Source organism: Senegalia massiliensis, assembly GCF_900626135.1.
Lineage (GTDB): Bacteria > Bacillota > Clostridia > Tissierellales > SIT17 > Anaeromonas > Anaeromonas massiliensis.
Genome location: NZ_LR130785.1, coordinates 312,023 through 773,395, shown reverse-complemented (window position 1 = coordinate 773,395; position 461,373 = coordinate 312,023). Strand labels below are relative to the sequence as shown.

458 protein-coding genes, 5 pseudogenes, 2 CRISPR repeat arrays, 3 riboswitches and 2 other annotated features (1 of these 470 running past the window's edge) are annotated in these 461,373 nt (G+C 27.9%); of the genes and pseudogenes, 46 read left to right on the top strand and 417 right to left on the bottom strand.

Annotated features, from left to right (window positions below):
- The 12 genes and pseudogenes from E0D94_RS03780 to E0D94_RS03730 form a co-directional block, all read right to left on the bottom strand.
- Nucleotides 1-690 carry the 5' portion of a PTS system mannose/fructose/sorbose family transporter subunit IID gene (locus E0D94_RS03780; protein WP_130805970.1) on the bottom strand. 153 nt of this gene lie to the left of the window's left edge, so only the first 690 of its 843 coding nucleotides appear in the window; its start codon is at nt 688-690; its stop codon lies beyond the left edge, outside the window.
- Nucleotides 680-1,447, bottom strand: coding sequence for a PTS N-acetylgalactosamine transporter subunit IIC (agaW, locus tag E0D94_RS03775; protein ID WP_130805969.1), 768 nt, complete (start codon nt 1,445-1,447; stop codon nt 680-682). The genes E0D94_RS03780 and agaW overlap by 11 nt, the downstream gene beginning before the upstream one ends.
- 69 nt (nt 1,448-1,516) lie before the next feature.
- Nucleotides 1,517-1,993, bottom strand: coding sequence for a PTS N-acetylgalactosamine transporter subunit IIB (agaV, locus tag E0D94_RS03770; protein ID WP_130805968.1), 477 nt, complete (start codon nt 1,991-1,993; stop codon nt 1,517-1,519).
- A 28-nt stretch (nt 1,994-2,021) separates the two neighbouring features.
- Nucleotides 2,022-3,194, bottom strand: coding sequence for an SIS domain-containing protein (locus E0D94_RS03765; protein ID WP_130805967.1), 1,173 nt, complete (start codon nt 3,192-3,194; stop codon nt 2,022-2,024).
- Between the two features lie 17 nt (nt 3,195-3,211).
- Nucleotides 3,212-3,907 (bottom strand): annotated as a pseudogene (locus tag E0D94_RS03760) (GntR family transcriptional regulator).
- Between the two features lie 192 nt (nt 3,908-4,099).
- Nucleotides 4,100-5,341 carry a Gfo/Idh/MocA family protein gene (locus E0D94_RS03755; RefSeq protein ID WP_130805966.1) on the bottom strand — a complete coding sequence of 414 codons (1,242 nt, stop codon included), beginning with the start codon at nt 5,339-5,341 and terminating at the stop codon, nt 4,100-4,102.
- Nucleotides 5,342-5,442: 101 nt separating this feature from the next.
- Nucleotides 5,443-6,417: an N-acetylglucosamine kinase gene (locus tag E0D94_RS03750; RefSeq protein ID WP_130805965.1), complete on the bottom strand. Its 975-nt coding sequence runs from the start codon at nt 6,415-6,417 to the stop codon at nt 5,443-5,445.
- A 17-nt stretch (nt 6,418-6,434) separates the two neighbouring features.
- Nucleotides 6,435-6,599, bottom strand: coding sequence for a DUF6903 family protein (locus E0D94_RS14715; RefSeq protein WP_165442810.1), 165 nt, complete (start codon nt 6,597-6,599; stop codon nt 6,435-6,437).
- A gap of 11 nt (nt 6,600-6,610) precedes the next feature.
- Nucleotides 6,611-8,773, bottom strand: coding sequence for a 1,3-beta-galactosyl-N-acetylhexosamine phosphorylase (gene gnpA / locus E0D94_RS03745; protein ID WP_130805964.1), 2,163 nt, complete (start codon nt 8,771-8,773; stop codon nt 6,611-6,613).
- Nucleotides 8,774-8,778: 5 nt separating this feature from the next.
- Nucleotides 8,779-9,636, bottom strand: a complete 858-nt coding sequence (locus E0D94_RS03740; RefSeq protein WP_130805963.1) for a carbohydrate ABC transporter permease — start codon at nt 9,634-9,636, stop codon at nt 8,779-8,781.
- Between the two features lie 15 nt (nt 9,637-9,651).
- Complete coding sequence (locus E0D94_RS03735; protein ID WP_130805962.1) at nt 9,652-10,542, bottom strand: carbohydrate ABC transporter permease; 891 nt, start codon at nt 10,540-10,542, stop codon at nt 9,652-9,654.
- A gap of 69 nt (nt 10,543-10,611) precedes the next feature.
- Nucleotides 10,612-11,961 carry a carbohydrate ABC transporter substrate-binding protein gene (locus E0D94_RS03730; RefSeq protein WP_130805961.1) on the bottom strand — a complete coding sequence of 450 codons (1,350 nt, stop codon included), beginning with the start codon at nt 11,959-11,961 and terminating at the stop codon, nt 10,612-10,614.
- Between the two features lie 152 nt (nt 11,962-12,113).
- Between E0D94_RS03730 and E0D94_RS03725 the strand changes: the two genes are divergently transcribed.
- Nucleotides 12,114-12,938 carry an AraC family transcriptional regulator gene (locus E0D94_RS03725; RefSeq protein ID WP_130805960.1) on the top strand — a complete coding sequence of 275 codons (825 nt, stop codon included), beginning with the start codon at nt 12,114-12,116 and terminating at the stop codon, nt 12,936-12,938.
- 15 nt (nt 12,939-12,953) lie between these two features.
- Here the strand turns inward: E0D94_RS03725 and E0D94_RS03720 are convergent, their stop codons facing one another.
- The 32 genes from E0D94_RS03720 to E0D94_RS03565 form a co-directional block, all read right to left on the bottom strand.
- A complete protein-coding gene (locus E0D94_RS03720; protein WP_165442853.1) occupies nt 12,954-15,050 on the bottom strand; it encodes a methyl-accepting chemotaxis protein in 2,097 nt (698 codons plus the stop codon).
- Nucleotides 15,051-15,206: 156 nt separating this feature from the next.
- Nucleotides 15,207-16,314 (bottom strand): peptide chain release factor 2 gene (gene prfB / locus E0D94_RS03715; RefSeq protein WP_207289625.1). Its coding sequence is split into 2 segments (ribosomal slippage): nt 15,207-16,238 and nt 16,240-16,314, totalling 1,107 coding nucleotides; the frame shifts between segments, so codons are not numbered across the junction.
- A 9-nt stretch (nt 16,315-16,323) separates the two neighbouring features.
- Complete coding sequence (gene secA / locus E0D94_RS03710; RefSeq protein ID WP_130805958.1) at nt 16,324-19,062, bottom strand: preprotein translocase subunit SecA; 2,739 nt, start codon at nt 19,060-19,062, stop codon at nt 16,324-16,326.
- A 43-nt stretch (nt 19,063-19,105) separates the two neighbouring features.
- Complete coding sequence (locus tag E0D94_RS03705) at nt 19,106-19,687, bottom strand: DUF5317 domain-containing protein (RefSeq protein WP_130805957.1); 582 nt, start codon at nt 19,685-19,687, stop codon at nt 19,106-19,108.
- 140 nt (nt 19,688-19,827) lie between these two features.
- A complete protein-coding gene (gene hpf, locus E0D94_RS03700) occupies nt 19,828-20,358 on the bottom strand; it encodes a ribosome hibernation-promoting factor, HPF/YfiA family (RefSeq protein WP_130805956.1) in 531 nt (176 codons plus the stop codon).
- A 452-nt stretch (nt 20,359-20,810) separates the two neighbouring features.
- Entirely contained in the window at nt 20,811-21,281 is a 471-nt protein-coding gene (locus E0D94_RS03695) for a flagellar protein FlgN (RefSeq protein ID WP_130805955.1), read from the bottom strand.
- Between the two features lies 1 nt (nt 21,282).
- The gene (gene fliS / locus E0D94_RS03690) at nt 21,283-21,663 is read right to left on the bottom strand and encodes a flagellar export chaperone FliS (RefSeq protein WP_130805954.1); all 381 of its coding nucleotides are present in this window, start codon (nt 21,661-21,663) and stop codon (nt 21,283-21,285) included.
- A gap of 42 nt (nt 21,664-21,705) precedes the next feature.
- A complete protein-coding gene (locus E0D94_RS03685) occupies nt 21,706-22,077 on the bottom strand; it encodes a flagellar protein FlaG (protein WP_130805953.1) in 372 nt (123 codons plus the stop codon).
- 45 nt (nt 22,078-22,122) lie between these two features.
- Complete coding sequence (gene fliD / locus E0D94_RS03680) at nt 22,123-24,573, bottom strand: flagellar filament capping protein FliD (protein WP_165442852.1); 2,451 nt, start codon at nt 24,571-24,573, stop codon at nt 22,123-22,125.
- 79 nt (nt 24,574-24,652) lie between these two features.
- On the bottom strand, nt 24,653-26,503 hold the full coding sequence (locus E0D94_RS03675) for a motility associated factor glycosyltransferase family protein (protein ID WP_130805951.1): 1,851 nt from the start codon (nt 26,501-26,503) through the stop codon (nt 24,653-24,655).
- A gap of 10 nt (nt 26,504-26,513) precedes the next feature.
- On the bottom strand, nt 26,514-27,872 hold the full coding sequence (locus E0D94_RS03670; RefSeq protein ID WP_130805950.1) for a motility associated factor glycosyltransferase family protein: 1,359 nt from the start codon (nt 27,870-27,872) through the stop codon (nt 26,514-26,516).
- 11 nt (nt 27,873-27,883) lie between these two features.
- On the bottom strand, nt 27,884-28,252 hold the full coding sequence (locus E0D94_RS03665) for a DUF8042 domain-containing protein (protein WP_130805949.1): 369 nt from the start codon (nt 28,250-28,252) through the stop codon (nt 27,884-27,886).
- 77 nt (nt 28,253-28,329) lie between these two features.
- The gene (locus E0D94_RS03660) at nt 28,330-29,142 is read right to left on the bottom strand and encodes a flagellin N-terminal helical domain-containing protein (protein ID WP_130805948.1); all 813 of its coding nucleotides are present in this window, start codon (nt 29,140-29,142) and stop codon (nt 28,330-28,332) included.
- A gap of 178 nt (nt 29,143-29,320) precedes the next feature.
- The gene (gene csrA / locus E0D94_RS03655) at nt 29,321-29,539 is read right to left on the bottom strand and encodes a carbon storage regulator CsrA (RefSeq protein ID WP_130805947.1); all 219 of its coding nucleotides are present in this window, start codon (nt 29,537-29,539) and stop codon (nt 29,321-29,323) included.
- Nucleotides 29,540-29,983 (bottom strand): flagellar assembly protein FliW, encoded by a 444-nt coding sequence (gene fliW, locus E0D94_RS03650; RefSeq protein ID WP_130805946.1) that lies wholly within the window; start codon nt 29,981-29,983, stop codon nt 29,540-29,542. It abuts the gene before it with no gap.
- A 13-nt stretch (nt 29,984-29,996) separates the two neighbouring features.
- On the bottom strand, nt 29,997-30,923 hold the full coding sequence (gene flgL / locus E0D94_RS03645) for a flagellar hook-associated protein FlgL (protein WP_130805945.1): 927 nt from the start codon (nt 30,921-30,923) through the stop codon (nt 29,997-29,999).
- 3 nt (nt 30,924-30,926) lie between these two features.
- The gene (gene flgK / locus E0D94_RS03640; protein WP_130805944.1) at nt 30,927-32,381 is read right to left on the bottom strand and encodes a flagellar hook-associated protein FlgK; all 1,455 of its coding nucleotides are present in this window, start codon (nt 32,379-32,381) and stop codon (nt 30,927-30,929) included.
- A 17-nt stretch (nt 32,382-32,398) separates the two neighbouring features.
- Nucleotides 32,399-33,817 (bottom strand): flagellar hook-associated protein FlgK, encoded by a 1,419-nt coding sequence (flgK, locus tag E0D94_RS03635; protein WP_130805943.1) that lies wholly within the window; start codon nt 33,815-33,817, stop codon nt 32,399-32,401.
- A gap of 15 nt (nt 33,818-33,832) precedes the next feature.
- Entirely contained in the window at nt 33,833-34,315 is a 483-nt protein-coding gene (locus E0D94_RS03630) for a flagellar protein FlgN (RefSeq protein ID WP_165442851.1), read from the bottom strand.
- An 11-nt stretch (nt 34,316-34,326) separates the two neighbouring features.
- Nucleotides 34,327-34,608, bottom strand: coding sequence for a flagellar biosynthesis anti-sigma factor FlgM (flgM, locus tag E0D94_RS03625; protein ID WP_130805941.1), 282 nt, complete (start codon nt 34,606-34,608; stop codon nt 34,327-34,329).
- Nucleotides 34,609-34,676: 68 nt separating this feature from the next.
- Nucleotides 34,677-35,084 (bottom strand): MerR family transcriptional regulator, encoded by a 408-nt coding sequence (locus E0D94_RS03620; RefSeq protein ID WP_130805940.1) that lies wholly within the window; start codon nt 35,082-35,084, stop codon nt 34,677-34,679.
- A gap of 12 nt (nt 35,085-35,096) precedes the next feature.
- Complete coding sequence (locus tag E0D94_RS03615; protein ID WP_130805939.1) at nt 35,097-35,741, bottom strand: ComF family protein; 645 nt, start codon at nt 35,739-35,741, stop codon at nt 35,097-35,099.
- Between the two features lie 2 nt (nt 35,742-35,743).
- Nucleotides 35,744-37,972: an SF1B family DNA helicase RecD2 gene (gene recD2, locus E0D94_RS03610; RefSeq protein WP_130805938.1), complete on the bottom strand. Its 2,229-nt coding sequence runs from the start codon at nt 37,970-37,972 to the stop codon at nt 35,744-35,746.
- Nucleotides 37,973-38,022: 50 nt separating this feature from the next.
- A complete protein-coding gene (locus E0D94_RS03605; protein ID WP_130805937.1) occupies nt 38,023-38,595 on the bottom strand; it encodes a competence protein ComK in 573 nt (190 codons plus the stop codon).
- 240 nt (nt 38,596-38,835) lie between these two features.
- Nucleotides 38,836-38,994, bottom strand: a complete 159-nt coding sequence (locus E0D94_RS03600; RefSeq protein WP_130805936.1) for a YvrJ family protein — start codon at nt 38,992-38,994, stop codon at nt 38,836-38,838.
- 64 nt (nt 38,995-39,058) lie between these two features.
- Nucleotides 39,059-39,274, bottom strand: coding sequence for a DUF2922 domain-containing protein (locus E0D94_RS03595; protein WP_278044676.1), 216 nt, complete (start codon nt 39,272-39,274; stop codon nt 39,059-39,061).
- A 38-nt stretch (nt 39,275-39,312) separates the two neighbouring features.
- Complete coding sequence (locus E0D94_RS03590; RefSeq protein ID WP_130805934.1) at nt 39,313-39,537, bottom strand: DUF1659 domain-containing protein; 225 nt, start codon at nt 39,535-39,537, stop codon at nt 39,313-39,315.
- Between the two features lie 47 nt (nt 39,538-39,584).
- Nucleotides 39,585-40,154 carry a sigma-70 family RNA polymerase sigma factor gene (locus tag E0D94_RS03585; protein ID WP_165442850.1) on the bottom strand — a complete coding sequence of 190 codons (570 nt, stop codon included), beginning with the start codon at nt 40,152-40,154 and terminating at the stop codon, nt 39,585-39,587.
- Nucleotides 40,155-40,347: 193 nt separating this feature from the next.
- Complete coding sequence (locus E0D94_RS03580; RefSeq protein WP_130805932.1) at nt 40,348-40,623, bottom strand: hypothetical protein; 276 nt, start codon at nt 40,621-40,623, stop codon at nt 40,348-40,350.
- A 57-nt stretch (nt 40,624-40,680) separates the two neighbouring features.
- Nucleotides 40,681-41,871, bottom strand: coding sequence for a methionine adenosyltransferase (gene metK / locus E0D94_RS03575; protein WP_130805931.1), 1,191 nt, complete (start codon nt 41,869-41,871; stop codon nt 40,681-40,683).
- Between the two features lie 105 nt (nt 41,872-41,976).
- Nucleotides 41,977-42,076, bottom strand: a riboswitch (SAM riboswitch).
- 67 nt (nt 42,077-42,143) lie between these two features.
- On the bottom strand, nt 42,144-42,617 hold the full coding sequence (locus E0D94_RS03570) for a COG2426 family protein (RefSeq protein ID WP_130805930.1): 474 nt from the start codon (nt 42,615-42,617) through the stop codon (nt 42,144-42,146).
- A gap of 129 nt (nt 42,618-42,746) precedes the next feature.
- Complete coding sequence (locus tag E0D94_RS03565) at nt 42,747-42,911, bottom strand: aspartyl-phosphate phosphatase Spo0E family protein (RefSeq protein ID WP_130805929.1); 165 nt, start codon at nt 42,909-42,911, stop codon at nt 42,747-42,749.
- A 204-nt stretch (nt 42,912-43,115) separates the two neighbouring features.
- Between E0D94_RS03565 and E0D94_RS03560 the strand changes: the two genes are divergently transcribed.
- Nucleotides 43,116-43,781, top strand: a complete 666-nt coding sequence (locus tag E0D94_RS03560) for a hypothetical protein (protein WP_130805928.1) — start codon at nt 43,116-43,118, stop codon at nt 43,779-43,781.
- A 16-nt stretch (nt 43,782-43,797) separates the two neighbouring features.
- On the opposite strand, the gene E0D94_RS03555 is transcribed toward E0D94_RS03560, so the two are convergent.
- The gene (locus E0D94_RS03555; RefSeq protein WP_130805927.1) at nt 43,798-44,550 is read right to left on the bottom strand and encodes a hypothetical protein; all 753 of its coding nucleotides are present in this window, start codon (nt 44,548-44,550) and stop codon (nt 43,798-43,800) included.
- A 230-nt stretch (nt 44,551-44,780) separates the two neighbouring features.
- Between E0D94_RS03555 and E0D94_RS03550 the strand changes: the two genes are divergently transcribed.
- Complete coding sequence (locus E0D94_RS03550) at nt 44,781-45,812, top strand: hypothetical protein (protein WP_130805926.1); 1,032 nt, start codon at nt 44,781-44,783, stop codon at nt 45,810-45,812.
- A gap of 18 nt (nt 45,813-45,830) precedes the next feature.
- Here E0D94_RS03550 and E0D94_RS03545 read toward each other — a convergent pair whose 3' ends face one another.
- From E0D94_RS03545 to manA, 7 genes are all read right to left on the bottom strand, one after another.
- Nucleotides 45,831-46,814: a Gfo/Idh/MocA family protein gene (locus E0D94_RS03545; RefSeq protein WP_130805925.1), complete on the bottom strand. Its 984-nt coding sequence runs from the start codon at nt 46,812-46,814 to the stop codon at nt 45,831-45,833.
- A gap of 96 nt (nt 46,815-46,910) precedes the next feature.
- On the bottom strand, nt 46,911-49,541 hold the full coding sequence (locus tag E0D94_RS03540; protein WP_130805924.1) for a glycoside hydrolase family 38 N-terminal domain-containing protein: 2,631 nt from the start codon (nt 49,539-49,541) through the stop codon (nt 46,911-46,913).
- A 58-nt stretch (nt 49,542-49,599) separates the two neighbouring features.
- The gene (locus tag E0D94_RS03535; RefSeq protein ID WP_130805923.1) at nt 49,600-50,616 is read right to left on the bottom strand and encodes a PTS fructose transporter subunit IIC; all 1,017 of its coding nucleotides are present in this window, start codon (nt 50,614-50,616) and stop codon (nt 49,600-49,602) included.
- A gap of 15 nt (nt 50,617-50,631) precedes the next feature.
- A complete protein-coding gene (locus tag E0D94_RS03530) occupies nt 50,632-50,940 on the bottom strand; it encodes a PTS fructose transporter subunit IIB (RefSeq protein ID WP_130805922.1) in 309 nt (102 codons plus the stop codon).
- A gap of 22 nt (nt 50,941-50,962) precedes the next feature.
- On the bottom strand, nt 50,963-51,427 hold the full coding sequence (locus E0D94_RS03525) for a PTS sugar transporter subunit IIA (RefSeq protein ID WP_130805921.1): 465 nt from the start codon (nt 51,425-51,427) through the stop codon (nt 50,963-50,965).
- On the bottom strand, nt 51,418-53,415 hold the full coding sequence (locus E0D94_RS03520) for a BglG family transcription antiterminator (RefSeq protein ID WP_130805920.1): 1,998 nt from the start codon (nt 53,413-53,415) through the stop codon (nt 51,418-51,420). Before E0D94_RS03520 ends, E0D94_RS03525 begins: the two co-directional genes overlap by 10 nt.
- A 157-nt stretch (nt 53,416-53,572) precedes the next feature.
- Nucleotides 53,573-54,502, bottom strand: coding sequence for a mannose-6-phosphate isomerase, class I (gene manA / locus E0D94_RS03515; protein WP_130805919.1), 930 nt, complete (start codon nt 54,500-54,502; stop codon nt 53,573-53,575).
- A gap of 135 nt (nt 54,503-54,637) precedes the next feature.
- Here manA and E0D94_RS03510 point away from each other — a divergent pair, with 135 nt between their 5' ends.
- Nucleotides 54,638-55,561, top strand: a complete 924-nt coding sequence (locus E0D94_RS03510; protein ID WP_130805918.1) for a 2-hydroxyacid dehydrogenase — start codon at nt 54,638-54,640, stop codon at nt 55,559-55,561.
- Between the two features lie 63 nt (nt 55,562-55,624).
- On the opposite strand, the gene E0D94_RS03505 is transcribed toward E0D94_RS03510, so the two are convergent.
- From E0D94_RS03505 to E0D94_RS03460, 11 genes are all read right to left on the bottom strand, one after another.
- A complete protein-coding gene (locus E0D94_RS03505; protein ID WP_130805917.1) occupies nt 55,625-56,947 on the bottom strand; it encodes a 6-phospho-beta-glucosidase in 1,323 nt (440 codons plus the stop codon).
- Between the two features lie 17 nt (nt 56,948-56,964).
- Entirely contained in the window at nt 56,965-58,347 is a 1,383-nt protein-coding gene (locus tag E0D94_RS03500; RefSeq protein WP_130805916.1) for a glycoside hydrolase family 1 protein, read from the bottom strand.
- Nucleotides 58,348-58,352: 5 nt separating this feature from the next.
- Nucleotides 58,353-58,502, bottom strand: coding sequence for a hypothetical protein (locus E0D94_RS14710; protein WP_165442849.1), 150 nt, complete (start codon nt 58,500-58,502; stop codon nt 58,353-58,355).
- Between the two features lies 1 nt (nt 58,503).
- Nucleotides 58,504-58,821, bottom strand: coding sequence for a PTS sugar transporter subunit IIA (locus E0D94_RS03495; RefSeq protein WP_130805915.1), 318 nt, complete (start codon nt 58,819-58,821; stop codon nt 58,504-58,506).
- A gap of 82 nt (nt 58,822-58,903) precedes the next feature.
- A complete protein-coding gene (locus E0D94_RS03490; protein WP_130805914.1) occupies nt 58,904-60,310 on the bottom strand; it encodes a PTS sugar transporter subunit IIC in 1,407 nt (468 codons plus the stop codon).
- Between the two features lie 11 nt (nt 60,311-60,321).
- A complete protein-coding gene (locus tag E0D94_RS03485; protein ID WP_130805913.1) occupies nt 60,322-60,636 on the bottom strand; it encodes a PTS sugar transporter subunit IIB in 315 nt (104 codons plus the stop codon).
- Between the two features lie 97 nt (nt 60,637-60,733).
- Nucleotides 60,734-61,408: a GntR family transcriptional regulator gene (locus E0D94_RS03480; protein ID WP_165442848.1), complete on the bottom strand. Its 675-nt coding sequence runs from the start codon at nt 61,406-61,408 to the stop codon at nt 60,734-60,736.
- Nucleotides 61,409-61,431: 23 nt separating this feature from the next.
- On the bottom strand, nt 61,432-62,520 hold the full coding sequence (locus E0D94_RS03475) for a DUF871 domain-containing protein (protein ID WP_130805911.1): 1,089 nt from the start codon (nt 62,518-62,520) through the stop codon (nt 61,432-61,434).
- Nucleotides 62,517-62,972 (bottom strand): DUF3284 domain-containing protein, encoded by a 456-nt coding sequence (locus E0D94_RS03470; RefSeq protein ID WP_130805910.1) that lies wholly within the window; start codon nt 62,970-62,972, stop codon nt 62,517-62,519. Before E0D94_RS03470 ends, E0D94_RS03475 begins: the two co-directional genes overlap by 4 nt.
- A gap of 165 nt (nt 62,973-63,137) precedes the next feature.
- Nucleotides 63,138-65,114, bottom strand: coding sequence for a transketolase (gene tkt, locus E0D94_RS03465; protein ID WP_207289703.1), 1,977 nt, complete (start codon nt 65,112-65,114; stop codon nt 63,138-63,140).
- Nucleotides 65,115-65,278: 164 nt separating this feature from the next.
- The gene (locus tag E0D94_RS03460; protein WP_130805908.1) at nt 65,279-66,256 is read right to left on the bottom strand and encodes a tagatose 1,6-diphosphate aldolase; all 978 of its coding nucleotides are present in this window, start codon (nt 66,254-66,256) and stop codon (nt 65,279-65,281) included.
- Between the two features lie 191 nt (nt 66,257-66,447).
- Between E0D94_RS03460 and E0D94_RS03455 the strand changes: the two genes are divergently transcribed.
- Genes E0D94_RS03455 through trpA form a run of 5 tightly spaced genes read left to right on the top strand, consistent with a single transcriptional unit; the run spans nt 66,448 to nt 71,302 of the window.
- On the top strand, nt 66,448-68,577 hold the full coding sequence (locus E0D94_RS03455; RefSeq protein WP_130805907.1) for a BglG family transcription antiterminator: 2,130 nt from the start codon (nt 66,448-66,450) through the stop codon (nt 68,575-68,577).
- The gene (locus E0D94_RS03450) at nt 68,574-69,017 is read left to right on the top strand and encodes a PTS sugar transporter subunit IIA (protein WP_130805906.1); all 444 of its coding nucleotides are present in this window, start codon (nt 68,574-68,576) and stop codon (nt 69,015-69,017) included. The genes E0D94_RS03455 and E0D94_RS03450 overlap by 4 nt, the downstream gene beginning before the upstream one ends.
- 13 nt (nt 69,018-69,030) lie before the next feature.
- Entirely contained in the window at nt 69,031-69,312 is a 282-nt protein-coding gene (locus E0D94_RS03445; protein WP_130805905.1) for a PTS sugar transporter subunit IIB, read from the top strand.
- 21 nt (nt 69,313-69,333) lie between these two features.
- A complete protein-coding gene (locus E0D94_RS03440; protein WP_130805904.1) occupies nt 69,334-70,608 on the top strand; it encodes a PTS ascorbate transporter subunit IIC in 1,275 nt (424 codons plus the stop codon).
- Nucleotides 70,598-71,302, top strand: coding sequence for a tryptophan synthase subunit alpha (trpA, locus tag E0D94_RS03435; RefSeq protein WP_130805903.1), 705 nt, complete (start codon nt 70,598-70,600; stop codon nt 71,300-71,302). The genes E0D94_RS03440 and trpA overlap by 11 nt, the downstream gene beginning before the upstream one ends.
- A 97-nt stretch (nt 71,303-71,399) precedes the next feature.
- Here trpA and E0D94_RS03430 read toward each other — a convergent pair.
- From E0D94_RS03430 to E0D94_RS03400, 7 genes and pseudogenes are all read right to left on the bottom strand, one after another.
- Nucleotides 71,400-71,834 (bottom strand): annotated as a pseudogene (locus E0D94_RS03430) (carbohydrate kinase family protein); the annotation flags it as partial.
- A gap of 395 nt (nt 71,835-72,229) precedes the next feature.
- On the bottom strand, nt 72,230-74,938 hold the full coding sequence (locus E0D94_RS03425; protein WP_130805902.1) for a bifunctional diguanylate cyclase/phosphodiesterase: 2,709 nt from the start codon (nt 74,936-74,938) through the stop codon (nt 72,230-72,232).
- Nucleotides 74,939-75,062: 124 nt separating this feature from the next.
- A complete protein-coding gene (fabZ, locus tag E0D94_RS03420) occupies nt 75,063-75,491 on the bottom strand; it encodes a 3-hydroxyacyl-ACP dehydratase FabZ (protein ID WP_130805901.1) in 429 nt (142 codons plus the stop codon).
- A gap of 71 nt (nt 75,492-75,562) precedes the next feature.
- Nucleotides 75,563-76,195 (bottom strand): hypothetical protein, encoded by a 633-nt coding sequence (locus E0D94_RS03415; RefSeq protein WP_130805900.1) that lies wholly within the window; start codon nt 76,193-76,195, stop codon nt 75,563-75,565.
- A gap of 35 nt (nt 76,196-76,230) precedes the next feature.
- Nucleotides 76,231-77,019, bottom strand: coding sequence for a tyrosine-protein phosphatase (locus tag E0D94_RS03410; protein ID WP_130805899.1), 789 nt, complete (start codon nt 77,017-77,019; stop codon nt 76,231-76,233).
- The gene (locus tag E0D94_RS03405) at nt 77,016-77,702 is read right to left on the bottom strand and encodes a CpsD/CapB family tyrosine-protein kinase (RefSeq protein ID WP_130805898.1); all 687 of its coding nucleotides are present in this window, start codon (nt 77,700-77,702) and stop codon (nt 77,016-77,018) included. The genes E0D94_RS03410 and E0D94_RS03405 overlap by 4 nt, the downstream gene beginning before the upstream one ends.
- Nucleotides 77,703-77,711: 9 nt before the next feature.
- Nucleotides 77,712-78,392 (bottom strand): YveK family protein, encoded by a 681-nt coding sequence (locus tag E0D94_RS03400; RefSeq protein WP_207289624.1) that lies wholly within the window; start codon nt 78,390-78,392, stop codon nt 77,712-77,714.
- 151 nt (nt 78,393-78,543) lie between these two features.
- Between E0D94_RS03400 and E0D94_RS14705 the strand changes: the two genes are divergently transcribed.
- A complete protein-coding gene (locus E0D94_RS14705; RefSeq protein ID WP_165442847.1) occupies nt 78,544-78,720 on the top strand; it encodes a hypothetical protein in 177 nt (58 codons plus the stop codon).
- On the opposite strand, the gene E0D94_RS03395 is transcribed toward E0D94_RS14705, so the two are convergent.
- The 14 genes from E0D94_RS03395 to E0D94_RS03330 form a co-directional block, all read right to left on the bottom strand.
- The gene (locus tag E0D94_RS03395; protein WP_130805897.1) at nt 78,717-80,606 is read right to left on the bottom strand and encodes a nucleoside-diphosphate sugar epimerase/dehydratase; all 1,890 of its coding nucleotides are present in this window, start codon (nt 80,604-80,606) and stop codon (nt 78,717-78,719) included. The genes E0D94_RS14705 and E0D94_RS03395 overlap by 4 nt on opposite strands.
- Before the next feature lie 134 nt (nt 80,607-80,740).
- Complete coding sequence (locus E0D94_RS03390; RefSeq protein ID WP_130805896.1) at nt 80,741-81,616, bottom strand: LiaF transmembrane domain-containing protein; 876 nt, start codon at nt 81,614-81,616, stop codon at nt 80,741-80,743.
- A gap of 1 nt (nt 81,617) precedes the next feature.
- Nucleotides 81,618-82,025, bottom strand: a complete 408-nt coding sequence (locus E0D94_RS03385) for a PspC domain-containing protein (RefSeq protein ID WP_130805895.1) — start codon at nt 82,023-82,025, stop codon at nt 81,618-81,620.
- A 198-nt stretch (nt 82,026-82,223) separates the two neighbouring features.
- Nucleotides 82,224-82,778, bottom strand: a complete 555-nt coding sequence (locus tag E0D94_RS03380) for a helix-turn-helix domain-containing protein (protein WP_130805894.1) — start codon at nt 82,776-82,778, stop codon at nt 82,224-82,226.
- Between the two features lie 153 nt (nt 82,779-82,931).
- Complete coding sequence (locus E0D94_RS03375; protein WP_130805893.1) at nt 82,932-83,897, bottom strand: sulfite exporter TauE/SafE family protein; 966 nt, start codon at nt 83,895-83,897, stop codon at nt 82,932-82,934.
- Nucleotides 83,898-83,951: 54 nt separating this feature from the next.
- A complete protein-coding gene (locus E0D94_RS03370; protein WP_130805892.1) occupies nt 83,952-84,956 on the bottom strand; it encodes a proline racemase in 1,005 nt (334 codons plus the stop codon).
- Nucleotides 84,956-85,432: a glycine/sarcosine/betaine reductase component B subunit gene (locus E0D94_RS03365; RefSeq protein WP_130807335.1), complete on the bottom strand. Its 477-nt coding sequence runs from the start codon at nt 85,430-85,432 to the stop codon at nt 84,956-84,958. The genes E0D94_RS03370 and E0D94_RS03365 overlap by 1 nt, the downstream gene beginning before the upstream one ends.
- Nucleotides 85,433-85,450: 18 nt before the next feature.
- Complete coding sequence (prdD, locus tag E0D94_RS03360; protein ID WP_130805891.1) at nt 85,451-86,209, bottom strand: proline reductase cluster protein PrdD; 759 nt, start codon at nt 86,207-86,209, stop codon at nt 85,451-85,453.
- Nucleotides 86,210-86,287: 78 nt separating this feature from the next.
- The gene (gene prdB, locus E0D94_RS03355; protein ID WP_130805890.1) at nt 86,288-87,013 is read right to left on the bottom strand and encodes a D-proline reductase (dithiol) protein PrdB; all 726 of its coding nucleotides are present in this window, start codon (nt 87,011-87,013) and stop codon (nt 86,288-86,290) included.
- Between the two features lie 27 nt (nt 87,014-87,040).
- Nucleotides 87,041-87,328 carry a CBO2463/CBO2479 domain-containing protein gene (locus E0D94_RS03350; protein ID WP_130805889.1) on the bottom strand — a complete coding sequence of 96 codons (288 nt, stop codon included), beginning with the start codon at nt 87,326-87,328 and terminating at the stop codon, nt 87,041-87,043.
- Nucleotides 87,321-89,222 (bottom strand): D-proline reductase (dithiol) proprotein PrdA, encoded by a 1,902-nt coding sequence (prdA, locus tag E0D94_RS03345; RefSeq protein ID WP_130805888.1) that lies wholly within the window; start codon nt 89,220-89,222, stop codon nt 87,321-87,323. Before prdA ends, E0D94_RS03350 begins: the two co-directional genes overlap by 8 nt.
- A gap of 45 nt (nt 89,223-89,267) precedes the next feature.
- Complete coding sequence (gene prdC, locus E0D94_RS03340; protein WP_207289623.1) at nt 89,268-90,554, bottom strand: proline reductase-associated electron transfer protein PrdC; 1,287 nt, start codon at nt 90,552-90,554, stop codon at nt 89,268-89,270.
- A gap of 287 nt (nt 90,555-90,841) precedes the next feature.
- A complete protein-coding gene (prdR, locus tag E0D94_RS03335) occupies nt 90,842-92,596 on the bottom strand; it encodes a sigma-54 dependent transcriptional regulator PrdR (protein ID WP_130805886.1) in 1,755 nt (584 codons plus the stop codon).
- A gap of 99 nt (nt 92,597-92,695) precedes the next feature.
- The gene (locus E0D94_RS03330) at nt 92,696-94,090 is read right to left on the bottom strand and encodes a peptide MFS transporter (RefSeq protein ID WP_130805885.1); all 1,395 of its coding nucleotides are present in this window, start codon (nt 94,088-94,090) and stop codon (nt 92,696-92,698) included.
- Between the two features lie 291 nt (nt 94,091-94,381).
- Between E0D94_RS03330 and E0D94_RS03325 the strand changes: the two genes are divergently transcribed.
- Nucleotides 94,382-95,470, top strand: a complete 1,089-nt coding sequence (locus E0D94_RS03325) for a M24 family metallopeptidase (RefSeq protein ID WP_130805884.1) — start codon at nt 94,382-94,384, stop codon at nt 95,468-95,470.
- Nucleotides 95,471-95,483: 13 nt separating this feature from the next.
- The gene (gene pepI / locus E0D94_RS03320; protein ID WP_130805883.1) at nt 95,484-96,365 is read left to right on the top strand and encodes a proline iminopeptidase; all 882 of its coding nucleotides are present in this window, start codon (nt 95,484-95,486) and stop codon (nt 96,363-96,365) included.
- A 46-nt stretch (nt 96,366-96,411) separates the two neighbouring features.
- Here the strand turns inward: pepI and proC are convergent, their stop codons facing one another.
- The 5 genes from proC to E0D94_RS03295 form a co-directional block, all read right to left on the bottom strand.
- A complete protein-coding gene (proC, locus tag E0D94_RS03315; RefSeq protein ID WP_130805882.1) occupies nt 96,412-97,215 on the bottom strand; it encodes a pyrroline-5-carboxylate reductase in 804 nt (267 codons plus the stop codon).
- Between the two features lie 28 nt (nt 97,216-97,243).
- On the bottom strand, nt 97,244-99,604 hold the full coding sequence (hypD, locus tag E0D94_RS03310; protein ID WP_130805881.1) for a trans-4-hydroxy-L-proline dehydratase: 2,361 nt from the start codon (nt 99,602-99,604) through the stop codon (nt 97,244-97,246).
- Between the two features lie 4 nt (nt 99,605-99,608).
- On the bottom strand, nt 99,609-100,511 hold the full coding sequence (locus E0D94_RS03305) for a trans-4-hydroxy-L-proline dehydratase activase (RefSeq protein ID WP_130805880.1): 903 nt from the start codon (nt 100,509-100,511) through the stop codon (nt 99,609-99,611).
- Nucleotides 100,504-101,085 (bottom strand): helix-turn-helix domain-containing protein, encoded by a 582-nt coding sequence (locus E0D94_RS03300; protein WP_130805879.1) that lies wholly within the window; start codon nt 101,083-101,085, stop codon nt 100,504-100,506. Before E0D94_RS03300 ends, E0D94_RS03305 begins: the two co-directional genes overlap by 8 nt.
- A gap of 275 nt (nt 101,086-101,360) precedes the next feature.
- Nucleotides 101,361-103,148, bottom strand: coding sequence for an aminopeptidase P family protein (locus E0D94_RS03295; protein WP_130805878.1), 1,788 nt, complete (start codon nt 103,146-103,148; stop codon nt 101,361-101,363).
- A gap of 242 nt (nt 103,149-103,390) precedes the next feature.
- Nucleotides 103,391-103,501: riboswitch (TPP riboswitch) on the top strand.
- A 129-nt stretch (nt 103,502-103,630) separates the two neighbouring features.
- On the opposite strand from E0D94_RS03295, the gene thiM reads away from it, so the two are divergent.
- The 4 genes from thiM to thiD are packed head-to-tail and all read left to right on the top strand — an operon-like array spanning nt 103,631 to nt 106,496.
- Nucleotides 103,631-104,455 (top strand): hydroxyethylthiazole kinase, encoded by an 825-nt coding sequence (gene thiM / locus E0D94_RS03290; RefSeq protein ID WP_130805877.1) that lies wholly within the window; start codon nt 103,631-103,633, stop codon nt 104,453-104,455.
- Complete coding sequence (thiE, locus tag E0D94_RS03285; protein WP_130805876.1) at nt 104,442-105,089, top strand: thiamine phosphate synthase; 648 nt, start codon at nt 104,442-104,444, stop codon at nt 105,087-105,089. Before thiM ends, thiE begins: the two co-directional genes overlap by 14 nt.
- Entirely contained in the window at nt 105,079-105,726 is a 648-nt protein-coding gene (locus E0D94_RS03280; protein WP_130805875.1) for an HAD family hydrolase, read from the top strand. The genes thiE and E0D94_RS03280 overlap by 11 nt, the downstream gene beginning before the upstream one ends.
- Nucleotides 105,723-106,496, top strand: a complete 774-nt coding sequence (gene thiD / locus E0D94_RS03275) for a bifunctional hydroxymethylpyrimidine kinase/phosphomethylpyrimidine kinase (protein ID WP_130805874.1) — start codon at nt 105,723-105,725, stop codon at nt 106,494-106,496. Before E0D94_RS03280 ends, thiD begins: the two co-directional genes overlap by 4 nt.
- A gap of 72 nt (nt 106,497-106,568) precedes the next feature.
- Here thiD and E0D94_RS03270 read toward each other — a convergent pair whose 3' ends face one another.
- From E0D94_RS03270 to E0D94_RS03210, 13 genes are all read right to left on the bottom strand, one after another.
- Nucleotides 106,569-107,396 (bottom strand): phosphoenolpyruvate hydrolase family protein, encoded by an 828-nt coding sequence (locus tag E0D94_RS03270; RefSeq protein ID WP_423213394.1) that lies wholly within the window; start codon nt 107,394-107,396, stop codon nt 106,569-106,571.
- Nucleotides 107,397-107,424: 28 nt separating this feature from the next.
- Complete coding sequence (locus E0D94_RS03265) at nt 107,425-108,645, bottom strand: Tm-1-like ATP-binding domain-containing protein (protein ID WP_130805872.1); 1,221 nt, start codon at nt 108,643-108,645, stop codon at nt 107,425-107,427.
- An 88-nt stretch (nt 108,646-108,733) separates the two neighbouring features.
- Nucleotides 108,734-109,909: a phosphoenolpyruvate hydrolase family protein gene (locus E0D94_RS03260; RefSeq protein WP_130807334.1), complete on the bottom strand. Its 1,176-nt coding sequence runs from the start codon at nt 109,907-109,909 to the stop codon at nt 108,734-108,736.
- A 24-nt stretch (nt 109,910-109,933) separates the two neighbouring features.
- Nucleotides 109,934-110,626 carry an acylneuraminate cytidylyltransferase family protein gene (locus E0D94_RS03255; RefSeq protein WP_130805871.1) on the bottom strand — a complete coding sequence of 231 codons (693 nt, stop codon included), beginning with the start codon at nt 110,624-110,626 and terminating at the stop codon, nt 109,934-109,936.
- Entirely contained in the window at nt 110,627-111,796 is a 1,170-nt protein-coding gene (gene neuC / locus E0D94_RS03250; protein ID WP_130805870.1) for a UDP-N-acetylglucosamine 2-epimerase, read from the bottom strand.
- Nucleotides 111,793-112,794, bottom strand: a complete 1,002-nt coding sequence (gene neuB / locus E0D94_RS03245; RefSeq protein ID WP_130805869.1) for an N-acetylneuraminate synthase — start codon at nt 112,792-112,794, stop codon at nt 111,793-111,795. The genes neuC and neuB overlap by 4 nt, the downstream gene beginning before the upstream one ends.
- Before the next feature lie 11 nt (nt 112,795-112,805).
- Nucleotides 112,806-113,477 (bottom strand): PglD-related sugar-binding protein, encoded by a 672-nt coding sequence (locus tag E0D94_RS03240; protein WP_130805868.1) that lies wholly within the window; start codon nt 113,475-113,477, stop codon nt 112,806-112,808.
- Between the two features lie 6 nt (nt 113,478-113,483).
- On the bottom strand, nt 113,484-114,533 hold the full coding sequence (locus tag E0D94_RS03235; RefSeq protein WP_130805867.1) for a sugar phosphate nucleotidyltransferase: 1,050 nt from the start codon (nt 114,531-114,533) through the stop codon (nt 113,484-113,486).
- Between the two features lie 27 nt (nt 114,534-114,560).
- Complete coding sequence (locus E0D94_RS03230) at nt 114,561-115,733, bottom strand: LegC family aminotransferase (RefSeq protein WP_130805866.1); 1,173 nt, start codon at nt 115,731-115,733, stop codon at nt 114,561-114,563.
- 15 nt (nt 115,734-115,748) lie between these two features.
- A complete protein-coding gene (locus E0D94_RS03225; RefSeq protein WP_130805865.1) occupies nt 115,749-116,729 on the bottom strand; it encodes an NAD-dependent 4,6-dehydratase LegB in 981 nt (326 codons plus the stop codon).
- Nucleotides 116,730-116,971: 242 nt separating this feature from the next.
- Entirely contained in the window at nt 116,972-117,412 is a 441-nt protein-coding gene (locus E0D94_RS03220; protein ID WP_130805864.1) for an OsmC family protein, read from the bottom strand.
- An 86-nt stretch (nt 117,413-117,498) separates the two neighbouring features.
- Nucleotides 117,499-118,935 carry an APC family permease gene (locus tag E0D94_RS03215; RefSeq protein WP_130805863.1) on the bottom strand — a complete coding sequence of 479 codons (1,437 nt, stop codon included), beginning with the start codon at nt 118,933-118,935 and terminating at the stop codon, nt 117,499-117,501.
- Between the two features lie 61 nt (nt 118,936-118,996).
- Nucleotides 118,997-119,467 carry a nucleoside deaminase gene (locus E0D94_RS03210; RefSeq protein ID WP_130805862.1) on the bottom strand — a complete coding sequence of 157 codons (471 nt, stop codon included), beginning with the start codon at nt 119,465-119,467 and terminating at the stop codon, nt 118,997-118,999.
- An 81-nt stretch (nt 119,468-119,548) separates the two neighbouring features.
- On the opposite strand from E0D94_RS03210, the gene E0D94_RS15170 reads away from it, so the two are divergent.
- The gene (locus E0D94_RS15170; protein WP_207289622.1) at nt 119,549-119,740 is read left to right on the top strand and encodes a protein rep; all 192 of its coding nucleotides are present in this window, start codon (nt 119,549-119,551) and stop codon (nt 119,738-119,740) included.
- A 366-nt stretch (nt 119,741-120,106) separates the two neighbouring features.
- Here the strand turns inward: E0D94_RS15170 and E0D94_RS14695 are convergent, their stop codons facing one another.
- On the bottom strand, nt 120,107-120,283 hold the full coding sequence (locus E0D94_RS14695) for a hypothetical protein (RefSeq protein ID WP_165442846.1): 177 nt from the start codon (nt 120,281-120,283) through the stop codon (nt 120,107-120,109).
- Between the two features lie 446 nt (nt 120,284-120,729).
- Here E0D94_RS14695 and E0D94_RS14690 point away from each other — a divergent pair, with 446 nt between their 5' ends.
- Nucleotides 120,730-120,876, top strand: a complete 147-nt coding sequence (locus tag E0D94_RS14690; RefSeq protein ID WP_165442845.1) for a hypothetical protein — start codon at nt 120,730-120,732, stop codon at nt 120,874-120,876.
- A 151-nt stretch (nt 120,877-121,027) separates the two neighbouring features.
- Here E0D94_RS14690 and E0D94_RS03205 read toward each other — a convergent pair whose 3' ends face one another.
- The 38 genes from E0D94_RS03205 to E0D94_RS03025 all read right to left on the bottom strand — a co-directional run bounded on the left by E0D94_RS03205 (nt 121,028) and on the right by E0D94_RS03025 (nt 160,324).
- On the bottom strand, nt 121,028-121,906 hold the full coding sequence (locus tag E0D94_RS03205) for an ROK family protein (RefSeq protein WP_130805861.1): 879 nt from the start codon (nt 121,904-121,906) through the stop codon (nt 121,028-121,030).
- A gap of 22 nt (nt 121,907-121,928) precedes the next feature.
- Nucleotides 121,929-122,879 carry an ROK family protein gene (locus E0D94_RS03200; RefSeq protein ID WP_130805860.1) on the bottom strand — a complete coding sequence of 317 codons (951 nt, stop codon included), beginning with the start codon at nt 122,877-122,879 and terminating at the stop codon, nt 121,929-121,931.
- Between the two features lie 3 nt (nt 122,880-122,882).
- The gene (locus E0D94_RS03195; RefSeq protein WP_130805859.1) at nt 122,883-123,533 is read right to left on the bottom strand and encodes a D-sedoheptulose-7-phosphate isomerase; all 651 of its coding nucleotides are present in this window, start codon (nt 123,531-123,533) and stop codon (nt 122,883-122,885) included.
- A 68-nt stretch (nt 123,534-123,601) separates the two neighbouring features.
- The gene (locus E0D94_RS03190; RefSeq protein WP_130805858.1) at nt 123,602-124,534 is read right to left on the bottom strand and encodes an ABC transporter substrate-binding protein; all 933 of its coding nucleotides are present in this window, start codon (nt 124,532-124,534) and stop codon (nt 123,602-123,604) included.
- A 51-nt stretch (nt 124,535-124,585) separates the two neighbouring features.
- Nucleotides 124,586-125,602, bottom strand: coding sequence for an ABC transporter permease (locus tag E0D94_RS03185; protein WP_130805857.1), 1,017 nt, complete (start codon nt 125,600-125,602; stop codon nt 124,586-124,588).
- Nucleotides 125,602-127,137 (bottom strand): sugar ABC transporter ATP-binding protein, encoded by a 1,536-nt coding sequence (locus tag E0D94_RS03180; RefSeq protein WP_130805856.1) that lies wholly within the window; start codon nt 127,135-127,137, stop codon nt 125,602-125,604. The genes E0D94_RS03185 and E0D94_RS03180 overlap by 1 nt, the downstream gene beginning before the upstream one ends.
- Nucleotides 127,138-127,267: 130 nt before the next feature.
- Complete coding sequence (locus E0D94_RS03175; protein ID WP_130805855.1) at nt 127,268-128,677, bottom strand: ATP-binding cassette domain-containing protein; 1,410 nt, start codon at nt 128,675-128,677, stop codon at nt 127,268-127,270.
- Nucleotides 128,678-128,705: 28 nt separating this feature from the next.
- Entirely contained in the window at nt 128,706-129,719 is a 1,014-nt protein-coding gene (locus tag E0D94_RS03170; RefSeq protein WP_130805854.1) for a sensor histidine kinase, read from the bottom strand.
- 9 nt (nt 129,720-129,728) lie between these two features.
- The gene (locus E0D94_RS03165) at nt 129,729-131,309 is read right to left on the bottom strand and encodes a response regulator transcription factor (RefSeq protein ID WP_130805853.1); all 1,581 of its coding nucleotides are present in this window, start codon (nt 131,307-131,309) and stop codon (nt 129,729-129,731) included.
- A gap of 154 nt (nt 131,310-131,463) precedes the next feature.
- Nucleotides 131,464-131,589, bottom strand: a complete 126-nt coding sequence (locus E0D94_RS15070; protein WP_278044675.1) for a hypothetical protein — start codon at nt 131,587-131,589, stop codon at nt 131,464-131,466.
- Nucleotides 131,590-131,653: 64 nt separating this feature from the next.
- On the bottom strand, nt 131,654-131,851 hold the full coding sequence (locus E0D94_RS03160; RefSeq protein WP_130805852.1) for a cold-shock protein: 198 nt from the start codon (nt 131,849-131,851) through the stop codon (nt 131,654-131,656).
- Between the two features lie 337 nt (nt 131,852-132,188).
- Nucleotides 132,189-133,397: a phosphopentomutase gene (locus E0D94_RS03155; RefSeq protein ID WP_130805851.1), complete on the bottom strand. Its 1,209-nt coding sequence runs from the start codon at nt 133,395-133,397 to the stop codon at nt 132,189-132,191.
- A 17-nt stretch (nt 133,398-133,414) separates the two neighbouring features.
- Nucleotides 133,415-134,590 (bottom strand): YhfX family PLP-dependent enzyme, encoded by a 1,176-nt coding sequence (locus tag E0D94_RS03150; protein ID WP_130805850.1) that lies wholly within the window; start codon nt 134,588-134,590, stop codon nt 133,415-133,417.
- The gene (locus E0D94_RS03145; protein ID WP_130805849.1) at nt 134,591-135,697 is read right to left on the bottom strand and encodes an aminotransferase class I/II-fold pyridoxal phosphate-dependent enzyme; all 1,107 of its coding nucleotides are present in this window, start codon (nt 135,695-135,697) and stop codon (nt 134,591-134,593) included.
- Nucleotides 135,698-135,708: 11 nt separating this feature from the next.
- Nucleotides 135,709-136,617: a phosphotriesterase family protein gene (locus E0D94_RS03140; protein WP_130805848.1), complete on the bottom strand. Its 909-nt coding sequence runs from the start codon at nt 136,615-136,617 to the stop codon at nt 135,709-135,711.
- An 18-nt stretch (nt 136,618-136,635) separates the two neighbouring features.
- Entirely contained in the window at nt 136,636-137,751 is a 1,116-nt protein-coding gene (locus E0D94_RS03135) for an amidase family protein (protein WP_130805847.1), read from the bottom strand.
- Between the two features lie 66 nt (nt 137,752-137,817).
- On the bottom strand, nt 137,818-139,098 hold the full coding sequence (locus E0D94_RS03130; RefSeq protein WP_130805846.1) for a YhfT family protein: 1,281 nt from the start codon (nt 139,096-139,098) through the stop codon (nt 137,818-137,820).
- 16 nt (nt 139,099-139,114) lie between these two features.
- Complete coding sequence (locus E0D94_RS03125) at nt 139,115-139,477, bottom strand: DUF2620 domain-containing protein (protein ID WP_130805845.1); 363 nt, start codon at nt 139,475-139,477, stop codon at nt 139,115-139,117.
- A gap of 14 nt (nt 139,478-139,491) precedes the next feature.
- Nucleotides 139,492-139,851 carry a PRD domain-containing protein gene (locus tag E0D94_RS03120; RefSeq protein WP_130805844.1) on the bottom strand — a complete coding sequence of 120 codons (360 nt, stop codon included), beginning with the start codon at nt 139,849-139,851 and terminating at the stop codon, nt 139,492-139,494.
- Between the two features lie 49 nt (nt 139,852-139,900).
- Nucleotides 139,901-140,860: a GntR family transcriptional regulator YhfZ gene (gene yhfZ, locus E0D94_RS03115; protein WP_207289620.1), complete on the bottom strand. Its 960-nt coding sequence runs from the start codon at nt 140,858-140,860 to the stop codon at nt 139,901-139,903.
- Nucleotides 140,861-141,015: 155 nt separating this feature from the next.
- Nucleotides 141,016-141,756 (bottom strand): glutamine amidotransferase, encoded by a 741-nt coding sequence (locus tag E0D94_RS03110; protein WP_130805843.1) that lies wholly within the window; start codon nt 141,754-141,756, stop codon nt 141,016-141,018.
- Between the two features lie 22 nt (nt 141,757-141,778).
- Complete coding sequence (locus tag E0D94_RS03105; protein WP_130805842.1) at nt 141,779-143,050, bottom strand: M20 family metallopeptidase; 1,272 nt, start codon at nt 143,048-143,050, stop codon at nt 141,779-141,781.
- A gap of 10 nt (nt 143,051-143,060) precedes the next feature.
- Nucleotides 143,061-143,993, bottom strand: a complete 933-nt coding sequence (locus tag E0D94_RS03100; protein WP_130805841.1) for a nucleoside hydrolase — start codon at nt 143,991-143,993, stop codon at nt 143,061-143,063.
- 12 nt (nt 143,994-144,005) lie between these two features.
- A complete protein-coding gene (locus E0D94_RS03095) occupies nt 144,006-144,941 on the bottom strand; it encodes an ABC transporter permease (protein WP_130805840.1) in 936 nt (311 codons plus the stop codon).
- On the bottom strand, nt 144,931-145,980 hold the full coding sequence (locus E0D94_RS03090) for an ABC transporter permease (protein WP_130805839.1): 1,050 nt from the start codon (nt 145,978-145,980) through the stop codon (nt 144,931-144,933). The genes E0D94_RS03095 and E0D94_RS03090 overlap by 11 nt, the downstream gene beginning before the upstream one ends.
- On the bottom strand, nt 145,981-147,492 hold the full coding sequence (locus E0D94_RS03085) for an ABC transporter ATP-binding protein (protein WP_341274556.1): 1,512 nt from the start codon (nt 147,490-147,492) through the stop codon (nt 145,981-145,983). It lies immediately after the preceding gene.
- Between the two features lie 78 nt (nt 147,493-147,570).
- Entirely contained in the window at nt 147,571-148,629 is a 1,059-nt protein-coding gene (locus E0D94_RS03080) for a BMP family lipoprotein (RefSeq protein ID WP_130805837.1), read from the bottom strand.
- 15 nt (nt 148,630-148,644) lie between these two features.
- Nucleotides 148,645-149,565: a ribokinase gene (gene rbsK / locus E0D94_RS03075; RefSeq protein WP_130805836.1), complete on the bottom strand. Its 921-nt coding sequence runs from the start codon at nt 149,563-149,565 to the stop codon at nt 148,645-148,647.
- Nucleotides 149,566-149,621: 56 nt separating this feature from the next.
- A complete protein-coding gene (locus E0D94_RS03070) occupies nt 149,622-150,608 on the bottom strand; it encodes a LacI family DNA-binding transcriptional regulator (RefSeq protein ID WP_130805835.1) in 987 nt (328 codons plus the stop codon).
- Between the two features lie 108 nt (nt 150,609-150,716).
- Nucleotides 150,717-151,880 (bottom strand): M20 family metallopeptidase, encoded by a 1,164-nt coding sequence (locus tag E0D94_RS03065; protein ID WP_130805834.1) that lies wholly within the window; start codon nt 151,878-151,880, stop codon nt 150,717-150,719.
- A 122-nt stretch (nt 151,881-152,002) separates the two neighbouring features.
- Nucleotides 152,003-153,565, bottom strand: coding sequence for a PucR family transcriptional regulator (locus tag E0D94_RS03060; RefSeq protein ID WP_130805833.1), 1,563 nt, complete (start codon nt 153,563-153,565; stop codon nt 152,003-152,005).
- 266 nt (nt 153,566-153,831) lie between these two features.
- On the bottom strand, nt 153,832-154,650 hold the full coding sequence (locus E0D94_RS03055; protein ID WP_130805832.1) for an alpha/beta fold hydrolase: 819 nt from the start codon (nt 154,648-154,650) through the stop codon (nt 153,832-153,834).
- Nucleotides 154,651-154,753: 103 nt separating this feature from the next.
- Nucleotides 154,754-156,235 (bottom strand): tripartite tricarboxylate transporter permease, encoded by a 1,482-nt coding sequence (locus tag E0D94_RS03050; protein ID WP_242620473.1) that lies wholly within the window; start codon nt 156,233-156,235, stop codon nt 154,754-154,756.
- A gap of 14 nt (nt 156,236-156,249) precedes the next feature.
- Nucleotides 156,250-156,693, bottom strand: a complete 444-nt coding sequence (locus tag E0D94_RS03045) for a tripartite tricarboxylate transporter TctB family protein (RefSeq protein ID WP_130805831.1) — start codon at nt 156,691-156,693, stop codon at nt 156,250-156,252.
- A gap of 57 nt (nt 156,694-156,750) precedes the next feature.
- A complete protein-coding gene (locus E0D94_RS03040) occupies nt 156,751-157,743 on the bottom strand; it encodes a tripartite tricarboxylate transporter substrate binding protein (protein WP_207289619.1) in 993 nt (330 codons plus the stop codon).
- 24 nt (nt 157,744-157,767) lie between these two features.
- The gene (locus tag E0D94_RS03035; protein ID WP_130805830.1) at nt 157,768-158,766 is read right to left on the bottom strand and encodes a 2-dehydro-3-deoxygalactonokinase; all 999 of its coding nucleotides are present in this window, start codon (nt 158,764-158,766) and stop codon (nt 157,768-157,770) included.
- A gap of 32 nt (nt 158,767-158,798) precedes the next feature.
- Nucleotides 158,799-159,428 (bottom strand): bifunctional 4-hydroxy-2-oxoglutarate aldolase/2-dehydro-3-deoxy-phosphogluconate aldolase, encoded by a 630-nt coding sequence (locus E0D94_RS03030; protein ID WP_130805829.1) that lies wholly within the window; start codon nt 159,426-159,428, stop codon nt 158,799-158,801.
- A gap of 116 nt (nt 159,429-159,544) precedes the next feature.
- Nucleotides 159,545-160,324: an IclR family transcriptional regulator gene (locus E0D94_RS03025; RefSeq protein ID WP_130805828.1), complete on the bottom strand. Its 780-nt coding sequence runs from the start codon at nt 160,322-160,324 to the stop codon at nt 159,545-159,547.
- Between the two features lie 422 nt (nt 160,325-160,746).
- Here E0D94_RS03025 and E0D94_RS03020 point away from each other — a divergent pair, with 422 nt between their 5' ends.
- The gene (locus E0D94_RS03020) at nt 160,747-161,046 is read left to right on the top strand and encodes a DUF2628 domain-containing protein (protein ID WP_130805827.1); all 300 of its coding nucleotides are present in this window, start codon (nt 160,747-160,749) and stop codon (nt 161,044-161,046) included.
- 409 nt (nt 161,047-161,455) lie between these two features.
- Here E0D94_RS03020 and E0D94_RS03015 read toward each other — a convergent pair whose 3' ends face one another.
- The 55 genes from E0D94_RS03015 to E0D94_RS02750 form a co-directional block, all read right to left on the bottom strand.
- Entirely contained in the window at nt 161,456-162,817 is a 1,362-nt protein-coding gene (locus E0D94_RS03015) for a DUF4301 family protein (protein WP_130805826.1), read from the bottom strand.
- Nucleotides 162,818-163,010: 193 nt separating this feature from the next.
- Nucleotides 163,011-163,712: a DNA/RNA non-specific endonuclease gene (locus E0D94_RS03010; RefSeq protein ID WP_130805825.1), complete on the bottom strand. Its 702-nt coding sequence runs from the start codon at nt 163,710-163,712 to the stop codon at nt 163,011-163,013.
- 77 nt (nt 163,713-163,789) lie between these two features.
- Nucleotides 163,790-164,602, bottom strand: coding sequence for a MurR/RpiR family transcriptional regulator (locus E0D94_RS03005; RefSeq protein ID WP_130805824.1), 813 nt, complete (start codon nt 164,600-164,602; stop codon nt 163,790-163,792).
- 68 nt (nt 164,603-164,670) lie between these two features.
- A complete protein-coding gene (locus tag E0D94_RS03000; protein ID WP_130805823.1) occupies nt 164,671-166,179 on the bottom strand; it encodes a DUF4127 family protein in 1,509 nt (502 codons plus the stop codon).
- Nucleotides 166,176-166,478 (bottom strand): PTS sugar transporter subunit IIB, encoded by a 303-nt coding sequence (locus E0D94_RS02995; RefSeq protein WP_130805822.1) that lies wholly within the window; start codon nt 166,476-166,478, stop codon nt 166,176-166,178. Before E0D94_RS02995 ends, E0D94_RS03000 begins: the two co-directional genes overlap by 4 nt.
- The gene (locus E0D94_RS02990; protein ID WP_130805821.1) at nt 166,475-166,783 is read right to left on the bottom strand and encodes a PTS sugar transporter subunit IIA; all 309 of its coding nucleotides are present in this window, start codon (nt 166,781-166,783) and stop codon (nt 166,475-166,477) included. Before E0D94_RS02990 ends, E0D94_RS02995 begins: the two co-directional genes overlap by 4 nt.
- Nucleotides 166,776-167,552, bottom strand: coding sequence for an HAD-IIB family hydrolase (locus tag E0D94_RS02985; RefSeq protein WP_130805820.1), 777 nt, complete (start codon nt 167,550-167,552; stop codon nt 166,776-166,778). The genes E0D94_RS02990 and E0D94_RS02985 overlap by 8 nt, the downstream gene beginning before the upstream one ends.
- Complete coding sequence (locus E0D94_RS02980; protein WP_130805819.1) at nt 167,545-168,819, bottom strand: PTS sugar transporter subunit IIC; 1,275 nt, start codon at nt 168,817-168,819, stop codon at nt 167,545-167,547. The genes E0D94_RS02985 and E0D94_RS02980 overlap by 8 nt, the downstream gene beginning before the upstream one ends.
- A 5-nt stretch (nt 168,820-168,824) precedes the next feature.
- Nucleotides 168,825-169,505 carry an N-acetylmannosamine-6-phosphate 2-epimerase gene (locus E0D94_RS02975; protein ID WP_130805818.1) on the bottom strand — a complete coding sequence of 227 codons (681 nt, stop codon included), beginning with the start codon at nt 169,503-169,505 and terminating at the stop codon, nt 168,825-168,827.
- Between the two features lie 389 nt (nt 169,506-169,894).
- Entirely contained in the window at nt 169,895-170,023 is a 129-nt protein-coding gene (locus tag E0D94_RS15010; protein ID WP_242620472.1) for a transposase, read from the bottom strand.
- Nucleotides 170,024-170,524: 501 nt separating this feature from the next.
- A complete protein-coding gene (gene wecB, locus E0D94_RS02970) occupies nt 170,525-171,598 on the bottom strand; it encodes a non-hydrolyzing UDP-N-acetylglucosamine 2-epimerase (protein WP_130805817.1) in 1,074 nt (357 codons plus the stop codon).
- On the bottom strand, nt 171,595-172,821 hold the full coding sequence (locus tag E0D94_RS02965) for an O-antigen ligase family protein (protein ID WP_165442844.1): 1,227 nt from the start codon (nt 172,819-172,821) through the stop codon (nt 171,595-171,597). Before E0D94_RS02965 ends, wecB (E0D94_RS02970) begins: the two co-directional genes overlap by 4 nt.
- A 22-nt stretch (nt 172,822-172,843) precedes the next feature.
- Complete coding sequence (locus E0D94_RS02960; protein ID WP_130805815.1) at nt 172,844-173,950, bottom strand: hypothetical protein; 1,107 nt, start codon at nt 173,948-173,950, stop codon at nt 172,844-172,846.
- Nucleotides 173,951-175,354 carry an oligosaccharide flippase family protein gene (locus tag E0D94_RS02955; protein WP_130805814.1) on the bottom strand — a complete coding sequence of 468 codons (1,404 nt, stop codon included), beginning with the start codon at nt 175,352-175,354 and terminating at the stop codon, nt 173,951-173,953.
- Nucleotides 175,344-176,588 carry a glycosyltransferase gene (locus tag E0D94_RS02950; protein WP_130805813.1) on the bottom strand — a complete coding sequence of 415 codons (1,245 nt, stop codon included), beginning with the start codon at nt 176,586-176,588 and terminating at the stop codon, nt 175,344-175,346. The genes E0D94_RS02955 and E0D94_RS02950 overlap by 11 nt, the downstream gene beginning before the upstream one ends.
- A 1-nt stretch (nt 176,589) precedes the next feature.
- Nucleotides 176,590-177,744, bottom strand: coding sequence for a glycosyltransferase (locus E0D94_RS02945; RefSeq protein WP_130805812.1), 1,155 nt, complete (start codon nt 177,742-177,744; stop codon nt 176,590-176,592).
- A gap of 29 nt (nt 177,745-177,773) precedes the next feature.
- A complete protein-coding gene (locus E0D94_RS02940; RefSeq protein WP_207289615.1) occupies nt 177,774-178,862 on the bottom strand; it encodes a glycosyltransferase family 4 protein in 1,089 nt (362 codons plus the stop codon).
- A 46-nt stretch (nt 178,863-178,908) separates the two neighbouring features.
- A complete protein-coding gene (locus tag E0D94_RS02935) occupies nt 178,909-179,634 on the bottom strand; it encodes a GNAT family N-acetyltransferase (protein ID WP_165442842.1) in 726 nt (241 codons plus the stop codon).
- Nucleotides 179,627-180,253, bottom strand: a complete 627-nt coding sequence (locus E0D94_RS02930; protein WP_130805809.1) for a sugar transferase — start codon at nt 180,251-180,253, stop codon at nt 179,627-179,629. The genes E0D94_RS02935 and E0D94_RS02930 overlap by 8 nt, the downstream gene beginning before the upstream one ends.
- Nucleotides 180,254-180,265: 12 nt before the next feature.
- On the bottom strand, nt 180,266-181,480 hold the full coding sequence (locus E0D94_RS02925; RefSeq protein WP_130805808.1) for a DegT/DnrJ/EryC1/StrS family aminotransferase: 1,215 nt from the start codon (nt 181,478-181,480) through the stop codon (nt 180,266-180,268).
- Nucleotides 181,481-182,346: 866 nt separating this feature from the next.
- Nucleotides 182,347-182,826, bottom strand: coding sequence for a 4Fe-4S binding protein (locus E0D94_RS02920; protein ID WP_130805807.1), 480 nt, complete (start codon nt 182,824-182,826; stop codon nt 182,347-182,349).
- A 72-nt stretch (nt 182,827-182,898) separates the two neighbouring features.
- Nucleotides 182,899-183,645, bottom strand: coding sequence for a copper homeostasis protein CutC (locus E0D94_RS02915; RefSeq protein ID WP_130805806.1), 747 nt, complete (start codon nt 183,643-183,645; stop codon nt 182,899-182,901).
- 19 nt (nt 183,646-183,664) lie between these two features.
- Nucleotides 183,665-183,967 carry a PTS sugar transporter subunit IIA gene (locus E0D94_RS02910; protein ID WP_242620515.1) on the bottom strand — a complete coding sequence of 101 codons (303 nt, stop codon included), beginning with the start codon at nt 183,965-183,967 and terminating at the stop codon, nt 183,665-183,667.
- Between the two features lie 44 nt (nt 183,968-184,011).
- The gene (locus E0D94_RS02905; protein ID WP_130805804.1) at nt 184,012-184,971 is read right to left on the bottom strand and encodes a glycosylasparaginase; all 960 of its coding nucleotides are present in this window, start codon (nt 184,969-184,971) and stop codon (nt 184,012-184,014) included.
- A 23-nt stretch (nt 184,972-184,994) separates the two neighbouring features.
- Nucleotides 184,995-186,119 (bottom strand): Sapep family Mn(2+)-dependent dipeptidase, encoded by a 1,125-nt coding sequence (locus E0D94_RS02900; RefSeq protein ID WP_130805803.1) that lies wholly within the window; start codon nt 186,117-186,119, stop codon nt 184,995-184,997.
- A 60-nt stretch (nt 186,120-186,179) separates the two neighbouring features.
- The gene (locus E0D94_RS02895) at nt 186,180-186,701 is read right to left on the bottom strand and encodes a GrdB-related putative oxidoreductase (protein WP_130805802.1); all 522 of its coding nucleotides are present in this window, start codon (nt 186,699-186,701) and stop codon (nt 186,180-186,182) included.
- 11 nt (nt 186,702-186,712) lie between these two features.
- On the bottom strand, nt 186,713-188,059 hold the full coding sequence (locus tag E0D94_RS02890; RefSeq protein ID WP_130805801.1) for a PTS sugar transporter subunit IIC: 1,347 nt from the start codon (nt 188,057-188,059) through the stop codon (nt 186,713-186,715).
- Between the two features lie 11 nt (nt 188,060-188,070).
- Nucleotides 188,071-188,394 carry a PTS sugar transporter subunit IIB gene (locus E0D94_RS02885; RefSeq protein ID WP_130805800.1) on the bottom strand — a complete coding sequence of 108 codons (324 nt, stop codon included), beginning with the start codon at nt 188,392-188,394 and terminating at the stop codon, nt 188,071-188,073.
- A 1-nt stretch (nt 188,395) separates the two neighbouring features.
- Nucleotides 188,396-188,971: an RDD family protein gene (locus E0D94_RS02880; protein WP_130805799.1), complete on the bottom strand. Its 576-nt coding sequence runs from the start codon at nt 188,969-188,971 to the stop codon at nt 188,396-188,398.
- Between the two features lie 10 nt (nt 188,972-188,981).
- Nucleotides 188,982-189,440, bottom strand: coding sequence for a PTS sugar transporter subunit IIA (locus tag E0D94_RS02875; RefSeq protein WP_130805798.1), 459 nt, complete (start codon nt 189,438-189,440; stop codon nt 188,982-188,984).
- Nucleotides 189,427-191,232 (bottom strand): BglG family transcription antiterminator, encoded by a 1,806-nt coding sequence (locus E0D94_RS02870; protein ID WP_130805797.1) that lies wholly within the window; start codon nt 191,230-191,232, stop codon nt 189,427-189,429. Before E0D94_RS02870 ends, E0D94_RS02875 begins: the two co-directional genes overlap by 14 nt.
- A gap of 109 nt (nt 191,233-191,341) precedes the next feature.
- Entirely contained in the window at nt 191,342-192,508 is a 1,167-nt protein-coding gene (locus E0D94_RS02865; RefSeq protein ID WP_130805796.1) for a nucleotide sugar dehydrogenase, read from the bottom strand.
- 176 nt (nt 192,509-192,684) lie between these two features.
- The gene (locus E0D94_RS02860) at nt 192,685-193,974 is read right to left on the bottom strand and encodes an O-antigen polymerase (protein WP_165442841.1); all 1,290 of its coding nucleotides are present in this window, start codon (nt 193,972-193,974) and stop codon (nt 192,685-192,687) included.
- 113 nt (nt 193,975-194,087) lie between these two features.
- Entirely contained in the window at nt 194,088-195,254 is a 1,167-nt protein-coding gene (locus tag E0D94_RS02855; protein ID WP_130805794.1) for a nucleotide sugar dehydrogenase, read from the bottom strand.
- 17 nt (nt 195,255-195,271) lie between these two features.
- Nucleotides 195,272-196,381: a glycosyltransferase gene (locus E0D94_RS02850; protein ID WP_130805793.1), complete on the bottom strand. Its 1,110-nt coding sequence runs from the start codon at nt 196,379-196,381 to the stop codon at nt 195,272-195,274.
- Nucleotides 196,382-196,392: 11 nt separating this feature from the next.
- A complete protein-coding gene (locus E0D94_RS02845) occupies nt 196,393-197,679 on the bottom strand; it encodes an oligosaccharide flippase family protein (protein ID WP_130805792.1) in 1,287 nt (428 codons plus the stop codon).
- Between the two features lie 11 nt (nt 197,680-197,690).
- Nucleotides 197,691-198,809 (bottom strand): non-hydrolyzing UDP-N-acetylglucosamine 2-epimerase, encoded by a 1,119-nt coding sequence (gene wecB / locus E0D94_RS02840; RefSeq protein ID WP_130805791.1) that lies wholly within the window; start codon nt 198,807-198,809, stop codon nt 197,691-197,693.
- Between the two features lies 1 nt (nt 198,810).
- Nucleotides 198,811-199,932 carry a glycosyltransferase family protein gene (locus E0D94_RS02835; RefSeq protein WP_130805790.1) on the bottom strand — a complete coding sequence of 374 codons (1,122 nt, stop codon included), beginning with the start codon at nt 199,930-199,932 and terminating at the stop codon, nt 198,811-198,813.
- 17 nt (nt 199,933-199,949) lie between these two features.
- On the bottom strand, nt 199,950-201,047 hold the full coding sequence (locus tag E0D94_RS02830; RefSeq protein ID WP_130805789.1) for a Gfo/Idh/MocA family protein: 1,098 nt from the start codon (nt 201,045-201,047) through the stop codon (nt 199,950-199,952).
- Between the two features lie 11 nt (nt 201,048-201,058).
- A complete protein-coding gene (locus E0D94_RS02825) occupies nt 201,059-202,390 on the bottom strand; it encodes a nucleotide sugar dehydrogenase (protein WP_341274555.1) in 1,332 nt (443 codons plus the stop codon).
- Between the two features lie 3 nt (nt 202,391-202,393).
- Nucleotides 202,394-202,972, bottom strand: a complete 579-nt coding sequence (locus tag E0D94_RS02820) for an acyltransferase (protein WP_130805788.1) — start codon at nt 202,970-202,972, stop codon at nt 202,394-202,396.
- An 11-nt stretch (nt 202,973-202,983) separates the two neighbouring features.
- A complete protein-coding gene (locus tag E0D94_RS02815; protein ID WP_130805787.1) occupies nt 202,984-204,168 on the bottom strand; it encodes a DegT/DnrJ/EryC1/StrS family aminotransferase in 1,185 nt (394 codons plus the stop codon).
- A 191-nt stretch (nt 204,169-204,359) separates the two neighbouring features.
- Nucleotides 204,360-207,368 (bottom strand): N-acetylmuramoyl-L-alanine amidase, encoded by a 3,009-nt coding sequence (locus E0D94_RS02810; RefSeq protein ID WP_130805786.1) that lies wholly within the window; start codon nt 207,366-207,368, stop codon nt 204,360-204,362.
- Nucleotides 207,369-207,399: 31 nt separating this feature from the next.
- Nucleotides 207,400-210,591: a glucosaminidase domain-containing protein gene (locus E0D94_RS02805; protein ID WP_165442840.1), complete on the bottom strand. Its 3,192-nt coding sequence runs from the start codon at nt 210,589-210,591 to the stop codon at nt 207,400-207,402.
- Nucleotides 210,592-210,715: 124 nt separating this feature from the next.
- Nucleotides 210,716-212,134: a sugar transferase gene (locus tag E0D94_RS02800; protein WP_130805784.1), complete on the bottom strand. Its 1,419-nt coding sequence runs from the start codon at nt 212,132-212,134 to the stop codon at nt 210,716-210,718.
- Between the two features lie 22 nt (nt 212,135-212,156).
- A complete protein-coding gene (locus tag E0D94_RS02795) occupies nt 212,157-212,894 on the bottom strand; it encodes a glycosyltransferase family 2 protein (RefSeq protein ID WP_242620471.1) in 738 nt (245 codons plus the stop codon).
- 22 nt (nt 212,895-212,916) lie between these two features.
- Nucleotides 212,917-213,696, bottom strand: a complete 780-nt coding sequence (locus E0D94_RS02790) for a glycosyltransferase family A protein (protein ID WP_130805782.1) — start codon at nt 213,694-213,696, stop codon at nt 212,917-212,919.
- Nucleotides 213,650-214,876: a hypothetical protein gene (locus tag E0D94_RS02785; protein WP_130805781.1), complete on the bottom strand. Its 1,227-nt coding sequence runs from the start codon at nt 214,874-214,876 to the stop codon at nt 213,650-213,652. The genes E0D94_RS02790 and E0D94_RS02785 overlap by 47 nt, the downstream gene beginning before the upstream one ends.
- A gap of 12 nt (nt 214,877-214,888) precedes the next feature.
- Complete coding sequence (locus E0D94_RS02780; RefSeq protein ID WP_130805780.1) at nt 214,889-216,313, bottom strand: lipopolysaccharide biosynthesis protein; 1,425 nt, start codon at nt 216,311-216,313, stop codon at nt 214,889-214,891.
- A gap of 268 nt (nt 216,314-216,581) precedes the next feature.
- Complete coding sequence (locus E0D94_RS02775) at nt 216,582-219,563, bottom strand: SH3 domain-containing protein (RefSeq protein ID WP_130805779.1); 2,982 nt, start codon at nt 219,561-219,563, stop codon at nt 216,582-216,584.
- A gap of 102 nt (nt 219,564-219,665) precedes the next feature.
- Complete coding sequence (locus E0D94_RS02770) at nt 219,666-220,334, bottom strand: Crp/Fnr family transcriptional regulator (RefSeq protein WP_130805778.1); 669 nt, start codon at nt 220,332-220,334, stop codon at nt 219,666-219,668.
- A gap of 53 nt (nt 220,335-220,387) precedes the next feature.
- Nucleotides 220,388-220,816, bottom strand: coding sequence for a gamma-glutamylcyclotransferase family protein (locus E0D94_RS02765; protein ID WP_130805777.1), 429 nt, complete (start codon nt 220,814-220,816; stop codon nt 220,388-220,390).
- Nucleotides 220,810-221,451: a pyroglutamyl-peptidase I gene (pcp, locus tag E0D94_RS02760; protein ID WP_130805776.1), complete on the bottom strand. Its 642-nt coding sequence runs from the start codon at nt 221,449-221,451 to the stop codon at nt 220,810-220,812. Before pcp ends, E0D94_RS02765 begins: the two co-directional genes overlap by 7 nt.
- A 21-nt stretch (nt 221,452-221,472) precedes the next feature.
- Nucleotides 221,473-222,387, bottom strand: coding sequence for a DUF979 domain-containing protein (locus E0D94_RS02755; protein ID WP_130805775.1), 915 nt, complete (start codon nt 222,385-222,387; stop codon nt 221,473-221,475).
- On the bottom strand, nt 222,388-223,098 hold the full coding sequence (locus E0D94_RS02750) for a DUF969 domain-containing protein (RefSeq protein WP_207289700.1): 711 nt from the start codon (nt 223,096-223,098) through the stop codon (nt 222,388-222,390).
- Between the two features lie 211 nt (nt 223,099-223,309).
- On the opposite strand from E0D94_RS02750, the gene E0D94_RS02745 reads away from it, so the two are divergent.
- On the top strand, nt 223,310-225,298 hold the full coding sequence (locus E0D94_RS02745; protein WP_130805773.1) for a methyl-accepting chemotaxis protein: 1,989 nt from the start codon (nt 223,310-223,312) through the stop codon (nt 225,296-225,298).
- Between the two features lie 47 nt (nt 225,299-225,345).
- Here the strand turns inward: E0D94_RS02745 and E0D94_RS02740 are convergent, their stop codons facing one another.
- The 11 genes from E0D94_RS02740 to nhaC form a co-directional block, all read right to left on the bottom strand.
- Nucleotides 225,346-226,290, bottom strand: coding sequence for a TDT family transporter (locus E0D94_RS02740; RefSeq protein WP_242620470.1), 945 nt, complete (start codon nt 226,288-226,290; stop codon nt 225,346-225,348).
- A 2-nt stretch (nt 226,291-226,292) separates the two neighbouring features.
- Nucleotides 226,293-226,784, bottom strand: a complete 492-nt coding sequence (locus E0D94_RS02735) for a C-GCAxxG-C-C family (seleno)protein (protein WP_130805771.1) — start codon at nt 226,782-226,784, stop codon at nt 226,293-226,295.
- Between the two features lie 187 nt (nt 226,785-226,971).
- Nucleotides 226,972-228,885, bottom strand: coding sequence for an NAD(P)/FAD-dependent oxidoreductase (locus E0D94_RS02730; protein WP_130805770.1), 1,914 nt, complete (start codon nt 228,883-228,885; stop codon nt 226,972-226,974).
- A 25-nt stretch (nt 228,886-228,910) separates the two neighbouring features.
- A complete protein-coding gene (gene baiCD, locus E0D94_RS02725) occupies nt 228,911-230,848 on the bottom strand; it encodes a bile acid Fe-S flavoenzyme BaiCD (protein WP_130805769.1) in 1,938 nt (645 codons plus the stop codon).
- Between the two features lie 19 nt (nt 230,849-230,867).
- Nucleotides 230,868-232,802, bottom strand: a complete 1,935-nt coding sequence (locus E0D94_RS02720; protein WP_130805768.1) for an NAD(P)/FAD-dependent oxidoreductase — start codon at nt 232,800-232,802, stop codon at nt 230,868-230,870.
- A 147-nt stretch (nt 232,803-232,949) separates the two neighbouring features.
- Nucleotides 232,950-234,581, bottom strand: a complete 1,632-nt coding sequence (locus E0D94_RS02715; RefSeq protein ID WP_130805767.1) for a sigma-54 interaction domain-containing protein — start codon at nt 234,579-234,581, stop codon at nt 232,950-232,952.
- Nucleotides 234,582-234,593: 12 nt separating this feature from the next.
- Nucleotides 234,594-235,097: an ECF transporter S component gene (locus E0D94_RS02710; RefSeq protein ID WP_130805766.1), complete on the bottom strand. Its 504-nt coding sequence runs from the start codon at nt 235,095-235,097 to the stop codon at nt 234,594-234,596.
- Nucleotides 235,094-236,368 carry an AfsR/SARP family transcriptional regulator gene (locus E0D94_RS02705; RefSeq protein ID WP_130805765.1) on the bottom strand — a complete coding sequence of 425 codons (1,275 nt, stop codon included), beginning with the start codon at nt 236,366-236,368 and terminating at the stop codon, nt 235,094-235,096. Before E0D94_RS02705 ends, E0D94_RS02710 begins: the two co-directional genes overlap by 4 nt.
- Entirely contained in the window at nt 236,361-237,917 is a 1,557-nt protein-coding gene (locus tag E0D94_RS02700; protein ID WP_207289612.1) for an amidohydrolase, read from the bottom strand. Before E0D94_RS02700 ends, E0D94_RS02705 begins: the two co-directional genes overlap by 8 nt.
- Before the next feature lie 95 nt (nt 237,918-238,012).
- Nucleotides 238,013-239,224 carry a M20 family metallopeptidase gene (locus E0D94_RS02695; RefSeq protein WP_207289610.1) on the bottom strand — a complete coding sequence of 404 codons (1,212 nt, stop codon included), beginning with the start codon at nt 239,222-239,224 and terminating at the stop codon, nt 238,013-238,015.
- 16 nt (nt 239,225-239,240) lie between these two features.
- On the bottom strand, nt 239,241-240,692 hold the full coding sequence (gene nhaC / locus E0D94_RS02690) for a Na+/H+ antiporter NhaC (RefSeq protein ID WP_130805762.1): 1,452 nt from the start codon (nt 240,690-240,692) through the stop codon (nt 239,241-239,243).
- Nucleotides 240,693-240,917: 225 nt separating this feature from the next.
- Nucleotides 240,918-241,157: a binding site (T-box leader), on the top strand.
- Between the two features lie 79 nt (nt 241,158-241,236).
- Between nhaC and E0D94_RS02685 the strand changes: the two genes are divergently transcribed.
- The 4 genes from E0D94_RS02685 (at nt 241,237) to E0D94_RS02670 (ending at nt 245,340) form a co-directional block, all read left to right on the top strand.
- Nucleotides 241,237-242,223: an ABC transporter substrate-binding protein gene (locus E0D94_RS02685; protein WP_130805761.1), complete on the top strand. Its 987-nt coding sequence runs from the start codon at nt 241,237-241,239 to the stop codon at nt 242,221-242,223.
- Nucleotides 242,224-242,392: 169 nt separating this feature from the next.
- Nucleotides 242,393-242,633: a binding site (T-box leader), on the top strand.
- A 73-nt stretch (nt 242,634-242,706) separates the two neighbouring features.
- A complete protein-coding gene (locus E0D94_RS02680; RefSeq protein WP_130805760.1) occupies nt 242,707-243,690 on the top strand; it encodes an ABC transporter substrate-binding protein in 984 nt (327 codons plus the stop codon).
- Nucleotides 243,691-243,716: 26 nt separating this feature from the next.
- The gene (locus tag E0D94_RS02675) at nt 243,717-244,613 is read left to right on the top strand and encodes an ABC transporter permease (RefSeq protein ID WP_130805759.1); all 897 of its coding nucleotides are present in this window, start codon (nt 243,717-243,719) and stop codon (nt 244,611-244,613) included.
- Entirely contained in the window at nt 244,579-245,340 is a 762-nt protein-coding gene (locus tag E0D94_RS02670) for an ABC transporter ATP-binding protein (protein WP_130805758.1), read from the top strand. Before E0D94_RS02675 ends, E0D94_RS02670 begins: the two co-directional genes overlap by 35 nt.
- A 3-nt stretch (nt 245,341-245,343) precedes the next feature.
- Here E0D94_RS02670 and E0D94_RS02665 read toward each other — a convergent pair whose 3' ends face one another.
- The 36 genes from E0D94_RS02665 to E0D94_RS02490 all read right to left on the bottom strand — a co-directional run bounded on the left by E0D94_RS02665 (nt 245,344) and on the right by E0D94_RS02490 (nt 276,627).
- Nucleotides 245,344-246,276: an AEC family transporter gene (locus E0D94_RS02665; protein WP_130805757.1), complete on the bottom strand. Its 933-nt coding sequence runs from the start codon at nt 246,274-246,276 to the stop codon at nt 245,344-245,346.
- Nucleotides 246,277-246,296: 20 nt separating this feature from the next.
- Nucleotides 246,297-246,584 carry a rod-binding protein gene (locus E0D94_RS02660; RefSeq protein WP_130805756.1) on the bottom strand — a complete coding sequence of 96 codons (288 nt, stop codon included), beginning with the start codon at nt 246,582-246,584 and terminating at the stop codon, nt 246,297-246,299.
- A 10-nt stretch (nt 246,585-246,594) separates the two neighbouring features.
- Entirely contained in the window at nt 246,595-247,392 is a 798-nt protein-coding gene (flgG, locus tag E0D94_RS02655) for a flagellar basal-body rod protein FlgG (RefSeq protein WP_130805755.1), read from the bottom strand.
- A gap of 17 nt (nt 247,393-247,409) precedes the next feature.
- Nucleotides 247,410-248,480, bottom strand: coding sequence for a flagellar hook-basal body protein (locus E0D94_RS02650; protein WP_130805754.1), 1,071 nt, complete (start codon nt 248,478-248,480; stop codon nt 247,410-247,412).
- Nucleotides 248,481-248,546: 66 nt separating this feature from the next.
- Nucleotides 248,547-249,566, bottom strand: a complete 1,020-nt coding sequence (gene mreB, locus E0D94_RS02645; protein ID WP_130805753.1) for a rod shape-determining protein — start codon at nt 249,564-249,566, stop codon at nt 248,547-248,549.
- Nucleotides 249,567-249,735: 169 nt separating this feature from the next.
- Nucleotides 249,736-249,993, bottom strand: a complete 258-nt coding sequence (spoIIID, locus tag E0D94_RS02640; RefSeq protein WP_130805752.1) for a sporulation transcriptional regulator SpoIIID — start codon at nt 249,991-249,993, stop codon at nt 249,736-249,738.
- A 76-nt stretch (nt 249,994-250,069) separates the two neighbouring features.
- A complete protein-coding gene (locus tag E0D94_RS02635) occupies nt 250,070-250,921 on the bottom strand; it encodes a M23 family metallopeptidase (RefSeq protein WP_130805751.1) in 852 nt (283 codons plus the stop codon).
- A 120-nt stretch (nt 250,922-251,041) separates the two neighbouring features.
- Complete coding sequence (locus tag E0D94_RS02630; RefSeq protein WP_130805750.1) at nt 251,042-251,716, bottom strand: zinc metallopeptidase; 675 nt, start codon at nt 251,714-251,716, stop codon at nt 251,042-251,044.
- A gap of 14 nt (nt 251,717-251,730) precedes the next feature.
- The gene (locus tag E0D94_RS02625) at nt 251,731-252,054 is read right to left on the bottom strand and encodes a hypothetical protein (protein ID WP_130805749.1); all 324 of its coding nucleotides are present in this window, start codon (nt 252,052-252,054) and stop codon (nt 251,731-251,733) included.
- Nucleotides 252,055-252,065: 11 nt separating this feature from the next.
- Entirely contained in the window at nt 252,066-252,629 is a 564-nt protein-coding gene (locus tag E0D94_RS02620) for a TetR/AcrR family transcriptional regulator (protein ID WP_130805748.1), read from the bottom strand.
- A 113-nt stretch (nt 252,630-252,742) separates the two neighbouring features.
- The gene (spoIID, locus tag E0D94_RS02615) at nt 252,743-253,780 is read right to left on the bottom strand and encodes a stage II sporulation protein D (protein ID WP_207289608.1); all 1,038 of its coding nucleotides are present in this window, start codon (nt 253,778-253,780) and stop codon (nt 252,743-252,745) included.
- Between the two features lie 165 nt (nt 253,781-253,945).
- Nucleotides 253,946-255,424 carry a TrkH family potassium uptake protein gene (locus E0D94_RS02610; RefSeq protein WP_130805746.1) on the bottom strand — a complete coding sequence of 493 codons (1,479 nt, stop codon included), beginning with the start codon at nt 255,422-255,424 and terminating at the stop codon, nt 253,946-253,948.
- Between the two features lies 1 nt (nt 255,425).
- The gene (locus E0D94_RS02605) at nt 255,426-256,094 is read right to left on the bottom strand and encodes a potassium channel family protein (RefSeq protein ID WP_130805745.1); all 669 of its coding nucleotides are present in this window, start codon (nt 256,092-256,094) and stop codon (nt 255,426-255,428) included.
- Nucleotides 256,095-256,096: 2 nt separating this feature from the next.
- On the bottom strand, nt 256,097-256,531 hold the full coding sequence (locus E0D94_RS02600) for a potassium channel family protein (protein WP_130805744.1): 435 nt from the start codon (nt 256,529-256,531) through the stop codon (nt 256,097-256,099).
- The gene (locus E0D94_RS02595) at nt 256,518-257,204 is read right to left on the bottom strand and encodes a response regulator (protein ID WP_130805743.1); all 687 of its coding nucleotides are present in this window, start codon (nt 257,202-257,204) and stop codon (nt 256,518-256,520) included. The genes E0D94_RS02600 and E0D94_RS02595 overlap by 14 nt, the downstream gene beginning before the upstream one ends.
- A 2-nt stretch (nt 257,205-257,206) precedes the next feature.
- A complete protein-coding gene (locus E0D94_RS02590) occupies nt 257,207-257,575 on the bottom strand; it encodes a response regulator transcription factor (protein WP_130805742.1) in 369 nt (122 codons plus the stop codon).
- 20 nt (nt 257,576-257,595) lie between these two features.
- Nucleotides 257,596-259,449 carry an ATP-binding protein gene (locus E0D94_RS02585; RefSeq protein ID WP_130805741.1) on the bottom strand — a complete coding sequence of 618 codons (1,854 nt, stop codon included), beginning with the start codon at nt 259,447-259,449 and terminating at the stop codon, nt 257,596-257,598.
- 97 nt (nt 259,450-259,546) lie between these two features.
- Nucleotides 259,547-259,674, bottom strand: a riboswitch (cyclic di-AMP (ydaO/yuaA leader).
- 91 nt (nt 259,675-259,765) lie between these two features.
- A complete protein-coding gene (gene murA / locus E0D94_RS02580) occupies nt 259,766-261,046 on the bottom strand; it encodes a UDP-N-acetylglucosamine 1-carboxyvinyltransferase (RefSeq protein WP_130805740.1) in 1,281 nt (426 codons plus the stop codon).
- Between the two features lie 70 nt (nt 261,047-261,116).
- A complete protein-coding gene (locus E0D94_RS02575) occupies nt 261,117-261,917 on the bottom strand; it encodes a YwmB family TATA-box binding protein (protein WP_130805739.1) in 801 nt (266 codons plus the stop codon).
- A gap of 312 nt (nt 261,918-262,229) precedes the next feature.
- On the bottom strand, nt 262,230-262,631 hold the full coding sequence (locus E0D94_RS02570; protein ID WP_130805738.1) for a F0F1 ATP synthase subunit epsilon: 402 nt from the start codon (nt 262,629-262,631) through the stop codon (nt 262,230-262,232).
- 10 nt (nt 262,632-262,641) lie between these two features.
- On the bottom strand, nt 262,642-264,051 hold the full coding sequence (gene atpD, locus E0D94_RS02565) for a F0F1 ATP synthase subunit beta (RefSeq protein ID WP_130805737.1): 1,410 nt from the start codon (nt 264,049-264,051) through the stop codon (nt 262,642-262,644).
- A gap of 23 nt (nt 264,052-264,074) precedes the next feature.
- Nucleotides 264,075-264,935 carry an ATP synthase F1 subunit gamma gene (atpG, locus tag E0D94_RS02560; RefSeq protein ID WP_130805736.1) on the bottom strand — a complete coding sequence of 287 codons (861 nt, stop codon included), beginning with the start codon at nt 264,933-264,935 and terminating at the stop codon, nt 264,075-264,077.
- 25 nt (nt 264,936-264,960) lie between these two features.
- Nucleotides 264,961-266,475: a F0F1 ATP synthase subunit alpha gene (gene atpA, locus E0D94_RS02555; protein ID WP_130805735.1), complete on the bottom strand. Its 1,515-nt coding sequence runs from the start codon at nt 266,473-266,475 to the stop codon at nt 264,961-264,963.
- A complete protein-coding gene (locus tag E0D94_RS02550; protein ID WP_130805734.1) occupies nt 266,472-267,038 on the bottom strand; it encodes a F0F1 ATP synthase subunit delta in 567 nt (188 codons plus the stop codon). The genes atpA and E0D94_RS02550 overlap by 4 nt, the downstream gene beginning before the upstream one ends.
- Nucleotides 267,026-267,538 carry a F0F1 ATP synthase subunit B gene (locus tag E0D94_RS02545; RefSeq protein WP_130805733.1) on the bottom strand — a complete coding sequence of 171 codons (513 nt, stop codon included), beginning with the start codon at nt 267,536-267,538 and terminating at the stop codon, nt 267,026-267,028. The genes E0D94_RS02550 and E0D94_RS02545 overlap by 13 nt, the downstream gene beginning before the upstream one ends.
- Before the next feature lie 101 nt (nt 267,539-267,639).
- On the bottom strand, nt 267,640-267,909 hold the full coding sequence (gene atpE / locus E0D94_RS02540; RefSeq protein ID WP_130805732.1) for an ATP synthase F0 subunit C: 270 nt from the start codon (nt 267,907-267,909) through the stop codon (nt 267,640-267,642).
- 60 nt (nt 267,910-267,969) lie between these two features.
- Nucleotides 267,970-268,650: a F0F1 ATP synthase subunit A gene (gene atpB / locus E0D94_RS02535; RefSeq protein ID WP_242620469.1), complete on the bottom strand. Its 681-nt coding sequence runs from the start codon at nt 268,648-268,650 to the stop codon at nt 267,970-267,972.
- 33 nt (nt 268,651-268,683) lie between these two features.
- Entirely contained in the window at nt 268,684-269,067 is a 384-nt protein-coding gene (locus E0D94_RS02530) for an ATP synthase subunit I (RefSeq protein ID WP_165442839.1), read from the bottom strand.
- Nucleotides 269,068-269,071: 4 nt separating this feature from the next.
- Entirely contained in the window at nt 269,072-269,296 is a 225-nt protein-coding gene (locus E0D94_RS02525; protein WP_130805730.1) for an AtpZ/AtpI family protein, read from the bottom strand.
- A 145-nt stretch (nt 269,297-269,441) separates the two neighbouring features.
- The gene (locus E0D94_RS02520; protein WP_130805729.1) at nt 269,442-270,101 is read right to left on the bottom strand and encodes a 3-oxoacid CoA-transferase subunit B; all 660 of its coding nucleotides are present in this window, start codon (nt 270,099-270,101) and stop codon (nt 269,442-269,444) included.
- On the bottom strand, nt 270,101-270,757 hold the full coding sequence (gene atoD / locus E0D94_RS02515; RefSeq protein ID WP_130805728.1) for an acetate CoA-transferase subunit alpha: 657 nt from the start codon (nt 270,755-270,757) through the stop codon (nt 270,101-270,103). Before atoD ends, E0D94_RS02520 begins: the two co-directional genes overlap by 1 nt.
- Before the next feature lie 78 nt (nt 270,758-270,835).
- Nucleotides 270,836-272,182 (bottom strand): TIGR00366 family protein, encoded by a 1,347-nt coding sequence (locus tag E0D94_RS02510; RefSeq protein ID WP_130805727.1) that lies wholly within the window; start codon nt 272,180-272,182, stop codon nt 270,836-270,838.
- 203 nt (nt 272,183-272,385) lie between these two features.
- On the bottom strand, nt 272,386-273,126 hold the full coding sequence (locus E0D94_RS02505) for an SIS domain-containing protein (protein ID WP_130805726.1): 741 nt from the start codon (nt 273,124-273,126) through the stop codon (nt 272,386-272,388).
- 13 nt (nt 273,127-273,139) lie between these two features.
- Nucleotides 273,140-274,393, bottom strand: coding sequence for a PTS ascorbate transporter subunit IIC (locus E0D94_RS02500; protein WP_130805725.1), 1,254 nt, complete (start codon nt 274,391-274,393; stop codon nt 273,140-273,142).
- A gap of 14 nt (nt 274,394-274,407) precedes the next feature.
- A complete protein-coding gene (locus E0D94_RS02495) occupies nt 274,408-274,689 on the bottom strand; it encodes a PTS sugar transporter subunit IIB (protein ID WP_130805724.1) in 282 nt (93 codons plus the stop codon).
- A 3-nt stretch (nt 274,690-274,692) separates the two neighbouring features.
- Nucleotides 274,693-276,627 carry a BglG family transcription antiterminator gene (locus tag E0D94_RS02490; protein ID WP_165442838.1) on the bottom strand — a complete coding sequence of 645 codons (1,935 nt, stop codon included), beginning with the start codon at nt 276,625-276,627 and terminating at the stop codon, nt 274,693-274,695.
- Nucleotides 276,628-276,832: 205 nt separating this feature from the next.
- On the opposite strand from E0D94_RS02490, the gene E0D94_RS02485 reads away from it, so the two are divergent.
- Entirely contained in the window at nt 276,833-277,606 is a 774-nt protein-coding gene (locus E0D94_RS02485; RefSeq protein WP_130805722.1) for a tryptophan-rich sensory protein, read from the top strand.
- A 79-nt stretch (nt 277,607-277,685) separates the two neighbouring features.
- Nucleotides 277,686-278,858: a hypothetical protein gene (locus tag E0D94_RS02480; RefSeq protein WP_130805721.1), complete on the top strand. Its 1,173-nt coding sequence runs from the start codon at nt 277,686-277,688 to the stop codon at nt 278,856-278,858.
- Nucleotides 278,859-278,860: 2 nt separating this feature from the next.
- Here E0D94_RS02480 and E0D94_RS02475 read toward each other — a convergent pair whose 3' ends face one another.
- The 8 genes from E0D94_RS02475 to E0D94_RS02440 form a co-directional block, all read right to left on the bottom strand.
- Nucleotides 278,861-279,286, bottom strand: coding sequence for a deoxycytidylate deaminase (locus E0D94_RS02475; protein ID WP_130805720.1), 426 nt, complete (start codon nt 279,284-279,286; stop codon nt 278,861-278,863).
- A 22-nt stretch (nt 279,287-279,308) separates the two neighbouring features.
- Nucleotides 279,309-280,520: a GNAT family N-acetyltransferase gene (locus E0D94_RS02470; RefSeq protein WP_130805719.1), complete on the bottom strand. Its 1,212-nt coding sequence runs from the start codon at nt 280,518-280,520 to the stop codon at nt 279,309-279,311.
- A 226-nt stretch (nt 280,521-280,746) separates the two neighbouring features.
- Complete coding sequence (gene ppdK / locus E0D94_RS02465) at nt 280,747-283,371, bottom strand: pyruvate, phosphate dikinase (RefSeq protein ID WP_130805718.1); 2,625 nt, start codon at nt 283,369-283,371, stop codon at nt 280,747-280,749.
- Nucleotides 283,372-283,399: 28 nt separating this feature from the next.
- Nucleotides 283,400-284,221, bottom strand: coding sequence for a pyruvate, water dikinase regulatory protein (locus tag E0D94_RS02460; RefSeq protein ID WP_130805717.1), 822 nt, complete (start codon nt 284,219-284,221; stop codon nt 283,400-283,402).
- Nucleotides 284,222-284,378: 157 nt separating this feature from the next.
- Nucleotides 284,379-285,008, bottom strand: a complete 630-nt coding sequence (gene upp / locus E0D94_RS02455; RefSeq protein ID WP_130805716.1) for a uracil phosphoribosyltransferase — start codon at nt 285,006-285,008, stop codon at nt 284,379-284,381.
- A 35-nt stretch (nt 285,009-285,043) separates the two neighbouring features.
- Entirely contained in the window at nt 285,044-285,490 is a 447-nt protein-coding gene (gene rpiB, locus E0D94_RS02450) for a ribose 5-phosphate isomerase B (RefSeq protein WP_130805715.1), read from the bottom strand.
- A 12-nt stretch (nt 285,491-285,502) separates the two neighbouring features.
- Nucleotides 285,503-286,183, bottom strand: a complete 681-nt coding sequence (locus tag E0D94_RS02445; protein WP_130805714.1) for a low molecular weight protein arginine phosphatase — start codon at nt 286,181-286,183, stop codon at nt 285,503-285,505.
- A gap of 11 nt (nt 286,184-286,194) precedes the next feature.
- Nucleotides 286,195-287,232, bottom strand: a complete 1,038-nt coding sequence (locus E0D94_RS02440; RefSeq protein ID WP_130805713.1) for an L-threonylcarbamoyladenylate synthase — start codon at nt 287,230-287,232, stop codon at nt 286,195-286,197.
- Between the two features lie 125 nt (nt 287,233-287,357).
- On the opposite strand from E0D94_RS02440, the gene E0D94_RS02435 reads away from it, so the two are divergent.
- The gene (locus E0D94_RS02435) at nt 287,358-288,086 is read left to right on the top strand and encodes a ZIP family metal transporter (protein WP_130805712.1); all 729 of its coding nucleotides are present in this window, start codon (nt 287,358-287,360) and stop codon (nt 288,084-288,086) included.
- Nucleotides 288,087-288,111: 25 nt separating this feature from the next.
- On the opposite strand, the gene prfA is transcribed toward E0D94_RS02435, so the two are convergent.
- From prfA to E0D94_RS02340, 19 genes are all read right to left on the bottom strand, one after another.
- Complete coding sequence (prfA, locus tag E0D94_RS02430) at nt 288,112-289,182, bottom strand: peptide chain release factor 1 (protein WP_130805711.1); 1,071 nt, start codon at nt 289,180-289,182, stop codon at nt 288,112-288,114.
- 63 nt (nt 289,183-289,245) lie between these two features.
- Complete coding sequence (locus E0D94_RS02425; RefSeq protein ID WP_130805710.1) at nt 289,246-289,764, bottom strand: chromate transporter; 519 nt, start codon at nt 289,762-289,764, stop codon at nt 289,246-289,248.
- Complete coding sequence (locus E0D94_RS02420) at nt 289,764-290,309, bottom strand: chromate transporter (RefSeq protein ID WP_130805709.1); 546 nt, start codon at nt 290,307-290,309, stop codon at nt 289,764-289,766. Before E0D94_RS02420 ends, E0D94_RS02425 begins: the two co-directional genes overlap by 1 nt.
- Nucleotide 290,310: 1 nt before the next feature.
- Complete coding sequence (prmC, locus tag E0D94_RS02415; RefSeq protein WP_130805708.1) at nt 290,311-291,174, bottom strand: peptide chain release factor N(5)-glutamine methyltransferase; 864 nt, start codon at nt 291,172-291,174, stop codon at nt 290,311-290,313.
- Between the two features lie 91 nt (nt 291,175-291,265).
- Nucleotides 291,266-292,177, bottom strand: coding sequence for a metal ABC transporter solute-binding protein, Zn/Mn family (locus tag E0D94_RS02410; protein ID WP_130805707.1), 912 nt, complete (start codon nt 292,175-292,177; stop codon nt 291,266-291,268).
- Nucleotides 292,178-292,388: 211 nt separating this feature from the next.
- Nucleotides 292,389-292,967 (bottom strand): thymidine kinase, encoded by a 579-nt coding sequence (locus tag E0D94_RS02405; protein WP_130805706.1) that lies wholly within the window; start codon nt 292,965-292,967, stop codon nt 292,389-292,391.
- A 78-nt stretch (nt 292,968-293,045) separates the two neighbouring features.
- Nucleotides 293,046-293,243 carry a 50S ribosomal protein L31 gene (gene rpmE, locus E0D94_RS02400; RefSeq protein WP_130805705.1) on the bottom strand — a complete coding sequence of 66 codons (198 nt, stop codon included), beginning with the start codon at nt 293,241-293,243 and terminating at the stop codon, nt 293,046-293,048.
- Nucleotides 293,244-293,351: 108 nt separating this feature from the next.
- Nucleotides 293,352-294,944 carry a complex I subunit 5 family protein gene (locus E0D94_RS02395; protein ID WP_130805704.1) on the bottom strand — a complete coding sequence of 531 codons (1,593 nt, stop codon included), beginning with the start codon at nt 294,942-294,944 and terminating at the stop codon, nt 293,352-293,354.
- Nucleotides 294,945-294,955: 11 nt separating this feature from the next.
- Nucleotides 294,956-296,551, bottom strand: a complete 1,596-nt coding sequence (locus tag E0D94_RS02390; RefSeq protein ID WP_130805703.1) for a complex I subunit 5 family protein — start codon at nt 296,549-296,551, stop codon at nt 294,956-294,958.
- 2 nt (nt 296,552-296,553) lie between these two features.
- Nucleotides 296,554-296,889, bottom strand: a complete 336-nt coding sequence (locus E0D94_RS02385) for a sodium:proton antiporter (protein WP_130805702.1) — start codon at nt 296,887-296,889, stop codon at nt 296,554-296,556.
- The gene (locus E0D94_RS02380; RefSeq protein ID WP_130805701.1) at nt 296,890-297,294 is read right to left on the bottom strand and encodes an MnhB domain-containing protein; all 405 of its coding nucleotides are present in this window, start codon (nt 297,292-297,294) and stop codon (nt 296,890-296,892) included. It lies immediately after the preceding gene.
- Nucleotides 297,291-297,551, bottom strand: a complete 261-nt coding sequence (locus E0D94_RS02375; RefSeq protein WP_130805700.1) for a hypothetical protein — start codon at nt 297,549-297,551, stop codon at nt 297,291-297,293. Before E0D94_RS02375 ends, E0D94_RS02380 begins: the two co-directional genes overlap by 4 nt.
- Nucleotides 297,544-298,080, bottom strand: coding sequence for a Na(+)/H(+) antiporter subunit B (locus E0D94_RS02370; protein ID WP_130805699.1), 537 nt, complete (start codon nt 298,078-298,080; stop codon nt 297,544-297,546). The genes E0D94_RS02375 and E0D94_RS02370 overlap by 8 nt, the downstream gene beginning before the upstream one ends.
- Nucleotides 298,077-298,385 carry a monovalent cation/H(+) antiporter subunit G gene (gene mnhG / locus E0D94_RS02365; protein WP_165442837.1) on the bottom strand — a complete coding sequence of 103 codons (309 nt, stop codon included), beginning with the start codon at nt 298,383-298,385 and terminating at the stop codon, nt 298,077-298,079. The genes E0D94_RS02370 and mnhG overlap by 4 nt, the downstream gene beginning before the upstream one ends.
- Nucleotides 298,382-298,642 carry an MrpF/PhaF family protein gene (locus E0D94_RS02360; protein ID WP_130805698.1) on the bottom strand — a complete coding sequence of 87 codons (261 nt, stop codon included), beginning with the start codon at nt 298,640-298,642 and terminating at the stop codon, nt 298,382-298,384. Before E0D94_RS02360 ends, mnhG begins: the two co-directional genes overlap by 4 nt.
- A 3-nt stretch (nt 298,643-298,645) precedes the next feature.
- A complete protein-coding gene (locus tag E0D94_RS02355; RefSeq protein ID WP_130805697.1) occupies nt 298,646-299,131 on the bottom strand; it encodes a Na+/H+ antiporter subunit E in 486 nt (161 codons plus the stop codon).
- Nucleotides 299,131-299,496 (bottom strand): hypothetical protein, encoded by a 366-nt coding sequence (locus tag E0D94_RS02350; RefSeq protein WP_130805696.1) that lies wholly within the window; start codon nt 299,494-299,496, stop codon nt 299,131-299,133. Before E0D94_RS02350 ends, E0D94_RS02355 begins: the two co-directional genes overlap by 1 nt.
- A gap of 74 nt (nt 299,497-299,570) precedes the next feature.
- Complete coding sequence (gene rho, locus E0D94_RS02345) at nt 299,571-300,899, bottom strand: transcription termination factor Rho (RefSeq protein ID WP_130805695.1); 1,329 nt, start codon at nt 300,897-300,899, stop codon at nt 299,571-299,573.
- 207 nt (nt 300,900-301,106) lie between these two features.
- Complete coding sequence (locus tag E0D94_RS02340; RefSeq protein ID WP_207289604.1) at nt 301,107-301,850, bottom strand: NADPH-dependent oxidoreductase; 744 nt, start codon at nt 301,848-301,850, stop codon at nt 301,107-301,109.
- A gap of 70 nt (nt 301,851-301,920) precedes the next feature.
- Between E0D94_RS02340 and E0D94_RS02335 the strand changes: the two genes are divergently transcribed.
- Nucleotides 301,921-302,136: a hypothetical protein gene (locus E0D94_RS02335; RefSeq protein ID WP_130805694.1), complete on the top strand. Its 216-nt coding sequence runs from the start codon at nt 301,921-301,923 to the stop codon at nt 302,134-302,136.
- A 218-nt stretch (nt 302,137-302,354) separates the two neighbouring features.
- Here E0D94_RS02335 and E0D94_RS02330 read toward each other — a convergent pair whose 3' ends face one another.
- From E0D94_RS02330 to glpX, 5 genes are all read right to left on the bottom strand, one after another.
- Nucleotides 302,355-303,194 (bottom strand): sensor histidine kinase, encoded by an 840-nt coding sequence (locus tag E0D94_RS02330; protein ID WP_242620468.1) that lies wholly within the window; start codon nt 303,192-303,194, stop codon nt 302,355-302,357.
- Between the two features lie 83 nt (nt 303,195-303,277).
- Nucleotides 303,278-304,039, bottom strand: a complete 762-nt coding sequence (locus tag E0D94_RS02325; RefSeq protein ID WP_130805692.1) for an ABC transporter permease — start codon at nt 304,037-304,039, stop codon at nt 303,278-303,280.
- A gap of 2 nt (nt 304,040-304,041) precedes the next feature.
- A complete protein-coding gene (locus E0D94_RS02320; RefSeq protein ID WP_130805691.1) occupies nt 304,042-304,944 on the bottom strand; it encodes an ABC transporter ATP-binding protein in 903 nt (300 codons plus the stop codon).
- A 117-nt stretch (nt 304,945-305,061) separates the two neighbouring features.
- A complete protein-coding gene (locus tag E0D94_RS02315) occupies nt 305,062-305,739 on the bottom strand; it encodes a response regulator transcription factor (protein WP_130805690.1) in 678 nt (225 codons plus the stop codon).
- Between the two features lie 289 nt (nt 305,740-306,028).
- On the bottom strand, nt 306,029-307,036 hold the full coding sequence (glpX, locus tag E0D94_RS02310; RefSeq protein WP_130805689.1) for a class II fructose-bisphosphatase: 1,008 nt from the start codon (nt 307,034-307,036) through the stop codon (nt 306,029-306,031).
- Between the two features lie 142 nt (nt 307,037-307,178).
- On the opposite strand from glpX, the gene E0D94_RS02305 reads away from it, so the two are divergent.
- Complete coding sequence (locus tag E0D94_RS02305; protein ID WP_130805688.1) at nt 307,179-307,970, top strand: M15 family metallopeptidase; 792 nt, start codon at nt 307,179-307,181, stop codon at nt 307,968-307,970.
- Between the two features lie 10 nt (nt 307,971-307,980).
- Here E0D94_RS02305 and E0D94_RS02300 read toward each other — a convergent pair whose 3' ends face one another.
- The 5 genes from E0D94_RS02300 to E0D94_RS02280 are packed head-to-tail and all read right to left on the bottom strand — an operon-like array spanning nt 307,981 to nt 314,546.
- Nucleotides 307,981-309,270 carry a hemolysin family protein gene (locus E0D94_RS02300; protein ID WP_130805687.1) on the bottom strand — a complete coding sequence of 430 codons (1,290 nt, stop codon included), beginning with the start codon at nt 309,268-309,270 and terminating at the stop codon, nt 307,981-307,983.
- 56 nt (nt 309,271-309,326) lie between these two features.
- Nucleotides 309,327-310,568 carry a sensor histidine kinase gene (locus tag E0D94_RS02295; RefSeq protein WP_130805686.1) on the bottom strand — a complete coding sequence of 414 codons (1,242 nt, stop codon included), beginning with the start codon at nt 310,566-310,568 and terminating at the stop codon, nt 309,327-309,329.
- A gap of 4 nt (nt 310,569-310,572) precedes the next feature.
- Complete coding sequence (locus tag E0D94_RS02290) at nt 310,573-311,262, bottom strand: response regulator transcription factor (RefSeq protein ID WP_130805685.1); 690 nt, start codon at nt 311,260-311,262, stop codon at nt 310,573-310,575.
- A gap of 58 nt (nt 311,263-311,320) precedes the next feature.
- Nucleotides 311,321-313,849, bottom strand: coding sequence for an FtsX-like permease family protein (locus E0D94_RS02285; RefSeq protein ID WP_130805684.1), 2,529 nt, complete (start codon nt 313,847-313,849; stop codon nt 311,321-311,323).
- Nucleotides 313,850-313,859: 10 nt separating this feature from the next.
- Nucleotides 313,860-314,546, bottom strand: coding sequence for an ABC transporter ATP-binding protein (locus E0D94_RS02280; RefSeq protein WP_130805683.1), 687 nt, complete (start codon nt 314,544-314,546; stop codon nt 313,860-313,862).
- A gap of 202 nt (nt 314,547-314,748) precedes the next feature.
- Between E0D94_RS02280 and E0D94_RS02275 the strand changes: the two genes are divergently transcribed.
- The gene (locus tag E0D94_RS02275; protein ID WP_130805682.1) at nt 314,749-315,573 is read left to right on the top strand and encodes an undecaprenyl-diphosphate phosphatase; all 825 of its coding nucleotides are present in this window, start codon (nt 314,749-314,751) and stop codon (nt 315,571-315,573) included.
- A gap of 35 nt (nt 315,574-315,608) precedes the next feature.
- Here the strand turns inward: E0D94_RS02275 and E0D94_RS02270 are convergent, their stop codons facing one another.
- The 10 genes from E0D94_RS02270 to E0D94_RS15000 all read right to left on the bottom strand — a co-directional run bounded on the left by E0D94_RS02270 (nt 315,609) and on the right by E0D94_RS15000 (nt 325,100).
- On the bottom strand, nt 315,609-316,202 hold the full coding sequence (locus E0D94_RS02270) for a hypothetical protein (protein ID WP_130805681.1): 594 nt from the start codon (nt 316,200-316,202) through the stop codon (nt 315,609-315,611).
- Between the two features lie 81 nt (nt 316,203-316,283).
- Nucleotides 316,284-316,664 (bottom strand): lactoylglutathione lyase, encoded by a 381-nt coding sequence (gene gloA / locus E0D94_RS02265; RefSeq protein WP_130805680.1) that lies wholly within the window; start codon nt 316,662-316,664, stop codon nt 316,284-316,286.
- Nucleotides 316,665-316,680: 16 nt separating this feature from the next.
- On the bottom strand, nt 316,681-318,678 hold the full coding sequence (locus E0D94_RS02260) for a thioredoxin domain-containing protein (protein ID WP_130805679.1): 1,998 nt from the start codon (nt 318,676-318,678) through the stop codon (nt 316,681-316,683).
- Nucleotides 318,679-318,745: 67 nt separating this feature from the next.
- Nucleotides 318,746-319,300 carry a hypothetical protein gene (locus E0D94_RS02255; RefSeq protein WP_130805678.1) on the bottom strand — a complete coding sequence of 185 codons (555 nt, stop codon included), beginning with the start codon at nt 319,298-319,300 and terminating at the stop codon, nt 318,746-318,748.
- A 78-nt stretch (nt 319,301-319,378) separates the two neighbouring features.
- Nucleotides 319,379-319,894 (bottom strand): cob(I)yrinic acid a,c-diamide adenosyltransferase, encoded by a 516-nt coding sequence (cobO, locus tag E0D94_RS02250; protein ID WP_130805677.1) that lies wholly within the window; start codon nt 319,892-319,894, stop codon nt 319,379-319,381.
- A gap of 103 nt (nt 319,895-319,997) precedes the next feature.
- Nucleotides 319,998-321,317 carry a branched-chain amino acid transport system II carrier protein gene (brnQ, locus tag E0D94_RS02245; protein ID WP_130805676.1) on the bottom strand — a complete coding sequence of 440 codons (1,320 nt, stop codon included), beginning with the start codon at nt 321,315-321,317 and terminating at the stop codon, nt 319,998-320,000.
- A gap of 150 nt (nt 321,318-321,467) precedes the next feature.
- The gene (locus E0D94_RS02240; protein ID WP_242620467.1) at nt 321,468-322,424 is read right to left on the bottom strand and encodes an FMN-binding protein; all 957 of its coding nucleotides are present in this window, start codon (nt 322,422-322,424) and stop codon (nt 321,468-321,470) included.
- A 102-nt stretch (nt 322,425-322,526) separates the two neighbouring features.
- Nucleotides 322,527-323,567 carry a response regulator transcription factor gene (locus E0D94_RS02235; RefSeq protein ID WP_130805675.1) on the bottom strand — a complete coding sequence of 347 codons (1,041 nt, stop codon included), beginning with the start codon at nt 323,565-323,567 and terminating at the stop codon, nt 322,527-322,529.
- Nucleotides 323,568-323,571: 4 nt separating this feature from the next.
- Nucleotides 323,572-324,183 (bottom strand): sensor histidine kinase, encoded by a 612-nt coding sequence (locus E0D94_RS15005; RefSeq protein ID WP_341274567.1) that lies wholly within the window; start codon nt 324,181-324,183, stop codon nt 323,572-323,574.
- A gap of 116 nt (nt 324,184-324,299) precedes the next feature.
- The gene (locus E0D94_RS15000) at nt 324,300-325,100 is read right to left on the bottom strand and encodes a hypothetical protein (RefSeq protein WP_242620465.1); all 801 of its coding nucleotides are present in this window, start codon (nt 325,098-325,100) and stop codon (nt 324,300-324,302) included.
- Between the two features lie 160 nt (nt 325,101-325,260).
- Here E0D94_RS15000 and E0D94_RS02225 point away from each other — a divergent pair, with 160 nt between their 5' ends.
- Nucleotides 325,261-326,667 carry an aldehyde dehydrogenase family protein gene (locus E0D94_RS02225; protein ID WP_130805674.1) on the top strand — a complete coding sequence of 469 codons (1,407 nt, stop codon included), beginning with the start codon at nt 325,261-325,263 and terminating at the stop codon, nt 326,665-326,667.
- A gap of 36 nt (nt 326,668-326,703) precedes the next feature.
- On the opposite strand, the gene E0D94_RS02220 is transcribed toward E0D94_RS02225, so the two are convergent.
- Both E0D94_RS02220 and E0D94_RS02215 read right to left on the bottom strand, forming a co-directional pair.
- Nucleotides 326,704-327,267: a YeeE/YedE thiosulfate transporter family protein gene (locus tag E0D94_RS02220; RefSeq protein WP_130805673.1), complete on the bottom strand. Its 564-nt coding sequence runs from the start codon at nt 327,265-327,267 to the stop codon at nt 326,704-326,706.
- The gene (locus E0D94_RS02215) at nt 327,267-327,863 is read right to left on the bottom strand and encodes a YeeE/YedE thiosulfate transporter family protein (RefSeq protein ID WP_130805672.1); all 597 of its coding nucleotides are present in this window, start codon (nt 327,861-327,863) and stop codon (nt 327,267-327,269) included. Before E0D94_RS02215 ends, E0D94_RS02220 begins: the two co-directional genes overlap by 1 nt.
- A 108-nt stretch (nt 327,864-327,971) precedes the next feature.
- Here E0D94_RS02215 and E0D94_RS02210 point away from each other — a divergent pair, with 108 nt between their 5' ends.
- Nucleotides 327,972-328,643: a Crp/Fnr family transcriptional regulator gene (locus E0D94_RS02210; protein ID WP_130805671.1), complete on the top strand. Its 672-nt coding sequence runs from the start codon at nt 327,972-327,974 to the stop codon at nt 328,641-328,643.
- On the opposite strand, the gene E0D94_RS02205 is transcribed toward E0D94_RS02210, so the two are convergent.
- The 4 genes from E0D94_RS02205 to E0D94_RS02190 are packed head-to-tail and all read right to left on the bottom strand — an operon-like array spanning nt 328,635 to nt 330,262.
- Nucleotides 328,635-329,537 (bottom strand): anti-sigma factor, encoded by a 903-nt coding sequence (locus tag E0D94_RS02205; protein WP_242620514.1) that lies wholly within the window; start codon nt 329,535-329,537, stop codon nt 328,635-328,637. The genes E0D94_RS02210 and E0D94_RS02205 overlap by 9 nt on opposite strands.
- A gap of 53 nt (nt 329,538-329,590) precedes the next feature.
- A complete protein-coding gene (locus E0D94_RS02200) occupies nt 329,591-329,773 on the bottom strand; it encodes a hypothetical protein (RefSeq protein ID WP_130805669.1) in 183 nt (60 codons plus the stop codon).
- Nucleotides 329,763-329,978: an RNA polymerase sigma factor gene (locus tag E0D94_RS15165; RefSeq protein WP_423213399.1), complete on the bottom strand. Its 216-nt coding sequence runs from the start codon at nt 329,976-329,978 to the stop codon at nt 329,763-329,765. Before E0D94_RS15165 ends, E0D94_RS02200 begins: the two co-directional genes overlap by 11 nt.
- Nucleotides 329,960-330,262 (bottom strand): sigma factor, encoded by a 303-nt coding sequence (locus E0D94_RS02190; protein WP_278044693.1) that lies wholly within the window; start codon nt 330,260-330,262, stop codon nt 329,960-329,962. The genes E0D94_RS15165 and E0D94_RS02190 overlap by 19 nt, the downstream gene beginning before the upstream one ends.
- A gap of 237 nt (nt 330,263-330,499) precedes the next feature.
- On the opposite strand from E0D94_RS02190, the pseudogene E0D94_RS02185 reads away from it, so the two are divergent.
- The 3 genes and pseudogenes from E0D94_RS02185 to E0D94_RS02175 form a co-directional block, all read left to right on the top strand.
- A pseudogene (locus tag E0D94_RS02185) lies at nt 330,500-330,630 on the top strand (IS1/IS1595 family N-terminal zinc-binding domain-containing protein); the annotation flags it as partial.
- A 151-nt stretch (nt 330,631-330,781) separates the two neighbouring features.
- Nucleotides 330,782-331,246: a GyrI-like domain-containing protein gene (locus tag E0D94_RS02180; RefSeq protein WP_130805667.1), complete on the top strand. Its 465-nt coding sequence runs from the start codon at nt 330,782-330,784 to the stop codon at nt 331,244-331,246.
- Nucleotides 331,247-332,335: 1,089 nt separating this feature from the next.
- Nucleotides 332,336-332,602 (top strand): YesK family protein, encoded by a 267-nt coding sequence (locus tag E0D94_RS02175; protein WP_130805666.1) that lies wholly within the window; start codon nt 332,336-332,338, stop codon nt 332,600-332,602.
- Between the two features lie 118 nt (nt 332,603-332,720).
- Here E0D94_RS02175 and E0D94_RS02170 read toward each other — a convergent pair whose 3' ends face one another.
- The 35 genes from E0D94_RS02170 to E0D94_RS02000 all read right to left on the bottom strand — a co-directional run bounded on the left by E0D94_RS02170 (nt 332,721) and on the right by E0D94_RS02000 (nt 364,367).
- The gene (locus E0D94_RS02170; RefSeq protein WP_130805665.1) at nt 332,721-333,068 is read right to left on the bottom strand and encodes a four-helix bundle copper-binding protein; all 348 of its coding nucleotides are present in this window, start codon (nt 333,066-333,068) and stop codon (nt 332,721-332,723) included.
- Between the two features lie 48 nt (nt 333,069-333,116).
- On the bottom strand, nt 333,117-334,445 hold the full coding sequence (locus E0D94_RS02165) for an MATE family efflux transporter (RefSeq protein WP_130805664.1): 1,329 nt from the start codon (nt 334,443-334,445) through the stop codon (nt 333,117-333,119).
- 47 nt (nt 334,446-334,492) lie between these two features.
- On the bottom strand, nt 334,493-335,401 hold the full coding sequence (locus tag E0D94_RS02160) for an HD-GYP domain-containing protein (RefSeq protein WP_130805663.1): 909 nt from the start codon (nt 335,399-335,401) through the stop codon (nt 334,493-334,495).
- Nucleotides 335,402-335,496: 95 nt separating this feature from the next.
- On the bottom strand, nt 335,497-335,874 hold the full coding sequence (locus E0D94_RS02155; protein ID WP_130805662.1) for a hypothetical protein: 378 nt from the start codon (nt 335,872-335,874) through the stop codon (nt 335,497-335,499).
- A 108-nt stretch (nt 335,875-335,982) separates the two neighbouring features.
- Complete coding sequence (locus E0D94_RS02150) at nt 335,983-337,377, bottom strand: glycosyltransferase family 2 protein (protein ID WP_130805661.1); 1,395 nt, start codon at nt 337,375-337,377, stop codon at nt 335,983-335,985.
- 3 nt (nt 337,378-337,380) lie between these two features.
- On the bottom strand, nt 337,381-338,508 hold the full coding sequence (locus tag E0D94_RS02145; protein WP_130805660.1) for a HEAT repeat domain-containing protein: 1,128 nt from the start codon (nt 338,506-338,508) through the stop codon (nt 337,381-337,383).
- A gap of 5 nt (nt 338,509-338,513) precedes the next feature.
- On the bottom strand, nt 338,514-340,541 hold the full coding sequence (locus tag E0D94_RS02140) for a hypothetical protein (protein WP_130805659.1): 2,028 nt from the start codon (nt 340,539-340,541) through the stop codon (nt 338,514-338,516).
- A 94-nt stretch (nt 340,542-340,635) separates the two neighbouring features.
- Nucleotides 340,636-342,030, bottom strand: a complete 1,395-nt coding sequence (locus E0D94_RS02135) for a CotH kinase family protein (RefSeq protein ID WP_130805658.1) — start codon at nt 342,028-342,030, stop codon at nt 340,636-340,638.
- Between the two features lie 67 nt (nt 342,031-342,097).
- Nucleotides 342,098-342,763 (bottom strand): DUF4956 domain-containing protein, encoded by a 666-nt coding sequence (locus E0D94_RS02130; protein ID WP_242620464.1) that lies wholly within the window; start codon nt 342,761-342,763, stop codon nt 342,098-342,100.
- A gap of 15 nt (nt 342,764-342,778) precedes the next feature.
- Nucleotides 342,779-343,486 carry a polyphosphate polymerase domain-containing protein gene (locus tag E0D94_RS02125; RefSeq protein WP_130805657.1) on the bottom strand — a complete coding sequence of 236 codons (708 nt, stop codon included), beginning with the start codon at nt 343,484-343,486 and terminating at the stop codon, nt 342,779-342,781.
- Between the two features lie 5 nt (nt 343,487-343,491).
- Nucleotides 343,492-344,832, bottom strand: a complete 1,341-nt coding sequence (locus E0D94_RS02120; protein WP_242620463.1) for a CCA tRNA nucleotidyltransferase — start codon at nt 344,830-344,832, stop codon at nt 343,492-343,494.
- An 84-nt stretch (nt 344,833-344,916) separates the two neighbouring features.
- Nucleotides 344,917-345,708, bottom strand: coding sequence for a TIGR00266 family protein (locus E0D94_RS02115; protein WP_130805655.1), 792 nt, complete (start codon nt 345,706-345,708; stop codon nt 344,917-344,919).
- Between the two features lie 125 nt (nt 345,709-345,833).
- Entirely contained in the window at nt 345,834-346,271 is a 438-nt protein-coding gene (locus tag E0D94_RS02110) for a cupin domain-containing protein (protein ID WP_130805654.1), read from the bottom strand.
- Nucleotides 346,271-347,413, bottom strand: coding sequence for an ethanolamine utilization protein EutH (gene eutH / locus E0D94_RS02105; RefSeq protein WP_130805653.1), 1,143 nt, complete (start codon nt 347,411-347,413; stop codon nt 346,271-346,273). Before eutH ends, E0D94_RS02110 begins: the two co-directional genes overlap by 1 nt.
- A 49-nt stretch (nt 347,414-347,462) precedes the next feature.
- Nucleotides 347,463-347,744: a BMC domain-containing protein gene (locus E0D94_RS02100; protein WP_130805652.1), complete on the bottom strand. Its 282-nt coding sequence runs from the start codon at nt 347,742-347,744 to the stop codon at nt 347,463-347,465.
- Between the two features lie 23 nt (nt 347,745-347,767).
- Complete coding sequence (locus E0D94_RS02095) at nt 347,768-348,064, bottom strand: hypothetical protein (protein WP_130805651.1); 297 nt, start codon at nt 348,062-348,064, stop codon at nt 347,768-347,770.
- Nucleotides 348,065-348,081: 17 nt separating this feature from the next.
- Nucleotides 348,082-348,630, bottom strand: coding sequence for a BMC domain-containing protein (locus tag E0D94_RS02090; RefSeq protein WP_130805650.1), 549 nt, complete (start codon nt 348,628-348,630; stop codon nt 348,082-348,084).
- Nucleotides 348,627-349,973 (bottom strand): 4Fe-4S dicluster domain-containing protein, encoded by a 1,347-nt coding sequence (locus tag E0D94_RS02085; protein ID WP_130805649.1) that lies wholly within the window; start codon nt 349,971-349,973, stop codon nt 348,627-348,629. Before E0D94_RS02085 ends, E0D94_RS02090 begins: the two co-directional genes overlap by 4 nt.
- A 21-nt stretch (nt 349,974-349,994) precedes the next feature.
- Complete coding sequence (locus E0D94_RS02080) at nt 349,995-350,267, bottom strand: EutN/CcmL family microcompartment protein (protein WP_130805648.1); 273 nt, start codon at nt 350,265-350,267, stop codon at nt 349,995-349,997.
- Nucleotides 350,268-350,288: 21 nt separating this feature from the next.
- Nucleotides 350,289-350,954, bottom strand: coding sequence for a hypothetical protein (locus E0D94_RS02075; protein WP_130805647.1), 666 nt, complete (start codon nt 350,952-350,954; stop codon nt 350,289-350,291).
- Between the two features lie 14 nt (nt 350,955-350,968).
- Complete coding sequence (eutJ, locus tag E0D94_RS02070) at nt 350,969-351,793, bottom strand: ethanolamine utilization protein EutJ (protein ID WP_130805646.1); 825 nt, start codon at nt 351,791-351,793, stop codon at nt 350,969-350,971.
- Nucleotides 351,793-352,443, bottom strand: coding sequence for a phosphate propanoyltransferase (gene pduL / locus E0D94_RS02065; protein WP_242620462.1), 651 nt, complete (start codon nt 352,441-352,443; stop codon nt 351,793-351,795). The genes eutJ and pduL overlap by 1 nt, the downstream gene beginning before the upstream one ends.
- A 16-nt stretch (nt 352,444-352,459) precedes the next feature.
- Nucleotides 352,460-353,194: a cobalamin adenosyltransferase gene (locus E0D94_RS02060; protein WP_130805645.1), complete on the bottom strand. Its 735-nt coding sequence runs from the start codon at nt 353,192-353,194 to the stop codon at nt 352,460-352,462.
- Nucleotides 353,195-353,265: 71 nt separating this feature from the next.
- Nucleotides 353,266-353,550 carry a BMC domain-containing protein gene (locus tag E0D94_RS02055; protein ID WP_130805644.1) on the bottom strand — a complete coding sequence of 95 codons (285 nt, stop codon included), beginning with the start codon at nt 353,548-353,550 and terminating at the stop codon, nt 353,266-353,268.
- Nucleotides 353,551-353,576: 26 nt separating this feature from the next.
- Nucleotides 353,577-355,049: an acetaldehyde dehydrogenase (acetylating) gene (locus E0D94_RS02050; RefSeq protein ID WP_130805643.1), complete on the bottom strand. Its 1,473-nt coding sequence runs from the start codon at nt 355,047-355,049 to the stop codon at nt 353,577-353,579.
- Nucleotides 355,050-355,682 (bottom strand): BMC domain-containing protein, encoded by a 633-nt coding sequence (locus E0D94_RS15065; RefSeq protein ID WP_130805642.1) that lies wholly within the window; start codon nt 355,680-355,682, stop codon nt 355,050-355,052.
- A gap of 20 nt (nt 355,683-355,702) precedes the next feature.
- On the bottom strand, nt 355,703-356,356 hold the full coding sequence (gene eutL, locus E0D94_RS02040) for an ethanolamine utilization microcompartment protein EutL (protein ID WP_130805641.1): 654 nt from the start codon (nt 356,354-356,356) through the stop codon (nt 355,703-355,705).
- Between the two features lie 16 nt (nt 356,357-356,372).
- Nucleotides 356,373-357,257 (bottom strand): ethanolamine ammonia-lyase subunit EutC, encoded by an 885-nt coding sequence (gene eutC, locus E0D94_RS02035; RefSeq protein ID WP_130805640.1) that lies wholly within the window; start codon nt 357,255-357,257, stop codon nt 356,373-356,375.
- Between the two features lie 39 nt (nt 357,258-357,296).
- A complete protein-coding gene (locus tag E0D94_RS02030) occupies nt 357,297-358,661 on the bottom strand; it encodes an ethanolamine ammonia-lyase subunit EutB (RefSeq protein ID WP_130805639.1) in 1,365 nt (454 codons plus the stop codon).
- Between the two features lie 25 nt (nt 358,662-358,686).
- Nucleotides 358,687-360,129, bottom strand: a complete 1,443-nt coding sequence (gene eutA, locus E0D94_RS02025; RefSeq protein ID WP_130805638.1) for an ethanolamine ammonia-lyase reactivating factor EutA — start codon at nt 360,127-360,129, stop codon at nt 358,687-358,689.
- 103 nt (nt 360,130-360,232) lie between these two features.
- Entirely contained in the window at nt 360,233-361,666 is a 1,434-nt protein-coding gene (locus tag E0D94_RS02020; protein ID WP_242620461.1) for a sensor histidine kinase, read from the bottom strand.
- Entirely contained in the window at nt 361,659-362,231 is a 573-nt protein-coding gene (locus tag E0D94_RS02015) for an ANTAR domain-containing response regulator (RefSeq protein ID WP_130805637.1), read from the bottom strand. Before E0D94_RS02015 ends, E0D94_RS02020 begins: the two co-directional genes overlap by 8 nt.
- Before the next feature lie 33 nt (nt 362,232-362,264).
- A complete protein-coding gene (locus tag E0D94_RS02010; RefSeq protein WP_130805636.1) occupies nt 362,265-362,690 on the bottom strand; it encodes a EutP/PduV family microcompartment system protein in 426 nt (141 codons plus the stop codon).
- 10 nt (nt 362,691-362,700) lie between these two features.
- Nucleotides 362,701-363,051, bottom strand: coding sequence for an ethanolamine utilization microcompartment protein EutS (gene eutS, locus E0D94_RS02005; protein WP_130805635.1), 351 nt, complete (start codon nt 363,049-363,051; stop codon nt 362,701-362,703).
- 182 nt (nt 363,052-363,233) lie between these two features.
- Complete coding sequence (locus tag E0D94_RS02000) at nt 363,234-364,367, bottom strand: 1-propanol dehydrogenase PduQ (protein ID WP_165442835.1); 1,134 nt, start codon at nt 364,365-364,367, stop codon at nt 363,234-363,236.
- Nucleotides 364,368-364,544: 177 nt separating this feature from the next.
- Here E0D94_RS02000 and E0D94_RS01995 point away from each other — a divergent pair, with 177 nt between their 5' ends.
- On the top strand, nt 364,545-366,194 hold the full coding sequence (locus E0D94_RS01995) for a putative manganese-dependent inorganic diphosphatase (RefSeq protein WP_130805633.1): 1,650 nt from the start codon (nt 364,545-364,547) through the stop codon (nt 366,192-366,194).
- Nucleotides 366,195-366,307: 113 nt separating this feature from the next.
- Nucleotides 366,308-366,904, top strand: a complete 597-nt coding sequence (locus tag E0D94_RS01990) for a TetR/AcrR family transcriptional regulator (RefSeq protein ID WP_130805632.1) — start codon at nt 366,308-366,310, stop codon at nt 366,902-366,904.
- A gap of 62 nt (nt 366,905-366,966) precedes the next feature.
- On the opposite strand, the gene E0D94_RS01985 is transcribed toward E0D94_RS01990, so the two are convergent.
- Genes E0D94_RS01985 through E0D94_RS01960 form a run of 6 tightly spaced genes read right to left on the bottom strand, consistent with a single transcriptional unit; the run spans nt 366,967 to nt 372,610 of the window.
- A complete protein-coding gene (locus tag E0D94_RS01985) occupies nt 366,967-367,572 on the bottom strand; it encodes a flavodoxin family protein (protein ID WP_130805631.1) in 606 nt (201 codons plus the stop codon).
- A gap of 28 nt (nt 367,573-367,600) precedes the next feature.
- Nucleotides 367,601-368,605: a 3-oxoacyl-ACP synthase gene (locus E0D94_RS01980; RefSeq protein ID WP_130805630.1), complete on the bottom strand. Its 1,005-nt coding sequence runs from the start codon at nt 368,603-368,605 to the stop codon at nt 367,601-367,603.
- A 10-nt stretch (nt 368,606-368,615) separates the two neighbouring features.
- Entirely contained in the window at nt 368,616-370,184 is a 1,569-nt protein-coding gene (locus E0D94_RS01975; RefSeq protein WP_165442834.1) for a class I adenylate-forming enzyme family protein, read from the bottom strand.
- Nucleotides 370,185-370,215: 31 nt separating this feature from the next.
- The gene (locus E0D94_RS01970) at nt 370,216-370,632 is read right to left on the bottom strand and encodes a MaoC family dehydratase (RefSeq protein ID WP_130805628.1); all 417 of its coding nucleotides are present in this window, start codon (nt 370,630-370,632) and stop codon (nt 370,216-370,218) included.
- 17 nt (nt 370,633-370,649) lie between these two features.
- Nucleotides 370,650-372,149, bottom strand: a complete 1,500-nt coding sequence (locus E0D94_RS01965) for a sodium:solute symporter family protein (protein WP_130805627.1) — start codon at nt 372,147-372,149, stop codon at nt 370,650-370,652.
- Nucleotides 372,149-372,610, bottom strand: a complete 462-nt coding sequence (locus E0D94_RS01960; RefSeq protein ID WP_130805626.1) for a hypothetical protein — start codon at nt 372,608-372,610, stop codon at nt 372,149-372,151. The genes E0D94_RS01965 and E0D94_RS01960 overlap by 1 nt, the downstream gene beginning before the upstream one ends.
- Before the next feature lie 226 nt (nt 372,611-372,836).
- On the opposite strand from E0D94_RS01960, the gene E0D94_RS01955 reads away from it, so the two are divergent.
- Nucleotides 372,837-373,619, top strand: coding sequence for a nitroreductase family protein (locus tag E0D94_RS01955; RefSeq protein WP_130805625.1), 783 nt, complete (start codon nt 372,837-372,839; stop codon nt 373,617-373,619).
- Nucleotides 373,620-373,632: 13 nt separating this feature from the next.
- Here the strand turns inward: E0D94_RS01955 and E0D94_RS01950 are convergent.
- The 30 genes and pseudogenes from E0D94_RS01950 to E0D94_RS14685 all read right to left on the bottom strand — a co-directional run bounded on the left by E0D94_RS01950 (nt 373,633) and on the right by E0D94_RS14685 (nt 409,670).
- Nucleotides 373,633-373,850: pseudogene (locus E0D94_RS01950) on the bottom strand (YdbC family protein).
- Between the two features lie 4 nt (nt 373,851-373,854).
- The gene (locus E0D94_RS01945; RefSeq protein WP_130805624.1) at nt 373,855-375,009 is read right to left on the bottom strand and encodes a Card1-like endonuclease domain-containing protein; all 1,155 of its coding nucleotides are present in this window, start codon (nt 375,007-375,009) and stop codon (nt 373,855-373,857) included.
- Entirely contained in the window at nt 375,006-375,467 is a 462-nt protein-coding gene (locus E0D94_RS01940) for a VanZ family protein (RefSeq protein WP_130805623.1), read from the bottom strand. Before E0D94_RS01940 ends, E0D94_RS01945 begins: the two co-directional genes overlap by 4 nt.
- Before the next feature lie 82 nt (nt 375,468-375,549).
- Nucleotides 375,550-376,224 carry a rhomboid family intramembrane serine protease gene (locus E0D94_RS01935; protein WP_130805622.1) on the bottom strand — a complete coding sequence of 225 codons (675 nt, stop codon included), beginning with the start codon at nt 376,222-376,224 and terminating at the stop codon, nt 375,550-375,552.
- Nucleotides 376,225-376,311: 87 nt separating this feature from the next.
- Entirely contained in the window at nt 376,312-376,857 is a 546-nt protein-coding gene (locus E0D94_RS01930; RefSeq protein ID WP_130805621.1) for a PepSY domain-containing protein, read from the bottom strand.
- A 166-nt stretch (nt 376,858-377,023) separates the two neighbouring features.
- Nucleotides 377,024-380,232: direct repeats of the CRISPR family, unit length 30 nt; unit sequence ATTTAAATACAACTTTTGTTAAGATTCCAC.
- 176 nt (nt 380,233-380,408) lie between these two features.
- A complete protein-coding gene (gene cas2 / locus E0D94_RS01925; RefSeq protein WP_130805620.1) occupies nt 380,409-380,696 on the bottom strand; it encodes a CRISPR-associated endonuclease Cas2 in 288 nt (95 codons plus the stop codon).
- On the bottom strand, nt 380,697-381,674 hold the full coding sequence (gene cas1b, locus E0D94_RS01920; protein WP_207289602.1) for a type I-B CRISPR-associated endonuclease Cas1b: 978 nt from the start codon (nt 381,672-381,674) through the stop codon (nt 380,697-380,699).
- Between the two features lie 39 nt (nt 381,675-381,713).
- Nucleotides 381,714-382,208 (bottom strand): CRISPR-associated protein Cas4, encoded by a 495-nt coding sequence (gene cas4 / locus E0D94_RS01915; RefSeq protein WP_130805619.1) that lies wholly within the window; start codon nt 382,206-382,208, stop codon nt 381,714-381,716.
- Complete coding sequence (gene cas3, locus E0D94_RS01910) at nt 382,205-384,772, bottom strand: CRISPR-associated helicase Cas3' (RefSeq protein WP_130805618.1); 2,568 nt, start codon at nt 384,770-384,772, stop codon at nt 382,205-382,207. Before cas3 ends, cas4 begins: the two co-directional genes overlap by 4 nt.
- Before the next feature lie 51 nt (nt 384,773-384,823).
- On the bottom strand, nt 384,824-385,561 hold the full coding sequence (gene cas5b / locus E0D94_RS01905; protein ID WP_130805617.1) for a type I-B CRISPR-associated protein Cas5b: 738 nt from the start codon (nt 385,559-385,561) through the stop codon (nt 384,824-384,826).
- A 2-nt stretch (nt 385,562-385,563) separates the two neighbouring features.
- Nucleotides 385,564-386,499, bottom strand: coding sequence for a type I CRISPR-associated protein Cas7 (locus E0D94_RS01900; protein WP_130805616.1), 936 nt, complete (start codon nt 386,497-386,499; stop codon nt 385,564-385,566).
- Entirely contained in the window at nt 386,483-388,216 is a 1,734-nt protein-coding gene (locus E0D94_RS01895; RefSeq protein ID WP_130805615.1) for a hypothetical protein, read from the bottom strand. Before E0D94_RS01895 ends, E0D94_RS01900 begins: the two co-directional genes overlap by 17 nt.
- An 18-nt stretch (nt 388,217-388,234) precedes the next feature.
- Nucleotides 388,235-388,930: a CRISPR-associated endoribonuclease Cas6 gene (locus tag E0D94_RS01890; protein WP_130805614.1), complete on the bottom strand. Its 696-nt coding sequence runs from the start codon at nt 388,928-388,930 to the stop codon at nt 388,235-388,237.
- A gap of 320 nt (nt 388,931-389,250) precedes the next feature.
- A complete protein-coding gene (locus E0D94_RS01885; RefSeq protein ID WP_130805613.1) occupies nt 389,251-389,784 on the bottom strand; it encodes a hypothetical protein in 534 nt (177 codons plus the stop codon).
- 181 nt (nt 389,785-389,965) lie between these two features.
- Nucleotides 389,966-392,826: a CRISPR direct-repeat array (repeat unit 30 nt; unit sequence ATTTAAATACAACTTCTGTTAAGGTTCCAC).
- Between the two features lie 405 nt (nt 392,827-393,231).
- On the bottom strand, nt 393,232-394,308 hold the full coding sequence (locus E0D94_RS01880; RefSeq protein ID WP_207289600.1) for an RNA-guided endonuclease InsQ/TnpB family protein: 1,077 nt from the start codon (nt 394,306-394,308) through the stop codon (nt 393,232-393,234).
- A gap of 203 nt (nt 394,309-394,511) precedes the next feature.
- Nucleotides 394,512-395,162 (bottom strand): fructose-6-phosphate aldolase, encoded by a 651-nt coding sequence (gene fsa / locus E0D94_RS01875; RefSeq protein WP_130805612.1) that lies wholly within the window; start codon nt 395,160-395,162, stop codon nt 394,512-394,514.
- A 65-nt stretch (nt 395,163-395,227) separates the two neighbouring features.
- The gene (gene kce / locus E0D94_RS01870; protein WP_130805611.1) at nt 395,228-396,040 is read right to left on the bottom strand and encodes a 3-keto-5-aminohexanoate cleavage enzyme; all 813 of its coding nucleotides are present in this window, start codon (nt 396,038-396,040) and stop codon (nt 395,228-395,230) included.
- A 16-nt stretch (nt 396,041-396,056) separates the two neighbouring features.
- Nucleotides 396,057-396,440 (bottom strand): 3-aminobutyryl-CoA ammonia lyase, encoded by a 384-nt coding sequence (gene kal / locus E0D94_RS01865; protein WP_130805610.1) that lies wholly within the window; start codon nt 396,438-396,440, stop codon nt 396,057-396,059.
- Nucleotides 396,441-396,481: 41 nt separating this feature from the next.
- Nucleotides 396,482-397,933: a sensor histidine kinase gene (locus E0D94_RS01860; RefSeq protein ID WP_130805609.1), complete on the bottom strand. Its 1,452-nt coding sequence runs from the start codon at nt 397,931-397,933 to the stop codon at nt 396,482-396,484.
- Nucleotides 397,933-398,598 (bottom strand): response regulator transcription factor, encoded by a 666-nt coding sequence (locus E0D94_RS01855; protein WP_130805608.1) that lies wholly within the window; start codon nt 398,596-398,598, stop codon nt 397,933-397,935. Before E0D94_RS01855 ends, E0D94_RS01860 begins: the two co-directional genes overlap by 1 nt.
- Nucleotides 398,591-399,328: a glycerophosphodiester phosphodiesterase gene (locus tag E0D94_RS01850; RefSeq protein WP_242620460.1), complete on the bottom strand. Its 738-nt coding sequence runs from the start codon at nt 399,326-399,328 to the stop codon at nt 398,591-398,593. Before E0D94_RS01850 ends, E0D94_RS01855 begins: the two co-directional genes overlap by 8 nt.
- Before the next feature lie 78 nt (nt 399,329-399,406).
- Complete coding sequence (locus E0D94_RS01845) at nt 399,407-399,985, bottom strand: TetR/AcrR family transcriptional regulator (RefSeq protein WP_130805606.1); 579 nt, start codon at nt 399,983-399,985, stop codon at nt 399,407-399,409.
- Between the two features lie 37 nt (nt 399,986-400,022).
- On the bottom strand, nt 400,023-403,097 hold the full coding sequence (locus tag E0D94_RS01840; protein WP_130805605.1) for an efflux RND transporter permease subunit: 3,075 nt from the start codon (nt 403,095-403,097) through the stop codon (nt 400,023-400,025).
- Complete coding sequence (locus tag E0D94_RS01835; RefSeq protein ID WP_130805604.1) at nt 403,084-403,974, bottom strand: efflux RND transporter periplasmic adaptor subunit; 891 nt, start codon at nt 403,972-403,974, stop codon at nt 403,084-403,086. The genes E0D94_RS01840 and E0D94_RS01835 overlap by 14 nt, the downstream gene beginning before the upstream one ends.
- Before the next feature lie 114 nt (nt 403,975-404,088).
- Complete coding sequence (locus E0D94_RS01830; RefSeq protein WP_165442833.1) at nt 404,089-404,652, bottom strand: hypothetical protein; 564 nt, start codon at nt 404,650-404,652, stop codon at nt 404,089-404,091.
- 154 nt (nt 404,653-404,806) lie between these two features.
- Complete coding sequence (locus E0D94_RS01825; protein ID WP_130805602.1) at nt 404,807-406,387, bottom strand: tetratricopeptide repeat protein; 1,581 nt, start codon at nt 406,385-406,387, stop codon at nt 404,807-404,809.
- Nucleotides 406,388-406,459: 72 nt separating this feature from the next.
- Entirely contained in the window at nt 406,460-407,584 is a 1,125-nt protein-coding gene (locus E0D94_RS01820; protein WP_130805601.1) for an ABC transporter permease, read from the bottom strand.
- On the bottom strand, nt 407,571-408,623 hold the full coding sequence (locus E0D94_RS01815; protein WP_130805600.1) for an ABC transporter permease: 1,053 nt from the start codon (nt 408,621-408,623) through the stop codon (nt 407,571-407,573). The genes E0D94_RS01820 and E0D94_RS01815 overlap by 14 nt, the downstream gene beginning before the upstream one ends.
- Entirely contained in the window at nt 408,623-409,555 is a 933-nt protein-coding gene (locus E0D94_RS01810; protein WP_130805599.1) for an ABC transporter ATP-binding protein, read from the bottom strand. The genes E0D94_RS01815 and E0D94_RS01810 overlap by 1 nt, the downstream gene beginning before the upstream one ends.
- A complete protein-coding gene (locus tag E0D94_RS14685) occupies nt 409,527-409,670 on the bottom strand; it encodes a hypothetical protein (RefSeq protein WP_165442832.1) in 144 nt (47 codons plus the stop codon). The genes E0D94_RS01810 and E0D94_RS14685 overlap by 29 nt, the downstream gene beginning before the upstream one ends.
- Nucleotides 409,671-409,695: 25 nt before the next feature.
- Here E0D94_RS14685 and E0D94_RS01805 point away from each other — a divergent pair, with 25 nt between their 5' ends.
- Nucleotides 409,696-410,745, top strand: a complete 1,050-nt coding sequence (locus E0D94_RS01805) for a sensor histidine kinase (RefSeq protein ID WP_130805598.1) — start codon at nt 409,696-409,698, stop codon at nt 410,743-410,745.
- Nucleotides 410,742-411,344, top strand: coding sequence for a response regulator transcription factor (locus E0D94_RS01800; protein ID WP_130805597.1), 603 nt, complete (start codon nt 410,742-410,744; stop codon nt 411,342-411,344). Before E0D94_RS01805 ends, E0D94_RS01800 begins: the two co-directional genes overlap by 4 nt.
- Here E0D94_RS01800 and E0D94_RS01795 read toward each other — a convergent pair whose 3' ends face one another.
- Complete coding sequence (locus tag E0D94_RS01795; RefSeq protein WP_242620459.1) at nt 411,345-412,088, bottom strand: TIGR03915 family putative DNA repair protein; 744 nt, start codon at nt 412,086-412,088, stop codon at nt 411,345-411,347.
- The gene (locus tag E0D94_RS01790; protein WP_130805596.1) at nt 412,066-413,343 is read right to left on the bottom strand and encodes a putative DNA modification/repair radical SAM protein; all 1,278 of its coding nucleotides are present in this window, start codon (nt 413,341-413,343) and stop codon (nt 412,066-412,068) included. The genes E0D94_RS01795 and E0D94_RS01790 overlap by 23 nt, the downstream gene beginning before the upstream one ends.
- Nucleotides 413,344-414,253: 910 nt before the next feature.
- On the opposite strand from E0D94_RS01790, the gene E0D94_RS01785 reads away from it, so the two are divergent.
- Nucleotides 414,254-414,724 carry a hypothetical protein gene (locus tag E0D94_RS01785; RefSeq protein WP_130805595.1) on the top strand — a complete coding sequence of 157 codons (471 nt, stop codon included), beginning with the start codon at nt 414,254-414,256 and terminating at the stop codon, nt 414,722-414,724.
- 31 nt (nt 414,725-414,755) lie between these two features.
- Here the strand turns inward: E0D94_RS01785 and E0D94_RS01780 are convergent, their stop codons facing one another.
- Nucleotides 414,756-415,364: a hypothetical protein gene (locus E0D94_RS01780; protein WP_130805594.1), complete on the bottom strand. Its 609-nt coding sequence runs from the start codon at nt 415,362-415,364 to the stop codon at nt 414,756-414,758.
- Between the two features lie 159 nt (nt 415,365-415,523).
- Nucleotides 415,524-415,736, bottom strand: coding sequence for a hypothetical protein (locus tag E0D94_RS01775; RefSeq protein WP_130805593.1), 213 nt, complete (start codon nt 415,734-415,736; stop codon nt 415,524-415,526).
- 252 nt (nt 415,737-415,988) lie between these two features.
- On the opposite strand from E0D94_RS01775, the gene E0D94_RS01770 reads away from it, so the two are divergent.
- Nucleotides 415,989-416,243 (top strand): hypothetical protein, encoded by a 255-nt coding sequence (locus E0D94_RS01770; RefSeq protein ID WP_130805592.1) that lies wholly within the window; start codon nt 415,989-415,991, stop codon nt 416,241-416,243.
- Nucleotides 416,244-416,335: 92 nt separating this feature from the next.
- On the opposite strand, the gene E0D94_RS01765 is transcribed toward E0D94_RS01770, so the two are convergent.
- From E0D94_RS01765 to E0D94_RS01725, 9 genes are all read right to left on the bottom strand, one after another.
- Nucleotides 416,336-417,739, bottom strand: a complete 1,404-nt coding sequence (locus E0D94_RS01765; RefSeq protein ID WP_130805591.1) for a DUF4179 domain-containing protein — start codon at nt 417,737-417,739, stop codon at nt 416,336-416,338.
- Nucleotides 417,729-418,223 carry a sigma-70 family RNA polymerase sigma factor gene (locus E0D94_RS01760; RefSeq protein ID WP_130805590.1) on the bottom strand — a complete coding sequence of 165 codons (495 nt, stop codon included), beginning with the start codon at nt 418,221-418,223 and terminating at the stop codon, nt 417,729-417,731. Before E0D94_RS01760 ends, E0D94_RS01765 begins: the two co-directional genes overlap by 11 nt.
- Before the next feature lie 156 nt (nt 418,224-418,379).
- Nucleotides 418,380-419,063, bottom strand: a complete 684-nt coding sequence (locus tag E0D94_RS01755) for a hypothetical protein (protein ID WP_130805589.1) — start codon at nt 419,061-419,063, stop codon at nt 418,380-418,382.
- Nucleotides 419,053-419,391: a PadR family transcriptional regulator gene (locus E0D94_RS01750; protein WP_130805588.1), complete on the bottom strand. Its 339-nt coding sequence runs from the start codon at nt 419,389-419,391 to the stop codon at nt 419,053-419,055. The genes E0D94_RS01755 and E0D94_RS01750 overlap by 11 nt, the downstream gene beginning before the upstream one ends.
- 158 nt (nt 419,392-419,549) lie before the next feature.
- Entirely contained in the window at nt 419,550-420,386 is an 837-nt protein-coding gene (locus tag E0D94_RS01745; protein WP_130805587.1) for a hypothetical protein, read from the bottom strand.
- A 29-nt stretch (nt 420,387-420,415) separates the two neighbouring features.
- Nucleotides 420,416-420,997, bottom strand: coding sequence for a histidine phosphatase family protein (locus E0D94_RS01740; protein ID WP_130805586.1), 582 nt, complete (start codon nt 420,995-420,997; stop codon nt 420,416-420,418).
- Nucleotides 420,998-421,290: 293 nt separating this feature from the next.
- Nucleotides 421,291-421,626, bottom strand: coding sequence for a hypothetical protein (locus tag E0D94_RS01735; RefSeq protein ID WP_130805585.1), 336 nt, complete (start codon nt 421,624-421,626; stop codon nt 421,291-421,293).
- A gap of 93 nt (nt 421,627-421,719) precedes the next feature.
- Nucleotides 421,720-422,073 carry a hypothetical protein gene (locus E0D94_RS01730; protein ID WP_130805584.1) on the bottom strand — a complete coding sequence of 118 codons (354 nt, stop codon included), beginning with the start codon at nt 422,071-422,073 and terminating at the stop codon, nt 421,720-421,722.
- Entirely contained in the window at nt 422,054-422,527 is a 474-nt protein-coding gene (locus E0D94_RS01725; protein WP_130805583.1) for a DUF5673 domain-containing protein, read from the bottom strand. The genes E0D94_RS01730 and E0D94_RS01725 overlap by 20 nt, the downstream gene beginning before the upstream one ends.
- A gap of 162 nt (nt 422,528-422,689) precedes the next feature.
- Here E0D94_RS01725 and E0D94_RS01720 point away from each other — a divergent pair, with 162 nt between their 5' ends.
- Both E0D94_RS01720 and E0D94_RS01715 read left to right on the top strand, forming a co-directional pair.
- Nucleotides 422,690-423,013, top strand: coding sequence for a PadR family transcriptional regulator (locus tag E0D94_RS01720; protein WP_130805582.1), 324 nt, complete (start codon nt 422,690-422,692; stop codon nt 423,011-423,013).
- A gap of 2 nt (nt 423,014-423,015) precedes the next feature.
- Nucleotides 423,016-423,693 (top strand): DUF1129 family protein, encoded by a 678-nt coding sequence (locus E0D94_RS01715; protein ID WP_130805581.1) that lies wholly within the window; start codon nt 423,016-423,018, stop codon nt 423,691-423,693.
- Nucleotides 423,694-423,749: 56 nt separating this feature from the next.
- On the opposite strand, the gene E0D94_RS01710 is transcribed toward E0D94_RS01715, so the two are convergent.
- The 20 genes from E0D94_RS01710 to E0D94_RS01615 form a co-directional block, all read right to left on the bottom strand.
- Complete coding sequence (locus E0D94_RS01710; RefSeq protein ID WP_130805580.1) at nt 423,750-425,354, bottom strand: CTP synthase; 1,605 nt, start codon at nt 425,352-425,354, stop codon at nt 423,750-423,752.
- Between the two features lie 145 nt (nt 425,355-425,499).
- Nucleotides 425,500-426,255, bottom strand: a complete 756-nt coding sequence (gene kamE, locus E0D94_RS01705; protein WP_130805579.1) for a lysine 5,6-aminomutase subunit beta — start codon at nt 426,253-426,255, stop codon at nt 425,500-425,502.
- Nucleotides 426,255-427,811 carry a lysine 5,6-aminomutase subunit alpha gene (gene kamD, locus E0D94_RS01700; protein ID WP_130805578.1) on the bottom strand — a complete coding sequence of 519 codons (1,557 nt, stop codon included), beginning with the start codon at nt 427,809-427,811 and terminating at the stop codon, nt 426,255-426,257. The genes kamE and kamD overlap by 1 nt, the downstream gene beginning before the upstream one ends.
- On the bottom strand, nt 427,812-429,437 hold the full coding sequence (gene kamC / locus E0D94_RS01695; RefSeq protein WP_130805577.1) for a lysine 5,6-aminomutase reactivase ATPase KamC: 1,626 nt from the start codon (nt 429,435-429,437) through the stop codon (nt 427,812-427,814).
- Between the two features lie 15 nt (nt 429,438-429,452).
- On the bottom strand, nt 429,453-430,469 hold the full coding sequence (gene kamB / locus E0D94_RS01690; RefSeq protein WP_130805576.1) for a lysine 5,6-aminomutase reactivase subunit KamB: 1,017 nt from the start codon (nt 430,467-430,469) through the stop codon (nt 429,453-429,455).
- A 40-nt stretch (nt 430,470-430,509) separates the two neighbouring features.
- Complete coding sequence (kamA, locus tag E0D94_RS01685) at nt 430,510-431,772, bottom strand: lysine 2,3-aminomutase (RefSeq protein ID WP_130805575.1); 1,263 nt, start codon at nt 431,770-431,772, stop codon at nt 430,510-430,512.
- A 19-nt stretch (nt 431,773-431,791) separates the two neighbouring features.
- Complete coding sequence (gene kdd, locus E0D94_RS01680; protein ID WP_130805574.1) at nt 431,792-432,829, bottom strand: L-erythro-3,5-diaminohexanoate dehydrogenase; 1,038 nt, start codon at nt 432,827-432,829, stop codon at nt 431,792-431,794.
- Between the two features lie 295 nt (nt 432,830-433,124).
- Nucleotides 433,125-434,510: a sigma-54 interaction domain-containing protein gene (locus tag E0D94_RS01675; protein WP_130805573.1), complete on the bottom strand. Its 1,386-nt coding sequence runs from the start codon at nt 434,508-434,510 to the stop codon at nt 433,125-433,127.
- Nucleotides 434,511-434,569: 59 nt separating this feature from the next.
- Nucleotides 434,570-434,983, bottom strand: a complete 414-nt coding sequence (locus E0D94_RS01670) for a YwiB family protein (RefSeq protein WP_130805572.1) — start codon at nt 434,981-434,983, stop codon at nt 434,570-434,572.
- An 88-nt stretch (nt 434,984-435,071) separates the two neighbouring features.
- Nucleotides 435,072-436,436, bottom strand: coding sequence for a germination protein YpeB (gene ypeB, locus E0D94_RS01665; protein WP_130805571.1), 1,365 nt, complete (start codon nt 436,434-436,436; stop codon nt 435,072-435,074).
- Between the two features lie 11 nt (nt 436,437-436,447).
- Nucleotides 436,448-437,158, bottom strand: coding sequence for a spore cortex-lytic enzyme (sleB, locus tag E0D94_RS01660; RefSeq protein WP_130805570.1), 711 nt, complete (start codon nt 437,156-437,158; stop codon nt 436,448-436,450).
- A gap of 97 nt (nt 437,159-437,255) precedes the next feature.
- Nucleotides 437,256-437,927 carry a stage II sporulation protein R gene (gene spoIIR / locus E0D94_RS01655; protein WP_130805569.1) on the bottom strand — a complete coding sequence of 224 codons (672 nt, stop codon included), beginning with the start codon at nt 437,925-437,927 and terminating at the stop codon, nt 437,256-437,258.
- 98 nt (nt 437,928-438,025) lie between these two features.
- Nucleotides 438,026-439,162 carry a Ger(x)C family spore germination protein gene (locus E0D94_RS01650; protein WP_130805568.1) on the bottom strand — a complete coding sequence of 379 codons (1,137 nt, stop codon included), beginning with the start codon at nt 439,160-439,162 and terminating at the stop codon, nt 438,026-438,028.
- Nucleotides 439,159-440,259 (bottom strand): GerAB/ArcD/ProY family transporter, encoded by a 1,101-nt coding sequence (locus E0D94_RS01645; protein ID WP_165442830.1) that lies wholly within the window; start codon nt 440,257-440,259, stop codon nt 439,159-439,161. The genes E0D94_RS01650 and E0D94_RS01645 overlap by 4 nt, the downstream gene beginning before the upstream one ends.
- Nucleotides 440,246-441,838, bottom strand: a complete 1,593-nt coding sequence (locus E0D94_RS01640) for a spore germination protein (protein WP_207289598.1) — start codon at nt 441,836-441,838, stop codon at nt 440,246-440,248. The genes E0D94_RS01645 and E0D94_RS01640 overlap by 14 nt, the downstream gene beginning before the upstream one ends.
- A 15-nt stretch (nt 441,839-441,853) precedes the next feature.
- The gene (locus E0D94_RS01635) at nt 441,854-442,051 is read right to left on the bottom strand and encodes a CLC_0170 family protein (protein ID WP_130805566.1); all 198 of its coding nucleotides are present in this window, start codon (nt 442,049-442,051) and stop codon (nt 441,854-441,856) included.
- An 84-nt stretch (nt 442,052-442,135) separates the two neighbouring features.
- A complete protein-coding gene (locus tag E0D94_RS01630) occupies nt 442,136-442,822 on the bottom strand; it encodes a GntR family transcriptional regulator (RefSeq protein ID WP_130805565.1) in 687 nt (228 codons plus the stop codon).
- 23 nt (nt 442,823-442,845) lie between these two features.
- Nucleotides 442,846-443,694 (bottom strand): 4-(cytidine 5'-diphospho)-2-C-methyl-D-erythritol kinase, encoded by an 849-nt coding sequence (ispE, locus tag E0D94_RS01625; RefSeq protein ID WP_130805564.1) that lies wholly within the window; start codon nt 443,692-443,694, stop codon nt 442,846-442,848.
- Nucleotides 443,695-443,788: 94 nt separating this feature from the next.
- Nucleotides 443,789-445,351, bottom strand: coding sequence for a DUF3794 and LysM peptidoglycan-binding domain-containing protein (locus E0D94_RS01620; RefSeq protein WP_130805563.1), 1,563 nt, complete (start codon nt 445,349-445,351; stop codon nt 443,789-443,791).
- 144 nt (nt 445,352-445,495) lie between these two features.
- Entirely contained in the window at nt 445,496-445,762 is a 267-nt protein-coding gene (locus tag E0D94_RS01615; RefSeq protein ID WP_130807318.1) for a Veg family protein, read from the bottom strand.
- Nucleotides 445,763-446,015: 253 nt separating this feature from the next.
- On the opposite strand from E0D94_RS01615, the gene E0D94_RS01610 reads away from it, so the two are divergent.
- Nucleotides 446,016-447,818: a heme NO-binding domain-containing protein gene (locus E0D94_RS01610; protein WP_130805562.1), complete on the top strand. Its 1,803-nt coding sequence runs from the start codon at nt 446,016-446,018 to the stop codon at nt 447,816-447,818.
- Between the two features lie 48 nt (nt 447,819-447,866).
- Here the strand turns inward: E0D94_RS01610 and E0D94_RS01605 are convergent, their stop codons facing one another.
- From E0D94_RS01605 to E0D94_RS01540, 14 genes and pseudogenes are all read right to left on the bottom strand, one after another.
- On the bottom strand, nt 447,867-448,676 hold the full coding sequence (locus tag E0D94_RS01605; RefSeq protein WP_130805561.1) for an AAC(3) family N-acetyltransferase: 810 nt from the start codon (nt 448,674-448,676) through the stop codon (nt 447,867-447,869).
- A 50-nt stretch (nt 448,677-448,726) separates the two neighbouring features.
- On the bottom strand, nt 448,727-449,257 hold the full coding sequence (locus tag E0D94_RS01600) for a GNAT family N-acetyltransferase (RefSeq protein WP_130805560.1): 531 nt from the start codon (nt 449,255-449,257) through the stop codon (nt 448,727-448,729).
- A gap of 13 nt (nt 449,258-449,270) precedes the next feature.
- On the bottom strand, nt 449,271-449,972 hold the full coding sequence (locus tag E0D94_RS01595; protein ID WP_165442829.1) for a SurA N-terminal domain-containing protein: 702 nt from the start codon (nt 449,970-449,972) through the stop codon (nt 449,271-449,273).
- 212 nt (nt 449,973-450,184) lie between these two features.
- Nucleotides 450,185-450,574, bottom strand: coding sequence for a hypothetical protein (locus tag E0D94_RS01590; RefSeq protein WP_130805558.1), 390 nt, complete (start codon nt 450,572-450,574; stop codon nt 450,185-450,187).
- On the bottom strand, nt 450,561-450,944 hold the full coding sequence (locus E0D94_RS01585) for a hypothetical protein (RefSeq protein ID WP_130805557.1): 384 nt from the start codon (nt 450,942-450,944) through the stop codon (nt 450,561-450,563). The genes E0D94_RS01590 and E0D94_RS01585 overlap by 14 nt, the downstream gene beginning before the upstream one ends.
- Before the next feature lie 107 nt (nt 450,945-451,051).
- Complete coding sequence (locus E0D94_RS01580; protein WP_130805556.1) at nt 451,052-451,987, bottom strand: magnesium transporter CorA family protein; 936 nt, start codon at nt 451,985-451,987, stop codon at nt 451,052-451,054.
- A gap of 229 nt (nt 451,988-452,216) precedes the next feature.
- Complete coding sequence (locus E0D94_RS01575; RefSeq protein ID WP_130805555.1) at nt 452,217-452,480, bottom strand: metal-sensing transcriptional repressor; 264 nt, start codon at nt 452,478-452,480, stop codon at nt 452,217-452,219.
- A gap of 84 nt (nt 452,481-452,564) precedes the next feature.
- Nucleotides 452,565-452,777, bottom strand: coding sequence for a heavy-metal-associated domain-containing protein (locus E0D94_RS01570; protein ID WP_130805554.1), 213 nt, complete (start codon nt 452,775-452,777; stop codon nt 452,565-452,567).
- A 23-nt stretch (nt 452,778-452,800) separates the two neighbouring features.
- Nucleotides 452,801-455,176: pseudogene (locus tag E0D94_RS01565) on the bottom strand (heavy metal translocating P-type ATPase).
- Between the two features lie 159 nt (nt 455,177-455,335).
- The gene (locus E0D94_RS01560) at nt 455,336-456,388 is read right to left on the bottom strand and encodes an Mrp/NBP35 family ATP-binding protein (protein WP_130805553.1); all 1,053 of its coding nucleotides are present in this window, start codon (nt 456,386-456,388) and stop codon (nt 455,336-455,338) included.
- Nucleotides 456,389-456,454: 66 nt separating this feature from the next.
- A complete protein-coding gene (locus E0D94_RS01555; protein WP_130805552.1) occupies nt 456,455-457,036 on the bottom strand; it encodes a 5-formyltetrahydrofolate cyclo-ligase in 582 nt (193 codons plus the stop codon).
- Nucleotides 457,037-457,555: 519 nt separating this feature from the next.
- Nucleotides 457,556-458,125, bottom strand: coding sequence for a prolipoprotein diacylglyceryl transferase family protein (locus tag E0D94_RS01550; RefSeq protein ID WP_130805551.1), 570 nt, complete (start codon nt 458,123-458,125; stop codon nt 457,556-457,558).
- Nucleotides 458,126-458,758 carry a TlpA family protein disulfide reductase gene (locus tag E0D94_RS01545; RefSeq protein WP_130805550.1) on the bottom strand — a complete coding sequence of 211 codons (633 nt, stop codon included), beginning with the start codon at nt 458,756-458,758 and terminating at the stop codon, nt 458,126-458,128.
- Between the two features lie 26 nt (nt 458,759-458,784).
- Entirely contained in the window at nt 458,785-459,480 is a 696-nt protein-coding gene (locus tag E0D94_RS01540; RefSeq protein ID WP_130805549.1) for a cytochrome c biogenesis CcdA family protein, read from the bottom strand.
- Between the two features lie 163 nt (nt 459,481-459,643).
- Between E0D94_RS01540 and E0D94_RS01535 the strand changes: the two genes are divergently transcribed.
- A complete protein-coding gene (locus tag E0D94_RS01535) occupies nt 459,644-459,829 on the top strand; it encodes a DUF1858 domain-containing protein (RefSeq protein WP_130805548.1) in 186 nt (61 codons plus the stop codon).
- Between the two features lie 51 nt (nt 459,830-459,880).
- Here the strand turns inward: E0D94_RS01535 and E0D94_RS01530 are convergent, their stop codons facing one another.
- The 3 genes from E0D94_RS01530 to E0D94_RS01520 all read right to left on the bottom strand — a co-directional run.
- Nucleotides 459,881-460,105 (bottom strand): glutaredoxin family protein, encoded by a 225-nt coding sequence (locus tag E0D94_RS01530; protein ID WP_130805547.1) that lies wholly within the window; start codon nt 460,103-460,105, stop codon nt 459,881-459,883.
- A 151-nt stretch (nt 460,106-460,256) separates the two neighbouring features.
- Nucleotides 460,257-460,481, bottom strand: coding sequence for a glutaredoxin family protein (locus E0D94_RS01525; protein WP_130805546.1), 225 nt, complete (start codon nt 460,479-460,481; stop codon nt 460,257-460,259).
- Nucleotides 460,482-460,586: 105 nt separating this feature from the next.
- On the bottom strand, nt 460,587-461,373 hold a 787-nt coding region (locus E0D94_RS01520), incomplete at its 5' end, for a hypothetical protein (protein WP_207289596.1).

The following is a 461,373-nucleotide window of genomic DNA, read 5'->3' as shown; positions in this document are numbered from 1 at the left end:
TTGAAGATTAACTTCTGCTTCTCCTGCTTTTATTACTACATCTAATGATAAATTGATGTATGAAGCAATTAATGCCCCTACAACTGTAAGTCCAAGTATTGAAGCAGCTCTTGAAACTAATTTTGTACTTTCTTTTAAAATTCCTATTGAGTTAACTCCTGTTCTATAACCATAATGCATTAACCCAAATCTAAGACCAAAATGAACAATATTAAACATTATAAGGAATATTATAGGTCCTGCTACACTACCATCTATAGCAAGTGAAGCACCAATACCAGCACTAATTGGTAGTAAAGTTAACCAGAATAATGCATCTCCTATTCCTCCAAGAGGTCCCATTGTTGCAACCTTTATACCACGAATTGTTTCAGTATCATTTTTATTTCCTTCCATTGCTGCAACTATTCCCATTACAAATGTTACAAGGAATGGATGAGTATTGAAAAATTCCAAATGCATTTTCATTGATTTTGATAAATCTTCTTTTTTCTTATGAATTTTTTCAAGTGCTGGAGCCATTGAGTATAACCAGCCACCAGCTTGCATTCTTTCATAGTTAAATGATGCTTGTAAAAGTAATGATCTCCAAGCCATTTTATTTAAGTCTTTTTTATCTAATTCTACAGGTGTCTGATCTTCATATTCTGGATTAACAACTAATTCTTCTTTATTAACATTAGATTCCATCAGTATATACCTCCTCACTAGGTGGTGGTGTATTACCTTTATTTTTACCATTATAGAAATCATACATTGCTATTGCAGCTCCTATAAGTGCTACTGCAAGGATTGGTAATTCTAAATAAGCAACAAGTACGAAACCTATAATTAAAAATGCTACATATTGAGTCTTAAACATTATTTTAAGAAGTAATGCAAAACCTATTGCTGGCATCATTCCACCTGCAGTAGATAATCCATCTATAAATGTTTGTGGTAACATATTTACAACTGATTCTGCAGTGTCTGCTCCAAAGTAAATAGGTAAAAATACAACTATGAAGTATGATACGAATAATATTGCAAGTCCTAAATAATTAATTTTATCAATACCTTTTAAATTAGCTTTTTCTGCATATTCATCTGCTTTATGCATTACAGGTGAGAATGCTGTAAATAATAATGTTATTCCTGCTTGTGCTGCGACTGCAAATGGTACAGCTATACCAACTGCTACTGATGGCTCTTGATTTGCAAGTATTGCAAAAGATGCACCAATTATACCACCTACAACAACGTTTGGTGGTTGAGCCCCTGCAAGTGGCGCCATTCCCATCCAAACAAGTTCTAACATACCGCCTGTTATAAGTCCAGTTTGAACATCTCCAAGTATAAGACCTACTACAAGTCCTGATACTAATGGTCTGTGAATATGTGTAAGACCATTAAAAAGGTCAATACCAGCTATTCCAGCCCAAAGTGCTAAAAGTAAAGCATCTAACATATAATTACCTCCTTATTTTTTAATGTCTAAGAGCTATAGAGCTTGAAAGCTCAATAACTCTTAGAAAATTTATATCATTTCCATGATATTTTTGTTCCTTTTATCATCAGGAACTTTTCTCATATCAAATGTTACACCTAAATCATGTAATTCTTTAAAAGTCTTTTTATCATCTTCATCTACAGAAATAGTTGAAGTAAGTTGTTCCTTACCTTCTGCATAATGCATATTTCCAATATTTACTTCTTTTATAGGCACTCCACCTTTTACAAGAGTAAGCACATCTTGAGGTGTCTTAACTACTAAAAATATTTTTTGTCTATCTGCTGCTTTATGAATTACATCTATAGTTTTTTGAAGTGTGAAAAATCTTGTAGCTACAGTATCTGGTAATACCATGTCCATTAAGTTTTGTCTTACTTCATCTTTTGCAACTTCATCATTTGCAACAAGTACTAGGTTTGCGCCTAAATGACTGGTCCATGTAACACCTACCTGACCATGAACAAGTCTATTATCAATTCTTGTAAGTAAAATATTTGGCATCAAATCACTCCTCTTATATTTTAAAATTTTATTTATTATAAGGGTATATAGTTACCCCTTTTACTACTCTGTTAACACTTCCATCCGGACTGGGATTATCTGGATTTATTCCTATATTTATAGATTTTAATACTGAAATTATTTGTGGTATTATCACATAATCAATTGATAAATAAGCTTTATCTAAACTTGATTTGCTATCAGTTAAAGCTATATGATAATGGCTTAAATTTTCAATCTCAATTTCCTTTGTTTCTGATATAGCTAAAACTTTATATTTGCTATCAGGATTATATAATTCTTTTAAAAGATCCATTTCATATTTTAAAGTATACTCATTACTAGATAAAAACATTACAATAAGTGTTTCATCATCCATTATTGATTTAGGACCATGTCTAAATCCAAGAGGTGTATCATATTTAGTCACTATTTCTCCCTGAGTTAATTCTAATAATTTAAGTGAAGATTCTCTTGATAAACCATAGAATGAGCCAGATCCAAGATAAATTATCTTTTTAAATTCAGCATTTGAAATTGTTTCAATTAAATCTGTATTGTTTAGTAAATCTTCTCCAATAGAGAATAATTTATTGATATCCTTTTTGATATTTTCTATATTATCTAAATCAAAAATCATTAGTGAAGATAATACCATTGAAGTATAGCTACTTGTCATAGCAAAACCTTTATCATTTGATTCTTCTGGTAAAATAATAGATTTATCCATTTCTGGATTAATATTTTGAGCAAGCTTTCCATCTTTGTTACAAGTAATTACAACTTGATAAAGTTCGTCTACTAAATTACGTGCAAGTTCAATTGTTGCAACAGATTCAGGGCTATTCCCAGAACGAGCAAAGGATATTAAAAGTGTTGGAACACTCTTTTTAAGATATGTTTCAGGTTCAGATACTATATCTGTTGTGTGAATTGACTCAACATCCACATCTAATTTCTTTTTTATACTAGGAACAACAGTATCACCTATAAACCCAGATGTACCAGCTCCTGTAAAAATTATTCTTAGGTTTTTCTTAATTAGTATGGTATCTAAAAAGTCTTTTAATTCATCTTTTTTAGAGTCTATTATTTTTAGTGTATCTTTCCATACTGAAGGTTGATTATATATTTCAGAAGAAGTTATATATCCACCTTCATTTTTTAATTTTTCTACATCATTACCAAAGATTTTGTTCAATTCTTTCACTCCTAAATTTATTTTTCTAGTATTACTCTATATTCAAACTTATCTCCTCTAGCTATACTTACTGTATATTCTATAACTCTCTCATTTTCATAAGTATATCTTTCAATCATCATGCTAGGTACTTTTCTACTAACTTTAAGTATTTCTGATTCATCTTTCCTTGTGTTAACTGGTCTAAACTTTTCTTCTGCTTTTGAAAACTCAACATTATATTTACCTCTAAAAATATCATACATTGCATTTTCCTCTAATTACTCTCTGGTTAAGTTTGGAAATCTTACCATAGGTAAATATGATGTTTCAAGCATTATAGGTTCATCATCTGCAAGTCTTAACCTTGTAAATTCATATAAATTTTGATTTGTTTTAACACCTAGCTTTCTAGCTAATCTTTCATCACTCTTTATTTTTTTAAAATCTAACACTTTAGAAGTTGGTGTTTTACCTATCTTTTTCATTTCATCAGTAAAACTATAAAACTTAAATAAATCTTGTTTAAATGATTTAGGTGAAACAAATATCCCTCTTCCATGCTCTTTATAAATATATCCATCTTTTTCAAGTTCATTCATTGCCTGCCTTACAGTTGAGCGACTTATTTCAAATCTTTCGCATAACTCTCTTTCAGAAGGCAACTTATCATGCTCAGCAAAAGTTCCTTTCTTTATATCATGAACTATAATTTCATATAGTTGATAATACAAAGGTAATTTATTATTTTTGTCTATTTCTATCAATTCATCACCTTCTCACATCGTCATGTTGTACGTACCAGTTGTTGTTTTTATTCTACACCTTTTCTGATAACGTTGTCAAGAGTTTTATTAAAATATATGCAAAAATCCTTAAAAAAATTCTTCTACAATATAGAATAATATTAATTGGTAGTAAAAATCTTATTTATTCATAAATTCTTTTATATCTATTGTCTTTTTTAGAACTCTTGATTCTTCTGCTGCAAATGCCATTATATGACTTTCTACTGAAGTACTAGCATACGTAAGTCCTTTTCCTCTTTCAGATAATATTGAAGCTACAAAATCATTCATTATACCTGTATCTCCACCACCATGTCCACCAGATACAACTTGCGGATTATAAATTATTCTTTCATTAGAATCAAATAATTGTACCTCTATTTCATTTTTACTATCATCTGCTATAATTTCTCCAAGGGTTCCCATAACCCTTATAGTTCTATGTACCTTATTAGTAAATGCAGATAAATTAAATGTAACTGTAACATCATTATCAAATTCTAAAATAGTTGATTGATGATCACATACATTATTATCACAAAGATATACGCATCTACCATATGGACCAGATTTAACTGCTTCTTTTACAGCTTCTTCTGTTTGAATTTCAGATATTACAGTTGATGGCCAATTTCCTATATTTTTATAATATAATTTTTTTGCTGAATATGGACATATTGCTTCTACTTTACAATCTACACATCTTTCCTCTGCACCTTCTGGATGATTTTTTTCTTTAAAATAGCTTAAACTTCCAAATGAAGATATATTAGTACAATTACTACCTACAAGCCATAATAATATATCCATATCATGACAACTTTTTTGTAAAATTAGTGGACTTGATAAATCTGAATTTCTCCAATTCCCTCTAACAAAACTATGAGCAAAATGGAAGTATCCGATATTTTCATTATGTGATATAGTCATAAGCTTTCCAATTTCACCACTATCAATAATTTCTTTTATTTTACTGAAAAATGGTGTATATCTAAGTACATGAGCTATTAAAAATTCTCTTTTATTTTCCCTAGCAAGTTTCCCAAGTTCAATACACTCATCTGCTTTATTAGACATAGGTTTTTCTAATAATATGTGATATCCCTTTTTAAGAGCAATACTTGCTGGTTCAAAATGAGTGTCATCTGGTGTAGCAATTACAACTGCATCACAAAATTTTTCTTTTTCTAAAAGTTCTTCCCAAGATTCAAAAATGAACTCCTCATTTATTCCATGTCTTTCTGCAAACATATTTCTTTTGATTTTATTTGGTTCAGCTACAGCAACAAATTCTATATTTTCAGGATTTTTTATAGCATATTCCCCATATATATCCTTGCCTCTTTGTCCTGCACCAATTAATGCAACTTTAATTTTCATAAAATTAACTCCTTTCTAAATATTATTTATATAGATTATATCACAAAACACTCTCTAGCCTTATAAGCTTATAAGGCTAGAGAGTATTTCAAGTTAAATACTTATATATTGTTTTCTTTTAAATTCTTAACTATATCTTCCTTAACTTCACCAAAATACAATTTACTTGCATATAATGCTGCACCTTTTATTGGGGAAAATACTGGGCTTATTAATTTAATATCTCTATTTAAGCCTTCTAAATATTTTCTTAAAGGTTCTAATATATGCTTCCCTGCTTTAAACACTCCACCTGAATATGACACTATTATTTTTTCATTTTCACTAAAATCAAGTTTTTCTATTACTGCATTTATAGTAAGAAAATGTTCATATGCTGCCTCATCATATATTCTAACTGCATATTTATCTTCTTTTTCTGCTGCTATTGAAGTGATTTTTGCAAGTTTAGATAATTCATTTCTTTTAACATACTCTGCTGTACTCATTATATCTATTAAATCAAAGTCATCTTCTAATTTAAAATGTTCTCTTAATATATCATATAGTTGTGTACGTTCTAATCTTCCATCTGATTGTTTTGAGAAGGTTTCAAGTAATTTTTTAGCTAACCAATATGCAGAACCTTCATCTCCTATGAAGTGACCCCAACCACTTGAACGAGCCGATTTTCCATTTCTATCTATACCGAAACCTATAGCACCAGTTCCAGCTACTATATTTATTCCTGGTTTACAAGCAAGAGATCCTGCCCAACCTACCTCGGAATCATTGCCTATTTTAAAATCTGTTCCATTTAATATTTCTTTTATTATCCCTTCTAATATAGGCATATCAGCTACTATTTCACCATATCCTGGTATACCAAGATATGAATAATCTATATTATTTATATTTATATTTGCTAGAGTACATATTTCTTCTATACCGTTTTTTATCACATCTCTAAAAGTATCAAAAGATGTATTCTTATAATGACATGTTTCTTTTATCTGATGTGAAAGTACATTACCTTTTTCATCTATCAATATAAATTCTGTAGTACTTCCGCCACCATCTATACCTAAAAAATTCAATATATCACCTCATAATATTAAACATATTTTTTATTATATAAATATAGCTCTACTAGAAGAACAGCCAGACCAATCATCATCATTGATACTCCCGTAAGGTCTCTTATTGTTTGACCTTTTATTATTAAATATAGAGAAATTATAAAAAATAAAGTTGCAAGTATTCCTTTAATTTTATTCACAATTATCACCTCTATATATTCATCCAGCGTATTTCACCTGGTTTTAATTCTACCATATATGAGTTTCCATTACCATCATATATAACTGATTTTTGCATTTCATCAGTGTTATTTGTTATTGCATATTTATTTATATCAGGATATGCATTTACTTCTACTGCTGTATTTTCTGCAAAATATTTATATAATTCTTCCTCTTTATGAGATGCATAGAACATTGAACGCATAAGTAATCTTGAATTATCCTCATTATATGGAAATCCTGCAATATATACTGCACGTCCTTTACCATAATCATTTGAAGATAAATGAACTTCTCCATTACTATATTCTATTATGTCAGTTTTTTCTGTTAATGCATAAACATTATTCATACTTTCTCCAAAGTCGATCTCTCTTTTTATATCTTTAGTTATGAAGTGTTCTTCTATTTCTTTATCAAAATATTTATCTGTACTTAATGAAAAACTAAGTTCCTTATCTACACCTAAAGCATCTGCAAGCTGAAAATATCTACCTTGATGATGAATAGCAGATGGTTCACCTATACCTATGAATCCACCACCATTATATATCCATTTTCTTACGGTGCTAATTAATTTTTCATCTAACCATTCACTTCCACCACTAAATGCAGTTCCTGCGACTCCTGCATTTATTATTACATCAATATCTTCATTTATGCCATTGCTTTTTACATCATCAAATGATATAAATTCAACATCTACACTCATACCACTTAAAGATTCTAATATTCCAAGGTAAGAATAAATTTGTTTATACCATAATGCATGAGCCACCATAAATGTTTGCCATGATCTTATTTTACCCCAAGAATTAAGTATTGCAACTTTTAATCCACTATATGGCTTTACTCCGTTTATAGTATCATATATTTCTCTAAATTCATCTGCAACATTTTCAACATATTCTACAAATTTAGGGAATTTGTATGCAAGAGATAAATATCCACCATATCCTATTCTATCTACTGGTTTTCTCATTATAGCACGTCTTGCAGATAACCAATTATCTTTAGCTTCTATAACTGGATCATTTCCTTCTCTAAAAGTATCCGGGAAAAAGTATGGTAAAAATCTTCCTTCTGTATATTTTACATGTGGTATTTCAGATATCATTCTAAGTGTAGCTCCATCTCCAACAGAACCTACTACCCCATCTAACCCTATATTTTTGAAATAATTACCATAAGGTTCAGTACCAATCCAATTATCTCCTAAAAACATCAGTGCTTCTTTTCCAGAATCATGTACTTTGTCAACTAATTTTTTTGCAGTTTTTGATACAAATTGTTGCTGAAAATCCATGAAATCTAAAAATTCTTTCGATGGTATTCTAAATGGAGAATTATAGTACCCTTGATCAATTATATATTCAGGTCTTAATCTATATCCCTTTTCCTTTTCAAAGGCTTCTAAAGCTTCAGGAGAAACTGATGCACTATAGCCAAACCAATCTACAAATTTTTCTTTTCCATTATCATTAAATACAAGTGTAAAATGATAGAAGAAAGTTGTAAACCTAACTACATCAGTGTCATTATTTTCTTCTAGCCATTTATCCATATATTCTTCTATAAACTTAGCTGATTTTTCTTTTCTTACATCAAAAGGAATATCATGTTCTTTATCTCCCCAATCATTTGTTATATGATTGTACATTTGAGTAGGATCCCATATAGCATATACTAAAAATGAAACAGTATATTCATGAAATTCTTTTGTATTATTTACTTTTACTATATCTTTTTTACTGTCTACTTCCCAATCAGCTATATCTACTACTTCACCTGTTGTTCTATCTATAACTTCCCACCATTTTTTAGGGTCATGATCATAATCAGGTTTTACTTGTTCACTAAAATATCCATCCATAAATTTAATTTCAACTGTATTTGATTTAGCCATATTGAAATTACTCATTAGATATAAATGTTGACATTCATCCATATTTTGTTTTGCAAACTCGTTATGACCTCTACTTACAAAATATGTTGTATAAATTTTTGCATCTAATTTTTTAAGTTCATCTGAAAGCTTAGTACCATCACTATCTCTTATGGCATCGGCACCCCATCTATTTAATATTTCTTTAGTTTCTTTTAAAAATCCTGTTTCACTAGGTAATGTTAAATTTCCTTTTCTCTTAACCATTTATATCATCCTTTCACTCCGCCAACGGTCATACCTTGGGTTAATTTCTTCTGTACTAAAATATATAAAATCAAAGTTGGAAGCATTACAATTACAAGCCCTGCATAAAGTTGTCCATAATTAGCTGCAGCTTTTTGTGATTGCATAAGATTAATTAATCCAACTGGTAATGTCTTTGATGAATTTGGCATTAATGTTAAAGCTATAATGTATTCATTCCAAAATGCCAAAAAGTTAAATAATATTACAGTTATAATACTTGGTCTTGCCATTGGTATCATTACCTTTGCCATAGTGGCAAAATACCCTGCACCATCAATAAATGCTGCTTCTTCAAATGCTTTTGGTAATGTTTTAAAGAAATTAGACAATAAATACACTGTAAATGGAATAGCCGTAGATGCATATACTAAGGCTAAAACCACAATATTATCTAAGAAAAATCCTTCTCCCATAATGTTCATAAGAGATTTATCCCAATCAAGTAACATTAAAAATATTGGTACTACTATATAGTTCACATTTACAAATAATCCTGCCATAAGAAGTCTATTAATAAACTTCTTGCCTCTAAATTCAAATCTAGCAAGTACATATGCTGCTGGTAATGATACTGCAAGTAATATAACTAATCCAAGGGATGTTGCTATAACTGAATTTAGGAAATACTCTCCCATATTAGCTTGTTGTATAGCTTCTATAAAATTTTCAAAATGAAATCCTTCAGGTAATGACCAAGGATTCCCATAGAATTCTGAGTTTTCTTTCACTGATGCCATAAAAACCCATCCTACTGGTATAATTATGCTTGCAGCCAAACTTATAAGAGCAACATATATAAAAGCTTTATAAAGTTTACCCATATTTTTACCTCCAATTTAATACTGTAATGTGTCTCTTTTTGTTATCTTGTTTATTACACCTGATAATAGGAATGAGAATATAAATACTATTACACCAATACTCATACCATATCCATATGAAGCATTGTTATAGGATTGCTTATACATATATGATAAGAATACCTCAGATGCACCATCAGGGCCTCCACTTGTCATTATTTTTACAAACAGGAAGCTTAAGTTAATTGAACTTATTATGAAAAATATAAGTGAAGTTCTTATTGTATCCCATACTAAAGGAAGTGTAATTTCAAAAAATTGTCTTATTTTGCTTGCACCTTCAATATCTGCTGATTCATATAATTGATTAGGTATAGAACTCATACCTGCCATATAAATTACCATATAATAACCTATAGCTTGCCAAATCATAGCTCCAGCTATAGAGTAAATTACAATGTCCTGATTGCCTAAAAACTGTATACTTTTAAAACCTTCTCCATTTATTAAGGATAAAAAACTATTTATTAATCCTTGACTTGGATCATATATTGCTGAAAATATTGAAGATATTACTACAACCGATAATATATTAGGGATATAAAATATTACTCTAAAGAAATTTTGTCCCTTTAAATTTTCCTTTACAAGTATTGCAGCAAACATAATTGCAATGGCAAGTGTCACAATAGTCACTACCACTATTAAAAATACTGTATTTTGAAAAGATCTAATAAAATTCTCATCTTGTATAAGTATCTTAAAATTATTTAATCCTACAAATAATTTATTTGAAGAAAGTCCTCCCCATTTATACAAACTCATTAAAAATACTGAAAATGTTGGATATATCATAAAAACTGAAAATAATATAAGCGCTGGAGAGAGACAAAGAATTATAAATCTTTTTAGACTTTTATTGTTCATAATCTATCACCTCTTAAAATATATATGGTGGATAATGTTATCCACCATATACTATTTGTTTACTCTTAATTATTGATTTTGTTTAGCTTCACTTATTTTTTCTACTGCTTCCACTACTTCACTATGCCATTCATCAACTGTTTTATCACCTGTAACAACAGAGTTTATTGTTCCAAACAATATACCAGTTCCACTAGTTAAATCTACTCCTTCAACTGGAGGAGCTGATGCAAATCCACCCATAGCTGGTTTTGCGCCTTCATCATATATTGAATAGAATAATTTATTTGGATCATCATCACTCATCATATCTGAAGCACCTTTTATAGGTTGAACTGCTCCTGATTTATCATATATGATTTGTGCTGCTTCATCTGAATACATATATGCCATAAATTCTTTAGCTAAATCAGCATTTTTTGCATCATTTGGTATATACATTTGCTCAAAGAATGTATATGAATAACTATCCCCATCTTCTGTTACCTTAGGTAATGCAGAGAATCCCCATTCAAAACCATCTACTCTTGGAGCATCTTTCATTTCACCAGGTAACCATGTACCATTTGGAATAAATAATGCTTCATTATCTAATATTAATTGTTGATTCTTAGTAAAATTTTCTCCATTAGCTTGAGAAACTGTATTTTCATGAGTATATTTTGCAATATCTCCTACGATTTCAAAGGCTTTTTTAGCTTCGTCACTTTTCCAAGCTTCTACATCATAATTCATTGCCTTATTAAATAATTCTGAACCACCTGTTTCATTTAATAATGCATAGAAGAATGCATCAAAATACCCTGTTGTAGGATAAGTAAATAGTGCCATATCACCTTTAGCTTCTTCTCCTAATTTCATAAAATCATCCCAAGTTTCAGGCTTTTCATATTTTTCATCAAAGTTATTTGCATTATAGAATAATCCTGTTGGCGCATAAAACAATGGTGCTAAATAAGTTTTTCCATCTTCATATGGATTTGTAATTAATGTATCTGTAAATCCGTCAATTATTTTATCTTTAACCTTTACATCTTCACCTGGTACATCCATTTCTAATACATCATCTATATCTTGTATTGCTTTTTCTTTAATTAAAGTATCTGTTAATTTACCTTCTCCACCTACTGCTAAATAAATTATATCAGGCACATTACCTGCTTGTATTTGAGGTCTTAATACTTCTGCTATATTCTTTTCTAAAGTTAATTCAACCTTAACTCCTTCATGAGATTCTTCAAATTTCTCTGCAATTGCTTCCCAGTGCTCCGTCTTATATCCACCGTTTAAACCTGCTATCTTTAATACTTTTTCTCCATCACCGGAACCGTTTTCACCGGAGTCAGATGAATCGTTTGAACAAGCTACTGTTGTAAATACTAAACTTAAAACTAATAATACCGCTAGAAACCTTTTCATTGTAAGTCCTCCTTTTTTATACTCTATTTAAATACATTATACTTTTTTAAAAATACAATATCTATAATTATATTGATTGTTTTTTTATATATATTGCTTTTTTTCTATTAAATCAATATAATTAAATAGTATCTACTATTAGGAGGATTAATATGTCAAATATACTATATAAGTTTGAAAAACAGGAAGAAATGAGTATAACGCCAGAACTTTTATATGTATCAAAAGCTAAATATGATGAGGACTGGCATTCTACAATGCATATGCATCCATTTACTGAACTTTTTTATGTTACTCATGGAAAAGGAATATTCAAAATAGAAGATAAATTATTTGAAGTAAAAAAGGATGATTTGCTAATAGTGAACTCCAATGTAATTCATACTGAATCATCTAATGGTAAAAATCCATTAGAATATATAGTTCTTGGAGTAGAAGGACTTTTTATAGACGATAAACTTCCATTTACTATATATAATTTTAATGATAAAAAAGAAGAAATTTTATATTTTCTAGAAAAAATTATAACTGAAATCGAATCACAAGATAATTTTTATATAAATATATGTCAAAATTGCTTAGAAATATTAATATTTAATATAATGAGACTTTCATCTCATAATATGGTGTTAGATAAAAATAAAAATGTAACCAAAGAATGTTCTTATATTAAAAATTACATTGATACCCATTATGCTTCAAATTTGACTCTTGATTCATTAGCATCTATTGCATATATGAATAAATACTATATGACAAGAGTTTTTAAAGAAAATATAGGTGAAACTCCTATAAACTATTTGATAAATAAAAGAATATCTGTTTCAAAAATATTACTTGAAACAACAGAATATTCTTTATCTGAAATTTTTAGAATTGTTGGGTTTTCAAGTCAATCTTATTTTAATCAAATTTTCAAAAAAAGAGTAAATATGACTCCTAGACAATATAGAAATAAAAATAAATCCTTCGACTAGTCGAAGGATTTATTTTTATTTTACTTTAAATTGACTTACGATACTTACTAATTCATCAGCCATAAGATCTAAAGTATCTGCAAGACCTTCTACATGGTCTATAGCTGATTGTTGTTCTTCACTGCTTGCAAGTACAGTTTGAGTTCCAGCACCTGTCTGTTGACTTACTGCACTTACTTCTCTCATACTCATTTCTATTTCATTTATACCCACTGTTAACATATTAGCTATAGCTGCAAAATTAGCTATTGCATCATTCACTCGTTTTGTTTCCTCTTTTATATTGTCAAAGGATTCTGTAGCTTTATTTATTACATTGCTACCTTTATTTACTTCCTCTATGCTTTCATTCATGGATATAGTTACATCACTCATATCACTTTGTATATTATTTATAATTTTTACTATATCTTTTGAAGCATTCCCAGTTTGCTCAGCTAATTTTCTTATTTCATCAGCTACTACAGTAAACCCTCTACCTGCTTCTCCTGCTCTTGCTGCTTCTATTGCTGCATTTAATGCAAGTAAATTTGTTTGATTTGATATATTATCAATAAATGTGATTATTTTGCCTATTTCTTTAGTTTCTTCAGTAAGTGAAGATATTTTTTTAGATGAATTTTCTACTTTATCAATAATACTTTCTATTGCCTTTTGTGTATCATTTATATGTACTGTTCCTAGGGATGCCATATCTGTAGCATGACCTGCAGCATCTTTTATATCCTTTGCCTTTTCATCTACTTCTACTACTTTTTTGCTCATTTCATCAATTATCATATTTGTTGCATCTACAGATTGGATTTGATTTTCTGTACCTGTTGCCACTTGTTCAACTACAGCAGAAATTTCTTCTGAAGCTCTTACTGTATGATATGATTTTTCTTTTAAATCCTCAATTGATTTCTTTATATTATCTGAAGAGAAGTTTACTTTCTCTATAACACTAGTTAAAGATTCTATCATACTATTAAATGATTCTTGAAGTAAACCTATTTCATTTTTAGATGTCACTTTTATATTTTCTGTCATATCTCCATTTTTTATTTTTTCAGCACTTTTTCCTAAATCTATAATTGGTTTTGTAAATACTCTAGATATAATTGCTGTAAGTATTGCTATAATAATTCCTGCTAAAATTACTATTATACTAGTTCTTTTTAATGCTCCAGAAGCCATATTCTCTATTTCTTTTGTATCTTGCTCTACAACTACACCCCAATTAGTATAAGGCACAGTAGTATATGCTCCTATTACATCTTTTCCAGTTTCTGTTTCATATCTTTCAACATCCGTTTTACTTTTTACTGCCTTTTGTGCACCTATATTTCCTTCTTCTACAAAATTATATCTTTTTACTATTTTATTTTTAAAATCTTCATGACCTATTACAATTCCTGTTTTATCTACTATGTATGGGTTACCTGTATTACCTATTTTTTGAAATTTAACAATATTACTAAGTTCATCTACATTTAGTTTAGCTGCAATTACTCCTTTAACTTCTAATAATTTATTTTTTATAGGAATAGAAATCATTACACCAGGTTTTTTTGTATTATTATCTATAAATGAATTTGTAACATATTCTGAACCTTTCTTACTCATTACAAAATATAATTCATTTGCAAGAGTACTTGTAGTCTCTTTTGTGCCAGCTATAGCATTACCATCCATATCTATAACATAAATATCTTCTATTGATGATATCTCATCTCTTACACTTTTTAATAAACTATTGGCATCCCTTTCTTCCATATTACTAAAATCATTTGAATTTGAAAGTGTTTCAATAGCACTAAAAGAATTAAGAACCATATAATTTGCTTGATTAGCTATAGATTTTGCAATTGTCAAATTTGATCCTTTACTCATTTCTATCATATTTTTCTTTTCAAAATTATAATTCACTACTCCTATTATAATTATAGGTATTAGTGAAAGTAATAATACCATTGTTATAAGCTGATTTTTAATACTATTTTTAGTTTTAATACCCTTTTTCTTATTTTTTTTAATTTTTTTAAAATTTAAAGGGATTTGTTTCCACTTAAAACCTTTAAATTTAGTAAAGGGATTTTTAATCTTTTTATTCTTCAGTTTTTTTAACAACATCTCTCCTCCATCCTTAGAATTATTTTACTCAATTATTATATATTCGACATTTTATATGTAATTCCTTTTTTTTATTAAAATTCCCATAAAAAATTCCCAGAAATGTTTAAAATGACTAAATTCATCGTAAACAATCTGGAAATTATTAAACTATTATTTTCTAGTTTCCTGTTTTAAATATTCATTTATAAATTTATCTATATCTCCATCCATAACTTTATCAGTATTACCTTCTTCTGTATTTGTTCTGTGATCTTTAATTAAATTATATGGGTGGAATACATATGAACGTATTTGAGAACCCCAACCTATTTGATTATAATTACCAGCTAAATCTTCAATTTTTTCTTTTTGTTCTCTTTCTTTTAGCTCTATAAGCTTTGATTTTAACATATTCATAGCTGTTGCTTTATTACTATGTTGTGACCTTTCACTTTGACATTGAACCACTATTCCAGTTGGAATATGAGTTATCCTTATGGCTGAGTCTGTAGTATTAACATGCTGACCTCCTGCACCACTTGCTCTATAAGTATCTATTCTAAGGTCAGAAGTTTCTATTTCTATTTCATCATCATCACTCAATTCTGGCATTACATCAATTGATGCAAAGGAAGTATGTCTCCTTCCAGATGAATCAAAAGGTGAAATTCTAACTAAACGATGTACCCCTTTTTCACTTTTAAGATACCCATATGCATTTTCTCCAACAATTGACATATCTACTGATTTTATTCCACCTTCAGTATCTTTTTGCATATCTAATATTTTCACTTTATAATTCTTTCTTTCTGCCCATCTAGAATACATTCTAAAAAGCATTTCTGCCCAATCTTGAGCTTCAAGACCACCCGCACCAGAATGAATTGATACAATTGCACTATTTTTATCATATTCACCACTTAATAATGTGGATATTCTAAACTCATCTAATTCTCTATCAATATATTCTACTTTTTTTTCAATAATATCTAAAAAACTCTTATCATTTTCTTCTTCAGAAAGTTGTATAGATATTTCAAGGTCTTCTATTTCATCATTTAATTCATCATATTTATCTATTTTTTGTTTTATAGAATTTAATTCTGATATAATTTTTTGAGCTTCATCATTATCATCCCAAAAATCTGTTCTTTGCATTTCACCTTCTAAATCTTTTGCCTTATCTCTAAGTTTAGACAAGTCAAAGTGAAACACCTACCTCTTTTAATCTGTTTTCAAATTCTTTTACTGTACCATTATATTTTTCTAGTTCTAGCATAAAACTCTCCTATCTACCGCAACATTTTTTATATTTTTTCCCACTTCCACAAGGACAAGGATCATTTCTTCCTATTTTTTCTCCTTTTACAACTGTTTTTTGCACAGGTTTTTTGTTGCCATGACTTGAACCTGTTACTTTTGCTACTCTTTTTCTCTCTATTTTTTCTTCTGGCTCTAAATTATATAAATATTTAACTGTTTCTTCTTGGATGTTTTTAATCATTTCATTAAACATATCATATCCTTCTACTTGATATGCTCGAACTGGGTCCTCGTTACCCATTGCACGAAGCCCTATTCCTTGACGTAATTGATCCATTGCATCAATATGATCCATCCATTTACTATCCACTACACGAAGAAGTATTACTCTTTCAAGTTCCCTCAATTGCTCACTACCTACTTCTTCCTCTTTTTCTTCATATTTTTCTATAGCTTTTGTATATATCTTTTCTTTTAATTCTTCTTTTATAATGTCTTCTTTATTTTGAATATCTAATTTTTCATCTTCTAAGAAAATAGGTGATAAATAATTTTCCATTCCTTCATAATCCCATTCCTCAGAATATTTAGAAGCTGCAGAATACATCTCTACTACACCATCGACCATATCTTTTATCATAGAAAATATATAGTCTTTCATATTTTCGCCTTCTAAAACTCTTCTTCTTTCCTTATATATAACTTCTCTTTGCTTATTCATTACATCATCATATTGAAGTACATTTTTTCTTATACCAAAGTTTTTACCTTCAACTTTTGATTGTGCTGACTCTATTGAACGATTTAAAAGTTTATGCTCAAGGGGTTCATCTTCCGGCATTCCTAATGTATCAACTATACCTTTTATTTTTTCACTTCCGAAAAGTCTCATTAAATCATCTTCAAGAGATATGAAGAATTTAGAAGCTCCTGGATCTCCTTGTCTTCCTGCACGACCTCTTAACTGATTATCTATACGTCTTGATTCATGTCTTTCTGTACCCATTATATATAATCCACCAGCATCAAGTACTTTTTTAGCTTCATATTTTGTATTTGCTCTATGTTTTTCTAACAATTTATCGTATTTTTCTTTAATATCATTTACTTCTGGATCATCACTTTCAAGTGGACTATCTGCAAGAGCTATTAAATGTTCAGAATATCCTTTTTTTCTTAAATCTGCTTTTGCCATAAATTCTGGATTACCACCAAGAACTATATCAGTACCACGACCAGCCATATTAGTCGCAATAGTTACAGCGCCAAGTCTACCTGCCTGAGATATTATCTCTGCTTCTCTCTCATGTTGCTTTGCATTTAAAACTTCATGCTTTATACCTTGTTTTTTAAGCAATCTACTTAATATCTCAGAGTTTTCAATACTAATAGTACCTACAAGAATTGGCTGTCCTTTCTCATGATGTTCTTTTATTTCTTCTATTATTGCATTAAATTTTGCCTCTACTGATTTATATATTAAATCTGAATTATCTTCTCTTATTACAGGCTTATTTGTTGGAATTTCTACTACATTCATATTATATATATGTCTAAATTCATCTTCCTCTGTTTTAGCAGTACCAGTCATACCAGATAGTTTGTCATACATTCTAAATAAATTTTGGAATGTAATAGTTGCAAGAGTTTTAGATTCTTTTTTTACATCTAATCCTTCTTTTGCCTCAATTGCTTGATGAAGACCATTTGAATAGCGTCTTCCAAACATAAGTCTTCCAGTAAAATCATCAACTATTATAACTTCACCATCATTTACTACATAATCTTTATCTTTCTGCATTATATTTTGTGCCTTAAGTGCTTGATTTATATGATGAGTAAGTTCCATATTTTCTGGATCAGCTAAATTTTCAACACCAAAAAATTGTTCTGCTTTTTTTACTCCTTTTTCTGAAAGTGTAACAGATTTAGCTTTTTCATCTATAGTATAATCCATTTTTTCTTCTTTCATTTCTCTATTAAATGGATCTTTCTTATTTTCACTTTCTTCTATTATTCTTCCTTCTAATGTACGTGCAAATGTATCAGCAGCACGATATAATTCTGTAGGTTTATCTCCTTGACCAGAAATTATAAGAGGAGTTCTAGCTTCATCAATAAGTATACTATCAACCTCATCAATTATTGCATAATGTAAATCTCTTTGAACCATTTCATCTTTGTATATAACCATATTGTCTTTTAAATAATCAAATCCAAATTCATTATTTGTACCATATGTTATATCACAATTGTAAGCTTCACGTCTTTCTTTAGTCTTTTTGCCATGAACTATTATTCCAGTAGAAAGACCTAGATAATTATATAATTTACTCATCATTTCACCTTGATATGATGCTAAAAAGTCATTTACAGTTATAAGGTGAGCGCCTTTTCCTAAAAGTGCATTTAAATATAATGGCATTGATGCAACAAAGGTCTTACCTTCACCTGTTTTCATCTCTGCAATATTACCTTCATGTAATACTATACCACCTAAAAGTTGCACTCTATATGGTCTAATTCCAAGTACTCTATCTGAAGCCTCTCTAACTACAGCAAAAGCCTCAGGTAGTATATCATCTAATGTTTCACCTTTTTCAATTCTTTGTTTAAATTCATCAGTTTTATTTTGTAATTCATTGTCACTAAGATTTTTCATATCATCTTCAAGTGATTCTATTTTATCTAATATAGGTTTTATTCTTTTTATTTCTCTACCACTATATGTTCCAAATATTTTTTCAAAAATACCCTTTACCATCAATCTACCTCCAGTTATAGCCTATCCTTATATTATAACATACCTATTTGCCAAATCCAAAGTTCATTCTTCTATCTAATTTTTTATCATTCATTGAACTCTCTATAAATACAAATAACCCCATAGTTATAAGTATATCCCCTACACTAAATACACCTGCAAGGGGTAATATATTGTCTATAGTTATTACTTTACCAAGAATTTCATAATTTGTACCATTCGCAATAGCATCATATAATTTATATTGTCCATTTTCCATTAGTTTTATAGTGCTATTCATTCCAGCAATTTTAAGTGCATCAAGTGATACTGGAATTTTCATTCCATTCATTGCAAATACTATAAAATTAGATATAGATCCTACGAATACTATCCAAAGTGATGGTATATTTATATTTATTATTACACCTATAAAAATTAGTATAAATGATACTAAATATATTTCTTCTACATAGTTCCCTATAACTTTTAAATCTTTATCACTAAATATCAAAACTAAATATTGAACGACTAAAGCTATTATAATTGGAGATAATTTTTTAAAATTCAAATTTTTAATTCTTGTAAATTTTCCGCCTTTCATATATCCTACTATTACTGCAAGTAATAAAAACAACCAGATCATCTAATTCACCTTACCCTTCGTTATATTTATCCATATATTCATTATATATTAATTCAACAAATATGGCTAGATTCCTCCTTTTAAAATTGCTTTTTCACAATAAAAAAGTAGAGATTTAAATCTCTACTTTTTATATTTATTTAAAATTCTGGTTCTATAAGACCATAATTTCCATCTTTTCTTTTATATAAAACATTAGTTTCATTAGTGTCAGCATCTTTATATACGTAGAAATTATGTCCTAAAAGTTCCATTTGAAGTATTGCTTCTTCTTGAATCATAGGTTTCATTGCAAAACGCTTAGTTTTTACAACCTTTGGTTCATTTTCTGTATTTATATCTTCATAAGGTATATTTTCAAATCTAATAGTCTTTCCATTATGCTTTCTCTTTTCAAGTTTAGTTTTATGTTTTCTAATAAGCCTTTCAAGTGTATCTAACACCATATCAATAGATTTATACATATCATCAGTTTCTTCTTCAGCTCTTATAATAGTGCCAGCAAAAGGTACACTTACTTCTATAATTTGTCTTTCTTTTTCCACAGTCATAGTTACGTCAACTCTAGCATCTTTATAAAAATACTTGTCTAATCTTTCTAATTTGGATTCTACTGCTTCTCTAAGTCCATCTGTTACTTTCATATTTGTTCCTGCAATTATAGTTCTCATAAATCCAACTCCCTTCAATTTATGTAGCTAATTATTTATGTGATTATTTATATAATTACCCATTTAACCTTTCAAATAACATGTAAATTATTTGAAAAATCATAATATATTAAAATATGAGTTTTTTTTACAAATAAACATATAGTATTTACAAAAAGAAAGAAATTATACATTAAAATTTATATTTATTTATATATTTATCCACATCTATTGCTTGTGTATATGTGGATAAATATAGCCTATTTCTGTGGATAATGTGTATAACTCTGTGGATAGTGTATATTAGTACAAGTTATCGTGTGGAAAAATATGTGGAGAAGGTGTTAACTTAAGCTAAGGTTTATTAACAATAATATTATTTAATTTTCGTTCAATTTATATTAATAGTCTATATTAATATTCTTACTCTTATAGATAATTAATATGCAAAAAAAATAGAACAAATCACTGTTCTATTTTTTACTATCAATAAAATATCCACCACTAGATGGCATCTTATTATAATATTTATTTGTAGTAGTTTTACCTCTTTTTATTTCTCGTAAATTTTTCTTTATATCTTCAAACTCACTTTTAATCATCGTATTATTTTCATCATCTTGAGCTTTTATAGATTTCATAAGTTTTTCACACTTACTTGTTAACTCTTTTAATTTTACTAAATAACTTTTATCAATACTTAGCTGTGATAAGTCATCTATACCTTCTATTTCTTTAATATTATTATATATTTCTAAAAATTTTACATCTAATCCATTTATTTTTTCAATTAAATTTTCTTTATTATTTATAATTCGATTTAGTTTATCAATATCATTATTTTCTATTAACTTTTTTTGAACTATTGTAAGTTTAAAAAAATCTTCTAATAATATCTTTTTATCAGATAATAAAGAATTTAATTTTTCTATTTTGACTTCCATATTATTTGCCTTTCTTTGCTAATTTCATAGCCTGTGCCCAAGTATCCCTTAACTCTTTAGACATATCATATATTTCATTTAATATTTCTATATCTTTTTTAATATTAGCTTCCATAAGCCTTTTATTCATATATTCATATAAATTATATAATTCTTTTCCTACTTCATATTTCCTATCAACTGTAACCATAAACTCACTAACTATTGCTTGAGCTCTTAAATTACTGTTATGAGATTTTTCTATATTTTTTTCCTCTGCAAAAATAATTGATTCTTTAATAAACCTCATAAGCCCTTCATATAATTTTAAATTTAACTCCTCTGGTGATGCTGTCATTATTGAATTATTTTGATATTGTGCATAAGGATTTTTCATTGCCATAACTATTCCTCCTAAATGTGTGTGAAATTGAGGAAATTTTCTCTATACTTTTTCATCAATTATAATTCCTGCTATCTCCCACATTTTTCCTATCATATCTAATATTTTTTCTGATGGTATTTCTCTTATTATTTCGTCTGTTTCTGTATCCACTAATTTAACCATAATGGTATTTGTTTTCTCATGAATTGAATATTCGAGTTTCTTATCATACATTTTCAAACTTTCATTAGATGCATTTACAGCATGAATTAATTCTTCTTTACTTACTCTTTTTGCTCCTTTAATTCCATTTTCTGATGTTATTTTAACTGAATTTTTATCCTCTTCCTGTCTAATTTCTAAATTTATTTCTTTATTCATAGTTGTACTTATATTAGACATTTGAGAACCTACGATTCCTTCTATAGACATTATATTCCCCCCTAGATATCAATATTTAAATTTAATTATAAAACTCTACATTCCTCCACCCATTTGTTGATTTAACCAAGATGATTGAGCACTCATTTGAGAAAGTGCTTTTTCCATTCTTGAAAACATAATATAGTAATAATTTTCTTTAGCATCTAAATCCACAAGTAGTTCACTAATTCTATCTTTATAATCATCAATTTTATCATTCATAGTATTTTTAAATTCAGTTACATCGCCTTCTATTCCTGCTTTTTCTAATAGTATTCCTTTTCTACCATTATCATCTCTAGTTATTCTAATATTATCTTTAAGAATATCATTAAGACGTTCTGCTAAACCTTGACTCTTATATCTTATACTTCTATTAGAAGAATCTTCATAATCAATATTAGAGTCTTTTGCAAACAAACTTTTTACCTCTTCTGGTTTGTCATTTAATGATTGTCTTAATTTTGTTTCATCTATGACTAATTTACCTTTATCTAAGTAATTTGAACTAGTTTTAATTCCTATATCATAAAGACTAATGTCTACTCCCTCTACTTTATCATATAAAGCTCTTCTCATTTCATAAGTTACTTTTTGTAAAATTGAATCACTTCTTAATAAACCACTTTTTGATTTTTCTTCCCATAGTTCAATCTCTTTTTCACTCATTTCTTTCTTTTGAGCCTCTGTTAATGGTCTATAGTCTCTATATCTTTTTTCTCCTAACTCATCATTTATTTTTGTAATAACCTCGTTATATTTCTCTACAAATCCTTTAATTTTTTCTATAGTTTTATCAACATTAGAGTTAATTGATATATTAATTTCACCAGCTTCTTCTGCTTTTAAATTAAATTCTACTCCATCTATTGTAAATGTATTAGAACTTCTATTAGTTGTTACTCCATTATAAGTAAAACTAGCATCTTTAGCACTTTGATCCTTTACTAATCCTAAAACCCCCGTTAAAAAGTTTCCACTATTATCACTCAAAGATACTTCATTCATGAGTCCACTTTCCTTTGATTCCAATTGAAATTCATCTGTTACACTATTATATTTTAATGTAACTCCTACATCACTTTTATTTACAGTATTTATAACATCTTGAATAGTATCAGTATCACTAAAAGTAAAATTTTCATTATTTATAGTAAATGATACTTCATTTCCTACAAATGTAATAGCTTCATTAAATTTAGCATCTTTAAGTTGGCTATTAAGATTTATTGTATTAGTTTGACCATTAGTAAAACCTAAATCATCTACAATATTTTCTTTACTATTAGAAATTTTAATCTCTTGTCCACTTGTTCCTAAAAATACTAACTTTCCATTTAATACGCTGGCACTTATGGATCCATGAGTTAATTGTGAATTTATTTCTGTAACAAGACTAGATACATCATTAAAATCATCTGAAAGGTCTATATTATAATCAGTACCATCAATATTTATATTAAACTCTTTACCAATTTCAGATATATCAATATTAACTGTAGATTCTAATTTATTTATCTTTGCTCCATTAGATAATCCTAAATTTTTAATTACATCATCTGCTGAACCACTATTAAAAATAATCTCATCTGAAGTGTCATGAGATACAAACTTTAATTTATCTCCATCATTAGTTACTTTAATATTGCCTGCACCAATAGCTGTATCAATATTAGATTGAATTTGTGTACTAAGCTCGTTAATATCATTAGCATTAACACTAATATCCACTTCAGTTTCAGTTCCATTTATATCTATTTTAATTTTACCTGTAAAATTTAATGGCTCATTAAAATCAATAGTTGTTCCTGTAATTGAATTAGATTGATTATTCTTGAAGCCTAAATCTGAAACATATGTATTAGGTGTACTTTTTATCTGTAAATTATGACCTACAGAATCTATTTTAATATTACCTCCATCGTTTGATAATACAATATTGCCTGTTCCAAATGAAGAATCTAACTTAGATTGTAAATCAGATATTAATGTTTCAGTAGTTTCTGTAGAATAATCTTTATCTAATGTTATTGTCTTTTCTACACCATCTAATTTAATATTAAAGCTTTTACCTTGTTTTAAATTAGCTTTATTTAATCCTGTTCCAATCATATTAGATATACTTTTAGAATCATCTGTACTCCAAATTCCTTTTTCAGCTAAAGTAATATTCCCAATAGTATAATTCCCAGGAGATGCAGAACCAGTAGGATTTATACTTATAGCATTAGTATCTACTCCATTTAATGTAACACTAGAATCAAAAGTTCCAAATGCAGAAGTTGAAGTAAAGTTATTTTCTGGCTTTAAAAGATTAAAGTATTCATCTTGAAATCCTCTAAGCACATTTGCTATATCTCTATAAGCATCCCTTTTCCATTCAATATATGTTTTTTCCTGTCCTACCTTATCTACTGTTATACGTTCAGCTTTCATAAGTTTATCAATCATAGCTTCTGTATCCAAACCCGATGCCATTCCCGTTATTCTTAATAAATCACTCAAAAAATCACCGCCTGTAATATAATTTGCTTATCTATATAAAGTATCGGCTAAAAATATAATTTCTTTAATCGTCTAAATATTAATTATCTGTATTTTCTATTTCTGTTATAGTTTCTTTCAAAATGGGAAGAGTAAATTCTACTGAATTTGATAAAGCTGTATAAAATTCAAGAGATCTCTTCATTATAGAAATATCATCTTTACTAGTATTTGCTTCAGTATTTTCAAGGAAAACTTTATATACTATTGGCTTTATCAAATGATTAATCATATTAAATTCTTCTTGCTTTTGTTTTATATATTTATCAATATTATCTAACCTATTTAATTTTGGACCAATATTATCAGAGTTTTTATTTTCGCTATATATATTTATTATTTTATTACATATTTTAATTGCATCCATAGATTTCTTATGAATTATTTCTAGATTATTATACATATTTTGTAGTTTTTTTATTAATAATTTCAATTCATCTAAATTAAATTTAATATCAGTATCTAAGGCTTCATGGATTTTTCTTGTAACTTCTATATCTTTATAACAATATTTATTTATTGCATCTCGAAATGTCATTATTTCAGTTCCTTCTATTTTGGCTCCACCTTCTGTTGCATCTATATATAATCTATTACTTGTATCATTTAATATTTCATTTTCAAACCATCTTAAAAAAGTATATAAGTCATGTCCTGTTAATACCTTGTCTCCATATATATTCTCTACTTCAAAATATTTAGTTTTTATAGAATCCGATTTTCTAGCATATTTAGTTCCTTCAGCATGAGTTTTATTGTTTGTATATGCTAAATCTTGTCCAATAAATATTATAGGGTCTGCTCCTAATTTTACAGCTATATTAAATGCTATACAAGCTACTGATCCACCTAATTTTAAGAACCCTACCTCTTTATCAAACTCTTTAAATAATTCTCTAGTATAACCTACTATATTATCTGCAAATATTTTTACTCCTTTATGTTTCTTCAATATTTTAGGATGAGAAGTAGGCATATAAATTAAAGGAATGTTATCATATTCTAAATTATCAAAGTGGGCTAAATTTAATTCTCCCCCATCAACTGTAACTATAAAATCTGGATTAATATTTTTACTCAATAAAACTTTAAGTGCTGTATCTACACAAATTATAACTGCTTTATTTTTAATATCTCGTAGTAATTCAACATTCTTATTTAATGAAGGTCCTGCTGAAACAATAATGATAGGTTTATCTGAAAATATACCTTCTAATTGACTTATAAAGTTACTTTTTATAGCTACACTCATATTTTCCAATAAATTCTTTTGCCAATCTCTATTAAATTTAATCATAGTATTTCTATCTATTTTTTGTATATATAAATGGTCATAAATCATTTTATTAACTTTTTGTTCCATATCACTAAATATTTTTTTATAATTAGAAAATGTATAATATTCTACAAGATGAGAATTATTCCAGTATACATTTGTATTAAGAAAATATCTTAATTTATCTAAATTATCTTCTATCATAATCAAAATATTTTTATTATCTATAATATCAGTTACATCTATATTTTCAATTATTTGATTAAATATAGATATACTCGGCTCAATAATTAATATCTTTGTTTCATTACCTATATTTTTAACTAATTCTTTAATATGATATATCATCCCAAATCCATAAATTATGTATATTTTATCATTACTTAAAGTCAAACTAGAAATCCATCTTTTTGCATCTTTATTAGGATCAAATCTACTATGTAAATGAATTTTATTTTCTTTTTCATTAACAACTAATGCAATTTGTCCATTTTTAGCTTTATTCGCTTCTACAATTATATCTTCTTCTTTTTTTCTTTTCATATATTCTATCATTGTAGGATATCTCGCACTAATTTTTTCTATATTTTTCGTATGTATTTCATGATTTTTCATAAAAATCTCCTCATAATAAATTTATATTATCACTAATATCTTCACAACAATATTTTTTTATAGATTCCTTTAAACTTAATAAATCTGTTCCATTTATTCTAGCTCCACCTTCTGTAGAATCAATAAATGTAATACTTTTTTCTTTTTGTATTCTATTCTGAATCCACCTTAAATAGCTAAATAAATTTTTGGAAGTATATACTTCCTTACCATTAACGTCTAATACTTTTCGTAATGTATTTTTATTAGATACATTCAAATGATTGGCTTGCTCAGAATGAGTTTTTTCTTCACTAAAAGCCAGATCTTGTCCAACAAAAACAATTGGATCACATCCAAACTTTATAAGAATGTCCAGCGCTGTAGTAGCTACTGAACCCCCTGTTTCTACAGTGCTATAATTATTTTTATTTGCCAATTCCTCTGAATTTTTAAACCCCTTTTGAAAAGCAATATATTTTTTACCTTTATAATTTAAAGCTACTTTTTTATTACATGTTGATAATATTATAATTGGAATAAATATATTTAACCCTTGTATTTGTTCATATACTATGTCATAAGGGTCAGTTATTATTATAGCATCAGGAACTATATCCTTATTAAGTAATGCTTTTACTGCTCTTCCTACACATAATATTAGACCTTTATTTTTTATTTTCTTTAATTCATTAATATTTTTATCTAATGAAGGACCTGCTGATATCAAAAAAGCAGGTACATCTATCATTTTGTTAAATAAATCATTAACATATCTATCTACATTTTTTATATTTGAATTGAAATTTTCAATTAATAAATCTTCAACTCCAACTAATTTCTTTTTCATTCTAAATTCTTCAAGCAAATACTTTATTTCTTTATATTGATTAGGAATAGCTTTCATTGATTGAGTATGAAATATGATCTCAAATTCATCTTCTTTGTTGAGTATTTCTTTTAATTTATTTATATAAGAAGTAAGATTATCACTTATAATTAATTCTAATCTATCATCTTTTAAAATAGATATTAAGTCCATATTTAATAAGGCCTGATTAAATATTTTTTTATTGAATTCAAATACAAATATTTTTTTATTATCAATTTTATATAAAAAATTTTCTATATGATACCCTAGACCAAAACCAATTATAATAAAATTCTTTATATTATTTTTGTAATTATTTTCAAAAAATCTTTGTGATTCTTTTAAAGGATTATATTTACTATGAATATAAAATTCTAAGCCAAAATCATTTACTTTTAATGTTTTATAATTCGTTTTAGTTGATAATATTTCATAATTACTATCACATTTTTCTGATTTCATAATTTTATAAACATAAGGATATAATCTTTTCAATGTGTTCATATTATTTAAGTACATATTAATTCTCCTTAGTTTGCCACGAAGCTAATATTGGATATTTCTTTTTTCCAATATTTAAATATATCTATTAATTCATATTCTAATAAATCACTTACATATACAAAATCTTCATTTTGTAAAGCCTGTTCAAATTCTAAAAGTATTTTTCTTATATTCTTTTCGTTAATTTCTATATTATATTTCTCTAAAGTTGGCTTTGTAAGTATAACTACTTCCAAGCACCAATTTATTCCTTCAATCGCTTCTATTAATAATTTTAGAGCTTCTCCTTCATTATCTTTAGAAAAATAGTCTACTATTTTTTCTATACCAGGTATAAGCTTCTCAAGATATTCATTTAGTGAATTCAATGATTCATTTATTATATTATTTGCCATTAATACTCCCCCTCTATTAAAATAAGACTAACCTAAAAGGCCAGTCTTATTTTCAAAATATTATATCAATTATTTAATTATCTTAATAATTGAAGTACTCCTTGTGGTTGTTGATTAGCTTGAGCAAGCATTGCTTGAGCAGCTTGGTTAAGAATATTATTCTTAGTGAAACTCATCATTTCTTTAGCCATATCAACGTCTCTTATTCTTGATTCAGAAGCTTGTAAGTTTTCAGATGCATTATCAAGATTCTTGATAGTATGCTCAAGTCTATTTTGAAGAGCACCTAATCCAGAACGTTCTCCAGATAAAGTTTCTATAGCAGCATCAATAGTTCCAATTGCAGTGTCAGCTCCTCCTTGAGTAGAAACAGTTACAGCATCTAAACTTAATCCAGTTGCAGTCATATCAGCTATTGATAATGTAACACTTTCACCAGAGTTAGCTCCTATATGAATTACAGCACCAGATAAACTACCTGTTAACAAGTTTTGCTTGTTAAATTGAGTTTTTTCACCTATTCTAGTTAATTCTTCTTTTAATGCATTAACTTCTTTTGCTATAGCAGTTCTATCAGCTGTTACATTAGTATCATTAGAAGATTGTACTGCAAGCTCTCTCATTCTTTGTAATATTGCATGAGACTCATTTAATGCACCTTCAGCTGTTTGTATAAGTGAAATACCATCTTGAGCATTACTAGATGCTTGGTTAAGTCCTTTTATTTGTCCTCTCATTTTTTCTGAGATAGATAAACCAGCTGCATCGTCACCTGCTCTATTTATTCTCATACCTGAAGATAATTTTTCTAAAGATTTTGCTGTTGCATTATTGTTAATTCCTAATTGTCTATGACTGTTCATTGCCATTAAGTTATTATTAATTCTCATTTTTATATTCCTCCTTGAAATTTACCTTTTTTGGCATCCTTGCCTAAGGTTTTTTATTTATAATAAAACTATATATGTATTCGGCCGTTATACAATATAAAGCTTTATTATTGTCTACACTTATATTATCGACATGTTTTTATATAACTTTAGTATTTTTTTAAAAAATATTATATTTCTAAAATAAATTTTTCAATCTATCTAAATCCACTTCTCCATCTGCAGCAACTTTATTTTCATTTTGAATATCAACATATATTTCTTTTCTATGTATATCTACATTCTTAGGAGCTTTTATCCCTAATTTCACTTTACCATCCTGTATATCTGTTACCACTATTTCTATATTATCACCTATCATTATACTTTCGTTTTTCTTCCTCGTTAATATTAGCATTTATATAGCCTCACTTTCCTTTTCAAATATAGGATGCTTTGTGCTATATCTATTATCATCTAATACTATTTGAGCTCCTAAGTTTCTTGCTGTGTTTATAACTATAGGGCCTGATAGGTTTGCTGTCATCTTTTTTAAATCTTTTGGTACTGTTACAATAGTATATAATTTAACTTCTTCTGGTTTTTTAATTTTCAACTTTTCTACTACTGAATCAGAAATATTTATATCATAGTCTTTTTTAAATACAAAAGGATCTATTATTACAAATGCTAAATCACTGTTATTCAAAGATTGAAGATAGTGAAATGGATTATCACTATCTTTATTTTCTATTATTATAAACTGTGTTTGGTCTTCAAATGCAAGTATCCCAAATGGGAAATTTATTATATCTTTTTCTTCTATCTCTATTTCACCAAAATTTTTGGTGTTAATTTTCATATTATCCCTCTTTCTATCTTAGAAAATCTATAAGTGATGGTTGAATTATTCTAGCACCCGCATGAAGAGATGCTTGATATACAGTTTCTCTTGTTTTTAATTCTATTACTACCTCTGCAATATCTACATCTTCATTTTTAGATAGTAGCTTAGTTACACTTAATGTTTGATCTTCTAATCTATTCTTATTAAGTTCTAATCTATTAGTCTTTGCTCCTATTTTTGCTCTAACTGATAATACGTTAGATACAGTATCATCTATTTCTGTTATGCTTTCATCTATACTTGTAACATCATCTGAATCTAATCCTTGTATCAGCTTATCAAATACTCTTATCATTTCTGGTGTATCTCCTTTTGAAACATCTTGTTTATACCCATTATTTGATAACCCGAATAATTCTGTTCCTACTACATTTACATCTATAGTATCTGCTGAACCTACGTTATATTTTGTTTTCTCATCAGTATTTAAATCTATATTATAATTTCCATCACTATCAATCAAATCATCTGCTGTTTTATGTCCAGAAAATATAGCTCTCCCTGCATGTTTAGTATTAGCTACCTTTATTATTTGTTCTCTCAACTGTTTTATTTCTGCTGAAATTTTTTCTTTATCCTCACCTGTATTTGTCCCATCATTTGCAGCTTGTACTGTAAGCTCTCTTGCTCTTTCTAATATATCTCCTATTTGAGATACTGCTGATTCTGTTACCTCCATCCAGCTTGTTGCATCGTCTACATTTCTTTTATATTGTTCTATTCTAGACAAGTCTGTATGATATTTCAAACTCTTTGACACTCCTATTGGATCATCTGAAGGTAATTGAAATTTCTTTCCTGTCTGCATTTTGTCTTGAACCTTACTTAAACCTTGTAAATTTTTATTTACATTTGTCATCATATTAGATATCATCATATTATTTGTTATTCTCATAATCTACCTCCCTACTAATCCTAATCTATTTATTGTAACATCATAGATTGAATCTATTGTAGTAATCATCCTAGCTGCTGCATTATATGAATGTTGAAATTTTACCATATTACTCATTTCTTCATCCAGTGATACTCCTGATTCTGATTGGCGTCTCGTATTTATTCCCTCAACTATAACCTCACCATTTTCTTTCATTCGTACTGATTGCTGACCATCTACTGCTAGTGTAGATAATACTGATTTCATAAAATCATCTGGAGTACCTTGAGGTGTTGTATCTTTAAAGAATTTATTATCATTTCTCTTTTCTAACAATTCTAATATTATATCATTGTTCTCTTTATCAGAAGGATCAGCACTGCTTGATGCAGCTATATTATCCAAATTATCCATTATCTCATCTGATATTTTTATATTAGATGCATCTATAGATTCACCATCATCTGACTGGAACATATTTATACCACTATTTCCATCTCTAGTAAACCCCTTCTGATGTACCTCATTCATTCTTTCTGCAAATATATTTGCAAATTCATTTAATCTAGATATATAAAAAGGAATACCTCTATATTTACTATCATGTCCAGTTCCATCCCTTACATCTATAAGTCCTTTAAGTTTTCCTGATGTAAGTTTTACTTTATTTCCATTTTCCCATTCTAGCTGATATAATTTTTCTTCTTTGTTTAAAGGATTTTCCACTGTAGGTGCAGGATATTTAAGCTTATTGGAAACTTCTCCTTCTACAAGTATTGTACCTCCTATTGATACATTAAACTTACCATTTGTTTCTGTTGCATTTATATTTACTATTTCTGATAATTCATCTATAAGCAAATCTCTTTTATCTCTTAAATCATTTGCTTTACTTCCATCTAATTCTATATTATGTATTTCTTTATTAAGTCCTGCTATCCTCTCAGAATAACTATTTATATTCTTAATATTAGTTGATATCTCAAAATTAACTTCTTTTTGTGCTGATTTTAAGTTTTCTGATGTTGAATTTAAATATTTTGTAAATGCCATCATTTTTTCTCTTACAAGTGCTCTATTAGAGTCATCTGATGGATTTGTTGAAAGTGACTCAAAAGATGTAAACAACTCATCTAAATTTTTTCTAATACTACTTTCTGATGGTTCATTAAATATATGTTGTATTTCAGTAAGAGTATCCTCTTTTACTGTCCACTCACCTACTGGTGCTTTTTCTCCCCAATATTTAAAGTCCAAGTATGAATCTCTAATCCTATTAACTGCTGTTATATTAGTGCCTGTCCCCAAAAATCCTATTCCAGCAATATTAAGTGGATTATTTGATTCTTGAGTATTTTGTTGTCTACTATATCCTTTTGTATTTACATTTGCTATATTATGATTTGTTGTATATAGATTTTTTTGACTAGCAAGTAATCCTGAAACTGCTGTATTAAACCCTATCCATCCACTCATCTAACCACTCCTAATATTTAATTTCCTACTCTACCCATTTTATTTACTACATTTTCTATCATTTCATCTATTGCATTTACTACTCTACTATTTGCAGTATATGAATGTTGAAATTTTAGCATATTTGCCATTTCTTCATCCATTGATACTCCTGAAACTGCATATCTGCTATTTTGTATATTTTGAATTATGGTATTGTGAGTTTCTAACATTATCATAGAACGATTTGCTTCTACTCCCATATCAGATATAATACTTCTATAATAATTATCTGCTGTTTGATTTTCAAAAATCGCTAAATCACGTAAATCCATAATTTCTTTCGCAATACTTCCATCCCCTCTATCTCCTGATGAAGATGCTACTATATTATTTAATGTATCTAAATTGTCATTTAATTTTATAGTACTTGCATCTATTTCACTACCATTTCTTTTAGATACAAAAAAATCTTGTCCTGGTTCTCCAAGTAGTGTTACACCTTTTTTATGTATTTCATTTATTTTTGTTGCAACAGTATTTACAAATTTATCTAGTCTGTTTTTTACACTTGGTATTATTGAAGAATAAGTTTCATCTTTGGAATCAAACTCTCCTCTTGACTCAAGTATCCCTTTTAAATATCCTCCACTTATTTCTACTTTTGAATTGTTTGAATTTTTCCAAGTTATCTCAAAAAATGAATTATCAACAGTCTTGGCTTCTATTTCTCTTGCATTCTCCTCACTTACAAGAGATCTTCCTCCAATATATATATCTACTGAACCATTTTGTTTATTAACTGCATTAATATTTATATTTAAAGATAATCTATCTATTAATGCATTTCTTTTATCTCTTAAATCATTCGCCTTTACACCTGTAGATTCACTTTGAGTTATTAAACCATTTAATTTTGCTATATCTTTTGATATCATATTTATTTCTTCTACTTTATTTGATATCTCTTTATTTAAGTTTACTTGTAAAAGACTTAACTGATTTGACATATGACTTACGGTCTCCACAAAGGCTATGGCTCTTTCCCTTACCATTCCCCTAACTGTTAAGTTATCTGGATCTTTTGATAATTCATCAAAACTATTCCACAGTCCATCCATTACTTCACTTAAACCTACATCTGATGGTTCATTCATTATTTCTTCTACTTGTGAAAAAATACTGTATCTTGCATCAAAATAGCCTTTATTATCAGCTTCATTTCTAAATCTTTGATCTAAAAATCTATCCCTTATTTGTCTTATGTCAGCTATCTTCACACCTGATCCAATTTGACCATTTACTCCCACTACATTTGTATATCCATTAGATGCTTGTATAACATCTTGTCTAACATAGTAAGGGTTATTACTATTTGCTATATTGTGACTGACTGTATCTAATGCTTTTTTATTTGTATATAATCCTGATATTGCTGATGATAATCCTTGAAACAATTTTTTATCCCCTTTCTATGCTTGTTTATTGAAAAAACTTGCAGTTTGTTCGTTTTTCTTACCTTTACCATATGTTAAATTACTATCTCTATTTGTAAATAAATCTATATTTAAATTTATATAATCAAGTGAATCTTTTATTAATCTAGAATTAAGCATATTTTTTTCTTTTATCTTTTCTAATATATTTACTAATTTATTTCTTTTTTCTTCCAATACTTCTTTTTCCTGTCCTTCTAAGAATTCTAAGATTTGAGACACATCAATTCCACTTTTGTCTTTTTTATGAGCAATATTAAAAATAACTTTTTCTCTTAAATTCTCAAGTTTCACCAATGTTTCCGTTATAGATTGTTCTTCTTTAGTAATTTCATCTAATTTTTTTATATCTCCATTTACTAATACATCAGTTTTTTCATCTAAATTTTTAAGTAGTTTTTTATATACTACTATTTCTTCATCTAATACTTTTATTAATACATCAACTAACTCTTTCATATTATCCTCCATTAGCCTTTTCTCATGTTTATATCTTCTAATATCTTTTGTGCTACTAATTTTGAATCCACATTATAATTTCCACTATTCATCTGAGTCTTAATTTTCTCTATTTTTTCTTTTCTAATATCTGGAGAATCCTTTGCCATTTTAACTGCTTTTTGAATCATTTTTCCTTGCTCTGATATTATAAATTGATCTTTTTTATCTGCTTTTACATCTTTGCTGATTTTCGTTTTATTATTGTTATATGCATTTTGTATTTTATTTATATTATTATTAAATATCTTCATAAAAAACACCTCACCTTTGCATCGTTATATATATTATCGGCAAAGTTGAGGTTTAACTTTAATACTATTTATCTTCTATTTTTTACATTTAACTTGTTTCCTGTTCTATAGCTATTCTGTTCACTATTATCTATATTATCTTTTTTAAATGCTCCTTTTAATTCTTTTTCTATTTCATTTGCACACTCTTTGCAAAACCTTCCAGTTTTTATAGGTTTAGAACATCTTTCACAATCAAGTATCAAATTGCTTCCTTCTTTTATCTCAAGTTTTCCTTGTCTTAAAAATTCTAATATCTTTTTTGTAGAAACTCCTGTTGCTTCTGATACTTCTCTAATATCTGCTTTGGTATTACTATAAATATATTCACGAACAGTAAAAAACATTTCTTCTTCTTTACGTCTACAGTGATAGCATATATTAAACCCATCATAATTATATATTTTGCCACATTTTTTACAATTTTTTATATTCATTTATTCTCCTCCTTATATATCTCTACCACTTGCTATTGTTATTAGATAAGTTTTTTTAGCATTAGCATCCATTATATTTCTTTTTGCCTCAGTATATGTAGCTCCTGTAGTTATAATATCATCTACTATAAGTACATTTTTATTAGCAAATATTTCTTTATCTATTATTTTAAATGCTCCCTTTATATTTGTACGTCTAAAAGATTTTGATAATCCTGATTGAGATTTTGTCTTTTTAAACTTGATTAAATTTCCAGTATATAATTCTATATTTAATTTTTCTGAAAGATATTTTGCAAGTAATTCTGATTGATTAAATCCTCTTTTAGATTTTTTTCTTCTTGTCATTGGAATAGGCACTATTAAATCAACATCATCTATATTCCGTTTTTTAAATTCTTCTAATAATAATGGTCCTAGCATCTTATATAAATAAGGTTTTTTACCATATTTATATTTAAATATTATTTCTCTTATACAATCTGTATAACGAAGAGGACAAATTATATCTTCTGATATTGTTTGATCTAAAAACTCTAATCGATCTCTACATTCATTACATAAATGATGCTTGATAGTTTCTTCATATTCATCACATATAAAGCATATATTTTTTTCTGGATAAATAATCTCTAATATTCTATCTAATATTTTCATATTTAACCTCTCACATATACATTAAACATATCATTCAATCTTTTAGATAATCCTGAATACCTTGTAGTAATTTTATTATTTTTTATCATCATAGCTAAATACCTTTCCATTCCTACAAGCACTACTAATTCTTTCGCACGTGTTATTCCTGTATAGAGTAAATTCCTTGTAAGAAGCATTGGTGGTCCCCAAAGTATTGGAATTATAACTACTGGAAATTCTGAACCTTGAGATTTATGAATTGTAGTAGCATATGCAAGTCTAAGTTCATCTAATCCACTAAATGGATATACTACTATTCTTTTATCATCAAATTCTACTATTAATTCTGATTCCTCATGATCAATTTTTGTTATAATTCCTAAATCCCCATTAAACACTCCTTTTCCTTTTTCTATTGACTTTCCATTTTCTATTATTTCCCACTCACTATTATAATTATTTTTTATTTGCATTACTTTGTCGCCTACTCTAAATATAGTATCGGCTATTTTTCTTTCAGCTTTAATTTTAGATTTAGGATTTAATATAGCTTGCAAACTATTATTTAATGCATTTACTCCTGCATCTCCTTTTTTCATTGGAGATAATACTTGAATATCTTTTATTGGATCATACCCATTAAATTTCCTAAGTCTTCTATAGGCTAATTCAAGTATGGTATCTACTATTTGAGAAGGATTGTTTCTTTTCATAAAAAAGAAATCTTTATCCTTTTTATTTAAATAAGGATATTCTCCCTTGTTTATTCTATGGGCATTTACTACTATCATACTTTCTTTTGCTTGTCTAAATATTTCATCTAATTCTACTACTTTAATAAGTTTTGAATCTATTATATCTCTAAGTACATTTCCAGCTCCAACTGATGGTAATTGATCTACATCACCTACAAGGATAAGTCTAGTTCCTGGCATAATTGCTTTTAATAAATGATTCATTAAAAGTATATCAACCATTGATACTTCATCTATTATAACTACATCACTTTCCATAGGAGTACCATCATCTACTCCAAATGCCATTCCTATTTCTTCATCTACAAATGAATATTCAAGTAATCTGTGAATAGTTTTAGCTTCTTTTCCTGTAGCTTCACTCATTCTTTTAGCTGCTCTTCCAGTAGGAGCCCCAAGGGTTACTTTTAAATCTTTTTTCTCAAATATTTTTATTATACTATTTATTGTAGTGGTTTTTCCTGTTCCAGGACCACCTGTAACTACTAAAACTCCATTATTTATGGATTCTTCTATAGCTTCTTTTTGTCTGCCAGCTAGTTTTATCTCTTCTTCATTTTCTATTTCATTTATTTGATCATCTATATCTATATTTATATCATGTAATTTTACATTTGAAAGCTCTATTAATTTTTTACTTACATTTGCTTCTGCTGTATAAAAAGGTATAGAATATACTACTATCTCACCATTTATATTTTCAAGCTTTATATGGTTATCAATAGTCATTTGAGTTATTCCATTATCTATTATTTCTTCATCTATGGAAAGTACTTCTTTTGACTTGTTAACAAGAATTCCCTTTGGCATATATGTATGTCCTTCAGTAGTAAACTTCATAATTGCAAATTTTATCCCTGCTCTTATTCTATAGACAGAGTCAAAAGCTATACCCATTTCCATAGCTATTTTATCTGCCATTTTAAATCCTATTCCAAATACTTCTTCTGATAATCTGTATGGATTTTCCTTTACCTTTTGTATTGTCTTATTTCCATATTTTTTATATATTCTTACTCCAAATTTTGAACTAATACCATATTGTTGTAAAAATAGCATAACATCACGAAGTTCTCTTTGTTCACTAAAAGATTCTGCTATTTTTTTAACTTTTTTACTTCCTATACCTTCTACTTCTTTTAACTTTTGTGGATTATATTGAATTACATCTAAACTATTTTCTCCAAATTTCTCAACTATTTTTTCTGCAGTTTTAGGGCCAATACCTGATATTAATCCTGAAGCTAAATAATTAATTATTCCATTAAGAGTAGCAGGTACTACAGGTTCATAATTCTCTACTTTTAATTGCTGACCAAAAGTTTTATGATGTTCCCAATTACCTTCTACTTTTATAGTTTCCCCTATATTTAATATAGGAATATACCCAACTATCGTAATTATATCATCTTCAGTTTCAAGTATTGCAACGATATATCCATTTGAATCATTTTTAAATATTATTTCTTCTACTGAACCTTTTATAGATATCAATTTAAAACCCTCCGAACATTCTTATCTATACATTATAACATACTAAAAAGTCATAGTCTTTTTTTAATATCAACAAGTTCTCTAATTAAAAGTGCAATATCTTTCTTAGTTGCAGGAGTGTTATAACTTAAATCTTCTTCTTTTACATGGGAATCAAACTTTTCTTTATATGATTGTTTTACTAGTTTCCCATCATTTATATGTTTTATTATTGTTCTTTCACTATTTAGCACTTTTATTTCTTTTCCTGTAATAAGTTTTATGTAAATCTCTTCATCTTTTTTCAAAATATCTTCTATATATTTTAAATTAAAATAACCTATTGAGCCATCATTTTTAGATATAGGTTTTCTCGTTTTCATAGGTATCAATATATCCCTTTTTGTAAGGGGTATTGGCACCATATTTTTTGATTCTATAATCTTTCCATATTCATTTCTTACTTTTCTTAAATCTAATGTAAAATATCCAGCTATGGATTTTAAAACTCTAATAGTCCTATAATAAATAAACATGTCCTCTTTATTTTCAAAAATTATTTTAGTAGAATTTCCTTTCGTGTCTAAATAAATTGGAAGTATTGCTATAATTTTATTCATTAATATTTTATCAATCTCTATCATTTATATCTCCCCTTGCTATTATATTAAAAATATTATAACATCGAACATGTGTTCCTGTAAATAGTTTTCTAAAAATTTGTATATTTGTTTTGCTTTTAGGAAAAAATAATCATATCTATAGAAAGGAGTGGCACGAATTAAAAATAATATATTAGTGTTATTATTCTTTTTAGTTTTACTTTTAATTGCAGCATGCGGACTTATTATAGGAGAACGAAATAGTCAAACAAAAGAGGAAAGTCATAAGACTTCCTCTTTTGTTTTTGATATTATAGCCTTTGTAAGTTCATTTATACTAGAAGTAATATCTGTAAGTTTGCTTTCTATTCTAACTAAAAGAAATACAGACACAACTATAGGAAAACCTAAATTTGCAATTTGACTAAATATTATCTCCATTTTAACTACCTCTCTTCCAATTAAATTAATTGTGAAAAGGGTAGACTTTAGTCCACCCTTTAGATTAAATTGAAAAATCTTGTATTTGTGTTGTAATTATTCTAGCTCCAGCTATAGATACTAAATTTCCTCCAGTTGTTTCAAATATATTTTGAGTTATAATATTATTCATAGCTGAAGTTATTTCTAACTCTGTTAAATCTTCTCTTGGCTCATCTAAAGATATTCTAGTTTTTCTATCCATTATATTTTTAAATATCAATTCTAGTTTTTTGCTCAACATATTCACCTCCAATCTTTATATCCTTCTTTAATAAATTAAACCATTTCAATTTCTTTTTCATCAATTCTCTTTACCGCCATAAGTGGTAACTGTTGTAGTCCTGTTATTGAAACCATACTTTCATAAATTCCTTCATCAGTTGCATCGGTTTTAACTGATGAAAGTGTTTTAGATTTTATAATTTCTTTGCCATTTTCATCTAAACCATTTTGAAGCTCTAATTTCACTTTACTTGATTTTAACATTGTATTTACTGCCATGATTATCACCTCCTCTCTTACCTACACTACAAATATAGAAGTGATAATTATTTTTTACTATATAATTTTTTTAATTTTTCTAATGCATTCTTTTTTGTGTTTACAACTGTTCTATAGGAAATTCCTAATCTATTTGATATATCCTTTATATTAATTTTTTGTAAATAAAACATAACTATTATTTGTTTTTGACGTATAGTTAATTTTTCTATATTTTTAACTAACTCATTATTTAATTCCTTATATAAATATTCTTTTTCTATATCTATTTCTGATTCTAATGTATCAATCAAACTAATACTACTATCTTTAGATGAAATCTTTTTATCTAAAGACACTACATATTTTTTAAACTTAAGTTTATCTAGATAATGATATCTTAAAATAGTATTTATATAGCCAGAAAAATAAACTCCTTTTGAAAAATCAAACTTATTTATCCCTATTAAAATCACTTCATATCCTTCATTAATTAAATCATCCATCTCTTCTTTTTCAAAGTAATATTTTTTTATTTGAGTTAAAATAAGAGGTTTATAACTTTCTAACAACTTCATTTTTGCTTCTTTTTCTCCTAATTTTGCTTTTCTTACTAAATTATCTATTTCACTATACATATTCATCCCTCATATTGATGAGTACTCATCTTGATTACCGGTTAAATATATAATACATTTTAAATTTAAAATTACTTAATAGTGACTTTACTAAAGTCACATACAATAAAAAAAGCCCACCACCGAACTAATGTTCTTAAGCAGGCTTTCAAGGGGATTTCTATATTAAATTGAGGGAGTTTGCAAAAATACTTCATTTTAAATATTCTATTTTTATTTCATAATCATCTTTTAAAATATCTATCATATCCATTATTTTAGTATTTTCTTCTTCTATACATATTGTAATAGGACTAAATCTATCCTTTATACTCAGTATTGTATATTCTAAACTTTTCTCATTATTTACTATTATTTTTATAGGGTGAGTATTTTTGGGAATATTAAATCCTATATATATATTTCTTATGAATTCTATTACACCATATATAAAAAACACATAAACAAAGACATATAATATATAAATCATTTTCTCACCCCTATAATGGATTGATTTATATATTATATGTGTTAAGATTAATCTTTGTTACTTATTTAATCCTTCTTTTTTTAATATATCTTTTTTGTCTGTTTTTTCCCAAGGTAAATCAATATCAGTTCTTCCAAAATGTCCATATGCTGCCGTTTGACGATATATTGGTCTTCTTAAATCTAAATTTTTTATAATAGCTGCAGGTCTAAGATCAAAATGTTTTCTAATCAATTTTTCTATTTTTTCTTCTTCTATCTTACCTGTTCCAAAGGTATCTACCATTATAGATACAGGTTCTGCTACACCTATTGCATATGCAAGTTGTACTTCACATTTTTTAGCAAGGTTTGCTGCTACTACATTTTTAGCTACATATCTTGCAGCATATGATGCAGATCTATCTACTTTTGTAGCATCTTTACCTGAAAATGCTCCTCCACCATGACGAGAGTAACCACCATAAGTATCTACAATTATTTTTCTTCCAGTAAGTCCTGCATCACCTTGTGGTCCACCTATTACAAATCTACCTGTTGGATTAATAAAGTATTTAGTTTGATCATCTAATAATTCATTTGGTACTACTGCTCTTATTACAAATTCTCTTAAATCTCTTTCTATAGTTTCTAAATCTACTTCAGAACTATGTTGTGTAGATATAACTACAGTATCTACTCTTACAGGTTTATCATCATTATATTCTATAGTTACTTGAGTTTTTCCATCTGGACGAAGATAATCTAATCTTCCACTTTTTCTAACTTCAGAAAGTCTTCTAGCTAATTTATGAGCAAGTGAAATAGGTAGTGGCATTAATTCTTCTGTCTCATCACAAGCAAAACCAAACATAATACCTTGATCTCCTGCACCTGTATGAGGTAACTCTTCTCCATTTTCTCCCTTTCTCTTTTCAAGAGATTCATTTACACCCATAGCAATATCAGGAGATTGTTCATCAATAGAAGTAAGTACAGCACAAGTTTCAGAATCAAATCCATATTTTGCACGAGTATAGCCTATTTCTTCAACTGTTTTTCTAACTACTTTTGGAATATCTACATAAGTATTTGTAGTTATTTCACCAGATACAAGTACAAGACCAGTAGTTACAGTAGTTTCACAAGCAACTCTAGCATTAGGATCGTCTTTTAATATAGCATCTAAAATTGAATCCGATATTTGATCACAAATTTTGTCAGGATGTCCTTCAGTAACAGATTCTGACGTAAAAAGCCATTTTCTCATTTTTTTCCTCCTCGTTGTGAAACATTGGGACGCTTCTTAGTCTCACATTATCCTTTTTTTGTAAAATAAAAACCTCTTCAAAAGAAGAGGTATAATTACACATCTTCCTCATCTTCCAAAGCTTTTGCTTTGTAGGATTTAGCACCGATTTTTCACCGGTTGCCGGGTTTCATAGGGCCTATCCCTCCACCACTCTTGATAAGGCAATCAAGAATTATTAAATTAACATATAAATATTAACATATAATTTATTATTAGTCAATTAATTTTTATTATACAAGTACCATTACTCCTATTGAACTTAATATATACATTATAATACCTGCTGTAATTACACCAGCTACAATTGTTGGAAATGCAAATTTAAATCTTATATTAAATAAAGATGCTGCTAAAGAACCAGTATAAGCTCCAGTAGTAGGAAGTGGTACTGCCACAAGTAAATATAATCCTAGTAAAGTATATTTTTTCATTCTTTTACTTCTTCTAAGAGTTCTGTTTTCTATCCATTCTATAATCTTGTCAAACTTATCATATCTTCTTAAAAATTTAAATATTGGTTTTAACAGTAAAAGTAAAAATGGAATAGGTAATATGTTACCTATTATAGATAATATAGTACTTTGAATTGGTGTAAAACCCATACTTACTCCAAGTGGTATTGCACCTCTAAGCTCAAATATAGGTGTAGCACCAACTATTATAACCGCTAGTTCCCTTTTTAATAAATCAATTAATTCCCACATAAAATTCTCCTTATAAATTATTCAAATATTATTATACACTATAGATTGTTTAGAATAAACTATTTTAATGATAATTTAAGATTTTCTTAAGAAATAGAATAAGGATAGATAAAATTATCTATCCTTATTCTATTTCTTTCTATAATATAAACTTATTAGTGTATCTAATCGCTTACTTAATTCTAATATTTCATCTCTACTTTTATCATTCATTATGGCTTGGTGAAGCCTATATCTTAATACCTCTATTTCTTCTTTTAAACTTTTATTCTCATCTATAAATGATGCTACCATTTAGACTCCCCCCTAACCTTATTAATCATTAAGTATGCTAACTCAATTAAGCCCCTATAGATAAAAAGATATATTTATATATACCCTATATATATTTAAAAAACATTTTTCTATGTTAAATATATATTACAAAATTACCTTATTTTTCAAAAGTATATCTATTCTAAATCAGTTAATAATAATATATAGAATGGAGGAATATCTGTGAATATAAAAAGGATTATATATATATTTATAATATTATTTTTTACTTTTATTTCTGTATCATTAATGATATATGACAAAATAGAATTATCAAAAAATGATCATATAAATTATAATGGAATACATAAAATTAAATTACCTCAAAATCTAAAAGGAGATACAGAAAAAATAAAACAAGAAAGTAAAGTAGAAAAAACAAGAGAAAATACTGAAAAAAAAGAAAATGAATCAAAACAAATAAATATTAAAAGTAATGATACTGAAACTTTCTCAAAAAATATAATTAGAAAAAAAAATGAATTATTATCTCATATAGAATTTAGTACAGACTATGATAAAAAAACTCAAGAATTTCTTATAAATCAATTGAAACAAGGTATAAAAAGAGCAAAATTAAATCAGTTTGAAGATAGATTGTCAGGAGATAATACTATAAAAGATTTAAATATAAAAGAAATTCAGAATAATTTATCCAAAGAAGATAAAAATAAATTAAATGAAATAATAGATAAATTAGGTACTATAAATAGCATAAAGCTTGTAAAAATACTAGAAAATGGATTAACTTCTAATGAACAAAAAGAAATACATGATTTATTTAAAGAAAAACTATCTGAAAATGAAATTATATCATTAAATGATATATTAGGTAGATTTATTGATTAAAGGGACTTTTGTCCCTTTAATTAAATGCTTTTTCTTTTACTACAATTTCTCTAATACTTTTTACTTTATGATATATTTGTTGTTTTTGGTTTTTATTCCTTGTTTTAATTATTATAGGAATTCTTGATATTTTATCATACATATAATTTAAAGTATCCTGCAATATTAAATAATCTACATCAAATGTTATATTTATAAGTTTCACATATTGTATAATAGAATTTAATTCAACTTTAAAATTTAATTTATTTATTGAAGAAAATCTATAAAATTTATTTATATCAATTGATAATCTTAAACTTGTTGAATCCATTATATCTTTAATTATATTTGAACCTTCAAATAGACTATAGTCTTCTAAATGTATAAGTATTGGTATTTCATATTTGTAAGCTAATTCTTCTAATTCAACTATTGTTTGATCGATTAATGATTTATCTATATCAGTTATTAAAGGAGATATTAAATTTACTACTACATGTTCAGTTGGAAGTGATTTAGCCATACTTAAATTTTCTTCCAATATTTCCATAGTAGCATCTCTAAGTCTCTTTTCATTACTTAAAAAGAAAATCATTTCTGGATTATTTTGATTAAATACTGGAAACATATAACTTATTTTTAGAGGATGATTTTGACAAATTTTTAAAAGTGATGTAATATCTTTTGCACTAGAAAATTTATTAGAAATTTGTATCCAATTTATATTATTTTGCAGGACAAAATTTAAATCCATATGGTCCACAGATATCCCAAGATGTCTATTCATTTTAATCCTCCTCAGCTGACATAATTCTGATAAATTTGAATTTTAATGAAAGCATATTTAGTATACATTATATACCCTAAGAAGGGGTTTTGTATACAATATTTTAAATATTTAACTGCTATTTTATCCAACAGCATTCGACATTTTTTTAAATATATAATGATTTATGATGACTTTTATGGTATTATTTTAATATAATAAAGTTATTTTAATCAATTTGGGGGAAAAAGATGCATACTAATAAATATACTTTAATTTTAATCATTTTAACTTCTTTAATATTTACTTTTGGATGCAGCAATAAAAATTCAGAAGAAAATGTACAAACCAAAGAAGATAATCAAGGTAATGAACAGCAAATTGTAGAGGAACAGGAAGAAGAACAAGAACAAGTAAATCCTTTATATGATACAGAAAATTTAGTACAATCTAATATGAAAATATTCTTAAATGATAATCCTCTAGACTTGAATAATACTATAGCAAAGAAACCTTTAAAAAATAATAAAGGAAATATATTACTTCCATTTATATCTTCATATAAATTGTTAGGCTTTGAAATAGAACTAAATGAAACAGAAGAAGATTTAAGCATTACTGCAATAAATAATTCAACTAAAATATATGTGGCTATAAATAAATATAGCAATATTAAATCTATATCTATAAATGATAAAGATTTAAGTGGTGAAAATATTCAAATGTATTTATTAGAAGATCAAAACAAGAAAAATTCAGAGCTACTAATACCCTTAGAGTTTATTGCTAAATCCCTTGATACTACTATTGTAGAGGGCAATGAAAAAGATTCATTAGTATTAAATACAAATGACTTTAAGGAAAAGCAAGAAAAAATTATTGAAGAAGATAAATTAGAAGACATTTTTAGTGGAATCGGAATAGGAATTGGTGATTCACTTGATAAAGCTAAAGAAAAATTTGGAGAAATTGGAGATACAGGAGGATACCAAGGATCTGACTATTACTCATTTAATAATATAACTATATTTACTGAAATTGGTACAAAGGTAATTACATCAATAGGATTACCTAACTCTACTTACTCTATAGATGGAATTAAAGCTGGAGATAATATAAAAAAAGTTTATGATAAATATGGTAAAAAAGAACCAGTTGAATATGAAGGAATAACAAGTGTAATATATGAAAATATAAAAGGATATAAAGTAGAGTATTCCTTAAAAAGCAATAAAAAAACTATAAGTTTTATAACTATAAGTGAAAAAACTTCAAGAGAATAACACTCTTGAAGTTTTTTATTATTTATCTGCAGGATATATTACACCCATTTGTTTTCTTGCTTGTTCCAATATATTCATAACTATTCTTGATTTTTTAAATGAATTTATATCCGATTGATTTTTTCCTTCTTTTATTAAATCTATAAATTCACTTGCTTCATAATACATATTTGGTTTATCCTGTTCTACAGTTAAATCCTCTTTTCTACCATCTCTATATATTATTTTAATATTCTTAGGCGTAGGTATCTTATCTATTATCATTGTTCCATTTTCACCTTGTATTTCACTAGGAACATATGAATCTGTTATTTTTGAATGAATTATTAAAGCTTCCATATCATCATAATTAAGTACTACATTACCTTCCCCATCTACTCCAGATTCTAATATTACTCCATTTGCATTTATGGTTTCAGGTTTTCCAAATAATTGTACTAAAGGATATATACAGTATACTCCTATATCCATAAGAGAACCATTTGAAAATTTAGGATTAAAAGTGTTTGGATTTTCTCCTCTTTTATATGGATCATACCTGGAAGAATACTGACAGTAGTTTCCTACATATCTTCTAATTTTACCTATCTTATATAAATTTTCTTTTATTACATTAAAATTAGGTAAAAATGAAGAAACCATTCCTTCCATTAGCAATCTATTATTTTTTTCTGCAGATTTTATCATAGCTTCTAATTCATTTAAATTTGATGCTATAGGTTTTTCACAAAATACATGCTTTTTATTTTCTAGAAATAAAATAGAATATTTAGCATGGTATGAATTTGGACTTGCTATATAAACTGCATCTATTGTCTCTGATTTTGCCATCTCTTCTATATCTGTATAAATGTTTTCCACATCATACTTTTTAGCAAATTCATGAGCTTTTTTTTCTGTTCTTGAATACACTGCATTTAATTTAAATCCTTCATTTAACATAGCTGATTTCAAAAATTCATCTGTAATCCAACTAGTACCTACTATTCCAAATCGTATCACTAAATCATCCCCTTTTATATTTTTATATTTAAATTATATCATAATAAATAATCCCCTCAAAAAACTTAAAATAAGTTTTATTTAAGGGGATATATTTTATTTAAATTTAAAATTTAATATTTCATTACTCTTTATTCTTTTTATATGAATAGTATTTTTAGTTATTTCAAAATTTGTATTAATATCTATATTTTTTTCTTTCAAATTAACTAAATTGACATCACTAAACTTTTCTCCATCATATTCAATTTCTACATCATTTATATTTTCATTAATACTGTTATAAATACGTAATACTACCCCTTCATCATTTTCTGATTTTTTAATAGCACTTGTACCTACTAATGGATTTTTTATTCTAATTGGATAGTAAGTATCTGATAATCCCTTATTTTTATCCTCTATATTTTGTAACTGGCTATAATGAAGTGGATATACATAATTTTCAGCATTAATATTCATTTCATTTATACTATTTATAGGACAAATAGAATATTCCATTTCAAATTTTCCTATCATATTACTTTTTGGAGTCTTTACATGTAAACCAGATCTTCTTCCAGGTCTATTAACTAAATCCTGTTTACCCATATAGCTAGTTCCACATAATAATGTTAATGCTATCTTAGGTTTATTTTCATCTAATATTTCATATTGAGGTAACCCTCTATTTATTATTTGCAATCCATTTTTACTATCAAATACTCCTACAAATTTATGTTGATTATATATTGGATAATACTTTTCTTGCCAATTTTCATTTCTCCAATATTCTACTTGTTTTAAATAATTTTCTCTTTCCATAATTCCAAATTGCTGATCTGCATAGTGAATATTTGACTTAATATTTCCATCAAATAATACTTGTATTCTATGATCTTTAATATTATTATTAATTACAGTTTTTATATCTAACCTCTTATTATTTTTATAAATAGTTATAAAAGATTCTATAACTGTATTTTCCTTTTTCTCAGATCTATATTCATTATAAGTATTAATAGGAAAACTTAATGAATAAGTTATTTTAATTTGAGCTTGAATATGACCATTATATACCTTTTCTATTTTTGCTATTTTCCCTTTAGAATAGATGATTTCATCATTTACAGGAGGAGAATAATCATATTCATCACCAGCATTTCCACCTTCTTTAAATATATGTTGATTGTAATAAGTTTTATCATTTTCTTTATCTAATATATCTAAACTTCCATCTTTATTTATATTTACTTTAATGTATTCATTTTCAAGAGTATTTTCATTTACTATTAAACTTTTTTCCTTATTATCACTAAACTTAACTTCATTTATATAATAAGTTTTATAACCAAACCCTTGAACTTCAGGAGTAAAACTAAATTTAACTTTATAATATTCTTTAGATTCATTTTTACCTACAAAATGACTTTCTATCATATAATCATTTAAATCCACTTTTTCAGTATTCAATATCTGATGATCACATTCTAAACCTTTATCATCTTTTAATATAAAATTAGTAGATTCTAATAATGCTTCTATTGCTAATGTATCTTTTCTTGAATTAATTATTGTATTAAATACAGTTATTGGTATTCCCTTGTCATCTTGAAAATTTATATTAGATAAAATTTCATTTGTTTTTTCTTCTAATATTGTAGTACCTATTTGATTAGATTTATTATATCTCATTTCCATCTCATCATGTGTAATATCAGTACATACATTTCCTATAGAATCATGGGCTTGATTTTGGATTATATTTTTCCATCCATGATTTATCAAAGCATTATTATAATAAGAACCATATAATGTTCCTATAGAAGATAATGGTTCCACATATTTTTCATATAATCTTTGTGATATAAAATTTTGTCCTTTTATATCAAGACGAGTAGAGCCAATACTTGCATGTACTCTCATAAATTTACCTTTTCTAAATTCACCTTTATAAGTTTCAAAATCCATGTCAGATCTTTTTACATTTTTAATATAATCTTCTAATGTTGAAAATATAAATTTATATCCTTCTGAACCATACTTTTCATTTAAATCTTTAATAATTAAAGGTAAATCTTTATTTGCTTCCCTTTGGTCATAACCACATAACATCAGTATTTGTCCAGTATGTGTCATATCTTTTTGTGCTTTAATATTAGTTTCTACTACCTTTTTACTTTCATCCATTTTTAATGATAACCATTTAGCATTTTCATATCCTAAGGGTAAATAATGACCTAAAATTTTAGTTTCATCTAATCCTTCCCAGTAAAATTCTTTCTCTTTTATATCTTCATCTGATATTCCTCTCCATATAACTGCATCATTGATATTAAATCCTTTTAAAACTTGAGGTATCTGTGCAGATTGACCAAATGAATCAGGCAAATATCCTATATTCATTACAGAACCAAATTCTTCTGCCATATTAATGCCTATAAGTAAATTCCTTATAAGTGATTCCCCACTTGGAATAAATTCATCTGGTTGTATATACCATGGCCCTACAATTATTCTTTTTTGTTCTATAAGTTTTTTTAATCTTTCTTTATTTTTAGGCCTTATTTCTAGATAATCTTCTAATATTATAGTTTGTCCATCAAACATAAAAGATAAATAGTTTTTATTGTTTTCTAGTAAGTCAATTAAGTCATCCATAATTCTAATCAGTTTAACTCTATATTCTTCAAATGTTTTATGCCATTCTCTATCCCAATGAGTATGTGATACTATATGAAATTTCAATTTTAATCCTCCTATTTATTCTAAATCCATCCCCTAAACCTAGAGGATGGATCATATTTTATCCCATTAAATTAAATTCTGCTCCTTCTTGATCTTTTTCTATATCAGATTCTTTTCTTAAAAATGCTACTGATAATGCAATTATTACTACTCCTACAATAAACCCTATTAACCAACTAATTGGATTATTCACTAAAGGTAATGCCCAAATCCCAATAGCTGCCGGTATTGTAGATGATGCTCCTAATACTAATGATACAGCTGCTCCTATACCTGTACCAATTACAATAGATGGTATTACTTTAAATGGAGTAGTTACTGCATATGGTATAGCACCTTCTGAAATTCCTAAAGAACCCATAAATGCTGCAGGTATAGCATTTGCTTTTTCTGCCTTAGTAAATTTATTAGGTTTAATTGCTGTAGCAATTGCAAGACCTATAGGCGGTGCCATTATTCCTACCCATGCTGCTGCCATTGGTTCATATATACCTTCTGCTAAAGTTGCATATGCAAATGCTAATGCAACTTTGTTTACAGGACCACCCATATCAAATGCCATCATAGCTCCTATTATAAATCCTAAAATTGCTAAATTTGCTCCTTTTAATGATACTAACCAATTTTCAAGTCCAGTCATAGCTGGTGTTAATGGTATTGATATTAAATACATAACCACTGCTGTTAATGCTACACCTAAAACTGGAATTATCATAATAGGCTTTATTACTGCTAAACTTTTATGAATTGGAATTTTCTTTAATCTATTTACTATCCATCCAGCAAAAAAACCAATTAATATACCACCAATATATCCAGTACCTAATTCTCTTGCCATAACTCCACCTACAAAACCTACTGTAATTCCTGGTCTATCTGCTATAGAATATGCAATAAATCCAGCTATTGCAGGTACCATTAATTGAAGAGACCATACTCCTATATTCACTAATTTTTCAGCGATGAATCCTTCTTCTCCTAATATAATTCCAATTGATAATAATATACCTCCTGCTACAACAAAAGGAATCATATATGAAACACCTGTCATTAAATGTCTTTTAAATTTATCCATGATTTCATCTCCTTCTTATTTTACTTTCGACTCTGCTTTTTCTATTACTTTTTTAGCATTTTTAAGTACTTTTTTAGTAGATACTTCTATTTTAGTTAAATTATCAAATCTACTCATCTTTGCTATATGAGCATCAATTGCAAGTATAGCTACGTCTGCTTCATTTATTGCATCTGTGGGTAATTCATCTTCTATCCCCATAGCTCCTTGTGTTTCTACTTTTATGTTATGTCCTAATTCCTTTGCAGCATCTTCCAATGCTTTTTTTGCCATAAATGTATGAGCTACTCCTGATGGACATGCTGTAACTGCTACTATTTTCATATTACATCTTCCTCTCTTCATTTTATTTGAAAATGTTTTCCATTAATTTTAATACTTCTTTATCACTTTTAGCATTTTTTAAATCTTGTCTAAAATCTTGTTCCATTAATTTCATTGATAATTTCGATATAATTTTAAGATGTGTATTATTGCCTTCTTTTTCTGGTACTGCAAGACCAATTACTAAATCCACAGGTTTACCATCTAAAGATTCCCAATCTATAGCTTTAGATAGCTTCAATATAACTATAGTTGGTTTTATTACTGCCTTTGTTTTTGCATGAGGTATAGCTATTCCATATCCTACACCTGTAGTAAATTCCTCCTCTCTTTCTAAGATTTTTTCATAATATAAATCTTTTGAATCTAATCTATTATCATAGTCAACCATTCTCACAACTTCTTGTAAAACTTCCTCTTTAGTCGTTCCATGAAATTTTCTATTGATTAAACCCTCATTTATTAATTCAGTTAAACTTAATTCCATTTATTCTGCTCCTCCTTTTCTGTTGTGAATTTACTATAAAATTCTTTAAATTTTTTTGAATTTATCAATTGAGATACATGAGCAGATGACTTTGTTGCTTTATATATTGTATTAAATAATCTTTCAAAAGAATTTGTCATGTTTTTAGATAAAACTAAAATTAATACTAATTGCACTTTCCTATCTTCTTCCCATTCAATAGAATTTTTCAATATACCAACACAAACTGAAGATTCTATATTAGTAGCTTTTAAAGGATGGGGTATAGCTATTAAATTACCAATTGCTGTAGAAGATACTTGCTCTCTTTGAAATATTGATTTTTGAATATCACTATTTATATATCCTCCAGAAGTCATTTGGTTAGTTAAAAACTTAATTACATCCTCTTTATTTTTAAAATCTAAATTTGTGAAAAATAAATCTTCTTTAAAAAGATTTTCCAAACTCTTTTGTGATCCTGTATCCTTATATAGATTTTCTATTTTATTTCTTATATATATTAAATCTTCATCATCCAATATTGTTTTAACTAAAATCACAGGTATACCAATTTCTTCTTGTATAGGTATAGTAGTGAGTATTATATCAGGCTTTATATTTTTTACTCTATCTAACTCATGTAAAGGATATGTTCCTATGAAATTTGCATTTATACTAAGTGAATTTTTAAGTTTTGCTAATAATAAATTAGCAGTCCCCATACCTGAAGAACAAATGATAGCTATATTTTTTATTTTTTGACTATATCTTTTTTTCCTCTCTAATGCTCCACCAAAATGCATAGCTATATAACCAATTTCATCTTCATTTATTATGTAATTAGTTTCTCTTTTGATAACATTTGTAGCAATAATACCAATTTGAAAAGCTAAAGGGTATTTGTTTTTTATATCATTTATTAATGGATTTCTGATATTCATATTATACTTTGCTCTATGAAGTGCTGGTTTTAGATGTAATGCTAAATTATATATCAATTTATTATCATTATTGAAATCCATATTTAATTTATTTTTTATTTCATTTATTATTTTAGAAATCAGACTTTTAATTTGATTATCTATTAAATGTAGTAGTTCTTTTTCTTCATCTTTTTCTAGTAGTTTACTCCCTAGCAAGTGCATAGTTATATAACATGTTTCTGATTCTGGTATATTAACTTCGAAAATATCTTCTAATATCTTAACTATATTCTCTGCTATATAATATTCTTTTTCATTTTTCAATTTTTCGATTTTTTTGTCTTCTAATGGTACAAAGTTACCTAATATTATTCTTTCTAAAGCTATAGCAATATGAATTATAAGATTATTAAAAGCAATATCAGCCAAGTAAAATTCTTGCTGAACTAATTCCTTTTGTAATATATTTTCAATAAACTTCCAATCCATATTATTAAATTTTGAAATCTTACTATTATAACTGTCAGAAATTATATCTTTATTTATATTTTCTCTATTTAAAACATATTGAGAAATACAAAATCTTTTATCAATTTCTTTTCCTTCAATCATTATACCTTTGTTTTCTTTAACAATTATTTTCAAATTATAATCTTTTAGGGTTGATTTTACTACTTTTAAATCATTCTTTATAGTGGATAAACTTACATATAGTTCATCACCTAATTTTTCAAGTGTTATAGGTACGTTAATGGCTAATAACCTTTTTATAATATATACTACCCTTTGATGAGGAAAATCTGGTATAGTATTTAATTTTAACTCTTCCCTAGTAGAAATATCTTCCAATAATTTTTTACATTGTTTTTTCTTTTTTATATCTAATTTGCTACCTTTTCCTTTTACTGAAATAATTTTCGTATTATATGGATTTAGAAACTCATTTAATTCTTTTATATCACTTCTAATAGTTCTAGATGATACTCCTGTCAGCTTCGCTAAATAAGAACTTGTTAAATATTCATTTGAATTTATGAGTTTATCTAATATTTTATTTAGACGAGTACTTAATAATTTTTCCATATTATTTCCTCCTCTTAACTTAATTATATGTATATCGTTTAAATATAGATAGACATTATATTTCCTATATACAAAGGAAATTATTAATTAATTCTGATAAATCAAAAAAGAGTGAGGTATTAAAACCCACCCTTTTATATTTTAGTTAATTTTTGTTTTATACATAAGAATAAATAATCTCCATATCTCCATCTAATATAAACTCACCATAATTATATGGAATTATAAAATGATCTCCTTTTTCTATACTTATTCCATCAATATTCCCTTTACCTTTTAAAACACTCATTATTATAAAAGGCTTGTCTTGATTCATCTTTAAATTACTCTTTATATCTAATTTATATACTGAAAAATACTCTGTTTCTATTAAATTTTTTATTACATTGTTATTTATTTTTTCTATTGTGGGATTATTCTTAGCATCTTCATGAGGTATTTTAGTTACATCTATACTTTTTTCGATATGAAGTTCCCTAGGTTTTCCATCCTGCAACCTATCATAGTCATATAATCTATAGGTTATATCACTTGATTGCTGAGTTTCAAGTATCATAGTTCCACTACCTATTGCATGAACTGTTCCTGCTGGTATGTAAAAGAAATCTCCTGGCTTTATTTTAACTCTTCTAAGAAGTCTGTCCCAATTACCTTCATCTATTATTTGTCTCATTTCTTCTTTTGTATTTGCGTTATGTCCTAATACAAATTCTGAATCTTGATCACAATCAATTATATACCAACATTCAGTTTTTCCTAAGCTATTTTCATGTTCTTTTGCATATTTATCATTTGGATGAACTTGTACACTAAGATCTCTATTTGCATCTATTATTTTTGTAAGAAGTGGAAACTCATTACCTTTTATATTACCAAACAATTCTCTTTTATTTTCCCAAATCCAACTTAAACTTTCTCCTTCATATTCTCCATTTTTAACTATTGAATCACCATTTGAATGAGCACTTACTGCCCAATATTCTCCTGTATTATTAGATGGAATATCATAATTAAAATATTCTTTTAATTTATTTCCACCCCATATTTTCTCTTTAAATACACTATCTAAAAATAATATATCACTCATTTTTTACTCTCCTAATTAATAATTTTTTTATTTAATGAGACTGATAACCGTCCATAGTCTCAACATTGTATCCATTAACATAGTAGTATATAATTAAATTATAACATAAATACATATTGGAGAAAGGGGTTTAAAATGAAAGTTAAATTACTAGAACCTTTAAATGTTTCAAATGAATTAATTAAAGAATTATCAGAACCAATTAAAGAATTAGGACATGAGTTCGTCTATTATGATGAAAAAACTACAGACAATGATGAGCTAATTAAAAGAAGTAAAGATGCTGATATTGTTATGATTGCAAACAATCCTTATCCTAAAGAAGTTATAGATAAAATGGATAACTTAAAACTTATAAATGTAGCTTTTACTGGAGTAGATCATGTAGCAGTAGATGATGCACATAAAAAAGATATAAAAGTTTGTAATGCAGCAGGTTATTCTGATCAAGCAGTTGCAGAACTTGCAATAGGTCTTACTTTAGATATATATAGAAAAATTAGTGATTCAAGTCCTTTAATAGGAAAAGAAATAAAAGATAAAACTGTAGGCATAATAGGTACTGGCAATATTGGAATGAGAACTGCCAAATTATTTAATGCATTTGGTGCAAAATTAAGAGCCTATAGTAGAACAGAAAAAGACGAGGCTAAAAAATTAGGTATCGAATATGTTTCATTAGATGAGCTTTTATCATCAAGTGATATAATTTCAGTTCATTTACCACTTAATGATAATACAAGAGGATTTTTAAACAAAGAAAAACTAAAGAAAATAAATGAAAATGCTATACTTATAAATTGTGCAAGAGGCCCTATTATTGATAATGAAGCATTAGCTAATTTATTAAATGAAGATAAAATAGCAGGTGCAGGTATAGATGTATTTGATATGGAACCACCTCTTCCAAAAGATTATCCTTTATTATATGCAAAGAATATTGTCTTAACTCCACATATAGCATATTTTACTGAAGAAGCTATGATAAGAAGAGCTAAAATAGCATTTGATAATACAATTTCATTTTTAAAAGGTAGTCCTAAAAATATAGTGAAATAATTAAAAAATTGGTTAGAAATTTGAAATTTCTAACCAATTTTTTAATTACCTAAAACTAAACTATTATTTAAACTGTGGTAAATATTTTTTATGTGCTTTATACATCTCTTCGAACACTTCATTTGCAACACTATCTGAATCTACTAATGGATTAAGTGTAAGAGCTGCTACTGCTAAGTCTTTATCTCCCTTTACTGCTGCTTCGCATACCATTCTTTCAAATGTCTTTATTGTTTGGAGTGTTCCATTTAATTTATATGGTATTTTCCCATAATTCATTGGCTTTGGTCCATCTGATGTAATAATTGATGCTACTTCTATTACTGAATCATAAGGAAAATCAATTATCGATCCTCTATTTAATACATTTACATATTGTATATCTTTTTTATTATTTACTATGGAGTTTACAAGTGAGCATGCTGCATCACTATAATAAGCTCCCCCTCTTTCTTCAAGTCTCTTAGGTTTCTCATGAAGATTTGGATTTGAATATTCTCTGAATAAATCTTTTTCTATTTCTTTTACTGCTTCTGCTCTTACATCATTTTCTTTAAATTGTTCTTTTTGTTTTTGTAATTGTTCTTTTGTCATAAAATAATAATTTAAGTATGGATTTGGTATTGCTTTTAATGATTTTATTAGTGATTTTGACCATTGTAAGCTTTCTATATTTTTCATGCTAGGAGTTTCTTGTAATTCTCCACTTATATATTTATCTAGTAATTCTTTAATAGATGATTTTCCATCTACAAATATATCTGTTACAAAGAAATGATGGTTTAACCCTACTATATCCATTTCTACTCTTTTCTCATCTACATCAAAAATCTTAGCAAATTGATTTTTCATATTTACTGGAACATTACATAATCCTACTGCACGATCAAAGTCTGTATATCTATATATTGCTTCTGTTACAATTCCTGCAGGATTTGTAAAGTTTATAAGCCATGCATCTTTCTTAGCATATTTCTTTACATCTTCTACTATATCAAGTATTACTGGTATTGTTCTTAGTGCTTTAAACATTCCTCCTGCACCATTTGTTTCTTGTCCTATTATCCCATGGGAAAGCGGTATTCTTTCATCTAATACTCTTGCATCTAATCCTCCAACTCTTATTTGAGTCATTATAAAGTCAGCATCTTTTATTGCACTTTTTCTATCTAATGTTTGAAATATTTTTATAGGTAATTTTGCTTTTTCTATCATTCTTTTTGATAGATTGTATATTATATCTAATTTTTCTTTTCCTTCTTCTATATCTACAAGGTGTAACTCTGTTATTTTTAGTTCATCATATCTTTTTATAAATCCTTCTATAAGCTCAGGAGTATAAGATGAACCTCCTCCTATTACTACTACTTTTAAATTTTTATTCATCCTACCCTACCTTTCTATTAAAGTTCAAATCCTTTGTTATCACTTAATTGTTTAAACCAATATCCTGATTTTTTTATTGTTCTCTCTTGTGTCTCTAAATCTAACTCAATTAATCCATATCTATTTTTATATGCATTTAACCAAGACCAGCAATCAATAGGGGTCCATATATGATAACCTATGCAATTAGATCCTTCTTCTATCCCTTTATGAAGCCATTTTAAATGTCCTTTAAAGAAATCTACCCTGTAATCATCTTCTATAATTCCATCTTTTTTAAATCTATCTTCAGCTTGAACCCCCATACCATTTTCAGTTATCATCCATTCAATATTTCCATATTCATTTTTAATATTTAATGCTATATCATATATCCCTTTTTCATAAATTTCCCAGCCTCTATATTTATTCATTTTTTTACCTGGCATATCATATAAATCGAAATAATATGTTGGTAAAAATGGTGCATTAGGATTTGGAAGATGTTCTTTTGCCTTTACTCTTACAGGCTGATAGTAATTTACACCTAAAAAGTCTACAGTATTTTCTTTTATAATTTCTAAATCTTCTCTGTCATATTCAGGCATTAAATCATGATTTTTAATTAAGCTCACTAATAATTCATTAAACTCACCTTTAATTGCAGGATCTAAAAAGCTTTTATTTTGAAAGGCTTCTGCTATTTCTGCTGCTTTTAAATCCTCTTTATTATCGCTTCTAGAATATGCAGGAGATAAATTCAGAACTATACCTATTTTTCCATCAATTTTACTTTCTTTAAATTCTTTTATTGCATATGCACTTGCAAGTGCTGTATGATAGCCTACTTGTACTGCAAGTTTTGCATCTACTTTCATAGGATAATGATATTGATTTAAATATCCACATTCTACATGAACTATAGGTTCATTAAATGTAAACCATCTTTTAACTATATCACCAAATAAACTAAAACAAGTCTTTGCATATTCTTTATAATAATCTACTACTAATCTATTTTCCCATCCACCTATCTTTTGTAATTCCATAGGCATATCAAAATGAAATAAATTCACGAATGGTTCTATATCATTTTCTTTTAATGTTTTAAAATAATCTTTATAATATTTTACTGCTTCTTTATTTACTTCACCATAACCTTTAGGAAATAGTCTTGCCCAACTAATTGATGTTCTAAATGAATTATGACCTGTTTGTTTTAACAGCTTTATATCTTCTTTGTAATTTTTATACATAGCTGTAGTTACCTTTGGACCTACTTCACCATAAAATTTTTCTGGCTCAACTTCAAACCATTCATCCCATATATCTTTACCTTTTCCATCACCTTCAAAGCTACCTTCCGACTGAGTAGCAGAAGTTGCACTCCCGAAATAAAACTTATCAGGAAATTTCAACATTTAAATCATCCTTTTCTGTTTTTTATAATTAAAATTACACCTATACCTATTGTTATTAAACCCATTATTATATTCAGATTTTGATTTACAAACATAGGACTTGTTGCAATAAAAAGTAATCCTATAGAAACTATAAAAAGATGCCATTTATTCATCTTATTTACCTTCTTCTATACGTTTATATACATCTATAAATTCTTCTGATAATATTTTAAAAGCTTCAGCACTCATCATTTGATCTTCTGCATGTACTAATATCAAACTAAATTCTATTTTCTCATCACTAGCTTCTTTTTGTATAAGTTTTGAATGTGATTTATGTCCTTGTAAAAAAAGTTCATTACCTTCTTTTATTTTTTCTTCTGCTCCTTTAAAATCTCCACTTTTTGCTTTTCCTATAGCTTCAATAAAAAGTGATCTTGCAGTTCCTACTGCAGATATTATTTCAAAATAAATCATTTCTAACTCTCCCATATTTATCTTCCTTTCTAAATAAAGTAAGACTCAGATCAGGTAACCAAAAAGTTACCTGAATCCAGAGTCTTTTTTATACTATTTATGCTGTTTGTTTATCTTCTTGGTCAGTTTTCTTTACTCTATTTGCCAACATAACAAATGGTGACCATATTACAAATGCAACAAATAAATTGAATATTGAAACTAACCCAGCAAGCCAACTACCACCTGTTGCAAGATATGCAAGTATTCCTACAGGCATTACCCATGGAACTGCTACAAATGTAGGAGGTATAAATCCTATTGCTGTAAGCACATAAGCAATTGTTGCAGTAATTGGTGGAATTATTAGCCATGGTATAATATAGAATGGATTTAATACTATAGGCATACCAAACACTACAGGTTCATTTATATTAAATACTCCCATTGGCGCTCCTAATTTTGCAATTGCTTTTGAATCTTTTTTCTTTGAGAACATGAATATTGCAATAATTAATGCAAGGGTTATACCTGAACCACCCATTTGTGCATATGCATCAAATGATACTCTAGTCCAAAGATATGGTAAATCTGCTGCAGATTGAGCTGCTTCATATGCTTCTGTATTTGTAATAAGAGCTGGTAAATAAACTCCATCCATAATTGGTGCAAGTACATTATGACCATGTAAACCAAAGAACCAAAATACTTGGATAAGGAATGTTGCAAGTATAACACTAAATAAACCTTGTGATAAACCAAGTAAAGGTTTTTGAATATATTCTAATATTAAATCATTGATTGAAAATCCTAAGTAAGTAACTGATAAATAACCAAGTGTTGCTGCAACATATACAGCAATTATACCTGGTATTATTGCTGCAAACGCTTTATTAACTGCTGAAGGTACAGAATCTGGTAATTTTATAGTAATTCCTCTTAACATTAATTTTACGTAAATCATTGATGATAAAAATCCTATTATAAGTGCTGTAAATAATCCCGCTGCTCCAGCATAAGAAAGACCAATATATCCCCAGCCAGCTACATCAAGATTAAGATTTTCTCCTACTACTTGTGCTTGAACTCCTAATTTTGTAAGTGCATCTAAATTTTCAACACTTACTCCTGGAAGTGCATATGAGAAATTTGCAGTTTGTGGTAAAGTTACTATAAGTGATGAAAACGATATTACACCACCTGCAAGTGGGTTTACGCCATAACTTTTAGCTATATTATAACCTAATGAAAATACAAATACTAAAGCTATAATAGCTATAGAACCAAACCACACATTTCCATTTATCGCAATGATAGGTGACATTGCTTCAACGAAACCTGTAGCACCCCACTCTGTAGGTAAATCTCTAAAGAATACATTTAATAAAACGGCTACTGAACCAACCATGGTAATTGGCATAATACCTATAAATGCATCACGTATTGCAACTAAATGTCTTTGTGAACCTATTTTTGCTGCTATAGGTAAAAAATGTTTTTCCATCCATCGAGTAAATCCATCCATTGTTATACCCCCTATTTATTAAAATTGTTATAAACTTCTAAGGCATTATCTAAAGCTTTTTCACCATTCATAGTGCCATATACTAACATATCAATTACAGCAACAGGCTTTTTGTTATCTACCTGTTGTTTTATCTTTGATTCTAGATAACGAACTTGAGGACCTAATAATATTATGTCTGCTTTTTTTGACTCTTCTTGTGATTCAGCATCTCCTACCGCCCAAACTTTTGCTTCAATATTTTTCTGATCTGCTGATTCTTGCATTTTCTTCACCAAAACACTTGTTGACATGCCTGCTGAACAAACTAATAAAATATTAATCATTTAATCCCTCCTTTTTTATGGTATATACCACTATATATATAATATACCATATCATTTCAAAAATGTAAACATTTTTATTTCAAATAGCAGTTATTTATTAAATTGTAATTTCTATTGTTTTCTCTTTAGGATTATTGTACGACTTATAGTATATATAAGGCTTTCCACTTTTAGTGCTGACTACACCTTCAATCATAATAATAGGTGTTCCTATATCTAAATTAAGAGTATAAGCATATTTAGTTGGTACAGTCATTGGTATAAATTTTTGTATCATTGTACTGTCTTTTAAATACTCATTTAAATCAAGTAACTTATTAAATTTATTTATATTTCTCTCATCAATAAAGTTTCTAATAATATAAAATTCTTCTACATTTTGAGGCTTTTTATCTTTAAGAACCACTCTTATAGCTCTAATTATAGAAAACGAATCATTATCATTTAGTTTTAAAGGGGATAACACATCATCTTTTATACTATATTTAACATCAAAATTTATAAGCCTATATTCTAGTTTTTCATCTTCTGAGTTTGTAACAGAAGTATTCTTTTTCCAAAGAGATTTATCAGATACAAATGTCCCTTTGTTTTTCTTTCTATATAAAAATCCTTCCTCTACAAGCTCATCTATAGCTTTCCTAACTGTCATTCTACTAGCATTTAATCTCTTTGAAAGATCTCTTTCAGATTCAATTGTATCATTAGAGTTTTTATCTTTAATTTCTTCTTGTATCTTTTTTTTGATTTGTATATATATTGGTGTTTTCAAGGTTAAATATATCTCCTTTAAATCTAGTCTATTATTGTAAATTTATCCCATGAATTTAAATAGTCTAATAAAAATAATTCATCTTCAAGTATTCTTCCTATTACATTTTTATTACCATCATTTGGCATATCTTTTAATACTATATGAAGTTCCCCTTTATATCTAGTGTAATTATCATTTAATATAACTACATCTCCTCTTTTTAAATCAAGAGTATTTTGTGGTTTTATATCATTATCTTTATATTTAATTCTAGTCATAGAACTTCTTCTCATATAATCACTTATATCCCCACGTGCAAAATGTTCATCATCATAAAGTATACTTTGTTCCACTTCAGATAATTCATATTCTTTATTTACTTTAAAATTAACCTTACCTTCTACTATCTTTGATAAAGATTTAAATTCATCTTCAGTAGCATAGCAATTAGCAATTATTACATTATCAATTAATCCTGTAGCTATTAAATGTCTAGCTTGTAAATCGATAGGTAGATTTCTATGGCTTTCTAAAGTACATAATCCTTCATTAACATCCCAAGGACCAAATGCTCCTTTACTATTACTTGATATAAATGCTGATAATTCAATATCTTTTTCTTTAATTTTTCTACTATTTTCTATAAAGTAATCTAGTCCTAAACCAGTATATTTTTGTGGATAGAAATTATGTGAAGATATTATTTTTTCTTTTTTAGGTTTAAATCCTAAAATATTTTCAAGATGATTTATATTGCCACTTGCATTAAATTCAAGTTTTAATCCATATGAATTGTATGACATAATAGCTTCTTTATTCCCATCAAAACTTTCATCTAATCTTATACCATCAGCTCCTATTTTATTAAAAAAGGATAAATCATCATATGAAATATTTAACTCATCAAATATATAAGGTGCTACGTCTACAATTACCTCTATATTATATTTATGCGCATGATTTATTCTAATGCTAAATTCCTCTTTTATTTCATCTTTTGATTTATCCCCTAAACCAAGTAAATTAGTAAATATTCTTTTAACATTATATTTTCCAGCCAAGTCAATATAATCTAAGTCCTCTTGAATACTTGATTTATCTGGATAAATTGAAATACCTAAGTTTATCATATATACATCTCCTCTTCTTTATTCTTAATATATCTTTCAATATTTTTTAAAATAGATTCCGCTCTTTCCACACTTTTTTTCTTATAGAAAAAATTCATTAATTTAAAATTCCAACTTTTCAATTTGTCAGGTGCAATATACTCTTCAGAATATGTAACATTTATTTTTCCATTATTTAAATCAGTTATATTGTATGAAATTATATTTTTTCCTTGATTACTTTTAAATTCTGCTACATACTTTTTATATGGATCAAATTCTAATATAGTAACCTCTACATCTCCTGCTCTACCAAGCTTATTCTTGAGTTTTTTATCATATTTATAACCTTGAATAATATCTTCTTTAGATAAATTTTTACCTGTATTTTCTTCTATGTCCTTAATAATTGATTCATAAATAAACCCAAAAAATTCCTCTTTGTTTACATCTAAATCTAAATTTACTTCCATATAATCACTCCTATATGATTGGTATATACCACACTTTTATAATATCATACTTTTCATATTATTCAAGAAATATTTAAGACTATTTTTTATCCAAAATAAAAAACACTTAGGAATTTACTTCAAATTAGAAGTTTTTCCTAAGTGTTTTTATTTTTCCAAGTATGACTACATTATTTCTTTTACTGTTTTAACTACATTACCTACATTAAATCCAAATCTATCCATAAGTTCAGGTCCTGGAGCTGATGCACCAAAGCTATCTATTCCAATAGATTTTCCTTCTGAACCTATATATTTTTGCCATCCAAAAGTAGTTCCTGCTTCTATTGAAACTCTTTTAGTAATATTTTTTGGTAATATTTCTTCTTTATAATTTTCATCTTGTTTATCAAATAATTCCCAAGATAATATACTTACTACTCTAGCATCTATGCCATCTTTTTCAAGTTCTTTTTTTGCATCCATTGCAAGAGATACCTCTGAACCAGTTGCAATAAGGATTACATCTGGTGAATTTCCTTTTTCTTTATCTACAATGTAACCACCTTTATGAGCTCCTTCAACATCTTCAAGTATTGGTAAACCTTGACGAGTAAGTGCAAGAACTGATGGACCATCTGTATTCTTAAGTGCTTCAATCCAAGCTACAGCAGTTTCCCTTGCATCAGCTGGTCTAAATACTTTAGTGTTTGGTATAGTTCTAAGAGCAGCTAATTGTTCTATAGGCTGATGAGTTGGACCATCTTCACCAAGTGCTATTGAGTCATGTGTAAACACATATACTACAGGTTGATTCATTAGAGCAGATAATCTTATAGTTGGTCTCATATAATTTGAGAATATAAGGAAAGTTGCTCCAAATGTTCTAAATCCACCATGTAAAGATATACCATTAAGTATTGCTCCCATACCATGTTCACGTACTCCAAAGTTTATATTGTTTCCATCTGGAGTTTCATCTTGGAAATCACCTGAATTACTCATAGTAGTTTTATTTGATCCTGCAAGATCAGCAGAACCACCAAATAAATTATCCATATGCTTTGCTATTATATTTATTATTTTTCCACCTGCTGCACGTGTAGCTATTTTTTTATCAAAATTAAATAGCTCTTCATCATTTAATAACTCTTCAGGTATTTCTAAACTATGCCATCTATCCCACTTTTCTGCAAGTTCAGGATATTTATTTCTATATTCAGCAAATTTTTCATTCCATTCTTTTCTCTTAGCATCTTTTTCATCGATTATTCTTTCCATATGAGTATATACATCTTCTGGTACAAAGAATGGTTCATGTTCCCAACTCATATTTTCACGAGTAAGTTTAATTTCATCATCTCCAAGAGGAGCGCCATGAGCTACAGATTGACCAGACTTGTTTGGGGAACCATATCCTATTGTAGTAGGTACCTTTATAAGTGTTGGTTTGTCTGATTTTTTAGCCATTTCAATTAAATCATTTAACTCTTCAATATCTTCACTATTTCTAGATTCTAATACTTCCCAACCATATGCTTCAAATCTTTTACCTACATCTTCAGTAAATGCTATATCAGTTGTTCCATCTATTGTAATTTTATTATCATCATATAATACAATTAGCTTAGATAATTTAAGATGTCCTGCAAGTGAGCAAGCTTCACTTGCTACCCCTTCCATCATATCTCCATCACCAGCTATAACATAAGTATAATGATCTACTATAGTCATATCATCTGTATTAAATTCAGCTGCAAGTCTTTTTTCTGCCATAGCCATTCCTACAGCATTTGCAATCCCTTGACCTAATGGTCCAGTAGTAGTTTCTACTCCTTCAGTATGACCATACTCAGGATGTCCTGGTGTTTTAGAACCCCATTGACGGAAGTTTTTTATATCATCCATACTTACATCATATCCAAATAAATGTAATAGTGAATATTGTAACATTGAACCATGTCCTGCAGATAATACAAATCTATCCCTATCTGCCCAATTAGGATCATTTTTACTTGCATTTAAATGGTTACTCCAAAGTGTATAAGCCATAGTTGCTGTACCCATAGGAAGTCCTGGATGTCCAGAGTTAGCCTTTTGAACTGCATCCATAGACATAAATCTTATACTATTAATTACTTTACTATCAATTTTACTCAAAATGTTTCCTCCTTTATCGATAACTTTATCGTTTTAGTTCCATAGTTATTATAAGCTTTATTTCGCAATATGTCTAATACTAATTATACCCTATTGATTTAGTTATAATAACAAAAGACCTATTGTATATACTATATCTATCCCACTTTGAACCTTCATTTCTTCTATTACATTAAATCAGATATTGGTGTAGCATGATTTTCAAGTATTGTATCTAAATCTACTACATTGATTTTTCCTGTTGTCTGGAGCCAAACTTCTGCTTGCTCTTCACCTTGGTCTGAAAATATTTCTACACTGTCTTTCCATGTAGCCCTACCACATAATACTCCATTAAATTTAGAGCCTGATTCTCCTGCAAGTATTAAAGTCTTTTTAAATAAATCAATAGTAACTCCAGCACTTAAAAAGATAAAAGGTAGATTTGTTGCTTGACTTTGAGCTTTAAAATACTCTTTTGCTTCTTCTTTAGTATGAACATATTCTGAATCAGAATATCCTTCAACAAAGTTCATATTTACTGGTACTTCTACTTTCAATACATCAACATTATATCTTTCATTTGAAAATTCTCTCATTGATTCTATTACCTTTTCAGGTTTGATTTTTGCATATTCTGTTCCCTTTACATCTTTTATATCTTTATCATATGTTACTATTTCTAAGAAAAATGGAATATCTTCACCTATACATTCAGAACCAACTCTCTCTACAAATGATTTTTTTATATCATTTATATGTTCTCCTTCATCTTTATCATAATATAAAAGAATTTTTATTGCATCTACTCCATTTTCTTTTAATCTTTTAACAGAGTAATTTGGTAAAAGATCAGGCAATCTTCCTTCTTCTGATGCATCATATCCAGTTTCTTCATATGCCATTAAAAGTCCAGCTTTATTATCTTTTGTACCTACTGCATCCCATCCATATTCTGGATCTAGTAAAATAGCTGATGCATAAGGAGTAAGTTCTTTAGATACACTTTTTTTGAACTTTTTAATAGTTTGTTCCACATCTCCACCAGTTTTTCGTAGCATCTTTTTTAATGAACCTCTTTGATCTATAGCAAGTGCATTTATAATACCACTATCTGTAGTTAATTTCTTTAAATAATTCTTCTTATTTTCCGTTAAATCAGACATATTAACATCTCCTTTTAACATTATATTATGCTAAATATTTTACCCCTAAATGTAAATAGCAAACAATATCATTTTTAATTTTGCCACATATAATTTGAAAATTTATCAAATATCCCTTTTATATTTTTTCTGGTATATTTAATATATGGAGATATACTAAGAATAATATTTAAGTCAGAAAGGAGCAAAAAATGTTAGATGAAAGAAAAAAAGAGATTATTAATATCTTAATTAATAATAAAAAATTTACAACAATAGAACAACTAGCTCACAAATTGAAAACAAGTAATAGAACTATTAGATATGACTTAGATTCCATTGACATATGGTTAGATTCTAACGATTTTCCTATGTTAATAAGAGTGCCTAGAAAAGGTATTAAGCTAAATATAGCTGGTGGTGAATTAAATGAATTAAGAAAACATTTTACTCATTCTAATTATTATGAATATGTATTATCTCCTGAAGAAAGAAGAGATGTTATATTACTTGAATTATTGAAGTCTAATAAGCCTTTAACATTTTCTATATTAGCTGAAAAAATGTTTGTAAGCATAACTACCATATATAATGATTTAAATTATGTTGAAGATTGGCTAAATAAATTTAATATCAAGATAATAAGAAAAACTGGATTTGGTATGGTTATAGAAGGCAAAGAAGAAGATAAAAGACAAGCAATAGCAACCTTATTGAAATCACTTGCTATACCATATAATCGTCGTAAAGACACATCAAATGATTCTAAAAACTATATTGATTACCTTAAAGATTGGTTTCCAAGAATAGATTTCGAATATATAAAAAATATGCTATGTGAAGTTGAAGATTTATTGGAAATAAAATTTAGCTATGAAGGGTTTAATAGTCTTTTATTTCATATTGGATTAACAGTTGAAAGAATATCATCTAATCAAGCTATTTCAATTAATAATCCAAAACTGAAAGAAATGATGAATAAAAGTGAATATATTGTAGCAAGTAAACTATCTCAAAAGCTATCTCAATATTATAATATTGAAATTCCAAAAGAAGAAATAGCATATATTACACTTCATATTATTGCATCAAAATTAAGTGATGTAGAAGATAATGAAAAATATTTTGAGAAAAATAGCTTATTATCATTAGTAATAGATCAAATGATAGAAAGTGTTGAAACTGAGCTAAATATAGAAATAGAAAATACTAATAGGCTAAAAAGAGATTTATATATACATTTAAATCCAACTATTAATAGATTAATGTTTAATAAGCCTCTACAAAATCCATTACTAACAGAAATAAAAAACAAATATAATGATATATTTTTAGCATCTAGCAAGGCTTCAGAGTTTTTAGAAGAAAGTTTCAATATAAAAGTTACAGAGCATGAAATTGCTTATATAACAATGCACTTTGGAGCAGCTATAGAATCACAATCTATACATCCTAAAGAATATACAAAGATACTATTAGTTTGTGGAAGTGGAATAGGAACTTCCAGATTATTATCTATAAAATTAAAATCTCATTTCAAAAATTTCAAAATAGTAAATATTCTTTCACATGAAAACGTCAACAAGTACAAGGATAATATAGATTTTGATTTAATAATATCTACAATTCCAATTGAAAATGTAGATAAACCAGTAGCTTTAGTAAGCCCTTTACTTGATGCAAAAGATATAGATTTACTTTCATCTTATTTGAATTATAAAAGAAGTCATAAATATTTAAGTTATACAAGTAGTTCAATTGTTATTGATCTTATTAATATAATATCTGAACATTGTGAAATAAAAAATATGCAAGGGCTTCAATGGGATATATCTACTTTATTAAATAATGTAAATAGATTTATGGATTCACAAAATTCAAATATTGAATCACGATTTGAATTACTTCCTAAAAAATTAATTCAAGTCAATATAGAGGCTAAAGATTGGATAGATGCTATAAAAAAGGCGTCAATACCATTAATCCATTTCAAATATATAACAGAAGAATATATAGATAGTATTATCAAAAGGATAGAAAAATATGGACCTTATATGGTAATTGCACCTGGTATTGCAATGCCCCATTCATCACCTGAAGATGGTGCACTCAAAACTGGTTTATCTATAACTAAGTTAAAAACACCAGTTAAGTTTAACCACAAGGTAAATGATCCTATTCATACAATAATTATGCTCAGTGCAACAGATAACTATAATCATATAGAAACTTTAACTAAAATATTAGAAATATTATCTGATAAAGTAAATTCCAATATTTTAGAAAATAGTCAAAGCACTGATATCATATATAAATTATTCAGTAGGGAGGTGAAAAAATGATAAAAGATCTTTTTAGCAAAAATACAATTGCAACAAATTTAAATGTAGACACTTGGCAAGATGCAGTAAAAGTTGCTGGGAATTTAATGTTAGAAGAAGGACTTATTGAAGAACAATATATAGATTCCATGATAAATAAAGTTAAAGAACTAGGACCTTATATAGTTATAGCTCCAGGAATTGCAATGCCTCATTCAAGACCTGAAGATGGTGTAAATAAAACAGGTATGTCACTTATAACTTTAGAAAAGGGAATAAACTTTGGACATGAAAAAAATGATCCTGTAACTCTTGTCATAGCTCTAGCAGCTAAAGACAATAAATCTCATATATCGTCTTTAGCAGAGTTAATGGATGTATTAGGAAATCAAGAATTATTAAATAAAATTCTTTCTAGCGATTCATCAGAAGAAATTTATGAACTTTTAAATAAAAATTAAAGGAGAGATAATTATGTTAAAAATATTAACAGTATGTGGAGCAGGTGTAGGAAGTAGTATGATGCTAAAAGTTTATACACAACAAATAATTAAAAATGAAAAATTAGATGCAAAAGTAGATGCAACAGATATAGGCTCTATTGATCCTAATTCAGCAGACATTATAGTTACAACATCAGATTTTGCAGATGTATTAAGAAATACTAATGCACAAGTAGTAAAAATAGACAATTTAACAGATAAAGAATATCTAAAATCAGAATTACTAGCAGCAGTTGAAAAAATAAATAAATAAATATAAAAGGAGGAAATAAAAATGAAAGATATGTTTTTATACCTTGTTTCTAATGTTTTAAGTGAACCTGCTTTTTTAATAGGTTTAGTTGCATTAATTGGACTATTAGTTCAAAAGAAAAGCTTTAGTGAAATAGTTGCAGGAACAGTAAAAACCATGGTAGGTTTTTTACTTATAACTACTGGAGCTCAAAGCATGGGTATGACTCTACTTCCAATACAACCTATGTTACAAAATATTTTTGGTATGGAAGCAAGTATTGCAGATATAAATAACGCAGTAGGAGCTAGTATGGCAGCATTTGGTGCTTCTGCAACTCTTATATTTGCATTTGGATTTTTATTTAATGTACTATTAGCAAGATTTACTCGATTTAAATTTATACATTTATCAGCTCATGTTTCATTTTTCTATGCAGGACTTATAGCTGCATTGTTATCAGTAGGAACTAATTTATCTACATTATGGGTTGTAATTATAGGTTCAATATTATTAGGATTATATCTCACACTTACATGTGCATATATTTATCCATTAATGAAAAACATACCTGGAGCAGAAGGATTTACTATAGGACATTCTAGTTCAATAGGTTGCTTTATTTCTGCAAAAGTAGGTAAATTAGTAGGTAATAAAGATAAGAATTTAGAAGATATAAAATTACCTAAGTATTTATCCTTCTTAAGAGAAACTACAATAGCTTTAAGTGTAATAATGACTCTTATATTCCTTATAATATCACTTATAGCTGGTCCAAGCTTTGTAACTGAAAATGTAAGTGGTGGAAAAGATATAGTTGTATTCTCTATATTAAATGGTTTAATGTTTGGATTATGGATTACAGTTATTATAACAGGTGTACGTATGATGCTATCAGAAATAGTACCAGCATTCCATGGTATTTCTGATAAATTAGTTCCAAATGCAGTGCCTGGACTTGATATTCCACTATTATTTCCAAACCATCCTACATCAGTAATTGTTGGATTTATTACAAGTCTTATAGCAAGTTTAATAGGTATGGCTATACTTGGTGCTATTAAATATCCTGTTATTGTATTCCCAGCACTTATTCCTACATTTTTTACTGGTGCTGTAACAGCCATATTTGGTAACTCTACTGGTGGTAGACGTGGAGCTATAATAGGTTCATTTATAAATGGTTTAATACTAATATGGGGTCAAGCCCTACTGCTTCCTTATATAGGTGATTATGAACCTCTTATGAGAGTATTATCAGAAACAGACTATACTTTCTTTGGTCCAATAATAGGATGGATATTAAATGTATTCTAAAAAAAATTTACTAACCCTATACCTTACAGTAGGCTATCCAGATAAAGATACATTTTTTAAATCTTTAGATATCATGGTAAAAGAAGGTATGGATATTTTAGAATTAGGAATACCAGTAGAAAATCCATCTTTAGATGGTAATACAATATCAAATACACATAAAGTTTCACTAGAAAAAGGATTTAATGAAAAAGTATTAGATATATATTTAAAGAAAATAAAATCACTTTATCCTAATCTTCCAATATTGATAATGAGTTATAAAGATGGGATAGAAAAATATAATTTATTAGATAAAACCAATTTATATGATGCAATATTAGCTCCTGATGAGTCATTACAACTAGATAATGTGAAAACTGTTCAGATTTTCAATGAAAAAATGAATAAAGAACAAATAAAGGACAAATTATCTATTACCAATTGCTTTGCATATGTTATGAGTGGAGTAGGAACTACAGGTACTAAAGGAGATCTTCCACAAGGATATATTCAAACAATGAAAAATATAAGAGAAATATCAGATATTCCTATTCAAATTGGATTTGGAATATACAGTGATAACCAAATAAAAGAAGTTCTATCTAGAGGTGCTAATGGTGTAATAATAGGCAGTGAAATAATACGTAAAGTAGATGAAGGTTTAGATAGTTTAAGAAAGTATATGAAAAACATATCAAAAGCTAGAGAGTAACTCTCTAGCTTTTGATATGTAATTTAACATAAAATTAGGATCAGATTAATCTTCTCCATATATAATAAAGATATTAAATTGAAAGCTTAATTTATATTTATCTTTGTACTCTTCCTGATGCATCTCCACCTACAAGTGTTTCTACTTCGTCTGCAGTCACTATGTTGAAATCACCTGATATAGTATGCTTCATAGCAGATGCTGCTACTGCAAATTCTAAAGCATCTTTAAATTCTTTACCAGTAACTAAACTATAAATAAGTCCACCAGCAAATGAATCTCCTCCACCTACTTTATAAACTATTCTTACATCATATTTTCTTGATCTATAGAACTCTTCTCCATCATATATAAGTGCTGACCATCCATTGTCTGATGCAGAATAACTTTCTCTTAATGTTGAAACTACATATTTAAAGCCAAATTTTTCTTTCTTTTGCTTGAATATACTTTTGTATCCTTCAAGTTCTAACTCACCTTTTGTTACATCTGTTTCACCTGGTTTAAATCCTAATGTCTTTTCAGCATCTTTAAATATCTCATCAAAATCAAAATCTTCAAATGAAAGAAACATTATCTTTGATTGATAAAATAAAATTAGATGAAGCTAGAAAAGCTCTAATCATACAAATAAAATACTTTCAATTGCTAAAAAAACAGGTGCAACTATTATTTCTGTTACTCATCATGCTGATTCACAAATCACTAAATTATCTGATTTAACGCTTTTACATGGAGGCAGTGAAACGCCTCTATCAGGTGGAGATTTTTCTTCTAAAATAGCTCAAATGGGTTTGTTTGATATATTATATATAGAGATATTAAAGATTCTATATTATCTAGTTCCAAAAAAACTTTTAAAGCTATTTCTGAAACTATGCTATAAAATAAAAACATCTTATTACAATTAATTGTAATAAGATGTTTTTATTTTATATAATCTAAAAGTTCTTCTTTTGAAAGGGGCTTACTATAGTAATATCCTTGAATTAAGTAACATCCTTTTCTTTTCAAATATTCTATTTGTTCTTCTGACTCTACTCCTTCTGCTATTACATCTAATTTTAATTTATATGCCATATTAGTTATTATATCTGCTATTTCTCCATCATCATTATCAGGATAATCTTTTATAAAAGTTCTGTCTATTTTTAATTTGTTAATATTTAATTGCTTTATATAAGATAGAGAAGAATATCCAGTTCCAAAATCATCAATTGCTATTGTAAATCCTAATTTTCTAAGTCTATTTAATTTTTTATTTACTTGTTTTAAACCTGATAACAATAAAGATTCTGTAATTTCCAATTCAAAATAACTTGTATCAACATTATTTTTTTCTATAGATTCTTTGATTCTTTTTAAAAAGTTTTCATCATTAAATTGCATTGCTGAAATATTAATTGAAATTCTAAAATTTTTCCTTATGTTCTCTTTCAAAGATTTGTAATCATTAAATACTCTTTCTATTACCCAATATCCTATTTCAACAATTTGACCAGTTCTTTCAGCTATTGGTATAAATACTGTTGGAGAAATAGTCCCTAACTTTTTAGTGTTCCATCTTAAAAGTGCTTCAGCCCCTATAACATTACCTGTTTTAGAGTTCACTTGTGGTTGATAATTAATACTAAATTCCCCATATATTATAGCTTTATTTAACATTAATTTTATATCATATTCATTTTGAATATCTTCCTTAAGTGATTTATCAAAATATAAACAGTATTTTCCCTGTGTTTCAATTGCTTTGTCTAAAGCTATATTAGAATTTATTATAAGCTCATTTGCATTTTTACCATCATCAGGATAACAGGAAATTCCTACTTTCAAGTCAAAATATAGCTCTTTATCTTTTACAAAATAAGATAATTTACTTATCCCTATAAGTTTTTTTATGAAATTGTCAATTTCTTTTCTTGAATTTAATGACGATATCCCAATAACAAATTTATTTTTAGATATATGAGCAATAAAATCCTTTTTATCTAATATAGTATTTATTCTCTTTATTAATATATCTAAAATATATTTTAAGTTATCTTCTGAATTTAATACTATGCTATTATAATTTTCAATAGAAAAATATATTACAAAAAACTTATCTTCACTTCTATAAATACTATTATCTATCAATTTGAATAATAAATTTTCATTTGGTAAATTTGTATCTATATTATAATCTTTCAATTTATCTATATATTCTTTCTCTTTTTTTAATTCAGTTAAATCTGTAAAAATACCTATATACTTTAAATCATCTTTTTTAAACTTATTCTTTATTTTATATATAGATAAATCCTTAGGATAAAGTATTCCATCTTTTCTTTTATCCCACAATTCACCTCTCCAATAATTTTTTCTATTTATACTTTTCCACATATTTTTATAAAATTCATTATTTTGGCTACCTGATTTAAAATCACCAGGAGTAAATCCAATCACTTCTTCCCTGCTATATCCTGTTATTTTTTCATACGATTTATTTACATATGTAATTCTATTATTGCCATCAGTTATTACTACTGCATCATTTGTATTTTTAGTAATGTATTCAGTTATATTTAACTGTTCTTTGTTTTTTTTAGAGAAATAAACTAATGTTATTATGAAAAAAAGTGATATAATTAAAAGAATCATCAACCATATTTGACCACTATTCATTCCAAATATAATATTATCTTTTACCATATTAAAATCATTTATATTAAATGATGAAATAGCTATCCAATAATTTTCATTAGTATTTTTATTTATTGCTGAATATTTATCTAATTTCATAAAATAATAAACCATATCACCAATTTCATATATGCCTTTATCTTTTGAATTTACTTGGTTCCACAAAACCAAATTCTGAGTTGATAAATTATATTGTTTTCTAGAATCATACATAAATCCAAATATTTTATTTTTGTCTTTATTATGTAAATAATATCCTTCTGAATTTAAAAGTGAATATTCCACAAACATAAATTGTTTTTGGTCAAAATATCTTTCAAATACATCTATTATATCTCTTGCATCATAACTTATAACTACAACTCCTTTATATTTACCCTCATCAGTAAATACAGGTGTGGATATTCTTATTAATGGTGTATAAGGAATTTGTAATTTTCCATCTTTCAATTTCAAGTCCATTTTTGAAATATATATTTCACCATCTTTAATATCTTTAGTCTTTATATAATAAGAACTATTTATTTTATTCTCTAACTTATCTTTTTCCATTAATTTTGATCTATTATTTTCATTATCAACTCTTATAATTTCATTGCCTGTATCATTCAAAAAACTTATTTTTTCTATTTTATTTTTATTGTCAGTTGCCCTTATGAACATTCTCTCTACAATATCTAAATCTTCAGTTTCATTATTTATATAAGTATGTATTTCATCTGAATTTTTGATTAACATCAAATCTTCATTCATTTCACTAAACATATCATTTATAAAAAAATTCATTATATTTGATTTTTGTATCTGTTCATTTATTATATATTCCTTTACATCTTCAATTCTTCTATTTTCGTCATAATTAACCATAAAAATAAAAATAATTATGACAGGTATAATGATAATTAGGTATCTTTTAATAATATTTTTAAAATCATTGAAACTAATTTTACCCATAAAAGCCCCCTTTACTACTTATAATATCTGTCGATATATATCAAAATTTGTATTCTCCCCATACTAAATATATCATATAATTAACATTTAAAAAAGACAGAACAAAGTCTGTCTTTTTTAAATGTTAATTATCAATTATTCCAAACATCAATGTCCCTTTACAAGCTATTTCTCCATCTACCTTTGCTACAGCATTTGCCTTACCTATTCCTCTTTTCATAGTAATAAGTTCAACTTCCATAGTTAAAGTATCTCCCGGTCTAACTTGTCTTTTAAATCTAATCTTATCTATACCAGTAAATACTGCCAATTTATCTTTATTTTCTTCTAAAGTCATAACAGCAACTGCTCCTACTTGAGCCATAGCTTCTACCATTAAAACCCCTGGCATAAGTGGATTATTAGGAAAATGCCCTTGAAAAAAAGGTTCATTTATTGTTACATTTTTTATTCCTATAGCTTTTTTACCCTCTTCTAATTCTACTATTTTATCTACAAGTAAAAAAGGATATCTATGAGGAATTATTTTTTGTATTTCCATATTATCTAACATATTATCACCCCGTATTAAGACTTGGTACTAACATTAGTTTATACCATTATCTTATTAAAAACAAGCGTTATTTATTGCATATCTTCAGTATAACTAGTATCTCCAGAAGGTTCTAGATTTTCATGTTCTTCATTGTGTGGTTGACCTTCTTCAGTTGCTTCTGAATCATTGTACGCATCTGTTTCAGTTGATTTTTCCTCTACATCGCTCTCTTGATTATTTTCATATGTTGGATCTTCTTTTTGTTCACTATCTTTTTCATAGTCAGTATTATCTTCTTTGTCATCATTACCTGATGGTCTTGATGGCCTTGGGCTTAATGGAGATGTAGGTCTTGATGGTTCTTGAAGTGGCTCATATACTTGTTGATCCTCATCTTCTTGTTCTTCCTCTTCTAATTCTTCCATTTCTATTTGCTTTTTTCTATGATAAATTTCTAAATATTCTTCTTTAAGTTTTATATAACTTTCACCTAATAATTCTGTTAAATCATCAGATGCAACTGTATCTATTTCTATATCTATATTTAAATCATCTTCATATATTTCATCTTCTATTTGTTCTTCTTGTAATCTTTTTTCATCTTTTTGTGATTTTGCATTTGCTATCTCATTAGCCTTCGTACGATTTATTTTTAATCCAGTTCCTATTATAGCTATAGCTATTATCATTAGTAAAATATTTAAGAGTGTAGTTTTCTTCAATTTTTCACTTCCTTTAAATATTTTATCGATGGATATTATTTTTTAAACATATTTTGAAATATACTCTTAAATCCCTTTTTTTCTTTATATTCCATTGTTTCACTGGCTTCTATCTCTATATTATTAACTATATTCATAGGATTATTTTCTATTAAATCTATTACCTTTTCTTTAGGTAATATTTCATTTAATACTTTTATTGCCTGTTTTGCTCTAGGTGGTCTTCTATTTAAAGAATGAGAATCAGTTCCTACAAAATGAATCATATTATGACTTACTAATATTTTTGAAGTCTTAGCAATATCTTCACCATAATATCCTATTAGTGAACCTAAATTAACTTGCATAAGAGCACCTAATTCTATAAATTTTCTAAGTATATTAGGATTTTTTTTAACCTCTCTATATCTTTCGGGATGAGCAATTATAGGGGTAACACCCTTTAATTTTAATTCATATATTATATCTTCTAAATATATAGGAATTTGAGCCATAGGTAGTTCCATAAGTAAGTAATCACTATTACCTAAAAGTGATATTTTTTCATCTTCAATTAAATCTATAATATTTGGAGTTATATATACTTCATGACCAAGTAATACTTTTATATCAATATTTTGTTCTAAAATCTCTTTGTTTAATTTATCTAATATTTCTTTATTAGATTTCTTATCATTATATCCTTCATTTTCAATATAATGGGATGTGGCAAATATATATTTTATTCCTTCTTCAGCAGCTATTTTTGCCATTTCTATAGAAGTTTCCATATCTCTTGAACCATCATCTACAAATGGAAGTATATGACTATGAATATCTATCATTTTGAATCTCCATAATATGATTGATAACTATATGCAGCATATCTGCCTTCATTCATAGGAATTTTATTTAATACTACTCCTAATATATTTCCTCCTACTTTCGTTATAAGCTCCTTTGCATGTTTTGATGCCTCAATATGAGCTTGTCCTGAACCACAAACAAGTATAACACCACCAACATATGTAGATATTATAGAAGCATCTGTAACTACTCCTACAGGAGGTGCATCTATTATAACCATATCATATATATTTTCCATAGATTCTATAAATTCTTTCATTCTATTTGAACCTAAAAGTTCAGAAGGATTTGGTGGTATAGGACCAGATGGCAATACATCTAATTTAAAATCTTTTATATGAGTTGAAGCTAAATCTTGTTCCATTCCTTCAGCTATTATATTTGTAACTCCTACTCTATTTGATGCAGCAAAGTATTTATGCATTTGAGGCTTTCTAAAATCGCAATCTATCAAAAGTACAGCTTTATTATCTTGAGCCATAGATACAGCTAAATTTACAGCTGTAGTACTTTTTCCTTCACCAGGTCCTGCACTTGTCACTACAATAGATTTTAATTTTTTATCAAAATTCGAAAATTGTATATTTGTTCTAAGTGTCCTATATGCCTCTGCTATAGGAGATTTTGGATCATAATGTGTTACTATTTTATATCTACTCATTTTTGCCTCCTATTTATCTGCTGTTTTTGGTATCATTCCTATAACAGGAAGATCAAGATGTTTTTCTACATCATTTGGTGTTTTTATAGTATTATCTAGATATTCTAAAATAAATATAATAAATACAGAAATCATTATTCCAAGTACAGCAGATATAGCTATATTTAACATAGGCTTTGGACTTACTGGTCCTTCTGGTACAAGAGCTTTGTCTATAACTTGAACATTATCTATATTCATTATTTCTTTAACTTGTCCCATAAATACTTCTGCTGTTTCATTTGCTATTGTAGCAGCTTCTTCAGGATCTCCATGATTTACTACTATTTTTATAATTTCAGTATCATTCACAAGGCTCACATTTACCTTTTCTCTAAATGCTCCATAAGTCATATCTAAATCTAAATCCTCTATAACTTCTAAACCTACTGCCCTACTCTTTGCAATTTCACCATAAGTAGAAACTAATTTTTGATTTAAAAGCACATCATTATATTCTATTCCTTGATTCATTCCTGAATATTCTTGAGATTTTCCTACCATAAGTGTAGTATAAGTTTCATATTCACTTGGCAATATAAAAAAGCTTATAATAGCACTTGCTATTATACTTATAAGTGTTATTAAAACTATAAGCCATTTCTTTTTCCACACAATAAAAAACAGTTCCCTTAATTCAATTTCTTCCATCTGTTTCCCTCCATACATTTTGTCCCTTTTTATTCTCACACTAATTATATAATTAACTAAAAGTATATTCAATTATATGTTGAATATTATGACCCTAGACCTATTTAATTTCACCTTCATTATTGATAATATTTTATCTGAGGTGAAAAAATTGTCAAATATAATGCATACTATTAAAAAATTACATAAAAGAAAAAAAATAAATGGATATTATGAAGCTGCTGATATTTTAACAAATGAAGAAAAAACTAATCTTATCATAATATCATCTATTTTAATAGTTCCAATAATTATTGGCATAACGTTACTTGCACTTTCTTCGTTCTAATTTGAAGAAAGTGCTGTTTTCTTTAATCCTTTAAATTCTCTTACATTATTTATTTCTTCTGGCTTTTTATAAGTAGGAACCAATTCTGCCACTGCCTTTTTTACATCAGATTCAGTTCCATTATGCATTATATCTTTAAGATTATCTAATTTCTTTATTAATACATTATAATCACTAAAAAGAGGCCTTCCAACATGAATTTTAGTATGTTCTGTAGATGTTAGCCCTTCCTCATCCATAAGCAATTCTTCAAATAATTTTTCACCAGGACGTAAACCAACTAAATCAATTTCAATATCTTTCCCTACTTCAAGTCCAGATAAAGTTATTAAATCTTTTGCTAAGTCTATAATCTTAACAGGTTCACCCATATCAAGCACAAAAATTTCTCCACCTTTTGCCATAGCACCAGCTTGAAGTACCAACTGACTTGCTTCAGGTATTGTCATAAAATATCTTATAACATCCTTATGGGTTACAGTTACAGGTCCACCTTCTGCAATTTGTCTTTTGAAAAGTGGTATAACACTGCCATTACTTCCAAGAACATTACCAAATCTTACAGCTACAAATTCAGTTTTACTTCTTTTATCAATAGCTTGAACTATCATTTCACATAACCTTTTTGTAGCTCCCATTATATTTGTAGGATTCACTGCTTTATCAGTAGAAATCATTACAAATTTTTCTATTCCAAATTTATCTGCTGCCTTTGCAACATTAAAAGTACCAAAAACATTATTTTTCACAGCTTCATGAGGATTAGATTCCATAAGTGGTACATGTTTATGAGCTGCTGCATGAAATATTACATTTGGTTTTATATTATTTATTATATTATCTATTTTTTTACTATCACGAACTGAAGCTATTTTTACATTTAAATTTAGACTACTACCATATTTTCTCTTAAGTTCATTTTGAAGATCATATACATTATTTTCATATATATCTAATATTATAAGCTCCTGTGGATTATACTTTGCAATTTGTCTACATAGCTCTGAACCAATAGAACCACCACCGCCAGTTATAAGTACTTTTTTATCTTTTATGTACTGATTTATCTTTTCAGTATCAAGTTTAACTTCATCACGTCCAAGTAAATCTTCAATCTGCACTTCTCTAAGTTGTTTTACACTTACTTTCCCATCAATAAGTTCAAACATACCTGGCAAAGTTTTCACCTTACATTTTGTTGTTTTACATTCTTCTATAATATTTTTGATTTGTCCTTTAGTTGATGAAGGCATAGCTATAACTATTTCATCAATATTATTTTTTATAGCTTGTGATTTTATATCATACCTACCACCTTTTACAGATACACCATGAATTTTTCTACCTTCCTTTGATATATCATCATCAATTAAAACAACTGGATCACTCATAAGTTCTCTATGATTTTTAAACTCCTTTATAACCATAGCCCCTGCATCTCCTGCACCTACTACCATTATACGTTTTCTTTTTTCCCCATTAAATAATCTTTCATTTTTTATCTTCCTAAGTAATCTATAGCTAAACCTTACTCCACCTATGTACATAATATCTAATATTAAAACTAGCAAATAAATACTCTTTGGAAAATGAATATCAACTATATATAAATAACTAATCATTCCTGTATTGGCAAGAAATACTCCAATAATAACTTGAACAAGCTCATCAATACTTGCATATCTCCAAAGACTACTATATATTCCAAAGTATCCAAAAATGAGAATTTTAATTAAAGTTATAGCAAATATATTATCTAAATATATATTCATAATATTTAAAGGGATATTTGCATCAAATCTTAAATAAAATGAAACTAAAAATGCAGTACTTATAAGAATAATATCTACAAAAAGTAATAAAGCTATTCTTCTTCTCTTTTCCATCTTATCCCTTCTTCCATAGTTAAACTGTTGAATCATTACATAATATTTTACATTAATTTACCATTCTATTCAAGATAAATAACACTCAGAAACTTGGTGACGATTCTGAGTGTTATAATAATTTTTTGGGAATTTTAATATCTATTAATTTTGAAACTTCCAACTCCCATATCCACTTTAATATCAAACTTAGTTTCTCTTTTAGCATAATCTTGAGATACTAACATATCATCTTGACTTTCAACTAAATTTAAATCATCTATATTAGTAGAGTTTAAAGCTCCATCCATTTCTATTTTAAGTCCTGCATCTTCAGGTATATTTAATACTATTTTTGAAGCCCCTGATTCTATATTAATATAAGTTGTATTATTTAAAGAACCTAGTTTAGCATCTATTTTTCCAGCACCCATATCTAATTCTAAATTTTGTACCTTTACATTTTCTAAATTTAGTTCTCCATTAGAAGCACCAGTATCAATATCTATAGACCATACAATATTATTATTAATATTAACATTTAATTTGTTATCATCAGAGAAACTATGGCTTAAGTCATTTGAGATAGTTAATATTTGACTACTATTACTTACTCTTTCCTTAGTTTGGTAATTTTTATTAGATTTAATATAAGCTAAATTACTTTCATTGTCTTTTGAAACTACATCATATTTAGTAGCCCCTAAATCTAAATTTAATTCTCCTTTTATAGTATCCTCATTCAGTTCTACTGCTTCTTCAGTGTATATATGTTCTTCATAATTAGAATCATTTATGTAAAAACTATATCCAATTACTATTACAATAAATAGAATCCATAATATTGTCTTTAATGTATTATTTTTTGTAATTATATTTATCCCAATTATAACTAATATAAGAGGCCAAAGATTAAAAAAGCTTCTCATTATATCAAATATACTAAAATTTATAATCTCCATATTTCCAAGTATCCAAAGAGTACCTAAAGCTATAAATATAAGTCCTAAACTTAAATTTCTGCCTTTCATATTAACCCTTCTTTCCTTTAACTATTAAAAATACACCTAATCCTACAAGTATAAGTGGCCATATATATTCGAAATCAAATATATAGAAAAACCTTCTAAAAAATAAAAATATACCTACTCCAATAAGTATAAGTCCTAAGGTTCTTTTACTATTACTATTGTCTTTTCTATTATAGTTAGTATGTTCTCCTTCTACATGATTACTGTTACTATACCCTGTTACTTCTCTATCACGAGGTAATATAACAGCAGCTATAATATATAGAAACACACCAGTACCACCAATAAAAATAGTAAGCGCCCATACTAAACGCACAATAGATGAATCAATTTCAAAATAATCAGCAATTCCTCCACATACTCCATCTATTATTTTATCTGTACTTGATTTATAGAGTTTCTTTTCCATATCCTATCCTACACCCCTTTCATGAAATTATATGTAATATTTGTACCTATTATATCATAATAATACCCAGAAATTTATTGACAAATATACAATTTATGATATTAATAATATAATATCTTTAAAGGGTTAAATGTCTTATTAAAACTATACATAATGGTTTTATATATTTATCTAAAATTTAATTATGATTAACATATTTTAATTATATTCATCATTAGTAGTAATGACTAAGATTTTGACAATTTTATTAGTATAATTACCCAAAGTATGTAGCTTTCTTGAACTATAATGGGCACTATCACCAGGATAAAGTTGAAATTTCTTTGAATCTAGCAAAAGAGTAAGAGTTCCCTCTAATACATAAATAAACTCTTCTCCTTTATGACTATGTTCTTTTATATCTTCTTTATTTTCTATAGGTAATATATCTACTTTTCTAGGTAATATTTTTTTATCATCTGAAACATTACTTAAATTATATTTAATAAACTTATTGCTAGTAATCTTATCTACTTCTTGTTCGAAACTTTTTAATATACATGATTCCTTCACTTTTGGTTTAACTATAAAGTGCGAAATATCTACTTCCAAAGCCTTTGATATATCTTCTAAAGAATCTAGTGCTATAGAAGTTAATCCTCTTTCAAATTGAGATAGAAACCCTATAGATAAATTTGTTTTTTCACTTAATTCTTGTAATGTCATATTATTTGATTTTCTGAGTTTCTTTATGTTCTTGCCTATATGAGTCAATTATATCACCTCCTTTAAACCCCAATAAATACATATTTAAATTATATTATTCATTTATATTTTTGTCTACTAAATATCAATTTTATCTAAAAAAACATTTAATAAACAATTGTTTATTAAATGTTTTTTAGATAATTTAAATTACCTTATTACTTATTCTAACTCTAGATTAACATTTTTTTCTTTACTTTTAAATGCTGCTATTAACATCGTAATTGAAGTATATAATATAACAACTATTACTAAATAAGTTAATATAGTAAGTGGTAAAGATTTAACTATATAAGCTGCAATAAATACTCCAATTAAACCACCAATAGTAATTCCTATAGCAGCTCTTCTATTATATGCTCCTTCTTTAACAAATTTCATAGAAGCAACCGGCATTAAGAATGAACAAGAACCCATCATTATTGGAAAAGCAACTCTTGGAGACATTCCTAATAGATATACAAGTGCCATACATGGTGCATATAATCCTATACCTGCAGTCATAAGAGCTCCTAATATAAAGTTAACAAATATCGCTATTACTAGTTTTATTCCTGTAACTCCAATTGGAACACCTAATATTTCTCCATCTACATTCATAGATTCATATATTAAATTATTTTTCACCCCATCAAAAGACTCATTTAATGCTGAACCACCCCCTGGCATCCAGCCAAACTGACCTGCTGCCATTAAAAATGCTGTTATAAGTAATGCAACTCCCATTACAATTTGAACATTTTTCTCTGGAAGTTTTGATACTACTCCAGCTCCAACCCATGCACCTATTGTTGCTGCTGAAAGCATTGAAATTAAAGTTATTATATCCACATTAATAACAGTAATAAATATAAATGCTTCTGCAATAACTGGTAATGTACAAGATACATTTAATGTTCCGGGAATTACTCTATCTTTAACTTGTTTAAAACCTCTTAATAATGCTGTTGTTGGTGCGAAGGATCCTATTCCTAATGTATCTAAAAAGTTAGTTAAAAATCCAATTCCAGAGACCTTTGTCCAAGAATTATCCTCAAGTTGACCTTTATGAGTTGCAATATCTTTCACAAATATAACCGAAAACCATGCTGCAAATGCCCCTAATGCTCCTAAAATAGCTGTAACCATCCTATACCTCCTATTTTCATTTTTTGTTAATTTTACTACAAATAACACGAAAATTTAGATGTTGAATCCATGCTTCACTGGGTCTTTATCATCTATTACATATTGATTAAATCCTGTAATATATGCTGCACCAGTTATTTCTGGTATTATAGCATTAAACTCTCCCACTTTAGTTTCCTTTAATACTTTTCCTTTAAACAAAGTGCCTGTAATACTTTCGTATATAAATTCTTCTCCTCTTTGAAGTTCACCTTTTGAATATAAAGTAGCTATTTTAGCACATGTGCCTGTCCCACAGGGTGACCTGTCTAATTGCCCTTGACCAAACACTACTACGTTTTTATAATCAGCTTCTGGATGAGTAGGCTCATCATATATTTCAACTAAATCTACTGTATTTATATGGTTTAATTCTGGATGAATAATTTCTAAGTTCTCATTAATTGCATCTCTTATTTTTAAACCATACTTTAATAATTTATCACTGTTTTTAATATCTACCTTTAATCCTAATTCCTTAGCATGTACTATAGCAAAGAAACTCCCACCAAATGATATATCTAATTTAATTTTTCCTAATTCAGGAACATCTACTGTGATATCTTTTTTATAGTGAAAAGCTGGTACATTTACTATGGAAACCTCTTTAACCTTTTGATTTTCTATCTTTACTTCTCCTTTTACTATTCCTGCAGGAGTATCTAATGTGACCTTTGTAACAGGCTCTTTCATTTCAACTATTCCAGTTTCTACTGCTACTGTCATAGCTCCTATTGAACCATGTCCACACATGTTTAAATATCCTCCACCATCCATAAATACTATGCCAAAATCAGCTTCATCATTTACAGAAGCAGTTAATATTGAACCAAACATATTAGCATGTCCTCTAGGCTCTAACATTAGAGATGTTCTTAAATAATCTAATTCATTTTGTAAAAATTCTTTTTTTTCTGCCATTGTCTTTCCTAATATAGTAGGAATTCCACCTACTACTATTCTTGTAGGTTCCCCCATAGTGTGAGAATCTACTGCATTTATACTTCTTGAAAAGTTCATTATTTCGCCCCTTCTTTCTTTTTCATCTTTAATTTTAGAAAAGCTAAAGCTTTTTTTGAGTCAAAATAATTTGCATTATTCTCGCCTACTACTTCCGTTTCTATACCTTGTTTCGATTTATTAAAATCTACAATTGTATCCATATATTTATTTGATACGACAAATTTAGCTTGAGTCCCTATGAAACTTAGACCTACCACAGGAATATCTCTTTTTCCTATTTCTTCTATGGTATTTGCATAATCTACATGGGAATTACCCCAAGCATCTACAGATATTATAGCTCCATCTGCTCTCATTGCTTCGATCCATTGTGCTGCTCTTTTTCCTACAAAATATTTACTTTTATTATCTTGTGGTGTTCCTACCATCATTATCCCTAATAAATCTATATCTTCATCCTTTGATACTACATCTAATAAAGGATCCCTAAAATGATGTAATGTGGTTTCCTTAGTAGAAGGACCTATTCCCATTTTTATCACCTTTTCCTTTTAAGTCATTGCCCTCAGAGCACCGTCTCTGTACTCATTTGGGGATAATATTATTGGTATATTTTCCATATCTATAATAGATTTCCCACCTACAAGACCATTTGGTTCTTCTGATAAAATATTATTATCGCTCATAGCACCTTGCCCAGCAATTTGTTTTATTATTAACACTTTTTTCTTTCCTTTTTTTACTTTATCGTGAAATTCATGTGAATAATCTGCGTCTCTTCCATTTTTCACTTTTAATATTTCTCTAAAAACTTGAATGAAATTATCACAAACTTTATGAGCTGTCAATGGAAGCTTTCTTTCAAATGGTATACCACCTTTTAATATAATATCCAAGTGAATTATATAATCCTCTTTAGATGGAGTCCCTGCTTTATTAAATATCATTTGTTCATTTAGTATTCCTTCAGATGACCCAAATTCAGCTATTTGTTTTCCTTCTGTATCTATTCCTGTAAGCATTATATAAACTCCTGTTAAAGTATGTGTTACACCTTCACCAATCTCACCTAACACCTTTGTAGAAATAGGGATAATGTCCATTATACTATTTACAAATTTGTCATATTTACCAGGATGTATTATATCGATTCTAATTTCTTCAATTAAATCTTCATTTTGTTCCAACTCTAACAATGTAGATTTATTTATAGTTAATGTGTTATCTTTTATCGAATTTCTTTCTCCAAATTCTACTTTTTGAATGTGAAAACTTCTTATGACTAACCTTCTCATTATTTTTTCAGTCATCTCCCTCTCCTTTTCCTTTTTTAGATTATTAGGAGAATCTTTATATAATCTATCCCTTAAAGTAAGAAGACAGATATTTTATACTTCTGCTATATATTCATAAGGAAGTTTTACTATTCTTCCAGGAGTTTGTATTTCTTTTAGTTGAGCTAAAGAATCTCTCACTATATTTATTTGCATATCTGGATTATTTGGCTCTCCAGCGTTCGCTCCCATTGGTACGAGTGGAGCAACAACTCTAGGTGCACCATTTTGACGTACTACTGGAGGAAGTGCTGCAATTATTATTGTTGGTATTCCAGCTTCCTCAATCGCTCTCTGCACAATCACGGCAGAGCGGTGGCAAGTACCTCAGCCAGCTGTTAGTAAAACAGAATCTACTTCAGCATCTTTTAATTTTTGAGCTATTTCAGGTCCTGTTTTTTCTGTGAAGACAGTAACATCTCCCCCTCCACCCATGAAACCAAAGTTTACAGGTGAAAAGTCCTTAATATATCCTTCTTCTTTTAATTCTTTCATTCTATCTATAGGGAACATACAGTTAATATCCTTATTAACATCTCCATTATCATATCCACCATGGGATACCATTAAATCTTTACTATCTGCATCTCCTGGTATAATTCTAAATGAAGTGTCTCCAGCTAAATTAAATCTTTTATCAGATTTCAAATGTACACCTGCTGCTGTAACTAAAGCAACTGTCATTTCACTTAGTGGTTTTTCTACTGGAGTCCATACCACTGGAGGTGTAATAGGTACAAATATTTCTGATTGCAATCCTTTTACAACCGTTAAATCCATTATTTTTTCCTCCTCATATTCTTAAAATTATTTATTTTCATTTCTTTTATCAGCTTTTTTTCTAGCTTCCATTTGTCTTTTAGCACTTTCAGTATAAGTTTCATCAATTTCTTTACTTATTACCTCTGGATATGTCATCATAAATCCAACTTGATGTCCTACTTCAAGTTCATCATTACTAATAACCATCCTTCTAGGAACTTTTAATTGACCAAGTCTTCCCTTAAAATCAATTATTACTGCTGCATCAGTTACTTCTACTATTATTCCTTCATAATAACTTTCTGTAGAAATATACTTCAATTTATTAGTCATTTTCTACCTCGTAAATTTCTTGTCTTTTTTTACTCTTTGGAAGAGATTGTTCATTATCTTCTAATTCAATCTTTCTTCCTGTTTGTTCTTCTATTAATTCTACATTGTTTAATTTTACATTAGCATTCCATTTTCTTTCAGCATCCTTAATTTCTTCTCCAGCTATTTTAGCCTTAAGCATTGCTACAGCTCTTATAGCATCTTCAGGAGCGAGACAGTTATTAGAAAGAATTTCATTTTCTATACCTTGACTTGATTTGTTGTTATCAATCATAGCATTCATATATTCATTCCCTACAACAAGTTGTCCTTGTACTGCTGAGTAAGTTACACCAACTACTGGTACTCCCCTCATACCAACTTGTTCAATATGACTTGCAAAATCAACATGGTTATTTCCAAATCCTTCTGTAGTTATAATGGCTCCATCTAAATCCATTGCTTCTATAGTCATACCTAAAAATTTAGATACATAGAATTTTTCTGAGTTAGCTTGAGGAGATCCTACAAATATTACTCCAGCTAAATCAATTTCATCATCATTCATTGCTTCAAGTACTAAGGGCTCTCTGAAGTAATGTCTTGAAGTTTCCTTAGATGCTGGTCCTATACAAGTTAAAGCGTGAATACATCCATCTAATACTTGAAGAGGTGAAGTAACTACTGGAACATTTCCAAGGTCAACATTTGCTTTAGCACCTATTGTTCCAACGGGCTCAGTAGGCATAATGTAATTATCATGCATAGCACCTTGTCCCATTATTTCTTTAATAATAACTACTTTCTTTCTTCCAGATTTACGCTTTTGAACAAATTCTTCCCTATCTACTACTAAACTTTCATTAGCGTTTTTTAATGCTTCTCTTATTTCTTGAGTTATAACGTCAGTAGCACGGTGAGCAGCCATAGGTCCTGGTCTTTCCATACCTCTTCCTGATTTTATTGTAGCTTCAGTTTTTATGAATATTTCGCCTTTTTCAGGAGATCCTGGTCTTCCCCACATAATATTTCTATCTAAAGCACCTTCTGATGAACCAAATTCTCCAATTTGTACTCCATCTTCATCAGTACCAGTTACCACAACTACAACTCCATCTAATATCCTAGTAACACCTTCTCCAATTTCTCCTTCCTCCTTAGTAGCTATTGGTTGGATATCCATTATAGTTTCACTATATTCACCATACCTATCTGGAGTTATAATTTCTAATTTTATATCTATAACTAATTCCTCACTATCTAAAGCATCCTTTAATACACCTTCTCTTATATAGAGCGTAGTTCCATCGATTTTTGTTTCTCTTCCTAAATCAATTTTTTCTATTTTAAAATGCTTCCTTACAAGTTTTCTTAGGATTTTTTCGCCTTTTTCTTCCTCTTCTTCCTGTTCTTCTCTTTTTTCCACTTTAGAAGTAGTAATATTAGAATTAGATACTTGATTTGTTCCTTCTGTTAAGTTCCCTGCTATTGATAAAGGAATTTCAAAGTTTATATCTCTACCTTCACCTATGTGAATTTTTACAGTTCCTCCAGAGAATTGTTTCACAGGATTTACTTCCTTAACAGGTTCAATTGATTTCATTACTTTGTTTTCTAGTTTCTTAACTTCTTCTTCCTCAATTTCTTCTTTTTCATCCATTGAAATAACTCCATCTAATAAATCTTTTGTTAATGGAGTTAAAGCATCAACAGTTTCTTTTAATTTAGTACCTAAAACTTCTCCAATTTTTAAACTATTATCTGGAATTTCTAATAAACCTGAATCTTCTAAATCTGGAATTAAACTAGGATCTTCTAAATTGGAAGGTTCAATTATAGTTCCAGCTTCAAATCTGCAACAAGTTATTGCTAAATCATTGGCATGTTCTTGTGCAGTCTCTTTAGTAATTGACATTTAAACACCCTTTCTTTTTACAATTATACCTATATAATACTTTTATTACTTAGTAGTTCTTCTATACAATTTATGTCCTGTTGCCCTCAAAACATGATCTGTGCTATGATACACTCGAACCCCTAACCTAGGAGCTACTTTCATTATAGTGTTAGTTCAGTCCTCACAGCTTCCAGTAATTATAGCTTCTACACCTTGTTTCTTTAAATATAATACTTTTTCTGCTTGTCCTGGGCATATTCCTGGTAAATCACATCTATATCTACCATTTATTTCAATCATTCTATTACATTTAGTAGAAGCAATAATTTTACCATTCATACCTTCAACTATTTCAGAAAGTCTATCAAGTTGAGCTCCACACTCACATTCTATAACTCCTATGTTTCTTTTTTCTTCTGGGAAAGGTGTTGCCACTAATATTCCACCTAAAACCTTAGTTATAGGTGAATTTTCTTTCCCACTTTTACCTGTAAATGGTCCACCAATAACTATTTCTCCTTCAGGTTTAATGTATCCACCGTATTGGTTAATATAGTGAATTACTGGCATTCCTATAGGTACATCTAATATTGCTTTACCATCTATAGCATTTTTAACCCTACCACCTACTGTTATATCTTTAGTTATAACAGGTTTTCTATCTTCTATAGCATGAACAACATTTTTTAATGTTTCAATGTTTGTTACTATTGCATTAATTGCTAAAGGTAGTTTTCCAGGCTGCAATTCTACTCCTAATAATTCTCTTATTATAACTCTCTCATCCCCTGCAGGATACATATCAGGTAAATACTTTATTTCAATGTTTCTTTCATTTTTGCAAACGTTTGCTATTGCAATAAGTGCTTTTTTATTTTTAGGCTTAATTGCAATATATCCCTTAGATGCATTAGATATTTCCATTGCATATTTTATTCCTCTAATTAATAATTCAGGATTTTCTTCAATCACCTTAATGTTATGCTTCAAGTCAGGTTCACATTCAGCAGCATTTGCAATAACAAATCCCCCTTCTAAATCTACATTGAATTTAATATGAGATGGGAACCCTGCTCCTCCTGCACCTACAATACCTGCTTCCTTAATTGCTTCAATCTTACTATCTGTCATTTTGATTTTCACATACTCTTCAGGTTGGTTTTTATCTGCATCTATTACTATACTTTGGTTTGTTATTTTTATAACTTTACCATATACACTGGAATGTATATTTGCTCCTAAACCGTTAGGTTTAGCTATTAATTGACCTTTTTTTAATTTTTGACCCTCTTCAACTATCGGATTACATGGTGCTCCAGCATGTTGTCTTAATAGTATTTCTATATTCATTTTGTCACCCCCTTACGATTTAAATAATGTTAAACTATTAACTTATATTTGTTTTTTATACTACACTCTTTAATATTTGCAAAACACATGCCAAAATCCACAAATAAAAAACAAAGTATAAATGGCTTATTTTAGTGTTTTTTGGCAGAGATTTTTTATGTTAATAAAAAACAAATTTTAATATTGTCAATTAACTGACTAATCTAAAAATAAATTTTCTTCTTTCTTTACCTAAATACTAGTATTTAATATGCATATATAAAAATAGTCAATTTTTAGACATATGTCTAAAAATTGACTATTTCATAGCTATCTAATTTATAGTGCAATGTACTTCTTGGAATATTTAATAATTTTGCTGCCTTTGCCTTATTTCCCTTTGTATTTTTCAAAGCTTCTATTATTATTTTTTTTTCTAAATTAGATATAGATTTATTTAAATCAAATGTACTTTCAGTTTTTATAAAATTATGTTCCTTTTCCTTTACAAATTTTAAGATATATGATGGTAACGTATCTTTATTTATTACATTATCTGTACATAATACTAAAGTATGTTCAACTACATTTCTTAATTCTCTAATATTTCCATTCCAATTATATCTTTTAAAAATGTCTAAAACTTCAGGAGATATTTTTGGAACATCTCTATTATTTTTTTCAGCTAATTCATTTAAAAAATGATAAGTTAAAAGTACAATATCATTTTCCCTTTCGCTTAAAGGAGGTAACTTAATTTCTATTACATTTAATCTATAAAAAAGATCTTTTCTAAACTTACCTTCATCTACCATTTCAGCTAAGTTTGTATTTGTTGCAGAAATTATCCTCACCTTAGAATTAATAAGTTCAGTACCTCCAACTCTAGTAAATTTATTATCCTGAAGTACTCTTAAGAGTTTTGCCTGCATATATAATGGTAGTTCTGCTATTTCATCTAAAAATAAAGTTCCATTATTAGCCAGTTCAAAAAATCCTACTTTTCCCTTTTTATTAGCTCCAGTAAATGCACCTTCATCATATCCAAAAAACTCCGATTCAAATAATTCATTAGGTATCGCACTACAGTTTACAGGTATAAATGATCCTTTCCTCTCACTATAATCATGTATGTTTTTAGCAAATAACTCTTTACCAGTACCACTTTCACCACTAATTAATACAGATATATCACTTTTTGAAACTTGCTTTGCAATTTTAATTTTTTCTATTATCTTAGTACTTCTACCGATTATATTATCAAAGTAATTATTTTTTAATTTCTTAAATTCCCCTTCTAAAAACTTTAAATTACTATTAGCTTTTTCTAACTTCTTTGATAAACTAGTAACCTCAGTAACATCTCTGTCTGTAGTTAAGACTCCTTCAAATTTCCCATTTATATACATAGGTAAAGCATTTATAATTACTTTATAATTTTTTTTAGGTGAATGATAAACATTAGTTATTCTTTCTTTACTTTCTAATACTTTTGAATTTATAGAATCCGGAAAAAAATCTTTTATATTTTTACCTACTATATCTTTTTGGGGTATATCATATAACTCTGCTGCATTTTTATTCCAAATAATCACTTTTCCTTTTGTATCTATTAAACATAATGCTTCATGTATACTTTCTACTATATGATTCAATGTTTTACTTATTCTTTCTAAATCCATATAAAAGTAGTCTCTTATTTCCGCTTGTCTTATTACTCCTATTAAATTTCCTTTTTCTAATACAGGTAATCTACCAATGCTATTTTCAATCATAATACTTCTACATTGGTATAATGTCTTATTTTTATCCACACTAATCATGTTAGTTCTAATATATTTTTTAAGGAGTATTTCTTGATTTATTTCATCATAGATATTTGCCACATCTGATAGTGTTATTACCCCCTTAACATTATGGTTTAAATCTTCTATAAATACATCTTGAATATTATTTCTTAGCATTAATTTTATCGCTTCATTTACTGTATTTCTAATATTTAAAACAATATAATCTTTATTCATTACTTTCTTAACTAATATTTCATTATAATCAAAAAGCATAATTACTCACCTTCAGTATTTTTTATTTAATTCTATTTATATATATCATGAATAATAATTATTAAAAACAAATCCACAGTTTAAACTGTGGATTTGTTTTTAAACGCTAAAATCATTAGGTGGATTTTCTACAGCGGTATTCACATTATATTCTTCTTTTTCATCTTCAACTACTAATTCTTTTAGTTTACCATCTATAGCCCAAAGGATTATCCCTGACAATATTGCAATAGCTGCTATCGTAAGATATGCATTTACAAATTTAAATTTTAATGTAAATTCATATAACCAACCATAAGATTTACCTGCAAAAAATACAGCTAATGTCCAAACAGCCATCATAGCCGATAATAATCTAGGTGGTGAGAATTTACTAATAAATGAGTTCCCAAGAGGTGAGAATAACATTTCACCCAAAGATAAAACTATACCAAAAGCAATAATCCAACCTAAATTAGCAAGACCACTACCTCTTGCAATATCTGCTCCTGCAAATATTACATAAGATATACCTAATGTTATCATTCCTAAGGATGTTTTTTTAAACATACTAAAGTCACCTTGAGGTCGTTTAGCTAATCTAACCCATAAGCCACCAAGAAGTGGACCTAATGAAATACACATAAATGCATTTAATGAGTCAAACCAAGATGTTGGTACGACAAAGTTACCTATTGTCCAATCTGCAAGACCAGCTTCTCCCCCCCAGTAATAATATACTGGCATATATGCTAAATACCAAAATACCCAAAATATAACCGAGAAGAAAGATACTAATACAATAGCTGCAACTCTTTTCTTTTCAATAGTTGTAAGAGGCTTTTTTTCTTCATTTTTTTCTAGAGTTTCTTGAACTTTCTCTTCTTCATGTTCATTAACCTTAAATGGTTTTTTACCTGCTTCTCCCAAGAATCTCCATCCAAAAATAAAACCCATAGCTCCAATAAACATAATAATTCCACAAACTGTAAAACTGAATGAATATCCTTGAGCTTTAGTAATTAAACCAATAATTGTAGTACCAATAAATGAACCAAAATTAACAAATGAGTACTGAGTAGAAAATGCACCATCCAATTGATCCTTATCCTTAAAAAGTCTACCTGTAATAGCATTTGTTTGTGGCTTAAATAACCCAGTCCCAATAGATACCATAACAATCATCATATTAACCATAAGTGCACTTGTAGCATTAGCTCCTACTAAGTAGCCTGATCCCATTAAAATCATACCGATAGGTACTAAGTATCTTGCTCCTATAAACCTATCTGATATAACAGAACCGAAAAGCGGTGCAAGATAAGTAAATGCTACTAAATTAGCTGACATTTTAGCCCCATCTGCAGGTGTAAGTCCTAGTCCTCCATCTGCAAGACTAGCAACAACGAATACTGCTAATAACCATTTTGCTGAATAGAATGCAAATCTTTCAAATGTGAAAGCAAGTGAGCATACGTAAAAGCCTAACGGTCTTTTTTGTTTAACGTTTTCCATCTTCATACCTCCTACCTTTTTGATTTGTTATTTGTTTAACCTCTCCATTTATTACCTTAACATATTTTTCTTGTGTTTACAATTATTTTTTCATTTTTATAAAAAAATATTTTAATCATGAAATAATCGCTTTATTTGATATAATTTTTATCTCAATTATGAAATTTGATATACTTTTATTCATTATGTGTGCTTGACTTAAAACATGTATGTTGATATATTATTATCATGATCCAGTAATATTTAATTACCAAAATTAAATTACAAATAAATTCTAAGGGGGCTTTTCATATGAATGAAAGTAGAGTAAATAGAGTTTTAAAATCGATGGAGGAAAATCATATACCACAAGTTATCATTTCAGATCCAACTGCTATTTTTTATTTAACAGGTAAATGGATTATTCCAGGAGAAAGATTATTAGCATTATATTTAAACACAAATGGAAATCACAAAATAGTAATTAATGAATTATTTCCACAAGAAGAAGATCTTGGTGTAGATGTTGTTTGGTATAATGATATCCAAGATGGAGTTGAAATTTTATCTAAATATGTAGAAGATAACAAAGTTATTGGAATAGATAAAACTTGGCCAGCTAAATTTCTCTTAAGATTGCAAGAGTTAAAAAATGATTCTAAATTTATAAATGGCTCAATTATTGTTGATTATGTAAGAATGATTAAAGATGAAGAAGAAAAGGAACTTTTAAGAGAATCTTCAAGAATCAATGATAAAGTAATGAATGAATTAATTCCATGGGTAGGAAAAGGATTAAGTGAAAAGGAATTAAATTCTAAAGTTCGTGAAATATACAAAAATTATGGAGTAGAAGAAGTTTCCTTTGACCCAATTACAGCATTTGCTAAAGGTGCTGCAGATCCTCATCATGTAACTGATGATACTAAGGGGAGATATGGAGATTGTGTAATATTAGATATAGGTGGATTTTACAAAAACTATGCATCTGATATGACAAGAACAGTATTTTTAGGTGAAGTATCTGAAAGACAAAAGGAAATTTACAATATAGTATTGGAAGCTAATTTAAGAGGAATTGCAGCAGCAAAACCTGGAAATAGAATGTGTGATGTAGACTTAGCTGCAAGAAACTATATTGAAGAAAAGGGTTATGGAAAATATTTTACCCATAGAACAGGTCACTCTACCGGACTTGAAGATCATGAATTTGGTGATGTATCTTCTGTTAATGAAGATATCATAAAACCAGGCCAATGCTTTTCTGTAGAACCAGGAATTTATCTTCCTGAAGAAGGAATTGGAGTCCGTATTGAAGATTTAGTTATAACAACTGAAGATGGATGTGAAGTTTTGAATAAATTTACAAAAGATATAATTGTAGTACCTGAATCTAAATAAAAAGGAGACTTTTATGAAAGTTACTGAAGGTTATATGCCTTATGGCAAGTACAAAACTTATTATCGTATTGTAGGAGAAAATAAAGATGGTAAAAAACCACTATTACTACTACATGGCGGACCAGGTTCAACACATAATTATTTTGAAACTCTTGATAAATTAGCAGAAGATGGACGTCAAGTAATAATGTATGACCAATTAGGATGTGGACTATCTTCTATTCCTGAAGACCCATCATTATGGACTGCTGATAAATGGACAGAAGAATTAATAGAATTACGTAAATATCTAAATTTAGATGAAGTACATTTATTAGGACAATCTTGGGGTGGAATGCTTGCAATTCACTATAGTTGTAAATACAACCCTTCAGGAATTAAATCCTATATATTGTCATCCACATTGCCAGCATCCAAACTATGGGAAAAAGAACAACGTAGAAGAATCACTTATATGTCTGCTAAACATCAAGAAGCTATAAAAAAAGCAGAAAAAACTGGAGATTATTCCACTGAAGAATATAGAAAAGCAGAAAAAGAATTTATGCTCCGTTATTGTGCAGGTAAAATAGATGAAAATTCACCAGAATGTTTGAGAAGAGAAAAAAATACAGGTATACAATCATATTTAGTTGCATGGGGACAAAATGAATTTAGTCCATCTGGCACTTTAAAAAATTTTGATTATATGAATGAAATTGAAGATATTAAAGAGCCAACACTTATCACAAGTGGACAAAAAGATCTATGTTCTCCATTTATTGCAAAAACAATGTATGACAAAATCCCAAATTCTAAATGGGAACTATTTGAATATAGTCGTCATATGCCTTTCGTTGAAGAAAATAAAAAATATATAAATGTATTAAATGATTGGTTAAATAAAAATGACTAAAAAAGATGTTGGTGAATATTCACCAACATCTTTTTTAGTCATTTTTCTAAGATAACTCTCTAGATTTTTTTACACATTCTCTAACAGCCTCTATGACAGCACTTCTAAAACCCTTATCCTCTAAAGTCTTTACTGCTTCTATAGTTGTACCACCTGGAGAACAAACCATATCTTTTAATTCTCCGGGATGCTTACCTGTAGTAAGCACCATTTGTGCTGCACCTAAAACAGCCTGTGCTGCCATTTTATATGCTTTATCACGCGGCATCCCTTCAAGGACAGCCCCATCAGCTATTGCTTCTATAAATATATATACATATGCTGGTGAAGAACCACTTGTTCCAGTTACTACATCCATTAATTTTTCATCAACTAATTCTACTTCTCCAAAACTTTCAAATATATTGATAATTTGTTCTAACTCAACCTCTGATACTTTATTATTACTTGAAATAGCCGACATACCCTTTCCAACTAATGCTGGAGTATTGGGCATAACTCTAACTATTTTCACATCTTTATTAAAATCTTCTTCAATTTGTTCTATAGATTTTCCAGCAGCTATAGAAACTATAATAGCATCCTCATTTATTTTATCTTTAATTTCTTTAATTACTATATCACATATATGTGGCTTAACGGCTAAGACTATTATCTGTGAATGCTTAACAAGAACGTTATTATCTTTTGTAGTTTTAACTCCATAATTTTCTTCTATTGTGTTTAACAAATCAGTATTTAAATCTGACACCATTATATTTTCTGGAGCAAATATTTTGCTTTCAAGGATGCCTCCAATCATCGCTTTCCCCATGTTTCCTCCACCTATAAATCCTAAAGTGTTTTTCATTTAAACTCTCCTTTCTTAATAATTAAAATTATATTGCTTGTTCCGTTCTAGCTATTATTTCATCTTGCAATTCTTTATTTAGATTTGAAAAATAGTCGCTATATCCTGCAACTCTAACTATAAGATTTTTATAATCTTCAGGATTTTTCTGAGCCTTTAATAGAGTTTCTTTATTAAATACATTAAATTGTATATGATGTCCATCAAGCTTGAAGTACACTCTAACTAAATTAGATAATTTATCTAACCCTTCTTCCCCTTCTATTGCTGAAGGTGCAACTTTCTGATTTAAAAGAGTACCTCCTGTAATTAAGTGATCCATTTTAGATGCAGACTTTATTACACTAGTAGGTCCATATTTGTCTGCTCCTTTAGAAGGTGAAATACCATCAGCTAAAGCTTCTTTTGATTTTTTACCACTTGGTAATGCTCCTATAACTGAACCAAAATATATATGGCATGTTGTAGGTAACATATTTATTCTATGTTCCCCTCCTTTTATATTAGGTCTTCCAGTTACAGTTTCATAATAAGTTTTAAATACATTTGTCATTATCATATCAGCATAATCATCATCATTCCCATATTTAGGAGATTTGTTCTTTAATAAATTAAGTATCATCTCATGACCTTTAAAATTATCTTCGATAGCAGTTAAAAGTTCGTTCATAGTAAAATTATTTTTATCAAAAATATGGTATTTAATCGCAGCAAGACTATCTGTTATATCTCCTATACCTACTCCTTGGATATACGTAACATTATATCTTGCTCCCCCAGCATTATAATCCTTACCTTTCTTTATACAATCATCTATAATTACTGATAAAAAAGGGACTGGCATTTTTTCAGCATATAACTTTTCTATTACTCTATTTCCTCTTACCTTTATATCAATAAAGTGATTCATTTGTTTTTTAAATGCCTCAAATAGTTCTTCATAACTATTGAAATCAGTAGGATTTCCTGTTTCTAAACCAAGTTTTTTTCCACTCATAGGATCTACACCATTGTTCAGTGTTATTTCAAGCACTTTTGGAATATTAAAATAACCAGTCAAAATAAATGCTTCTTTTCCAAATGCTCCAGTTTCAATACAACCACTAGTTCCACCACATCTAGCATCTACTATATCTTTTCCTGCATTTAACATTTCTTGTATTACAGCATCAGCATTAAACAAAGATGGCTGACCCCACCCTTTTCTTACAATGCTAAGAGCTTTTTTCAAAAACTTTTGTGGAGTTTTTTTACTTATTTGAACATTTGAACTAGGTTGTAATAGTCTCATTTGGTCAATAACATCTAACACTAAATAACTTACATCATTTACTCCATCAGAACCATCAGCTCTAAGTCCTCCACTATTTATATTAGCAAAATCAGTATATGTTGCACTTTCCTTTAAAGTTATTCCTACTTTTGGCGGAGCAGGTTGGTTGTTAAATTTAACCCAAAGACATTGCAAAAATTCTTCTGCTTCTTCTCTCCTTAAAGAACCTTCTTTGATTTCTTTTTGATAAAATGGATTTAAATGTTGATCTAATCTACCTGGATTAAAGGAGTCCCAAGGGTTTAATTCTGTTATAACACATAAGTGTACAAACCAATACATTTGAAGAGCCTCTCTAAAAGTTCTTGGAGCATAAGCTGGCACATGACTACATACTTCTGCTACATCTAATAATTCTTTTTTTCTTTTTTGATCCTTTTCTTTTTTTGCCATTTCTATAGCAAGTTCAGAATATCTTTTCCCAAGGATCATTATTGCATCGCATGCTATACTCATACCTTCAAGTTGCATTTTTTTATTAAGAGCTTCATCATCATTGTTATAATCCAGATTATTAATTTCACTTTCAATATCTTGTTTAAAATCTAAAAATCCTTTTTTATATATTTTATCATCAGCAACTGTATGACCTGGACCTCTTTGTTCTTGAAATTCTGTGAAAATACCGTTTTCATAACAGTCTTTCCACTCATCTGTCATATTTTCTAATATATGATATCTCATAGATCTTTTTTCCCAATAAGGAATAATGTCTTCTTTCTGTATGTCCTTAGATTCTTGGCTAACTTTAAATGATATTTTTTCTCTATCATTCATTATTTGTAAATCTTCAATAGTATGACAACATAATTCTGGATACGTAGGGGTTGCAGCTGGAGCTTCTCCTCTTTCTCCTACAATTAGTTCACCTTCATTAATACATAATTTCTTTTTTGACATAAATTCCTTAAGTACTAAAGCTCTTAAAACAGGTATTGAAACTGATCCTTCATACTTCTTATAAACCTCATTTACAATCTGAGCTCTTTCCATTGAAATATATGGAACAGCCTCTAAACTTTCTTCTCTTAATTTTTTAACTCTTTCTGACATCATATACTTATCCTCCTATCTTTATTTTTGCATTTAATTGCTGAAACTTTAATAATAAATCATCTATATTTTTTTTAGATGGTTTTTCATTTCCACTAAGTTTATATTCCTTAATTATTCTTTCATACTTTTCCATTCCCATTTTGTGATATGGAAGTAAATTAATTTGTTCTAAATTAATTCCTTTTAAAAATTTTATAATTTCATAAATATTTTTTTCATCATTATTTATACCTTTTATAATGGGGATCCTCGCAAATATATTTGCATTCAACTCAGATAACTTTATTAAATTTTCTTTTATCAATTTATTTGAAACACCAATATATTTTTTATGCATATTATCATCTAGATGTTTTATATCATAGAGAAATAAATCTGTGTAATCTAAAATTCTTTTAAAATTTTTAAAATCACTATAGCCACTAGTATCAACAGTAGTGTGTATATCTTGTTCTTTGCATAATCTTAGCATTTCTTCTAAAAAATCAATTTGTAAAAGAGGCTCTCCTCCAGAAAATGTTACTCCACCACCAGATTCTTCATAAAAAATTTCATCTTTTTTTATTTCCTTTAAAAGTTCTTTTGCTGAAAACTCTTTTCCAACTAAATTTCTTGCTTCATTTATACAAAAATCGGTACACTTACCACATAATATACATTTAGAATCTTCAGTAGTAGCAACGCTATTATTTATATTTATGGCACCTTGTTCACATTTATATTTACAATTACCACATCCAATACATCTATCATTAAAAAACATTAATTCAAAATTAAAATTTTGGCTTTCAGGATTGTGACACCACCAGCAACTTAAAGGACAGCCTTTTAAGAAAATAGTAGTTCTAATTCCAGGTCCATCATGAACAGAATATTTTTGAATATTCATAACTATACCTTTATTCATTCTCTTGAATCACCTCACTTTCAGAAAAATGATTTGGTGTACTAACAACTATAAGTTTTACCATTTTACTAGTATAATTTGCCCAATTATGCATTTTTTCAGAATTATAATGTGCACTATCTCCAGGATAAAGGTCATATCTTTTAGAATCTAAAAAGAGAGTAAGTGTTCCCTCAAGAATATAAACAAACTCTTCACCCTTGTGACTGTACTCAGTTATATTTTCATCTTTTCCCATTGGTAAAATATTTATCTTTCTTGGTAAAAAAGTCTTTTTATTTAAATTGTTACTTAAATTATAATGTACAAATTTATTATTTATAACTTCGTATACTTCTTGTTCAAAACTCTTTAATATATATTCCTTTTTTGTTTTAGGTTTTAAAATGAAATGTGACAACTCTATATTCAAAGCTTTCGCTATTAATTCTAATGAATCTACAGCTATAGTAGATAAACCCCTTTCAAATTGGGATAAAAATCCTATTGATAACCCTGTCTTTTCACTTAAATCTTTTAATGTCATATTATTTGATTTTCTTAACTCTTTAATTTCACTACCTATATCAATCATATTTATTACCTCTCTTCATAATACTATTATTTATTTCATTTAAATGAAATAAATAATCTTGATCACCTTGTTATTTTATTATAATACTCATTTCTTGCTTTGTCTAGCAATTGTTAACATCTTTAGTTTTAAAGTTTTATAATTTCACAATTCAAATACTCTAAAATTAATGTTTAAATATTTTAATCAATAAAAATGAATTTATTTTTATATATATGAAATAACTAAATAAAAAAGCACTTCAAAAACAAAATGTTTTTGAAGTGCTTTTTTATTTATATTTTTCTAGTATATCTTTCAAGCCATTTTGTCTCTTCACTATTTAAATATGGTGATATCTTTTTAAATACTAATTTATGGTAGTCATTTAATAATTTTTTATCTTCTTCACTCATAATCTCTGGAATTATTGCATCTAAATCCATAGGTATATAAGTAATCGGCTCAAATTTCATAAATTCACCATATTCATTTTTTTCATCTATTTTAACTAATATCTCATTTTCTAATCGAATACCATAAGAACCTTCAATATAAATTCCAGGTTCATTTGTAATAATCATATTTTCTTCAAATGGATGAGATTCATAATCCCTTGGTTGCCAACGGAAACCTGTAGGTCCTTCATGAATATTAAGCAAATAACCTATTCCATGGCCTGTCCCATGATTAAAATTAAGTCCTCTATCCCAAAAAGGTTTTCTTGCAACATAATCTAAATTCATACCAGTAACCCCTTTAAGAAACTTAGCACTTGTTAAATTCATATTACTTATTACAACTAAAGTAAAGTGTTTTTTCATTTCTTTTGTTAATTTACCTATTGCATACGTTCTAGTAATATCAGTAGAGCCTTCATAATAACTGCCTCCTGTATCAGTTAAATAAAAGTTACCTTCTTTAATTTCTACATCAGTTTCAGGAGATGATTCATAATGAACAATAGCTGCATGTTCTCCATAAGAAGATATTGGAGCAAAACTTGGCCCTATAAAATTTCCTTGTTCCTTTCTAAATTCATATAATTTGTCACAAGCACTTATTTCAGTAATATTTAAGTCTTTAGTATTTTCCTTTAACCATTTCATGAACTTTATATGTGCTATACTATCTTTAATTTGGGCTTCTCTCATATTTTTAACTTCTGTATCATTTTTTATAGCCTTAAATAATATTTGAGGGTTTCTTTTCTCAACTATTGTATTCTCTTTTGGTATATTATTATATAAAGCATAATTTACTTTATCTGGATCTAATAAAATTACTTCATCTTTTTTAGTTCTCATAATATCTTCATAGATATCATTATAAGAATGTAATACAACTTTATTCAAAGACAATTTTTCTTTTATATCATCACTTAACTTTGATTTATCTATATATAAACCCACCTTATCCATTCTTATAATAATATAAGATAATACTAGAGGAAAATATTTAATATCATTACCACGTATATTTAATGTCCAACAAATATCATCTAATGTAGTTAGCACATGAATATTTGCATTGTTTTCATTCATAACTTTTCTAATGCGATTCAACTTACTTTCCACACTTTCTCCAGCATATTTAATATCTAAATCAAACACTTTTCCTGTATTTAAAGTCGGTCTATCTTCCCAAATTTCATCTATCAAATCATATTTATATACTATTTTTCCATTTTTATTTTTAACTATTTTTTCATATAATTGTCCTTCTTTCATAGCAACTACTCTACCATCAAATCCCAATATCCCATTTTCAGGTAATGCTTGATCTAAATATTCTTCTATTGTAGGATAATTAGGTTCCCCCATCTTCATAAGTTTAACAGAAGTTCCTTCTAATTCATTTTTAGCTTGTATAAAGTATCTTCCATCTGTCCAAAGGTAAGCCTCATTCATTGTAATTACAGCGGTACCTGCTGACCCCGAAAAACCTGTAATAAATTTTCTTGCTTTAAAATACTCTCCAACGTATTCTGTTTGGTGAAAATCAGATGTGGGAACTATGTATATATCCATTTTCTTTTCATTCATTAACTTACGTAATGCTTTTATTCTTTCCTGAATCATTATTACATTACCTCCTTATTTTTAATTTAACGAAATATCTTTAGTTTAAATATATCTAATTAATAGAAATTATTCAAGTTATATATTAAAAATATAAAATATGTATTAGTTAAATTTAAATATTGAAATATCGCAACTCTTTTATAAATTTTTATATCCTTCTATTACTTGACAATGATAAACTACTAACATATAGTAAAAATAAGAGGAAAGACTTTATTACTCTTTATTTTATATTAATTAAATTAAATATATAGGGGAGCTTGTGCAATCAGGCTGAGAATAAATCTAAGCGATGAAAACCCTTAAACCTGATCTGGATAATGCCAGCGTAGGAACATTTTTGTGAATATTTAAAGCATGTTCTAGATCATAGAACATGCTTTTTTTATTGAAAATAGTTTTTTGTCCCCTTTTATACTTTATAATTACCAGTATATTATTTATATAAATAATATAAAAACCAATTCAATGGAGGAATTAAAATGTTTAAAGAAATTTATGAAAATGTACAACATACAACACCATTAGTTCATTCTATTACAAATTATGTAACAGTAAATGATTGTGCAAATATTGTATTAGCTGCTGGAGGTTCTCCTATTATGGCAGATGGTATTGAAGAAGTAGCAGAAATAAACTCTATCTGTGACGCTTTAGTTATTAATATAGGAACTCTAAATGAAAGAGTTATAAAATCAATGATAAAAGCTGGTAAAAAAGCTAATGAAATTGGAAATCCAGTTATATTAGATCCTGTAGCTGTAGGAGCATCTCAATTTAGAAATGAAGTAACTTTTAAGCTGTTAGAAGAAATACAGTTTTCTGTTATTAGAGGAAATGCTTCTGAGATAAAAACTATTTATGAAGGAAGTGGCACTACTAGTGGTGTAGATGCAAATGAAGAAGATAAAGTAGAAGAAAAAAGCTTAGACAATATGATTACACTTTGTAAAAATCTAAGTAAAAAAACTGGTGCAATCATTGCACTAACAGGAGCAATTGATATTGTAGCAAGTGATAAAAATGCAAATATTATATATAATGGACATTATTTAATGTCTAAAGTTACAGGTACAGGTTGTATGCTTACAAATGTAATTGGCACATATTGTGGTGCAAATAAGAATAATATTCTTGATTCAACTTCTATAGCTGTGGCTCATATGGGTCTTGCTGGAGAAGTAGCTTTTAAAAAACTACAAAAAGCAGATGGTGGTACTTCTAGTTATAGGATGTTTTTAATTGATGAAATAAGTAAAATGAATTATAAAAAATTAAAGGAAGGTGCAAATATTGAAAATAGATAAAAAATCTATGCTTTTATATGTAGTAACAGATAGAACATGGCTAGGAGAAAATTCTCTTGTAGAACAAGTAGAAGATACTTTGAAAGCAGGAGCAACATTTATACAATTACGAGAAAAAGACTTCCCCTTTGAAGATTTTTTAAAAGAAGCAAAAGAAATAAAAGATGTAACAGATAGATACAAAGTTCCCTTTGTTATAAATGACAATGTAGATATTGCAATGAAATGTGGTGCAGATGGAGTTCATGTAGGACAAGGTGATATGAATGCTAAAAATGCAAGAAATATAATAGGAGAAGATAAAATTCTTGGAGTATCTGCAAGTACAGTAGAACAAGCAAAAATAGCAGAAAAAAATGGAGCAGATTATATAGGGGTTGGTTCTGCTTTTAAAACAAATACTAAATCAGATGTAAATGTAATATCTATGGATACTTTAAAAGATATTTGTAATTCTGTTTCAATACCAGTAGTAGTAATAGGAGGCATAAATGAAGAAAATATATTTAATTTGAAAAATACTGATATTGATGGAATCTGCGTTATATCTGCAATATTTTCAAAAGAAAATATTTATGCTGCTACTAAAAGGTTATATGATTTAGCTTCTAAGATGGTGAATTATGAAGTATAAAGCAGCTATATTTGATTTAGATGGAACTCTTTTAAATTCAATGGATAGTTGGGATAATGTTGGAAAAACATTTTTGGAAAACCACAATATAGTACCACCTTATAATTTAAATGAAATTATAAAAGAAATGAGTTTTAATGAGTCTGCAAATTACTTTAAGAATTCATTTGGAATTAAATTATCTACAGAAGAAATAATTAAGTCTATTAATAAAATAGTAAAAAATAAATATATATATGAAATAGAATTAAAACCTTATATAAAAGAATATATCTATAAACTTAGATCAAAAGGCATAAGAATGTGCATAGCAACTGAATTAGATAAAACACTTTCAAAAAAAGCACTTGAAAGATTAGGGATCTTAGATTATTTTGAGTTTATTATTACTTCAAAAGAAATCTCTGCTGGAAAATCTAAACCAGATATTTATATAAAATCAATGCAAAAATTAGGTCTTTCTAAAGAAGATATTATTGTGTTCGAAGATTCTCTTTACTCAATAAAGACAGCTAAAAATGAAGGATTTGATGTTGTAGGAGTTTATGATAAATCATCAAAGAAAGACTTACAAAAAATAAAAAAACTAAGTAATCATTTTATATATTCTTTTAAAGAAATGGAGGAATTATTTTGAAAAAAATTTTAACTATTGCAGGGTCAGATTGTAGCGGAGGCGCAGGTATACAAGCAGATATAAAAACTATTACAACTCACAAAATGTATGCTATGAGCGCCATTACAGCTTTAACTGCCCAAAATACTACTGGAGTTTATGATGTATCTGAAACAAGTCCTGAGTTTGTATCTAAACAATTAGATTGTATTTTTGAAGATATTTTCCCAGATGCAATAAAAATTGGAATGGTATCTTCTAAAGAAATAATAGAAGTAATTTATAATAAACTTAAAGAATATAAATGTAAAAATATAGTAGTAGACCCTGTCATGTTTTCAACAAGTGGTCATGAATTAATGAGTAAAGATGCAATGAATACTTTAAAAACTAAGCTATTACCTATTGCTGATATAATTACACCCAATATTTTTGAAGCAGAAAGTATATGTGGCTTTAATATTAATAATAAAGAAGATATGATAAAAGCAGCCAAAGAAATTTCCAAATTCTTAAATGTGCATATTTTAATTAAAGGTGGACATCTTTCTGATAGCGCTGATGATTTGCTTTTCTATGAGAAAAAACCAATATGGTTTAATGAAAAGCGAATTAGTAATCCAAATACTCATGGTACAGGATGTACATTATCATCTGCAATAGCATGTAATCTTGGAAAAGGATTAAGTATGGAAGAAAGTGTATATAATTCTAAGAAATATATAACTAAAGCACTAAAATCAGGACTTGATATAGGAAAAGGTAGTGGACCTTTAAATCATTGTGTTTAAAAGATGAATATGAGGATTAAAAATCCTCATATTCAATTAGATTGCATTCATATTCACTATATCAGTTATATTTTATTTTTTAATTTTTTTAAATTGTTCTGTTTGTTCTTTTATACCTTTTTCAGCTGCAAACCTTTCAATGCTTGATGCTCCAAAGAAACCATGTACTCCCTTAGTATTTTCTAAAACATATTTTGCATCTTCTGGTTCAGCAATAGGTCCGCCATGACAAATAACTAAAACATCAGGATTAACTTCCTTAGCAGCATCTGCAATCTCTTCTACTCTTTTACTACTTTCATCAAGAGTCAATGCAGTTTGAGCTCCAATACTTCCTTTAGTTGTCAATCCCATATGAGCTACAATAATATCTGCTCCTGCTTCTGCCATCTTTCTTGCTTGATTTGTATCAAATACATAAGGAGTAGTTAATAATCCTAATTTATGAGCTTTTCTTATCATATCCACTTCTAAATCATATCCCATACCTGTTTCTTCTAAGTTTTTTCTGAATACACCATCAATTAATCCAACTGTGGGAAAGTTCTGCACTCCTGAAAACCCTTGGTCTTTTAATTGCTTCAAGAAAACATCCATTACTCTAAATGGATCTGTACCATTTACTCCTGCTAGAACAGGTGTATCTTTTACAACTGGTAATACTTCTGATCCCATTTCTACAACAATCTCATTGGCATCACCATATGCTAAAAGCCCTGCAAGAGAACCACGACCTGCCATTCTATATCTTCCTGAGTTATAAATAATTAGCATATCTGCACCACCTGCTTCACTACTTTTAGCAGTTATACCTGTGCCAGCACCTACTCCTACTAAAATTTCACCATCTTCAACTCTTTGTCTAAATTTTGAAATAATTTCTTCTCTTTTTATACTCATTATTTATTCACCTTTCTGTAATTTAATGTTAATTATTATTTTTTCTATTCATCATATGGATTAATTCTTGGGCTGCAGTTTCTGCAAAGTTCTTATCATTTATTACTGTATCCATATCAATTATTTTTACTACATCACTATTTAAATTCTTTTTAATACTATCAAATAGTATTTTATCTTCTTCAGGACCATAAAAAACTTCTCCTTCTTTATCTATACCAGAAAGACCTTTGTTTGGAATTATTAAAACTGTATCCTGTTTAGCAAGATTCAATTTTTCTGCTATTTTTTCTCCCAATAATTTATTTTCTTCCTTATTAGTTCTCATAAGTGTTACAGAAGGATTATGCTTATAAAATTTTCTTCCCTTATATTTACTAGGTACAGTATCAAAAGAACCGAAATTGACCATATCAATTGCTCCTAAAGATACTACTTGAGGTACTTTATTAAGTGCAGCTGCTTCTAATCTATTTGGTCCTGCATTCAATACACCACCAAACAATTCATCACACCATTCAGTTGTAGTTAAATCTAATACTCCCTCTATATATCCGTTGTCAATTAAACTTTCCATTGTCTTTCCACCTACACCAGTTGCATGGAATATAAGGACTTCATACCCTCTTTTCTCTAAATATTCTGTAGCATAGTTTACAGCTGGAGTAGTAAGACCAAACATAGTTGCTGCTACTAAAGGTTTTTTATGTTCTATTTTTTTACTTTCAAATTTCAACATTCCAGCAATAGCATGAGCTGCATTTTGGAAAATCTGTGTAGATACTCTATTTAATCCTGCCACATCTACAACAGATGGCATCATTATTAAATCACTAGTTCCAATATAAAATGAAGTATCACCTGCTGCTACTGTAGATACCATTATCTTTGGAACACCAATAGGGAGAGCTCTCATACCAGGAGTTACTATGGAAGTTCCTCCAGTTCCTCCAAAAGATATAATTCCATCAAATTTTCCTTCATTATATAGTCTAGGAATTATTTTTTCTATAGATTTAGATAGAACTTCAGTGGCATATCCCCTATCATGTTTTTTTACAATATCTGATATATTTTCTCCTACTTCTGCTACTACTTCCTGATTAGTAACATCCACTTTAAATTCAGATTCAAATACACCAGTATTAATGGTAAAAGTTTTTAATCCAAGTTCTTCTACTATTTCTTTAACATAAGATAGTTCCTTACCCTTAGTATCAAAAGTACCTACAATTGCTAACGTTTTCATTGAATTACCTCCTACATTTTATTTGAAAATTCTAACTATCTATATTATAAATTATTCATTTTAAAAAATACATGTTCTAACATGATCATTATTTGTGTTTATATGATATAAAATAATTTTTAGGAGAAATGCTTTTTCTTTTTTTGAATAACTTACTGAAATGAACATAATTAAAATACCCTACTTTAATGGCTCCTTCTTTCATAGAAAGATTAGGATATTTTATCATTATGTCTATAAATTTGTCTAATCGATAACTGATTAAATATTCTTTGAAACTAATATTTTTTTCTTTTTTAAATAATCTACTTAAATATTCACTGGATACATGTAGTATTTCTGATAAGTCGTTGAGAGAGATTGATTCAGAATAGTGAACTTCTATATATTTTAATATGAATTTTACATAGTCTTTAGGACTATCAATACTTCTATTTAATTGTTCTAAAATAGGATCCTCAATGGAACTCATATATTTGAATTCTATAGTTGTTTTATGAATAGCTTCTTCTGAAGGAATTCTTTCAAAGGTAGAACCTCCAATATATCCGTCACAAGAAGTATTATTATATATAAATTGAATATCTGATTTATTTTGTATAGGTCCTCCATATACCATTTTTAATCTAGCGTTACTTTTCTTATCCACTATATTAAAGATATTATTTACAAGCTCTTTAGATTTTGATAATGACAATACTTTACTTGCTCCTAAATCCCCACCTTTAGTTAATCCAAGGTGTACACAAATAACGTCTGCGCCAGCATCAACCATTTCTTCAGCTTGATATTCATTAAATACAAAAGCTACTGTAAATAATCCCATTTCATGGGCTACTTTAATAGCTTCTACTTCTTCATCATAAGAAATTCCATCTTCTTTTAAATGATTATAAAATTTTCCATCAAATAAACCTACTGTCGGATAGTTATTAATTCCTGCAAATCCTTTATCTTTGATCAAATTAATATAAGATCTTAAATCTATTGTAGGATCTGTTGCATTTAATCCAAACAAAACTGGTATATTTTTTACTCTAGGAAGAATTTCTTTTAAAGAAAAATCCATTACAAATTGATTACTATTAGAATTTGATAAATATCCTCCTAGAGAACCTAACCCCATTTGACGAAATTTACCTGAATTCAATGATAATAAAAAATCTGCTCCACCTTCTGAAGCACTTCTTGCAGATATGCCAGCTCCTACAGCAACTCCTAATATATATCTCCCTTGCTTAATTTCACTATTTAATTTATTCATTATTTTTTTAGATTTCAACTTATATCACCTTAATCTATCCTTCATTAATGCATCTGCAATAATAAAATCCATTCTAGTATCAATATCAATTGAATTTTCTCTTGACATAATTGTTGCAAAACTACTATCCTTATAAATATTATTATTACTCATTAAATAGTTTGTTCTCACAATATATAATGCACCATTAATTCGATAATATGTTGGTAAGTCTTGTCTAATTGAATTAATAATATCTTGTTTAACGAAACTAACCATAGAATTATCTTCTGGCAAAGTGTTTGACCAAAGTGGAGAATGATCGGTTTCACAAACAGAAACAATACTATTTGCAAATTTTTGTTTCATTTTATTATATCCAGCGATTATATCATCTGCTGTTCTCAATGGAGATGTAGGTTGCAATAAAGCTATTGTATCAAACTCTTTTCCATTTTCTTTATACTTATTTATAGCCTCTCTTACAACATCCCATGATGAAGCTGTATCCGTTGATAGTTCATCACTTCGTAAAAAAGGGACATTTGCACCCCAAACCTGAGCAATTTTTGCATATTTTTCTGAATCTGTTGATACAAATATTTCATTAAATAAACCTGATTTTTTTGCTGCTTCAATTGTATAAGCTATAAGAGGTTTTCCATTTAATAATTTAATATTTTTATGTTTAAGACCTTTTGAACCACTTCTAGCTGGAATTATTGCAAGATTTTTCATTTATTCCACCTCACAATCATAAAACTTCTTTTTCAAATTAATTTTATCATTAATAACAAAATTCTTAATTATTTCTACAATTTTTGATGACGTATTTCCATCTCCATATGGATTTATTGTATTTTTTGCTTTAATTTTAAACTCTTGAGTCAATGCTAAATCTATGGCATTTTTAATATCATCTTTATATGGTTTACAATTAATTACACTATCTGATTGAATTCTCCCTTTTTGTCTATCTCCAATATTTATTGTAGGTACACCAAAGCTAGGTGCTTCAACTAATCCACTTGAAGAATTTCCAATTACCATGCTACAATATTTTAAAGCACTAAGATATCTAATCATTCCTAAAGATGTAAAGGCAATAGCATTATCATTATTATCTACAAACTCATCAATCATTTTATTAATAACACGTCCATTTGAATCAGCATTTGCCTTGGTAAAAATAAATTTTATATCTTCATATAATCTACAAGCACTTAAAAGTTCTTTTATTTGTTCTTTAGAATTATCCCCTTCTAAAGTTACAGGGTGAAATGTAACAATTGCATAGGGTTTTTCTAACATAAACTCAATTGATTTTTCAACTTCTGACTTATTCATAAGCTTTTGGTTTAGTACATTCTCAATACCAATAGCACCTATACTAAAAACACGTTCTGGATTTTCTCCTAATTGAATTACACGTTTTCTATATTTTTCTGTACTTGTAAAATGTAAATAACTTAACTTTGTGATAGCATGACGCATAGATTCATCTATAGCTCCTTCTGTAGTTTCTCCACCATATAAGTGAGCAATTGGAATTCTTTGATTCATTGCTACTGTAGATACGGCAAATGTTTCATATCTATCTCCTAGAACAATCAACATATCTGGATTTAATTTTTCAAAGTAATCTGCAAAACTAATCATAGCAAGTCCCATTGATTTTGAAATAGAAGAAGGTGTATCTGAACTCAATAATATTTCAATTCTTTCATCAATTATTACTCTATCCTGTTCAATTTCTTTGTATGTTAATCCAAATTCTGATGAAAGATGTGCACCTGTAGCAACAACTCGAACATCAAATTCTTCAATTGAGTTTAATTTTTCTATTATAGGTTTTAGTAATCCATATTCTGCTCTTGTAGCTGTAAGTATACTAATAATTTTTTTCATAATTCTATCAGCTCATCTTCTTTAAAATCTTTTACTGCCTTTTTTCCAATTACTTGATACCAATTCATTGGACTAATACCATTTCCAGGTCTCTTAACAGTTAAATTTTTCTCTGTTAAAATTTCACCTTTTTCTATATTTATTTTTGCTATAATACTTTTTCTTGCAATTGACATGTTTTTTCTCTCTGATTCAGCAATTCTTTTTTCTCCATCACCTAATGCAACTTCAATATTTCTAATTGAATCTACCATAATTTTTAATTCATTTGGTTCTAAGCTCGCCTTATGATCAGGACCTTCCATATTTCTATCTAATGTAAAATGTTTTTCTATAACAGTAGCCCCTAATGAAACTGCAGCTATTGGAACTTCAATTCCTTTAGTATGATCAGAATAACCTACAGCAAATCCAAACTGATTTTTAATAGTATTCATAGCTTTTAAGTTAACATCACTAAAAGGTGTTGGATATTCTGTTGTACAGTGAAGTATTGTAATTTCTTGTGAACCATTTTCTTTTAAAATTGAAATTGCAGATTTAATATCATCCATAGTACTCATACCTGTTGATAGAATTATAGGTTTTTCTAACTTAGCAATTTTAATTAGATAAGGTAAGTTTGTAATATCTCCAGATGGTACTTTCCATCTTTTCATATTCAGCCCACTTAAAAAGTCTATGCTATCAAAATCAAATGCAGTAGAAAGAAATTCAATGTTTTTTTTCTTACAATATTCGTTAAGTTCAATAAATTCATCAAATGATAATTCAAGTTTTTTTACCATATCAAGTTGAGTTTCTTTTGATGAAGTATTTTTATTTTGATATTCAGCTTTTGGAGCATTTATAGAAACAACTTTTTCAGATATAAAAGTCTGAAATTTTATAGCATCTACTCCCGCATCTTTTGCTACATCTACTAATTTTTTTGCTATATTAATATCACCATTATGATTTACTCCTGCTTCAGCAATAATAAAAACTTTTTTATTCATTTAAAACACCTCTACTTAATAAGTTTTGCTGGAACACCTACTACTGTACTATTTTCTTCAACATCCTTAACAACTACAGCTCCTGATCCTATAACTGAATTATCATTAACTATAAGTTCTTGTAGTACCTTGGCTCCTGTTCCAATTAAACAACCATTTTTAATAATTATATTCCCTGATATTGCAACCAAAGGATTAATTACATTATAATTTTTCAATTCTGTATCGTGTCCAATTGTACAATTTAAATTAATTAAATTAAAATTGCCAATTTTTATATCACACGTTAAATTTACACCCGCAGTTAATATATTTCCTATTCCAAGTTTAACATTATTAATATCAAATTTAACACTTGGATGAATTATATTAGGATAAACTATATTTTTAATATTACTTATCTTATTATATATTATAGACTTAATTTTAGGATTACCTATAGGTATTACAACACCTATCACTGGAAAGTAACTTGTATATTCTGTAATATTATTATCACATGTTATGACATTATATCCATCAATTATTTCATTTCCAACCTTAGAAATATCATCTTCAACAAATCCTAAGAAATTATAAACTTGCTGACCATTATGTTCATTAATTTGTTTCACAATGTTGTAAGTTTCTTTAGAAATTCCTCCACTTCCAAAAATTAAAAGAGGTAACCCATTCCATTTCATTTTTAATTACACATCCTCTCGTTCCAACTTTCTTCTCATTTCTTCCATCTCATCTAATTGTCCCATATCTAGCCAACTTTTTTCACTAATAGGATAAATACCGATTTTATGACCATTTTGTTTATATTTTTCTATTATATCTGGAAAACTTATAACTTTATTATTTTCAAGCTCCTCAATTACTTTAGGCTCTACAATATACATCCCCGTATTAGTGAAAAAAGATATTTCTGGTTTTTCTTTCATTTCTTCTATTTCACCAGTTTTACTTATTTCAATTACACCATATGGTATTTTAATATTTTTAAGTGAACATACCATGGTTATTAAATTATTTTCTTTTTTATGATAATTATAAATTTTTTCATAATCCTCTTCTATTAAAATATCACAATTTGACAATATGAATGTAGAGTTAATTTTGCCTTTAAGTAAACTCAAACCTCCACCAGTCCCTAAAGGTTTTTCTTCATCAGCATAGTCAACTTTATAACTTTTATTAATTTCATTAAAATAAGCTTTTATCATATTTTTTTTATGGTTCACCACTAAATAAAATTGATGACTACCATATTGATGAAACCTATTTATAATATGTTCTACTATTGGAATTTCACCAATAGGAATAAGTGGTTTAGGAAGAATTTTAGTATACGGATAAAGCCTAGTTCCAAAACCACCAGCCATAATAACTATAGGAATATTTAATGTTTTTTTAGATTCAATTTCCTCATCATTCCATAATATAACTGAAACAATATCTTTTTGTTCATTTAATATTGGTAATGCTTCAATAGCATTTTTCTTCATAAACTCTTTTGCTAAACACTTGTCCTCTTGCATCAAATATTTTGGATTATAATTTGCCATTTCTTTTACTGTAGCATCCAGATTCCCTTTTTTGAGAATCCATCTTCTAATATCTCCATCTGTTATAGCTGCAACAAACTTACCTTTATTGACAACAAAAAGCACCTTTTTAGCTACATTATCTAGGAGTTCCATTGCTTCTAACATTGTACATTCTTGATCTATTAAAAAATTTTTTACTTCCACTCTATACACCTCTCTTGTAACTAAACTCTATAACGTCTCATGATCCTTTAAACAATTTATTACATAAAATACATCTTCCTTACTTAAATTTGAACTACAAGGTATATTTATAATATTTTTTAAATAAGTCTTTGCTTTTTCTATTTTATAAGTCTGACTACCTAAATAAGGATTTTGATCACTTATTAATCCCCATATAGGTCTTGATTGAACATTTTTTGAAGATAAATATTTAATAATTTGATCCCTATTAAGTGAATAATATTCATCACAATAAAGTGCATAGAACCAATAATTTGGTCTTATGTCATCTCTAAAATCTAGTATTGTTAATCCATCAATACTCTTGATATATTTCTTATATAAATTATAATTTTCTTTTTTATTTGCAATAAACTGTTCAAGTTGTTCTAATTGTGCAATTCCAAGAGCTGCTTGTAAGTTAGTCATCCTATAATTATATCCGATTTGATCATGAGTGTAATACAACGTATCACTTTTAGCTTGAGTTGTGAGATGTTTTGCTCGTTTAAGAAGATTTTCATCATCTGAAACTATCATTCCCCCACCACCAGTAGTTATAATCTTATTTCCATTAAATGAATAAATTCCAACATTTCCAATAGTTCCAGCATATTTTCCTTTATATTTACCTTTAATATAATAAGTACCTATTGCTTCAGTAGCATCTTCTACAACTTTAAGATTGAATCTATTAGCAATATCCATTATATTCTCCATATCAGCCATATTTCCAAATACATGGACAATCAATATTGCTTTTATATGTTTATTAGTCTCATTATTAATTAATTTCCCATCTATAAAGGTACATTTTTCTTCACAGAATTCTAATAGTTTATCTGTATCTATAGTAAGTGAGTCATCACAATCCATAAATATAGGCTCTGCCCTTACATATTTAACAGGATTAACAGCTGCAATAAATGTAAGTGTAGGAACAATAACTTCATGTTCTCCTGTTATTCCACACACTTCTAAAGCAATGTGAATGCCTGAAGTTCCATTCTGACAAGATACAGCACCTTTGGATTTTACATATTCTGCGGTTTTTTGTTCAAATTCAGTAACATATGTACCACCTGTTGAAACCCATTCAGTTTCTACTGCATGAGTTACATATTCAAGCTCTCTTCCTTTCAAGTTTGGTACAGATAAAGGAATAAATTTTTGGCTCATAGCTTGTCCTCCTGACTATATATTATAAATGTCTGTTTTATATTTATCTAAGTTATTTTTAAAAAATTCAATAGTTTCTGAAAGACCTTGCTCAAAAGTATAATTTGGTTTCCAATTTGTAAGATTTTTAATTTTGTCATTAGCTCCTAATAATCTATTAACTTCACTCTTTTCTGGTCTAAGTCTTTGTTCATCACAGATGATTTTTGCATTAGGATTTATCTGTCTTATTAGTTCTTCAGCTAATTGACCAATAGATATTTCCTGTTGAGTTGATATATTAATTTCTTCACCAATTGTTTTATGAGATTTTGATATTTCTATAAATCCATTTGCTGTATCTTTAACATAATTAAAATCTCTTGTTGGAGTTAATGCACCTAATTTAATCTCTTTTTTTCCATCAAGTAATTGAGTAATAATTGTTGGAATAACTGCTCTTGCTGACTGTCTAGGTCCATAAGTATTAAAAGGTCTAACTATTGTTATAGGCATATTAAAACTTCTATAAAATGATTCTGCTAATCTATCTGCGCCAATCTTAGTTGCTGAATACGGAGATTGTCCTTGATATGGATGACTTTCGTCAATAGGTACGTATTGTGCAGTTCCATATACTTCTGATGTTGATGTTACTAAAACTCTAGATATATCTAAATCTCTAGCAGCTTGAAGCACATTAAGAGTCCCTTTAATATTTGTATCTACATAAGCATCAGGTGAATGATAACTAAAAGGTATAGCTATCAAAGCTGCTAAATGAAATACTTCCTCAATACCCTTCATTGATTCTCGAACTCCATTTGGATCACGTACATCTCCTGTAAAAACTTCAACCTCTTTCATTATTTCTTTAGGTAATGTATCTAACCATCCCCAAGTATTAAATGAATTGTAATATGTAAAAGCTTTGACTTTATTTCCTTGTTTTACTAATTCCTCAGTTAGGTGACTTCCTATAAAACCATCAGCACCTGTTACAAGTATTTTTTTCATATGTAATCACTCCCCTTAAAATACCACTTATATCTATTAATAAAAAAATTAACGTCATAAATTATTTTATATAATACAATTTCATTATATCGTAAATTTAAATCTACTTCTATAATTCTTTTAACTATAGTATTATATGACTAGTACTTGCTTTAGTCCTATTTAAGATAAAAACCTCTATAAATTTTCTAAGAAAATTTATAGAGGTTTTTATTTCTAAATCATATTAATAATTATATAAGCTATTTTTTAACACTATATTCTACTACTAAATCTGTACCATTAGAAACAGTATCTCCTACTGGACAAAACTGCTTAACTTTTTTCATCATTTCATTTATTTTTTCTTCTGATTCACTAGATTTAATAATGAAATTAGACTTGATATTAGATAGTCCTGGTCTTATTTTCGTATTCCCTTGAAAACCTTCAGTATCAATTTTTCCTTCAAGTTCAATTCTTATATCTTCAATTTCTATCCCCATATCCTTAGCCATCATTTTAGTTATAATAGATTGACATGAACCAAGTGCACAAAGTAATGCTTCTACTGGATTCATTCCACTATTTGTACCTCCACCATCTTCAGGTTCGTCTAAAATCATCTTAAATTCTCTTGCAGTAGATTCAACTTTTACTCCTTCTAATAAATGTGATGTAGCTTTAGGAATTTCTATAGCCATATTTTATCTCCTTAATTTTATGATATTTATCAGCTATAGTTTTTACTATAAAAAAATTAATTATTCATTTGAATATTTTCTACAAATTATTTTTCAACTTGTCTTTTTATTATTAGTCTATTTAACTCTTCACGAGGTAATTCTTGATATGATTTTCTAATAGATATATAAAATATGATACCAAGTGCAATCCATACAAAAAGAGCTATTCTAGATGGTAATGATAAATATGCTGGCATTCCTGGTACTATTAAAAGTAATACAAACCCTATAGCAAGAATGCAACCTAACACACTAAATATTTTTAAATACATCTTACCTTTTTCTTTTCTAAGGAATTTAAATGCTGATGCTGAAGTATAAAAATATCCAATAGCTGCACCAATAGATGCCATATCTACAACCCATGTTAAAACTTGTCGTCCAAACCATGGTGTGATCAAAGAAATAAGGAGTACAAATTTCAAAGCATTTACAGGGGTATGATATTTAGGGTGAATTTTACCAAACCAACTAGGAAGAGCTTTTGCTCTTGCCATAGATAATAATAATCTACTAGCTGCCATATAAAATCCTATAATTCCAGCAATTATCGCAGAAATAAGTGCAAGTCCAAGTAAAACAAGACCAACATTACCTAGAAGAGATTCAATTGCATCACCTGTTATCCAAAAAGGATTGCCTTCCATAGCACTATCCCAAGGCAAAACCATAGCTGTAACTGTATTCATAGATATATACATAAGACCACCAAAAACAATAGCAGCTATCATTATTTTTAGAGCTTTCTTAGGAGAAAAATCAAATTCTTCAGCCGCTTGAGGAATAGAATCAAAACCTACATATGCCCAAGGAGCAATTGCAACTATTGTGAGAATTCCTGATAATGGTGGAATTCCTTCTCCAAAAAATGGTTTTAAGTTATCTATTGGATTATCAGTACGTAAAAATGCCACAATAGTTAATATTAAAATAGCACCAACTAAAATAAAACTCATTATTGTTTGTAAAACTCCTGAAACTTTAATTCCTTTAATACTAGTTATTGCAAATATAATTAAAGCAATGGAAGCAAATAAAACTTCACCTAAATAAACTTCCCAACCTGCTATAGAATACATTAATCCTCTTTGTAAAACGCCTGGAAACATATATCTTCCTATCATTGCAAGAGCTGTGGCATTTAAGGGTACAATGGATAAATAAGATAATCCTAAAAGCCAAGCACATACAAATGCATGATTTCTACCAAATCCTTTAAATGAAAATGCAAATTCCCCACCTGCTACAGGGAACTTTTCTACCATATATCCATAACTTATAGCAATTATAGACATTATAAGTGCACCAATAGCCATTCCTATAGCTGTACCTAAAGGACCAGCTGTCTTTAAAAATAAATTTCCTGGCATAACAAAAGTGCCCCATCCAATAATACTTCCCACTGCTAACGAGAATACATTAATAGGACTTAGGCTCTTTTCCAGTTTTACTTTCTTTTTCTTTTTTAAAATATTAAACACCTCTTAAATAATTTTACCATATATCTTATCATAAATAATGTTGATTGTCTAAATTTTTTTCCTAATAATCCTTATGAGGCCTTTCAACATCTTCTTTCATGCTTTCCATAGGTCCTATAATTTCAATATCCTTACCACTATTATCTACTAGCTCATGAATAGAATAATAAATACTCCCTTCTCCTTCACCTTTTAATTCATTAAGTCTTTTCTTACTTATACCAAATACTATTCTTCCAATACCACTCCAGTATATTGATCCAGTACACATTGTGCAAGGTTCTGCTGAATTATACATTGTACATTTCTCTAAAAATTCTTTATCATATTCTGCTGCTGCCCTTCTTGCTATTTTGATCTCTGGATGACCTGTTATGTCATTCTCTGTGACTTCTGTATTTTGATCTTCCATTATTATATTCCCATCAGAATCAACTAATATAGATCCAAAGGGATTGTTACCTTTTTTCTTTGCATCATATGCAAGTTCTATTGCCTTTTTAACATAATATTCATCATTTTTCCATGGCATAAAATTTCAACTCCTTTATTAATTTAATTTATACCCTCTTAATTACATATTAAAAGACGATGGGTTGTATCAAATGTTTTCTTGGAAAAGGTCATTGGAAATTGCTATGGAGAAGATTTTAAAAAATCTTTGGATCATATGACAAAATCTTTTAATAGATTATCTAAAAGAAAAGCTTTTAAACAAGCAGTTAAAGGCCATTTTAGGAGTTTAGAAATAACTTATAATAAAAATATAATACTTATCATCCTCATTTTCATTTTTGATTTATAAAATTTATAAATTAAAGTTCATTTTTAAAAATGTTAATGGATAGATATACCGTACAGATATAGAGTTAAGATAAATAAATATTTTTTAGTTTTTTAAAATTATTTATTTATGGAAAAAGAATTCTAGTGAAGATTAGAATCTAATCTTCACTAGAATTCTTAATATTGTTAATTTATAGACAATTCCTATTAAGATTTTTTTTGCTATGTAGTATATATTACCATCAGCCTCACCATTTAAAATATTAGGAAATCTTGCTGTGAAATTTTCCTACTTAGTAATACCATTTGTTATTGAATAAAGTTTTCTTCCTTTAACTTCAAGCATTCTAGGAGTAAATGTTATAAAAAATCTTTCACCTGAATTTTATTTAGATGATAATTTTTTAAAAACATATCCAAATAACATAAATATGGCTGCTATAACAAATGAACCTTTTAAATTTCCTACAATGTTAAATGTACGATCAATTAATAAATCAGCAAGGAAAATTATAATAAAAAATTCTACATATGTAACAACAAATTTCTTTATAACGTCCATAATATTCTCCTTTAATAAGAAATAAGTTCGCAATACCAACACTCCGATTTAGGAGCTACTTTATATGTTACTACATTTCATTTATAATAGAGATTCTATAGTTAAATTATAGAATATTATGGAATATAATGCAAGCTTTTAATGTTGATGTTTTCGCAACCTAATTTGGCAACAGAAGGGAAGTGATTCAATGCTAGATATTATATTAACACTCATGTTTAATACTTGTTTTTAGTTTATTTCGATTTAAATATTTTTCTTTTGGTATAGTCAATGAGTTTATTTTAAGAGTAGATAGAATTACAGGAAAAAAAGAATATACATTTCAGAGAGACTTGAGAACTTAAGAAAAAATTCGAAGAAAATATAACTACAGAGGAAAAAATTATTGAAAGAATGAATCGTTCAATTCAAGCCGAAGTATATTTTCTTATATAAAAACTGGAATGAATTACTCAAGATTTAGACATAAAACTATGGAAAAGATTATTGCAGAGATGAAGCTTTTATCCATTGCAATAAATATAAATAAATTAAGTAATAAAGTACGATCTAACAAAGTAGGCTTTACTAGATATAAGGAAGCAATATAGCAATAATATATATTTAATTTTATTAAGAATTATAAAGCATACTTATTTACTAGAACATAAAAAAGAGCATTTCATAACTAATCAATTAGTTATGAAACAGCCCCATCGTCGTTTATATAATTTAATATAATATCCACATTTTCCGAAAAATTTAATATGTTTTTCCACAATATCCACATTCTTTAGAAGCTAATACTAAACCTCCAATAATACCTGCATTATCTTTTAATGAAGGTTTTACTATATAATCATCTATATTAGGTACTTCTACATAATCTGAAAGTAATGATTTAAATTCCTTTTTTACTAAACTTAACATATGATCTTGATTCATTACTCCTCCACCTAATATTATCTTTTCTGGTCTTATTATTAATGTATAATTTACTAGAGCTTGAGCTAAATAATAAGAAATAAACTTCCATACTTCATGATTTTTATCTAATTTGTTTCCACTTACACCATATCTTTTTTCTATTGAAGGTCCTGCTGTAAGTCCTTCCAGGCAATCTCCATGGTAAGGACAAAATCCTTCATATTTATCTTGTACATGCTTTTTAATTAAAATATGTCCCATTTCTGGGTGACTAAATCCTTCCATAAAATCTCCATTTATTATAGCTCCTCCACCAATACCTGTTCCTACAGTAAGATAAATGCAGCTATTACTTCCTTTTGCACTTCCTAGATAATATTCTCCTAAACATGCTGCATTAACATCTGTAGTCCAACTAATAGGTATATTATAGTGTTTTTTCATCTCTCCAAGAAAATTAAAATTTTTCCATTTAGTTTTAGGAGTTGATGTAATGTATCCATATTTATCTGAGCTTTTATTAATATTTATAGGACCAAATGATCCTATACCAATAGATTTTATATCTTTGTATTTATCAAAAAAATTAAATATTTCTTTTAGTGTTGATTTTGGATCTGTAGTTGGAAATGATGTCTTATCAATTAAATTAAATTCCTCATCGCTTACAGCACATACAAATTTAGTACCACCTGCTTCAATTGATCCTAACATAGTAAGCCTCCCTTAATTTAAATTACCCTAAAGCTGTTACTATAGCACCATAGTCTCCTATTTCTTCACCTAACATTGCAGGTACTATTTTAACTACTTTACTTGATGATTTAAGTGCTTCCTTCTCAATTTCATTGTACATTTCTTCTTTTAAGAATTCACCTGCTCTTTTATAAATACTTCCAGCAACTATAATTTCAGGATTTAATATATCTATAAGTATAGATAATCCTTTTCCAAAATATCTACCAGAAGTCTTAAATATATCTAAAGCATCTTTATTTCCTAATTCTGCAGCTATAGATACATCTTTTGTTGTTATATCTTTAATTTCTCTTTTATCAAATGATGCTCTTAATCCTTTGTTTCTTAGAGATTTAGCTTCAAATTGAGCTAATTGAGCTATTCCTCCACCACTACAAAACCCTTCAAAGCTTCCAGATTTACCATATCCAATAGGTCCTTCATCTTCTAATCTAATATGTCCTACTTCTCCTGCCATATTAGATGCTCCAGTATATAGCTTATTATTTAATATAAGACCTGCTCCCAACCCTGTACCAAATGTAAGAAAAATTAAATTTTCATAGCCTACACCAGCACCATACCTCCATTCAGCTAAAGCACATGCATCTGCATCATTTTGCAAGTTTGGTTTTACACCTATTTTTTCATGAATATAATCTACTACAGGAACATTATCCCAACCAGGAAGATTAGGTGGAGATAATATAAGTCCTTTTTTATTATCTAGAGGTCCTCCACAAGAAATTCCTAATTTCAAATCATCTAAAGATATATCGTTATCTTTTATAGCTATTTTTGATTTTTCCATTAACTGTCCTATAACATTTTTCCAATCTCTTGTTGTTTTAAATTCTTCTCTTTGGAGAATTTTTATTCCAGAATCATTTACTTGAGATAATATAAAAGCAGTTTTTGTACCTCCTATATCATATCCTATTACAAACATAAATTAACCTCCAAAAATTTCATATTCTAATGCCCTACATATAAAATGATATAGAGGAAGATGATACTCTTGAACTTGATATGTTTCATCTAAAGGTACATTTAACAATATGTCACTAGTGCTTTTTAATTTTCCACCATCTTCTCCTGTTAATGATATAACCATCATTCCTTTTGATTTTGCTGCTTTTGCAGCATAATAAACATTTGAAGAGTTCCCAGATGTTGATAAAGCTATCAATATATCATTTTCATTTCCATATGCATATACTTGTTGAGCATAAATCATATCAAAATTCACATCATTACCATATGCTGTTAAAAATGTTGTTTGAGAAACAAGGGAAATTGCTGGAATTGCTCCTTCCATATTACTACTCATATATTCATATTCATATTCATTACAATTTTTTCTCAAATTATTTTTAAAATCATCTTCAATTGGTCTATCAATATAGAATTTTTTCAATAATTCTCCTACTATATGTTCACTATCAGAGGCACTACCACCATTCCCACATACTAATATTTTACCATTTCCTCTTATTGATTTTACTGTTTTTTCTATTAAATTTCTTAATCTTTCTTCTAAATAATCTAATTTTGGATATTTTTCAATTAACTCATTTAATATTCTTTCTGTTTTATTTTTCAATAATATCACCTCATATATAGTTTAAAGAGGTTACTTTTGTAACCTCTCTAATTTATTTTGGAACTCTATTAGTTTTCAAGTGATTCTTTGTTTATTACAGAAACACCTGTATCTACATATTCTTCATTAATTTCTTTTCCTTCAAGTGCATCTACTGCTGTCTTTACTCCTTCATAACCCATTACATCAGGATTTTGTGACATAGTAGCAAGTATATGTCCTTCTTCAATCATTTGTAATATTGTATCAGATTTATCAAAACCTACTCCTATAACTTCTCCACCTGCTTCTTTTATAGCATTTCCAGTTCCAACAGTAGAACCTTCATTTCCACCAAATATTCCTACTACATCTTGGGTTATATAGTTAGCAGCTATATCTTTTGATTTTGCTGCATCACCATCTCCATATTGAGTTTCTAGTATTTCAAAATCTGTTCCTTCAAATGCACTTCTAAAACCTTTTTCTCTTTGTATAGTAGAATCTGTAGATGCATTAACACTTACTACACCAATTTTACCTGCATTAATACCTTTTTCTTCTAATGCTTTTTTCATTTCTTCCCCTGCAAGTTTTCCTGCTGCTTCATTATCTGTTGCTAAAGTTTGAACTGCTGGAAAATCAGCTGGTGAATCAACATAAACAATTTTTATACCTTCTTTTTCTGCTTCCTTAAGTGCTTGAGTTACAGCATCTGGTCCATTAGCTGCTAATAATATTGCTTCAGCTCCACCTGCAATTGCATTATTTATACTTTCTATTTGTTTTGCATCATCTTTTACGTCAGGTGCTAACCATTCATAATCTACATTACCTAATTCATCTGCTGCTTCTTTAGCTCCTTCATCTACTGATACCCAATGTTGATCCATTTGATCCATAGTTATTAGATATACTTTGTGAGAATCACCACTACCACTGTCTGAATCATCAGAACATCCTACTATTACTGTTATACTTAGAAATACAATTAACATCATTGCCAATATTTTCTTTTTCATTTTATTCCCTCCATTTTTTTATTTTTAAAGGTTTCCCTTTAATAACTTAATTTAAGATTTTGCTTTTTGCTTAGACTTAGATTTATTTTTATTAGCCCTTACAACTATGTCAAGAAGAACAGATACTATAACAATAATACCTATTACTATATTCCTAATAGCTACAGGTGCACCAGCAAATTGAAGTCCATTTTGTAACACTCCCCATATAGATGCCCCTACTACAGTTCCTAAAAGTATTCCTTGTCCTCCTAATGTACTTATACCTCCTATTACAGAAGCTGCTACTGCATATAATTCATATGAAGTACCTGCATCCATAGTTCCCATACCACTTGTAGCTGTAGTTATAAGACCTACTGTTGCAGCACACACAGAACTTACTACATATGCTTTTGTTATGGTACTAGATATATTAACTCCTGAAAGGTGTGCAGCACTCATATTACTACCTACCGCATAAATATGTCTACCTGTTCTAGTTCTACTAAGAATAAAGTTAAATACTAACCAAATTCCTAATGCTATCCAAATTGTATTATATAGTCCAAATGTTTCTCCATAATAAAATAAATCTCTAAATCCATCAGCATGTGATCCAATAGAATCTGTATTATAGTTATTATTAACAATTTGTGCAATACCTCTTGCTATAGTCATAGTACCTAATGTTGCTATAAATGATGGAAGCTTAGCCTTTGATATAAGTAATCCATTTAATAATCCTATTCCTAACGCTGCAATAAAAGTTATAAATACAGCAGCCAAAGGATCCATACCTTTTGACATTAATGTAGCAGAAATCATAGTACTCATTCCAACAACTGAACCTATTGACAAATCTATATTTGCAGTAATCAATACATATGATTGACCTACACCTATAAGTATAATTGGTGCAATTTGTCTTAATAAGTTTGATATGTTTCTACTAGAGAAAAAAGTTGGGTTTAATAATCCAAATACGATGACTAATGCTACAAGTCCTATTGAAACTGTAATTACTTGGCCCATACCTCTTCGTGAAAAAATCTTTTTAATTTTACTAGTGTTACTTTTAGTCCCCATTAAATACTCGCCTCCACTTTGTTAATCTGTTCATTGTTAATCTTTTTGTCAAATTTAGTAGCATACTCTAAAATAATATTTTGTGTAGCATCTTTTATATCAAGTTCTTTAGTTATTTTACCTTCAGCCATAACTAAAATTCTATCACTAATACCTAACACTTCTGGCATCTCAGAAGAAACAAAAAGTACTCCAATACCCTTGCTTTTTAATTCATTCATCAAATTATAAATTTCAACTTTAGATCCTACATCTATTCCTCTTGTAGGTTCGTCAAAAATTACAATTCTTGAATTTCTTGAAAGCCATTTACCTACTACAACTTTTTGCTGATTTCCACCAGATAGACTATCGGCATTAACTTCAGCACTTGCAAGTCTTATATCTAAATTTTCTACTGCTTTTTGAATCATTTCCTCTTCTTTTTTGCTATTCACTATACCGAATTTATGAGCTAATAAGTCAAGATTTGGAAGAGAGATATTTTCTCTTATACTAAGCTTTGTACATAATCCATCATTTTTTCTATCTTCAGGAGCAAGAACTATTCCTGACTTAATAGCATCTATAGGCTTATTAATACTTACTTCAACGCCGTCAATGAAAATTTTTCCTGAACGTTTAGAATCTGCTCCAAATATTGCTCTAGTCATCTCAGTTCTTCCTGCCCCCATTAAACCAGCTATTCCAACTATTTCTCCTTCAAATACTGAAAAATTAATATCTCTTACTAAATTACCAGCACTTAAATTCTTAACTTCGAATATTTTCTTTCCCACATCACTTTTGATTCTAGGAAATTTTTCTTTTATTTCTCTTCCAACCATATAGGATATAATTTCTTTAAGTGTAGTTTCTTTAAAATCTAAAGAAGTAATATATTGTCCATCTCTTAATACAGTAACTCTATCCACTATATGTTCTAATTCTTCTAATCTATGAGATATGTATACTATTCCATGACCTTCTGATTTCAATTTTTTTATTATTTTAAACAAATCATCTATTTCTTTAGAAGTTAAAGCAGATGTAGGTTCGTCCATAATAAGTATTTTTGCATTAGTTGATAGAGCCTTTGCGATTTCAACCATCTGTTGCTTTGATACAGATAAGTCTCCTACTAAAGCCTCTGGATCTATAGCTATATTTAATTTATTTAATATTTCTTTTGCTTCTATATTCATCTTTTTCTCAGACAAAACACCCTTTTTAGATATCTCTCTACCTAAAAAAATATTTTGAGCTACAGTTAAATGATCACACATATTTAACTCCTGATGTATAATTGCAATACCTAATTCCTGTGCTTTAACTGGATTCATATCTTCAATAGTTTCACCAAATATATTTATAGTACCACTATCTTTTGTATAAACTCCTGATAATATTTTCATAAGAGTAGACTTCCCTGCTCCATTTTCACCAAGTAAAGCTAAGACTTCTCCAGATTTCAAATCGAATGATACATTATCAAGTGCCTTAACACCTGGAAAACTTTTGGAAACGTTTTCTATTTTAACAGCATAATTACTCAAAAGAACCCCTACTTTCTTCATTAAATATCTTTGTTATTATTATTTAAATACATAGTACCATAACTAATAATACGACGAGGTAGATATTCTTTTGATTTAGGGGGACATTCATTAGATTTTAAAAAGGTTTTCAAAAAATACTATCATCTTTTATAGTTATAAGTCTATCTGATACAGTTAAAGTATCTGATAAGCTTACAGCAAGAATTATAATTGTTATACCTTCATTTTTAAGTTTATTTATTAATTGAATTATTCTAGCTCTTAAATACATATCTGCACCAGAAAAAGGCTGCATTAGAAAAACTAACTTAGGTTTAAATTCATAAACTTTAAAATATATTAAATCGTACAGAGATTTTTTACTTAAATTAGAAATATCATTTTCATCTATATCTACATCTTCTAATATTTTATATTTTTCTTTAAGTATTTTTATTTTCTTTCTAAATGAAATATTATTATTTAGCTTTTGTTCTAAAAGAAACATTAGATTTTCTAAATAAGACATATTAAAAAACAAAAAATTATCTATTGGATTTTCTGGTATAAATAATATTTCATTTTCTATAAGAGAATTAAGATTTCTTATAGATTTAATTGTTTTTCTATTAAAGATTATATTCCCATCAATAAGTGTCAGATTTCCCTTTAAAAATTCAACTATATCTTGAATTCCTTTATTATCTTTATCAAGTATGGTTATACATTCACCTTTATTTATCCTTATATTGAGCTTATAAACATTAGTGGTAGTAAAATCTTCAAATCCAATAATAGTATTTTCATTATCTGATATATTAGAATTTGTATTACTATCAAACTCAACTATATAAGGTAACATAATTTCATCAGAATAATCATTTTTTTCTATCACTTTTACTATTTTCCCATCTTCTAAAAGACAAACTCTATTACATATCTTAAATGCTTCTTCATGATGATTTGCCATGTAAAGAAATGAAATGTCTTTCTTAGAATAATATTTAATTAATTTCTGAAAATTATATAACTCATTTATACTTAGAAAATTAGATAATTCGTTTAAAATTATTAATTTAGCACCATTTATAACAGCCTTTATAACTTCAACAACAACTTTCTCAAATTTAGATAAATCAGAAATATATTTATCTGGATTAATGTCTAAATCAAAATGTTCAAAAATAGATTTTGCCTTTTTCCTTAATATATTTTCATTTATAATAAACTGATTTAGAGTATTATTTAATACATAGATATTATCAATAACTTTCAACCCAGAGATTAATTTTGTGTTTTTATCAATAACATAAACCTCATTATATTGCATATCACTATATTCATAATAATTTACAAGCTTTTCATCAAAATATACTCTTCCATAATCAATATTTAAATTTTTAATAATTAACTCAATAAGCTGTTCTTTACCATGATTATCAAGAGGCAATAACCCTAATATTTCTCCTTTTCTTATATTAAAATTTATATTATTTAAATAGGTAATACCGTCAATCTTCCTACTAACATTTTCTATTCTTAAAATTTCTCCATTCATAATATCAACCTTTTATTTAAATTTAAAATTAATCTAATACAAATGGTATAGTTATTTCAACATCAGTTCCAGCACCTAACCTACTATACATATAAATACCATATTCATCACCAAAAATAAGTTTTATTCTGTTATTTACATTAATCAAGGCTATACCACCTTGATTATTACTATCTTTTTTCATATATTCTAAGGATGCTCCTCTAAGTTTTTTATTTATTTTATCAACTTTTTTTTCATCAATTCCTACACCATTATCTGATATTAAAATAATAAGTCTTTTTTCAGTAGCTCTAATTCTTAAAGTTATTTCTCCTTTACCAACCTTTGTTTCTAATCCATGAAATATTGCATTCTCACAAATAGGTTGTAAAGTTAATTTAGGGATTTTAGCTCTCAATGCTTGTCCTATATCATCTATCTCATATTTAATATTTAAATTTATTTTATCATCAAATCTAAACTTTTGAATCTTATAATAATTTTTCAAATTTTCTAATTCATCACTAAGAGTAACAAGTTTAGATATATTTGAAATTGTATATCTAAAAAATGTTGCTAGAGACTCTGTCATATCTGCTATACTATCAACCTCTTCTATTAATGCCTCACTCCTTATTGCTTCAAGGGTATTATATAGAAAATGAGGGTTGATTTGATTTTGAAGTGCTAAATATTCAGCATGTTTTTTGGAACCTTCTATAAGTTCTTTTGTATCTATTATTTCTCTAAACTTTGCAAAGGTCTTATATGTTTCATGACTTATATGCACTCTAAGACTAAATACACCTTTGAAGATATCTCCTTTATAAAATAATTTTAAAACTTTAGCTATCTTTTTATGTGGTTCATAGACCCATTTATATGAAATATAAACTATTCCAATTATAAAAATAGACCATAATGCTAAAAAAATATAATTACTTATAGTTTCAATATTAAATAATAAATATATAAAAACTATAATATTTGCTACAAAATTAATAATAAAAAGTATCCATATTCTATCTAATAAATAATAATTATCTTTTTTAAATTTCATTTCACACACCTACACGAATAGTTTTCTATATTCTTTTGGTTTTAAGCCACTATATTTTATAAATGTCTTAGTAAAATATTTAGAATCATTATAGCCAATCATACTAGATATATCTTGAATCTTAAGATCAGATTCCTTTAATAATTCTTTGGCTTTTTCTATTCTTACCATTGAAAGATATTCTACAAAGGAAGTGCCTGTTTCTTTTTTAAAAACACTACTAAAATAACTTGGATTAAATCCTATATAGTTTCCTACGTCTTCTAACTTTATATTTTCCATATAATTTTTTTCTATAAATTCTTTAGCTTTTATTATTTCTATCATATTATTTTGAAAGCTTTTTTTAGTTATTGAATTTATATCTTCTAATAAATATTGTAATGAATCACTAAATAATCCGTCTATTGAATCTGAATTATCAATAATATTTTTAATATCTTTATGTTCTTCACTTAAATTATTCTTTTTGAATTTATTGTTTTTTAATACTAAATAGTATGCTTTAAATAGTTCCTGAAAAAAATCTTTTAAATTTATTCCTCTTAAAGGCATATTGCTTATATCTTGCTTAAATTTCATAAAACTATATTCTATTTTTGCATAATCTAACATTTCCACATACTTTATAAATCTTTTGAAAAAAACATAAAATATATCTTCTACCTCTTTTTTTATAGGTAATATTTCTTTATATTTATATATTTTGTTTTTACCATAAAGTATTCTATCTTCAATAATTGAATTAGAATCATGGAAAGAAATATTTAGATCATTAATTTTCTGAGCTTGACTTCCATATGAAATGGTTACTTGAAAATTCTTTATTCCGATAATATACTCAATTATTTTTTTATGCACCTGTTGTATGGATATTTCAATATTTTCTAATTGTTTTAAATTATAATTTAATATTAAATATATATTATTTTTGTTTGTTATAATTTCACATTCATTTACATCTGATTTTAAGTTTTCTTTGATTATATTAACTATTTCTGTAGTCATAACTGTTATATCATTATATAGTTTTGTATTATAATCAATTTTAAATAAAACAACATTAAAATATTTTTCTATAAAGTTAAAATGATATTTTTCATTAACTTGAGATACATTAGTATTATTTAATCCTTCATTTTTAAAAAGAGCATTATTTAAAAAAGATGTTCTTATTAAATTAACATCTTTCTTTACAATTTCTATATCAATATTTTCTTTGATATGTTTTTTTACATTAATTAATGTTCTAGTGAGTTTTTGTTTATTTATAGGTTTTAATAAATAATCCTTTACTCCAAAGCCTATTGCCTTTTTAGCATATTCAAATTGTTCATATCCACTTATGATAATAAACTGTAAATTTTCATCTATATTTCTTGCTCTTTCTATCATTTCTAAGCCATCATAACCAGGCATACGAATATCAGTAATAACTATATTTGGCTTCTTTTCTTTTATAAGCTCTATTGCTTCTATACCATCATTAGCTTTTCCTACAATTTGTAGACCTAATTTTTCCCATTGAATTAATTTTTCTATGAGTTTTAATATTCTTTTTTCATCGTCTGCTATAATAACTTTTATCAATATATTTTACTCCTAACATGCTAAATTTAGATTAATAAAGGCAACCTATAATCCTATTATTTAAGGTAATCATCATATTATTAGTTACATATAGTTATTATAAATCTGTGGATATTATACCATAGGGATAATAAAACTACCATGTCAAACAATATTAAAAACTATCATATAATTCCATTATTATAATGTGATATTCCTTATGTGGTTCTACTATTTGTTCTGCTAATGATAAATACTGATACATAAAATAACTTATGCCTTCATTTCTACCTTTAGTCACAAAATTAGAATTATAGGCATCAAAAAACCCTAGAATATATTATATCCTAGGGTTGAAATATCAATTATTTAGCAACGATATTTTCTGCTTGAAGACCTTTTTGTCCTTCAACTGCGTCAAATTCTACTTCTTGACCTTCTTCTAAAGTTTTGAAACCATCTTTTTGAATTTGAGAAAAGTGAGCGAATACATCTTTTCCGTCTTCTCCTGTGATAAATCCAAATCCTTTTTCTGCGTTAAACCATTTTACTGTACCATTCATAATGTGTACCTCCTAAATTTTATTTCTTAAACTCATTTTAATAATCCACTAATAAAATCTAGCTGGATACTATATTGAATAGTACGTATAGATATATATCGTGTTACTATTTACTCTTAATTTAAGTTATAATCTATAATACCATAGATTATAACTTATAGCAAGCTTTTTATTAAATAAACTTAGAGATAAAGTCATTTTATAAAAAATCATTTATTATTATTGACTTTCTCATCAATATCTTCAATTGTATTTTCATCATAATTCCAAGATAATCACTATATCCTTCTCTAAATTTCCTAAGAAATTATTCACAGAAAAGAGTTTTTAATCATTTTCACTCAACTAACATATCATAAAAACTTTCACCATTCTCAGGCTTATTTACCTTAAAATAATCTGCTATTGTAGCTGATATATCTGAGAGAGTTTTTCTTTCACCTATATTAACATTTTTTATATTTTTACCATATACCAATAAAAATGTCTTTTCTCTAGTATGTTGACTATTATCACTTGTAGGGTCATTTCCATGATCTGCGCTTATAAATAAAATATCTTCGTCAGTCATTTTTTCTAATATGCTTTCTAAATATTTATCTACAATCATTATCTTTTCAGCATATCCTTCTACATCTTGTGCATGTCCTCTTAAATCTGTTTCTTGAACTGTAGCTGATATTAACCCTTCATTCATATTATCAAGACTAACTAATATTTTTTCCATTACTAGTTCTGTATCAACTGCAGGTATTTTAGTTGCATCACTACATTCAATAACATCTTGCATTTTGCCAATCAAAGTAACTTCTTTATCTGAATTTGATAATATAGATGAAATTTGTTTTTCAGGGTCAACACCATATCCCATATGCCTTGCATGATAATCTGATTTATACACTCCTGATTTAGGAGAATTAACACCAACTAAACCATCTTCCCTTTGCTCTATACTATCAATTAATTGTTCTAGTTTTACATCTCTACCACCTAGAGCTATAACTCTATTCACTTCTACATTTTTTCTTACAATCTTTCCAATTTCCATAACTTCGTCAAAGGATATATAATCAAGTGGAGCACTTATATTATATATCTGTCCATAATCTGTCTCTATATTGTCCGCAACTACTACTAATTCATTTACCAATATATATGGTTTTTCTTTATTTGGTATTTGAACCTTATATCCTGCCTCTTCTAAAGCTGATTTTACTTTATCTATATAATACACAAAAGGTTTCATCAAAGGTTTTTTTGGATCAGTTCCCATAATCTCTTGATGACCTGCATAACTATCTGCTCCATAGTGCTTAAGATTTAATTTACCATAACTAGCTTTATTTTTAGTTTCCTTAAGTCTATTATGCTTTACTATCTTATTTATGCCTAGCTTTTCTAAATTAGGTATTTCTATATTTTTAGCATTATCTAATATATGCTTAAAAGTATTTGCACCTATATCTTGAGGTCTAGTTTCTTCTACATCATCCATATATCCAACACCTAAGCTATCTAATATTAATATTATTGCTCTTTTTTTCAATTTTGTCACCACCTTGTTTATCGTATTTCATTTCCTTGACTATCATAAACTCCAATAATTTTAGGATTGTTTTTTTGTATTCCTTCAACTAAAACTACTTCACTTCTTGTTACAAATATTTGTGTTCTAAAAGCATATATTACTGTATCTCCTACTTCTACACTTTTATTTCCAAGTTTTAACGTACCGTAATAGTCTATAGCTTCAGGATCAATTTCTTCTATTTCAAATATATTTTCTTTCATCTTTTCAAAATCTTTACCTACCATAGCCTTTTTCATTCTAGATCTTCTATAAAAGCCACCACCATATACATATGCCTTATCATCAAAACAATGTGATATTTCACTTACATAAACCATAGCAGGTTTTTCTTCTAATATATTGTCACCATGAAGAGGTGTAGTACCTGTTAAAGCATGACCTGGCTCTCCATGAGTACCTCCCATATCTTTTAATAATGGTAATGAAGCTATAGTATTAGCACTAGGAATATTTACTTGTTTTATGTTGATATCTAACTTTTCCTTTAACATGTTTGCACATCTTATAGCTGTATGAGCATTTTTTGTAGGTTCTATTTTATTCGCTTCATAATTATATAAAAAGCATGGAAAAGCAGTAACTCCTACTATATTTACTCCCTTTAATTTTCTTATTTTATCTGCATATTGTATAAGTTCTTTTTCTTTAAATCCACCTATTTGTCCTGGATATAATCTATCATTTTCTCCTACAACTTTTAATAATATATCTTGAACCATTCCTAATTTTATAGCCTGTTCTGAAATTTCTATTGCTTTATCTAATGTAAATACTGTTATTACTTCAGGCTTATAAGATAGAATTTGTCTAATCATACTAGTAGGTATTTGCACCAAATGACCTACATTTCCAAGTTTCACTCCAGATTCTGCTAGTCTTATAGCTTCCCATGGGTCTACAGCTACAGCTTTTTTGATACCACTTTCTGCTATTATTTCAGCAACTTTAGGATTTCTACCTATTTGTTTTGTCATCATATATAATTCTATATTTAATTCTTTTGCTTTCTTAGCTAATTTAGATGCATTTTCTCTTATAGAATCTATATCTAATACATATGAATTAGGTTTAATTAGACCATTTTTATGAAGGTCTATTGCAGATTTTATTAAGTTTTCATTTCTTTTTATTGTCATATCTAAAAACATCTAATTATCACCTCTTTGAAGGGCCATTTCTATAGCTTGCTCTAATACTCTAAGAACAGTTTTTGAACCTGCTCTCATTGGATTTATACGTATAATATAATCTTCTAACTTAGGATTAGATTTCAAAAACGTCCCAGAAACTCTATAAAACATAGCAGTAACTTCATATCTAGATTCAGCTCCAATTGGGTAAGGAGCTGCCCCTAATTTTGAACTATATTCTAAAACTTTTTTTGCTATAGGTTCATCAAACTCAACTAATATAACTCTTGATTGTGCATTTGCAATAAGAGAAGATTTTACCCCTTTAATTTTTCCTGAATTTAATGTATCTATAATTTTATTTCCTTCTTCAGCTTGAATTGCTAGTGAAACAGGTGCATATACTAATGACCTTAAAGCATCCATAGCTTCATATCCTTGAACTTGACTACCGCCAGAATAGTTAATATTCCTTATTTTCTCTATTATTTCTGTATTACCAACAACACAACCTATTCCTGCTGGTCCTAATAATTTGAATAATGAAAAAGCACTTGCACTTGCTCCAAGTTCTACGCCTATTTTATCAGCTTTCATTACAACATAGTTATCATCTACTAATATATTTATATTTTTATTAACCTTTTTAATTTTGTTTATTACATCTTCTAAATTATAGCTATCATCTAATTTTTGCCTTGAATGTTGAACTAGAGCAAAGTCTATATTTCTAATTTTTTCTTCATCTTTTTCTGAAATATTATTAAAATTAACTTTAATAGTTTCAATTCCCATACTATCAATTATTACTTTTGTAGTTGGATATATTGGTGCATCATGAATTAATATTTTTTGATTAGGTTTTAATACTGTATTCATTACATTTCTTATAGCTCCAGTACCTGAGCCACGAACTAAAACAGCATCTTCTGAACCAAAAAAATCTGCTAATACACTTTCTACTTTTCTAGTATATTTTGGACCACCTACACCTGGCACTACACCCATATCTCCATTTTGGAGAAATTCATAACCATCAAAATGTTGATGAATTATATCAACTAGTTTAAATTGTTTTTCTTTTGCCTTATCTATATTAATAGTCTCTATAGGATATGCTTTCATCTATATTCCCCCTATATATCCAATAATTCACGTGGATTTTCTTTTAACATTTTATCAATTTGTGATTGTGTTATTCCTGCCTCTAAAAGCTTTGGTATAAAATTATCTATTAAATGATCATAACCAATACCACCATTCATTTTTAAATGAGATTTTCTAGTTATATCTTGAGAAAGTACTATTTGATTTAAATGTCCTCTATCTATTAAATTCTTTATATATTTAACACGTACTTCATCTTTCTCATAATTATTTTTTCCTATTGTATCAAAAGCTAAATAGCATCCATTATCAGCAATTCTTAAATGATAATCGGAATCACAGTTTAAATCTAAATGACCTATAACTACTTTACTAAGATCAATATTGTGTTTTTTCATAAATTCTATTTGTTTTATAGCATAGGTTCCTAATGTAGTATGAGTAGAGAAAACTCTACCAGTTTCAAGATGAGCTCTAGCTGCTACTCTAAATATTTTATGTTCCATATCTGTCATAGTATCCTTACTAGTACCAATTTCACCTATTACATGGGCTTTAATATCAGTATTATCTATTCCTTCTGTAAGATCTTTTATTAAAAGCTTACTTAACTCTTTTTCTTCCATTTCATATACATATGATGGCAAGAAAGGTTCCTTATAAAATCCTGTACTAGCTATAACATTGATTCCGGTTTCATCTGCTACTCTTTTCATTACTTCTATATTTCTGCCCATACCTCTATTTGTAACTTCTACAATACTATCTATGCCTTTACTTTTTATATTTTTAATCTCATCAATCAATGATTCCACATCATCAAAATTAGTATCAGGATCTTTTTTATGAGCTGATAAATCAACACTTAAATGCTCATGTATATAAGTCGACCCTAAGCTATTTTTATCTATCTCTCCATTTACAGTTATTATACTCATTTTATACCTCCTGTTTATTTATATAAAATCTAGACTTTTGCTTTTGTGTTCTTCAATAAAATATCTATTATATAATTCTGGTCTATCATATAATTCTCTTATTTTATCTCCTAACTCTATAGCAATTTCACCATTTTCTAAACCTTCCTTAGCCATAATAAGAACTCCCATACCTAGCTCAGAAGTAGGTATACTTACAGCTGTAGCATTAATCATATTAGCTATTTTCAATAAATATTTACCAGAGTCATTTTGTATTTCAGATCCAACTTCTCCCCATGTACCTAATACTGAATCACCTAGTCCATATAAATCTATTGGCCCTTCTACAGATAAAATAATATCTATATCCTCTTCATCAAACATTTTATTACAGAAAGAAATTGAAGAATGTCTATCTTCTAAACTAGTAAAATCTTTTTCCACAATTTCTACATACTCTTTTATTAGATTTATTACTCTTTCTAAATCATCTCTCATATCATTACCATTAGGAAGAGTAATGGAATTTTTCTTTGGAACAAGAACTCTAATTTTTTTGTTACTATTTGTATTATGATTTTTATCTACAAGTGCATTTAAAGCTATTTTACACATATTATAATTATGAGATATTACTCCTATACCAGGGGTAAATTTTATATTATCAGTTGAAGATTTGATGCTATTTCCTTTTAACCCCATTCCTTTTGCCATAATTGAAAAAAGACCAGTACTTATAGCAGGAGCTAAAACAGAACCACCTCCATCAGTACCTATGGCTAAATCATTTATTCCCTTTAATATATTGACACAGCCACCACTAGATGAACCTGTCATTACTCTTCCCGTCAATGGATTAATTAAGTCTATATCTATAGCCCTTCCTCTTTCAGACATTTTATCTATAGTATGAAAAAAATATCCAGCTTCATTTTCTAATTTCATTGCCATCTCAATTCCAATTTCACCTGTATTTTTGATGCCAAATAATGTTAAATTGCTATTAGGATTTTTTTCAAGAGTAATTACAGCTTGATCTAGAACACCTTTTCTTTGATACACTACACTTTTGTTTAGTTCTTCTTTTGCTTTTAACATAGCCTTACTAACTTTATTCATTTGTGATAATATATTTTTTTGTGTTTCATCCATACTAATTCCCCTTTTTTATCTTCTAACAAAGTCAAGGATATCCTTGACTTTGTTAGAAATATAATTTTATGCTGGTGGAGTAAATAACCCTAGAATTGAAAGGATATTTGCAAGTACTCCAACTAATATTGCTGATATAGGACCTACAGCCATTTTAACTACTGGTTTACCTGCTATTTCATTTAATATATAAAGACCTATAACTACAAAGAAACCAATACCAGGAGCTATTGCATTAGCTGCATTCATACCTCCAACTAATAGTGCAATTTCAAGTAATTTTGACATTGCAGTACGTATATTGTCTCCAGACTTTCTAACGCCTGGGAATTTATCTAACAACTTAGAAATTTTATCTAAGAATAATACTTCTATTCCAATAACAAGTCCACCAAGAATTGCTGATACAAATGGATTTGCTATAAATAATCCTACAACAAATACAAAAGTCATTCCTATAGGACCATATACACCTGTTGCTATTGCAGTAGATGCTATTAATGGTATAAAACCAATACCTCTAGCTAAAGCTGCAAAGCCTGCATCTATGTTCTTACCTTCTGCTAATAAATTAAGAGAGATAGGATCTCCTGCCATTAAGTTTAAAGAAGTAGCAGCTGCTACAAGTGCACCCATAACTATTAAATATGGTACATTTTTCTTTATTCTTTTTACTCTTTCTGCAAATACTGATACTAAATCTACAGCTTCTTCATCTGATTTTTCCCTTACTGCATAAATAATTAATATAATCATACCTACAATTAGTGCTGAACCTTCAGGGTTAACATTTATTGAAACTGCTCCTATTGCAAGTGGACTTACAACTATAGCAATTTGTCTTGCTAACATAGAAAAACCTAAGTTTATTAAACCTTTTTTAGCTCCATATTGATATCCAGTAGCAAGAGCTGGGAATGCTGCAAATGCTATTACTATTGGAGCTCCAACTTCACCTAAACTTCCCATGAAATTCACTGGTAACATTTCAAACGCTTTAACTACACTTTCGAGTCCTAGTAATATTCCTGCTCCATAAAGAGCCCCAACTATTCCTGATATTGCTAAACCTTTTTTTCCATCTGGTGAAAAAGTACCAATTATATCTGTACCTAATAATATTGAATGTATTAAAAGAATGCTTGCTGTTAATGAGAATGGAATTCCAAATCCTATAACTAATCCAAAACTCATAGCAAATGAAGTAGCTGCAAGTTCTTTTCTACTCATTCTTCCTTCAATATGTTCTGGAACTATAGGTCTTAATCCATCATTAAATACTGCTATACCTTTGTTAGCCATTATAGAAGCTAAAGCACCGATTAATGATATTATTACTATTTTCATTTTTTCACTCCTCTATTTATTTTTTTAAAATTTCTCTTACAATTATAGGAACTGCTTTTTCGTAATGATCACCTGTAAAACCAAATGCTAATTTTCCTTCATTTACAGCTTTTATAATATCTTCTTCTTTAGGTGGTTTACCAGGCATAGATATTGTTGAAGTTTTAGCTCTAGTAAGTAAAGCTATAGCCATGCTAAGTGCTCCACCGCCGCCAGTATGACATGCGCCTAAATAATAATCAGCTTTACCAGACTTAACATCATTAGCTGCTTGTAAATCTGATTTTACAGTTACTTCTACATCTTCACCTCCAACTTCTTTTATTAGATCAGCGATATTTTGCTTTTCTACTTGTCCTCCAACTACAAATTTAACCATTATACTACCTCCTTTTATTTTAGTACTAAAGTACATGCATGAAGTGCTATAAAATCCTTTTCTGATTGAGGTAAAATTATATTTAACCTTTCCTCAATATCATTATAAAACTCAGGTAAATCATTATAAATTTTGCATTGTTTAATCTCATCTAAAGCTAAGCTATCCATAGCTTCTACTATTTCACCTTTTTTAATTCTAGATAACGCCATAGCTAAGTGAGTTATTAACATTGAAGAATTATCTTCAGTCATTTCTAAAGAATATTTCTTTTCAAATTTGTCAGCAAACTCTATAACAGTATTTTTTATATCACTATCTATTTCACTAGCCTGTTCTAAAAGTTCAAGTCTTTGTTTTAATAAATCGTCCATAATTACACCTCCATTCAATGTACATTTTTTTGTATATTGATATAAATTTTTAATAAATTGGTATCAATTCATCTTTCATTACCTTTTGTTGTATCTGTTCTACTTTATAAAGGTCTATAAATCTATTTAAAATATTACTAAAATCTTTATCGTCTTTTCTTATTACTACTACTGCAATAGTATCATCTTTAGCTGAACTCTCTTTATTAGACATAGGTACTATATTATACTCTAAATTTTTTTCTTTTATTTCATCAACATTCCAAATAGCTGCATCAATTTCATTATTGCTCATCTTATTTAATATCTGATTATAAGGAGTTTCTATATATTCTATATCTTTATCTTTACATTCATTAGATGTTAATATAATTTGATCAATAGATTGGGTATCTATTGCTACTCTCATATTTTTTTCTATCTCAAATTTATTCTTATCTCTCAAGACTATTACATGTCTACCAACGTAACTTTCTTCTCCAAATTCATATGCTATTTCAATATTAGAAGATTTTCTCATCTCTAACCTAGCAGCTAACTTTGAAGTAATAGCAAAATTATATCTTCCAAGAGTTAAGGCTTCAATCCTTTTACTTGAACCTCTCATAAAAGCTAAACTAAAAGGTATATTCCTTTTTTCAAAGTTCTTATAAAAACCAGTAGCTAGTCCTTCATATCTTTTAGAATAAGGTAAAGGCATAACACCCATTATTACATTAAAATCTGAAACAGACCATAGCTTATCATAATCTACATCAACTATATATGTGCCTAAATGACCTCTAGATTCTAATTTTACTGCTTTAATTTCTTGAAGAAATTTTAAAGCAGATTGAATAGTTCCTCTAGCAGTATTGTAAGACTCTGAATATTCTTTTACTGTTTTTATTCTGTCATCTAAGTAATAAGTTAACATTTCTCTAGCAAGGGATATAATAACTTTTCCATTTTTAGACATTAATTTATCTTTATATTGCTTCATCGTATCTAGCCTTTCTTCAATGTACATTTTTTTGTATATTGTAATTTCATTATACCATATATTTTATATAATGCAATATTATTTTAAAATTATCATACTTAATTACTCATAAGGTCTAATTAACTTGAATTAAAAATAAATGACTTCTATAATTATAGAAGTCATTTATTTGTTATGTTACCTTATTTCGTTACCCAATCAATTAGATTATTCCAAAACTTATTATAATATTTCCACTCTACAAATTCAGTTGGACCCCAATGCGGTGCACAATCTGAAGTAAATACTGCTGATTTTCCTTTTCCATATTCTGCTACAGCTATAAATGGATCATTTCCTATGGTTGCTAATACTGTTGCATCTTCTTTTGCAATAGTTTTATTATAACCTAAGAAATGTGGCCAATTATTATCTACACCATTTAATATTTCATGTTCTTTTTCTATTACTGGTGTAATTCCTTGTGGTAATTCTACTCTATCGTCTTTTTCTAAGCATTTAACTGGTAATACATCTTTTATAGCAGTTTCTCCATATCTAGACTTTGCATCTATTCCTGTGAATGCCATATATCCACCAATCATAATAAATGCTCCACCATCCATTACATATTCTTTTATTAATTCACATCTATCTGGATTTTTTTCACTTTTTACAAATGTTGAATCAGGTAATAATAATGTGTTTGATCCTATATCAGAAAGAATAACTAAATCATATTCTTTTAATTCTTCTAATGTATATGGAAAATCTTCTTGTACTTTATGATTAGGCACATGTACTACTTCATTTCCACCTTCTTCTAAAGCTTCCTTTATCCATTTTATACCTTCACCATAAGAACTAGTTGTAAAAGAATCAAATCCTTTCACATGTAAAGTATGTGTAAACCAAGTTTCTCCTGCAAATAAAATTCTACTCATAATAAATTCCTCCTAATATATTTTATTCTTTATTCATATTTAATATCAAATTAGCATATATCTTTATAAAATTAAAATAGTCTTCTATATTTACATATTCATTAGGACTATGACATTGTTTAGCATATCCAGGTCCCATTATTATTGTTGGAACTTCTAATATATTTGAAAATAATCTAGCATCATTTCCAGCAGCTCCTCCAAGTAATTGTATGTCCCCTACTACTTGTTCCATAGACCTTTTAGCTAATTTTACAAATTCATCTTCTAAATCAACTTCAAATGCTCCACCTGCTTGATATATGGATATTTCAGGCATATTATCTTGTAACCAGTCGTCCCCTTTAGCACGTAAGTTTATAGTTTCTGTTACTTCCTTTACTACTTGATCATAATTCATAACTTTTGGTAAATAATGCAAACATAGCTTAAATGTACATTCATCAGGTACTGTAGATCCTGCAGTACCTCCTTCTATTACTCCTATATTTAATGTTGGTGGAGGTAATAGAGGATGCTTATATTTCATAAGCCATTTATGTTCCATGTCGTTTAAAGCTCGTATCAATTTTATAGCTTTTTCTATTGCATTTACTCCATTCCATTTATATCCTGAATGTAGTGCTACTCCTTTTACTTTTACTTCAAAGAATACAAATCCCATATGTGCTGCTATTATATTATTTTCAGAAGGTTCACATACAATAGCAGTATCTGCTTTATGACCATTCATTATAGCTGCTATAGATCCATTTCCTCCACCTTCTTCATCTACAACAGAGGTTATAGTTATATCCACAGGTATTTCATATCCAGCATCTTTTATAAGTTTAACTGCCATTATAGATGCCATCAGACCTGACTTCATATCTGCAGTTCCTAATCCATATAATTTTCCTTCTTTTTCATATGGACTATGTGGATTTTCTTTCCATTTTGAAAGTTCTCCTGGAGGCATAGTATCTATATGTCCATTAAATAATATGGATTTTCCTTTAGATTTTCCATTAAATTTTGCAACTACATTGTATCTATCCTCATAGTTATGACCTAGATTACCTTCATTATGTTCTCTATACGCTTGTTCTATAGTTTCTTCCTTCATAGGTTCTTTGAATATTTCATCTGCATTTAAACTCTTAAATATTTCTTCTATATATTCTTGTCCTTCTTTTTCCTTTCCTCCTAATATTCCGTGACCTAATAGTTGAGTATCTATAGATACTAATTTCTTTAAGCTGTGTAAGTATTCTCTTTTATTTTTTTCAAAGGTTTCTAATAATTTTTCATCCATATTTTTCACCCTAACTATACATTTTTAATGTGTCATATATTAAATTCCAATACTTATCAAAATCTAAATTTATAGCTATTTCTGCATTTGGTTCTTTACCTGTTATATTAAAGAAGTCACATATTGTTCTACCATATGATAATTGACTCCAAATTTCTATTTCTGTATACATTGATTTAGTTTCTACTATTGAAGGGTCAATTAAATATGCTACAGTTGTAGGATCATGTGTTGGTGGTGCTTCCCATCCAAAAACTTCTTTTTGTGTTTTTGTAAAGAACTCTATAATATCTACAAATAAATCTGAAGCTTTATTTCCTATTGTATTTATTTTATCTACAACTTCTTGTTTTGCTAATGCTTGTCTAGTTAAATCTAATCCCATCATTACTATTGGTCTTCCTGATGTAAATACTATATGTGCTGCTTCTGGATCTACTAAAATATTAAATTCTGCTGAAGGTGTTACATTACCTAATGTATAAGCACCTCCCATTAATACAATTTTTTTGATTTTATCTACAATTTTAGGTTCTTTTCTCATTGCCATAGCTATATTTGATAAAGGTCCTGTAGGTACTAATGTTATATCCCCATCAGACTCCAAAAGTGTATCAATAATAAAATCTACTGCATGTCTTTTATCTAATTCAACTGTAATTTCACCAAATTCTGGACCATCTAATCCAGTTTCACCATGTATGTCATCTGCAATTATTTGTTCTCTAACCATTGGTTTTGACATTCCTGCTGCTATAGGAACTCTTATATCTAAGTGAGAACACACATTTAGAGTGTTTTTTACTGTTTTTTCTAATACTTGATTTCCTGCAACTACTGTTATGCCAAGTAATTCAATTTTTGGATTATTAGCTGCTAACATTATAGCTATAGCGTCATCATGACCTGGATCTACATCTAATATTATCTTCTCTTTTTCCATTACAAACACTCCTTAACTTTTAATAGTACTTTTCATCTTTTTGTCTCTCTTAATTTTACTTGCCATTGATATAGCTAATATTGCTATTGTTGCAACATATGGTATCATCAGTATAAATTGAGATGGTAGTCCATATGCTTGTAGTCTAGATCCTACTGAATCTGCTAATCCAAATATTAAACTTCCTATCCAAGCAAATATTGGATTTGCACCTCCAAAGAACATTGCTGCTACTCCCATGAAGCCTCTACCATTTGTCATATTCTCTACAAATAAATTAGAATATCCAAGGGATAAATGAGCTCCTGCAATTCCACCAAATACTCCAGAAATTAAAATAACACGAAACTTATTTTTAAATACATTTAACCCTGCTGTTTCTGCTGCCATTGAATTTAATCCAACAGAACGGATTCTTAATCCCCAAACTGTTTTATATAATACATACCATAGTACAAAAACCATGATAATTCCTACTATTTCAAAAAGAGAATAGTTATTAAATATACTATTTAAAAATTCATTGTTTTCTATAAAAGGTATATTTACTTTAGGAATAGCAACTATTTCTTTTGAATAAAAACTACCAGATACTCCAAGTATACTATTCAAAAAGAACCTGGTCAGAGCTAGTGCTAACATGTTTATTATTGTACCTACTGCAAATACATCTGCCTTATATTTTAAATGCGCAATTCCAATAATTGCAGATATAATAACCCCTACTAAAATAGCAGCTATTACTGCAAATAACCAACTTCCCGTATAAAAACTTACTGCTACTGCTACAAAAGCTCCTGATAACATTATACCTTCTACACCAATATTTAATATATCAGCTTGTTGAGTTATTATTGCAGCTAATGCAGCAAAAAGTATAGGAGTAGAAGATCTGATTGTAGCATGAATTAAAGTATAATCAAATATTTCTGCTATATTATCCAACATTTTCTTCTGCCTCCTTTTTATTCTTTAATTTTTTTCTTAATTTAAATAATCCTTCCATAGTAGCAAATAGTATAAATACTGCTATTATTGCATCAATTAAAGATTTTGGAACTCCTGTATATCTTTCCATACTCAATGCTCCTGACTTTAATGCAGCAATAAAGAATGATAAAACAGGTACTAATACAAAATTACTCTTTGCTATTAATGCAGCTAACATTCCATCAAAACCAATTCCTTGCGAGAAATTATCAAGAAATAAACCATATATCCCCATAACTTCTATTGCACCTGCAAGTCCTCCAATAGAACCACTAATCATCATTCCACTTACCATTGCTCTTTTAGGATTTGTCCCTATATATTCAGTGAAATCAGGATTAAGCCCTACACTTCTAAGCTTGTACCCTACAGTAGTTTTATAAAATAACCAATATATAAATATAACTACAGCTATAGCAATAAATAATCCAGTACTAGCTCTACTTGGTTTTAATATCTTAGATAATTCAGCAGTTTTAGCTATAGGAGGTGATTGAGCTACACCAGTACCTCCTGAAAATGGATAATTAACTAAATAAGATGTAAGATATATAGCTACATAATTTAATAATATAGTTGTCAATACTTCATTTACTCTATAATATGCCTTTAATATTCCTGGTATAGCTGCCCACAAAGCTCCTACTATCATAGCAACTATCATAGCAAATGGAACATGGATTATTTTTGGCAAATTAGTAAAAGTAAAACCTACCCATGCTGCACCCATAGCTCCTAAATAAAGCTGTCCTTCAACTCCTACATTAAACACACGTACCTTTGATGAAACTGCAAAAGCTAAACCTGCTAACATTAATGGTACAAATTTTTCTATTGTTCCACCAAAATTAAACTTTCCTACAAAAGCACCTTGAAACAGTTGAATATAGGCTTCAAATGGATTGTGTCCCATAATTGCTATGGCAATTCCTCCAATGATTAAAGCGACTATTATAGACATTATAGTGTTATAATAACCTGATTTTCTTGACCACATCTATTTCTGTCCTCCCGTCATTAATAATCCTAATTTTTCTTCTGTTGCTTCTTCATTATTTAAAATACCAGTTATCTTACCTTCATACATAACTGCTATTCTATCTGATAATGATAATATTTCTTGAAGATCAGCAGAAACCAATAGTACGCCCACACCTTTGGATTTTGCCTTGTTTATTGTTTCTCTTATAAATTCTATAGACCCAATATCAACTCCTCTTGTAGGTTGACTTGCTATAATTAAATCTGCTTCTTTTGAGACTTCTCTGGCTATTACTATCTTTTGAGCATTTCCACCAGATAAATGTTCAGCTGATATTTCAGGATCTGATGGTCTTATATCAAATCTTTCAATAAGATCTGTAGCAAATTCTTTTATTTTTGCCTTTTTCATTATAATTCCTTTAGATAAAATATCTTCTTCATATTTATCGGCTATCAAATTTTCTTGTATTGTAAATTCTCTATTAAGTCCTCTTCTGTTTCTATCTTCTGGTATATGAGATATACCAGATTTTCTTATTTTTAATGGAGATGATTTTTTAATAGACTTTCCTTTAAACTTAACATCTCCTTTTTCTATTTTTCTAAGACCAGTTATTCCTTCAATTATTTCAGATTGTCCATTTCCATCTACTCCTGATATTCCAAGGACTTCTCCTCTACATACTTCTAATGAAACTCCTTTTATTTTAGACAATTCTCTTTCACCAGGAATATAAACATCTTCTACAGATAATAATACTTCTCCAACATCAGGTTTCTTTCTATCAATATCCAAGAAAACTTCTCTTCCAACCATCATCTTTGCTATATCTGGTATGCTTGTCTCATTTGTTTGAACTGTTTCTATATGTTTTCCATGTCTCATTACTGTTACTCTATTACTAATATCCATTATTTCATTTAGTTTATGAGAAATAAATATAATTGACTTTTCATCTGCTGCAAGACTTTTAAAAATCTTGAATAATTTAACCGTTTCTTGAGGAGTTAACACTGCTGTAGGCTCATCTAATATGAGAATATCTGCTCCTCTATAAAGAGTTTTTATTATTTCCACTCTCTGTGCTTCTCCAACAGATATGTCCTTTACTTTTTTATTTAATTGGATATCTAATCCATAATCTTCTATATAACTATTAATCTTTTTTCTTGCTCCACTAAAATCTATTCTGTCATAAGATTTTTTAGGTTCAAATCCAAGAATTATATTTTCTAATACTGTCATTTCTTCAACTAACATAAATTCTTGATGGACCATTCCAATTCCTAAATTAATAGCCTCTTTAGTTGTAAAGTCTTTATATTCATTACCTTTAATAAATATACTACCTGCACTTGGGGTATACAAACCATATAACATTTTCATCATTGTGGATTTGCCTGCTCCATTTTCCCCTATCAAAGCATGAATCTCACCTTTATTTAAATCAAAATTAGCAGAATCAACTGCCTTTACCCCAGGAAATTCTTTCGTTATGTTTTTCATTTCAACTACTTTTTCCAAGTTCTTACCTCCTACTATTGTAGTCTTATATAAATCTTTAATCCGGTAGTTTAACATTACCGGATTAAAGATTTAATTTTATTCTACTGAAAATCCTGAATAAGATTCTACTTCTATCTCTCCAGATTTAATTTGTTCAGATAATTCTTCTATCTTTTCTAAAATATCTTGTGGGAATTTATCTCCTAAAGCTTCTTTCATTACAGACATATCTGTGAGTCCTACACCATCATTACTTACATCCATTCTAGTAATTTCTCCACCTTTAAAATTATCTTCAGCTACTGATTTAACAACTGTATAACTAGCTACATCTACTCTTTTTAACATAGATGTTAATATTGCCCCTGGATAAACATCATCTTGATTTAAATCAACACCTATTGCATATTTACCTGTTTCATTAGCTGCTTCAAGTATTCCATTACCTGTATTAGATGCTACATTCATTACTATGTCAGCACCTTGACTATATTGAGCCAAAGTTAACTCTTTTCCTTTAAGTGGATCATTAAATGTTTCTGCAAATGAAACTAAAACTTCAGTTTCTGGATCTATATGTTTTGCTCCTTGCTCATATCCAACTAAGAAGTCATGAAGAACTGGAATATCCATTCCTCCAACCCATCCTATTGTTTTTTCATCATTTACATTTTCTATTTCTGTTTTTTGTGTAAACATTGAAGCTGCTGCTCCTGCTAAAAATGAACCTTCATTTTGTGCAAAGATTGCTGATGAAACATTATCTAGTTTTGCAACTCCATCTATCAAAGCAAACTTTACATCTGGAAATTCAGGTGCATGTTTCTTTATAATCTCTTCAAATTGTGTTGATACTCCCATTACAAGATCATAATCATCTTGTGCCATAGCTACAAGATTTGATTCCCAATCAGCTGGAACTTTAGATTCTAAAACCTTAACTTCTAAGTCAAATTCTTCTTTTGCTTTTTGAATACCTTCCCATGCTGAATCATTAAATGACTTATCTCCTAAGAATCCTGCTAATACTACCGCCACTCTTAACTTATCTTCTCCACCTTCACCAGAACCTTCACCTGATGAATTACATCCTGTTAACACAACTGATATAGATAATATGAAAACTAACATAATTGCTAAAACTTTCTTTTTCATTATAATATCCTCCTTTTATTTATAACTTTTTATAAATTTCTCTACTTCTTTTTTAGTTGGTAGAGAACTTTGAGCTCCTGATTTACTTACTGTTAAAGATGCAGCATATGAAGCATATTCCATAGCATCATCAATACTTTTTCCTTGTATAATTCCTGTTACTAATGCACCTATAAAAGAATCGCCTGCAGCTGTGCTATCAACTACTTTTGTTTTTTTACTAGAAAAATATTTTGAACCACCTTTACTTAAATACAAACTACCTTTACTTCCTAAAGTTACTATAAGGTGAGTACAACCTTTTTCATAAGTCTTTTTTGCTATTTGTTCAATATTATCTTTTGCTAATGTTTTTTCATCTGATAAAAAACTTAACTCTGTTTCATTTGGAATTAAAATATTAATTTTATTTATTAATTCATCTTCTATTTCTTTAGTAGCTGGCGCTGGATTAAATACTACTTGTACTTCTTTTTCATAACAAAGATTAATTACATACTTTACTACTTTATAAGGTATTTCCATTTGCAAAATACATATTTTACTATTTTCAATAATTTCCCTATATCTTTCTATTTGCTCAATATCTATATCATTATTTGCTCCTGGATATACAACAATATTGTTATCACCATCTAAACTAACATTTATAAAAGCTGTTCCACTTATATTATTTGAAATTTCAACTCCTTCTGTATTAATACCTTCTGATTTCAAACTTTGTATTAAATGCTCTCCATTATTGTCATTTCCTACTTTTCCAATCATAGAAACTTTACAACCTAGTCTGGCGGCTGCTATTGCTTGATTGGAGCCTTTTCCACCACCATAGTATTGAATGTCTGTTGCTAATATGGTTTCACCTATTTTAGGTATATGGGGTACAGATACTACCATATCCATATTTAAACTCCCTACAACTACTACATCTGACATTTAATCAATCCTCTCAATATATAATATAAATATTTATAAACTATATAATTATTAAGTTAAGCACTCCCCCTCTGGATAAGTTTTGTTTGTAAAATTTTTTCTAGATTTTTGCCTTTATTTTTTATCAATGAAATTAACATTTTTACTGCCTCTTCTCCCATCTGATATATAGGTTGTCTAATTGTTGTTAATGGTGGATCCATATATTGAGATATTTGAATATCATCAAATCCAATTATTTTAACTTGTTCTGGAATTCTTATATTCTTTTCTTTAAGAGCTTTTATAGCTCCAATAGCTATTAAATCATTTCCACAAAATATTCCATCTACTTCTGTTTCTTTTAATATTTTTTTCGCTCCATTATACCCTGATTCTATAGTATAATTTTCTAGAAAAATTTTATTTTGATTTATATTAATATTACTTTCATATAGAGCTTTTTCATATCCTTTAATACGGTCTGATGATGGTTTGTTTTTATAGTTTGAAGAAATCATACCTATATCTCTACAGCCACTTTCTATTAAATATTTTGTTGCTTTATAAGCACCATCTCTATTATCTACAGTAATTCTACCTATTTTTTGATCTATTTGAGTCTCTATATCTCGATCTACTAATACTAGTGGAATATCCTGATTTTTTATAGATTGACGTGTTCTATTCTCTGGAGCAGTAATTATTATTCCATCTACCATTTTTTCTTGTAATATGTTTATATATTTTTCTTCTTTTGATTCTTTATTATCTGAGTTGCACAAAATAACGGTATATCCCCTTTTCTCTGCAGCATCTTCTACACCACGTGCTAATTCAGAGAAAAAAAGATTCATTACATCTGGAATTATAATTCCTATTGTCTTAGTTTTTTTTATCTTTAAACTCTTTGCAATTCCGTTTGGAACATATCCTTCTTCTTCTACTATTTTCAATATTTTTGATTTTGTAGCTTCACTTATATACTTGTCTTTTCCATTTATTACTTTAGATACTGTTGCTGTAGAAACGTTTGCTAATTCGGCAATTCTCTTAATAGTCATTTTATTCACTTTCCTTTATCAAAGGTAGTTAAACGATTACCTAGGTAAACGTTTAACTAAATATTATCATCTTAATCCTAAAAAACAAGTCTGTATTACAATTTAAGACTAAATTCCTAATATATAATTTATATATATTTCTGTTATATTTGATATTGATGATAATTTTATTTTTTCATTTCTCTGATGTGCCATTTTATCATCACCTGGACCTAATATAACAAAAGGAACTTTTATATCTGGTATTACTTGAGATGCATCAGTATAAAAATATATACCTTTATAATCAAAGTCATATTTTAATTGTTTAAATATTTGCTCTATATTTTTTATAAATCTTTCATCTCTTTTAGTTTCAATAGCTGGTCTATTATTTTCCACATCTATTTTAATATTTAAATTGGATTTATCATTCATCATATCCTGTGCTATACTTTCTGAAATATCTATTATTTCATCATGACTATGTCCTGGTATAGTACGAATATCTATATTAGCTTTTGCTTCTGTAGGTATAACGTTTGTCCCTATACCACCATTAAATTTGTTTATAGATATTGTAGTTTTTCCTAATAATTGGTTCACTTCATTATTTTTGATTCTACACTTAAATTTTTCTATATAATCAAATAAATATTCTATTGCATTTACACCAAGTTCTGGTCTGGAACCATGAGCTGACAACCCTTCAACATTAACTTCAAGCCATAAAGCTCCTTTTTCTGCAAGTCCAATCTTTTCATTTGAAGGCTCTGCTACAAATATTGCTTTTGTATCATCTAATATATTATTTTCTTTAACAGCTAATATACCAATCCCATTAGCTTCTTCATCTGCAGTAAAACAAAACTTGATTTTATTTGATGGAGTTATATTGTTTTCTAAAAGATATAATAGAGTTAATATCATTGATGTAACTCCGCCTTTCATATCTGCTGTACCCCTGCCATACATATATCCTTGTTCTATAACTCCATCAAAGGGAGGGTATATCCATTTTTCATAATCTTCTACGGGTACAGTATCTATATGACCTAAAAAAGCAATTGAGTTATCATTATCTTTGCCTTCTAATGTTATTACAAGAGATGCTCTATTCTTACCATGATCAATCATTTTATAATCTATATCATAGTCTTTGAATATATATAATATTTCTATTACAACATCTTTTTCATTTCCTTCTGGTTGTGTAGAATCTATTTTTGATAATCTTTGTAATATGTTTATTATCTTACTTTCAGTTATAAATTCTTTTGTGTCTTTAATCATTTTATTCTCCTTATGGATAAAACTATGGTACAAATACAATATATAATAATTTTCTGAAATTGTCTTTGTACTATAAGTACAAAATAAAAGGCTAAATAATATACCCTAAGTACAAAGGTGTATTATTTAGCCATATCTAGTAACTTAAGTGCTACTGATACATTTAACTTATCTTCACTATTTTTTAAATCCAATTTCAATATTTCCATTATTTTATTAAATCTATATTTCATAGTATTGTAATGTATATACATTTGTTTTGCTGTTATTTTTAGATTCCAATCATTCTCATATAGACATTTTAATGTATTTAAAAAATTAGTATTATTTTCTTCATCATATTCTAATAATTTACCAATATATAATTTATAAAAATCTATTTTTTCTGTTTCACTACTTAATTTATCAAATAATTTATATATTCCTAAATCCTCATAAAACATTGTAGCATTTTTTCTATAAATATTTCTTGCTATTTGTATAGACTTTTTAGCTTGATTATAACTTATATTTATATCTGTTGGTGATAATTTATAACTTCCCACTCCTATTGTTATACTGAATTTATACTTTTGTAATATTTCCCTTTTAATCATAGTTGATACTTGATTGAACTTAGCCTTAAAATTGTCTAAGTCATTTTCAAATGGTTTTAATATAAATATTATACTATCACTAAAATTTGTATATACTGCATCCTTAAACTTATTCTTTATAATTTTTCTTATATATGAAAATATATTTTCCTTTACTATTTCTAGTTCAATTCTATTTTCTTTATTTAAATTTAAATATTGTCCTTTAAAATTATCTATATCAAATATTGCAACTACATTCCCTTTTTCAAAATCCCAATCATACACTTTTGCCCTATTAATTATTTCTTGAAGAGATTTTACATTGTCCATTATAAGGTCTTGTATAAACTCATGTCTATATCTTGATTCAATTTGAATATTTGATATCTTCTTTTGTATTTCAAGTTTCAACACAGTAGATGCATGCTCTATTGCTATTTCATCATATTCTGCTATGATTTTTTGTTCATCATATATTATTATATATCCATATTTTATATTATCTATTTTTACAGGATAATAAATATAATTATCAAGTAAATTATCTATATCTAATTCTATATCTACAATTCCATATGTTTTATCAAAATATATATCGTAATATATTATATTTTTATTTATTATTTTAGTTAGAGTTTTTATTATCTTCTCTATACTCCCACCATCTATTACAAGCTCTGTAAACGAATTATGAATCTTTTGAGAGTATAATAATGTTCTAGCTTGCTTGTTTATTATTTCTGATAAAACTGGATTTATAACATCTACAAATGAATATTTAAGGGGTATAAAAACAACAGGAAAATTTAATCGATCTGCTATATCTATTACTTCTTGTGGAAGATCGTCTATAAACCTCTTTAGTTTTATTCCAAGAGCTGATGCACCCATTTTATCTAAATTAATAATTAAATTTTTTAAATCTAAAGGATTTTCTTTCATTATATATCCGGTGGTCATTAAAAATTCTCCACCTTTCATCCACTTATATATATCAGGAGCATCCATTACACTTACTGTTGTAATTTCTCTATCAATACCTTTATGCCCTGCTATTATTTCAAAATCATCAAATAAAGGATAACTCATTAGATCTTTTACTTTCATATAATCACCTTTTAGTTTTTAAGTTATTATATCATAATTAAAATACTTCTTAACATTTCTTCAGATAATAAAAATTCTGCTGAAAATCATATTGATAAACGTTTATATTTAGAAAGTTTTTTATATTTTCAATTTGCAATTCATTGAATCCATTTTAAAAAATTTTCTATTATACTCGAATAAAGAAGCGATCTAGAGAAAACATTTCAAATAAGGCATAACTTTTCAGTTATGCCTTAAGGAGATATTTTAAAATTCATATCAATTTATTTAAATATTTCATTAGCTAATTCTTCGATTACTTTTGTTGCTCGACCTGGGTTTTCCATAACTAATAAGTGTGTGCAATTTTCAAATGATACTACTTTGGAATTAGGAATTTGTTTATTTAAATATGCCGCAGTTTCTTTAGAATATAAAGTACTATTTTCTCCATAAGCTATCACTGTAGGTACAGTCATTTTACTTAATATATCTCTATAATCATTATATGCCATAGCTAACCACATAGCATACATCACATGAGGTGTGTTTTTTGTTGTTTCTTTCATTGCTTCAGTTAGCATATCATCATTCATATATGGAGCTGCTCTTTTAAAGAATGATTCTGCAAAGTTTGAAAAGTCATTACACATTATAGTCATATCATCTAATGCATTTTGAATATTATATTTCCCATGCCAAAGACCTAAATTCCACTCATCATCATTTAATAACTTCGGAGTCATATCAAATAATACAATACCAGATACTTTTTCAACACCATAGTTCTTCACATAATTAAAAGTAGTAGATGCACCCATAGACCATCCTATTAACAATACTTCTTTAAGTTCTAAATGATCTATTAGCTCCCTTAAATCACAAGCAAATCTGTCTAAAGTAAGACCTTTTTCGGTTCTTACTGATCTACCATGTCCTCTCAAATCATAAGAAATAACTTTGTAATTTTTCTTTAATTCCTCTACTTGTTGCATATAAGCCAAATTATTTTGAGACCATCCATGAATTAAAACTATAGGTTGTCCTTCTCCCTGAACGTCATAAAAAATTTCTACATTATCACTAGTTTTAAATTTTGACATTTTAAATCCTCCCATTATAATAGATAAATTTTATATTGAATATATAAATATACCATAGCTTGTATTCATTAAAATGTCAAACAATTCAAAATTTATTTTTAACCTACTTGATCAATTTTCTTTTAAATACTTTAGAAACTATGGGACTTAATAAAGTTATAATAGCTAAAACTAATAATACTAATGTTATAGGTCTAGTATAAAATATACTTAAATTACCTTGAGACATTAATAATGATCTTCTTAAATTACTTTCCATTAAAGGCCCAAGTATTAATCCTAATATTACTGGAGATACGGGAAATTTTAGTTTCACCATAAAATAACCAATTATCCCTGCAATCAGCATCACTATAACATCAAAATAATTATTATTTAAAGCATAAGAACCAACTACACAAAGAACCAAAATTATTGGTGATAAAATAGATTTAGGCACTAATAATATTTTAGTAAAATATTTAATTCCAAAAAGACCTATAACTAATAGAAATATATTTGCTAAAAGCATTCCTACGAATAATGTATAAACTATAGGTCCATTATTTTGAAATAAAAGTGGACCAGGTTGCAATCCTTGAACCATCAAAGCTCCTAATAAAACAGCAGTAACAGCATCTCCTGGTATTCCAAGTGTCAATAAAGGAATCATCGCACCACCAGTTACACTATTATTGGCAGCTTCTGGAGCAGCTATTCCTTTCATAGCACCTTTTCCAAATTCGTCCTTATTTTTAGAAAAACGTTTAGCTTCATTATATGCAACAAAAGATGTTATATCTCCTCCTGCACCTGGTATCATTCCTATAAAAGTACCAATACCTGCTGATCTTAAAATAGTAATGATTAATGATTTAAATTCTACCCATTTAAGCTTAACTTTTTCAACTTTAATATCTAAATTTTGTTTAGAAAAAATATCTTCCATTGATTTAAATGCTTCAGATGCTGCAAATAATCCAATCATAACAGGAATTAAATTAAGTCCATTAGCTAAATTCATATTTCCAAAAGTAAATCGTGGAAATCCACCCATAGGATCTATCCCAATTGTAGCTATTAATAATCCTAAAATCCCTGCCATTAATCCCTTTACCATAGATTTTCCTGATATACTTGAAATAATAGATATTCCAAAAACAGCTAATGCAAAAGTTTCAGGTGCACTAAATCTCAATGCAAAGTTTGCTAATTGTGGAGCTACTAAAATTAACACAATAACACTTAAAATGCCTCCTATAGAAGAAGATAATGTAGAAATTGTAAGCGCTTTATGAGCTAGTCCTTTTCTAGACATTGCATATCCATCCATAGCCGTAGCAGCTGATGCCGGTGTACCTGGTGTATTAATTAATATGGCAGTTAAAGATCCTCCATATACAGAACCAAAATAAACTCCTATTAATAATAATATTCCTGGTACAGCTTCCATTCCAAAAGTAATAGGTAATACTAGAGCTACCCCCATTGTAGCAGTAAGTCCAGGTAGTGATCCAATAGCTATTCCACTAATAATACCTAATAATAATATTAATATAACTTGTATATTTAAGACATTTATTAATCCTTCCATTAATAAATTCAATCATTTCACCTCCGTTAAAAAATTAATCCTGTTGGCATAGCAACATTTAGTAACATATCAAAAAATAAAAATATAAATAAACTTGTAGCAATCGGTATAGTTATTAATATAATTTTATTCTGAGTTTTAGAGAAAAGTAGTAAAATTAAAACAAGTAATGTTGTTGAACTATAAAACCCTAAAACAGGAATTACAATAATATATATTAATAGTAATGCCATAGTAATTAATGAGTATTTATAATAATTTTCTTTATTTTCTTCTTTATTTTCCTTCTTTTTATAATTTTGAATTATTAAAATAATACTTAATACAACCAATAAAATAGCATATAATTTTGGCATGAAACCTGCCCCTATAACTTGATTGTCTAACTTTTTAAATCCAGAAGTATTAAAATAGAAAAATAAAGAAGTAATTATAATAATAATACCACTAGCAATATTTCCCTTTTTCATATTATTCACCTTTCATTTATAGGGATTGATATAATATCAATCCCTATATTAATTATTTTATATATCTAAATCACTAATTATCTCACCAAAAAGTTTTTCATTTTTTTCTATAAATATTTTAAATTCTTCTGAATTTTTTAATTCAATTCCCAAACCATTGTTTTTCATAAAATCTTTAAATTCTTTTTCTTTAGCTGCTTCTAAAAATCCTTTTTCTAATGTTTCTACTATTTCATCAGGAGTTTCTTTAGGTACAGTTATTCCTCTCCAAGTACCTATACTTTCAGACTCCAATCCTGCTTCTTTAAAAGTAGGTACATCTGATATTAATTCTGAACGTTCATCTGCCATAACAGCTAATGTTTTAAGATTCCCCGCTTCTAATTGTGATTTTACTTCAGCTGGACTTACAGTTACTGCATCTATATGACCTCCTACTAAAGCAGTTACCGCTGGAGCTGCTCCTTCATGTGGTACATGGTTTAATTCTATGCCTGCAGCTTTTTCAAGATTTGCTGCTGCAATATGCCATATTGATCCTGTACCTGCGTTCCCCACACTAACTTGACCTGGGTTTTCTTTAGCATAATTAATAAATTCTTCTAATGTATCATAAGGTGCATCAGCTGGAACAGTAAGAGCTGCCGGATCAAAATTTATCATTGCAACAGGTTTGAATTCATCAGGAGTTAAAGGTGATAATCCTAAATGCTTGTACATTGTTAATTCAACAAATACCATTGTAGCAGTATATCCATCAGCTTTAGAATTTGCACCTTCAGTCATTCCAACAGAACCACTAGCTCCAGGCTTATTTAATATACCTATAGATGTATCTAATTTCTTTTCTAATTGTGTTGCTAAGGCTCTTGCAGTAGAGTCAGTACCTCCACCTGCAGATGCTGGAACTATTATCTCAATACTCTTATCAGGATAATCACTAGAACTTTCTTTTGCACCAGAATCACTATCACTACAACCTACACTTATTGTTAATACTAATCCAAATATTAAAAATATACTTATTGCTTTTTTTATAAAACTATTCATTATTAAACCCTCCACTTTTTATTTTTACTTTATATAGCTTGATGCTATAGTTTTAGATCCAATTACTGTTGAATATTCAACCTGTTTGTCATTTGCTTTAATTATATTCCAGTCTAATTTTAAATGTTTAATTAGATTATAAAATACATTTTTCAAAGGATCAGAACCTCCTATTATAACCCAATCTATATCCTCTTTATTATTTAAAGATTTAAGCAATGATTTTATATCATCATGAATAATAACACCTGTATAATAATTAGCTAAATAATTACTATCTAGTTCAGCAAATTTATCTAACAATCTCACATGATAAAGTCCTCTAGTAACTCCATATTCGCTAGCAGCATCATAGCCTTTTTTTAGCATGTCCTTTTGTATAGTACATATTAAATCCTTCTTTAAAGACTTAGATAATATAGTTTCTTTTTGTATAGATAAAAGAGTTTCTCCACCTAAAGTAGATAAGCAAGATAATAATTTTTTATCTTCATCAACAAAAATATATTTAGTATGAGAACCAGGAAGTATCATTATTCCTTTACCTTTAACATTAAGTTGTTCTAATAATCCTATAGTCTCGACTTCTTCTCCTCGCATTATATCATAATCATTAATTTTAGCTATAATATCGTTTTCATCTTCCACAGAATTTTCCATTCCAGGAATAAATATAATTGGAATATTTAAAAATTCTTCAGATTTATACACAACTGAATTTGAAGCAAAATCTTTAATAGAAGCAGGGCCTTTAATATGAGGGACTTCATATATTCCTAAATTAGAAGTAATCATACCAGATGCTATAATATACTCAATTTCTTGTGAAGTTAGATCATTTCTATTTATGATTTTTAACAAGCCTTCTTTTAATCCATTTTTCAAAGTTGAATTATTACCTTCAATAGCTGTATTCCTTACACCTATATTAAGTTTTATACTATCTATAATTTCATTACTATTTATTCTAGTAAGTCTAATCCTTGAATTAGTAGTACCAGAATCTATTAAAATAATATTCATTTTTCACCTTCTTTCAATTTAAAATACTTAAATTATATATTTTTTGCAATTTCTACAAACTTTTTAGCTTTATTTTCTATTTCTGAAAAGTTTCCTTTTTCTATATCATAATTATTAACAATAGAACCACCTATTCCTAATGAGCAGCATCCTTTAGATAAAAACTCCTCTGAATTTTCTAAAGAAACACCTCCTACTGCCATAATATCAAGTTGCGGAAGTGGTCCTTTTAAATCTGATATGTAACTTGGTCTTAATGATCTAGCAGGGAATACTTTTATCATCCTTGCTCCATAATTATATGCTGTTAAAGCTTCCGTTGGAGTTAAAACACCAGGAACCATCAAAATATTATATCTGTTAGATAATTCTATAGTTTTTTTATCTAAAATAGGTGATAATAAAAAACTAGCTCCACTATCAATAGCAAGTTTAGCACTCATCTCATCTAAAACAGTTCCTGCACCAACTATCATATCTGGATAAATCTTTCTGATTTTTTTTATTGCCTCAAAAGCATTTGGTGTATTTAATGTTACTTCAACAATTCTAATACCACCTTTATATAAGCTTTCTACAATAGATTCAATTTGTGATGATTCATTAATTCTGATAATAGAAATTATTTTATGTTTTTTTATTTTGTTAATTATCTTTTCCAATTTGAACCTCCTTAAATATATTGTTCTTTATTAAGGAACAATGTTCCTTAATTATATTACCATTATAAATGTTATTATATTATATGTCAATTAATTTATAAAAAAATAACACTCTTTTAAAGAGTGTTAACATTATATCCTAAAGCATTTGATATAGATTTGCTTGCATTTAAGACTTCTTTTATTATATTATTGAATTTTTCATCATTTAATCTCATAATAGGACTTGCTACACTAATCCCAGCCACTACTTCATTATTATAATTTAAAATAGGTGCAGCTGCACATTTTATTCCTAATTCATGTTCTTCATCATCTATTGCATATCTAGAATTTCTAATATTCTCTAATTCTTTTAACATTTCTTTTTTTGTCACTATTGTATTTTCTGTATACTTTACAAAATCTATTGAATCAATTATATTGATTATCTCTGATTCAGGTAAAAAAGCAAAAATTGCCTTTCCAACTCCTGTACAATATAATGGAGCTCTTTTCCCTATAGTAGAGAACATACGTATAGTTTTAGGACTTTCTATTTTGTCTATATAAATAATCTCATTTTTATTTTTAATAGCCAAATGAGCAGTTTCTCCAGTAACATTTCCCAGTTTGTGAAGATAAGGATAAACTATTTCCTTTATATCAAGTTCATTAGATACAATTTCACCTAATTCTATAAATCTAAGTCCCAATAAATACTTTTCATTTTCTCTGTCTTGACGAACAAAATCAGCATTATATAATGACATAAGTAGTCTATGAGCAGTACTTTTAGATACTTCTAGTATATTAGATAATTCTGTTACCCCTATACCCTTCGGTCTATCTTTTAATATTTCAATTATTTTAAGAGCCCTATCAACTGATTGAACAGTTTTCCCCTTTGTTTTCATTTATATTTACCTCACTTATATAAAAAATTAACGATAAACATTACTATAACATATTATATACAATTAATCTACTTCTTCTAAAACACACTTACTCAAGAATTGATAGTACCTCCATAATAACATCTATTATTTTTTCTAAAATATTATCAGATTAGAAACATGTTATTTTATCATATTTTCACATATATCACACTATCTCATGATATCTTAAATTAGTTTCATCATCACCTCATAATATAACATAATATAACAAAAATGAACAGTATATATTCATACATTTATCATAATAATGGTTAAATTTTCTATATTTTTCTTGCGTTTTATACATTGTAAATATATAATTATAATTGTTAAAAGTTATGTATTATTGAAAAATATATAAATACTTAAGTTAAAAATATTGAATGAAAGGAGGAAAATTAATGTATGTAACTTTAGAGAAAAACGGACTAAAAAAACAAACTAAAATTGGTTTCTCTTGGACAACTTTCTTCTTTGGTTTCTTTGTACCTTTGTTTAGAGGAGATCTTAAATGGGCAGCTATTATGTTTGTTTCCTCATTATTATTAGCTTCTTTTACATTTGGTATTGGATCTTTTATCATTGGAATAATATTTTCTTTTATTTATAATAAACTATATATAAGAGACCTTATTGAAAAGGGATGGATTGCATCAAATAGTGAATCTAACGATATCCTTGAATCTAATAATGTAATGTAAATATATTATTAAATATTATTTTTCTAACATATGATTACATATTAAAAATATAGGAGACTATTTCATAACTATTAACTTTTATTGATAATTTAAATATTTATGAGATATAATAAAATAAAGACACCTAGAAAACTATATTTAGTTGCTCGGTGTCTTTATTTTATTTATTTAGTAATTCTAATAAATTTATTGATTTTTACTAATTTGATTCATTCTTTCCATTATATCTCCTAAGTATTCTTGAAATTTTTTATCGAATCTATTTCATCTCTAAATAATACTCTATATTTTAGACCTATCAAATTATATTATAAAAATAAATTATCCTAAGATTAAATTTATCCACACAGAAAGAAATATTAAAAGGTATTTTTCCACATTATACATATCAATCTGTTTATATAATTTGCTATTTATCCCTATGCCCATCTCTCAATAAATCATTCACCGTCTTAACTGGATTAAATGTAGATATAGGTACTTCAACAAATAATGTATTCCAGTTATGCATTGCACCATTCCAAAGACCAGGATGTTCTAATGCTTTTAATTTTCTTCCTTTGTATGTCTTTTCACTTATAAAGTATCTTTCCTCATTGATATAATTCATTAAATTAAACTTATCACCTTTATAATCCTTAACAAAACATACTAAATCTACAGGATTGAAAAATTGTGATGAATTTAGGATTTTAACATTTTCTTCATTATTTAAATCAATTTCAGATTTCTCACATATCTGTAAATCTAAATAATCTCCATTATCAACAACAAATGGTCCACCACCTGGTTCACCTTGATTCATAACCATTCCACAAACTCTAAGAGGTCTATTAAGTAGTGACAATGCAATGTCTTTTGTTATTTCATCTTTATAGACAATATTTAAAGTTTTCTTTATAAAATTATCTATTTTCTTTAGATCGTAATCATCAGATAATATATCTAGAATATATTTATCAATTTGTTCTTTTACTTTAAGCCCAACAGATGCTAACTTTCTCTTTGACTCAATAGTATCATCTACATAACTTCTATGACATACATTATCAATATTTTTAATAAAAATAATATCAGCATCTAAATCATTCAAATTCTCAATTAAAGCACCATGTCCACCAGCCCTATATAATACATCTCCATTTTCAAGAAGAAAAGGATTGTTATTTAAATCTACAGCTAATGTGTCCGTTTTATTCTTTTGAAAAGAATATGTAATATCTATATTATTTTTATCGACTAATCTTTTATCAACATATTTGTTAAATAATTCTTCATGATCTTTTGATATAGTGAAATGTAAATTAATATTATGATTATTTAAATAATATTCTCCTTCATAAATATGCTCATCAATTGGAGTGGCCACAAAATCTTCATATGAATGCATCTTGATAAGAGCTTTAGGTAAATTCCCATAATTTAGCTTATCCGCTAAGATTATATCAATTATTTGAATTCTATCATTTATATTATTTTTATCTAATTCTCTAGATTCAATAATTTCTTTTACATCATCATAAAACGCAAAATGTTCTAGATTATCAAAGAACTTATGAGTAAAATCTGTATCTATTTTAGAGTTCTTGTATTCATATAAATCCTTGAACATTCTAGTAGCAGCTCCACTTGCTGGAATAAATTTAACACATTTTTTATTCAAATAATCATTACTAACATCAGTCACATCAGTCAATTCATCTTCAGTAGCAGCAGAAACAATATTTACATATTGAGTTCCTTTATTAAACTTTCTAATAAACTTATCCATATTAACCTCCGTTTGAAAATAATATTTATATTTTTAAAAAACTAATACTTTTATATTAAAATAGCCCTAAACTATGTTAGGGCTATTTTACAAAGAATCAATTCTTTAGTTTTCCTATAACTTTAATTATATCATTATTGATTTACAATTAAAAGTAATACCTAATCTATAAAAATACTATCAACTCTATTTCTTACTCTAGAATTGATAGTATATCTGTAATAATATCTATTATTTTTTCTAAAATATTATCAGATTCTACATCCCTAGTAGCACCATCAGGATTTATATTTTCAAATTCATCTCGAACTGTATTACCTTTTATAGTATAAGTATAACTATACTTATTAGGAATATGAGTCTTTGTATCAGGATAGGTAATTATAGCAGTAAAATCTGTAGCTCCACCAGAATCTCTAATAGCTTTTTCCATATAAGCTTGATCACCATGCCTATTTAATGTACTATTTTGTGGTGTAATATTATAGGCATTTGATACTCCACCTAGAGAATCCGCTATTATATGTCCTTCATCTAAAGACTTACTTTCTACTCCAGGAACCTTGGCTTCATCTGGATAATATCTTCCATTTGAAAGAACAGGTTCATTTTTATCATCCTGAAGTATTATTTCTTCAGCCACTACTTTGACCAATTGACCATGTTCATTAGTAAAAGCATAGTACTCTCTATCACCAAATCCAATATCTACAACCACTTTTTCTTCCCTATGTCCTGATAAATCTCCACCATCTACATTTATTAAAGTATAACCCTCAAAGAGTTCTTCTTCATTAAATATAACCTTAGTATCCCCTAAATCCTCTCCATCATATAAAAATAATAATGCAATTATTATTAGTACAGGAATAATTAACTTTTTAACATTTTTCATTTGATTCACCTACAATTATAATTATATCTTTTTTAGCATATATTATTGTATCACATTATGAGATACGTACAAAGGTTCTATTTAAATTTTATCCCCTCTAAAGTATCTGTTAAAATTTCATTTTTATCTTTATAATCTAAATTTAAAAAATGAGCATATAATACATCCGTAATTACTAACATTGGAAATTGAGGAGAAATTGTATTTCCTATCTCTAAATTTTTTTTGACTGCTATCAACATTACTTCATCACAAAACTCATAAAGTTTATAATCATTACTAGAAGTTATAATTATAGTTTTTGCTCCTTTTTCCTTTGCAACTTTAAGAGATTCTTTTATTATGTTATTTCCACTTATGGAAAATCCTATTACAAGTGTTTTTTCATCAATTAATGCCCTATTCATTTTCATTATATGTTCATCAATAATATGCTCTACATGAAGACCTAGCCTCATAAATCTTATTCTAAACTCTTGGGCTACTGTACCAGAACTCCCAATACCATAGGTATATACTTTATCATATTTTAATAATAACTTTGCTACTTTTATCATTTGTTTATCATCAATCAAAGAATAAGATTTATTTAGTAATTCACCATATGTTTCAAGTACACCTTTAGTTAGATTGTCTATATTAATATCATCTTGTTTCATTGCATTTTTATATTGATATATAAATTCTCTATATCCTTTGAAATTCATTTTTTTAGAAAATCTTGATAATGAAGCTTCAGAAACATATAATTTTGAAGCTATATTTTTAGCAGAAAAATCAACAATTTCTTTGTTAGATATAAAAAAATCAGCTATTTTCTTTTCTGTATTTGTAAAATTTTCATAAGTAGCTTCAATTTTTGATATAACATTACTTTTAAATTTATTCAATAAACTCAGCTCCTATTTTAAAATAGTCTATATGTAATTATAATTACATATAGACTATTTATCAAGATTTACTCAATATTAAATTTTAAACCAACCTCAAACATTCGCCTCCATGGTAAATATGCTTTAAAATTATTTAATTTATATTCATTTGATAAATTATATTTGTTGTATTCATTTAATAATAACTTTTCTACTTTTTCCTCTACATATTCTTCTTTGCCTTTTAGCTCAGTATAAGACAAATTATATTTTGGGAGAAAATTATTAGTGATATTTTGTCTTACATTAGCTTGATAAATAACATCTTCAATTAATCTATATATTAAATGTTTTAATATTTTACTTTTATCTTTTGAGTCAAAAGCGTATATACCAGAGGATAAAACTGTTCCTAACGTATTACAATTAGTATTCCATCCACCATATGCAATCAACTTATCAAATATCTCTAATCTATCAAGATACTTAATTAATGTTAGATCTCCACCATTTGAAAATGCAGAATCGCTTATTATAACCTTTTTTCCTCTTCCAATGAATTCCTTTATTTTAAACACAAAATCTTGCAAATTTCTAAAAGATTTATAAGTTAAGTCAAGCTTATCTTTTTGATCAAAAGATTCTTGCATATATTTTCCCGGAGAATTAATAGCTAAAATAATATCTGCTTTTTCTGGATTCTCAACTAAAACTCCATTACATACTCTTACATGATATTTTAAACTTTCATTCATAGGTCTATCTTCATATAGTGGAATTATAGTAGGTCCAAGTGTTGATGAATAGAAAGGGTATATTTTAATCTGCCTGTCTAAAAAATCATTTAAAGCTCTAGCAATTAAAGAAGACCCTACTTCATCAGCTCCAGGATATATATTTATCTTTAATTCTAATTCATATTTTTTAATATAATCTAAAACTCTTTGTTGTGCTATAGCTGTATAACCATATGGACTAGAATCATCTTGAGGTATAGTAAGAAAGTCTATTACCTTTTCTTTTACTAAATTTACAGCTTCAATATTTATATCAACGTTAAAATTTCTTCTTTCTTCATAATCCCTCAATATTTCCTCAGGAATATCTATTTCAGAAAGTTCTTCAGATTCCCTTGATGTTAAATCAACTCTATTTTTTTTATCCTTTAAATATGCTTTTCTAAATAAATTATATCCATATTCAGCATAATATTCAGGTTCTTCTTCTGAAGAATTATATTGAGGTGATCTCATTATACAATTAAAAGCATAAACTTTAATTTCTTTATTATATTTTTTTAATTCTTTTATATTATTTATTCTTCTTTTAGCTTCCTCTTTTTCTAAATAATGAAGTCTAGATGGTATTAAACCTCCATATACTAGCATATCTATAGATAATACTGCATAATCGCAATACTTAATATTAGAAAATATATATTCCCATAGTTTATTTACATCTGCTGGTTTTTTCTTATTTCCTAATAATTCTATAGGAGGAGATATTAATTCTATATCTTCTCTTGTTTCTGTAATAAATTGAGGAAACAACCTATTACATGGTCTTTCATCTAAAGGGATATATAAAATTTTCATTTTTTTATCATTCCCATAGCTTTTTCAAGAGCTGATTTACCATCTATAGTTCCATAAATTTTCATATCTATTACATCTACAGGCGTATTTTCAAACATATTCTTAATATCATTTAATGCAAATTTCAACTGAGGAGCTACTAAAACTGCATTTACATCTTCTTCTAAATTTCTTGCTTCACTACTAGAAAGAGCCCATATTTTTGATTCTATATCTTTTAACTCTGCTTCTTTTTTCATTTTTTCAACTAATATTGAAGTAGACATTCCCGCATTACATACTAATAGTATTTTTATCATTTTAATTCCTCCTTATAAATATGAACAAATTTCTTAGAAATTATTTTAATAGTTTCTGCATTCATCAATTGATCTTCTGCATGTATTAATAATAATGTTAAATTTACATCTTCTCCCTTTGCTTCTTTTTGAATTAAATTAAAATGTGCCTTATGAGCTATTTTTAAATACTCTTCTGCTTCTTCATACATTTTTTCTATATCATGAAATTCTCTTTTTTCACATTTATCGATAATTTCAATATACAAAGATTTCGCTGTACCTACATTAGCAATGATATTAAATGCAATTTCTTGATTAGTCATTATTCTTTTCCTCCTCATATATATGAACTAATGCTTCATGTATATCTAATACATTATATTTAGCTTTCATTGCACCTTTAGGATCAGGTCCAACATAATAAGAAGCTACAGACTGTTCAAACATGGAATAATCATTGTCAGAATCTCCAATAGATATTATTTTAGAATCTGGAAAAAGCTTTCTCAAAGTATTTCCTTTAGATATACCTGTTTTTAATATTTCTAATGAAGTTTCTGATGTTTTAATTGCGTCAAATTTTTCATAATTCTCATTTATATATTTTTGAACACTATCTATTCTATAATTATCTCCTATTAATAAAAATAACACAATTGGTTGAAATTTTATAATAGAAGAAAAATCTTTTTTTATAGCTGATGAGTCATAATATTCCTTTGGGAAGTCAGGATCACGTTCACTATGCCAATACCTATTACTTACAGTATTTAATTCTATTCTAATATCATTAAATTTTTCTATAAGATTTTTGTACAGCCTTATAGCTTCCTTCTTATCTAATAACATTGCTTTAGAACTTACTTTATCTTGAATAACTGCTCCATTTTGCGAAATTCTATATTTAATATCTAATCCATATTTTTCATTTATATAATATATATCGTGATCTAATCTTCCTGTAGTAATTACAAGTTCAAAGCCTAACTTCTTTATTTTATCAAGTAATTTAAGAGTTTTCTCACCTCCAATAACTTCATTTTTATTATTTATTAATGTTCCATCTAAATCAAATGCCAAAACTTTAGTCATTATATTCAATCCTTTGTTTATTTGTTATAGCCACAAATGGCATGTATATTAAAACTGAAACTACTAGAACAACAAGTGCCACTATAGCAGCAAAGAAATCTCCTCCTGTAGCTAAAAAAGCACTAATGATAGGTGGTGTAGTCCACGGTATTAATATATAAGTATTTGATATAATACCGATAGTAGTAGCAATCATACCTATTCCAAGTCCTGCTAATGTAGAAACTATCATTGGAATTATAAGTATAGGATTCATTACTACTGGTAATCCAAACATTATTGGTTCTGAAATATTAAAAAGTGCAGGAGCTAGTCCTATTTTTCCTATTTTACGATACTCTTCTTTTCTTGATACAATAAATATAGCTATTATTAAAGCAAGCATATTACCTGCACCCCCCATAAACATAAAAGAATCTATAAAAGGCTTAGTAATTATTTCAGTCATTGCACTTCCAGCTTCTACATTAGCTACATTTTCACTTAAAGAAGTTAAAAATATAGGTTCTAAAATAGGGTTAAATATAAAAGCACTATGAACTCCCATACCCCATAACAACATGTATAAGAAATAAATAATTATTACTCCTGCAGTTGAACTTACAATGTTAGTAAAAGGAGTTTGTATTAACTCAAATATTAAATTATTTAAAGGTGAACCTATTAGATTTGTTATAATTCTAATCACACCAAATATTAACATGGTAATTAATACAGGGACTAATTTATTAAACGATCTTGCTATGGATGGTGGTACACTTTCAGGCATCTTTATTATTAACTTTTTTACTTTAGAAAGTCTATGCAATATTTCTACAGTAAAAATAGATGATATAAATGCCATAAATAATGCTGCTGAACCTGTATAAAATGTATTGATATATTCTATACCAAGGTCTCCATCAAAAGTTATTGGCATTAATATAAATAATGAAACTACTGAAATTGTAGGTAGTATAGTTGTATCATCCTTATAATACTCAGTTAATGCCTTAGCGGTTGTAAAGGTTAATAATATTGACATGACTGACAATGTTGCAGGTGCTATACTTGCTCCTAATTGTTTCAAGTTTTCAAAAGGCATACCAAATAACTTATCTGTAAATCCATCCTCTCCTATGAAAACGTTATTAATCAGTATGAAAAAAGATCCCGCTATCATTATTGGTAATATTGCCACAAAACCATCTCTTATAGCTGCTAAATATCTATTTGTAGATAATTTGTTAGCTAAAGGTAAAAATATTTTTTCGATTCTTTCCATCATTATTATCACTCCTGATTTTTAATTGTTTTTACAAATTTTTCAGTTATAACTTGTGGTCTTGTTATCATAGATCCTACTACAACACTATGACAACCTAATTCAATAACACGCTTTGCTTTTTCAGGTGTATCTATGTTTCCTTCTGCAATTAATGGTACATCAATATATTTAAGTATTTTTCTTATTAGTTCAAAATCATTATATTCAATTCTTTTGTTTTTAGTATAATCAGTATAGCCTACTAAAGTAGTTCCTATATAATCAAAACCAAGTTTATTTGCATATATTGCTTCTTTATAATTAGAACAATCAGCCATCAATTTAACATCAGGATATTTATTTCTTATATTATTAAAAAAATCTTCTAAAGTTAAATTATTAGGTCGAATTCTATTTGTAGCATCTATTGCTATAATATCAACTTCACATCTTACTAGCATATCCACTTCTTTAATAGTTGGCGTTATATAAACATTACTGTCATCATATTCTTTTTTTATTATTCCAATTATAGGTAAGTCCACTTTCTCTTTTATTTCTAAAATATCTTCTACAGAATTTGCTCTTATTCCTTTAGCACCTCCCTGCTTAGCTGCAATAGCCATTCTTCCCATTATAAATGAAGAATGAAGTGGTTCATCTTCTAATGCCTGACATGACACTATCAAATTATTCTTTATATCCATTAATTCACCCCCTTCTCTCATATCTTATGTATTATTATATAACTTCCGAAACTATTTTCAATATATATAGACCATTTTGGTTTTACTTTCATTTTTCTAGTTATTTCTTCTATTTTATTCATTTAATGAAGTGATTTTGAAAGTTCTTTCAGTCTTTATATATAAAAAAAACGATTACTAATAAATTTATTAGTAATCGTTTTTTTTATATATAATATTTATTAAAATTTAAATTTGCTAGAATGTTTTATCCACATATAGTGAGATATTACAAATCACTTTTCCACATTATATATTAATATGTGTGGATAGTGTATATTACTCAATTCAATGTCTGAGTTTGATTTCCTCACTAATAATTCTCGCATTTTATTAATTACTTGGTTTTTCTAACTTCTCAAAGTGGAATAAGTAATTTCATATTCATTAATGATATCCTTTAAATTTCTATTATCTTTCAATATCTCTAATATAACTTTTGTTTTAAATTCTGGTTTATATCTTTTATTATTTTTCATATTAAAAATTGTAATATAATAATTATTCTATTATATAGTTTAGTTTTTAAATTTATTATTAGATAATAATCTAGTTAAAAACTTTAAACTTTTGGATATTTAGTAGTTTTAATAAATTAAATTTAAATTGCTTTTTATTCAAATTTCATAATAGATTCATTATAAAACTATATAAACTTTGGATAAGACTACAAATATATGGTTTTTGCTATGTGTCGAGTAGCGTTCGTACGCGTATAGAGACTCAATCAGCTGTACTACTTGTAAAAAATCAGTTGTAGCAAATAATAAACCCGATTTATAATTTGTTCTAAATCTTCATTTACAACATCACCAATATCATTCTTGCCTACATTAACTATATCAACTTTAAACTCTTCTACATGGAATACTATAGTCTTAAATCAAGCCTTAGCCTTTTCTAACGCTAAAGGAATACCTACATAGTATAATCCTATGACACTGAAAGTTGGTGCTTTGTTCATTAACTTCTTTTTGATATCATTCATTAATATTACCTCTATTTATTATTGCCTCACAAATTTTTATAGCAGCATTTCCTTCACCAAAAGATTTAGGCTGTGGATGCTGTAAGCATGTTAACTTGCGTTGTACCTTAGTTTTAATCTTTTGAACATCTATCTGACTTAATATATTCCAATCATTTTCCAATGTTTCAACCCATTCAGTTTGATCTCTTAATGTAGTGCATGGTGTTTTCAAAAAATAAGCTTCTTTTTGTAATCCTCCTGAATCTGTTATAACCATATGTGCATTTTTTATTAAATATAACATTAAAAGATATCCCACTGGTTCTATAATTTTTATATTATCTAAAGGAATATTTAAATCTTTTATCTTCTTCTTAGTTCTAGGGTGTATTGGCATGATAACTGGTTTATCCAATTTGTTAAGTGCTATAAATATATCTTTTAATTTTTCTTTTTTATCTGTATTTTCAGCTCTGTGTATTGTAGATAGATAATAATCCTTTTCCTTTAAATAATTCCATTCACTATTTTTATATTTTTCATCTGAAATTTTAGTGTTTCTAAGTACTGCATCATACATTATATCTCCTGTATTTATTACTCCCTCTTTAATACCTTCTGTTTTTAAATTATCTATTGCTGTTTGTGTAGGACATAGTAATAGTGTAGAAATATGATCTGTAAGTATCCTATTTTGTTCTTCTGGCATATTTTTATTATAACTCCTAAGTCCTGCTTCTACATGAAATACTGGGATTAATAGCTTACTCCCAGCTAATGCTCCTGCTAGCGTAGAGTTTGTATCTCCATATACTAAAATTCCATCTGGATTTTCTTTTAGTATTATATCTTCAATACCTTCTAACATTTTTGCTGTTTGCTTTCCATGGCTACCAGATCCTACTGATAAGTTATAGTCTGGCTTAGGTATTTTTAATTCGTCAAAAAATATATTAGACATATTTTTATCATAATGTTGTCCTGTATGAACTAATATTTCTTCATTTTCTTTTCTAAATATTTCTGAAAAAGGTGCCGCCTTAATAAATTGTGGTCTAGCACCAATTATTGTTACTAATTTCAAATTATCACTCCGTCCTCTCTTTTATTATTAATTAATTCACACGACCTTGGATTATTTACCTTTTTATGAACATCTTTAAATTTCCTAGAGAAATACATAATGGATGAAAATCCAATAAATATCAAAATAATACCTTCTCTATGAGCATCGAAAAAATTATATTGCATTTCAGCTATGAGAAACATTGCTGAATAAGTCACAAATAATGCCTTGGTGTCTCTATCAACATTTTTTGACTTAATGACTTTGACCATCGCATATAATAAAATAGAAATTAATAGAAAAAATAAGATACCTCCCACTATCCCAGCTTCTATGAAAAATCTGAAATACTCATTATGCATTGAACTCATCCCAGTATATATTTCATTACTCCCTGTAATATTCCCGAAGCCAAGACCAACAAACCAAGAATCACTATAAGCATTAAAAATCAAATTGTATTCATTCATTCTATCTCCAAATAGATTGCCGGATTCTAAATATAAAATAAATCGTCGTACAAAGTATGATGATGTGTGCTGATATAGAAAGCTTAAGAGTCGCTCAGAAAAAAATGAATATACTCCAAAGATTACTGTAAGAATCGCTAGAATTTTTATTGGTAGTCTAAACCGAATAAACACGTAGATAAAAATTCCACTTACTAATATTATTAGTCCACTTCTTGATGCAGTTGTTAATAAAGGTAATACTAGAAGCATAGCAAACACAAAATAATATTTTTTACTTTCATTGAAAAATAAATAGAGATTCCCAACTATCAAAATTGATAAAATTATCCCATAAGAATTTGGACTTAGAAAGTTGGCTACATTTCTAATATTCGCAAAAGGTGGATTGAAAAGCAAATTATAGATGCCATCAATGTTAAAATATCCTAGTGTATATTCGATCAAAAAGAAAACACTACTAAAATTTACATACCTCCTCAAAATTAACCTAAATTCGTCAATATCTAGTACAATTACCATTGATATAAAAATAAAAGCTACTGCATAATTTTTAGCTGTTTTGATGAATTCAATAAAATCAAAAGCCAATGTAGCCCCTTGAAAAAATATATAAACATAAAGAAAGACTAAGACCATTACAATTAAATTGAATGGATAATATCTGTATCTTTTCTTAGCTTTCAAAAAGTAAAATGGTGCCATACATAAAATTAATAATTGATTAATTTCAATACCTGGAATAGGAATAAATTCTCCTATGGTTGACAATATTAGTATTGTAGTAATAATGTTAATCATAATCTTCACCGTTACTTACAAAAAATTCATACTGACATAAAGAATGTAGAATATGAAAAGTGTTTCTCACATAACTATCTTTTGAATTTACTGTAAATAATATCGATTTATCTAATACAAAATTCGAATAGAAATAACTGATTAGGTCATTTAGTACCTTTAGATACTTTTTCTCTTTTGAAAAACTGTAACTATATATGAGTACTCGAATATATGCACCGAAACTCCATGCTCTAGATTTTGAAAACCTAATATCCTCAGTATTCAAAATTGAATAGCTTCTTAATAACATATATTTTAACCGAGTCGTCTTCTTTTCAGGATCTGACAGTCTAAATAAATATCTTTCCATCTTTTCAACATTCATATTATTTATAACAAAATCTACCCCTGCTAAGGCAACTTTTAAAGCCTCTTGATTGTCAAACATATTAGCATATTCGAAAATCCCTTCACACGTATAGCATTGATGCAAAAGATCAACATCCACCTTTTCATTTGAATAATTCCAATAACCATACTTTTGAGAAGTAATTAATGTATCAACGCTTTTGTTAAGTTTAACTATTTGTTGTGATGACAGAAATTCCTTCGCTTGAGCCATCACTCCTACAGCAATAGAAGTAGCATTATAAATGTTTTTATTTAATTTCTTTGAGTACCAAAAACCATCTTCCTCATCCTCACAATACAGAGAAAAACAATATCTCAGTACTTTTTTAATTGTATCATTGTCAGTAAATACACCATCTTCATACCATATATATAATGCTTTAAGACAAAAAGCAGTTGTTATAAGAAAACCATCACTAGTTTTCGTATCTCCCCAATCAAATGGAAGTCCCCACCATATTTCTTTATCAGTTTTATTAGCAAGTTCTAATAAAAAACCAATATATTTTTCAGCTTGATCTCTATACCAAGCATTATTCGTAACTTTGTATTTATAATTAAGGGATATAATAAACATAGCATAGCATTCAGGATATTCAAGATTTAGATCAGAATACTGGTCCTTACCAACTATACGAATATTACTAATCGTCTCATCTATAATAGAATCTGTAATATTTTCAATATTTTTTATCATAATCAACACCTAACCTCTTAATTGTTTTATTACGAACCTTATATTCAAAACAACATACACAATAAATCCAACACTTATCTTTACTAATAAGTCAATTAATATACTTTTGCTCCCTGATAGCATACTTAACACCAGAATCATAATAATCGCTGAAATAATAAATTTAATTATTTGTGTCCAGTAAAATTTTATAGTAAGTATTTTATTGCCGATAATGTATGTTATTATCATGAAAACTACATATGCTATAGCAGTTGCTAGTGCTACACCAATTAACCCCATATATTTCCCCATAATATAATTTAGCGCAACATTTAAAAGACTTGTTGAAAAAATTATTATGCCTAAATTAAATGTTCTATTGGATACAAAAAATCCTGCTGATATAAAATAATATCCCCCATAAATTAATAATCCTGCGGTTAAAATAGGTATTATGATTGCTCCATCGATATACGATGAGTTTGATAATAACACCATTGCTTCTTTTCTTATTGAGATTGAACCTGCAATAATTGCCGTTGCAATGAAAACATATACAATAAACCATTTTGATAAAATTTGTTCCGTTCTCTTTCGACCTTCTTCTTCCCATATTCTTATATACATAGGAAACAAAACCATATTAATCGGAAAAATCATTAACTGTTGTATTGCATGTGCTATCTTTGAGGCTACAGAATATACTGCAACTTGTTCTGAACCCATAATATGGTTTATTATAATTCTATCCCCTGATGAAAAAATAGTTCCCCCAATACTAACTAAAACTAAAGGAATACCAAATACTAGCATTTCCTTTATAATTGTTCCTTTCACACCTACAAACTTTAATTCTTTCTTTACAACTAAAAGAATAAGAAGAAATATACTTAGCGGTACAATCAACTTACTTAAAAAGTAATTATTTATTGAAATTCCAAACATATATAAGATAGCAATTGGTAATGCGTAGCTCAAAATATCATTTAGACCGAGAATAAGTGAATGAAGTAATGTTTTTTCTTTTGCTCTGATAATTGAACTTATCTGTTGCATAATAACCAGATTTCCAACTAAGAATGCAAGTATTATTACTGAAACATTGTTAACATTTCCAAAAGATAATACAATATAACTTATTGTAGAAGCTAGAATAAACACAATTCCAATCAAAAATAAAAAACTTGAGTTTAAAACATCAATTTGATTAGATCTCGAGTATCTATTGTAAAACCTAATATATGATTGAGGAATTCCAAATAAGAAAATTGAAACTATTAGTGTTATTTTAGCTTCTAATGTTGAAATCATTCCAAATTGTGTCTTGTCAAACAAGTTTGTTAATATGGGCAAAGCCAACATAGAAACAATATATCCCAATATTTTAGTAATCGAATATGGAATTGATTTTAACACGCTATTATTCTTCATTCTTTTTACATTCCTCGTATACTGATATTAGTGATTCTTTTTCTGTTTCCCAATTAAGTTCTAAATCAATTGCTCTTAGAGAATTTTTCTTATATTGATATAATTTTTTTTTGTTCGAACTAAGCTCTTTTATAATGTTAACTAGTGTTTCTGAACCATCATAAGTTACACCACACTCATACTTATCAATAATATTTTTTACATCTGGTAAGCTATTAGCTACTATACAAACACCAGCAGACAGATATTGGAATAGTTTATTAGGCAAACAATAGAGATTATTAAGTGATACGGGTAAATACGGTAACAATCCAATATCAAACTTAGAAATTTCATTAATAACCTCATTTTGTGGTACAAATGTTGTAATCCGAACTTTGTTATTCAAGTTCTTATCATTTACTCTTCTATTCAATTCGTCTAATATTTCTCTTTCATTTTGTACTATTAAAGTTAATTCAGTGTTGTTAGGAAATCTAACCGCTTGATCAATAATGTTTTCTATTCCCCTACCTTTAATAAAATAACCAATGTACAACAACTTTACTTTTCTATCATCTGGTATTGCAGCAAGCTTAGTAGCGTCGTATGATGGAATGTTTCTCAACAACACTGCAGGAATATTAATCTCATATCTACTATTTAGTTCCCTAATAATCGATGGTGAAACTGTAATCAAATAATCTACACCATACAAGTACTTTTTCTCTTTTCGCGAATATCTTTTCTTTACATATTTGTTAATTCCGCTCATTTCAGTCCAAAGTTCATGAGAATCATAAACTAATTTGCATTTATTTATGTTTTTATACTTCACACCAACTCCTAGAGTGTCTAAGTCATGACAGTGAATATAGTCAAATGCTAATCCTGTTTTCCTCAACTTTTTAAAAATCCTACTTTGTGTGGTTTCGATTATTAAAATTATTGCAAACCCTTTAAGGACATCCATCAGCTTCGTCTTCATTGTTTGAATAAATTTGACCTTATTCTGATTTATTTCTTTTGTGGTATTACCATCTTGAACAATTTTGGATTTTGATTTTTTTGCCAACCTCTTAATCATTGGATACTTAGAATTAATTACATTAATTTCATCGATAACAAATTCATTCTCTTCTTTATCGTTGCCAAAAATGTATACTTCATGTCCCAAGCCAACTAACACCTTGGCTTCTTTAATAACTCTCACGTCATCAATTACATTATTTGAGACTGTCATTGCTATTCTCATATTATTCACCTATATTTCTGATTATTTTAATGAACTGGTTTTTCCATGACATATTATCTTCAGCATACTTTCTCATATTATTCCCTAATATATTCCAGTTATTTATGTCAATGATTTTAGAAATTATTGTATCAATTTTAATAGGAGAGTCATCTTCAGGAACTTTAATATAAAAGTCCTCTTGGTCAGTAATACTTTGATCATATCCAGACAGAATAAATGGAATTCCTCTAGACATATATTCTCTTACCTTCAAAGTAGCTGCTGAACTATATCCTATTCTGTGTAGTCCAAGAGAACCGACGGCAACTTGGCATCTATCAAAATACCAGTCCAAATCACTTCCATGCTTTGGCCCTTCAAAAATCACATTATTTTCCAATTGATAATTCTTTACTAGCTCCCTCCACTGTCTCATCGATCCATCAGCATCTGAGCCAACTAGATGTATAGTTACGCTTATTTTATTACTATTATTTTTATACAATCTTAAACCTTCAATAAGTCTATCGTATCCATGCCACTTAGCCATATTAGCTAAACACAATATATGTATATCATCTTTCTTGAAATTTGGATTTCTTAAAGGTATGTCTTTTAAACTAATTCCATTTTCAATATTAATTGCAGGCCTCCCTGCAAAATATGAAGATTTTTCTCCTATTAACGCAAATAAATCAATATGGTGAGATTGATTAACAAAATATTTATGTGAAATCTTAAAATATATTTTCCTTATAAATCTAGATTCTAAATTTATTTCTTTTTCTATAGGATAAGTTGGAATCTCTACAACCATCTTACACATTATATTTTTAAGCTTGACCAAAGCTTTCTTAAAATTCCAACTTACAGGCATATATCTAATATACGCAATATCAAAATTCAACCCTTTTTCAATAACTTTTATTGTAGCTTTATACAAAGAATTATATATAAAAATAGTCTTAAGACTTTGTATTTTAGTATTATAGTAACTACAAATAAACTCTTTATTTGTTCCATTACATAAATAGATGTTATTTTTTTCAATACCTAAATAATAAACTTCGTAATCCATTTTCTCGAGTGTTTCAATTTGATAATCAAATTTTGGAAAATGACTATCTGTATTAGGATCCAAGTAATATTTCATTAACATAAATATTCTTTTCACTATGTCGCCACCTTTTTATACTTATTACTTTATTGCAACGCATCATACAACTCTCTTATCCTTTTTTTCACAACCTGCTTATCATATTTCTTTACTTTTTCCTTATTCAAAAACCCCATTTTGGTTCGCAATCTTTCATTTTCATATAATTCATCAACACTCTTAGCAATACCAAGATAATCTCTTGGTTCATGCAAAAACCCACCACTACCATCTTGAATTAAATCAGTATTACCTCTAATTCTTGATGCTATAACAGGCAATCCAGACGCCATCGCTTCCATCAGAGAAACAGAGAGGCCTTCTCTATAAGATAGAAAGACAAACAGATCTACTGCTGAGTATATTTCACTGATATCATTCCTAAACCCTAATAACTTTACTTTTGTTCTTAAGCCCAATTCAATTACCATTTTCTCTAAATAATTTTGTAACTCCCCTTGACCACATACAATATATTCAATATTTTTATTTAATGTTTTTGATATTGCTTTTATAACAACTTCATGATTCTTGTTTTTATTAAGTTCCCCAACTGACAATATTACAATTGCATCTTCAGAAATATTTAGCGCTTTCCTTTTTCTACGTTTAAATTCATCATTTAGATTAAATTTACTAACATCAATACCTATCCCAGGTACATACTCTACTCTACATGTTTTGAAAGATTTAGCTCTGTCAAAATCCTCTTTATTGATTGTAATTAGAATATCTGTATATCTTGAAAGCCATTTTTCAACTGGATAATATAATAACCAGTTTATAATAGGTGCTCCTTTATAAAAGTGAAAACCATGTGCTGTATAAATCACTGTTTTCAACCCTACTGATTTGGCAGCTAATCTGGCCAAAACACCCCCCATAGGTGAATGGCAATGTACAACATCAAAACTCTCTGATTTCATTATCTTCTTTAATTGTTTGTATGCTTTAATATTTTTCAAAGAAAAAGGTGATCTTTGAATGTCAAAATGATGTCTTACAATGTCAAGTGCATCCAATCTTTCATTTACATCTTCAAAGTTAGCAGCACCATGAACTTCATAGCTTAAAGACTTCAGTACTTCAATATTTCCTTGTTCAAACAAATAAAATTGTCTGCTTACCGTAGACACAATTAATATTTTTTTCATAGCATCACTTCCCTAGACTATTAGTTCATTATCTTATCCACAAATGATACATGCTCCCGCAGCTCACATACTTAAATCCCCTAGCATTATAAAACTGAGCTGCAGATATGTTGTTCACCTGTGTTCCAACTTTGATATTTTTGATTCCTTGATCTATAACAAATGATTCCATGGTACGAATCAGTGATTTCCCAACTCTTTGTCCTTGATATTTCTCATCAACAGCTATAAGCTCAATTACACTACTGTCTTCATTAAAAGAAAAAAGTATATAACCCGCCACATTACCTTCTCTCTCAGATATAACGAAATACTTTTTCTGCTGATTAAAAGCGTACTCAGTCCAGTGAACATAAATATTCTTGGCTTGTTCTTGCGGTAGCTTGGGATCATTAAAAAACCTAGAATAATTAAATGACTTCCTGGCAATATCAACAATCTGTTCATTCCTTGATAAGCAATTCACCACATAAGTTTTATCATCTTTATAGTCTGGCTTATCAGACAAAATTTTCAGGAACTGAATGTTCATATCAGCAAGAAAAGCATTCGTTCTATTTCCTATCCAGTGGTTATTCTCTTGTATATTGTAAATATTTGAGATGGTAACAAAGTCATAGCCTTTGCAAAACTCGAACACTTCTTCTTGACCTCTCTCATCTAAAATGCCACTCAGATTCACCCTAGCTGAACTAACACCAAAGTAATCTGTATCCCACTGTAGTGACCTTAGCTCATAATTTTTACTAGACATTGGATTTCTCACCATTCTTGTTTTCTGATTTCTGTTCTACAAATACATATTCCTTCTTAAGAACCAATATAGCAGTTTTAAAAAATACCTTGATATCCATCCACATTGTCAAATGATCAATGTAATAAATGTCATTCTTGATTCTTTCTTTCCAAGGGATTGTATTTCTAAAGTAGGCTTGATTATAGCCAGTAACTCCTGGTCTTATCTCAAGCTTTCTAGCTTCATTTCCTTCATACAGGTCCATATGTTCTGGAAGATCTGGTCTAGGGCCAATGATGCTCATATTCCCTTTAATGATATTTAAAAGCTGTGGTGTCTCATCAAGGCTTGTCTTTCTGATGAACTTACCTATCCTCGTAAGCCTTGGATCGTCCGCTGAATTAAAAGTGGATCCATCTTCATTACGTATATCTGGTGCATTCATCTTCATGGACCTAAACTTATACATTTTAAATACCTTCCCATCCTTACCTAATCGAGGCGCATTATAGAAGATTGAGCCATTGTCCTGAAAATAAATCATCGAACCAACAATAACTAAAATAATCAACCAGAATGGAAGTGCTATAATTGCTAATACTAAATCGAATAGTCTCTTAAAAAAATTACGATACACACCTTCACCCCATTACTTAAGCTCATCTAATGATTCTTTTATTCTACCAACCACATACTCAATATCCTCATCAGTCAATAAAGTATGAAGGGGTAGTGTAATCTCATTTCTATACATATCAAACGCATTCGGATAATCTTCCATTTTAAACCCTAAGTTCTTATAAGCTGTATGCATTGGAAGTGGCTTGTAGTGAACATTTGTAGAAACATCTTTCTCAGCCATCTTAATAATTACATCATTTCTAAATGTTTCGTCTTTTCCATTAAGTCTTAATAAATACAGATGTCCTGAAGAAGAATAACCATGATCATAATGCTTCATAATCATCACATCCAAATCAGCTAATAACTCATCATATTTTTCAATAATCTCTCTTCTTCTTACAAGAATCTCAGGATATCTCTTAAATTGTGCTAACCCTAAAGATGCCATAATATCAGTCATGTTGCATTTATAGTTTGGAGCTACAATGTCATATTCCCACGCGCCAAGCTTAGTCTTAGATAATGCATCTTTTGATTGGCCGTGAAGGGATAGTAGCATATACTGCTTATAAATTTCTTCATTATTAATGCCTTCGATATCTCTCCACGTAACCATTCCACCTTCAGCTGTAGTTAAATTTTTTACAGCATGAAAAGAGAAAGATGTAAAGTCAGCAACTTCGCCACTCATTTTTCTTTTATAAGTAGCCCCTATTGAGTGAGCTGCATCAGCAATAACAACCACTCTTCCAAATGCCTTTTGCAGACCATTTGATGCAATGAATAATTGTTTCTTGTTTTTAACAGCTTCAAAAATTCTATCGTAATCACACATCACACCTGCGATATCAACTGGAATGATGGCTTTTGTCCTATCTGTAATAGCATCGGCAATCGCATCATAATCGATGTGGAAAGAGTCTTTTCCTGAGTCTACAAGAACGACTTTTGCACCTACATGAGCGATAACACTTGCAGATGCAGAATAAGTGTATGCACAAGTAATGACTTCATCTCCTGGTCCAATTCCTAGAAGCCTTAAAGTCATCTCCATTGCAACTGTCGCTGAATTGAGAGCGACTGCTTTTGATGTATTGCAATACTCAGCAATTTTCTTTTCGAATAATTTAGTTTTAGGCCCTGTTGTAATCCAACCAGACTTTAATGTATCAACTACTTCATTGATTTCTTCATCTGAAATATCTGGTGGTGAAAATGGAATACTTCTCAATTCAGTCATCTTATTCACCCTCTCTCAAATAGTTTCTTTTGTCTTTTTCATCTATATAATGTATAGGTACTTTGTTATATCACCTTAATTTCCTAATTTGTATATTTTGGCTGAATGCCACTATGTATTATATCACTTAAAATGTACATTTTAGAGTTGTGTTAAACCTATTGATATTACTTGCTTCTATCCTAATTCTCCTTTCACCATATTCACATCGGCTATTCATACAATCGCTAAATATATGAAACACTTTCATCATGAATAGAACACTTAATTTTATGTTCTATAGAACTTATATTACCATCTTTAGGACATATTTACTTATAGTAATTTTAAAAATAATCATTAAATATAGAATCAGTATGTTCAATTTCTTATAATATTAAATATGTATGATATTATTTTTTGAATTCTTTACAACCTATATTACATGCTATTAATTTAGCTTTATATCTATATGTCAAACAATTAGGTAATATAATAAATATTAATATAATAAATATTAATATAATAAATATTAATATAATAAATATTAATATAATAAATATTAATATAGTAATTATCAAAATCATTCTTTCCTATTTACCCAACACCTCAAAGGGTATATCTATAGTTTAACTAACTTTTTCCAGTACTAAAGTCAAAAAAAATAATGTTAATCATTTCTCTTAACATTATTTTTTAAAGCTATTTTATCTAAATAAGTCTAAATAGCTCGAATCTCTAATGCTTATTTTATAGTATAAACCACATAGGGTCAAGTATAATATAGGGCTATATGACTATTTTGGCACAACAATTTATTTTTCTTTTCCACATTATTTGACAACAAAAAAACTACTTAGTTTTTATCTTACTAAGTAGTTTTTTTGTTAAATTGCTTTTCTTTTATCTTTTGCTTTTTTAATTAATCCTGTACTATATCCCATGGGACATACTTGACACCAACTACGAGGTTTGAATATAATTCCCATCATAATTCCTACTATAAACGATACTCCCATAAATCTAAATAAGCTAAATGCTATTTTATTGAAATCGCCTTGTGAATGTATTAGTGATATAGAAAGTAATGTAATCATTATTCCAAGTAATGTATTTTTAGCTTTTTTTGTTTTCATCCATTTAGGCATATTGTTTCCTAAGTTTATTTTTTGTAGAAATTTACCTAAAAATGATCCTCTAGGACAATAATGTGAACAATGTACTTTTCCTCTACCTCTTAGTGCATGATATATTGGTGCAGTCATACATACAAATCCAAATATACCAAATCTAAAGTCTATTATGGACAACACAAAAAAGCTCACTATTATTATCCATGACCATTTAATATGAGATTTTCTTTTCATTTCTATTCCTCCATATCTTAATATCGTTATATTCGTATATTACAATATATGAATATGGAAGTCAAGTGTTACTTATTCTTTGACAATATCTACAAGTTCTTTTACTCTTTCATATCTTACTACATTATATTCATTTTCATGAGGACTATTGGCATATGCATATGATACATCATGACCTATAGTTGTAGGATCTATCTCCCATGTTTTGCAAGAGCTATGATATTGATTTATTCCTGTTTGGTCCATTATATACTTTGCATTTGATTCATTTACTCCACTACCTGCAAGTATTTCTATTTTTTGTCCATATTTTTCTTGCAATTCTTTTAATAGTTCTACTCCTTCTACTGCTTTAGATGCAAGTCCAGATGTAAGTATTCTATCTACTCCTAAATCTATTAATATTTCTATTGATTTATATGGATCAACTACACAATCAAATGCTCTATGAAATACTACTTCTTTATCATTCTTCTTTAATATTTCTATTATTTTTTTGTTTTTTTCTATATCTATTTCTTTATTTTTTGTTAGGCAGCCAAATGCTACTCCTGATATATTATATTTCATCATTTCTTCTATATCTTCTACCATAGTGTCATATTGATAATCATTATAGCAGAAACCTGCTCCTCTTGGTCTTGCCATTACTATAGTAGGGATTACACATCTTTCTGATACTAATTTTATTGTCCCTATTGAAGGTGTAAGCCCTCCTAGATGCATACTATTGTTAAGTTCGACTCTATCTGCTCCTGCCCTCTCTGATATTATTACATCTTCTAAACTATCACAACATACTTCAATTTTCCTTTTCATTATCTTCTCCTAACATATATTATTTTGAATATTTTTTATGAGTTAGTAGCATTTCTTGTGTTACATCTCTTAATAGTTCTGTTGTCATCATTTGATCTTCTGCATGCATTAATAATAGAGTTATTTTGAAATCGTCCCCTTGTGTTTCTTTTTGTAATATGTCCATATGAATTTCATGTGCTTTTCCTAAACTATCTTCTGCATTTTTAATTAATTCTTCTGCTTTACTAAATTTTTCTTCCCTTGATGCTTTTAGCGCTTCATGTAAATATGATTTTGCATCTCCTACATTGCTTATTATTTGAAAATTTAACAATTCCATTCCTTCCACAATATCCACCGTCTTTCTATATATTTTATCCTATTTTACTTTAATTTTAAAGGTGCTGTTCTTTTGTTCATATAGTTTTCTAACCATTCTTCTGTTGCAACTCTATAAGTTGTTTTACCATTTTCATTTTTACATACATATACTGTTGGTTCTATTTTTTCTGTTGCTATTACAAAGGAAAAGTTTTCTATATTTGTAGCTACTCCAAATTCTCCTTTATTATTTATACAAACTACAGATATATCTCCTGCTTTTTTTCTTCTTTTTATTAATAAATCATTTAAGTTAGATACTGCTTTGTCTGCTGCTTGTTGTGGTGTATATCCTTCTTTCATAAGCCTTACTATTTCATAAGATGAGCAGCCTTTCATTATATCTTCTCCAAGTCCTGTGGCTGTTGCTCCTCCTATTTCACTGTCTACATAGAAACCTGAACCTGATACAGCTGAGTCTCCTGTTCTACCTCTTTTTTTCATAAATAATCCTGATGTAGATGTTCCACTGGCCATTGAATCCTTATTATCAAGCGCTACCATTCCTACAGTATCATGTCCATCATATGGACTTAGTCCTTTTTCTACTGTTTCTTTTAATCTATTTTTATAGTGAATTATTGCTCTATCTGTAAGCATATTTTTTCTTTCAAAGCCATTTTTGTGGGCATATTCTTCAGCTCCAGCTCCTACTAGAAAACAATTAAATTTTTGTTCACTTAATTTTCTTGCTATGGATATAGGGTTTTTAAAATCTTTTATCCCTGCAACTGCTCCTATGGATAAACAATCTCCATCCATAAATGCTGCATCTAATTCTACTTCCCCATTTTCATTTGGAAGTCCACCATATCCTACTGATTTATAGTATGGAAAATCTTCCACCATTTTTACTGCCTTTTCTATGGCATCTGCTGAAGAACCATTATTTTTTAATGATTTTACTCCTTCTTCTATTCCTTCTAATGCCATTCTCCATGTAGCTATAATTGCATAACTCATATGTCCTTACCTCTTTTCTATATTTATTTTGCTAAATTATATATTGCATTTGCAAATATCTTAGCGTTTAATACTATGTCTTCTATATCCATATATTCATTTGGATTATGTGCTATACCTTTTTGTCCTGGGAATGATGGACCAAAGGGTACTATATTTGGCATTACTTTGGCATATGTTCCTCCTGTTGTAGTTACAGGTGTCCCATCTAGTCCTGTAATATCTTCATATGCTTTTTGTAAGCTCTTTACTAAAAATGATTCTTTTTCAAATTTTATCGGATTATAATTTAATAGTAATTTTAATTTTATATTGTCAGTTAATTTTAATTTTATTTTTTCTAATATTCCATCTATATTAACAGTAGCTGGATAGCTTAAACTCATATGAAATATTAAATGGGAGTCCTTTATTCCAGCTTTGAAATTTTTCATCTCCATTGTTCCAAATTCTTTATCACTATAATCTATACCTAGTCTTTCTCCGTTACTTTTACTTAAAAGTATATATTCATTTATAAAGTAAAAAAATTCTTTTGTTTTTTCTTCATAATTTTCATCACTATATTTAATAGTAAGTAATATATTTGCTCTACCTCTTTCCCCATATACTACTGGATATTTACAATCAGGAGTAAAACCCAATATAGGGGGTTTTTCATGTTTTAAATAATATGGAATGTCACTAAATCCACTTTCTTCATCTGTTCCAAATATTATTCTTATTTTTTTATTTATATTTAAATTTGATTGTTTTATTGCATATAATGCAAAAAGAGATGACATTATCGGTCCTTTGTTATCCAGTACTCCTCTACCATATATCTTTTCATTTCTTATTTCAGCATTAAATGGTGGTGATTTCCAACCTTCTCCTACATCCACTACATCTAAATGACCTAATACTCCTATATAGTCTTCACCTTCACCATATTCTGCATATCCTATATAATTATCTATATTTTTAGTTTTAAATCCTAAATCTTTTGCTATATCAAGTGCTTTTAACAGTGCTTTTTTAGGATTTTCACCAAAGGGTGCATGTTCTTTTGCTTCACCTTTCACACTTGGTATATTTACTACTTCTATTATTGACTGCAGTAACTCTTCTTTATATTTATCAATATTATGGTTTAAAATCTTCTCCATTAAATCACCTCCATAGCTAAAGCAAGTATATAAGGTAATCTTATATACTTGCTTATATACTTAATAGCATATGTCTTTTTTTAGTTGTTCTATATTTTCTTTTTTAAACATTTTTTCTGCTAATATAGATATATTACTTAGTGATTTATTAAGTCCAGTTCCGCCTTTTTTAGGCATTTTCACTATATTTACTATATCTTTATACTTAGCTATTATATCTTGATTTTCTTTAGACATAGCAGCAAGTGCTGGTATGTCAGTATTTTCATTTATTTTATGTGCCAAAACTGCACTCATATAAGCATAGCCTTCATAGTTATATGCTGGACCACAAATAACTACATCTGGATTTAACTTTTTAACCATGCCTATAATTTTTCTTTCTACTTCTTCTTGATTGTCTTTAAAATATTTATCTCCACAATACAAGCATGCATTTGCTTTTCCATCTACTTCTGCTAAATGAGGCTTAATCATAGGTACTGAACCTATTTCTCCTTTTTTACCACCAGGAGATATATCTGCTTTTTCTTTTCCACCCATTCCTGCTTGTATTTGATCAAATATCATTAATACATTCATTTTATTACCTCCTAGAGATCCTCCATAGATAAATCATCAAATGATATATCTTCTAATTCATCTTCATCAGGTTTAGCTTGCTCATCTTTTAGGTAGTTTTTATCTAATACTTTTATAAATGGATAGTATACTACACAACCAAGTACTACTAATACAACTTGGAATATTGCTGCTCTAAAACTTCCTGTTGATAAATATCCAGAGAAGCCAAGTGGTGTAGTCCAAGGTAATGCAACTCCATTAGTATATGGTAAAAACCCTGTTTCAAATGCTATCGCTGATAATATTGTATTCATAAGTGGTACCCCTATAAAAGGTATTATCATTACTGGATTAAGTACTATTGGTAAGCCAAATATGATAGGTTCATTTATACCAAATATTCCTGGTACTATTGATAATTTACCAAGCTTTTTAATTCTTTGAGATTTACCTACCGCTATCATTAAAATAACTAGAGAAAGAGTACTTCCTCCACCACCAAATGTTTGGAATAAGTCTACAAATTGTCCTGTATAAATATGTGGTAATGGTAATCCTGATTCAAATGCTGCTAAGTTTTCTATTGATAATGTTCTAAATATTGGTGAGAACACTGAGTTTGTAACTGCAGGTCCATTTATACCAAAGAACCAGAATATTGAACTAGATACTACATATACTATTTGTGCACCTAAGCTATTTCCTACTCCCATAAGTGGTGTTTGTAATACTGTATATATGAAATTATGTGCTGATTCATAAGGTGTAAGTCCAAATCCAATTCTAACTAAAAAGAATAATAACATTACTATACCACTTGGAATAAGTGCTGCAAATGAATCTGTTACTGCTGGTGGTACACCTTCAGGCATTTTTATTGTCCAACCTTTTTTATATACCCAATGGAATATTTGTACAGATAATATTGAAACTATCATTGCTAAAATTATTCCATTTGTACCTGTAAAACCAAAACTAATTGCACTTAATGTTGCTGCACCTTCTGCTCCTTCATATGCTATATCAGTAGGCATTATTATTATAAAAGATACTATAGCTACAATTGCGCCTTGTATTCTATCTGCTTCTATTTCCCTAGCATAAGAATACCCCATACCAACTACTGTTAACAATGATATTATATTAAATGTTGCTCTAGATACAGCGGATAGATAAGATTCCCATCCTTCTCCAAAAAATCTTGCCCAAAATTCTGACCAACCAGGTATTGGGAAGTTTGCTATAAGTAAGAATAGTGATCCTACTATGATTAATGGCATTGACATTAAAAATCCATCACGTATAGCAACTAATATTTTATTTTTACCTAGCTTGTCTGCTATAGGCATTAAAACATCTTCGAGTTTGTTGAACATTAATATCCCTCCTATTTTTTATGTTTTTTCATTAATAGTATTGTTTTCTTTAATACTTTTTCTCCATCCATCATTCCATAATCAGCTGAATCTATAACTCCTACTGGTATGTCATAAGCTTCTACTCTTTTCTTTGTATCCTCTAGTAAATGTCTAACTTGAGGTCCTAATAATACGCAATGTGGATTTTTTTCTTCTAATATTCTTTCTAAATTTCTTACTGGATAAGCTTTTACTTCTAAATCTAAATTATGTTTATCTCCAACATCTTGCATCTTTTTTGCAATCATACTTGTACTCATTGCATTATCACAGAATAAATATATCTTTTTCATATTATTCACCTCCTCTCAATACTTTTGTATTTGCAATATAATCATGTAATGCTCTACCTTCTTTTGAAAATAGTATAAATATAATTGATAATATTGTTGTTACAAATGATGTATATAATAGTCCTGTGTAAAGTAGCTGGGATCCAGTTAATATTAGTATTAATTGTCTTAAATAATTAGCACTACTTACAAATCCACCTTCTACAATCATAGAACCTAATATTTCTCTTTTAAACATAGTTTTTAAATCTAATTTTGTACCATCTCTCTTTACAATTTTAAACCCTAACAATCTTTTCATTAAAGTTTGACCATCAAATTTATATAGAGGAAGTACTATATAATAAATAGAAACTATCAATATCCCTAGAACACTAGCTAATATTCCAGAAGGAGTTGAAAGTGAAGATAGCTCACTAGTCATCTGTGTTTCACCAGTTTCCATACTATATATAATTAAAATTGGTATATTTGCTAAAACAGATGAAATATATATATCAAATAAGGTAGCTATCCCTCTTCTAAATATATTTACTTTTTCAGATTGGAATACTAAAGTTCCCGATTGTGCTCCCATAATATCCTCCTTACAACTTAATATAACTTTTCAAGATATATATTAAGTTTTCTTCTGTTTGTGCATTTAATAGATCTTTTATCAAATCTTCATCACCTAATGCTGCTGCAATTTTCTTTAAAACCTCAGATTCTCTTTCCATTTCATCATCTTCTGGTATTGCAAATAATATTATGAGTTTTACATTGTTAGTATTTCCATCCCATGGAAATGGATTATCTACCTTAGCAATGGCAATTGAAGGTATTTTTACTCTATTTGAAAATCCATGAGGTATTGCTAAACTCTCTCCTACAAATGTAGAACCTCTATTTTCTCTTTCAAATATATCTTCTATAAATTTTTCTTTATCTACAACTATTTGTGATTCTACTAGTAATTCTGATAATTTTAATATTGCTTCTTGTTTAGAACTAATTTTATCGGTAAATATAATATTATTTATATCTATTACATTAGTGTTTTTCATCGATATTCTCCTCAATTAAAAATTCCCTTATAATCTTTCTTAAGGCTTTAGAAAGATATTTATAATCAAAATAGTTTATGACAAAAATACGTTTTCCTGTTTTGTCTTTTTCTGTTATATATTGTATGTTTAGATTTTCTGAGGATTTTATTAAATCTATATATATATTGTCTTTTATATGGACTAATTCTTTTTCATCTATAGTACCTGTATCATCAGCGGATTCTATTTCAATATTTTTTATATGATAATTAGAAAATGATTTTCTTTTACTTTCTAATATATTATCAATAAAGTTTTTAATATTTTTCTTGTCAATTTCATTTAAAAATGCAGATACCAATAAAAATGACTTTTCAATATTTAAATCTGCTGTTGTAACAATTAAATCTATATCTATTAAATCCATATTTGATATAGAATTTGATGCTATTACATCTACTACTTCAATATTATTAAATGATTTTTCTAATCTAGTTGAAAGTAATTGACTTGTTCCATACCCACTATGACAAACTACTAATGTTCTTATTTTTATAGTTTCTGATATTTTCTCATCTTCAGATATAAAATAAGTTAATATATATGAAACTTCATCATCACTAATCATATTAATCTCTAATTTATTACAAACTAACATACAGGCAATTTTTATTACGAAAAATTCCTCTTTAAATTCCTTTAGGAAATCCTTTAATAATGGATTCTTTATTTGAATATTGTATTTCACTCTATTTAACATAGGCTTTATATGTAATAACAATCTTTCATATAAAGTGATCCTTATATTATAGTTTCTATGAGACATTTGAGATACAATATCTATTAAATTATTTGTAAAATGAACATGAGGCATATCGTGTTTTTTATCCTCTTTATGTTTCATATCATCATAACTTAATCCTATAGATGTTAAATATTTATAAATATAACCTACTTCTTCTTTACTTACTTTGATTTTAAATTTCTCTTCTATTTTTTCTATCATATAAATAGCAATATTATATAAGTCATTATTTTTTACAATTACAACATCACTTACTTCTGAGTTACTAGATATATAATTTCCTCTCATTATTCTGTTAGTCATTATTAATAAATGAGTTAATAAATTAGTATAATATGGTTCATATATAACCAGCTTAAGTTTTGATTCTATATGATTTAATAGCTCTTCAAAAAATAAAGTTGTTTCATAATTTAAAATTGTATTTATTTGATTTATATTTAATTCTTCATGACGTATATTTTGATATTCTGTAATATAGTTTGGATTTATTTTGGCATATTCTTGAATAGTAAACACTAAAGCTTTTCTTATATTTATCTCGCTGCCAATTATTTTAGTTCCTTTTAATGTTTTAGAAAGTTTTAGATTATATTTTGATAGCTTATCTTCTATTTCATTTAAATCATTATTTATCGAAGTTCTGCTTACTATATATTTATCTGATAGTTTTTGAATAGTAGTATATTTGTCAGTATTTATTAAGAGGTTTAATAAGATTTGTATTCTTCTATGGATTAAATCATCATCACCAATAGAAACTTTCATTTTGTTTAATTTAGAATTTAAAACATCAAGTTGAGAAGATGTATAATATAGTTTTATACCAAGACCTCTTCTTTTATCTATTTTTGCACCCGTGGAGTTAATAATATTTTGTATTTCTTTTAAATCTTTTGATGTAGTTTTATCTGATGTACCTAATTTGTTTGAAAAATACTTTATAGGTAGATATTCATCTTCTATTATTAAACTTTTCAATAAATTTACTTGCCTTTTATTCATATTATACAAATCCTTTCTACTTAATTATATGTTACGCTTATTTATAAAACTATAACATATAAGTTCTGTAACTATACAGAACTTATGTACATAAAAAAGAGGCAGGAAATTAATCCCTGCCAAATAAGTCTCTTGTATATACTTTTTCTCTCACATTTTCTAATTCATCAAACATTCTATTTGTTACTATTATATCTGATTTCTTTTTAAATTCATCCAAATCTCTCACTACCTTTGAACCATAAAACTCATTTTCTTTTAATACTGGCTCATATACTATCACTTCTATTCCTTTACCTTTTACTCTTTTCATTATCCCTTGAATAGCAGATTGTCTAAAGTTATCTGAATTAGTTTTCATAGTTAATCTATATACACCAATTACCTTTGGTTTTTTCTTTATTAGCATTTCTGCTATATGATCTTTTCTAGTTCTATTTGCATCTACTATTGCTCTCATTATATTGTTTGGTACATCTTTGTAATTTGCAAGTAGCTGCTTCGTGTCCTTAGGTAAACAATATCCACCATATCCAAATGAAGGGTTATTGTAATGAGTTCCTATTCTAGGGTCTAAACTTACTCCCTCTACTATTTGCTTTGTATCAAGTCCTCTAACTTCTGCATAAGTATCTAACTCATTAAAAAATGCTACTCTCATTGCAAGATAAGTGTTAGAAAATAGCTTTATAGCTTCTGCTTCTGTTGAATCTGTAAATAATATATCTATACCATCTTTTATTGCTCCTTCAGCTAAAAGATTTGCAAACTTCTTAGCCCTTTCAGACCTTTCTCCTACTATTATTCTAGATGGATATAGGTTATCATATAATGCTTTTCCTTCTCTTAAAAATTCTGGAGAAAATATAATATTTTCTGTATTAAATTTTTCTTTTATTTCTTTAGTATATCCAACAGGTACTGTTGATTTTATTACCATTATTGCATCTGGATTTATTTCTAATACATCTTTTATTACTGATTCTACTGAAGATGTGTCAAAATAATTTTTTTCAGGATCATAATTTGTTGGCGTTGCTATTATTACATATTCTGAATCTTTATAAAGCTCATCTTTATCTTTAGTAGCAATTAATTCTAATTCTTTTTCTTTTAAATATCTTTCTATTTCTTCATCTACTATTGGTGATTTTTTATTGTTTATTAGATCTACTTTCCATTGATTTATATCTAATATATTTACTGTATTATTTTGAGCTAAAAGTACTGCATTTGAAAGTCCTACGTAACCTGCTCCTGCTACTGCTATCTTCAATTTATAATTCTCCTTTCATTTACTTATATATATATGATTATATCATAAAAAGACTGTCTTGCACTAACCTCAAAACAGTCTTTTTCACCTTAATAATTAAGAATATCATATATCTTTCTAACTTTTCTTTTACCAATACAACTCCACCTAGAATAGTTAAATAATTTTTGTATAGCCTATAACTTTTCAGCTACTATAAATCTATTTAATAATCTAGATGATATTATAATAGCAATACTTAGTAATACTAAAAATAACATTACTGGGCTATATATGAAGTCTATAAATCCACCATTTAATATCCTTTCATAATTTATAGTAAAATAAGCATATAGTGCTATAGTAACAGGATTTTTATTTGATCTTACAAAAAATAAGTGTATAAAATACAAAAATGCTCCTATATAAATTATAGAAAAAATTACCCCTAAAAACCCAAAATTAGCATATGCTTCTCCTATAAAAAGTCCATTATATACACCAGCTGTACCTTCTAACACTTTTTTGGGTCTAAGAGATATCATAACAGATCTACCAGATCTCATATGATTAACCCCAAATATATTTTGAGATATTAATCTAGGAAAACTAGCACCATTTAAAAAAGATGTTCTATAAGTAAATACTTCATAATGTAAAAACACTGACATAGATTGACTTAAAAATATTCTATTTAATGGACCTGATTTAAATGTAAATATATTCTCTAAAGGAACTTCACTTATAAATGTATACATAAAAATTATAGCTAAAGATGCAACAAGTCCATAAATAATAACTTGTTTAATATTTATTTTATCTCCAAAATAAATGTTAATTATAATAAAAGTTACTAAATATCTAAGTATTTGTGCCTTTTGTAGATCATAGAATGATATTAATATACTACTGAGAAATAAAACACTAAATAAAATAAACCAATTTTTATTTTTTTGAATTCTAAAATATATATATGCTATATAAGATAAGAATGGTGTCATAGCTATTGCAAAAATATTTCTAATATATACATTTCCTGAAAATTCTCTTCCTGCTTTAATTCTAAGCTTATCAAGTTCAGTACCATTTGCTCCTTTAATCATATTTAAAATAGGATTATTTTCTAATCCAATTTTATAAAAAGTATATATAACAGATCCTATTGCAATAACTGACAATAAGGTTATTAATATAAATACTTCTTTATCATTTTTTGAAGCGATATTAGTTGTTTTTGTCTTTAAATAATTAAAAAATTCATTTCTCTTAAATTTAAAAACTTTTTTTATTAATAACATAGTTAAGGGCAAAAAAATCATTACTAATTCTACCATTATCCATCCTATAATTCTTGTTTCATAATGTCTTATATGTCTTCCCATATAATGATTGTCTATCCCTAAAGCTATTAATATTGAACCTATAAATGTAATTATAGTCAGGCTATAAAAAACTAATGATATTAAATTAATTCTAGTAAAATCCAATGTTGATGATACTTTATGAAATAAATATACTGATAATATAAAAGTTAATATGGATATTAAAATTATAAAGAATTGATAAATAAAAATCCCTCCTTTCTGTGAAAAGCTATAAATTAATCCCTACCAAATAAATCTCTTGTATATACTTTTTCTCTCACATTTTCTAATTCATCAAACATTCTATTTGTTACTATTATATCTGATTTCTTTTTAAATTCATCCAAATCTCTCACTACCTTTGAACCATAAAACTCATTTTCTTTTAATACTGGCTCATATACTATCACTTCTATTCCTTTACCTTTTACTCTTTTCATTATCCCTTGAATAGCAGATTGTCTAAAGTTATCTGAATTAGTTTTCATAGTTAATCTATATACACCAATTACCTTTGGTTTTTTCTTTATTAGCATTTCTGCTATATGATCTTTTCTAGTTCTATTTGCATCTACTATTGCTCTCATTATATTGTTTGGTACATCTTTGTAATTTGCAAGTAGCTGCTTCGTGTCCTTAGGTAAACAATATCCACCATATCCAAATGAAGGGTTATTGTAATGAGTTCCTATTCTAGGGTCTAAACTTACTCCCTCTACTATTTGCTTTGTATCAAGTCCTCTAACTTCTGCATAAGTATCTAACTCATTAAAAAATGCTACTCTCATTGCAAGATAAGTGTTAGAAAATAGCTTTATAGCTTCTGCTTCTGTTGAATCTGTAAATAATATATCTATACCATCTTTTATTGCTCCTTCAGCTAAAAGATTTGCAAACTTCTTAGCCCTTTCAGACCTTTCTCCTACTATTATTCTAGATGGATATAGGTTATCATATAATGCTTTTCCTTCTCTTAAAAATTCTGGAGAAAATATAATATTTTCTGTATTAAATTTTTCTTTTATTTCTTTAGTATATCCAACAGGTACTGTTGATTTTATTACCATTATTGCATCTGGATTTATTTCTAATACATCTTTTATTACTGATTCTACTGAAGATGTGTCAAAATAATTTTTTTCAGGATCATAATTTGTTGGCGTTGCTATTATTACATATTCTGAATCTTTATAAAGCTCATCTTTATCTTTAGTAGCAATTAATTCTAATTCTTTTTCTTTTAAATATCTTTCTATTTCTTCATCTACTATTGGTGATTTTTTATTGTTTATTAGATCTACTTTCCATTGATTTATATCTAATATATTTACTGTATTATTTTGAGCTAAAAGTACTGCATTCGAAAGACCTACATAACCTGCTCCCACGATTGCTATTTTCATTCTCATTACCTCTTTTATTATAATTTTTGAATCTGTTTTAATGTATTTTTATATACATCTTCCATTAAAGCAACATTTTTATTCCAATCATATAAATTTAATACTCTTTCCCGTCCATTTTTCCCAAACTTATCCCTTAAAGATTTATTAAGTACTAATTCATATAATTTTTCTGCTATTTCTTTGCTATTTTTACTTTTAAATATATAACCTGTTTTAGAATCTTCTATAACTTCCTTAAAACCATCCACATCAGATGCGACAACTGGTATTTCACATGCCATTGCTTCTACAGCTGCTACCCCAAAACTTTCTAGTAAGCTTGGAGCACAAAAAATATCCATATGATTTAACACTAATGGTATTTTTGTATTTTCAACATATCCTTTAAAGTTCACTATATCAGATAAATTTAAGCTTTTAGTCAATTCTTGTAAATCATTTAATTTTGGTCCTTCTCCATATATGTTTGTTCTTATTCTATTAGCAATTTCTTTATATCCATTTGTATTTAATTTATCTATTAATATCCTTGTGGCTTCTATTAAATATTTAATTCCATATTTAGTTTTTAAGGTTTTTACCAAACCTATGTTAATTATATCATCATTTTTATCAACATCAATTGGTTTAAATAAATTTGTATCTACGCCAAATGGAGTTACATATATATTAGCTTCCTTATTCATAAATTTTTTTGTTTGATTTGCCATGGCTCTACTTGTAGACGCTATCATTAATGGTTGCATCAAATTTTTCTTTAATATTTTTTCTTTAAATTTGCTTTCATATGGAAATTCATATACATCACTTCCCCAAACTGATAATAGAGTAGGCTGATAATTTACAAGTCTAGAAAGAGTACCATATCCACTTGCATAATGAGTATTTATAATATCTGGAGATATTTTTTTAACTAAACTTTTAGCTTTAAGAAAATTCAAGTAATATCCTTTTAACCCTGAATAAGGTAGATAATAAATTTTTACTTTTTTATCTATTTTGTTAACACCTTCTTTATGATCCCTTAAACTTATCAAGTAAACTGCATGTCCTTTATTAACCATTGCATTTACCCATCTAACTGTATGATTAACATTAGCTGGTGCAAAAAATAAAATCTTCATTGCAAAACTCCTTAGTATTTATTTTCAATCTCTAAATTAATTATTCTTTGAGCCCATACAAAAGTCAAAAAATATATAAAAGACATTGATATAGTATATAATATTATAGCACTATATGAATTTAGAGAAAAATAATATGCTATAAAAAATACAAATAGGACAAATCCTACTCTTAATACATCTAATATTAAAGCTTGTTTTTGTTTTTCAAATACAGAAAACACCATGCTTATTGGTGTGAAAATTAACCTTGTAAACACTAAAAAAGAAAGTATCCTAGCATATACTCCTGCTTGGTACCATGCTTCACCAAATACAAATGAAAATAATATAGGCCCAAATATTAATAGTGTTATTAATGGTACTATTCCAACTAATATTAATTTTTTTAATAATTTAATTGATAAATTTTTAAGCTGTTCTGGGTCAGTCCTACCTATACTTGCAGCTTCTGCATAAAACACATCAGCAATAGATCTCCCTATGAGGTTCATAGGTATACTTACTATTGAATTTGCAAGCCCATACAATCCAATTGTACTCTTCCCATATATACTTGTTATCATAAGGACTGGTAATTGAAGACCTGCTGTATTTAAAAATTGACTTGGTGCTAGATACATTGGAAATTCTTTATATCTTTTAGCACTCCAAATAATTTTTTTGAAATTTATTTTCTTTAATAATTCTCTATTTTTTCTAAATAATGGACTTGCTAAAGTTGTTATACCTGCACTTTGTCCTGTAATGTTTCCTATTATAAGGCCTATTGGTCCTATTTTAAGCAAACCCAATCCTATTTTAATTATATTTTGAGATATTGATTGACTAAATTTAGTTTTAGAAATAGATTTATAATTTTTATTCCTAAGCGCCCACTGAGTAAATATACTGTATAATCCCATCATAAATACTCCAATTGGTATTAAAAATTTATAATCTATTAGTGATTTTGCATCAAATAACCCTAAAAAGCTAGTTCCAAATATAATTATTGCAAATGTTATTAAACTTACTATAAAAAGTAATACTATAATACTTAATGCAAGTGTATTTATAGCTTTTTCTTCGTCATCAGCTATAGGTATTCCCCATTCATATTTAAGTGAACCTACAATCGAAAGCATTCCTAATATAGATACATATACTGTAAGTACCCCATATTGTTCAGGGGGATATATTCTGGTTATAATTGGTGACAATACTATACTTAAAAATTGTGCAAAAGCAGTACCTCCTGTTATCATTAGTACACTTTTTGTAAAATTGTTTTTAAGTAGTTTTCTATAATCAAACATTTATTTTCTCCCTAATAAAAATACTTTTTTAAAATATCTACAATTTTTTGTGAAGCTTTTCCATCTCCAAATAAATTGTCATTCATATTATCACTATCAATTTTAATATGTTGTATCTTTTCTATTATTTCTTTTCTTTCTATATTAGCCAATATATTTCTATTTCCTTTTAACGTTTCTACCCATTCAGTTTGATCTCTTAATGTTACACAAGGTTTTTTAAGAAAATATGCTTCCTTTTGTAATCCTCCTGAATCAGTTATAACTTTAAAGCTATTATTTATTAATATGAGCATAGAGAGATAACCTACTGGCTCAATAAAAATAATATTTTTGAATTTATTGTCATATAACTTTTCCAATACCTTTTTTGTTCTTGGATGTAGTGGTATAAGTACTAGTTTATCTAAGTTTTCTAATGCGTCAAATATTTCCATCATTTTTGATTTATAATTTGTATTTTCTGCTCTATGAATTGTGGCGAGATAATAATTGCTACTTTCTATTTCTTCCAAGTTTGTAGCAATAGTAAATTCTCTTACAATGTTAAATTCTTCTAGGTATGATTTGAAATCTTTTTTATTTTTTGCTATATATAAATTTTGAAGTACTGCATCATACATTACATCTCCTATATTATATACTCCATTAGTTATTCCTTCTTTTTTTAAATTATCGACTCCAGTTTGTGTTGGTGAAAAAAGAAATGTCGAGATATGATCTGTTAGTATTCTGTTTTGTTCCTCTGGCATATCTCTATTAAAACTTCTAAGTCCCGCCTCTATATGAATTACAGGTATTAGTAATTTACTTGCTGCAAGCGATGCTGCTATAGTAGAATTAGTATCTCCGTATACTAATACTGCATCAGGTTTTTCATCCATTAATAATTCTTCTACTTTTCTTAACATTTCACCAGTTTGAGCTCCATGACTAGCTGAACCTACTTTTAAATTATAATCAGGCTTTGGAATTTGTAATTCTTCAAAAAATATATTTGACATATTTTTGTCATAATGCTGACCTGTATGAACTATAATTTCTTTATATTCTTTTCTTAATTCTTTGGAAACTGGAGCTGCTTTGATAAATTGAGGTCTTGCTCCTATCACTGTAATTATTTTTTTCATATCATTCTCCTCTAAATTCTAAAAGATCGTCTCTTACTTGTCTAGCTCTTGCATTCCAAGTATTTTCTTTAATTAATTTTGCCATATTATTTGATTTATCTACTAATTCTAATTGATTTTCATATATATAGTTTAATATTTTTTTTATTTCTATATCATTATAAGGAATTTCCCAGCCTATATTCTTACCTTTTGTATATTTACCAGTAAATGTATCTTCAGTTCCTATAATTGGTCTTTTATGAAGCATATATTCAAACAATTTAACTGGTACTGCAAATTTCCTGTATTCTACTGGTTTAAAATATAAATTTGTCATATCAGCTTTCTTAAAATAAGGTAATAAATCATCTCCTGATTTATGGATTATTTTTATATTATTATTAAGATATTTTATATAACGAGATGCATTAATTTCCCATTCTTTTTTCCTACAACAAATAGTAAGTGAAAACCTATCATCTCGAGATATTGCTTTAACTATTTTTTCTAAATTATATAAATCTCCTATTCCCCCAACATAAAATATATTTAATTTTTCTTTTGGATACATTTTATTATCTAACCCTTCATGCTCCTTATTATCTATTCCTGGGGGTAAAGATCTTATATCTACACTTAGACTTTTAGGAATATAATCTTTCATTTCTATTGATGGTAGATAAAATATATCTAATAATTGATTATATTTTAATAAATCATATTTATAAAAGAATTTTGCTATATTACCTTTTAATTTTCCGTTTTCTTTCATATATGTTTCGAATGCCCAATATATATCTCTATAAAATAACCCTATTGGGATTCTTTTATTTTTAAAATTTTTAAAGTAAGAAAAATCTAAAAATGGATATTTAGGAAAATGATTTTTTTCTGTTAGTAATGTAGGCATAGTAGAACTTTCAGAGTATAAAAAATCATATTTTATTCCATTTTCGATATTATTTTCTATTTTTTTAAATTGCTTTCTTCTTTTTTTACCATCACCCATTACAGCATCAACATCATATCCTATATCTTTAAAAGCATTTAGCATTTTTAAAGGTCTTATACTACTTCCTGATATAGGCGAGTCTTCATCTATATTAAGAGGTATATGGAAGATACATCTTTTCCTCTTCATTCTTCATCACCTTATATTTATAAATTAGTTGTAGAGATATCTTCTACTGGAAACTTTATAGCAGTATTAGTTTTGCTAGATTTATATGCAGCAAGTATTATACTCATTGCTTTTTTACCTTCTTCACCATTTATTAAAGGATCTCTATCTTCTTTTAAAGCTTTTATAAAGTCTTCTATTAGCCAAATATGACCAAATCCATATACTGAATCTGGATCTTCTCTATCACCTTTTAATATTTCTTTTTCTTCGTCTTCTGTACTATCTTCAAATTTCCATGTTTCTATTTTATTTACTGCAAGTCCACCTATTACTACTGTACCTTTTTCTCCAAATATACTTAACGTTTCTTCCAAGTTTTTCGGATATACGCAAGCACTACCTTCTATTATTCCTATTGCTCCATTTGTAAATCTTACAACTATTGCACCAAAATCTTCAGCTTCTATATCACGTAAGAAAGTATCAGTTTGTGCATACACTGATTCTATATCTCCACCAATCATCCATTGAAGAAGGTCTATATTATGGATACATTGATTCATAAGTGTTCCACCATCCATAGCATATGTGCCTCTCCAAGGTGCTTGTTTATAATAATTTTGATTTCTATTCCAAAGTATTCTTGCTGTACCATTTACAAGTTTTCCAAATCTGTTCTTTTCTATTGCACTTCTTAATTGTTGAATTGGTGGATTAAATCTATTTTGATGTGCTACTGCAAGTTTTACATTATTTTCTTTTGATACTTTTATCATTTCATCGGCATCTTTTGTTGATAATGCCATGGGCTTTTCTACTATTACATGTTTACCTTGTTTCATACAATCTATAGAATGTTTTGCATGATATCCACTTTCTGTTGATATTAACACTACATCTATATCTTCCTTTTCTAACATATTATTGTAATCAGTATAATAGTTTATACTTAAACTCTCAGCACATCTTTCTTCCATTATATCTTCGTATTCTTTTTTTCTATTTATAGCTTTTTCTTCTACTATATCACATACTGCTACAAGTCTAGCATCTTCATGATTATTAACTATACCTTCAACATGTTTATATGATATTCTACCACAACCAAGTATTGCAAAGTTAAATTTACCCAAATTATTCACCTCTATAATAGTTCTATATTTTCTCTAGATTCAATATTTTTCATAGCATTTTTTGTATCAAATATAAATTTAGCATTTTCGCTAACAAAGTTATAATCTACTTTTGTATGAGCTGTTGTTATAACTACTAAATCTGCTTGTTGTAATTTCTCTTCTGTAAGTTCTGGTAAACCTAATTTCTTACTTCCTTTATATTTATATTCAGACACATTTGGATCAAAATATTCTACTATAGAACCTTCTTTTTCAAAGTTCTCTATTACTTTTAATGCTGGACTTTCTCTATAGTCATCTATATCTTGCTTATATGCTACACCTAAAACCAATACTTTAGATCCATTTAATGCTTTTTTATAACGATTTAATATTTTACTACTTCTATCTATTACATATCCTGGCATTTGATCATTTATAATTCCTGATGTCTCTATTAGCTGTGTATGATAATCATATTCTCTTGACTTCCATGATAGATAATATGGATCAAGTGGTATACAATGCCCTCCTAAACCTGGTCCAGGATAGAATGCTTGGAATCCATATGGTTTTGTACTAGCTGCATCTATTACTTCCCATACATTTATCCCCATTTTATTACATATAATAGCCATTTCATTTGCAAGTCCTATATTTATATTTCTATATGTGTTTTCTAATATTTTTTCCATTTCTGCTACTTTAGGTGATGATACTTCTAATACATCACTTTCTAATACATTTCTATACATTTCTGCTGCTATTTTTGTAGCATCTTTTCCAACTCCACCTACTACTTTTGGTGTATTCTTTGTTTTGTATATAAGATTACCTGGATCTACTCTTTCTGGGGAAAACGCTAAAAAGAAATCTTTACCACATTTAAGCCCAGAACCTTCCTCAAGTATTGGAAGAAGTAATTCTTCTGTAGTCCCTGGGTAAGTTGTACTTTCTAATACTACTATTGAACCTTTTTTGATATACTTTGATATGTCTTCTGTTGATGCTTTTACATAACTAATATCTGGTTGTTGATGTTCATCTAAAGGTGTAGGAACACAGATTGCTATAAAGTCAGAATCTTTCACTATACTAAAATCTGTTGTTGCAGAAAGTAAACCTCTATCTACTAAATCTGATAGCTCTGAATCAACTACATCACCAATGTAATTTTTCCCATTATTAACCATATCTACTTTTTCATCTTGTACGTCAAATCCTACTGTATTATATCCTGCTTTTGCTTTTTCTACTGCAAGAGGAAGTCCAACATATCCTAATCCTACCACTGCTACTTTTGCTGTTTTTTCTTGAATTTTTCTTAGAAGCTCATCTTTAATTAAATTATCTTTACTCATATTTTAATTCCCTTCTATTAATTTTGTATCTTTCATAGTATAAACTTTTTCACATGAATTACATTTGTAATTTTTTTCACTTATTTTTTCTAATTTATTACCACATTTACATACATATCCTACAATTCTTGCTGGTGTTCCTACCATAAGTGCATAATCTGGAACATCTTTTGTTACTACTGCTCCTGCTCCTATAAATGCATATTTACCTATATCATAACCACATACTATTGTTGAATTTGCTCCAATAGATGCTCCTTTTTTAACTATAGTTTTTTTGTACTCATCTTTTCTTTCTATAAAACTTCTTGGATTTATTACATTTGTAAATACACAAGATGGTCCTAAAAATACATCATCTTCACATATTACTCCAGTATAAACTGATACATTGTTTTGCACTTTTACATTGTTACCTAATTCTACACCTGGAGAAATAACAACATTTTGTCCTAAATTACAATTTTCCCCTATTGTTGAACCTGTCATTATATGTGAGAAATGCCAAATCTTCGTGCCTTTTCCTATAGAACAGTTACTATCTACATAGCTTGATTCATGTATGAAATATTCCTTTTCCATTTTTACAACCCCTACTTAAATTTCTTTATAGTTTCTACTATATATTCTTTTTGTTCATTATTTAATTCAGGATATATTGGTACTGCAAATGTTCTTTCAGATAAATACTCTGAATTTGGCATATCTCCTTTTTTATAGCCTAAATCTTTATATGCCTTTTGTTGATGAAGTGGTACTGGATAATATACTCCTGTTGCTATTCCATTTTCCTTTAAATATTCTACTAATCCACTTCTATCTTCTGATTGTAATATATACATATGATATACATGTGTCCCATTTTCTGACTTATATGGTACAACTAATTCTGTTTCATTTAAGCTTTCATTATAATGTTTTGCAGTATCTACCCTTTTATTGTTCCATTTATCTAATTCTCTTAACTTCACTCTTAATAATGCCGCTTGAATTTCATCAAGTCTTGAGTTAAAACCTATAAGATAATTATAATATTTAAGTGGATTATATACTGTGTTATCTTCTGAATCTTTTTTAACTTCTTCTTTTTCACCATTTAGCAAATTATATGCTTTTTGTCCATTTTCTCCACTACCATGTGTTCTCAGTGCTTTAACTATTGTGGCAATATTATCATTATTTGTAACGATCATTCCACCATCTCCTGCTGCACCTAAGTTCTTTGTTGGAAAAAATGAAAAAGCAGCTATATCTCCTAATGTCCCAACCATTTTCCCTTTATACTGAGCACCTATAGCTTGACATGCATCTTCTATTACATATAAATTGTGTTTTTTAGCAATTATATTTATTTCATCCATATCAGCTGGTTGACCAAATATATGAACAGGCATTATAGCTCTTGTTTTTTCTGTTATCTTCTCTTCTATTTTTTGTGGATCTATATTAAATGTATCTTTTTCTACATCTACAAATACAGGTACTGCTCCTACTGCAGATATACTTTCTGCTGTTGCAAAAAATGTATAGGTACTTGTAATTACTTCATCCCCTTCACCTATTCCAAGTGCCTTTAGTGCTATAACTAATGCATCTGTTCCATTTCCTACTGATATAGAGTGCTTTACATTTAAATACTTATTAAATTCTCTTTCAAACTTTACTACATTTTCTCCCATTATATATTTTGAACCTGAAAGTACATCAATGGTTACTTTATCTAATTCATTCTTTAAATTATCATATTGTGCTTTTAAATCAATTAATGGTATATCCATTTTAGTTTACCACCTTCCTAAGATTTTAAATTTATTTATTTTCAAACTTAATTGTATATTAACTAGACTTATGAGTCAATATTCTTATTCTAATGATTATAAATTATTCATAAATAATAAAGAACACATCACTATTCATATTGACAGAAATGTGTTCATATAACCAATTAATATGTTGGTGTCTATAAATTTTAGTTAAAATATGATACTATAGCATCTACTATCGTTTGTGCTATCTTATTTCTTTCTTCTGGTTTATTAATTCTTTTTGCTTCCTCATTATTCGATATAAATCCTGCTTCTATAAGAGCAGATGGTACATTACTCCATCTAGTCATATGAAGATTATGATCCTTAATATAACTATAATACTTATTATAATTTAACTTCCCTAATGAACTATATAAACTTTCAGCTAATTTTTCACTTTCTATAGCTACATCTTGTGGATTTCTATTATCATATACCATTACATCTTTAATATTTACTATTTTTTCTTTTCCATTATCAAGATAAACTATACCAGGATCTCTTGTTTTTCTAATTGGGTCTAGCCAATCTTTTATTTCTCTTACAAATTTATATTCTTTTCCTTTATATAAAACATATGCATTTGAGGTATCTAATCCTGGTCTATATGAACTATAATGAACACTCATCCCTGAAGCATTTTTATTTGTACTACTATCATGATGGATACTTATCATAATATCAGGTTTTGCTTCATTTACAATTGGCGTTCTATCGTGTAAATGAATATACTTATCTTCCCATGGATTTCTAGTAAAAGTAACATTTGCCCCTAATGAAATCAATTTTTCACGAATTTTCATGCTCAAAGCATTATTATAATCTTTTTCTTTTATACCTAAGGTATTATTTACAGCACCTGGGTCATATCCACCATGCCCTGGGTCTAGCATTATAGTTCTCCCGATAAGTGGTCCTTTTATAGTTATATCTTTATAAAGATGTGTATCTAATCTTTCACCACTATTTTTATCTTTTATATGCACTCCATATAGATAATTCCCTGCTTTTTTAGGAATCCAATTTGCGTATTTACTTGTAGAATAATCCTTTATCATTGACCATTTACCAATAGACTTATCTTTTATCCAATATTGATATAATACTCCATTTGGTGATACTCCATTAGCTGTAATTGTATGAGTATTATTGATATTTGATGTCCCTTTAACTGATAAATCTAAAATTGTAGTTTTAAGTATTTCTGTTACAGTTACTCTTTTATAATTAAAATCATCTAATCTATTTGAGCTACTGGAATCTTTAATATGAACTCCATAAAGATATGTGCCTTTTTTTCTAGGAATCCAATCTGTACTTTTACTCGTAGAATAATCTTTTATCATTGTCCATATGTTTGTACTTAAATCTTTTACCCAGTATTGATATAATGTATTATTGTCACTTATACCTTCAGATTTAATTGTATATCTTCCTGGTTGGTACTGCTCTATATTTAATTCTTTGATTTTTGTATCTATTTTTTTAATAATTATATTTTTATAATGGAAATTATCTAATCTTTCTGAACTATTTTTATCTTTTACATGTACTCCATATAAATAGTCCCCTGACTTTTCTGGAATCCATGTTGCACTATTTTCTTCCGAATAGTCTTTTAACATCTTCCAGTTGCCTGTTAATTTATCTTTTGCCCAAAATTGATATAATACTCCATTAATAGAATTACCGTTTGCTGTTATTTTATGTGCTGATTTATTATTTCCACTACCTTCTATATTTAAATCTTTAAATATAGCTTTTGGTAGCTTTTCTATACTTATATTATTGTAATTAAATGTATCTAATCTTTTCTGACTTTTTTTATCTTTTACATGTACTCCATATAAATAATTCCCTGATTTTTCTGGAATCCATGTTGCACTATTTTCTTCTGAATAGTCTTTTAACATCTTCCAATTACCTGTTGATTTATCTTTCCTCCAGAACTGATATAATACTCCATTCTCACTTGTCCCGCTTGCTGTTATTGTTAACTTGCTATTTGTATAATTTGTTCCTTCTATTATAACTTCTTTTATTTCTGTAGGTTTTGTATCTATAATTATATTGTTATATTCAAATGTATCTAACCTTTCATCGCTATATTTATCTTTTATATGCACTCCATATAGATAATCTCCTGCTTTTCCAGGTACCCATGTAACACTTTTAGATTCTGAATAATCTTTTATCATTTCCCATCTATTTTCTTCTAAATTCTTTACCCAATATTGATACAATACTCCATTTGTTGAAGTTCCATCTGCTGACATGGTAAGTCTAGCTTTAGTATAATAATCTCCTGTTATACTAAAATTATTTAATTCTGCTTTAGGTAATTTGTTTATAGTTATATCTTTATAAAGATGTGTATCTAATCTTTCACCACTATTTTTATCTTTTATATGCACTCCATATAGATAATCTCCTGCTTTTCCAGGTACCCATGTAGCACTTTTAGATTCTGAATAATCTTTTATCATTTTCCATCTATTTTCTTCTAAATCTTTTACCCAATATTGATACAATACTCCATTTGTTGAAGTTCCATCTGCTGATATGGTAAGTCTAGCTTTAGTATAATAATCTCCTGTTATACTTAAATTATTTAATCTTACAAATTCATTTAGTTCATATTTAGCTTTAATTATTAAATCTGTTGTTACATTTGTGAAATCTTTATCCCATCCTATAAAATTATATTTTTCTCTTATAGGATCTTTTGGTGCAACTGCACCTTTTCCATATTCTATAGTTTGATTTGACAGTTCTGTTCCATCATAATCTTTAAATGTAATAACAAATTCTTGCACTTCCCATTTTGCATATAAAGTTAGATTTTCCGTTACAACATCTTGTTCAAAGTTCCATCTTGTAGTGAAATTTTCATCTATAAACCAACCTTTGAAACTGTAACCCCTTTTTATTAGTTCTATTGGTTGCTTTATTTTTTGATTCCCTGCTACTTCTTGAGCATCTATTTGATTCTCACTATTGCTATTAAATTTTACTGTAAAAACATTTTGTTCTTCTAATTTCTCAAAACTTTCTTCAGTTTCTTTTATTGAATCATTGTCATTTGCTATAACATTATTTAATGACAATGTAGAAATGGTTAAAAATAATATAACCAAAACAAATACTAACTTCTTAAAACTTAATTTCATTTAATATATCCCCCTATTTTCTTTATGTGTATTATTCTCTATACCTTGGTATATCAAAATGTAGAGTATAATTATTCAAATCGTCATATAAGCTTTTAATATAATATATTTGCTTATACGCCCAACCAATATCTGTTGCATATTGATGAGTTCCTGGTCGTGATGGATTCCATCTCATTTCATAAAGTGTATTTTGTCTACCATTAGGATTATTAACATAATAAGTAGATACAAATTTTGCTCCTCCTAATATTGCTTTTTCTATTGAAGTCCAACCTTCATCAAAAGCACGTTTTGCACCAAATCTTTTAGGATCACTATCATATGCTCCTATTCCAAACATATTGTAAACCGTTGTAATTTGTCCTTCTGCTTTATATGGAGCAATTCCTATATATGATGATTGACTTTTTATAGATGTGCTATTACCATATTTATCCAATAAATATCCTTCTTCATCTATTAACCTTCCTTGTAAATCTATTAATCTTCCTTTAGAATCTATTAGTCTTTTATCTACTCCCCTTATAAAATTCCCTTTAGAATCTATTAATCTTCCTCTAGAATCCACTAAATTACCTGTTGATTCATCAAATATTCTACCTTTTGAATCTACTTTTACTCCTGTTACCCAGTGAGATTTACCTTGCCCCGTTTCTAGTAATGCATGAGATATTAAATATATTTCATTTATATTATTTATTTTACCAGCATTAATAAATGTAGAAGCATGATATTTTAAATCTCCTTTTGTACTTAATAAACTTGAAATATCAGATTCATTTACCCCTGCGCTTTTAGATAAATCCAAAAACTGAAATATTTGATCATTTTCTATTTTTAACTTCTGAACATAACCTCCATGTACCCAACCAATTCTTCCTTTAGCAATAATCTTATGCCATCCATTTTTTTCTTCCAGTTGAGTATAAACATTACCTTCCCACAAAGTAGTTATTTTATTATTATCTTTAACTTCAGGTGTAGTTCTAAAGTTTAATGGTCCAGTTATTATTTTAACTGAATCTAATGTTATTTTATTAAATGTATTTGGGTCTAAAAAGTTTTTAACATCTTCTTTATCAGCATTACTCCATCCATAACCATCATAATCAGTCTGCGGACTTTTACTCATTTGTATAGATAACGCCTCTTCCAAAGTATAATTATAATCACTATAAGATATTATTGTATTTACTCTAAACTCTTTATATAGATGTGCATCTAATATTTTATCGCTATTTTTATCTTTTATATGCACTCCATATAAATAATTTCCTGTTTTTTGAGGATTCCAAATAGCTACATTTTCTTGAGAATAATCTTTTATCATAGTCCATTTCATCGTGCTTAGATCTTTTACCCAAAACTGATATAATACTCCATTTACACTTGTTCCTGTAGCGCTTATCCTATATAAAGACTGACCTTCTAATTCATTTATATTTAATTCTAATAAATTAGCAGGGGGTAATGATCCTATTTTTATATCTTTATATAAATGTACATCTACGTTTTCTAGACTATTTTTATCTTTTACATGTACTCCATATAAATAATTCCCTGATTTTTCTGGAATCCAAGTTGCACTATTTTCTTCTGAATAGTCTTTTAGCATAGTCCATTTCATCGTGCTTAGATCTTTTACCCAAAACTGATATAATACTCCATTATCACTTGTCCCATTTGCTGTTATTGTTAACTTGCTATTTGTATAATTTGTTCCTTCTATTGTAACTTCGTTTATTGATGTAGGTTTTGTATTTATAGTTATATCTTTATATAGATGCGCATCTAATCTTTCATCGCTATTTTTATCTTTTATATGTACTCCATATAAATAATTTCCTGATTTTTCTGGAATCCAAGTTGCACTATTTTCTTCTGAATAGTCTTTTAACACCTTCCAATTGCCTGTTGATTTATCTTTCCTCCAGAACTGATACAACACTCCATTCTCACTTGTACCGTTTGCTGTTATTGTTAACTTGCTATTTGTATAATTTATTCCTTCTATTTTTAATTCTAATAAATTAGCGGGGGGTAATGATTCTACTTTTATATCTTTATATAAATGTACATCTACGTTTTCTAGACTATTTTTATCTTTTACATGTACTCCATATAAATAATTCCCTGATTTTTCTGGAATCCAAGTTGCACTATTTTCTTCTGAATAGTCTTTTAGCATAGTCCATTTCATCGTGCTTAGATCTTTTACCCAAAACTGATATAATACTCCATTATCACTTGTCCCATTTGCTGTTATTGTTAACTTGCTATTTGTATAATTTGTTCCTTCTATTGTAACTTCGTTTATTGATGTAGGTTTTGTATTTATAGTTATATCTTTATATAGATGCGCATCTAATCTTTCATCGCTATTTTTATCTTTTATATGTACTCCATATAAATAATTTCCTGATTTTTCTGGAATCCAAGTTGCACTATTTTCTTCTGAATAGTCTTTTAACACCTTCCAATTGCCTGTTGATTTATCTTTTGCCCAAAATTGATATAATACCCCATTATCGCTTGTCCCATTTGCTGTTATTGTTAACTTGCTATTCGTATAATTTGTTCCTTCTATATTAAGAAAATTTATTGAAGTTGATATAGTTTTTAAATCTTCATTTATCGATTGTTCTCGTATAATAGTTTCTGGCTTAGTTTCTAATTTAGTTTGTTCAATCTCTTCACTTTGTTGAATATGTTTTATATATTCATCTGAATTTATCCATTCTACTATTTCTGATACAATCAAATTATCAGAAATATCTTTATCTGAATATTTTAACAGTAATTGTATATTAGACTTAATTCCTTCTTTTATAGAATTAAATTTAATTAACTGGTTTTCGTCATTTTTTATTCCACTAAAATTATAATTTCGAATCATCTCTAAATTATTTTTATCAAACCAATTAGTTCTATTCATTATATCTTTAAAAACGATTTCTGGATTAACTTCATAGTATATAGATTCTTGTAATACTAAATCTATAAAGTCCTTTAAAGTTATACCTTCTTCTTGATATTGTTGTGGATATTCATTAATATTATTTGTGTTATAATATTCTAATATTTGCTCTTGTGTTATATTATTGTTTTTATGTAATAAATTTAAATCTAAAGCAAATACTTGCACGCTATTTGTAAACAATAATATTACACATAAAACTATTATGTTAAATTTATTTTTTCTAATTTTCTTTTGTATCACCATAATTCCCCCTAAATATATTTATTAAATTTATACCTGACACTATTTTACATTGTATTATCACCTAAATCAATCTATATTCACAAAAAAGATAGGACTTGATTCCTAAATTAGGAATCAAGTCCTATCTTTTTTGTTCTATTTCTATTATACTAGGTTTCATACAAGTTTTAAGATTTTCTTCTTCTAATAATTCATCTACAGACTTACCTTCTTTTATACCTGATGAACTTTCTTTTACAAACATAACTTTTATTGTTTCAAGTATAAGTTTTAAGTCAAGCAAAAATGAATAATTTCTTATATATAATAAATCATATCTTATTTTATTCTCTGGACTAGTTGTATATTTACCCCATACTTGAGCAAAACCTGTAACCCCTGCTTTTACTATCACACGATATTTAAAATCAGGAATATCTTTTATAAACTCTTTTGCAAAATATTCTCTTTCAGGTCTTGGTCCTACTATAGACATATCCCCCATAAGTACATTAAATAACTGAGGCAATTCATCAAGTCTAGTAGAACGAAGTATTCTGCCTAAAGGAGTAATACGAGGATCTTTTTCAGTTGCAAGTGTTGGTCCTGTATGTTTTTCTGCATCTACTATCATTGTCCTAAATTTATATAAATTAAATGTCTTATTATCTCTTGTAAGTCTTTCTTGAGAAAATAATATATTTCCCCCATCATATAATTTTATTACTATAGAAACTATTATCATTATGGGCCAAGTAAGTAACAAGCCTATAACCGAAATAAATAAATCCAATGTTCTTTTCATAAATCTTTTCTCTAACGACATATAAAGTGAATCAATTTTAAATGTAGGTATATCATCAAATTGTTCTATACTGGCATTATATAGTGATATTTCTGATAAAGATGGAACTAAATAAGAAGTTTTATCCATTTCTATACAATAAGTTATAATTTCATCTTTTATATGACTCTCTATACCTGGAGCAATTATAACTTCGTCTACTTTATCAATATATTTATACATTTCATCATCTAATTTATTACATATATACTTTATATTCATATGATTTTTAGAATTAATAAGAACTTTTTTTAATACAATATCACTATCTGATTTATTTCCTATTATCATTGCATCTTTTTTTCGATTAACTTTTTGTACTCTTTTCCAAACTATTGTAGTCCAAATAAATACTGTTATAACTTGTAATATTGAAGATATCATAAGCACAGAACGAGGAAATGATAAAGTTCTTGCTAAAAAAAGTATCGCCACCGTAGTTACATTTATCATTACAAGTGAAATCATAGAAGAATATATAATGTCTAAATATGATTTTTTAAATATAGCAAATACATCATTAACATAGAAAAATACTAATGACGTTATTATTAAATATGGTATTATTTGATAGAATTGACGTATATGCTTTGGACTTATAATTCTATTAAATTTAAAATAAAACGCTATATAATAGGCTAAAATAATCAAACCTATATTAACACCTATTAACAATGCCTTATATAAGGCACCATCTCTTTTCCTTTTTGTTTTCATGATTTTTTCCTTTCTTTAAGGTTTAAATTCGTTTTTTTATTGCATTAAACACATAAAATATAAATACATATATAGATTTAGAAAGTGATAATTTTTCTAAATTTCTATATGTATTCCATGTTCTTTTTAGAGCCTTTATCTTACCATGAGATATTGATCCTTTTACTATTCTATACTTTGCAAGTGGTTTTTGCAACCCATATGCAATATGTCCTTTCTTTAGTATAGATAACCATGTTGCTGTATCTTGACCAGCACGAACTAAAGGCATTCTAAAATCTCCTACTTTTTCTCTATCTATCATAACTGTAAGACAACCTATTATAGTATTTTTAAGTAATCCTTCATAATCAATCTTTTTTGGAGCTGTTACTATCTTGTTTAAATCCTTTCCCTCTTCATTTATAAGGGAATATGAAGTAAAAGAAAATGCTATATCTTTATTCTTCATAAAATTTAATTGCTCTTCTAATTTTGTATTGGTCCACAAATCATCACTATCTAAAAAACAAATATATCTCCCAGTAGCAAGCTCTATACCTTTATTTCTAGCAACTGCAGCTCCAGAATTCTTATCTAATCTAGAATATTTTATTCTTTTATCTTTATCAGTATATTTTTTTATGACTTTTCTTGAACTATCTGTAGAACAATCATCTATAAGTATCATTTCAAAATCTTTATATGTTTGAATAAGTACTGAATTTATTGTTTCATCTATTAGTTTTTCTGCATTATATACTGGTGTAATTATTGACATAGTAGGCATATTATCATTCCTATCATTTTTTAATTTTTTTGTAATCTTTTAAGCCATTATACATAAGTTTAATAAACCGAATCAAGCTATATTTTTTATTATATTTTTTATATTTTTTCAGAGAAAAAACTAGTATTAAAATATATGCTAAATTTCCATATAATCTATAAAAAAGCGCTCCCTTTGAAAATATATTTTTATAATTCCATATTGATGTAGAAGTCTCACCTGGGTGTTCTACTATTACTAAAGGATAGTACATGATTTTTAGACCTTTATCTAATGAATCTTTCAAAAATATATTTTCTTCTCCAGATAAATATAAAGCATTGAGACCAAAATCTTCATCAAATCTTATATTATTTTCTATTATGCTTTTTCTTCTAAAAGCTATTTCTATTGATGATACTTTTGCTAGAGATAGTTTATCATGTATAAATGGTTTATCTTTATAATTTTTATTTGTATTTCCATCATATTTATCATATTTGAATGTAAATATGTGTATATCAGGATAAGCTTTAAATATCTCTTCTATTTGTTTAAATATACCCTTTTTAAATTTTACATCATCATCTGTTATTATACAAATATCTTCTGTAGCATTTTCTATAGCTCTATTTCTACTTTTAGATAATCCTATTTCTTTAAAATTCATCATTTTTATATTATTTTCTTCTATTATATCTCTGTTATCAGTTTGATTTATTATGAGTGTTTTAGTTTCTAAATTTTTATCCTGTAGGGTTAATTGGTCAATTTTTAATATATCTATGGAAGACATTAAAACTTCTACTGCCATTTAAATTCTCCTTTTTGTCACTAAATATTAAAGGTATCAACATTATAATAGCTGTGTATCTATGCCTTACCCCTCCTGTGAAGAAATATTCAAACATACTACTTAGTGCTATGATAACTATTAATGTAAATATCCAAAATACATTTTTATATGTATATCTTAAATTAATTAAAAATAAAGTCAAAACCACTATAACATATATTGCATCTATAGTATAAGCTATTGAATTTAAAAAATCATATTCTACGAGTATCGGAAACGGAGTTAGTAAAAATTGTATTATAAGCGCTGGATAGTCCTTAAATAATTCAATCCAATTTGACCAATCTACTTCAGGATATACAGTTCCTTTGTCTAGATATCTGTTTCTTTGCATATTTCGAAAATCTCTAAGTGATATTGCATTCAAACCAATACCTAAGAATTTAGAAGTAAACCAATTAATTGTTTTATACATAAATGGCGATAAAAATGTTATAAACCCAATTTTATATTTTATATACTTCTTATTAGAAAATACTAATTTAATAATATATATTAAAAAACAAAATACAATATATTGAATTCTAAATATTACAACTAATATGGATCCCAATATCAAAACTAAATTTATCTTTTCCTTTTTCATTACTCCTATTAAAAATATAGAAAAAGAAAATATAAAATATGACTCTCTTAATAAAGTGAGGGCATATATAATAGATACTGGGTAGATTGCACTAAATATTAAAAATAATCTTTGATTTTTAATTGTTACCTTATCCTTTTTATAAATCATAAATGACTTCCACAATAATAATATTCCAATTTGATTTATGATTGCATTGAATAATAAATATATTCCTATATTATTAAAACTAAATAAATATACAGTTCTACTAAATAATCCAAAACCTCTGCTTAATTCTATAGGAGATATAAAACTACCACTATTATTTAAAAAATTGTAGTAAAGCTCTGTATCAGGAAAAAGTGGAATATAATCAAACTTTATATCTCCTATAAGAAGAATAAAATAGACGCCAAGTATTGTTATAAAATAGTATTTGTTAAATTTATCATCTTTTAAAAGCAATTTCTTTGATATAAATGTAAGTAAGAAAAAGAATATTACTAAATATATTATCATAGAAAATATTTGTAAAAAATCTAAGTTTATATTTTCATAATAAGGCTTCATGAAATCATCTCTCTATCTCTTTATAATTTTTATAATCTTTTTTAACTCTATCATATTTACAATAATAACTAAAGATATAATAAAATACAATAATTTAAACATAAAATTAATAAATGAAATATTTGATTCAAATAAATATATTATTATAGGATTTAAACTTAATAAGTATATCATTATTAATTTAATATATTTAAATGAAAATTTATACTTGATCTTTATAATCACAAAATAAATCGTCACTGATAATATAAATGATAGTATCGTACTCCAAACTGATACCATTACTCCAAATCTAGGGATAAATATTATATTTACCATAATATTTATTAAGGCTGATACTGCACTTACTACTGATGTATATTTATTATCTTTGAAATGGAAAAGAAATAAAGATAAGTAGTATACAAAGCCTTGAAGAACTGAAGATGATATTATATATGGTAAATAGTCAACTGTATTATAATAATTTTCCGGAAATACAAAATATATTATTTCTTTTGAAAAAAGTTGTCCTACAAGTGCAACTACTGTAAGTCCTGCTATAAATCCCTCTATTGTATTTGTAAGTGAATTATCCTGCTTATTCTTTTCTATTTTATCATAAAATACTGGAGTCCATGCATTTATAAATGAATCTATAAATACTAATAATATAAGCCCTCCTGTATATGCTAAACTATAATGCCCTACTACTTCAAGTGATATATATTTTGCAAGTATAACTCTATCACTATAATTTATAAGTGTACCTAAAAGTCCTGTAAGTATCATAGGTGTACCTATTGCCAAAGAGCCTTTTAAAAAATCTAATCTAAACTTAGGTTTAATTTTAGATATATATTTTATATAATGAACTAATATCAAGAACATTTTTCCAGATAGTATACCTAGTACTCTACCCTTTACTCCCATATTGAAATTAATAATAAGTAAAAATGTAAGTCCAAAGTTAACTAGAAAGCTGAGTATACTACCTAATCCTATTCTTTTATATTTCTTTTCCATTTGGAAATAGCTTATTGCCATAAATAAAATAGCATCTAATGCTCCTAATACTATATATATCTTTACATATGAAAAGTTTATTTCATTTAAATCAAATATATATCCCCATAAAATTTTTGCTATATTATTACTTAAGAGAAAATAAACAGCTATAGAAAGTAGTATTATAAAAGTATTTAATGTAAATATATAACTTCCTATAGTTTCATTTCTCTTATTTAAATTATAGTTTCTCATCTGAGCTACATTTAATCCACATATTAATATTGTTGACATTATTTGAACTATAGGTGTAAGTGCTCCTATTATTCCATACTCTGTTGGTGTTAAATATCTTATTAGAAGAGGAAGTATAAGTATACTTCCTGCTTTTGTAAGTATTCCTGATATTGTATATATGCTAGTACCTTTTAATAAATCTTTATTAGCCATAGTTTTTCCTCATTTTGATCTTAATTTTATATGTATTAAATATACTTATTTTTTATTTTATTCTAAATATACTAAAAGTCAATCTTTTAATAAATTAAAAATGATAGAATCACATGATTCTATCACTTCACACTATTTCACTATCTCTTTTAAATATTCCCTAAAATCACCTTTTAAATCAGAAATCTTTGTATATATTGTACCTTATATATCAATCTAAAGCAATATTCACAAAAATAAATCCCCTCAAATTGAGGGGATTATAGAACTAATTTTTCACACCATACTTTGGTATTTCAAATCTAAGTGTATAGTCATCACATAGTTCATATAGTTCTTTTATTTTTCTTGTTTGTTTTGATGCCCAACCTATATCTGTTGCATATTGATGTACTCCTGGAGAATCTGGATTCCATTTCATCTTATATAATGTGTCTTGTTTGTAGTTTGAATTGTTTACATATTTCTCTGATATAAATTTTGCTCCCCCTATTATTGCTTGTTCTGGAGTGAACCAACCAGATTTATATGCATATTGACTTCCACCACCTATAGGATTTGAATCATATGCTCCTATTCCATACATATTATATACTGTTTTTCCATTTACATTTACACCTGTTGCAAGTGTTGACTTACCATATCCTGTTTCTAACAATGCATGTGATATTAGGTATATTTCATTTATATTATATTTTCTACTTGCTTCTATAAATGCTGCACCTTTACCTTCAAGTATTCCTTTACCTTTTAATATATTGTTTAATTGAGATGCATCAAGTCCACTACTTCCTGATAATACTAAGAATTGATACATTTCTTGTGGAGCTTTATTTGAATTAGATGTATAATCGCCTGATACCCAACCTACTATTCCATTTACTTTTATCTTGTACCAGCCATTTTGCTCTCCTAATACAATATATATTTCATCTGCTTTAACTTGAGAAAGTAATGATCCACTTTCACTTGGTTTATTTCTTACATTTAATACTGATGCATCTACTTTAATAGAGTAAAGATTACCTGTTTCTCCTCTACTTACTGTATGTGCTTCTTCTTCTCCTTTAAGATAACCACCATGTACCCAGCCAACTACTTTTCCTGTATCTATTTTATACCATCCATTATGTTCTTCTATTGGTTTATAAACTTCACCATATTTTACTTGGTCTATAACAGATGTAGATGTAGTATAGCTTTCACGTACATTTAATACTGATGCTGTAACTGTCATTTTATCAAATAAACTTGTATTTGAATTTGCTCTATAACTTGTACTTACATATCCTCCATGTATCCATCCTGCTGCTTTTCCTGTATTTATTTGATACCAACCATCTTTTTCTCCTAATATTGTATAAACTTGTCCACCTTCAACTTGATCTACTACTGATGTGCTAGTTGTATTACTTTCACGTACATTTAATATTGGAGTAGTTATTTTTAATTGGCCTACTATGTCATATGAGTATTCTCTATCTGAATTTTGGATGAAATTTTCTGGATTTAAATATTTATCTACATCTGGTAAATTTGCTGTAGTCCATCCATATCCATATTTATCTGTTTGAGGATCTTTGTTCATTTGTGTAAGTAAAAAGTCTTGGAAACTTTTACTATAGTTTATATTTTGATATATTATATTTCCTACTACAGAATGAGCTATTTCACTAGTGACTACTCTAGTTGTTCCTTTTATTCTAGCATTTACTCTAAATACATAATTACCTCTTTGTGTTGGAGTAAATACTAAAGTATTATCTAATGAATAGTCCTTTTGTTTTTTCCAACTTCCATCATTTCGCTTTGCAAAATATTCATATTCCACATTTCCCATATCTGATAATGCTGTGATTGTTATAGGAACATTTATATATGTGTTTTTTTGTTTATCTTTTGAAATATTTATTTGCTGTAGGGAATCTTTTACAGTATGAGTTATTTGTTTTGAAATAACTTCTGTTGTTCCTTTTATCCTAGCATTTACTTTTATAGTATATGTACCAGAATTTTTTAGTGTGTAATTTATACTATTAGTTGTGCTATAACTTTTTAATTTCGTAAATTCACCATTTGGAACTTTTACTAAATATTCATACTCTACATTTTCACTTCCTACTGCTTCTACTTTTATATTTAAAGTATCATTTATATATGTACTTTCTTTATCCTTTGTAATAATTATATCTTCTAATTCTTCTTTTGGCTTTTCTGGTTCTACAGGTTTTTCAGGTTCTGTTTCACCTTCTATTTTCTTTACATATCCACCATGAACCCATCCTGTTAACTTACCTGTATTTATTTTATACCAACCATTTTTCTCATCTAATGGCTTGTACTTTCTTCCTTCATATACTTGAAATATTCTAGTATAATTAGTTGAAGGTCCTGTTCTTACATTTAATATTGGTGTATCTATTATTATTTCTTTTGGCAATTCTTTGTCAGGTACATCTGGATTTTCTGGCTCTGTAGGTTTTTCTACTTTTGCTTTTTGTACATAATCACCATGAACCCATCCTGTTACTTTGCCTGTGTTTATTTTATACCAACCATTTTTCTCATCTATTGCTTTGAATTTTTGGCCCTTGGATACTTGACTTATTCTTCTATAGCTAGTTGAAGGTCCTGTTCTCACATTTAATCTTAATGCTGTAACTTTTAATTCTGTATATGTTCCTGATGGTGGTTTTGGTTTATCTGGTTTATCTGGTTTTTCAGTACTTACATTTTGTACATAATCACCATGAACCCATCCTGTTACTTTACCTGTATTTATTTTGTACCAGCCATTTTTCTCATCTATTGGTTTAAATTTTTGACCCTTGGATACTTGACTTATTCTATAACTATTTATTGTAGGTTTTAATCTCACATTTAATCTTGTTGCTGTAACTTTTATCTCAGGATAATTTTGGGTAGGAATAGCCATCACATAATCACCATGAATCCATCCTGTAACACTACCTGTCCTTATTTTGTACCATGACCCATTTTGGTCATATACTGTATAGACTTGTCCAACTCTTACTTGTGAAATCCTTTTAGAGTTGATTGTAGGCTTTTGTCTTACGTTTAATACTTGTGTTGTAACTTTTACATCTTTTATACTTGTTCCTGTTGCATAAGATATTCTAGGTGATAATATTTCAGAAAACTTGTTTTGTGACTCTTCTTTTATATCACCATTTGAAGCTGCAAACAATACAAGCATACCAGATGTCAGTATTAATACTTTTCCTTTCAAGATATCCCTCCTTTAGTTGACATTTTACAAATTAAAACATAATATTACATCTGTAATCTTATTGTAACATTATTCCCAGTTTAAGTCACTAGGCAATGTGAACTAAAGGGATAATTTTTCTAATTTTTTCATATTTATTATTACTATTTTTTTATCTTCTATATCTATTATGTTTTTTTCTTTAAGCATATTTAACCCTCTTGTAACAGTTACTCTTGATACCCCCATTAATTCTGCTATCTCTTGATGAGTTAGGGATATATCTATTATATTTTTACCATTGATTTTCATACCCTGTTGTATATATAGTCTAAGTATTTGATTTGAAAGAGCAGATAATGAATCACTAAAAGCTAAACTTTTCAATTGAAGCATTATTATTCTAAATTTCCTTGATGAACTATATAAGAAATATCTATATATTTCCGGATTATTTTCTAAAGCTTTTTCTAAGTTTTCCTTGTTTATTATTGAAATACATGTATCTGTCATTGCTATAGATGTACTATTTATATCTCCACCGCCAAAGTAATCTACTTCTCCTATTACTTCTCCTCTTTGAAGTATATATAGTAATTTTGATGCACCATTTTCATTTATAATACTCTGTTTTACTTTACCATCTACTACTATGGCTATGTATTCTGATGTAGGAGTTGATATTAAACTATTCTTTTTATAGTATTTTATTACTCCTTTGTCTATTAAGTTATCTATAAAAAAGTTTCTCATTTTTTCTTGCATTTCTCTATCAAATATTTTGTCTTGCATATCACTCACCTATTTCAAAAAATGTTTAGTAAAAGGAGATGCTAATGCATCTCCTAAATAATTCTTCTACTTTTTACTTCCATATACTCTCTCCAACTTCCTGAAGGAATATATATTTTTTCTGCATTTCTATTTTCTATGTTTTTTAAATTGAAACTATATACATATGCTTTTAATATTTTTTGACTATCTAATAGTTTTATATCCTTTATAACTCTATTATATTCATTTAATTCTGAGTTTTTTTCTATATATCCTTCTAATGTATCTAATGATACTAAATTTTTTTCAAAATCTTTTATTTCTATTAATTCACCAAATACATCATCATCGCCTTCTAAAAGTGCAGGATAACCTCTGTTTTCCAAATGATATAATTTTCCTTTTACTTTTGCAAGTTTACGTGATTTTATTTTATTCTTTAGGTAATTGTTATAATTGAAAAAACCCTCCATCAAACTACCATATACAAATATTAACAAATAGTTCCTCCTGTAACTTCTATATCTTCATCATTTTTTATTGCTGCTTCAACAAAATACTCAAGCCCCTTTGTTATATCTTCAAGTGACATTGATGGAGTATTTTTTTTATCTATTACTTGTTCTGCTATGAAAGGAACATGTATAAATCCACCTTTCATTTCAGGATATTTTTTTTCTATTAGATATAGTAGTCCATACATTATATGGTTACATACAAATGTTCCAGCTGTATTTGAAACTGCTGCAGGGATATTGTTATCTTTTGCATTTTTAACCATTGTCTTTATAGGTAATTCTGCAAAATATGCATTTTGTCCATCTTCATATATTATTTTATCTATTGGTTGATTGTCTTTATTATCAGGAATACGTGCATCATCTATATTTATTGCTACTCTTTCTACAGATAATTCATATCTCCCTCCTGCTTGTCCTATGCATAGTGTTATATCTGGTTTTTCCATGTCTATTGCTTGTTGTAATTTATCTATTGAATCTCTAAAAACTGTAGGAATTTGAACTTTTACTATTTCTGCTCCTGCTATTTGATCTTTCATATTTTTCACTGCAAGCCATGCTGGATTTACCTTTTCTCCTCCAAATGGATCGAATCCTGTAATTAAAACTTTCATCAAATCATCCTTTCTTTTATATTAAAATGCCAGTGTATACATAAGTACTATGTGTATTACAAGCATTGTAAGTGCAACTGGCACTTGTGATATTATTACTCTATTTTTATTTTTAGTTTCAAGTATTGCTGCTGGAACTACATTGAAATTAGCAGCCATTGGAGTCATAAGTGTTCCACAATATCCTGCTGTAAGTGCAAGTACTCCTGCCACTGCTGGATTTGCCCCTTGAGCAAAAACAAATGGTAATCCTACACCTGCTGTTATAACTGCAAATGCTGCAAATGCATTTCCCATTATCATTGTAAATAAAGCCATTCCCACGCAGTATGCTATTACTCCTGCTAATATATTTCCTTCTGGTATTATGCCAAATATTCCATTAGATATTACTTTTCCTACTCCTGCTGCATTAAATAATGCTCCAAGTGCAGCTAAAAGCTGTGGTAATATACTTGCTGAGCCTACTTGTTGTAAAAGACGTGAGCCATCATGACTTACATATTTTACATTTGTTTTTGTTGTTAAAAGTGCAAATACTGTAGCTATAATTGCACCAAATCCAAGTCCCACTAATCCTCCTAAAGAAGTGAATTGTGCTACTCCAAATGCTACTACGGCTATGGAAAGTGCTGGTATAAATATTTTATTTCCTATTTGTTTTGCTTTTTCTTCTCTAAATTCTTCTGTAGAATTTTTAAGACTACCAAATGTCACTTGTTTTGTGGCAGTTAAAAGTCCCATGAATAATAGTAATGACCCTATTAGTACTGGTGGTACATATGGTCCAAATATAAATATAAGTCCTAATAATCCCCAAAATATTGTTGTTCCCATTTTCTTTGGGTGATTTTCATCTTTAAATGCCATAATACCTGCCATAAATGCTACAAATCCTGCTAATATATAAATTCCTTCTAATAATATATCTACCATTTATTCCACCTCATTTCTATTTGTTATATTTGTACTTGTATTTTGATTTTGTACAGTTTGTAATCTAGTAAGTTTTTTATCCAATAAATAATACTGAACTACTGCTACTAAAAATGCTACTATTGCTACTGGTATTGCTGCTTTTGATACAGCAAGCGGTGTAACTGTAATACCTAATTCATCAAGTGTTCCAACTACAAGTAATACTCCACCAGATGCTATAAATACATTTTGTCCATAAAAATTACCATAGTTTTCTGCTGATGCTGAATACCCTTTTAATTGTTCTAATTGTTCCTCTGAAAGTTGCCCATATTTATTTTCTGCTGCTCCTTGTGCCATTGGAAGTATTAATGGTCTAATAAATTGAACATGTCCTCCAAGTCTTAACGACAAAGCCGCTGCAACTTCTCTTATAAATACATAAATCATAAGAACCTTTCCTGCTGTCATAGAACTTAGCTTCTTTATTAGATATGCTGCTCTTTCTCTTAATCCATTTCTTTCAAGTATACCTATTACTGGAAGTGTAAGTAAAAATATTGTCATATATCTAGTATTTATAAAAGCTTCTCCAAGTGTTGATAATATTTCTGTAAATCCAAGTCCTCCAACTAAACCTGTAACTATTCCTGCTACTAATACTACTGCTATAGTATCTAGTTTTAATATAAATCCTATTACTATAATTAGAATACCTATTAATTTAATCATATGATTTCTCCCTTCTTTTCCGTTTTTTATATCTTATCGTAATATTTAATTACTTTCTGTATAACAGTATACAATTTTTGAATTATTTGAATATTCTATTCTTATAAATACTCTTTAACATTTTTCAACATTTTTCGACAATAAGTTAAAGTTATAATTAAAAAAGTCGATATATTATATATCTAAAAATATGAAAAGGGGTGACCGTTTGAAAAGTATAAAAACAAAATTAATAGTTTATTTTGCAATATTAATAATTATTTCATCTATTTCTCTAGGGCTGTTTTCAATTATGACTGCTCAAAATTCAGTAACTAATGAAGCAGAAAAAGGACTTAATAAATTTGCAAATGAAGGTGCAAAGCTTACAAATAGTAGAATAAATGCTTCTAAAAGTATAATTGAAATGGTAGCTGGAATAGAAGATATTAAAAGCATGGACTTAGATTTACAAATGAGTGCTTTACGATCTCAAATAGACAACATAGATTTTCTAGCACTTGGTATTGTATATCCTGATGGTAATACATATTATCATGATGGAAGTACAGCTGAATTAGGTGATAGAGATTATGTTAAAAAAGCTTTCAATGGAGAGACAAATATATCTGATGTTTTAATAAGTAGAGTTACAAAGGAACCTGTTATGATGTTTGCAACTCCTATAAAGAACAATGAAGAAATAGTAGGCGTATTAATTGGTCGTAGTGATGCAAATATTTTAAGTACTATTACAAAAGATATGGTATATGGAAAAGAAGGCTATTCTTTTATGATTGACAAAAATGGAACTATAATTGCACATCCAGATAAAGAAAAAGTTTTAAATTCTATTAATCCAATAGAATTATCTAAACAAGATGAAAGTCTAGAAAGTACTGCCGATTTATTTTCTAATATAATTAAAAATGAATCTGGGATTGAAAACTTTTATGATAATGGTCATGAATTTTATGTGGCATATGAAAATATAGAAGGTACTAATTGGCATATTGCTGTTACTGCAGATGAAGATGAAGTTTTAGAAAGTATACCTAAACTTCAAAATAATATATTTTATCTTACATTAATAATTTTAGCTATTAGTATAATTATTACATATTTAATGGCAAAATCTATTGTTAAACCTATTATAAGTATTACTAAATATTCAGATAACATTGCTAAATTAGATATGACTGAAGATGTTCCAGAAAAATTATTACAAAGAAAAGATGAAACAGGACGACTTGCAATTGCTCTTCAAACTGTTTCTAAAAATTTAAAAAATGTTATAACTGAAATAAGTAAGTCAGCTGAAAATTTAGCAGCATCATCAGAACAACTTACTGCTACTTCTGAACAATCAGCTACTGCAATAGATGAAGTTGCAAGAACTGTAGAGCAAATTGCAATAGGAGCAAATGATCAAGCTAAGAACACTGAAGATGGTTCTATGAAATCTATGGAGCTTGGGCAAATAATTGAAGATGATAGGGATTTTATTCAAAATGTAACTACATCTACATTTAAGGTAAAAGGTTTTATAAATGAAGCTTTAGGAGAGATGGAAAAATTAAGTTCTATATCCCAGTCAACTAAAACTGCTACTGAAAAAGTTAGAAGTGGTATAATTACAACTAATGAAAGTGCAAAGGAAATTGATAAGGCAAGTAGTGCTATAAGTGACATTGCAGAACAAACTAATTTACTCGCTCTTAATGCAGCAATAGAAGCTGCACGAGCAGGAGAAGCTGGACGTGGTTTTGCTGTTGTAGCAGATGAAATAAGAAAACTTGCAGTACAATCAAATGAATCCACTAACCTTATAGATAAAATGGTAACTGAACTACAAAACAATTCAAATAGTTCTGTAGACATAATGGAAAATATGACTTCTATATTAGAAGAACAAGCTCAAAGTATTGAAAAGAACAAAGAAAAGTATTCACTTATTTCTGAAGCTACAGATGAAGCTCAGCTAGAAGTAGAAAAATTAAATGAATTAGGTAATATGATGGGAATGAAAAAAGATGAAATAATGACTTCACTTGAAAGTCTATCTGCTATTGCAGAAGAAAACTCTGCTTCTACTGAAGAAGTATCTGCTAGTATGGAAGAACAAGCTGCTAGTATAGCACAAGTTGCATCAGCTAGTGAAAGTTTATCAGAACTTGCAAATGATTTACAAAATATAATTCAAAAATTTAAAGTATAAACTAATAAGACTTGGGATAATTCCCAAGTCTTATATTATGTTTATTTTTATTTGGCTACCTTTGGTGTTATAACTGGTTTTGTTGCGTTTACCATATGAAGTAAATATCTTAATAATACATATCCTACCATAAATATTGCCCAAAAGGTTTCAAATTTTGCTATAAAATTTATTATATTTGAGCCATCTCCACTTACCATGAGATATTTACTTACCATATTCATCCCTATAGCAGATATTACAAATGGAAATGTAAATGCTGAATAGCTTGGATAAAATTTCAACTTTAACATTTTAGGCATTAACAAAAGTCCATAAACTGTCATTATTATTGCTAAAGCTGATAAAACCATTATCATATTTAAACTTTTTTGTTCAAATGAACTCATATATCCTGCAAGTAATAGGCTTGCTGGTGCTGCAAAAATTATAGTTAGTGGTTGAGCAGGTTCTGGTATATTTTTTATTTTAATTACTCTATATAATACTATTGGTATCAAAGGTAAATAAGCTACTAGTCCATACCAAAATATTATACGACCTATATTTGATAAGCCATATGCTGGTGCTGTTACACTTCCCACTACTATTCCTACAAAAAGTACAAAATAACTTGCAAATACTTTTTTTATATTAAAGTTGAATATAAATTTACTTGTAAAATATAACATTAAACTAATATTAAGTACTAAAGCAAATATCCATATCCCAAATGCTATATTTGGTAAGTTTGGTTTTATATATGTTGATAAAATCATCATCCCCATAGGATAGGTTGCAAGTACTCCTGAAACTGCTGGATTATTCAAGGCTTCTTTTAATTGATTTGGAACTATCAATATTTTTACAGTAAGCATTATAAATATAATAGCAGATATACTACCTAAAAATAATCTATATCCTGCTCCAAAAGGTGCTATCAAATTACCAAGTGCAGAAAGTCCTAACATTAGTCCACAAATTGGTATTGGTAGTTTTTTTATTAAATTCATCATTAGCAAACAGCTTCCTTTTCCTTGTCAAGATCTACTAAATTTAATTCTCTTACTATTATTCTTGCTGCTGTTTCTGCTATTTCCCCTGTAAAAGATATACATTGTGCTTTATGCTCTCCCGAAGCCATATCCATTCCTTTAGTATGCACGCTACAACATAAAACTTTATGATTTTTTCTAAATTCACCTTGTAATTCATTTGCAAGTTCTAAAGTCTTAACACTCTTTGGATCCTGTGGATTTGTTCCTTCTTTTCTTCCAAAGAAATATCCCATCATCATTACTCCACCAGATACTGCTCCACATACACATTTTGATTTTCCTATACCTACTGGAAATCCTGAAGCCATTGCTATCATTTCCTCCGGCATATCTATACCAAAGTTATTTCTAATAGATGCTACTACTGCTTCAGAACAATAAAATTCTCCTCTTCTAAACATTCCTTCTGCATCTTCTCTTACTTTTTTTATACTTATTTCTTTATTCATTTCATTACCCCCATTTAAGATTTCATCTATATTAATTATAGATAATATCATGTTAATATTCTATCATTATAGAACCTTTTTATAGGTGATATGATAATTATAGATATAAGTTATAAAAAAACAACTATATTTAGTGACTAAATATAGTTGTTTATAAATTTATATTTAATTAGTTGGTGATTATTTACTATATTGCTAAAACTGCATCATGTGCTTCATGTACTGCATCTAATACTTTTCTTGCTTTTATACTGTCTCCTATATTTACAATGTCTAATTTATCTTTTAAATTATTATATATTGTATCATTTGGAGTAAAGCCCATTGCAAGCACTACTGTATCACAGTTTATTTTTTCATCTGTACCATCTTTATTGATGGTTATAGAGTGATCTTCTATAGATATTAATTTGCTTGAAACATTAGTAGTTATATTTGGATGTTGTAACAATTGATTTAACATCATTAAGTTTTGAATAAATACTGGTTCTGGTAGTATTTTATCTGCCATTTCAACCATTGTAACTTTTTTACCTTTTTGAGCTAATACTACTGCTGTTTCACATCCCACTAATCCAGCTCCTACTATTACTATATTATCTCCTATTAAAGATTTATTTTGTAATACATCTGTTGCTGTTGTTACGTGATTTTTATTTATTCCTTTAATTGAACTTGGTCTAATAGCTTTTCCTCCTGTGGCATTTATAACTTTATCAGGATTATAGTTTAAAATATCTTGTTCTGTTGCTTGTTTTAAATATTTAATTTTAATACATAATTTGTTAATCATAGTATCATAATATTTTAGTAATTCTTCTCCATCTCTTTTAAATGAAGGCATACATGCGTTATAGAAATTTCCACCTAAGTGGTCTTGTTTTTCCCAAATTTCTACATCATGTCCTGATTGTTTAGCAGAAATTGCAGCTTGGCAACCTCCAGGACCTGCTCCAATTACTAATATTTTTTTAGGTGAAGATGTTTTTTCTATCTCTTTTACATTTTCATATCCTGCTATAGGATTTACTGCACAATCTATGTGCTTACCTTCTGATACACTTTTTATACAACCTTCATTACAAGATATACACCTTCTTATTTCATCTGTTTTACTTTCCATTACTTTATTTGGAAAGTCTGGATCTGCTAGAAATTGTCTTCCAACTCCTACTATATCTATAAAATTATTTTCTAATGCAGCTTCGGCTTTAGAAATATTTCCAAGTCTACCATTAGACATTACTGGAATATTTACTACTTCTTTTACCTTTTGTGAAGCTAACATTTGTGGTGCCATTTCTTGTTGATATACTGGTGGCATTGCCATATACCAATTATCATGGCAACCTGTATCCACATGTAAGCAATGTACTCCCTTTTCTTCAAGCATTTTTGCAATTTTAATACCTTCATCCATTCCCCTATATCCAGCTTCCACTGGTAAAAAATGACTTGATGTAAATTTAACTATTAGTGGAAAATCATCTCCTAAATCTCTTTTTGTATTATCTATTATTTCATTTAGGAACCTCATTCTATTTTCAAAACTTCCACCATATTCATCAGTTCTTATATTCCACTTTTCCGTCATGAATTTATCTGTTAAGTATCCTCCATATGCATGTATTTCTACTGCATCTACTCCTGCTTTTTTAGCTAATTTAAGTGTTTTAGATACTTCTTTTTGTATGAACTTTATTTCTTCTTTTGTTAGCTCATGAAAAATAATATCAGAACCTGGATATAGTGGAAGTGCTGATGCTGATGATGGTTTTTCTCTGTGTTCTGCCTTTGTATGAAGTCCTACTCCTGGCATTATTTGAATACAAACTTTACAGTCATATTTATGAGATCTATCCACTAAATCTTTAAACCCTTCAAAACTTTCCTCTGTTAAAAGAGATGACGGTGTAGCCCCATCTATTTCTTCTGTTGCCATGACATTTGCCATTATCATAGATGCCCCACCTTCTGCTCTTCTTACATAATAATCATTTGTCTTCTTTGTAAAGTCACCTAATTCAGGTCCCATAGCTACCATAGCAAATCTATTTTTAAGTTCTAAGTTACTTATTTTAATTGGATCTAGTAAATTCATATTTACACTCCTTATGAAAAAGTTATTATATTTCTCTTGCTATTTTTGCTGCTTCTGCTGTAGCATTTAATGCACGTCTTGCTTTAAATGCATCGCCTACTACATGGTATGAAATATTATTTTCATCGCAATATTCTTTTATATCATTTGCTTGTCTTGATTTTGCACCTATTGCTATTACTACTGCATCTGCTTTTATTTCTTCAGTTTTTTCTTCTTCTTTTATTACTATGCTATTTTCCTTTATTGCTAAACATTTAGAATTTGTATAGCTTTTGATTCCGTTTTTATACATGCTTTCCATAACAGATATTTTTCTAAGTTGTCCTAAATCTTTTCCTACTTCATCCATCATTTCAACTACTGATGCTTTATTTCCTCTTTCTGCTAAATATTCTGCTACTTCAAGTCCTACAAGCCCTCCACCTATTACTACTACTTCACCTTCCGGCTTTACACTTCCTGCAAGAACTTCATGAGAGTTATATACATGGTCAAAATCTTTTCCTTCTATTCCCAATTCTATGGTTTTTGCTCCTACTGCTATTATGATTTCATCTGGATTTTCTGATTGTATTATTTGTTTTGCAAGTGGTGTTTGTAGTCTAATTTCTACACCTTCTCTTTTTGTCATATCTGCCATTTTATCCATTGCATCTTTCATTTCACCTTTTCTTGGCGCCATACCTGCTAGAGCAAATTGTCCTCCTAGTGAATTTTCTTTTTCAAATAATACTGGCTCATGTCCTCTTCTTTTAAGTGTTATTGCAGCTTCCATTCCAGCTATTCCTCCACCTGCAATAAATACTTTTTTAGGATTCTCTGTCTTTTGGAGTTCCATTTCCTTTTCAAGTCCAAGTGCTGGATTTCTAAGGCATGTTATATGTGGCATAGTTGGATCTGTAAATCCATCAAAACATCCTTGATTACAGCCTACACAATATACTATAGAATCTTCGTCTCCTGCTTTTGCTTTATTACAAAATTCTGCATCTGCAAGTTGTGCTCTACCCATTACAACCATATCTGCTCGATCATCTTCTAATATTTTTTCTGCTTGGTCTGGACTATTTATTCTTCCTACTGCTACTGTAATCATTCCTGTTTCTTTTCTTATTTTCGCTGCATTATCAACATTAAATCCTCTTTCCACATCTACTGGTGGTACTTCATATTTTATTGCAGCTGAGAACATATTTCCACGGGAAACATCTAATACATCTACACCTTCTTCTCCTGCTAACTTACATACTTTTATAATGTCATCTATTGTAAGTCCATTTTCAAGATAATCATCATGGGCATGTATTCTCATAAATAATGGCATATCTGCTGATATATTTTTTCTTATTGATTTTATTGTTTCAAGTAAATATCTTGCTCTATTTTCAAATGAGCCACCAAATTCATCTTCTCTTTTATTAAATGCTGGAGATAAGAATGTATGAAGTGAATAACTATGTCCTGCATGAAGTTCTATTGCATCAAATCCAGCTTCTTCTGCTCTTTTTGCTGCTTTACCATAAGCATCTATTATTTCCCAAATTGTTTCTGTCTTTGCTGCTGGCAACATTATATCTGTTCCTGGCATATTCATTTCACTTGGTACTATTATCATAGCTTCTCTATCACTTGCTACTGCTGTACCTCCTTGCCATAATTGAATAGCTGATTTTCCTCCTACATTTCTTATGGCATCTGTTAATTTTTTAAATTCAGGTATATACTTATCATCTGCTATTGATAAAAAATAAGTAGGTGCTGAAGGAGCATGAACTGATGTTACTTCTACCATATTAAGTCCATTTCCACCTTCTGCTCTTGCTACATGATAGTTTATTAATTTTTCTGTTACAAATTTATCTTCTGAAGGCATTTTTGTTCCCATTGCTGGAAATACCACTCTATTTCTCATTTCCATTTCTCTTATTTTTATAGGTGTAAATAATTTTTCAAATTTCATTTTTTCATCTCTCCTTATTTTATATTATTCTTGCTATTTCTGAACCTTCTCTTATTGCTTCTAATGCTCTTCTTGGGTCTTTAGCATCTCCTATTACATGTATTTCTTCTGCACTGCCCTTTAATGTTTCACTGATTTGATTTACTGATTTTGCACCACATGCAAGTACTATATCTGTAAATCCTATTAATTCTTCTTTTTTACCATTTCTTTCTACTACTATACTGTTTTCCTTTATACTATCTACTTTTGTCTCAGTATAAATATTCGCTCCATTTGCAATAAGTCTTTTTGTCATAGGTATTTTATTGTTTGGTACGTCATCTAATGCAATATCTTCTAATGCTTCTACTATTGTTACATTCATCTTTCCACGAGCATTATGTTTTAACATTTCTGCTGTTTCACAACCTACCATTCCTCCACCTATTACTAATACATTTCCTCTAGGTATATATTTTTCTCCAGATAATATTTTATGAGATGTAGTAACTTTCTCGTTTTCCACACCTTTAATTGGTGGAATACTTGCCTCTGCACCTGTTGCTATCATTATTGTATAAGGATTTAATTGTTCTACAAATTCTTCTGTTGCCTCACTACCTAATATTACTTTTACACCTAATTTTTCTATTTGTTTTGTTAAATATATAACCCATTTAGATAAAGATTGTTTAAATGGTGGCATAACTGCTATATTTATTTGTCCACCTAATTTATTTTCTTTTTCAATTAATGTTACATCATGTCCTCTAAGTGCTGCTACTCTAGCTGCTTCAAGCCCTGCTACTCCTCCACCTATTACAAGTACTCTTTTAAATTTATTTGTACTTTTTATTTCTAATTCTTTTTCTCTACCAAGTGCTGGATTTATAACACAAGTTCCTGGTTTTCTTTTAGATTGTTCTCCTATACATCCTAATCCACAACCTACACATGGTGCTACATCTTCTATTCTTCCTGTCTTTGCTTTGTTTGCAAACTCAGAATCGGCTAATAACGCTCTACCAATTACTACTCCATCTATATAGCCTTTTTCTATCATGTTATCAGCTAAATTTGGATCATTTATTTTTCCTACTGTAATTACTGGTATAGATGAAATTTCTTTTATTTTTTTAGCTTCCTTTAAATTTATAAATTCTTCTGTTCCATGACAAGGAATTATATTCCATGGTTTTTCATATTGTGTTCCACCTGATACTTCAAATGCTGATATTCCTCTTTCTATAAACTTTGGCACAAGATATAACATATCGTCTAAAGTATTTCCTCCAGGTATTTTTTCGTCTCCTGACATTCTAAGAATTATAGGGAAATCCTCACCTGCTTTTTCTTTTATGCTATCTATTACTTCAAATACAAATCTTGCTCTATTATCTAAGCTTCCTCCATAAATATCTGTTCTTTTATTTCTAAGAGGAGATAAAAATGCACCTGCTAACATATATGCATGGGCACAATGTAATTCTATTCCATCACAACCTGCTTTTTTTGCCCTTAAAGCAGCTTGCCCATATTTTTCTTCTATTGACTTTATTTCATCTATAGTAAGTTCTCTTGTCATATTACCTAAAGCATTAGGATATACAGAAGGTGCTACTGGTGTTACACCAAAAAATGCAGATATTGATTCTGGTCCTGGATGTGTTATTTGTGGTATTACCCTTGCCCCATGAGCATGAATTTTATCTGTAAATTTCTTAAATGATGGTATTTGACTATCATCAAATAAACCTGTTGTATTTCCTAAATAAGGTGCTGACCTATCTACTGTCACTGCATCTACTATTATAAGGGCTGTACCACCTTTTGCCCTTTCTTCCCAATAATCACTCATTTTTTCATTTATTAAACCATCTTCAGATTCATAACCAAGTGACATAGGAGCCATAGCTATTCTATTTTTAAGTTCCATGTTTCCTATTTTTAATGTACTAAAAAGACTTTTCAAATAATTACCCCCTTACTTTTGTTGTTACTTATATAACAAGCAAGAAGGGTGCCAAATTTGAAAAGTCTTATTTTTAACGATCATTTGTTATTTTTATATCTAATTTATGTTTCACTATGATACATGTATTGTTATACATGCATCAATTTAATATCTATATTGTTCAATATCTATATTATATTTAGATAGCTTTCTATAAAGTGTTGCTCTTCCTATTCCAAGATTCTCAGCTGTAGCTTTCACATTACCTTTAGTTTCACTTAAAAAATCTATTATAGTATTATATTCCTTATTTTTTAATATATTAGATTTTAAATCACTATTATTTTGATTATTTAATTGTAAATTAACAGGTAAATCTTTTATATCTATCACATTATCTGATGCTATTTGAACTGCTCTCTCTATTATATTTTCAATTTCTCGTACATTACCAGGCCATCTATATGTCATAAATATATTTTCAACTGTTTTTGAAATATTATTTATATTGCTATTAAATACATTATTATATTTTTCTATAAAATACTGAATGAGAGGTTTAATATCTTCTATTCTCTTTCTAAGTGGCGGAATATTTATTGTAAATACATTTATTCTATAAAATAAATCCATTCTAAAATTACCTTTTTCTACTTCTTCAAAAAGATTTCTATTTGTTGCTGCTATTATTCTTACATCTATTTTTTTGCTTTTATTTGCTCCAATTCTTATTACTTCTCTATCTTGAATTACTCTAAGAAGTGATGCTTGAATAGATAAAGGCATTTCTCCTATTTCATCTAAAAATATAGTTCCCCCATCTGCCATTTCAAACTTTCCCATTTGACCTTCTTTTTTAGCACCTGTAAATGAACCTGGAGAATATCCAAATAATTCACTTTCTGCAAGTGTTAAAGGTAGTGCCCCACAATTTACTGCAATGAAAGGCTTATTACATCTTATGCTATTTTTATGAATTGATTGGGCAAATAACTCCTTACCTGTACCACTTTCTCCTAATATTAATATATTTGAATTATTCTTAGATGCTATTTTAGCTTGATTTTTCGCACCATTTAACTCATGAGAATTACCTATTATATCAGAAAAATCATATAGTTCTTTTTTATCTTTATCTTTATCTTTTCTAAAATTATAGCTTTTAGTAAGATATTTATCTTTTTTTATTTCTGTAAGTCTTAGTTCATTTTCTATAGCATATGCTACTGCTACTACCATACCTAATGTATGTGTAGAAAATGTATCTCTATATCCTGTTATTCCTATACTTCCTATTAATTTATTATCTATATCATGTATTGGAGCAGCTGATGTTGTAAATTCATGAAACCCTTTGTAGCTATTTTCATAACCCCATGTTTCTATTGGCTTGTCTAAATATATAGAGGTTCCCATGGCATTTGTTCCTATATATTCTTCGCTTAAATTAGCTGTGGAATTATTAGATGTCTCAGGTATATTAGCTGATATATATGTGTCTAATATAAATCCATTTTTATCTATAAGAGTAATCATAAATCCTGTTTCTTTTATTATATTAAATAGTTGTATCATAAAAGGACGTACTATATCTATGAAAGAAGCCATCTTTTTTATAGCTTGTTCTTGTTTTTTTTGAAACTCATCTTCTACTTTTTCATTGGTTACATCTACTCCATAATTTTTGGTTCTAATCCATGATTTTTTTATTATATCTCTCACACCTGATATATCATCTTTATCATTTATAAAAAACTCAGTCCATGCTTTTTTTATTGCTTTTTCGTCCTTTTTCATAGATTCACCTTCTTAAATCTTTTGAGTTTTTTTGAAACCACGAGGATAAATTATTATTGCTAGTATTCCTCCTATTATTGCTGTATAAAGTTGTGGAAATGTAAATGTAGCTATTATAGCTGGTGGTACTTTAGGTATAAATAGAGGTAATATCATTCTAACTGCTAAAGCTAAAGTACTAAACTTTATTAATGCAGCTATTATTACTGAAATCCAATTAGTAAATTTTATATTCATTTTATTTATTATATAAAATGATAACACAAATAATATATTTCCTATAACTATTATTGGAATAAGAGGAGCAAGACCTATAATTCCCATTATAAATGCTATTATTGGTGTAAGTGATCCAATTATCACCCCTGATGTAGGCCCTATCATAAGTACTGATAGTATAAGAGTCATATTCACAAGTGGTCCTACTAAAGGCTGTGCAAATTCTCTAAATCCTATTTGAAATACTAATGCAAGCGCTAACAATAAAGATGTTCTAACTAAATTTTTAGTATTCATTTTTTACCTCCTTTTATATTTTTCAATTTCTCAACTTTTTCATTATATTCTTCCGAAATAATTATTATTTTTATGTTTTTTATATTTTCTCTATATAATATAAATTCTATAAATTCTAAAGAAATATCATCTATAAATTTAAACTTATCTACCACTATTGTTACATCTTCTTCTAGAGATACTTGTTCTATTATCTTTTCTAATGATTTAAAAATATTTATTTTTGTAGCCATATTTAATAAAACGTTTTTATCCCTTATATATCTCTGTACCTTAGAATTAACAAAACAAACATTATATAAATAACTATCATCTACTTTTAACAAAATTTCATCATATTTTTTTATTATTTTATCTATTAATTCTGATAATACATAATATTCTATATCCCCTAATGGATAAGATTTAAGGAATATTGAATTTTCTATAAATTTTTCTTTATCATGTTCTTTTATTATATATAAATTAGAGTATTTATTTTTAGTATTTATTAGATTAGGCTTTGGTATTTCTTTTATATCTGTTTTATTATTTCTATTCATTATGTTTTTATATGCATTTTTTATTTCAATTGCTGGACTAATATTTAATTCTTCTCTTAATCTTTTTACACATCTATTATAGTGGTGTAGTGCTTTATTTCTATCACCTATTTGAATATATATATTTATAAGTTCTAAATACAAACTTTCTTTTAGAGGATTAATTGATAATTTATCTTCTAATATTTTTATTGCCTTTTGATATTCTCTTCTGTCTTTGTAACTATCTTTTAGTTTAGTCAAAATTTTTATGTAATTTCTCTGAAGTTTTTCTCTTTCATAAAATACCCAATCATTAAATTCAGGACTATCTTTTATATAAAATCCCTCCAAAAATTCTCCTTTATACAATTTTTTTATTTTTTCCAATGAATTTATATCTTGATTTTCTACTCCCTTTTGGAATTCTTCTACATCTACATATATATCTATATTGTCATTTAAACTTATTGTTTCTTTGTCAGAAATAAATGGATCAATTTTTTCATTTTTTTGTTTAAATAATTTTCTAAGTTGCCATATGTTATATCTTAAATTATATCTACTTGTATCAAAATCATTTGAATCCCAAAATATATCAGCTATTTTATTTCTATTAAACTTTTTATGCCTTTGTTCTGCCATATAACTTAATATGCCTATTGATTTATGACTTAATTTATGTAAAATGGATTCATCATTTAAAAGTATATCGACTCTACCTAATAAATATATTTTTAATTTAGCCATATATATCACCTTTATTTCTAAATATTATATCGCCTTGTTTTAATGTTAATTCTACATTTATATCTTTTATTTTTTCTTTTTTCACTTTTAAAGGATTTTTATCTAATACTACTAAATCTGCAAATTTACCTATTTCTATTGACCCTTTAATATTTTCTTCAAATACAGAATAAGCTCCATTAATAGTAAATAACTTTATAGCTTCTATAGCTGATATTGAATATTCTTTATTTGGATGATTTACTGCTGTATGTATCCCTAAAAGTGGATCTATTTTTGTTACATCACTATCTGAACCTCCTGCTATAATTAACCCTGATTCTATAATTTTCTTTAGTGGGTTTGTTCTTTTTCTTCTTTCACCTAATCTTTTATCATATAAATCGCCTTTATCTCCCCAATAATACTCATAAGAGGGTTGCATGGATAATACTAATCCTAAATCTTTAGCTCTTTTTATATGTTCATCTGATGGTAATTCAAAATGTTCTATTCTATGTCTATGATTTTCCCTTTTATACTTTGCAATTGCATATTCATATGAATTTAATATTTGCTCTATTGCTCTATCACCTATAGCATGTACTGTTATTTGTAAATTTTCTTTATGTGCATTTAATATAAATTCATTTAATTCTTCTTGTGAAAAGAAAAGTCTACCTTTATTATTTTTTTGGTCTGAATAATCTTCTTTTAAGGCTGCATTTCTTGATCCAAATGAACCATCTAAAAATATACATCCACCAATTCTATTTAGCTGCTTTTCTTTTACCATATTTACATCTATTGTTTGATAAAACAAATTTATGTCTATAGGAAATTTTTTCTTATTATTTATTATGAATTCTGCATCTCTATTATGAAATACAAATCCACCTTCCAATGCTCCAACTGTAGTTACACCTTTGCTAATTGCTAAATTTAATGCTTTATTTACACCTTTTTTTCTTATGCTATCTGAAAAGTTATTTAGTATTTGCCCCCTAATATATGCACTAGCTTTATCTTTTAATCTTCCATCAGGAAGTCCTCTTTCATCTCTTATTATACCCTCTAAATCAAATGGTATATTTAAGCTGTTTAGTGCCATTGAATTGACTGAACTTATATGATATTCTACTCTATTTATCCATACAGGATGATTTGGAGCACATTTATCTAATTCATATCTTGTAGGCATGCGACCTTCAGCTACTCTTAAATCATCATAACCTATACCCCTTATAAGTTGACATTCTGGTTTTTTATCTGCAGCTTTTCTTATTCTTTCTTGTAATTCTCCTATACTTTCTACATCACTTAAATCTACAGATAATAAATTTAATCCTGTTTGTACAAGATGAACATGACTATCATAAAATCCTGGTAATACTGTTTTTCCCATTAAATCTATTTTTTCTTTTGCAGTTTCTATATATTTTTTATATTCATCATGGTTTCCTATATCTATTATATTCCCTTTATCTATAGCTATCCAATTAACTGTATTTAGATTTTCATCTATAGTTAATATATCTCCATTGTATAATATTAAATCTACATTTTTCACAGAAAATTCCCCTCTATCAAATTGTCTTAATATCATTTTAACATATGTATTGGGAAAAATCCCTTCTATATTTTTATGATATAGAAGGGATTTTTTTATTTTGCATTTAATGTTGTCTTTAAGAAATCATATATTACTTCTGCAGTTTTTACTACAGTATCTATAAGTACATATTCATTACTACTATGATAATTTTCACCATGAGGTCCAAATACAAATGTAGGTACATTTACTCTTGTTCCTAAATAATTAAAGTCACCTATACTTGTAAAATAACTTGTTTGACCTTCTTTTCCAGTAATATTTTTTATACTATTTTGTAATGCTAAAGTATATTCATTTTCTTCATCTACTGTATAAGGTAAAAATCCATCTGCCTCATCATGTGGTGCTTCTCTAAAGTTTATCTCTACTTTACTCTTTATATTTGCTTTTTCTACTGCTCTATTTACTTCATCTACTATATAGTCTTTGTCTTCTCCTCTTACTATATGTCTAAATACTGTAAATTCTGCAGTATCTGCTACACTACATGCTGCTCCTCCACCATTCATTTCTATTAGTGCAAAAGAGCCTTCACCTAATTTATCATCTTTTAATCCTTCCATATTTTCTAACTCTAATATGACTTTAGATGCATCAGTTATTGCATTTATTCCAAGTTCTGGTGCTGCAGCATGAGAAGACTTTCCTTTTAATTTAACACTATAATTGTATCCACCTCTTGCTCCAAGACATACACATGGAAAATCACATGCTGAAAATCCACTACTAGGTTCTGGAACTATTGCTACATCTACATCTTTTGTATATCCATTTTGTATAAGTGCATCTGTCCCTAATCCAAATGGACCTTCCTCATCTGATACTAATGTATAAAGTATTTCTCCATCAAACTCATCTACTGTATTTTTAAATGCTTCTAAAGCAAGTATTATAGCTGCTATTCCTGATTTCATATCAAGGGCACCAAGCCCATACAAACGATTTCCTTCTCTTGTTGCTTTTAATGGGTTGTACTCCCATCCTTCACATATTTCTACTGTATCTAAGTGTCCATTTAATAATATCTTTGGACCTTTGCCTTTTCCTTTTAAATTCCCTATTACATTTTTACCTTTAAATTTTGTTATCTTTTTATCTTCATATTCATGTATTTCTGTTGGAATATTTTTTTTCTTTAATAAATCATGTGCATATTCCATTATTTTATCTTCTCTGAAATAAGGGCTTTCTATTTCTATAAGTGAGGATAACAATTCTACTATATTTTCCTCATTTATATATTCCCTATATTTTTGTGTCAATTTAATTCCTCCTAATTTAAACTGTCTTTTCAACTGTTTCTTCATCGTGATACGTATTTACTGATTCTATATCTCCTTCTTTAAATATAAATTTACCTGTGAAAGAATATAGTATTGCTATAACTGGTGTTAAGAATGATAAGAATACATATGGAAAATAATCCATTGTAGGAACACCTAATGTTCCTGCAAAAAACACTCCACATAATCCCCATGGTACAAGTGGTGATGTAACTGTTGCTGAATCTTCTGAAGTTCTTGAGTTAACTTGTGGTAATATATTTAATCTCTTATATGCTGGTACTAGCATACGAGATGGTATTATTATAGCTATATATTGACTTGCTGAAAATAAGTTTACTGCAACTGATGATAATACATGTGTTGTAATAAGTCCCTTTGCACTACTAACTAAAACAGCTATTTTTTCTAGTAATACTTCTAATATTTTTGTTTTTTCTAATATTCCACCATAACTTAGTCCTATAAATCCTAGAGATATAGTCCACATCATACTTTGAAGTCCTCCACGACTAAGTAATGCATCTACTGCTTCTACTCCTGTATCTGATACAAAACCATCATTCATAAACGCTAACATTTCCCCTAATCCATATCCTTGGAATATCATTGCAAATGCTAAACCTAAAAGTGATGCTATTACCATTACAGCAAGTCCTGAAAACTTTTTAACTGCAAGTATAACTATTACTACTGCTGGTATTAATGTTACAGGACTTATATAATAATTTGAACTTAGTCCATTTAATATTCCATCTATTTGAGCAGTATCTATTGTTCCGCTACCAAACTTAAATCCTACTATTCCATATAATACAAGAGATATTAAAAATGCAGGTCCTGTAGTATACACCATAGATTTAATGTGGTCAAAAAGGTTTGCCTCTGCCACACCTGCTGCTAAGTTTGTAGAGTCTGATAATGGTGACATTTTATCTCCAAAGATTGCACCAGTTATAACTGCTCCTGCTGTGATTGGTGCTGGTATTCCAAGTCCATATCCAATCCCCATAAATGCAACACCAAATGTAGCACCAGTAGTATATGAACTTCCTGTAGATATAGATGATACTGCACATACAAATGCTACAGTAACTAAAAATATCTTTGGTGATAATATATTTAATCCATAATATATTAATGTTGGTATTGTTCCTGCTGGTATCCATGATGCAATAAGTACTCCTACTAACATAAGAATAAGCATTGGAAGCATGGCTATTTTACATCCATATAGTATACCTTCCTGTACATCATCCCAACTAAATCCTGATATTAATGCTATCACTGCTGCAAATGTCGCTGCCATTATTAAAGTAATGTGTGTAGCATAATTTTGTTTTAATACGAATATCTGGACTGCCATTGCAATACATAAAAATAAAATAACTGATAAGGCTGCAATAAAACTTGGCCTTTTACCACTTGAGTCTTTTAAATTACTCATTTAATCACTCCCCATTTGTATTTGATTATATATTAACATACCACCGTGGTATAAATCGTTTGATTTTATGTTTATTTTCGATTTTTCAGAAATATTTATATATTTTATAAGAAAAACTCTATATAAAGCTATTTTTTATGACATATAATAAATAACTATAATTTTTTTAGAGAAAACTCTTGACAAATTTAAATTTAAAGTTTAATATTGTATCTAATATAATTAATAAATGCATCGATGGAGAGAAAGATATCTAAATTTAATTACAGAGAATTGGCGTTGGTGAGAGCTAATATTAAATTGATATGTAATATACACTCCAGAGCAGATTTGCTAAATGAATTTTATTCTAGTAGGCAAATACGAAGGCCCATCGTTATAAGGGATAGGATTGTTAGATCTGAAGTGATGACATATTGTCATAATTAGGGTGGTACCGCGGATATTAAATCTTTCGTCCCTATAAATATAAGTTTTTTAACTTGTGTTTATAGGGATGGAAGATTTTTTTATTTGTAAAATTAATTTTTAAGGAGGAATAATAATGAAAAAAGGTAAATTAGTTAGTTTATTATCTCTACTGATTATAGTGAGTTTAATAGCTAGTGGTTGTGGTAAAACAGAAAGTAAAAGTGCATCAGGTGAAAACACTTATTATATTGGCATAAGTCAATTAGTGGAACATCCTGCTCTTGATGATGCAAGACGTGGTTTTGAGGATGGGCTTAAAGAATTAGGTGTAAATGCAAAAATTGATTACCAAAATGCTACAGGTGAGATTCCAAACACTGTTAGTATTGCTGAAAAGTTTAAAAAAGATAATGTAGATTTAATTTATGCTATTGCTACACCTGCAGCTCAATCTGCAAAGCAAGTAACTAGTGATATTCCAGTTTTATTTAGTGCTGTTACTGACCCTGTAAAATCTCAGATAGTAAATAAATGGGAAGATGTTGGTGATAATGTAACTGGTACTAGTGATAAAGCTCCTATAGAATCCCAATTAAAAATGTTTAAACAAATTGATGATAGTATTAAAAAAATTGGTATTTTATATAGTACTAGTGAAGCCAATTCAGAAATTCAAATAGATGAAGTAAAGAAACTTGCACCAAATGAAGATTTAGATGTAGTTACTGTTGGAGTCAATAATGTAAATGAAATTCCTCAAGCAATAGATTCATTGTTATCAAAAGTAGATGCTATATATACTCCAAGTGATAATCTAATAGCTTCTTCAATAGAATTAGTTTCTACAAAACTTATTGAAAAACAAATGATTTCTGTATCTGCAGAAGGTGCACATGTAAATAATGGTACTTTACTTACAAATGGTTTAAACTATTATGAATTAGGTAAGCAAACAGCTGAAATGGCAAAAGAAATTTTAGTAGATGGAAAATCTCCTTCTGAAATACCTGTAGGAATAGCTGAAAAAACTATCACTACAGTTAATATAGATACCTTAGAAAAACTAGGTTTAGATAAAAATTTAGATATATTTAAAGACGCTAAAAAAGTAGAAAAATAAAAAATTAATAAATATGATAGGGATAATAGATTAAATATTTCCTTTATGACTTGTTCTCCATCTAAAATTATCACCAATATTAGTTTCAAGAATATTATAATTATTATAAATATTTCCGAGAAAATTCTTGACAATGTTAATTAGAAGTAGTAACATTGTATCTAATATATTAAATGCATTGATGGAGAAAAAGATATCTTATCTTAATTACAGAGAGTTGGAATAGGTGAAAGCCAACATTAAGAGGATATGTGATATTCACTCCAGAGCATATTTGCTAAATGAATTTTTATTCTAGTAGGCAAATACGAAGGCCCATCGTTATAAGGGATAGGATTGTTAGATCTGAAGTGATGGCATATTGTCATAATTAGGGTGGTACCGCGGATATTAAATCTTTCGTCCCTATAACCATAAGTTTTTTAACTTGTGTTTATAGTGATGAAAGATTTTTTTATTTGCAAATATAAAGGAGGAATTATAATGAAAAAATTAGTTAGTTTATTATCTTTATTATTAGTTGGAGGAAGTTTACTTTTTAGTGGTTGTGGTGAAACAGAAAGTAAAAATACATCCGGTGAAAACACTTATAGCATTGGCATAAGTCAATTAGTGGAACATCCTGCTCTTGATGATGCAAGACGTGGTTTTGAGGATGGGCTTAAAGAATTAGGTGTAAATGCAGAAATTGATTATCAAAATGCTACAGGTGAGATTCCAAACACTGTTAGTATTGCTGAAAAGTTTAAAAAAGATAATGTAGATTTAATTTATGCTATTGCTACACCTGCAGCTCAATCTGCAAAGCAAGTAACTAGTGATATTCCAGTCTTATTTAGTGCTGTTACTGACCCTGTAAAATCTCAGATAGTAAATAAATGGGAAGATGTTGGTGGTAATGTAACTGGTACTAGTGATAAAGCTCCTATAGAATCCCAATTAAAAATGTTTAAACAAATTGATGATAGTATTAAAAAAATTGGTATTTTATATAGTACTAGTGAAGCCAATTCAGAAATTCAAATAGATGAAGTAAAGAAACTTGCACCAAATGAAGATTTAGATGTAGTTACTGTTGGAGTCAATAATGTAAATAAAATTCCTCAAGCAATAGATTCATTGTTATCAAAAGTAGATGCTGTATATATTGTAAGTGATAATTTAATAGCTTCTTCAATAGAATTAGTTTCTACAAAACTTATTGAAAAACAAATGATTTCTGTATCTGCAGAAGAATCTCAAGTAGGTGGTGGAATATTAATTACAAATGGTTTAAGCTATTATGAATTAGGTAAGCAAACAGCTGAAATGGCAAAAGAAATTTTAGTAGATGGAAAATCTCCTTCTGAAATACCTGTAGGAATAGCTGAAAAAACTATCACTACAGTTAATATAGATACCTTAGAAAAACTAGGTTTGGATAAAAACTTAGATATATTTAAAGATGTGAAGGAAGTAAAAAAATAAAAAATTAAGCTTTAGGAGGCATTAAAATGAATTCATTAATTATAACTTCTATAGAACAAGGACTTATATTTTCAGTTCTTGCTATGGGAGTATATATAACTTATAAAATATTAGATATACCTGATCTTTCTGTAGAGGGAACATTCCCTCTTGGAGCATTTGTTTTTGCAAAATTTATTATGATGGGAATAAACCCTATATTAAGCACATTCTTAGCTTTTGTATCAGGATTATTAGGTGGATTATTAACAGCAGTATTATTTACTAAATTAAGAATAAAGCCTTTATTGTCAGGAATTCTTACTATGACAATGCTTTATTCCATAAATCTTAGGATAAATGGAAAATCAAATATACCATTGTTTCAATATGATTCTATATTTGATATGGGTTCTAATTTATTAATATTAATAGGAATTGTATTATTAGTTAAAATTATTTTAGATAGATTCTTAAAAACTGAAATAGGCTATCTTTTAATAGCAACAGGTGATAATGAGTCTTTAGTCAAATCATTAGGTCAAAATAGTGATAAATACAAAATAATAGGTCTTATGATTGCCAATGGTCTTGTAGCTATGAGTGGTGCTATGATGACACAAGTACAAGGGTTTGTTGATATTACAATGGGAAGTTCTATAATTGTTGTAGCTCTTGCATCTATTATAATTGGTGATACTATTAGAAAAAATTCAGAAACAATAAAAAATACTACTAGAGCAATACTTGGTGCTATAAGCTATAAAATTATTGGTGGTATTGCTATTGATTTAGGTCTTGCACCTAGTGATTTAAGAGCTATAAGTGCAATAATTGTAATAATTTTCTTATCTTATAATAATTTTATACCAAATATAATTGTTTCTAGAAAAAAAGGAGATGTTAAAAGTGTTAAAAATAGAAAAGCTGTCAAAGAGTTTTAATAAAGGTACTGAAAATGAAATAACTGTTTTTAATGGTTTAGATTTAAATATAGAAAAAAATAAATGCACAGCTATAATTGGATCTAATGGCTGTGGTAAGAGTACTCTTTTAAATATAATCGGTGGAAGTATAAATATTGATAGTGGAGATATTATTTTAAATAATAATAATATCTCTAAACTAAAAGAAGAAAAAAGGGCAGTTAATATAGGAAGAGTTTATCAAAATCCTTCTATGGGGGTTTCTCCTTCCCTTACTATTCTGGAAAATATGTGCCTTGCTGATAAAAAAGGAGAGAGATTTTCACTTAAAGGATTAGTAAAGAGAAATAGAAAGAGTAAATATGTTGAGCTTTTAAAAGATTTAGATTTAGGACTAGAGAATAAATTAAATACAAAAGTAAAATATCTATCTGGTGGACAAAGACAATCTTTATCTCTCATTATGGCAGCCATGAAATATCCTGATTTATTATTATTAGATGAACACACTGCTGCTCTTGATCCAAAGACTTCAAATGTAGTTATGGAAAAGACTAGAGAACTTTTAAAAAAATACTCTATAACTACTATTATGATTTCACATAATATGAAAGATGCAATAGATTATTCTGATAGAATAATCATGCTAGACAAAGGTAAAGTAGTTTTAGATAGAGATAGTAAAAATATTACTGAGTCTGAGCTTATTAATATTTACAGAGAAAAGATACAAGTAGTTGCATAAAAACTATACTCCTACAATCTTTATTACTAATGATATAAAAATAGGTATTGTAGCAATGCTACATAATGTTGATAGGAACACTAATTCACTTGCTAATTTGTAATTTGAATTATTTTTTCTAGCAAATATAGCTGCATTTGCTGCAACTGGCATTGACATTGTTATTGCTATTATACCTATTACTATCTTTGGTAATGGTAATAAATTTAATATAAATAATAATGGTAATGGAATTATAATAAGTCTTAAAAATGTTGTTATAACTATTAATTTATTACTTATTACATTTTTTATATTTGATTCTCCAAGCATTGATCCTATTACTACCATAGCTAAAGGTATTGTTGTATTTCCTAAGCTATCAAGTGCTTGGAATAATGGAGTTGGTAATTTAATTGAGAATAAAAATAAAACTATCCCAATTGTTATTGCTATTGTGCCAGGATTTATAAGCATTTTAAAGTTTATATTTTTATTTTTATTGGGAGTTGAAAGTATCATTCCAAGTGTCCATAGAAGTATATTAAACCATAAATTAAAAAGCCCAGAATAAAATATTCCTATTTCACCATAAACTACGGCTACTATAGGAAAGCCCATAAATCCACCATTAGGGAATATAGTAGCAAATTGATATATTCCTCTATCAGGATTTTCAATATGCTTTATTTTTGTAAAGATATATCCAACTAGCATTGCAAAAACATATGCAAATGGACCTATAGCTAGTACTAATACCCCATTACTTAACATTTCTTTAGAAAAATCGTAATTCATTGAAGTTATAAGAAGTGATGGTATAGTAGCATATACTATAAAATTAGATAGTCCTTTTCCTAGGCTGTCATTTATTATATTAAACTTTCTAAGTATAACCCCTATTGTTATAAGAATAAACAATACCAAAACTTGGGATAGTACAGTTGTTAAGTCCATTTAAATATCCCTTTCTAAGACTATATTCTATTTTTCATCTGATTGTATAGCATTTTAGCTATTCCTATACCATTTTCTCCACTACTAGCTTCATTTGCAAGTTCTTCATGAAACATATCTGTAAATATCTCTCTACCTCTACTTTTTTCTGTGAAATTAGATTCCATAACTGTTTTATTCATTTCTTTAAACATAATACCAGTAAATATAGCTTCAAAATCTTTACAAGCTTCTAGCAACTTTTCTTGCTCTTTTGTTTTTTGAGTTTCTATTTTTTGTGTATAATTATTTATATTATTTATTTGCATAAATTATCACTTACCTTTTAAGATTATTAGCTTGTTGCATCATTTCATCTGATGTTTGAATTGACTTAGAACTTACTTCATATGCTCTTTGAGCTGATATCATCTTTACCATTTCATCTATTACAGCTACATTTGAACTCTCTAAATACTTTTGAAGTATTGTAGAGTCCATATTAAAATTATTTAAAACTCTTGGATCTCCTGAGGCAACTGTCTCTTCATAAAGATTGCTTCCATCATTTAATAACCCTTTAGAGTTTATAAAATCTACTAATTTTAATGTGCCTATATCTACAGTTTCACCATTTGCATTTTCAGCAGTTATATTTCCCATATTATCTATTTCCAAGTCTGATATTCCACTATTTAAGGTTATTCTATTATTATTATTATCTAATATATAATATCCCTCTGAAGTTACTAAATTAGAAGTATTACCATTAATACTTAGCTTAAAACTTCCATCTCTTGTATATCTTGTTTCTCCATTAGGTAACTGCACCTCGAAAAAACCATCTCCAACTATTGCTACATCAAGTGGATTTTCAGTTGGCTGTGGACTCCCTTGAGCCATATTTCTATTTGTTGCTGAAACTTTTACCCCATGACCTACTTGAATATTAACCGGAGTATTAGTATCATCATTTGGATTTGCTCTTTTTAACTCCGTATACATTAAATCTTTAAATTCAGCTCTTTGAGATTTATATCCAACAGTATTTACATTTGATAAGTTATTTGAAATTGTATCTATATTAAATTGTTGTGATTTCATTCCTGTAGCTGCAGTCCATAATGACCTAATCATTTATAATGCCCCCTATTTTATATTCTTGCTATATCATTTACAGCTTTTTGTAGTATTTCATCATATGACTTAACTACTTTTTGGTTAGATTCATAACCCCTCATAGTAGATATCATTTCTACCATTTCCTTTACTGTTTCTACATTGGACCCTTCTAAATAACCAGATAATACTTCACCTGTAAATGCACTTTCTTGTGCTTCTTGGTTTTCTTCTATTCTATATAGATTATCTCCTTCTTTTCTTAGAAATTCTTTATTATCTATATTTACTATATCTAGTCTACTAACAAAAGCTCCATTTAATGATATATTCCCAAACTGATCTGTATTCACTTCACCATTCCCTATATTTATAGCACCATTATTGCCTAATACTCGATGCCCTTCAGATGTTGTTAAGAAACCTTCTCTATCTATTTTAAAGCTTCCATCTCTTGTATATCTAGTACCGTTCTCTGTTTGTACTTTAAAGAATCCATCACCATTTAAGGCCATATCCAATGGGTTTGATGTTTGCCTTATATCTCCTTGAGTGAAATTTATAAATACTCTATCAGTACGTATTCCATTTCCTAGAGTTCCTATTACATTCATATGAGGCTTTGTTACAATAGCATCTATCAAATTACCACCTGAAAATACATTTCCTTGACCATCTATCTCTATATTATTTCCTGTAATTCTAATTCTTCCATTTTTGCCTAAAAGATAATTTTCCCCATCTGATTTTATATTTCTATCATGATCTTGATAATAGGTCTTAAGATATCCATCTTCTGTAACTCTAAACTTAAATTTATCATCATACCCTGTTCCTGCTGGTGTATCTATTGCAAAATATGCACCTTTAGTTTCAAGTAAGTATTCTTCACCATTTTGTGTTAATTCTACTCCTTGAAAAGGCTTTATTGTAGATGTAGAGTTATCATTTATTCGTCTCAGTAATTGTTCAGGAAATGATTCTGAAAGTACTCCATCTTTTTTATATCCATTTGTATTAGTATTTGCAAGATTATTTGAAATTGTATCCATTCTATGTTGACTATTTATCATTCCAGTAGTTGATATATACATGCCTCTAAACATTTTTTCACCTCAATTTTAATTCTGCTCGGTACTATTATCGGCACAAAGTATAATATTCTTTAATATTTAATAACTTTTTGATTCAGTTGTCATTTGTTTCTCTAATATATCCATAGAATTAAGAGATTCACCAGTACCTTTTGCTACACATGAAACAGCATCTTCTGCTATAATTACTTTTATTCCTGTTCTTTCTTTTATAAGTTTGTCCATACCATTAAGTAGACATGCACCACCTGTCATTATCATCCCTTTATCACTAATGTCTGCTGCAAGTTCTGGTGGAGTCTGTTCAAGTACTGAATGTACTGCTTCTGCTATAGTAGTAACTGTTTCTTCTAATGCTATTAACATTTCTTCTGAAGATACTTTTATTGTTTTTGGAAGACCAGTAACTAAATCTCTACCACGTACATCCATTGAAACTTGTTTATCTCTTGGATAAGCTGTACCAATTCTGACTTTCATATCTTCTGCTGTTCTTTCTCCTACTAAAATATTGTGCTTACGTCTCATATATTTTACTATAGCTTCATCCATTTTATCTCCAGCAAGTTTTATTGATGTACTTACTACTATTCCACCAAGTGATATAACTGCTATATCTGTAGTTCCACCACCCATATCAATTACCATATTGCCATCAGGTTGTGTAATGTCTATTCCTGCACCTATAGCTGCTGCTATAGGTTCTTCTATTAAATATGTCTTTTTTGCTCCTGCCTGCATACTTGCTTCTATAACTGCTCTTTTTTCTACACCTGTTACTCCAGATGGCACACATATTATTATTCTAGGTTTAAAGAAAAATTTTCCTGCTGCTTTTGTTATAAAATGTTTTATCATTCTTTCAGTTATATCATAATCAGATATAACACCATCTTTTAAAGGTCTAATTGCTATTATATTCCCTGGAGTTCTACCAATCATTCTTCTTGCTTCTTCTCCTACTGCAAGTACTTTATCTGTGTTTTTATCTATTGCAACCACTGAAGGTTCTTGCAAAACTATCCCCTTATTTTTTACATAAACTAATACACTTGCAGTTCCTAAATCTATACCCATATCTGATCTAAATGAAAACATTATAAAACCTCACTTTCTACTTTTATCTATAACTAAATTATTATATCTAATTTTTTACATACTTCTTTTACTTATTCGATAAAAGTTTCAAAATTCCTGCAAAATTTTAGAAATTTTTTTATTTTTTTTATAATAAAAAAGAACCGATAAAATCGGTCCTTTTATAGTTTTACTCTACAGCAGCAGTGCTATATTTAATTTTTGTTGCCTTGCCACCTCTAATATGCCTTTCAGCTTTGTTCTTTTCTAAAACACTCTTTACCTGTTCTGAGATAAGAGGGTTTATCTTGGGAAGGCGTTCAGTTACATCTTTATGAACTGTGCTTTTACTTACCCCAAAAACATTTGCTGTCTTTCTTACAGTTGCTTTTTCTTCTATTATATAATTTGCTATTTCAAGAGCCCTTTCCTCTATATAGTCTTTCAATTGCCTAACCCCCTTTAATGGCACAACCGTCTTTTTTACATTATTATGCTTTTATAATGGTGAATAGAACATTTCTTTATTCAAAGTCTGGAATATAATCTTTTGGATCAATATGTTTTCCATTTTCTAATACTTCAAAATGTAAATGTGGTCCTTGAGATAGTTCATAACCTGCTGGTTCTCCTATAGCTCCTATAGCGTCTCCTTTATTTACATTTTGTCCTTTTTTAACTAAAGTTTTTTCAGAAAGTCCTGCATATTTAGTTATTAATCCTTCTCCATGATCAATAGTAATTACTCTACCTAAATCATCTGTTTCTTCTACACTCTTTACTACACCTTTAAGTACTGCCCTAACTGAACTTCCTTTTTTTGCTGTTATATCTAAACCATTATGGGTAGTCCATTGTTCTAAAGTCTCTGAATATACAAGTTGATCTCCAGCAAAACTCATAGACTGTTTTCCCATTATTGGAACAAGCATTGCTTTTGCACGTCTTGCATTTGCTGAAACTTCTACTGCTTGTTCTTCATTTTTTGCTTGTTCTTTTGGTTCTGGTTTAGGATTTGATTCTTGTTCTTGTTTTTCAGTATTTTCTTCTTTTTGAGGCTCTTTTGGTTCTTCTTGTGTTTTTTCTTCCTCTTGCTCTTCTACTTTTGGTTCTTGATCTGGTTCTTCTATAGCTCCTATTTGAGATTCTTCATTATCAGGATAATAGTCTAATATATCATCATCTAAATCTTCTTCTTTTTCTAACTCTGATATTTGTTTGAAATTATCCCCTGAAACCCAAACTGCAGTTACTCCTACTATCATTATGCATAAAAATAACACTAGATAAAAACCATCTTTTTGAGTTACTTTTTTCATTTTATCCTTTAGACCATTTTCTTTTTTGTCTTTATTATTTTTATCATTGTTATCCATCTCTACACCTCCATATATATGTAAAAACTATTTCAGTTACTATTATTAGCAAAATTATTTTTTTTATACAAAAAAAGACCCACTTTAGAAAATTTCTAAAGTGGGTCTTTTATATGTTTTTTAATCTCTATCTGCTAGTAAAATTAATCTTATAAGTTGTGCTATACCTACGAGTGTTGCTGCTACATATGTTAATGCTGCTGCATTTAAAACTTTTTTAGTAGGTTTTAAATCAGCATCTGCTATTATACCGTTGCTAAGTTGTGCTACTGCCCTATTTGATGCATTAAATTCTACTGGTAAAGTTATTACTTGGAAAGCTACTACTGCAAGGTATAAGAATATTCCTATATATACTAGATCACCTATTCCAAGTAAAAAACCTGCAAATACTAATATCCATACAAATCTTGCTCCAAAACCTGCTATTGGAGCTATATTATTTCTTAATAAAAGTGGAAAATAACCTTCTGCATGCTGTATAGCATGGCCTACCTCATGAGCAGCTACTCCTACTGAAGCTATTGAACTTCTTTGATATACATCTCTTGACAATCTTAAAACTCTTTTTCTAGGATCATAGTGATCAGATAACTTTCCTCTAACCATTTCTATATCTACGTCGTGAAGTCCATTTCTATCTAATATAGCACGTGCAACTTGATATCCTGTATATCCTGATGCACTAGCATGCTTTAAATATTTATTAAATGTACTGGAAACTTTTGATTGAGCATACGCTGCAAATATTATTGCCGGTATTACCAATAAAAAACCTACGTCTGCAAAGAACATAATCATCTTCTCCTTTAGTGTCTATTTTTTCTATTTATATATTCTGCTCTGCAATCCCAAGAACAAAAGTATTTGTTTTCATCTTCTTCTACTACAATATATGCATTATCTTTATCTACTTCTTTATTACAGATAGGATCTATAACATATTCTCTTTCTTGTTCTACTATTTCCTGTGTTTTTGATTCATTTATTTGAGCTTTTTCTTGATCATTTTTTATTTCTTCTAACTTTGCTGCTATTTTCTTTCTATTTACTAATGCATATATTATTCTTATAGTATTAGTAAATATCACATATAATAAAAATACTCTAAAAGCTCCTATTAGAAGTTCCATATTATCACCTCTTAATATTTTTCTATATTTTGATATATAACCCATAGATAATTGGATAAATAATCTATATTTTCTTCATATTCATCTGTATGTTCATTCATCATTGTTATAACTGTTACTAATATTGTTTCTAATAGTCTCATTTCATATTTACATTTTAATTCTTCATCCTTTTCATCACTTGATATTATTTTCTTTAATCTTAATAATAATTCTTCTTTTATATTTATTTCTTGATTATTAAATTTAGTAGATTTAATTAAATGCTTACCCATTCCTTTTCTTTCATAAATTTCATCATATAATATTTGAACAAATTTTTTAATTTTAATTCGTTTATCTAAGCTTCCATATATGATATTATCTAATTTTTTAAATGTATCTATCCAGCTTTTACTAAATACATTTAAAAATAATGTTTTTTTATTTGGATAATAATTATATAATGTGCCTACTGCTATTCCAGATTTTTTTGCTATTATTTTCATATCAACATTTTTATACCCATGTTCTGCAAATAAATCAAATGCAGAAGTAAATATTTTATCTTCAATTCCTTCTATTATCTTAGGCATGTAAAAAATCCCCTTTATACTATATAATTATTATGAACCTATATTCATAATAATATATTTTTTATTTTTTGTCAATAGAAAGCAAAACAGATTCTTCCTATATAGAAGAATCTTTATTGTAACATTGAATTATCAATCGGTAAAATTTCTACACCTGTATAATAATGTTTTAATATTTCTTTATAATCGCTACCTTTTTCTGCCATGCCATTTGCTCCCCATTGACTCATTCCTACTCCATGGCCATTTCCAAGTGTTTCTATAATTACTTCATTTTTGTCTTTATTTATTGTTATAGTAAAGTTTGTGGAGTTAAATCCAAATAATTCTCTAAGCTCACGACCTGTCATTGTTATTGTACCTATTTTTAATTTATCTACTCTACCTGTAGATGTTCTTTCTAATAGTTCAATTCTTTTTTCTATATTTTCTTTTGTGATATTTATATTAGAATATTTCCCATTTAACTTTTTTATAAAATCCTCTATTGAAATTTTAAAATTATCTTTTACACTAGGTGAAGCTGTTTCATAAGGACTTTCTACTGGTCTTAAATATGGTTCTGCTGATGCAAATACTTCTTCAGATGCTTCTGTCATTCCGCCACTTGATGAATGAAATAATGGTTCTGATATAATCTGACCATCATATGAAATTATTTCTCCTTTTGTATTATCTACTGCTTGTTCTATTTTAGGGAAAAGTTTATCCATCCACTCTTTACCATGAAGTTCTAACAACTTCTCTTCTGAATACCAAACCTGGTCATGAATTGTATTGCAAAGGGGAGCTTCTGGATGCTCCTCTGGCCTATATCCATTATTATATGCAATTATTTTTGATATAGCATATGTTCTTGCCGCTACAGACTGTGCTTTTAATGCTTCTTCTTCAAATTTTGCAGGCATTTCACCAGCTACTACCCCTTTTATATACTCTTCAAAATCCATACTTATTATATTCTTTGTTTCAGTATCATATATATCTACTGATAAGTCTAAGGAATCTACTATATCATTCTTTTTATTATCTATCTTTATTTGGTCTACCATATCTTTATTAATATCTTCATCCCATGTAAATAATATTATAATAGGAAATATTATAATCAGAAATATTATAACTCCTACTAATCCTAAAAATGACCTCACTATATTTTCCCCCATTCCTCTTATGGTTAAATTTTTACCTATTATTCCTATTGATTCTTATTTAATATACTTATGAATAAGAAATAATAAATATGAGTAAAAATTTTGAATAATTTTACTGGGGAAATATAAGACATTTCCCAGGAAATTGTCATGGGAAATAAATTATTGTCGACTAAATATAAATCTACCATCTCTAAATATTTTTATTCCTGCAAAGAATATTACAAAAAACTCTAATCTACCTAACATCATACCAAATATTTGAGTCCATAAAACTAACATAGGAGCATCAGGAGAAGTTATTCCTACTGATAAGCCTACTGTACCAAGACTTGATGCAAACTCAAACATAGAATCTTGTAATGGATAACCATAGGCTAACATTACTAATACTCCAATAATATAAAATATCAAATATATTGTTATAAAATTACTTACTTGTGATATATGGCTATTTGTAACATAGTATTTTCCTTCTGGTCTATTAATATAGTCTTGTTTAATAGCGTTATTAGGAGTGAAATATCCTTTTATATTCCATATTAAAGATTTTATCATTATATATATTCTATATTGTTTTATACCTCCAGCTGTTGATCCAGCTCCTCCACCTATAATCATTAATATGATTAATATAAACACAGCAAAATAATTCCAATCGCCATATCCTACTGTAGAGAATCCTGTAGTAGATAATGCAGAAATTATTTCAAAAGCTGCCACTCTAAATCCTCTACCTAGTGATCCATATAGAGATCTTAAAGATATAAAAGCTGTAATAGGTATTGATAAGGAAAATAAAAAAAACATGAACCTAATTTCTCCTACTTTAAAAAATTCCTTAATTTTACCTCTAATTAATAAAAAGTGTGCTGCGAAATTTATAGTCCCTGCTATCATAAGTATTATAGTAATAAGCTCTATTGATATACTATTATAAGCTCCTATACTTTCTACTTCTGTTGAAAATCCTCCGGTAGACAAGGCAGCAATAGAATGGTTTATTGCACCAAACCAATCCATACCAGCTAGAATATAAAGTATAACTCCAGCTAAAACATATGAAGAATAGATAGTCATAATTAATTTAGTAGATCTTGTAACATTAGGTAATAACTTATCTGATCTTCCTTCCGCTTCATAGAGACCTAATCCATGAGGTCCTATAATAGCCGATAGCATAACTACAGCTAATCCTGCTCCTCCAAAAAACTGCATAAGACTTCTCCATAAGAGAAACATATGAGAAGTTTTAGTTACATCAACTACAGAAAGTCCTGTTGTAGTCCATCCACTTACTGACTCAAATATAGCTTGAGTAAAATTTAATTTTCCTGACAATATAAAAGGAAGAGCGGATATTAGTATGGTAAAAATCCACGAAAATATAACAATTACTCCGCCTTCTTGTATAGTTAAAGTAACATCTTTAACTGTTTTAAGACTCCTTCTCATTATATAACCTAATATTATTGCTATCATAGAAGGTATAATGAAAAATTTCATATCAATTATTTCTGAAGGATATATTGGATATAATAATAGAGGAAACAATAATACTACACCTAAACCTAAAATAATAGTTCCAACATATCCTATTATCAGTTCATACCTTTGTTTAATTTGCTCTAAATATAGCATGTTAATCAACCCTTCCCCTTATCTCTTTAAGGGTTTCAGACTGAACCTTTGGTAAAGATAATATTATTAATTTATCCCCTTTATATATAATTGTATCTCCTCTAGGTATTATAGCCTCATTCCCTCTTAAAATACAACTTATTATAGCATCATTTGGAAGATTAATATCTTTTAGATTATTATTTACTATTGGAAATTCACCCTTCACCTCTATTTCCATCATAGATACCTTCCCAGCTTCTATAGGCATAAGATTTGTTATATCATCTACAGATACTCTCTGTTCTATCAATGATGAAATTATACTAGCTGTACTAATAACAGTATCCACACCCAAAATTTCGAATATTTTTACATTTTTAGGGTCATTAACAACAGCAAATGTTTTTTTTATTTTAAACATCTTCTGAGCTATTTGACATATTACTAAATTATCAGGGTCCTTTGGAGTAAGGGCTATTATCATATGTGAATAGGCTGCTCCTGCATCTTCTAATACATAAGGTTTTGTTCCATCTCCATGAACCACAATTGCCTTCTCATGTACTTTTGCTAATAATTTACTGTCTTCCATACTATTATTTATTATTGTTACATTATATCCTTTCGATATAAATGACTTTGTAAGAAAATGAATTTCCTTACCTCCTCCAACAATTATAATATTCATTCCTAATACTCCTCCCCTGAGCCAATTATAATGTTTTTAAATTCCACTGCTGATAAAATAGTAGGACATATTGTATCTATGTCTAACTCCTCGTACATTTCTTGTCTAGAAGGATCAAATAGTCTTGCTATAACCTTTGGTACTCCATATATAGTTTTCGCAATCTGAGCAATCATCACATTTGTATTATCATCATTAGTTGTAGTAACTACCACATCTGCTCTATTTATTTTAGCTTCTAATAGGGTCTCCTCTTCTATGGCATCTGCCTCTATTGTAAAACCACTAAAGTCATCTGATAATCTATTAAAAGCATCTTCCTTATTATCAATAACAACCACACTTTTTCTTGCCTTTGAAAGAAGGCTAGCAAGATGAGATCCTAGCCTTCCACATCCTACAATAATAATATATTCGTCTTTATTATTTTTTCTCATCCTTACTTCCTCCTAAAGAAATACCTTGTCTTGTATACCTCATTTGAACTGTTCTCTGAAGATTTCTATTAGCAGACTCATACGTAGGATCTAATGCTAGGGCAGCTCTATAATGTTTTTGTGCTAAATCTAGTTTACCTTCATATTCTTCTAATACCCCTAACAGATTATGAGGTTCTGGAGAGTTTACATCTCCTCCTATAGCTTTTTTTAAATATATCCTAGCTTCATCATATCGATTACTTAAAATACACTTCTTGGCATATTCTAATATATCTTTAGAAGTGTCTAAATCTTCTTCCATTAATTCTTCTCTTCCCAAGACTTCTTTAACAATATTTCTAATTTCTTCATGTGTAAAAGGTTTACTTATAAAGTCAATAGCTCCAAGTTTCATAGCTTCTACAGCTTTTTCCACACTGCCATAGGCAGTCATCATGATAACATTTACGTTATTACCATTGTCCCTTATTTTCTTTAACACTTCCATTCCATCAAGTCCTGGCATTTTAATGTCTAAAAGTATTAAATCAAACTTATTATTTTTAATATTCTCTAATGCTTCCTCACCATTTACAGCCATAGATATATCAAACTCTTGACTCTTTAACGAATGCTTTAATGTCATTCTTATATTTTTCTCATCATCAACAATTAGTATTTTTTTTACCATAACTAATCCTCCTTTAAATATTTATTTAATATTTTTTCTATATCTTTATGAATAAAAGGTTTTATTATATAATCTTCTCCTCCTACATCATAGGCCTTTTTTATATCCTTTTCTTGTGTTTTAGCACTCATAAAAATTATCGGAATGTTTTTTGTCTCTGATTCATCCTTTAGTGCTTTACATACTAGATACCCATTCATTTTAGGCAGAATTATATCTAAAAGGATTATATTTGGAATAATCTCTTGGGCAATCCTTATACCTTCTATTCCATCTGTAGCTATTTTCACATCATAGCCTAGTTTTAGTAGAAACATTTTTAAAGGTAATATTATATTCTTTTCATCTTCTATTATTAATATCTTTTCCATATCTAATGCCCCTTTCTATTCTATTTCCCTCCTATATAAAGAGTAAAATAAAATATAGTTCCTTCACCTATATTGCTTTCTACCCATATATCTCCTCCATGAGCATTTACTATTTCCTTGCTAATAGCCAATCCTAATCCAGTTCCTCCAGTATTTTCTCCATTCACATCTTTTACCTGAATAAATTTTTCAAAAATTTTTTTTTGATGATCTTCTGGAATTCCTTTGCCATTATCTGCTACAGATACTAACACTTTATTAGCTGTATCTTTTACTTTAATTTCAATTTTTCCTGTTCCATCTTCTGGAGTATATCTTAATGCATTTCCAATAAGATTAGTAAGCACCCATGATATTTTATTAAAATCTGCTTTTACTTTAGATGTATTTTCTTTTATATCTATATTAATAGTAGTATTTTTTTCTTCTGCTTGTCTATAAAAAGGTTTCACAGAATGATTTATTATATTATTTATATCATAAGAATCTATATCCATCTGTATTTTTCCTGACTCTAATCTTGATAAATCTAATAAATCACTTACAAGACTTTTCAACCTTTCATTATCTTCTTTAATAGCATCTAATAATTCTTTTTGATCTTCTGTAATCTCTCCGGTTATACCCTCAAGCAATAATCCTACTGACATTCCTATAGATGTTAATGGAGTTCTAAACTCATGTGAAACTGTAGAGACAAAGTCGGATTTCATTTGATCTACTTCTTTTAGTTTAGTTATATCCTGCATCAATGTGACCATTCCAATATTTTCTCCATCTTTATTTCTTATAGGCTTAACATTTACATTATAGTGCTTTATTTCTTCATCATTCTCTATAGTAATATCTGTATATTTTTTAGTATCACTTAAATTACTTTTATTTTTAATATTCTTTATAATATTAAAAATCTCTTCTTTGTTTATCCCTTCTAAAAAGTGTCTATTAATTACCTTCGTTTCTTTTATGTTTAAAGCTTTTTCTGCTGCATTATTAACTAAAATTATCTTATTATCCTCATCTGTTACTATAATTCCATCACTTATACTCTCAACAATTGACTCAGATTTTTGTTTTTCCTTCATTAATCTTCTAATACTTAATAAATCATATTTTTTAAGTTTTTCAGACATTATATTAAATTCCTTAGATAACTCTGAAATTTCATCATCCCCTGTTACATCTAATTGCTGAGTATAGTCGCCTTCTGCAATTTTCTTTATTTTATCTATTAAATTTCTAATAGGTTTAACTATTTTATTCACTAAGTAAAAAACTAAAATAACCCCTAACAGTATAGTTATTAGTGAAATTATAGAAGTAGAATAGGATGCATTTTTAGCTATTTTTTGAGCTTCATTTCTTTGTTCAATCATTGAATTTTGATTAAGTAATTGAAGATTTCTAACCTCTTTTTTACTTTTTTCAAAAGTAGGAAGGATTTTATTATAGTAATAATTTCTAGATTCTTCTATCCCTTTGGTGTTTTGAATTTCTATTAAATTATAATAGTCTTCTATATAACCCGTATATAAATCGTTTATAACTTTAATTACTTCCTCTTCTCCCTTTTCTGTTATATTATCTTCTGCTCGTGCTAACCATTTTAAAAATACTTTCTCATTTTCTAAAAATACATTTTGAGAGTTTTTATTATCATCAAACATATGAGATAACTCTGCACTATCCTGTCTTTCTAATGCTACTATCATATTCTGTGCTGCAACCACACTAGCATAGTTTGATTCCATTATTTCTTCTATGGAATGATTTAAATTATTAAAGTTATAAATTGACCAAATACTATTAGCAGCCAATACTATAAATATTAAAACAAATATTGCTATCATTTTAAATTTAATAGTTTTTTTCATGTACTCACCATCCTTCGTAAGGTTAAATTTCAATTAAAATATTCTTTCTAAAATCGCAAAAAGCCATGGAGTAACCATGGCTTTAAAAAATTTCAAGATACTCCTCCTTCAACGCTGACGAGGTTAGCTGTCGGGCTCGGATTGAAAGAGTTATCCTATCCTTTCGGAATACGCCCCAAGTAATTGGGTCCCCCGCTTTCAAATGAAATTAAGCGATAAATTTATTTTTTATTTATTATAATATACCCTTACCTAAAATATGTCAATATTAATATATTTATTTTTTATTATTTTATATATAAAAAAACAGAAGCTATTAAGCTCCTGTTTCCATTTCCACTTCTACTCTTTTAATTTTTGCTCCTAAATTAGTAAGTTTTTGTTCTATATTTGAATATCCTCTATCAATATGATGTATTTGATTTACTTCAGTAATACCATCAGATATAAGTCCTGTAAGTATAAGTGCGGCTCCTGCTCTTAAATCTGTTGCATTTACAGGTGCTCCTAAAAGCTTTTCTTGTCCTGTTACTATTGCACTTCTTCCATCTATTTTGATGTCTGCACCCATTCTTCTAAGTTCATTTACATGCATAAAGCGATTTTCAAATATTGTTTCTATTATTACACTTGTACCTTCTGCCATACTCATCATTGCCATAACTTGAGCTTGCATATCTGTTGGAAATCCTGGATAAGGAAGTGTTTTTACATCTACTGCTTTTATAGTTTTTGGTGCTACTACTCTTAAAGTATTATTTTTAACTTCAGTGAATTCTATATTTGATTCTTTAAGTTTAGATATTATAGACTTAACATGGTCAAGTTCAATATTTTCTATTGTAATATCTCCACCTGTCATAGCTGCTGCCACCATATACGTTCCAGCTTCTATTCTATCTGGTATTATTGTATGATTGCAATTTTTTAATTCATCTACTCCATTAATCTTTATTGTATTAGTACCTGCACCTTTAACATCAGCACCTAGTTTATTCAAAAAATTAGCTAAATCTACTATTTCCGGCTCTTGAGCTACATTTTCAAGTATTGTTTCTCCTTCTGCCATTACTGCTGCCATCATTATATTTTCTGTTGCTCCTACACTTGGGAAATCTAAATATATTCTATTTCCTTTTAATCTATCTTCCACTTTTGCTTCTACATATCCATGACCTACTTCTATTTCTGCTCCTAATGCTTTAAATCCTTTTAAGTGTAAATCTATAGGTCTTGTTCCTATTGCACATCCACCTGGCATAGATATTCTTGCTTTTTTTAATCTTGCAAGAAGTGGACCCATAACCAAGAATGATGCTCTCATCTTAGTCATAAGTTCATATGGTGCTTCTGAATTATTTAAGTTTTTAGCGTTTATATTATATGATTCATCACTTGTTTTTTTTACATCTGCTCCAAGTGAATTTAGTACTTCTTTCATTACATTTACATCTCTTAAATTTGGTACTTCAGTAAGTTCACATTTATCTGTTGATAGTAATGTTGCTGCCATAATAGGTAGGGCTGAATTTTTTGCTCCACTTATTTTAACTTTCCCCTTTAATGGAGGGCTTTTTTCTACTATGAGTTTTGGCACTTTTTTTCCTCCTTATTATACTTTTTATCCTTTAGTTCTATAAATGCCCAAAACACAATTCCAACTTTTACTAATATCCACCGTCAATAATTGGAGTTGCAATGAAGATATAAGTTTTGTCTTCAGTATAATTATGCCTCATAGCGATATTTAAATTCATCTTATTCTTACCTGTATATATATGATTATCTATATTTGGTGAATAGGCACTAATACTTAAAATATCTGGATTTTTATATTCTTCAACAATTCTTGCATCTATTTTTTTTGTTATATGGGATATTATATTAAATTTTTCTTCAGATTTTATATTTCCTTCAAATGTTCCTATTGCTTTTGAAGTTATGTTTGGTATTGTATTATATTCTTCAAATATTTTTTGGACATTACTTTCAATTTTTTTGTAATTATTAACATTTTCAGATGTTATGTTAACTATTAATTCAGTCCTATTAAGATTACTATATTTGTCATTGTATGTCAAAACATTTATTGTGACAAATCTGTTATTTTTATCCAACCCAGAGACTATTGCTTTTTTATTATTTTTACTTTCTATATAATCTATACTATACAGTTTTTCTGTAGAGTTCAATTGTTTAATATTATTATTGTTTTCAAGCTCACCTATTATGTTAAACTTATTTTTTAAGTCTTGTCCTAGTTTTTTAATATCTTTTTGGGACATAAATTCTTCATTTATTGTTCCTTGAGCTTTTATGCTTATTTCTATTAAATTTGCATTTGTATTATTAAATGCTGTTACAATTGGTTGTTCTAGATTATTCCTTATGCTAGCTGATACTGTATAATTTGAGAAAGCTAAAATAAGTATTAATATTACAGTTATTATTAACCTTTTACCATACATAATATCACTCCCTAAAAATATAGGGAAGAGCAAGATATGTGGTAAAAATGTTAAAGGGGGACAAAAACATTTTTACATTCTGTGTACTCTTCCCTTTCAATAAATAGTATTGACAATGTAACTTGTCCTTTATACATTTTTTTATTTAAATTTTTAGGGAAAAGTAATGTCTTGATATGAGTTTTTTTTACCCAATAAAAAAAATAATTAACATTTAATATCTAGCTATAATATTATATCAATCATAGTACTAATTGTCTAATATTTATTAATTTATACATTAAAAAAGATAGGTAGAATCTACCTATCTTTTCATCTTCTTTTCATATTTATTCTATTTATAGCTTTTTTAAGTGCAATCTCTGCTCTCTGTGCATCCATATCATTTTCTTTTCTTTTTAATCTTTCTTCTGCACGTTTTTTAGCTAATTCTGCACGATTTAAATCTATTTCTTCTGGCCATTCTGCTGCATCTGTAACTATTGTTGTTTTTGTTTTTGTAACATCTAAATATCCTTCTGCAACTGTTGCCTCACGATATTTACCATTTTGCTTTATTTTAACTCTACCTATTGCAAGAGGCGTTACATAAGGAGTGTGGTTTTTTAATATTCCTACATCTCCTTCAAGTCCTCTAACTACTACCATTTCAACTTCATCTTCAAAGAATTTTCTATCTGGCGTTACTATTTCGAGATCAAATGTAGCTGACATTTTATCACCTCTACTCTTCTTCTCTTATCTTCTTAGCTTTTTCTACTGCTTGCTCTATTGTTCCAACTAATAAGAATGCTGCTTCTGGAAGATCATCATGTTTTCCTTCTAATATTTCATTAAATCCTCTTATAGTTTCTTTTAAAGGTACATATTCTCCATTTATTCCAGTAAATTGTTCTGCTACTGTAAATGGTTGAGATAAGAAACGTTGTATTCTTCTAGCACGTGCAACTGTAATCTTATCTTCTTCTGATAATTCATCCATACCAAGTATCGCTATAATATCTTGTAATTCTTTATATTTTTGAAGTATCTCCTGTACTCTACGTGCAGTATTATAATGTTCTTCTCCTACTATTTGTGGATCAAGTATTCTAGAGTTTGAATCTAGAGGATCAACTGCAGGATAAATTCCTAGCTCTGATATAGAACGAGATAGAGTTGTAGTAGCATCAAGATGAGCAAATGTTGTTGCAGGTGCCGGGTCAGTAAGGTCATCTGCTGGTACATATACTGCTTGTATTGATGTTATTGATCCTTTTTTAGTTGAAGTTATTCTCTCTTGAAGTCTACCCATTTCTGTTGCAAGTGTTGGCTGATAACCAACTGCAGATGGCATACGTCCAAGTAATGCTGAAACTTCAGAACCTGCTTGTGTAAATCTAAATATATTATCTATAAATAAAAGTACATCTTGACCTGCTTCATCTCTAAAATGTTCTGCCATTGTAAGTCCTGTAAGTCCAACTCTCATACGTGCCCCAGGTGGCTCATTCATTTGACCAAATACTAGAGATGTTTTATCAAGTACTCCTGAATCTTTCATTTCATAATAAAGGTCATTACCTTCTCTTGTTCTTTCTCCAACTCCAGCAAATACTGAAAGTCCACCATGCTCTGTTGCTATATTGTTTATAAGTTCCTGAATAAGTACTGTTTTACCAACTCCAGCACCACCGAATAAACCTACTTTACCACCTTTAGAATATGGACATATTAAGTCTACTACCTTTATTCCAGTTTCAAATATTTCTGTTGAAGTTTGTTGTTCTTCAAATGGAGGTGCTTCTCTGTGAATTGGGGATGTAGGTCCTGTTGTAACATTTTCCTTTCCATCTATTGCATCTCCTGTAACATTAAACATTCTACCTAATGTATTATCTCCTACTGGTACACTTATTGGAGCTCCTGTATCTACTGCTTCCATTCCTCTGACAAATCCATCTGTGGAATCCATTGATATACATCTTACAATGTCATCACCTATATGTTGAGAAACTTCTACTGTAATTTCTTCTCCATCTTTGCCTTTTATTTTTATGGCATTTAATAGGTTAGGAAGATTCTCTTCATCAAATCTGATATCCACTACTGGACCGATTATCTGAACAATATTTCCTATGTTTGATTCAGCCATATTTTCAACTCCTTTTCTAGTCCTTATTGTAATGCTTCTGCTCCACCTACTATTTCTGCAATTTCTTGTGTGATTGCAGCTTGACGAGCTCTATTGTATTTAAGATTTAAATCATCTATCATTTCTTCTGCATTGTCAGTTGCTGATTCCATAGCCATTCTTCTTGCACCTTGTTCTGATGCGGATGATTCTATCATTGCTCCATATATTGTACTTCTTATATATTTCGGTATAAGATAATCAAGTACTACTTCAGGAGAAGGCTCGTATTCTGTAAGTATTCTTTTCTCCTTTGTTTCTTCTTCTGCAATATTTTCTGCCGGAAGTAATTTTAAGATAGTAGGTTCATGATTAATTGTACTTTTAAATTGAGTATATGCTATATTTACCTCATCCACTTCTCCGTCTTCATAAAGCTTAAGTGCCATATTGCCTATTTGAGTTGCATCCATAAATGTAGGGTCTTCTGATATGTTAGTAAAAGAGCCTTTAACATCATAATTTCTTCTTTTAAAATGTATTTTTCCCTTTTGACCTATAGTTATGATTTTAGTACTATCTTTTGAATCCATATCAGCTTCTACTTTTTTTATAATATTTACATTATAGCCACCACATAATCCTCTATCTGATGTAACTATTATATAGCATTTATTTTTAACTTCTCTTTTTTCAAGCATAGGATGGCTTATTCCTCTAGAACTTGCTAATATATCTTTTATACTTCTACTTACTGTAAGGAAATACGGCTCAGTTTTTTCTAGCCTTTTTCTAGCCTTTTTAAGTTTTGAAGAAGCTACAAGTTCCATGGCATTTGTAATTTGTTTTGTACTACCTACACTTTTTATTCGCCTTTTGATATCTTGCATGCTTTCTTGAGCCATCTAAACACCTCTCTTCTTTAAAAGCTTACATAGTTTTTTTGAATTCTTCTTTGAAATCTTCTATTCCTTTTCTAAGAATCTCTTCATCTTCTTCTGAAAGCTTTCCATTATCTAATATAGATTTTCCTATTTCAGGATGATTTGTATCCATATATTTAATAAATTCTGATTCAAATTCTTTTACTTTTTCTACTGGTATATCTCTTAAATATTTTTTAGTTACAGCAAAAAGTATCATTACCTGATGCTCTACATTTACTGGTGAATATTGAGGTTGTTTTAATACTTCCATTATTCTCTCTCCACGATCAAGAGCAGTTCTAGTTTCTTTATCTAAATCAGAACCAAATTGTGCAAATGATTGAAGGTCTCTATATTGTGCAAGGTCAATTTTAAGTGTCCCTGAAACTTTTTTCATTGCTTTAATTTGGGCATCTCCACCAACACGAGATACTGAAAGTCCTGCATTTATAGCAGGTCTTTGACCTGATGCAAAAAGGTCTGTTTCTAAGAATATCTGTCCATCTGTAATTGATATAACATTTGTTGGAATAAATGCTGAGATATCTCCTGCTTGAGTTTCTATTATTGGAAGTGCTGTCATAGAACCTCCACCATAATCTTCATTTAATCTTGCTGCACGTTCAAGTAATCTTGAATGAAGGTAGAATACATCTCCAGGATAAGCTTCACGTCCTGGTGGTCTTCTAAGAAGTAAACTCATTGTACGATAAGCAACCGCATGTTTAGAAAGGTCATCATATATTATAAGTACATCTTTTCCATTAAACATAAATTCTTCACCCATTGCAGCTCCTGCATATGGTGCTATATATTGAAGTGGAGCAAGCTCACTTGCTGTTGCTGAAACTATTATAGTATAGTCCATTGCTCCTCTTTTTTGTAAATTCTCATATATTCCTGCAACTGTTGATTTCTTTTGTCCAATTGCAACATATATACATATTACATCTTGATCTTTTTGATTTAATATTGTATCTATTGCTATTGCTGTTTTACCTGTTTGTCTGTCACCAATGATAAGCTCTCTCTGTCCACGTCCTATAGGAATCATGGAGTCAATAGCTTTTATTCCTGTTTGAAGTGGCACAGATACAGATTTTCTTGTTATAACACCAGATGCTTTTTGCTCTACTGGTCTATATTTATCTGATTCTATTGCACCTTTTCCATCTATGGATTGACCTAGAGCATTTACTACTCTACCTATCATTTGATCCCCTACTGGAACTTCTACTATTCTTCCAGTTCTCTTTACAGTATCGCCTTCTTTTATGTTGTCATCAGGTCCAAGTAACACACAACCTACGTTATCTTCTTCTAAGTTTAAAGCCATACCATATATTTCACCAGGGAATTCAAGAAGTTCTCCTGCCATACAATTTTCAAGTCCATATACTCTAGAGATACCATCTCCAACTTCAAGTACACTTCCTACATCTTCTACGTCTATTCTTTTTTTATAATTTTTAATTTGCTCTTTTATAATTGAGCTAATCTCTTCAGGTCTTAGGTTCACTTCATTTCCACCTCTTTCTTAGTTACTGTAGCGTTATTTAGTTGTCTTGACATTTCATCGATTGTACCTTTAACGCTTGAATCTATAACCTTGTCGCCTATTTTTACAAGTACTCCACCTAATACAGTTGAATCAACTTTATTTTCTAATTTTATTGTCTTATTTAATTTTTTAGATAATTCTTTTTCTAATCTCTCTAATTTTTCTTGTGTCATTTCAATTGCTGTTATAGCTTTACCTTCTACTATTCCATATTCTTTATTGAAAAGCACAATATATTCATCTTTTATATCAGAAATATATTTTTCTCTTCCTTTATCTACTATGATATATAAAAAGTTTAAAACTTCTTCACTTATTCTATCTTTAAAAAGATTATCTAAAATGTCTTTTTTCTCATCTGTTGAAAGTTTTGGATGTTCAAATACAATTTTAAGTTCTTTTTCACTTTCAAATATATCTGATACTCCAATAATTTCTTCTTTAAATTTTTCTAAGTTTTCTTGTTCCAGGGCTACTTCAAATAGAGCTTCAGCATATCTTTTAGATACTAATTCTGCCATTTTGATTCCCCTACCTCATCAATAAACTTATCAATCATCCCTGCATGGGCTTCTTTATCTAAATTTTTATCTATTACTTTACTTGCAGCAAGCATTGCAAGTTCTACTACTTCATTTTTTAATTCCATTCTTGCTTGTCTTTGTTCTCTTTCTATTTCTTTTTTAGCTCTATTTATCATATCATTTGATTCTTTTTTCGCGTTATTTACTATATCTTCTTTTATATCTTCTGCTTTTTTCCTTGAAGATTCTATAATTTCTTTTCCTTCACCTTTTGCATCTTCAATTTTAGCTTGATACTCTTCTTTTAATTTCATAGCTTCCACTTTTTCTTTTTCTGCTCTATCTAAATCATTTTGAACACTTTCTTGTCTTTTATTTAAAAATTCCTTTACTGTATCCCATAAGAAATGTCTAAGCACAAGAAAAAGTACAAGTGTTGCTAATAATTGAAGTGTAAAATTGAACGGATCAGGTAACACATGAATTTCAGGTACCATTCATAATCCTCCCTTCAGTAATTACTGCCATTATAATTAGTTTTAGCTACAACAATAAGAGATGGGAAGGTGTTCCCCCACCTCTTTAAATTTATTATTTTTTAAAGAGCTCCTAATAAAGGTCTTACAAATAATAATATTATAGCTATAACTAGTCCATAAATACCAGTTGTTTCTGCAACTGCTTGACCTAGGATCATTGTTCTAATTATATCTCCTTGTGCTTCTGGTTGTCTTCCTACTCCTTCTGCTGCTTTACCTGCTGCATAACCTTGACCTATACCAGGACCTATACCTGCTATTGCAGCAAGACCTGCTCCTATTGCTGAACATCCTAATATAAACGCTTCACTTGAAATTCCTTCTAACATTTTGTTTCCTCCTCTAATTTTAAATAGTTTTTTAGTTTAATATCTTTTAAAAAATTAATCTTAGTCATCCATTGCCATTGATACAAATACCATTGTAAGCATAATAAATATAAATGTTTGAATTAATCCTGCAAACAAGTCAAAATAAGCATGAAATACAGGAGTTACAACTGGTGCAAAATAACCTACTGCACTATATAAAAGTCCCATTATAATAACACCAGATAATATATTACCAAATAAACGGAATGATAGTGATATAGGGTTTGCAAGCTCACCTATTACATTTATTGGGAATAAAAGTGGTATTGGTTCAAAGAATCCTTTGAAATAACCACCTAGTCCTTTGCTTTTGATACCAAAATATTGTGTCAATATAAAGGTAATTATAGCTAATGCTAGTGTTACATTATAATCCGATGTAGGCGGATCAAATCCAATTAATCCAAATAAATTTGCTACTGCAAGGTAAAGTGCAAGTGTTCCAATATAGGGAGCAAATTTCATCTTGTCTGGCCCCATAGTATCTTTTACTAGATTTTCTATTTGCACAACTATTATTTCTACTATATTTACTATACCTGTGGGTTTCTTGGTAGGATCTGATGCCTTTATTTTCTTACTTACATATATTGCAAATAGGGACAACAATAATACTACTATCCATGAATTAATTACTGTTGAGTGTATGTAAATTTCCTTACCCATAAACTCAAATAATATCCCCTTGATATTGTCCAAATATATGACCTCCTCTCTTCAGTTTGTAAAGCTTTAGCTAGTTCTTTTTTTGATCGTATCAAAAAATGTATCAGACATTATGACTATTTTGACCATAAAAAAACCTAGCACTACTGTATAAAAATTTAAATAGTCGGCTAGTGCAGCTATAGCAAGCACTATACCATAAATTATATATCTAGCCATATAGCTCCCTACAACATATGGCATAATTTTCGCTTGTGGCATCTTCATTGCTTTGGCTAGAGACAAACTCATAAGTCTAAAGTTAAGTAAGTTTATTATTGTTCCAAAGATAAAACCTAAAATATCATCTTTAGGGTTTGGTATAGCAAGTAGTATTATACCTATAATAATAAGCGTCAATATTATTACCCTTCTAAATATTTTGTATTCAGTATTTTTTGTTAAACTCAATAGATCACTTCCTATTACTCATCCTTGAAGTCATTTTAAATAATGTCATAAATGCAGCCCCGACACCTAGTATTAAAAACACTATAAGAAAAAGTATATTTGTACCTAATTTTTTGTCCAAAAAATTACCCAAAAATATACTTCCAATTATAGGTACTGCCATAGATATACCTATTTGTGCTATTAATGCTATATTTTCTAAAACTTTAGAGGTGCTTTTCTTAGACATTTAACTCCTCCTATATATTTGAATAGTTAGACAATATATATTCTATTATAATTCAAAAAGTTATTAATCTCAAGGAGAGTTTTAATAAAATTATGATTTTATTTTGTCAATTTGTCACAAAAAAAGCAGAGTGACCTCTGCTTTTTTAGATTTCCATAGATTTAAGATTTTCATCTATTATAAGCTCTGCTTCTGTTGCATCTTTAATTTGTTCTATTGTTGTTTCAGGTCCTATTTCCTTAAGAACTAAACCTTTATCTGTTACTTCCATTACTCCCATTTCTGTTATTATTAAATCCACTTGAGATTTTGCTGTAAGAGGTAATGAACATTTTTTAAGAATCTTAGGATTTCCTTTTGCAGTATGAGTCATAGCTACTATAACTTTCTTTGCACCTACTACAAGATCCATTGCTCCACCCATTCCTGGTACCATTTTACCTGGTATCATCCAATTGGCAAGACTACCTTCTGAATCTACTTGAAGAGCTCCTAGAACAGTTGCATCAACATGACCACCTCTTATTATTCCAAAGCTAGATGCACTATCAAAAAATGCTCCACCTTTTTTAACTGTAACGTGTTGGCCACCTGCATTTGTTAGGTTGTCATCTTCTGAACCTTTTTCTGGAGTTGGACCAAGTCCTACAAATCCATTTTCAGATTGAAAAACTACATCCATTTCATCTGGAATATAATTAGCTACAAGTGTAGGAAGACCTATTCCTAGATTTATTACATCTCCATCAACAAACTCTTTTGCTACTCTTTTTGCTATTATTTCTTTTATTTTATTTTTATCCATTACTTTCCACCTCCATCAACAATATAGTCTACAAATAGACTTGGTGTAATAACATTTTCTGGATCTATTTCGCCTATTTCAACTAAATTATCTGCTTCTACTATAACAGTATCTGCTGCCGTAGCCATTGTTGGATTGAAGTTTCTTGCTGTTTTATCGTAACGGATATTTCCTTTTTTATCTACTATGTCCCCTTTGATTAGTGCAATATCTGCTTTTAAAGGTGTTTCAAGTAAATAGTCTTTACCTTCTACTTCTATTTTCTTTTTACCTTCTTCTACAATTGTGTTAACTCCTGTAGGTGTAAGTACTCCTCCAAGTCCAAACCCTGCTGCTCTTATTCTTTCAACAAGTGTTCCTTGAGGAACTAACTCTACTTCTAATTCATTCTCATTCATTTGTCTTCCTGTTTCTTTGTTTGTACCTATGTGACTTACTATGACTTTTTTAACTTGTTTGTTTACTATTAATTTTCCTACTCCTTTATCTATAAAGGCTGTATCATTTGCTATTAATGTTAAATCTTTTACATTCTTCTCTACTAAAGCATCCACAAGCTTGTTAGGTGACCCTACAGCTAAAAATCCACCTACCATTATAGTCATTCCATCTTCTATTTTTTCTATAGCTTGTTGGATAGAAATTTGTTTATTCATTTGTTGCACCCCCAAAATTTATTTGTTTGTTACCAATACTATGTTATCACATTAAAAAATCATTTTCTAGAAATTATGCTATAAAAACATTAATCCTAAGGAGATTATTATTCCTGTATATATGAGATCTATTATACAATATCCCATAATATCTCTTGCTCCAAGTCCTGCAATACCAAGTGCTGGTAAAGCCCAGAATGGTTGTATTAAATTAGTCCAAGCATCTCCCCAAGCTATACTCATTCCTGTTTTTGCAGCTGAAACTCCAAGTTCTGCACTTGCTGGCATCATTATTGGTGCTTGTACTGCCCATTGTCCACCACCAGAAGGTACAAAAAAGTTAACTACTCCTGCACTTAAGAAACTGAAAAATGGAAATGTTGTTTCATTAGAGATACTTACAAATCCATTTGATATAGCTATTGCAAGAGAACTTCCTGATGGACTAAGTCCAGTCATCATACCCATTATTCCTGCATAAAATGGAAATTGTAATACTATCCCAGCAGTTCCTCTTGTTGCAATAATTATAGCATCTAAGAATTTTCTAGGTGTACCATGAAGTATTATCCCTAAAAATAAGAATATAAAGTTAACTATATTTAAGTTTAAATCAAATCCATTATTTATGAAATAATTAACTATAAATACTAGTCCCATTGCTCCTATTAAGATAGATAATATAGAGCTATTTTCCATCTTATCTGCAAATGTTGGATTTTCTACCTCTACACTTAAATCTTCATCTACTAATAATTCTGGATCTACAGATACTACATCTTCTGGTTTTGGATGCATTGCTCTGTTTATGAAAGGCATTGTTAATAGTATTATTCCAAATATAATTAGATTATATGGTGAAAATATAGTTTCACTTGTTGATATAGGACTTGTCACTACTCCTGCTGTTGCTTCTGATAATCCTTCTCCTGCTGTTGCAAGTTTTAGTGGTATAGATCCAGATATACCTGAATGCCATACTACGAATCCTGAATAAGCTGAGGCTATTAATAATCTATAGTCTACAGTCTTAATTTGTCTTGCAAGTTCTCTTGCATATAATGCTCCAATTACTAGTCCAAATCCCCAGTTAATCCAACAAGCTACTATTGCAACAAAAGTAACTGCAAGTATTGCTTGCATAGGAGTCTTTGGTATTGATGCTAATTTTCTTAGTCCCTTTTTTATAATAGGTGCATTTGCTAAAGTATGACCTGTTACTAAAACTAGTGCCATTTGCATTGAAAATGCTAACAGTCCCCAAAATCCATCTCCCCAATGAACAATCATAGCTAATGGACTTTGATCTGTTACAAAAACACCTGCTAAAAATACAATAAAAGTAAGTATTGCAGCAAATAAAAATGGATCTGGTAAATATTTTTGTACTACTGCTACACATGCATTTGTAAATTTTTTAAACATTCTTTCTCCCCCTTACAATTTATTTATGAAATACAATTATGCAAGTACTATGCCACTCAATTCAACCTCAACAATGAGTATATAGAGGCTTTTAATTATGCTACCTCTTTAAATTATGTGCATATTTTAATACAGTGTATGAGATAGCATACATTTTAATGTTATAAAAAAAGCATTTGTGGTATTAATACCACAAATGCTTTTTATAGGTAATAAATAGAATCTTTATATTCCTCAAATATCTTATTATTATGCTCTTTTCCACCATCTATGTTTGCACTAAAAAGTATTGGTGGTGTTATACCTTTATTCATTAACTCTTCTGCTACTTGTGCAACTATTGAATTTACTATTGTACTTCCTACTACAGTAGATGTAGGAGATACTTTTTGTTCTAGACCTTCTACTTTAATAGTAGCATCACCTTTTTCTCCATGATTATCTATTACTATATCAGCAATATCCATTAATCTTTTTCCTGATGGATGTCTAGATTCTACTTGAGATGAATAAGATACATTAGTAAGACCTATTATCTTAGCTCCTTTTTCTTTTGCTTTAGTTACAAAATCTATCATTACAGAATTTCTTCCTGAAACTGAATGACATAAAATAACATCATCTTTTTTTATATCTACTTTATCAGCTATTAATTCGCCATATCCAACTAAACTTTCCATTTCACTTGTAAATGTGATAGGTCTTATGTTTAACATTATTGACGGTTCAAAAATAGGGTTTATTAAAGCAAGTCCTCCTGCTCTATAAAATAGTTCTTCTGATATTATCCCAGCATGTGATGCTCCAAAAGTAAATATACTATTTTTGTTTTCTATAGCTTTTACAAATAAGTCTACTACTTTTTCTATATTTTCTTTTTCACTTTCTTCTACTATTTCTAATATTTCTTTAACTTTATTAAAATATCTGTTATATGCTTTCAAAAACTCACTTCCTTTATATTAGAGAAATTAATTTAGCTATATATTGAGAGATTGTACCCCAAAGTGAAAGATCATTTCCTCCGAAAATTAAAATCCAGTTTTGAATTGTACCAGAGTATATTATAGCTGAAATACCTACTAAACCTACCATAACTATTGCTGAAAAACTGGTACCGATAATTGCTCCTCTAAGTCCACCTTGGCCTTCTCCTATTACTGCAGCTGCTCCACATTCAAAGAAACTTGTAATAACTAAAGGTATAAGCATCAAACCAAATACATTAAAACTATTAGCTATTAGTATAACTACTGTGGATACTACCATTGCTGTAACAAATCCAATAATTGCTGCGTTTGGTTTATAGTTAAATAATATTGGAGCATCTAATGCAGGTACTGAATTAGGTATAAGTTTTTCTGATATTCCTTGAAATGCAGGTAATATTTGATTTACTAACATACGTACACCTTGTAACATGATTACTAAGCCTGCACCAAACATGAATCCTTGATTTATTGCATAAAATACTATTGGTTGTGCTTCTGCTTCAAATGCACCGTCTACAGTTAATCCTAAAAATAAGAACATTAAAAATACTACTATACCACCAGTAATAGATACTTCTTTAAAGAATGATAAACTTTCTGGTATCTTTAAACTTTCTGTTGATCTTTCTTTGTTTCCAAACTTCTTAGCTATAAATCCTGATATTAAAGCTAAAATTCCTGAAGGATGACCTAGTGTAAAGGAATCATCTCCTGTAACAGCACTAACAAAAGGTTTTAATAACCATGGAACTATGGACCAGTATAATGCCGATAATACTGTTGCAAATATTATTAAAGTAGCTCCACTTAAATTCCCTTCTACACCTGCAGCTACAAATATAAATGGGAACCACCATAAAAAGTGACCAGTTAAAAATATAGTTTTAATTGGTGTAAATCTAGCTATAAGAAGATGTAATACTAGTGCAAAAAACATTGTAAGACCTACTTCTCCACCAAACTCTGAAGTAAATGTTATATCGTTAAGTCCTTCTGTTACTTCTCCACCAGCAATTTCTTGAAATAATCCATTTATTGGTGCTATTGACCCAACTAATATATTAACACCTTGCTGCAATATAAACATTCCAATAGCAGCTAAAAGACCACCTTTAATTACATCGCCAATTTTTTTCCCTTGTAAAGCAAGACCTATTATTGCTATTATTCCTAATAATACAGGGGGATTTCTAAAAAGGTTATCAATTATAAAACTCATTAATATTCCTCCTTTTATTTTTTATTTTCATTAATAAATTTTTCTACTGCGCTTTTAACTTCTTGTTTATCCATATATTTTTCCACTTCATACACTGGAGAAGTTGTTGAATTTCTCAAGTCTTTAGCTATTTCCTTAGAAGTAAAAATTGCATCTGGTTTAGCACCTTTAGCTGATGATAGATCCATTGTTTGAACATTTGCATCTACCCCTAATTCTTTAAATACCTTGTCTAGAGTCATTTTTAAAACCATTGAAGAACCTACTCCAAATCCACATACCGCTAAAATTTCCATTTATTATTCCTCCTCTTCTTTATTTATCATTTTCATTACTTCTTCACTATTGTTACTAGATTTAAGCTTTTCAATATTATCTTTGTCTCCAACTATTTCAGTTAATGAAGCTAAAGCTTTTATATGAGATGAATTATCTATAGAAGCAAGGACAGTAAATATATTTACTGGCTTCCCTAATAAATCAACAGGTTCTTTTAATATTAGCATAGACATACTCATATCCTTAACTCCACTTTCTGGTCTAGCATGTGGCAGTGCAAAATAATCTGTTAATACTATATAAGGTCCATGTTCCTTAACACTATCTATCATTGCATTTACATATTCATCAGTTATTGTTTTTTGGTTTAATAAAGGTTCCGATGCTATTTTTATAGCGTCTTCCCAATTATCTAAACTATCTTTTAATACTATTCTATCTTCTGTTAATAATTCTTTTAACATTGGCTGAACAAACTCCTTTTTATTTACCTTATAAAATTTTTGCAATATTTCTTTTTCTAAAAGTTTTTCATTGTGAACTGTAGAATATTTTTTGATTATATCTAAAAGAGACTTTATGTCTATTCTTATACCTTGAGCATCATATTCCATAATTTTTTCATACAAAAGATGTATATCATAATTACTTAATATTGGATTTACCACTATAACATTTTCATATCCCTTTAGAGAGACTGTTGAAATTATATAGTCAAAATCTCCTTGATAATTATCTATATCTTTTATGGGAGTTGTTGCTACTATATCAATATAAGGAAATTTTTCTTCTATTTGTTTTTCTAATATTTTAGAAAACACTGCTCCTTTATGACAAACTATAAGAACTTTTTTCATGTTTTTATTTAAAGATTGTGGTTTTTTCTTAAAATACACTCCAAAATACATACTTATATAAGCAATTTCTTCTTCTCTTATACCTGATAACTCTGGAAATCCTTTGATATTTTCAATTATCAATTTTGTAATTTTAAATATGTCAGAATACTTTTCTTTAATTTCTTCTAATAATGGATTCACAATAGGAATCTGAAATCGTATTCTATTATAAGAAGATCTAAAGTGACTTTTAAGATTATTTGTTAGTTTTTCTTCTTCTTCTATATTTATAGATACTTGACTTTTAAACTGAGAAATTAATTTATTAACTATATCAATTATCTTTTGTTCATCTATTATAGGTTTCAAACTCGATAATGAGCTTATATATGTTGTTATATATGCTCTTTCATAAATATTAATATTTATATCTTTAGCAAATAACTCATGTATATAATCAAAATAAAAGAATTCTTTTGCTTCATTTACAAACTTATATTGATTAAGAATATAACCTTGTTCAATTCTTGTATAGATAAAATTTATGAGATTTTCTAAATAAAACAAAGAAATATCTGTTAATTCCAATTGAAATACCTTATCAAAATCTAATATGTGCTTATTTTCTACTATATTAAATTGCTTATTCTCTAAGTTTTTAAGAAATAATTCCCTTATATCTATTTCATTTCCATATAGTATATATTCTCCCTTATAATAAAGAATAATATTTCTCTTTTTTAAAATTTTTTTTATAAAAGAAATATCATTTACAATAGTATTTTTGCTTACTAAAAACTTTTCTGACATTTCTTCAATAGTAATTTTTGGATTAATAAATATAATATTAAGTAATTCAGTCCTTCTCTTACTAGGATCAAAATAAATTTCATTAGAATATTCAAGTTTCTTTTTTAGTTTCTCAATATCTCCTATAAATATTACTTTTCTATTTATAGTTTTTATTTCTCCAATTTCTTTAATAAAATCATTTATTTCACCTATAGAATAATATAAAGTTCTTTTAGAGATATTAAAATATTCTAATAAAGAATCTAAAGTGTTTTCTTCTTTATTTAATATTTGATAAAGTATTTTTTCATTTCTTTTTTTCATAGCAATCTCCTTAAATAAATAATACCATTTTAATAAAAACATCTAAATACCAAATAAATTCACTAACTTTGCACAAGTGGGTGAATTTATATGAATATAATTATATTTCCTTAAATAATCTTCTATATGCATAAATATCCTTACTTGAAAATATAGTTTAAGGGTAAATATTTTATAAATATAAAAAGAATAGGAAGTGAATTATATGAAATCTTGGATAAAAGCATTTGTAATTATAACATATATAGCTATGATAGCAGTAAATGCACTTGCAAATATTATTCCTATAAATGGAATTACTACAGGTGAAGTGTCTAATTTATATGAAAATTTATTCACTCCAAGTAGTATTACATTTTCTATATGGGGAGTAATATATTTTTTACTTGCACTTTTTACACTCTATCAAGCAGGATTATTTAGAAATAATGACAAACATGCAAAACTTTTAAATAATATTGGAATACTATTTTCCATATCTTCAATTGCTAATATGTTATGGATATTTGCTTGGCATTATAAAGTGTTAAGCTTATCTGTAATTCTTATGACTATAATTCTCATTAGTTTAATTTTTATAGTTACAAAAATTAAAAATACTAATTTAAACTCTAAAGAAAAATTCTTTATAAGTATTCCCTTTAGTATTTATTTTGGCTGGATTACTGTTGCAACTATTGCAAATATAACTGCTTTTCTTGTGAAAATTAATTGGGATAGATTTGGACTCTCAGAAATTTTCTGGGCTATTACAATTATTATAATAGGAGCTATTATTGGAATTATAACTATTATAAAAAATAAGGACTATGTATATGGAGCTGTAATAATATGGGCATATATTGGTATACTCATTAAACATTTATCTGAAAATGGATTTGATAGAGTGTATCCTTCAGTTATTATAACAGTAATAATATCTATAATAATAGTATTAATTGTAAATATATTTGTATTTTTAAAATTAATAAAACATTAAGTAATAAATTAAAATCCTTCCCAAATATTACTTTAAAAGATATAATAATCTTTATAATATATAAAGGGGATTTGATTTAATGGATAAGGTAGTAAAAAATCATAAAAGAAAAAACAAATATTTAGGATCTATTTTCTTCATATTAATATGTGCTGGTCTAGGATTTATACTTGGGTTTCTTTCAAATACTTATTTAGAGGACTTTTTCCAAAAATACATCAATAATGAAAAAGCATATATTGAAATTTTTAATATCTATATTTTATTATTAATATTCATACTAGGTTATTTAATACATATTATAATTCATGAAGCTGGACATTTAGTATTTGGACTGATTTCAGGATATAAATTTGTATCTTTTAGAGTTGCTTCTTTTACAATAATAAAATTTCAAGGAAAATTTAAGTTTAAAAGATTTAGTATTGCTGGTACAGCAGGGCAATGTCTGATGATGCCTCCTAATATGATAAATGGAAAATATCCATTTACATTATATAATTTAGGTGGAGTAATGTTTAATTTAATTATATCCATACTAGTTATATTAATTGCAAAACAATATTCTTCTTACTTAAGTGTTTTCTTTATATTAATAAGTCTTGGTGGAATACTTTGTGCCTTAACAAATGGTATACCTATGAAAATTAATGGAGTAGGAAATGATGCATATAATTTATTGTCAATGATTAAAGATAAGGATGCAAGAGAATCTTTTCACCTTCAACTTGAAATAAATGGACTTTTAACTGAAGGAAAAAGATTAAAAAATATGCCCTATGAAAAATTTAAACTAAAAGAAGATGTTAATTATAAAAACTCTTTAAATTTTTCTAAATTTTTTATAACATATAACTACTTTTTAGATAATATGGATTTTAAAAAAGCTAAACAAGTATTAAAATTTGCAGAGTCTTTTACTCAATACACAATCTCTTTAAATAGATTAGAATGGGAGTCTGAAATGTTATTTATGGAACTTATAGGAGATTGTAACGAAGAAATAATAGAAGAATTATATGATAAAAGTCTTCAAAAATATATAAAAGCTTCAAAATTCATGGTAAGTAAAAAAAGAATTATGATAGCTTATGAAGGACTTTACAAAAACGATAAAGAAAAAAGTTTGAAATATTTAAATGAATTAAAAGATTTAGCTGAAAATTATCCTTTAAAAGGTGAAGCTGAAATGGAACTTATGCTAGGAGATTTTTTAAAAGAAAAATTAAATAATAATAACCCACAAATTTAATATTATTTGGTGGGTTTATTATCATCTAAATAAACTACTTCTATATTTGGTGATTCTTTAAACCAATTTATTGACGGACTATAATCTTTTAGAAATACTACTCTAGTAATTCCTGATGTTATTATAAGTTTTTGACATTCTGGACAAGGCTGATGTGTTACATAAATAGTAGCACCTTTTCTTTCATCTGGTGTAGTTTCTAGTAGACAATTAACTTCTGCATGAATTGTACGAGTACAATGATTATTAACTATATGGCATCCTACATCTTCACAATGAGGAAGCCCTGCAGGACTTCCATTATATCCTGTGCCTTTTATTCTCTTATGTTTTACTATTACAGCTCCTACATGAAGCCTAGGGCATGTACTTCTTTCTGCAACTTTTAAAGCTATATCCATGAAATAATTATCCCAATCTTTTCGCATGTTTTTCCTCCTCTTTTTTATTCTAATAATAATCTGAAAAATACGGACTCTGTTGTTCAATAGAATCCTCTAGCATATCCACTATTTCTGAACTACATTTCAATCGTCCTATTTTATGGAAATAATCAGGTCGTTTATATCCTAATAGCATAGTTACCATAGTTTGAATATCTATTTTTGAATCAGTTTTCTCCTTTGTTGCAATGATTTCTCCTTTTCCACCTTTGTCGATTTTAAGGGTAAAAACCCCTTGATTCCACAACAACATTGGATCATCTAAAGTAAAGGTCCATACACGCTCTCTATTATCAGGCTTAAAATGATACTGCTCAATAAACTGCTGAATATCTACAATTCGTGCCATATAGTAAGGTGATATAGTTTCCTTAATATCTGCATCTTCTAATAAAAATGCCAATGGTTCATCTGTATGGGTATTGCCTATTACTTTTGAAATCATGGAAAAATGAGCACTAATAAAATTCCATAATCCAGTTCTAGCTTCTTCATTAATAAAAATCATGTCTTTTATATGAAACACTTCATCTGCAATCCAATACAAAACATATCCTTCAGGCTCTCTATTTTCATTATAGTAAATAGCTGCATTTAAATCATCATAATCCCATAGCCAATATTCATTCCAAGCCAGATCATTTCTTAACATAGCTCCATGTTGTTGACTACTAAAACGTTTATAAGCTTCTTTTACTTCTTCGCTATTTGTATCAACACGTTCAACTTCTCCTGAGACCTGTTTAACTTTAGGTAATTGGTAATCATTGACTTCAAATACAATCTTATCAGAAATAATTTCCCAACCCTTCCTACGATAATAAGGAATTGAATAAGGATAAAGGAAAGAGATAGACTGCTTACGAATTCTCATATTAAAAAGTGCTTGATATAAAAGTTTGTGCATTAACCCAATATTGGAGTACTCAGGGAAAGTTCCTACTCCAGTAAGACCAGCCATATCATAGATTCTATTAAATATATTCACCTTAAAGGGATAGACTGCTACCTGAGAAACTAATTTGTCTCCATCAAACCATCCCAGAACATCAGCCTGCTGTAAAACAGGAGATTTCGCCCTGATCATATCACGATCTTCCCAACCCACCTTACGAAGTTCATTATCAGTAACTTGAAAAACATACCTAAGTAACTGATTGTATTGTTCAAGGTGTTCTAGTTCAACACGCTTCATTTTTAATCTTTTTTCTCTAGCCATAATAACCCTCTTTTCTTTTCAATCGGATAAATACTATTATGTCAAACATTATCAATTATTATAGCACAAAATTTTTCATGGGACAATTTACATAGATGAGTAAAGATACTAAGGTTACTGAGTTTAAGTAAATACATAGAGTTTTGATTTAAAATGAAGATAAAAAACAGATGTATCATATAAATATAATACATCTGCTTAATTTAAACTAAAGTATGAATCACTACTATATATTTTTCACCACTGCTTGTGCTGCTGCAAGTTTTGCTATTGGTACTCTAAATGGTGAACATGATACATATTGAAGCCCTAATTCATAGCAAAATTCTACTGAAGATGGCTCTCCCCCATGCTCTCCACATATTCCAAGTTTTATATTTTCTCTTGTTGATTTACCACCTTGAACTGCTATTTCCATAAGTTTTCCTACACCTTTTCTATCTATTGCTTGGAATGGATCTCTTTCTAATATTTCTTTGTTTACATATTCATCTAAGAACTTACCTGCATCATCTCTTGAAAATCCAAAGCCCATTTGAGTAAGGTCATTTGTTCCAAAGCTAAAGAATTCTGCTTCAGTAGCTATTTCATCAGCTGTTATTGCAGCTCTTGGTATTTCTATCATTGTTCCTATCATATAATCTACTTCTATTTCTTTTTCTTTAAATACAGTTTCTATTTCTTCAATTATTTGTCCCTTTACATATTTCAATTCTTCTATATGTCCTACAAGTGGTATCATTATTTCAGGTTTGATATTTTCAAATCCATTTTGCTTTATTTCTATTGCAGCTTCTATTATTGCTCTTACTTGCATTTTATATATTTCTGGATAAGTTACTGCAAGTCTACATCCCCTATGACCAAGCATAGGATTAACTTCACCAAGTTCTTCTATTCTATCCATTAAATTTTCATAATCTATATTCATAGCTTTTGCAAGACTTTCTATATCTTCTTTTTTAGTTGGTAAAAATTCATGTAATGGTGGATCAAGAAGTCTTACTGTAACTGGCTTTTCTTTCATAACTTTATATAATCCTAAAAAGTCTTCTCTTTGGAATGGTAATAATTCTGCAAGTGCATTTTTTCTTTCTTCTTCTGTTGTAGAAAGTATCATCTTTCTTACAGATGGTATTCTCTTTTCATCAAAAAACATATGCTCTGTTCTACAAAGTCCTATTCCTTCTGCTCCAAATTCCAATGCTTGATTAGCATCTTTTGGCGTATCTGCATTTGTTCTTACACTCATAGTTCTTATTTCATCTACCCATTCCATAAACTCACCAAAGTTACCACTTAATTTTGGTTGAACTTTGTTTATATTACCTTTATAAACATTACCTGTACTTCCATCAAGAGAAATGTAATCTCCTTCTTTTAATACAAAGTCTTTTACTCTTATTTCTTTTTTCTCTTCACTTACTCTAATTTCACTACATCCAGCTACACAACATTTTCCCATTCCTCTTGCGACTACTGCAGCATGAGATGTCATTCCTCCTCTAGATGTAAGTATACCTTCTGCTGATACCATACCCTCTATATCTTCTGGTGATGTTTCCTGTCTTACTAATATACACATTTCTCCTCTTGCCTTTGCTTCTACTACATCATGAGCATTGAAATAAATTCTACCAGAAGCTGCACCAGGAGAAGCTGCAAGACCTTTTGAAAGTGATTTTGCATTTTCTAATGCTTTTTGTTCAAATGTTGGATGAAGAAGTTGATTTAATGTATTTGGTTCAATTCTTAATACTGCTTCTTCTTTTTCAATTACTTCTTCTTTTACAAGATCTACTGCTATATTTATTGCAGCTTGTGCTGTCCTTTTTCCTGTACGTGTTTGTAACATATATAACTTTTTATTTTCTATTGTAAATTCAATATCTTGCATATCCTTATAATGTTCTTCTAGTTTTCTTGTTATATTTTTAAATTCTTCAAATACATCAGGCATACTAACTTCTAAATGAGAAATTTCTTGTGGTGTTCTAATTCCTGCAACAACATCTTCCCCTTGTGCATTTATAAGATACTCACCGAACAATTTATTTTCTCCTGTTGCTGGGTTTCTTGTAAATGCTACTCCTGTACCTGAAGTTTCTCCCATATTACCAAATACCATTGATTGAACATTTACAGCTGTACCTAATTTATGTGATATGTTGTTTATTTTTCTATATACTCTAGCTCTTGGATTGTTCCATGATTTAAATACTGCTTCTATGGCAAGTTCCAATTGCTTTACAGGATCTTGTGGAAATTCTTCTCCTATTTCTTCACTGTATACTTCCTTGTACTGTTCTACTAATTTCTTTAAATCTTCTTTAGTCAAATCTGTATCAAGCTCTGTATTCTTTTTTTCTTTCATATCATCAAGTAAATTATCAAATCTTACTTTTGGTATTTCCATTGCAACATCTGAAAACATTTGAATGAATCTTCTATAACTATCATATGCAAATCTTTCATTACCTGTAGATTTTGCAAGTCCTTTTACTGATATATCATTTAGTCCTAAATTAAGTATAGTATCCATCATACCAGGCATTGAAGTAACCGCACCTGAACGTACTGATACAAGTAAAGGATTGTCTTCATCAGAAAAACTTTTTCCAAGTCTTTGTTCTAAATCTTGTAAATGCTTTTTTATTTCCTCGTGTAACTCAACCCATATTTTCTCATTTTCTTCATAAAATCTATTACATGCTTCTGTTGTTATTGTAAACCCAGGTGGAACTGGCAAATCTAAATTAGTCATCTCAGCTAAATTAGCCCCTTTTCCCCCAAGTAAAGATTTCATTTCTTTTTTACCTTCATTAAAATTATATACATATTTATTTGTCATTTAAATTCCCCTCTCTAATTTCTAATATTTATTGAAAAGTAATACCATTTTTATTTAATAATGATACTACTATTTCTGCTGTTTCTTCTATTGCTTTATTTGATACATCAATTATAGGACATCCTATTTTCCTCATAATCTTATCTGCATATTCTAATTCTTCTAATATTCTAGAAAAACTTGCATAACTTGAATTTTCTTTGAGTCCTAAAGACTTAAGTCTTACTTCTCTTATTTCATTTAATTTTTCTGGTGAATTTGTAAGTCCTATTATTTTTTTTTTAGGTATTTCATATATTTCTTTAGGAGGTTTTATTTCATTTACTAATGGTAAATTTGCAGCTTTTATATTTTTGTTTGCTAAATACATACTTAAAGGTGTTTTAGAAGTTCTAGATACTCCTAGCAATACTACATCTGCTTCTAAAAATCCTCTTGGATCTTTTCCATCGTCATATTTAACTGCAAATTCTATTGCTGCTACCCTACTAAAATATGCTTCATCTAATCTCCTTATAGTACCTGATTTTCTAAGTGGTTTATTATCTAACTTCTCACTTAATGCATTGATTAGTGGACTTAACAAATCAATTGTTGCAATTTGAAATGTTCTTGAACAATCATCTATAAAACTAACTAGTTCTTTATTAACTAATGTATATAAAACTAAAACATTTTCCTCTAAAATCACTTTTTTCATTATATTCTCAAGCTTCTTCATATTTGTTATATGAGAATATCTATTTATTTCATAATTATCTGTTTTAAATTGTGCCATTGCAGCTTTTAATACTGTTTCTCCAGTTTCTCCTAATGAATCTGATATAATATATATTTTTAATCGTTCCAATTTGTCACCTCTTTTTATAATGTGATATACTATATAACATTATAAATATATAGTATGTCATATTAGTTATATTGTCAATACTTTTTATAAAAAAGAATATAAAAATAGAGAGAAACTTTTCAGTTTCTCTCTATAATTTTAGTTAATTATTACCTTATTATTTTGTACCGTATAATCTATCTCCTGCATCACCAAGTCCCGGTACAATATATGCATGGTCATTTAATTTTTCATCCATTTCACCAAGATATATATCCACATCTGGATGAGCTTCTTGTATTGCTTTTACACCTTCTGGTGCTGCTATTAGGCACATTAATTTAATATCTTTTGCACCTCTTTTTTTAATTGCTTCTAGTGCTGATATTGCAGATACACCTGTTGCAAGCATTGGATCTGTTACTATTAATGTTCTTTCTTCTACATCTTTTGGTAATTTACAATAATATTCTACAGCTTGTAAAGTTTCAGGATCTCTATATAATCCAACATGACCAACTTTTGCTGCTGGAAGAAGTGTAAGCATTCCTTCTACCATTCCAAGTCCTGCTCTAAGTATTGGAACTATTCCTAATTTCTTTCCTGATATAACTTTTGATTTTGTTGTAGTTATTGGTGTTTCTATTTCTATATCTTCAAGTTCTAAATTTCTTGTAACCTCATATCCCATAAGCATTGAAACTTCTTTTACAAGTTCCCTAAATTCCTTTGGCCCTGTATTTTTGTCTCTTATAAATGTTATCTTGTGCTTTATTAATGGGTGGTTCATTACAAATAATTCTCCCATGTACGCATCTCCTTTCAATTGTTTATCGCTAAATATTATAACATATTTTCTTCTATATCCATAATTTTATTTACTCTTCTTTCGTGTCTACCTGATTCAAATTCTGATGAAAGGAAAGCTTCTACTATAGCTTGTGCAAGATCTTGTCCAAGTACACGTCCACCAAGTGCTATAATATTTGCATTATTATGTTCTGCTGCTTTTTTAGCTGAATAAATATCTGAGCATAATGCACATCTTATTCCACGAACTTTGTTACATGCTATAGAAATACCTATTCCTGTACCACATATTACTATTCCCTTATCATATTCTCCCTTTGCTACTGATTCTGAAACTTTTTTACCAAAATCAGGATAATCAACTGAGTCTTCTGAATATGTTCCAAAATCATTATATTCATAACCTGAATCTTCTAAATACTTGATTATATTTTGTTTTAATCCATATCCTCCATGGTCACTTCCTATTGCTATTTTCATAATTTATTCTCCTCACTTTTTTAAATTTTTTACTACTTTTTTTAATGTTTCTTTTATTTCTTCTGCACTTTTTTCATATACAGATGTAGGCTGTCCAAATGGGTCTTTTATATCGAGTGATGGTATTTTACTTTGTAATTTAGTTATTTTAGCTTTTTCATCTTCTAATTCACTTTCTATATCCCTTTCCCATTCTTTTAATTCAATGTCAATTTTTTCTACTTCTTTTAATAGTTTCCTTCTCTTTTGTTGTAACTTTCTAATTTCACCTTTTCTTTGTTCCATTAAATGTGTTCTTTTTTCATTTATAGATTTATATATTTCATTTATTTCGTCTAATATATCATTTATGTCTATATCTTTATTAGCATATTCCTTTAAAGTATATAGTTTATTTTTTGTTTCAGGATATAAATTAAGTACTAAAGATTTATGATTATTTGTCATTGTAAGTATTATATCTGCTTTTTCTACATCTTTTCTTGTAAGTGATTTGGCTTTATGACTTCTCATGTCTATTCCCATACTATCCATTACTCTTATAGCTTGTTTTGATGCATCTGTCCCATCTACTGCAGCTACTCCTCTTGAATATATGTTGAATTCACTATCATCAGTCATATCCTTTAACATTGCCTCTGCCATACTACTTCTGCAGGTATTTCCTGTACATACAAAAAGAATGTTTTTCATAATTATCACTCCTATACATTTTCTATATCGTACCCTGCTGCTTTTTCCATTCTATTCATTATGGCACTTCCTATGCCTTTTTCTTCTATAGCTTCTGCAAGTATTATATCTACATCTAATTTATCAAATTCTCTTAACATTAGAAATAAGTTAGAAGCTATAGTACTGGGATATCTTCTTGAACCTAATATAAGTAAGTTTTCATTCTCATACCTTCCTTTTGTTTCCTCTGTTGCTAATATACCCACTTTTAATCCTTTTTCTCCATAATCTCTATCTAAAATATTTATTCTTTTTATTACTTTTTCTAAATCCCCTCTAATTATCTTCATATTTGCCTTAGGAGAGTAGTGTTTATATTTTTGTCCTGGAGATTTAGGTACAATTTTTTTATCTTTTAATGATTTATCTTGTTCAACTTCATCGAATACTTCAAGTAAATCTTCTCTAGTTATATCTCCTGGCCTAAGTATCATTGGAGTTTTCCCAGATACATCTAATACAGTAGATTCTAAACCTACATCTGTTTTTCCACCATCTATTATCATATCTACTTTTCCAAACAAGTCTTCTTTAACATGATTTATATATGTTGGGCTTGGTCTTCCTGATATATTAGCACTAGGTGCCGCAACAGGAGTATCAGCTAATTCTATTATTTTTCTAGCTATATTATTTTTAGGCATACGTATAGCAACTGTATCAAGTCCTCCTGTAATTATATCTGGTACAATATCTTTTTTCTTCATTATTAAAGTTAAAGGTCCCGGCCAAAATTTCTCTATTGCTAATTTTGCAGAATCTGTTATATCTTCTACTAAATAATTTAATTGACTTATATTTGATATATGCACAATTAACGGATTATCCTGAGGCCTTCCCTTTGCTTTGAATATTTTTTTTACTGCCTCAGTATTTAGTGCATTTGCTCCTAGTCCATATACTGTTTCTGTAGGTATAACAACTAATCCACCATTTCTTAAAATGCTAGCTGCTAATTCAAGTGCATTTTCTTCATCTGATTTTTTTATGATTGTTTTTTTATTCATATTATCCCTCTAATACATATTTTCTTTTTAATATTATATATTATTTTTATCATTATATACAACACGTATATTTATAACCTTATTTGAATAAAATTATATATCTTAAATTTTATGGGGTGCATTAAATGCAATTAATTAATAATACTTTAATAGGTTTCATTGTAGGAATATTAGGCACTAGTTTAGGTGCAATAATTGCACTAATTTTTGTTAATGATAATAAAAAGATACTTTCACTAATACTTAGCTTTACTGCAGGTCTTATACTGTCTATTGTAACTTTTGATCTTATTTATGAAGCAATAGAATTATCAAATATAAGATTAACCTCCTTTGGAATATTTATTGGAACAATTATAGTAGTATTTATGGAAAATATATTGTATAAATTACAGATTAATAAAAATCATAATCAATTCATTAAATCTGGACTATTAATGGCTATTGCAATTGCTATACACAATATTCCTGAAGGTCTTGCTATAGGTTCTGGTTTCATGTTTACATCTGACATGGGTTTTAAACTTGCTATTATAATATCTCTCCACAATTTACCTGAAGGTATAGCTATGGCAACTCCTTTAAAAATAAGTGGATTTAAAGGAATCAAAATAATAATCTATTCAATACTTGCAGGAATTCCTACAGGTATTGGTGCTTTTTTTGGAACTATATTAGGAGGTATTTCAGATTCATTTATAGGTTTGTGTTTTGCTATTGCTGCAGGTACTATGCTTTATATTACATGTGGAGAACTTATACCAAACTCTAAAGATATCCACAATAATAGACTTGCCCCTGTGACTTTGTGTATAGGTTTTATTATTGGTATTATGATAATAAATATATTATAAAAGCGAACTCAAAAAAGTTCGCTAATTATTTTTCTATAGTTTTAAGTTTTTCTGCTTGATCTGTTGTAATAAGTGCATCTACCATTTCTTCTATATCCCCATCTAGGAAATTATCTAATTTATATACTGTCATATTTATTCTATGATCTGTTATTCTACCTTGTGGATAATTATATGTTCTGATTCTCTCTGATCTGTCTCCTGTACCTACTTGTGATTTTCTAGCTTCTGCTATTTCTTTATTTTGCTCTGAAACCTGTTTTTCATAAAGTCTTGCTTTTAATACTTTAAATGCTTTATCTTTATTTTTAAGCTGTGATTTTTCATCTTGCATAGCTACTACTATTCCTGTAGGAACATGAGTAAGTCTTACTGCTGAATCAGTCGTATTAACACTTTGACCACCATTACCTGATGAACGGTATACATCGACTCTTACATCATTCATATTTATTTCTACTTCTACATCATCTACTTCAGGAAGTACTGCAACTGTTGATGTTGAAGTATGAATTCTTCCACCAGATTCTGTTTCTGGTACCCTTTGTACTCTATGAACTCCTGATTCATATTTCAATCTAGAATAAGCACCTTTACCTTTTATCATAAATACTATTTCTTTAAATCCACCTACTCCTTGTGAACTCGTACTCATAATATCCACTTTGAAGCCTTGTCTTTCAGCATATCTTGAATACATGCGGAATAAATCTCCTGCAAATATACCTGCTTCGTCTCCTCCAGCTCCTGCACGAATTTCTACTATAACATTTTTTTCATCATTAGGATCTTTTGGTATAAGTAAGAATTTAATTTCTTCTTGTAATTCTTCTTGATGTTTTTGTAGTTCATTTAATTCTTCTTTTACCATCTCTTTGAAATCATCTTCTAACTTTTCATTTAACATTTCTTTTGATTCTTCTATCTGTTCTGTTGCTTCTTTATATTCTCTATATTTCATTACAATAGGTTCTATTTCAGCATGTTCTTTTACATACTTTTGCCATTCATTTATATTATTTATTATATCTGGATCACTTATCTTTCCGTTTAAATCTTTATATTTTTCTTCAAGAAAATCTAATTTTTCTAGCATCTATTTCACCTCATTCCCTTTCACCAATAATATATTATATCAAAAAATTATTTAAAAGTCGAATTAATATATGAAAATTCCAGTTATTCCTGCCCCAATTATTCCTATTATAGGGCTTATTTTTTTTATTCCTACTAAATAAAATATTGCTATGGCAATTATAGCTCCCTTTATATCTAATATGGACTCTTTTCCGACTAAATATAACGCAGATGCTATAAGTGATAATACTATAGGTCTAATTCCCGAAAAAATCCATTCTACATATTTAGAATTTTTAAATCGTTCTAAGAAATGAGCTATAGTTATAAGTATTAAAAATGAAGGAAGTATCACTGCAATTGTTGCAATTGCTGAGCCTAATACTCCATTTATATTAAAACCTAAAAATGTAGCTGAATTTATTGCAATAGGACCTGGAGTTACTTGTGATATAGCAAGCATATCTATAAATTCTTTTGGATTTATCCAACCTCTATTTTTTATCAATTCTTCTTGTATAAATGGAAGCATAGCAAGCCCTCCACCAAAACTAAACAAACCTATTTTAAAAAATGATAAAAACAATTTTAATGATATCATTATTTTTCCCTTTCTTCTCTTAATTTATTATATGCTATAGATACAAATGCAGCAGTTAATAATACATATACAGGACTAATTCCAAATATTATAAGAATGATAGCAGCTAATATTGATATAATTATTAATATAGGTTTTAACTTAGCAGATATATATAAATTCCATAATGATGCCCCAATAAGTCCTACTACTGCAGGCGTAAGCCCTTTAAATACTTTTTCCACTATAATATTATCTCTAAATCCATATACAAATTTAACTACAAATAATATGATTAAAAAGGAAGGAGCTGCTACTCCTATTGCACAAAAAATAGCACCTTTTATTTTATTCAACCTATATCCTACAAGTATAGAAGTATTTATAGCAATTGCACCAGGTGATGATTGAGCAACTGCAAGTATATCTAAAAATTCTTTTTCAGTTAGCCATCTATTTTTATCTACTACTTCTCTTTGTATTAATGGAAGCATTGCATATCCACCACCTATTGTAAATATACCAATCTTAAAAAAGGTGATAAAAAACTTTAAAAGGTCTTTCAAGCTAACCCATCCTTCCTATAACTGCTCTATCCCTACCTTGTAGGTCTTTTAATACTAATATTTCTTTGTATCCGTTATCTCCCATTATATTTTTAACACTTTCACCTTGATCATATCCTATTTCATAACATAAAAGCCCATTATCTATAAGTTTTTCTTTTGCTTTTTCTGTTATATATCTATAAAATACTAGCCCATCATCTCCACCATCTAATGCAAGTCTAGGTTCATATTTTGACACTTCTATCTGAAGACTATCAATATCTCTTGAAGGAATGTAAGGAGGATTTGATACTACTATATCCATTTTTTCATCTATTTCTGGGAATCCTTCTAAAATATCTTTAGTTATTAATTCTACTCTGTCTTCAAGGTTCATTTTCTTTTTATTTTTACGGGCTATTTTTATTGCTTTTTCACTTATATCCACAGAATAAATATATGAATTCTCTATATAGTAAGCAAGACTAAGTGATATAGCACCGCTTCCTGTTCCTATATCTAATATTTTAATTTTTTCTTTTTTATTTTTTCTAGCAAATTTTATTATATATTCAATTAATATTTCAGTGTCTGGCCTTGGTACAAGTACTCCTTCTGTTACATGAAAATCCAAGCCCATAAATTCTTGATTTTTTAATATATATTGTATAGGATAACCTTCTTTTCTTTTTTCAATTAATTCTTCAAATTTTTCTATAATTTCCTTACTTACTATACGATTTGGGTGAGTATAAAGATATGCTTTATCAACATCTAACAAATGCATCACTATTAGCTCTGACTCTAATCTTGGACTTTTCCTTTCTGTTTTTGATAAAGATTTGAAACCCCTTTCTAAAAGGTCTCTTACAGTTGTGCTCACTTAAAATGTCCCCTTTCAAAATATTCTATTTAAAATTATAACACATGCTGAAAATCTCTACCAATATTTATTATAGTAGAGATTTTAAATCCTAATTTAATACTTCACTAAACTTTTCTGAAATATTTTTCATATTGTCAATATAATCTTCTGATAGTGGATCAACCTTTATTGCTTTGCCATCAATTTCTTCTGCTATAGTTTCTGCTTGTGAACTGCTAAATTCTTGCTGATAAAAAACAAATTTTATATTATTTTCTTTAGCAAAATCTATTACTTCAGTTATTCTTTTAGCACTTGCTTCTTTACCTGACTCCTCTATTGCTACCATATTGAGACCATAATCATCAGCAAAATATCCAAATGAAGGATGATAAATTATAAATGACTGACTCTTTACTCCTTCTAAACTTTGTTTTATACTTTCATCTATTTGCTTTAATTCTTCTTTATATTTTTCACTATTTTCAATGTAGAAATCTTCATTTTCAGAATCTAGTTCTATCAACTTATCTGTTATAATATCTACCATAGCAATAACTCTTTTAGGTGATAACCATATATGTGGATCTCTACCTTCTTCATCATCATGAGTTTCGCCATCTTCATGGGTATGCTCTTCATCTTCCTCAAAATATCTATTAGGAAAATCTTGCTCTATACTATTTGCTAAATGGATTATTTCCATATCTTCATTTAAGTCTTTTACCTTTGGGATAATATTTGATTCTTCTGCTGGTACTCCCATAGCAAAATATACTTTAGAATCACTAAATTTTTGTAACTCTTTTGGTGAAGGCTGATAATTTGTAGGACTATTTCCTGGTGGTATCATAGTAACTATTTCTATTTTTTCTTCTGCAATAGAATTTATAAATCCTTTTATTGGTGGTATCCCTGCAGCTACAGTAAACTTATCATTCTTTTGTGCTTCATTGTTATCATCAGCACAGCCTGTTAATACAACTAATAATATTGTTAAAACAATAAATATCTTCTTCATAATTCCCTCCTTGAAACACATACGACTTTACATTTATACTTACTAGTATAACCTTTTGTATTATTTCTAACAGCATTATAAAATTTAATACCCTTTATAATAGACAGTAATCATAAAGAATAAACTTAAAATAAGATAGATAAGTGTACATTTATCTATCTTATTTTAAATATAATGTTTTAGAATTTTAAATTATATCGAAATTTGAGCATTAGCCACGTTTTACTTCATGATGGAGTCTACATCTTGCTTCATAACTTTCTTTTGCTCCTACAAGTATTGTTGGTTCATCATACATTGCAGGTTTCCCATCTATTAATCTTTGAGTTCTTGTTGCAGGATTTCCACAAACCATACATACTGCTGTAAGCTTGTCCACAAATTCTGATATAGCTAATATTTCTGGTGTAGGACCAAATGGCTCTCCTCTAAAATCCATATCAAGTCCTGCTACTATTACTCTAAGTCCTCTATTTGCAAGTGTTCTACAAATATGTATTATTCCTCTATCTAAAAATTGAATTTCATCTATTCCTACTACTTCTGTATCATCATCTAATAATTCTAATATCTCTTCAGAATTTGATATACAAACTCCTTCTATTTTATCTCCATTATGGGATACTACATCAACCTTTGAATACCTGTTATCTATTGCAGGTTTAAAGACTTGTACTTTTTGTTTTGCTATTTTTGCTCTTCTAAGCCTTCTTATAAGTTCTTCACTTTTTCCACTATACATAGGTCCTATTGCAGCTTCTATATATCCATGATCATTTGGTCCATACATATAAATCCCCCATTATCATTAGTATTTTTCGAAAAAATAAAGGCTAGAAGATTTTTTCCTTCTAACCTATAGCTTCTATTACATTCCATATTTTTTCTTGAATTTATCAACACGTCCGCCTTTATCAATAAACTTTTGACGTCCTGTGAAGAATGGATGACATTCTGAACAAATTTCAACTTTTATATCTTCTTTTGTAGAACCAGTTTCAAATTCATTTCCACATGCACAACGCACTTTAACTGTATTGTATTCTGGATGGATTCCTTCTTTCACTAAAATCACCTCTTTCCGATGCAACTTATAAATTTATGATTTTCATATTTGTCAGTTTTCAACTAATACATTATAGCATAGAAAAAAAACTTTTGCAAACAACTAAATTTAAATTTTTATCCACAAAATCATTATTGCTATAAACGTTATTAACATTATATTTGTAGTAGAAAATGATAAATTTACATGTCTTAATTTTTTTATTATTTTATAGTCCTTTTCTATTATAAGTTTAAATATTATATATCCTAAAAATACATTTATTATATAATCCATTATATAACCCATATCAAATATATTCAAATAGGATACTTCTATTCCGAATAAATTTAACATTATACTTTTTGAGAATAATCCTAAAAACAAGCAAGTTATAGCTAATATACCAATAGAAGTTTCGCTTGTTCTATGATGTAACTTGTTTACATAAGAACGACCAAAAAATATTTGAGAGAACTTTACAAATGAAATTATTGTTCCTAAATTAAGCAAGTTTAACATATTTACCTTTAAACTACTTCCATAAAGTCCATGTTTTATTATTGTTTTACTTACATATCCATTAAATAAAGGTGCCCCTGTTATAGATAATATACCAATTATCATGAATATAGATATAATTGGTGAATCCCTAAATACACCTCTTATTTCTGTAACACGTCTTGACCCATATCTATTTATAAGTATTCCTGCCCCTAAAAATAGTAATGTCTTAAATATTGCATGATTGAATACATGTAGGGTTCCACCAATTAAAAGTTCTCCTTCCATAGCACTTATTCCCATAAGCATAATACCTATTTGAGATATTGTATGAAAGGCTAAAATTTGCTTTATATCTTTTTGAGTTAATGCAAATAAAACACCTAAAAATCCAGTTACAAAACCTAATAAAAAGAAAAAATCATTTAATAGGTCTATATTAAACATCTGATTCATTCGAATAAATGCATATAATCCACTTTTTACAAGCAATCCTGAAAGTAAAGCTGATACTCCAGATGGTGCAGCACTATGAGCCCTTGGAAGCCAATTATATACTGGAAAAAGTGCTGACTTTACTCCTACTGCTGCCATTATAAATACATAAGATAATTTCACTATACTTGTATCTCTAAAAAATTCTATTTTAATCTTTATTGTATCCATATTAAGTGTACCTGTAAATGAATATAATAAAATCAATCCTAATAGATAAAATAATATACCTACTGAATTAAAAGCAAGATAATAAAGCCCTGCTCTAACTGAAAAACCATCTTTTTTATATATTATAAGTATTGTTGAAAGTATTGTTATTATATCTAGTACAACAAAAATATTGAAAAGGTCATTACTAAATAAAAGTGCTATAAATGCTCCTTCTAGAAATAATAAGAAGAATAAAAACTTATATTCATGCTCTCTTTTATTCCAGCTATAAAGTATTATTAAGGTCCAAATAAATATTGTAAGTGCTACAAAGACCATACTAAGATTATCAATTAAAAATGTAATTCCAATTGCTTTATTCCATGGTCCTAATGTAAATATATGTTTTCTTCCTATAGTTATAAAATACTTTGAATAAACTATGTATAAAATTATACTTGTAATCTGGGTTACAAATGCCAAGTAATTTATTCTTCTATCATGTACTAAATATATTATCATAGCTGAAAATATTGGTATAAATATCAAAAATATCGGTATAAATTGCATAAATTACCTCCCTAAAAAACCCAAACCCATATGATCATAAATACGACAGTAACTAATGAAATCGTATTTGTATTTTCAAAGGATAGATTATAATTTCTTATTTTACGAAATATTTTATTATCATCTTTTAAGAAGAGTTTATAAAAAGCTCCTCCTAATAAAAATGAGATTAAATAATAAATTACATTATTTAATGTGAAAAACTCTATATCATTTAAATCAACTCTAAATATATTTTCAATTATATTTACTCCAAGTATACCTATAAGGATTAGAATAAATACCAATATAAATATTGAAATATTACTTAATTTCATATTTAATTTATTTACTTTACTAGTTCCAAAAAATATTTGAATTAACTTTATAGAATATAACAATGTTATAAAATTAATTATTTTTATTATTGTTTTCAAAATTAACCTACTACTTGCCCCATATTCCATTATAGTTTTTGTTATAAATCCACTAAAAAATGGAGCTCCTGATATAGAGAGTAATCCTATTATAAAAAATATAGAAACAATAGGAGATTCTTTAAATACACCTCTTATTTTTGTTATATCTCTAGAATTATACCTATTTATTATAATTCCTGCTACTAAAAATAATAAGGTTTTGAATATAGCGTGATTAAATATATGTGCTAAAGCTCCAATATACATATATTCGGTTATATTGCTTAGTCCAATGAATATTAATCCTATTTGTGATATAGTGCTTAATGCTAAGATTTGTTTTATATCTTTATGACAAATTGCCATAATTCCTGCACTTAATGAAGTAAATACTCCAATTGTAAGTATTATATTATCAAATAAATTCATATTATATATACTTAGTAACTGTATATAAATATAAATTCCTCCAGCTTCTATTATTCCAGATAATAGTGCTGATATTGAACTAGGAGCTGCTCCATTAGCTCTTGCAAGCCATACAAATGCTGGGAAAACTCCTGATTTTATTGCAAGTGAAATTATCATAAATATATAACTAAATATTATTATATTAGTATCATTAAAATTATCTATCTTTAAAGCTATCATTTCTATATTTAGTGTTCCAGTAATAGAATATAAAAGTATAAGCGATATTAAGAAAAACATCATAGCTATACTATTGAATAACAAATAAAACAATCCTGATTTAACTGCAAATCCATCCCTTTTATAAATTATAAGTATGGTAGTTGTTATTGAAATTATTTCTAAAAGAATAAATATATTAAAAAGATCGTCACTAATTAAAAGTGCTATAAATGCCCCTTCTAGTATTAAGATGAAAAATAGATATTTAAATTCATATTTTCTTTTAAACCATGAAAATAGTATTATAATCCACCATAAAAATATAGTAAGTGCTATAAAATATATACTTAAATTATCAACTTTTATAGTAATACCTATTCCTTGAACCCAGTTTCCGAAGGTATGTTTTAAAACCCTATTACTATCAAAAAAATAATTTATATAGTATAAAAATAATATCGAAATGATTGATTGAGAAAGAAATATAAATTTATTTATATTTCTTTTATGAAACAGATATATTATAACTCCAAAAAATATTGGTATAAATATCAAAAGTATAGGTATAAAATCCATAATTATCCCTCCCTGTCAAAAAGCTCCTTCCAACTAAGGGTACCATAATAATGAAATACTTTAATAGCTAGCATGAGAGATAATGCAGTAATGCTTGCCCCTATTACTATTGTCGTTATCATAAGAGCTTGTGGAATAGGATCTACTATTTTTTCTGTTACTCCATTTAAAATAGGTATTTCTCCTCCTTCTGTTGCTCCAATACTTAAAAACAATAATATTATTGCTGCTTGAGTTATATTTAAGGAAATAATTGTTTTAATTATCCCTTTACTAGTTGAAAGTCCAAAAAGTCCTATAAGTACTATTACAAATGAAAGTAATATTTCTAACTTCATCTATTCACCTTCTTCCATAAATGTGGTAAATATTGTTATAAGTCCTGTTGAAACCTTAATGCCTATTAGAAAGTTGAGAAGCAATAAAAATATAGTTTTTACTCCCATACTCATATGTTCAGGAATAAAATTAGTAAAAAAACTACCTCTAGTAAATATACTAGTCATGGCCACTAATATAATTATAAAAAAACTATATTTTTCTAACTTAACTAATATTACTATATCTTCTAATATTGGTACTTCCACTATATATGTTATTAGTATAGCTGTTGCAAGTATTGCTCCACCTTGAAATCCACCACCTGGAGACAAATGTCCATTGATTATAACATAAAATCCATATATCAATATAAATGGAAATAAAATTCTACAAATACATGTTAAAATTTCGGATTTTTTCATATTACATCATCATCCCTTTTAGAAATAAAGATAATACCTGAAACTGTCACAAGAAGAAGCCCTGCTTCAAATAGTGAATCATATAATCTATAGTCTAAATATATTGCTGTTATAAGATTTTTAGATCCAGTTTCTTCTAATCCATTTTCAAATAAATAATTTTTAGTATAATTATCTATATCCAAATCTATTAAAATAGAAGAAAAACTTAAAAATATGATTATGAGAAGAATTATAGTTATAAATTTTTTAATCATAAACATGTTCCTCCTCTACAAATTTCACTTTCACATCCTTATAATCTCCACAAATTTTATTTAGTCTATTAGTAATAGTAGATGCTGGATTTCCTTTAAAAACATAATGTTCATTTTCTTTATATATAAATAAATCTACATTCCTAACTCTAAATACTTCAAATGATATATCATCTTTATCTTTTAAAAATACTAATTTAAGCTGATAATAATCAGTTAATTCTTCTAATATTTTATATCCTATTCCAGACTTAGTTTCTATATCTAAAAAGCTATCTTCTACACTTCCTAATACTACAATAAACTCCTTTTGTTTAGATATTGCTATTATAAATATAAGTGGTAATATGGCACTTCCTATTGCGGCTTCAGCAAGTGCCAAATCTGGTGCCCTATAGAAATAATAAAGAAGAGCTGAAATAAGAGAAAATACTGAGAAAAAAATAACTGATTTTAAATTATTTTTTAATGTTATTACAGTAATAGATATTATTATTAAAAAAATTTGAAGTAAAATTATTATATTCATAATCTCTCCTTATCTTGTTTTGAAGGTATACCATTTAAGTATGCACTTCTTGCTATGATATGATTACTAACTGGACCTGTAAGCAGCATAAATACTAGTATTATAATAAGTCTTATTGATAATGTATTTATTCCAACTCTAAATATGAGAGCAAATATTATTGTAATAAAAGCTACTGTATCTATATTACTACTAGTAAGCAATCTAGCATAAATATTTTTGAATCTATATATACCCAAAACTCCAAAAAATATAAATATCCATGAGAAAAAAATTAAAATAATTGAAATAATATCAAATATCATTTTTGTCTTCCTCCTCTAAGTAAAAATCTTGATAGAAGTGTTATAGTCAAAAATCCTATGATTCCATAAGATATTGCAATATCTAAAAGCATTGAATTTTCTTTATATATTCCATAAATTGTTATAAGAAGTATTGTATGTGCTGAAATTAAGTTGAGGCACATTAGCCTGTCCCAAAGAGTAGGCCCTTTTACCATTTTTATTAAAACAAAAAACATTGCAATTATCAAAACAACCATAGTTATGATTAAAAACATATATCAATTCTCCTTTTTAATAAAGAGTTTTTCAAATTTCTCTTTGATATTTTTTTCTGCGTCTCCATTTTCATCTTGTCTTATATATAATATGATTAATTTGTTGTCTTTTTTATCTACAGTAATTGTCCCAGGTGTAAGTGTTATTGAATTAGCTACAAGTGTAATTAAAAAAGAATCTTTTAAATCTAGATCTATTTCTAATATAGAAGGATTATATTCGTCTTTTATTATACTTTTCATCAAATCTATAGAAGATATATAAATTTCTGAAATAAGAATAAATATATATTTTATCCATGTATAAATACTAGGAAATGAAAATAAAAATCCACTCTCAGTATATAGTAACCCATAAGACAAATAGGTTACTATAAAAGAAACTATAATTCCTCCTATTATATTTGAAATTTCTAAATTAAGAGTAAGTAACATCCAAAATATAAATAGAATAATAAACATCTTAGGGTGAAATCTTTTTACTTTCATTATTCCACCTCTGTAAGCCCGTTTTTTTCTTTTACAAGTATTATTTCTATATTTTCCCCATCATAATTAACATATGATTTATCTATAAGACTTGCAATAAGATATATATTTTCTTCTTCTATATCATCATATAATCCTTCATATAATAACAAAGGTATATCATAATCTTCATCTTTTTCAAGAAACTCTCTTAATTTATCAATACTTTCTTTCTTTAAATCCTTTATATTAGCTACGATTCTTATTCTCATGTATTCTTCATTATTATCTATATTTAAATCAATTTTTGTAGCATCTTTTTTAAGCATTATGGAAGTAAGAGAACAAACTATATTATAAATATCATGCTTTCCTCTATTTAACATATTTTCACCTCTTCTTTTTTTATAATACCCCTTTTAAATATATATAAAGCAAGACTAGAAGAAATTCTTCTAGTCTATTTTTTATTCCTCATTATCTCAATGAACTCAAAGTTTGTTTTTGTATTCATTAATTTTTCAAGTATCATTTCTGCTACATCTATAGTAGAAGTATTCCCAAGTGCCTTTCTTATATTCCAAATTGTTTCAAGTTCTTTTTGTGATAAAAGTAAATCTTCTCTTCTTGTACCAGATTTATTTATATCAATTGCAGGGAATATTCTCTTCTCAGATAATTTTCTATCTAGATGTACTTCCATGTTTCCTGTTCCTTTAAACTCTTCAAATATTACATCATCCATTCTACTACCTGTATCAATTAAAGCTGTTGCAAGTATAGTAAGACTTCCTCCATTTTCTATTTTTCTTGCTGCTCCAAAAAAGCTTTTTGGCTTATGTAATGCTCCCGGATCAAGTCCTCCTGAGAGTGTTCTTCCTGTTGGTGGTATTATAAGATTATATGCACGAGCAAGCCTTGTTATGCTATCTAAAAGTATAACTACATCTTTACCATGTTCCACTAACCTTTTGGCACGTTCTAATACCATTTCTGCCACTTTTGTATGATGACGTGGAAGCTCATCAAATGTAGAATATGCTACATCTCCTTTAACTGAACGTTGCATATCTGTAACTTCTTCTGGTCTTTCATCTATTAATAATATTATGATCTCTACATCTGGATGATTTTTGGCTATACTATTAGCAACTTTTTTAAGAAGTACTGTTTTTCCTGCCTTTGGGGGAGCTACTATCATTCCTCTTTGACCTCTTCCTATTGGAGCAATAAGATCTATTATTCTAGTTGAAATTTCAGATGGGTTTGTTTCAAGGGTCATTCTTTCAATAGGATAAATAGGGGTAAGGGTATCAAAATTTGGTCTATTAGTTGCACTTTCGGGGTTTAAATCGTTTACCTTCTTAACATATAATAAAGCATTATATTTTTCACCAGTTTTTGCAGGTCGTGTTATACCAAATACTTTATCACCTGTTTTGAGATTGAACCTTCTTATTTGTGAAGGAGATATGTATATATCATTGTCTCCTGATAGATAATTTTGACGTCTTAAAAATCCATATCCTCCATCAGGGTGAAGTTCAAGTATACCTTCAACATGATTTATTTCTTTACTTTTATCTATTTCTTCTGATAGTCTGTCTGGTAACTCTTTTTTGTGCATTTCTTTTTGATTTAGTTTTTCTATTTTTTCTAAATCTCCTGCTTTTAATAAATGATCTATTAATTCGTCTTTTCTAAATTTAGTAAACCCTTTTAGACCTACATTTTTTGCTATGCTTTTTAGCTGGTCTAATTTCATCGACTCTAGGTCAGATCGTTTCAAAATTCCACCTCCGCAAATTTACAATTATATATAATTTTATGTATTTTATATGGTATATGAATTTAAATATTATAGAAAAATAATATAAGAAAATAAAAGATAAGCTTATATATAAAGTAATATTATCCATTAGCTGTGAGCATTAGACCACACAGCTTTTGGATAATTATATAGTATCATTTGAATATTAACAAGTCAACAAGAAAACTATTCTGATTTGTAACCTTTCTTTCTTATTGAACCACTTACTTTAGGGAAGTAAACATTTTCGTATGTTTGTGCTACTGTTTGACTCCAATTTCTATCTGATTCTCCATTGGTTCTTTCTTTCATATAATCACTCATTGTTGAATCATATTCATCTATTAACTTCTTCATGTCTGTTGTATCATATTTCTCTCTATGGAAAACTGCCTTCTTAGGAAGTCTTGGTTTTTTATCTGACCCATCCATAGGAAATCCTATACATAATCCTACCATAGGAAATACATATTCAGGTAGTTCTAACATGTTAGCTAATTCTTCAGATTCTTTTCTAACTGCACCAATAGGAACTATTCCAAGTCCTAATGATTCTGCAGATACCATAGCTGCTTCTAGAGCAATACCTACATCTACTGCACCTACTAGTGTTGCCTCTATATTGTCAATTAATCCAAAGTCTTTTCCTTGCTTTTCAAGTGCTAATTTTGCTTTATAAAAGTCTGAACAAAATATAAGCATAAGTGGAGCTTGATCTATCCACTCTTGATCTCCTGATAATTCGGATATTTTCTTTTTCTTAGCTTTATCCTCTACTGCAATAACAGATATTTGTTGTCCATTTATAGAGGTTGGTGCTGATTGTACTGCTTGTATTATATTATCTAAATACTCTTCTGGGATACTATCCTCTTTATATTTTCTAATTGATCTATGGTCTTTCAATAGATCTAAAACATTATTCAACATACTCAACTCCTTTATTTATATACCTCAATATTATACCCTTATAAATAAAAGATAATCCTTTTGTTCAGTTTTGGAATTTTCCATATTTGAAAATGTAAATTGTATTAGTTTAAAAGAAAAAACTATAATGACAGGACTTATTGATAGTCATGTTCATATTACAATGGAGCCAATAGCTAATCCTGTGAGTTTAATGTCAAAAAAATCTGCCTCAAAAACTACTTTACAAGGTGTAGCAAACCTTAAAAAGCACTTATATTCTGATACTACTTTTTGTAGAGATTAAGGAGCAGGGCAGGGTATAGACTTTTATTTAAGAGATATTGTACACGCTCTATAATTAAAAACCATTTTATCATTGTTCTGAAATTTAATATCTATACAAAAACCCCTTATATAAATAGTAACAATCATATTAAAAATGATCCTTCAAATAATAATAAAACACCAATTGCTGATATTAAATCAAGTTTTTCTTTATTTGCAAGATATTCATATAACCTTTTAAATTTTAGGAAAAAATATAGATATAGAAAGTATACTATTGTTATAGTAAGCATCTATTGTTCCATCAAATTGTTTAGTAATTTCTTTTGCTATTGACAATCCTAATCCTGTTGTCTTTTTATTTCTGGATTGATCTTTTGTATAAAAACGTTCAAAAATATTATCTAAATCGTCTTTTGTCATAGGTTCACTAATATTGGAGAAAGTAAATATATAACCTTTTGATTCTCTAATTTCAAAATAGTATTCACCTTTACCATGTACAACCGCATTAAATAAGACATTTGAAAATATTCTTTTTACTCCTTGCTCATCTCCTATTATTATACAAGGTTCTTCGGGTAAATGAATAATTGGCTCTTGACCTTTACTGTTAAAATCATCATAATACATAGCCAGTGTATCTATCAAAACTTTTTTTGCATCGATGGGTACTTTTTCATAAACAATTTCACCTGATTCAATTCGTACATATTCAAATAATTGTTCCAATAGCAACTTAACCATATTTTGTCGTTCTAATATTATGCTCAAATATTCCTGCTCTTCTTTGTCTAAAATACTTTTCTGTAGAATTTGCACATAACCACCAGCCGTGGTAAGTGGAGTTCGTAAATCATGAGAAATATTGGTTATACTTTGTCTGAAATTCTTATTTAAATTCTTAATATGTATACTAGCTTGTCTCATATCTCTAACTAAATTATTAAGTATATTTACTAAGTTTGTAATATCTTTTTGATCTGCTAAAATTGTTAACAATTTATTGGTATCTTCTATATCCATAATTTCCTCTAATTGTTTAGTAATATTTTTGATATTCATACGATAGTACATATGGTAAAAAATAAATATTATCAAAACAATGAATAATATGAAAGTTGTAACCATCCAAATATTTCCCATCTTAACTCCTTTATTTAAACTACATCTCTTTTTGAAAACAGTAAACTAGATCCTAAAATTGTAACTACACCTATTAATAAAAATACAATAGAACTTTTTACAATATCCTCTGGTTTTGATGTAAAATCAATTATAATTCTACGCATATTTGCAAGACTATATTTTGTGAATATATCATTTTCTGTTAATAAAGTCATAAATTGCACTATTATATTTCCACTTATAACAAATAACATAGAGATTGCAACTGTAATACCTCCATTTTTAAATAGATATGAGAAAACAGTTCCAATTCCCGCCATACCCCAAAACATACAAATTAATCCAATATTCATTAGTATAAATGAAGATATATCAACTTCTCCTAATTGTGATAATAATGTATTTGTTAATAAGTTTAAAATTCCAAACCCTAATAAAATTATTGTAATAACTGAAGTTATAGCAATATTCTGACCAAGTACTAATTTCCATCTAGTTATTCCATGACTTGCCTTTTGTTTTATATTACCATTGGAATATTCTGCTGTAATCAGACAAGACACAAATATAAGGATTATATAAAAAATAAGATCTCCACCATATGATCCCTGATAACTAGTAATTCCTGTTCCTGACATCTGTGCTTTTATCTCAGAAGAAAAAGAAGTTAAGTTTTGTACATATATAGTTGATACAGAGGCTATAACATTCATTACTAATAATATTATTGAAATAACATAAAAAATCTTACTTCTAAATATTCTATAAAACTCACTCGTAATTATATTCATCATTATTAATTGCCTCCCATCATCTTTACGAAATATGATTCTACATCATTTCCTTCTAAAGTAAGACTAGATACAAGAACATCATTTCTAACCAATTCCTTATTAATCTTTTCTGGTATATCTAATAAATCATAAATACAAATTTTACCTTGATCAAACACTTTATACTCAATACTTTTAATATTATTTTCTATAATGTAAGCTGCTTTTTCTGAATCATCAACTACTAAGGAAAGATACTTTTTACAACGATTTTCTAATTCCACTGCTGCAAATTCATCAACCAATATTCCTTCTTTAATGATGCCATACTTTGTTGCAACCTTAGCAAGCTCTCCTAAAATATGTGAGGAAATCAAAACAGTAACCTCATTTTCATAATTAAGTTTTAGTATTAATTCTCTAATTTCTTTTATACCAGAAGGATCTAATCCATTAGTAGGCTCATCTAGGATAAGAAAATCCGGATTACCTAATAGTGAAATTGCAATTGATAGACGTTGCTTCATGCCAAGTGAAAAATTCTTAGTTTTCTTTTTCCCTGTATTTTGTAAACCTACTAAATCAAGAACATAATCAATATTTTGATAGCTTGAAATACCAAGTAGTTTATTATAATAAATCAAATTTTGTCTAGCTGTCATTCCAGGATAAAGTGCTGGCTGCTCAATAACACACCCTACTCTTTTTCTACCTTTTTCTAAATTGTTACTTTCGAAAAGCTGAATTTTTCCTTGGTTTGGAAAAATCAATCCACATATCATCTTCATAATTGTGGTTTTCCCTGCACCATTCTCACCTATCAAGCCGTAAATATCACCCTTTACTACATTCAAACTGACTTTGTTTACAGCTATTTGTTTATCGTATTTTTTACTTAAATAATTCGTTTGCAATACCATACTCATATATTTTTTCCTCCTACTTTCTATAATTGAATTCTTATTCTTTTCTACACATTAATCATAAATAAAAAATATCAAAATAGAATTTAGAATTTATCAAGAAAGTATAAAGTTTATAAATTAGTTATCTTGCATTTTATATCCTATGCCCCATACCGTTTTTATATATGCTTCTCCATGCTTTAATTTATTACGCAGATTACTAACATGTACAGTAACTGCTCTTTCATCCATAATATATTCTTCAGCCCAAACACTTTCAAATATATTTTGTTTGGTAAATACTTTCTTAGGATTACTAATTAATAATTCTAATATATCATATTCTTTTACAGTAAGTTCTATAGGTTCATCATTAATAGTTACAATGTGATTTTCACTATCTAAAACTAGGTCTTTAAATTTGAATATCTCAGTTTTCTCTATTTTAAAACCTTTGTTCGTTCTTCTTAGTACTGCACCTACCCTCACAATTAATTCTTCATTATTAAATGGCTTTGTTATATAATCATCCGCCCCCTCTCTAATCAATTCAAGTTTAGTATTTAAATCATCTTTTGCTGATACACATATAATAGGAATTTGAGAATATTCATTAATTTTTGTTATGACCTCTTCACCACTTAATCCTGGTAACATTAGGTCTAGTAAAATTAAATCAAAAGTTTTTATTTCTAATAATAATAGTGCCTCTGTTCCAGAAAATGCAGTTTCTACTTCATATTGATTTTTTCTTAATAAGGTTTGAACCATTTTATTAATTTCTTGGTCATCCTCAACGAGCAATATCTTTTTCATTTTTCTCCTCATTCCATTTGAAATATAAATAACCTCAGTCAATTTTACTTTTTAATCTATTTCAGAGTTGTATATTTGTCAATGCTATATTTATAAATATATCTATTTCTATACAATTTAGTGCTATTTCAAACCATTGACTACATCCTCTGTTTTTTCTCCTAAGTGAACTGCAACACCTCCAGCATAATAATAGAGGTATAATTTATTTTTAATACTTAAATTATATCATAATCCAAACACTATAAAAAAATAGATATAGGATAATTATTATCCTATATCTATTACATTAAGCTTCTCCATGTTTATTCATAAGATTTATAAGAATATCATTTTTATCCAACTTATGAATAGCTTCTACAAAACGTATAGTTCCTGTTTTTGATCTCATTACTACAGAATGTGTAGTTGCTACATTGTTACCTTTATATACTACACCTTTAAGTAAATCTCCATCGCTTATTCCTGTTGCAGAAAAGAATGCTTCATCACCTTTCACTAAATCATCTAGTGAAAGTATTTTATTTATATCTTCATCTGTTAAATTTAAATCTCTACATCTTTGTAATTCTTCATCCGATCTTACATTTAGTCTTCCTACCATATCTCCACCCATGGACTTTATAGCTGCTGCTGTTATAACTCCTTCTGGTGCACCACCTATCCCCATAAGTATATCTATTCCAGTATCATCAAACCCTGTAGCAAGTGCAGCTGCTACGTCACCTTCTCCAAATAATTTTATTCTTGCACCTATTTTTCTAATTTCTCTAATTAAATCAAAATGTCTAGGTCTATCTTGTATTGTAACTGTTAAGTCTGAAATTTCCTTATTTAATGCTTTTGCAACAGCAGTTAAATTTTCTTCTACTGATGCATCTAATTTAATTTTTCCTTTAGCTTTAGGTCCTACTACTATTTTTTCCATATAAGTATCTGGTGCATGTAATAAACATCCTTTTGGAGCCATTGCTATTACTGCTATGGCATTTGGAAGACCCTTTGCAACTAAAGTTGTACCATCTAATGGATCTACTGCTATATCTACTTCTATAGATTCATCAGTTCCTGCCCCTATTTCCTCACCAATAAAAAGCATAGGTGCTTTATCCTTTTCTCCTTCTCCTATAACTACAGTTCCTTTTACTTCTGCTAAATTAAAAGCACTCCTCATTCCATCTACTGCTGCTCCATCTGCTCCTATTTTATCGCCTCTCCCCATATATTTTGCTGCAGCAAGTGAAGCTATTTCTGTAACCCTAACTAATGAAAGTGCTAAGTTCCTATCTAATTTCATATTTTCCACCTCTTTTTTTATTCTCTTCTTTTTTATCACTATAAAGTAAAATAGTCAATACGTTTCTTGCATTTATTTAATTGTTTTTGTTACTTTATTTAATCACTTTTGTTATACTATAATAGGTAAGGAGGTTCAGAAAATGAAAAAATTTATAATCTTATTATTAACATTTATTTTATCTATATCTATTATTGGTTGTGAAAATACAGAAAACAATGATGAAACTAAAACTCAGCAAAAAAATAATGAAAAAGAAGATAATAAAAATAATAAACAAAGTCAAGAAAACGAAAAAGAAGAATCATATTTAGAAGAAACTACAACTACAAATGCTAGTGGTGAACAAGTTGTGACTAACCCAAATGATATACTAGTTCTAACAAATAAAGATAGAAATTTACCTAAAGACTATGAACCTGAAGATCTAGTTGCCCCTGATATCCCATTTGTATTCAAGGATAGTCCTGTAAGATTTATGAGACAAATAGCAGCTGAAAATTTAGAAGAATTATTCAAAGTAGGAAGTGAATCAGGTTTTAAGTTCTATGGCAGATCTGGGTATAGATCTTATGATATTCAAACATCTTTATTTAATCAATATGTAGAAGCAAATGGGATAGAAGAAGCAAATAAGTTTAGTGCAAAACCTGGACAAAGCGAACACCAAACTGGACTTGCCATGGATGTTACATCTGAAGTTGTTAATAACCAACTTACACAATCATTTGGTGAAACAGCTGATGGTAAATGGTTAGCTTCAAATGCTCATAAATTTGGATTCATTATAAGATTTCCTAAAGGAAAGGAAGATATAACTGGTTACCAGTATGAACCTTGGCATTTAAGATATGTTGGTAAAGATGTTTCAAAAGAAATATATGATTTAAATATAACATTAGAAGAATATTTTAAGGACTACTTTGAAAAGTAGTCCTTAAAATTTACTTTGTTATTGTCATTTTTACAACTTTTATTCTCTTGCCTTTTATTTTTTCTACTTTAAATATTATATTATTATAGTTAATCATAGGATAATCATCTTTATCTGGTATATCATCAAGTAAACTAAGTACAAATCCACCTATAGTATCTGGACCATCTAAAGGTAAATCTAACTCTAACTCTTCATTTACTTTTTTTATACTTTCAAGTCCATCAACTAAATATACACCTTCTTCTAAATATTTTATAGAGTGTATTTCTTGTTCAAATTCATCAAATATCTCTCCTACTATTTCTTCTAATATATCCTCAAGAGTTACAATTCCTGAAATTGAACCATATTCATCTATTATTATAGCCATATGATTTTGATTTATTTTTAATTCTTTATATAATGTATCTATCTTTTTAGTTTCTGGTACAAAATAAGGCTTTCTAAGTATATTTTTTATGTCTATTTCCTGTTTGTTTGTTCGTTCCATTTCATAGAATAAATCTTTTATATAAAGTATACCGATTATATCATCATTTTCATCTTTTACAGGTATTCGAGAAAAACCACTTTTTATTATTCGATCCATAATATCTTTAATATCTGTTTCTATATTGATTGAAAATATTTTATTTTTAGCGGTTTTAATATCTTTTACAAGTTTATCATCAAACTCAAATATCCGTTCAAGCATTTCTGTTTCTGTAGGATTTAATACTCCATGTCTTCTACCTTTTCTTATTGTATTTCTTATTTCTTCTTCTGTTATCTTTTCTTCTGCTCCTTCTGTATTAGTGCCTAATAACTTTGCTACAATATCTGTGGTTTTCGTAAGTATAAATACTACTGGTTTCATAATTTTAGATAATAAATTTATTGGTGTTACTGAAAAGAATGCTGTGCGTTCTGTATTTGCAAGGGCTATTCTTTTTGGTACTAATTCTCCAAATACTAAAGTAATAAATGATAATATTATTGTTCCTATTACTATTGCAATTTGATCACTAAAATCAGCTATTATAGGTAATCCTGTAGCTTCTAATATTTCACCAAAAGGTTTTGAAATTGTTACTGCAGCAGATGCACTAGCTAAAAAGCCAGCAAGTGTTATACCTACTTGTATTGTAGCTAAAAACCTACTAGGATTTTCAGTTATTTTTAAAAGACTTTGCACCTTTTTATTATTGTTATATTTTTTAGATTCATATTTTTCTCTTTCTATTGAAACAAGAGCAAATTCAGCTGCTGCAAAAAATCCATTTAACAATATAAGTATTAGTATCAAAATAAAATCCATCTTTTTTCCTCCCTAAAGCATACTATAAATAATATACCCTAAATAGGAAAAATAAATTAATGCTTTAAAAATGTAATCATAAAACAAGTACCTTCTCCCTTTGTACTTTCAACTTCTATTATTCCATTATGACTCTCAATTATTGATTTAGAGAGTGCAAGTCCTATCCCTACTGAATCACTATTCTTGGAATCTTTAGATTTATAGAATCTCTTGAAAATATGAGGCAAATCTTTTTTATCTATTCCTTCACCATAATCTTGTATTTCTATTCTCTTATAAATAGGATTTTCAAATGTATATATATTTATATCATTTCCAATTTCACTATGATCTATTGCATTCACTATTAAATTTATAATAGCTTCTTTTAGCCAATAGAAATCATGATCTAAAAAAATCTCATTTGTAGAATCAAAATTTATTTTTATTTTTTTTGCTTTTATTTTTTCATTTAATGATTCTACTCCTACTTTTATAGTATAATTTACATTTAATTTTTCCTTATCAAATTTTATGGCTTGTACGTCAAGTCTTGCAAGTTTCAATAAACTCTTTACTAACCATTCTATACGTTCTAATTGTTTTTTATTATTTTCTAAAAATACTAATTGCTTTTCTCTTGGAAGTTCTTTTTCTGTAAGTATGTCATTATATACTATCATTGAAGAAAGTGGAGTTTTCAGTTGATGAGATATATCAGATAATAAATCTACTAAAAAGTTTTTCTCTTTATCTAATTTTTCTAAATTCCCCTTTATAATTCCTACCATAGAATTAAATGATGATATGAGCTTTGGAAAATCACCTTCTTTATCCTTTTCTTCAAATAGCTTAAATTCTCCTTTTACTATATCTTTTGCTCTATTAGATATTTTTCTAATCTTTCTATAAAAATATCTATGTTCTATAAAATTAAGTATAAATAATACTAATAAAAGTAATATAAAAATCAATATAAACAACATATTATTCGTCATATAAGTTTCATTAATATTAGGAAAAAGTGAGTTTTCTAAGTCTTCGGTTAAACCATATTCCTTTAGAATAACCCTTGTCCTTTTACTTTGTTTTATATCCTCTTCTCCTGTTATACTAGGTATTATATCCTTTGCAAGCTCAGGATCAATATCATTAACTATCACAAGTACATTTCCAAAACTATCAATATAATCTTTTTTTAAGTTATTATAATGTATATTTAAAATTGAAAATGATATAACTGCAAATAAAACTATAACAGTCAAAAGTATTATAAAACTATTTTTCATTCTAGAATTTATGAAATAACTATCCATATCTCTACTCCTTTATAACTTCTTTTTCCCAAATATAACCTAGCCCTCTTTTGGTAATTATATATTCAGGGTTTTTATGGTCATCTTCTATTTTTTCTCTAAGTCTTTTTATATACACAGATAATGTGTTTTCATCAAAGAAAGCTTCTTCATTTTCTGTTAGATAAGATAAAATTTCTTCTCTCTTTGATGATTTTTGAGGATGATTAATGAAAAATAATAATAATTTATATTCAAGTGCTGTAAGTTTAATTTCACTACTTTTCTTTTCTACTTTTACCTTAGATATATTTATTGTTAAATCACCTGATTTATATATATCTATATCATCTTTCTTAGTTCTGCGAAGTATGGCTCTGATGCGAGAAGTCAATTCTCCTACTCTAAAAGGTTTTGTAATATAATCATCTCCTCCAATATCAAGTCCTAGAACTATATTTACCTCTTCATCAAGTGCTGTTAAAAATATTATAGGTACATCACTTCCACTTCTTATATCTTTACACAAATCATATCCACTTCCATCTGGTAAATTAATATCTAAAAGTATTAAATCTATCTTTTCTTCTTCATATATTTTCTTACTTTCTTTTATGGTACTTGTATTAAACACTTCGTATCCATTTTCTTTTAAGCTAAATTCTATTCCCATAGCAAGTGCTTTATCATCTTCTACTAAAAGTATATTTATCATCTTATCACCTCTTTATTACTTTATATTATAACAAAAAGAGATGATATTTATCATCTCTTTAATAGTCACCTTTTATTGTTTCAATTAAATTATCACGCTTTATTTTAGATAATGGATATTGTACAGAAAGAAATCCTATTACTACAATGGCAATTGTTGCTATGCCTATAGTATTCCATGGTATATTCCAGAATTGCATTTCCCTTACACTTCCCATTCCTCTATACATGACAAATGAAAGAATCGAGCCTATTATAGAACCATATATTAAACCCATTACTCCATATAATATTCCTTCTAAAACCACCATTTTTTTAAGTCCTTTATGAGTAAGCCCAATAGATCTAAGTGTTGCAAATTCTCTCTTTCTTAAAAGAATATTTGTTGTAAGTGTATTTATTATATTTACACTACCTATAAGTGAAACCACTACTACAAAACCATATAAGAGTATTTTTACTATTAAATTAGATGCTTTTGATTGTCTATTATTTTCTATATGATTTATAACTCTTAAGTTTGGATCATCATTTATTATTTTTTCTAACTCTGTAACTACTGATTTTTCGCTTGTTTCATCATTTAATACAATATTTAAATTTATAGGTTTTATAGAATCTTTATCTAATAAATCTTCTGCTACCTCTTTCGATGTTATTATTTTTAATCCTCCTTCACCACCACTACCTCTAAATCTAAATATATTTTCTTTTGCAACAGCCATTACTTTTAGCTCTTTATCTATGCTTTCTAATTTTTCCTCATCTTCTAATGAATATTTTCTATTTAATACTTTTAATTTATCGCCAGATTCTATATCTGCTATAGGTCCATAATATGAATTTTCTGTTTCATAATTATAAATTCTATTATCTGCTATAAATATTACTCCATTTTTATCGTTTATCTCTTCTATATCTATATCTCCTGATTTTAAATATTTCTTTGATACTTCTAATGCATTTTCATCGTATATATTTATATTACCATCTATTTTAATTTTCTGGTGGTTTTCAGATTCATTATAAATCTTTTCTCCACCCACTTTTGCAATTCCTTCACTTATTTCTTTAACTTTACCAATTTGACTATCCTTGTCTATTTCAAATTCAAAAGCATAGTCATTATATGCTTCATATACTGTTTTTACCGAAGGCATATTTTTTATTTCTTTTATTATATCCTCTCCTATAGATTCTCCATTATCAAACCCTGCTGTATCTCTAACTATAGAGAAATGAACATTATCGGATTCTGTAGGATTATCCGTTACTGTATCTGCCATATCTACAAATGACGAAAAAGATATAAATAATACTACTGATATTACTATTGAAAATACTGTTACTCTATATCTCTTTTTATTTCTCTTAATATTTTTATATGCAAGTTCTCCTTCAAAGCCTAATATACCTTTAAATAATTTACTTAATATACCTCTTTTTCTTTTAATTTTTTCTTTTTTAATAGATTTTCTATTACTTATAGCAAGTAAAGGTGATATACGTCCAGCAAATATAGCTGGTAACAATGCTGATACATATATAGATACTATACCAATAACACCACTAATTATTAAAACCATTGGTGAAATAGAAAGCTTTATGAAATCTAAGTTTTCCCCACCTATGAATTTAAAAACTAAATCTATACAGTATATTGCTATTACTCCAAATAAAAGTCCTATAGGAACACCTATTGATGATAGTAATGTAGCTTCCCTAACTATTATTTTCCTTATTTGCTTGGGAGTTGTTCCTACTGCACGAAGTAAACCAAATTCCTTTATTCTTTCTACTACAGATATTTGAAATGAATTATATATTACTGCTATAGTTGATATTACTACTATACCTATAATTACAGATAATACCATATATAACCCTACCAAATCATTTACATCTCCTGCTCCCTGTAATGAAAGCAGATAATTATTTTTAACTACTGTCATTGGTGCAACATCACTTAATTCGTCTACTGCCTTTTTTAAATTTGCTTTTTCACTAATTTCTACTAATAAAACTTTGTTACTTTGATTTGATACATTTCCCTTTGTTAATATTGAACTATTTAAATTCATTTGATTAGATACACTATCTTCTAAAATTCCAACTAACCTATAGCTTTCTCCATTTATATCAATAATACCACCAATATCAGCATCAGGCTCTATATACTTAAGTAACCATCCTTCTAAAGCTACTTCATTTTCTTTTTCTGGATAACTACCCTTTTCAATTTTAGCAGGTAGTAGTTCTAATGCTTCATCTGTAGCTAATAATTTCATAACATTTATTTTTTCATCTATCATAAACTCTGACTCTATTGTATATAAGCCACTTTTACCTACTTTAGGATTGTTTTGTATTTTGTCTATATCTTCATTATCAGGATTTTCATATTGTAAATGAGCTGATCCATAAAGATTTTTTGCAGCTTCAACTTGAGATTCTTGTAACCCTTTAAAAAATAATCCTATAGATGAAATTAATGAAACAGAGAGTATTATCCCAACTATTGTAAGTATTGCTCTTTTTTTATTACTCTTTAAATATCTTTTTGTAATTCCTTTATAATTTGTAATCATTTCATCACCTCTATTCTACTTTCAAATATTCATCTGATACTATATCTCCATCTTTAAGTGTTATAACTCTGTCTGCCATTTGTGCAATATTCAATTCATGTGTTATAAGTATCAATGTTTGATTATATTTTTTTGCAGTAAATTTTAACAATTCTATTACTTCTTTTGATGTAACACTATCTAAATTTCCTGTAGGTTCATCTGCAAGTATTATTGAAGGTTTATTAAATAATGCTCTCCCTATAGCTACTCTTTGTTGTTGCCCTCCTGATAGTTCTGATGGAAGATGATTTCTTCTATCTTTCATTCCAAGCAAAGAAATTAATTCATCTAAATAATCTCTACTTACTTTTTCATTATCTAATAATTCAGGAAGTGCAATATTTTCCTCTACATTTAATATAGGTATTAGATTAAAGAATTGAAATATAAAGCCTACTTTTCTTCTTCTAAATATAGCTAATTTTTCTTCTTTATAATTGTAAATATCTTCTCCATCAATTATTACTTTCCCACTAGTAGGTCTATCTAGTCCTCCTAATAAATGTAATAAGGTAGATTTACCTGAACCTGAAGCACCAACTATGGATACAAATTCTCCTTTATTTATAGATAAATCAATATCTTTTAAAGCTTCCACTTTTGTATCTCCTGTAATATATGTCTTATTTAATTTTTCTACTTTTAATATCTCCATTAAATTTTCCTCACTTTCTTTTATCTTTATAAATCTATTATACTTTTAGTTTAAACTTTAAACCATAACTCCTAACTTACAATAATGCTTTTTATCTTACAGTTTTGTAAGTTAAGAAAATATTTAAACTTTTATTCTTGCAATAAATAGAAAAGAATATTAATATATAAGAAGTAATACATAAATTATAGGGGTGAAAAAAATGTTTTTAATAGAATTATTTAAAACTTTAATTCTTGGGATAGTTGAGGGAATTACTGAATGGCTTCCTGTAAGTAGTACAGGTCATATGATTTTAGTTGAAGAATTTATAAAATTAAATTACTCTGATGCATTTAAAGAAATGTTCTTTGTAGTAATACAATTAGGTGCTATTATGGCTGTAGTAATTTTATTTTTCCATAAATTAAATCCTTTTTCTCCTAAAAAGACTAAGAAAGAAAAAATGGATACAATGTCAATATGGTTTAAAGTAGTAGTGGGAGTTCTTCCTGCAGCAGTTCTTGGACTTCTTTTTGATGATTGGTTAAACGAACATTTATATAATTATCAAACTGTAGCTATAATGCTAATATTCTATGGTATATTATTTATAATAGTTGAAAATATGAATAAAGGAAGAACAGGTAAAATTAGAAGTTTCAATGACTTAAGTTATTTAACTGCATTTCTAATAGGAATGTTTCAAGTTTTAGCACTTATTCCAGGTACATCTCGTTCAGGTGCTACTATTATAGGTGCAATTATACTTGGTACATCTAGATATATTGCTGCTGAATACTCATTCTTTTTATCTATTCCAGTAATGTTTGGAGCAAGTGCATTAAAACTAGTTAAATTTGGCTTTGATTTTTCAATGGAAGAATTTATAATACTTATATTTGGTATGGTTGTAGCATTCATTGTTTCAATTATATCTATTAAATTCTTACTTTCATATATTAAAAATAATGACTTCAAAGCATTTGGTTGGTATAGAATAGTACTTGGAATTCTTGTAATTGGATATTTCGTATTTTTTGGATAAATAAAAGCAAGCTCAAAATTGAGCTTGCTTTTTATTTATGATACTTTCATTCCTATTTTATTTTTTATATAATTAAACGTCATACTTTTAATACTATGTGCTGGATACATTTCCTTTAAATTTCCTTCATACACTATTTCACTTTCTATATCTAATAAATTTTCAGGTCTTACTAAATTCCTAGATATATTTAAATCAACAATATAACTTTCATTTAATATGTAATATACAAATTCTGAACATAAAAATCTGTCTTCTGATAAAATTTCTTTGTTTAAAAGCATATATAAGAGTCCTTTATAATTATATTTATATACTTCACTATTATATGTAAATTGATGTAATAATTTTATTGCATCTTCATATTGTTCCTTTGTTACTTCTATTTCCATTACTCTACCTGGTAATTCTCTATGAAATTTATAAATTCCTTTATCAAATTTTTCATGTTTAAATACTCCTATAAATGGATTATATGCCTTTTTTCTACTAAAACTATACATGTTGTTTAAATCTTTATCTAGCGAAATTGAAGCATGAGTATAATTATCATTTTTAAATAGTTTTATTAATTTTGAAATAGCTGTATGAGGACTTGTAAGGACTACATATAAATAATATTTTTGCATAATTTGTGCTCCTTTAACTTTATTTCTTATATAATTATACACCATAATTTATATGCAATCCATTACAACTTTATATCATTATTATGCTCTTATTACTTCTACATCATATCCATCTGGATCTGTTACAAAATAATATTTTGGCTTACTTCCTGGAAGTCCCATAAGATCTGTTACTTTGTAACCCATATCTTTATGTCTTTCTCTAGAAGATTCTAAATCAGATACAGATACTGCTATATGTGCAAAACCATTTCCTATTTCATATGGCTTATCTGGATTATAATTATAAGTTAACTCTATCTCATAATTACCTGTTGAATCTGTTAAAAATACTAAGGTAAATTCATATTCAGGAAAATCCTTTCTCCCAGTTTCTTTAAACCCTAAAGCTTCTTTGTAAAATTTTAATGACTTATCTAAATTCATAACTCTTAAACAAGTGTGTAACATTTTGTAATCCATTTACTTTTATCCTCCTTTATTTTAATGCCTTTTTAAAGTCTTCTAAATTATTTATAGGCATATTACAACTATAATTTTCACAAATATAAACAGTTGTTTTATTATCTTTAAGATCTCTTTTACCTTTAACTACTGTAGTAAAAGGTAAATATATACTATTTATCTCTTTAATTATATCATGAAATAAATCATCTTCTTTTTCATAAGCTATGACTATATTTTTACCATTTTTTATATACTCCATATAACTAAGCAAAAAGAATGAATGAGCATGTGGCATATTTTTTATAGTACTACTAAATGACTTTAACATTTGAGTGTATTTTTCTTTATAGGACTCATCTTCTAACATTTTAGATAATTTTATTATATTAAAAGCAGCTACTGAATTGCCTGAAGGTATTGCTCCATCATATATTTCTTTTGGTCTTAATACTAATTCTTCTGCATCATGACCATTTATGAAGAATCCTCCATTTTCATTATCCCAAAATAATCTAAAAGTATCATTCATTAATTTTTTTGCTCTTTCTAAATAAATATCATCAAATGTAGCCTCATAAATTTCAATCAATCCCCAAGTTAAGAATGTATAATCTTCTAAATATCCTTTATACCTTGCTTCTCCATCACGATATCTTGCAAGTAATCTTCCATTTTCATCAAATAAATTTTCATATATGAATTCTATACTTTCTTTCGCTCGGTTTATAAATAGAGGTTTATTTAATATTCTACCACCATATGCAAATGCTGCTATCATAAGTCCATTCCAGGAAGTAAGTATCTTATCATCTTTGTGAGGTTTTATTCTATTTTCCCTTGTATAAAATAGCATATCAGCATATGCGTGTACTCGGTTTATTAAATCAGGAGATTTTTTTATAAAATTTAAATCATGTTTTATGAGATTTGGTATATTTTTGCCTTCAAAATTTCCTGTGGCTGTTATATCAAAATAATTACAAACTACCTCACCTGCTTCATCTCCTAAAATATCTTTTATTTCATCTTTAGTCCAAACATAAAACTTACCTTCTACACCTTCACTATCTGCATCTTCTGCTGAATAAAACCCTCCTTTATCTGAAGTCATATCACGAATTATATAAGTAAATATTTTTTCTGCTACTTCTTTATACAATTCCTCACCTGTTACCTGATAACCTTCTAAATAGCAGTAAGCTAAAAGTGCATTATCATATAGCATCTTTTCAAAATGAGGAACTAACCATTTTTCATCTACTGAATATCTAGAAAATCCAAATCCTATGTGGTCAAATATCCCACCTTTATACATTCCATCTAATGTTTTTTCTATCATTTCTAATGCTTTTTCATCATTACTTTCTTTATAAAAACGTATTAAAAATATTAAATTATGAGGCATAGGAAATTTAGGTCTAGTTCCAAAACCTCCATATTTAGGATCAAAGTCTTCCTTTCTCTCATTAAATACATCCTCTAAAACTTCTTTACCCAGTTCTTCATTACTTGAACTTTGAATATTATTTAATTTTTGTATTATATCTTCACTATTTTCTACTATGTCCTCTCTTTTTTCTTTCCATGCTTTATTTATATTATATAATATATCCATAAGTCCTACTCTGTCTAATATAGAACGTTTTGGAAAATAAGTCCCTGCATAAATTGGCTTTTTATCAGGTGTTAAAAATACATTCATAGGCCAACCACCCTGACCTGTCATTGCTTGTGTTATTGTCATATAAATATTATCTAAGTCTGGTCTTTCTTCTCTATCTACTTTTATAGGTACAAAGTACTCATTTAAAAGCTCAGCTACTTCTTCATCTTCAAAACTTTCTCTTCCCATTACATGACACCAATGACATGTGCTATAACCTATTGATAAAAATATAGGCTTATCTTCCATTTTAGCCTTTTCAAATGCTTCTTCACCCCATGGATACCAATCCACAGGGTTATAAGCATGTTGTAAAAGATATGGGCTTTTTTCATCTATTAATCTATTTGTATTCTTTTCATTCAAATTATCACGTCCTATTTTATATTCTAATGATATTATTACCCAATAAAATAGTTTTATATTGATTAATTTACTGTACAATCATTCTATTGATTAACATTTGTGAAAATTCACGTGATAATATTCTAATTTGACTATCTACTTTAATTTTAAATTGTTCATCATTTATATTTTCATTAATTAATTTATTATTAATAATAAATTTTTCATCCCAATCTAATTGTGATATTTCCTTATTCTTATCTGGTTGTTTTTCTATAGAATTAGTAAAAAATACTCCTCCTATATTATAAAATTGTTCTTTACCTAATTTTATAATATTTTGTATATCATCTTTATTTAGATGTGACGATAGTATACATATATCTGATGGAATAAATATACTTTCAAAGTAATCTTCTACTGTATCTATGTCACTATTTTTCTTTTCCTGATAACTTCTATTTCCTAAAAATAATTTTATTGAATTTTTTAATGCATATGGATGATTAATTTTGTATTCTTTTCCATAATATAATCTAGAATCCCTATTTTCATCACATAATATTTTAAGTAGTTCTTTTTGAAATGTAGTTTTTCCTGTATTATTATCTCCAATTAATATATAAATCCATTTAGATATCATCTAATCTCTCCTTATTTAAATTATGGCATTTATATATACTATTCAAAAACTACTCTCTATATTTAATATTTTTTTAATTTAGCTCTCTATACCTTTTCTAGCCTTCACACCATTATTATAGTAATGTTTTATTTCCTTCATTTCTGTTACCAAATCTGCTATTTCTATTAATTTATCTGGTGCATATCTACCTGTTATAACTAATTCTATATTTTTATTTTTATTTTCAATCATTTCTAAGACTTTTTCTAAACTAAATAATTTATAATATAGGGCAATAGTCAATTCATCTAATACTACTAAATCATAATCATCTTTTTCAAGAGTTTCTCTACATTTTTCTAGTCCAACTTTAGCACATTCTATATCTTCTTTTTCTGGCTCTTTATCTATAAAACAAGTTCTACCAAATTGCTCTATTTCAAAATTAGGTAAATATTCTACTGATTTTGTTTCACTATATTTCATACCTTTTACAAACTGACCAAAGAATACTTTTTTTCCTGCACATACTGCTCTTAAAGATAGTCCTAACGCTGCTGTTGTCTTACCTTTACCATTTCCAGTATAAATGTGTATATATCCTTTATCCATTTTAACACTCCTATATATTTTTATTGTTAGTTTATATATTCTATAAAAAAAACAATATATCCTTTAATTAAAATAAAAAATAAGAAGCATCATAAGACACTTCTTAATTTTCTATATATTTATAACGTTTTGAATTACTATTAACATTTAATTTACTAACAATTACTGATATTATCATACCTATTATAGAAGGTATAATCCATCCAAAGCCTTGATCCCAAAGTGGTAATATATTTATTATACTATCTAATAATCCCCACTCTATTCCTAATGAATTTATTCCATCAATTGTACTTATTAAAAGTGCTCCATATACTGCACCAATATATATTACTTTATTTTTAATTAGATCATCAAATAAGTTTAAAACAATCAATACTATTGCTACTGGATATATTACTGCAAGTATAGGTTCTGCAAATTTAACTATACTTTCTACTCCTAAATTAGCTATTACCCCACTAATTATTGTGGCAATTATAACAACTAATTTATAACTTACTTTTCCTTTACTAATTTCACTGAAAAAATTACCTACTGTAGCAATAAGTCCTACTGCTGTAGTAAGACATGCAACTGACACACAAATTCCTAATATTACTTTTCCTATTTCACCTAAAATATTACCTACTATAGCTATTATTAAGCTTGTCTTTGTCATTTCTAATGAAAACGTAGAGCTTGCTGTTGATCCTAAATATAAAAGCCCTCCATATACTATAGCTAACCCCATAGAAGATATTAATCCTGCTTTTAAAGTAACTTTAAATTGAGATTTTTTATCTTTATATCCTTTCTCCACTAATGAACCAACTATTATTCCTCCAAAAATTGTTGCTCCTAATGCATCCATTGTCTGATAACCTTCTGTAAATCCATTAGAAAAAGGATTTAAAATTCCTGTATTAACTGGAGTACCAATTGGCATTATAATTCCCTTATATATTATTATAAATAACATTATAAGTAATATTGGAGTGAGTAATTTCCCTATTCTATCAATTATACCTGTAGGTTTTATTGTTAAAAATAAAGTAAGAGAAAAGAATATTATAGAAACTAAAACTGGGCTTACATCTGGAAATATAGGACTTATACCTACTTCATAAGTCGTAGCCCCTGTTCTTGGAACACCTAATATTGGACCTAGTATTATTATAATTATTATTCCATATATTTTACTAAACTTTGAACTAATTTTACCAGCAAAATTATCTAAAGTTCCTCCTGCTTTTGATATAGCTAAAATTCCAAGTAGTGGCATTCCTATACCAGTTAGGAAAAATCCAACCATTGCGCTAAACCAACTATCTCCTGCACTTATTCCAATAGAAGGTGGAAAAATTAAATTACCAGCTCCAAAAAACATTGCGAATAAAGCAAGTCCTAAAACAAGTGAATCTCTGTTAGTATTTTTTGTCATTATGATCCCCCATTTATGATGAAATATAATCATTGTAACACAGCTACTTATTATATCCAATATATAAAATTATGAAAAAAAAGAAATATATTCATTTTAATGGATAAACCAAAATAAGGATACTATTAATAGTATCCTTATCTTAATTAATTATAATATGTTTCCATCCTTTTCTATTTCAGCTTTTAATTTTTCTGCTAATTTTAAATAATTATCCCATGATTCATTTCTAATTGTAAAACCACTTGAAGCATAATCTCCAGTTTCATCTGTTGATGGTAATCCTGATAAATCTAATAAATCTTGAGTTTCTATTACTTTTTCATTTAAAGCATCCATTTGAACATTAAATCCTATACGAGAAGGTTCTTCATATTCTACTGACTCATATTTTGATTGTCTATAGAGTTTTTTCAACTTAGGATCTTCTATTTCTTCAGGTGTATTTGCAAATATTTCATCATATTTTACTGAAACTATCTTTTTATCTTCTAAAACTACTTTTAAATAACCTGTTAATCCACCTCCAAGATCTTCTGCAATACTATAATATTTCTGTCCTGATGGCTTATCTAATTTTTTAGATATTTCTTTTGCAAGGGGTAACATAGATTGATTTACACTATTTGATGCTCCAGATATTGTGTCAAACTTTCCTGTTATTCTTTGCTCTTCTAACATTTGTTCTTCTACAAGTACAACTGATTGTATCCAAGCAGCTCCTTTTTTAGCTCCCATAGTGAAATTATATTCTGACATACGCTTAGGAACATTTTGATAATAACGAACATAATAATTAGGTCTTCCTAACTCATTAAACTCTACATTTACTATCTCATCTTCATTTTTTACAACTTCTAATATCCCAAGATGACCTTGTCTAAAACGCTCTTCTACTCTATAATAATCACCTTTTATTATTCCAAGATCTGGTTGAATATCCCATTCAAGTTCTATTTCTGTAACTTCTTGTGATGCTTGTGATGTTGCATCTGCTTTTTCTTCATTTTTATCATCATTCTTTGAAGTTTCTGCATCTCCATTACTACAACCTACAAATATAAACATTAATAATGATATAGATAACAACTTAATAAATTTTTTCATTTGATTTCCTCCTTAGTACATATATAATATTTGTTATATATTTATCATATAAAAATATAGTTATAAATACCATGTACTAATTAAGGATTCTACCATGACAAATTAATGCTTGTTAATATTTTTGCTTTTATAATTTGTAGGTGATATACCTTCATGCTTTTTAAATAATTTACTAAAATAATCTACACTATATTCTAATTTTTCTGCTATTTCATACACCTTCAAATCATCTTGCTTCAATAAATATTTGGCCCTTTCTATTTTTACCATAGCTATATAATCTCTAATGGTAATACCAGTTTCATTTTTAAATACATCACCTAAATGGTTTTTAGATAGAAAAAAAGTATTAGAAATACGTTCCATATTTATATCACTTTCTACATTATTAAGTATAAACCCACAAATATCCTCTATTAAATAAGTTTTACCTTTCAATATAAACTTATTTTTAATATATAATATCTCTGTTATTTTTTGTAGTATTACTTTCTTTATATTATTTATATTTTTATACTGATTTAAATCTATATTATAATTTGATCTATCTAGAAAGTTTAATATCCAATTATGATTTTTAATAATATTTTTTATTATATCTTCATATAGCTTTTGTAATATGATGATTATCTTTGATACATCTCCATCTAATACAGAAATAATATTATCTATAATTATATTAATCCTTTCTGTTCCCATCTTTGTATTACAAATATCTTTAATATAGTTATCTACTTGACTTTTAGGATAATATATATCTAAATTTTGTCCTAAATATCTTTTTACTCTCTTTAATAATTCTTTTAAATCTTCGTTATTTACAGGCTTTAAAAGGTAATCAAATATATCATATCTTATAGCTTTTTTTGCAAAACTAAAATCTTTATGTTCAGTTAAAAATACTACTGCCCCTGCTAAATTTTCTTTATAAACTTTCTCTAACAACTCTACTCCATCTATTACTGGCATAGAAATATCAGTTATAAGTAAATCTACTCTTTTTTTTCTTAATTTTTCTAATGCTATTTCTCCATCTTCAGCTTCGTCTAATATTTTAAAATCATTATTGTCTTTCCATATATTTAACCTCTTTATTCTTCTTCTCATTATCTCCATATCATCTACTATCATAACTGTATACATAATTTCAATTCTCCTTAGGTATTGTAAAATAAATAGTAGTACCTTGGTTCACTTTACCTTCTATCCAAACTCTTCCTTTGTGTTTTTCTATTATTCTTTTTATTATTGCAAGACCAATTCCTGTACCTTCAAATTCAGATTTTCTATGAAGTCTTTTAAATAGTGAAAATAACTTATGAGAATACTCTATATCAAAACCTACTCCATTGTCTTTAATACTAAATATATACTCATTTTTTCCCTCTATATAATCTACAATTATAATTATCTTTTCTCTCATATTTGAAAATTTTATAGAGTTAGAAATTATATTTAAAATAACTTGCTCTAAAAGAACTTTGTCTCCTTTTATAATTGGTAATTTATTGTTGAATATTAAATCTATATCTTTATATACAGTAATTTTAAGCCTATTAGTTATATCCTTTATCATATTTTCTATATCAATTTCTTTTTTCTCTAATTGTTTCTTATTTGTAGTTGAATACTCTAATAATTTATCAGTTAATAATATAATATCTTTACTGGTTTTACTTATATTAAATATCATATCCTTTGCATCATTTGGTAATATCTCATCATAATCTTCTATTAAAAATTCACTATAAGTATCTATAGCTCTAAGTGGTGATTTTATATCATGAGAAATTGTATAAGAAAAACCTTCTAATTCTTCTACTGATTCTCTAAGCTCTCTTGTTCTCTTTTCTACTCTTGATTCTAGTTCATCATTTAACTTTTCTTTTTTTCTGCAAATCTAACTAATATTCCTCCCATTATTATGAATAATACAAAGGATAATAAAAAGGTTATTTTTGTCTTTTCATCTGGATATATAATCCAATCTAGAGTGGGGTTTTTATCTATAATATAATTATTTACTGAAGAAATTAATAAAGTAAACATCAATCCAAAAGATACTATCAATGCCATTATCCTAGTATTGTATCTTGCAGCTTTTGAATATTCTAATTTAAATATCTTTCTGACAAACCCTAATTGTAAAAGTGCATCAGCTAATGCTAAAAATATAGATTCTACAATTACACCTTTTATAGCAAATAATAATACAATACCTATTTCAATTTCCGTATATGCACCTGGATTCCAAAAAGGTGGATTAAATCTAATTAAAATAGGAAATAGACTCAGATAAAGTATCATTCTTAATATATTATATATAAATTGCACAAAATAAATATTATAATAAAATTTATTGTTATATATTCTTTTATCTCTTCCAAATCCATGAATAATTATCCATAAATATAATGATATAGCAGGAACTAAAGATGCCCAACCATTATAAGATCCTAAAAAGAACGGGTATAATGGGACTAGCCCAGTAGTAATACTAAGTATTCCATATTTCATTCCCAATGATAATGTTACTAAAAGTGGCAGTATTAAACTCCATATAAAATTGATTGAAAATCCATTAAAATCTATTTTAATTGAAATAAATGTTGCTATAAAAGTTAAAATTCCAAGTAATATAGATATAACAATTTTATATATGTCTTTTCTATTCATTTTGCACATCCATTTCTAATTTAGCTTATCTACATAATTAATGAATTAATTTTATCATTATTTATTTTTACATTCAACTTAATCATATTACTATTAATTCTAACCTTTGATTAATTTAGCTCTTATGAGGTATAAATAGCTTTAAGGAGGAATGTGAATAATGGATTATAATAAATTATATATCGATGGAAAATGGGTTGAACCAAATAGCACTGAAACTATAGAAGTAGAAAATCCTGCAAATAAAGAAATAATTGCAAAAGTTCCTGCTTCAAATAAGGAAGATGTAGAAAAAGCTGTAGGTGCTGCAAAAAGAGCATTTGAAACATGGCAGTATGAAGCCTTAGATAAAAGAATAGAATTAGTTAGAAAATTAAAACAAGAAATGGAAAATAAAAAAGATGAAATGGTTAGAATCATAATGGATGAACTGGGAAGAAGTAAAGCTTTTGCACTTAATCCACAAGTTCAGCCATATATTGATGTAATGGATGATTTTATGGATATAGCAAAGAATTACGAATATGAAGTAGAAAAAGATGGTTTTAAAGTTAGAAAAGAACCACTTGGTGTAATTGGAGCAATTACTCCTTGGAACTATCCACTTGGACAAATTATAAAGAAGATAATTCCTGCACTACTTGTAGGAAATACAATAGTATTAAAACCAAGTCAAAAAACGCCACTTGTAGCATATACCTTAGCAGAATGTTTTGACAAGGCAGGATTTCCAAAGGGAGTATTTAATATGGTAACAGGAGCAGGCTCTGAAGTTGGAGATATGATAACAAATCATAAAGATATAGATGCAGTATCATTTACAGGCTCAGTTGAAGGTGGTAGGAAAGTAGGAGAAGCAGCAATGAATGGAATAAAGAAAGTAACTCTTGAACTTGGAGGTAAATCTCCTGCAGTACTTCTAAAAGGTGGAGATTATGAGCTTGGAATAAAAAAGACATTAAATACTGTATATAATAATACCGGTCAAACTTGTAGTGCATTTACAAGACTACTAGTACCAGAAGATGAAAAGGAAAAAATAGAAGAATTAGTAGTAAATATGAGTAAGAAATATAAGTTTGGCGATCCATATAGTGAAGAAAAAATAGTAGGTCCTGTTGTAAGTAAAAAACAATTTGATAAAGTTAAGAAATATATTGAAAAAGGCCTAGATGAAGGCGCTAATATGATTTATGGTGAAGTGCCAAAGGATGATAGCAAAGGATATTATGTAGGTCCTGTTGTATTTAGTGATGTAAAAAATGACATGAGCATTGCAACTGATGAAATATTTGGACCAGTTTTATCGATTATAACTTATAAAGATAAGGAAGATGCTATTAAAATAGCAAATGATACTACATTTGGTCTAGCTGGTGCAGTATTTGGTCCTGAAAAGGAAGCAAAGGAAATCGCAAATAAAATAAAAGCAGGAACTATTACTGTAAATGAAGGAAATGCTTCTCACAAGGCTCCATTTGGTGGATATAAACATTCTGGAATTGGTCGTGAAGGTGGAATTGCAGGATTTGAAGCATTTCTTCAAGAAAAGGCTGTATTTAGTTAGTTAAAAAAGGATTTGGCATATGCCAAATCCTTTTTATTATCCTCTTTTTTTTATATTCATAGGTAAGATATATGCTATAATCATAATTACTATACCCATAGATAACAATCCACCGAATCCTATATTGAATACAGAAGGAAATTCCTCTGATATATTAAATAATGTCATTTTTCCCATATCCATAATATCAAATAGTCCTAATTCTTTAAATGAACCATACGAAAGTGTAAATATAAATGCACCTACTAATCCACCTAATATAACTGATATTGCTTTTTTAAGTCCTCCACTTGAACTATCTGCAACACATGTCCCTGGACATTTTCCTGCAAAACCAAATCCTAACCCAAATATAAGTCCACCTACTATAACACCTAGATTAGTTGATTTTACACTTAAATGTGATATATCAAATATTCCTATAAGTGCAAAAATAGAAACTAAAGCACTTGAAAATCCTATTGCAAATAATATTATTTTCATAAGTGATAAGTATCTAAGACTAAGCATACTCCTTAAATTAAATGAACTTGTTGAACCTACATAATATAGTGCGAAACCGAAAAATCCTCCTAATAATATTGCAAGTAATATTTCCATTATACCTTAGCCCCTTTCTTAAATATCATCTTTGGTAAAATTATTGCTGCAGGTACTGCAGTAGCAAATACAGCTATTGTAAATACAAATCCACTTACACTACTTTGCATAATTCCACTCATCATATGACCACTTGTACAGCCTCCTGCCATTCTAGCTCCAAATAACAATAAAATACCAGATATAAAACTTGGTCCATATTTTTTGATAAAACTTTCATCTGACCCTTTTAACTCTTCTAAGTCATTTGAATTTATATCTTTTTCAACTTCATCTTCTATAGCCTTTTTTGATTTTAATTTAGAAGCTAAATATGCTCCTAAAGGTATTGCAAGTACAAATACAAAACTATAATTTAATGGATTTTCTATTGCTTTTGCATATTTACCATCACTTTTTGCATAATATGCATTTGTACTAGTATATCCTGTTGGACTGTTTTCATCTTCTGTTATTACATCTGAATCTATTGCATTGTGTATTATACCATCAAGTATTACAAATTGAGTTGATACTCCTATTGGTTTTATCAATAAAACTGCTAAGAAAAAGGCAAGGCCTAATATAACTCCTTTAATTAACCATTTATTATTCATTAATATATACCTCCTAAAAATTTTTCCTATATATAATATACATTATGATATAATATATTTCTGTGACTAAGTCACTTAGATATTTAAATATAATAGGAGGTAAATTATATGTTAAATAAAAATGATATTGATATATTAAAAAACAATCTAAATTTTTGGTCTAACTTAGATGAAGAAGATAAAAATTTAATTATAAATACTTCTATAATAAGAAAGTTTGAAAAAAATGAAGCTATACATAATAACTTAAATAGTTGCTCTGGAGTATTAATTGTTAAATCAGGAATAATAAGGACTTATTTGCTTTCAGAAGAAGGTAAAGAAGTTACACTATATCGTGTAAATAAAAATGAAACATGTGTACTTTCTGCTTCTTGTGCCATTAAAAATATAAATTTTGATGTTCATATAGATTCAGAAACTCGAGGTGAAATTATTTCTATAGATATAAATGTAATAAATAAACTGTCAAAAAACCTATATGTTGAAAACTTTTTACTCAAACAAACTGTTAATAGATTTTCAGATGTAATGTTTGCTATAGAACAAATATTATTTTTGAAATTTGACCAAAGACTTGCTTCCTTTTTATTAGATGAGTCATATAGAAACGAAAAAAGTGTTCTAACATTAACTCATGAACAAATTGCAAGGCACTTAGGTACGGCTCGGGAAGTTGTTTCAAGAATGTTAAAACACTTTTCAAAAGAAGGATATGTACGGCTTTCAAGAGGAAAGATTACTACATTAAATAATACATCTTTAGAGAAGTTAATTTAGATTCCAAAGCTTTACATCTTTCACTCTCATATTTGTTATATAATCTTCTTCTTTTAGCTTTAATATATCTTTAGTAGGTCCTGTAATAACCATACCATATATTTTTACTCCATTTTCTTCAATATGATTTATAATGCTATTTATATTTTTTCCTAATGTATAATCCACTTTACCAGTTATATCTTTATATTCATTTAAAAATTCTAGTGTCTCTAAAAAGTTTTTATCTCTTAATTTTCCACTTCCATATGGATCTACTGAAGAATATGATGTTGATTCAGAAACTACTTGTGTACCAAATAATGTGTCCTCAGTTTCTTCTGTATAGGTTATTCCATCTCCTTCCCTCCACATAGGTTTTGAAGGAAATCCTATATTTGAAAACATTTCACTAGGTATTGTATCTCCTATATCTACAGCAGCCCATAGCCAATTTAATTTTGATGGCTCAATTTTTTCAAGTATTTCATCTGTTTTGTATAATTTATCAAATGAAACATATACTTCTGCTACAGTTCCTTCATGCAATTTTTCAAGCTTCTCCCAATCACTTTGTGGATCATATTCTAAATTTTTCTCAGGATGTATAAAACCTATTGATTCAATTGAATCTAATTTTATAATATTTGAATTCACCTTATTAAATAGAAATTTTCCATCTAATTCCCCTCCATCATAAAATCCATCTCCTACTTGCTTTTCAAGTTTTCCTTCTGTATTCATAGTAAAGTAATTTTCTTGAGAAGTTCCAACAGAAGAAAAGTTTAAATTTGGTCTAGTTACATATATACTTGATTTTATTGCATCAATATAATTCTCCCTTCTAGCAGGATTTCCAGTATTATAAAAAACACTTGTAATTATTCCAAGTATTATACTAAAAACCATAAAAATTGCTATAGCAGTAATTGCAATATTAAATCTAGCTTTCCATTTTCCTTTTTTAATTATTTTTTATAATTTCTTTCTTCTTTTTGAGATTCTTTTCCTTCTATTTCATTAAATTCTTCATTCATAAACTCGTGATAGATTTCTAATTTATCTAATTCTTGTTCAATTTCTTTTGATTCTTCATCACTTAATTTACCTTCTTTGTATTTCTTTAATTTATCTTTGAAATCATCTTTCACTTTTTTCACTCCCTTTCATATTTTCTCTTACAGCTTTCCTTGCCCTAAATAATAATACTTTAAAATAATTCAGACTTATATTCATTACAATTGCTGATTCTTTATATGATAATTCTTTAAAATCACATAATATTATAGCTTTTCTTTGTTTTTCAGATAATTTTTCTAATGCTTTATATGTATCCTTTACTTCCTTTTTATTAATAATTTCTTTTTATTAATAATTTCTTTTTCTATATCTTTTTCACTCTGAATTCCATCAAAATATTTACTTTCTTTTAAGATATTCTTTTTATTCTTTCTAATATAATCAATATAACAATTCTTTGCTACAGTAAATAACCATGATTTAATATTACTATATGGACAAACTTCAAAATAAAGATATGCCTTATAAAACACATCTTGCATAATATCCTCAGCTATATACTTATCCTTACATAATGATAGGAGATAATAATATACATCTTTTGAAAATTTATTATAGATATAATCAAGTGAGTTTTTATGCAGATCATTACCTCCTCATTAATTAAACGTTTCAAATAATAAAAAGTTACAGTTTATTTCAGTATATAATAAATAGAAGTTTAGGAAAAATTTTAGTTTTAGATATACAAATAGTAGAAAGTAGGGTTTTTATGTTTAAAATAAAGGCTATATTAAACAACTGTGCTGAAGTTTTATTATAACCTGTAGAATTAGTTATAATAAGACTATACAAATGAAGTTAAGGAAAACAGATTTTCAAGGGGGAAAGTCTGCCTCATTATGAACATAATAAAATATCCAGAAATGAGAAGTATAACGGAAATCAAAGATATATCTGTAACTCCTGCCAAAAGACTTTTACTGATAAGGGTTATATTAAATTCGCACAAAATTAAAGGATTTTAGGTTTAGAGGAGCAATATATATAACTAATGTAAAATATTTGTAATTATAAAATTATATGATGTATAATTAAATACAAACATAAAGTCTTTAATATAATGGGAGGTTTGAAATATGGAAATAACAAAGTGCATAAAAAAATCATTTTCAGTCATAGGTAAAGAAGGTTCTACAAATGAAGGAAAAGGTTTTATTCAGAAATTATGGGCTGATGCTAATTCTAATTTTGCAGAAGTGTCACCATTAGCGAAGAAAGATGAAAGTGGAAATCTTCTTGGAATATGGGGTGCAATGTCCGATTTATCCCGTTCCTTTAATCCTTGGGAGGATAATTTCACAAAAGGACTTTACCTTGCAGGTGTTGAGGTTATGGACAATGCTCAAGCACCACAAGGTTGGATGAAATGGACAATTCCATCATATGAGTATATTTATGTCAAGAATGAAAGTCAAAATACATTTACAGAAGTTATAGAGTATTTGAAAGAAAACAATATCAAACTTGTAGGTGCAGTTCATGATTATACCTGTCCTGAAGATGGACAAGGATATATTTTTTTCCCAATACGAAGAGTATGAGGAAATCTTTGTTTGCATTTTTAATAAAATGTGGGTTAAGGGAACCTTTTAACGAGTTCCCTTAAAATATACAATATTATCAACACTATGCTTTAATAGAGCCAAAATAAAAAATAAGTATTCAATAATTTATAGAATGTATCCATTCCTGATTGGAATAACATATTTATATTAAAAGCAGCAAAACAATCAATTACATATCTTATGCTTTAGCAATTATTATTCATATGATTCTAAATTAATTTTTACATATATATTCAAACTATCATAGAGATTATTAATATCATTTTGAGTAATACTTAAATTGCTATGATTTAAAGTATCTATAATTAATGCGGGACTAAACCCCTTCTTCTAAGCATGATAACCTCAAGTCTTTTTTAATGTATGAGTTCCAGCATTATCTTTAACTCCTACAGCTTTAGCTGCACTCTTTAAGATATTAAGAGCTTGTTGCCTTGTAATAGACTTCCTATTTCCCTCTCTGCAACTTCATTTTAAATCTTTTCTAAAGAGTTAGTAATTGCTCAAAATTATTAGGAGGTTCTGTTGTATAATGGATAGATTTCTCCATATAATCATCTCCAAATTTTATATATTACATTAGAATGACCTGTTTTCTAACGTTAATCTATTTTATCACATATTTATATATCTAAATACTAAAGATACAATTAAAGAAACATACTTTAATAAAATACTATAATAAATTAAGAATGCATCAATAGATAAATATACTGTTTTATGTTAAAATTACTATATGATGTTTATTTTATTCATAAAAAATATTAGCTTTTAGATGCCTAAAAGGAAGTGGTTCTTTTGTCAATGATCAGAAAGTTAATGCCTATAATATTAATTATCTTAGGAGTCCTATTTATTAATATGGAACATTTTCTAATACCATATATTCTTATGGGTATCGGTGTATTCTACATTTTTGATGCAGTATATGTTTACAAGCAAAAGAAAAAAGACTAGTACTATAACCATTTTATTAAAATAACACCATAAAAAAAGTAAAAAGAAAGTAGAAACTTGTATTCTTATAAAATTAAGTTTATTTAAAAGAGAAAGAAGGTTGATAAAATGGATGCATCAATTTTAGAAGTCTGGTTTCCTTTATTTTTTATAGGAATTATATTTACTATAGGTATCTTAGTTATCTCTTTTAAAGTTTCAAGAACATTTTTATATTCAATATCTCTTATATTGAGTTTAATTTGTATTATCTTGTTTCTTTTAAGTATAACTGTCATTAGACGTTGGGAAGGATTAGCAATAGGATTTATTACTATAAGTTCTTTAATAGGTACATGGATAGGCACTAGTATTGGAATGCTAATAAAAAAATAAAAAGTAATGGCCCTATTATAATAGACCCATTACTTACAACCTTAATATCTCTTAAATGAAATAATAGATTAACTTAATGTATATACTTATTTAAAGTATTTTGGTTTTTCTTTAATTTTTATCCTACCATTTGTCTACATTCATCTGCACAACTTCTACATATCTCAGCGCATTTTGTGCAATGATCTGTATTCATTTTTTCACATTCAGCTGCACATGCATCACAAATTTCTGCACATTCTTTACATATATGAGCCGCATGTTCACTACCTCTAGACATAAATCCAATAGCAGTCTCACAGATATCTATACAATCTCTTAATATCTTCATACAAGATACCATTTTCTTTACATCTTCTTCATTCATACAAAGTGTTAAGCATTCTTCACATGCTCTTAAACATTTAACACATTCATCAATACACTTTTGCATATTATCATTACCTATATTTCCAACTATGGCCATTTTGACAACTCCTATAATTTATTTTTTTACAATAATATTATGTGCAAATTATTTTAAATTATAAGATTCTTTTTTTAATAATATTAAAGCAAATAAAAGTGTAGTAATTTCTGCTACTGGTACACTTAACCAAACTCCATTCATATTAAAAGTGTATGATAATATAAATAAACTTAAAAGTAACATTACTACTCCACGAGATAATGTAATCATCGTTGAAAAATTAGATAGTTCTATAGATTGAAAATATGTTCCTATTACAATATTAACTCCCATTATTACAAAAGCCACAAAATATATCCTTATTCCTCTTGTAGCTATAGCTATAAGCTCTTCACTTCCTTCAGTAAATAGAGAAATCAATTTCTCAGGAAATAAATTACCTACAATAAAAAACGCAAATCCAAATATAAATGCTGATAATATTCCCATGATTCTTATCTTTTTTACTCGTGAATACAATCCTGCACCATAATTTATACTTATAAGAGGCTGTAAGCCTTGTGAAAGTCCTGTAAATATATATACACATATAAGGGATAAATTAGCTATTATACCATAGGAAGCTACTCCTATTTCACCTATTAAACTTAAAATAACCAAGTTAAATGAAACAATTACTATGCCAGATGATGCCTCTATTATGAAACTCGGAATACCATTTTTAATTATTCTTTTCAGTATGGAAAAGTCAAATTTAATTTTTGTAAATTTTAATGATGCAAATCCACTAACAAAGTGACTTAATAATATAATTATACTAGTAAATGCCGATAATACTGTTGCAATAGCAGCACCTTTCATACCCCATTCAAAAATAACTATAAATAACCAATCAAAAATCATATTAGTTAATCCACCTAATATTGTAGCCATCATGGCAAGTCTTGGTGCTTTATCGTTACGAACAAGTGGTGTCATTCCATATACTAGTAAAAAACTGAATCCAAACATAAATACTACTCTCAAATAATCTTTTACAAGTTCAATATTTGTACTTTCAGCTCCTAAAATATATGAAATTTCTTCTAAAAATACACTTCCAAGTATTGTATAAATAAGTCCGAAGCCTATTATAAATGCCATAGATAAAGTAAATATTACATTTACTTTATCATAATCCTTTTTACCTAAAGATACGGAAATAGCAGTAGCACCACCCACTCCAAATAAAAGTGCAGTGGCAAATAATAAATTAAAAACAGGTATAGCAATATTAAGTGCAGCAAGACCACGAGGTCCTATCCACCTACCTATAAATATAGTATCAGCTAGTATATATAATGAATTCATTACCATTCCAGCAACTGCAGCAGATACATATTTAAAAAATAAACCTTTTATATCATCTTTTAATAAATCTATACTATTTTTCATTTGTTTCACCTCTATATAAAAGTAAAATCCTCATATGTTTGAGGATTTTACTCTATACCTTCATTTTTATATAATATATCAGCAAATATTTTTACTAATTTCTTGTCATAATGGATTCCAGCATACTTTTTTATTTCCGATAAAGCTTGGCTAGGAGTCATTCCTTCTCTATATGGTCTATCAGATGTCATAGCATCAAATGAATCAGCAATTGATATTATTCGGGCTTCTAGACATATTTCTTCCCCCTTTAATCCTTGAGGATAACCTGAACCATCTATTTTTTCATGATGCTCATTTATAACTCTTGATAGTTCTTTAAAATATGTTTTTTCTACTAATTTAGCTCCATCTGCAGGATGTTTTTTTATTTCATCAAATTCTTCCTTTGTAAGGGATGATGGCTTTTTAAGTATTTCATCTGGTACATTAATTTTACCTATATCATGAAAAAGTGAAGCATATGCTATTCTTTCAACCATATCATCTGAAAGGCTTAGTCTATTTGCTATTTCTATTGAATATTGTTGAACTCTATATCCATGATTATGAGTATACATATCCTTTTCTTGACTTTTTTTTGATAAACTAATTAAATCATTTATATTTTCACTTAAATAATGAAATACTGGTTTAGTAGTTATATATAGTAATTTCACATCTTCTAAGGCTTTCAATTTAATTGTATCTTTTAATTCATGTACATAAAAATATTCATTTTTGGAAAGTATCTTTTTTTCTCCATCTATTTTAAATGTAATTTTTCCTTCTAATATATAAAAGAACTCCATAAGTTCATTTGATTCACCAGGTTCTATAAAAAAATGTATATTTTTCTTTATATTTTGAATCATTATCTCTGCACCATCACCACGTGCTATAAGACTAAGATTAGTTTCACCTTGTATAAATTTTTCTATAAAAGTATCATCATTTCCTACATGTAAGCCATCCATTATTTAACCTCCCATAGTAGCTCTTTTTTATATTATAACATAGTAATAAATCAATAATCCAATATATTGGATTATTGATTTATTATTATGTCTATTTACCATGTAGGTACTACTAATGGGTCTATCCATACTTCTCTACCACCTATGATATATAAATCATATTGACATTCTACTACTACACCTAATTTTGTAGCTCTATCAATCATAGCTTGAGCTTCTCTGTTCGTTACTTCAACTAAAACATGTATTATTAAATCTAAGTCTTCTTCACTTGTTCCAGGTAAATCAGCTAAAAATTGAGCAAACTTAACTTTACGAGCTATAGATTCGTTCGTTCTTGCTACATCTTCCTTAACACGTTCTACTACTTCTTCAAAATCCTCATCATAATCATCAGCAAATGATACCATAGGCATAATTGTCATTAAAAATGTCAATACAAGTAATATAGATATTATTTTCTTTTTATTCATTTTTTCACCTCCTCTCCATCTCATATTACTTCTACATAAGTTTTAAAAATCCTGCTTCTTTTACCACCATTATATTAAATACCCTAATTTTAGTTTATTAATATATTATTAATATTTTTGTTCCACTCTTTCCATTTGACCCCATTTTTTGTCTTTTAATTTAAACAATGCTATTATTTTATACAATGAACATATTTGTCTATAGCCAAAGGACTCTAACATACAAAATATAAATAACTTAAACATAAATTTTATAGGAATTGTCTTCTTAAATAAATATTTTTCTAAAAGAACTGATATTATTGAAATTACTACATTGAACCCTATATAAAACAGTAAATAAAATATAAAAAATCTAAAATTTATAATTCCTATTAAAAATGATATTGTTATAGTTGAAACACCTAAAATCTCTAAAATAGGAGATATAAATTCAAAAAACAGAAAATATGGAAAGGAAAGCATGCCTACTAATCCATAGTGGGTATTTAAAAATATATATTTATGACGTCTTAAACTCTCTCCCATACCAATGTGCCATCTTACTCTTTGATTTTTTAAAATCTTTAAGCTTTCTGGCACTTGAGTCCAACATATAGCATCAGGTACATAATTCATTTTATAAGGTAATTTATTTTTCCTATAAAATGCATGCATTTTAACTACTATTTCCATATCTTCTCCTATTAATCCTTTTGTATATCCCCCTACATTTATTACTGCACTCTTTCTATATATTCCAAAAGCACCTGATATTATTAAATTAGCATTTAATCTGTCAAAAAATACTCTTGAATTTAAAAATACTCTAAAATATTCTATTATTTGAAATAACACAATGCTTTTTTTAGGTGGATTTATATTTTTTATTTCACCATTTTTTATAGCTATTTGATTAGAAACTTTTATATTCCCACCAACTGCTATTGTAGAGCTATCTTCCAAGAAGGGCTGTACTATTCTTTCAAGTGAATTTTTTTGTAACATAGAGTCTGCATCTACACATACAAATAGTGGGTATTTACTTATATTTATTCCTGCATTTAATGCATCAGATTTTCCACCATTTTCTTTATTAACTAAAACTATTTTTTTATCAGATTGATTTTCATATATACTAGTTATTTCTTCTGAATTAACTAATTTTCTAAAGGGTTTGGATATTCTACTTAAATTGAAATGTTCTATTACTTTCTCTAAGGTTTTATCATCTGAACCATCATTTATAACTATAATTTCATATTCTGGATAATCTAAATCCATTAATGAATTTATTGTTTCTATAATTGTAATTTCTTCATTATAAGCAGGTACAAGTATAGATATAGGTATATAATTCAACTTATTTGAAATCATAGAATAACTCATATGCTTTTTACGTATAAAAAAATCATCTAAATTTATTGCTGAAAAGCTTGTAGTAAAGAAAAATACTATAGCATATATAAACATGTATATAAAGAAAAATACATTTATATAATAAACTATATCCTCTAAATTCATAAATTAACCTCCTTGCACAGCAAATTTTTCTTTATAATTATTATAAGATTCAAAATCTATAATATTATTTACAAACATTACATATGCTAAAATATCCTTTGCAAATCGGTCATGGTGATTTAATAATTCCTCCATTATCTGATCCTTTTCTTCCATACTAATAAGAGAAAATGCACTATTATATCTTACAAAGTAATTATTATCTCCTATAGTTTGCTTGAGTATATCTATAGCTTTTTTATTAGGATATTTGGATATAACCTTAGCACTTATTGCTCTAACTTCCCAATGCTCGTTTTTTAAATTCTTATTTAAAATATTAGCTACTCTATTATCTATTACTCGTTTAAAATATCTAGTTGATGAGATAATTACATCTTTATTATCACTTGTTGATATATAATTTAGCATTGAATCTCTAATTTCTAAACTATCATTTTTTCTATTTGAATAATGCTCTATTATTTTTGTCTTTAACTTTATATTATAATTACCTAATATATCTAATAATTTCTTATCAAGTATATCAATATCACCTTTAAAATTATCCAAAAAATCTAATAATATTTTTTCATTAAAATATTTCTCAGTATTATTTATAATATTTATTGCCTGTAGTGCTAATTCTACATCTCCAATATTTTGAATTAGTTTTAATGAATTGTTTCTTATATAAATAGAATCATCTTGTAAAGATTGTAAACTAATTTGTCTAGTTTTTTCACTATCAATTCTAAATTCAGATAATAAATATAATATATAACTTTTTTTATATTTATCCCTTACAATACTATTTTTTCTTATTTTTTCATAACTAATTATCCTATTTATATATTCTTTTATTACAAAATCATATCCATTATTATTTATATAATCCTTATATGCTAAATAAAAAGCTCTAAGCCCTAATTTTGTAGATGATATTTTTTTTATTTGTTCAATATCTTCTTCATTCATTCCCTTATCATTAGACAGTTTATTATACATAATAGATTGTAATTTATTCACTTTTTTATTTATTGTTTTGTTTGATAAATTATTATAAATCATTGATGATATTAGATAAGTACTTACTATAAAAAGCATAATTACAAAAATTATAAAAGATATGATAACTATATAAACTTCCAAAATAATCACCTCTTATTTTCCCAATATTTTTTTAGTATATAATAAGATTCTTTTAATTTCTCATTATATTTTACCTTTCTAAATCTAGGAATAGAATACTCTTTACTATCAGTAATTATTTTATCAGTATCATTCCTAGCAAAAGCTGAAATTTGTATATTTTCAATTTTAACTGTATCTTCTATTCCATTTTTATAAAAATCTCCTCTTATATTTTTTTCTAATGGATTTATAACATTTATTAATGTCCAAGGAATTCTTAATTCTAAAGTGTTATCATTATTATTAAAATCTGATAAAGAGTTACTTTTATTATATTCTGGATTATTATTTCCATAAAGTAATTTTCCTGTTTCATAATAAAGTGGTTCTAACACTTTATTATCATCTTTTAAATAAAACTGCTTTCTATTCATAATATATATCGGAGAGAATATATCACTATTCTTATTAGGTGTATAAGTCTGCTTGTCCACTAAATATGAATAATATTTATATAAATAATTAAATAAATTATATCTTTCATTTACTAATATTCTAGAATCATTATATCCATCTAATTCTACTATAAAATCAACATTATTTTTAAACTCAACTGATTTATCTTTCCATACTTTAGAGCCCATAGCAGGATTTATATCTAATCCTATATACATTTCATCTCTTGTTAATGTCCATTCATCTTTTTCTACCATCAAATATAAATATGAAGGATCAGAATCTACTTTTATTTTTAATTTTTTTTGATTAATTAAGTAATCTGTATCTTTCCATTCGTCAATATTTCCATCTATATGTTTATTATTATTCGCTTCAAATTTTAACAACCCAAAACTTTCATCACTAGATTGAGCATCAAACCAATATGTTGAATTACTTTCTAAAATATAATCTTCTATCAAGTTAAATTCTGTACTTCTATTCCAATTATCTTGCCAAGAATTTATACATACTCCTTGAATTTTTGCGTCATTTATATAGCTTAATAGTTTGACTAATTGTTCGCCTGCTTCACTCTCTGAAAAGTTTCCTCTATTAAAACCTTCATTTACATCTATTCTTGACATTCCTCTCGAAGATGGTATCCCTATATCTGTTATTATTAAAGGTTTATTATAATAGTTTTTTATATCTTTTAAATACCTTAGAAATGACTCTTTAGATTCATAATTATAGCTTATATAACTATTTGAATTTGGATATGCACTATAACTTACAAAAATATTAGAATATTTATTTTCTACTATATTTTTAATATCTATATTTGCATTTTCAAGTAATTCAGTTTGATTTTTATGCTTTAATGGGTCTGTTTCTATGCTTGTAATATATGAAATAAGACTTAATTTATTATATTTTTCAATTTCATAAGATACACTAAAATCCATTATTTCTGCTATAAAGTGTTCAAAAGGTTCAGATTTATCATCAGTACTATAGTACTCTCCAGAGAATGTACCCGTATTTTCATTTTTAATATTAGTAAGAGCTACCATCTCAGGATTAGTTCCTAAGCCCACTACATACCCTAAAGTATATTTAGATATATCTTTCAAGTATATCCCTGAAGGATATCTATCTCCTCCAAATATAAAACCATTTCCATTTATTATATCTATGGCATTTTTCACATCTTCTTTCAAAGTATTTTTTATCTCTAGAGTAAAAGCGTTGTAATGCTCTAATACCTTCCTTTCATCTACCTCAATTTCTTGAATTACATATATAGGTTTTTCTTTGTTTAAATTATAATCATATATAGCACTATAAACAGCAGGACTCATTATATCTGACAAAATAATAGTATTAGCATTCAAACTATCAATTTGATTTAACCATCTCATAGCTTGTTTTTTATCTATATTTCCTTTATTTCTACTGTAATCTGGTGCAAATGAAGATAATCTAACCCCTCTCATGTCAAAATATTTCCATTTGTCTTCTTCATATATATAAATATTATTATCTTTTATTTTAGTTATTCTTTTCAAACCATCTATATTATCGGTACTTTTAGATACTTGATCTCTCATATATTTTTGGTAACCAAATGTAATAAAAAATATTACTAACAATAATAATACTAAAAATATTATAGTAAATCTACGTATATTTATATTATCACCTCTAATCTATAGTGTTTTGTCTAAGTCTTTTTACTAAATGTAAATTCCTATCCATCCACTCTAATCTTTCAGATAAGAATTTCTTTATATTATCAACCTCATTTTGATAATTTTCAGGTGTATCATTTGGATACCATTTCTTTTGATTTCTATAAGCTGCATCTCCAATTTGTTTAACTGCATCATCTATCATCTTATTTATTTTTTCTGTTTTCCATATGCCATTTCTATATTTTTTATAGTTTATCTTATATCTATTAGCAAAATAATTATCTTGAAACAATCTTTCAAACCATATTGTATCTACAATTCGAAATCCTGTAGGTTCATTTACTTCTTCCACATCAGTGTTTGACAAACTTAAATCAAAATCCCATACGGGTCCTGCTTTCATAACACCACCAATATCTTTATGAAAATATGCACTAACTTCTCCCCCATCTATATTTTTTACTATCTCATTTACCATAGCATAATTAACAAATGAATCTATGTCAATATATTGTCTATATCCATATCTTTTATCATCAAACTCATTTGATCTTAAAAGATATTCAAAATCATTTATATAATCTACTATTTTATTTTTATATTTAATATTTAACTTTTTACTACTAGGATAAACTGGAGTAAGAGAAGTCCTTCTATTTACTACTCCCTCATTATTTATAATATATTTTTCCTCCAAATAGCTCCAATCATTTTTTAAAACTATGTCATCTTCTTTAATCTTATCTCTTGCAATAATAAAACTTACATCTTTATATTTTTCTTCGGCTTTTTGTATATCTACCCTTTCTTCATCTCTTTCTATTTTTTCAATTAAAATATAGACTCCTATATAATCTTCTTCAAAGTTCATATTATTATCGTCATTTAAATAAACTTCTACAAATCGTGTTCTAGGTGCATAGTCTTGTATATCTCTAGCTAATTTAAAGCCAATATAATTTCTAATTAAACTTTTATCTCCATAAGAACTATTCAAAACCCATTTATCATGCTTACTCATACCTAATAACCTAACAGGCTTTTCCCTATTCTTATCATCTATAAATCTAATAGTATATTGCTTTTTAGGGAATTTTAAAGAAGATTGTCCACGTACATTTATACTTATATCTTCTTCAATACTAACTTCTTCAGGAAAATTATAAGCATCATATAATTTAAATTTTGATTTTATTTTTGGAGAAGATTTTGTGATTAATTTGCCATTAGAGTCAATAACACTATTATTAGTTTCTATTTTTTCACCATTCGTATCTATCACAATTATAGGTAGATTATTTTTACCTGCATTATTCTGTTTATCAACATTTATATTCTCATCTTCACCTTTAGTCTCTTCAATATCTATAGTAATTTTAATAAAATAAACAAATATAAATGTCATTAGTAATAAAAAAAAAGAAATAATATAATATTTTATTTTTTTATTTTTTTTATTATTTTCTGATTTCTCATCCTAATGTTTCTCCGTCTTGAGCTACCATATTAACAAATTCTACACCTTCAATATTTTTTAGTTTTTCATATTCTTTTATATTTTCATTTTTTCGAATTTTTATTTGATATACAATTTCTATATGGTCTTCTGTTACAGTTTCAGCCCTTAGTTTACAAGCCTTATATATTTGAAAAAGTGATGACCTAACTGTCTCAAGACTCTCTAAATTCCCTCTAACTATAACCAAGTAACTATTTGAATCTTTGAATCCAAAACTTAAAATTAAACTAATAATTACTACAAAAATTGATCCTATTGCTACTACATAATAATTAGAAGAACCAGCACCAAGCCCAATGGCTATAGCCCAAAATATATATGTTGTATCTCTTGGATCTTTAACTGCAGTTCTAAATCTTATAATAGAAAGTGCACCTACCATCCCTAAAGAAAGCGCTAAGCTACTTGCTAATATATTCATAACCATTGTAGTTATCAATGTTAACATCATAAGGGATGTATTGAATCTCTTATTATATGCAACACCACTATATGTTATCCTATATGTAATACAAACTAAGATTCCTAGTATAAGTGCAACTATCATGTTTTGAATAGAAAACATAGGTGATGAAGATGATGTTCCTTCATATAATAAATTATAAATTGTTTCTTTCAAATTAACCTCTCCTTTTTATGCCATATACTGATGAAATATTTTTCTTGATTCTACATATTTACTAAATGATTGTTTGTTTAAAGAATGAATCTTTATTAAATCAGCTATCCACTTATGAATAAACCCATTAAACTTAACTTCTAATAATGGATAATAAAAATTTTCCACTGGATTCATTATTGGATTTTTAGCAAAAAAATCAAAATTTGTTTCACTTGCATGTATTTGACTATCTAAAGTAAGTCTTATATTGTTCATGGCATGTACAAATGCTTTTCTCTTGTATTCAATTAATACTACTGGTTTCATAGAATCTATCTTCATAATATTATATATTGTGTTTGCTATATTGGATTTATATTTTTTAAGTACTTCATAATTACATTTTATCAGTTCTTCGGCATCTAATCTATCTATCCAGACAGTTTTCTTTTGTTGATTATCACCATATTTCTTTTTAATTTCAAGCTTTACCTTATCTGAATCATATCTATATAGTCTAAGTCTTATTTTCTTTCTATTTTCAACACCATTTAATTTATCATAAAAGTCCATATTATTATATGTATCAAAATATAATGATCTAACAGTGTATCCATCAACTCCATTATTTTTATCTGATGTTAAAGCAGAAGATAAAACATATGATAACTTAACATATTGCATGAAATTAATTTTATATTTAAGTTCTTTTCTTGAAACAGATAAAATATTTTCTGACATAATATTTAATCTCCTTTAATATTTTCTACTATATCTAATAACTTTTCACGAGTATTTAAACTTTCATCTTCCAACACATATTCAAGTAATATATTAAGTATTTTACCTATCTGTGGACCTTTAGGAATACCTAAATCCATTAAATCATATCCATTTATTTGTAACTCCTTTGTACTCATAGGCTGCTTTTTATTTAATATATGGATTATTCTTTTTTCTAATTTATTTATATCTTCCACATCTTCACTATGATTTGTACATTTTATATCAGCACGCATTAAATCTAAAAGTTTAAATATATCATCTTTACCTACTCTATTTATTAATCTTTTAAGCCCTCTATCACTAAATTCATTATGTCCTATCATATGTTCTTTAACAAGTACACTTACAGTATTAATTAATTTTTTAGAAACATTTAACCTTTTAAGTATATCTTTAGATAATTCACTTCCCTTTTTTTGATGATTATAAAAATGACCTATCCCTTTATCATCTATTGAAAAAGTATGTGGTTTTGCTATATCATGTAAAAATGCAGACAATCTGTTTTCTATTATTCTTGGAGAATTATCCACAACACAAAGTATATGATCGAATACATTTTTATTATGATGTGGATTATGTTGATTAAAATCCACACTTTCCACAATTTCAGGTACTATATAATGTATTAAACCAGTATCTACCAATAATCTAATTCCTATTGATGGTTTAGGTGATAATAGAATTTTAAAAAACTCATCTCTTATTCTTTCTTTAGATATATTTTCAAGTTTATTCCTTAGATTTATTATAGATTTATATGTATTAATTTCTATATTAAATCCAAGTTGGGTACTAAATCTTACAGCTCTTAATATTCTAAGAGCATCTTCAAGAAATCTTTCCTTTGAATGTCCTACAGTTCTTATCACTCTTTTTCTTATATCCTCTTTTCCTCTAAAGGGATCAATGATACCTGTATTTGGATTATAGGCTATAGCATTTATAGTAAAATCTCTTCTTTTTAAGTCCTCTTTTATATCCTTTTTAAACTCTACCTTTTCTGGTCGTCTGTTATCTTTATATTCGCCTTCTGCTCTGAATGTTGTTATTTCTATAGAGTTACTATTTTTAATCACAGTTATAGTTCCAAATTTCTTCCCTGTTTCTATTGTTTTTTCATTACTAAATACTTCTAAAATCTGTTCAGGTAAAGCTGACGTTGTAACATCCCAATCATTTGGAATTCTTTGCATAAAGCTATCACGTACACATCCACCTACTATATATGCTTCAAATCCTTTATCATTTAATTTATCTAATATATATTGAACCTCAACAGGTATATTTATCTTTAACATTTTAATCACCAATTTAATTATATATTATTTAATAAAAAACTTAAATAAATAGAAAACAACTCCTATATAGGAGTTATATTCTACTTAATTGTCATCACCAAACATACTTCCAAGTATTCCACCTGCTATTCCAGCACCTATATTACCACCCATGTTACCTCTATCTCCTCTACCTTCTCCTGTTCTACTACCTACAGCTGCAAATATTCTCTCTGCCATTTTAGATAATGGTAAACTTTGAAGATATACTTTTCCTGGACCTGTTAATCTAGTTAAGAATAATCCTTCTTTACCAAATAAAGCATTTTTAAATCCGCCTATAAACTGTACATCATAATCTACTGATGTCTCAAATCCAACAAGACAACCTGTATCAACTCTCAATACTTCACCTGGTTTTAATTCTCTTTCTATAATAGTACCACCAGCATGAACAAAAGCAAGTCCGTTACCTTCTAATCTTTGAAGTATAAATCCTTCTCTACCAAAAAATCCAGCACCAAGTTTTTTAGTGAATTCTACTTCTACTTCTATTCCATTTGCAGCACATAGAAAAGAATCTTTTTGACATATAAATTTGCCACCACAATTATCTAATTGAATAGGTATTATATTTCCAGGATAAGGTGCACTAAAAGCTACCTTTTCTCTACCTCTTCCATTATTTAAAAATGTTGTTATAAAGAAACTTTCTCCTGTAAATGCTCTTTTAAAGCCTTTAAATAGTCCGCCACCAGTTGAAGTTTCCATTTCAATATCTTTGTTCATATAAAGCATAGTACCAGCTTCTGCCCTTACTCCTTCTCCTGGATCTAACTCAATTTCTACAATCTGCATATCAGAACCTTTAATACTATAATCAATAATATCAGCCAATATAATCATCTCCTTTTCAAATTTATACCCTTTTCAAAATATAAATATTACATTTTTTAAATAATTATACATTATAAAAGACAAAAATTCTAGAGAATTAGAATTTTTGTCTTTTAAATTTAATATTATAATTGATCCCAATTAGCAGGGTAAACTACATAAATAAACTTAGCATGATCAGGACAGCTGAATTTTATTGGAGTATCTTTAGGAATTAAAATTATATCACCTTGTTCTCCAACTACCTTTCTACCATCAATAATTATTTCTAAAGTTCCTTCCATTATATAGTCTATTTCATCATATTTAAGAGTCCAGTCAAATACTGTTTCTTCCATTTCCATTACACCACAACCAAGCCTTGGACTTTCTTCAAGGGTAAAAACATCTTTTAAATAAACTTTATCTCCTGGCTTACCTGTGTCAAACTTTTCTGGTTTTACTTTGTTAGTTTTTACTACCGCTACTCCACTTTTATCAATCTTTTTTATTTCTTTTTCAGATTGATTCATATAACTCATTACAACTTTTTTAACTACTTCTTCAATTTTCTTACTATCCATTAAGCATTGCTCCTCTTATCATCTAAATCATCTGCAATACCTTCTGGCACTACTGTAGTATTTTTACCTACTGTTTTATTAGCAATAAGCATAGCTACCATAATAGCTGTTATACCACCTACAAGCTTTCCTACTACCATAGGGAATATCATTTCTCTTGCTACACCTGCTGTAAATCCTAGGTGATCCCCAAATACAAAAGCGGCACTTACTGCAAAAGCAACATTTATAATTTTTCCTCTTTCATCCATATCTTTCATTAACCCAAACATAGGTATGTTATTTGCAAGAGTAGCTACCATACCTGCTGCTGCAACATCATTCATTCCTAATAACTTTCCTACTTTTAATAATGGCTTTCTAAATACTTTTGTTATTACATATACCATAGGGAATGCTCCAGCTAATACTATTGCTATTGAACCAACAATTTCTATTCCATCAGAAATTGGTGCCATACCTGGAATTACTACTATTCCTGTAAGTGTTTCTATTATTATAGCTGCAAGTCCAATAGTTATAACTACTACAACACCTTTTCCGAATACAGTAAATCCTTTAATCATCTTCTCTGGCATCTTCCATAATCCTAATGCAATAAGCACAGCAACTAGAATTATTGGAATTAAATTACTTACTATCATACTTACGCTAAATCCTGCAACTATTCCTCCTACAAATGCTCCAATTGGTATAGTTACTATACCAGCTAATATACCTGTTGCTAAGAATTTATGGTCCTCTTTTTTAATTATACCTAATGCTACTGGTATAGTAAAAACTATAGTAGGTCCCATCATAGCTCCTAAAATAAGTCCTGCAAAAAGTCCAGCTTCTGGTGTTTGAGCCATTTCTACAGCTAGTGGATAACCACCCATATCATTTGCTAAAAGAGTAGTAGCAAACATTGCTGGGTCAGCACCTAATGCAGTATATACTGGTGATACTATAGGTCTAAGAATTTTTGCAAGTACTGGAGCTAATGAAATAACCCCTACCATTGCTACTGCAAGGGAACCCATTGCCATGATTCCTTCTTCAAATTGCTCTCCTAACCCAAACTTATTACCAATTATCTTATCTAGTGCTCCTAATACCATGAAAAATACCATTATATATACAATAATCTCATTTATACTCATCTACTTTACCCCCTCTATTTATTAAGGTTTCTAAATTTCATTTTCTATACTACTCACTCTTTGGTAATACTACTTCAACTTCATTATGTGGTCTTGGTATTACATGAACAGAAATTAATTGTCCAACTCTTTCTGCTGCTGCTGCTCCTGCATCTGTTGATGCTTTAACTGCTCCAACATCACCTCTAACCATTACAGTTACTAATCCTCCACCAACTTGTTGCTTACCTATTAATGTAACATTTGCTGCTTTCACCATTGCATCTGCTGCTTCCACTGCTCCTACTAACCCTTTTGTTTCTATCATTCCTAATGCATTTTGAATTGCCATTTACAATCACTCCTCTTAATTTTTTATTTGTTTTTTAGAACTATTTTTAAAACTATTTTTATAACTTTATCAACTTTTTGTTCGTCTGTTACATTATGATCTTGCTTTAATATTTCTATTACTTTATTTTTAAGGATTTCTTCTTCTGATAAATTACTATCTTGTTCTGGTTTTTCTCCATAAACTATTTTTAAATTATTTTTTCTTATTTCATCTTTAGCTCCGGCAGTAAGTATCATATTGTTATCTACATATATATTTGAACTACCTTTAGATATATATTCTTTATAATTATTTTTAGTAAGTAATATCTTTTTCACATTATCACTCCTGTCTTTTATAAGAGCTTTTCAAAAACTTCTTTTCTAGGAGATGGTATAACTACTTTATTTATAAGCATTCCATTTTCTTTACCTATACTTGATCCTGCTTCTACTGCTTCATTGACTGCACTTATATCACCACTTAAAGTTACAAAAGATTTTCCACCTATTGCAAACCCAAGCCTTATTTCAATTAAGTTTATAGAAGCAGCTTTTGCTGCTGCATCTGCTGCAACAATTGAAGTAGCTATGCTGAAAAATTCCATTGCTCCTATAGCATTTAGATCTCCTATTTCTGTAGCACCATTTATAGCATTTATTAATTGTGGATGAACACTTGGTAATATTAATTCATCTACTATATATTCTCTTCCTATATTTTTTCCTACTTCTACTGCTGATTTTACTGATCCAACATCACCTGATATTAAAACTATATATTTACCAGGACATATTGAATTTGATAATATCAAGTTTACTTCTGCAGCTTTTAACATAGCATCTGCTGTTTCAATACCTTTAGCTATACTATTTAATTCTATAAGACCTATAGTTCTTATCATAAGATCACCTCATTATCTTCCATTTCAATGATAATTTTATCTGAAATATCTACTACCTTACCATCTATAGATGAATGGACATTTGCTCCCATATCATTTCTTTCTACTTTTCCTATTAACTGTCCTCTTGATACTTTATCCCCTATAGTCACTATAGCTGTAGCAGGTTTTCCTATGTGTTGACTCAATGGAATAGATACTTTTTTAACTGTAACTTCTTTTAATTCATCTATTTGTTGATCAGAATATTTCATAATATCTAATCTAGACATTAATCTATTAGTAGGTATTTTTCTATACTCTATCATCTCTCTACTTTCTATATCTAAACTGCCTTTTTCTGGTCTTATACCTTGTTTTCTCAGTTCACCTTTAACAAAGATATTTACTAATCTAGGAGACAATCCCATAGGGCAAGAATATAGTTCACATATTCCACATTCACAGCATAATAAAGATTCTTTCATAATTTCTGGATCTCGCTCTGCCATTCCTACATTTCTCATAACTCTATGTGGTCTTAATTTATGTCCTAAAAGATATCTGTGACATAAATCAGTACAATACCTACACTGAATACACGCTGAACGTGTTTCATTTATTATTGTTTTTATAGGTTTTCTTTTTCTTTTAACTATATAGTGATCTTTTGGTAAGACTATTAATGAACCATCTGTTTTCTTGATATATATACTACTTGATTCATCATCATCTATTATAGTACCCATCATAGGTCCACCTATTATTACTGCATAATCATCAAGGGTTGAACCTCCTGCTGCTTCTATACACTCTTTTATTGAAATACCTATTGGTACTTTTAACATTCTAGGATTATTAACTTCCCCGACTACAGTGATGTATTTTTCAGTTACTGGCTTATCATTTATAGCATTGTATACATTTATTACAGTACCTACATTTGATACTACAGTTCCAACATCTAAAGGAATACCAGCTTCAGGAATTGATCTTCCTGTAACCTCATATACTGTCATTTGTTCATCACCAGCTGGATAGAAGTTCTTCATATAAAATAACTGGACTTTAGAATCTAGTTTTTTTATAGTTTCTTTTAAAATACTAATTTCCTTAGAATTTTTTTGTTTTATAGCTATTGTAAGATGCTTTGCTCCTAAAAGCTCTCCTATATGTTCCATACCTTTTATCATTTCTTCAGCTTTAATACTCATAAGATATTTGTCTGTATTTAATAGAGGCTCACATTCAGCTGCATTTATAATGAAGTATTCAACATTAGCATTTAACTTTATATGTGTAGGAAAACCAGCGCCCCCTGCTCCTACAACACCCGCTTCATATGTTTTTTGTAATAAATCCATAATTTAAACACCTCTTTTTATTTAGTTGTCATCTATATCTACTTCATCGATTATTCCAACTATTGTAGCATCTATAGGAGCATTATTTTTGTCCAACGCTTTCCTAGCTGAACTTCCCTTTACTACTAATACATTGTCACCTATGCCAGCTCCAATTATGTCTGTTGCAACTATAGTAGGGATGTCTCTTTCAGTATATTCATCTAATGGTTTGACTACTAACAGTTTGAATCCATTTAAGGCTTCATCCTTTCTTGTAGCCCACACATTTCCAACTACTTTGCCTATTATCATAAACTTGTCCTCCCTATGATTCTATTTTTTTGAAATTGTAATATTATTTATTCTTATATAATCTTTGGCTAAGGGAGTTACTATAGTATTTTTATTTATAAGAATATTTTTGTAACCTTTTCTATATATATCTTCTAATATGGATTCTGTAATTATCTTATTATTAACTGTATAAAAGTCTTGTTTATCTAAATTTATTTTTGACTCTTCTTCTTTTTTATCATAAAATATCTCAGCTATATTTTCTTTATCTACAAAGCTTATTCCAAAGGAAATAAGTTTTTCTTCGTATGATTTAAGCATATTATAGAAGTTTTTATTAGAAGTATTTTTATACTTATGATATTCTACTCCATCATTTAAAATAGAAATTGACTTTCCTTTCAGGATACCTTCTGTTACTACAGAAGAAATATTATCTGTGGATTTACCTATAGAAATATCAATTAATTGATCCTTTGTAAAATCTGATACTATAATATATTTATAACTATCAATTTCTAAATTTTCATCTATTTCATAGAGATAATCTATTATAAAATTATCATCTTTTATTTTAAAATCATTTTCTTCTTTACTAATTACTAAGATTTTATCTTTTTGTACTGTATTAGAATTTATTTTTTTCATTACTTCATTTGTTAAATACTCTACTAATTTATCAATATTAACTGTATTCAAATCCAAAATATCCACGTCCTTTATATTTTACAATTCATTGCTATCCCTAAAGGGGTTACTAGAAATGGATTCTTAGGTTTTATAGTTTTTACTTTTGTTTCTTTTTCAATAACGGTTTCTATACCTTCTAAACAGCTTGTACCTCCTACAAGATATAATTCTTTTACATCATATTTTTGAATATGATTATGAACTATACTTGCCATTTTTTGAATTACTGGTATTACTACTGGAAATACTTCGCTTTGTTTATCTTTAGATTTTTTGAAGTTCTCTGCATCTTCAAACTTCATCTTATAACTACCAGCAACTACTAATGTTAAATGTGTTCCTCCAGTAGCTTCATCTGCTACATATACTACATTTTTATCTTCTATTATAGATAAACCAGTAGTTCCACCACCTATATCTACTATAGCCCCATCAGTTATATTGAGTACCTCATTTGCAGCTGTAGGTTCATCTAATATATTTACAACTTCTAATCCAGCACCTTCGACAACATATCTATGAGTCTTACTATCTTTCTCACCTGTTCCTGGTGGTACTGCTATTGCAGCTTTAGTCAGATCAGTTCCTATTTTTTCTTCTATATTTTTCTTAAGCTTTCTAACTATATTCATAGCTCCTATATAATCAACTACTAAACCGTCTCTTATAACTTGAGCAAATTCCATTTCACATGCTACTGGATTTTTATCTTTATCTAATACAACTATTACAATATATGCTGTACCTAAATCCACGCCTACAAGTAATTCTTCATCTTTATTTACTTTCTTAGGATTATCAATAGTTTTTTCCAATTGAGAGATTAAATCATCTGAATTTTTAAAGTCCACCATTAGATATTCTCCTTTTTATTCAGTATTTGTCCCTTTGTCCCTTTTTTAAGATTGCAGGCATTAGCTTCATCAAAATCTATATGCATATTTAAACTATATTTTTCACTTACTCTAATTAAAACATCTTCAAATATAACTGGTCTATCACTTAATATTTTTACATTTACAACATCTTTATCTACTAATCCAAATTTATCTGCTGCTTCTGGTGGCATATGAATATGTCTTCTTGCTATTATCACAGCTTCTTCTGCTTTTATAATATTTTTTCCTGCTGAAATAAATAGATCTGCACTACCCTTTGTATCTCCTGAATCTCTAACAGGTGCATTAACACCTAAAGATATACCATCAGTCTTAGATATTTCAATTTGAGTACTGCCTCTTTCAGGTCCTAATACAGCTACATTTTTAATTACTCCTTTAGGTCCCATTATGTTAATTCTTTCTTCGCATAAAAATTGACCCGGTTGAGATAATTCTCTTTTAGGAGTAAGTTTATAACCTTTTCCAAATAATTTTTCTACATCTTCTTTACATAAATGAACATGTTTTGCAGATGCTTCTACAGGTATTATCTTGTCTGTATCATCTGAATTCAACTCTCTTATAATTTTACTTATCATTTCTTTTACTCTTGATTCATCCAAGAAATCACCTCCTATATTACTTATAATATCCAGCTAAATATCTGCACATCATTACATATACTGCACTACTTAATCTATTAAGTGATTTAATGATGTCATCTCTATTTAACGAGATAGAAACTATTTCAACTTCACGAATATTGCTTCTTATTGCATTAAGTCCTATTACTAATTCTCCCATTTTATAGTCTGGTAGAATATGATCCACACCTAAATTATTTTTTGGATTATGTGACATTTCTCTTATATCCGTTTCTTCTATTCCAAAAAAATTAAAGTCTTTTATCTTTTCATTTATAACTTCTGATTTCAATATATTTCTAACAAATTCAAGTATTTCTTGTAAATCATCTATTAATTTACTCTTTTTTTCTTTATGAGCTAATACTTGAATTTCAAGTATTTTAGATTGTAAACTATCAAGTTTTCCTCTAAATATAATGCTTGGATGATTTTTAAAAACCAATTCATTACCATATAATTGAGTCATATTTTCTGGCTTTTCTTCTAAATGTCCTCCTGTATATTGGCATATATATTTAGGAGTAAATTTTTCTTCTTTTTGAGATTCTTTTGGTTCTTCATTAGTTGTTTCTAAATGTTCCTTGTCTTCAAATACTAATTTAATATTTTTTTCATTTAAGTATTCTTTAGCAGAAGGAGTAATTATGGTATTGGATTTGACAATTAAATTCTCCATTTGTTCCTTTTTATGCTTAGCTCTAAGTTGAGCTTCAGTCAAAACTTTCATCTATTATCACATCCTTTTAAAGGGATAAGTCTGACCCTTTAAATAAAGGGTCAGATATCACCTTAGACTAATTAACCTTCAAGTTTTGGTAATATAATTTCCACTTCATTGTGAGGTCTTGGTATAACATGTACAGATACTAATTCTCCAACTCTTTCTGCTGCTGCTGCTCCAGCATCTGTTGCAGCTTTAACTGCTCCAACATCGCCTCTAACCATTACAGTTACTAATCCTCCACCTACATGCTCTTTTCCAATAAGTGTAACATTTGCTGCCTTTACCATTGCATCTGCAGCTTCTACAGATCCTACCAATCCTTTAGTTTCTATCATTCCTAATGCGTTTGCATTTGCCATTTTAATATCCTCCTTTAAATTTTATACTATTTTATATTTTGTAATTGTTCCATTACTAATCTTGTTATAGTTTCAACATCTAAATCAGCATCTGAGTCATCTTGTTCACATTTGCCAATTTCATATTCTTCTGCTAAATCTTCTAATTCTTTTACACCATATGCTAATCTCTTTACATCTATTAGATTTAAAGGACTTACATTATCTGATGTAGCACTTCCTCCTACAGCTCCACAACCTAAAGTAAGTGATGGAGATAAATTAGTAGTTGCACCTATAGCTCCTTGTGCTGATGGAGTATTAACTAAAATTCTAGATGCAGGCTTCTTAAGTGCAAATGCCTTGATTATCTCTTCATCCTTTGAATGAATTGATAATGTATGACCAAGTCCGCCATAATTTAATAGCTCAATACATTTATCACATGCAATATTCCAATCTTCTTCAGAATAGAATCCAAGTATTGTAGATAATTTTTCTCTTGAGAATGGATATTTAATTCCTACATTAGTCTCTTCAGCAATTAATACTCTTGTATTGCTTGGAACTTTAATTTCTGCCATTTTAGCTACTTCTTTAGCAGATTTACCAGCAATTTTTCCATTAAACTTGCCTGACTTATCTTGAATTACATCTCCTACTTTTTTCTTTTCAACACTATTTAAAAAGTATGCTCCTTGTTGTACAAGAGATTTTTTAACTTGATTTTTAATGCAGTTTTCTGTTACAATTGCTTGCTCTGAAGCACATATTGTACCATTATCAAATGTTTTACTATCTAATATTCTCTTTACTGCTAAATCTATATCAGCAGTTCTTTCAATAAATGCAGGTACATTTCCAGGACCTACTCCTAAAGCTGGAGTACCTGAACTATAAGCTGCCTTTACCATAGCTGAACCACCTGTAGCTAGTATTAAGCTTACATCATCATGCTTCATTAAAGCACTAGTTCCCTCCATATGAGGTATTGTTGTGCAATTTATAGTACCTTCTGGAGCTCCTAATTCTTCTGCTTTCTTTTGAAGTATATCTACTGTTTCTTTTATACTATTTAATGCTGAAGGATGAGGACTAAATACTATTGTATTTCCAGATTTAACAGATATAAGTGACTTATAAATAGCTGTAGATGTAGGGTTTGTTGATGGAATTAAACCTGCAACAACTCCAACTGGTGTAGCTATTTCTACTATTTTTCTGTGTTTATCTTCATTTATTATACCTATAGTCTTCATATCTTTTATATAATCATATACTGCTTTACTAGCAACTTTGTTCTTTACTATTTTATCTTCATATACTCCAAATCCTGTTTCTTCTGCTGCCATTTTTGCTAATCTATCAGCTTGTTTATATGCCTCTTCAGCCATTCCTTTAACTATTCTATCTATTTCTTCTTGACTTTTAAGTTTCAATTCTTTTTGAGCTTTTTTAGCTTTTGCTACTAAATCTCTTACTTCTTGAATTGAGCTTAAGTCTTTATCTTTTATATGCACCTACTTCACCCTTTCATAAAACTTTAGTATTGCACTTATTAGCTCGTTTTTCTTAGAGTATTTAATTTTATTTCTTTCTATTGGAAAAAAATCACTATATTTACCATCTAATTCTCGAGCTATAGTTCTTAACTTAACTGTTTTTATATTTTTAAGTTCTTCTTTAGTATAAATTTTTATATCAAATGAACTATTGTCTTCATTTGATTTTTCTTCTTTATTTGACTCTTTTTGTGATTCTTGATTTTGCTCTTTCTTTTCTTCTGGCTCTATTTTATCTTGTAGTTTTGAATCTTCATTTACTTCTTTTTCTTCTTTTACTTCCTCTTTAATATCTTCTTCATTACTGTTCTCATTTTCCCCTACAGGCAATATTTTTTCAATACCTTCGCCAGGTCTAGGTATTACATGAGAGGATATTAAACTACCCACTTTTTTAACGGCTGCTTCTGCTGCATCTATAGATGCTTTTACTGCTCCTACATCACCTGTTATATGAATAGTTACAAGTCCTCCTCTTACAAATTCACAACCTAACAACTTCACATTAGCTGATTTTACACATACGTCTGCAGCTTCAATTGCTCCTATATATCCATATGTTTCTATCATTCCTAGAGCTTCATTTTTCATCATCATCACCACAGCTCATACTAATATTTAACTGGATTATCAGCTACACTATTTACTGCAGCTGCAAATGCATCACATGCTGCCTTACACGCTGATTGACTACCAGTCAATAATCCTCCACCAAAGTTAGTCTCAGATGGTGGTCCATAAAATTCTACCATCTTAACATCTGCAGCTTTTAGAGCAGCATCCATTGCATACATAGATTCTATTGGAGGTGCTATAAGGTAAGCTACAGCTTCTCCTTCTCTAATTCCACACATATCAGATATAAATGATCCTGTTCTTGAAATACAATGAGCATAATATACTATAGAATCATCATCATTTGCACTATAGAAACATGCATCATTTTTAATAAAATCAACTGCTGCATCTAAACCACTTCTTACTTCAGCTGGTGTAGGGCCTGATAGAATACCTATAAATTCACCTGCGAGTTTTGTATTTGCATTGTCAGCTCCACCATAGAAAGATTTAGCATATGCTACTGCAACTTCTGCTTTCTTTGTAGCATCATCTAATGCAGTATACCCAACATCATCAACATTTGTTGTTATTAATCCTATACTCTTATGTCCTGGTTTTAGTTCTAATGCTTTTGCTAAGTCATCATCCACATTTGGAATCAATTTAACACTTAATACCTCTGCACAAATTGGATCATTTTTCATGAATAATCCCTCCTATTTATAATTCTAAATCTAAACCACTAGTTTTTTGTTTTACCATTTCATTTATAATGTGAGCTATATGAGCTCCTGCTTCTACTGCAGCAGTACCATCTTTATGAATATTTGAAACTACATTTCTTCTTGCTTCTGGCATTCCAACTGTTGCTTTATATGCTATATATGCACTCATACTTTCTCCTGTTGCAAGTCCAGGTCTTTCTCCTACTAAAAGACAAGTAACATCTGCTCCAGTAACTTCTGAAACTACATCCATTGATGGAACTCGTCCATATTTAATAAAGAATGGTGTTCCAAGTTCAAGTCCATATCCTTCTAACCCTTGCTTTAATGTTGGAAGTATATCTCTAATATTAGCTTCAATAGCTGTAGAGCTTAATCCATCTGCAACTATTATTTGAACTTGTGGATTCTTTTTGCAGTTTTCTTTCATTTTATTTATTTCTTCATCAGCAAACTGTCTACCTAAATCTGGTCTAGTTATATATTCATCTTTATCTTTACACTTTGTTTTAACTGTAAAAAGATCCATTTCTTCAACAATTTTTTCATCTACACTTGTAAATACTGCATCCATTGCAACTGCATGATCTGCTCTAAATCTTAAAAGTGTGCTTGTCTTACATCTTGGTCCAGCTCTCCAAACACCTACTCTAGCAGCTGTATTCTTTTTAAGCTCTAAATACTCTTCCTTATTCTCTGGTTCTGGCACTAATAATTGTTCCCTTAAATTCACTTCAGTTATATCAGACAATTCACTATTATCTACATCTGATACTTTTGTTTCTGGTAAAGAACATTTATCACTATTATCAGAAGGTTTACCATCTAATTGTGATAATACTTGTTCAACTATTTCTTTTAAATCTTTTTCAGATACCATTTAATTCACCTCTCCATTTTTCAATGATTATAATCTATATTATTTTAAAAAGATTGATGCATCTCCAGCTCTTTCAGTTAAAACTCCATTTCTTGTTATGCCCATTTTTTCTGTCCACTCATGGAATTCTTTTATAGGTTTTAGATTCATTAACTCTCTTAAAGCTGCTATATCATGATAACCTGCTGATTGATAGTTAAGCATTACATCGTCTCCAAGTGGAGTACCTATTATATAGTTACATCCTGCATTGTGTAATAATATTGAAAGATTTTCTATATCATTTTGGTCAGTTTTCATGTGGTTAGTGTAGCATACGTCAACTCCCATTGAAATTCCACTAAGTTTACCCATGAAGTGATCTTCAAGTCCTGCTCTTATAACTTGCTTGCTATCGTATAGATATTCTGGTCCTATAAATCCAACAACTGTATTTACTATAAATGGATCATATTTTTTAGCTAATCCATAACATCTTGCTTCTAATGTTACTTGGTCTACTCCATGATGAGCATCAGATGATAACTCTGAACCTTGTCCTGTTTCAAAATACATTACATTAGGCCCTGCTGAAGTACCTTCTTTTAACATTAAATCTCTAGCTTCTCCTATTAATTTAGCATTTACTCCAAATGCTTCATTACCTTTTTCAGATCCTGCTATACTTTGGAATATCATATCTGCAGGTGCACCTTTTTCTACTGCTTTCATTTGAGTAGTAATATGAGCTAATACACTTGTTTGTGAAGGTATTTCCCATTTGTTTTTAAGGTCTTCAAATGCATTTAATACTTCAGTAACCTTGCTAACACTGTCATTTACAGGGTTTAATCCTATTACAGCATCACCAATACCATAAGATAATCCTTCCATAGCAGAAATTAAGATTCCTTCTACATTATCTGTTGGATGGTTAGGTTGAAGTCTTGCAGAAGCAGTACCAGGAACTCCTATTGTTGTATTACAAGTAGCAGTTATTCTGATTTTACTTGCAGCATATATAAGGTCTAAGTTTGACATTAACTTTGTTACAGCTGCAACCATTTCACTTGTAATTCCTCTGCTTACTCTTTTAATCTTGCTTTCTGTAGTTTTATGATCTAACAACCATTCTCTAAATTCTCCAACTGTCCAATTCTTTATTTCTCCATAAATTCTTTCATTTACTGAGTCTTGAATAATTCTAGTAACTTCATCTTCGTCATAACCAATAACAGGGTTATTTCTTAAATCCTTAAGTGTTAAATTGCTTAATACTTCTTTTGCAGCTATTCTTTCAGTTGTTGACTCTGCTGCAACTCCTGCTAAATTATCCCCTGATTTTTCTTCATTGGCTTTAGCTAATACTTCTTTAATTGATTTAAACTGATATACTTCTCCAAATAATTTAGTTTTTAATATCATACATTTTCACCTCTTAGTTTTATAATTAATATCCAAATGCTAATGTCTTGATTACAACAGGAACAACCTTTCCATTTGCTAAAGGCTTACCTATATCTATAAAGTCACCATTTTTCACCTTTACACTGTCTATACAAACTATATCTTTGTTGTAACCTAAAAGTCTGTTTATGGTTTGTCCTAATGCTTTTGCTATGTCATTTTCCACAATAACTATTAAAGGTTTTTTAGTATCTATTATTCCTTTCATACCTTCAATGATACTTTTGGCTAAAGATTGCAGCTCATTAAAGCTTATATTCTTCACCCCCTTCAATGCTAAAGCTATTAGTTGATTGCCATCTTCTAGGTTAAACCAATTAAGTTTTTCCTGGATTACTCCACTTAAACTATGGTAATCTAACTCTTCATCTTGACTTGCAAGTTTTAAAATAGGGATATTTTTAAATGGGAACATATCTTTTGTAAAAGTAATAGTACTTCCACTTATATCAGTAGTATGAGTTCCTGCTCCTACAACTGTAGCTCTTATAGTTTCAGATGGCTTGTGTACTTTAAACTCATCAAACAACATACTTTTTCTTATACTTTTACCTAAGACTACACCTATATCACCATATTGAAAACTTTCTTTGTTCTCTTCAGCATCATATATGCAATCTGCAACTCCACCTGAAAAAGAAATATATTCTATGTCATATTCTTTTTTAAGTCCCTTAGTAGTTAATATCAAATCTAGATCTTTACTATTTTGCTTAACTCCTATACCTAATACTTCTTCAAGCACATCTGACATTTTATCTGTTACATAATTTAATTCATGTTGGTTTATTTTTTTTCCAACTTCTAAATCAATATCTATATTTTTAGCAAGCTTTTTTATTTTGTCTGATACATATTCAATTTTCATAGTATCAGGATTTACTTTAATTAATCTGCCACCTATATCTAAACAAGTAGTATCAATAACTTCACCTCTATCAAATATAGATATATTTGTAGTACCGCCTCCAATATCTAAATTTGCTACTACTGTTTTTTCTTGTTTAGAAATCACATCAGCTCCTGCACCTTTTCCAGCAATTATAGATTCTAAATCAGGTCCTGCAGTAGCTACTACAAAATCTCCTGCTAATCCACTTAATTTTTCTAAAACCAAGTTAGCGTTTTCTTTTCTAGCTGTCTCTCCAGTTATTATTACTGCTCCTGTATCTACATCTTTAGGTGATATATTAGCTTTTTTATATTCTGACTCTATAATTGTCTTTACATATTCACCATCTATTTCAGTTATAGATTTTAAAGGAGTATAATAAATATTGCTTTTATATATAACTTTTTTATCTACTATATTTACTTTCGGTATAGCAAAAGAAGAAGCTGTATTTTCAATAAATAGTTTGCTAAAAACTAATTGAGTAGTAGAAGTTCCTATGTCTATTCCTACACTAAGTATTTGCTCCATCAATTAAATTCCTCCAGTCAAAATAACAAAAGGAGCCTAAAGGGTATGCGTATACACATACCACTCTAGGCTCCTTTGCCTTCTCCAAACACTCCATTGTGTTATATTATTCGTTTTTAAAATCAAAAATTACTTTCGTACCATTTGACGTAGAATCCATATTCAAATGCCCTTGTAGTTTATCCTTTACAATACTCTTTACTATTTCAAGGCCTAAACTATGTTTTTTATTTTCATCTATATTAAAACCACGACCATCGTCAATTATAGAAATACTGGAATATAATATACCTTTTTGTACAGATATTTCTATATTTCCTTCAGCCTTACCTTTAAAAGCATGCTCCAAAGAATTTTGTAATAATTCATTTACTACTAATGCTATTGAAGTAGCCTTATCAGAATTTATAGTTATGCTATCGCCTTTTATTTTTATATTTATCTTCTTCTTATAAGGTAAACCTAACCTTAAAGTACTATTTTTTATTTTATTTATTATAGTTTTTAAATCTATATCATCTATACCATTTTGAGCTAATATCTCATGAGTAACAGCAATACTAAGCATTCTATTTATACTTTCATGAAAAGCCTTTTTCACTGATTCATTTTTAACCCTTCTAGATTGAAGACTCAAAAGACTAGCAATTGTTTGTAAATTATTTTTTACTCTATGGTGTATTTCCCTTATAGCAACAGATTTTAAAATTAACTCTTTTTCCTTTTGCCTTACCTCAGTTATATCTTTTATAAGCATTGTAATTCCTATTATCTTGTTTTCACTTCTCATCAATGCGTATTTTAACTGTAGTACAAATTTACCTGCAGTAATTTCGGTCTTTCTCAAGCTAGGTTCGTTTATAACTTCTATAATAGAATTTTCATCTAAAGATAAGTTATTAAAATCCATTCCTATTACAGGATCTTTATACCCTAACTTTTTATAAAGCTCTTTTGCAACTGGATTTGCATAAGTTGCTATTCCCTTTTTGTCAAATATAACTATGGCATCATTAACATGATAGGTCAAAGAATGTTTACTATCTTCAAAATTTAATAATGTCTCTGTAAGTTGTTCCGTAGTCTCTGTAAGCACTTCCATTTTGTGTGTTTCATTTATATCCCGAGTTATATCTTGTTCCATTATCAAACACGCTATAACATCTTCATTATTATTATAAATTGGTACAACACTTTGTCTTACTGTTTTATTTTCCTGTGTTATAGCTTTTAAATCACGTGTAGGCATTCCTATTTCTAAAGTTCTAATAGCAGCTGGTTCATTTTTTCTAAAAGCTAATTGACCAACAACTGAATTTTTATACATAGAAGTAGCTGTAGTAGGTGATGCCTCTGCAACAACTATAGCAGTATCTGAATCTTCCGTTAAACAATCTATAAATATATCTGCCTTTACTAAATTAGCTATCAAAGGTAATACCCTTGATACTTCTTTAATTTTATCTATATCAGAATCAGAAAGGGTAGTGTGCTTTTTACATATTTCTCTAATGATAATGTCCCCCTCCATTCTATGCATTACTCATTATAATTGCAGATGCAATATCTTGCATAGGACAACGTTTATCCATGCTTAGTTTTTTAATTTTCTTATATGCTTGATCTTCAGTAATATTATTTGTTTCCATCAATATACCTTTTGCTTTTTCAATAACCTTTCTGGCTTCTAATTTATCTTTTGCTGTTTTTATATCTTTTTTTATCTCTTGAATTTCTCTACCTTTAGCTATGGCAACCTCAATAGCAGGTATAAGATTTGGTTTATTTATGGGTTTTACAATATATCCCATAACTCCAATTTCTTTTGCTTGTTTTATAAACTCTGGTCCACTATAAGCTGTGAGTAATATTACACTCTTAGCAATATTATCTTTTAATATTACCTTAGATGCTTTCATACCATCCAATATAGGCATTTTAACATCCATAAGAACTAAATCAGGATTATACTCTTTACATAATTCTACTGCATCGAACCCATCAGAAGCTTGCCCTACAACGTTGTAGCCTTCTTCCTCTAAAAACTCCTTAAGGTCCATTCTAGTAATAGGCTCATCATCGGCTATCACTATATTATATTTCATAATATTATGCCTCCTTGATACAATTTTAGAATATTAATCATTAATATAATTTTGTATATCTTTTATGCCTATATCTTCTTTTGAACTTACTTTAAATATTTTCTGAGCTCCAGCTAATTCAAGACATTTTATAGAATCCTCAATATAGGTATCTTCTTTATCTATTTTAGTAACTATACCTATAACTGGTTTTGTGAATATTGAAGCAAAGTTAGGCGGAAAAACACACCTTTTATTGCTTGAATCTTGTATTAATGCTATCTCATCACAATCATAGGATGCTATTGTAAGAGCATTATAATATCTTCTATTTTCTAAATACTCTCCTGGAGTATCTATGATATTACCATAATATTCTAAAGCTTGTGTCTTTTTATATTGAGTATTCATTTTTTTTAAAGACTGTATTAAAGTAGTTTTCCCACTACCAATTGAACCAATAATAATAATTTTTTTCATATTAACCTCTTTATGATCTAGTAATTTGTGCTGGAGTAAATAAAAGTGAGTCACTCAATACTGCTATTATTTCCTTTAAAGATGATTCTACACTTGATACATCTCCAGTAATAACTAAAGATCCACTAAATCTATCTATAAAACCTATTTCTACATCTGCTGATTTTGTAGCTACATCTGCTGCTATTATAGCTGCTTCACTAGGAGTTATAGTAAGTATACCAATAGCATCACTAAATTCATCATTTAGTCCCAACTTAACATATATACTCCTGTCAGGATTTGCAATAAGATGTGCTAAAGTCACTTGTTTCCCAGGAACAAATTCTTGTATTATTCTTTGTTTGTTTTCTTTTTCCATTTTAATCATTCCTTAATTAGTCTAAAAACACATAAAGCCCTACCCCAAAACATAGTTAACCGTTTCAGTGTAAGCCTCTTCGCTTTCTTATTGCACCCCATTGTACAATATATATTCAATTTTAAATCATTATAACATACTGTTTAAATTAAATCAATATCATATTAACAAAAATTATCATGCTATTTTTTTCCATTATATAAATCTTGATATATCTTTATAAAATCTGTTCTAGATGGAATCCTTGGATTGTTTTCTGTGCATATATCATTCATTGCTTTATCAACCATTTCATCTATAGCATTATAGAATTCTTCTTTTTCTATTCCCATATCTTTTAATGTATATGGAATTCCAAGTTTTTCGTTTAGTATCTCAACTGCTTTTACAAGTGCATTCACACTATTTATTTCATCTGGCACTTCTATACCTATACTTTTTGTTATATAAGCATATCTACTTCTAGCTTGTCTATCTTCTGAATTATATTTTATGATATGTGGCATTAACATAGCATTTGCTCTTCCATGAGGTATATGAAATCTAGCTCCTAATGCATGTGCCAAACTATGATTTATTCCTAGAGACGAATTGTTAAATGCAATACCTGCCATAGTAGAGGCATTATGAAGTTTTTCTCTAGCAACCTCATCTTTACCATCTTTAAATGCTTTAAGCAAATAACTAAATACTATCTTAATAGCTCCTTCAGCCAATGTATCTGTATAATCATTTGATTTTTTAGATACAAATGCTTCAATGGAATGAGTCAATATATCTAACCCAGTATCTGCAGTTACTTTTTCCGGCACTGTTATTGTGAATTTAGAATCCACTATAGCTAAATCTGGCATCATGATTATATCATCAAAAGCTATCTTCTTGCCTTCCTTAGTATCTGTAATCACAGAATAAGATGTTACTTCAGAACCTGTTCCACTTGTTGTAGGAATTGCTACAAAATATGGTTTCTGTATATCTTTGTTTTGATCCATTTTCATGAAAAAATACATCATCGCTTTAGCTGTATCAATAGATGAACCACCACCAAGAGCAATTATACAATCTGGTCTTTTAGATACCATCATATCTAAAGCTTTAATTACTAAATCTACAGTAGGGTCTGGTTTCACCTCTGAAAATACATTATAATCAGATCCTTGTAAACTGAGAATATTAGTAACTTTTTTGGATATTTCAGAATCCACTATGAATTTTTCAGTTACAAGCATAACGTTTCTAAAGTCTTTTTCAATCAAGCATCCAATAGAACCTCTGCCATAAAGTATTTGAGGTCCTACCTCAAATCTATTCATTATATCACTCCTCATATTTATTTATTTAATATTAAGCTAAATTATACTACATTAATTCTCATATTACAAACCTTTTAAATTTTTACCAATTTTAAAAATAAATATTTTTATGAATTTTAATAAAGTCATAGTAAATGATATAATATATAAAACAAACATTGAAAAGAGGTGTATTAAATGAATGAAACCATATATATAACAGGACATAAAAACCCAGACTCTGACTCAATTTGTTCTGCACTTGCATATGCAGAATATAAAAATGGAAATGGTAATATAAACGCTATTCCAGTAAGACTTGGAAAAATTAATAGAGAAACTAAATTCATATTAGACTACTTTGGAGTTGAAGCACCAAAGGCTTTAGACACTATAAGACTCAGTGTAGAAGATTTGCATTTTGATAAAATTGCACCTATTACTCCTGATATATCTTTTCGAATGGCTTTAGAATTAATGAAAAAAAACAATTTAAATAGTATCCCTGTAGTAGGTGATAAAGAAGAATTACTAGGTATAGTAACAATTTCAGATATTATACAGGCATATATTGATGTATGGGATAATACAATACTAGGTAAATCTAAAGCATCAATAGACAATATAATAGACACACTTTCTGCTAAACCTATATATATTCCAGACCAAATAAAAGAATTTAATGGAAAACTTTTAGTTCTTGCTATGGAACCAAATACTGTCTCTAATTATATAGATAAAGATGATATTGTTATATGTGGAAACAGAAAAGATATTCAAAACAGTGCATTAGAAAAAGATATTTCACTTATGATTGTAACAGGAAACTTAGATGTCGAAGATGATATTATAAAAAAAGCAAAATCAAAAAATATCGCTATAATATCTACACCACATGATACATTTACTACATCTAGACTAATTCCACAATCTATTCCTGTTGATTATGTAATGACAAAGAAAAATTTAGTTTTATTTGATTTAGATGATTTAGTAGATGATGTAAAAGCGAAAATGAGTCAAACTAGATATAGATCATATCCAGTAACAGACAATACAAATCGTGTTGTAGGACTTATCTCTAGATACCATTTAATATCAAGTAAAAAGAAAAAGATAATCTTAGTAGACCATAATGAAAGAAGTCAATCTATAGATGGATTAGAAGAAGCAGAAATATTAGAAATAATAGATCATCATAGAGTAGCAGATGTATTTACAGGCACTCCTATATATTTTAGAAATGAACCTGTAGGTAGTACTGCAACTGTTATTGCTTCAATATTTTTTGAAAATGGAAGAAGACCTTCAAAGAAAATTGCAGGAATACTTGCTGCTGCAATTATATCTGATACGCTTTTATTTAAATCTCCTACTGCTACAAAGACAGATAAAGTCATGCTTAAAAGACTTGAAAAAATAGCCAATCTGAACGTTAAAGAATTTGCCATGGAAATGTTTAAAGAAGGAACATCTCTCATAGGAAAAACACCAGATCAATTATTAAGTGAAGATTTTAAAGTATTTACAATTGATGAGCAAAAAATAGGTATAGCTCAAGTATATACTATGGATCCAGAAAGTTTAAAAGATATGAAAGCAGATTTACTCTCCCTTATGCAAAAAAGAATTGAAACAGAAGGCTATACAACATTTATCCTTATGCTTACAGACATTTTTGAGCAAGCTTCAGAAATGATAGTTGTAGGAGAAAATAAGGAGCTTATAGCAAAATCATTTGATAAACAAATAAAAAATAATTCATTTTATGCAAAAGGTGTGCTTTCAAGGAAAAAACAAGTTGTACCACCAATTACATCTGCTATAACTAATTTAGAAGAAATATAGCTAAATCAATATTTCTTTAAAAAATACCAAAAAAAATGATATAATATTAATTATATTAGAAAAATCAGCTTATATCGAGTTTATAAGCTGATTTTTAATTAGGAGGAACTAAGTTGGGATTAATAAATGAACCTAAGACAAAAAGAGGGATGGAAACTTTAAATAAAATATGTAAATCTGCTGAACAACTATTTAGTGAAAAAGGTTATTTTGAAACTAGCATAGTAGATATTGCTCAAAAATCTGAGGTAGCTCAAGGTACTATATATATATATTTTAAAGATAAAAAAAGTATTTTTAGATATTTAGTAAAATATTTGGGGCAAGACTTAAGACAAGAAATTAAAAATGAAACTAAAATTAAGACTTCAAGATATAACCAAGAATATGTTGGGTTAAAAACATTTTTAAATTTTGTAGGAGAACATATAGGAATATTTAAAATAATATGGCAAGCTCAATTTGTTGATATGGAACTTTTCAAGGAATATTATGAGGAATTTTCTAAAAGCTATATAAAAGGTATAGAAAGAGCTCAGGAAAATGATGAAATGAGAAAGATAGATTCAGAAGTTTTATCATACTGCTTCATTGGTATTGCAAACTTTATTGCCTTAAAATATATAGTTTTTGATAATGAAAGTGATTATAATGATATAGTTGAATCTGCAATGGATTTTATTAAAAATGGTGCTTTTTCTAATGAGTAGCATTAAAAATATAAAAAATAAACTACTAATTCTTAGAATTAGTAGTTTATTTTTTATATCAATTATTTTTTAAGTAAATACTCTATATTGCCAGCTAAGTGCTCCATTATGCCTATTCCTTCTTTATCTTGCTCTGCATTTATTTGTCCACCTGCACCTGCTACTCCTATATTCCAGTAATTTGAACCTACAACTGTACAATCATTAACTGTTGCCCATAACACTAATTGTGAAAATGCAAAGGTTTGACCAGTTCTTCTAGCTACTGTTATAGGTGCAACAAGTTTTCTAGAGAATGCTGTACCTTTCCAATTATAAGAAGATGATTCGTCTACCATTTCATTAGCAATCCATCGTCCTGTAAATCCTGCTCTATCAAGTAAACTTTTTAACTTTGGTGTAATTGAAGCATGATACACTGGAGAAGATAATATTATAGCATCTGCTTTTAGCATTTTATTAAAAATCTCCTGAAAATCATCTTTAATACTACAGGATTGATTCTCAATACAATAGTAACACCCTGTACATTCTGAAATATCTTTTCCAATAAGCGAAATAAATTCAGTTTCAATATCTGATTTTTTTAATTTAGATAATACTACGTTAGTAAAAAACTCAGTATTTCCATCTTTTCTTGGACTACCACATATTGCTAATACTTTCATAAAGATACCCCCTATTTATTATTTTATATTAAGCTTTGCCCCACTTAACAGTTGTTGCTGCCCAAGTATAACCTGTTCCAGCACCTACTAAAACAGCCAAGTCTCCATCTTTCAACCTATTTAACTTTTGTCCTTCAAATAATGATATAAATGCATCTGATGATTGACAATGACCATATTCTTCTAAAACAAAAGAATTTTCTTCAGATAATCCAAAACCTTCTAATATACCTTCTAGCAAAGATCTTTTCATAAATATTGGAGCTAAATAGTTTATATCATTAATTTCATATCCGCTTTTTTCTATTGATCTCTTAATTACTTTGTTAAAATTATCAAAACTAATTGGGTCTAGTCTTGATTTCATATCATTTATATCCTTTACATCTAAAAATCTATCCTTAAATTTAACATCTTTTGAGTTATTAAAGTTTTTACACCCAACACCATAGACTGCAACATCTTCTGCAAATGAACCATCTGTAATCATAGCAGTTTCTAATATTATATTTTCATTTAATCCCCTTTGTAATAGTATAGCAGAAGCTCCATCACCAAAGTTAAACATAAATCTTGAATTATGATTAGTATAGTCAATTATTTGAGTCTCTTTTGAAGAGGATACTAATAATACATTATTTAAATCTTCATCATTTAGCATCATACTTTTAAGAACTTTTAGAGAATATACTCCAGCAGAACAAAGGGAATGAATTTCAAAAGCATTGGCATTTACTGCCCCTATTTTATTTTGTATATCTGCTGCACAGTTATATAGATAATAATCTTTATATTCACTACCACAATATACTACTAAATCTAATTTCTCAGGATCAAATCCATTTAGTGCTTTCTTTGCAGCTCTTGCACCCATTTCTGAAACAGTTTCTTCTTCAGATGCTTGATGTACTTTTTTAATACCGAATTTTTCTCTTATCACATACTCTGGTATATCTGATAATTCTGCTATTTTTTTACTGTCCTTAATTTTTTCAGGTATATATATACCAATATTCTTTATTCCTATATTCATTTAGATCCTCCTAATTATCATCACTTGTGCCATATAGCTCCATAATTTTCCCAACTACAATCTTGCCTACATTATTTTTAGGTATATCTTCTACAAATGTAATGTATTTTGGAACTTTATAATTAGCTAAATTCTGTTTTAGTTTTTCTTGAATTTCTTCTTTTGATATTTTCATATTAGCTTTAAGTGAAACAACTGCTTTTCCTACTTCTCCCCATACTTCATCAAATACTCCAAATACACACACTTCATTTATTTCTGGAATTTTATATAAATGTTTTTCTATTTCAGGAGGAAATACGTTTTCTCCACCACTTATAAACATATTCTTCTTTCTTCCAACTATATAGTAATATCCATCTTCATCAACTTTAGCCATATCTCCTGTATGAACCCATCCATCTATTAATGTTTTATTAGTTTCTTCTTCGTTATTCCAATATCCTGAAAAGATTTGTGGTCCACTCCAAAGTAATTCTCCAACTTCATTAACTCCTACTTCATTATTGTTTTCATCTACTACTTTAGTCATTGTTAAATACATAGGTTTACCAACTGAAGCAAATTTTTCTTTTATTTCTTCATCAGTCATAAACTGTACCGCTCCAGATAAATTGTTAGGTCCAGCTTCTGTCATACCATAACCTAATACAAATTTTAATCCTTTATCCCAGAACTTCTCCATTATATTAATAGGCGTAGGAGCTGCTCCTGCCATAATCCACTTCAAAGATGATAAATCAGCCGTTTTAAATTCTGGTAATTCTGCCATCATTCTAAATATAGTAGCTGCACCAAAAAGTACTGTTGTTTTTTCAGTTTCGATTATATCTAGGGTTTGTCTAGGATTGAATTGCTTATTAATTATTATTTTACCTCCTGCATGCAACAGAGGTAGAGTTAATAAATTCCAACCTCCAGTATGAAATAATGGTAATATAATATGTGCACTATCTTCATAATTAAGACCCCATGTGCAAATTTCATTCATTGAGTTAAACAACTCAGCTCTATGGGAAATCATTCCACCTTTAGGTAACCCAGTAGTACCTCCTGTATGTATTATCAAATGAATATCTTCAAAATCTAAATCTTTACAATTTATAGGTTTATTATTATATTTCATTATCTCTTCATAATTTAAGTTATCTATATAAATATCTTCATCTATATTTTGTAGTATAATATAGCTCTCAACATCTAATTTATCTTTTATCTTTGTAATAGATTCATTATATATATCCTCGTAAACAACTACTTTTGGTGTCTCACTATTTATAAGTTTTTCAAGTTCTTCTGAAGATAATCTAGCATTATATGGAATCATAATAGCGCCTAATTTTCCTGTAGCATAATATCCATCAATTAGCTCAATTCTATTTCTTGAAATAAATGCTACTCTATCACCTTTTTCTACTCCAAGTTCATATTTAAGATAATTGGCTAACCTGTTAGCTCTATCATTTAAATCGTTATAAGTATAGTTAGTATCATTATCTGCATCATATACAGCTATTCCATGTCCATTGATTTTACTTCTAGATAATAAATAATCTCCTATCCAACCATTATTATACAAAGTAACCACTCCTTAAAATAGTATAGTATTTTTATTTACTAACTTTCACTATTGCTTCTCCATCTAACACTAAATTTTCATCTTCATCCTTTATTAGAGTCAACATTCTTAATTTTCTTCTAGGTAATTTCTCCAATACCTTAACTTCTATAGTTATATTAGAGTTTAAATATACAGGAGTTTTAAAATTCAGTGTTTGATTAAGATATATAGTACCAAATCCTGGTAACCCCTTCCCTATTACTTCAGAAATATAAGAAGCGATATGCATTCCATGACAGACTCTTTTGCCAAATACAGATTTTCTAGCTACTTCTTCATCAACGTGAAAAGAATCTCTATCATTAAGAATTTCAGCAAAAGATTCAACATCTTTTACTGAAATTCTCTTATTCATAATTGCACTATCACCAACTCTTATGTCATCATAAGAAATTTGCTTTATCAACAGTATCTCATCCTTTATTAAAGCTCTATTACGGCTTCTACCTTTTTATCAAGAACTTCATCTTTTGCTAATAATGATACTACAACAGTAGTAATTATTGAAATTGTTATTACATTAAAGTACCATGGAAGAGCACCAGGCCAAGGTATTAAATTTAAAAATGAAACTATATTTAATATTAACGCCATAACTGAACCAGCCATAACTCCCTTTACACTAGCTTTTTTCCAAAGTAATCCAAGTATAAATACAGGGAATGTTGCTGACATAAGCGTTCCCCAACCAAATGTTCCTAATATAGCAACCATCTCACCTTGTGTTATAGAAAAGAATATTGAAGCTACTCCTATTACTGCCATTGCACCTTTTGCATATTTCATTTGTTTTTCTTCGCTTAACTTTATTCCAAATGCATCTGGTAAATCTCTAATTATTATATTAGAACTTATTGATAGGAATAAACTAGCAGATGACATTGCTGCAGCTAAAACTGCTGCATATACAAAAAGTTGTACAATTAATCCTGAGTAATCTGCAAATTCATATATTGCTCTATCTGGATTATCTAAAGGAGCAATTTTACCCGTACCTACTAAATATAATGCACCGCTTGCTACTACTAATGTTAATAACCCAACTATTGTATGAGCTATTGCAGAATATAATCCTAATCTAGGCATATCTTTAGGATCTTTTAATGCATACATTCTAGTTAAAACTTGAGGTTGACCTACAGTTCCTAAAATAGGAATAAGCATATATGCCATAGCTGCAACCTTAGGAAGGGTGCCCCATGCATCTAAAATACCTGGAGAAAATTCCTTTGTAACATTATTAGCAGTTACAGTTCCCGCTTCAGAAGTAACTTTTAACACTTCTCCAAATCCTCCTCCAGTCATTCTAAAGAAAGCTACTACTAATACTAATCCTGCAAGTACCATTACAAATCCTTGAAAAGCTTGAGTTAATAATCCTCCAACTTCTCCACTAACAGACATATATATAGTTAATACTCCAAATATAACAAGTCCAGATACAAGGGGACTCCAGCCAACTAAATGACTAAAAAGTTCAGAACCTGCTTTTATTTGAGCAGATAAATAAGCTATACATCCAAGTAATAATGTTATTGACATACTTCCCTTTATAATCTTATTATTATTAAATCTTAAGTCAGAAACATCACCTAAACTAGCTACTTCACCAATTTCTGCCATGGCCCTAACCTTTTTACCTATAATTATGTATGCCATTGCAAATGCTGCTGAAGATAACATCCAAAAAGTCATTGCATTTCCTGTAGCATAGAGTATTCCAGGAATACCAACAAGAGCAAATGCACTAGCTACTGCAGCAGTACTAGATAACCCAACTACTAATGGTCCAAACATTCCTGTACTACCAAAATATGCTTTAGCAGTATTTGCTTTTCTTTTAGCCCACCATCCAATTGCAAATGAAATCAAAATCATACCAACTGAAAATGCTATAATTAAAGCTCTAGCTGTATTACTCATTATATTGCCCCCTTCTTTTCTTGTTCTTTAATAACTCTAATCTTTTCTTTAAAATCATTCCAATCTTTATCTGACATCCATTCATCTTTAAAAAACATAAATCCAAGTGTTAATGTAAGCATTCCACCAATCCAATATAAAAAAACTACTGGTGCAAAAGAAGGATGAAATCCTAATATCGTAAAAGAAGGCATTGCTCCTGCAAATTTAATTCCATAATAGTTTGCAAGAAAGAAACCTATAATCCATGTAATTGACCATGCTGCAAGTGGATAAAATAAAAATTTCTTAGAAACTACTCCTTTATTGGCAACCCCTAAAACCATGTATAAAAGCATCAATATTACCCCTAAATAAAGCCCTAACATATGATTGCCTGACCAGCCTAAAACATTTATCACTGTCCATAATATAGTAGTCAAAATTATTATGATAGTGATACCTTTTTCAGATAACTTCATTAAATCACCCCTATTTATTATTATTTACATGAATTATGAATCACTTCTCATGTTTATGGTTTAATTATAATCTATAAAATGTTAAATGTCAAACGTTTTCAGACTTTTTTAAATTTTATTTTTTTTGCAATTTTTCTAATATAATTTGATTATAATTTGTGAAAATATTTATTTTAAAATATAATTATTGTAAGACATAATTAATATAAAATATTGAGGTGAGAATATGTATAGAGCAATAGATTATAGAATATCCACTAGAAAATATAAAGATCAAAAAATTTCAAATGAACATTTTAAAAATATACAAGATATTATAAAAGATATAAAACCACTCAATAAAGATATTCCAATGGATACCATAGTTTTAAGAGATGGAGAAAAGATAATAGATACATTTAAAGGATTTACATCAAAATATGCTAAAGTAACTGCTCCCCACTATATAGCATTTACTTCAAACATACAGGATAACTATTTAGAAAATATAGGATATATTGGTGAGCAAATAGTACTAAATCTAACTAAATTAGGTATAGGAACTTGCTGGGTAGGTAGCCCAATAGATGAAAAAACCTTCAGACAAATTACAGATGTAAAAAAGGATCAAAAATATATTATACTCATAGCTTTTGGTTATCCAGAGAGAAAATTAGAAAAGAAAGAAAATAGGAAAAGAAAAGAAAATAAAAATATTTTATCTGGAAATATAAAAAACGAACTTATTCCAATAATAGATTCTCTTAGAAAAGCACCTTCTGCAATAAATTCACAACCTTGGAGGGTTCATTTTAGTGAAAATACTTTAGACGTATATATAGAATGGAAAAATATACTTACAAAAAAACTTCTAGAAAAAAATAATCATATTGATATAGGAATAGGACTAAGTCATATTATAATAGCAGCTAGACAATTAGGTTATGATGTGGAATTTATTAATAAGGATATTCAAAGTAGTAAAAACAAAAAATATATAATTACTATAAAAATAAAAAATGTGGATTAAAATATCCACATTTTTATAAATTCATATTATTTAATACATCTCTTAATTCTTTAAGTTCATCCTTTGTAAGTGTTATTCCTTTTCCCATCTTTTCTTATCAGGTGCCCAATCTCTTAAATCATATTTAGCATCCCTAGCATTCCAAGATATAAGGTTTAATTTCTTTTTCCAACCTGATTTAGATTCTGAAATTAATCCTATTTCTTCTAATATTTCATAATTTATTGCCATGAAATCACCCTTTATTATTTATTATTTTTTGCAATTCATTTCTAAACTTAGATATATCTCCATCAAACACTATAATATTTATATCCATTTCCTTTGCCCTATTTATTACATTCTCTTTTTGTGGATAATATGTGCTTACGAGAATATCGATATTTTTACCTTTACTTATTCTTCTACTATACACATTAAGCTCATTTAAAGCTTCTTGATCATACCCTTTACTATCCTTACAAGATATACATATAAGAGAAGAATCTACAGATGCAAGAATATCTAATTCATTTTTTACATCCTCTACATCTCTATCCCATAAAAATACAACACCTGTTTTTAAGTCATCTATATTATCTAAAGTTTTTACAACACTATATGTTATAAATTCAAGCCAATATCCAGAGATCAATATAAGACTTTTTGCAAATTCATTTTTAATATCCAGTCTTATTTGATTTTTCCTATACTTATATTCAATATAATGCATATGTTTTAATATATTTAAGAACTCTAATAAATCGTTTATATTCTCTTCTTCTAATTCACTTGTATTTATAAGTAATCTATTATATATATAATCATGAAACTCTATATTTTTTCTATATTTAAATATAGCCTTTACTTTTTTCCACTTATCATATTTATTTATAATATAGTTATAGATGACTTCTAATTTATCATCATTATATTTTGGAGTATTATCCCAAAGTATCTTTCCACCTGATATAGACATAAAATCATCTATATTCATATCATATAAATCTATATTTATTTTTTCTATTTTACCTTTTCTATATATAATTATCTCTGAATGTGCTACTTCTAAATAAGCATAATCAATAGTAAATATTTGAGAAAAGTTATAGATATATAGATTGACTAAAGTATCTGAACCAGTAATATTTATAACAGCTTCTTCATTTTTATATCTAAATAATATTTTTTCTAAACTTTCATAAAGAGGCCTATATATTGTTTCTTCTATTATTTCTATATCTTTAAAGTTTTTTCTATAATAATCCCTTATATCATCTGAATAAGCCTTTTTCTCATCACTACCATCATGAATAAGTACCAATTTCTGAGGATTAAATGCATGTGTGGCAACTATATTAAAATCATTATTATCCCCAATCACATTTATAATTGTATTATATTTCTTCATGAAACTCTCCTTTTTTTAAGTTTAGAAAATACAAAATATATAGCTAGTCCAAAACTAGCACCAAAACTATCTATAAATACATCTTTTATAGATGGTCCTCTTCCTGGTATAAGCGACTGATGAAACTCATCTGTTGCTGCATATATTATTGATATTAAAAGAGCTATTATTATTGATTTAAATCCAAAAATATTACTTATTCTAAGTGCATTTATAACGAGTATAGCAAGTATAAAATAAGCAGTAAAATGTGCTAATTTCCTTATAATATGGTGAAATAAATCCATATCCACCTTTAAAGATGGAAATATAGTATTTATCATATTTAACACCATTTCTGTTATTCCCGAGCTCAAACCTCCAGAGCTATCTCCAGATTGATGAGACAAATAAAATATTGCACCCATCCATATAAAAACAGCTAAATATGATATTTTTTTCTTGTTATTTTGCTTCATATTCACTTTCCTTTTTATTATAATATAACTTAATTATATTACCTTGAAAGTTATAAAGCAAACAAAATACAATAGCAACAAATTATATTCTCCTGTAATAATTAATGTTCTTTTTAATAAATAATTTATGAAGAAAAACTCCAGCTAAAAATCCAAATATATGTGCCCACCAAGCAATATTTTGAGACAATTGACCTGCAAGTCCAGAGCTAATTCCAGAAGATAATTGAATTAAAAACCATATTATAAGAAACATTTGTGCTGGAACTTGTATAAAGAAAGGAAAAATAGGAACTATAGTAAGCACTCTAGAGTGTTTAAACATTAAAAAATATGCTCCCATAACTCCAGCAATTGCACCAGATGCACCAATTACAGGAATGTATGATGAAATATCTGATAGCATATGAAATATAGTTGCAATTACTCCAGCTAAAATATAAAACAAAGTAAATCTTAAAGGCCCCATTCTATCTTCCACATTATCACCAAAAATCCATAGTGACCACATATTTCCCAGTAAATGAATTAAATTACTATGTAAAAAAATATTCGTGATAAATGGAATATAAGCTAGTGGATTAAATACATTATATATAAATCTTATTGGTATGAAACCATAGTTAAAAACCATCTCCCCAACCATTTCATTTGTTATCATAGTTTGATATAAAAATATAAGTGCATTTATTCCTATAATTATAAAGGTTGCAATAGGTACTTTTCTACTTGGACTAGTATCTCTTAAAGGAATCATAATAACACCTCCTTTTCAAATTGATTACATGTATTATACCCATTAAAAATAGATGATACGCTTTTGTATCATCTATTTCAATATATTTTAGTTATCTTTTTCTATTAAATTTTCAGTTTCCAAATCATAAGTATATTCAACTTCATTATTGTCCTCAATTACCTCTATATCAAAAGCTAAGATATTATCATCATATTCAAGACTCCATTCATTAACCTTTGAGCCTTCTTTTGATTCTTCTAAAACTTTTTCAACTAAAGATTCTATTTTAGATAATTGATCTTTAGTTATCTCTCCCTGTTCATCATCTAAATCAATAATTTCTGTATCATCACTTATGATGTCTCCACTTACAGGATTGATTTTAACCTCATAATCATTTTCATCATCATAACCTTCTACCACATATTGATACTCAGTCATGTTTTTATCTAGAGAAATTCCCCTGATTTTTGAATCTGAATGAGCTTCCATAAATTTATCATATGCATCCTCTGGAGTAAGTTCAATATCTTCATATCTTACTTCATCATTATTATCTACATCATCACCATTTAAATCACCATCACCACATGCTGTAAGTGTCAATATAAGGACTAAAAATAAAGGTAATAATATACGTTTTTTCATCATTTATAAACCTCCTTAAGAATAGTATACCCAAGAAAGTTTGGATTAATTATGTGGTGTGTTATGTGAAATCATACTTTTGATTTTATATTATATATATGTGCCTTTTTTACAATCTCATCAACACATGTATATTTTTTAAGTTCAAGATATATTAATAAATTTTTGTATTTAAATATAACTTCTGTTACGATTCCACCGCTAAACATAAATATAAATAATAATTGCCTTTATTTATTTAAATACAACTTTTGTTAAGGTTCCACCTAATATCTTCTATACTGTGGCCTGTTTTAAATAAATTTAAATACAACTTTTGTTAAGGTTCCACAAGAACTGAAGGTTGGGATTTACAAGACTTACAATAATTTAAATACAACTTTTGTTAAGGTTCCACATTGTATTGAATTTGCCCCCACGGCCTTGCCATACAATTTAAATACAACTTTTGTTAAGATTCCACAGTTCCCCTCTTTAACATAAAGGTAGGTGAATTAGAATTTAAATACAACTTTTGTTAAGATTCCACAAATAGAGGGTATAGAGTATAGGCAGGTGATTAAAATTTAAATACAACTTTTGTTAAGATTCCACTGAAAAGAGTAGAATCACTTAAGGAAAGAGTAACTACATTTAAATACAACTTTTGTTAAGATTCCACTATGTTAGAAGTGTAAACAGTACTACAAATAAAACATTTAAATACAACTTTTGTTAAGATTCCACTCTGTGCTATATGTTATTTCTATTTCAGGGATAATAATTTAAATACAACTTTTGTTAAGATTCCACATATCACCTTTATACTTTCTTAAGTCCATTACTAATAGATTTAAATACAACTTTTGTTAAGATTCCACATTACAAAAATTATGATAATATGTTAAATATAATGAATTTAAATACAACTTTTGTTAAGATTCCACGTGGGATAAAGCAAATCCATCTCTTTACTCTTTTGAATTTAAATACAACTTTTGTTAAGATTCCACCTAGTGGATTAGCTAGAATAGAGGCAGATGTAATATATTTAAATACAACTTTTGTTAAGATTCCACTTCTATTTTTAAGTCTTTTTGTTCTACGTTATATTTAATTTAAATACAACTTTTGTTAAGATTCCACTAACCTATTGCAGATTTATGGAGTGCATTTTCTACTATTTAAATACAACTTTTGTTAAGATTCCACGCAATGAATTTGGGTACATCATGAAAACTGAAACAAATATTTAAATACAACTTTTGTTAAGATTCCACTAATATTTCAAACAGTTCTACAAGTAATTCAAGTAAATTTAAATACAACTTTTGTTAAGATTCCACATGAAGAAAGATTAAAATCTATGGAAGATGCACTCTATTTAAATACAACTTTTGTTAAGATTCCACGTATTACCAAACAATAAAAAGTGTTTAACAAGGGTATTTAAATACAACTTTTGTTAAGATTCCACAGTTCTATTAAGTTTAAATCGAAGTCTAGTCCTCCTATTTAAATACAACTTTTGTTAAGATTCCACATAGTATGTACGCAATATGAGGAGGAATAGTAGAAAATTTAAATATAACTTTTGTTAAGATTCCACTTAAAACCTGGGGCTATTAAGGCCCTAGGTTCTTTTATTTAAATACAACTTTTGTTAAGATTCCACCCAACTAATTGTTGTTCAAAAGAAATATATTCTTTTATTTAAATACAACTTTTGTTAAGATTCCACAAAAGCTGGAAGAAGAACTAATAAAGGCTGTAGAAAATTTAAATACAACTTTTGTTAAGATTCCACATTCGATAAACTAAAAGGTGGATTACGTGGTTTACTATTTAAATACAACTTTTGTTAAGATTCCACGCAAAATCAATTACTACACCTTCTGATTGTTTTATTATTTAAATACAACTTTTGTTAAGATTCCACAAATTATATGTTTATATTGTTATACACTTTTAAATTATTTAAATACAACTTTTGTTAAGATTCCACAAATAGACTTGATGAAATGGTTGCAAACGGTGAGTTATTTAAATACAACTTTTGTTAAGATTCCACACTTAATAAAAATATATTAAAATATCTTGCTGTTCCATTTAAATACAACTTTTGTTAAGATTCCACATTATAGGAATAGGGATTATTCATATATATAATAAAATTTAAATACAACTTTTGTTAAGATTCCACTGTTACAATTTTAGACTTTGAAAATCAGGGAAAACTATTTAAATACAACTTTTGTTAAGATTCCACTATGTTCTTAAAGCTTATAGCTAGTCCATTTGTGTCATTTAAATACAACTTTTGTTAAGATTCCACTCAGTTTTTTGCTTGTTTTCTTCTCTACCACTATAAATTTAAATACAACTTTTGTTAAGATTCCACCTATAGCTTTTAATATTTTAACTATCCCACTTTTTATATTTAAATACAACTTTTGTTAAGATTCCACATATACATTGTCTCTGTTTTATTTCCTCTAGTTATTGATTTAAATACAACTTTTGTTAAGATTCCACCCAGTATGCGTAAATGAGAAAGGGGATAGGAAGAAAATTTAAATACAACTTTTGTTAAGATTCCACTAAGAAAGGTAGCTAATACATTACAAGATAGTGTATAATTTAAATACAACTTTTGTTAAGATTCCACGTATTAACATTGATTGTAGCAAACGTTTTGAATCTAAATTTAAATACAACTTTTGTTAAGATTCCACAGTAGTAGTCGGCACAATTATAAGTGCATTAGGTGCAATATTTAAATACAACTTTTGTTAAGATTCCACACTAAATACTTTACTTCTTATACCTCTGTCTTTATAAGATTTAAATACAACTTTTGTTAAGATTCCACCCCAGGAACTAAAGCACAACCTATGCTATCGCCTGCAATATTTAAATACAACTTTTGTTAAGATTCCACTCTGATTATGCTTGTCCAAATCTTCCTCTGTTGCATATTTAAATACAACTTTTGTTAAGATTCCACGATTAAGGAGGTAATATGAATAGAGCGTTTCAAAGATTTAAATACAACTTTTGTTAAGATTCCACCTGGCGTTATAGAGCAAACTGTAGCAGGGAATGGAGATTTAAATACAACTTTTGTTAAGATTCCACATTCTCGGCTTTCCCGTCCGGCAAACCTGTAAAGTATTTAAATACAACTTTTGTTAAGATTCCACTAGTATTTATTCAGGAGAACAAAAGTGGAATACTCCATTTAAATACAACTTTTGTTAAGATTCCACCATTTGATGGAACATTAAACAACGATATAAGAGCATATTTAAATACAACTTTTGTTAAGATTCCACAACCTGCAATTGCATTTAACAGAAACGCTGATATATTTAAATACAACTTTTGTTAAGATTCCACTACTGTAAAATACATATTTTATTTTCTTTAAATTCGGCTCTAGTGTGTACATATTACTATTCTTCAACAATTTTCCCAACTTAAAAATATAGTTATTAATATTTCTATAATTTTCCCTATCAACTAGTAAAATAGAGTCTTTATAACATATAAAATAAACTTATCACTTGGTAAATTTATATAAACATACTGTCTACATCTTTCTGAGGTGTTCCCAATATTTCCTCTCCAAAACTTGATTTATTTACTAATTTAATTATAGAAATAAAATCTTCTGATGGATCTATAATTTGATATAATTCATTTTTTAAAGCAATTAATTTAGATGTAGTAATATCTCCTCTAAAAATAGACTTTTGATAATGATTGAGATATTTTTTACATACCTTGAATACCTTATGTACTCTTTTTTCATTTACATCATATAGTACAAAAGCGTAATTATAGTTCTTTATTTTACCCATTTAACAACTCTCCTTTAGATTGAAGGGTACAAACTCTTTATCTTCTACTATATATTTTATAAGTTTATATACATCTAATTTTATTGCTGTCAAATACGTAGTTTTTCTATTTAATCTCTTATTCAAAAATACACTATTTATCCTATTTTCAAATTCTTGTATGAATATTTTTCTTCCTTTTTCATTTAAAATACAATAATTAACTTTCTTTTCAAAGTGCTTATCTACTCTAATTTTTCTATTATTTACTAAGTCAAAAATTGTTTTAAATACTATTATAGGTTTAAATACCTCTGCTATATCTAAACTTAAAGAAAATCTTCCTTCCATTGGTTCGTGTAAAAAACTTATAGACTGATCTAGATGGGTATTGTATATTTGAGAAATGGTTTTAGTGTATAAGAGAGAATTTCCAAATGAAATCATAGCATTTAATGGATTATCTGGTGGTCTTTTAACTCTTTTATTAAATACAAATTCTTCTCTTAATATGTTTTTAAAGGTAGCATAAAAATTCTGCCATATTTGTCCTTCTATAAATAATATTTGTTTTATGTTTATTTCTTTGCTTAACATATTAGGTATATCTTTTCTCAACCAATCTATCAAAGGTTTAATATCTTTTTTTCCATGTTTATAATAGTGGTATAACGTTTCAGCTATATTTACTGCAATGCCTTCAACTATTTTTTTAGCTATAATAAGCCGTCTATCTAAGTATGTAGTAGCTTGTTTTATTTTTAAACTTCCACTAATTAGTTGTTTCTTTGGATAATATGTTCCACTATAATGTCCATAATAATTAAAAAAGTGAATGACTACCCCTGCTTTTGATATAAAATCTAAAAGTTTTGTAGTTACTGTCATATCATTCATACAATATAATTCTCTTATACCTTCAATAGGAATATAGAAATTACCCTTTTCATTTTTAAATACTATGGAATTATCTTTTCGTTTTAGTTCACCTCTAGACATTAAATATCTTGTATGACCTTTAATTATTCTCACCCTTTCTTATATATAGCAATATTCATAATAAGCACAGTTCTTACACTTTGGTTCATTAATTGGATCTGGAGGGCTATTGATATTAATTAAAATATTTATATTTTCTAAAATTTCTTCTAATTCTTTTAACCTTTCATCATCTAATTCTACATAATGAATCTTTTTATCCTGCTTTTTCTTTTCAATAATTTCAATCATACCTTTTTTATCTATGCCTTTTTCTTTAAGTGTTTTTAAATATAATAAAACTTGCCATTTTACAGCATTTATATCTGCATCTGACTTTTTAATTTCAACTAAATAATCATCAGTTAATCTATCTATCTTTATATTTTCAATAGAAAGCTCTGTAGTTTTATTTTCTTCACTTTTTAAAATATGAAGTATTTTACCTATCTTTACATCTTCACTATTATCCTCTAGATTTATACGATTAGAAAATAGCCAACATTGTCTTTTACAGTGAAAATAATAATTTATCATAGTTCCTGTAATTTTCATATAAAGATATCCTCACTCTCATTTAGATACTTTTTTCTATCAAATTTTCCATCTATTATATAATCTTCTTCGTTTTGAATATAGAATAAATTTCCAATATTCTCTTCGTACTTCTGAGGTTTTTCACCTAAATTAAATATAAAATAATCCATTTTAGCTTGTACAGAAGATAATTTAATCCTTTTTTCTGCATACTTTAGTTTTTTGTTTTCTAAAAGTTCCTTAAATTCTCTCCAAACTTTTTCTCCATCTATTTCCTTTTCCTCATTCTCTTCTATATATTTTATAGTATAAGGAAGATAAACTTGGTATTTATTATCTTCAATTAAACTCATATGTTTATCTATCTCTTGAAAATCTAAATATTTCATTTTTGAATAAAAATTATTTATATTATTTTCATTTAATTCTTCTTTTTTATTCTCTACATTTTTTAAGCATTCTTCATAAAATTCACTGAATTCCTTTTCTATCAATATCTTTTGATACCTTTCATATCTTAAATCTTTATTTAATCTTAAATCGCCTCTATAGATTTTATTAGCTTCTGTTAAGTTAAAGAAGAAGGCAAGTCCCTCACGTTTACAAGATCTATTAATTCTTCCTAAAAACTGTTCTTCGGAATCTATTGTAGATATATCTTTAAATCCTATATCCACATCTATATCTACACCTGCTTCAATTACCTGGGTTGCTACTATCAGAATATCCTTCAATATAAATTCTTCATTATCATCTTTACTCTTTAACTCATCCAATATTTCTTTTCTATATATTCTATTGTCATCTCCTGTTATTTCTACTACTCTTTTATTTGGAAATTCTTTTTTAGCTAAGTTATAAAAAGTTCTAGCATCTTCTTTCTTTATAAATTCTATTAATATTCTTTTTTTCTTTTCTTTCCATACTTCTTGTATTTTTTTTATCAACTCTTCTTTCCCTTTTTCTGGATCATTAAATTCAGAATTTTTGAGTAGACTAAAATCTAATTTAACTCTATCTTTAAAAAATGGACTCTTATAATATTTTTCTTTGTCTATTATAAGTTCTGTGAATATATCTTCTCTTTCACTTACTAATTTATCTAGCCTTGGTAGAGTAGCGGACATTATAATAACTTTCATATTTAATAATTTAAATATTTTAGAAAAGCATTCAATTATTTCTTTCCAAATTTGGTTTTTATAACTTTGGATTTCATCAATTATTACTACACTATTAGAAAGATGTAATAAAGCTAAATTTGCTTCTCTAGAACCACTAAATAGATATCTAAAAAAATTTACGTGACTTGTCATGATTAAGGGATAATGTAGCATTTGTATATCTAATAATTTTTTATCATAATCAATAGAACTATATACCTCTTGTCCTTTATACTCACTCTCTTCGATTATAGGTGTGATTGAATTAATTATTTTTATAAAATCTTTAAAATCCTTTTTAGTGAAGATCTCTCTTATGCTTTTCTCTGTTTGTTCTATCAATGTGTTAAATGGAAAGATATAAAATATCTTTTTTAAAGTTTTATTTTGATTAATTAATTTTAAAGCTAAATTTATAGAAGTATTAGTTTTACCACTACCTGTAGGAGCTTCCATATAAAAGATGTTTTTATTTATGTTTTTTAATAAATTCTCTTCTGCTTCTAAAAACATCTCGCTTCTTAATGTGTTTATAGAATTTTCTCCGAAAGGATTCTCTTCTAATAAGTTCATTTTATATTTTTTATATTTATATATTCCTTTATATATATTGGTATTGTAGTAAGCTCCTTTTAGCTCATTTAAGTCTCTTAACTCTCCAAATTCATCTATAGGTTCACTGTTCATATAATCATAAGTTGCATAGAAATCACAATTAACTATAATAGAATAAAGTAGTTTTTCTAATATATAAATTTCATATCTCCCGTAAAAATCGTTTTCACTATAGTTTTTATATCCTAAAAAACTAGATTCTTTAAAATCTAAATCACTTATATCTGGTCCTATATAATCTATTATATAATCAGGATGCTCCTTTATTTTATTTTTTAAATTTTCCAACTTATTTTTATATCCCTCTAAATCTTTTAAGTATCCATGGTGTCTGGACATATTATAACTATTTATATACATGATGTGTTCCGCTAATCTTTTAAAATCATAATCTTTTATTAACTTTATTTCTTCATTAAAAATTGCTATATATAGTAAACTAGATATTAAACTATGCTCACTATTATTAAGTCTTCTATATTTTACACCACTAATACTTTTTTCCATTTTCTTTTTTTGAAATACTACATTAATTTTTCCTAAGTCATGAAGATATATAGAATTTATAAATAATTTATAAATAAATTCTTGTTCTTCATGATTTAACTTTCTTTCCTCTAATCTTATTTCATCAATAGTATTTTTAATTATAGTATCTAATTGCTTCTTATCACATAGTTTATTGTAATATTCTATAGTTTTATCTAGATGCTCTTTTAGTGTTTCATTTTTCTTCCCCTTTTTCTTATGAGCAAGATATCTATCTTTATTTTTTACATAATTACTTATATTGATTAAGTACATGAGTATAGTCTAGCCCCCTATCATAAGAGCTTGGTTCAAACCAAGCTCTATTTAAATAAAATATAAATTTTTTTCTTTGTCAGAATATACTCTATCTTTATGATCTATTTCTTTTATCCTATAATTTGTAAAAGATAATTCTTCTAATTCATAGAAATTAAGTTCTTTATTTAAACTAACTGGGAGGTATTCTTTATATAAAAATTCTAGCTTACCATCACTTGTACCTTTTCCTAGTTTTACATCCTTATAAGGAAATAAAGAATCTATTTTATCGTAACTTTTAACCTCTTCTAACTTTATATATGCTACATTCATTATATTAGCAGGATGATCATTTTTCCCTAGATAGGGTATAAAATGTGTTTTATTATTCAGTAAATAATCATTTAATTTATTGTATAAGTTTTTATCTATATTTCCATCATTTAAGATATATATCGTCCAATTTACGTTTTCTAACCACTGTTCTCTTACTATTAAGTTTCCACCTTGTTCTTTACTTGCATATCCTACACTATTATTAAATACTTGTATTTTCTTGGCAAAGTAAGCTTTTTTTGTATTAGGAATAATAGATACTTTTAAATCTTTAAGTTTTTCATAAAATTCGGGGTAAATTTCATCTTCTTTTTGCTGATTATATCCACCTAATCCTAAGATTGAACCTAATATTCCTAAGAGTGCAATTTTAGGTATATTTCCATAGCTAAAATATGCATAGGCATTTACATCTGGTTTTTTAAAGAAGGCAGTAGAGCCTTTAATATTAAATTTTAACGCTTCCATTTTTAAATCACTTCTCTTGTAAATATATTCATTTGTTTAGAATTTTTAATATCACCTTTTATTTTTACCTTGTATGGGTTATAGTATATCTCTATATTCTCTATTTCATTTTGAAAATTACCCTCATTTAAAAATTCTAAATCTTTTAAGTCTATTATTGATTCCTCATTTTCTTTATAAAATTTAATATATTGAGATAAATCTGTTAAATATAGCTTTGAACTATCTTTACATTCTAAAAACATGCTAAATTCATTTTCACATCCAAATTTACTGTTAGTATCTAGAGCAGTAGCTGCAACTAAAGATGCCTCTTTAAATTTGTCATAAGCTTCTTCTGTATAACCTTCAAAACCATCAATAACTCCAATGTAATTATTATAATTATCTGGATTTACAGAAAAAGAATAAAAATAATGTGCTTCGTCTGCTGTAATTTTACTTCCTAATGAGGATGCCCCTGCTTCCTCCTTTTTAGAGTTTCTAAATGGAGATAGTATGTCTTGAACTTCTACTACAGTATCTTCATACTTATTAAAACCTTGTCCCATCTGTACCGCTCCAGTTATAGATAAATTTTGACCTTCTTCTGCAAAAGTTGCTCCAAAATTCATAACATCTATTGCACTAAATAAATCTTTTAATACTTCTTCAGATGGAGTGTTCTTACTTAATGTTTTTTCAAAAATCTCTTCATATCTTTCATTTAATTCTTTTGGTTGAAGTTTATTCTTTTTACCAAATTTATATGATTTCATATATAAAACTTTTTCTCCATTATCCATCCACATTTTTTTCATTGGATACTTATTAGCCTTGTCACTTCCAAATATATGACCATTTATAGTTGTTTTAGGACGTCCTGTAAAATCAGCATTCCAATTCGCCATGATATTTTTAATTCCTATTATACCGTATACTCTATTGTTTTTCTTCATGTTTTACATCTCCCTCATCTTTATCTCTTTTTCTATAAAATATATTATCTGCAAGATATCCTGCTAAAAATAATTTACTATCTAAACTTTTATTACTAGGATTATAACTTAAAACCATGGACAAAGCCCTATTAAACACTTTAAAATCTCTTCTTAAAGCATGTTTATATGTGTTAAATACATATTGTAATTCTCTTTTAAGCTGTTCATTATTATTTATCCTCATAAAAGGTTCTATCATATCATGATGAGGTTTATCTTTTTCACTCTGACTCAACATATATGAAGCTAGTTGACCACCTAAAAAGTAAAATTCTTCATCATTAGTTAAACTATCAATTCTTGCTTTCTCTAATTTTTGTTCAATTTCTAAATATAAACCATCCAAGATTTGCTCCATAACTTCTTCCCCCTCAAAAAATTCTATCAATGAAACACTTAAATTAAATGCCTCTGCTGCTTTCCATTTAGATTCTGTGACTAAATAATCTTTAACAATATTAATATGAATTTTCTTTAATATACTTTCTATTCCTACATTAATTCCTTTCTTAAGATAATTATGAAATGCTTCCTTACTAAAATTTAAATCTAGTTTCATTTGTTTAGATATGCCATTTATATTTTCTTTAGGATCCTTTAGATAATTTTTAATTAATTTTTTTTTGAATAATTTCTTATCTATCTCTTTCTCTAATGCAAATCTCTCAGTTATATCCTTGTATTCTACAATTCCACCATTAATTTCTAACGCTAAAATATTTCTTGGAGAAAAATTTATTTTTGAAGTATAATGAGGTATAAAATCATATTTTTCTATAGTTACATCTTGCCCCTTTGTTATATACAAATAATGACAAGGTATTTCCTCATAATTTGTAGGTACCACTTTAAAATCATAATTTTGTGGAATAAATATTTCACTATATGGATAGTATTGAAGCCATTCAAAAAACTTATTGATATATATTGCATTTTTAGAGGTTATTCTGTAAGGCACTCTAATACCCATATTTTTTAATTCTAAAAATGGTTTTTTAGCGTTCAAGCCCATATTAGAATTGGAAAGACCATATATCTCATCATTGATTTCTATATTATACTTATTATTGTTAAAAATCCTTGGAATCATATATCGTTCGCTTTCAACTTTATATCTATCTATACCATACTCAGACTTAAAGAATATCTTAATATAATTATCGAACTGTTCATCATATTCTAACACTGTATCTTTAATTTTATCTAAATTTTCTGATATATAAGTATATGACCTATTTAATTCTCCTTGATCTACTTCCGTTTCAAACTTTTCATATATCATCTTATCTTTATTATTTTTAGCTTTACTTTCTGGATTCCTAAGCACTTTAAAATAATCTTCTATTCTTTCTGAAATTTCTTCTTTAGTTAGTGATTTTTTCCCTATGAAATTATCCTTTTTTATAAAAAAACTTAGATAATTATTACTATGAATTTTTTTCTTTCCGTCTATTGGCTTATTCATGTCTATTAATTTACTATAATAATCTCTTATTTTAAACCAATTATATAAATCACTCTCTATAGATTCTTTATTTATTATAAGATTATCTACAGAATTATCTAAATTGATTCTTATATACAGTCCATTTTTAGGCTTATAAGAATCTAGAATTATTTTATCTCCATATTTATCATATGCTCTTCCAAATAAATCAATTAAATCTCTAAACATAAACTTTCACCTCCTCCTTTATATATATCTTGGAATACAATATCCAGCACCTATGCTAGAATTTTTTTCTAATATACCTGTACCTAATAATAAATTAGAGATGTTTTGAGATAGTTCATCTTCTTTAATTTCTAATTTGAATTTATTTCCTAATAACTTGATGTCTTTATACTCTATTGCAATAGGTTTCATATTTTCAATTTCAATCGTTTTAAAAAACTCAAAATCATAAGGAATGTCTTCATCAATAAAATGTTTATATTTTTTAACAGTATTCTTTATAATTCTATCTATAAGTATCTCTATTTCTTCATTTTTGGTCCAATATCCATTCTCTAAAGTTACTATAGCAGGTGTAGCAGTATAAATACTATTAATGAATTTTGGTTTAAAAACTTTTAACTCTGTAGCTATTAATTTCATATATTCTGAATTAATTTTCTTTAATAACTTTTCTAACTTAGTTAGCAATTCTTTATTTATACTTCTTATTCTAAAAACATATATGCTACCTTTTTTGTATGTTTTATCATTTTCCCTAGGGAATAATGAATCATAAACATATCCTTTAAATTCATTTTTTTTATGAAACTTTGATAATTGATTATTTAAATACAAAGCTTCATTAATAAAATTAGAAATCATTTCATTTGCTTTAGTAAAATATATATCTTTATATAAATATACAGTATTAGTTAGTTCATAATATTTCACCTTATCACCACCTTTTATAGATAATTTTAGAATAAATACTATAATTATCTAATTCTATATAAAAGCTTGTTTTCCTTCTTTTTTCTTAAAATAATATAATTTTATTATTAATTATTATTTTAAATATACTTAATTATATAATAGAATATATAATTAATCCTAAAATCTAATATTAACTACATAAATGTAACGGTTCAACTTTTAAAATACTAAATTAAATAATTTTTAAATACATAACTAGTAGTTGATATATATTTTAGGATTATAGTTACAGTATAACATAAAATAAAGAGAAAAGTTAATAATTATTTTATAGTTAGCTAAAAGTTAGTTATAAGAAAGTCTCTTATAGATATAAGTGCTTCTAACAATATTATTGTTTTAAAGAAATATATAGATATTAATTTTAATACTAAAAATAATATTTCATTTTCTATAAAAGAACTATATATTATATTTTGATACATATATATTAAAATGAATCTAAATTTAAATATTGTTAAAAACAAAATATAGATGAATACTATTAATGATAATGTAAGTAATATTTTAAAATATATAATGATACCAATATTACAATAATAAAATATCTTATATATGGTATAGCTTTCTATTATCATAACTATAAAAATTGATATCTTTCTAAAGTTATTTTTAAAATTAATAAAATTTGTGTTAAATATCACTAAGAGTATTCCATTTACAAATAAAACAATATTAATAATAAAATTATACTTTTCAGAATTAAAAATCGGATAAAAATAAAAGTATAAAACCACTGATAAAACAGAACATCCAAATAAAACTTCATTAATATTCATTACTCTTTTAAAGTATTTTTTTCTTTTCTGCAATTAATTCTCTCCCCTTCTAAATGTAATATACTTAATTATATAATTGATATGATTTATTGATTAAATAATATATAATTTTCTTCTAAATGTCAAGTATAATATATTAATTATATATATATCAATCAAAGGTTAGAAAAGAAAACCTTAATTACAACAAAATGCTTAATATTTAATCCTTCCCATTTAAATACAACTTCTGTTAAGGTTCCACGGAAGAAAAGAAGATGAAACAAGATGTATCTTTCTTATTTAAATACAACTTCTGTTAAGGTTCCACCGTATTATGGAACTACTCCTGAAGAGTCTGACTTAAATTTAAATACAACTTCTGTTAAGGTTCCACGTAGGTTTAGTTAGATGTAGCAGATGTGGTGCTGCAAATTTAAATACAACTTCTGTTAAGGTTCCACTAGAGATTATATCACAATTACTAGAAGGGGATTTTAATTTAAATACAACTTCTGTTAAGGTTCCACACCTAGACTCTACCGGTACCTCGTTAATAGTTTCTGATTTAAATACAACTTCTGTTAAGGTTCCACAATACCCATTTGTTAGAATCTCTAGGCGGGCCTAAAATTTAAATACAACTTCTGTTAAGGTTCCACAATAGGATTCCCACCAGAACAGTTAGACATTATTTCATTTAAATACAACTTCTGTTAAGGTCCCACGTAGCTATATTTCTTTTCTAAGCTTGTCCATTGCTATTTAAATACAACTTCTGTTAAGGTTCCACTTAATTAATGAAAACAGTAATATTAGCAGAGAAACCATTTAAATACAACTTCTGTTAAGGTTCCACGCACCATGGTAAAGGATATACACACTCTAATACAGTATTTAAATACAACTTCTGTTAAGGTTCCACATATGACACGTGGACAGTATTTACCAGACCAATCTATTTAAATACAACTTCTGTTAAGGTTCCACTTAGATGATGGCTGGTTATACCCTATAGATAAAATATTTAAATACAACTTCTGTTAAGGTTCCACATAGTCAATCTGAAATGGCTAGAAAGCTTGAAATTCATTTAAATACAACTTCTGTTAAGGTTCCACTGTTAGTCCAGAATATAATTTAACTATTGGTAATCCATTTAAATACAACTTCTGTTAAGGTTCCACGTTAAATGGAAAAGCTGAATTTACAAAAACCGAAATATTTAAATACAACTTCTGTTAAGGTTCCACTCTAGTCGCTTAATAGTTCCTAGTCCTGGATTAGCTATTTAAATACAACTTCTGTTAAGGTTCCACCAAGAAGAATTTTATAAGTAAAGGAGTGAATCAAAATTTAAATACAACTTCTGTTAAGGTTCCACTATATTGTCGGGTAACGCAGTACTAAATGATAGTATATTTAAATACAACTTCTGTTAAGGTTCCACTTTAAAGAAACTTTCTCTTTTATCATCCCATTCATTATTTAAATACAACTTCTGTTAAGGTTCCACTTCTATTAAACTAAATCCTTCAACACTTTTTAATACATTTAAATACAACTTCTGTTAAGGTTCCACAACTCAACTTCTTCATCTTCTATATCTTCTTCCTTATTTAAATACAACTTCTGTTAAGGTTCCACTCGACTTATTTTAGATTTATTTAAACGAGATCCTTAATTTAAATACAACTTCTGTTAAGGTTCCACGGTTTAATTTCGCCCGAATACATATTTCTAATCTTAATTTAAATACAACTTCTGTTAAGGTTCCACTACATATAGAGAATGGTTTTATAATCAATTTAACACATTTAAATACAACTTCTGTTAAGGTTCCACTGAGAATGCTATTAGGTTTAATCCTGAAATAGAAATATTTAAATACAACTTCTGTTAAGGTTCCACAAATATAGAAGATGAGTACACTGCATATTGTTTTGAATTTAAATACAACTTCTGTTAAGGTTCCACAGCCTTATTTTTATATTGACTTCCGAACATATGTTCATTTAAATACAACTTCTGTTAAGGTTCCACATAGAAAATTTGAACTTGATTTGGATAAAGGGATAAATTTAAATACAACTTCTGTTAAGGTTCCACTCTTCAGAAGCTCTTATACTTGTATTATTTTCATTTATTTAAATACAACTTCTGTTAAGGTTCCACATACATTATAGCCGCTATTTCTGGTTCCATTTGATGATTTAAATACAACTTCTGTTAAGGTTCCACCTGTAAATAGTACTAGTCCCTATACGTTCGTCTTATTTAAATACAACTTCTGTTAAGGTTCCACAGTTAAAGTAGACTCATTAACTGCTGAACTTTCTAGATTTAAATACAACTTCTGTTAAGGTTCCACAACAAAGAACTAAAGTAAAAGGAGATGAAGTTAATAATTTAAATACAACTTCTGTTAAGGTTCCACAAATATTCTTCATATAGTTTTCTCTTGTATCGACTTATTTAAATACAACTTCTGTTAAGGTTCCACAACTAATGAAATAGCAAATCAACTTGAAATAACTAAATTTAAATACAACTTCTGTTAAGGTTCCACTTAGAATACCGACTATATAAAAAGAGAGGTAATTAATTTAAATACAACTTCTGTTAAGGTTCCACAGAAACCACTTCTACTTGCTATAGCATCACAATTTAATTTAAATACAACTTCTGTTAAGGTTCCACTTTAGCCTTCTTTAAGTTTAATATCCAAGGATAATTATTTAAATACAACTTCTGTTAAGGTTCCACCGTCAGAAAAGCTGGATTAGTTGAAACTGGAGATTAATTTAAATACAACTTCTGTTAAGGTTCCACAGGACAAAAAGTTAAAGAGCTTCAAAATGATTTAATATTTAAATACAACTTCTGTTAAGGTTCCACATTATAAGCTTCAACCATTCTACATACCGTATCACTATTTAAATACAACTTCTGTTAAGGTTCCACTACAAAACTATAAGGGGAACAATATTGAATATAGCTATTTAAATACAACTTCTGTTAAGGTTCCACATACTGACTTTTGTGGATTCCTAATTGTTTCATGTCATTTAAATACAACTTCTGTTAAGGTTCCACTACTGTAAAATAGCCATATATATATTTTATATTATATCTAATTAATAGCTTATTTTCAAACATTATACTGTTTATTTACCAAGCTAATATATTAATTCAAAATATAGCTTATTTTTAAGTCTATAACTTGATATTACTTAATTACAAAGAAACTCATAAAAGTATAACTTGGTAAAATACAATTTTATAAATGATTTTATTATTTTGTATTCCACTCTATAATTTTTCAATTCCTCATAGTTGACATCCTACTTTTTCAAGCTTACAACAGTGTAATTTAAAGGTTGCTAGGTGATTAAAATTGTATATGTTTCCACTACAATAGTATGACCCTAGCTTTAGGACATGCCAATTGCCCTTCCTAAGATACAATTATATTGAATTAGGCACTTAGACTATTATCATCTAAGCAGATGCTATATTCCTAGCTGCATTAAGATCAGAATGGATTCTATTTCCACATTCACATAAATATAAATTCTTTTTTCTGTTTTTCTTTTCTACTTGTCCACATTTTGAACATTTCTGTGAAGTGTATTTTGGACTTATATATTTCACTTTTATTCCTTCTTTTTTTGCTTTGTATTCTATGAAATTCTGAAGTTGATAAAAAGTCCAACTATTTATATTTCTATCTGGTTGTTTTATAGATTTTACTCTATTTCTTATATTTTTTAGATTTTCCATAATAATCATCCCAACTTCTCCTTGCACAGCAAGTTCTACGATTTTGTGACTAATTTTATGGTTTTTATCTCTTATATAGTTTTGCTCCTTATTTGATATTTCTTTTATTTTTTTGAGTTTCTTTGCTTGACCTAATTCCCTTCTCAAAGCTTTATATTTTCTTCGTATATATCCTGATTCGTTACCACTAAAAAATTTTCTATTTATTTCCTTACCTTCTTCATTCATTATACTGATTACTGCTAGTTGTCTAAGTCCTATATCTATCCCCATACTATTGGTTGCTTCTGTTTTTTCATCTTTTACGGTAACTGATAAAGCTGCATACCAGTTTCCTTTTTTGTTATATATACTCATTTTTCCTAATTTAAGATTATCTCTATTTTCTTGAAATTCCTTAAACCTTTTATTTTTAGTTTCTATAGGAAAGTATATCCTTTTGGACTTTTTATCATATAAGGATAGTGCTATGAAATTGTCTTGAATCTTATAGCACTGATTGCTGAAGCCCAGTGGCTGATTAGGCTTAAAATCTATATTTTCTTTTTTAGATTTGGATTTTTTGAAATTTTTATATAAGTGTTTTACATCCCATATATTTTGATTTTTAACAGCACTTGAAAGCTTGAAATCTGGAAAATCTGCTGTTGTAAGTTTGAACTTTCCTTCTTTCAATCTCCTTACTATCTCTTTGCGATGCTTTGTGGTTTCTATGATATTTTCTTTTAGTATATTTTCTTTATACTTTGTAGGTTTTAAAAGTTTAAAAATATAAGTTAGTTTCAGTCTTTTCACCTCCTATCAAAATATTTCTACCCACTTTATCTATATTATAACACAATTCCCGAACTTTTGTTCCCATAAATTCCATTCCCATAAAATAAAAGCTTCTTCGCTTACGCTCAAAATTACACACCCCCTTCACCATACTCTTATACTCACAACCCCAAAATACGCATCAAAAAAAGAACCCCTCTTTCGAGAGATCCTTTCCTTATCTACTTACCTTTATTTGCTTCTTCCCAATCACTTAAGAATCTATCAATTCCTATGTCTGTAAGTGGGTGTTTTAGCATTTGTTCATATACTTTATATGGTATTGTTGCTATATGTGCTCCAAGTTTTGCACTTTCAAGTACATGCATAGGATGACGAATACTTGCTGATATAATTTCTGTATCTATTCCATGAATATCAAATAATTGTACAATATCAGCTATTATATCATATCCTGTGTTACCTATATCATCCATTCTACCTATAAAAGGTGATACATATGTTGCACCTGCTCTTGCTGCAAGAAGTGCTTGATTTGCTGAGAATATAAGAGTTACATTTGTGTCTATTCCTTTATTTGAAAGAACTTTTACTGCTTTCATTCCTTCTTTAGTCATAGGTATTTTTATAACTATATTTGGATTTATTTTTGCAAGTTCTTCACCTTCCGCTATCATTTCATCTGCTTTAAGGCTTAAAACTTCTGCACTTATTGGTCCATCTACTATATCAGTAATTTCTGATAATACTTCTTTGAAATCTCTTCCTGATTTTGCTACTAGTGATGGATTTGTAGTAACTCCACATATTACTCCCCAATCATTTACTTCTCTTATTTCATCTGTGTTTGCTGTATCTATAAATAATTTCATCCAATTCTCCTCTCTTTTTTAACTGCATATTTATATTATACCAAGAATATGGACTTAATTCACAATTATTTTAGATTTAATATTTTTCTTGCTTCATCAGGAGTAGCTACTTCTCTACCTAGTTCACGTGAAATTCTTGCTATTCTTTCTACTAATTGTGCATTTGATTCTGCTATTTCACCTTTGTTATAATATATATTATCTTCAAAACCTACTCTAACATGTCCACCAAGTGTTATTGCTGCAACGCCTAATGGTAATTCATATCTTCCTATACCTGCTACTGTCCAAGTTGCATTTTCTGGTATACTTTCTTTCATATATATTAAATCTCTTAATTCTCCTGTTATTGCTCCAGGAACTCCCATTACAAAATCAAAATGTAAAGGTTCTTCTACTAAGCCTTTTTTAACTAATCTCATTGCATTGTTTATCATACCACGTTCAAATACTTCTATTTCTGGTTTTACACCTTTCTCTTTCATCATAGATGCAAATTTATCCATATATTCTTGTGTATTCATGAATACATCTGGACCAAAATTACAAGTTCCTGTACTAAGTGTAGCCATTTCTGGTGATAATTCTACTGGCTGTAAACGTTCTTCTGGTGAATGATGAACTGCACCACCTGTTGATGGTTGGAATATTATATTACATTTTGCTTCTATTTTTTCTTTTATTTCTTTATATACTTCATAATCCTGTGTCGGATTACCCTCTTCATCTCTTGCATGTACATGAACTATTGATGCACCAGCTTTATAGCATTCATATGCAGCTTCTGCTAATTCATCTGGTGTTAATGGTAAGTTTGGTTGAAGCTCTCTTGTTGTTTCTGCACCTGTAAGTGCTGCTGTTATTATTAATTTTTCCATTTTTTATCCCTCCAGATTATTTTCTTTGTTTGTCTTTTGGAACTACACATGTTCCTTCTGCTTTACATACTACAACTGGCTCATCTAATACATCACATGCTGAGTCATTTATATCTGCTCTTGGAACTATTACTTTTCTTGCTTCAAATTTCATTTTTCTTGATGTATTTCCTGTGCTTACTATTTCTCCTTCTGCTTCTATATAATCTCCTGCATATACTGGAGCAGTGAAGTTTACATCGTTGTAAGCTACGAAAAGCCCTTCATCTCCATCATTTCTAATTAAAAGCTCCGTTGCTACGTCCCCAAATAGCTGAAGCATTTTTGCACCATCCACTAGATTTCCTCCATAGTGAGCATCGTGCATACTCATTCTCATTCTAATTACTGCTTTTTCCATTTAAAACACTCTCCCTTGTTGTTTTTTTCACATCAACTCTATTATACTAGATAAGTCTGTTTTGGTAAAGCCACAAAAAATTCTACTCCATCTTTTTTATTTATAGCTCCATAGTCTCCACCATGAAGTTCTACTATAGCCCTTACTATGGCAAGGCCTAGTCCAGTACCTGAATTAATGTGTTTTTTGTCCGAATCTGCTTTATAAAAACTAGTCCATATATTTTCTAATTCTTTTTCATCTATTTTATCTCCAGAATTATAGAAAGATAATTTTATTTTATCTTCTAAATCTTCTAAAGTTATTTTTATATCCCCTCCTTCTTCTCCATATTTCAATGCATTATTCATAAAGTTAGTTATTATCTGTTCTACTCTTAAGCTATCAGCATTTATATTTAATCCTTCTGGTATATCAATAATTAAGTTTAAATTTTTTTCTTCAATATTTCTTTTATATTTATCTATTATATTTTTTAACAAATGGGATATGTCTATATTTTCTTTGTTTATAGAAAAATTTCCTGATTCGTATGATGATAATGTAAGAAGATCATTTATTAAATTGTTCATTTTATCTGTTTCATCTATTATTACATCATAATAGTATTCTTTATCTTCTTTAGTTTTTGCTATATTATATTTTAATCCTTCTATATATCCAGCTATCATGCTTATAGGAGTTTTTAGTTCATGAGATACATTTGATACAAACTTTCTACGCATTTTTTCTAATTCTTTTTCTTTTTCTATATCTTCTCTAAGCTTAGAGTTTGCTAATGTGAGTTCTGTTAATACTGTATTTAGTTTATTTGATATATGGTTTATACTTGTTCCTAATCTACCTATTTCATCATCACTTTTCACTTCTACTTTTTCATTAAAGTTTAATTTTGATATTTCTCCTGCTACATTGTTTATCTCCATTATTGGTTTTGTAAGTTTTTGAGATAAAAAGTATACTATAGCTGTACCTATTAAAAGAGTTCCTATACTTGCTATTACTAAAAAAAGCCTTGCTATTTGAGCACTTTTTTCTATTTCTTTTATTGCTTTTTGACCTATGAAAAATCCTCCACTTGCTAATTCACCTATGAAAAATATGCTTTTATCATCGTTATTTATATTTTCTGATACAACTGAAGTAAAATTCTTTCCTTTTTTTAACCTTAAATATTCTATTTGTTCTAAAATATCTATATTTGAAAGATCATTTTCTTCATATCTAGATGTAGTTATTTGTAAGTTTAAGTTTGAACTTAATATTGTAATATTTCCACCTATGGTTTCTACTAATTCTATCAAATCATTTTCAGTTATATTTCTATTTTGAAGTGTTGTATCAAATCGGTTATATGCATTTTTCATTATTCTTTTATTTTCAAATATGAAAATGTCGTCTAGAAAAAATGAACTTATCAAAAATATTACTATAAATAGTGTAATTATTACTAAAAACACTCCAAATAATTTATATCTTATGGAATTTTTCATTATTCCACCTCAAATCTATATCCAACAGCTCTTACTGTTTTTATTTTATCTCCTACACTTCCAAGTTTTGAGCGTAATAATTTTATATGTGTATCAATGGTTCTAGGGTCCCCATAGAAATCATATCCCCAAACTGCATCTAATATATTATCTCTTTTTAGTGCAATATTTCTATTTTCTATTAGATATAAAAGTAAATTATATTCCCTTGGACTTAGTTGCAAAACTTCTCCATTTAATTTCACTTCTCTTTTGTTTTTATCTATATTTAAACCTTCTATATTATATTTATCTTCTGTTTTTTGTACTCTTCTAAGTGCTGCTTTTATTCTTGCTATAAATATCTTGTATTTAAATGGTTTAGTAATATAATCATCTGCCCCTAATTCTAAACCTCTTATTTCATCTTCTGTGCTACCAAGTGCTGTTAGTATAAGAACTGGTATATTTGATTCTTTTCTTATTTCATTTAATACTTCAAGTCCTGTTTTCTTAGGCATCATTATATCTAGTATTACTAAATTTATATCACCATTTAGATAAAATTCTTGAAGAGCTTTTTCACCATTTTCTGCTTCAATTACACTATAGTTTTCATTTTCTAAATAATCTACTATAAGCTTTCTTATTCTCATTTCATCTTCTGCAATTAAAATTTTAGCCATTAATCCACCTCTTTTTAAAATTTATTGCTTTATCTGGATAATCTGTTATTATGCCATTTACTCTATATTTAAAGCATTTTTCAAAATATTTTTCTGTGTTTATAGTGAATGTATTTACATCTAAGGATGTAAGTTTTGCTTTTAGCATAAGTTTTATAGTTAATCTTTTAAATTTTGGATGAAGTGCATCTGCTTTTATATTTTTTGCAAACCTTATAGGTCTTTTTATATTTCTACTATATAGTATTCCTGTTTTTATATTTTCATCTATATCTTTAATTTTATATATGGTATTGTGATTAAATGATGATACTATTACTCTTTTTTCTATTTCATACTTTTTAATCAATTTTACTACCTTTTCTTCTATACCTGGATAGTTAATGATATTGTTTTTTATTTCTATATTTAATATTATATCAGTATTTTTTATAAGACAAATTAATTCTTCTAATGTAGGAATCTTTTCTCCTTTAAACTTCTCACTAAATTTCACTCCTGCATCTAATTTTCTTATTTCTTCTAATGTCATATCTTTTATATAGCCTTTACCATTAGTAGTTCTATTTACTTTTTCATCATGTATTAGTACTAAATGACCATCTTTTGATAAATGTACATCTGTTTCTATTCCTTCTGATTCCATATCTATAGCTAATTTAAATGCTGCCATTGTATTTTCAGGTGCATATGCTTTTGCACCTCTATGTGCATATATTATTGGTAACATAATATCCCTCATTTCTTTCTTTTATTATACTATAATATGCAAAAAATCCCACAGATTCCTCTGTGAGATTTTTTGTTCTTATTTTATTCCATTAATTAACATATCTATGACAGGTATAGGGTCAATATTTTCTAATTCTCTTTTTTCCACTCCTATACCTTCTGCATAAAAAAAGTTTAATGTTCCAAAAAGGCTCATTACAAATACTTTTTCATCTATATTGTTTCTTATTTCACCTTTATCTTTATATTCTCTTATTAATTTTGAAACTGTATTTAAAAGGTACTCTTTTATACTACATATTTCTTTTGTCATATTTTCTGATAAATCTACTGAATTACTCATAAGATTATTCCACATATCTATATGAATTCTTATGAATTCTCCATGAAATTTAGCTATTTCAACTAAGGTTTCTTTCAGATTTGTTGATTTATCTATCAAATTTTGTAATGAATCTATATAACTGATTATGAAATACTTTATCATCTCTTCAAAAAGATGATTTTTACTTTTAAAATATTCATATATTGTACCTTTACCTACATTTGCAGTATCTGCTATAGTCTGCATTTTTGCTTTATGAAATCCATTTTCAGAAAAAACTTTTGCTGCAGCTTTTATAATATCTTTTTCTTTTTCTTGTTTTACATGCATTTTATCACCTACAACTTTTGTTTATATTGTCTATATCTTATTTTCTAAATTTAAGTGATATATCATCAAATATCGTATACATTACTGGTATAAGTACCAGAGTTAATATTGTAGAGAGTAATAGGCCTCCTATTACTACTGTTGCCATTGGTGCTTGTATTTCAGAACCTTCTCCAAGTCCTATTGCTATAGGTAAGAGTCCTAATACTGTTGTAAGTGTTGTCATAAGTATTGGTCTAAGTCTTATAGGTCCTGCATTTTTTATAGCTATATTTCTCTCTTCTCCATCTTTTCTTCTTGTATTTATATAGTCTATAAGAACTATAGCATTATTAACTACTATACCTATAAGCATTATAGCTCCTATTAATGAAGTTACATTTAATGTTCTGTTTGTTATAAAAAGTCCTAATGCTCCACCTGCTATTGAAAGTGGCACAGTAAACATTATTGTAAATGGATGAAGTAATGATTCAAATTGTGATGCAAGAATCATATATACAAGCACTATTGCTAAAACAAGTGCAAGCCCTAAATCACCAAATGCTTCTTCTAGTTGTTCATTTTCTCCTGCTATTTCATAGCTATATCCATTTTCCAAATCATAATCTTCTAATTTTTCTTCTATATCAGTTATTACACTGCTTAAATCTCTTCCTTGTATTTTACTATTTACTGTAACCATTCTAGATTGACTATCTCTATTTATTGATATTGGACCATTAACAATTTTTACATCTGCTACTTTTTCAAGTGATATTTGTGAACCCATAGGAGTACTTATAGGAAGATTTTTTAGATTCTCTAGGTTTTCTGAATATAAATCATTTCCCTTTAATACTATGTCTATTTCGTTACCTTCTGTAGTATATCTACTTGCTGTTGTACCAGATATTACACTTTTTACTGCATTACCTATTTGCGCTGTAGTAAGCCCATAATTACTTGCTTTTAAGCTATCTATATCAACCTCTACTTCTGGTATACCTTCTCCTATATTTGAACTTACTTCTCTTGTTCCTTCTACATTTTCTATTATTGATACAAAGTCTTCTGAAATATCTTCTAATCTATCTAAATCTTGACCTTTTATTTCTATACTTACTGGAGCTCCACCCATACTTGCTGGTCCCATGGCATTACTTGTTACATTTACATTTATATCTGCACCAGCTATATTACTTAATTTTTCTCTTATATTTTCTGCTACATTAAAAGTGGATTCTTCTCTTTCTTTTTTGAGTACTCCTGTTATTGTAGCTTGATTTTCAGTACTACCACCCATAGAAAATGCTCCTCCAGATCCTATTGAAGTAAATACTGTATCAATTATATCCATATCTTCTAATCTATTTTCTACATCTACTACTACTTCTCTTGTTCTATCTAATTCTGAACCTATAGGTAAATTAACTGATACTGTAAATTGTCCTTCATCTGTAGCTGGTATAAATTCAGCTCCTACAGGTATTAGAGATGCTATACTTAGTGAAAATACTAATAAAGCTATAATTATAGTAGATTTTCTATGTCCTAAACTCCAACTAAGCACTCTCTTATATATACTTTCTAATTTTGCAAAGCCTTTATCAAAAGAATGTAATATAAATGACTTTCTCTTAGATTTTTCTTCATTATTAATATCTACATTTAATATTTGTGAAGATAACATTGGCACAAGAGTAAGTGATACTGCTAAAGATGCTAAAAGTGAAAATGTAACTGTGAGTGCAAGTTCCTTAAATATTGTAGATGTAATTCCTTCTACAAATACTATTGGTAGAAACACTGCAACAGTTGTAAGAGTTGATGCTGTAACTGCCATAGCAACTTCCTTTGTACCTTTCACTGCAGATTCAGCTTTACTATAACCATCTCTTCTATATCTATATATATTTTCAAGCACAACTATAGAGTTATCTACGAGCATCCCTATACCAAGTGCAAGACCACCAAGTGTCATAAGATTTAATGTTATTCCATTAAAATATATCAGTGAGAATGTTGCTATTATTGATACTGGTATAGCTGTTCCTACTATTAAAGTTGTTCTTATATTTCTTAAAAACAAGAATAATATTATCATAGCAAGAACTGCACCAAGTGCACCTGATTTTAGTACTGTGTTTATAGATAAATTTATAAAATCAGCTTGATCTATTACTACCTTTATATCTCTTTTAGGAAATTCTTCTTGTATTTTCTCAAGTTCATCATTAATTCTAGAAGATACACTTACAGTATTAGTTCCTGATTGTTTTTGAACTGATATGCTTATACTAGGTTTACCATTTATTTTTGATATACTTTTTACTTCTTTATTTTCTAAATTTACTTCTGCTACATCAGATAATGGTATTGTACCTCCTGTTGGAAGTGTAATAGGTAAGTTTCTTATTTCTTCTATATCTGTAAATTCACCTGTTGTACGTATAGTTAAATTTTGTATTCCTTTTTCAACTGTTCCACCAGGAAGACTCATGTTTTGAGCCCCTATGATTTGAGATAATGTATCCATTGAAATTCCATAATTTTGTAATAGATTTAAATCTGCTTTTACACTTATTTCTTTTTGATATCCTCCATTTATATTAACTGAAGCAACACCTTCGAGTCTTTCTAATCTAGGTGATAATTCATCTTCTGCAAATCTTTGTAAGCTTGAAAGGTCGTCACTACCTGATAATGATGCTTCCATTACAGGCATTGCATTAGGATCTATTTTAAGTACCATAGGATCATTTGCACCTTCTGGTAAAAATCCTTTTATCATATCTACTTTTTCTCTCATCTCAAGAGATGCAAAATCCATATCTGTACCAAAATTAAATTCTGCAATTATAACAGAACTTCCCTCGGAGGATATACTAGAAACATTTTCAATATTTGATACAGTACCTATGGATTGCTCCAATGGTTTTGTAACTAGATTTTCAATCTCTTGTGGCCCTACTCCACTATATTGAGTCTGAACTATTGCTATAGGAAGACTAAATTGTGGTAATAAGTCTATTGGAAGCCTTGTAAGAGATACTACACCTAAAAGCACCACAATTAATGTTACCATTACAATGGTAACTGGCCTTTTAACTGAAAGTTTAGTTAGATTCATCTTTTTCACCTCTTACAACTTCAACTTCACTATTATCTTCTATATAGTTTTGGCCTTTAAATATAACTTTATCTCCTTCATTTAATCCTGATTTTATTTCTGTAAAATCACCTGTATCTAATCCTACTTTAACTTCTTTTTCTATAGCCTTATTATCTTTCACTATATATACTATATTTTTTTCACCAATATTTAATATTGATTCACTTCTAACCTTTAATGCATTTTTTACTACATTAGTATCTATTTTAACAGTTGCAGCCATCCCTGGCTTTATATTTCTATTTTCTTCATCTAATAATATATTTACAGTATATAACCCTGTTTTTTGGTCTACTGTAGGAGATATACTTACTATTTTTCCATTTAATCCTTGTTCATCTATTGAATCTATATCTACCCAAGCTTCTTTTCCTATAAATAATTCTCCCATTACATTTTCACTTACATTCATGGAAATAGTCATAGGTGCATCTTTGTCAACTATTACCATAGCAGGTTTAGTTAAAGGTACATATTCATCTTCTTTCATATTTATAGTTGATATTATACCTTCTAAAGGAGATTTTATCTCTTTTATTTCTTCTCCATCTTTTAAAGTGAATAATACATCGTCTTTTTCCACCTTTTTTCCAAGACCTTTTTTGATATCATCTACTTTTAGTGATGAATCTGCTGTTATCATCATTTCTGCTTGCATAATAGCTCTTCCACCTAGTGTTAATGAGTTTGAAAGAGTATCTTTTTCCACTTCTTCTATTTCAACAGCTACCTTTTCTTCCTCTGTAGTTTCATCCTCTGTATCTTCATTACTGCATGCAGAAACTACTCCTAAAAGTAATATTGATATTAAAAATATAGCTAATTTCTTTTTCATATTTCAACCTCCAATAATTTTTACTCTAAAACTGACCAGTCGGTCAATATTATTCATTATATTATAAATAAAAAAATTGTCAACAATATTGTTGACAATTTTTAAGTTAAATTATCAATATTCATATAGTTTAAAATCTATTATTTTACCCTCATAATATTTCATACTAATTACTTTCCCAAACTTTTTATTATTTTCTCCTTTTGTTATATATGTTATATTAATAGGTTCATTCTTAATTTTAAAGTGATCAATATTTCTATTATAAATTTCATCTAAATCATACCCTTTTTCTATCATATAATCATCAGCTATTCTTTCAGGTTTGCTTTGTATACCCATGTAATTTTTTGTTATTAAAGATATTACTATTAATATTATAAATGTTATAGTAGCTACATATTTTACTTTTCCATCATTATTTTTACTTCTAAATGTGCTACCTACTATGGAAAATAATATAATGTATAAAAATATTCTTATATTAGGACTTAATATAAATAAAATAATGATATTAAAAAGAATAAAATTTAGTATCATAGTTGTAATTACCATTGTACTATTTATATATTTATCATTTTTGACTTTCTTTTCGTAAATATTTATAATACCCATTACTATAAGTGCAAGTATTGATACTATAATCCAGTCAATATAAGTATCAGTTAATAAATACAAAAAATATATATAAATAATAATTAGAGGAACAATGACAAGAAATATATTTAATCTCTTATAAAGACTACTTTCTTTAGATATTTTATTAAGTTTTGTCAATAGCCATAAAATAAAAGTGTTTGCTATTCCAATAATCAACATAATAATTAGAACATCAATAATCTTTCACCTCTTCTATAAGAGCACCTTTTATATTTTCATCTAAATTATTAAATTCAAGAAAATTATTATATGCTTCTTTTTTTCCTGATTCTAAATCATCTTTTAATTTTTTATATTGTTGAATTTTTGGTTTTAATAAATCTGGATATACTACTTTATCTAAACCACTTTGTAGTATTTCTATACTTTTATCTATATCATATAAAAGATAAATCTCTGCTAAATATTCATAATTAGTCCCTACATCACTATTAATCTCTAAAGAGTTTTTAAAAGCATCTTTTGCTTTTTCAAATTCGTTTAATTTCAAATAGTTTTGTGCTAATAAACTCCAAAGATGAGAATCATTTTTCTTTTCTATGGCTAATTTCAATACTTCTGATACTCGTTCAAAATTATTATTTCTACTATATAAAGAGGCTAATTGTTTTATTGCATCAATATTATCTGGGTATGTTTCTATATATTTTTTTATTCCAGCTATTCTTTCTTCTTCTATGCCTTTCATCTTCTTTTGAAGATTTATTTGTGGGAATGTCTCCCAACCATTATTAAAATGTTTTTTCAATTGGTTTTCATAATCTTTTACAGTTTTACCTGTAGCTTTTTTAAATGATTCATCAAATGATTTATCTTTTAATCCAAGTAATATCTCTTCTATTACATTTTCTCCATGATTATATACTAAGAGATATATCATTTTATAACTCTGCTCATATCCATTATTACTTGCCCATTCTTCAGGCTTAGTTAATTGTTCAAAAGGAGTTATTCCATCTACTATAATATTTGGAGTACCGATATTATCTGCTCCTATAAATGATGCTACTCCTTCTTCAAACCAAATTGGTATTTTATCTTTTTCTATATTATTTTTTAATCTATACATATGTGATATATAATGTGAATATTCATGTCTTAATACAAATTTAAATTCATTTACAGTATCTAATGCAAGAACTTCATTATATACATCATTTATTGGTATTTTTATTTGTTTTAAATCTTCATAATAATATCCACCTGTAAAATCGTTTACTATTATATCCTCACTAAATGTTTCAGGATCAGTTATTTTTATAGTTAATGGATCATATTTCACACCTTTGTATATCTTTGTTGAATCTTTTTTTACGTCTTTTATATATTTATTTATAAGTTCTATTCCTGGTTCAGAAGATTTTCTATAAAGAATTGTTAGTTTCTCCCCATTATATTGTTTATATTCTTTTTTTGTTTTATCCTTTGGTAAATTTGATTTTGCAAATTGATTAAATGTAGTATGTTTTGTATCCTCAATTTTATCCACATATATATACGATATTCCTACATTAATAAAGCTTAAGATAATAATTGAAACAACTAAAATCCCTTTAGAAAATTTATCCTTATATATAAATATTCTTTTCTTTTTTAATGCTATTATTAAAGAAACAAATATTAAAAAAGCTGAAGTTATAAATGAGAAAGTATATAGATTTTCTAAACTTATAAATGTAGCTATTATCATATATATCAAAGTTAAAACTAAAATAAGTGCAAATGTAATAAATATAGTTTTTGTTCTTTTCAAAACAAAACCTCCTAACACATAATATTATGATAGTTTTATTTTATCATAATATTATGTCTATTAACATATGTGTTAGGCCTTTTGTTTTACTTTTGAAAAATAGAGTCCTAAAAGTAGAAATGCTACTCCAAATAATATTTGAACAATTAATTCATATCTTATATCACTTAATGAAGATATATCCATATTATTTATTTTTATATAATAATATGTTGGAAAAAACTTAGCTATTGTTATAACCTTATCACTTAAATATTCTACTGGAACCATCACTCCTGATATAAAAGAAGTCCCAAGAGATAATACAGTACTTAATCCATTAATTACAAATCTACTTTTAGTTAAATTATTGATTAAAAAAGTGAGACATAATATAGCAAATGAAAATACACTTACATTTACAATATACTTTGTGAAGTTAACTTCTTCTAAATGCTGTCCTTTTAAAACTATACTTCCGATTACAAATAATGCTGTGATAATTACTCCAAGTGTAACTTGACCTAAATACATTTCTTTATTATAATTTAAAAATTTCTTAGATGATATTTTTGTTCTATTTTCTAATTTTTCATCTTTAAATTCAATCATTATAAGTCCCATTACTGCTATATAAATAGCTGTTATAATGTATGCAGTAAAATTAAAATAATATTTAAACCAAATGTTAGCTGCATTATTGACATCAGAAGATTTTTCTAATATTTCTACATCAGTATTTTCTTTTAATGCATTATTTATAGATTCAATTTTAAATTCACCACTTACCTTACTTGCATTTGCAAATATAAGATATTTATTTATTTCATTTTCTATTTGGATAGAGCTTATCTTTCTATCATCTTTTATAACTTCCAGTGACTTTTGTTTTTCCATTACATTTTCTTCGAAATCACTTGGTATTATAATAGCTGCATCTATTTGTTGCAAAAATATTTGTTCTTTTATTTCTTTAATATTATTTTTTAAATTCACTATATTATTATTTTCACCTAAATAATCTTTTAGACCTCTAGACAAATCAGAATTAGAATTATCTACAATAGCTATATCAAGTTTTGTTTCATTAAATGTAATCTCTCTATTTTCTGTATCTATGCCATTAATTACTGAAAGTACGAAAAATATAAGTGCATAGGATAATATTATCATTTTATGTCTAAGGGCAGTTTTTAAAAAATATTTATATACTATCATATTGTCTCCTCCTTAAAAACACTAAAGATATAAGTGATAATATTAGAAAATAAGCTAATAAAATGATTATACCTTCAAATATTCCATCAGTATTATTTAATAAATTAATCTTATATAAATTATTTGTAATTACTGCAATAGGGTTTATCTTTGCAAGTATAGGTGCATATTTTTCTATCATTATTTTAATATTTGTATTAAATAGTCCTGATAATGCTGATAAAACAACTGTAGATGTAATAGCTATCATTGTTTTAACATTTATATTCTTATTGTTTGATACCCCTATAAATATACCAAATACAATTCCAAATAAATTGCCTAAAATTATAAAAATAAGGCTATATCCTATATTGGTTATTAGATTTAATTTCATTATTAACTCTATAACAATAAATAATAAAATATTAGATGCAAAGTTAAGCATAAGTCCTACTATTATTCCGGCTAATAAAAAAGTTTTCTTTTTTATAGGTGTAGTATTTATTCTTGCTGCTACTTCTGATAAATTACTCTGGATGTAATGAACCACTTCTATTCCAGAATATATACCATATGTTGAAACCATTGCGATTAAAGAATAAAATATTACAAGTATCCCATTTTCTTTTTGGTTTTTATCATTTGTATAATCTATTTCAAAATCAAATTCTTCTATAGGTTTACCTAAGGCACTAGTTTGCACAATTTGATCTAATATAGACTTAATTACCGTTTGATTAAGACCTGAATCATTTACAATTAAACTTAAATCATTATTAATAAATCCATCTATCTTTTCTTTTTCTAATTTTTCTTTTGCTTCCCTATCTGAAATTTCTTCTACATTTAAAATATCTATATCTTGAAGTATAGGTTTTATATTACTATCCTCTTCAATAGCTACATTTATTTTTTCTAATTTCACATTTGTAATTCCACTAAAAGCTATATAGAAAAATGTTACCATAATAATAGGGTAAAGAAGTGACCAGAATAAAAATCCTTTATCTCTAAAGCTATTTTTAGCTTGATATATAATATTTCTATATAAATCCACTAGTCCCTCAGCTCCTTTCCAGTAAGCTCTAAGAATACATCATTTAGTGTAGGTTGTCTTGAATACAACTTTTCATATGTTAAATTATTTTGTTTTATAAAATCTATTAAATTAGATAAATTATTTACACCCGATTCAAATTTTATAATATAATCATTATCTTTCATTTCGATATCTAACACTTGGGGTATTTCTTTTATCTTTTCTAAAACTTCACCATTAGTATCAATAAATCCTACTACTATTTTTTCTGTAGTTGTAATCATATTCTTTAATTCTTCGTTTGTGCCAGATGCTATATTTCTTCCTCTATCCATTATTATAATTCTATCGCATAATATTTCTGCCTCTTCCAAATAATGTGTTGTATAAATAATAGTACTTCCTTTTTTCTTTAATTTTTTTATGCCTTCAAGTATAAAGTTTCTACTTTGAGCATCTACTGCAACAGTTGGTTCATCTAAAAATATGAGTTTAGGTTTATGAACTATACCACAAGCTATATTTAATCTTCTTTTAAGACCACCACTTAACTTTTTTGGAAAAAATTTTGTATAATCTTTTAAACCTACAAATTCTATAGCTTCAATTACATATTTTTTTCTTTTTTCTTTATCATTTATATATAATCCACAAAAATAATCTATGTTTTCATATACTGTTAAGTTTTCAAATACAGAAACTTCTTGAGGTACTACACCTATTTCCCTTTTTATATTGTAAGAGTTAGGTGTCATTTTTTCGCCAAATATAGTAATTTCACCTTTATCAAATTTAAGTAGAGACAATATTGAATTTATAGCTGTAGTTTTACCACATCCATTTGGACCAAGTAACCCTAGTATTTCACCCTCTCTCACTTCCATATTAAAATGATCAAGAGCTATAAGCTCTTTATATCTTTTAACTACATTTTCTACTTTTACAACCATCTATATCACCTCTTATATTTGTTAATACTATTGTACCAACCATATAAAATTTATTGTAGTGAATATTCTCATCACTTAATATGACAAATGTCATATCATAGGTTATAATTATCATAAATAATCTTTTAAAGGGGATTTCTATGAGGAGATTTTTAGAGAAACTAATTATAATAGTATTTTCGATTTATTTTACATATAGTTTAAATAGTGAAAGAGATATAGCATTTTATTTTCTTATATCTATTATAATTTCAATATCACTAGATTTAATTTCTAAAAATAATATTAAATATATAATTTATTTTTTATTTATAGCTTTAATTTTTTATGATAATGTATTTTTGTATTATTTTCCTTTAATTCTCTACAATATTTATATTGACTTTAAAGGCAATTTCTTTTTATTTTTGCCATTATTATTTATAAATTTAACTCCTGTTATAATTATCTTATCTTTTATGTCAATGTATCTTTCAATATCTACATATAAATTAAATAAAGTACTAAATCAAAATAGAAAAGTACGGGATAAATTAAGAGAAGATACTCTTTACCTTAGAAAATATAATGAACAATTAAAAATAGATAAAGAAAAAAATATTCAAATAGCATTATTAAAAGAAAGAAATAGAATTTCTCGGGAAATACATGACTCTATAGGACATACAATAAGTAGTAGCCTTATTCAACTAAAAGCTCTTAAATTATTAAATGGTGAAAATGTATCTAATGGCCTTGATACCCTTAGTGAAACTTTAGGTAGTGGTATGGATGATATAAGAAATAGTCTATATAATTTGAGAAATGAATCTTTAAATTTAAAACATAAAATAAATGAAATAATAAATGAAATGACAGGACTTGATATTAAACTTATTTATAATATAAATGAGGATTTAAATTATAAATTAAAATATGATATTTTATCAGTAGTTAAAGAAACTATAACAAATACAGTTAAACACTCTAATGCAAGTAATATGGAGATAAAATTATTAGATCAGCCTAAATTTTATTCTATTATTATTAGTGATAATGGTACCAATATGAAAGATAAAATTGACATAGACGATGGAATAGGGCTTTATTCTATGAATAAAATAGCAGTAAAATATAACGGAATATTTAATTATAAATTTGAAGATGGATTTAGAATACATTTAACACTTATGAAAGGAAGTGAAAAATGAAAGTTATAATTATAGATGATGATCCTTTAGTAGTAAATTCACTTAAAACTATAGTAGAGGCAAATAATATAGAAGTTTTAGCTGTAGGATATAGTGGAAGTGAAGCAGTGAATTTATACAATAAGTATAGTCCTGATGTAGTTTTAATGGATATAAGAATGGAAAATTTATCTGGAATAAATGCAACTGAAGAAATATTAAAATATGAAAAAAGAGCTAATATTCTTTTAATTACTACATTTAGAGATGATGAATACATAAAAAAGGCATTAGAACTCGGATGTAAAGGCTATATCTTAAAACAAAATATAGATAGTTTAATTCCTTCAATAGAAGCAGTATATAAGGGAAATATGGTATTTGATAGTGAGATTGTATCTAATTTTAAGACTAATTCTAAAAGAGATATTGAAACTAATCTTTCAGATAGGGAAATGGATATTTTACTACTTGTAGCAGAAGGGTTCAATAATAAAGAAATAGCTAAAAAATTGTTCTTAAGTGAAGGTACTGTAAGAAATTATATTTCAAATATGCTAGATAAGCTAGATTTAAGAGATAGAACTCAACTTGCAATATATTATTATAGGGGGAGATAGTTATCCCCCTTTTTCTATTAGATATTTCCAATATTTTTTTGGCATATTACTCCTTTGAAGTTTAGGATTAAACTTTTCTTTTATAGATATAGATTTAAAATACATCTTCCATAAATTTTGATAGTCCTCTTCTTTTTCATTAAATATTATATTTAAATCACCTTCTACTTCTTTTATAATCCATTCTTTTTTATTATAAAATACAGCTATATTTCTTTTTTTATCATGAATTATGAAATTTTCACTTGAGAGTCTTTTTATAAAATGTGATGCAACTATTCCTATTACATTATAATCTGGTGAAATTTCTGCATATAATATATTGTTTTTAAGCTCCTTAAACCGAATTAATCCCGTCATTCTATGTCTTTCGTGACTTACTTTTTTATAAATACTTTCTATTTTAAATACCACTTCATTTGTTAAATTTAGTTCTATATCATTGCCTATTTTAAATCCTAACCTAATAAAGTTCAATATATCCATTTCTATACCATCTATTTCTGATAAATAAGCATAATATATTTTTCTTAAGGCAGCAGGAGAAATCTTCTTATCTATTGCTTCATACACTTTTCTTGCTTTTTTTATATTTGTATCTATTAATATTTCCTTTACTAAAAAGTTATCTTCTCTTTTTTCATAAGAAAGTATTTTATCAGGTTTATCGGGAGTGTAATATGCATAATATATAGAAGTTAAAAGACCATCAAATGAGCCATCATATATGTAGTGATTTATCATGATTAGAACCCCCTAGACTCCAAACAGATAACTGTTTTTCAAATATATTTCTATCTAAACCATATATTAATTTTTCTCTGATTTTTTCTGGATTCATAGAACTCATTCCATAATATTTACCATTACAAGTTATGAAATATTTAGCTCTTTTAAGTACTATATTTAATTTTTTCAAATTATCATAATTAAGTGGACCAAATTTTCTTGCAGCAACTATCCTTCTAGCTGATTTAACTCCTATGCCTGGTACTCTTAAAAGAGTGTTGTAATCTGCCCTATTTATCTCCACAGGGAATATTTCAATATTTCTAAGCGCCCAATTACATTTTGGATCAAGTGCTAAATCAAAGTCTGGATTTTTTTCATCCAATAATTCATCTGCCTTAAATTTATAAAATCTAAGTAACCAATCTGCTTGATATAATCTATTTTCTCTAATTACAGGTGGTGAATCTAATACAGGTAAATTAGGTGATTTTGCTACTGGTACATATGCAGAATAATATACTCTTTTTAAATTGTATCCATCATATAATCCTTCTGATAATTTAAGTATTTTTAGATCATTATCATCAGTTGCTCCAACTATTAATTGAGTACTCTGTCCTCCTGGTACAAAAGAATTTGCATATTTAAATTTTTTCTTTTCTTCTCTTGTCTCTACTATTCTATTTCTAATATTTCCCATAGGGGTTAATATGCTCTTTTTAGTTTTATTTGGAGCAAGTAGTTTAAGTCCATTTTCAGAAGGTAATTCTATATTTATGCTCATTCTATCTACATATAATCCTATTTCATCTATAATACCCTTATCTGCATGAGGTATGGCTTTTGTATGTATATAACCATTAAATCCTTCTACTTCCCTAAGCCTTTTTACTACATTTAATATAAGTTCCATTGTATGATTAGGTGATTTTATTATTGCAGAGCTTAAAAAGAGACCTTCTATATAATTTCTTCTGTAAAAATTTATAGTTAAATCTACTATTTCATCAGGAGTAAGTGTTGCTCTTTCTAAATCATTTGATAATCTATTTACACAATATGAACAATCATATATACAATAATTTGTCATAAGTATTTTAAGTAGTGAAATACACCTTCCATCATCAGACCAACTATGACATATCCCATTTATACTAGCAGAACCTATACCATCTTTTTTATTTTTTCTACCACTTCCACTAGAAGAACAGGAAACATCATATTTTGCAGCATCAGAAAGTATTCTAAGTTTATCTAATACATCCAAAAAAACCACCTCTTTCTATAGGAAAATTATACTATGTAAAAGGTGGTTTGTCAAACATATGTTCGGGCATAGTGGGGGTTTTTATATATGGTAAAATATAGATAATATGTTAAACTGATGTTTCTGACCCACATTATAAAAAGAAAGATAGGTTTAAATGATAATTGCTAAATATATACTATTTGCTTTATTTCTAGCTATAATTGTTAACTATATTTTGATTATTAAATTAAAGAAACCATTTATACTCTCTATAGTTATGTCACTTACAATTATTCCCCATAAAACAATTGAAATGCTAACATATAATTCAATTTATCCCCCAATAGAAAACATGAATTTCTATTTAAAGTTTAATCACATTGCTTATATGTATTTTTCCTTATTATTATTTGATATAATATTTGGTATTCTATATATAGTTTTGAAAAAAATAATAAAAAACAAGAAAAATCATCATAGTAATTTTATTTTCTATATTTAATATATAAATGTAGATTTATATTCTATAAGAAAATTTATATAGTATTATAAGTAAAGAAGAGCAAGAATAATCTAACTATAAATATAATATAGTATGATATGTTAGAGTTTAGGTAGTAGTGGATATCTTATATTTAAACATTGGTCATTTCTAGCTTTTGGAGTAATAACAAGTAGTATTATATTGATAAGAGGTAATTAAGTAGAGATTATTTATATTAAAAAAATTTAATAGATAAAAGGTGTTTCATTATGGTAAGAGTAATGAGAAGTGTTTTATCCATAGAAATTTAAGTAAATTTTATATTTTATTATAACTAGTATTTTGGACTCTATAGGAGTATAATATAATTAGGTTTTTTTAAAGTTTTTTAAAGAATTGTTTTATCTTTCTTTAAATTTTACTATATATTATAAGGGGATTTCAATGAAAAATAAAAAATTATTTATTGTGCTGTTAATTTCAATTACTATTATTTTATTACTATATTACGTATTTGGACAAGGGCATAGATATGCTAAAAGCTATGCAAATCGACTTTTTGCTTATCAATTACCTGAAAAAACAAAAATAATTGAAAAGGATTTCGATTATGGTGTCCTCTATGGAGGCGGACCAAGGGGGAGTGGGGGTTATCCGACCATGGTAGCACACATGAAGTTGTCATCTGAATTAAGTGAAAAAGAGATATTTAATCATTACAATAAGAATAAGTTTGAGATATTTTTTGAAGGTTATGAAACCATTAAGAAGAATAGTGAAGGGAAAAAATGGTATGAGGGTCAAAAATCAACAGGTAAAACCCTTAGTGATGAAATGAATAAAGACGAACCAATCAATTTTATCGTTCAATATAGAACAGAATTTAACTATCCATTCTTTATAGATTTTCATTAAGAAGCCGGAATTAACCCTCCAGCTTCTTTTTTTATCTGCTTAGCTGGTTATAGTTTTCGACAGCTTGGTAGATTGTATAGTTTCTTTCACCATACTTTGTGGCTGATTCATTTGTTCCATTGTAACGAGCAATAGTGCCTTTTACTTGAGATTCTGTGTAATTTAACATATTGGAAGGATATCCTTTTTCTACAACAGCTCCCCATTTAAGAACATATGCGCATGTTTCAATATTAAATGCTCGATCAACATGAAGTTTGTGCCAGATTTCACTTATGTCATCTTTATTATTAGCATCTCGTATTGTGTCATCTAGATAATTTTGATTAATGGCCCAATTTCGAGCGTTAATCGCAACCCAGGCAAATATTTGACCTACTCCTGTACTTGAGTCATCAATGTCTCCGTTCTTAACTCTCTGATCTTGAATTGCATCCAGAGTATTCTCTGCGGAAGCTTCCCAAGAGATCACTGTCTGGATAAAAGATTTTTGCATTTGAAGTTTTCTTGCCATTCGAGTGATTAAGCCATCATAATCAAGAACGATATTAACTGAGTCAATTGGTTCTCTTATAGATGAAAACTCTTGAAGAAAGTTTAAAATATCTTTAATAATCGGAGGCACTTCCTCTCTTATCATAGGTAAATAAGTAAGAATAAGAGTAGAATCTAAGCCATCTTTATGATTTATAGGTTCTACCGACGATTGTCCTGCATCTAATCCTGATGCAATATTTTTGTCGATAGTAATTAAACCCCTGCCTGAACCGACTGTAATGGTTGCAATTTGATCAAATGCCTAGTTCTGAGGAAGTGCGTACCCAATATCTTCATTTGCCCTATTAATTTTCAAAACATCTATCCCTATACTATAGGCTAGAATTTGCTCTATTACAAATAAGCTAAAAAATATAATCATAGCTTTAGGGTATCTGTCTTTTTTTATATTATGTCTTACACCTAGGAATATTGCTATAAAAGATATAACTATATTAATCCAATGAGGCCACATATGATTTCACTTCTTTTAACTAAAAAATTCCCAAATTATTTACAATTGAATTATACCATAGGAAGCTATATAAAAAAATGATTATAAAAACTAAATTAAATTTATAAAAATTGAAAGTTATATATGGTAAAATGTAGATAATATATAATATTTGATTTATTTATAGCTATAATTGTCAACTATATTTTAATTTATTATTTAGTACGTTAGATTTAATCTTAAAAAAATATAAAAAATAAAGGGTGTTTAATTATGGTAAGAATAATAATTGGAAGTGTGTTTCTTTTAATATCTGCTATTCTTTATAGCACAAAATATTTATCTGCTGCTATGATTGGAGTAAATAGTACCTCTTGGGGTAAAGATGATTTTGTACGAATGTTATCCTATACTCCAACCTTATTAAACTTTTATATTTATATTTCTTTTATAGCAGGAATAAGTCTTCTTATATGGTATATTGTTGAGTTTGATAATAAGAATAATAAGAATAAAAGGGAAGAATAGAATATATCTTATATTCTTCCCTTTTATTTTAAATCACTAATATAATTATTTTTCTCTCTAAAGCAAAAAGTTATTTTCAGATTCTAAAAATATTACTTAACCTTTATTCTTATATCTTCTTTTATTATATTAGGATAATATGAAATTGGTAATTTAAGAATATTATCTGAAATTTTATTTTTATCTGCTTCTATTTTATAGAAATAATTATACTCTTTTTCTTCGTCTTCTTTTCTCACGTTTCCATATTCTTTTGTTATAATTCCAGGTTCATTAACAATTCCAAAATCTGATGAAGACATACTTAAATCTTTTAATTGTTCTTCACTAAGATTAATTCCCAATTCTATAACATAGATATCATCTTTTTCCTCTATATCAACGATTCTCAATTTATCATCTATTGAATCTAATATTTTTTCTTCTTTTATATCTATATTTAACTGAAGTTTATCTTTATCCAATGCATAGATACCATCGAATGCTATGGTTAAATCTTTAGACTTATTAAAATAGTTACTTTCAATTATCTTATTTTCTTTCACTTTATGATTTTTATTATTTTGTATACTCCTTCCAGCTATAGAGCTTCTATACTCTTCTTTATTATCAATTAATCTAAAATTATAAAAATCAAATATTGCTTTTGAATTATTTCCGTCATATTCTATTTCTATTTCATTTGATATAGGATGTTGAATAACTTTATTAATTGTAACCTTCTGTCCAGCTATATTAATTTCTTCATTTAAATCATATACCTCTTTTTCATATTCAAATCTTTCTTTATCTACTTTAAATTTTACTTCCCATGTAGAGTCTAATACTTCTCCTGTTTTTTCTTCTGTAGAGTTTAAATTTGTTTTATAATCTTGAGGACTATCCCACTTTTTAAGCTTAACCTTCATAGTTATTTCTTCAGGAATTTTCCATGGAATAGGTTCATGTCTATAAACATTCTTAACATTAGATATCTTTCTATTTTCTTCTTCCATCATATTAGGAAAACTAAAGTCACCTAATAGATTCTGATCTAAAAATATTCTATTACCATTTTCATCGTAGAAATCCATTGATTCAAATCCAATATATTTGTGATCTCCTTTATTCTCTATACTATAAAATAATAAAACTCTTTGTTGGTCCATCACAAAATCATCTACAGTAAGCACCAATTCTTCATGTTCATCACTTTTATCTACATGTTGTATATAATCATTGTCTCCAGCTAATTTAAGTCCCTTGTCATTATTAATAAGACGAACTATAGCATCACCCAAAGGAAGATTTTTAATTATATCTGCAAAAGCTGGAGATATTCTTATAGATATTGTAAATATAATTAATAATATACTAGCTGCTATACTAGATAATACCTTTATTATTTTCTTCTTTTTATCCTTTTTTCCTTTCTCAATGCCCTTCGATATAACTTCTTCTATATTGTCAGGTATTTCAATATTATCGTATTTATCTTTATAATCATCAAATTTCATTTACGTCACCTCCAATATTAATTCCTTCCCTTAAACTATTTAAACCTCTACTCAGTCGTGTTTTTATAGTCCCTTCGGGAGTATCTAATATATTAGATATTTCTGATATAGTTAGATCCTCAAAATATTTAAGAATGATTATCTCCCTATATTTAGGCTTTAATCTATCTACTAAGTCATGCACTTCTAAGTCTTGTTGAAAATTTATATTTCCGTCTTCAAACTCTTTATATAATTCTACTTTTCTTTTCATTTTCTTTTTTCTATTAATACAATAATTAATTAATATTCTAATAGTCCAAGTTTTCATATATTCTTTTTTCTTTAGTTTATGTAGATTTGTATATCCCTTGTATGTTATTTCTTGTATTGCATCTAATGCTTCCTCTTTATCCCCCAGATAAGAATAAGCAATTCTATATAATTGGTCTTTATTTTCATTGAGTATTTTATAGAATTCTAATTCTATCCCTTTAATTCCCATATGGTCACCTCCTTTGTATTAATTAGACAATATAATAGGGTAAAATGTTTCAAAAGATTTTCTTATATTTAAATTATTATATAAAGGAATAGTTCAAAAATAATAAATAAACATATAAAAATATATCTAAGATATCTTAGATATATTTTTATATGTTTATTTTAAATCACTAATATAATTATTTTTTTCCTTAGCTAATCTATGAATATTTATCTTCTTTAAATATTGTATTATGACATATATTACAGCTGATGGTATTATAATATACAAACTATTAACTTGAATTTTCTTTGAATTATTATTTGTTAAAAGTATAATACCTATCAATGCTATAAATGAAAATGCAGATATTATTTGAGGTATATTCTTTTTAAATCCTTTTTCTGATATGAAAATTGGTGTTATAATACTCTCCATTATAAATATAACTATGACTATTATTATATAAAAAACAAATAAATTAGAATTCATTCCCCAGTTAAACTGACCATACGCTATAATGGATACTGACATAAGCCAAATAGATATCCAACCGAATAACTTAGATAAAAAATTCAAGATAATTTCTATCTTACTTGGTCCATTGCCATTATTTATAATTTCCTTAGCAAACCCTTTAACATCACCATTTATTTCTTCTTTTAAGCTAGAGTTTCTTAATCGCAATTCATGTGCCATACCTATCAAATCTCTTTTTATAACTTCTGTATCATAAGAATTCAATTTAAATATGCTCATGCTTTTCATGATATTCTTAATCATATCTTTATCTTCTTCTTTAATCTCTCTTGTTTGTTTTTTATTTTCCTTTTTTAATAAAGTCATCTCATTACCTATCATATTCACCTTCTCCTTTCAAAACACTATCTACAGATTTTTTTACTTCATTCCATGAAATTATAAATTCTTTAAGAAATTCTTCTCCAATTTGAGTTAAAAAATAGTATTTTCTCTTTGGTCCGAGTGGCGATTTTTTGTATAAGGATGATATTATTTTCTTTTTTTCAAGTCTTACTAAAATAGGATAAATTGTTCCTTCTTTCACATTGTAAAATCCATAATCTTGTAAATGTGATACAATCTCATATCCATATGTTTCTCCCTTACTTATTATACTAACTATACACCCTTCTAATGTTCCTCTCATTAATTGAGATCTGTCCATCATATATTCACCTACCTTGTAGTACATAGTAGCTTAACTATATTGTACCACATAGTAGTGTTTTTATCCATAAATTTTCATAATAATAAACACCCTTTTTTTGTAATTCTATATTAGGGTGTTTTATTAATATAATATTATATTTTAATTAGATCTCAAAACTAATATAATTTTCTATCTAAATGATATATTTTTCCTAACTTATCTCTCATAGTAAATTTAAATGATAAACCTTGCTCAATATCTTGATCATTTAAACCTTCTATATTGATAGTGTCATTAAACAGAAATTCCTGATTCATAGGATCATTTATTATCTCTTCAGCTTTTTTTATTATATTTATAGTATCTACTTTTTTATCCCTATAATATATATCTGCATTTATACTTTCCAGTTTTAATTTTTTTTCATTTTCGCTAATAGGATTTAATATTTCAATTTCATAAGTAAATCCTTTATTAGAGTCAAATGATATAGGATATATATTTATAGAAAACCTTTGTTTTAAATTTTCTGCAAGATTTATAGGGTCTAATTCTTCTGCTATTATTTCTTCTTCATTTTCCATGATTATTTGAATATTATAGTTATTGCTATATGATAAATTTAAATTTGTAGAATATTTAAGTCCTAAACCTTTATTTAACTTTATTTTTTCTCCTTCATCTTTTCCTTCTATTGAATAAATTAAATATGGAATAGAATCTTTCTTTAATTTATTAAATTTTACTTCAACTGCTACATTTGCTTCTTCATAATTATTTCCTATATTTTTTATATCATAATCATATGATGATATAAAATTTGATTTTTTATTTAAATCATCTATATGTTGTCGTAAATTATCTATTTCTTGTCTTTGATTAGATATTTCATTTTCTATATGACTTAAATGATTTTGATCATTTGCCTTATTAGTCATTATTAAAAAATATAGATTTATAAAAAGTAATATAACTATAATTATAATAAATATCTTTCCTGTTTTTTGTGTCATGCAAATCCCCCAATTATTTTAATAGTTATTTATACGGATTTTACACATTTTCCTTCTAATGCAGTCTCTTCTATATCTATAACATTTAAATTATCATCAAAAGTAATAATAAATATAGCTGGCATTTTTAGTGCTTTCCAATCTTCATAATTAAACTTACTATCATAGTGATTTAATAATACGCCAAGAAAGGTACCATGAGTTCCAACCACTATACCTTTACCTCTATGTTTATTTAGTATATTTTCTATTGCCTTTATTCCTCTATCTTTAACCTCATTAAGTGATTCTCCACCATTAAGCTTATAATTAAAATCTTTCCATTGATTTATTGAAAATGGCACAAAATCATCTATAAATACATCTGATACCTTTCTTTCCCTTAAATTATCTACAATATTTATAGCCATATTTCTAAAATCTGCATATAGTTTTATAGTGTCTATTGCTCTTTTGTAAGGAGACGAATATATTATATCTACATTTTCTCTTTTTAATGCTTCTAATACATCTTTTCTTTGCATCTTTCCCTCTTCTGATAATTCTCTTGACTTATCATCTTCAGTATATATAACTTTTGCATGTCTTACCATTATTAATTTTGTGTTCATATTTAAGCTCCTTTATATTTAGTTTTAAATCGTATCAATAAAGATAGGAATAAAAAGAAGAATTAAAGTTAATACCTAAAAGAGGTAGAACAATAAATGTATATATAGAATTACTTTTCGTAACAAGAAAATAAGTGGATAATAAGATCATAATTACACCAGATATAATTCTAATCATTGCAAGCAATATTTTCCATCCCCTTTTATAGTCCTCTAAGTTTTAATAATAATTTTCCTAAATATTTTCTATATGAATACTTCTCTCATATAAAAATTCTTGAGTAATATCATTTTTAATTGTTTATTGATTTTTTTCTTACATAACTCCCTATGTAATTAGATACTAATAATAGAAAGTCATATAGTATGAAAAATGACATTACTGATAATTCATAATATATAAAAATTGTAGGCACAAATAAAAGTGCAATTATATTGTGAAGAGTTAAGTTAAACTCATTTTTTATACCATAATGATAACCAAGTATAGCTGTTAAAATTGGAAATATACCTAATAATAATATACTTATATAAGTATCACTACTATTAAATAAGGGTAATATGTAAAAGAAAATTGCAGCTATAATTATGTAAGGTATCATTTTTTTATTATAACTATGCGGCTTCATTTAATCATCCTTTCTTTAATACTATTTTATTAATTAAATAATATACTCTATATCATGTAACTGTGCCTAAAGTATTTAATATTTTATGCCTTTTTAATTCTCTATGTTCAAATTTATATTCTTTTTTGTCTTCTTTCTTATAAAATATCCTATACTATTTCCTATTAAAGTTAAAGTTTGATAAGCTGGAAAATATATTATTGCTGAAATATTATAATATATAAAAATAGTTGGTAAAAATACACCTCCTAATAATAAAGGTAATAGAATATTAAATCCATATTTAGTTCCATAAATTAATCCTATATTAAAACTTACAAGAGGAAAAATCACTAAAAGTACAAGTATAAAATAACCTGTATTTTTCCCTAGTAATGGCAATATGTAAAATGAAGCTATAGCTATTATTAAATATGGTAACATTTTTTTATTTTTGTTTGTATTCATCTTTATCTCCTAATTTTTCTTTTAATAGTTCATCTACTTTATTTTTATCTTCTTCTTTCACTTTAAAAATAAATTTATTATGTTTTGTTTTAAAATATAGAGCATAATAATTTTCTTTTTTTCTTATATTTAAATTTTCTTCCCATTCAAAACCTAGTATATCTTTCCATTTGAAATTACCATCTTTAGTATATATACCTTTATTTGTAATTATATCTTTTTTGGTATCATTAATTATGTATAATATTCCTAGAAAAAACATCATTAAAGTTATCTGATTGTTATTTTCATAAAAGTTTAATGTAGCAACTAAAAACCAAAATATTGGTCCTATTATTTTGGGATGTATATCTTTTATAGAATAAAAATAAATATCCATTATTCCCCTAGTATAAATATCATAAGCTATATCAATTAATATTACTAATGATAAAACTATAGTTACTTTCTCCATTTAATCTTTAACCCCTTTATTCGCTTTTGATTAAATTATATCATAATAAATAAGTCATAAAAGGAAAATTATTCATAATAATAATAAATTATTCACTATCATGTATTGCAATATAGTTTATTTTATATTATACTATATTGTATAACAAGGTAGGTGATTTATTTGGTAGATAATACTCAAATTTTAAAAGGGATATTGGAAGGTTGTATATTGGAATTAATAGATAATAACCCTATTTATGGATATGAACTTGCATTAAAACTTCAAGAATACGGATTAGAAGTAAGTGAAGGTTCTATTTATCCAGTACTGCTTAGGTTACAAAAAAAGAATTTTATCACAGGAAAAATGAAAAAATCGCCTAGTGGACCAAATAGGAAGTATTATTATTTAACTGAAGAAGGACAAATATATCTAAAAGAGTTTAAAGTCAGTTGGAAAAATATCAAATCTAGTGTAGATAATTTAATGTATGGAGGAAACTAATAATGAAAGCTCAGGAATTAATTAAATTAAATAATGAAAAAAGAGAAAAATTAAATGATGAAAATTTAAAGTATTATGAAGGTATGTTACTATATATACGTACATCGTGGAGTAAAAAAGAATTTGAAACAGAAGAAATTTTATCAGAATTATTAGATCATCTATTAGATGCTCAGGAAAATGGAAAAACAGCAGAAGAAGTATTCGGACAAGAGCCACAGGAATATGCTAAGCAGATAACAAATGAATTACCTAAAATGAATGTAAAGGAACGAATATTATTTTTTGCTCCTGCTACTTTATTTCTTATTGCAGGAGTATTATTAGTAAATGGAATATTTAATCCATTACTTTATTATACTTTAAATATAGGCACATTAAATAAAACCATATATCTAGGTTCTCTTTTATTAAAAAGTATTTTAGTATTAATAATATTTGCTATATTTATATATATTGTTATGAAAGCTGCTAGAATGTTAATTTTTAAAAATATAAATAAAAAAATAGAATTTTTTATTTATTGGATGCTTAGTACATTATATATAGGTCTATTTGTAGTAATTTTTTATTTTGTCCCTGACTTTGGTTATATAATTACTGTTCCAATTTATATACAAATTTTATTAGGAGCTATTTTAGCTATATCAGGCTATATTATATATAAAGTTAATAATTAAATAAAAGAAAAACATCTATATTCCTAGTATTACCTAGTCTTATAGATGTTTTTCTTTTATTTATTTTCATATGAAGCTTTTATAAAATCTCTAAATAATGGATGACTTCTTGTTGGTCTTGATTTGAATTCTGGATGGAATTGACTTGCTACAAACCAAGGATGATCTTTTAACTCTACTATTTCAACTAATCTTTCATCTGGTGAAACACCACTTATAATTAATCCTGCAGCTTCTAATTGGTCTCTATATTGATTATTATACTCATATCTATGTCTATGTCTTTCATATACTAATTTTTCCTCATATGCCGCTTTTGCTTTTGTTCCTTCTTCTAACTTACATGGATATAGGCCAAGTCTCATAGTACCTCCCATATCTTCAACATCCACTTGCTCTGGCATTAAATCTATTACTGCATATGTTGTATTAGGTAATAGTTCTGAACTGTGTGCATCTGATAATCCTAATACATTTCTTGCAAATTCTACTACTGCCATTTGCATACCTAGACATATTCCAAGGAAAGGAACTTTATTTTCTCTTGCATATTTGATAGCACAAATTTTACCTTCTATACCTCTATCACCAAATCCACCTGGTACAAGTATTCCATCAATGTCTTTTAATACTTCTTCACAATTGTCTCCATCTAATTCTTCTGAATGTATCCAATCAATTTGTACATCTACATCATTTGCAATACCTGCATGATTTAATGATTCTGCTACAGATAAATATGCATCTTTAAGTTCAACATATTTCCCTACAAGAGCTATTTTAACTTTATCTTTACGATTTTTCATCTTTTCAACCATATTTGTCCACTCTGTTAAATCAGGCTCTTTAGCTTTTAGATTAAGTCTTTCTATTGCCATTTGTGGAAGTCCTTCTTTTTCAAGCATTAAAGGCACTTCATAAAGAGTATCTGCATCTAGATTTTGAACTACATTATTATGGTCCATATTTGAGAATAATCCTATTTTCTCTTTTATTTCTTGTGATAATTCATGTTCTGTTCTACATACTATTACATCTGGTTGAATACCTATACTTCTTAACTCTTTTACACTATGTTGAGTAGGCTTTGTCTTAATTTCTCCTGCTTTTGCAAGATAAGGTACTAAAGTAGTGTGAATATACATTACATTTTCACGACCTACATCATACTTAACTTGTCTTATTGCTTCTAAAAATGGAAGACTTTCTATATCTCCTACTGTTCCACCTATCTCTGTTATAACTACATCTACCTTTTTTTCTTTTGAGACTCTATATACTCTTTCTTTTATTTCATTTGTAATATGAGGTATCACTTGAACTGTTCCTCCAAGATAATCTCCTCTTCTTTCTTTTGTTATTACTGACCAATATACTTTTCCTGTAGTTACATTATTGTTTTTGCTTAAGTTTATATCAATAAACCTTTCATAATGCCCTAAGTCTAAGTCAGTTTCTGCACCATCATCTGTAACAAAAACCTCCCCATGCTGATATGGACTCATAGTTCCTGGATCTACATTTAAATATGGGTCAAATTTTTGTATAGTAACTTCAAGACCTCTACTTTTAAGTAATTGACCTAAAGATGCTGCTGTTATTCCTTTTCCAAGTGATGAAACTACACCACCAGTTACAAAAATATATTTAGTAGATGACATTTTTATCCTCCTTAAGTTTTTCATTATATTTTATCGTTCATTTATATTACCTTAACTTATAGTATTGTATATTAAAGGCTATATTATGTCAATTGAATTTGCTAGAATTTAAAAAGATTCTCACTTGAGTGAGAATCTTTTTAATCTATGCTAATTTTCTTTCAACTATTTCTGTCACTACAAAAGTTGCAACATCATTTGCAAAGCTTCCAGTAGTAAATCCAGCATCATATCCTAATTCTTTTGCAAGTTCATGTGATAATCTTGGTCCACCACAAGCAAGTACTATCTTATCTCTCATTCCTTCTGCTTCTAATAACTCTACAAGTTCAGTAAGGTTAGGTATATGAACATTTTTTTGAGTTACTATTTGAGATACAAGTATTGCATCTGCATTTTCTTCTATTGCTTTTGCAACAAGCTCTTCATTAGGAACTTGACTACCCATGTTTATTGCTTCTATTCCTTCATATCTTTCAAGTCCATAATGACCATCGAAGCCCTTCATATTCATGATTGCATCTATTCCTACAGTATGAGCATCTGTTCCTGTACATGCTCCTATTATTTTTACATCTCTTTTTATATTTTCTTTTATATATTCTTCTACATCTTTTTTATCCATAGAATCAACTTCTACTTTTGGAACTTCTATTTTTGTATAGTCTACAGTGTGCATACATCTACCATATACTACAAAAAATGTGTATCCAACTCCTAAGTCTGAATAGTGAACTATCTCAGGTTCTTCAAGACCCATTTTCTTTCCTAATATTCTTGCTGCTTCTTTAGATTCATCACTATATGGTACTGGTAATGTAAAAGATAACTGCATCATTCCATCATTTAATGTATCACCATATGGTTTTATTTTAGTTAAATCTACTTTTTCTACTGCCATTATCTTTCACCTCCAAGCATCAATTTAATAAATGGATTGTAATAGTTTTTATCCTTTTCTATTACACCTTCAAGACCTTTTCCACCATCTCTAGGTCTTTTAACATCTGCAAATTTACCTTTTTCTATAGTAGAGAATAATCCTTCTCTTTCTATATCTTTAAGTAATTTTTCTGCATCATCTAATACTTTGTGAGCTCTAGTTTCTATTACTCCACCACTTTTGAACTCTATTTCTTCTCCTATATCTCTTGCATTATTAAATATATATTTTGCATTTTCAATTGAAAGCATTCTATCTTGTAATAATGGTGTATGGATTGCTTCTGTTGGCATTCCTAATAATTGTAAACCTTGATTTGTCCAAACAGATATAAGGTTGAACATTGCATCTTGAAGATGACCTTTAAATATATCTCCTGTCATAAACTTTGTAGGTGGCATATATTTAAGTGGTGCTTTTGGGAATATTTCTCTAGCCATTTGTGCTTGTGAAAGTTCAAGTAAGAATCCATTTTCTAAACTAGGATCCATTTCAAATGCATGACCAAGTCCCATTTGTTCTTCTGGTATTCCAGCTTTTAGGGCAAATTGTTCATTCATAAATTGAGAAGCAAGTACAGTATGAGCTTCTTCTACTGCATCAGCTGTTGTAAGGTAATTATCTTCACCTGTGTTTATTATTACTCCACCATATCCATTTATAATTCTAGAGAAATATTGATCAACTAATGTTCTTTGCATGTTTATATCTCTGAAAAGTATTCCATATAAAGCATCGTTTAACATTACATCTAATCTTTCAAGTGCACCCATTGCTGCAATTTCAGGCATACATAATCCTGAACAATAATTACAAAGTCTAATGTATCTTCCTACTTCTTCTCCTACTTCATCTAAAGCTTTTCTCATTATTCTAAAGTTTTCTTCAGTAGCATAAGTTCCACCAAATCCTTCAGTTGTAGCACCATATGGCACATAATCAAGAAGTGATTGAGCTGTAGTTCTTATAACTGCTATTATATCTGCACCTTGTCTTGCTGCTGCTTGAGCTTGAACAACATCTTCATAGATATTTCCAGTAGCAACTATTACATATAAGTAAGGCTTTCTACCTTCACCTAAAGTTTCAATGTATTCATCTCTTTTTAATTTATTTTTTCTTATTTTTTCTGTAGTATCTTTTGCTATTAATTCTACTTTTGTATATATTTCATCATCACTTGCTATAGGTAATTTTGTTAAATCTATTTCCCCTCTACTTACAAGTTCTGCTACCATTTGAGGACCTTCTCCAGTATGAACCATAGCATTCCCTATCCAATATGCTATACCTCTTTCTAATCCTCCACCTTCTTTTACATTGTCTACTACTACATTTGGTAATGGTCTTTCTATTTCATCTACTCCATCAATACCAAGTAATCTTGCTACTGTTCTTTCTACTGATACAGTAGAATGCTTGTCTATAAACTTTTGAACATCTTCAGCTATATTCTTAGCTGCATTTCTAGCACTTTCTACTTTATTAAAATCTAAGTTTAATTTGCTATTCATTTAATCTTCCCCCTCCATTAGTATTTTTTCCGCTTGATCCAATATTTCATCCTGCAATCCCATAAATTTCGAAATGTTTAATGCATCTCTTGGTACATTTGCTGTATTTTCAAGCTTTGTAAGTCTATAGTCCATAAACTGACTGATAGCTTCAATTCCTATATCTTTACTTTCATTTTTAAGTTTATTAAAATCAAGGTTTTTAAGTCCAATAACTTGATAATGAACTACACCTTTTGTATTTGCAATATTGTCATAATGTGTTGTTATTACATTTATAGAAGGCTTTTCTAAAAGAAATTTTACAATTGATTTTGATATTGCATAGCCTTCCTTTGGGTTTGTACCACGAGCTAACTCATCTATTAAAATAAGTCCCTTTTTATCACTATTTGATAATGCAGTTTTAACCTTATTTATTTCTCCCCCAAATGTACTAAGGCCACTATCAATTGACTGAAGGTCTCCCATAGATACAAAAATATACTCTCTAAGTGATGTTTCCATAGATTTAGCAGGAACTAATAAGCCATATTGAGCCATTGCTGTAAGAAGTGCGATTATTCTTAAGGTAATTGTTTTACCTCCCATATTTGCTCCTGTTATACAAGTAACACCTTTATTTAAATATATTGATATAGGTATGAATTCTCCATTTCTTCTTGTTACTTCCTGTTTAGCTTTAGGATGAATTCCTTCTATTATATTTATTTCATTTTCATCTAATATCTTTGGTTCTGTTGCATTTAGTCTATGTGCTAAGTAAGCTTTAGCTAACTTAAGATCAAAATTACCTATAGATTTAATGTTAGTCATAAGGAAATCAAAGTGAAAACCAATTTCAGAAGAAAGCTTTTCTCTTATTTTTATTTCCTCTTCTTCTTCCTCATACTTTAAGCTTTCTAATTTATTTATTAAATTAGATATTTCAATTGAATCTTTTATTTTATATCTAATAGACATATAGCTTTCCGATAAATATTCAAATTCATCACTATTATTTAATTCATCATTTAATTCACCGTTCTCTTTTGAAACTACTACTTCTCCCTTTGGATCTATTCTTATATTAAATTTATCTTTTAATTCTTTTCTCTTTTTGTTTTTCTCTAGTTTTATTAATTTTCCTATATTTCTTTTTTCCGCTCTTATTGTTTTAAGTTCTTCTGAATATTCTTCATATATATAGAATGTTTGGAGACCCTTATCTTGAGGATCAAATAATAATCTTAAGGTATCTGATGATTCTATAAATGTATCATCAAACATATCAAATGGTAGTTTATGCATTATAACTTCTATATCTTCTATAATTGATATAAAGGTTTTAACTTCATAAAGTTCAACTACAGAAAGAATAGAGTCATTTTTAGCTCTATATATTGAATTTCTTATATCTTTTATATGAATGAAAAGGGATGTTAATTGTTCATATAAATTTCTATTATCTTCTATACTATCTTTAATTATTGATACCTTATTAAGTTCAGAATTTAATTTTTCTTTATCAAAAAAGGGCTCCATTTCACTCTTTTTATCTCTACCATAAGGAGTGAGTACCTCTATATTTTTTAATATATAATCAAATCCTATAGCTTGCTTCGTACTATTTGTCATATATTTCATTTAGCCATCAACTCCTTACATCATTACATCATATACTGGTAAATCTTTTATATACTTATCCATCTTATCTTTGAAATTATCTCTATCAAAATAATATCCAGAAGGTGAATATGGGTTTAAAGTTATTGCTGCTATATTTACTCTATTTAAAACATTAATTTCTATACCTTTTTTCTTGAATTTAAGCCAATCAATAGGAGATATAAATATTTTAGTACCATCTCTCACTATTATCTTTATATTTTTATAATATTTTGTTGATTCAGTTAAGTCCTTTAATGTCTTAGTAACAAGACAACCAGGTATATATACATATCTCGAATCTTCATCTATATTATCAGCTATTATCTTTCCTGAATTTAATGAAGTTTTCAAATCTACATTTTTAACTCTTTTTTCTTTATCTATAACTGATATCTTATCTATATTTTTTTCTATTATTTTCTTTATATCAATGCCTACTTCATCTAATGATAAAATAGTCTTTTGATGAAGAGTTTCTTTTATAACTTTATCCATATTTCTACTTAAAACTGCACCTGTAGCAAGTATTGTAGCTTCAGTAACTGTAGGATCAGCTACAGCAATTCTATTTATAGAACCATCTATTAACACTAATTCCACTCCGTAATTTAGCATCTTTTCGGCTAACACTTTCATTTCATTTGCAGTTTGAGCTCCAGCAATTTCAATATATCCCCCATATACTACTCTTGCAAGAACAATATTTCCCATAGATGACCTATAATTTGTAACTTCTAATATTTCTACTGTAGCATCTCCTTGTTCAATACTTCCTGTTGTTGTTGCAATAATACTCTCTTCATATACATATATGGCTGGTTTTTCTGTACTAGTTACTACATCTTCGCGCTCCCCATCACGTCCAGTTGATGTAATTCCTAAGTTTATATCTTCATAATAAGCATCTTCTATTATTTTATTTAATGTTACAGTTTTTCCAGCATTTTTAGCCATGCCTATTATAGATACAATTTTATATTTTTGATTTATATTATCTATTAATTCCATCAAAACCAGCCTCCTTTTTTAATAATTATTGCATAATATATTACTTACTTTCTTCTCTTTTCTTAGCTCTTTCATTTCTTGCAAGCTTTGTAGGCTCAAGTGCTATATCATTTCCTTCTAATAATCCTGCAACACCTGTAAGTTCATGCTTATCTTTTCCTGTACAAGTATCACATTTACATTCACTTTGTTTTACTTCTGGCTCAGTATAAGTTGTAATAACTCCTTCAAAGTTTCTAAGAACAACTTTGTTTGAAGATCTAGATACTACGTAATTTGGCATTACTGGTATCTTTCCACCTCCACCTGGTGCATCTACTACGAATGTTGGTACTGCATATCCTGAAGTATGTCCACGAAGTCCTTCTACAATTTCAATTCCTTTACCTACAGAAGTTCTAAAATGCTCTATTCCCATAGATAAATCACATTGATAAATATAGTATGGTCTAACTCTTATTTTAACTAATTTATGAACTAAGTCTCTCATTATGTGTACACAATCATTTATTCCTCTTAAAAGTACAGATTGATTTCCTAATGGTATACCCGCATTAGCTAATAATTCTATTGCACGAGTAGATTCTTCTGTAATTTCTTTTGGATGATTAAAATGTGTATTTAACCAAATTGGATGATATTTTTTAAGCATACTTACTAGGTTTTCAGTTATTCTTTGTGGCATAACAACTGGTGCTCTTGAACCTATTCTTATTATCTCTACATGTGGTATTTCTCTTAATTCTTTAATAATTTCTTCTAATCTTTCATCAGATACTAAAAGTGCATCTCCACCAGATAATAATACGTCTCTAACTTGTGGTGTTTTTCTTATATAATCAATAGCTTTCTTTATTCTATCCATTCCCATTGGAGAATCTTTTTGACCTGCAAATCTTCTTCTAGTACAGTGTCTACAATACATACTACATTGATCTGTTATTAAAAGAAGTACTCTATCAGGATATCTATGAGTAAGTCCTGGTACAGGTGAATCTGTATCTTCATGAAGTGGATCTTCCATATCATTTGCACCCATATGTGTCTCTACAAGCTCTGGTACTGCTTGCATTCTTACTGGACAATTTGGATCATCTTTATCCATAAGAGAAGCATAGTATGGAGTAATTCCCATTCTAAACTTTTCAAGTACAGAACCTATATTTTTTTCTTCTTCTTCAGTTATATTTATTAATTTCTTTAAATCTTCTACAGTATTTATTCTGTTTTTCACTTGCCAGTGCCAGTCATTCCAGTCCTTTTCATCTACATTTTTCCACATATCAATATTCTTATAATTCATAGTATTCATCCTCCTTTTATTATGCGTATAAATCTTCGTATACTTTTCTTAAATTTTTATCTTCTCTCATTATTTCAAGAGAAATTTCAGCATGGCCTTTTGTATATCCATTACCCATAATCATATTTACATCTTTACCTACTCCTTCAGCTCCTAAAGCAGCTTTTGTAAAGTTTGTAGCCATACTAAAGAAATATATTGTTCCATCATCTTTTGTAGATAATATACTTCCCATTTCAGTGTTTGGTACATTTACATTATTTATAGTTATATCTACCATTTTTCCATCAGTTGCTTCACTTACTTTATTCATTACTTCTACTGCATTAGTAGCATCTGCAACTATATAATGATCTGCTAATCCTAATCCTTTAACTCTTTCAATAGTCTCCTCACTATGACCTAGGCAAATAACTTTACCAGTTACTCCTACACGCTTTTTAGCTTCATATAAGCAAAGCATTCCTGATTTTCCTGCTCCACCTATAACAAGTACTGTGTCTCCTGGATGAACTAATTTTGCAGTTTGTGCTGGTGCTCCAGCTACATCAAGTACTGATAATGCTAAGTTTTCTGGAAGATCATTTGGTATTACTGCATATATTCCACTTTCAAAAAGAATTGCTTTTCCTTTTATATCAACTTGATCTATATCTTCTCTTACTTCATTAATTTCATCAATTCTCAACGGAGTTAAAGATAATGAAACAAGAGTTGCTATTTTATCTCCAACCTTTAAATCAGTTTTTCCTTCAAGAGCAGGTCCTATTTTTTCAACAGTACCTATAAGCATTCCACCAGAACCTGTAACAGGGTTTTGATGCTTCCCACGAGTTTCAACTATGTTTTTCATTATTTCTTTTATTTTTTCAACCTTTCCACCTGCTTCATTCTTTATTTGAGTAAAGCTTGCAGAATCAATGTTTAATGTTTGAACATCAATTAAAATTTCATTATCATAAATTTCCATGTTATTATCAATTTTTGTAGCTGGTTGTGGTAATGTACCTTTTGGTTCAATTACCCTATGTGTTCCATATGGATTTCCTTTTTTCATTATATTACCCCCTAAAAAATTTGAATTTATCTATCGAAACCTTTTCACGAAATAAATAATATTGCAAAGCTCATGCCAAAAATATAAAAAACAATATCTTTTTTTGAAAAATATATTTTGTATAAGTAATATCAATGTTTCGACAAAAAAACAGATAATATTACAAATTCGTAATGTTATCTGTTTTGTATTTTTTTGATTTATTATAAGATTTTTGGGGTATATATTATATTAACATGATTAATTTCGCCGAATTTTAGGCATCATTTATTTTTTATCGTTAAATATTGTACATTTATAAGCCGTATTTTTTCATCTTATACTGTAATGTCTGTCTTGGTATAGATATGAGTTCTGCTGTTTTTGTAATATTTCTATCGGTTTTCTTAAGTGCTTCTTTTATTATGTTCTTTTCCAAACTCTCAACTGCGCTATTTAAAGGCCTTATATCTTCATCTTTATTTATTTCATTTTTATATTTTTCAAACTGATATGGTAAATGTTCTTTTTTTATAGTATCAGTATCTTCTAATGCAAGTACTCCCTGAATTACATGCTCTAATTCACGTACATTTCCAGGCCAATCATATTTCATAAGGATATCTAATGCATCATCTTCAATTCCTTCTACATCATTACCTAGTTCTTTGTTATATTTATCTATAAAAAACTCTATTAGTAATGGTATATCATCTTTTCTTTCTCTAAGTACTGGTATTTTAAGATTTATAACTGCTAATCTATAATATAAATCTTTTCTCATTATTTTTTCGTCTATTGCTTGTTCTGGTTCTGTATTTGTAGCAGTAATTACTCTAACATTTACATCTATTGTTTTAGTTGAACCTACTCTTCTTATACTTCCATCTTGTAAAACTCTAAGCATTTTTGCTTGTAGTTCAAGTGGCATAGAGTTTATTTCATCTAAGAAAAGTGTTCCACCATTTGCAAGTTCAAATAAGCCCTTTCTATCTTCTGCTCCAGTAAAGCCCCCTTTAACTGTACCAAAAAGTATTCCTTCCAGTAAATTAGATGGGAGTGCTGCACAGTTTTGTGCTATAAAAGGCTTGTTTTTTCTTGGACTTGCATTATGAATTGATTGAACTAGAAGCTCCTTGCCTGTCCCAGTTTCCCCATATATAAGTACAGGGGAAGATGTATTTGATGCCCTAAGTGCTGTTGCTTTAAGCTTGGCCATTTTTCTATTTTGACCTATTATATCTATGAATGTATACTTAGCTCTTTCATTATTCTTCTTTGGATTATCATTTTCACTATATAATTTTGTTTGTAAATCTGTTATCTTTTCTGTCATTTTTCTTACATGGGTTATATTTCTAGATATTTCTATAGCGCCTTTTATTCTGCCTTTTTCCTTAATAGGTATAGAGGTATTAATTGTAGTTATTTTATTTCCTTTATAGTTTATAAACATCTGTTCTTTTTCATATATAGGACTACCTGTTTGCATTACTTGTATAAGAGTAGATGTATCATGATTAAGTGATGGATATACTTCTAATATATGACGTCCTATTATCTTTTCTCTACCTAGTTCATCTAATTCTTTAGCAGATTTATTAAAATACAATATTCTTCCCTTTTCATCTATTATTTGTATAGCTTCTTCTATATGATTTAATATTTCAAATATATTTTCCCTAAAGAATATACTTTTCACCTTAAACCCTCCCGCTTAATTTTTGGCACTAGCTGCAAAATAATAGGCACCGTTTGTGCCTAAGATATTGTTATATCTAATGTATTTAAACTCTCTATATTATTTGAAATTAGCAATTTATATTTTAAAGATATTTTTCCTTTACCTTCTTTTATATCTACTTGTATTTTTTGAGTTGAAACTTCCATATCTAGATTTCCATATATTGTAGAATATAAAGTAGTATATTTATAATTTTTCTTAAACTCCATTTTGGAATTATTATCTCCAAAGCGTTTCATTGAAATTTCATCTTGTTTTATTTTTAAACTTGTAGTGGAATTTTCAAGTCCTGATATTTCAGACTCATCATATAATAGATAATATGAATCATTTTTCTCATAAAATTTTCCTTCTGTTACAAGCTCTATTTTATTTTTTTCTCCATCTTCTGTCTCTTGTGTTCCTTTTAATTTTACTAAGACATCTTTCATTATATCTTCCTTTCAACTATTATCTTTACTTATATATATTGTACATTATTATGCCAAAAAAGAAAACCCGATTATTAAATCGGGTTTATTACATCATAAGTGTACCATTTTCATCTTTTATTATTCTTAATATATCTTCCTGAGTTCCATCCATTGCATTTATATATACTATAAAATCAGAACCTTTATATTTTCCACTAAATTCATAGCATAAAATATCCTTATTACCATTGTCAGGAATTATGGCAAGTCGAACTCTTTCTATATTAAATCCAATTCTTACCTTTTCTTTAGCTTCATTTTCACTTATTTTAGGTTTTGGTATTTCTCTATCAACATGACTTATAAGGTATTTAGCCATATCTGCAGCTATTATTTCTCCATCATCTAGTGCTACTTTAACTTTTATTAAGTCTGTATATATTGGAACACCATTTTTCTCATATACAAAGTTATACAAGATACTATCATCATATTTGGTGCTATAATTTGCTTGCATATTTTTATAACCATTCTTATTTAAAAATTCTTCTGCTTTTTTCAAGGCTTCTTTTTCACTAATATTCTTCTCTTTTACATCTTTAGGATTTTGCATCCATACTATTTTTCCACCTTGTACACTGACTCCTATTATTATATTTCTGTCACCTTTTTTAGGAGTTATACTAAATGTATACGCTTCAATATTGCTAGTTCCAGTACCTTTACCTTTATTAAAGAGTTTAACCTCTGCTGGATTCTTAATTCTTAAAAAATCAAGTGCTATTTTCTCAGCCTGTTCCCTACTCACATTGTTTTTAGGAAGTCCTTTCGGAACTGCATTCATAACTTGATCAGAAAATGGGCCATCATATATAAGCTCTGGATAATCTGTCATTTGCTCTTCTTCATATTTTTGCATCTGTACATCTAATATATTTTGATTAGATTTTGCTATTTCTTGATTTTGTCCTTTAGCTACTTTAAAAAGAGTTAAATCACCCTTAGCTATTTTTTCATGAGCACCTTCAAGTTCTCTTGTTAATTGTTCTGTATAATCTTGTAATCTAAACAGCACTTGTCTTTCCTTATCATCTAACTTTTCACCTTTCATAAACCTTGCAATAAGTGAATAACTATAATCTGCAACTTGGGTCAAAAATTTTTCTGTTTTGGCAAGATTACTATGTGCTACAGGTAACTGCGATAATTTATCATGAGCAAAATATGCTTGTTGATATATTTGACTAAGTAACAATACGTCCTTTTCTTCAGATGCTGATACTAATGACTTAGAAAGTGATGTCTGAACTGTTTCTATATTATCTTTCATATCATAAAACATTCTTTGATATTGATTAGTTAATTGATTTTTATAATAATTTTTAGTCTTATATTCATTATATCCCCATACTCCTACTGCAACTAATGCTAATAAAAGTAATACAGATATTATTGTCTTTTTATCTCTCATCTTTACCTCCTTTAGTTTCCAAACCAGTGTTTACCTATTTGAATAACTTTTGTTCTAGACCATATCCACTTACTTGTAGCTGTAGCAGGATTCCAATAGTAATTACATCCGTAAGTTGGATCCCATCCGTTTAATGCATCTCTAGCAGCTTTTAAAGATTCACCATCTGGAGCTAAATTAATTTGTCCATCCGCTACTGCAGTAAAAGCTAGTGGTTGATAAATAACTCCTGCTATGGAATTAGGGAAAGATGGATTTTCAACTCTATTTAATATTACAGCAGCTACTGCCACTTTTCCTACATATGGTTCACCTCTGGCTTCTCCATGTATTGCACGAGCAAGTAAATATGCATTATCGTCTCTTGAAACTCCGCCACTTGCAGTATTAGCACCACCTAGTGATATACCTAATTTATTTGCTGTTGCAGGACCTATTATTCCATCTACTGCTAAGCCATGCCTTCTCTGAAATTCTCTAGTTGCTCTATAGGTTCCACTTCCATATATACCATCTACTGCACCAGTATAATATCCCCAATCCTTTAATCTTCTTTGTGCCTCCCTTACTACATCTCCGGAAGAACCCCAATATATAGTTTGAGGTGCTTTCATTTTATATCTTTTTGCAATTGTCTCTATTTGTTCATTATTATTTAGTGCCATATTTATTGGTATCATTAATAACAATGCTAAAAATGTTATTACAATTATCTTTTTCATCTTGACCTCCTTAATCTTTATATCCTATAGCTTAAATATATTTTCTGTAATAACATTGGTTTTTATACCATGAAAAAAAGAAAGGGTTAACCCTTTCTTATATTCCGCCATTAAATAAATTGGCAAGCTTAGTTTTATTTTTTTCAATTACTTCTACAACTTTGAACTTTAATCTTACAGGAGTATCTCCTTCATTTTCTTCATTATTTATCATATTATATTCATTTTCTGAAAGCACTTTCTCCATATTTTCTTCAGAGTGAGAGCTTTCAACATTATTATCCAAGTCTAAAAAACAAAGTGGAGGAAACATAACACACCACCAATTTTCACCTACCCCTTCACCAAGTACAATTTTAAGTGCCCTATAATTACCTGCTGGGAGAGTAAAATTACCATATGACTTTGTTGGAAAATCATAATCTCCAAAATATACCCTCACTCCATAATCTTTTCCTATCTTATGTAATTCTCTTTCTGCTATATTTTGGATTAAATCTATATTTTCTTTTAATATCATTTCAGTCTGATTTATAGATTTTGATTCTTCAAATTTAGGAGTCATTTCTTCTATTATTTTATCTCTTATTTGCAATTTTATATCTTGATCTTCTTTTGTATCACTATTTGCTATTACATGAAGTCTTATAAGTTTTTCCTTATAACTTCCTACATTTTTATATACTTCTGCAATAGATACTGCCCCTATACCTATAAGTATTGCTAAAATCAAAACTATATTTATAATAATTTTAAATTTACCTTTCACTTTAATACCCCCTAAAACTTTTATTAGTATTAAGTATTAGCATAAAAGGTAAATTTTAAACCTATTTCCCTAAAAAAATCAGTATAATTATCTAAAATTTATTTTGTAAGCCCAATTCTTCTAACTTTAGCATTTACATTTACTGTAAATTCTATTTCTTTAAATTCATTATCCCAATTATCTTTCACCCTATCCCACAATTCAAGTTCTTTTTTTCTTAGATGGTCTTCTACTTTTAATACATCTACGCCTACTTCATTTTGTAATGTATCTATGGTATTAATTATAGTTTTCTTTATTTTTTCATTTAATTGTTCTTCTATATTTTTTATAATTTTATCATCTAATAAATCTGAATCTGTTTCAATTGTATTTGGATTTAAATACTCATCAATATATCCCTCTGCTCTTACATCATAAATAAAGTTTATATTTCCATCTTTAACTTTTACATCTTTTTCTACTTTATATTCAGCTACAATATAACTAACTATATATTTTCCTGAATCTTTTATTATAACAACTTCATTATTATAACTTTTTCCTGTAAGTATTAATATAGAGTTCGTATCTTCTTGATTTAAAAATTCCACTAATTTTCTATCTTTTATTACACTTGATCCTTCTACTACTAAATTATTTTTCTCCAGTGATATCTTTCCTACTATTCCTGTATTGCTTCTATATAAATCTTTAGATAACTCATTTATAGTTGAAACACTATATTTTCCACCTATACTTTTTCTTTCTGATAAATCACTTAAATATCTTCCTAACAAAGAATTTCCTATTGTATTATTATTTAATATATCTTCTGCTCTTCCTTTTGCTATTAATATAATAAATTTTCTTCCTGTTATTGTTGTTCTATTAAAAATTTCAAGCGTCTGAGAAAATTTAACCTTATCCTTAGCCAATTCTTCTCCTATAATTATAACTCTTAAATGATTGAAAAATACATCTTTTTCAATTATAGTTCCTAGTTCTCTGTCAATTTTTGATAAAACTTTGCCTGACTGACTAATAATAAATTTAGGCTCTCCTTGACCATTTTTTCCCACAGCTCTTAAATTTGGATATTCATATGTAACCTTAAAACCCTCATCATCGTCTTCTGTCTTATCCATTCCTATAGCTGTAATATATGCTCTATTCTCCATCTCATGCTTATCCCAACAGGCAGTGCTTATAAAAAAACTGACTATAATTATAATTACTAATATAATTCTTTTCATATTTTATTACCCCCTTTCTTTGTAATAACAACAAAAATAAATATTATTAAGGGTATGATAAGTATTATTACTACACCTATATAATTTGAAAACAAATCAATATAATAATAAACTTCATCAATATTATCAGGAACAAGAGCTAGTAAATATATTAAAGGAAGTAATGGCATAGAAAGAAAATCTAATTCTTTTAATTTGAAAGATTTATTTAATAAAATATTTGATTGAATTAGCAAAATAGATAATATTTGAACAGAAATAAATGTCCATAAAGCAATAATTATGCCATCAACATTTTCTAAAAAAGCACCTGGTACATCTACAGTTTTCATTAAAAGTAATGTAGGCCATAATAAATCTTCTGTTTGTTTTCTTCCAAATTCTGATATAACAACAATAAATGTACTTAAATACATAATTCCTAAAAATATAATAGATAAAATATTATACTTTAATATTTTATTTGTATTCTTAACATAAGCAGTTGAAATAAGTATTATTTCTATACCTATAAAACTAAATAATGTTGTTCTTATACCTTTTAATATCTCAATAGCATTTATTGGAAATATAGGATAAATGTTTGTGAAATCTAGCTCTGGTATTAAGGATAAAAACAAAATAAAAATAGGAATAATCACTAATGGTAAAACAATCTGTGATAATCTAGCTATAGGCTCTATTCCCTTACGGGTAATATAACAAACAACTAAAATTAATGACAATATAGTTATTTCCAAAGGGGTATTTCTTAATAAAAACATCCTTATTATAGCACCAAATATTCTAACTACTATCGCTCCGGATATTAAATAATGAAAAATAAATAATATATCAATAATCTTTACTATAGGCTGTGGAAGTATTTCATCTATGACTTCAAATATTGTTTTAGACTTAAATCTAATCATTAATTTAGTATACATTATTACCAATATTATACTAATAATAGTTCCGATTATTATCGCAATAATGCCATTAAAACCTGAACTTTTAGCAAGCTGACTAGGTAATGATAATATTCCTACACCTAAAATAGAAGCTATAATAAGACTAAAATTTTGTCCTTTAGTTATTTTATCATTACCCCCTATCATTTTTATCCTCACCTTCACTTTCATTTATTAATGAGTTTATATACTTACTATTATTCATTCTAACTTTATCACCTGTATTTAAAAATTTAGGTCTTAACTTCATAAATTTATATGGTAATTGAATTACACTATCTTTTAAGTCATAAAAGTTATTTATCATATTAGAATAAGGGTCCATATAAGGGATTCCAAAACTCTTTAAACCAACTAAATGTGATAAAAGCACCATAAAACCTATACTTATCCCGTAAAGTCCTAGTACAGTTGCTAAAATCATAAGTATAAATCTCCATAGTCTTATTCCTGATGTAAAAGAAAAGCTAGGCAAGCTAAACGATGCTATAGTAGTAAGGGCAACTATAATTATCATAAAAGGACTGACAATCCCTGCTTCAACTGCTGCTTGACCTATTACAAGACCACCTACTATACCTATAGTAGTACCTATAGGCCCAGAAATACGAGTTCCTGCTTCCATTAATATTTCAAGTGTACCCTCCATTATAAATGCTTCAATAAATGCAGGAAATGGAACGTCTATTCTTGTTGCAGCAAGATATAATGCTAATTCTGTAGGAAGAATGCCTGGATGATAAGAAGTAATAGCTATATATATTGCTGGTAATATTAATGATATAGGTAAGGATATATAACGTACTATTCTTACTAAATTAGCTCTTGACCACCTTCCATAATAATCTTCAGAAGAATGTAATAATATGTTAAAAGTAGCAGGAATTAAAAGTGCTGCAGGACTATTATCTACTACTACAGCTATTCTTCCTTCATATAATGCAGCTGCTACTGCATCAGGTCTTTCTGTATCTTGTATTTGAGGAAATGGAGATAGCCAATCATCTTCTATTAATTGTTCTATATATGAACTTTCTAAAATAGCATCTACATCTATTCCATTAAGTCTCCTATTAAGTTCCTTTAATACTTCTTTATCAACAATATCTTCTATATACATTAAGGCTATATCTGTTTTTGAACGTCTACCTACTTTTTGGTATTTTAATTTTAATTTAGGATCTCTTATTCTCCTTCTAATTAAAGAAGTATTTACTTTACCTGTTTCAGTAAATCCATCTCTTGGTCCTCTATTAACTGATTCTGTTGTAGGTTCAGCTATCCCTCTTATAGGCCAGCCACGTGAAGATGTTAAAAGTATTTCACTAAATCCATCAAATAATAATATAGTTTCTCCTGCAAGTACGCTATCAATTGCAGTTTCTAAACAATAAATATCCTTCACTTCACCTAGAGGTATTCCGCCTTTTTTGGAAAGTTCATATAAATCTGCACTTACGGTTCTAGGACTAGGGATTTCATCTCGTGCATCATGCATAAGTGCTTCAAGTACATATTCATTTATCAATTGCTTGTCAATTAGACCATCTATATAAATAATAGCAAATCTGTAATTTTGTTTTTTACCTACATTAAATTCTCTAATAATGACATCATCACAATCTGCCAATATCTCTTTTATTTTTTTTAGATTTACATCTAAATCTTTAGATATTGGTATTTTAATTTTATCTTTAACTTCTTTATTTCTCTTTTTTCTCTTCAATGAAATACTCCTTTCCTATAAAATAAGGGATAATATATACATAAAAGGTCCTACTATAATTAGGACTACAGATAATACCCTTGCTATTTTCTTTTCTTTTTCCAACCCTTTTTGATTTAATTTATTTGCATCTATAAAAAACAATACAAAAGCTACAATTACAGTTAAAATAACAAAATAAAAATCTATTAATCCTTTAAACTTTTCAATCATAAATATTCTCCTATTATTAAAGTCTTATTATAATATTTACTATTAATCTTATTGTTATTCAAAAATAGCATAAAAAAAAGACCTTTATAGGTCTTTTTTGCTTTTACTTTGAAAATGTTCTACTATATGTTTTTTGGATATTTCAATATGCTCTTCTGCATATTTTTTTGCATTTGATTTATCTTTATTTACTATAGCATCTATTATTTTTTTATGTTCTTTATATAACTCAGCAGCCTGTGAATGACTACTTACATAGCTAACTCTAAATCTTTGAACTTGTTCTTTTAATGAATCTACCATTTCAATAAGCTTGGAATTTCTTGCAGCATTAAAAATTATTTCGTGAAGCTCTTCATCTTTTTTTAAAATTCCTTCTACATCTTTGTTATCAGCATATTTTTTTAGTTCTTCATGTTTTTTCATAAGTTCCTTTAATTCATCATCTTCTATTCTTTCAGCTGCCAAATATGCCCCTAATCCTTCAAGACTAACTCTTATTTCTAATGCCTCTTTAATATCCTTTAAGGAGACTTCAGATACATATGCTCCTTTTCTTGGAATCATTATTACTAATCCTTCTAATTCCAATTTTCTTATAGCTTCCCTTACAGGAGTTCTACTAACTCCCAACTCTTCAGCAAGTTGTATCTCCATAAGCCTTTCTCCTGGAGCCATTTTGCCAAGAATTATAGATTCTCTTAAATGTTCAAATACAATTTCTCGCAAAGGTTTATAATCATGTAAATCTAGCTTTTTAATTTCATCCATATACTTAATCCTCATTTCTATTTTTATATAGTTTTAGTTACATATACTTCATCTATATTTTCTTTTAGTATACCTTTACATTTTTCAGCCTGTTCTTTTGTTTTAAATATACCAAATACAGTCGGTCCACTACCACTCATCATGCTCCCCATTGCTCCACAATCAATCATTTGTTTTTTTATATTATCTATTATAGGATATTTTTTTATAGTTACAGTTTCAAGAACATTCTTCATATTATTTGCTATAAATTTCATATCTTTTCTTTCAATTGCTTTTAATAAACTATCTGTATCAGGATGATCTATGTTTTTGAAATTTAAGCTTTCATATACTTCTTTTGTAGAAACGTCAATATCTGGTTTTGCTAAAAGTATTATATTATTTTTAAAAGATGTAATCTCCGAAATATCTTCTCCTATTCCACGAGCAAAACCTGTTCCACCAAATATACAAAATGGAATATCTGCCCCAATACTTACACCCATTTCCATAAGCTCTATATCATTTATTTGTAAATTCCAGAGTTTAGAAATACCTATAAGAGTTTGAGCAGCATCAGAACTTCCTCCTGCAAGTCCGGCAGCTATTGGAATATTTTTCTCTAAATAGATTCTTACACCTTTATTTATAGAATATTTTTGTTTTATAACTTCATAAGCTTTATATATTAAATTACTTTTATCTGTAGGAACTCTTTTATCATTACAAATTATTTCTATTCCACTTTCTATTTCTTCAAATGTCAATATATCATGTAAATCAACTTGTTGCATTATCATTTCTACTTCATGATATCCATCATCTCTTTTTTTTAATACATCTAATGATAAATTTATTTTAGCATAAGCATGTCTTTTTAAAGTTTTCAAAAAAATCACTCCTATATTTTGTCCCTTATATTATTATATAGGAATATTGTATACATTGAAACAAAAAAATAAACTAGAGAGTAATTTCTCTAGTTTAAATAGCTACATCTATTGTCTTTATTATGAATATCTTTTCTCCAGGCATTAAATTTTCTGGAGCCATTATATCGTTTACTCTGATTAATTCTTCTGTAGTGGTATTGTACCTTTTAGCTATATCCCAAAGGGTATCTCCATCTTTAACTATATATATTACAATAGAATGTCCTTTATTTACATCTTCTACATCTTCAATTTCCAATACATTAGTTACTATATCAATATTTTTAATTCTATTTACAGAAGTATCAATCTTTACATCTGATGTTATTTCTACCTCTCTAGAGCTTGTTTTTCTATAATCTAATTTTACAATATTCATTTCAACTTCAAGATCCATATCATCACATATATCATCCATATCTATATATGATTTAAATGGAAAATCATTTCTTGCACTTTTTATTTCTCCACTTTCTTCACCTAAATAAAGCATATTTGCGTTTAAAATCCCTTCAATTATAGCTTTATCCTCAATAATTCTAGTGTCTGTAACTATAGGAATAGTATTAACACTATATATCTCTTTTATTATTTCATCATCATAGCTAACATCTATAGAGTCTTTTATGTTTTCATATTTTGAAAATGAATTTATATTTTCTGTTATTTTTACATTTTCTTTAGATAATTCAACCTGCTTTTTAGTTGAATATGTATCTACAGCTATTTCTTTTTCTTTTACTTGAAATACTTTTGCATGTATTTCTATAAGAGATTCTAAGTCAAGTATTCTGTTTTTTCCATTTATATCTCTTTTAACTTCATAATTAGGATCAGAATTAACTAATTTAACTTTACATTCCATATCCGTATTTATTCCATCAACATCTACAAAATGAGTAAATGGTATAGTATGAGATATAGTATTTAACTTATTCTCATCAGAATCTTCTATATACATTACTTTTCCTTCAACTTCACCAGCTACAATTATTTTTCCATCAACTATTTTAACTTCCTTCTGATATGATTTAACGTCAACATTTAATACCTCAAGAATATCAGAAAGATCTTCAGTTAGTTCAAAGCCATCCTTTACTATTGTAGAAGATGAATTTTCCCCTATAACTTCATTATACTTTATATTTTCTTTTAATACCTGTATACCTTTTTCACCTGTTATATCTTTTAATACATTTATGATACTATTCTTAGTTATTTTTATATCTATACTTATAACTGATTTAATCTCAACTTGATTTTCATTAGAAAGTAAAAAGTCTATATTTTCTATTTCTAAAGAAACTTCTGCTTTCATATCATCTTCAATATTGTCTATAAGTATTTCTTCCTTAAAATCAAATTTTTCAGACTTAGAATTTATATGTCCTTCTTCTGTCATATACAATGTCATAACATTTAAATATCCCATTACCTTTAGTTTACCTTTATATACTTCAAAAGAATCTAAAACTACATTACCTTCTACATTTAAGACTTTTGCTAATTTACTTTGAGTTTCTATGTCAATACTTTTTGTTAAATATACATCTTTTTCTTCTCTAGCTACAGTTTGGTCTATCTTAATTAGATCTTTCACTAATTCAATTGCCAAAATTGTTCCCTCCCTTTAATTAATCTATCAATTAATTGTATAGATATTATTCTATTAATATATCTATGCAAATAAAAAAGAGAAAATGAACAATTTTATAAATTTTTTTGGACAGTAAAAAAACCGCATTTAAGCGGTCTACTTCTAACTAATTCTAACTTTGTTGTCAATGTCACAAAGGGTTACTTCTACAGTCTCTGTTAATATGTCTGAATAACTATAAGATACTCTTCTTACTGAATTATATCCGCCTTCAATCTTAACTACGAAAATACTTGGATAAGCATTTTCCAATATACCTTCTCTTATAGTAGTTTTCTTTCTTCCTTTGTTTGCCTTTAGTCTCACCTTTTCTCCGATATGAATTGCAACATTCTCTTTAATTTGATCTAGAGTGTTTCTTTTTATCAAAGGATCACCTTCTTTATTTATTTTAGACAAATCACATTACTTTAATAATAACATATATTTCACCAATTGTCAAACATCTAAATAAATATTATACCTCTTTAATGTATAGTATGTCAAATGTTTTTTTATGAAATTATGTACAATAAAAATAGTATTTACTTTTTTAAAGTTTTTTATTCATTAAATACAAAGTCTGATATAATATATACTATGAATTAAATATTACTTTGGTTCTAAAAGAAAGGAGAAATTTATGAAAGCAACAATAGTATCATCTTGGATAAAAACTTGTAAAAAAATATTTGGAGAAGAACTTACAAATGAAGCAATACAACATTCTGGGATTAATCTTCAAAAAGTATTCAGACCTACAGAAGATATAGAAGACTCTAAACCAAAAGAAATGATTTCTTACATATCTAAAAAAATAAATAAAACTACATATGAAACTTGGAGAGAAATGGGAGAAGAAAATATACATTCTTTCTTTAATGATTATCCTGCTTTTTTTGACCATAAAAATTTATATTCTTTTTTAAAGTCAATGTATGATGTACATGTCGTTATAGCAGGAAAAATAAAAGGTGCAAATCCTCCTCTTTTAGGTATAGTTCCTATAAATAAATATACAGCTGAAATGACTTATAAGTCAAAAAGAGGTTTATTTGGGTATTTTGAAGGTTTATTAAAAGGAGCTAGTAATTTTTATGGTGAAAAAATCGAAATAGATAGAATAGAAAATACAGATAATTTTCTAAAATTACATATTAAATTTAGTGAACCAATCCATTATTTCAAAAAATATAGAGTAAATAATTTATTATCATTTGGTTTTATAAAATCATTACATACAAAAGTTGCTATATCTTCACTTTTATTTGTGGGATTGCCTTATATAATATTATCTAATTTTACAAGTGAAACAGTATTAAATATTATTACTTTAGCTCTTACATTTATAGTTCCCTTTTTAACTTCAAAATTATTATTTATGCCTAAAAAAAGTATAATAAATTCTTTAAAAGATTTAGATCAAAGAAATTATGCTGAAAATATAGAGATATCTACAAATGATTTCTTTGAAGACATAAATAAATATATAAACAATTACAAAGAGAATTTAATAACTGACTTTGTAGGGTTTAAAGGTATGAGTGATGAATTAAATGTTTTTACAGAAAAATTCAATGAAGTTTCTTCAAATATGGATAATACTTCAAAAGATATTGCAGGAGTTGTAGAACAAGTTGCAGCTGGAGCAATAAGTCAAGCAGAAGAAACAGAAAATGCTGCTTATATATTAAATAATAATATTTCTTCCCTAACAAAAATTACAGAAAAAGAAAACGAAAGTAAAGTTTCACTTGAGAATGCAGTTGAAAATATAAACAATGGATACGATGAACTAAAAGATACAGCTTTAAATTTAAAAAATATATTAAATAAATTTAGAAATGTAAAAGAAAATAGTACAATGCTTCAAAATAAAGCAAAAGATGTTACAAAAATAGTAGAAACAGTAGAAAATATATCTGATCAAACTAATCTACTTGCACTTAATGCATCTATAGAAGCTTCACGTGCTGGAGAATATGGTAGAGGTTTTAATGTAGTTGCAAATGAAATAAGATCCTTAGCAGAAGAATCTAAAAATGCAGTTAATAATATAAATCAAAATTTATTATCCTTCATTAATGATATAGATAGCTTAGTAAATCAAATAGATGAACAGTATATAGTATTAGATAAAGAAAATAACAAACTTTCAAATGTGGCTGAAAATAACTATGAGACAGTTGTAACTATAGACGAAGTGTCTAATTCCCTTATAGATATGATAAATGCTCTTACAAAGGAAACAGAATCCATAACAAAAGTATCAGGAAATATTGAATCATTAGCAGCCATAGCAGAAGAGAACTCCGCTTCTTCACAAGAGGTAAGTGCAAATGTACACACTTATTCAGAAGAATTGTCTAAGATGATGAGTAGCATAGTTGAATTTAAAAAAGTATCAGATGAATTTAGAAAAGATTTAGGAAAATATAAAATATAAAAAATAATCTAAGGGATATCCCTTAGATTATTTTTTATCTATATAAAACTACTTTTCCATTTTATTTATCATCCATTTTGTAGCAAAATCTACTATTTCTCTTTGCTTGAAGAGTTTTGATTTCGAAGAACCTATATATCCAATATTCATATCTTTATTTTCTTCAAATTCTTTACCTATATCTTCAAATTCATCAGTATCAAGGTCTATATCATTAAATGTTTTCCATACTCTCTTATTATCTTCAATTATTGGTGCTTGAAGTTTACACTTTTCTCTTATTCCAGACCTATATTCTGAAAGATGTAAAGAAGTATTGCTATCATGATTCACTCCTAATAAAAGTATAAAACCATCTAAATCATATATTTTAGCAAGAGGAGATTTTTCTCCTAGACTATATTCTAAGGAATGATTATTTATAATTTGTTCTTTATATTTACCCCATGCTGCAAAGGAATTATGAGGATGAGAACTACGAATAACTCCAGGAAAAGTCCTAAATACTTCTACAATTCTTCCCATACTTCTTGTAGGTGTAATTTGTTTATCATATGCTGGCATAGTTTCCTTTATTGTATTTATCCATTCCTTTGGTACAGCTGGATTTCCCCATAAAGAAGGGTCTCCTAAATCTCCACTTTGAGTTGGCATAATAATTGTTCCTGATTCTGTCACTACATCCATCAAAGCTTGGACAACTGCTACTGGTCCTCCACTAACCCATCCTAAAGATTTTAATGAAGAATGGACAATTATTGTCATGCCTTTCTTTAATCCTAAACTTCTTAAATCATCTGAAATACTCTCCCTAGTTCTAGGAAAAGGTGTGTTTTCTATTAAATTCTTTTCGCTCATTTTATGTCTCCTTTTTATGTTAATTACTTGTGAAATCTAAATCTTCATCACTACTTAACCCAATCCTCCTTTAATAGAGCCATCAGTATATCATCTTGATATTTTCCATGTCTATATATCTCTTGCTTTAATACTCCTTCAACTTTAAATCCACATTTTTCATAACATCTTATTGCTCTTTTATTAAATGAATAAACATTTAACTTTATTTTATTTATATTCATTTCATTAAATATGAATTTTATTAGTACTTTTAATGCATCTGTACCATACCCCTTTGACCAATAATCTTTATCACCTATAAATATACCTATTATAACATTACTATTTTTCCAATTCACACTATTGATGCCACATCCACCTATATACTTATTATCTTCTAATGTTCTAATTGCAAAATTATATTTATCATTATTTGCTGATTGATTTTGATACCATTTTTCTTCATCTTCCAATGTATATGGATATGGTATACCTGGAGATAATAATCCTTTTATTTCTGCATCATTTACATATTCTTTTGCTTTTTTTATATCTTCTTTTCTATATTCTGTTAATACTACTTTTTCACCTTTGTACATATTAAATCACCCTTTATTCTTTTTCTAAATCTAAGCCTTCATGTTCCCACTTATCACCTTGATATTCTATTTGGTACTCATCATTTTTTATTTCAATATCAGCATTTTTTAGTAAATGTTCTGAATAATTTACCCAAGAATCAAAAAATTCTTTATATTCAAGATTATCATTATTATTCTCTTTACCTAATTCTTTTTCTAATTCATCCATGTAATTTATTGATAACTCATTAATTGAATATCTAGCTATTAGCATATCTACATTTTCTTTATAATAATTTTCCATGGAGTCATATGCATATTCTTTTAGAATACTTTCTTCAAATTCTTCTTTGCTACCATATTTATCATTTAAATTTTCCTTGATTTCTGGGTCTACTTTATCCGTTTCATCTTTAGATTCATCAAACATTTCCATAATTTCTTCTTTTGTTTTAACCTCATAACCTAAGTTTTTAGCTTCAATATATTGTACTTTTTCTCTTGCCATTTGATTAAATGCATCATTTTTTGTAAAATCAGTTTCAGCATCTTCATCTCCTGTATATAGTTTCTCAGATATTTCTAAAAATTCTATTCTATCTTTTATATCTTGCTCTGTTATTTCTTCTCCTTCCACTGTAGCTATTACATTTTCTTTAGCCTCTTCAGTACAACCTATAAAAGAAATAATTATAAATAGTCCTAATATTAAAATGCTAATATATTTTTTCATCTTCACCCCTCCGTTTTCAATTATATATCTCAAATCACAAGTATCTTGTTCCTTGAAATTCATATTATTATAATATGAATTCTTGAAAGTTAAATTCTTTTACTTATAATTTTAGCTTCTTACTCCCAGTATCCTTCCTCTAACTCTAATGAATTTCCTGTTTGTTCATTAACGATGAAATATTTATATTTATTTCCTAATTTTATTTTATACTAATATGCTCTATCCCTTGTAAAAAGATTTTTAGGTTTGTTAGACACAGGTATTGTATCCATATCTCTTGAATAATTTACAAACTCTATTTTCTCATTAAAATACTCTTTTATGATATCCTTGCCATAATCATAAGTATAATTAGGCAATGTAAAATATATTATAATAGGTAGAATAACTGATAACAATACTAATACAACCATTCCAAATCTAGACTGAGACTTTTCTTTTTTCAATAGCCAAATATACCATATAGGCTGTAATATGAATATACTAAAAAAAGCAATATCATATACACCTCTATAATTTATATAAACATTATAACCCCAATATAATTCTATTAAAGTTATTATAATAATTAATATATAAATAACTCTATTCCTGCTCATAAACCTTATAACTCCTATTAGCTACTAAAATATATATTATTAAAATTATATTTATAAACACATCTATGCCGCCACCAGTTATCCCTAGTTCTAAGGTGTTAAAATTTGCTCCTCTTTCTATATCATAAATAAATATATTAATTATAAATACAATAATCTCTACTATAAAAAAAGGAATAAATTTTTTAGCTTCAAGTTTCTTTTTATTATCAATATTCAAATAATAAATTCCTAAAAATACTATTAATAATCTTAAAATAAGACTTATTATGTGTAAATCTGTTTTAAATACAAAATAAAGCACACTATATATAGTTCCAGTTACTACTGAAAATGCTATTAACAATATACTTAAGTATTTTCCCTTCATTACTCTTCACCTCTATTAACTATTATATTCTACATAGATATTATATCTCCTTCTTTTTCTAAAATTTTACACAAAAATAAGTTATGCTTAAGCATAACTTATCATTTTCAAAACATATTTTTTCTAGAAAGTATTACTATTGCTATTGTAGCTAAAACTATTGAAAGTCCCATTACCATTGGAAATGCATATGGTGAATTTTGAAGTGGAAGTCCTACATTCATTCCATAAAAACTTGCAAGCATTGTAGGAATTGCCATAACTATTGTTATTGACGTTAATACTTTCATTACTATATTTAAATTATTTGATATAACTGATGCAAATGCATCCATCATACCACTTAATATATTACTATAAATATTTGCCATTTCTATTGCTTGCTTGTTTTCTATAATTACATCTTCAAGTAAATCCTCATCTTCTGGATATAATTTCACTGATTCAGATTTAAGCATCTTTTCCATAACTATTTCATTTGCTTTAAGTGAAGTCGAAAAATAAACAAGAGATTTTTCTAAATCTAAGAGCTGTATTAATTCTCTGTTTTTAGTAGATTTATGAAGTTGTCTTTCTATTCTATGACTTATTTTATCTATCTGTTTCAAATATATCAAATATCTTGCTGACATTCTATATAACATTTGAAGTACAAAACGAGTCCTTTTATAGGTATAAAAGGATTTTACTTTTCCTTCAACAAATTGCTCTAAAAGTAAATTTTCTTTAAGACATATTGTTATAATATATTTTTTGTAAAGTATAATTCCAAGAGGAAAAGTATAATATACATATGAATCATCTTCTTTTTCAACCATAGGTATATCTACTAATATAAGTGTTTGATCTTCTTCAATTTCAAGTCTTGAAGTTTCTTCATCATCTAAAGGAGCTTTTAGAAAATCCATATCTACATTTAACTCTGTATTTACTCTTTCTAACTCTTCCTTTGTAGGATCAATTAAATTAATCCAACATCCGTTTTCAAAATCATCTAATTCTGCAAATGTCCTATCTTGCATTGTTTTATAAATATTAAGCATAAAATCACTCCTAATAAATATCCGAGTCTCCTTTTACACTTATGTGAAAATGGAGGTCAGATATATTGTTTAACTTTTTCCTATCCCATAAACTGGGTCCTTCGTCCACCTTCACCACACCTTTCATATATACTAGCCTTCCTTTATATCTTATTCCATCATAAGGTTTTTTGCAAGAAAATAACCAAAATAATGGGGATAACTTATTTTGCAAAATAAGTTATCCCCATTATTTGATATATTTATCCAGAACATTAATTATTTCATCTATCTTTTCATCACCATGTCCTTCTAATATTGCTTCTTTTACACAAGATTTTATATGTGCATCTAATATATTTAAATTAGATTTTTTAAGTAAACCCTGTACTGCAAGAATTTGTTTTGATATATCTACACAATATCTATCATTTTCTAGCATTTTTATAATACCTTCTATTTGTCCTTTTGAAGTTTTTAAAAGGTTTAAGGCTTTTTTTCTTTCATCTGTCATATAATCACCTCTTTTACAATTATCATAAAATGCTTGGGATGACATAGATATAATAATGTCATCCTAAGCAAAATATAATTAGTTTTAGATTGTCTTTATATCTATTACTTCATATCCTGCATCTGTTACTGCTTTTTTAAGATCATCATCATTAAGCTTATACCCTTCAACTTCTGCTGTTTTGCTTGCTAAGTCAACACGTGCATTTGTTACTTGCTCTAATGATTTTAAAGATTCCTCAACTGCCTTTTGACAATGACCACAACTCATACCTTTAACTGTTAATGTTTTTTGCATTATAATCTCTCCTTTTGTTTTATTTATTTTACATTAAACTTTTTTAGTCTAAGTGAATTTGTGAGTACTGATACTGAACTAAATGCCATAGCTCCTCCTGCAATCATAGGATTTAATAGTCCTAGTGCTGCAATTGGTATTCCAGCAGTATTATATGCAAATGCCCAGAATAAATTTTGCTTGATAGTTTTCATAGTTTTTTTACTTAACCTTATAGCAGTAACTATTTCCATCAAGTCTCCTCTCATAAGAGTTATATCAGCTGCTTCAATAGCTACATCTGTACCAGTTCCTATTGCAAAACCTATATCAGCTTGTGCAAGTGCTGGTGCATCATTTATTCCATCTCCTACCATTGCTACTTTTTTATTTTGAGATTGAATTTTTTCTACATTTGCCGCTTTATCTTCAGGCAATACTTCTGCTATTACATTTTCTATACCCACTTGTTTTGCTATAGCATTTGCTGTCCTTTGATTGTCACCAGTTATCATATATACATCTATATGCATATTTTTAAGTTCTTCTATAGCTCTTTTTGAACTTTCTTTTATTGTATCAGCTACTGCTATTATACCCTTTAATTCTTTATCTATAGCTAAAATCATAGCAGTTTTTCCTTCATTTTCAAGTCTTTCTATTTCAGATGAAGCTTTAGATATATCTATATTTTCTCTATCCATAAGACGTCTATTTCCTAAATATATCTCTTTTTTATCTAGTGTTGAATATATACCGTGTCCTGGTATAGCTTCAAAATCAGATACATCACTAAGCAGAATTTCTTTAGAGTTTGCATCATTTACTATAGCTTCAGCTAAAGGATGCTCTGATGATTTTTCTGCCGATGCTGAAATTCGAAGTACCTCTTTTTCATCTAAATCATATGTTAATATATCTGTAACTTCAGGTTTACCTTTAGTAATAGTTCCTGTCTTATCAAAAATTATAGTATCTGTTTTTTGTGCTCTTTCTAGATGTTCTCCACCTTTTATAAGTATTCCATTTTCTGCACCTTTACCTGTACCAACCATTATAGCTGTAGGAGTTGCAAGTCCTAATGCACAGGGACAAGCTATTACTAGAACAGATACTGATGCTACCATTGCAGGATTAATATCTCCACTTACTACATACCATATAATAAAGGTAAGAATAGCTATTACTACAACAATAGGAACAAATATCCCAGATACCTTATCAGCAAGTCTTTGTACTGGTGCTTTAGATCCTTGTGCTTCTTCTACCAATTTTATGATTTGTGATAAAGCAGTATCTTTACCAACCTTTGTAGCTTTGAATTTAAATGTACCATGTTTATTTATAGTTGAACCTATTACTTCTTCACCTATAACTTTTTCAACAGGTATTGATTCACCTGTAAGCATAGATTCATCTACTGTAGATTTACCTTCAATTATTTCACCATCTACTGGTATTTTTTCTCCTGGTCTAACTATTATAGTTTCTCCTACTTCTACTTCTTCTACTGGTATATCTTTTTCTTCACCATTTCTTATTACTTTTGCAGTTTTAGCTTGAAGTCCCATAAGCTTTTTCATAGCTTCTGATGTTTTTCCTTTAGCTATAGCTTCCATTAATTTACCTAATATTATTAAGGTAATAATGACTGCTGAAGATTCAAAGTAAAAATGATTCATTCCTACAAGTAACATGTAAATACTATAAAAATATGCTGCTGATGTACCCATAGCTACAAGTACATCCATATTTGCTCCTCCACCTTTTAGTGAATGATAAGCGCCTTTATAAAACCTCCACCCTACAATAAATTGTACAGGTGTTGCTAAAATAAATTGAAACCATCCATTACTAAGTATAGTGTCCATTCCTGCCATATCTACAAACATAGCTGAAAGTAACGGTAAACTTAGTATTGTTGATATTATAAAAAGAGTTTTAAGATTCTTTATTTCTTTTTCTCTTGCTTCCTTTTGTTTATCAACATCTACTTTTTGTTCTTTTTTTGCTTTATATCCTGCATTTTCTACTGCTAATTGCATTTCTTTTATATTTGTCTCAGATGATAAATATTCTATAGTTGCTTTATTTGTAGCTATATTTACATTTACTTCTCCTATACCTTCAACTTTTTTTAGAGCTTTTTCTACTCTTGCAGCACAAGCTGAACAAGTCATACCTTCAATATCTAATCTTACTCTATCCATTGAAGCTGTGTATCCTGTGTTTGTTACTGTATCCATTAATTTTTTAACACTAACTTTTTCTGGATCATATTCAACTGTAGCTTTTTCAGCAATTAGGTTTACTACTGCACTTTTTACACCATCTATCTTTGATAGAGAACCCTCTACCCTATTTGAACAGGATGCTCAAGTCATACCTGTAACTTTAAAACTTACTTTTTCTACACTCATTGTTACAACTCCTTTCTTATGACCCCACCCTATGTGGGGTGTGTTATAAATTAATAATAACATATATATTTTTAGAATGCAAATATTTATTATAATTATTACCCTAAAAAAATAAAAAATATGACCTTAATAAAAAGGTCATATTTAAAAATTTAAATTTTATTCTGTTTCTAAAAGTTTTGTTGCTATTAAATTATACTTATCTTTCATATTAAGTCTTTCATCTAATACTGAAGGAACACCTTTGTCACTATCTTCTCTTACAAGTGTTGATAGAGGGATTTCACCAAGTAATGGTGTATTTAATTCTTTACTTAATTTTTCTCCTTCACGTTTACCAAATATATAATGTTTTTCATCACAATTATCACATATGAAATAACTCATATTTTCTATAATTCCTATTACTTTACTATTTGTTTTAGATGCCATAAATCCTAATCTTTTTGCTACATCTGCTGCCGTAATTTGTGGTGTTGTAACTATAAGTATTTCTGCTTTTGGTAATTGTTGCATAAGACTTAATGGCACATCACCTGTTCCTGGAGGTAAATCTATTAACATATAATCTAATTCTCCCCAATAAACATCATTGAAAAACTGGGTAAGAATTCCACCAAGAACTGGACCCCTCCATATCAGGGCTTCATCTTTTTCTATTAAATTACCCATTGAAATAACTTTTACACCATTTGCATTAATAGGTATAATTGTTCCATCACTCATAGCCATAGGTTTCTGACCCTTTATACCTAATATTTGTGGTATACTATGTCCTAATATATCTGCATCAATTAAACCTACGCTATAACCCATCTCACTTAACTCTACAGCTAAATTTGAAGTTACAGTAGATTTTCCTACTCCACCTTTTCCACTACCTATAGCAATTACTCTAGTATTTTTAAAAGGTTCTTTTGTATCTTGCTCACCTCTAAGCTTTTTAGCTAAATTCTGTTTTTGCTCATTTGTCATTTCACCAAATACTACTTCTACTTTTTCAATCTCATCTATTTTTAGTAATTCTTTTTCTATATCTCCTGATATAGTATTTTTTAGAGGACAACCTTTTGTAGTTAATGTAACGTTCACAATTACATTTTTACCATCTATATTTACATCACCTATCATATCTAATTCAACTAAATTCTTCTTTATTTCAGGATCATCTACATTTTCAAGTGCTTTATATATTTTATCTTTTAGAGTCACTTTTTCATCTCCTTAATATTTTTACTTAAGTATATAATAATTGATTTTATTTAACTATGATATATATCACCTTTCACAAACTATAATTCTTGTAGGTGTTACTATATAATCAACTGGTATGTCAAATTTCTCATTGGGAACTTCTGAAAATATTTGAAAATCATAACTAACAGCTACTTTAGTAGCTTGTGGTGCAGACTTTAATAATTTATCATAATATCCTCCGCCATACCCTACTCTATTTCCTTTTTTATCAAAGGCAAGACCAGGAGTTATTATTAGATCTATTTCACTAGGACTCACTTTCTCTATACTCTCCTCTTTAGGTTCTAAATATCCAAAAGGATTTTTTTCAAGTGAATCTTCAAGATCTATTAATTTACAGGGTATTAATATATTTTCTTTTTTATCAGTATATGTTATAACTACCTTTTTCCCAAGCTCTTGCATCTTATATATTAGATTAAATGTATCAACTTCTTCTTTGAAACTTAAATATACCATTATAGTTTCACTTTGTTTAAATTCCTTCATCTTTATAAGATAGGATATGATTTTTTCACTTAAAGAATTTACTTCATCTTTATTTAATTTTTTTCTTTCTTTTAAAACTATCTTTCTTAATTCTTTTTTCTCATCAGTATTCATACTCCACACTCCTTATAAAGTAAAACTCAAATATATTATATACTTATTTTTATATCTATACAAATAATTAATAAAACTCCTGCAATATTGCAGGAGTTTTATTAACAAGATGATGCACCATTTCCTGTAGTTACTCTAAATCCTTTACCAGTCCAATTTTGAGTATAATCTACATTGAATGAGTCTACTTGATCAGATAAATTCTTATCTACCAAGAAAGTTATTCCATCTATATCTTCAGTTATATCTTCTTTGTTTTGCTCATCCAGAGCAATACCATAAGATGGACCGCCTCAACCAAAGCCTGCTATATATACTCTTATTTTCTTGTCTAATGCGTCTTTTTTTTCCATGATCTTTTTAATTTCACTAATTGCTGTTGTTGTTACATTTAATTTCACATTAATCTCTCCTCTCTATACCCTATAAGGGTATCTGTTTATATATATTGTAATATTACAATATATATCTTGTCAAGACTTATATTATATTTTTACCCTATTTATAATCATATAACTATTAAAGTAGTATTTCCAGACCATAATAAAATATCATAGATAAGGATAAAGTTATTAAACCTACTTTTTTATACTTTTCAAATAAAAGTAAATGGGATACTAAAATTACAAAAAACATAATTGAATAAATAAGAGTTTCTATTGAATTTGAATTAGAAAGTATACCTTCAAATTCAAATGCCCATATACCTATTGCAATAGAGAAATAAAAGGGAACTAATAAATAATTAAGGATTACTAAAAAAGGTTCTCCTTTTCTTTTTGTTAATACAAATAATACTATTACAGCTATTAAAACACCACCTAATAAATTTAAATTATAATGATTAGGTCTAATAGCATCTATTAATCTTCCTGCATATACATCCAAGTGAAAAATTACATAAACAATTCTTGCACCAACAAATCCTAATATAAGTTCTAATAGATAGTAATCTTCCATTACTTTTCTGTATTTATTATTTTTAGATATGACCTTTAAAATTATATATCCTATAATAGTTAATACTACTGCAAAAAGTAGAAACCAAGTTATATTTACAGGTCCTATGCTTAAAAATATAGGTTTCATTTAAAGTTCTCCATTTCTTATTTGTTCTAATATTTGAGTCATTTGAGGATAGGTCATCATACCTGGAACTGCTCCTATTAAGTTTCCCTCTTTATCAATAAAATATGAAGTTGGAAATGCACTTACATAATAATTATTTCTGGAAACCTTCATATCACTATCTAATAGTACTGGAAAAGTATATCCACCTTCTTCTATATAATCTCTAACTAAACTTTCTTCTTCACCTACATCAACTGCAAGTACTACAAAATCATCATCTTTATTTTCATTATATAGTTTTTCTAAATCTGGCATCTCTTCATCACAATAAGTGCACCAAGTAGCCCAGAAGTTTATTAATACAATCTTTCCTTTATAATCAGATAAAGAAGCTTTTTCACCACTTAATGTTTGTAGAGTAAAATCTGGAGCTGGTTTTCCTCTTTCAAGTACTACATCCTCTATATCTTCTTCCTCATTGTTTTCTTCTTGTTCATCAATAGCTTCATCCGGTAATTGTTCGCTATTTTCATCATTTTCTTCTATAATAGGTTTTTCTGCTACTTGCTGCTGATCTTGTATAGCATAAAATATACCTACAATTAACATTACTGCAAGAACTGATATAGCAATAATACTTTTTTTATTCATAATATTCTCCTTTCAATAAAAAGTGACTATTGATTTAGCCAATTTCCAATTATAATCATTTTGTCAAAAAATACTAACAACCCAAATATAACCATTATAATTCCTGCTATTTTATATATATATCCAGACCACTTTTGTATTTTATTCAAGAATTTAGTAGAATAGTTTATAAATAATGCTGTTAATATAAATGGTACGGCCATTCCAATAGAATAAACTAAAAGTAAATATACAGAACTTGATATGTCATTAGATAGTCCTGCTTTTACCAAAATTGATGCAAGTATAGGCCCATAGCAAGGAGTCCATCCTGCAGCAAATGCCATACCCATTACTGTAGATCCAAAAAAAGTAGTTACTTTCTTGGGACTTTTTGCTTTTCTTTGAGTATTCATAAACTTTAAGTCAATTATACCCATTAAATTAAGCCCAAAAAACATTATTAAAACTCCACTTATCTTTGTAAATATAGCTTTATTTTCTATAAATAATCTTCCTATATAGCTTGCTGAAACTCCCATTATCATAAATATAATAGTAAATCCTAATACAAAACCTAATGTGCGTGATAATGCTAGCCATTTTTTTCTAGATACTTCTTCCTCTATACTAGTTCCTGTCATATACATTATATATGCAGGTATAAGAGGTAAAATACATGGAGAAAAAAATGAAAGTGCCCCAGCGATAAAAGCTACAGAAAACGTAACATCTTCAAACATATCTTCACCTTCCTTATATATTTACACTATACCATATAGGGGTATTTCAAATCAAGATAAAAATACCAAGTAAAAAAGTTGGAATTAACTCTTGGTTAATAGTAAAAAATAGGGTATAATATTAGTGAAGAATTCTAGTCTTATTAGGTAAGGAGGAATAGAAATGGCTATTACTAAGGATATGCTTATAGGTGAAATATTAAGAGAGAGACCAGATGCTCCAGAAATACTAATGCGCTTTGGTATGGGATGTGTAGGTTGCCCTGCTTCTCAAATGGAATCATTAGAACAAGCTGCAATGGTACATGGACTTGATTTAAATGAATTATTAGAAGCGTTAAATGAGTAAATAAACTTTTAGCCCAGAATAAAATTCTGGGCTATTTTATATTTCTATATTTTATAGTAATTCTTCTAATCTATTTTTATCGAAGCCTACCATTTCTTCTCCATCTACTATTATTACTGGAACTCCCATATATCCTTTTTGGATCAGTTCCTTTCTTGCTGTAGAATCAGTAGTTACGTTTTTCTCTGTAAAATCTACACCTTTTTCATTTAAATATTCTTTAGCAGAAGTACAATGTGGACAAGTACTACTTGTATATACTGTTACATTTTTCATATAAATTACCTCCTTAAATTTCATTAACAACATTATACCCCATAGGGGTATAATTGTCAAATCCTATATTTATTATGATACCACATAAAATTATTTTAAATATCAAAAAAACCTATAGGTATATTATTACCTATAGGTTTTATCTATGTTCTTATAGTAATTCTTCTAATCTATTCTTATCGAAGCCTACCATTTCTTCTCCATCTACTATTATTACTGGAACTCCCATATATCCTTTTTGGATTAGTTCCTTTCTTGCTGATGGATCAGTTTGTACGTTTTTTTCCTCATATTCTACACCTTTCTCCGAAAGGTATTGCTTGGCAGTAGCACAATGAGGTCAAGTATTACTTGTGTAAATTGTTACATTTGCCATTTAAATTCCTCCTTATAGAAATATTCTATAGTTTTTTTAAAACTATTGACTATTTCTATAATACCCTATATTCACTACTAATAATCATTATTTATTTTTAATATTTTAAGATAGAGGACTTGTTGGTCTAAGAGGTGTTATTATTCTGCCAGTTTTTGAATCAATATGAATTAGCCAATATCCTAACCTTTCATCACCTGAATCTTTAGATTCAAGCCATGTAGTAAAACCAGACATACCTCTAAAAGGTTGTTCTCTCCTTGTAAATAATCCTGGTATTCCATATACAAAATGCTTAACTGTGCTTTCATCATTAGAAACTATTCCAAATAAATAATGTTTATATTTTCTAATTTGCTTTGATGGACTATTCATTTTATTCATTAAGGTATAAGGATATTGCATATTTACAACATAATTATAATATGGTAAAAATCCTCTTCTTATATTTACACTATCTTCAGTAATTTCCCAAAAGCTATATTCTTCTAAATTAATCTTAAATGGATCTACTTGATTAAAGTAGTTTAATATGTTTAACGAATAAGCTTGATATTTATTTCTATTAGTAGTAGCCTTATTATTATATTGCTTTTGATTATTTACTTCTTTTGATTTATATTCCTTATATCTATAATATTCTTCTAAATCCCTCTCTGATTTATTTAGTATATATTCCTCTAAGTTTGAATCTGCATTTGGATAATCTTCATCGTGAATACCATCATCATAATCAAATTCTATATCCACTTCCTTTTTTTCTACTTCTTTAACTTCTATTTCTTTTTCTTGTCCTTCTTCTACCTCTTCAAATTCTATTTCTTCTTCTTGCTCTTCTTCTGCTTCCTCAACCTCTACTACTTCTTCCTGCTTTTCCTCTACTCCCTCAACT

Coding starts and splice junctions, on each gene's coding strand:
- agaW (WP_130805969.1), bottom strand. CDS start 1,447: ATGTTAGATGCTTTACTTTTAGCACTTTGGGCTGGAATAGCTGGTATT.
- agaV (WP_130805968.1), bottom strand. CDS start 1,993: ATGCCAAATATTTTACTTACAAGAATTGATAATAGACTTGTTCATGGT.
- E0D94_RS03755 (WP_130805966.1), bottom strand. CDS start 5,341: ATGAAAATTAAAGTTGCATTAATTGGTGCAGGACAAAGAGGCAAGGAT.
- gnpA (WP_130805964.1), bottom strand. CDS start 8,773: ATGGTTAAGAGAAAAGGAAATTTAACATTACCTAGTGAAACAGGATTT.
- E0D94_RS03740 (WP_130805963.1), bottom strand. CDS start 9,636: ATGGGTAAACTTTATAAAGCTTTTATATATGTTGCTCTTATAAGTTTG.
- E0D94_RS03735 (WP_130805962.1), bottom strand. CDS start 10,542: ATGAACAATAAAAGTCTAAAAAGATTTATAATTCTTTGTCTCTCTCCA.
- E0D94_RS03730 (WP_130805961.1), bottom strand. CDS start 11,961: ATGAAAAGGTTTCTAGCGGTATTATTAGTTTTAAGTTTAGTATTTACA.
- E0D94_RS03725 (WP_130805960.1), top strand. CDS start 12,114: ATGTCAAATATACTATATAAGTTTGAAAAACAGGAAGAAATGAGTATA.
- secA (WP_130805958.1), bottom strand. CDS start 19,062: ATGGTAAAGGGTATTTTTGAAAAAATATTTGGAACATATAGTGGTAGA.
- E0D94_RS03705 (WP_130805957.1), bottom strand. CDS start 19,687: ATGATCTGGTTGTTTTTATTACTTGCAGTAATAGTAGGATATATGAAA.
- hpf (WP_130805956.1), bottom strand. CDS start 20,358: ATGAGAACTATAATTGCAGGAACAAATATGAAAGTAACAGATGGACTT.
- E0D94_RS03695 (WP_130805955.1), bottom strand. CDS start 21,281: ATGGAAGTCAAAATAGAAAAATTAAATTCTTTATTATCTGATAAAAAG.
- fliS (WP_130805954.1), bottom strand. CDS start 21,663: ATGGCAATGAAAAATCCTTATGCACAATATCAAAATAATTCAATAATG.
- E0D94_RS03685 (WP_130805953.1), bottom strand. CDS start 22,077: ATGTCTATAGAAGGAATCGTAGGTTCTCAAATGTCTAATATAAGTACA.
- E0D94_RS03675 (WP_130805951.1), bottom strand. CDS start 26,503: ATGAAAAATCATGAAATACATACGAAAAATATAGAAAAAATTAGTGCG.
- E0D94_RS03670 (WP_130805950.1), bottom strand. CDS start 27,872: ATGTACTTAAATAATATGAACACATTGAAAAGATTATATCCTTATGTT.
- E0D94_RS03665 (WP_130805949.1), bottom strand. CDS start 28,252: ATGGCAAATAATATAATAAATGAATCATTGAATTCACTAAATGAATAT.
- E0D94_RS03660 (WP_130805948.1), bottom strand. CDS start 29,142: ATGAGAATTAATAATAACTTAATGGCAATGAACAGTCATAGACAATTA.
- csrA (WP_130805947.1), bottom strand. CDS start 29,539: ATGCTAATATTAACGAGGAAGAAAAACGAAAGTATAATGATAGGTGAT.
- fliW (WP_130805946.1), bottom strand. CDS start 29,983: ATGAAAATTAACACCAAAAATTTTGGTGAAATAGAGATAGAAGAAAAA.
- flgL (WP_130805945.1), bottom strand. CDS start 30,923: ATGAGAATAACAAATAATATGATGATATCTAATATGATGACAAATGTA.
- flgK (WP_130805944.1), bottom strand. CDS start 32,381: ATGAGTGGATGGATAGGGTTTAATACAGCAGTTTCAGGATTACTTGCT.
- E0D94_RS03630 (WP_165442851.1), bottom strand. CDS start 34,315: ATGAAAGAGTTAGTTGATGTATTAATAAAAGTATTAGATGAAGAAATA.
- flgM (WP_130805941.1), bottom strand. CDS start 34,608: ATGAAGATATTTAATAATAATATAAATAAAATACAAAATGCATATAAC.
- E0D94_RS03620 (WP_130805940.1), bottom strand. CDS start 35,084: ATGAATATAAAAAATTGTAAAAAATGTGGCAAAATATATAATTATGAT.
- E0D94_RS03615 (WP_130805939.1), bottom strand. CDS start 35,741: ATGAAAATATTAGATAGAATATTAGAGATTATTTATCCAGAAAAAAAT.
- E0D94_RS03605 (WP_130805937.1), bottom strand. CDS start 38,595: ATGATAGAGATTGATAAAATATTAATGAATAAAATTATAGCAATACTT.
- E0D94_RS03600 (WP_130805936.1), bottom strand. CDS start 38,994: ATGGAGATAATATTTAGTCAAATTGCAAATTTAGGTTTTCCTATAGTT.
- E0D94_RS03590 (WP_130805934.1), bottom strand. CDS start 39,537: ATGGCAGTAAATACAATGTTAAAATCAAGTAAAGTGAAATTAGAGCTT.
- E0D94_RS03585 (WP_165442850.1), bottom strand. CDS start 40,154: ATGTATAGTGAAATAGATAATTTAGTAAGAAAAGCAAAATTAGGAGAA.
- E0D94_RS03580 (WP_130805932.1), bottom strand. CDS start 40,623: ATGATTTATATATTATATGTCTTTGTTTATGTGTTTTTTATATATGGT.
- metK (WP_130805931.1), bottom strand. CDS start 41,871: ATGAGAAAATGGCTTTTTACGTCAGAATCTGTTACTGAAGGACATCCT.
- E0D94_RS03570 (WP_130805930.1), bottom strand. CDS start 42,617: ATGTGGGAATTAATTGATTTATTAAAAAGGGAACTAGCGGTTATAATA.
- E0D94_RS03565 (WP_130805929.1), bottom strand. CDS start 42,911: ATGGTAGCATCATTTATAGATGAGAATAAAAGTTTAAAAGAAGAAATA.
- E0D94_RS03555 (WP_130805927.1), bottom strand. CDS start 44,550: ATGAATAGACATCTTGGGATATCTGTGGACCATATGGATTTAAATTTT.
- E0D94_RS03550 (WP_130805926.1), top strand. CDS start 44,781: ATGCATACTAATAAATATACTTTAATTTTAATCATTTTAACTTCTTTA.
- E0D94_RS03535 (WP_130805923.1), bottom strand. CDS start 50,616: ATGGATAAATTTAAAAGACATTTAATGACAGGTGTTTCATATATGATT.
- E0D94_RS03530 (WP_130805922.1), bottom strand. CDS start 50,940: ATGAAAATAGTAGCAGTTACAGCATGTCCATCAGGAGTAGCTCATACA.
- E0D94_RS03525 (WP_130805921.1), bottom strand. CDS start 51,427: ATGGAATTAAGTTTAACTGAATTAATAAATGAGGGTTTAATCAATAGA.
- E0D94_RS03520 (WP_130805920.1), bottom strand. CDS start 53,415: ATGGAAAAATTATTAAGTACTCGTCTAAATAAAATATTAGATAAACTC.
- manA (WP_130805919.1), bottom strand. CDS start 54,502: ATGAGTGATATATTATTTTTAGATAGTGTATTTAAAGAGAAAATATGG.
- E0D94_RS03510 (WP_130805918.1), top strand. CDS start 54,638: ATGAAAGTTAAATTACTAGAACCTTTAAATGTTTCAAATGAATTAATT.
- E0D94_RS03505 (WP_130805917.1), bottom strand. CDS start 56,947: ATGAATAAAAATTTAAAAGTAGTAGTAATAGGAGGAGGTTCATCTTAT.
- E0D94_RS03500 (WP_130805916.1), bottom strand. CDS start 58,347: ATGTTGAAATTTCCTGATAAGTTTTATTTCGGGAGTGCAACTTCTGCT.
- E0D94_RS14710 (WP_165442849.1), bottom strand. CDS start 58,502: ATGAATAAATGGCATCTTTTTATAGTTTCTATAGGATTACTTTTTATT.
- E0D94_RS03495 (WP_130805915.1), bottom strand. CDS start 58,821: ATGGGAGAGTTAGAAATGATTTATTTTGAAATAATATCTGCAGTAGGA.
- E0D94_RS03490 (WP_130805914.1), bottom strand. CDS start 60,310: ATGGATGGATTTACTCGATGGATGGAAAAACATTTTTTACCTATAGCA.
- E0D94_RS03485 (WP_130805913.1), bottom strand. CDS start 60,636: ATGATTAATATTTTATTAGTTTGTTCAGCAGGCATGTCAACAAGTGTT.
- E0D94_RS03475 (WP_130805911.1), bottom strand. CDS start 62,520: ATGATAAACTTAGGTATTTCAATTTATCCAGATAAATCAAGTATTCAA.
- E0D94_RS03470 (WP_130805910.1), bottom strand. CDS start 62,972: ATGGAAGTAAATTTAGATTTAGATGTAAACAAAGAGGAATTTTTTGGG.
- E0D94_RS03460 (WP_130805908.1), bottom strand. CDS start 66,256: ATGTCTGATTTAACGGAAAATAAGAAGAATTATTTAAAGAAATTAACT.
- E0D94_RS03455 (WP_130805907.1), top strand. CDS start 66,448: ATGTTAGATGAAAGAAAAAAAGAGATTATTAATATCTTAATTAATAAT.
- E0D94_RS03450 (WP_130805906.1), top strand. CDS start 68,574: ATGATAAAAGATCTTTTTAGCAAAAATACAATTGCAACAAATTTAAAT.
- E0D94_RS03445 (WP_130805905.1), top strand. CDS start 69,031: ATGTTAAAAATATTAACAGTATGTGGAGCAGGTGTAGGAAGTAGTATG.
- E0D94_RS03440 (WP_130805904.1), top strand. CDS start 69,334: ATGAAAGATATGTTTTTATACCTTGTTTCTAATGTTTTAAGTGAACCT.
- trpA (WP_130805903.1), top strand. CDS start 70,598: ATGTATTCTAAAAAAAATTTACTAACCCTATACCTTACAGTAGGCTAT.
- E0D94_RS03425 (WP_130805902.1), bottom strand. CDS start 74,938: ATGGGTAAAATTAGTTTCAATGATTTTAAAAATATTATTAAAAGATAC.
- fabZ (WP_130805901.1), bottom strand. CDS start 75,491: ATGTTAGATAATATGGAAATACAAAAAATAATTCCTCATAGATATCCT.
- E0D94_RS03410 (WP_130805899.1), bottom strand. CDS start 77,019: ATGATAGATATTCATAGTCATATACTTCCATTTGTAGATGATGGTTCA.
- E0D94_RS03405 (WP_130805898.1), bottom strand. CDS start 77,702: ATGAGTAGATATAAAATAGTAACACATTATGATCCAAAATCTCCTATA.
- E0D94_RS03400 (WP_207289624.1), bottom strand. CDS start 78,392: ATGGAAGAAATTGAATTAAGGGAACTGTTTTTTATTGTGTGGAAAAAG.
- E0D94_RS03395 (WP_130805897.1), bottom strand. CDS start 80,606: ATGGAAAAGAGAAGAAGAATAGCTTTATTACTTTTTGTAGATATTATT.
- E0D94_RS03390 (WP_130805896.1), bottom strand. CDS start 81,616: ATGAAAGGCAGAAATTTAAGTTTAGGACTTATATTTATAGCTTTAGGT.
- E0D94_RS03385 (WP_130805895.1), bottom strand. CDS start 82,025: ATGGAAAAGAAACTCTATAAATCAAGTACAGATAAAATAATAGATGGA.
- E0D94_RS03375 (WP_130805893.1), bottom strand. CDS start 83,897: ATGGTTACAGCTATTTTAGGAGCATTAGGGGCATTTGCAGCATGGTTT.
- E0D94_RS03370 (WP_130805892.1), bottom strand. CDS start 84,956: ATGAACTTTTCAAGAAGTATAAATGCAGTAGATTCTCACACTATGGGG.
- E0D94_RS03365 (WP_130807335.1), bottom strand. CDS start 85,432: ATGGGAATAGGTCCTTCTACTAAGGAAACCACATTACATCATTTTAGG.
- prdD (WP_130805891.1), bottom strand. CDS start 86,209: ATGACTGAAAAAATAATGAGAAGGTTAGTCATAAGAAGTTTTCACATT.
- E0D94_RS03350 (WP_130805889.1), bottom strand. CDS start 87,328: ATGACTAATAAATTGAAGTATATTTCTACAGAAAGTTATTATGAAGGA.
- prdA (WP_130805888.1), bottom strand. CDS start 89,222: ATGTCAATTACTAAAGAGACTGCACAAGAACATGCCAATGATTTAGCA.
- prdR (WP_130805886.1), bottom strand. CDS start 92,596: ATGCTTTTTGATTATAATGAAATATTAGTTAAGAAAGTAATGAATAAA.
- E0D94_RS03330 (WP_130805885.1), bottom strand. CDS start 94,090: ATGGAAAACGTTAAACAAAAAAGACCGTTAGGCTTTTACGTATGCTCA.
- E0D94_RS03325 (WP_130805884.1), top strand. CDS start 94,382: ATGAATGAAAGTAGAGTAAATAGAGTTTTAAAATCGATGGAGGAAAAT.
- pepI (WP_130805883.1), top strand. CDS start 95,484: ATGAAAGTTACTGAAGGTTATATGCCTTATGGCAAGTACAAAACTTAT.
- proC (WP_130805882.1), bottom strand. CDS start 97,215: ATGAAAAACACTTTAGGATTTATAGGTGGAGGAAACATGGGGAAAGCG.
- hypD (WP_130805881.1), bottom strand. CDS start 99,604: ATGATGTCAGAAAGAGTTAAAAAATTAAGAGAAGAAAGTTTAGAGGCT.
- E0D94_RS03305 (WP_130805880.1), bottom strand. CDS start 100,511: ATGAATAAAGGTATAGTTATGAATATTCAAAAATATTCTGTTCATGAT.
- E0D94_RS03300 (WP_130805879.1), bottom strand. CDS start 101,085: ATGATTGATATAGGTAGTGAAATTAAAGAGTTAAGAAAATCAAATAAT.
- thiM (WP_130805877.1), top strand. CDS start 103,631: ATGTTTAAAGAAATTTATGAAAATGTACAACATACAACACCATTAGTT.
- E0D94_RS03280 (WP_130805875.1), top strand. CDS start 105,079: ATGAAGTATAAAGCAGCTATATTTGATTTAGATGGAACTCTTTTAAAT.
- E0D94_RS03270 (WP_423213394.1), bottom strand. CDS start 107,396: ATGAGTATAAAAAGAGAAGAAATTATTTCAAAATTTAGACAAAGAGTT.
- E0D94_RS03265 (WP_130805872.1), bottom strand. CDS start 108,645: ATGAAAACGTTAGCAATTGTAGGTACTTTTGATACTAAGGGTAAGGAA.
- E0D94_RS03260 (WP_130807334.1), bottom strand. CDS start 109,909: ATGAATAAATTAAATAGTGAAATTAAGCAAGGGAGATATATATTAGGA.
- E0D94_RS03255 (WP_130805871.1), bottom strand. CDS start 110,626: ATGAAAAATCTTGCAATAATTCCAGCTAGAAGTGGTTCAAAAGGTCTT.
- neuC (WP_130805870.1), bottom strand. CDS start 111,796: ATGAAAAAAATTATTAGTATACTTACAGCTACAAGAGCAGAATATGGA.
- neuB (WP_130805869.1), bottom strand. CDS start 112,794: ATGAATAAAAAAGTTTTTATTATTGCTGAAGCAGGAGTAAATCATAAT.
- E0D94_RS03240 (WP_130805868.1), bottom strand. CDS start 113,477: ATGAAATGGAATGGGTTACCTCTTTTAATTTTTGGAAGTGGAGGAATT.
- E0D94_RS03230 (WP_130805866.1), bottom strand. CDS start 115,733: ATGAGCCAAAAATTTATTCCTTTATCTGTACCAAACTTGAAAGGAAGA.
- E0D94_RS03225 (WP_130805865.1), bottom strand. CDS start 116,729: ATGAAAAAAATACTTGTAACAGGTGCTGATGGTTTTATAGGAAGTCAC.
- E0D94_RS03220 (WP_130805864.1), bottom strand. CDS start 117,412: ATGGCTATAGAAATTCCTAAAGCTACATCACATTTATTAGAAGGAGTA.
- E0D94_RS03210 (WP_130805862.1), bottom strand. CDS start 119,467: ATGCCATGGAAAAATGATGAATATTATGTTAAAAAGGCAATAGAACTT.
- E0D94_RS14695 (WP_165442846.1), bottom strand. CDS start 120,283: ATGGACGTTATAAAGAAATTTGTTGTTACATATGTAGAATTTTTTATT.
- E0D94_RS14690 (WP_165442845.1), top strand. CDS start 120,730: ATGAATTACTCAAGATTTAGACATAAAACTATGGAAAAGATTATTGCA.
- E0D94_RS03205 (WP_130805861.1), bottom strand. CDS start 121,906: ATGTTAGGATCAATTGAAGCAGGTGGTACTAAATTTGTATGTGCTGTA.
- E0D94_RS03200 (WP_130805860.1), bottom strand. CDS start 122,879: ATGTTTGTAATAGGATATGATATAGGAGGTACAAAAACTGCTTTTATA.
- E0D94_RS03190 (WP_130805858.1), bottom strand. CDS start 124,534: ATGAAAAAGAAAATATTGGCAATGATGTTAATTGTATTTCTAAGTATA.
- E0D94_RS03185 (WP_130805857.1), bottom strand. CDS start 125,602: ATGGGGACTAAAAGTAACACTAGTAAAATTAAAAAGATTTTTTCACGA.
- E0D94_RS03175 (WP_130805855.1), bottom strand. CDS start 128,677: ATGAATGGAGAAATTTTAAGAATAGAAAATGTTAGTAGGAAGATTGAC.
- E0D94_RS03170 (WP_130805854.1), bottom strand. CDS start 129,719: ATGAAATTTAAAAAAGATAATTATTATTTATTAGATAGAATATGGATA.
- E0D94_RS03160 (WP_130805852.1), bottom strand. CDS start 131,851: ATGAATGGTACAGTAAAATGGTTTAACGCAGAAAAAGGATTTGGATTT.
- E0D94_RS03150 (WP_130805850.1), bottom strand. CDS start 134,590: ATGTTTTTAGATATGACAATAAAAAGAAATGAAAACTTAATAAAATCT.
- E0D94_RS03145 (WP_130805849.1), bottom strand. CDS start 135,697: ATGAAAGCATATCCTATAGAGACTATTAATATAGATAAGGCAAAAGAA.
- E0D94_RS03140 (WP_130805848.1), bottom strand. CDS start 136,617: ATGAGTATAATAACTGTAAATGGAGAGATAGATAAAAATAGCTTAGGG.
- E0D94_RS03135 (WP_130805847.1), bottom strand. CDS start 137,751: ATGGATGAAACACAAAAAAATATATTATCACAAATGAATAAAGTTAGT.
- E0D94_RS03130 (WP_130805846.1), bottom strand. CDS start 139,098: ATGAAAATAGTAATAATATCATTAATCGGTGCTTTAGCTTCTATAATG.
- E0D94_RS03125 (WP_130805845.1), bottom strand. CDS start 139,477: ATGGTTAAATTTGTAGTTGGAGGACAAGTAGAAAAGCAAAATATCGCT.
- E0D94_RS03120 (WP_130805844.1), bottom strand. CDS start 139,851: ATGGACGATTTATTAAAACAAAGACTTGAACTTTTAGAACAGGCTAGT.
- yhfZ (WP_207289620.1), bottom strand. CDS start 140,860: ATGTACATTGAAGAAAGGCTAGATACGATGAAGCAATATAAAGATAAA.
- E0D94_RS03110 (WP_130805843.1), bottom strand. CDS start 141,756: ATGAGTAGAATTTTATTTGCAGGAGAAACTTGGTTTACACATACTTTA.
- E0D94_RS03105 (WP_130805842.1), bottom strand. CDS start 143,050: ATGGATGAAAAATTATTAGAAACCTTTGAAAAAAATAAAAGAGAATAC.
- E0D94_RS03100 (WP_130805841.1), bottom strand. CDS start 143,993: ATGGAAAAAGAGAAGATAATATTAGATGTAGATCCAGGTCATGATGAC.
- E0D94_RS03095 (WP_130805840.1), bottom strand. CDS start 144,941: ATGTTGGATAATATAGCAGAAATATTTGATTATACTTTAATTCATGCT.
- E0D94_RS03090 (WP_130805839.1), bottom strand. CDS start 145,980: ATGTGGTCAAGAAAATCAGGTTATTATAACACTATAATGTCTATAATA.
- E0D94_RS03080 (WP_130805837.1), bottom strand. CDS start 148,629: ATGAAAAAGAAAGTTTTAGCAATTATGTTAGTTTTCATATTATCTATA.
- rbsK (WP_130805836.1), bottom strand. CDS start 149,565: ATGTCAGATGTAGTAGTTGTAGGGAGTTTAAATATGGATATGGTAGTA.
- E0D94_RS03070 (WP_130805835.1), bottom strand. CDS start 150,608: ATGACTATTAAGAGAATTGCCGAATTAGCAAACGTTTCTACAGCAACA.
- E0D94_RS03065 (WP_130805834.1), bottom strand. CDS start 151,880: ATGATTAAAGACACAAAAGAATTTATAACTGAAAGTAAGATAATAAAC.
- E0D94_RS03060 (WP_130805833.1), bottom strand. CDS start 153,565: ATGAAAGTAAAAGATCTAATGAGTTATCCTTTATTTGATGATTTTGAA.
- E0D94_RS03055 (WP_130805832.1), bottom strand. CDS start 154,650: ATGTCAAAATTTAAAACTAGTGATAATGTAGAAATTTTTTATGACGTT.
- E0D94_RS03045 (WP_130805831.1), bottom strand. CDS start 156,693: ATGAAAAAGGGAAATATTGCTAGTGGTATTATTATTATAATTACTTCT.
- E0D94_RS03040 (WP_207289619.1), bottom strand. CDS start 157,743: ATGAATAGTTTTATAAAAAAAGCAATAAGTATATTTTTAATATTTGGA.
- E0D94_RS03035 (WP_130805830.1), bottom strand. CDS start 158,766: ATGAATATTATTTTAATAGATTCTGGTACTACTAATTCAAGGATTAGA.
- E0D94_RS03025 (WP_130805828.1), bottom strand. CDS start 160,324: ATGAAAACAAAGGGGAAAACTGTTCAATCAGTTGATAGGGCTCTTAAA.
- E0D94_RS03020 (WP_130805827.1), top strand. CDS start 160,747: ATGTATGTAACTTTAGAGAAAAACGGACTAAAAAAACAAACTAAAATT.
- E0D94_RS03015 (WP_130805826.1), bottom strand. CDS start 162,817: ATGGATAAGTTTATTAGAAAGTTTAATAAAGGAACTCAATATGTAAAT.
- E0D94_RS03010 (WP_130805825.1), bottom strand. CDS start 163,712: ATGAAAAATGTTAAAAAGTTAATTATTCCTGTACTAATAATAATTGCA.
- E0D94_RS03000 (WP_130805823.1), bottom strand. CDS start 166,179: ATGAAAATTTTATATATCCCTTTAGATGAAAGACCATGTAATAGGTTG.
- E0D94_RS02995 (WP_130805822.1), bottom strand. CDS start 166,478: ATGATAAAAATACTATTAGTATGTAATGCGGGAATGTCTACTTCAATA.
- E0D94_RS02990 (WP_130805821.1), bottom strand. CDS start 166,783: ATGACTAATCAAGAAATTGCATTTAATATCATTGCTAATGTAGGTACA.
- E0D94_RS02985 (WP_130805820.1), bottom strand. CDS start 167,552: ATGACTAAAGTTTTGGCATTTGATTTAGATGGAACATTAATAAATAAT.
- E0D94_RS02980 (WP_130805819.1), bottom strand. CDS start 168,819: ATGATGGAAAGAATCGAAAAAATATTTTTACCTTTAGCTAACAAATTA.
- E0D94_RS02975 (WP_130805818.1), bottom strand. CDS start 169,505: ATGGATATAAAGAATAATTTGATAGTGTCATGTCAGGCATTAGAAGAT.
- E0D94_RS15010 (WP_242620472.1), bottom strand. CDS start 170,023: ATGAAAAATAATAAAAGATATAAACCAGAATTTAAAACAAAAGTTATA.
- E0D94_RS02955 (WP_130805814.1), bottom strand. CDS start 175,354: ATGAAGAATAATAGCGTGTTAAAATCAATTCCATATTCGATTACTAAA.
- E0D94_RS02950 (WP_130805813.1), bottom strand. CDS start 176,588: ATGAGAATAGCAATGACAGTCTCAAATAATGTAATTGATGACGTGAGA.
- E0D94_RS02935 (WP_165442842.1), bottom strand. CDS start 179,634: ATGTCTAGTAAAAATTATGAGCTAAGGTCACTACAGTGGGATACAGAT.
- E0D94_RS02925 (WP_130805808.1), bottom strand. CDS start 181,480: ATGACTGAATTGAGAAGTATTCCATTTTCACCACCAGATATTTCAGAT.
- E0D94_RS02920 (WP_130805807.1), bottom strand. CDS start 182,826: ATGAAAAGAAAATCTCATATTAAATGGTCATGGATAATAATAGTGAGC.
- E0D94_RS02915 (WP_130805806.1), bottom strand. CDS start 183,645: ATGAAAAGGAAAATTGAAGTATGTTGTGATAGTTTAGAAGATGTAATA.
- E0D94_RS02910 (WP_242620515.1), bottom strand. CDS start 183,967: ATGGAATTGTTAAATTTTCAAATAATAAGCAATGTAGGAGATGCAAAA.
- E0D94_RS02905 (WP_130805804.1), bottom strand. CDS start 184,971: ATGAGTTATGCAATTATAGCTACATGGAGAATGGCATTAGAAGGAATA.
- E0D94_RS02900 (WP_130805803.1), bottom strand. CDS start 186,119: ATGGAGAAGATTTTAAACCATAATATTGATAAATATAAAGAAGAGTTA.
- E0D94_RS02895 (WP_130805802.1), bottom strand. CDS start 186,701: ATGAATGTATTAATGATATTTGATCAAATACAAGCAGGAATGGGTGGA.
- E0D94_RS02890 (WP_130805801.1), bottom strand. CDS start 188,059: ATGTTCAACAAACTCGAAGATGTTTTAATGCCTATAGCAGACAAGCTA.
- E0D94_RS02885 (WP_130805800.1), bottom strand. CDS start 188,394: ATGAAAAAGATATATTTATTCTGTGATAATGCAATGAGTACAAGTATG.
- E0D94_RS02880 (WP_130805799.1), bottom strand. CDS start 188,971: ATGGGAGCACAATCGGGAACTTTAGTATTCCAATCTGAAAAAGTAAAT.
- E0D94_RS02875 (WP_130805798.1), bottom strand. CDS start 189,440: ATGAAAAACACTAATGTAATAGATATAAATAATATTATATTTACCGAT.
- E0D94_RS02870 (WP_130805797.1), bottom strand. CDS start 191,232: ATGAATAAAAGGCAAGTAAATTTATTGAAAAGTTTAATAATAGAAGAT.
- E0D94_RS02855 (WP_130805794.1), bottom strand. CDS start 195,254: ATGAAAATAGCAATCGTGGGAGCAGGTTATGTAGGTCTTTCGAATGCA.
- E0D94_RS02850 (WP_130805793.1), bottom strand. CDS start 196,381: ATGAAGATTTTATTTTTTGCACCAGCTAATGTTAATCATACAGTTAGA.
- E0D94_RS02845 (WP_130805792.1), bottom strand. CDS start 197,679: ATGTTTGATTATAGAAAACTACTTAAAAACAATTTTACAAAAAGTGTA.
- wecB (WP_130805791.1), bottom strand. CDS start 198,809: ATGAAAAAAATAATTACAGTGATAGGAGCAAGACCTCAATTTATCAAA.
- E0D94_RS02835 (WP_130805790.1), bottom strand. CDS start 199,932: ATGAAGAGGAAAAGATGTATCTTCCATATACCTCTTAATATAGATGAA.
- E0D94_RS02825 (WP_341274555.1), bottom strand. CDS start 202,390: ATGAGTAAAGATAATTTAATTAAAGATGAGCTTCTAAGAAAAATTCAA.
- E0D94_RS02820 (WP_130805788.1), bottom strand. CDS start 202,972: ATGGAAAAGGAATATTTCATACATGAATCAAGCTATGTAGATAGTAAC.
- E0D94_RS02815 (WP_130805787.1), bottom strand. CDS start 204,168: ATGGATATACCATTAATTGATTTAAAAGCACAATATGATAATTTAAAG.
- E0D94_RS02810 (WP_130805786.1), bottom strand. CDS start 207,368: ATGAAATTAAGTTTTAAGAAGTTAGTATTTGTTTTGGTTATATTATTT.
- E0D94_RS02800 (WP_130805784.1), bottom strand. CDS start 212,134: ATGAAAACAAAAAGGAAAAGAGATGGTGCCTTATATAAGGCATTGTTA.
- E0D94_RS02795 (WP_242620471.1), bottom strand. CDS start 212,894: ATGTCAATAATTACACCAGTATATAATGCAGAAAAACTAATAGATGAA.
- E0D94_RS02790 (WP_130805782.1), bottom strand. CDS start 213,696: ATGGCAGTAGAAGTTTTAATGTCTTCCATAGATATATTAAAAATTGAC.
- E0D94_RS02785 (WP_130805781.1), bottom strand. CDS start 214,876: ATGAAGCCTTATTATGAAAATATAAACTTAGATTTTTTACAAATATTT.
- E0D94_RS02780 (WP_130805780.1), bottom strand. CDS start 216,313: ATGGCTAATAAAGATTTATTAAAAGGTACTAGCATATATACAATATCA.
- E0D94_RS02770 (WP_130805778.1), bottom strand. CDS start 220,334: ATGCAAGACAAAATATTTGATAGAGAAATGCAAGAAAAAATGAGAAAC.
- pcp (WP_130805776.1), bottom strand. CDS start 221,451: ATGAAAGTTTTAATTACAGGATTCGATCCATTTGGAGGAGAAAAGGTA.
- E0D94_RS02755 (WP_130805775.1), bottom strand. CDS start 222,387: ATGGTAGATATATTATTAGAAGGAATTTATATATTAGCAGGATTTGTA.
- E0D94_RS02740 (WP_242620470.1), bottom strand. CDS start 226,290: ATGAATTTAATAAAAAAACTACCAATACCAATTTGTGGACTAATGTTA.
- E0D94_RS02735 (WP_130805771.1), bottom strand. CDS start 226,784: ATGAATAAAGAAATAAGTATAAAAAAAGTAAGAGAAGATGCAGAAGGA.
- E0D94_RS02730 (WP_130805770.1), bottom strand. CDS start 228,885: ATGAATTTACTAGATCCAATTAAAATAAGTAACTTAGAACTTAAAAAT.
- baiCD (WP_130805769.1), bottom strand. CDS start 230,848: ATGAAATTTGAAAAATTATTTACACCTATAAAAATAAGAGAAATGGAA.
- E0D94_RS02715 (WP_130805767.1), bottom strand. CDS start 234,581: ATGAAAAAGGACGAAAAAGCAATAAAAAAAGCATGGACTGAGTTTTTT.
- E0D94_RS02710 (WP_130805766.1), bottom strand. CDS start 235,097: ATGAATACTAAAAATTTAGTTAGAACATCTTTATTGTTAGCGCTTGCA.
- E0D94_RS02705 (WP_130805765.1), bottom strand. CDS start 236,368: ATGGCTAAATTAAAAATATATTTATTAGGTAGAGTCGATATACTTTTA.
- nhaC (WP_130805762.1), bottom strand. CDS start 240,692: ATGAGTAATTTAAAAGACTCAAGTGGTAAAAGGCCAAGTTTTATTGCA.
- E0D94_RS02685 (WP_130805761.1), top strand. CDS start 241,237: ATGAAAAAAGGTAAATTAGTTAGTTTATTATCTCTACTGATTATAGTG.
- E0D94_RS02680 (WP_130805760.1), top strand. CDS start 242,707: ATGAAAAAATTAGTTAGTTTATTATCTTTATTATTAGTTGGAGGAAGT.
- E0D94_RS02675 (WP_130805759.1), top strand. CDS start 243,717: ATGAATTCATTAATTATAACTTCTATAGAACAAGGACTTATATTTTCA.
- E0D94_RS02665 (WP_130805757.1), bottom strand. CDS start 246,276: ATGGACTTAACAACTGTACTATCCCAAGTTTTGGTATTGTTTATTCTT.
- E0D94_RS02660 (WP_130805756.1), bottom strand. CDS start 246,584: ATGCAAATAAATAATATAAATAATTATACACAAAAAATAGAAACTCAA.
- flgG (WP_130805755.1), bottom strand. CDS start 247,392: ATGATTAGGTCATTATGGACTGCAGCTACAGGAATGAAATCACAACAA.
- E0D94_RS02650 (WP_130805754.1), bottom strand. CDS start 248,480: ATGTTTAGAGGCATGTATATATCAACTACTGGAATGATAAATAGTCAA.
- mreB (WP_130805753.1), bottom strand. CDS start 249,566: ATGTTTTCATTTAGATCAGATATGGGTATAGATTTAGGAACTGCAAGT.
- E0D94_RS02635 (WP_130805751.1), bottom strand. CDS start 250,921: ATGGATAACAATGATAAAAATAATAAAGACAAAAAAGAAAATGGTCTA.
- E0D94_RS02630 (WP_130805750.1), bottom strand. CDS start 251,716: ATGTTCTTTGCAGACGTAGGTTTTTTATTGGTAATACCGGCAATAATA.
- E0D94_RS02625 (WP_130805749.1), bottom strand. CDS start 252,054: ATGGAACTTCTAATAGGAGCTTTTAGAGTATTTTTATTATATGTGATA.
- E0D94_RS02620 (WP_130805748.1), bottom strand. CDS start 252,629: ATGCCTAAGATAATAGAAGGAATTGAAGATAAAATATTTACTTCTGCA.
- E0D94_RS02610 (WP_130805746.1), bottom strand. CDS start 255,424: ATGCTATATTTAGAGCAAATTAAACAAAGGTATGAACTGATAATAGGA.
- E0D94_RS02605 (WP_130805745.1), bottom strand. CDS start 256,094: ATGAATATTATAATTGTTGGAGGAGGTAAGGAAATTCATTTTCTTACA.
- E0D94_RS02600 (WP_130805744.1), bottom strand. CDS start 256,531: ATGAGAAAAAATAATAAAGACGAATATATTATTATTGTAGGATGTGGA.
- E0D94_RS02595 (WP_130805743.1), bottom strand. CDS start 257,204: ATGGTAAAAAAAATACTAATTGTTGATGATGAGAAAAATATAAGAATG.
- E0D94_RS02590 (WP_130805742.1), bottom strand. CDS start 257,575: ATGGAAAAGATATTAATAATAGAAGATGAAAAGAATATAATATTACCT.
- E0D94_RS02585 (WP_130805741.1), bottom strand. CDS start 259,449: ATGAAAAAAACTATTAAATTTAAAATGATAGCAATATTTGTTTTAATA.
- E0D94_RS02575 (WP_130805739.1), bottom strand. CDS start 261,917: ATGTATGGTAAAAGGTTAATAATAACTGTAATATTAATACTTATTTTA.
- E0D94_RS02570 (WP_130805738.1), bottom strand. CDS start 262,631: ATGTCAGCTACATTTGATCTCGAAATAGTAACGCCAGATAGAAAATTC.
- atpD (WP_130805737.1), bottom strand. CDS start 264,051: ATGGCTGAATCAAACATAGGAAATATTGTTCAGATAATCGGTCCAGTA.
- atpG (WP_130805736.1), bottom strand. CDS start 264,935: ATGGCTCAAGAAAGCATGCAAGATATCAAAAGGCGAATAAAAAGTGTA.
- E0D94_RS02550 (WP_130805734.1), bottom strand. CDS start 267,038: ATGGCAGAATTAGTATCTAAAAGATATGCTGAAGCTCTATTTGAAGTA.
- E0D94_RS02545 (WP_130805733.1), bottom strand. CDS start 267,538: ATGGTACCTGAAATTCATGTGTTACCTGATCCGTTCAATTTTACACTT.
- atpE (WP_130805732.1), bottom strand. CDS start 267,909: ATGTTAGAAGGAATTTCAAGTGAAGCGTTTATATTAGGATGTTCAGCA.
- E0D94_RS02525 (WP_130805730.1), bottom strand. CDS start 269,296: ATGTCTAAGAAAAGCACCTCTAAAGTTTTAGAAAATATAGCATTAATA.
- E0D94_RS02520 (WP_130805729.1), bottom strand. CDS start 270,101: ATGGATAAAAATAAAATAAAAGAAATAATAGCAAAAAGAGTAGCAAAA.
- atoD (WP_130805728.1), bottom strand. CDS start 270,757: ATGAATAAACAAATTTCTATCCAACAAGCTATAGAAAAAATAGAAGAT.
- E0D94_RS02510 (WP_130805727.1), bottom strand. CDS start 272,182: ATGTTTAAAAAATTTACAAATGCATGTGTAGCAGTAGTACAAAAATAT.
- E0D94_RS02500 (WP_130805725.1), bottom strand. CDS start 274,393: ATGAGTTTTATAATTGATAACCTTTTTAGAAATCCCCCTGTATTATTA.
- E0D94_RS02495 (WP_130805724.1), bottom strand. CDS start 274,689: ATGGAAATTTTAGCGGTATGTGGATTTGGAGTAGGTTCTTCAATGGTT.
- E0D94_RS02490 (WP_165442838.1), bottom strand. CDS start 276,627: ATGAAAAAAAGAAATGAAAAAATACTTTATCAAATATTAAATAAAGAA.
- E0D94_RS02485 (WP_130805722.1), top strand. CDS start 276,833: ATGAAATCTTGGATAAAAGCATTTGTAATTATAACATATATAGCTATG.
- E0D94_RS02480 (WP_130805721.1), top strand. CDS start 277,686: ATGGATAAGGTAGTAAAAAATCATAAAAGAAAAAACAAATATTTAGGA.
- E0D94_RS02475 (WP_130805720.1), bottom strand. CDS start 279,286: ATGCGAAAAGATTGGGATAATTATTTCATGGATATAGCTTTAAAAGTT.
- E0D94_RS02470 (WP_130805719.1), bottom strand. CDS start 280,520: ATGGCTAGAGAAAAAAGATTAAAAATGAAGCGTGTTGAACTAGAACAC.
- ppdK (WP_130805718.1), bottom strand. CDS start 283,371: ATGACAAATAAATATGTATATAATTTTAATGAAGGTAAAAAAGAAATG.
- upp (WP_130805716.1), bottom strand. CDS start 285,008: ATGGGAGAATTATTTGTAATGAACCACCCATTAATAAAGCACAAGATA.
- rpiB (WP_130805715.1), bottom strand. CDS start 285,490: ATGAAAATAGCAATAGGAAGTGACCATGGAGGATATGGATTAAAACAA.
- E0D94_RS02445 (WP_130805714.1), bottom strand. CDS start 286,183: ATGAAAAACATTCTTTTTGTATGTACAGGAAATACCTGCAGAAGTAGT.
- E0D94_RS02440 (WP_130805713.1), bottom strand. CDS start 287,232: ATGAATAAAAAAACAATCATAAAAAAATCAGATGAAGAAAATGCACTT.
- E0D94_RS02435 (WP_130805712.1), top strand. CDS start 287,358: ATGCAATTAATTAATAATACTTTAATAGGTTTCATTGTAGGAATATTA.
- prfA (WP_130805711.1), bottom strand. CDS start 289,182: ATGCTAGAAAAATTAGATTTTCTTGAAGAAAAATATAAAGATTTAAAC.
- E0D94_RS02425 (WP_130805710.1), bottom strand. CDS start 289,764: ATGATATCATTAAAATTGTTTTTATCATTTTTTAAAATAGGTTTGTTT.
- E0D94_RS02410 (WP_130805707.1), bottom strand. CDS start 292,177: ATGAAGAAGATATTTATTGTTTTAACAATATTATTAGTTGTATTAACA.
- E0D94_RS02405 (WP_130805706.1), bottom strand. CDS start 292,967: ATGTATGGACCAAATGATCATGGATATATAGAAGCTGCAATAGGACCT.
- E0D94_RS02395 (WP_130805704.1), bottom strand. CDS start 294,944: ATGCAATTTATACCGATATTTTTGATATTTATACCAATATTTTCAGCT.
- E0D94_RS02390 (WP_130805703.1), bottom strand. CDS start 296,551: ATGGATTTTATACCTATACTTTTGATATTTATACCAATATTTTTTGGA.
- E0D94_RS02385 (WP_130805702.1), bottom strand. CDS start 296,889: ATGAAGTTAGAAATATTACTTTCATTTGTAATAGTACTTATAGGACTT.
- E0D94_RS02380 (WP_130805701.1), bottom strand. CDS start 297,294: ATGAAAAAATCCGAAATTTTAACATGTATTTGTAGAATTTTATTTCCA.
- E0D94_RS02375 (WP_130805700.1), bottom strand. CDS start 297,551: ATGATTAAAAAATTTATAACTATAATTCTTCTCATAATCATATTTTTA.
- E0D94_RS02370 (WP_130805699.1), bottom strand. CDS start 298,080: ATGAATATAATAATTTTACTTCAAATTTTTTTAATAATAATATCTATT.
- mnhG (WP_165442837.1), bottom strand. CDS start 298,385: ATGATATTTGATATTATTTCAATTATTTTAATTTTTTTCTCATGGATA.
- E0D94_RS02360 (WP_130805698.1), bottom strand. CDS start 298,642: ATGTTTTTAATCATAACTATGGTTGTTTTGATAATTGCAATGTTTTTT.
- E0D94_RS02355 (WP_130805697.1), bottom strand. CDS start 299,131: ATGAAAGTAAAAAGATTTCACCCTAAGATGTTTATTATTCTATTTATA.
- E0D94_RS02350 (WP_130805696.1), bottom strand. CDS start 299,496: ATGTTAAATAGAGGAAAGCATGATATTTATAATATAGTTTGTTCTCTT.
- E0D94_RS02340 (WP_207289604.1), bottom strand. CDS start 301,850: ATGTTGAATAATGTTTTAGATCTATTGAAAGACCATAGATCAATTAGA.
- E0D94_RS02330 (WP_242620468.1), bottom strand. CDS start 303,194: ATGTACTATCGTATGAATATCAAAAATATTACTAAACAATTAGAGGAA.
- E0D94_RS02325 (WP_130805692.1), bottom strand. CDS start 304,039: ATGATGAATATAATTACGAGTGAGTTTTATAGAATATTTAGAAGTAAG.
- E0D94_RS02320 (WP_130805691.1), bottom strand. CDS start 304,944: ATGAGTATGGTATTGCAAACGAATTATTTAAGTAAAAAATACGATAAA.
- E0D94_RS02315 (WP_130805690.1), bottom strand. CDS start 305,739: ATGAAAAAGATATTGCTCGTTGAGGATGACCAAGAAATTAATAAAATG.
- glpX (WP_130805689.1), bottom strand. CDS start 307,036: ATGAAATTAGATAGGAACTTAGCACTTTCATTAGTTAGGGTTACAGAA.
- E0D94_RS02305 (WP_130805688.1), top strand. CDS start 307,179: ATGAAAAAATTTATAATCTTATTATTAACATTTATTTTATCTATATCT.
- E0D94_RS02300 (WP_130805687.1), bottom strand. CDS start 309,270: ATGGATTTTATTTTGATACTAATACTTATATTGTTAAATGGATTTTTT.
- E0D94_RS02295 (WP_130805686.1), bottom strand. CDS start 310,568: ATGGATAGTTATTTCATAAATTCTAGAATGAAAAATAGTTTTATAATA.
- E0D94_RS02290 (WP_130805685.1), bottom strand. CDS start 311,262: ATGATAAATATACTTTTAGTAGAAGATGATAAAGCACTTGCTATGGGA.
- E0D94_RS02285 (WP_130805684.1), bottom strand. CDS start 313,849: ATGATTACAAATTATAAAGGAATTACAAAAAGATATTTAAAGAGTAAT.
- E0D94_RS02280 (WP_130805683.1), bottom strand. CDS start 314,546: ATGGAGATATTAAAAGTAGAAAAATTAAATAAGACATATATTACAGGA.
- E0D94_RS02275 (WP_130805682.1), top strand. CDS start 314,749: ATGTTTTTAATAGAATTATTTAAAACTTTAATTCTTGGGATAGTTGAG.
- E0D94_RS02270 (WP_130805681.1), bottom strand. CDS start 316,202: ATGCAAAAATATTATTTATATGTAGTCCTTACAAGTCCTCATACAGCT.
- gloA (WP_130805680.1), bottom strand. CDS start 316,664: ATGGATTACAAAATGTTACACACTTGTTTAAGAGTTATGAATTTAGAT.
- E0D94_RS02255 (WP_130805678.1), bottom strand. CDS start 319,300: ATGATATCTAAATGGATTTATATATTAATTGGAGATAATAATACAGGA.
- cobO (WP_130805677.1), bottom strand. CDS start 319,894: ATGGATAAAGGATATATACACATTTATACTGGAAATGGTAAAGGTAAG.
- brnQ (WP_130805676.1), bottom strand. CDS start 321,317: ATGACAAAAAATACTAACAGAGATTCACTTGTTTTAGGACTTGCTTTA.
- E0D94_RS02240 (WP_242620467.1), bottom strand. CDS start 322,424: ATGAAAAAATTTATTAAGTTGTTATCTATATCATTATTAATGTTTATA.
- E0D94_RS02235 (WP_130805675.1), bottom strand. CDS start 323,567: ATGTATACAGTTATGATAGTAGATGATATGGAGATAATGAGAAGAAGA.
- E0D94_RS15000 (WP_242620465.1), bottom strand. CDS start 325,100: ATGAATAGAAAAGACATATATAAAATTGTTATATCTATATTACTTGGA.
- E0D94_RS02225 (WP_130805674.1), top strand. CDS start 325,261: ATGGATTATAATAAATTATATATCGATGGAAAATGGGTTGAACCAAAT.
- E0D94_RS02220 (WP_130805673.1), bottom strand. CDS start 327,267: ATGGAAATATTACTTGCAATATTATTAGGAGGATTTTTCGGTTTCGCA.
- E0D94_RS02215 (WP_130805672.1), bottom strand. CDS start 327,863: ATGAATAATAAATGGTTAATTAAAGGAGTTATATTAGGCCTTGCCTTT.
- E0D94_RS02210 (WP_130805671.1), top strand. CDS start 327,972: ATGTTAAATAAAAATGATATTGATATATTAAAAAACAATCTAAATTTT.
- E0D94_RS02180 (WP_130805667.1), top strand. CDS start 330,782: ATGGAAATAACAAAGTGCATAAAAAAATCATTTTCAGTCATAGGTAAA.
- E0D94_RS02175 (WP_130805666.1), top strand. CDS start 332,336: ATGGATGCATCAATTTTAGAAGTCTGGTTTCCTTTATTTTTTATAGGA.
- E0D94_RS02170 (WP_130805665.1), bottom strand. CDS start 333,068: ATGGCCATAGTTGGAAATATAGGTAATGATAATATGCAAAAGTGTATT.
- E0D94_RS02165 (WP_130805664.1), bottom strand. CDS start 334,445: ATGAAAAATAGTATAGATTTATTAAAAGATGATATAAAAGGTTTATTT.
- E0D94_RS02160 (WP_130805663.1), bottom strand. CDS start 335,401: ATGGATGGCTTACATGTAGGAAATGATGATACTTTTATAGAAAAATTT.
- E0D94_RS02155 (WP_130805662.1), bottom strand. CDS start 335,874: ATGAATAAAAAGAAAATAATATCTATATTACTTGTATTGACATTTTTA.
- E0D94_RS02150 (WP_130805661.1), bottom strand. CDS start 337,377: ATGAATTTAGAGGATATAGTTTATTATATAAATGTATTTTTCTTTATA.
- E0D94_RS02140 (WP_130805659.1), bottom strand. CDS start 340,541: ATGAGAGATCAAGTATCTAAAAGTACCGATAATATAGATGGTTTGAAA.
- E0D94_RS02135 (WP_130805658.1), bottom strand. CDS start 342,030: ATGACATTTATATTTGTTTATTTTATTAAAATTACTATAGATATTGAA.
- E0D94_RS02125 (WP_130805657.1), bottom strand. CDS start 343,486: ATGTCAGAAAATATTTTATCTGTTTCAAGAAAAGAACTTAAATATAAA.
- E0D94_RS02120 (WP_242620463.1), bottom strand. CDS start 344,832: ATGTTAAAGATAAATATACCTGTTGAGGTTCAATATATATTAGATAAA.
- E0D94_RS02110 (WP_130805654.1), bottom strand. CDS start 346,271: ATGGATAGTAAGAAAATTGAAGAAGTAGTTAAAAAAGTTGTAATGAGT.
- eutH (WP_130805653.1), bottom strand. CDS start 347,413: ATGAGTATAAATGAGATTATTGTATATATAATGGTATTTTTCATGGTA.
- E0D94_RS02100 (WP_130805652.1), bottom strand. CDS start 347,744: ATGGCAATTCAAAATGCATTAGGAATGATAGAAACAAAAGGGTTAGTA.
- E0D94_RS02090 (WP_130805650.1), bottom strand. CDS start 348,630: ATGATAAGAACTATAGGTCTTATAGAATTAAATAGTATAGCTAAAGGT.
- E0D94_RS02085 (WP_130805649.1), bottom strand. CDS start 349,973: ATGGATTTATTACAAAAAACATATGAAGCGGGTGTTGTAGGAGCAGGG.
- E0D94_RS02080 (WP_130805648.1), bottom strand. CDS start 350,267: ATGATAATAGGCAAAGTAGTTGGAAATGTGTGGGCTACAAGAAAGGAT.
- eutJ (WP_130805646.1), bottom strand. CDS start 351,793: ATGGTGGACTTTAAAAATTCAGATGATTTAATCTCTCAATTGGAAAAA.
- E0D94_RS02060 (WP_130805645.1), bottom strand. CDS start 353,194: ATGAAAGTTTTGACTGAAGCTCAACTTAGAGCTAAGCATAAAAAGGAA.
- E0D94_RS02055 (WP_130805644.1), bottom strand. CDS start 353,550: ATGGCAAATGCAAACGCATTAGGAATGATAGAAACTAAAGGATTGGTA.
- E0D94_RS15065 (WP_130805642.1), bottom strand. CDS start 355,682: ATGAAAAATGAAGCTCTAGGAATGATAGAAACATATGGATATATAGGA.
- eutL (WP_130805641.1), bottom strand. CDS start 356,356: ATGAAAAATGATCCAATTTGTGCAGAGGTATTAAGTGTTAAATTGATT.
- eutC (WP_130805640.1), bottom strand. CDS start 357,257: ATGGTATCTGAAAAAGATTTAAAAGAAATAGTTGAACAAGTATTATCA.
- E0D94_RS02030 (WP_130805639.1), bottom strand. CDS start 358,661: ATGATATTAAAAACTAAATTATTTGGAGAAGTATATCAGTTTAAATCA.
- E0D94_RS02020 (WP_242620461.1), bottom strand. CDS start 361,666: ATGCATAGAATGGAGGGGGACATTATCATTAGAGAAATATGTAAAAAG.
- E0D94_RS02015 (WP_130805637.1), bottom strand. CDS start 362,231: ATGAAATATAATATAGTGATAGCCGATGATGAGCCTATTACTAGAATG.
- E0D94_RS02010 (WP_130805636.1), bottom strand. CDS start 362,690: ATGAAAAAAATTATTATTATTGGTTCAATTGGTAGTGGGAAAACTACT.
- eutS (WP_130805635.1), bottom strand. CDS start 363,051: ATGGAAAAAGAAAACAAACAAAGAATAATACAAGAATTTGTTCCTGGG.
- E0D94_RS02000 (WP_165442835.1), bottom strand. CDS start 364,367: ATGAATAGATTTGAGGTAGGACCTCAAATACTTTATGGCAGAGGTTCT.
- E0D94_RS01995 (WP_130805633.1), top strand. CDS start 364,545: ATGAATGAAACCATATATATAACAGGACATAAAAACCCAGACTCTGAC.
- E0D94_RS01985 (WP_130805631.1), bottom strand. CDS start 367,572: ATGAAAGTATTAGCAATATGTGGTAGTCCAAGAAAAGATGGAAATACT.
- E0D94_RS01980 (WP_130805630.1), bottom strand. CDS start 368,605: ATGAATATAGGAATAAAGAATATTGGTATATATATACCTGAAAAAATT.
- E0D94_RS01965 (WP_130805627.1), bottom strand. CDS start 372,149: ATGAGTAATACAGCTAGAGCTTTAATTATAGCATTTTCAGTTGGTATG.
- E0D94_RS01960 (WP_130805626.1), bottom strand. CDS start 372,610: ATGAAGTTATCTGAAAAAGGTATCACTATCATAATAATTTTGACTACT.
- E0D94_RS01955 (WP_130805625.1), top strand. CDS start 372,837: ATGTATAGAGCAATAGATTATAGAATATCCACTAGAAAATATAAAGAT.
- E0D94_RS01945 (WP_130805624.1), bottom strand. CDS start 375,009: ATGAAGAAATATAATACAATTATAAATGTGATTGGGGATAATAATGAT.
- E0D94_RS01940 (WP_130805623.1), bottom strand. CDS start 375,467: ATGAAGCAAAATAACAAGAAAAAAATATCATATTTAGCTGTTTTTATA.
- E0D94_RS01935 (WP_130805622.1), bottom strand. CDS start 376,224: ATGATTCCTTTAAGAGATACTAGTCCAAGTAGAAAAGTACCTATTGCA.
- E0D94_RS01930 (WP_130805621.1), bottom strand. CDS start 376,857: ATGATGAAAAAACGTATATTATTACCTTTATTTTTAGTCCTTATATTG.
- cas2 (WP_130805620.1), bottom strand. CDS start 380,696: ATGGGTAAAATAAAGAACTATAATTACGCTTTTGTACTATATGATGTA.
- cas1b (WP_207289602.1), bottom strand. CDS start 381,674: ATGTCTAGAGGTGAACTAAAACGAAAAGATAATTCCATAGTATTTAAA.
- cas4 (WP_130805619.1), bottom strand. CDS start 382,208: ATGAAAATTACAGGAACTATGATAAATTATTATTTTCACTGTAAAAGA.
- cas3 (WP_130805618.1), bottom strand. CDS start 384,772: ATGTACTTAATCAATATAAGTAATTATGTAAAAAATAAAGATAGATAT.
- cas5b (WP_130805617.1), bottom strand. CDS start 385,561: ATGGAAGCGTTAAAATTTAATATTAAAGGCTCTACTGCCTTCTTTAAA.
- E0D94_RS01900 (WP_130805616.1), bottom strand. CDS start 386,499: ATGAAGAAAAACAATAGAGTATACGGTATAATAGGAATTAAAAATATC.
- E0D94_RS01895 (WP_130805615.1), bottom strand. CDS start 388,216: ATGTTTAGAGATTTAATTGATTTATTTGGAAGAGCATATGATAAATAT.
- fsa (WP_130805612.1), bottom strand. CDS start 395,162: ATGAAATTATTTATAGATACAGCAAACACAGATGAAATAAGAGAAGTA.
- kce (WP_130805611.1), bottom strand. CDS start 396,040: ATGGAAAAATTAATAATAACAGCAGCACTTACAGGTGCAGAAACAACA.
- kal (WP_130805610.1), bottom strand. CDS start 396,440: ATGGAAAAAGCAGTAATTAGAATGAGAATGAGTATGCACGATGCTCAC.
- E0D94_RS01860 (WP_130805609.1), bottom strand. CDS start 397,933: ATGAAAAATTCCATAAGATATAAATTATTTGGAGTGTTTTTAGTAATA.
- E0D94_RS01855 (WP_130805608.1), bottom strand. CDS start 398,598: ATGGCTAAAATTTTAATTGCAGAAGATGAAATGAGAATAAGAAAGCTT.
- E0D94_RS01850 (WP_242620460.1), bottom strand. CDS start 399,328: ATGTTACCAATAATATATGCACATAGAGGTGCAAAAGCATATGCACCT.
- E0D94_RS01845 (WP_130805606.1), bottom strand. CDS start 399,985: ATGCATGTAAAACAAGAAAAAGAAAAAGATATTATAAAAGCTGCAGCA.
- E0D94_RS01840 (WP_130805605.1), bottom strand. CDS start 403,097: ATGAATCTAACTAAACTTTCAGTTAAAAGGCCAGTTACCATTGTAATG.
- E0D94_RS01835 (WP_130805604.1), bottom strand. CDS start 403,974: ATGAAAAAGAAATTAGCTATATTTTTAATATCAATATTACTTTTAGGA.
- E0D94_RS01820 (WP_130805601.1), bottom strand. CDS start 407,584: ATGATAGTATATAAATATTTTTTAAAAACTGCCCTTAGACATAAAATG.
- E0D94_RS01810 (WP_130805599.1), bottom strand. CDS start 409,555: ATGGTTGTAAAAGTAGAAAATGTAGTTAAAAGATATAAAGAGCTTATA.
- E0D94_RS14685 (WP_165442832.1), bottom strand. CDS start 409,670: ATGATAATTATAACCTATGATATGACATTTGTCATATTAAGTGATGAG.
- E0D94_RS01805 (WP_130805598.1), top strand. CDS start 409,696: ATGAGGAGATTTTTAGAGAAACTAATTATAATAGTATTTTCGATTTAT.
- E0D94_RS01800 (WP_130805597.1), top strand. CDS start 410,742: ATGAAAGTTATAATTATAGATGATGATCCTTTAGTAGTAAATTCACTT.
- E0D94_RS01795 (WP_242620459.1), bottom strand. CDS start 412,088: ATGATAAATCACTACATATATGATGGCTCATTTGATGGTCTTTTAACT.
- E0D94_RS01785 (WP_130805595.1), top strand. CDS start 414,254: ATGAAAAATAAAAAATTATTTATTGTGCTGTTAATTTCAATTACTATT.
- E0D94_RS01780 (WP_130805594.1), bottom strand. CDS start 415,364: ATGATAAGAGAGGAAGTGCCTCCGATTATTAAAGATATTTTAAACTTT.
- E0D94_RS01775 (WP_130805593.1), bottom strand. CDS start 415,736: ATGTGGCCTCATTGGATTAATATAGTTATATCTTTTATAGCAATATTC.
- E0D94_RS01770 (WP_130805592.1), top strand. CDS start 415,989: ATGGTAAGAATAATAATTGGAAGTGTGTTTCTTTTAATATCTGCTATT.
- E0D94_RS01765 (WP_130805591.1), bottom strand. CDS start 417,739: ATGAAATTTGATGATTATAAAGATAAATACGATAATATTGAAATACCT.
- E0D94_RS01760 (WP_130805590.1), bottom strand. CDS start 418,223: ATGGGAATTAAAGGGATAGAATTAGAATTCTATAAAATACTCAATGAA.
- E0D94_RS01755 (WP_130805589.1), bottom strand. CDS start 419,063: ATGATAGGTAATGAGATGACTTTATTAAAAAAGGAAAATAAAAAACAA.
- E0D94_RS01750 (WP_130805588.1), bottom strand. CDS start 419,391: ATGATGGACAGATCTCAATTAATGAGAGGAACATTAGAAGGGTGTATA.
- E0D94_RS01745 (WP_130805587.1), bottom strand. CDS start 420,386: ATGACACAAAAAACAGGAAAGATATTTATTATAATTATAGTTATATTA.
- E0D94_RS01740 (WP_130805586.1), bottom strand. CDS start 420,997: ATGAACACAAAATTAATAATGGTAAGACATGCAAAAGTTATATATACT.
- E0D94_RS01735 (WP_130805585.1), bottom strand. CDS start 421,626: ATGAAGCCGCATAGTTATAATAAAAAAATGATACCTTACATAATTATA.
- E0D94_RS01730 (WP_130805584.1), bottom strand. CDS start 422,073: ATGAATACAAACAAAAATAAAAAAATGTTACCATATTTAATAATAGCT.
- E0D94_RS01725 (WP_130805583.1), bottom strand. CDS start 422,527: ATGGAGAAAGTAACTATAGTTTTATCATTAGTAATATTAATTGATATA.
- E0D94_RS01715 (WP_130805581.1), top strand. CDS start 423,016: ATGAAAGCTCAGGAATTAATTAAATTAAATAATGAAAAAAGAGAAAAA.
- E0D94_RS01710 (WP_130805580.1), bottom strand. CDS start 425,354: ATGTCATCTACTAAATATATTTTTGTAACTGGTGGTGTAGTTTCATCA.
- kamE (WP_130805579.1), bottom strand. CDS start 426,255: ATGGCAGTAGAAAAAGTAGATTTAACTAAAATAAAACCATATGGTGAT.
- kamD (WP_130805578.1), bottom strand. CDS start 427,811: ATGAATAGCAAATTAAACTTAGATTTTAATAAAGTAGAAAGTGCTAGA.
- kamC (WP_130805577.1), bottom strand. CDS start 429,437: ATGAAATATATGACAAATAGTACGAAGCAAGCTATAGGATTTGATTAT.
- kamB (WP_130805576.1), bottom strand. CDS start 430,469: ATGGAATTAATAGATAATATAAATCAAAAATATAAAATTGTATCTATA.
- kamA (WP_130805575.1), bottom strand. CDS start 431,772: ATGAATTATAAGAATATTGATATGTGGAAAAATGTAGATGAAAAGGAC.
- kdd (WP_130805574.1), bottom strand. CDS start 432,829: ATGAAAAAAGGAAATCCATATGGAACACATAGGGTAATTGAACCAAAA.
- E0D94_RS01670 (WP_130805572.1), bottom strand. CDS start 434,983: ATGAAAGATGTCTTAGTAAAATTAAAAGGAACACAAGAGACAGAAGAT.
- ypeB (WP_130805571.1), bottom strand. CDS start 436,436: ATGAGAGATAAAAAGACAATAATATCTGTATTACTTTTATTAGCATTA.
- sleB (WP_130805570.1), bottom strand. CDS start 437,158: ATGAAAAAGATAATTGTAATAACATTTTTAGCATTGTTATTAATGATA.
- E0D94_RS01650 (WP_130805568.1), bottom strand. CDS start 439,162: ATGAAAAGAATTATATTAGTAATTATAATTATAGTCAGTTTTTTTATA.
- E0D94_RS01645 (WP_165442830.1), bottom strand. CDS start 440,259: ATGATAGGGGGTAATGATAAAATAACTAAAGGACAAAATTTTAGTCTT.
- E0D94_RS01635 (WP_130805566.1), bottom strand. CDS start 442,051: ATGATTGAAAAGTTTAAAGGATTAATAGATTTTTATTTTGTTATTTTA.
- E0D94_RS01630 (WP_130805565.1), bottom strand. CDS start 442,822: ATGGATGAAATTAAAAAGCTAGATTTACATGATTATAAACCTTTGCGA.
- E0D94_RS01610 (WP_130805562.1), top strand. CDS start 446,016: ATGAAAGCAACAATAGTATCATCTTGGATAAAAACTTGTAAAAAAATA.
- E0D94_RS01605 (WP_130805561.1), bottom strand. CDS start 448,676: ATGAGCGAAAAGAATTTAATAGAAAACACACCTTTTCCTAGAACTAGG.
- E0D94_RS01600 (WP_130805560.1), bottom strand. CDS start 449,257: ATGTACAAAGGTGAAAAAGTAGTATTAACAGAATATAGAAAAGAAGAT.
- E0D94_RS01595 (WP_165442829.1), bottom strand. CDS start 449,972: ATGAAAAAATATATTAGCATTTTAATATTAGGACTATTTATAATTATT.
- E0D94_RS01590 (WP_130805558.1), bottom strand. CDS start 450,574: ATGAGCAGGAATAGAGTTATTTATATATTAATTATTATAATAACTTTA.
- E0D94_RS01585 (WP_130805557.1), bottom strand. CDS start 450,944: ATGAAGGGAAAATACTTAAGTATATTGTTAATAGCATTTTCAGTAGTA.
- E0D94_RS01580 (WP_130805556.1), bottom strand. CDS start 451,987: ATGCTTAATATTTATAAAACAATGCAAGATAGGACATTTGCAGAATTA.
- E0D94_RS01575 (WP_130805555.1), bottom strand. CDS start 452,480: ATGACAGATGAAAGAAAAAAAGCCTTAAACCTTTTAAAAACTTCAAAA.
- E0D94_RS01570 (WP_130805554.1), bottom strand. CDS start 452,777: ATGCAAAAAACATTAACAGTTAAAGGTATGAGTTGTGGTCATTGTCAA.
- E0D94_RS01555 (WP_130805552.1), bottom strand. CDS start 457,036: ATGAATACTGATGAGAAAAAAGAATTAAGAAAGATAGTTTTAAAAGAA.
- E0D94_RS01550 (WP_130805551.1), bottom strand. CDS start 458,125: ATGAAACCTATATTTTTAAGCATAGGACCTGTAAATATAACTTGGTTT.
- E0D94_RS01545 (WP_130805550.1), bottom strand. CDS start 458,758: ATGAATAAAAAAAGTATTATTGCTATATCAGTTCTTGCAGTAATGTTA.
- E0D94_RS01540 (WP_130805549.1), bottom strand. CDS start 459,480: ATGTTTGAAGATGTTACGTTTTCTGTAGCTTTTATCGCTGGGGCACTT.
- E0D94_RS01535 (WP_130805548.1), top strand. CDS start 459,644: ATGGCTATTACTAAGGATATGCTTATAGGTGAAATATTAAGAGAGAGA.
- E0D94_RS01530 (WP_130805547.1), bottom strand. CDS start 460,105: ATGAAAAATGTAACAGTATATACAAGTAGTACTTGTCCACATTGTACT.